The 461,373-nt window shown below is 29.2% G+C and carries 401 protein-coding genes, 21 tRNA genes, 3 rRNA genes, 1 other RNA gene and 5 pseudogenes (2 of these 431 cut by a window edge); 218 read left to right on the top strand and 213 right to left on the bottom strand.

Translation table 11 applies throughout. The features are described 5' to 3' along the window. The 3 genes from bpSLO_RS03275 to bpSLO_RS03265 form a co-directional block, all read left to right on the top strand. A protein-coding gene (locus bpSLO_RS03275) for a hypothetical protein (protein ID WP_025375637.1) crosses the window boundary here: on the top strand, window positions 1–1,133 show its 3' portion. It extends 556 nt beyond the left edge of the window; 1,133 of the gene's 1,689 nt are visible here — the last part of the coding sequence; its start codon lies off the left edge, out of view; the stop codon is at window positions 1,131–1,133. 91 nt (window positions 1,134–1,224) lie between these two features. Further along, the gene (locus tag bpSLO_RS03270) at window positions 1,225–1,743 is read left to right on the top strand and encodes a transcriptional repressor (RefSeq protein WP_011772582.1); all 519 of its coding nucleotides are present in this window, start codon (window positions 1,225–1,227) and stop codon (window positions 1,741–1,743) included. 13 nt (window positions 1,744–1,756) lie between these two features. Beyond that, window positions 1,757–2,740, top strand: coding sequence for an alpha/beta hydrolase (locus tag bpSLO_RS03265; protein WP_025375636.1), 984 nt, complete (start codon window positions 1,757–1,759; stop codon window positions 2,738–2,740). A gap of 41 nt (window positions 2,741–2,781) precedes the next feature. On the opposite strand, the gene bpSLO_RS03260 is transcribed toward bpSLO_RS03265, so the two are convergent. Both bpSLO_RS03260 and bpSLO_RS03255 read right to left on the bottom strand, forming a co-directional pair. Continuing rightward, window positions 2,782–4,326 (bottom strand): PTS transporter subunit EIIC, encoded by a 1,545-nt coding sequence (locus bpSLO_RS03260; protein WP_025375635.1) that lies wholly within the window; start codon window positions 4,324–4,326, stop codon window positions 2,782–2,784. A gap of 43 nt (window positions 4,327–4,369) precedes the next feature. After that, complete coding sequence (locus bpSLO_RS03255) at window positions 4,370–5,077, bottom strand: N-acetylmannosamine-6-phosphate 2-epimerase (RefSeq protein WP_025375634.1); 708 nt, start codon at window positions 5,075–5,077, stop codon at window positions 4,370–4,372. A gap of 142 nt (window positions 5,078–5,219) precedes the next feature. Between bpSLO_RS03255 and ylqF the strand changes: the two genes are divergently transcribed. From ylqF to bpSLO_RS03230, 5 genes are all read left to right on the top strand, one after another. Then, window positions 5,220–6,086, top strand: a complete 867-nt coding sequence (ylqF, locus tag bpSLO_RS03250; protein ID WP_025407338.1) for a ribosome biogenesis GTPase YlqF — start codon at window positions 5,220–5,222, stop codon at window positions 6,084–6,086. Window positions 6,087–6,156: 70 nt separating this feature from the next. Further along, window positions 6,157–7,200: an ABC transporter ATP-binding protein gene (locus tag bpSLO_RS03245; protein WP_025375632.1), complete on the top strand. Its 1,044-nt coding sequence runs from the start codon at window positions 6,157–6,159 to the stop codon at window positions 7,198–7,200. A 5-nt stretch (window positions 7,201–7,205) separates the two neighbouring features. Continuing rightward, window positions 7,206–8,009: an ABC transporter permease gene (locus bpSLO_RS03240; RefSeq protein ID WP_025375631.1), complete on the top strand. Its 804-nt coding sequence runs from the start codon at window positions 7,206–7,208 to the stop codon at window positions 8,007–8,009. A gap of 10 nt (window positions 8,010–8,019) precedes the next feature. Next, window positions 8,020–8,811 (top strand): ABC transporter permease, encoded by a 792-nt coding sequence (locus bpSLO_RS03235; RefSeq protein ID WP_025375630.1) that lies wholly within the window; start codon window positions 8,020–8,022, stop codon window positions 8,809–8,811. 17 nt (window positions 8,812–8,828) lie between these two features. Continuing rightward, the gene (locus bpSLO_RS03230; protein WP_025375629.1) at window positions 8,829–9,878 is read left to right on the top strand and encodes an ABC transporter substrate-binding protein; all 1,050 of its coding nucleotides are present in this window, start codon (window positions 8,829–8,831) and stop codon (window positions 9,876–9,878) included. 45 nt (window positions 9,879–9,923) lie between these two features. Here bpSLO_RS03230 and bpSLO_RS03225 read toward each other — a convergent pair whose 3' ends face one another. Both bpSLO_RS03225 and zwf read right to left on the bottom strand, forming a co-directional pair. Further along, on the bottom strand, window positions 9,924–11,264 hold the full coding sequence (locus bpSLO_RS03225) for a Na+/H+ antiporter NhaC family protein (protein ID WP_025407341.1): 1,341 nt from the start codon (window positions 11,262–11,264) through the stop codon (window positions 9,924–9,926). A 1,177-nt stretch (window positions 11,265–12,441) separates the two neighbouring features. Next, window positions 12,442–13,875, bottom strand: coding sequence for a glucose-6-phosphate dehydrogenase (gene zwf, locus bpSLO_RS03220; RefSeq protein ID WP_025375627.1), 1,434 nt, complete (start codon window positions 13,873–13,875; stop codon window positions 12,442–12,444). Window positions 13,876–14,068: 193 nt separating this feature from the next. Between zwf and bpSLO_RS03215 the strand changes: the two genes are divergently transcribed. The 5 genes from bpSLO_RS03215 to bpSLO_RS03195 all read left to right on the top strand — a co-directional run bounded on the left by bpSLO_RS03215 (window position 14,069) and on the right by bpSLO_RS03195 (window position 24,165). Next, window positions 14,069–15,514, top strand: a complete 1,446-nt coding sequence (locus bpSLO_RS03215; RefSeq protein WP_025375626.1) for a nicotinate phosphoribosyltransferase — start codon at window positions 14,069–14,071, stop codon at window positions 15,512–15,514. A 24-nt stretch (window positions 15,515–15,538) separates the two neighbouring features. Then, window positions 15,539–18,760: an exodeoxyribonuclease V subunit gamma gene (locus tag bpSLO_RS03210; protein ID WP_025407342.1), complete on the top strand. Its 3,222-nt coding sequence runs from the start codon at window positions 15,539–15,541 to the stop codon at window positions 18,758–18,760. Window positions 18,761–18,764: 4 nt separating this feature from the next. Further along, complete coding sequence (gene recB, locus bpSLO_RS03205; RefSeq protein WP_025407343.1) at window positions 18,765–22,208, top strand: exodeoxyribonuclease V subunit beta; 3,444 nt, start codon at window positions 18,765–18,767, stop codon at window positions 22,206–22,208. 9 nt (window positions 22,209–22,217) lie between these two features. Continuing rightward, window positions 22,218–24,044: an exodeoxyribonuclease V subunit alpha gene (gene recD / locus bpSLO_RS03200; protein ID WP_025407344.1), complete on the top strand. Its 1,827-nt coding sequence runs from the start codon at window positions 22,218–22,220 to the stop codon at window positions 24,042–24,044. 47 nt (window positions 24,045–24,091) lie between these two features. Next, window positions 24,092–24,165: transfer RNA gene (locus bpSLO_RS03195), tRNA-Asp, on the top strand. Between the two features lie 179 nt (window positions 24,166–24,344). Here bpSLO_RS03195 and pfkB read toward each other — a convergent pair. Further along, on the bottom strand, window positions 24,345–25,262 hold the full coding sequence (gene pfkB, locus bpSLO_RS03190; RefSeq protein WP_025407345.1) for a 1-phosphofructokinase: 918 nt from the start codon (window positions 25,260–25,262) through the stop codon (window positions 24,345–24,347). A gap of 128 nt (window positions 25,263–25,390) precedes the next feature. On the opposite strand from pfkB, the gene bpSLO_RS03185 reads away from it, so the two are divergent. After that, window positions 25,391–27,238 (top strand): fructose-specific PTS transporter subunit EIIC, encoded by a 1,848-nt coding sequence (locus bpSLO_RS03185; protein WP_025375621.1) that lies wholly within the window; start codon window positions 25,391–25,393, stop codon window positions 27,236–27,238. A 33-nt stretch (window positions 27,239–27,271) separates the two neighbouring features. On the opposite strand, the gene bpSLO_RS03180 is transcribed toward bpSLO_RS03185, so the two are convergent. Beyond that, complete coding sequence (locus tag bpSLO_RS03180; protein ID WP_025375620.1) at window positions 27,272–27,997, bottom strand: hypothetical protein; 726 nt, start codon at window positions 27,995–27,997, stop codon at window positions 27,272–27,274. Window positions 27,998–28,097: 100 nt separating this feature from the next. Between bpSLO_RS03180 and bpSLO_RS03175 the strand changes: the two genes are divergently transcribed. Together bpSLO_RS03175 and rnmV are read left to right on the top strand one after the other, a co-directional pair. Further along, on the top strand, window positions 28,098–29,366 hold the full coding sequence (locus bpSLO_RS03175) for a M18 family aminopeptidase (protein WP_025375619.1): 1,269 nt from the start codon (window positions 28,098–28,100) through the stop codon (window positions 29,364–29,366). A gap of 3 nt (window positions 29,367–29,369) precedes the next feature. Then, window positions 29,370–29,906 (top strand): ribonuclease M5, encoded by a 537-nt coding sequence (rnmV, locus tag bpSLO_RS03170; protein WP_038447856.1) that lies wholly within the window; start codon window positions 29,370–29,372, stop codon window positions 29,904–29,906. A 3-nt stretch (window positions 29,907–29,909) separates the two neighbouring features. Here the strand turns inward: rnmV and bpSLO_RS03165 are convergent. From bpSLO_RS03165 to bpSLO_RS03155, 3 genes are all read right to left on the bottom strand, one after another. Beyond that, a tRNA-Asn gene (locus bpSLO_RS03165) sits at window positions 29,910–29,981 on the bottom strand. A 76-nt stretch (window positions 29,982–30,057) separates the two neighbouring features. Then, window positions 30,058–32,106, bottom strand: a complete 2,049-nt coding sequence (locus tag bpSLO_RS03160) for a LysM peptidoglycan-binding domain-containing protein (protein ID WP_038447989.1) — start codon at window positions 32,104–32,106, stop codon at window positions 30,058–30,060. Further along, window positions 32,063–33,025: a hypothetical protein gene (locus bpSLO_RS03155; RefSeq protein ID WP_025375617.1), complete on the bottom strand. Its 963-nt coding sequence runs from the start codon at window positions 33,023–33,025 to the stop codon at window positions 32,063–32,065. The genes bpSLO_RS03160 and bpSLO_RS03155 overlap by 44 nt, the downstream gene beginning before the upstream one ends. A 97-nt stretch (window positions 33,026–33,122) precedes the next feature. On the opposite strand from bpSLO_RS03155, the gene mfd reads away from it, so the two are divergent. Both mfd and bpSLO_RS03145 read left to right on the top strand, forming a co-directional pair. After that, window positions 33,123–36,491 (top strand): transcription-repair coupling factor, encoded by a 3,369-nt coding sequence (gene mfd, locus bpSLO_RS03150; RefSeq protein WP_246989795.1) that lies wholly within the window; start codon window positions 33,123–33,125, stop codon window positions 36,489–36,491. 16 nt (window positions 36,492–36,507) lie between these two features. Continuing rightward, a complete protein-coding gene (locus bpSLO_RS03145) occupies window positions 36,508–37,722 on the top strand; it encodes an acetate kinase (RefSeq protein WP_025407347.1) in 1,215 nt (404 codons plus the stop codon). A gap of 146 nt (window positions 37,723–37,868) precedes the next feature. Here bpSLO_RS03145 and bpSLO_RS03140 read toward each other — a convergent pair whose 3' ends face one another. Both bpSLO_RS03140 and bpSLO_RS03135 read right to left on the bottom strand, forming a co-directional pair. Then, window positions 37,869–38,414: a DJ-1 family glyoxalase III gene (locus bpSLO_RS03140; protein WP_025375614.1), complete on the bottom strand. Its 546-nt coding sequence runs from the start codon at window positions 38,412–38,414 to the stop codon at window positions 37,869–37,871. Between the two features lie 16 nt (window positions 38,415–38,430). Further along, a tRNA-Met gene (locus bpSLO_RS03135) sits at window positions 38,431–38,504 on the bottom strand. Between the two features lie 454 nt (window positions 38,505–38,958). Between bpSLO_RS03135 and bpSLO_RS03130 the strand changes: the two genes are divergently transcribed. Next, window positions 38,959–40,503: a glycoside hydrolase family 3 N-terminal domain-containing protein gene (locus bpSLO_RS03130; RefSeq protein ID WP_051480049.1), complete on the top strand. Its 1,545-nt coding sequence runs from the start codon at window positions 38,959–38,961 to the stop codon at window positions 40,501–40,503. On the opposite strand, the gene bpSLO_RS03125 is transcribed toward bpSLO_RS03130, so the two are convergent. Then, window positions 40,493–41,452: a DHH family phosphoesterase gene (locus bpSLO_RS03125; protein ID WP_025375612.1), complete on the bottom strand. Its 960-nt coding sequence runs from the start codon at window positions 41,450–41,452 to the stop codon at window positions 40,493–40,495. The two genes, bpSLO_RS03130 and bpSLO_RS03125, sit on opposite strands and share 11 nt — an antisense overlap. A gap of 130 nt (window positions 41,453–41,582) precedes the next feature. Between bpSLO_RS03125 and cdd the strand changes: the two genes are divergently transcribed. Continuing rightward, window positions 41,583–42,038, top strand: a complete 456-nt coding sequence (gene cdd, locus bpSLO_RS03120; RefSeq protein ID WP_025375611.1) for a cytidine deaminase — start codon at window positions 41,583–41,585, stop codon at window positions 42,036–42,038. Window positions 42,039–42,071: 33 nt separating this feature from the next. Here cdd and bpSLO_RS03115 read toward each other — a convergent pair whose 3' ends face one another. Continuing rightward, entirely contained in the window at window positions 42,072–42,440 is a 369-nt protein-coding gene (locus tag bpSLO_RS03115) for a hypothetical protein (protein WP_025375610.1), read from the bottom strand. A 115-nt stretch (window positions 42,441–42,555) separates the two neighbouring features. On the opposite strand from bpSLO_RS03115, the gene bpSLO_RS03110 reads away from it, so the two are divergent. The 3 genes from bpSLO_RS03110 (at window position 42,556) to rpsD (ending at window position 44,630) form a co-directional block, all read left to right on the top strand. Beyond that, window positions 42,556–43,854, top strand: a complete 1,299-nt coding sequence (locus tag bpSLO_RS03110) for a cation diffusion facilitator family transporter (RefSeq protein WP_025375609.1) — start codon at window positions 42,556–42,558, stop codon at window positions 43,852–43,854. Between the two features lie 55 nt (window positions 43,855–43,909). Next, window positions 43,910–43,983 (top strand) — tRNA-Met (locus bpSLO_RS03105). Window positions 43,984–44,003: 20 nt separating this feature from the next. Further along, on the top strand, window positions 44,004–44,630 hold the full coding sequence (gene rpsD / locus bpSLO_RS03100) for a 30S ribosomal protein S4 (RefSeq protein ID WP_025407349.1): 627 nt from the start codon (window positions 44,004–44,006) through the stop codon (window positions 44,628–44,630). A 30-nt stretch (window positions 44,631–44,660) separates the two neighbouring features. Here the strand turns inward: rpsD and bpSLO_RS03095 are convergent, their stop codons facing one another. The 12 genes and pseudogenes from bpSLO_RS03095 to bpSLO_RS03040 all read right to left on the bottom strand — a co-directional run. Continuing rightward, window positions 44,661–44,810 (bottom strand): hypothetical protein, encoded by a 150-nt coding sequence (locus tag bpSLO_RS03095; RefSeq protein WP_172797963.1) that lies wholly within the window; start codon window positions 44,808–44,810, stop codon window positions 44,661–44,663. A gap of 34 nt (window positions 44,811–44,844) precedes the next feature. Next, window positions 44,845–47,250 (bottom strand): endopeptidase La, encoded by a 2,406-nt coding sequence (gene lon / locus bpSLO_RS03090; RefSeq protein ID WP_246989793.1) that lies wholly within the window; start codon window positions 47,248–47,250, stop codon window positions 44,845–44,847. Next, window positions 47,225–48,514, bottom strand: a complete 1,290-nt coding sequence (gene clpX / locus bpSLO_RS03085; protein WP_025375606.1) for an ATP-dependent protease ATP-binding subunit ClpX — start codon at window positions 48,512–48,514, stop codon at window positions 47,225–47,227. The genes lon (bpSLO_RS03090) and clpX overlap by 26 nt, the downstream gene beginning before the upstream one ends. 23 nt (window positions 48,515–48,537) lie before the next feature. Continuing rightward, a complete protein-coding gene (gene clpP, locus bpSLO_RS03080) occupies window positions 48,538–49,122 on the bottom strand; it encodes an ATP-dependent Clp endopeptidase proteolytic subunit ClpP (RefSeq protein WP_025375605.1) in 585 nt (194 codons plus the stop codon). A 14-nt stretch (window positions 49,123–49,136) separates the two neighbouring features. Beyond that, complete coding sequence (gene tig, locus bpSLO_RS03075; protein WP_025407350.1) at window positions 49,137–50,483, bottom strand: trigger factor; 1,347 nt, start codon at window positions 50,481–50,483, stop codon at window positions 49,137–49,139. A gap of 48 nt (window positions 50,484–50,531) precedes the next feature. After that, window positions 50,532–50,603, bottom strand: a tRNA-Gly gene (locus bpSLO_RS03070). A 6-nt stretch (window positions 50,604–50,609) separates the two neighbouring features. Next, window positions 50,610–50,690: transfer RNA gene (locus bpSLO_RS03065), tRNA-Leu, on the bottom strand. Window positions 50,691–50,747: 57 nt separating this feature from the next. Continuing rightward, window positions 50,748–50,821: transfer RNA gene (locus bpSLO_RS03060), tRNA-Arg, on the bottom strand. 18 nt (window positions 50,822–50,839) lie between these two features. Further along, a tRNA-His gene (locus tag bpSLO_RS03055) sits at window positions 50,840–50,913 on the bottom strand. A gap of 100 nt (window positions 50,914–51,013) precedes the next feature. Continuing rightward, window positions 51,014–52,435 (bottom strand): beta-Ala-His dipeptidase, encoded by a 1,422-nt coding sequence (pepD, locus tag bpSLO_RS03050; protein WP_025407351.1) that lies wholly within the window; start codon window positions 52,433–52,435, stop codon window positions 51,014–51,016. Between the two features lie 197 nt (window positions 52,436–52,632). Further along, window positions 52,633–53,124, bottom strand: a complete 492-nt coding sequence (locus bpSLO_RS03045) for a chemotaxis protein CheD (RefSeq protein WP_025375602.1) — start codon at window positions 53,122–53,124, stop codon at window positions 52,633–52,635. A 254-nt stretch (window positions 53,125–53,378) separates the two neighbouring features. Then, window positions 53,379–54,318, bottom strand: a pseudogene (locus tag bpSLO_RS03040) (D-alanyl-D-alanine carboxypeptidase family protein); the annotation flags it as partial. Window positions 54,319–54,402: 84 nt separating this feature from the next. Between bpSLO_RS03040 and bpSLO_RS03035 the strand changes: the two are divergent. Continuing rightward, window positions 54,403–55,905 (top strand): lactate permease LctP family transporter, encoded by a 1,503-nt coding sequence (locus tag bpSLO_RS03035; RefSeq protein ID WP_025375601.1) that lies wholly within the window; start codon window positions 54,403–54,405, stop codon window positions 55,903–55,905. A 243-nt stretch (window positions 55,906–56,148) separates the two neighbouring features. After that, on the top strand, window positions 56,149–57,921 hold the full coding sequence (locus tag bpSLO_RS03030; protein ID WP_038447992.1) for an integrin-binding adhesin P66 family protein: 1,773 nt from the start codon (window positions 56,149–56,151) through the stop codon (window positions 57,919–57,921). Between the two features lie 104 nt (window positions 57,922–58,025). On the opposite strand, the gene bpSLO_RS03025 is transcribed toward bpSLO_RS03030, so the two are convergent. The 4 genes from bpSLO_RS03025 to bpSLO_RS03010 are packed head-to-tail and all read right to left on the bottom strand — an operon-like array spanning window position 58,026 to window position 63,047. Then, window positions 58,026–58,775, bottom strand: a complete 750-nt coding sequence (locus bpSLO_RS03025) for a J domain-containing protein (RefSeq protein ID WP_025375599.1) — start codon at window positions 58,773–58,775, stop codon at window positions 58,026–58,028. Between the two features lie 26 nt (window positions 58,776–58,801). Then, window positions 58,802–60,055 carry a serine hydroxymethyltransferase gene (gene glyA, locus bpSLO_RS03020; protein WP_025407354.1) on the bottom strand — a complete coding sequence of 418 codons (1,254 nt, stop codon included), beginning with the start codon at window positions 60,053–60,055 and terminating at the stop codon, window positions 58,802–58,804. Further along, complete coding sequence (locus bpSLO_RS03015) at window positions 60,045–61,598, bottom strand: DNA-binding protein (RefSeq protein ID WP_025407355.1); 1,554 nt, start codon at window positions 61,596–61,598, stop codon at window positions 60,045–60,047. The genes glyA and bpSLO_RS03015 overlap by 11 nt, the downstream gene beginning before the upstream one ends. Window positions 61,599–61,601: 3 nt before the next feature. After that, window positions 61,602–63,047 (bottom strand): cysteine--tRNA ligase, encoded by a 1,446-nt coding sequence (locus tag bpSLO_RS03010; RefSeq protein WP_025375596.1) that lies wholly within the window; start codon window positions 63,045–63,047, stop codon window positions 61,602–61,604. Between the two features lie 200 nt (window positions 63,048–63,247). Between bpSLO_RS03010 and murB the strand changes: the two genes are divergently transcribed. After that, on the top strand, window positions 63,248–64,165 hold the full coding sequence (gene murB, locus bpSLO_RS03005) for a UDP-N-acetylmuramate dehydrogenase (RefSeq protein WP_025375595.1): 918 nt from the start codon (window positions 63,248–63,250) through the stop codon (window positions 64,163–64,165). Between the two features lies 1 nt (window position 64,166). Here the strand turns inward: murB and bpSLO_RS03000 are convergent, their stop codons facing one another. Beyond that, the gene (locus tag bpSLO_RS03000) at window positions 64,167–66,365 is read right to left on the bottom strand and encodes a methyl-accepting chemotaxis protein (RefSeq protein WP_025375594.1); all 2,199 of its coding nucleotides are present in this window, start codon (window positions 66,363–66,365) and stop codon (window positions 64,167–64,169) included. A 209-nt stretch (window positions 66,366–66,574) separates the two neighbouring features. Between bpSLO_RS03000 and bpSLO_RS02995 the strand changes: the two genes are divergently transcribed. From bpSLO_RS02995 to argS, 3 genes are read left to right on the top strand one after another with little or no spacing between them, the layout of a single operon-like run. Then, entirely contained in the window at window positions 66,575–68,791 is a 2,217-nt protein-coding gene (locus tag bpSLO_RS02995) for a methyl-accepting chemotaxis protein (protein ID WP_025375593.1), read from the top strand. A gap of 15 nt (window positions 68,792–68,806) precedes the next feature. Then, on the top strand, window positions 68,807–69,400 hold the full coding sequence (locus tag bpSLO_RS02990) for a hypothetical protein (protein ID WP_025375592.1): 594 nt from the start codon (window positions 68,807–68,809) through the stop codon (window positions 69,398–69,400). Beyond that, entirely contained in the window at window positions 69,390–71,144 is a 1,755-nt protein-coding gene (gene argS, locus bpSLO_RS02985) for an arginine--tRNA ligase (protein WP_025375591.1), read from the top strand. The genes bpSLO_RS02990 and argS overlap by 11 nt, the downstream gene beginning before the upstream one ends. A gap of 30 nt (window positions 71,145–71,174) precedes the next feature. Here argS and bpSLO_RS02980 read toward each other — a convergent pair whose 3' ends face one another. After that, window positions 71,175–73,106 carry an AMP-binding protein gene (locus bpSLO_RS02980; protein ID WP_025407356.1) on the bottom strand — a complete coding sequence of 644 codons (1,932 nt, stop codon included), beginning with the start codon at window positions 73,104–73,106 and terminating at the stop codon, window positions 71,175–71,177. Window positions 73,107–73,119: 13 nt separating this feature from the next. Next, window positions 73,120–73,824, bottom strand: a complete 705-nt coding sequence (locus tag bpSLO_RS02975; protein ID WP_025407357.1) for a CPBP family intramembrane glutamic endopeptidase — start codon at window positions 73,822–73,824, stop codon at window positions 73,120–73,122. A 114-nt stretch (window positions 73,825–73,938) separates the two neighbouring features. Here bpSLO_RS02975 and bpSLO_RS02970 point away from each other — a divergent pair, with 114 nt between their 5' ends. Together bpSLO_RS02970 and rsmA are read left to right on the top strand one after the other, a co-directional pair. Beyond that, window positions 73,939–75,216, top strand: coding sequence for a ComEC/Rec2 family competence protein (locus tag bpSLO_RS02970; protein ID WP_025375588.1), 1,278 nt, complete (start codon window positions 73,939–73,941; stop codon window positions 75,214–75,216). Window positions 75,217–75,243: 27 nt separating this feature from the next. Beyond that, a complete protein-coding gene (gene rsmA / locus bpSLO_RS02965; RefSeq protein ID WP_038447865.1) occupies window positions 75,244–76,080 on the top strand; it encodes a 16S rRNA (adenine(1518)-N(6)/adenine(1519)-N(6))-dimethyltransferase RsmA in 837 nt (278 codons plus the stop codon). Here rsmA and pta read toward each other — a convergent pair. Continuing rightward, entirely contained in the window at window positions 76,051–77,097 is a 1,047-nt protein-coding gene (pta, locus tag bpSLO_RS02960; RefSeq protein WP_025407359.1) for a phosphate acetyltransferase, read from the bottom strand. The genes rsmA and pta overlap by 30 nt on opposite strands. Window positions 77,098–77,214: 117 nt before the next feature. On the opposite strand from pta, the gene metG reads away from it, so the two are divergent. Both metG and bpSLO_RS02950 read left to right on the top strand, forming a co-directional pair. After that, window positions 77,215–79,404, top strand: coding sequence for a methionine--tRNA ligase (gene metG / locus bpSLO_RS02955; protein ID WP_348648859.1), 2,190 nt, complete (start codon window positions 77,215–77,217; stop codon window positions 79,402–79,404). A 21-nt stretch (window positions 79,405–79,425) separates the two neighbouring features. Further along, entirely contained in the window at window positions 79,426–80,475 is a 1,050-nt protein-coding gene (locus bpSLO_RS02950) for a lipid II:glycine glycyltransferase FemX (protein ID WP_025407360.1), read from the top strand. Here bpSLO_RS02950 and murD read toward each other — a convergent pair. The 3 genes from murD to bpSLO_RS02935 all read right to left on the bottom strand — a co-directional run bounded on the left by murD (window position 80,472) and on the right by bpSLO_RS02935 (window position 84,721). Next, on the bottom strand, window positions 80,472–81,827 hold the full coding sequence (gene murD / locus bpSLO_RS02945) for a UDP-N-acetylmuramoyl-L-alanine--D-glutamate ligase (protein ID WP_025375583.1): 1,356 nt from the start codon (window positions 81,825–81,827) through the stop codon (window positions 80,472–80,474). The genes bpSLO_RS02950 and murD overlap by 4 nt on opposite strands. 24 nt (window positions 81,828–81,851) lie before the next feature. After that, complete coding sequence (locus bpSLO_RS02940; protein ID WP_025407361.1) at window positions 81,852–83,195, bottom strand: MATE family efflux transporter; 1,344 nt, start codon at window positions 83,193–83,195, stop codon at window positions 81,852–81,854. A 176-nt stretch (window positions 83,196–83,371) separates the two neighbouring features. After that, window positions 83,372–84,721, bottom strand: coding sequence for an MATE family efflux transporter (locus tag bpSLO_RS02935; RefSeq protein ID WP_025375581.1), 1,350 nt, complete (start codon window positions 84,719–84,721; stop codon window positions 83,372–83,374). Window positions 84,722–84,807: 86 nt separating this feature from the next. Here bpSLO_RS02935 and bpSLO_RS02930 point away from each other — a divergent pair, with 86 nt between their 5' ends. After that, complete coding sequence (locus tag bpSLO_RS02930; RefSeq protein WP_025407362.1) at window positions 84,808–85,602, top strand: M15 family metallopeptidase; 795 nt, start codon at window positions 84,808–84,810, stop codon at window positions 85,600–85,602. Between the two features lie 2 nt (window positions 85,603–85,604). On the opposite strand, the gene recG is transcribed toward bpSLO_RS02930, so the two are convergent. The 9 genes from recG to bpSLO_RS02885 form a co-directional block, all read right to left on the bottom strand. Further along, the gene (recG, locus tag bpSLO_RS02925; RefSeq protein ID WP_246989778.1) at window positions 85,605–87,668 is read right to left on the bottom strand and encodes an ATP-dependent DNA helicase RecG; all 2,064 of its coding nucleotides are present in this window, start codon (window positions 87,666–87,668) and stop codon (window positions 85,605–85,607) included. Window positions 87,669–87,677: 9 nt separating this feature from the next. After that, complete coding sequence (locus bpSLO_RS02920; RefSeq protein WP_025375578.1) at window positions 87,678–88,250, bottom strand: YggT family protein; 573 nt, start codon at window positions 88,248–88,250, stop codon at window positions 87,678–87,680. Between the two features lie 11 nt (window positions 88,251–88,261). Then, complete coding sequence (dnaE, locus tag bpSLO_RS02915) at window positions 88,262–91,717, bottom strand: DNA polymerase III subunit alpha (RefSeq protein WP_025407363.1); 3,456 nt, start codon at window positions 91,715–91,717, stop codon at window positions 88,262–88,264. Between the two features lie 144 nt (window positions 91,718–91,861). Further along, a complete protein-coding gene (locus bpSLO_RS02910) occupies window positions 91,862–93,043 on the bottom strand; it encodes a methyl-accepting chemotaxis protein (RefSeq protein ID WP_025407364.1) in 1,182 nt (393 codons plus the stop codon). A 203-nt stretch (window positions 93,044–93,246) separates the two neighbouring features. Next, window positions 93,247–93,834 (bottom strand): hypothetical protein, encoded by a 588-nt coding sequence (locus tag bpSLO_RS02905; protein ID WP_025375575.1) that lies wholly within the window; start codon window positions 93,832–93,834, stop codon window positions 93,247–93,249. Between the two features lie 101 nt (window positions 93,835–93,935). Next, complete coding sequence (gene pyrG / locus bpSLO_RS02900; RefSeq protein ID WP_025375574.1) at window positions 93,936–95,546, bottom strand: glutamine hydrolyzing CTP synthase; 1,611 nt, start codon at window positions 95,544–95,546, stop codon at window positions 93,936–93,938. Window positions 95,547–95,831: 285 nt separating this feature from the next. Next, window positions 95,832–96,467 carry an ABC transporter permease gene (locus tag bpSLO_RS02895; protein ID WP_241803686.1) on the bottom strand — a complete coding sequence of 212 codons (636 nt, stop codon included), beginning with the start codon at window positions 96,465–96,467 and terminating at the stop codon, window positions 95,832–95,834. 217 nt (window positions 96,468–96,684) lie between these two features. After that, entirely contained in the window at window positions 96,685–97,503 is an 819-nt protein-coding gene (locus tag bpSLO_RS02890; RefSeq protein WP_025375572.1) for an ATP-binding cassette domain-containing protein, read from the bottom strand. A 61-nt stretch (window positions 97,504–97,564) separates the two neighbouring features. Beyond that, the gene (locus bpSLO_RS02885; RefSeq protein ID WP_038447867.1) at window positions 97,565–98,629 is read right to left on the bottom strand and encodes a glycosyltransferase family 2 protein; all 1,065 of its coding nucleotides are present in this window, start codon (window positions 98,627–98,629) and stop codon (window positions 97,565–97,567) included. A 229-nt stretch (window positions 98,630–98,858) separates the two neighbouring features. On the opposite strand from bpSLO_RS02885, the gene pyrH reads away from it, so the two are divergent. Together pyrH and bpSLO_RS02875 are read left to right on the top strand one after the other, a co-directional pair. Further along, a complete protein-coding gene (pyrH, locus tag bpSLO_RS02880) occupies window positions 98,859–99,548 on the top strand; it encodes a UMP kinase (RefSeq protein WP_025375570.1) in 690 nt (229 codons plus the stop codon). A gap of 8 nt (window positions 99,549–99,556) precedes the next feature. Beyond that, a tRNA-Leu gene (locus bpSLO_RS02875) sits at window positions 99,557–99,640 on the top strand. Window positions 99,641–99,772: 132 nt separating this feature from the next. On the opposite strand, the gene bpSLO_RS02870 is transcribed toward bpSLO_RS02875, so the two are convergent. Genes bpSLO_RS02870 through bpSLO_RS02840 form a run of 7 tightly spaced genes read right to left on the bottom strand, consistent with a single transcriptional unit; the run spans window position 99,773 to window position 107,566 of the window. After that, the gene (locus bpSLO_RS02870; protein WP_025407365.1) at window positions 99,773–101,116 is read right to left on the bottom strand and encodes a Sapep family Mn(2+)-dependent dipeptidase; all 1,344 of its coding nucleotides are present in this window, start codon (window positions 101,114–101,116) and stop codon (window positions 99,773–99,775) included. Between the two features lie 46 nt (window positions 101,117–101,162). Continuing rightward, window positions 101,163–101,537 carry a response regulator gene (locus bpSLO_RS02865; RefSeq protein WP_025375568.1) on the bottom strand — a complete coding sequence of 125 codons (375 nt, stop codon included), beginning with the start codon at window positions 101,535–101,537 and terminating at the stop codon, window positions 101,163–101,165. A gap of 37 nt (window positions 101,538–101,574) precedes the next feature. Continuing rightward, window positions 101,575–103,347 (bottom strand): hypothetical protein, encoded by a 1,773-nt coding sequence (locus bpSLO_RS02860; protein ID WP_025375567.1) that lies wholly within the window; start codon window positions 103,345–103,347, stop codon window positions 101,575–101,577. Then, on the bottom strand, window positions 103,347–104,498 hold the full coding sequence (locus bpSLO_RS02855; protein ID WP_025375566.1) for a CheB methylesterase domain-containing protein: 1,152 nt from the start codon (window positions 104,496–104,498) through the stop codon (window positions 103,347–103,349). Before bpSLO_RS02855 ends, bpSLO_RS02860 begins: the two co-directional genes overlap by 1 nt. Before the next feature lie 34 nt (window positions 104,499–104,532). Continuing rightward, window positions 104,533–106,680, bottom strand: a complete 2,148-nt coding sequence (locus bpSLO_RS02850; RefSeq protein ID WP_025375565.1) for a chemotaxis protein CheA — start codon at window positions 106,678–106,680, stop codon at window positions 104,533–104,535. A 23-nt stretch (window positions 106,681–106,703) separates the two neighbouring features. Continuing rightward, a complete protein-coding gene (locus tag bpSLO_RS02845) occupies window positions 106,704–107,015 on the bottom strand; it encodes an STAS domain-containing protein (protein ID WP_025375564.1) in 312 nt (103 codons plus the stop codon). Between the two features lie 14 nt (window positions 107,016–107,029). Beyond that, window positions 107,030–107,566: a chemotaxis protein CheW gene (locus bpSLO_RS02840; protein ID WP_025375563.1), complete on the bottom strand. Its 537-nt coding sequence runs from the start codon at window positions 107,564–107,566 to the stop codon at window positions 107,030–107,032. 478 nt (window positions 107,567–108,044) lie between these two features. Here bpSLO_RS02840 and bpSLO_RS02835 point away from each other — a divergent pair, with 478 nt between their 5' ends. From bpSLO_RS02835 to bpSLO_RS02825, 3 genes are all read left to right on the top strand, one after another. Continuing rightward, entirely contained in the window at window positions 108,045–108,560 is a 516-nt protein-coding gene (locus bpSLO_RS02835) for a DUF3996 domain-containing protein (protein WP_025375562.1), read from the top strand. 317 nt (window positions 108,561–108,877) lie between these two features. Next, complete coding sequence (locus bpSLO_RS02830; protein ID WP_025375561.1) at window positions 108,878–109,393, top strand: BAPKO_0422 family outer member beta-barrel protein; 516 nt, start codon at window positions 108,878–108,880, stop codon at window positions 109,391–109,393. A gap of 129 nt (window positions 109,394–109,522) precedes the next feature. Next, a complete protein-coding gene (locus bpSLO_RS02825; protein ID WP_025375560.1) occupies window positions 109,523–110,062 on the top strand; it encodes a BAPKO_0422 family outer member beta-barrel protein in 540 nt (179 codons plus the stop codon). Between the two features lie 14 nt (window positions 110,063–110,076). Here the strand turns inward: bpSLO_RS02825 and gnd are convergent, their stop codons facing one another. Further along, complete coding sequence (gene gnd / locus bpSLO_RS02820; RefSeq protein WP_025375559.1) at window positions 110,077–111,471, bottom strand: decarboxylating NADP(+)-dependent phosphogluconate dehydrogenase; 1,395 nt, start codon at window positions 111,469–111,471, stop codon at window positions 110,077–110,079. Window positions 111,472–111,590: 119 nt separating this feature from the next. Between gnd and htpG the strand changes: the two genes are divergently transcribed. Continuing rightward, window positions 111,591–113,438: a molecular chaperone HtpG gene (gene htpG, locus bpSLO_RS02815; RefSeq protein WP_025375558.1), complete on the top strand. Its 1,848-nt coding sequence runs from the start codon at window positions 111,591–111,593 to the stop codon at window positions 113,436–113,438. A 33-nt stretch (window positions 113,439–113,471) separates the two neighbouring features. On the opposite strand, the gene crr is transcribed toward htpG, so the two are convergent. The 6 genes from crr to bpSLO_RS02785 form a co-directional block, all read right to left on the bottom strand. Then, window positions 113,472–114,041 carry a PTS glucose transporter subunit IIA gene (gene crr, locus bpSLO_RS02810; RefSeq protein WP_025375557.1) on the bottom strand — a complete coding sequence of 190 codons (570 nt, stop codon included), beginning with the start codon at window positions 114,039–114,041 and terminating at the stop codon, window positions 113,472–113,474. Between the two features lie 3 nt (window positions 114,042–114,044). Continuing rightward, entirely contained in the window at window positions 114,045–115,766 is a 1,722-nt protein-coding gene (gene ptsP, locus bpSLO_RS02805) for a phosphoenolpyruvate--protein phosphotransferase (RefSeq protein ID WP_025375556.1), read from the bottom strand. Between the two features lie 15 nt (window positions 115,767–115,781). After that, window positions 115,782–116,042, bottom strand: coding sequence for an HPr family phosphocarrier protein (locus tag bpSLO_RS02800; protein ID WP_011772499.1), 261 nt, complete (start codon window positions 116,040–116,042; stop codon window positions 115,782–115,784). Window positions 116,043–116,202: 160 nt separating this feature from the next. Next, window positions 116,203–117,066, bottom strand: a complete 864-nt coding sequence (locus bpSLO_RS02795; RefSeq protein WP_025407366.1) for a consevred protein — start codon at window positions 117,064–117,066, stop codon at window positions 116,203–116,205. After that, the gene (locus bpSLO_RS02790; RefSeq protein WP_025407367.1) at window positions 117,063–117,524 is read right to left on the bottom strand and encodes a hypothetical protein; all 462 of its coding nucleotides are present in this window, start codon (window positions 117,522–117,524) and stop codon (window positions 117,063–117,065) included. The genes bpSLO_RS02795 and bpSLO_RS02790 overlap by 4 nt, the downstream gene beginning before the upstream one ends. Next, entirely contained in the window at window positions 117,511–119,376 is a 1,866-nt protein-coding gene (locus bpSLO_RS02785) for a hypothetical protein (RefSeq protein ID WP_025407368.1), read from the bottom strand. The genes bpSLO_RS02790 and bpSLO_RS02785 overlap by 14 nt, the downstream gene beginning before the upstream one ends. 255 nt (window positions 119,377–119,631) lie before the next feature. Here bpSLO_RS02785 and bpSLO_RS02780 point away from each other — a divergent pair, with 255 nt between their 5' ends. Next, window positions 119,632–121,902, top strand: a complete 2,271-nt coding sequence (locus bpSLO_RS02780) for a hypothetical protein (protein WP_246989773.1) — start codon at window positions 119,632–119,634, stop codon at window positions 121,900–121,902. Window positions 121,903–121,904: 2 nt separating this feature from the next. On the opposite strand, the gene ligA is transcribed toward bpSLO_RS02780, so the two are convergent. After that, a complete protein-coding gene (ligA, locus tag bpSLO_RS02775; protein WP_025407369.1) occupies window positions 121,905–123,911 on the bottom strand; it encodes an NAD-dependent DNA ligase LigA in 2,007 nt (668 codons plus the stop codon). Between the two features lie 215 nt (window positions 123,912–124,126). Here ligA and bpSLO_RS02770 point away from each other — a divergent pair, with 215 nt between their 5' ends. From bpSLO_RS02770 to bpSLO_RS02745, 6 genes are read left to right on the top strand one after another with little or no spacing between them, the layout of a single operon-like run. Next, on the top strand, window positions 124,127–124,507 hold the full coding sequence (locus bpSLO_RS02770) for a response regulator (RefSeq protein WP_025407370.1): 381 nt from the start codon (window positions 124,127–124,129) through the stop codon (window positions 124,505–124,507). 10 nt (window positions 124,508–124,517) lie between these two features. Next, window positions 124,518–124,937, top strand: a complete 420-nt coding sequence (fliS, locus tag bpSLO_RS02765) for a flagellar export chaperone FliS (RefSeq protein WP_025375548.1) — start codon at window positions 124,518–124,520, stop codon at window positions 124,935–124,937. Next, a complete protein-coding gene (locus bpSLO_RS02760; protein WP_246989771.1) occupies window positions 124,927–125,325 on the top strand; it encodes a hypothetical protein in 399 nt (132 codons plus the stop codon). Before fliS ends, bpSLO_RS02760 begins: the two co-directional genes overlap by 11 nt. Continuing rightward, complete coding sequence (polA, locus tag bpSLO_RS02755; RefSeq protein WP_246989769.1) at window positions 125,322–128,081, top strand: DNA polymerase I; 2,760 nt, start codon at window positions 125,322–125,324, stop codon at window positions 128,079–128,081. The genes bpSLO_RS02760 and polA overlap by 4 nt, the downstream gene beginning before the upstream one ends. Next, window positions 128,060–128,656: a dephospho-CoA kinase gene (gene coaE / locus bpSLO_RS02750; protein ID WP_025375545.1), complete on the top strand. Its 597-nt coding sequence runs from the start codon at window positions 128,060–128,062 to the stop codon at window positions 128,654–128,656. Before polA ends, coaE begins: the two co-directional genes overlap by 22 nt. Further along, window positions 128,657–129,361: an SPOR domain-containing protein gene (locus bpSLO_RS02745; protein ID WP_025375544.1), complete on the top strand. Its 705-nt coding sequence runs from the start codon at window positions 128,657–128,659 to the stop codon at window positions 129,359–129,361. It begins immediately after the preceding gene. Here the strand turns inward: bpSLO_RS02745 and bpSLO_RS02740 are convergent. From bpSLO_RS02740 to bpSLO_RS02715, 6 genes are all read right to left on the bottom strand, one after another. Next, window positions 129,344–130,708, bottom strand: a complete 1,365-nt coding sequence (locus bpSLO_RS02740; RefSeq protein WP_025407371.1) for an FGGY-family carbohydrate kinase — start codon at window positions 130,706–130,708, stop codon at window positions 129,344–129,346. The two genes, bpSLO_RS02745 and bpSLO_RS02740, sit on opposite strands and share 18 nt — an antisense overlap. Before the next feature lie 4 nt (window positions 130,709–130,712). After that, complete coding sequence (locus bpSLO_RS02735) at window positions 130,713–131,933, bottom strand: ribose-phosphate pyrophosphokinase (protein ID WP_011772486.1); 1,221 nt, start codon at window positions 131,931–131,933, stop codon at window positions 130,713–130,715. A gap of 174 nt (window positions 131,934–132,107) precedes the next feature. After that, window positions 132,108–132,740 carry a hypothetical protein gene (locus bpSLO_RS02730; protein ID WP_025375542.1) on the bottom strand — a complete coding sequence of 211 codons (633 nt, stop codon included), beginning with the start codon at window positions 132,738–132,740 and terminating at the stop codon, window positions 132,108–132,110. Window positions 132,741–132,833: 93 nt separating this feature from the next. Beyond that, the gene (locus bpSLO_RS02725) at window positions 132,834–133,367 is read right to left on the bottom strand and encodes a hypothetical protein (protein ID WP_025375541.1); all 534 of its coding nucleotides are present in this window, start codon (window positions 133,365–133,367) and stop codon (window positions 132,834–132,836) included. A 71-nt stretch (window positions 133,368–133,438) separates the two neighbouring features. Further along, window positions 133,439–134,518 carry a hypothetical protein gene (locus bpSLO_RS02720; protein WP_025375540.1) on the bottom strand — a complete coding sequence of 360 codons (1,080 nt, stop codon included), beginning with the start codon at window positions 134,516–134,518 and terminating at the stop codon, window positions 133,439–133,441. Between the two features lie 180 nt (window positions 134,519–134,698). Beyond that, window positions 134,699–134,926, bottom strand: coding sequence for a KTSC domain-containing protein (locus bpSLO_RS02715; RefSeq protein ID WP_025375539.1), 228 nt, complete (start codon window positions 134,924–134,926; stop codon window positions 134,699–134,701). Window positions 134,927–135,351: 425 nt separating this feature from the next. Between bpSLO_RS02715 and fusA the strand changes: the two genes are divergently transcribed. The 8 genes from fusA to bpSLO_RS02675 all read left to right on the top strand — a co-directional run bounded on the left by fusA (window position 135,352) and on the right by bpSLO_RS02675 (window position 141,085). Then, window positions 135,352–137,427, top strand: a complete 2,076-nt coding sequence (gene fusA / locus bpSLO_RS02710) for an elongation factor G (protein WP_025407372.1) — start codon at window positions 135,352–135,354, stop codon at window positions 137,425–137,427. A gap of 12 nt (window positions 137,428–137,439) precedes the next feature. Further along, window positions 137,440–138,135, top strand: a complete 696-nt coding sequence (locus bpSLO_RS02705; protein WP_025375537.1) for a Bax inhibitor-1/YccA family protein — start codon at window positions 137,440–137,442, stop codon at window positions 138,133–138,135. Window positions 138,136–138,214: 79 nt separating this feature from the next. After that, on the top strand, window positions 138,215–138,574 hold the full coding sequence (locus bpSLO_RS02700; protein WP_025375536.1) for a bactofilin family protein: 360 nt from the start codon (window positions 138,215–138,217) through the stop codon (window positions 138,572–138,574). After that, window positions 138,564–139,199, top strand: coding sequence for a tetratricopeptide repeat protein (locus bpSLO_RS02695; RefSeq protein WP_025407373.1), 636 nt, complete (start codon window positions 138,564–138,566; stop codon window positions 139,197–139,199). Before bpSLO_RS02700 ends, bpSLO_RS02695 begins: the two co-directional genes overlap by 11 nt. A 50-nt stretch (window positions 139,200–139,249) precedes the next feature. Further along, a tRNA-Lys gene (locus tag bpSLO_RS02690) sits at window positions 139,250–139,323 on the top strand. A 96-nt stretch (window positions 139,324–139,419) separates the two neighbouring features. Then, window positions 139,420–139,492: transfer RNA gene (locus tag bpSLO_RS02685), tRNA-Lys, on the top strand. A gap of 7 nt (window positions 139,493–139,499) precedes the next feature. Then, a tRNA-Glu gene (locus tag bpSLO_RS02680) sits at window positions 139,500–139,572 on the top strand. Between the two features lie 79 nt (window positions 139,573–139,651). Continuing rightward, on the top strand, window positions 139,652–141,085 hold the full coding sequence (locus bpSLO_RS02675) for a hypothetical protein (RefSeq protein WP_025407374.1): 1,434 nt from the start codon (window positions 139,652–139,654) through the stop codon (window positions 141,083–141,085). Between the two features lie 22 nt (window positions 141,086–141,107). Here bpSLO_RS02675 and bpSLO_RS02670 read toward each other — a convergent pair whose 3' ends face one another. Genes bpSLO_RS02670 through bpSLO_RS02655 form a run of 4 tightly spaced genes read right to left on the bottom strand, consistent with a single transcriptional unit; the run spans window position 141,108 to window position 146,238 of the window. After that, entirely contained in the window at window positions 141,108–143,930 is a 2,823-nt protein-coding gene (locus tag bpSLO_RS02670) for a M16 family metallopeptidase (RefSeq protein ID WP_025375533.1), read from the bottom strand. After that, entirely contained in the window at window positions 143,927–144,673 is a 747-nt protein-coding gene (locus bpSLO_RS02665; RefSeq protein WP_025375532.1) for a hypothetical protein, read from the bottom strand. Before bpSLO_RS02665 ends, bpSLO_RS02670 begins: the two co-directional genes overlap by 4 nt. A gap of 25 nt (window positions 144,674–144,698) precedes the next feature. Continuing rightward, window positions 144,699–145,460 carry an exodeoxyribonuclease III gene (gene xth / locus bpSLO_RS02660; RefSeq protein WP_025375531.1) on the bottom strand — a complete coding sequence of 254 codons (762 nt, stop codon included), beginning with the start codon at window positions 145,458–145,460 and terminating at the stop codon, window positions 144,699–144,701. 19 nt (window positions 145,461–145,479) lie between these two features. After that, window positions 145,480–146,238: an MBL fold metallo-hydrolase gene (locus bpSLO_RS02655; protein ID WP_025407375.1), complete on the bottom strand. Its 759-nt coding sequence runs from the start codon at window positions 146,236–146,238 to the stop codon at window positions 145,480–145,482. A 392-nt stretch (window positions 146,239–146,630) separates the two neighbouring features. Between bpSLO_RS02655 and bpSLO_RS02650 the strand changes: the two genes are divergently transcribed. From bpSLO_RS02650 to bpSLO_RS02640, 3 genes are read left to right on the top strand one after another with little or no spacing between them, the layout of a single operon-like run. Further along, window positions 146,631–147,917, top strand: coding sequence for a hypothetical protein (locus bpSLO_RS02650; RefSeq protein WP_025407376.1), 1,287 nt, complete (start codon window positions 146,631–146,633; stop codon window positions 147,915–147,917). A gap of 2 nt (window positions 147,918–147,919) precedes the next feature. After that, complete coding sequence (locus bpSLO_RS02645) at window positions 147,920–148,531, top strand: glucosaminidase domain-containing protein (protein ID WP_025375528.1); 612 nt, start codon at window positions 147,920–147,922, stop codon at window positions 148,529–148,531. Further along, the gene (locus tag bpSLO_RS02640) at window positions 148,518–149,324 is read left to right on the top strand and encodes a TIGR02757 family protein (protein WP_246989767.1); all 807 of its coding nucleotides are present in this window, start codon (window positions 148,518–148,520) and stop codon (window positions 149,322–149,324) included. The genes bpSLO_RS02645 and bpSLO_RS02640 overlap by 14 nt, the downstream gene beginning before the upstream one ends. A gap of 277 nt (window positions 149,325–149,601) precedes the next feature. On the opposite strand, the gene bpSLO_RS02635 is transcribed toward bpSLO_RS02640, so the two are convergent. Further along, window positions 149,602–150,387 (bottom strand): type III pantothenate kinase, encoded by a 786-nt coding sequence (locus tag bpSLO_RS02635; protein ID WP_025375526.1) that lies wholly within the window; start codon window positions 150,385–150,387, stop codon window positions 149,602–149,604. Beyond that, window positions 150,380–152,188: a hypothetical protein gene (locus bpSLO_RS02630; RefSeq protein ID WP_025407377.1), complete on the bottom strand. Its 1,809-nt coding sequence runs from the start codon at window positions 152,186–152,188 to the stop codon at window positions 150,380–150,382. Before bpSLO_RS02630 ends, bpSLO_RS02635 begins: the two co-directional genes overlap by 8 nt. 117 nt (window positions 152,189–152,305) lie before the next feature. Between bpSLO_RS02630 and bpSLO_RS02625 the strand changes: the two genes are divergently transcribed. Next, window positions 152,306–152,740 (top strand): hypothetical protein, encoded by a 435-nt coding sequence (locus bpSLO_RS02625; RefSeq protein WP_025375524.1) that lies wholly within the window; start codon window positions 152,306–152,308, stop codon window positions 152,738–152,740. A gap of 125 nt (window positions 152,741–152,865) precedes the next feature. Here the strand turns inward: bpSLO_RS02625 and bpSLO_RS02620 are convergent, their stop codons facing one another. The 3 genes and pseudogenes from bpSLO_RS02620 to bpSLO_RS02610 form a co-directional block, all read right to left on the bottom strand. After that, window positions 152,866–154,449 (bottom strand): PP2C family protein-serine/threonine phosphatase, encoded by a 1,584-nt coding sequence (locus bpSLO_RS02620; protein ID WP_025407378.1) that lies wholly within the window; start codon window positions 154,447–154,449, stop codon window positions 152,866–152,868. After that, window positions 154,442–155,992, bottom strand: coding sequence for an NAD(+) synthase (gene nadE, locus bpSLO_RS02615; protein WP_025375522.1), 1,551 nt, complete (start codon window positions 155,990–155,992; stop codon window positions 154,442–154,444). The genes bpSLO_RS02620 and nadE overlap by 8 nt, the downstream gene beginning before the upstream one ends. After that, a pseudogene (locus bpSLO_RS02610) lies at window positions 155,961–156,288 on the bottom strand (hypothetical protein). Before bpSLO_RS02610 ends, nadE begins: the two are co-directional and overlap by 32 nt. A gap of 306 nt (window positions 156,289–156,594) precedes the next feature. On the opposite strand from bpSLO_RS02610, the gene bpSLO_RS02605 reads away from it, so the two are divergent. The 4 genes from bpSLO_RS02605 to rlmB are packed head-to-tail and all read left to right on the top strand — an operon-like array spanning window position 156,595 to window position 160,875. Then, window positions 156,595–157,107: a nucleotide exchange factor GrpE gene (locus bpSLO_RS02605; RefSeq protein WP_051401547.1), complete on the top strand. Its 513-nt coding sequence runs from the start codon at window positions 156,595–156,597 to the stop codon at window positions 157,105–157,107. Between the two features lie 36 nt (window positions 157,108–157,143). After that, window positions 157,144–159,042 (top strand): molecular chaperone DnaK, encoded by a 1,899-nt coding sequence (gene dnaK, locus bpSLO_RS02600; RefSeq protein ID WP_025407379.1) that lies wholly within the window; start codon window positions 157,144–157,146, stop codon window positions 159,040–159,042. Continuing rightward, complete coding sequence (gene dnaJ, locus bpSLO_RS02595; protein ID WP_025407380.1) at window positions 159,042–160,139, top strand: molecular chaperone DnaJ; 1,098 nt, start codon at window positions 159,042–159,044, stop codon at window positions 160,137–160,139. The genes dnaK and dnaJ overlap by 1 nt, the downstream gene beginning before the upstream one ends. A gap of 1 nt (window position 160,140) precedes the next feature. After that, on the top strand, window positions 160,141–160,875 hold the full coding sequence (rlmB, locus tag bpSLO_RS02590) for a 23S rRNA (guanosine(2251)-2'-O)-methyltransferase RlmB (protein ID WP_025375517.1): 735 nt from the start codon (window positions 160,141–160,143) through the stop codon (window positions 160,873–160,875). Window positions 160,876–160,903: 28 nt separating this feature from the next. Here the strand turns inward: rlmB and trxB are convergent, their stop codons facing one another. From trxB to der, 7 genes are all read right to left on the bottom strand, one after another. Beyond that, window positions 160,904–161,881: a thioredoxin-disulfide reductase gene (gene trxB, locus bpSLO_RS02585; protein ID WP_025375516.1), complete on the bottom strand. Its 978-nt coding sequence runs from the start codon at window positions 161,879–161,881 to the stop codon at window positions 160,904–160,906. Between the two features lie 98 nt (window positions 161,882–161,979). Beyond that, window positions 161,980–163,674: a phenylalanine--tRNA ligase subunit beta gene (gene pheT, locus bpSLO_RS02580; RefSeq protein WP_025407381.1), complete on the bottom strand. Its 1,695-nt coding sequence runs from the start codon at window positions 163,672–163,674 to the stop codon at window positions 161,980–161,982. Next, the gene (locus tag bpSLO_RS02575; protein WP_025407382.1) at window positions 163,667–165,214 is read right to left on the bottom strand and encodes a phenylalanine--tRNA ligase subunit alpha; all 1,548 of its coding nucleotides are present in this window, start codon (window positions 165,212–165,214) and stop codon (window positions 163,667–163,669) included. Before bpSLO_RS02575 ends, pheT begins: the two co-directional genes overlap by 8 nt. Before the next feature lie 12 nt (window positions 165,215–165,226). After that, window positions 165,227–172,114: a SpiroCoCo family coiled-coil protein gene (locus bpSLO_RS02570; protein WP_246989759.1), complete on the bottom strand. Its 6,888-nt coding sequence runs from the start codon at window positions 172,112–172,114 to the stop codon at window positions 165,227–165,229. 19 nt (window positions 172,115–172,133) lie between these two features. Continuing rightward, window positions 172,134–172,820, bottom strand: coding sequence for an HAD family hydrolase (locus bpSLO_RS02565; protein WP_025407384.1), 687 nt, complete (start codon window positions 172,818–172,820; stop codon window positions 172,134–172,136). Window positions 172,821–172,825: 5 nt separating this feature from the next. Then, on the bottom strand, window positions 172,826–174,079 hold the full coding sequence (locus bpSLO_RS02560) for a hypothetical protein (protein ID WP_025407385.1): 1,254 nt from the start codon (window positions 174,077–174,079) through the stop codon (window positions 172,826–172,828). Then, on the bottom strand, window positions 174,076–175,392 hold the full coding sequence (gene der / locus bpSLO_RS02555) for a ribosome biogenesis GTPase Der (RefSeq protein WP_025407386.1): 1,317 nt from the start codon (window positions 175,390–175,392) through the stop codon (window positions 174,076–174,078). Before der ends, bpSLO_RS02560 begins: the two co-directional genes overlap by 4 nt. An 86-nt stretch (window positions 175,393–175,478) precedes the next feature. Between der and bpSLO_RS02550 the strand changes: the two genes are divergently transcribed. Beyond that, window positions 175,479–176,237, top strand: a complete 759-nt coding sequence (locus bpSLO_RS02550) for a GerMN domain-containing protein (RefSeq protein ID WP_025375509.1) — start codon at window positions 175,479–175,481, stop codon at window positions 176,235–176,237. Here bpSLO_RS02550 and bpSLO_RS02545 read toward each other — a convergent pair. The 31 genes from bpSLO_RS02545 to tuf form a co-directional block, all read right to left on the bottom strand. Then, window positions 176,234–177,025, bottom strand: coding sequence for a TlyA family RNA methyltransferase (locus bpSLO_RS02545; protein WP_025407387.1), 792 nt, complete (start codon window positions 177,023–177,025; stop codon window positions 176,234–176,236). The two genes, bpSLO_RS02550 and bpSLO_RS02545, sit on opposite strands and share 4 nt — an antisense overlap. After that, complete coding sequence (locus bpSLO_RS02540) at window positions 177,006–177,797, bottom strand: TIGR00282 family metallophosphoesterase (RefSeq protein ID WP_025407388.1); 792 nt, start codon at window positions 177,795–177,797, stop codon at window positions 177,006–177,008. The genes bpSLO_RS02545 and bpSLO_RS02540 overlap by 20 nt, the downstream gene beginning before the upstream one ends. Beyond that, window positions 177,787–179,328, bottom strand: coding sequence for a ribonuclease Y (rny, locus tag bpSLO_RS02535; RefSeq protein ID WP_025375506.1), 1,542 nt, complete (start codon window positions 179,326–179,328; stop codon window positions 177,787–177,789). The genes bpSLO_RS02540 and rny overlap by 11 nt, the downstream gene beginning before the upstream one ends. Window positions 179,329–179,399: 71 nt before the next feature. Then, window positions 179,400–179,774: a 50S ribosomal protein L17 gene (gene rplQ / locus bpSLO_RS02530; protein WP_011772449.1), complete on the bottom strand. Its 375-nt coding sequence runs from the start codon at window positions 179,772–179,774 to the stop codon at window positions 179,400–179,402. Window positions 179,775–179,792: 18 nt separating this feature from the next. Next, window positions 179,793–180,824, bottom strand: a complete 1,032-nt coding sequence (locus bpSLO_RS02525) for a DNA-directed RNA polymerase subunit alpha (RefSeq protein WP_025375505.1) — start codon at window positions 180,822–180,824, stop codon at window positions 179,793–179,795. 15 nt (window positions 180,825–180,839) lie between these two features. Continuing rightward, window positions 180,840–181,229 carry a 30S ribosomal protein S11 gene (gene rpsK / locus bpSLO_RS02520; RefSeq protein ID WP_011772447.1) on the bottom strand — a complete coding sequence of 130 codons (390 nt, stop codon included), beginning with the start codon at window positions 181,227–181,229 and terminating at the stop codon, window positions 180,840–180,842. Window positions 181,230–181,259: 30 nt separating this feature from the next. Next, window positions 181,260–181,637, bottom strand: coding sequence for a 30S ribosomal protein S13 (gene rpsM / locus bpSLO_RS02515; RefSeq protein WP_025375504.1), 378 nt, complete (start codon window positions 181,635–181,637; stop codon window positions 181,260–181,262). 9 nt (window positions 181,638–181,646) lie between these two features. Beyond that, on the bottom strand, window positions 181,647–181,760 hold the full coding sequence (rpmJ, locus tag bpSLO_RS02510; RefSeq protein ID WP_002557090.1) for a 50S ribosomal protein L36: 114 nt from the start codon (window positions 181,758–181,760) through the stop codon (window positions 181,647–181,649). A 9-nt stretch (window positions 181,761–181,769) separates the two neighbouring features. Continuing rightward, window positions 181,770–183,074 carry a preprotein translocase subunit SecY gene (gene secY / locus bpSLO_RS02505; RefSeq protein WP_025375503.1) on the bottom strand — a complete coding sequence of 435 codons (1,305 nt, stop codon included), beginning with the start codon at window positions 183,072–183,074 and terminating at the stop codon, window positions 181,770–181,772. A 12-nt stretch (window positions 183,075–183,086) separates the two neighbouring features. Continuing rightward, window positions 183,087–183,524, bottom strand: a complete 438-nt coding sequence (rplO, locus tag bpSLO_RS02500; protein WP_025375502.1) for a 50S ribosomal protein L15 — start codon at window positions 183,522–183,524, stop codon at window positions 183,087–183,089. Then, window positions 183,517–183,828: a 50S ribosomal protein L30 gene (rpmD, locus tag bpSLO_RS02495; RefSeq protein ID WP_025375501.1), complete on the bottom strand. Its 312-nt coding sequence runs from the start codon at window positions 183,826–183,828 to the stop codon at window positions 183,517–183,519. Before rpmD ends, rplO begins: the two co-directional genes overlap by 8 nt. Window positions 183,829–183,831: 3 nt before the next feature. Further along, on the bottom strand, window positions 183,832–184,326 hold the full coding sequence (rpsE, locus tag bpSLO_RS02490) for a 30S ribosomal protein S5 (RefSeq protein WP_011772442.1): 495 nt from the start codon (window positions 184,324–184,326) through the stop codon (window positions 183,832–183,834). 11 nt (window positions 184,327–184,337) lie between these two features. Beyond that, window positions 184,338–184,697: a 50S ribosomal protein L18 gene (rplR, locus tag bpSLO_RS02485; protein WP_011772441.1), complete on the bottom strand. Its 360-nt coding sequence runs from the start codon at window positions 184,695–184,697 to the stop codon at window positions 184,338–184,340. Between the two features lie 17 nt (window positions 184,698–184,714). Further along, complete coding sequence (gene rplF, locus bpSLO_RS02480) at window positions 184,715–185,257, bottom strand: 50S ribosomal protein L6 (RefSeq protein WP_025407389.1); 543 nt, start codon at window positions 185,255–185,257, stop codon at window positions 184,715–184,717. A 19-nt stretch (window positions 185,258–185,276) separates the two neighbouring features. Beyond that, on the bottom strand, window positions 185,277–185,675 hold the full coding sequence (rpsH, locus tag bpSLO_RS02475) for a 30S ribosomal protein S8 (RefSeq protein ID WP_025375498.1): 399 nt from the start codon (window positions 185,673–185,675) through the stop codon (window positions 185,277–185,279). A gap of 9 nt (window positions 185,676–185,684) precedes the next feature. Next, a complete protein-coding gene (locus bpSLO_RS02470) occupies window positions 185,685–185,870 on the bottom strand; it encodes a type Z 30S ribosomal protein S14 (RefSeq protein ID WP_011772438.1) in 186 nt (61 codons plus the stop codon). Between the two features lie 14 nt (window positions 185,871–185,884). Beyond that, window positions 185,885–186,433: a 50S ribosomal protein L5 gene (rplE, locus tag bpSLO_RS02465; protein WP_025375497.1), complete on the bottom strand. Its 549-nt coding sequence runs from the start codon at window positions 186,431–186,433 to the stop codon at window positions 185,885–185,887. A 3-nt stretch (window positions 186,434–186,436) separates the two neighbouring features. Further along, complete coding sequence (gene rplX, locus bpSLO_RS02460; RefSeq protein WP_025407390.1) at window positions 186,437–186,742, bottom strand: 50S ribosomal protein L24; 306 nt, start codon at window positions 186,740–186,742, stop codon at window positions 186,437–186,439. 10 nt (window positions 186,743–186,752) lie between these two features. Then, the gene (gene rplN / locus bpSLO_RS02455) at window positions 186,753–187,121 is read right to left on the bottom strand and encodes a 50S ribosomal protein L14 (RefSeq protein WP_011772435.1); all 369 of its coding nucleotides are present in this window, start codon (window positions 187,119–187,121) and stop codon (window positions 186,753–186,755) included. A 30-nt stretch (window positions 187,122–187,151) separates the two neighbouring features. Beyond that, window positions 187,152–187,406 carry a 30S ribosomal protein S17 gene (gene rpsQ / locus bpSLO_RS02450; protein ID WP_011772434.1) on the bottom strand — a complete coding sequence of 85 codons (255 nt, stop codon included), beginning with the start codon at window positions 187,404–187,406 and terminating at the stop codon, window positions 187,152–187,154. 5 nt (window positions 187,407–187,411) lie between these two features. Continuing rightward, window positions 187,412–187,612 (bottom strand): 50S ribosomal protein L29, encoded by a 201-nt coding sequence (gene rpmC, locus bpSLO_RS02445; RefSeq protein WP_025375495.1) that lies wholly within the window; start codon window positions 187,610–187,612, stop codon window positions 187,412–187,414. A 3-nt stretch (window positions 187,613–187,615) separates the two neighbouring features. Further along, window positions 187,616–188,032, bottom strand: coding sequence for a 50S ribosomal protein L16 (gene rplP, locus bpSLO_RS02440; RefSeq protein WP_011772432.1), 417 nt, complete (start codon window positions 188,030–188,032; stop codon window positions 187,616–187,618). 19 nt (window positions 188,033–188,051) lie between these two features. After that, on the bottom strand, window positions 188,052–188,882 hold the full coding sequence (gene rpsC, locus bpSLO_RS02435) for a 30S ribosomal protein S3 (protein WP_025375494.1): 831 nt from the start codon (window positions 188,880–188,882) through the stop codon (window positions 188,052–188,054). 3 nt (window positions 188,883–188,885) lie between these two features. Next, window positions 188,886–189,248, bottom strand: a complete 363-nt coding sequence (gene rplV / locus bpSLO_RS02430; RefSeq protein WP_025375493.1) for a 50S ribosomal protein L22 — start codon at window positions 189,246–189,248, stop codon at window positions 188,886–188,888. 5 nt (window positions 189,249–189,253) lie between these two features. Further along, a complete protein-coding gene (rpsS, locus tag bpSLO_RS02425; RefSeq protein WP_011772429.1) occupies window positions 189,254–189,532 on the bottom strand; it encodes a 30S ribosomal protein S19 in 279 nt (92 codons plus the stop codon). Window positions 189,533–189,541: 9 nt separating this feature from the next. Beyond that, window positions 189,542–190,375: a 50S ribosomal protein L2 gene (gene rplB / locus bpSLO_RS02420; RefSeq protein ID WP_025407391.1), complete on the bottom strand. Its 834-nt coding sequence runs from the start codon at window positions 190,373–190,375 to the stop codon at window positions 189,542–189,544. 18 nt (window positions 190,376–190,393) lie between these two features. Then, a complete protein-coding gene (gene rplW / locus bpSLO_RS02415) occupies window positions 190,394–190,690 on the bottom strand; it encodes a 50S ribosomal protein L23 (protein WP_011772427.1) in 297 nt (98 codons plus the stop codon). A 21-nt stretch (window positions 190,691–190,711) separates the two neighbouring features. Further along, complete coding sequence (gene rplD, locus bpSLO_RS02410; RefSeq protein ID WP_025375491.1) at window positions 190,712–191,341, bottom strand: 50S ribosomal protein L4; 630 nt, start codon at window positions 191,339–191,341, stop codon at window positions 190,712–190,714. A gap of 1 nt (window position 191,342) precedes the next feature. Beyond that, the gene (gene rplC, locus bpSLO_RS02405) at window positions 191,343–191,972 is read right to left on the bottom strand and encodes a 50S ribosomal protein L3 (protein WP_025407392.1); all 630 of its coding nucleotides are present in this window, start codon (window positions 191,970–191,972) and stop codon (window positions 191,343–191,345) included. A 35-nt stretch (window positions 191,973–192,007) separates the two neighbouring features. Then, window positions 192,008–192,319, bottom strand: a complete 312-nt coding sequence (rpsJ, locus tag bpSLO_RS02400; RefSeq protein ID WP_011772424.1) for a 30S ribosomal protein S10 — start codon at window positions 192,317–192,319, stop codon at window positions 192,008–192,010. A 46-nt stretch (window positions 192,320–192,365) separates the two neighbouring features. Further along, window positions 192,366–193,550, bottom strand: coding sequence for an elongation factor Tu (tuf, locus tag bpSLO_RS02395; protein WP_025375490.1), 1,185 nt, complete (start codon window positions 193,548–193,550; stop codon window positions 192,366–192,368). 407 nt (window positions 193,551–193,957) lie between these two features. On the opposite strand from tuf, the gene bpSLO_RS02390 reads away from it, so the two are divergent. Next, window positions 193,958–194,347, top strand: a complete 390-nt coding sequence (locus bpSLO_RS02390; RefSeq protein WP_025375489.1) for a hypothetical protein — start codon at window positions 193,958–193,960, stop codon at window positions 194,345–194,347. Between the two features lie 135 nt (window positions 194,348–194,482). Here bpSLO_RS02390 and bpSLO_RS02385 read toward each other — a convergent pair whose 3' ends face one another. The 17 genes from bpSLO_RS02385 to bpSLO_RS02305 form a co-directional block, all read right to left on the bottom strand. Beyond that, complete coding sequence (locus tag bpSLO_RS02385) at window positions 194,483–195,829, bottom strand: MATE family efflux transporter (RefSeq protein WP_025375488.1); 1,347 nt, start codon at window positions 195,827–195,829, stop codon at window positions 194,483–194,485. A 257-nt stretch (window positions 195,830–196,086) separates the two neighbouring features. After that, the gene (gene murA, locus bpSLO_RS02380; protein WP_025407393.1) at window positions 196,087–197,367 is read right to left on the bottom strand and encodes a UDP-N-acetylglucosamine 1-carboxyvinyltransferase; all 1,281 of its coding nucleotides are present in this window, start codon (window positions 197,365–197,367) and stop codon (window positions 196,087–196,089) included. A 66-nt stretch (window positions 197,368–197,433) separates the two neighbouring features. Beyond that, window positions 197,434–198,252 (bottom strand): TIGR00282 family metallophosphoesterase, encoded by an 819-nt coding sequence (locus bpSLO_RS02375; protein WP_025375486.1) that lies wholly within the window; start codon window positions 198,250–198,252, stop codon window positions 197,434–197,436. A 238-nt stretch (window positions 198,253–198,490) separates the two neighbouring features. Next, window positions 198,491–199,003, bottom strand: a complete 513-nt coding sequence (gene lspA, locus bpSLO_RS02370; RefSeq protein ID WP_025375484.1) for a signal peptidase II — start codon at window positions 199,001–199,003, stop codon at window positions 198,491–198,493. A gap of 9 nt (window positions 199,004–199,012) precedes the next feature. Then, entirely contained in the window at window positions 199,013–199,759 is a 747-nt protein-coding gene (locus bpSLO_RS02365) for a Nif3-like dinuclear metal center hexameric protein (RefSeq protein ID WP_025375483.1), read from the bottom strand. 1 nt (window position 199,760) lies between these two features. Further along, window positions 199,761–200,450 (bottom strand): peptidoglycan editing factor PgeF, encoded by a 690-nt coding sequence (pgeF, locus tag bpSLO_RS02360; protein WP_025375482.1) that lies wholly within the window; start codon window positions 200,448–200,450, stop codon window positions 199,761–199,763. Beyond that, window positions 200,447–201,238 carry an LPS export ABC transporter ATP-binding protein gene (lptB, locus tag bpSLO_RS02355; RefSeq protein ID WP_025375481.1) on the bottom strand — a complete coding sequence of 264 codons (792 nt, stop codon included), beginning with the start codon at window positions 201,236–201,238 and terminating at the stop codon, window positions 200,447–200,449. Before lptB ends, pgeF begins: the two co-directional genes overlap by 4 nt. Then, a complete protein-coding gene (locus tag bpSLO_RS02350; RefSeq protein WP_025375480.1) occupies window positions 201,216–201,914 on the bottom strand; it encodes an LptA/OstA family protein in 699 nt (232 codons plus the stop codon). The genes lptB and bpSLO_RS02350 overlap by 23 nt, the downstream gene beginning before the upstream one ends. Continuing rightward, window positions 201,911–202,444 carry a hypothetical protein gene (locus tag bpSLO_RS02345; protein WP_025375479.1) on the bottom strand — a complete coding sequence of 178 codons (534 nt, stop codon included), beginning with the start codon at window positions 202,442–202,444 and terminating at the stop codon, window positions 201,911–201,913. Before bpSLO_RS02345 ends, bpSLO_RS02350 begins: the two co-directional genes overlap by 4 nt. A 236-nt stretch (window positions 202,445–202,680) precedes the next feature. Beyond that, entirely contained in the window at window positions 202,681–203,532 is an 852-nt protein-coding gene (locus bpSLO_RS02340; RefSeq protein WP_241803677.1) for a DNA adenine methylase, read from the bottom strand. Beyond that, window positions 203,507–204,016, bottom strand: a complete 510-nt coding sequence (locus bpSLO_RS02335; RefSeq protein ID WP_025375477.1) for a nucleoside-diphosphate kinase — start codon at window positions 204,014–204,016, stop codon at window positions 203,507–203,509. Before bpSLO_RS02335 ends, bpSLO_RS02340 begins: the two co-directional genes overlap by 26 nt. Before the next feature lie 323 nt (window positions 204,017–204,339). Then, a complete protein-coding gene (recR, locus tag bpSLO_RS02330; RefSeq protein ID WP_025375476.1) occupies window positions 204,340–204,924 on the bottom strand; it encodes a recombination mediator RecR in 585 nt (194 codons plus the stop codon). 3 nt (window positions 204,925–204,927) lie between these two features. Continuing rightward, window positions 204,928–205,227: a YbaB/EbfC family nucleoid-associated protein gene (locus bpSLO_RS02325; protein ID WP_025375475.1), complete on the bottom strand. Its 300-nt coding sequence runs from the start codon at window positions 205,225–205,227 to the stop codon at window positions 204,928–204,930. A 6-nt stretch (window positions 205,228–205,233) separates the two neighbouring features. Continuing rightward, window positions 205,234–206,880 (bottom strand): DNA polymerase III subunit gamma/tau, encoded by a 1,647-nt coding sequence (gene dnaX, locus bpSLO_RS02320; protein ID WP_025375474.1) that lies wholly within the window; start codon window positions 206,878–206,880, stop codon window positions 205,234–205,236. Window positions 206,881–207,043: 163 nt separating this feature from the next. Next, an RNA gene (gene ffs, locus bpSLO_RS02315) (signal recognition particle sRNA small type) lies at window positions 207,044–207,141 on the bottom strand. A 2-nt stretch (window positions 207,142–207,143) separates the two neighbouring features. Next, window positions 207,144–207,230, bottom strand: a tRNA-Ser gene (locus bpSLO_RS02310). A gap of 16 nt (window positions 207,231–207,246) precedes the next feature. Continuing rightward, window positions 207,247–207,320: transfer RNA gene (locus bpSLO_RS02305), tRNA-Arg, on the bottom strand. A gap of 127 nt (window positions 207,321–207,447) precedes the next feature. Here bpSLO_RS02305 and bpSLO_RS02300 point away from each other — a divergent pair. Then, window positions 207,448–208,134, top strand: a complete 687-nt coding sequence (locus bpSLO_RS02300) for a DUF3298 domain-containing protein (RefSeq protein ID WP_156768624.1) — start codon at window positions 207,448–207,450, stop codon at window positions 208,132–208,134. A 31-nt stretch (window positions 208,135–208,165) separates the two neighbouring features. On the opposite strand, the gene bpSLO_RS02295 is transcribed toward bpSLO_RS02300, so the two are convergent. The 4 genes from bpSLO_RS02295 to bpSLO_RS02280 all read right to left on the bottom strand — a co-directional run bounded on the left by bpSLO_RS02295 (window position 208,166) and on the right by bpSLO_RS02280 (window position 211,292). After that, a tRNA-Ser gene (locus bpSLO_RS02295) sits at window positions 208,166–208,251 on the bottom strand. A gap of 66 nt (window positions 208,252–208,317) precedes the next feature. Next, window positions 208,318–208,407: transfer RNA gene (locus bpSLO_RS02290), tRNA-Ser, on the bottom strand. A 67-nt stretch (window positions 208,408–208,474) separates the two neighbouring features. Next, entirely contained in the window at window positions 208,475–209,782 is a 1,308-nt protein-coding gene (locus tag bpSLO_RS02285) for a tetratricopeptide repeat protein (RefSeq protein ID WP_025407395.1), read from the bottom strand. Next, window positions 209,775–211,292 carry a fibronectin type III domain-containing protein gene (locus bpSLO_RS02280; protein WP_025375472.1) on the bottom strand — a complete coding sequence of 506 codons (1,518 nt, stop codon included), beginning with the start codon at window positions 211,290–211,292 and terminating at the stop codon, window positions 209,775–209,777. Before bpSLO_RS02280 ends, bpSLO_RS02285 begins: the two co-directional genes overlap by 8 nt. A 116-nt stretch (window positions 211,293–211,408) precedes the next feature. Between bpSLO_RS02280 and uvrC the strand changes: the two genes are divergently transcribed. Then, window positions 211,409–213,217 carry an excinuclease ABC subunit UvrC gene (gene uvrC, locus bpSLO_RS02275; RefSeq protein ID WP_025407396.1) on the top strand — a complete coding sequence of 603 codons (1,809 nt, stop codon included), beginning with the start codon at window positions 211,409–211,411 and terminating at the stop codon, window positions 213,215–213,217. A 102-nt stretch (window positions 213,218–213,319) separates the two neighbouring features. Here the strand turns inward: uvrC and holA are convergent, their stop codons facing one another. After that, the gene (gene holA, locus bpSLO_RS02270) at window positions 213,320–214,309 is read right to left on the bottom strand and encodes a DNA polymerase III subunit delta (RefSeq protein WP_025407397.1); all 990 of its coding nucleotides are present in this window, start codon (window positions 214,307–214,309) and stop codon (window positions 213,320–213,322) included. Between the two features lie 59 nt (window positions 214,310–214,368). On the opposite strand from holA, the gene bpSLO_RS02265 reads away from it, so the two are divergent. Continuing rightward, window positions 214,369–215,520, top strand: a complete 1,152-nt coding sequence (locus bpSLO_RS02265) for a glycosyltransferase (protein WP_025375469.1) — start codon at window positions 214,369–214,371, stop codon at window positions 215,518–215,520. Here the strand turns inward: bpSLO_RS02265 and bpSLO_RS02260 are convergent. Further along, on the bottom strand, window positions 215,517–216,383 hold the full coding sequence (locus bpSLO_RS02260; protein ID WP_025375468.1) for a mechanosensitive ion channel family protein: 867 nt from the start codon (window positions 216,381–216,383) through the stop codon (window positions 215,517–215,519). The genes bpSLO_RS02265 and bpSLO_RS02260 overlap by 4 nt on opposite strands. Before the next feature lie 173 nt (window positions 216,384–216,556). On the opposite strand from bpSLO_RS02260, the gene bpSLO_RS02255 reads away from it, so the two are divergent. From bpSLO_RS02255 to aspS, 7 genes and pseudogenes are all read left to right on the top strand, one after another. Next, window positions 216,557–217,135, top strand: a complete 579-nt coding sequence (locus bpSLO_RS02255) for a chromate transporter (protein ID WP_025375467.1) — start codon at window positions 216,557–216,559, stop codon at window positions 217,133–217,135. A gap of 2 nt (window positions 217,136–217,137) precedes the next feature. After that, complete coding sequence (locus bpSLO_RS02250; protein ID WP_025407398.1) at window positions 217,138–217,671, top strand: chromate transporter; 534 nt, start codon at window positions 217,138–217,140, stop codon at window positions 217,669–217,671. Between the two features lie 131 nt (window positions 217,672–217,802). Then, window positions 217,803–218,890: pseudogene (locus tag bpSLO_RS08125) on the top strand (RNA polymerase factor sigma-54). Further along, window positions 218,880–219,176: an HPF/RaiA family ribosome-associated protein gene (locus tag bpSLO_RS02230; protein WP_025375464.1), complete on the top strand. Its 297-nt coding sequence runs from the start codon at window positions 218,880–218,882 to the stop codon at window positions 219,174–219,176. Before bpSLO_RS08125 ends, bpSLO_RS02230 begins: the two are co-directional and overlap by 11 nt. Before the next feature lie 14 nt (window positions 219,177–219,190). Beyond that, complete coding sequence (locus tag bpSLO_RS02225; protein ID WP_011772396.1) at window positions 219,191–219,472, top strand: HPr family phosphocarrier protein; 282 nt, start codon at window positions 219,191–219,193, stop codon at window positions 219,470–219,472. 56 nt (window positions 219,473–219,528) lie between these two features. Continuing rightward, window positions 219,529–221,589 carry a cation:proton antiporter gene (locus bpSLO_RS02220; RefSeq protein WP_422109636.1) on the top strand — a complete coding sequence of 687 codons (2,061 nt, stop codon included), beginning with the start codon at window positions 219,529–219,531 and terminating at the stop codon, window positions 221,587–221,589. 3 nt (window positions 221,590–221,592) lie between these two features. Further along, window positions 221,593–223,350: an aspartate--tRNA ligase gene (gene aspS / locus bpSLO_RS02215; RefSeq protein ID WP_025375462.1), complete on the top strand. Its 1,758-nt coding sequence runs from the start codon at window positions 221,593–221,595 to the stop codon at window positions 223,348–223,350. Window positions 223,351–223,377: 27 nt separating this feature from the next. On the opposite strand, the gene bpSLO_RS02210 is transcribed toward aspS, so the two are convergent. The 11 genes from bpSLO_RS02210 to dnaA form a co-directional block, all read right to left on the bottom strand. Continuing rightward, window positions 223,378–223,788, bottom strand: coding sequence for an Hsp20/alpha crystallin family protein (locus tag bpSLO_RS02210; RefSeq protein ID WP_025375461.1), 411 nt, complete (start codon window positions 223,786–223,788; stop codon window positions 223,378–223,380). Between the two features lie 270 nt (window positions 223,789–224,058). Further along, window positions 224,059–225,138, bottom strand: coding sequence for a class II fructose-bisphosphate aldolase (gene fbaA, locus bpSLO_RS02205; protein ID WP_025407401.1), 1,080 nt, complete (start codon window positions 225,136–225,138; stop codon window positions 224,059–224,061). Between the two features lie 120 nt (window positions 225,139–225,258). Further along, window positions 225,259–226,317 carry an NAD-dependent epimerase/dehydratase family protein gene (locus bpSLO_RS02200; protein WP_025407402.1) on the bottom strand — a complete coding sequence of 353 codons (1,059 nt, stop codon included), beginning with the start codon at window positions 226,315–226,317 and terminating at the stop codon, window positions 225,259–225,261. 150 nt (window positions 226,318–226,467) lie between these two features. After that, window positions 226,468–227,190, bottom strand: coding sequence for an RNA-binding cell elongation regulator Jag/EloR (gene jag / locus bpSLO_RS02195; protein WP_025375458.1), 723 nt, complete (start codon window positions 227,188–227,190; stop codon window positions 226,468–226,470). Next, window positions 227,187–228,824, bottom strand: a complete 1,638-nt coding sequence (gene yidC / locus bpSLO_RS02190) for a membrane protein insertase YidC (protein ID WP_025407403.1) — start codon at window positions 228,822–228,824, stop codon at window positions 227,187–227,189. The genes jag and yidC overlap by 4 nt, the downstream gene beginning before the upstream one ends. Further along, a complete protein-coding gene (gene rnpA, locus bpSLO_RS02185; RefSeq protein ID WP_025407404.1) occupies window positions 228,821–229,165 on the bottom strand; it encodes a ribonuclease P protein component in 345 nt (114 codons plus the stop codon). The genes yidC and rnpA overlap by 4 nt, the downstream gene beginning before the upstream one ends. Continuing rightward, window positions 229,146–229,301, bottom strand: coding sequence for a 50S ribosomal protein L34 (gene rpmH / locus bpSLO_RS02180; RefSeq protein ID WP_011772387.1), 156 nt, complete (start codon window positions 229,299–229,301; stop codon window positions 229,146–229,148). Before rpmH ends, rnpA begins: the two co-directional genes overlap by 20 nt. A gap of 90 nt (window positions 229,302–229,391) precedes the next feature. Continuing rightward, on the bottom strand, window positions 229,392–229,691 hold the full coding sequence (locus bpSLO_RS02175; RefSeq protein ID WP_025375455.1) for a DciA family protein: 300 nt from the start codon (window positions 229,689–229,691) through the stop codon (window positions 229,392–229,394). Then, window positions 229,672–230,739, bottom strand: coding sequence for a DNA replication/repair protein RecF (gene recF / locus bpSLO_RS02170; protein ID WP_025407405.1), 1,068 nt, complete (start codon window positions 230,737–230,739; stop codon window positions 229,672–229,674). Before recF ends, bpSLO_RS02175 begins: the two co-directional genes overlap by 20 nt. 20 nt (window positions 230,740–230,759) lie before the next feature. Then, window positions 230,760–231,920: a DNA polymerase III subunit beta gene (gene dnaN / locus bpSLO_RS02165; RefSeq protein WP_025407406.1), complete on the bottom strand. Its 1,161-nt coding sequence runs from the start codon at window positions 231,918–231,920 to the stop codon at window positions 230,760–230,762. Window positions 231,921–232,160: 240 nt separating this feature from the next. Continuing rightward, a complete protein-coding gene (gene dnaA, locus bpSLO_RS02160; RefSeq protein WP_246989756.1) occupies window positions 232,161–233,615 on the bottom strand; it encodes a chromosomal replication initiator protein DnaA in 1,455 nt (484 codons plus the stop codon). Window positions 233,616–233,861: 246 nt separating this feature from the next. On the opposite strand from dnaA, the gene gyrB reads away from it, so the two are divergent. From gyrB to bpSLO_RS02145, 3 genes are all read left to right on the top strand, one after another. Then, window positions 233,862–235,766, top strand: coding sequence for a DNA topoisomerase (ATP-hydrolyzing) subunit B (gene gyrB / locus bpSLO_RS02155; protein ID WP_025407407.1), 1,905 nt, complete (start codon window positions 233,862–233,864; stop codon window positions 235,764–235,766). 11 nt (window positions 235,767–235,777) lie between these two features. Further along, entirely contained in the window at window positions 235,778–238,210 is a 2,433-nt protein-coding gene (gyrA, locus tag bpSLO_RS02150; protein WP_025407408.1) for a DNA topoisomerase (ATP-hydrolyzing) subunit A, read from the top strand. Between the two features lie 134 nt (window positions 238,211–238,344). After that, window positions 238,345–239,127: a ParB/RepB/Spo0J family partition protein gene (locus bpSLO_RS02145; RefSeq protein WP_025375449.1), complete on the top strand. Its 783-nt coding sequence runs from the start codon at window positions 238,345–238,347 to the stop codon at window positions 239,125–239,127. Here the strand turns inward: bpSLO_RS02145 and bpSLO_RS02140 are convergent. The 3 genes from bpSLO_RS02140 to bpSLO_RS02130 all read right to left on the bottom strand — a co-directional run bounded on the left by bpSLO_RS02140 (window position 239,120) and on the right by bpSLO_RS02130 (window position 241,350). Next, entirely contained in the window at window positions 239,120–239,824 is a 705-nt protein-coding gene (locus bpSLO_RS02140; RefSeq protein WP_025375448.1) for a hypothetical protein, read from the bottom strand. The two genes, bpSLO_RS02145 and bpSLO_RS02140, sit on opposite strands and share 8 nt — an antisense overlap. A gap of 2 nt (window positions 239,825–239,826) precedes the next feature. Then, complete coding sequence (locus tag bpSLO_RS02135) at window positions 239,827–240,579, bottom strand: ParA family protein (RefSeq protein WP_025375447.1); 753 nt, start codon at window positions 240,577–240,579, stop codon at window positions 239,827–239,829. Window positions 240,580–240,771: 192 nt separating this feature from the next. After that, a complete protein-coding gene (locus bpSLO_RS02130) occupies window positions 240,772–241,350 on the bottom strand; it encodes a YigZ family protein (protein ID WP_025375446.1) in 579 nt (192 codons plus the stop codon). A 115-nt stretch (window positions 241,351–241,465) separates the two neighbouring features. Here bpSLO_RS02130 and bpSLO_RS02125 point away from each other — a divergent pair, with 115 nt between their 5' ends. Continuing rightward, the gene (locus bpSLO_RS02125; RefSeq protein WP_025407409.1) at window positions 241,466–241,855 is read left to right on the top strand and encodes a DUF1893 domain-containing protein; all 390 of its coding nucleotides are present in this window, start codon (window positions 241,466–241,468) and stop codon (window positions 241,853–241,855) included. A gap of 9 nt (window positions 241,856–241,864) precedes the next feature. Here the strand turns inward: bpSLO_RS02125 and bpSLO_RS02120 are convergent, their stop codons facing one another. Further along, window positions 241,865–242,185, bottom strand: coding sequence for a hypothetical protein (locus bpSLO_RS02120; protein ID WP_025375444.1), 321 nt, complete (start codon window positions 242,183–242,185; stop codon window positions 241,865–241,867). Between the two features lie 278 nt (window positions 242,186–242,463). On the opposite strand from bpSLO_RS02120, the gene rsmI reads away from it, so the two are divergent. The 4 genes from rsmI to bpSLO_RS02100 all read left to right on the top strand — a co-directional run bounded on the left by rsmI (window position 242,464) and on the right by bpSLO_RS02100 (window position 246,759). Beyond that, complete coding sequence (gene rsmI, locus bpSLO_RS02115; protein ID WP_025407410.1) at window positions 242,464–243,138, top strand: 16S rRNA (cytidine(1402)-2'-O)-methyltransferase; 675 nt, start codon at window positions 242,464–242,466, stop codon at window positions 243,136–243,138. Window positions 243,139–243,525: 387 nt separating this feature from the next. Continuing rightward, window positions 243,526–244,914: a DNA repair protein RadA gene (radA, locus tag bpSLO_RS02110; RefSeq protein WP_025407411.1), complete on the top strand. Its 1,389-nt coding sequence runs from the start codon at window positions 243,526–243,528 to the stop codon at window positions 244,912–244,914. A gap of 162 nt (window positions 244,915–245,076) precedes the next feature. After that, window positions 245,077–246,613: ribosomal RNA gene (locus bpSLO_RS02105) — 16S ribosomal RNA — on the top strand. Window positions 246,614–246,684: 71 nt separating this feature from the next. After that, window positions 246,685–246,759: transfer RNA gene (locus tag bpSLO_RS02100), tRNA-Ala, on the top strand. Between the two features lie 501 nt (window positions 246,760–247,260). Here bpSLO_RS02100 and bpSLO_RS02095 read toward each other — a convergent pair. Next, window positions 247,261–247,334 (bottom strand) — tRNA-Ile (locus bpSLO_RS02095). 164 nt (window positions 247,335–247,498) lie between these two features. On the opposite strand from bpSLO_RS02095, the gene bpSLO_RS02090 reads away from it, so the two are divergent. Next, the gene (locus bpSLO_RS02090; protein WP_025375441.1) at window positions 247,499–248,053 is read left to right on the top strand and encodes a DNA-3-methyladenine glycosylase; all 555 of its coding nucleotides are present in this window, start codon (window positions 247,499–247,501) and stop codon (window positions 248,051–248,053) included. On the opposite strand, the gene purB is transcribed toward bpSLO_RS02090, so the two are convergent. From purB to hpt, 3 genes are read right to left on the bottom strand one after another with little or no spacing between them, the layout of a single operon-like run. Further along, window positions 248,050–249,453, bottom strand: coding sequence for an adenylosuccinate lyase (gene purB / locus bpSLO_RS02085; protein WP_025407412.1), 1,404 nt, complete (start codon window positions 249,451–249,453; stop codon window positions 248,050–248,052). The two genes, bpSLO_RS02090 and purB, sit on opposite strands and share 4 nt — an antisense overlap. Continuing rightward, window positions 249,438–250,721 carry an adenylosuccinate synthase gene (locus bpSLO_RS02080; RefSeq protein WP_025375439.1) on the bottom strand — a complete coding sequence of 428 codons (1,284 nt, stop codon included), beginning with the start codon at window positions 250,719–250,721 and terminating at the stop codon, window positions 249,438–249,440. Before bpSLO_RS02080 ends, purB begins: the two co-directional genes overlap by 16 nt. Window positions 250,722–250,730: 9 nt before the next feature. Then, window positions 250,731–251,255 (bottom strand): hypoxanthine phosphoribosyltransferase, encoded by a 525-nt coding sequence (gene hpt / locus bpSLO_RS02075; RefSeq protein ID WP_025407413.1) that lies wholly within the window; start codon window positions 251,253–251,255, stop codon window positions 250,731–250,733. Between the two features lie 133 nt (window positions 251,256–251,388). Between hpt and bpSLO_RS02070 the strand changes: the two genes are divergently transcribed. The 5 genes from bpSLO_RS02070 (at window position 251,389) to bpSLO_RS02050 (ending at window position 261,038) form a co-directional block, all read left to right on the top strand. Beyond that, the gene (locus bpSLO_RS02070) at window positions 251,389–252,228 is read left to right on the top strand and encodes a Cof-type HAD-IIB family hydrolase (protein ID WP_025375437.1); all 840 of its coding nucleotides are present in this window, start codon (window positions 251,389–251,391) and stop codon (window positions 252,226–252,228) included. Between the two features lie 306 nt (window positions 252,229–252,534). Next, window positions 252,535–255,469 (top strand): 23S ribosomal RNA (locus bpSLO_RS02065). 21 nt (window positions 255,470–255,490) lie between these two features. Beyond that, window positions 255,491–255,601: ribosomal RNA gene (gene rrf / locus bpSLO_RS02060) — 5S ribosomal RNA — on the top strand. Window positions 255,602–255,656: 55 nt separating this feature from the next. Continuing rightward, entirely contained in the window at window positions 255,657–260,093 is a 4,437-nt protein-coding gene (locus bpSLO_RS02055) for an ATP-binding protein (protein ID WP_025407414.1), read from the top strand. Between the two features lie 12 nt (window positions 260,094–260,105). Further along, a complete protein-coding gene (locus bpSLO_RS02050; protein WP_081719337.1) occupies window positions 260,106–261,038 on the top strand; it encodes a GGDEF domain-containing response regulator in 933 nt (310 codons plus the stop codon). 2 nt (window positions 261,039–261,040) lie between these two features. Here the strand turns inward: bpSLO_RS02050 and bpSLO_RS02045 are convergent, their stop codons facing one another. The 5 genes from bpSLO_RS02045 to bpSLO_RS02025 form a co-directional block, all read right to left on the bottom strand. Then, window positions 261,041–262,063 (bottom strand): hypothetical protein, encoded by a 1,023-nt coding sequence (locus bpSLO_RS02045; RefSeq protein ID WP_025375434.1) that lies wholly within the window; start codon window positions 262,061–262,063, stop codon window positions 261,041–261,043. Window positions 262,064–262,169: 106 nt separating this feature from the next. Beyond that, the gene (locus bpSLO_RS02040) at window positions 262,170–262,802 is read right to left on the bottom strand and encodes an adenylate kinase (RefSeq protein ID WP_025375433.1); all 633 of its coding nucleotides are present in this window, start codon (window positions 262,800–262,802) and stop codon (window positions 262,170–262,172) included. A 37-nt stretch (window positions 262,803–262,839) separates the two neighbouring features. Beyond that, entirely contained in the window at window positions 262,840–264,048 is a 1,209-nt protein-coding gene (locus bpSLO_RS02035) for a TraB/GumN family protein (protein WP_025375432.1), read from the bottom strand. Window positions 264,049–264,071: 23 nt separating this feature from the next. Then, a complete protein-coding gene (gene cheB, locus bpSLO_RS02030; protein WP_246989753.1) occupies window positions 264,072–265,208 on the bottom strand; it encodes a chemotaxis protein CheB in 1,137 nt (378 codons plus the stop codon). 35 nt (window positions 265,209–265,243) lie between these two features. Beyond that, entirely contained in the window at window positions 265,244–266,104 is an 861-nt protein-coding gene (locus bpSLO_RS02025) for a CheR family methyltransferase (RefSeq protein WP_025407415.1), read from the bottom strand. Window positions 266,105–266,322: 218 nt separating this feature from the next. On the opposite strand from bpSLO_RS02025, the gene bpSLO_RS02020 reads away from it, so the two are divergent. Together bpSLO_RS02020 and bpSLO_RS02015 are read left to right on the top strand one after the other, a co-directional pair. Beyond that, complete coding sequence (locus tag bpSLO_RS02020) at window positions 266,323–267,270, top strand: peptidylprolyl isomerase (protein WP_241803671.1); 948 nt, start codon at window positions 266,323–266,325, stop codon at window positions 267,268–267,270. Next, the gene (locus bpSLO_RS02015) at window positions 267,270–267,866 is read left to right on the top strand and encodes a diacylglycerol/polyprenol kinase family protein (RefSeq protein WP_025375428.1); all 597 of its coding nucleotides are present in this window, start codon (window positions 267,270–267,272) and stop codon (window positions 267,864–267,866) included. Before bpSLO_RS02020 ends, bpSLO_RS02015 begins: the two co-directional genes overlap by 1 nt. Window positions 267,867–267,869: 3 nt before the next feature. On the opposite strand, the gene bpSLO_RS08075 is transcribed toward bpSLO_RS02015, so the two are convergent. Genes bpSLO_RS08075 through bpSLO_RS02005 form a run of 3 tightly spaced genes read right to left on the bottom strand, consistent with a single transcriptional unit; the run spans window position 267,870 to window position 270,156 of the window. Then, the gene (locus bpSLO_RS08075) at window positions 267,870–268,634 is read right to left on the bottom strand and encodes a hypothetical protein (RefSeq protein WP_081719336.1); all 765 of its coding nucleotides are present in this window, start codon (window positions 268,632–268,634) and stop codon (window positions 267,870–267,872) included. Continuing rightward, window positions 268,631–269,512 carry a DNA/RNA non-specific endonuclease gene (locus bpSLO_RS02010; RefSeq protein ID WP_025375427.1) on the bottom strand — a complete coding sequence of 294 codons (882 nt, stop codon included), beginning with the start codon at window positions 269,510–269,512 and terminating at the stop codon, window positions 268,631–268,633. The genes bpSLO_RS08075 and bpSLO_RS02010 overlap by 4 nt, the downstream gene beginning before the upstream one ends. Then, window positions 269,509–270,156: a hypothetical protein gene (locus bpSLO_RS02005; RefSeq protein ID WP_025407417.1), complete on the bottom strand. Its 648-nt coding sequence runs from the start codon at window positions 270,154–270,156 to the stop codon at window positions 269,509–269,511. Before bpSLO_RS02005 ends, bpSLO_RS02010 begins: the two co-directional genes overlap by 4 nt. A gap of 115 nt (window positions 270,157–270,271) precedes the next feature. On the opposite strand from bpSLO_RS02005, the gene bpSLO_RS02000 reads away from it, so the two are divergent. Then, on the top strand, window positions 270,272–272,140 hold the full coding sequence (locus bpSLO_RS02000) for a fructose-specific PTS transporter subunit EIIC (RefSeq protein ID WP_025407418.1): 1,869 nt from the start codon (window positions 270,272–270,274) through the stop codon (window positions 272,138–272,140). Further along, window positions 272,137–273,252 (top strand): mannose-6-phosphate isomerase, class I, encoded by a 1,116-nt coding sequence (manA, locus tag bpSLO_RS01995; protein ID WP_025375424.1) that lies wholly within the window; start codon window positions 272,137–272,139, stop codon window positions 273,250–273,252. The genes bpSLO_RS02000 and manA overlap by 4 nt, the downstream gene beginning before the upstream one ends. 39 nt (window positions 273,253–273,291) lie before the next feature. On the opposite strand, the gene bpSLO_RS01990 is transcribed toward manA, so the two are convergent. Beyond that, window positions 273,292–274,140, bottom strand: a complete 849-nt coding sequence (locus bpSLO_RS01990; RefSeq protein ID WP_025407419.1) for a DUF3996 domain-containing protein — start codon at window positions 274,138–274,140, stop codon at window positions 273,292–273,294. Window positions 274,141–274,150: 10 nt separating this feature from the next. After that, the gene (locus bpSLO_RS01985) at window positions 274,151–274,750 is read right to left on the bottom strand and encodes a BAPKO_0422 family outer member beta-barrel protein (RefSeq protein WP_025375422.1); all 600 of its coding nucleotides are present in this window, start codon (window positions 274,748–274,750) and stop codon (window positions 274,151–274,153) included. 587 nt (window positions 274,751–275,337) lie between these two features. On the opposite strand from bpSLO_RS01985, the gene proS reads away from it, so the two are divergent. Continuing rightward, window positions 275,338–276,804 (top strand): proline--tRNA ligase, encoded by a 1,467-nt coding sequence (gene proS / locus bpSLO_RS01980; protein ID WP_025375421.1) that lies wholly within the window; start codon window positions 275,338–275,340, stop codon window positions 276,802–276,804. Between the two features lie 26 nt (window positions 276,805–276,830). Here the strand turns inward: proS and bpSLO_RS01975 are convergent, their stop codons facing one another. Next, window positions 276,831–278,021 (bottom strand): dicarboxylate/amino acid:cation symporter, encoded by a 1,191-nt coding sequence (locus bpSLO_RS01975; protein ID WP_025407420.1) that lies wholly within the window; start codon window positions 278,019–278,021, stop codon window positions 276,831–276,833. Between the two features lie 144 nt (window positions 278,022–278,165). Between bpSLO_RS01975 and bpSLO_RS08070 the strand changes: the two are divergent. Further along, window positions 278,166–279,647, top strand: a pseudogene (locus bpSLO_RS08070) (hypothetical protein). Window positions 279,648–279,697: 50 nt separating this feature from the next. Here the strand turns inward: bpSLO_RS08070 and bpSLO_RS01955 are convergent. Together bpSLO_RS01955 and bpSLO_RS01950 are read right to left on the bottom strand one after the other, a co-directional pair. Then, on the bottom strand, window positions 279,698–280,354 hold the full coding sequence (locus tag bpSLO_RS01955; RefSeq protein WP_025407421.1) for an ankyrin repeat domain-containing protein: 657 nt from the start codon (window positions 280,352–280,354) through the stop codon (window positions 279,698–279,700). A 12-nt stretch (window positions 280,355–280,366) separates the two neighbouring features. Further along, entirely contained in the window at window positions 280,367–281,674 is a 1,308-nt protein-coding gene (locus bpSLO_RS01950; RefSeq protein WP_241763463.1) for an SH3 domain-containing protein, read from the bottom strand. Between the two features lie 75 nt (window positions 281,675–281,749). On the opposite strand from bpSLO_RS01950, the gene bpSLO_RS01945 reads away from it, so the two are divergent. The 22 genes from bpSLO_RS01945 (at window position 281,750) to bpSLO_RS01840 (ending at window position 303,625) form a co-directional block, all read left to right on the top strand. Continuing rightward, a complete protein-coding gene (locus bpSLO_RS01945) occupies window positions 281,750–282,772 on the top strand; it encodes a tetratricopeptide repeat protein (RefSeq protein ID WP_038447884.1) in 1,023 nt (340 codons plus the stop codon). Between the two features lie 11 nt (window positions 282,773–282,783). Beyond that, window positions 282,784–283,635: a hypothetical protein gene (locus bpSLO_RS01940; protein WP_025375416.1), complete on the top strand. Its 852-nt coding sequence runs from the start codon at window positions 282,784–282,786 to the stop codon at window positions 283,633–283,635. An 85-nt stretch (window positions 283,636–283,720) separates the two neighbouring features. Next, window positions 283,721–283,793 (top strand) — tRNA-Thr (locus tag bpSLO_RS01935). Between the two features lie 22 nt (window positions 283,794–283,815). Continuing rightward, the gene (gene rpmG / locus bpSLO_RS01930; RefSeq protein ID WP_024653877.1) at window positions 283,816–283,995 is read left to right on the top strand and encodes a 50S ribosomal protein L33; all 180 of its coding nucleotides are present in this window, start codon (window positions 283,816–283,818) and stop codon (window positions 283,993–283,995) included. Between the two features lie 10 nt (window positions 283,996–284,005). Then, window positions 284,006–284,077, top strand: a tRNA-Trp gene (locus tag bpSLO_RS01925). Between the two features lie 30 nt (window positions 284,078–284,107). Then, complete coding sequence (secE, locus tag bpSLO_RS01920; RefSeq protein ID WP_011772344.1) at window positions 284,108–284,278, top strand: preprotein translocase subunit SecE; 171 nt, start codon at window positions 284,108–284,110, stop codon at window positions 284,276–284,278. Between the two features lie 9 nt (window positions 284,279–284,287). Then, window positions 284,288–284,842: a transcription termination/antitermination protein NusG gene (nusG, locus tag bpSLO_RS01915; protein WP_025375415.1), complete on the top strand. Its 555-nt coding sequence runs from the start codon at window positions 284,288–284,290 to the stop codon at window positions 284,840–284,842. A gap of 53 nt (window positions 284,843–284,895) precedes the next feature. Further along, window positions 284,896–285,330, top strand: coding sequence for a 50S ribosomal protein L11 (rplK, locus tag bpSLO_RS01910; protein ID WP_025375414.1), 435 nt, complete (start codon window positions 284,896–284,898; stop codon window positions 285,328–285,330). Continuing rightward, window positions 285,330–286,004, top strand: a complete 675-nt coding sequence (gene rplA / locus bpSLO_RS01905) for a 50S ribosomal protein L1 (RefSeq protein WP_025375413.1) — start codon at window positions 285,330–285,332, stop codon at window positions 286,002–286,004. The genes rplK and rplA overlap by 1 nt, the downstream gene beginning before the upstream one ends. A gap of 10 nt (window positions 286,005–286,014) precedes the next feature. Next, window positions 286,015–286,512: a 50S ribosomal protein L10 gene (gene rplJ / locus bpSLO_RS01900; protein WP_025375412.1), complete on the top strand. Its 498-nt coding sequence runs from the start codon at window positions 286,015–286,017 to the stop codon at window positions 286,510–286,512. A 76-nt stretch (window positions 286,513–286,588) separates the two neighbouring features. Next, on the top strand, window positions 286,589–286,960 hold the full coding sequence (rplL, locus tag bpSLO_RS01895; protein ID WP_025375411.1) for a 50S ribosomal protein L7/L12: 372 nt from the start codon (window positions 286,589–286,591) through the stop codon (window positions 286,958–286,960). 85 nt (window positions 286,961–287,045) lie between these two features. Next, window positions 287,046–290,513: a DNA-directed RNA polymerase subunit beta gene (gene rpoB / locus bpSLO_RS01890; protein WP_025407423.1), complete on the top strand. Its 3,468-nt coding sequence runs from the start codon at window positions 287,046–287,048 to the stop codon at window positions 290,511–290,513. 14 nt (window positions 290,514–290,527) lie between these two features. After that, window positions 290,528–294,661: a DNA-directed RNA polymerase subunit beta' gene (gene rpoC, locus bpSLO_RS01885; RefSeq protein ID WP_025375409.1), complete on the top strand. Its 4,134-nt coding sequence runs from the start codon at window positions 290,528–290,530 to the stop codon at window positions 294,659–294,661. A 62-nt stretch (window positions 294,662–294,723) separates the two neighbouring features. Then, on the top strand, window positions 294,724–295,098 hold the full coding sequence (gene rpsL / locus bpSLO_RS01880; protein ID WP_011772336.1) for a 30S ribosomal protein S12: 375 nt from the start codon (window positions 294,724–294,726) through the stop codon (window positions 295,096–295,098). A 14-nt stretch (window positions 295,099–295,112) separates the two neighbouring features. Continuing rightward, window positions 295,113–295,586, top strand: a complete 474-nt coding sequence (rpsG, locus tag bpSLO_RS01875) for a 30S ribosomal protein S7 (protein WP_011772335.1) — start codon at window positions 295,113–295,115, stop codon at window positions 295,584–295,586. A 77-nt stretch (window positions 295,587–295,663) separates the two neighbouring features. Next, window positions 295,664–296,680 (top strand): BMP family lipoprotein, encoded by a 1,017-nt coding sequence (locus bpSLO_RS01870; protein WP_038447890.1) that lies wholly within the window; start codon window positions 295,664–295,666, stop codon window positions 296,678–296,680. Window positions 296,681–296,714: 34 nt separating this feature from the next. Then, window positions 296,715–297,740, top strand: a complete 1,026-nt coding sequence (locus bpSLO_RS01865; protein ID WP_025375408.1) for a BMP family ABC transporter substrate-binding protein — start codon at window positions 296,715–296,717, stop codon at window positions 297,738–297,740. A gap of 164 nt (window positions 297,741–297,904) precedes the next feature. Then, the gene (locus bpSLO_RS01860; RefSeq protein ID WP_025407424.1) at window positions 297,905–298,975 is read left to right on the top strand and encodes a BMP family ABC transporter substrate-binding protein; all 1,071 of its coding nucleotides are present in this window, start codon (window positions 297,905–297,907) and stop codon (window positions 298,973–298,975) included. Window positions 298,976–299,011: 36 nt separating this feature from the next. Then, on the top strand, window positions 299,012–300,025 hold the full coding sequence (locus bpSLO_RS01855; protein ID WP_025407425.1) for a BMP family ABC transporter substrate-binding protein: 1,014 nt from the start codon (window positions 299,012–299,014) through the stop codon (window positions 300,023–300,025). Between the two features lie 277 nt (window positions 300,026–300,302). Then, complete coding sequence (locus tag bpSLO_RS01850) at window positions 300,303–301,727, top strand: MGH1-like glycoside hydrolase domain-containing protein (RefSeq protein ID WP_025375405.1); 1,425 nt, start codon at window positions 300,303–300,305, stop codon at window positions 301,725–301,727. A 54-nt stretch (window positions 301,728–301,781) separates the two neighbouring features. Beyond that, entirely contained in the window at window positions 301,782–303,143 is a 1,362-nt protein-coding gene (gene mgtE, locus bpSLO_RS01845; RefSeq protein ID WP_025375404.1) for a magnesium transporter, read from the top strand. Between the two features lie 62 nt (window positions 303,144–303,205). Further along, window positions 303,206–303,625: an HIT family protein gene (locus tag bpSLO_RS01840; protein ID WP_172797962.1), complete on the top strand. Its 420-nt coding sequence runs from the start codon at window positions 303,206–303,208 to the stop codon at window positions 303,623–303,625. A 10-nt stretch (window positions 303,626–303,635) separates the two neighbouring features. Here the strand turns inward: bpSLO_RS01840 and bpSLO_RS01835 are convergent, their stop codons facing one another. Genes bpSLO_RS01835 through bpSLO_RS01820 form a run of 4 tightly spaced genes read right to left on the bottom strand, consistent with a single transcriptional unit; the run spans window position 303,636 to window position 307,159 of the window. Beyond that, window positions 303,636–304,109, bottom strand: coding sequence for an S-ribosylhomocysteine lyase (locus tag bpSLO_RS01835; protein WP_025375402.1), 474 nt, complete (start codon window positions 304,107–304,109; stop codon window positions 303,636–303,638). Beyond that, the gene (gene metK / locus bpSLO_RS01830; RefSeq protein WP_025375401.1) at window positions 304,106–305,275 is read right to left on the bottom strand and encodes a methionine adenosyltransferase; all 1,170 of its coding nucleotides are present in this window, start codon (window positions 305,273–305,275) and stop codon (window positions 304,106–304,108) included. Before metK ends, bpSLO_RS01835 begins: the two co-directional genes overlap by 4 nt. An 18-nt stretch (window positions 305,276–305,293) precedes the next feature. Further along, window positions 305,294–306,007 carry a 5'-methylthioadenosine/adenosylhomocysteine nucleosidase gene (locus bpSLO_RS01825; RefSeq protein WP_025375400.1) on the bottom strand — a complete coding sequence of 238 codons (714 nt, stop codon included), beginning with the start codon at window positions 306,005–306,007 and terminating at the stop codon, window positions 305,294–305,296. Between the two features lie 12 nt (window positions 306,008–306,019). Continuing rightward, window positions 306,020–307,159 (bottom strand): HD-GYP domain-containing protein, encoded by a 1,140-nt coding sequence (locus bpSLO_RS01820; protein WP_025375399.1) that lies wholly within the window; start codon window positions 307,157–307,159, stop codon window positions 306,020–306,022. 130 nt (window positions 307,160–307,289) lie between these two features. Here bpSLO_RS01820 and bpSLO_RS01815 point away from each other — a divergent pair, with 130 nt between their 5' ends. Genes bpSLO_RS01815 through bpSLO_RS01790 form a run of 6 tightly spaced genes read left to right on the top strand, consistent with a single transcriptional unit; the run spans window position 307,290 to window position 315,523 of the window. Then, a complete protein-coding gene (locus bpSLO_RS01815) occupies window positions 307,290–308,069 on the top strand; it encodes a hypothetical protein (protein ID WP_025407426.1) in 780 nt (259 codons plus the stop codon). Next, a complete protein-coding gene (gene gltX, locus bpSLO_RS01810) occupies window positions 308,038–309,561 on the top strand; it encodes a glutamate--tRNA ligase (protein WP_149029320.1) in 1,524 nt (507 codons plus the stop codon). The genes bpSLO_RS01815 and gltX overlap by 32 nt, the downstream gene beginning before the upstream one ends. 31 nt (window positions 309,562–309,592) lie before the next feature. Next, entirely contained in the window at window positions 309,593–310,930 is a 1,338-nt protein-coding gene (locus bpSLO_RS01805) for a glycine--tRNA ligase (protein ID WP_025407427.1), read from the top strand. Further along, window positions 310,927–312,147, top strand: coding sequence for a tyrosine--tRNA ligase (gene tyrS / locus bpSLO_RS01800; protein WP_025375395.1), 1,221 nt, complete (start codon window positions 310,927–310,929; stop codon window positions 312,145–312,147). Before bpSLO_RS01805 ends, tyrS begins: the two co-directional genes overlap by 4 nt. Before the next feature lie 10 nt (window positions 312,148–312,157). Beyond that, window positions 312,158–314,446 (top strand): AAA family ATPase, encoded by a 2,289-nt coding sequence (locus bpSLO_RS01795; protein WP_025375394.1) that lies wholly within the window; start codon window positions 312,158–312,160, stop codon window positions 314,444–314,446. A gap of 24 nt (window positions 314,447–314,470) precedes the next feature. After that, the gene (locus tag bpSLO_RS01790; RefSeq protein WP_025375393.1) at window positions 314,471–315,523 is read left to right on the top strand and encodes an NAD(P)H-dependent glycerol-3-phosphate dehydrogenase; all 1,053 of its coding nucleotides are present in this window, start codon (window positions 314,471–314,473) and stop codon (window positions 315,521–315,523) included. A gap of 14 nt (window positions 315,524–315,537) precedes the next feature. On the opposite strand, the gene bpSLO_RS01785 is transcribed toward bpSLO_RS01790, so the two are convergent. The 6 genes from bpSLO_RS01785 to bpSLO_RS01760 all read right to left on the bottom strand — a co-directional run bounded on the left by bpSLO_RS01785 (window position 315,538) and on the right by bpSLO_RS01760 (window position 321,937). Beyond that, window positions 315,538–315,813: a PTS transporter subunit EIIB gene (locus bpSLO_RS01785; protein ID WP_025375392.1), complete on the bottom strand. Its 276-nt coding sequence runs from the start codon at window positions 315,811–315,813 to the stop codon at window positions 315,538–315,540. Continuing rightward, complete coding sequence (locus tag bpSLO_RS01780; protein WP_025407428.1) at window positions 315,810–317,186, bottom strand: aminopeptidase; 1,377 nt, start codon at window positions 317,184–317,186, stop codon at window positions 315,810–315,812. Before bpSLO_RS01780 ends, bpSLO_RS01785 begins: the two co-directional genes overlap by 4 nt. A 171-nt stretch (window positions 317,187–317,357) precedes the next feature. Then, complete coding sequence (locus tag bpSLO_RS01775; RefSeq protein WP_025375390.1) at window positions 317,358–319,349, bottom strand: EAL domain-containing protein; 1,992 nt, start codon at window positions 319,347–319,349, stop codon at window positions 317,358–317,360. Window positions 319,350–319,400: 51 nt separating this feature from the next. Continuing rightward, window positions 319,401–320,360: a prolipoprotein diacylglyceryl transferase gene (gene lgt / locus bpSLO_RS01770; protein ID WP_038447893.1), complete on the bottom strand. Its 960-nt coding sequence runs from the start codon at window positions 320,358–320,360 to the stop codon at window positions 319,401–319,403. Between the two features lie 10 nt (window positions 320,361–320,370). Continuing rightward, on the bottom strand, window positions 320,371–321,504 hold the full coding sequence (locus tag bpSLO_RS01765) for a P-loop NTPase (RefSeq protein WP_246989750.1): 1,134 nt from the start codon (window positions 321,502–321,504) through the stop codon (window positions 320,371–320,373). A 4-nt stretch (window positions 321,505–321,508) separates the two neighbouring features. Further along, a complete protein-coding gene (locus bpSLO_RS01760; protein ID WP_081719334.1) occupies window positions 321,509–321,937 on the bottom strand; it encodes a hypothetical protein in 429 nt (142 codons plus the stop codon). A 60-nt stretch (window positions 321,938–321,997) separates the two neighbouring features. Between bpSLO_RS01760 and bpSLO_RS01755 the strand changes: the two genes are divergently transcribed. From bpSLO_RS01755 to bpSLO_RS01730, 6 genes are read left to right on the top strand one after another with little or no spacing between them, the layout of a single operon-like run. Next, window positions 321,998–323,428 (top strand): S41 family peptidase, encoded by a 1,431-nt coding sequence (locus tag bpSLO_RS01755; RefSeq protein WP_025375386.1) that lies wholly within the window; start codon window positions 321,998–322,000, stop codon window positions 323,426–323,428. A 3-nt stretch (window positions 323,429–323,431) separates the two neighbouring features. After that, complete coding sequence (locus bpSLO_RS01750) at window positions 323,432–324,160, top strand: 16S rRNA (uracil(1498)-N(3))-methyltransferase (RefSeq protein WP_025407429.1); 729 nt, start codon at window positions 323,432–323,434, stop codon at window positions 324,158–324,160. Then, the gene (locus tag bpSLO_RS01745) at window positions 324,153–324,746 is read left to right on the top strand and encodes a hypothetical protein (RefSeq protein ID WP_025375384.1); all 594 of its coding nucleotides are present in this window, start codon (window positions 324,153–324,155) and stop codon (window positions 324,744–324,746) included. Before bpSLO_RS01750 ends, bpSLO_RS01745 begins: the two co-directional genes overlap by 8 nt. A 46-nt stretch (window positions 324,747–324,792) precedes the next feature. Continuing rightward, window positions 324,793–325,278, top strand: coding sequence for a CarD family transcriptional regulator (locus tag bpSLO_RS01740; protein WP_011772308.1), 486 nt, complete (start codon window positions 324,793–324,795; stop codon window positions 325,276–325,278). Window positions 325,279–325,312: 34 nt separating this feature from the next. Continuing rightward, window positions 325,313–326,254, top strand: a complete 942-nt coding sequence (locus bpSLO_RS01735; protein WP_025375383.1) for a hypothetical protein — start codon at window positions 325,313–325,315, stop codon at window positions 326,252–326,254. Between the two features lie 15 nt (window positions 326,255–326,269). Then, window positions 326,270–328,063 (top strand): hypothetical protein, encoded by a 1,794-nt coding sequence (locus bpSLO_RS01730; protein WP_246989748.1) that lies wholly within the window; start codon window positions 326,270–326,272, stop codon window positions 328,061–328,063. Here bpSLO_RS01730 and bpSLO_RS01725 read toward each other — a convergent pair. Further along, complete coding sequence (locus bpSLO_RS01725) at window positions 328,048–329,181, bottom strand: hypothetical protein (RefSeq protein WP_246989746.1); 1,134 nt, start codon at window positions 329,179–329,181, stop codon at window positions 328,048–328,050. The two genes, bpSLO_RS01730 and bpSLO_RS01725, sit on opposite strands and share 16 nt — an antisense overlap. A 123-nt stretch (window positions 329,182–329,304) precedes the next feature. Here bpSLO_RS01725 and bpSLO_RS01720 point away from each other — a divergent pair, with 123 nt between their 5' ends. Together bpSLO_RS01720 and rpmB are read left to right on the top strand one after the other, a co-directional pair. After that, window positions 329,305–330,864: a hypothetical protein gene (locus bpSLO_RS01720; RefSeq protein ID WP_025375380.1), complete on the top strand. Its 1,560-nt coding sequence runs from the start codon at window positions 329,305–329,307 to the stop codon at window positions 330,862–330,864. Between the two features lie 9 nt (window positions 330,865–330,873). Continuing rightward, the gene (rpmB, locus tag bpSLO_RS01715; RefSeq protein WP_025375379.1) at window positions 330,874–331,152 is read left to right on the top strand and encodes a 50S ribosomal protein L28; all 279 of its coding nucleotides are present in this window, start codon (window positions 330,874–330,876) and stop codon (window positions 331,150–331,152) included. Between the two features lie 20 nt (window positions 331,153–331,172). Here the strand turns inward: rpmB and amrB are convergent, their stop codons facing one another. The 3 genes from amrB to bpSLO_RS01700 form a co-directional block, all read right to left on the bottom strand. Continuing rightward, window positions 331,173–331,925 (bottom strand): AmmeMemoRadiSam system protein B, encoded by a 753-nt coding sequence (gene amrB, locus bpSLO_RS01710; RefSeq protein ID WP_038447899.1) that lies wholly within the window; start codon window positions 331,923–331,925, stop codon window positions 331,173–331,175. A 5-nt stretch (window positions 331,926–331,930) separates the two neighbouring features. Beyond that, complete coding sequence (gene pyk, locus bpSLO_RS01705) at window positions 331,931–333,364, bottom strand: pyruvate kinase (RefSeq protein WP_025375377.1); 1,434 nt, start codon at window positions 333,362–333,364, stop codon at window positions 331,931–331,933. A 110-nt stretch (window positions 333,365–333,474) separates the two neighbouring features. Next, the gene (locus tag bpSLO_RS01700; protein ID WP_025375376.1) at window positions 333,475–334,884 is read right to left on the bottom strand and encodes an NFACT RNA binding domain-containing protein; all 1,410 of its coding nucleotides are present in this window, start codon (window positions 334,882–334,884) and stop codon (window positions 333,475–333,477) included. 166 nt (window positions 334,885–335,050) lie between these two features. On the opposite strand from bpSLO_RS01700, the gene bpSLO_RS01695 reads away from it, so the two are divergent. The 9 genes from bpSLO_RS01695 to rpsI all read left to right on the top strand — a co-directional run bounded on the left by bpSLO_RS01695 (window position 335,051) and on the right by rpsI (window position 343,940). Continuing rightward, complete coding sequence (locus bpSLO_RS01695; protein WP_025407430.1) at window positions 335,051–335,707, top strand: LolA family protein; 657 nt, start codon at window positions 335,051–335,053, stop codon at window positions 335,705–335,707. An 11-nt stretch (window positions 335,708–335,718) separates the two neighbouring features. Further along, window positions 335,719–336,921, top strand: a complete 1,203-nt coding sequence (locus tag bpSLO_RS01690) for a helix-turn-helix domain-containing protein (RefSeq protein WP_025375374.1) — start codon at window positions 335,719–335,721, stop codon at window positions 336,919–336,921. Further along, window positions 336,921–339,014 carry an ATP-dependent helicase gene (locus bpSLO_RS01685; protein WP_025375373.1) on the top strand — a complete coding sequence of 698 codons (2,094 nt, stop codon included), beginning with the start codon at window positions 336,921–336,923 and terminating at the stop codon, window positions 339,012–339,014. Before bpSLO_RS01690 ends, bpSLO_RS01685 begins: the two co-directional genes overlap by 1 nt. A gap of 18 nt (window positions 339,015–339,032) precedes the next feature. Beyond that, the gene (gene gatC, locus bpSLO_RS01680) at window positions 339,033–339,308 is read left to right on the top strand and encodes an Asp-tRNA(Asn)/Glu-tRNA(Gln) amidotransferase subunit GatC (protein ID WP_025375372.1); all 276 of its coding nucleotides are present in this window, start codon (window positions 339,033–339,035) and stop codon (window positions 339,306–339,308) included. Window positions 339,309–339,319: 11 nt separating this feature from the next. Beyond that, on the top strand, window positions 339,320–340,765 hold the full coding sequence (gene gatA, locus bpSLO_RS01675; protein WP_025407431.1) for an Asp-tRNA(Asn)/Glu-tRNA(Gln) amidotransferase subunit GatA: 1,446 nt from the start codon (window positions 339,320–339,322) through the stop codon (window positions 340,763–340,765). Further along, entirely contained in the window at window positions 340,755–342,212 is a 1,458-nt protein-coding gene (gatB, locus tag bpSLO_RS01670; RefSeq protein ID WP_025407432.1) for an Asp-tRNA(Asn)/Glu-tRNA(Gln) amidotransferase subunit GatB, read from the top strand. Before gatA ends, gatB begins: the two co-directional genes overlap by 11 nt. Beyond that, window positions 342,205–342,990 (top strand): hypothetical protein, encoded by a 786-nt coding sequence (locus tag bpSLO_RS01665; protein WP_025375369.1) that lies wholly within the window; start codon window positions 342,205–342,207, stop codon window positions 342,988–342,990. Before gatB ends, bpSLO_RS01665 begins: the two co-directional genes overlap by 8 nt. Window positions 342,991–343,069: 79 nt before the next feature. Then, a complete protein-coding gene (rplM, locus tag bpSLO_RS01660; RefSeq protein ID WP_038447901.1) occupies window positions 343,070–343,519 on the top strand; it encodes a 50S ribosomal protein L13 in 450 nt (149 codons plus the stop codon). Between the two features lie 10 nt (window positions 343,520–343,529). Next, on the top strand, window positions 343,530–343,940 hold the full coding sequence (gene rpsI, locus bpSLO_RS01655; RefSeq protein WP_025407434.1) for a 30S ribosomal protein S9: 411 nt from the start codon (window positions 343,530–343,532) through the stop codon (window positions 343,938–343,940). Window positions 343,941–343,990: 50 nt separating this feature from the next. Here the strand turns inward: rpsI and eno are convergent, their stop codons facing one another. Continuing rightward, on the bottom strand, window positions 343,991–345,292 hold the full coding sequence (gene eno / locus bpSLO_RS01650) for a phosphopyruvate hydratase (RefSeq protein ID WP_025407435.1): 1,302 nt from the start codon (window positions 345,290–345,292) through the stop codon (window positions 343,991–343,993). Between the two features lie 125 nt (window positions 345,293–345,417). Between eno and bpSLO_RS01645 the strand changes: the two genes are divergently transcribed. Then, window positions 345,418–346,173 (top strand): hypothetical protein, encoded by a 756-nt coding sequence (locus bpSLO_RS01645; RefSeq protein ID WP_038447904.1) that lies wholly within the window; start codon window positions 345,418–345,420, stop codon window positions 346,171–346,173. A gap of 158 nt (window positions 346,174–346,331) precedes the next feature. Here the strand turns inward: bpSLO_RS01645 and bpSLO_RS01640 are convergent, their stop codons facing one another. From bpSLO_RS01640 to bpSLO_RS01615, 6 genes are all read right to left on the bottom strand, one after another. Then, window positions 346,332–347,321, bottom strand: a complete 990-nt coding sequence (locus bpSLO_RS01640) for an ABC transporter ATP-binding protein (protein WP_025375364.1) — start codon at window positions 347,319–347,321, stop codon at window positions 346,332–346,334. Further along, window positions 347,322–348,194, bottom strand: coding sequence for an ABC transporter ATP-binding protein (locus bpSLO_RS01635; protein ID WP_025407436.1), 873 nt, complete (start codon window positions 348,192–348,194; stop codon window positions 347,322–347,324). It abuts the gene before it with no gap. Between the two features lie 10 nt (window positions 348,195–348,204). Further along, the gene (locus bpSLO_RS01630) at window positions 348,205–349,257 is read right to left on the bottom strand and encodes an ABC transporter permease (protein ID WP_025375362.1); all 1,053 of its coding nucleotides are present in this window, start codon (window positions 349,255–349,257) and stop codon (window positions 348,205–348,207) included. 9 nt (window positions 349,258–349,266) lie between these two features. Further along, entirely contained in the window at window positions 349,267–350,187 is a 921-nt protein-coding gene (locus tag bpSLO_RS01625; protein ID WP_025375361.1) for an ABC transporter permease, read from the bottom strand. A gap of 225 nt (window positions 350,188–350,412) precedes the next feature. Continuing rightward, window positions 350,413–351,999, bottom strand: a complete 1,587-nt coding sequence (locus bpSLO_RS01620; RefSeq protein WP_025407437.1) for a peptide ABC transporter substrate-binding protein — start codon at window positions 351,997–351,999, stop codon at window positions 350,413–350,415. Between the two features lie 441 nt (window positions 352,000–352,440). Continuing rightward, the gene (locus bpSLO_RS01615; protein WP_025407438.1) at window positions 352,441–354,036 is read right to left on the bottom strand and encodes a peptide ABC transporter substrate-binding protein; all 1,596 of its coding nucleotides are present in this window, start codon (window positions 354,034–354,036) and stop codon (window positions 352,441–352,443) included. Between the two features lie 198 nt (window positions 354,037–354,234). Between bpSLO_RS01615 and bpSLO_RS01610 the strand changes: the two genes are divergently transcribed. The 3 genes from bpSLO_RS01610 to bpSLO_RS01600 all read left to right on the top strand — a co-directional run bounded on the left by bpSLO_RS01610 (window position 354,235) and on the right by bpSLO_RS01600 (window position 359,184). After that, window positions 354,235–355,128 carry a 1-acyl-sn-glycerol-3-phosphate acyltransferase gene (locus tag bpSLO_RS01610; RefSeq protein WP_025407439.1) on the top strand — a complete coding sequence of 298 codons (894 nt, stop codon included), beginning with the start codon at window positions 354,235–354,237 and terminating at the stop codon, window positions 355,126–355,128. Window positions 355,129–355,143: 15 nt separating this feature from the next. Beyond that, window positions 355,144–358,005, top strand: a complete 2,862-nt coding sequence (gene flcA / locus bpSLO_RS01605) for a periplasmic flagellar collar protein FlcA (protein ID WP_025375357.1) — start codon at window positions 355,144–355,146, stop codon at window positions 358,003–358,005. Between the two features lie 63 nt (window positions 358,006–358,068). Further along, entirely contained in the window at window positions 358,069–359,184 is a 1,116-nt protein-coding gene (locus tag bpSLO_RS01600) for a vWA domain-containing protein (RefSeq protein WP_025375356.1), read from the top strand. Between the two features lie 20 nt (window positions 359,185–359,204). Here the strand turns inward: bpSLO_RS01600 and bpSLO_RS01595 are convergent, their stop codons facing one another. Together bpSLO_RS01595 and bpSLO_RS01590 are read right to left on the bottom strand one after the other, a co-directional pair. Next, window positions 359,205–359,579: a hypothetical protein gene (locus bpSLO_RS01595; RefSeq protein WP_025375355.1), complete on the bottom strand. Its 375-nt coding sequence runs from the start codon at window positions 359,577–359,579 to the stop codon at window positions 359,205–359,207. A gap of 95 nt (window positions 359,580–359,674) precedes the next feature. Continuing rightward, window positions 359,675–360,796 (bottom strand): LysM peptidoglycan-binding domain-containing protein, encoded by a 1,122-nt coding sequence (locus bpSLO_RS01590; protein WP_025407440.1) that lies wholly within the window; start codon window positions 360,794–360,796, stop codon window positions 359,675–359,677. A gap of 602 nt (window positions 360,797–361,398) precedes the next feature. On the opposite strand from bpSLO_RS01590, the gene bpSLO_RS01585 reads away from it, so the two are divergent. From bpSLO_RS01585 to bpSLO_RS01565, 5 genes are all read left to right on the top strand, one after another. Further along, the gene (locus tag bpSLO_RS01585) at window positions 361,399–362,406 is read left to right on the top strand and encodes a hypothetical protein (protein ID WP_051480051.1); all 1,008 of its coding nucleotides are present in this window, start codon (window positions 361,399–361,401) and stop codon (window positions 362,404–362,406) included. A 328-nt stretch (window positions 362,407–362,734) separates the two neighbouring features. Next, on the top strand, window positions 362,735–363,775 hold the full coding sequence (locus bpSLO_RS01580) for a BMP family ABC transporter substrate-binding protein (protein ID WP_025375352.1): 1,041 nt from the start codon (window positions 362,735–362,737) through the stop codon (window positions 363,773–363,775). Window positions 363,776–363,778: 3 nt separating this feature from the next. After that, window positions 363,779–365,236, top strand: coding sequence for an ATP-binding cassette domain-containing protein (locus tag bpSLO_RS01575; RefSeq protein WP_025375351.1), 1,458 nt, complete (start codon window positions 363,779–363,781; stop codon window positions 365,234–365,236). Continuing rightward, window positions 365,233–366,165: an ABC transporter permease gene (locus bpSLO_RS01570; protein ID WP_025407442.1), complete on the top strand. Its 933-nt coding sequence runs from the start codon at window positions 365,233–365,235 to the stop codon at window positions 366,163–366,165. The genes bpSLO_RS01575 and bpSLO_RS01570 overlap by 4 nt, the downstream gene beginning before the upstream one ends. Further along, window positions 366,166–366,972, top strand: coding sequence for a membrane protein (locus tag bpSLO_RS01565; protein ID WP_025375349.1), 807 nt, complete (start codon window positions 366,166–366,168; stop codon window positions 366,970–366,972). On the opposite strand, the gene bpSLO_RS01560 is transcribed toward bpSLO_RS01565, so the two are convergent. Together bpSLO_RS01560 and bpSLO_RS01555 are read right to left on the bottom strand one after the other, a co-directional pair. Beyond that, window positions 366,959–367,633 (bottom strand): tetratricopeptide repeat protein, encoded by a 675-nt coding sequence (locus bpSLO_RS01560; RefSeq protein ID WP_025375348.1) that lies wholly within the window; start codon window positions 367,631–367,633, stop codon window positions 366,959–366,961. The genes bpSLO_RS01565 and bpSLO_RS01560 overlap by 14 nt on opposite strands. Beyond that, window positions 367,630–368,676: a polyprenyl synthetase family protein gene (locus bpSLO_RS01555; protein ID WP_025407444.1), complete on the bottom strand. Its 1,047-nt coding sequence runs from the start codon at window positions 368,674–368,676 to the stop codon at window positions 367,630–367,632. Before bpSLO_RS01555 ends, bpSLO_RS01560 begins: the two co-directional genes overlap by 4 nt. Window positions 368,677–368,730: 54 nt before the next feature. On the opposite strand from bpSLO_RS01555, the gene bpSLO_RS01550 reads away from it, so the two are divergent. From bpSLO_RS01550 to bpSLO_RS01305, 50 genes and pseudogenes are all read left to right on the top strand, one after another. Continuing rightward, window positions 368,731–369,324: an SAM-dependent methyltransferase gene (locus tag bpSLO_RS01550; protein WP_025407445.1), complete on the top strand. Its 594-nt coding sequence runs from the start codon at window positions 368,731–368,733 to the stop codon at window positions 369,322–369,324. 27 nt (window positions 369,325–369,351) lie between these two features. Continuing rightward, on the top strand, window positions 369,352–369,876 hold the full coding sequence (locus tag bpSLO_RS01545) for a chemotaxis protein CheW (protein WP_038447909.1): 525 nt from the start codon (window positions 369,352–369,354) through the stop codon (window positions 369,874–369,876). Then, the gene (locus bpSLO_RS01540) at window positions 369,866–370,702 is read left to right on the top strand and encodes an NAD(+)/NADH kinase (RefSeq protein ID WP_025375344.1); all 837 of its coding nucleotides are present in this window, start codon (window positions 369,866–369,868) and stop codon (window positions 370,700–370,702) included. The genes bpSLO_RS01545 and bpSLO_RS01540 overlap by 11 nt, the downstream gene beginning before the upstream one ends. Before the next feature lie 46 nt (window positions 370,703–370,748). After that, the gene (gene recN / locus bpSLO_RS01535; RefSeq protein ID WP_025407447.1) at window positions 370,749–372,413 is read left to right on the top strand and encodes a DNA repair protein RecN; all 1,665 of its coding nucleotides are present in this window, start codon (window positions 370,749–370,751) and stop codon (window positions 372,411–372,413) included. Window positions 372,414–372,428: 15 nt separating this feature from the next. Further along, window positions 372,429–373,187, top strand: a complete 759-nt coding sequence (locus bpSLO_RS01530; protein ID WP_025375342.1) for a hypothetical protein — start codon at window positions 372,429–372,431, stop codon at window positions 373,185–373,187. A 25-nt stretch (window positions 373,188–373,212) separates the two neighbouring features. Then, window positions 373,213–374,280, top strand: coding sequence for a hypothetical protein (locus tag bpSLO_RS01525; protein WP_025375341.1), 1,068 nt, complete (start codon window positions 373,213–373,215; stop codon window positions 374,278–374,280). A 5-nt stretch (window positions 374,281–374,285) separates the two neighbouring features. Then, on the top strand, window positions 374,286–375,116 hold the full coding sequence (locus bpSLO_RS01520) for a hypothetical protein (RefSeq protein ID WP_081719351.1): 831 nt from the start codon (window positions 374,286–374,288) through the stop codon (window positions 375,114–375,116). Next, window positions 375,109–376,002 carry a 16S rRNA (cytosine(1402)-N(4))-methyltransferase RsmH gene (rsmH, locus tag bpSLO_RS01515; RefSeq protein ID WP_025375339.1) on the top strand — a complete coding sequence of 298 codons (894 nt, stop codon included), beginning with the start codon at window positions 375,109–375,111 and terminating at the stop codon, window positions 376,000–376,002. Before bpSLO_RS01520 ends, rsmH begins: the two co-directional genes overlap by 8 nt. Continuing rightward, window positions 375,995–376,276: a hypothetical protein gene (locus bpSLO_RS01510; protein WP_025375338.1), complete on the top strand. Its 282-nt coding sequence runs from the start codon at window positions 375,995–375,997 to the stop codon at window positions 376,274–376,276. Before rsmH ends, bpSLO_RS01510 begins: the two co-directional genes overlap by 8 nt. Window positions 376,277–376,294: 18 nt before the next feature. Beyond that, a complete protein-coding gene (murF, locus tag bpSLO_RS01505) occupies window positions 376,295–377,686 on the top strand; it encodes a UDP-N-acetylmuramoyl-tripeptide--D-alanyl-D-alanine ligase (protein ID WP_025407448.1) in 1,392 nt (463 codons plus the stop codon). A gap of 17 nt (window positions 377,687–377,703) precedes the next feature. After that, a complete protein-coding gene (mraY, locus tag bpSLO_RS01500) occupies window positions 377,704–378,759 on the top strand; it encodes a phospho-N-acetylmuramoyl-pentapeptide-transferase (RefSeq protein WP_025407449.1) in 1,056 nt (351 codons plus the stop codon). A 16-nt stretch (window positions 378,760–378,775) separates the two neighbouring features. Beyond that, the gene (ftsW, locus tag bpSLO_RS01495; protein ID WP_025375335.1) at window positions 378,776–379,870 is read left to right on the top strand and encodes a putative lipid II flippase FtsW; all 1,095 of its coding nucleotides are present in this window, start codon (window positions 378,776–378,778) and stop codon (window positions 379,868–379,870) included. A 39-nt stretch (window positions 379,871–379,909) separates the two neighbouring features. Next, window positions 379,910–380,653: a cell division protein FtsQ/DivIB gene (locus tag bpSLO_RS01490; RefSeq protein WP_025407450.1), complete on the top strand. Its 744-nt coding sequence runs from the start codon at window positions 379,910–379,912 to the stop codon at window positions 380,651–380,653. Continuing rightward, a complete protein-coding gene (ftsA, locus tag bpSLO_RS01485) occupies window positions 380,653–381,894 on the top strand; it encodes a cell division protein FtsA (protein ID WP_025375333.1) in 1,242 nt (413 codons plus the stop codon). Before bpSLO_RS01490 ends, ftsA begins: the two co-directional genes overlap by 1 nt. Before the next feature lie 20 nt (window positions 381,895–381,914). Next, window positions 381,915–383,111: a cell division protein FtsZ gene (gene ftsZ / locus bpSLO_RS01480; RefSeq protein WP_025375332.1), complete on the top strand. Its 1,197-nt coding sequence runs from the start codon at window positions 381,915–381,917 to the stop codon at window positions 383,109–383,111. Then, the gene (locus tag bpSLO_RS01475) at window positions 383,112–383,801 is read left to right on the top strand and encodes a hypothetical protein (protein WP_025375331.1); all 690 of its coding nucleotides are present in this window, start codon (window positions 383,112–383,114) and stop codon (window positions 383,799–383,801) included. Between the two features lie 5 nt (window positions 383,802–383,806). After that, window positions 383,807–384,751 carry a DNA-processing protein DprA gene (dprA, locus tag bpSLO_RS01470; RefSeq protein ID WP_025375330.1) on the top strand — a complete coding sequence of 315 codons (945 nt, stop codon included), beginning with the start codon at window positions 383,807–383,809 and terminating at the stop codon, window positions 384,749–384,751. A 9-nt stretch (window positions 384,752–384,760) separates the two neighbouring features. Next, window positions 384,761–385,303 (top strand): ATP-dependent protease subunit HslV, encoded by a 543-nt coding sequence (gene hslV / locus bpSLO_RS01465; RefSeq protein ID WP_025375329.1) that lies wholly within the window; start codon window positions 384,761–384,763, stop codon window positions 385,301–385,303. Beyond that, window positions 385,303–386,655: an HslU--HslV peptidase ATPase subunit gene (gene hslU, locus bpSLO_RS01460; RefSeq protein WP_025375328.1), complete on the top strand. Its 1,353-nt coding sequence runs from the start codon at window positions 385,303–385,305 to the stop codon at window positions 386,653–386,655. Before hslV ends, hslU begins: the two co-directional genes overlap by 1 nt. A 33-nt stretch (window positions 386,656–386,688) precedes the next feature. Beyond that, entirely contained in the window at window positions 386,689–387,096 is a 408-nt protein-coding gene (flgB, locus tag bpSLO_RS01455; RefSeq protein WP_025375327.1) for a flagellar basal body rod protein FlgB, read from the top strand. A gap of 25 nt (window positions 387,097–387,121) precedes the next feature. Continuing rightward, entirely contained in the window at window positions 387,122–387,580 is a 459-nt protein-coding gene (gene flgC, locus bpSLO_RS01450) for a flagellar basal body rod protein FlgC (RefSeq protein ID WP_025375326.1), read from the top strand. 15 nt (window positions 387,581–387,595) lie between these two features. After that, window positions 387,596–387,925 carry a flagellar hook-basal body complex protein FliE gene (fliE, locus tag bpSLO_RS01445; RefSeq protein WP_025375325.1) on the top strand — a complete coding sequence of 110 codons (330 nt, stop codon included), beginning with the start codon at window positions 387,596–387,598 and terminating at the stop codon, window positions 387,923–387,925. Between the two features lie 13 nt (window positions 387,926–387,938). Further along, complete coding sequence (gene fliF / locus bpSLO_RS01440) at window positions 387,939–389,645, top strand: flagellar basal-body MS-ring/collar protein FliF (protein WP_025375324.1); 1,707 nt, start codon at window positions 387,939–387,941, stop codon at window positions 389,643–389,645. Between the two features lie 15 nt (window positions 389,646–389,660). After that, window positions 389,661–390,701, top strand: coding sequence for a flagellar motor switch protein FliG (gene fliG, locus bpSLO_RS01435; protein WP_025407451.1), 1,041 nt, complete (start codon window positions 389,661–389,663; stop codon window positions 390,699–390,701). 14 nt (window positions 390,702–390,715) lie between these two features. Beyond that, window positions 390,716–391,636 carry a flagellar assembly protein FliH gene (gene fliH / locus bpSLO_RS01430; RefSeq protein WP_025375322.1) on the top strand — a complete coding sequence of 307 codons (921 nt, stop codon included), beginning with the start codon at window positions 390,716–390,718 and terminating at the stop codon, window positions 391,634–391,636. Window positions 391,637–391,652: 16 nt separating this feature from the next. Beyond that, complete coding sequence (locus bpSLO_RS01425) at window positions 391,653–392,960, top strand: FliI/YscN family ATPase (RefSeq protein WP_025407452.1); 1,308 nt, start codon at window positions 391,653–391,655, stop codon at window positions 392,958–392,960. Continuing rightward, window positions 392,957–393,385 (top strand): flagellar protein FlbA, encoded by a 429-nt coding sequence (locus tag bpSLO_RS01420; protein ID WP_025407453.1) that lies wholly within the window; start codon window positions 392,957–392,959, stop codon window positions 393,383–393,385. The genes bpSLO_RS01425 and bpSLO_RS01420 overlap by 4 nt, the downstream gene beginning before the upstream one ends. Further along, window positions 393,382–393,996 (top strand): periplasmic-type flagellar collar protein FlbB, encoded by a 615-nt coding sequence (locus bpSLO_RS01415; protein ID WP_025375319.1) that lies wholly within the window; start codon window positions 393,382–393,384, stop codon window positions 393,994–393,996. Before bpSLO_RS01420 ends, bpSLO_RS01415 begins: the two co-directional genes overlap by 4 nt. Before the next feature lie 3 nt (window positions 393,997–393,999). Beyond that, window positions 394,000–395,169 (top strand): flagellar hook-length control protein FliK, encoded by a 1,170-nt coding sequence (locus tag bpSLO_RS01410; RefSeq protein WP_246989743.1) that lies wholly within the window; start codon window positions 394,000–394,002, stop codon window positions 395,167–395,169. Window positions 395,170–395,181: 12 nt separating this feature from the next. Beyond that, a complete protein-coding gene (gene flgD, locus bpSLO_RS01405; protein ID WP_025375317.1) occupies window positions 395,182–395,616 on the top strand; it encodes a flagellar hook assembly protein FlgD in 435 nt (144 codons plus the stop codon). Between the two features lie 4 nt (window positions 395,617–395,620). Next, on the top strand, window positions 395,621–396,949 hold the full coding sequence (gene flgE, locus bpSLO_RS01400; RefSeq protein WP_025375316.1) for a flagellar hook protein FlgE: 1,329 nt from the start codon (window positions 395,621–395,623) through the stop codon (window positions 396,947–396,949). Window positions 396,950–396,965: 16 nt separating this feature from the next. Then, on the top strand, window positions 396,966–397,187 hold the full coding sequence (locus tag bpSLO_RS01395; protein ID WP_025375315.1) for a flagellar FlbD family protein: 222 nt from the start codon (window positions 396,966–396,968) through the stop codon (window positions 397,185–397,187). Then, window positions 397,184–397,969, top strand: coding sequence for a motility protein A (locus tag bpSLO_RS01390; RefSeq protein WP_025375314.1), 786 nt, complete (start codon window positions 397,184–397,186; stop codon window positions 397,967–397,969). Before bpSLO_RS01395 ends, bpSLO_RS01390 begins: the two co-directional genes overlap by 4 nt. Continuing rightward, window positions 397,969–398,754, top strand: a complete 786-nt coding sequence (gene motB, locus bpSLO_RS01385) for a flagellar motor protein MotB (RefSeq protein ID WP_025375313.1) — start codon at window positions 397,969–397,971, stop codon at window positions 398,752–398,754. The genes bpSLO_RS01390 and motB overlap by 1 nt, the downstream gene beginning before the upstream one ends. Window positions 398,755–398,795: 41 nt before the next feature. Then, a complete protein-coding gene (fliL, locus tag bpSLO_RS01380) occupies window positions 398,796–399,329 on the top strand; it encodes a flagellar basal body-associated protein FliL (RefSeq protein ID WP_025407455.1) in 534 nt (177 codons plus the stop codon). A 19-nt stretch (window positions 399,330–399,348) separates the two neighbouring features. Further along, window positions 399,349–400,407, top strand: a complete 1,059-nt coding sequence (gene fliM / locus bpSLO_RS01375; protein WP_025375311.1) for a flagellar motor switch protein FliM — start codon at window positions 399,349–399,351, stop codon at window positions 400,405–400,407. Window positions 400,408–400,456: 49 nt separating this feature from the next. Continuing rightward, window positions 400,457–400,801: a flagellar motor switch protein FliN gene (fliN, locus tag bpSLO_RS01370; protein WP_011772234.1), complete on the top strand. Its 345-nt coding sequence runs from the start codon at window positions 400,457–400,459 to the stop codon at window positions 400,799–400,801. After that, window positions 400,794–401,438 carry a flagella biosynthesis regulatory protein FliZ gene (locus bpSLO_RS01365; RefSeq protein WP_348648857.1) on the top strand — a complete coding sequence of 215 codons (645 nt, stop codon included), beginning with the start codon at window positions 400,794–400,796 and terminating at the stop codon, window positions 401,436–401,438. Before fliN ends, bpSLO_RS01365 begins: the two co-directional genes overlap by 8 nt. A 9-nt stretch (window positions 401,439–401,447) precedes the next feature. Beyond that, entirely contained in the window at window positions 401,448–402,212 is a 765-nt protein-coding gene (fliP, locus tag bpSLO_RS01360) for a flagellar type III secretion system pore protein FliP (RefSeq protein ID WP_025375309.1), read from the top strand. 9 nt (window positions 402,213–402,221) lie between these two features. Continuing rightward, the gene (fliQ, locus tag bpSLO_RS01355) at window positions 402,222–402,485 is read left to right on the top strand and encodes a flagellar biosynthesis protein FliQ (RefSeq protein ID WP_011772231.1); all 264 of its coding nucleotides are present in this window, start codon (window positions 402,222–402,224) and stop codon (window positions 402,483–402,485) included. Between the two features lie 15 nt (window positions 402,486–402,500). Continuing rightward, window positions 402,501–403,289: a flagellar biosynthetic protein FliR gene (gene fliR / locus bpSLO_RS01350; protein WP_025407456.1), complete on the top strand. Its 789-nt coding sequence runs from the start codon at window positions 402,501–402,503 to the stop codon at window positions 403,287–403,289. Beyond that, window positions 403,286–404,407: a flagellar biosynthesis protein FlhB gene (flhB, locus tag bpSLO_RS01345; protein ID WP_025407457.1), complete on the top strand. Its 1,122-nt coding sequence runs from the start codon at window positions 403,286–403,288 to the stop codon at window positions 404,405–404,407. Before fliR ends, flhB begins: the two co-directional genes overlap by 4 nt. Window positions 404,408–404,415: 8 nt before the next feature. Further along, window positions 404,416–406,506 carry a flagellar biosynthesis protein FlhA gene (flhA, locus tag bpSLO_RS01340; RefSeq protein WP_149029317.1) on the top strand — a complete coding sequence of 697 codons (2,091 nt, stop codon included), beginning with the start codon at window positions 404,416–404,418 and terminating at the stop codon, window positions 406,504–406,506. Window positions 406,507–406,510: 4 nt separating this feature from the next. Next, on the top strand, window positions 406,511–407,677 hold the full coding sequence (gene flhF / locus bpSLO_RS01335) for a flagellar biosynthesis protein FlhF (RefSeq protein ID WP_025407458.1): 1,167 nt from the start codon (window positions 406,511–406,513) through the stop codon (window positions 407,675–407,677). 12 nt (window positions 407,678–407,689) lie between these two features. Then, window positions 407,690–408,577, top strand: coding sequence for a MinD/ParA family protein (locus tag bpSLO_RS01330; RefSeq protein ID WP_025407459.1), 888 nt, complete (start codon window positions 407,690–407,692; stop codon window positions 408,575–408,577). 5 nt (window positions 408,578–408,582) lie between these two features. Next, window positions 408,583–409,068 carry a hypothetical protein gene (locus bpSLO_RS01325; protein WP_025407460.1) on the top strand — a complete coding sequence of 162 codons (486 nt, stop codon included), beginning with the start codon at window positions 408,583–408,585 and terminating at the stop codon, window positions 409,066–409,068. Between the two features lie 2 nt (window positions 409,069–409,070). After that, the gene (locus tag bpSLO_RS01320; RefSeq protein WP_025407461.1) at window positions 409,071–410,969 is read left to right on the top strand and encodes a FapA family protein; all 1,899 of its coding nucleotides are present in this window, start codon (window positions 409,071–409,073) and stop codon (window positions 410,967–410,969) included. Window positions 410,970–410,993: 24 nt separating this feature from the next. After that, a complete protein-coding gene (locus bpSLO_RS01315) occupies window positions 410,994–411,305 on the top strand; it encodes a hypothetical protein (protein ID WP_025407462.1) in 312 nt (103 codons plus the stop codon). A 21-nt stretch (window positions 411,306–411,326) separates the two neighbouring features. Beyond that, window positions 411,327–411,882 (top strand): annotated as a pseudogene (locus tag bpSLO_RS01310) (DUF6115 domain-containing protein). Continuing rightward, entirely contained in the window at window positions 411,824–413,332 is a 1,509-nt protein-coding gene (locus bpSLO_RS01305; RefSeq protein ID WP_025375300.1) for an Hsp70 family protein, read from the top strand. Before bpSLO_RS01310 ends, bpSLO_RS01305 begins: the two are co-directional and overlap by 59 nt. Window positions 413,333–413,377: 45 nt before the next feature. On the opposite strand, the gene lepB is transcribed toward bpSLO_RS01305, so the two are convergent. After that, the gene (lepB, locus tag bpSLO_RS01300) at window positions 413,378–413,881 is read right to left on the bottom strand and encodes a signal peptidase I (RefSeq protein ID WP_038447921.1); all 504 of its coding nucleotides are present in this window, start codon (window positions 413,879–413,881) and stop codon (window positions 413,378–413,380) included. 64 nt (window positions 413,882–413,945) lie between these two features. Here lepB and bpSLO_RS01295 point away from each other — a divergent pair, with 64 nt between their 5' ends. Continuing rightward, a complete protein-coding gene (locus bpSLO_RS01295) occupies window positions 413,946–415,199 on the top strand; it encodes a peptidoglycan DD-metalloendopeptidase family protein (protein WP_025375298.1) in 1,254 nt (417 codons plus the stop codon). A gap of 1 nt (window position 415,200) precedes the next feature. Here the strand turns inward: bpSLO_RS01295 and bpSLO_RS01290 are convergent, their stop codons facing one another. After that, complete coding sequence (locus bpSLO_RS01290) at window positions 415,201–416,571, bottom strand: tetratricopeptide repeat protein (RefSeq protein ID WP_025375297.1); 1,371 nt, start codon at window positions 416,569–416,571, stop codon at window positions 415,201–415,203. A 207-nt stretch (window positions 416,572–416,778) separates the two neighbouring features. Between bpSLO_RS01290 and bpSLO_RS01285 the strand changes: the two genes are divergently transcribed. From bpSLO_RS01285 to bpSLO_RS01270, 4 genes are read left to right on the top strand one after another with little or no spacing between them, the layout of a single operon-like run. Then, the gene (locus bpSLO_RS01285) at window positions 416,779–417,972 is read left to right on the top strand and encodes a hypothetical protein (RefSeq protein ID WP_241803656.1); all 1,194 of its coding nucleotides are present in this window, start codon (window positions 416,779–416,781) and stop codon (window positions 417,970–417,972) included. Beyond that, entirely contained in the window at window positions 417,965–420,094 is a 2,130-nt protein-coding gene (locus bpSLO_RS01280) for a flagellar assembly lytic transglycosylase (RefSeq protein WP_025407465.1), read from the top strand. The genes bpSLO_RS01285 and bpSLO_RS01280 overlap by 8 nt, the downstream gene beginning before the upstream one ends. 15 nt (window positions 420,095–420,109) lie before the next feature. After that, window positions 420,110–420,904, top strand: coding sequence for an undecaprenyl-diphosphate phosphatase (locus bpSLO_RS01275; RefSeq protein WP_025375294.1), 795 nt, complete (start codon window positions 420,110–420,112; stop codon window positions 420,902–420,904). Between the two features lie 13 nt (window positions 420,905–420,917). Continuing rightward, entirely contained in the window at window positions 420,918–423,260 is a 2,343-nt protein-coding gene (locus bpSLO_RS01270) for a DNA translocase FtsK (RefSeq protein ID WP_246989739.1), read from the top strand. A 39-nt stretch (window positions 423,261–423,299) separates the two neighbouring features. Here the strand turns inward: bpSLO_RS01270 and rpsU are convergent, their stop codons facing one another. The 4 genes from rpsU to bpSLO_RS01250 are packed head-to-tail and all read right to left on the bottom strand — an operon-like array spanning window position 423,300 to window position 427,320. Then, entirely contained in the window at window positions 423,300–423,509 is a 210-nt protein-coding gene (gene rpsU, locus bpSLO_RS01265; RefSeq protein ID WP_025375292.1) for a 30S ribosomal protein S21, read from the bottom strand. Between the two features lie 19 nt (window positions 423,510–423,528). After that, window positions 423,529–424,467 (bottom strand): M23 family metallopeptidase, encoded by a 939-nt coding sequence (locus bpSLO_RS01260; RefSeq protein WP_025375291.1) that lies wholly within the window; start codon window positions 424,465–424,467, stop codon window positions 423,529–423,531. Next, window positions 424,467–426,581 (bottom strand): single-stranded-DNA-specific exonuclease RecJ, encoded by a 2,115-nt coding sequence (gene recJ / locus bpSLO_RS01255; RefSeq protein ID WP_025375290.1) that lies wholly within the window; start codon window positions 426,579–426,581, stop codon window positions 424,467–424,469. The genes bpSLO_RS01260 and recJ overlap by 1 nt, the downstream gene beginning before the upstream one ends. 22 nt (window positions 426,582–426,603) lie before the next feature. Further along, window positions 426,604–427,320, bottom strand: a complete 717-nt coding sequence (locus tag bpSLO_RS01250) for a hypothetical protein (protein WP_246989737.1) — start codon at window positions 427,318–427,320, stop codon at window positions 426,604–426,606. Between the two features lie 38 nt (window positions 427,321–427,358). Here bpSLO_RS01250 and lon (bpSLO_RS01245) point away from each other — a divergent pair, with 38 nt between their 5' ends. Continuing rightward, window positions 427,359–429,806, top strand: coding sequence for an endopeptidase La (lon, locus tag bpSLO_RS01245; RefSeq protein WP_172797966.1), 2,448 nt, complete (start codon window positions 427,359–427,361; stop codon window positions 429,804–429,806). Window positions 429,807–429,864: 58 nt separating this feature from the next. On the opposite strand, the gene bpSLO_RS01240 is transcribed toward lon (bpSLO_RS01245), so the two are convergent. The 7 genes from bpSLO_RS01240 to rdgB all read right to left on the bottom strand — a co-directional run bounded on the left by bpSLO_RS01240 (window position 429,865) and on the right by rdgB (window position 438,776). Next, window positions 429,865–432,150, bottom strand: coding sequence for an efflux RND transporter permease subunit (locus bpSLO_RS01240; protein WP_246989733.1), 2,286 nt, complete (start codon window positions 432,148–432,150; stop codon window positions 429,865–429,867). A gap of 10 nt (window positions 432,151–432,160) precedes the next feature. Next, window positions 432,161–434,689, bottom strand: a complete 2,529-nt coding sequence (gene leuS, locus bpSLO_RS01235) for a leucine--tRNA ligase (RefSeq protein ID WP_025407467.1) — start codon at window positions 434,687–434,689, stop codon at window positions 432,161–432,163. A 142-nt stretch (window positions 434,690–434,831) separates the two neighbouring features. Further along, window positions 434,832–434,915: transfer RNA gene (locus bpSLO_RS01230), tRNA-Leu, on the bottom strand. A gap of 18 nt (window positions 434,916–434,933) precedes the next feature. Next, window positions 434,934–435,542: a DedA family protein gene (locus bpSLO_RS01225; RefSeq protein WP_025375285.1), complete on the bottom strand. Its 609-nt coding sequence runs from the start codon at window positions 435,540–435,542 to the stop codon at window positions 434,934–434,936. A 9-nt stretch (window positions 435,543–435,551) separates the two neighbouring features. After that, window positions 435,552–436,259: a phosphatidylcholine synthase gene (pcsA, locus tag bpSLO_RS01220; RefSeq protein ID WP_246989731.1), complete on the bottom strand. Its 708-nt coding sequence runs from the start codon at window positions 436,257–436,259 to the stop codon at window positions 435,552–435,554. 14 nt (window positions 436,260–436,273) lie between these two features. Next, a complete protein-coding gene (gene pepF / locus bpSLO_RS01215) occupies window positions 436,274–438,043 on the bottom strand; it encodes an oligoendopeptidase F (RefSeq protein WP_025375283.1) in 1,770 nt (589 codons plus the stop codon). Between the two features lie 133 nt (window positions 438,044–438,176). Then, window positions 438,177–438,776 (bottom strand): RdgB/HAM1 family non-canonical purine NTP pyrophosphatase, encoded by a 600-nt coding sequence (rdgB, locus tag bpSLO_RS01210; protein WP_025375282.1) that lies wholly within the window; start codon window positions 438,774–438,776, stop codon window positions 438,177–438,179. A gap of 229 nt (window positions 438,777–439,005) precedes the next feature. On the opposite strand from rdgB, the gene bpSLO_RS01205 reads away from it, so the two are divergent. Genes bpSLO_RS01205 through bpSLO_RS01195 form a run of 3 tightly spaced genes read left to right on the top strand, consistent with a single transcriptional unit; the run spans window position 439,006 to window position 441,065 of the window. Continuing rightward, window positions 439,006–440,031 (top strand): M23 family metallopeptidase, encoded by a 1,026-nt coding sequence (locus bpSLO_RS01205; RefSeq protein ID WP_025407469.1) that lies wholly within the window; start codon window positions 439,006–439,008, stop codon window positions 440,029–440,031. Then, a complete protein-coding gene (locus bpSLO_RS01200) occupies window positions 440,032–440,574 on the top strand; it encodes a bactofilin family protein (RefSeq protein ID WP_025375280.1) in 543 nt (180 codons plus the stop codon). Next, entirely contained in the window at window positions 440,571–441,065 is a 495-nt protein-coding gene (locus bpSLO_RS01195) for a YaaR family protein (protein WP_025375279.1), read from the top strand. Before bpSLO_RS01200 ends, bpSLO_RS01195 begins: the two co-directional genes overlap by 4 nt. 87 nt (window positions 441,066–441,152) lie before the next feature. Here the strand turns inward: bpSLO_RS01195 and bpSLO_RS01190 are convergent, their stop codons facing one another. From bpSLO_RS01190 to bpSLO_RS01170, 5 genes are all read right to left on the bottom strand, one after another. Next, a complete protein-coding gene (locus bpSLO_RS01190) occupies window positions 441,153–442,715 on the bottom strand; it encodes a glycerol-3-phosphate dehydrogenase/oxidase (RefSeq protein ID WP_246989729.1) in 1,563 nt (520 codons plus the stop codon). A gap of 33 nt (window positions 442,716–442,748) precedes the next feature. Then, window positions 442,749–443,765 (bottom strand): glycerophosphodiester phosphodiesterase, encoded by a 1,017-nt coding sequence (gene glpQ, locus bpSLO_RS01185; RefSeq protein WP_025375277.1) that lies wholly within the window; start codon window positions 443,763–443,765, stop codon window positions 442,749–442,751. A 70-nt stretch (window positions 443,766–443,835) separates the two neighbouring features. Further along, the gene (gene glpT / locus bpSLO_RS01180; protein WP_025375276.1) at window positions 443,836–445,200 is read right to left on the bottom strand and encodes a glycerol-3-phosphate transporter; all 1,365 of its coding nucleotides are present in this window, start codon (window positions 445,198–445,200) and stop codon (window positions 443,836–443,838) included. Between the two features lie 104 nt (window positions 445,201–445,304). Continuing rightward, window positions 445,305–446,798 (bottom strand): glycerol kinase GlpK, encoded by a 1,494-nt coding sequence (gene glpK / locus bpSLO_RS01175; protein ID WP_025375275.1) that lies wholly within the window; start codon window positions 446,796–446,798, stop codon window positions 445,305–445,307. 61 nt (window positions 446,799–446,859) lie between these two features. Beyond that, a complete protein-coding gene (locus bpSLO_RS01170; RefSeq protein WP_025375274.1) occupies window positions 446,860–447,621 on the bottom strand; it encodes an MIP/aquaporin family protein in 762 nt (253 codons plus the stop codon). A 797-nt stretch (window positions 447,622–448,418) separates the two neighbouring features. Here bpSLO_RS01170 and bpSLO_RS01165 point away from each other — a divergent pair. Then, the gene (locus bpSLO_RS01165; protein ID WP_025375272.1) at window positions 448,419–449,024 is read left to right on the top strand and encodes a deoxynucleoside kinase; all 606 of its coding nucleotides are present in this window, start codon (window positions 448,419–448,421) and stop codon (window positions 449,022–449,024) included. Window positions 449,025–449,093: 69 nt separating this feature from the next. After that, complete coding sequence (locus tag bpSLO_RS01160) at window positions 449,094–449,858, top strand: hypothetical protein (protein WP_025407471.1); 765 nt, start codon at window positions 449,094–449,096, stop codon at window positions 449,856–449,858. Here the strand turns inward: bpSLO_RS01160 and lnt are convergent. Next, complete coding sequence (gene lnt / locus bpSLO_RS01155) at window positions 449,822–451,375, bottom strand: apolipoprotein N-acyltransferase (protein ID WP_025375270.1); 1,554 nt, start codon at window positions 451,373–451,375, stop codon at window positions 449,822–449,824. The genes bpSLO_RS01160 and lnt overlap by 37 nt on opposite strands. Window positions 451,376–451,531: 156 nt before the next feature. Between lnt and bpSLO_RS01150 the strand changes: the two genes are divergently transcribed. The 8 genes from bpSLO_RS01150 (at window position 451,532) to bpSLO_RS01115 (ending at window position 458,537) form a co-directional block, all read left to right on the top strand. Beyond that, window positions 451,532–453,538 carry a hypothetical protein gene (locus bpSLO_RS01150; protein ID WP_025375269.1) on the top strand — a complete coding sequence of 669 codons (2,007 nt, stop codon included), beginning with the start codon at window positions 451,532–451,534 and terminating at the stop codon, window positions 453,536–453,538. Window positions 453,539–453,563: 25 nt separating this feature from the next. Next, a complete protein-coding gene (gene ychF / locus bpSLO_RS01145) occupies window positions 453,564–454,670 on the top strand; it encodes a redox-regulated ATPase YchF (RefSeq protein ID WP_025375268.1) in 1,107 nt (368 codons plus the stop codon). A 392-nt stretch (window positions 454,671–455,062) separates the two neighbouring features. Continuing rightward, window positions 455,063–455,518 (top strand): hypothetical protein, encoded by a 456-nt coding sequence (locus bpSLO_RS08065; protein ID WP_348648854.1) that lies wholly within the window; start codon window positions 455,063–455,065, stop codon window positions 455,516–455,518. Window positions 455,519–455,591: 73 nt separating this feature from the next. Then, complete coding sequence (gene rpsT, locus bpSLO_RS01135; protein WP_025407472.1) at window positions 455,592–455,849, top strand: 30S ribosomal protein S20; 258 nt, start codon at window positions 455,592–455,594, stop codon at window positions 455,847–455,849. A gap of 11 nt (window positions 455,850–455,860) precedes the next feature. Next, window positions 455,861–456,187: an HU family DNA-binding protein gene (locus tag bpSLO_RS01130; RefSeq protein ID WP_011772186.1), complete on the top strand. Its 327-nt coding sequence runs from the start codon at window positions 455,861–455,863 to the stop codon at window positions 456,185–456,187. Between the two features lie 3 nt (window positions 456,188–456,190). After that, a complete protein-coding gene (locus tag bpSLO_RS01125; RefSeq protein WP_025375266.1) occupies window positions 456,191–456,598 on the top strand; it encodes a bactofilin family protein in 408 nt (135 codons plus the stop codon). Between the two features lie 88 nt (window positions 456,599–456,686). Then, window positions 456,687–458,231: a transcription termination factor Rho gene (gene rho / locus bpSLO_RS01120; protein WP_025375265.1), complete on the top strand. Its 1,545-nt coding sequence runs from the start codon at window positions 456,687–456,689 to the stop codon at window positions 458,229–458,231. Between the two features lie 57 nt (window positions 458,232–458,288). Next, entirely contained in the window at window positions 458,289–458,537 is a 249-nt protein-coding gene (locus bpSLO_RS01115; protein WP_025375264.1) for a type B 50S ribosomal protein L31, read from the top strand. Window positions 458,538–458,560: 23 nt separating this feature from the next. Here bpSLO_RS01115 and bpSLO_RS01110 read toward each other — a convergent pair whose 3' ends face one another. Beyond that, window positions 458,561–461,373 carry the 3' portion of an insulinase family protein gene (locus tag bpSLO_RS01110; protein ID WP_025407473.1) on the bottom strand. It continues 106 nt past the right edge of the window, so the window shows 2,813 of its 2,919 coding nt (coding positions 107–2,919); the start codon falls outside the window, past its right edge; its stop codon occupies window positions 458,561–458,563.

Below are 461,373 nucleotides of genomic sequence, written 5' to 3'. Positions count from 1 at the left end.
TTATTTACTTTTATGAAATTAAAGATATCTATAACAATCAAGAATTAAAGAACTTTTTACTATCTTTAAAAGAACTAGATGCAAACTTTTACAGTATTAAAATACAAAATTTAGAAGGCAAAAAAATAAACACAGAGCTCTTAGAAATCCCAGAATTTAACTCATTAAAAGAACAAGCAATAATACTACAATTTCAAAACAAAAGATTAAAAGAATATCAAATAAATGAAATTTCTTTAAAAGAATTTTTAGTTAATAAAAATTTTGAATATCATTCGACTAATCTAGAACCTATTACAAGTAAAAATATTGAATATAACATGGAAGGCAATTTTACACTATCTCATGAAAAATACCATGTAAAATTTGAAGAAGGCAAACTAAATAAAATCAAATATAAAGAGAGAAAAGCTGAATTTTTAGATTCTTGCAGAACTTACATTAAGATCTTATCACAAAAAGATATAATTATAGAACCAACTATTGAAAGTTCATTTTCATTTTCAAATGAAAAAATTGTAGGAATTAGACAATACTTAAATTTCAATACAAAAGAAAAATCAATAATTGATTTTTTCCTAGACGAAAACCTTGCAAGCTTTTTTATATCGATTAAAATAGCATGGCCTTCTGTTATAACTTGTAATAATAAAAGCCTAAAACTCAGTAACACAAATTATTTACTTGAATATTCAAGTCTAGAGATACCCATTTTCGAAGTTGAGAAAGGAACAAACTTAAAAATTACCGCAAAATACAATGATTTTGATACTTATGAAAAAATTATTGAAACAAAAAAAGACATAAAAGGATACATTAATGGCACAGAATTCTTAATATCTAAAGGAAACGATCAAAACAGTAATTTTTTCATAAGTTTTTTAAATATCGAAAAACATATTATATATACGATTAATTATAAAATCGCAAAAAGAGGTTTTAAGAGATGGTTTATTTTAAATATAGGGGGATCTTACAATACAATAAAAGCTGAAGATTTGAAAAATTATTCTTTGAGTTTAAATTTGCTATTACTCCCAATTAATAACAATTTCGATAATAAAATCAAGATAAACTCAAAAATAAAAACCTTACTTTTTTACCCAAATATAAAAAAAAATGAAAATAAATAGCTATCAGTAGCAAAATATTAATAAACCGTTATAAAATTATTTCTATAAGGACATTAAAGTACTTAATCTTAAATAATAAAGGGTATTATATATGAACAACAATACAATAGAGGTACATTCCACTTTAGAAAAAGTCGGAATTACTAATGACCCTATCTTGCTAAAATCATTAACAACAGAGTTGGGCATGAAAGCCTCACATTCAAGAAATAGAATCATTCTACACATTGCCTCAAATCCAAAAGAGTATTTTACAGCAAAAGAGATTTACAATAAATTAATAAAAGAAATACCAAGTTTATCAAAAGCAACAGTGTATAATACATTAAACATTTTAAAAGAACGTAATATTCTTAAAGATATAAAAACAACCGATCAAAAAGAAACAAGATTCTATCTAAGTTTGACTTCTACAATAGCTCACTTTAAATGCAACAAATGCAATCAAGTTTATCCCATCCAACTTGATGACATTAAAGATATTCTGAAAGACAAACTTGGAGAAGAATGGAAAACCAAATCCATTGAAATTATTTACTCAGGATCATGTAATAATTGTTATCAACAATCTAAAAAAGAAAAATCTAATATTGATTATGAAAATAATTAAAGGAAAGCAATATATGAATATAAAAAACACAATTTTTATCTTGATATTCTTACTTCTTTTAATAGTAGTAGGACCAAGAATAAAATTTAGAAATGAATTTGAAGAAACTAAAATTCCCAATAAACTTGGAGAAATTGATCAATACTTACTAATTGAAGAATCCAAATTCAATCTAGAAGCAAATACAAAAAAAGAAATCATATGGAACGGGGATCAAAAAAGAACAGAATACGCAGTAATATATATTCACGGATTTGGAGCATCTAAAAATGAGATTTATCCTATCCCAAATAACATAGCAAAAGCATTAAACGCAAATATCTTCTTTACAAGACTCAAAGGACACGGAATTAACGACAAAAACGCATTTAAAGACGTCAAAACTAAAGACTGGTTAAGAGATATTGATGAAGCCATTCAAATTGGACAATCAATAGGAGAAAAATTAATACTCATTGGAACCTCAAATGGTGGAGCTTGTGCTATTTGGGCATTAAAAAACTACCCAGACAAAATATATTCTGCCTTTTTAATATCACCTAATATTTATCCTAAAGACAAAAGAACAAGTTTAATTTACTATCCTTGGGGACGTCAAATTGCTTACCTTATAACAGGTGGATATAATGAACTTGAAATAAGACAAAATAAAAAAATAGAACATGAAGAGGTCACACCATTCCATTCACCAATACGACAAGTCGATTCAATAATTGCAATGATGGGTCTTGTTAAATTAATTAATAATAATGGTTTCAATGAGATAAAAACTCCGCTAACAATAGCTTATTCCCCAAATGACCCTACAGTAGATTCTCAAACAATAAATAAATTCATAAGTGAATATGGAGGATATAAAAAAACAATACCAATGATCCTTGTTGAAAGAATTCACTCTCATGTTCCTGCAGGAAATCATAGTTACAGGAGTGCTCAAAATACATCTTATTTAACAAAACATGCAGTTGATTTTATTAAAAATATAAAAAGCAAGTGATATACAAAAGTATACACTTGCTTAAAAAATCCAACCTGGAATTAATTACCAAGAATTTCTTCAATTTCATTTTTAAGCACACTAACACCAGGACCATAAATCACTTGCACGCCACTATCCTTGATAAGGACTCCCTTTGCTCCTGTATTCTCTAAGGTATTTTTTAAAACTTTAAGAGAATCTTTCACAGTAACTCTAAGCCTTGTAGCACAACAATCAAGTTCAATAATATTATCACCTCCCCCAAGTCCCATAATTACTTGAGATGCAACATTATCTCCCTTGACATTTGAATCAGAAAGAAATGTGTCATTAGAATTTATAGTATCTTCTCTCCCAGGGGTTTTATAGTCAAATTTAGATATTAAAAAGGCAAAACTAAAATAATATAGGAAAAACCAAAAAACACCTACCAATGGAACTAAAACCCAATTTGTTCTTGCATTCCCCTGCAAAATTCCAAAAAGAATAAAATCAATAAATCCTCCAGAAAAAGTCTGTCCTATTGTGATTTGTAACATATGAGCCAACATAAATGCAAAACCATCAAATACTGCATGAATCACATAAAGAACTGGTGCTACAAAGAGAAAAGAAAATTCAAGAGGTTCTGTAATTCCTGTCAAAAAAGAAGTTAAAGCTGATGAGAATAAAAGACCAAAAACCTTTGTCTTTTGATTAGGTTTTGCAAGGCGATAAAGCGCAAGAGCAGCACCTGGCAATCCAAACATCATAGTAATAAATCTTCCACTCATAAAACGACTAGTTCCAACAAAAAATTTATCAGTACTATGAGAGGCAAGTTCAGCAAAAAAGATATTCTGAGTTCCCTCAACTAACTTACCATTAATAATTTCAGAACCACCAAGACCTGTTGTCCAGAAAGGCAAATAAAATATATGATGCAGTCCAAAAGGACCAAGCATTCGTAAAAAAATTCCGTAAATCAGAGTACCAACATATCCTGTTGCATCCACTAATACACCCATTTTGCTAATTCCAGCTTGCATGAATGGCCAAAATATAAACATACATACAGCAAGAAGAATATTTGAAAAAGAAACTATTATTGGTATAAACCTAGAACCTGAAAAAAATCCAAGAACTTTTGGGAATTCAATTTTATTAAACTTATTATGAAGATAATAAGTTAAAATGCCAACAATAATTCCTCCAAAAACACCTGTTTCTAAAGTTCTAATTCCAAGTATTAATCCAACAGCTCCTTTTGAGAGCTCCTCGGAATTACTAAACATATCAATTAAAATACCAATAGTAGAATTCAAAACAAGATATCCAATAAAGGCAGCAAGTCCTGCTGTTCCCTTGTCTGATTTTGCAAGTCCAACGGCAACTCCAATTGCAAATATCGGTGGCAAATTAACAAAAATAATAGCACCGGCAGTACGCATTATATTAAATACTGACTGAAGAAAAAATACATTCAAAAAAGAATATGCGTTGATAGTTGCCGGATTAGATAAAGCACCTCCAATACCCAGAAATAATCCTGCTGCAGGAAGAATAGCAATAGGCAACATAAAAGAACGTCCAAACTTTTGGGCATTTTCAAAAAACTTCCCCATAAAACCCTCCTATATCTACTATATAAAAGAAAAACATTAGATATTATAAACACTCCCAAATTTCTTTAACCTCATTTATTTTATCAACAAATTTTTTTGTAATTTCCATAGGCCGTGTAATAGCTCCACCTACAACAACTAAAGAAACCCCAAGCTCAAAACTTCTCTTAGCCTTAAGAGGAGTATCTATTTTTCCCTCAACTATTAACTTTGATTTGAAATTACACTTAAGTAAATTCTTTAAAAAGGCAAAATCATTATCTGCGATATTGCACCCTTCAGTATCCTTGGTATATCCATGTAAAGTCGTACCAATAAAATCAAATCCAAGTTTATCTGCATTAACAGCCTCTTCTAAAGAAGCAATATCTGCCATCAAGAGCTGACTTGGATATTTTTCTTTAATATTATTAAAAAACTCAGACAACAAAAAACCATCGGGACGATTTCTAAGAGTAGCATCAAGAGCAATCACATCAACTCCTTCACTACAAAGTTCATCGACTTCTTTAATAGTAGGTGTAATAAAAACAGGAGAATCATTATAAACTCTCTTAACAATACCTATTATGGGCAAATCAACTTCTGATTTGATTTGATGAATATCTAGAACACTATTGGCCCTAATTCCAATTGCCCCACCCATCTTTGCTGCTAAGGCCATCTTAGACATAATAAAACTACTATGTAGAGGCTCTCCTTCAAGAGCTTGGCAAGATACAATTAGACCTTTTTTAATTTTTTCAATGATATAAAACCTCCTATGATTTAATCTTTTAAAGCAATCTTAAGTTTACAAACTATACCATTTTTTAAAAAGATGCAATTCATCATAAATTTAAGTGCATAAAACACAAATTTCATATCTGTTTAAATTAAGCTATAATTTAACAATGTCAAATAAAATCAACTGGTTCCCTGGTCATATGAAAAGAGCATTAGACTTAATCCAAGCAAATCTTCAAAGAACAAATATTGTATTAGAAATACTTGACGCTAGAGCCCCACTTAGTAGCAAAAATCCACTAACTGAAAAAATAATTAAAAATTCAAATAGGAATAAAATAATACTTTTAAACAAATCAGATCTTGCACAAGAAGTAGAAATTCTGAAATGGAAAGAATATTTTGAAACACTTGGAAATAATGTACTAATCACAAACATATACAAAAAAAGAATGAGAAAACAAATAATAGATAATATAACAAAAATAGCTAATGTGAAAAAAATTAAAACTTACGAAGAAAAAATAAAAGTATTAGTAATAGGGGTACCAAATGTTGGAAAATCATCAATAATTAACCTACTGGTAGGAAAAAAAAGCACAAGTGTTGCAAATAAACCAGGACACACAAAAAATATACAAATATTAAAAATAAACGAAAGAATTAATATCTTTGACATGCCGGGAATATTATGGCACAACTTAGAAGATCAAGAGATTGCAAAAAAACTTGCAATACTAGACATGATAAAAAATGAAATAATAGATAATACAGAACTTGCACTATATCTACTTAAAGAAATGCACATAAATAACAAAACCAAATTACTAAACAAATATAATATAATATCAACAAATTCACTTGAAATTTTAGAAGAATTTGCAAAAATAAGGGGACTTATCAATAAAAAACATACAATAGACATTGAACGGGCATCAAAAATATTAATAAAAGAATATAGGGAAGGAAAATTTGGAAAAATTATACTTGACGTAAAACGTCATAATAACAATAAATACAAGTCATTTACATAAGCATTAATATAAAGTATAATCTAGTTTCATGTGGTTCAATCGACACATGCAAAAAAGGGGGTCCCATTAGTTGAATAATTACATCCTAGAGATTAAAGACTTAAGTCATTATTATACTGATAGTAATAATAAAACTCTAGATACAATTAATTTAAAAATTAAAAAAAATGAATTTATTACCCTACTTGGTCCATCAGGATGCGGTAAAACAACACTAATAAAAATAATAGGGGGTTTTTTAAATCAAAACGAAGGAGAAATTCATTTCCTATCAAAAGAGATTTCAAAAATTACACCTAATAAAAGAGAAATTAACACTGTATTTCAAAACTATGCTCTCTTCCCACACATGAATGTTTTCGACAATATCTCATTCGGACTTAGGATGAAAAAGATAAACAAAAATTTAATTCAAGAAAAAGTAAAAGCTGCACTTTCCTTAATTGGTATGCAAAAATACGCTTACAGAAATATTAATGAACTATCAGGTGGACAAAAACAAAGAGTCGCAATTGCAAGAGCAATAATTATGGAACCTAAACTTTTATTATTAGATGAACCACTCTCAGCTCTTGACTTAAAGATGAGACAAGAAATGCAAAAAGAACTTAAAAAAATACAAAGAAAGCTTGGAATAACATTTATCTATGTCACACACGATCAAGAAGAAGCATTAACAATGAGCGACAGAATAGTCGTAATGAATGAAGGAATAATCCTTCAAATTGGAACACCGGAAGAAATTTACAATGAACCCAAAACAAGATTTGTAGCTAGTTTTATTGGCGAGAGCAATATTTTTGAAGGAACGTATGAAAAAGAATTTATAGTTAAAATGTTTGGTAAAGATTTCAAATGTCTTGACAAAGGATTTAAAAATAAAGAACCCGTTGACCTTGTAATAAGACCAGAAGACGTAAAAATATTACCAAAAGGTCAGGGACATTTAAGTGGAATAATTACTTCAGCAGTATTCCAGGGTGTACACTACGAAATGACACTAGAAATTCAAAAATCTCATTGGTTAGTTCAAAGCACAAAACTGACAAAAGTTGGTGAAGAAGTTGATATCTCATTAGGCCCTGATGATATTCATGTAATGTGCAAGGAATAATAAACATGAATAGAATAATTCTAATACTATATACTCTATTCTTATCAATTTTTATTATCTTCCCATTAGTAATAATAATAGGTTTAGGATTTTTTAATGAGCAAAATGAACTCACATTTGCAAATTTTATAAGATTATTAGAACCAAGCTACTTAAGAATTTTTTCAAGAAGTATAAACTTCGCCTTAATTACAACCATATTTTGTATGCTAATTGGATATCCCACCGCATGGTTTATATCCATGTCAAAAAAAAGTGTTCAAAATATGCTCATAATAATGATAATACTCCCTATGTGGATCAATACCTTACTTAGAACTTATGCTTGGATCAGAATATTAGGAAAAAATGGAATTATTAATAATTTGCTAAAAACCATGGGACTTGAAACTATAGAACTGCTCTACAATGAAAAAGCCGTAATAATCGGTATGGTATATAATTTTCTACCATTTATGGTCTTACCAATATATATAGGACTTTCAAAAATAAAATATGAATATATTGAAGCTGCAAGAGACCTTGGTGCAAGAATGTGGCAAATATTATTATACATAAAGCTACCATTAACATTATCATATCTTGCAACAGGAATAATAATGGTATTCATACCTTCAATAACAGTATTGATTATATCAGATCTATTAGGTGGCGCTAAACAAATTTTAATCGGCAATTTAATTGAAAAACAATTCTTATTCGTGGAAGATTGGCATACTGGAGCTGCTATTTCATTTATTGTAATGATAGTAATATTGATATTCAACTTAATAATACTTAAATTAATGCAAAAAAACAACATAAAATAAGGATGTTAATATGCTTAAAATACTAAAAAATACTTTTTTATTTCTGACACTTGGATTTGTTTATGCACCCATATTAATTTTAATAATTTATTCTTTTAATGCAGGAAACAATGGATTTTTTTTTCAAGGATTTAGCCTAAAATGGTATAAGGAAGTCTTTGCATCACAGCAAATAAAAATAGTCATATATAATACTTTATTAGTAGCAATAGTATCATCCTTAATTTCTATTGTAATTGGTGTTCTGGGGGCTTACAGTATTTACAAAACAAAAAATAAAAAAATAAAAACCATCCTGTTATCAATCAATAAAATACCAATAATTAATCCTGATATCGTAACAGGAATTAGTTTAATGACATTTTTTTCTTTGATAAAAATACAGCTAGGTTTTTCTACAATGCTAATATCCCACATAATCTTCTCAACACCTTACATAATAATAATAATTTTGCCTAAATTATATTCTCTTTCAGAAAACGTTATTGATGCAGCTCGAGATCTTGGAGCATCAGAGATCCAAATTTTCAAAAACATAATATGTCCAGAAATAATTGGAAGTGTGGCAACAGGAGGCCTTATTGCATTTACATTATCGGTTGATGACTTTTTAATATCATTTTTCACAACAGGCCAAGGGTTTAATAATTTATCAATACTCATAAACTCTTTAACTAAGAGAGGAATAAAACCCATAATCAATGCCATTTCTTCTATACTATTTTTTGTAATACTCAGCCTTCTATTTGTTATAAATAAATGTGTAGGAATCAAAAAATTAACAGTAGACACAGAAATTTAATAATAAGGAGTTTAATTTTGAAAAAATCTTTAATATTAACAATAATTTTAACAGTAACCTCTTGTTCTTCTCAAAAAACACAAAGTACTCTTAATGTCCTTAACTGGGCAGAATATATTGATGAAAAATTACTAGCTCAATTTGAAAGAGAAAATAATGTAAAAATCAATTATGAATGTTTCAATAACAATGAAGAAATGATGGCAAAATTTAATAACACAAAAGGTTATTATGACATCATAGTCCCATCAGAATATTTGATTGGAGAATTAATAAGTGCAAGCAAAATTGAAAAGCTAGATTATTCAAAACTGCAAAATGTAAAAAATAATATATTAGATAAATTTTATAATCTAGAACATGACTTTGGTAATTTTTATTCTGTACCTCTCTTTTGGGGAGTAATGGGCATACTTTATAACAAAACCAAAGTTGACATAAACGACATGAATGAATTTGATATACTATTTAACGAAAAATACAAACAAGAAATTGCAATGTTAGACTCGCCAAAAGAAAATATTGGAGTTGCACTTAAAAAACTTGGCTATTCCTTCAATGAACACAACATATCCATAATCAAACAAGCCGAAGAACTACTCAAAAAGCAATCTCCCTTGGTAATAGGTTATTTTTCAGATATTGCTGCAAAATCGCTAATACTCAATGGTGAATCATCAATCCAACTAATATGGAGCGGAGAAGCACTAGATGCAATGCTTAAAGATCCAAATTTAGACTTTTATGTACCTAATAGTACAAATATCTGGGTTGATGTCATGGTAATTCCATCAGACGCACCTCATAAAGAACTTGCTTATAAATTCATAAACTTTCTTTATGAAAATGAGGCATCTTATGCGAACTTTAAAGAGACAAAATATAATTCACCAAACAAAAATGTATTGAATCGATTACAGGAAGAAGCAAAGAAAAATCCTGCAATAAATATATACTTAGAAGAAAAATTTCTTCCAACAAACTTTTCAAACCACGAAGTATTTAAAACAGTACCTAAAGAAGTTAAAGAAGAACAAATGAGAATATATGTAGAATTATCATCCTAACAAAATCTAAGGCACCTTTCATTTAAAAGGGGCCTTTTATCTTAATCAAACTTTAGCAGAATTTAAAAACCGATTTTTCAACCCAAAAAAAGCTATGGACAAAATAATAATGACGCCTAAAAATACTTGATAAAACAAAAATGGCATGATATCAAGTGGAGATATGGTCCCTTTTGCAATATTTATCAAACTTATCATATGCATACCATATGGCAAAGCACCAATCAACGCACAAGAAGAAATTGAAAGCAATGCCGCACAACGCTTAGGACATACAGAGTTTGCTTCAGATATACCCTTAGTAACAGTCCCATTAACTAAAATTGCAAGACCGCTATTTGAAAGAAAACCTGTCACCATAATTATTAAAAAAGTAATTGTAAACTCGGCACTCCTTCTGCACTTAGCAAAATACTTTAACTTAGTTAAAATCCACTCAAAACCCCCATGCCTAATAGTCATATAAGAAACTCCTCCTGTAAAAATAACAAGAATAAGCATCTCACTTAAATCTAAAAGTCCAGCATTAATATTTTTAAACATCAAAAGCAAAGTTAAATCACCATTAAAAATGCCAATACCACCAGCAATCAATATTCCAAAAAATAAAACTAAAAATACATCTACTCCTAAAAACGCAAAAATTATAACAAAAAGGTAAGGAATCACTTTCAAATAACTTATCTCACCAAGCTCAACATTAACTCCAATACCACCCATATAAGAGCCTAAAACAGCAAATGCTACAGTTGATAAAATAGATGCAGGAAATGTAAAAAAAGCACCATTTCTAAAAACATCTATAATTTTAACTCCTTGTGTACGACTTGCAATAATAGTTGTATCTGATATTAAAGACATGCTATCACCAAAAGCACCACCTCCAAGCACAGCTCCTGCAACCATTGGCAATGGAATACCACTTTTATCTGCTATTTCAAATCCAATTGGAGTAATAGCCACAACGGTTCCAAGAAAACTGCCAGTTGCAGTAGATAAAAAAAGGCATATTAAAAATATGCCTGCTATCAACAAATTAGCAGGTATATACCTAAGTCCAATAGTTGCTACGGTTTCAATGCTACCTATTTCTTTACAAACAGCTGAAAAAGCACCTGAAATCATAAAGATGAAAGATATAAATATAATATCAGTCTGTGAACATCCTTCAATAAAGTCATTCATCTTATCTATAAACGAACCCTTAAATAAAAGGAATGCTGTAACAACAGCTAATAACATAGCAATTATTGGTGGCATTTGATAAAAAGCCATCTCTACACCTTGAATCTCTAAAACCACTCCTGTTCCTACATAAACAACAATAAAAACAAGAAAAGGAACAAGCCCTAAAAAATTTGGCTGTACATGACTAACTTTGTTCATTTTAAACCCCCTTATAATTCATGCATTTATGAATTATTACTTAGATCTCTTATTCAACTTAAGAAATCTAAAATCAATTTATTTTTAGCAAAAATCTAAAAAATCCCTTTATATCAAGGCTAACCATAGAAAAATAACAGAAAAATAGTTGAGAAATTAAAACTATAACTACCTATGGAAGGAACAATACTCTTACATCCTACAGACCTGCCAAAACGTAAATAAACATATCTATAAGAAAACAACTTCTATGAGAAGGAATATTATCATAAATAGATACTTCTTTTGCAAAAACCTATCACAAATAAGTATAGAGATCATAATCACTAGCAAAAAATATAATCAACTATGACAGGCAGAGATACAACTATCAAACCTGTAGAACTCCCACCTCCGCATTAAATTTTCAATCTTAACAATCAACCCTAACCATTTATTTTTCATAATATTCTTCATTATAATTACAACAAAAAAATTTACCATCTCAATATAGAGAAAAAAATTAAGCATTTTGATCTTTTTTCTTACTAAATTTTTTTCATAATACATAAATATTTACAAATATGCATAAAACTTCAATAAGATTATAATACCTTAAACAGAAGCCTTTTCTGTGAAAGTAATAAAACAAATAACCTACAATATTCATGCAAAACAATTCATACAAAACTAACATATTTTAAGACTAATACTTGAACTGATTTCAAAATTACTTATCCTTTTACAAAGAACAGAAAAAACTCTTGCCAATAAAGGGTAAAATCCAATTTAATCTCACACTCATTACATTTTTCACCAAAATTCCACAGACAAAAAACAGTAAAATAAATTACCCTAATTAATTATAAGTCTAAAAATATGGATATGTATTTCCATATATTATACCACAAAATATAATATTTAAAGATTTTATTAAAAAAATAAATTCAGATTGAATAAAAAATTGAATATAAAAGAGAAAATTATAAATTACATGAAAATTATTTTTTTAAAGCAATCATATACTTACATATAATTACTTTGTAATAAAACTATGAAACAATACTCTGCTCAAACCAACCAAAAAACAAAATAAGAAAATCATTTAAGACAGTATAAATACCTATAACAACAAATAAAGTAGGCAGAAATTTTATCTTAATTAACTTAACAAATATAATTTTAATATCTTAAATACCTACATTTTACGCCAAAAATGGTCCTTTTCTAAAATCATATTTGCTTCAACTGGTCCTTCTGATCCATAACAATAATCCCAATTTTTAATGTCTTCCCATTTATCAAGAATATCTGATACAAATTCCCAAGAACTATCAATCTCATCATTGCGAGCATACAAAGTTTTATCTCCCAAAAAAGCATCAAAAAGTAATCTCTCATAAGACTCACTAAAAAATTTGTTAAATGAAGCATGATAAGAAAATTCCATATTAGCTTCCTGAATATCATAATTATATCCCGGTCGCTTAGTATTAAACTTAATTTCAATGCCATCTCTCGGTTGAATTCTAAAAATCAAAGCATTTGAAAGATTAATCAACCCAGTATTAAAAATAGTGAAATCAGGCTTTTTAAATTGAATATATATTTCTGAAAATTTCCTCACAAGCGCTTTTCCCGTCCTAATATAAAAAGGCACCCCAGACCAACGCCAGTTATCAATAAACAATTTCATAGCCAAATAAGTTTCAGTATCTGAAGTACTTAAAAAGTTAGCTTCTTCTCTATATCCTTTTTTTACAATTCCTTGTACCTGAGAACACATATATTGTCCTTTAACAATATGATTTTGCATAGTATCTCTACTTAATTTTCTTAAACTTTTTAAAACCTTAACCTTTTCATCATGAATAAAGTCAGCACTAAAACCAATAGGAGGTTCCATTGCAATTAAAGTTAAAAGTTGTAAGATATGATTCTGAACCATATCTCTTAAAGCACCAACAGAATCATAATACTCAGCCCTACCATCAATGCCTGCCTCTTCTGCTACGGTAATTTGAATAAAATCCACATAACGATTGTTCCAAATATTTTCAAAAATAGAATTTCCAAACCTAAATGTAAAAATATTTTGAACGGTTTCTTTGCCCAAATAATGATCAATTCTGTAAACTTGTTCTTCCCTAAATACAGAATAAAGAAGACTGTTTAAACACCTAGCTGTATCAAGACTACTACCAAAAGGCTTTTCAAGAATTATTTTAGACAAATAAGAAGTATTACTAAATGAATATGGCTTTAAATTCTCAATTATTGCCTCATAAAACTCAGGTGATGTTGAAAGATAATATATCCTCTCTCTATTATCTAAAAGAGATGACAATTTTACATAAGCATCCTTTTCCCTAAAATCTCCTGATAAATAAACAAAAAATTTCAAAAAATCATCAACTAAAGCAGTAGACTCTTCTTGCCACAAAGAATCCTTAATATAAACCTTAAGTTCATAATCAGTAAAGTTTCTTCTCGCAAATCCAATAATTCTAAAATTATTAATATGACCATCCTTATACAAATTAAAAAGAGAAGGAATAAGTTTTCTTCTAGACAAATTACCAGTAACACCAAATATTACAACATCAAAATTAGATACATTCTTTTCACTCATAAAATATCTCCGACAGATAATTATACTATTATTGTCGTATCAAAAACTATGACATAATATCCTTTTATAAATAATAGTTATACCTACATTAAATTTAATCACAACAATGACGGTTTAAAACGAATGCCTCAAAATTTCTAAAAATCAAATACAAATATAGTGTTATAATCATATGGTGTATAATATATAAGAAATGAAAAACTTATCACTATTTACAGACTTTTATGAACTCTCAATGATGAATGCTTACTTCATAAAAAATATTAATCCAAAAGTCAAATTTGAAATGTTTTTCAGAAAAACGCCATTTAAAAATGGATACATAATTTTAGCAGGAATTCACACATTAATTAATGCTTTAAAAGAATTACATTTCAGAAACGAAGAGATTAACTATCTAGACAGATTACAGTATTTTGACAAAAAATTTTTAGAATACTTAAAGACATTTAAATTAAACATAAAAATAAGCTCAATAGAAGAAGGAAGAATCGTTTTTCCCTATGAACCCATACTAATCATTGAAGGAAATCTAATTGAACTCTTACTCATAGAAGGACTGGTATTAAATACAATAAATTTTGAAAGCCTAATTGCAACTAAAACAGCAAGAATTAAAGAAGCCGGGGCTAAAAATCTAGCAGAATTTGGTCTTAGAAGAGCTCAAGGAATTAATGGCGCACTCTCAGCGAGTAAAGCTGCTTACATAGGAGGTGCTAATTTTACAAGCAATGTACTTGCAGGATATAAATACAATATTCCTGTCATTGGCACAATGGCTCACAGCTGGATAATGAGTTTTAAAAATGAAGAAGAGGCCTTTTGGGAATATGCGAAAATATATCCAAATAATGTAAGTTTGTTAATTGACACTTATGATACACTTAACAGTGGTCTTAAAAATGCAATAAAAGTTTTCAAAGCACTAAAGAGCAAAGGAAACAAAAATTTTTCTGTTAGAATTGACAGTGGTGATCTTGAATACTTAAGCAAACAAGTTAGAAGAACACTTAATGAGAATGGACTATCTGAAGTAAAAATTATTATATCAAACGAACTTGATGAAGAAATTATTATGTATTTAAACTCAATTCATGCTCCTATCGACTTCTGGGGAGTAGGAAGCAATCTAGTTACTGCAAAAGGAGAATCCAATCTCTCAGGGGTGTACAAAATGACATCAATTCAACAAAACGGAAAATTTATTCCTAAAATGAAAATATCAAATAACATTAATAAAGCAACACTACCCTCTCAAAAAGGAGTTGTTAGAATATACTCAAATGAACAAATGATTTTTGATCTAATTTTTTTAAAAGAAGAAGAAGAAGAAATAAAAAAAATGTTAAGCTTAAAAAAGGAATTTACAATTTTCCACCCTATACAAGACAATACATTCAAAGAAATAAAAACATATGAAAGTTTTGAATTTTTAATAAATACAGTTTTTGAAAACAACAAAATTTGTCAAACCTGCCAATCAAGTCTCGAACATATAAGAGCAAGAGTTCAAAGTGATCTTAAAAAGATCGATCATACACATAAAAGGCTCATAAATCCACACATATATAAAGTAAGCATTACAGAGAAATTAAAAAATCTAAGAAATAAACTCATCAAAGAAAACAAAAAACTATAACACTATGTATAATATGTGTATAATATGTATAAGATATATAAAACAAATAAAGTAAGCAATATTTATAATAAAATTAAAGAGTTAATTAAAAACGATGACATATTTAAAAAAGAAACCATCATCATTTTAAAAAGTAACATTTTAAGCGAAGAAATTAAAAAATATCTAGCAACCCTGAATGAGGTCTCATATAACCTCAATGTAAAACAAAACATAATAAAAACGATATATAAGCTCTCAATAGAAAATCACAATATAAAAAAATTTTTAGAAAACAATACATTGTTCCTTTACTCAGAAACAGAAAAATTTATTCTGTATCACATGTTAAAAGACAATAAAATAAAAAATATCAAGCAATTTAAATCGACAAAAAACAGATATATCTTTGCATCAAAGATAATAACTTTATTTCATAAATACTACTCTAAATTTCCAAATCTGATTGATCATTGGAGACAAAATAAATTTTTATTTGAAGATCAAAATAAGATTCACTACGAATCCATGCAAAAGGAAATGTTTAAAAAACTATTTGAAAATCAAATAAACCTTTTTAACTTGCACGAGAAAATTGAACAAGAAATAACAGATACTCAGCAAAGCATTGAAACAAAAAGAATAATAATAATTGGAGAGACTAGAGAAATTGACAGAAAAATTTTACATTGTTTGCAAAAAATTTTCGACATTACAGTATACGAATTAATACTTGAAGATACAACTCAAATCAAATCTGCCTTCATAGATGAACTAGTACCAGTAAAAATCAAAAAATGCAATTCAAGTACACAAATAGAAGAAGAAACTGATATTCAAGCATTTGAAGAGAAAAATTTTTTAGCAAGTTTCAAAAACAATATTACAAAAGGCACTCCTCTATTAAACTTAGATAATAGTTTCAAAATAATAGAGGCAAAAACAAAAAAACGAGAGGTAGAAATTCTAGTAAATAATATTCTACATTCAACACAAAATAATCATCTCAAAATAAACGATATTGTAGTAACTTACCTACCAAAAGATATGGACATATACTTACCATACATAGAAGAATTTTTAAATAAATATGAACTTGAATTTACTATTTTAGATTCTAAAGACGTCTCAAAAAGTAAAAGTGTAATAGCATTAAAGCAATTAATGAAACTCTTCATTTCAAACAAAGGAACGATTAGTAATTTTAATAGAAAAGAAATAATTGAATTTTTAAGTAACACAAAAGTAATGAATAAATTCAACATCTCAATAAGTGAATTAGAATACTTAATAAAATTTAACGATGCAGTGAATATTAATTTTGGAATGAATGATTCTCATAAAGAAAGCTTATCTTATGACAAGAATTTTTTAAATTCATGGGAAAATGGCTTTGATAGATTTCTCACATCTACAATGTTTAATGAAAAATATGAATGCAATAATTGTCAAGAGAGCATAAGCTTTCAAGATCCAGATTCAATAGTAAGATTAATAAGCATAATAAAAAGCCTATATGAAGATATAATGTACTTTAGAGAACAAGAATACACAATATATGAATGGGCAGAAATAATGGATATTTTCATAGATAAATATATCAAACTTGAAGATAACAACAAAATTGATGAATATATAAACACAAGAATACAATACTTTAAAAATTTTTCAAGAGATTTTAATGAAAACCTTTACAAAGATTACATGACAAAAGTTAAAGACAGAAAAGTTAATTTTGCTCTTTTCAAAATAATGCTTGAAGAAAGCATCGAACAAAAAGCATATCAATCAAACAATCAAAATACAGGTATACTTGTTGCAAGCTCTGATAAAATCGAATATTTACAAAAATCTGAAATTCACTTTTTAGGAATCCATAAATTAAACTCAAACATTCATTTTGACAATATGAACTTATTAAACGAATATTATGACTATGTCAATCTGGAACAAGATAACATTTCAAATTTAATTAAGATAATCTTTGCAGCATCAAACAAATTCTATTTCTATTACTCACTAAGCGAATCTCTAAATCCAGATATCAATAAACCTAAAGTAATAAATAAAATAATAAATTACATAAGAGATATGGGACAAGAACTAAAAATTGAAATACACCCAAGTGAAAATTACGATTTTGAATACTTCAAAGACGAAAAAGCCAATTACCTAATTAACTATGACACAGAAGCCTTTAATATTGCAAAATCACTACAACAAGGCAAATATTCAAACTTTAAACAGAAAAGACTTAAATTAAAAAAACAAATCACACTAAGGATAGAAGACATAAATAAAGCTATAACTAATCCATACAAATACTTTTATGAAGAAATATTAAATGTATACATTAAAGATATAAGCCAAATTGGTGATATTAAGAAAAAACAAGAAGAGCAGATTATTGACATTGATAATTTTAATTATAAGCTAATAAATAATCTCATACCAATACATGAATGTATAAAAGATGAAACTAATGAACATATATTAGAGAAAATAGATAATATAATTGAAAATCAAATTCAAAAGGGAATAATTCCCATGAATATCAAAAAAACAACCATCAAAGAAAATTTCATAGAAAAATTCAATGAAATTAAAAATAATATTGTTATCAATTTTCAGGAATTTTTCAAAATGCAAGAAACTGACATCAAATTAAATAAAAGCATATTCATTAACTTCGAAGGCGAAACAATAGAATTTAAGTTAAATGGAAAACTCAAAAACATATATAAAATAGATAATCGATATTTTTACGTCAATTTAGAGAAAAAAGATTATGGTCAAGACAAAATTATCAGAAAAATCAACCTATACATAATAGGATTAATGTTAAAAAGCTCAATTGAAAATATAGAGTCAATTCAAGAAATAAAAATAACTTATAAAACTTCTAAATTATCACTTGATAATCAATATACAAATGAAACGATAAACTACCTAGACCTTACAAATTTATTAAAACAAATAGCATATATTTCAAGCTATCCTACTCCCATTTATAAAGATTTAATACAAAAAAGTTTAATTAAAATAAAAGACATAAACGAATTTCCAACAGTACTAAAAACACAAATAAAATATCCACAAAAAAGCATTAATATTAACAAAGATATGGAATTCATTCTTCAACAAAAAGACATAACATGGTGTCCATATTATAACAGATTTAAAGACACTCACGATTTAGACATAAACGACAACTTAGAAAAATTACTTCAAGATTTTTATGCTAAATTCATCAAGGTACAAAGTTAATCCCATGAGAGAAATAATAGACAAAATCAAATACAACGAAAAAATATTAATTGAGGCTTCAGCAGGAACTGGAAAGACCTACATACTTGAAAATACTATTACAAACTTACTCATAAATAAAACGTACTCTCCAAGCGAGGTTCTAGTGCTAACATTCACAAAAAAAGCAACAGAAGAAATGCATATTAGAATATTGAAATCAATTGAAAATGCATATCAAAATTCACAAACAGATAAATCTTTAAAAAAAATTTACGAGCAATCAAATAAAATATTTATCTCAACCATAAACAAATTTGCACTACATTCTCTAAACAATTTTCAAATCGAGACAGAAAACTTTGTCAAATACAGTGTAAAAGAAAATTTTACATCAGAAATAGACGAAATAGTTTATGAATGTTTAAGAAAATCGGATTCATTAAAAAAAGAATTAGCAATCAAAGATGATGAATTTGAAATCTTTAAGTCTAAATTCAAAACTACAAAAGACATGATTCAATATATAAGACAAGGGTATAAAAGAGACAAGACACAAGAACTTGGAGATTGGATAAAAACCCAAACGATTTTTAAAACAATGCTTACAAATCAAGATAGATTAATTCATGAGTATAACTTAATAGTCGAAACATTAAACAAAATGACTATGGAAGAAAAAAGAACTTTCCTAAATAAACATAATCAAGGAATCAAAATATCAGAAATAAAATATAGTAATGAAAAAGATATAGTAAAAATCACAGACATACTTGCAAACAACAAATTTTTTTCAAAGATAATAGAATCTAATCTTAAAAAAAATGTTACTCTCTTACCTAAGGAACTAAAAATACAAACCGCTTTAAGAGAACTTAGCTATGCAACAAATACAAATAAAGAAGATAAAAACACACTTAGAAGATTTATTAACCTAAAAGTTGAATATAAAATACTTAAATATATAGACAAAGAACTTGCAAATACCATTAATGCAACAAACACAATAGACCAAAAACATATAATGCTAAACTTCAAAAAACACCTGGAATCTCGTGATAACAAATTATTAAATTCAATAAAAAGCAGATATAAAATAATACTAATAGATGAAGCACAGGATTTAAACCTAATACAAATAGAAATATTTAAACTACTTAACTCTTGTGGCATAAAACTAATATTTATAGCCGATCCTAAGCAAATAATTTATACATTTAGAAATGCTGATATATCATATTATAACCAAGGTATAAAAGATCAAATAAAAGATAACGCAAAAATAACCTTACTAACAAATTACAGATCAAATAAAAAATTAGTTGAATCTTTAAATATTATGTTTAATAATATCTATAATAAAACACACACAGCTAAAATCGAAAAAATAGAATTTACTAAATCAAAAACAGAGTCTAAGAATGACGAAAATAAAATTTTTATAAATGATCAAGAAATAGAAGCAATAAACATAATAGAAACTGAAAGTGAAAATGAAAATATTTTACAAAAAACAGCTATAACAATAAAATATCTACTAACAAACGGAAAAATTTATGATAACAATAAGCTTAGACAAATTAAAGAATCAGACATAAAAGTACTTTGCAGAACAAGCAAGGAAATAGATTTAATAGACAAGGAAGTTAAAAATCAAAATATAAAAACAAATAAGATCGAAGAATCATTCTTTAAGACGAAAGAATTTAGCGAAATATTTTATCTTATAAAATGTTTCGACAGAAAACAAAATTTTCAAACTCTAAACTATATCTTAACTAGCAAAATAATAAACCTTCCGTGGGAATTATACCTAAGTCTACTTGAAAAAAATGAAATAAAACACATAGAAGAAGCCATTAGTGACATAATATATTTACTTGAAAATCAAGAAATAACATTAATAAAAGCAATAGACGAAATCATATCAAAAAAAGATTTATGGCTCAATTTGGCAAAAATTTTTAATAATACTACCTTTACTGAATTTGCACAATCAAAAAAAAGCTACAGAGAAATCCTAATAAATGAAGAAAAATTTGAAGAACTTAAGAACTACGAAATAAGTCTAGACTTCATTTCCAAAATTTACTATGAAGATAAAACCATAGAATCATTAATATGCACTCTAGAAGATCTAATACTAAATAAAGATACTGAACAAGATGAAGAGCAAATCACTACCCAAAGTGATCAATCCATAGAAATACTAACAATTCATAAATCAAAAGGATTAAGTGTTAATATCGTATTTCTCATAGGTGATATTCAATACAATGATAGCTTACTGAAAAAATCAGATACATTTTATAAATTTTACTTAGAAAATAAGATAGAATATGATTTTTTAAAATTAAAAGAAAATCAACAATCTGCCAAACATAAGATTTTAAATGAAGAGAAAAATATTTTTTATGTAGGAACAACACGATCAAGATTTGCACTATTTATTATCAATAAAGGCACAATAATAAATAAAATGTTAGAGCTAGCAGAAATAAAAACAATTGATAAAATAAATTTAGACTTTAATGTATACAATCTGATTAAAACCCATAAATTTAATAAATTAGAAAAAAATGATAACAAAGAAATAAAATTAATACCTCCAACACCAATAAACAAACATTTATTTAGAAGAGAATATACACATAGCTATACAAGTCTTGCATCAAACTATAAATCAACTTACCATACAAATCAAGAAACAAAAAATGATGAGACTTATGAAAATGATGCTAATTGTACTGAAGAAACACTCCCAAAGGGCAAAGATATTGGTAATATTTTACATGTCATAATGAAAGATATAAATTTTAGCGATGCAAAAGATGATTTTAACAATTTTCAAAAAATCAATATTGCTCTTATACAGAAAAGAATCGAACATTTCAATTCAAAGTTAAATACACCCAAGATACAAGCAATGCTAATAAAAATGATTTATAACATATTAAATACAAAAATCAGATTTATTGACGCAAGACTGTGTGATATTCAAGAATTACAAAAAGAAATGGAATTTTTAATCAAGATAGATACAAAAATTTATGAACAAAAGTCTCTCTTTAAAAATCACAACAAGTTGGATTTAACATTCAATGACGGATATATAAAGGGAATCATTGATCTTATATTTAAGATAAATAATAAAGTATACATTTTAGACTATAAAACAAATTATCTTGGAGCAAATTTAAAAGATTATAATTTAACTAACTTAAAAAAGAAGATGAAACAAGAAAAGTATGACTTACAATATAAAATCTACGCACTAGGAACAAAAAAAATACTCTTTAAGAGTCCAGAAGAATATAATAAATATTTTGGAGGAGTAATATATCTCTTTACAAGAGCATTTCAAAAAAATATTAAAGAACAATCTAAAACACAGAATGGGATTTATTTCACCATACCAAATTTTAAAGAATTAGATCTAGAACAAATATATTTGCAATTAAAATATTAAAAGGAAAATATGAGAAATTTTTTAGTCTTAAGAGAATTTTTAAAAGATTATAAGAGAAATTATTTGAATCCAGAACTCAAAATTTATGAAATAATAGAAACTTTAAACATAAACATAGAAAATTACTATAAAGCACATTTACTCACAAAAAAAATCAAAGATGAAAAGTACGAAGAAATTACTATTTTTTTAATATTTTTATTTAATTATCTCTCTAAAGGACATTTAAGAGCTAATATTAATTTATTAATCAAAGATATTCAAAATACGATTGACTGTGCTTTCCTTGAAATAGAAGACGAAGATCAATCTTATCAAAAATCAATCAACATACTAAAAGAACTTGCAAATCTTACACAAGCAACAAAAATACACGAAATAATCTTACATTTAAAAGAAAATAATATAATGAAACATCTTAATCAAAATGAAAGAATAATAACTCCTTTAATATTAGAAAATAATATTCACATCTATACTCAAAAAAACTTTAGAGAAGAAGAAGAACTAATAAAAAAAATAGATCAAAGACTTAAGGATAACAAAAGTGAAATAACTACTAAAAGAATACAAAATATCATGAACAACTTAAATACTAAAGACCTAAGTGAAGAACAAATCAATTCAATCAAAAAATCTTTAAAAAGTAATTTCTTTATACTCAGTGGTGGCCCGGGTACAGGTAAAACAACAACTATCAATTATATTCTAAAAGCAATTGATATGCACTTAAATGTCAAACAAAAGGTAGCCCTTGTAGCACCAACTGGAAAAGCAAGTCAAAAACTAAAATCAAGTCTAAAAGAATCATTTAAAAACCTTGAAACAGAATATAGCACAGTACAAAAATTATTAAAAATGTCATTTATCAATAAAGGCAATAAATATGATGAAACCAACCCCCTAGAATTTGAAATAATAATAATTGATGAAGCATCTATGATAGATTCAAGCACTTTCTTAAAATTGTTAAAGGCGACCAAAACAAGCACAAAACTCATAATAACAGGGGACAAAAACCAACTTCCATCAATATCTGGAGGAAATGTATATTCAAGTTTGACGCAAATAAAAGAAATAAGTGATGAAAATGTAGAAATACTTAAAAAAAATTTCAGAAGTAACGATGAGATAAATTTATTAGCCAAAGCAATATATCAAGAAGACACAAATCTAATTGATATTCAACTTAATGCCAACAAAAATATAATTTTAAAGGATATAAATAAAGTCAATATTGAAAATGAATTATTAAATCACACAAAAAATTTATATAAAAATATCTCTAATTTTGATCTCAATTCACTAAACAATAAAAAAATTGAATCAATAATTAATGCTCTGCTTAGCAACGTCATTTTATGCTCAAGAAATTTTGGAAAATTTGGAACAAAAAGAATAAATGAAATAATAAAATTATATTTGAAAAAAATCTATGGTAATTTAATTGGACAAATAATTTTAATTACTCAAAATGATTATAAAAACGATCTATTTAATGGAGAAAGGGGTATTCTCTTTAGAGAAAACTCTAAAATTTACGCTTTATTCAAAAGAGAAGATGAAAAATACAAAAGAATAAACTTTAATTTAATAAACAAATATGAACTTAGTTTTGCAACAACAATACATAAAAGTCAAGGCTCTGAATATCAACATATACAAATAATCATAGAAGATCATCCATTCTTAACAAAAGAACTACTCTACACTGCAATAACAAGAGCTAAAGAAAGCATAAAAATAATATCAAGCAAAGACATCATTAAAAATGTCAGCCTAAAAACAATAAAGAGAGATTCAAAAATCTCAGATCATATAGATGCATTAAAATAAATTGACAAACAAAAAGAAAAACAATATAATCTTAAGGTATTGTATTTGGGGGTGTAGTTCAGATGGTTAGAACGCCTGCCTGTCACGCAGGAGGTCGCGGGTTCGAGACCCGTCGCTCCCGATAGTAATCTTTAAAGTCAAGAATTCTTATCTGCATTTACCTTATTTCAAAAGTAATTATGAAAGCATAAATCAACTGAAAAAATACATTAAAGTTATTATTAAAGTTGCGTTATAAAATAAAAACCTTCAAAAAATCCACTAAAACATAAAATTCATTAATATTTATAAATGTTTAAGTTACATTAAAGAAAGATGTTCAAGTTTTACTTTATCAAAAATATCTTTAACATCATCAAGACTACAAAGTTGTCCTCTAAGTGCCGTTGCGGTACCTGACGCAACTCCAAACCTAAAAGAATCAAGAAGAGAATTCCCATTTTGATTAGCATATACAAATCCAGCAACTACAGAATCTCCTGCACCAATAGTACTTAAAGAATTAATTTGCGGGACACTAGCCAGACAAGCATCTTTATTATTTATAAAAACAGCCCCTTCACTTCCCATTGAGACTATAATATTCTGCACGCCCCTTTCAATAAGCTCACACCCAGCATTAATTAGATCCTTACTAGAAGTCAAATTCACACCCAAAAGTTCTTTAAGTTCATTAATATTTGGCTTTATTAAAAAAGGTCTAAGCCCTATAATCTCTTGCAAGGCAGAACCACTAGTATCAATAATTAACTTAACATTACTAGCAAGACTCTTGGATATTTCATTATAAGCCTGATACCCAAGCGAGCTTGGAACACTACCAGACATGATTAACATATCTTTATCTAAATTTTTTAATTTTAAAATCAAAGACTGAAAATCACTCTCAAGAATTACGGGTGATATTCCATTAATCTCTGTTTCTTTTCCATCTGACATCATTTTAATATTGATTCTAGTATTGTCAGATATGCTAATAAAATCATGCTTTATGCCCATCAAATCAAGATAGGCCCTTATATAATCACCTGTAAATCCACCCAAAAATCCAAGAGCAACACTTTCAGTTTCAAAATTCTTAAGTACATTACTTACATTTATTCCCTTCCCACCAGCAAAAAAATTATTCCTAACAACATGATTAAGACATCCTGTCTGAAAACCCTCCACAACTATTTTATAATCAATAGCAGGATTAAGAGTAAGCGTATATACCAAGCCAATCCCCTTTATAATTAAGTAAAATAATTAAATAATTAAATAATGTAATTATTATATGTTATAATTATTACATTATATTTATAATAATTATAATATGTATACTATAGTATAGCAAGGAGTTTCCTATGCAAGATTTATTTTCTAAAAAATTAATATTATTAAACTACGAAGCCAAAAGTAAAGATGATGTAATTGAAAAAATGGCCGACATGCTCAATGAAAATGAATATTTGAACAACAAAGAAGATTTTATAAAAGAAATTAAAAAACGAGAAGAAATAAGCGGAACAGGTCTTGAAGAATATATTGCAATGCCACATGCAAAAGGTAATTTTGTTAAAAAACATGGAATAGCTATATTACGAATTAAAGGAGAAGGGTTTGATTTTAACGCTTCCGACTTACGACCTTCAAAATTATTTTTCATGATAGCTGTACCTGAAAAAACTACAGGTAATACTCATATTAAAACAATATCTTACCTTAATAATATATTTAATAATGAAATTTTAAGACAAGAAATTATGAGTACAAATGATACAAACAGATTTTTAGAAATTCTTTTAAATAGCAACACAGATGTAATCATGAATAACACTAGTTCCAAAAATTTCATTCTAGCAGTAACCGCTTGCCCTACAGGAATTGCCCATACATACATGGCAGCTGAAAGCCTAAAACGAGCAGCAGCTGAACTAAACGTAGAGCTCAAAGTAGAAACTAATGGCTCTAGTGGCGTTGACAATCTAATAGAAGAAGAGGAGATAGAAAGAGCAAAAGGCATAATTATTGCAGCCGGAAAAACTGTAGATAAAGACAGGTTTAATGGTAAACCACTAATTGAAGTTGGTGTAAAAGATGGCATACACAAAGCAAAAGAACTCATTCAAAACATTCTTGATAACAAAGCAAAAATTTATAAGAAAAAAACAGTACAAGGAGAAAGCAAAACAACCCAAAAAACAGGTGGTGCATATAAACATTTAATGAACGGTGTATCCTTCATGCTACCATTCGTAGTGTCTGGGGGAATAATTATTGCAATATCATTCATGTTTGGCATCAAAGCTTTTGATCCAAACGATCCAAGCTATAATAAGATAGCAGATATTTTAATGCAAATCGGCGGTGGTAATGCTTTTTTCCTAATGCTTCCAATACTTGCTGGGTATATTTCATTTAGCATAGCAGAACGTCCTGGCCTTGCACCTGGAATGATTACAGGATTAATGATGAGCAAAGGAAATGCAGGATTCTTAGGGGGCATCCTAGCAGGATTTATCGCAGGATACGTAACTTTAGCAATAAAATCAATAAGTAAAAAAATAATACCACCAAAAATAAGTGGTATTAACCCCGTTTTAACCTACCCGCTTTTCTCAGTACTAATATCAGGATTTTTAACATATTTCTTACTAGCACCAATTGCATATATTAATACATCTATAACAAATATGTTAGATTCACTAAGCGGAACAAATATGGCATTACTGGGTGCACTACTTGGTGGAATGATGGCAATAGACATGGGTGGTCCTGTAAACAAAGCTGCTTATGCATTTGGAATTGCAATGATAACTGCTGGGAATTATATACCTCATGCAAGTGTAATGGTAGGAGGAATGACGCCTCCACTTGGAATCGCACTTGCAACTAGCATTTTCAATAATAGATTTTCACAAGAAGAACGTGAAGCCGGTAAAGTTTGTTACTTTTTAGGTGCATGTTTCATAACGGAAGGAGTGATTCCTTTTGCAGCCTCAGACCCTTTCAAGGTAATACCTGCTTGCATAATAGGGTCATCTATCGGAGGTTTTTTGTCTGCATTATTTAAAGTAGAGCTTATGGCTCCACACGGCGGTATCTTTATTCTTCCAATAATAACCAACCCATTAATGTGGATAATATCTATCCTCATAGGTGCTTTAATAACAGGTCTATTAATAGGATTTATGAAAAGAGATAAGAAATAATTCTTATCTCTTAAAATAATATTTAAATAAAGTCTAATAAACCAATCTCAATTTTATTGGTGTCTCAAGACTTAAAGTCCTAATCATATCTAGCTTAAGTTCTAAATTATTGGAGTTAAGCTGTTTAAATCCAAACTGTTCTTGAATTTTTCTCGACGTCTTGATTTTGAGTGTAACATTAGAATTATCAATAAGCTCATTTGCACGCGAAGTAAAGTCTGATAAAAAGTAAACTAATACATCTTTATATTCCTTCTCAGACATTGGTATTTCTTCTGACGGCAGAAGTGCCGCAAGAGCATCATTCACCTGATCCTTACTTTCATTAATAATCTTAGTAACAGTTTTTAAATTAAAATCAATATCAAGAATATTTTTACCATTCTTATTTGCTATCTTAAATATAGGCATTCTCTCCTTTGCAAGATAATCTTTTAAAACCTTAACCAAATTATCAAATTGAACAATTAAATTAAGAGAATCACCATTAGACTTAATATTTAAGAGGTTTAGACCTAATTTTTTCCCTTCATCACCAAAATATTGCTTTATCTTATCAATGGGGAAAAGAGGCATTTTAGCTATTTCCTCTCCTACAAGAGTTGCCACAAGTTCTTTTCTGATCTTTTCAAATTCTTTATCAACATTAAATATTAATGAAACTGTTCCGCTCGCATCATCTTGTAAATTAACCTCTGAAATTGTAGTACAAGCAATAAATATTAAAGGCACAAGCATCAAATTATAAAATCTATCCATTTAACAATCTCCTTGCATATACAACAAACATATATACATGCACTAGCTATTATAATAAAATATTAAGTATCAAAACAATAAAACAATAGGAGAAAAAAACATGCATGACCAAACATTAGATATATCACATTTCCAGAAATTACTAGATAAAAGCTTAACACCATACCATTTAATAAACTACATTGAACAAAAACTGGTATATTATCTTAATGCAAAGGAATTAAAACTTGACGATAAATGGACATTAGAAACAGGATATTATTATGTAAAAAAGGAAGGAACAAGTCTTATTGCATTCAACATTAACACTAATAAAATACATGAACCATTCTTAATAGCAGCAGCACACTCTGACAGCCCTGGATTAAAGCTCAAAATAGAATCTAGGAAATATAAAGATAATGTATTCTCTCACCACATCGAAACTTACGGTAGTCCAATAATTTCAACCTGGACTGACAGAGACTTAAGCTTATCAGGAGTTGTATACTTTAATAAAGATGAAATAATTAACTCAGAATTAATAACAATTGAAAATATTGGGATCATACCAAATGTTGCCATTCACTTAAACCGAAATGTCAATGAAGGATTTGCATATGATACTCATGAGAACATAATCATCATCACAAGTTTTAAAAAAAGCATTAAAGAAAAAATTCTAGAAAAACTGCAAATATCTGAAAAAGATTTCCTATCATGCGATTTAATATTTACAGCATCAGAATCTGCTAAAATTATAGGTAGCGAAGGTGAATTTCTAGCATCCAAAAACCTAGATAACAAATCGGGATGCCATGCCATCATGAATGCATTTGTTCATACAAATAACAATAAAAATAAAGTAGCTGTATTTTTTGACAATGAAGAGATTGGATCTTCAACTTCCAGAGGAGCTGACTCAACACTATTAACAGAAGTCTTAGAAAGAATTGATCATGTTTTAAATCTAGGAAAAGAAGAACATCTAATCAAACTAAACAAATCATTCAATATTTCAATGGACGGAGCACATGGGGTTCATCCAGGCTACATATGTAAACATGACCCAAACTATCAAATAAGTCTAGGAAAAGGAGTAACCATTAAAAGCAATGCCAATTTTAAATATGCAACAACAGCTCATGGATGTGCAAAACTTAAAGCCTTAGCCATGAAAAATAATATTAAAATTCAAGAAATAATAATGAAAGCAAATACAAATGCCGGAACCACAATTGGCCCAATTTCAAACTCCCAAACAGGAATTGAAACTATAGATATTGGAACTCCAATGTGGGGAATGCACTCTTTAAGAGAAACTATTGCAATATCAGATCATATAGAAGCAATCAAACTTCTCAGAACATTTTTTGAAAATTGGAATTAAAATCTGGAACAAATAAAAGAAATAATTGTAGTTGAAGGCAAAGATGACGCTAAGAGAATAAAAGAACTATTTAAGTGCACTATAGTTGAAACTGGTGGATTATATCTTAAAAAATCAACCATTAATGTTTTAAAAAAAGCAATAGAAACAAATGGAATTATTATTTTCACTGATAGCGACAAAGCAGGAGATCTAATTAGAAAACAAATACTTAAAAAAGTGGGCTACTTAGATCAAAGCAAAATTAAACATGCTAATCTTAAAAATAAAAATCAAGAGGTAGAAATGTCTTCTAAAATTGAAATAACAACAATTTTAAAAAAAATAGGTACTTTTTATAACGAAAAACAAAAAGAGGGTCTAAGTTTAAATGATTTAATAGAACTTGGAATCACAGGGGCTCAATCCAAGAAAAAAAGAGAACAAATACAAAAACACTTCAGTTTGGGCAATGGTAATAACAAAAAACTACTTGAAAGACTCAATTATTTTAAAATAAAACGAGAAGAAATAGAAAAAATAATCTTAACAAAAGAATAAAAACTCCCCCAGAAGGAATTGAACCTCCGACCAAGTGGTTAACAGCCACCTGCTCTACCGCTGAGCTATAGGGGACTCAATATCTAAACATTATGCTAAATTGAAATTGTTTTGTCAAGTCATACAATCCATAAAAAATAATCTACTTATCCTATAAGACTTTCAAAATAGCATCAGCAAGGATTTTAGAATCCCGGTCCCTAAGCTTAGAAGATCTAATTGCCCAAGCTTCCTCGTCAAATGCTAAATTTCTAACCTCAACTAACAATTTAGTCTTAACAACATTATTTTTTAGTACATAAAGGTTTTGGCCCTTAATATAAGGGGTTCTCTTAAAACCTTTTGTCATTTTTTCAATCATACTCTTAGAATGAGCATCAAAACCCTTTCCATCCTCAAACTGGTAATAAAATCCCATACACCGAGGTGCACCAACACTATTATCAGAATGCAAACTAATATAAAGAACATCTTGTTCCTTAACATTTTTATACTTATTTATAAATTTCTTCACAACAGCTAATCTTTTCCTCAAACCTTCTTGAGTACCGTTTATCCAAGAGTCAACCGTATCAGTTTTATTTAAATCATAATCATTATAAACTTCATTCTTAACATTAACAAATGTATTATTAGCAGACACACTATCTCTGATTAAATGATCAGGAGATAAAATAGTAAGCTCAACATTAGCACCATATTCTTTAAGATACACATAAAGCCTTAAAGCAATATCATAAACATATTCATCCTCGACAACAAAAATTTCATTCTTAAGTCCGTCTCTAGCTTTAACAATAGCACCAGGATCAAGGCCTCCATGTCCAGGATCAATAATGATTAATTTATTTTTTAGGCTATTATTTTTAACTGGCCGAGATTGCACAAGACTTTCAAAACTTTTAAAAAGTTGACTTGCTTTCTTATAGGCATTCAGAGGCGAATACCAATCTTCTGAATAAAACTCACTTGGTTGACTCCCTTTTTTAGGCTTATACCAATAATAAAAAACTCCATTAGCCTCAAATATAGGTATTTTAGGCTCCAATACAACTAAAGCACTAATATCAAAAACATCTCTATTGTCTAAAACATTGGAAAAATTTAAATTTAATTTTTTACTCTTAGCAGAAACAATATTTGCAATAGCTTTAACTGTATTTTTAGAAGTTTTATCCACAAATTCTTTTAGCTCTTTATTTGCAACAACTGGTCCTTTGCTTTTATCATAAATCTTAAGTTCCTGATTATGAAAAATACTATTCCCATTTAAATTATTCCAACTTTTAAGATCTTCAAGCAAAACCCCATATTTACGAGCAATACTATATAATGTCTCACCAACAGACACTTTGTGGGACATAAACGTTTCACTACTTCGATTTTCGCTCTTTAATTGTAAAGATTTAGAACTTGGCAAATCTTCTTCAATAACTTTTGAAACATCTAAAATTGAATCCGCCTTTAAATTTATTGCCTTACCTCCATTAAGACGGACAAGATGCTTTGCAGTAACACCATAAATATATGCAATTTTCCCAAGAGTCTCTCCTCTCTTTACATAATGAAAATTGACATTCCCAGAAGTCCTTTTTAAATATAATTTTTGACCAATTATTAAGCTCTTATTCTCTAAAGAATTAAATCGTATAATATCCTCAATACTAATATCAAAATCCACAGAAAGCTTGGAGAGCGAATCACCCTTTTTAACTATATATGGCTTTAAAAAATTAGGTTCATCCAAATTCAACTTAGAACCAATTTTAAGAATTTTAGAACTTAAATTATTCCAAGCAAGCAATTCTTTTTCCTTAATGCCATATTGTTTAGATATATCTTCAATAGTATCGCCGACTTTAACAACATGAATTTTGGCATCAAGCTTGCTTGACTTAGGCTTCATATTATTCTCTTTAGTAATAATTTTGTTAACCTTAGAAGAATTTGGAATAACTAATATACGCCCAACTCTAATATGCTCAGACTTCAGATTATTTGCACTTTTAAGTTCTTTTATTGGAATTTTATATTTAAGAGAAATCGAATATAAAGTATCACCTTTAACAACTTCATGTTTAAAATCAGCATATAAACTAAAGTAACTTACTATCCATAAAACAATACTAAGTCCTTTAATCTTAAAAATAAAAGGCCTAGTATTTCTCCTTAATCCCAGTATTTTGAACAGTATAATCATAAATGATCCAATAATAATCATACTTTTTTAAAAAAAAGGTATATCTTTTGGCTACATAAAAATGACCATCTTCAAAATACACATCAGATACAACTTTTCCTGCAGAATCTGTATAAGTTGTTTCAATAATAGAAAATTTACTTGGAACTTTTGAAATAGCAGAATTACTATTATTCCATAGATAATCTTTATACTCTTCTAGCATATTATTAGAACCTGATTTAAGTTCTTGCTTATAAAGATATGATTTATTTTGATCACTTAAAATAAGACTTTCAATATCAATATATAAAAAGAATTTTTCTCTCTCCCCAAGCCGCAACGCTGAAAATAAATATTCAACAACTTTATCAGGGGATAAATCTTCTCTTTTCAAAATACTTTGAATTTCACGATTGGAAGATAAATTAGAAAAGTCAAATTTTCCTGCAACATCATCCATTTTAGGTTTTAAAAACAAAGTAATAACATTAGACTCTACACGCTTTTGTGGATCTGAGATATTTGGGAAAAACATACCTTTGACAAAATAAACTCCATCTTTATCAAATTGTACAAATTGATTTAAGCTCATCACTACAGAAAATCTCTCATTAGGTCTTAAACTAAGAGTTCTTACAGGAATCGCAACATTTTTTGCCCTATCCTTAACATATTCAAGAGACCTTTTAACTTTTATGTTAGTAGTATCTGTAACATCAAAATCAAAACCGAAAGTATTAACATCTCCTATTTCAAGAACAAGTAAATCATCAGACGAGTTACTAAGCGAAACTTCAATAGAAATATTACTATTAACACGATAAATTGATTGATTGAAAAACTTTATCTTAAAATCAAGACCCTTATAATCTCTAGGAAAAAGCATAAAAGGAACAACCATAAGAGATATAACAAAAAATAAATTCCTAAATTTCATAAACTCCTCAAAATCTAATTATATTATACATAACGAAACAGAACATATCCATTAATATATAATATTATACTAAACTACATAAACAAAAAGGTAAAAAATGAATATAGAAAAAGAATTAACTACCAGATTAAATGACAATCAAAATCTAAAAAAAATACAACAACTTATTAAAAAAAATCTACCCTTTACAATAGTAGGACATGAAGGATTTTTTAAAGCTTTCCTAATCAACAAAATAAAAGAATACAGCAGTAGTAATAAAATTATATTAATAGTTAAAAACGAAAGTATATCAGATGAACTCAAAGATGATTTAATACAAATTACAGATAACATATATGAACTTAACTATTTCAGTCCCCTTATATATAAAGATATCAGTTCAAAAAGTAAAATTTTTATAAAACGAGTAAAATTTTTAATCAATTTTTATGAAAATAATCCTGGGATCTACATTGTTTCACTAAAATCCCTACTTAGCAAAATCCCTACAAAAGAAAATTTATTTAAAAACATTTATAAAATTCAGACAGGCACGATAATAAACATAGAAAATCTTGAAAGTAAACTTATAAAACTAGGATATGAAAAAACAATGAGGGTTACATTACCTGGAGAATTTACAATAAAGAGTGAAATAATAGACATACACTCATTTAATAAAACAGAACCAATAAGAATTTCAGTGGAGGTTGATAAAATAAAAGAAATCAAATATTTTAATTCCTTAACTCAATTAAAAAAAGGAACTCCAATTTTTGAATTTGATATAATTCCCAAAAAGGAAATCATTTGGAATGATGAAAACATAAATAAACTAAAACACCACTTAAAAGAAAATGAATATAAAAAATTATTTGAACAAATTGAAACAAAATATAATGCAAGAGCAGAAGAAATATTTTATCCACTAATAGGAGACACATACCTAAACCAAGAAATAAATAAAGATACACCTATTATAAATTTAGAAATACCAAATTTACAAGAAGAGATCAAAAAGATCTATAAAGAGTATGAAAAACTTTATAGCCAAGCAATAGAGTCTGGAAAAAAAACAATTGCACCAAAAGAAATTTTCATAAATTTGAGCGATTTAAAATTAAAAACTAACATTTTTATTGTGAAAACCCCTGCAAATATAAAAACAAAAGAACTAATAGAATTTAATATCGAAAGTGATCGTAAATTTTTCTCAAATATCACACTTGCAAAAGAAGAAATACAAAACTGGCTAAACAATGGATTTAAAGTAATCATTGCAGCAGAATCTAATTCACAAAAAGAAAAATTAAAATATATCTTCAAAGATCTGACAAAAATCAAAATTGAAGTTTTAAAAATATCAAGCTCACTTATAATAAACAAAGAAAAAATAGCCATTATCCTTGAATCAGATATCTTTAATAGAAGACAAAAAACAAATAAAGCTTTCGAATCATCAAAAACTAAAACTATTGATTCATTTATTGAAGTGGAAAAAAACAGTTATGTTGTTCACATAAACCATGGAATTGGAATATTTCGGCAGATAAAAAGAATTAAAACGAGTCTTCTTGAAAAAGACTACATTGAAATTGAATACGCAGATAACGAAAAATTATTTATTCCAATTGAACAAACACATCTTATTCAAAGATATATTGGAAATGAAACTCAAAATATAAAATTAGATAAAATCAGCTCAAAAACCTGGGAAAAGAAAAAAGCTTATGCAAAAAAAAGAATCGATGCAATTGCTGATAAACTTGTTGAACTTTACGTGAAAAGAGAAAGTACTAAGGGATTTCAATATCCTCAAGACAATGAATGGCAATTATTATTTGAATCAGAATTTCCATACGATGAAACTCCTGATCAATTAACAGCAATATCAGAAATCAAACAAGATATGATGAGTTTAAAAGTAATGGATAGACTTTTATGCGGAGATGTTGGCTTTGGTAAAACTGAAGTCGCAATGAGGGCTGCATTCAAAGCTGTCATGAGCAAAAAACAGGTATCAATACTCTCTCCAACAACAATTCTTACAGAACAACACTTTAATACATTTAAACAAAGATTTAAAAACTTTCCAATCAACATTGCAATGCTAAGCAGATTTATAAAAAAATCAAAAGAAAGAGACATTATAAAAAAACTAGAAACAGGAGAAATTGACATAATAATTGGAACACATAAAATACTCTCTAAGAAAATAATATATAAAAACTTAGGACTCATTATAATTGATGAAGAACAAAGATTCGGGGTAAAAGAAAAAGAAAAACTAAAGGAAATAAAAATCTCTGTTGATTGTCTTGCCCTATCAGCAACTCCAATACCAAGATCCCTTCATATGTCATTAATCAAATTAAGAGACATTTCTGTCTTAAAAACTCCACCCCAAAACAGAATAAAAATAGAAACTTATGTAGAAGAATTTAACGAGCTACTGATTAAACACGCAATAGAAAATGAACTTTCTCGAGATGGACAAGTTTTTTTTGTACATCACAATATTCAAGAACTAGATTTAATAAAAGCAATGCTAGAAAAAATGGTTCCTTATGCAAGAATTGCAACCATCCATGCAAGACTTCAAGGGGACCAAATTGAAAATATTATGCATGATTTTATAAATAAATCATATCAAGTATTACTAGCAACAACAATCATTGAAAATGGAATAGATATTGAAAATGCAAATACAATAATAATTAACAATGCGAATAGATTCGGACTTGCACAATTATACCAGCTAAAGGGCAGAGTTGGAAGAAGTTCACAGAAAGCCTTCGCTTATTTCTTATATAAAGAAAATTCAAGCTTAAACGAAAGTGCAATTGAAAGACTAAGGGCAATATCTGAATTTTCAGAACTTGGAACAGGATTTCAAATTGCAATGAAAGATATGGAAATAAGAGGTGTTGGAAACTTACTTGGACGCGAACAACATGGAGAGATCGAATTTATTGGACTAGATTACTACTTAACAATGTTAAACAAAGCAATTGAAAAACGAATGGGAAAAAATTCTAAGGAAGACGAAATCACTATTGAAATCAATTACAATGGATTCATCCCCGATAGCTATATAAATAATGAACAAGACAAAATATCAATTTATAAAAAAATCTCAAGGGTTCAAAACGAGGAAGAAAATAACAAAATAAGGACTGAAATTTATGACCAATTTGGACCAATCCCAAAAGAACTTAATAACTTACTTATATTATCAGAACTCAAATTACTTGCAAAAAAACTCAATATTACCAGCCTTAAAGAAAAAAATGAGTTACTTGAAATCGAATATTTAAACACAAAAAGTATTCCTGCCGAAAAAATAATGCAAATCATAAAAGACAATCCTACTATACTGAAAATAAATCCAGAATATAAAAATTCCGTTTTCTTAAACCTAAAACATATTAAAGAATCAGAAAAAATAAACTGCATATATAAAAATTTGAATCTATTATTATAATAAGAGAATAAAAGATATGAGAATATTAACAATTAACACAGGAAGTTCTTCATTAAAATTTACACTTTATAAACATAAAAATACACAAATACTAATATCTGGAACAATAGAAAAAATAAAAACAAAAAAATCAATAATTAAAATTAAGACCAAAAATGGCTTAATAGAAAAAACAGATAAACACATCAAATCACACAAAGAAGCATTAAAACAACTGATTAGAATATTAACAAACAAGAAATTAAAAATCATAGAAAATCCAGATGAAATTCAAGGAATAGGACACAGAATTGTACATGGAGGTCCAAATTTTAAAAATTCAACAATACTTAACACAAATACCTTAAGCGAACTAAAGAAGATATCCAAGCTTGCACCTCTTCACAATCCAACTGCAATAAAAGTCATAGAAATAACACTTAAAATATTTCCAAATGCAAAACAAGTTTTATGTTTTGACACATCATGGCACAAAACCATGAATGAAAATGCATTTTTATACGCCACACCATATTCTTGGTATAAAGACTATAATATCAGAAAATATGGATTTCACGGTTTATCATACTCATATATAACAACAAGAGTTGCAACAATACTTAACAAACCTAAAGAAGATCTAAACTTAATAATACTACACCTAGGCAATGGCTCAAGCATCAATGCAGTTAAAAAAGGACTATCTTATGATACAAGCATGGGTCTTACCCCTCTTGAAGGCCTTGTAATGGGCACAAGAAGTGGAGATACAGATCCTGCAATTATTCCTTTAATGAGCAAACTTTTAAATAAAACTCCAAAAAAAATCGAAGAAATTCTTAATAAGCAAAGTGGTATGCTTGGCATATCTCTTAAGTCAAATGATCTAAGAGACATCTGGGAAGGAGTAAAAAATAATGAATATAACTCTAAACTTGCAGTTGAAATAATGGCTTATAGAATAAAAAAATACATTGGATCTTACCTTGCAGTACTTGATTTCAATATTGATGCAATAATTTTCACAGCTGGCATTGGTGTTACAGATTATGGAATAAGAGAGTTATCACTAAAAGGCTTTGAAAAAATTGGAATAGAAATTGATCCTCAAAAGAATAATTTAGCAAGAGACAAACATACAGAATCTGATATCTCAAGTGAAAAAAGTAAGACAAAAATACTTGTAATACCAACAAACGAAGAATTAACCATACTTGAAGATACCTACAATTTAATTACAAAGCTTTCATAAGGTTTAGAACAAAGATATAAGATATAATCTTCAGCATATTTAACAAATAAATCATAAAAAAAGTTTAAAAATTAATCATAAAATGATCTTATCTTTAAAAATAGACTTACTAAATTAATCAAAATATTTTAGTAGTGTAAATCATATTAAAGTAAAACTTGCTTCTTGATATCTTCAAGGACCCTTTCTCCCTTAACAATCTTAAGCAAAGTAAAAGCAAATTCAAAAGCTGTACCAACACCCTTAGAAGTAATAAAATTATTACTAATAACAACATCCTCATCCACAAATTCGCCATCAGTAATATCATTTTCAAATCCAGGATAACACGTAAATTTATTTGCACCTAAGAGTCCCTTTGCAGAAAGCACAATTGCTGGAGATGCACAAATGGCTGCAATTAACTTGCCTTGTAAGTTCATATTTCTTAAAATCTTATCTAAATCTTTAGATTCAAAAAGATTGATAGCACCAGGCATTCCTCCAGGAAGTATTATTAAATCAAAATGGTCCTCACTATAATCTGATATTTTTTCATCAGCATAAAAAGTAAACCCTCTAGAACTTGAAACAACCTTATCATCATTCAAACTGATAACTTTCAGATCAACACCACCTCGTTTTAAAATATCCATAGGAATTATAGCTTCAATTTCTTCAAAACCATTCGCAAGTATAATTGCCACTTTCATAATAAAAACTCCTTAATGCTGATGGAGGGACTTGAACCCACGACAACTCGGATATGAGCCGAGTGCTCTAACCAACTGAGCTACATCAGCTTGTAGCCATTAAAGTGTATAAATTCAAAGATATTTTGTCAATATAAAATCATACTCTTAATCTTAAACTACACACTCATTTCATTAAAAAGATTACAATCAATATACTAAGAAATTCAACTTACAAGATAAGTACTTGGTATTTTTTAAAAAAAAGAAAAATAAAATTATTACTGACAATAAATTACATCTCTTAATATGAATGAAAATAAAAATTTTATAACTTAAATTATATTCATTTATTGAAGTAGGTTTAAAAACAATAGAGGATCTGGAATGAGTAATTTTAAAACAATATGATATACTTATGAATCGAAAAAAACAAAAGATTGGTATGGTTTAAATGAAAAAAATTGTTTGTATAGCTATCTTTTTTATCCATCATAATTGTTTCTCCTACAACTTTTGGACTACAAAAGATAAAGAAAAATTAATAGATAACATAGTAAGTCAAATGAATGATAAAGAATTATTGGGACAAATGTTCATGATAAGTTACCCGGAAGAACAAATAACAAAATTTGTACTAAACTTCATAAAAGAGAGAAACTTAGGAGGAATTAAAATCTTTGGATGGAATGCCAAAAACTTACACATGCTAATAGAAAGTATAAATAAAGCACAATCGATTTCCCAAAAGAATAGATTTAAAATACCTTTATTTATAGCAACGGATCAAGAAGGTGGATGGACACAGCATATCAAACTCAAAACATCAAAGACAATAGGAAATCTTGGAATCACAGCTACTCTATCACCAAATGACTCCTACCTTACAGGATATCACATAGCAAATGAGATAAGACAACTTGGAATCAATCTAAATTTTGCACCCATAACAGACATTTACAGCAATGAGGAAAATTTTACAATAGGACCAAGGACATATTCAAATAATCCACAAATCGTTTCTCTTTTTGCTCTAGCCTTTTACAAAGGACAAAAACAAGCGGGAATAATTTCAACAGCAAAACACTTCCCCGGACATGGAAATACTGTTGTTGATTCTCACATAAGAATGCCAATAATAAACTCAAATTTAAGAGAAATGCAATCAAATGAATTATTGCCATATAAAATATTAATACAAGAAAATATTCCAATGATTATGAGCGGACATCTAGCATACCCAATGCTTACAAATGGCAAAGAAATACCTGCATCATCTTCAATTAAAATCATAAAGGAACTACTTAGAAAAAAGTTGAAATATGATAATTTAATAATAACAGATGATTTATTAATGAATGCAGTAAGATATAACAATGAAAGCATTTATGACACAATTGAAAGAATTATCAGAACTGAAACTGATATTTTATTAATATCACTAAACGAAAACATACAAAATAACGCATACAATAAACTATTAAGTCTCATGCAAAAAGATAGTGAAATAAGAGAAAATATCATTAAATCTAACAAGAGAATACTTAGAATAAAGTTAGAATACTTAAAAGAAAGAAAAAATGAAACTGAAATTTATTCAAATCATAAAAAGGTTCAAGCAATACCTACTAAAGAAGGTAAAAATTTTTTTGAACAAAGTACATTAAGAGGGACAACTAAAATAAAGTTATCAAAACAAGTATCAAAGCATAAAAAAACACTTTTAATATCACCTTATAACACAATGATTAAAGAAGGGAAAAAAATATTTCAAAACAGTTCCGGATATTACTATGATTATTATCCCTTAAACAACATGAACCCCACAAAACTGAAAGAGATAAAAAAACTAATTGAAAAACACGAACAAGTTATCTTTAATCTCTCAACACCCGCTAGTCAACAATACATAGAAAACTTAAAAGAATATAAAGACAAAATAAGTATAATTGTATCGCTTACACCCCAACATATTAAAAATCTAGACTGGATACAAAATATAGTAATAGTATATGGAACAACAATACTGTCTTTTAAATCTGGATTTCTCACTTTAACAGAAGATTTTAATCCAAAAGGAAAAAACCCCTTAATAAAATTTAAGCCTTAATATCGTCTTTGATGTATGCGATTATTTGACTCTCTAAAAGATTTAAAGAACTATTTTTAATCTTAAATCCACTAGCATGCTTATGTCCGCCTCCACCAAAATACTTTGCAAGCTCACCCACATCAAAATATTCTCTAGAACGAAGCCCCACCAAAATAGAACCATCTTCCGTCTCTTTTAAAATAATTAATATTTCATTATTCTCAACATTAGAAAGAAGCGCATAAAAAAGTTCATTAACGCCACTAACATTATTATCCTTCTTAGAATTGAAAGGCAAAATAGTAAGCAATACTTTTCCATCGAAATAAGCTTTAAGATTGTTTAACATCACACTAAGAATATCTATTGAAGTTAAACTCTTAACAGATTCAATATAATTATAAACATCCTTAAGACTTAAACCTTTAGAGACAAGTCTAGCTACCATTTCAAAAGGTTCAGGATCACTTCTTGAAATAAATCTAAAAAATCCTGTATCTGTGCAAAATCCAACCAAAATATACCATGCTTCCTCTTTAGTAACCTCATACCCAAATTTTCTAATTAATTTCTCAATCAAAAAAGTAGTTGAAGGAGAAAAAGGATCAATATACCCAGGAACATCCAACTTATCACCCGATGCATGATGATCAATAACAAGAATAGGCATATCTTTTACATAAAAACCAAACTCATCTCCAATTCGATCAAATATGGAGCAATCCAAAATAATAACAGCATAATCTGAAGAATCAACATCTGGCCATTTAGATAAAAACTTATCTTTAAAAGGAATTATTTCCTTTCTCACAAAAGGACCTTCATTTAACATAATGACCCTTTTACCTATTCTAGACAAAAAAGAAGCTAAAGCTAAAGACGAGCCAATACAATCAAAATCAGGATCTTTATGCCCAATAATAATAAAACTATTATATTTTTTAATAAATTCAATAACATCTATCATAAAAAAATATTAACAAACCTTTCACATACATCAACAATTAAATCTTATAATTAAACATTTTACAATATTTTTATAGAAAATTATAATCATTGTGCTATAATTGACAATATCATAAACTAAGAGGTATTAAATGAAAGATAATGAACAAAATGCAATTGTAAAAGCATTTCAATTGGCAGAAACTGCAAGAAATAATGCATATTCACCATATTCAAAATTTAAAGTAGGTGCTTGTATTAAAACTAAAGACAATTTATTTTTTCAAGGTTCAAATGTTGAAAATGCAAGTTTTGGAGCAACTCGTTGTGCAGAGCAAGCCGCAATAATGAACATGATATCATCTGTTGGTATACAAAAAATAGATTTTATATTGATTACAACAACTCCAGTAAGTGTCCCATGTGCAATATGTCGTCAAGTAATGTCAGAATTTTTCGACGAAAATACTAAAATATTAATGACAGACCCTAACCAATTTAACGCCACTCAAACAATCTCACAAACTTATACACTTAAAGATTTACTTAAAATTCCATTCAACAAAGAAGAGTTATCAAGAATATTTAAGGCAAATCAAGAAACATAAATTAAAATTTTGTGTAAAGAAAAATTTTAAGTATTAATCTAAAATACCAAGAGAAACAATAGCCCTAGCAAACTCACTCAATGTGTCATCCTTAAGAGCGCATGCTGAAGAATCAAACACTTCTAGTATGAGCTTTTTCTCATCAATGCTAAATTCATAATCCAAAACCTCTAATGACAAAAAGTTAATAATTGGAATAAATTTATCAATAAAAGCGTATATTCCCTCATTAAAGTCAAAATTCTCATAATAATAGTCAAATACACTCTTTAAAGCTTTTTCATCAAATATTTTAAAAAAATTATAAAAAATATGTTCAATATTTTTCACATTATTTATCAGAACTTCTTCTTTAGAAATAGCTCTTTTACATCTTTTAACAAAAAATTGAGATTGTAACATAAACATCCCTCCCACCTCATTTAGGATATTAATAAAATTAATTGAACATTAAAAAAAATAATGTTATCTTTACATATAATAGGATTATGCAATAAAAAAAAGGAAAAGTGCAAACATGATCAAAATAATCAACAATAAAAACATCAATAAATGCACTAACTTAAAACTTGCAAGCTTAAAAAAAGATGAAATTTACATAGTTTACACAGAAAATAATGTTGAAATGGTTTCATACCTGAAAGCCAAAATACAAAATCAAGAAATTAAAATTAATAATTTCTATATTGATCCAAATTTTAAAGCAGAGGGAATAGAAAGAGTACTAATTAATAACCTAGTTTATTATGGTAAAAAAAATAAACTACAAAAAATCTTATGCAAAATTAATGACATAAAAGAAGAACTTAAAAACCTAGGATTTGAAAATAACAATAATATATACGAAAAAGACTTAACTTATGAAACAAAAAAAAATACACTTATAATAAGAATAGGACTTATCTCAGTATTAGCAGAAGTAGCATCAATAACATCTAAACTTACTGTTGGAATTCTTTTTAACTCGTTTGCACTCATCGCAGATGCACTTCACGTTACATCCGATTTTATCCTATCTACAATTACTTATTTTAGTTTAAAAATTACAAATCGGCCTGAAACAATTTATTATCCTTATGGATATAAAAAAATGGAAAACCTGATAGCATTTATCATAGGATTAATCATCATAATCTCAGGATTTACAATATTTTTAAGCACAACAGGATTGAATAAATTAATAAACCTCAGAAATGAATCTGGATTACATATTCATCATAATGGCTATGATCACCAGCAGTATGATCATTATCACGAGGATAAAAAAAATATATTAGAAATATTTTCAAATAATTCTTTAAAAAAAAGCATCTGGATACCATTAATACCCTTTATATTTTTCTTAGTCAAGATAATCGAACATTTGGTAAAATTCCAAATCGGCAAAAGGTATAACAACTATTTGCTTTTAGCATTATCATCATCTGATAAGAATTGCATATTCTCTCATGGAGGAACTACACTAAGCTTATTACTTGCAAATTATGTATGGACAGGATTTGATAAAATAATATCTATATGTATTAGTTTTATAATGATCAAAGAAGGACTACACGTAATCATAAACAATGCTAATAAACTCCTTTCAAAACAAGACATAAACTTAAAAAGAAAAATAAAAAACACATTAAAAAATATTAATGTAAATTTCAAAGAACTCAACTTTTTTCATCAAGGAAATGACTTAAGTCTCCATGTCAAGCTAGATTTAAGCTATGAAAATGACTTAAAAAGTTTGATACAAAAAACAGAAAAAATAAAATACACCATAAAAAAATACCATAAAGAAATATGTGAAATATACATATTAATATAACCAAATAAGATTAATTGACACCTTAAATACAATTGTGTTAAAATGTATTGCAAGACGCAGGGTGGAGCAGTTTGGTAGCTCGTCGGGCTCATAACCCGAAGGTCGTAGGTTCGAGTCCTGCCCCTGCTATTTAAAGATGCGAGGAGTAAATGAATAGAAAAAATATAGCTAAAGGAAAATTGGTAAGACGATTTGGTGTGAATATCTTCGAACAGCCTAAATATGATAAATTGCTTAAAAAGAAACCTAATTCACCTGGAATGCACGGACGATCTAGGAGAGCTAAAGTTACAGAATATGGAAAGCAACTAATAGAAAAACAAAAGGTAAAATTCACTTATGGTGTAAGTGAAAGACAACTTACTAATATTTTCAAAGAATCAAGGAGACAGCATGGAGTTACAGGGGATAATCTTTTAGCATTACTTGAGAGAAGAATTGACAATGTTGTATACAGAGCTGGATTTGCTATTTCAAGAGCCCACGCAAGGCAAATAGTTTCACATGGAGTTATTATGCTTAATGGAAGAAAAGTTACAATTCCATCCATTACTCTAAGAGCAAACGATATGATACAAGTAAAAGAAAAAGATAGCCTAAAAAAATTAGTTAGATCCAACATAGAAAAAACATCAACTCTTAGAAAATTACCAACTTGGATAGAAGTAAATGCCGATGATTTAAATGTAAAAATAACTCGACCACCATCAAGAGATGAAATACCTACCCTTGCAAATGAACAAATGATTGTCGAATACTATTCCAAAAGAGCATAAATCATAAGGTTAGCATGGCTAATAACCATGCTACTTACTTTTTTTTTTCTTCTTAGTAAAATTTTTTCCAAAATTACCATTTGCAAAAGATGAAAAATTATTGTTAATTCTATTTTTAACAGAACCTTGAGAATTAAATGATGCCCTGCTACCTGAGGGTTTTCTAACTCCATCCTTCATATCTCCTCCTTAATAAATTCTAACATATAAAACTCTAAATAATATCTAAATAGTTAAACACCTCTCCCAAATTAGACACATACTTAACATCAATATTGTCCCTAATATCTTCTGGAATCTTAACATAATCTTTCTCATTATCCTTTGGAATAATAATTTTATTTATACCATTCCTATAAGCTGCAAGCACCTTCTCCTTAATACCTCCCACAGGAAGAATTGAACCTTTAAGAGTAACCTCTCCCGTCATAGCAAGATCTAAAGGCACTCTCTTATCAGATAGCACAGAAGCTATGGCTGTTGCAATAGTAATTCCAGCAGAAGGCCCATCTTTTGGTGTAGCTCCTTCTGGAAAATGAAGATGAATTTCAGGAATTTCATTTATATCAAAATTAAGCTCAGAAGAATAAGTTTTTACAACAGAATAAGCCAATTGTGCACTCTCTTTCATAACAGTCCCAAGACTACCTGTTAAAATAATATCGCCTTTCTTATCAAACTTAATAGCTTCAACAGGAAGTACAGCACCCCCATAACTTGTCCAAGCAAGACCATAAACAAATCCAGAAGAGTCAATTCTAATTAAATTAAACTTATATTCACAATTCACATAAAAATGAAAATTATTCATATTAATTATTTTATAAATACCAGGAACATCAGGATCATGAGTAAAGAGTAAATTATTGCCATGCATTAAGGAACTTGGAAAATAAAAATTTCCTTTAATTATGTCCTCCCTTGAGTAAACATAAAGTAATTCTCTTACAACCATTCTAAACAAATTAGTCAAAACTCTCTTTAAATTCCTAACTCCAGACTCCATAGTACAGTTTCTGATTATATGTAAAACAACATCATCTTCTATTTTTATATAGACATTATTTAAACAACTATCTTTAATTATAGTTGGTATTAAAAAATTTTTTGCAATTTCTAATTTTTCAACACAAGAATACCCTTCTATCTTAATAATCTCCATTCTGTCAAGAAGAGGTCTAGAAACCTCATAAAGAGAATTGGCTGTTGCTACAAATAACACATTAGAGAGATCATAAGGAATTTCTAAATAATGATCAACAAATCTGGAGTTTTGTTCAGAATCTAAAACTTCTAAAAGTGCTGCTTCCGGATTTCCCTTATAAGTACTGTTAATCTTATCTATTTCGTCAAGAAGAATTACGGGATTAGATTTTCCAGCAACTTTAATTGCATTAATAAAAACTCCCGGAAGAGCTCCAACATAAGACCTTCGATGGCCTCTAATTTCTGTTTCATCTCTTAACCCACCAAGGGAAATTTTTGTAAATGCCCTAGAAAGAGACTTAGCAATAGACAGAGCAACAGAAGTTTTTCCAGTACCGGGTGGACCCACAAGACACAAGATAGGTGCTTGAACTTTAGAATTAATATGATAGACGGCTAAAAAATTCATTATTTTTTCTTTAGTCTCATACATACCATAATGAGAATTTCTTAAAATAAGTTCAATTTCTCTTAAAGAATTCCTCATCACAGTATTTTCATTCCAAGGTAGGTCAAGTAACAATTCAACATAGTTCCTAACAATATTTGCATCTGGCGAATTCGTATTCATACGAGTCAATCTGGATATTTCCTTTTCAATTCTAGATTTAATATTTTCAGGAATATTTTTAAAGTTTAATCTTTCAAGATAATCAGTCTCATCTCTTCCTAATCTTTTCTGAATTTCCTTAATTTGCTCATTTAAAAAATATTCTTTTTGACCCTTATCAAGTTTAGTCTTAACCTTAGCCTTAATATCTTTCTTAAGAATTAAAAGCTCAGTCTCAATATTTAGAGTTATGATCAATTTTTCTATTCTAAGCTTAACATCTAGTTCTTGTAAAAGTTCTACTTTAATTTTATATTCCAAATTCACATTAGAGGCTATAACATCAACAAGCTTAGCTGGACTATCAAAAAAATCGTTACTCTCATCATTGTCTAGTTTTTTAACGGGCAAATAAGATCTATAAATATCATACGATTCTCTTAAGAATTTAGAATAAGTAAAAAGCTCATCATTAAATTCACATTTATCAGATATAAAATCAACTTTTGCTCTAAAGTAATTATTTTTTTTTAAAATGCTTTTGATAATAACTCTATCCTGAAAGGTTACTAAAATTTTTATCAAAATTTCAGTAACCTTTACAACTTGAATAATCTTTGCATAAAGACCAATAGAATATAAATTTTCTAAACTAATTTCGCTACTATTATCCGAGTTAAGATCATTAACACAAAAAAATAAGATCAATCTACCCTCTAACATAGACTGATATATTGCATTAATCGAAACACTATCATCAAAATTCACCCATAAAGTTACATTTGGGAAAAAAACATTCTGCCTTAAAACAATAACTGGAAGATCGTCTTTTTTAGAACTAATTAGATTGAGAATTGATTTCATAAAGTTCTTTTGCCCAAGGCTTATTAGCATGCCTCCCTGTCAAAATCAAGGGCTCAATATTGCTACTTAAAACAGACTCTTTAGTAACAATAACTTTTTTAATTTGCTTAGTTGAAGGTATTTCAAACATCACATCTTTAAGCACTTCTTCTAAAATAGAACGTAAACCTCTAGCACCTGTATTTTTAAGCATGGCCTCTTCTGCAATTGCATCAAGCGCATCTCTTTCAAATAATAGATCAACATTATCCATCTTAAACATATGACAATACTGTTTCACGATAGAATTTTCAGGTTCAATTAATACTTTAATCAGATCTTCCTTTTCTAACTTTTTAAGATAAGAATGTACAGGAAGCCTACCTACAAACTCCGGGATGAGTCCAAATTTAACCAAATCTTCCATTTCCAAGTATTTTAAAGAATTAACCTCTCCAGAATCTTTTCTACCAGCAGATGAAAATCCAATAGAACTTTTATTAATTCTTTTTTTAATAATATTTTCAAGTCCTACAAAAGCTCCACCACATATAAATAGTATGTTATGTGTATTGATTTCAATAGTACACTCATAAGGATGCTTTCTCCCACCTTTTGGCGGTACATTTGCAATAGTGCCTTCAATTATTTTTAATAAAGATTGTTGAACACCTTCTCCAGATACATCCCTTGTAATTGAAACATTTTCACCTTTTTTTGCAATCTTATCTATTTCATCTATGTAAATGATACCCCTTTCTGCAAAACTTACATCTCCATCAGCAGCATGAATTAGCTTAAGTAAAATATTCTCAACATCTTCTCCCACATATCCAGCCTCAGTAAGAGTTGTAGCATCTGCCATTGCGAATGGAACATTCATCTCAGCTGCTAACTTTTTTGCAAGTAAAGTTTTACCACTACCAGTAGGACCTACAAGCAATATATTAGATTTTTCAAGTTCAACCCCATTATCTTTCTTATTACCTTTAAATATCCTCTTATAGTGATTATAAACAGCAACGGACAATACTTTTTTTGCATCTTCTTGTCCAATAATATATTTATCTAAATGACTTTTAAGTTGTTTAGGAGTTGGAAGACCCTTTGAAGATTTAGGCCTTACAGGCTTTTCTGTTTCTTCTTTAAAAAGATTATGACATATTTTAGAACATTCAAAACAAATAGCAACAGATTTTGCTGAAATAATTCGCCCTTCAGCCTCTGCATTAGTACGTCCACAAAAAGAACACCCTTCAATTTTTTGATTTTTACTTCTTGCCATATCAAATCTCACCCACAATAAAACTAATTTCTTACCAAGATACCATCAATAATTCCATAATCAAGAGCATCTTTTGGTGTCATAAAATAATCCCGCTCAATATCAAGAGATAATTTTTCCTTAGATACTCCTATCTTATCAGACATAATATCTATTATTAATCTCTTAAGTCTTATAATTTCATTTGCTTGTATACTAATATCACTGGCTTGACCACCTATTCCACCCCAAGGTTGATGAATCATTATTCTTGAATACGATAATGACTCTCGTTTGCCTATAGCACCTCCTGCAAGCAAAAATGCAGCCATTGAAGCTGCTTGACCAATGCAGATCGTTCTTACATCTGGTTTGATATACTGCATAGTATCATAGATTGCAAGTCCTGCGGTAATACTACCTCCAGGGGAATTTATATAAACATATATATCCTTTTTAGAATCTTCAGACTCTAAGAAAAGAAGCTGAGCAATGACTGTGTCTGCCCTTATATCATTAATTTCACCACTCAAAAAAATTATTCTATCCCTTAACAATCTTGAATATATATCAAAAACACGCTCATAATTTCCAGTATGCTCCACAACAGTAGGAACTAAATTATGCATATATTCTCTTATCATTATTCACCTGTTTTATAATTAATAAAATCTCTAAAGGCAACTTTTTTAGGATTAATTTCCTTCACATTTTTTAAAATTTTATCTTTAACCTTTTGTCTTTTAATTTCATCTTTTAAAATTTCAAGCAAATTCTTCTCTTTATAAAATTTCTTAATCTCTGCAAGTTCCATCTTCGCATTTTCAGCCTGTTTAACAAGCTCCTCCTCTAAATCAGAATCTGTAACCTCTGTCAAATCATTATCTACTATTTTTTGAAAAACTAACTTAGACTTTAATTTCTTAAGTACATTTTCCTTAAAAACATCATTAATACCTTCTAAACCTGTAGAAGAATTGCTTAATTGCTCAAGATTAATCTTATTTTGATGTGAAAATTCGTTTAAAACATTTTTAAATTCAGCCTCAAACATAGAAGATGGAATCTCTATGTTTAGCTTCTCTGCAATATCAGATAACAATTTTGAAAGTTTGAGAGACTCACTTCTTTCTTTAATAAGCCTTAACATATTCTCTCTTATATGCTCTTTAAGATCCTCTAATGTATTAAAACTATCCTTAATATCCTTTGCAAAATCATCATCAAGCTCAGGAATATCACGCCTCTTTATATCCTTAAGAGTGATCTTTAATCTCTTAAAAGAATTAGCAAGTTCACTAAATTTATAATCCATACAATAATTTTTCTCTACTATTTTCTCTTCATCTTTTTTCATCCCAATAATATCATTATCAAATCCATAATAATTATTAGACTCGCCAACAGTAAAAACAAAATCTTGCCTTTTAGTTGTTAAAATCTCACCTAAGGAATCATCAAGCTCCACAAAATCTACTCTAACAATACTGCCTTCCTTAACATCACCACTATCCTCAACAACCATTGCATTTTCAAGTTGTAACAATTTAAGTTCTTCCTCCACATCAGAATTAGATACAAAAACTTCTGGAATTTCTACCTCAACATTAGATATATCAGGTAGCTCAAATTCAGGATAAGCTTCATAGACAACAGTAAATTCAAAATCTTTACCGCAATCTATCTCTAATTTCTCATCTAATATTTTAGGAACAGCATAACTTAATGGTTTATAAGTTGCACTTTTAAAAAATTCTTCTAAGGACTTATGAATAAGCTTCTCTATAGTGAGAGCTCTTATATTATCAGAATATTTGCCTTCAATAATACTAAAAGGAACTTTTCCTATACGAAAACCTTTAACCTTAAGACGAGAAGAATAATCTTGTAAAATCTCGTTGTATTTACTTCTAACAAACTTTTTTGAAATTCTAATAACAGCCTCAACCTTAGAACCGGGAATCAATTTTACATCATTATTTAATATCACACTATTCCTCTAATTAAAATGCACTAATACTAATAATTGCTAAATCCAAGCGAAAGACGGGATTTGAACCCGCGACTTCCACCTTGGCAAGGTGGCACTCTACCCCTGAGTTACTTTCGCATTTCTTGCAGAAGGTGGGACTCGAACCCACATGCCTAGGGCACTAGATCCTAAGTCTAGCGTGTCTGCCAGTTCCACCACTCCTGCATACCTTAGGTAGTATACAAAACTTAAAAAGCTTTTTCAAGTATAAAACTAACGTTTTACACCCAGCAGGATTCGAACCTGCAACCTTTGGATTCGAAGTCCATTACTCTATCCAATTGAGCTATGGGTGCTGTTTAATCAAAATCAAAGGTGGCTGACGGGACTTGAACCCGCGCTACCCGGAACCACAATCCGGTGCTCTAACCAACTGAGCTACAACCACCACTTATACTCAATTACATGTAAATTTATTTTATAAATATTCAAATAGTAAGTCAACTGAAATATATACTCAAAATCAAGCAAGATAAAAATACAAAATTTTATAAAGTCTCTAAACTTTTCTTCAAAAAATTATAAACTCTAATAGTTGAAGCAATATCAACCTGCTCTCTTGGTGTATGAGGAGCATTGATCCAAGGTCCAATTGTAACTGAATCTATCCCTCCAAATTTTGCAGATATTATTCCAGTCTCAAGACCAGCATGAATAACTACGGTTTTAGCCTCTTCCAAATACATATTTTTATACACATTATTAAGATGGTTTAAAAGTTTACTATTCTCAGCCGGCTTCCAAGAAGAATAATCATAAACTATTTTAAAATTAGCACCTGAGAGACTACTAATAGCCTTTAAATGATTAAAAATATATTCCTTCTCAATATCCAACAAAGACCTTATTGTAAATACAAACCGATACTCATTACCAACCTTTAAAAGACTAGCAAAATTTAGAGACGTTCTAATAAGTTTTTCACCATAATTTTCAACTTTTTGAACTCCATGCAAAAATGCCATACCCATATTTAAAAGCTTATCTTGATCCATATCATCCAAAACATCACCAGAAAAATTTACTCTTCTTAAAATAATTTCAAAATCAGAATCAAAAGTATACATCTCTTGCATATGACGTTTAAACGATTTTAATTCTTTCTCTAATAAAACATAATATTCAGCTTCAATTAATATTAATGCCTTTGCCTCTCTAGGAATTGCATTACTCTTATCCCCACCGGATATATACCCAATTTCAAATTCCATATTTGCCCTAATTGTACTCAAAGCAAAAAACATCAATTTCAAAGAATTTGCTAAATCAATATGAATATCAGCACCAGAATGGCCTCCCTTAAGACCTGTAAACAAAATTTCAACACCTGTTTTTTTTCTATTTTGTCTATATTGTGGCTCAAAGTTAATATGAACAAGTCGAGAACCAGCACAACCAACTAAAAAATAACCCTCTTCTTCTCCATCAAGGTTAATTAACATCTTCCCAATACATAAATTAGGATCAAGTCCAATAGCACCTATTAACCCTATTTCTTCATCAACAGTAAAGAGAAGTTCCAAAGCAGGATGTTTAAAAGTCAAAGACTCACTCATAATAGCAAGCATCATAGCAACTCCAATCCCATCATCAGCACCAAGAGTAGTGCCTGATGCAACAAAATACCCATTATCTTCAATGATGTTAATAGGATCTTTGGCAAAATCATGATCAACAGATTCATTTTTCTCACAAACCATATCTGTATGAGCTTGCAAAATAATAGGCAACATATTGCTACAGCCATTAGCCTTAATCTCAACTACAATATTACCAATACTATCTTCCTTAAAAGGATATCCAAATTTTCTAGCTTCTTCTTTAATAAAATTACTAATACCCTTTAAATTTTGTGAACATCTAGGAATTTGAGATATTTCCCTAAAATAACGAATTACAACATTTTCCATCTTGCTTCCCTAATAAAACCAAATTTACAATTAATAATTAAATATATTGATTATATGATACCCATAACATATCTCAAAAAATTAATCTCTAATAAACTAAGAATTAATATAAAACATACATTTTCTTAAAATTTTAACTCTATATAGAAAAAACCACTTAAGAGCTCTGGCTTTTCTACGCCTAACACCTGAAATAATTAAAAAATCTTAGCACCATCTGGATATTCCACAATAACCTTAAAATTTTCAGGAAAAACAAAAATCTTTCTGGATTTAGACTGATCAAAATCTTGTGCTACAACTGGAATACCATATTTGGTTAACGAATTAACGGCAAACTCTGAATTCTCAACACCAACTCTTATTGTCCCTTTGGCCATAAAATTAGCACCTCCAAAAAGTTTAGCCTTAAGATTACTTTTTGATGCACCATTCTCTATCATAGCATCAATTAACATAGGAATAGCATAAACTCCATATCTACCTTTATGTAAAACATTCACCACTGAATCAGATTTCACTAACACATAATGATTTACTCCTATAAGCCTACGCACCTCATCATAAAGCACAACAGACACACAAGAACCAAGTATTGTAGAAATAACTCTATCATTTGACACAAAAGCTTCACCTGGCACTATTATTGTAACATCTCTTTTCAATTTAAAATTAAAATGATTTAACATAAAACCAATTACTCTCTTAAAAAACTTTTATAAAACACCTATAAATACTATCAAAATTTCTAATTCTTAAACGTAACTAAACAAACAAGTTCAGCACCCCTAACTTAAAAATATCCAAAAATCAATCTTTCCACTACTTCATCATTTCTAAGTGGAGTAACTAACACTTCCATACTAAACCTAATTTACCAAAGTTTATCTCTTTCAAAAGACATTTTCAAAAACTATTTTTAAAAAAATACCGAACATATCTCATTATAGATCTTTTCTTTTAATTTTGCCAATGAAAGAAAATTGAGCATAATTGCCAAATCCATATTCAAATAATTTTTGTGCAATTAAGGCACGCTTCCTCTCTCCAATATTGTCAACTCCCTTATTAACTCCCAATATAACCGCTATTAATCTTATATCATCTTTTTTAGCTGTAGCAACTAAATTTAAACCAGATGTTTTAATATAACCAGTCTTTAATCCATCAGCATAAGGATAATTAAATATTAAAATATTTTTATTCTTTTGTTTTAAATTTAACATCTTTAAAGAAGAAGTATTAGCCAAATTTTCAGACCTTGGATAAATAAAATCTTTAAGAGAATGTATATCAAGTATAAATTCAAATTCTTCTATATAGGTTCTTGCAAACAATGCCATTTCTAACGCCGTAATCTTATTATTACCGCTATAACCCGATGTATCAACAAAATTCATATTTACAAGTCCCAAGTTTAAAACATTAATATTCATTAAATCAACAAAATCACTTAAATTTTTCCCAACTATAAATTCAGCAATTGCAATAGCAGCATCATTACCTGAGGAAATTATAAGACCTTTAAGCAATTCCTCGAAATTTACTTTGTGACCCTCTTCTAAAAACATCAAGGAAGAATCCAAAGGCAGATTATAATACGATGCAGAACTGCTAATAGGAACAATAGTCTTTAAATCCATATTTTTTTTCCTTGCCTCAACTAAAGCAGTATAAATAGTGACGAGTTTAGTAAGCGATGCTGGTGGAAAAACTAAACTTGGATTTTTGGAATAAAGAATACATTTGGTATTATAATCAAGCAAAACAACTGACTTAGCATCTTCCGTTACTTTTTTGATCTCAAGTAAATCAATTGAAAAAAGTTCACTAAATACACCTGATAAAATTAAAATTTTTAGAATAACAGGGATAATTTTCATAAAGTAACATTATATCATATATTATTGCATAAGAATTTGTTATAAAATTAAATGATAAATCTAAAAAGGAGCAAACATCTTATTATGAATTTTTATGATTTCATTAAAGCCTTAGTACCAATAACACTTATAATCATTGGACTTGGGATAATAAAAAAACCAGCATATTATGTGATACCAATATGTTTAATCATTACCATTGCAATAACCTTATTTGATAAGAATTTAGGAATAATCAATACAAGTCTTGCAATATTTGAGGGAACAATAATGGGAATATGGCCAATAGTGATTGTAATTATAGCTGCTATTTTCACATATAAAATGGCTGAAAGTCAAAATGATATAAAAATTATAAAAGCCATGTTATCAAATGTATCCTCTGATAAACGAATAATAGTTTTGCTTGTAGTATGGGGATTTGGTAACTTCTTAGAAGGAGTTGCGGGATACGGAACTGCAGTCGCCATTCCCGTATCAATACTAATGGCAATGGGATTTGAACCATTCTTTGCCTGTCTTATATGTTTAATCATGGATACATCCTCAACTGCCTATGGGTCAGTAGGAATCCCTATAATATCTCTCTCCCAAGCAACAGGATTAGATGTTAATATGTTATCATATGATGTCTCTTTACAACTCATCCTGCCAACTCTTATTATACCATTTGTACTAGTTATGCTTGTAGGAGGCGGAATTAAAGGTCTTAAGGGAGGAATGTTTATCCTCACACTCCTCTCAGGAGCATCAATAGCAATATCTCAAGTTTATGTTTCAAAAACCTTAGGCCCAGAACTTCCAGCAATACTTGGAAGCATACCCGCAATGGCAATAACAATAATTTATGCAAAGCTTTTTGAAAACAAAAATACAATTAATAACAACATAAAAGTATCAGTAATGCAAGGATTCCTTGCATGCTTGCCCTATATTTTAATAGTTTCACTCATAATAATTGTCTCACCACTTTTCTATGGAATAAATAAATATCTATCAAACTTTAAAACCACTCTTTCAATTTATCCAGGAGCAAATCCACTACAATTTAAATGGCTAACCTCACCAGGACCATTAATTATTCTTGCAACAGTAGTATCTTACTCAATCAGAGGAGTTCCTATAGTTGAACAATTAAAAATATTCGTACTTACAATAAAAAAAATGGCATTATCTTCTTTTGTAATTATCTGCATAGTATCAATATCAAGATTAATGACACATAGCGGCATGATAAAAGACCTTGCAGATGGCATATCAACATTAACAGGCACATTATACCCATTATTTAGCCCATTAATTGGAGCTCTGGGCACTTTCCTTACAGGAAGCGATACCGTTTCAAATGTTTTATTTGGACCATTGCAAACACAAATTGCAGCAAATATTGATGTTAATCCTTACTGGCTTGCAGCCGCAAACACAACAGGAGCAACAGGAGGCAAAATGATCTCACCTCAAAATATTACAATAGCAACAACAACAGCAGGACTTATTGGACAAGAAGGAAAATTACTATCAAAAACCATAACATACGCTCTTGGCTATATTTTTATATCTGGCATTTTAGTTTACTTCTTATTATAAATATAAATAAATGATAAATTTAAATATTTAATAAATAAGACTAACAAAGTTATTATGTTGGTCTTATTTAAAAATAATAACTATAAAAATACTTGAATTTTTATCTAATAATTAATATCATTAATATCCAAAGATAAAAATCATGTCATTTAAAACTTCTAATAAAACCCTAAATTTAACAACAAAGGAGATATAAAAGTGAATAAAAAAATATTAAATAAAACAATATTATTATGTATCTTTATGTTTATATTAAACACTGTTACAGTTTTTGCAGATGATATAAATAAAGATACATCTAAGTCAAACCCATGGAGTCCTAAACTAACATTCGAAAATAGTAGCGAATTTAGATTTGATATGGATGAGCTCATTCCTGGTTTGGAAAATAAAAGCCAGCTAGGACTTAAATTTGTACCATATGAAACACATAATGAAATAGGAAAACATGATCCTTTCTCAGCTTACATCAAAGTAGAGGACCTCGTGTTAAAGGCTCAGGGCAAAAAGGATGCCATACTCAAACTCGATGTAGGAAGCATTACAACACAAATCAACATATATGATTTTTACCTTAAAATGGAATCAATGACTGATTTTGATTTTAACCAAGAATCATTATTTAGTTTCGCACCAATGACTAGTATGCAAAGCGAATATTACGGTTTTCCAAGCAATGATTGCGCTACAAGAAGAACAATCCTTGCAAGAAGTACAGCAAAAACAATAGGAACACTTCAGTTTGGATATACTTTTCCACAATTAGAACTTTTGCTTGCAATTGGGGCAACAGGAACAGGAAACAGAAACTACAAAAAAAATGCTAACGATTCCGAAGAAGATAAAAAGAAAAAAGACGAAACTCCTTACAACAATACATATCAAGGTATACTTTACGGAACAAAAGTGAAATGGACACCAATGAAAAATGAACTAGCACAATACAGCTCAGATGTCATTGCAGAAATTCCATTTGAATTACATTTTGGACTCTCAGGAGCAATCGGAAACTCAACATTTAATAATTCATCAATAACATACGGACTTAAAGACAAATCTGTTATAGGCTCAGATCTTGTCAGTCCAACTTTATCAAACGCATCTATAATGGCCTCTATTGGATTTACTTATAAGCTTGGTCTTACAAAAATCAATGACAAAAATACCTATCTCTTAATACAAACCGGCTCTGATGTAGGAATAGATCCATTTGCTAGCGATTTTTCTATACTTGGACACATCTCCAGAAAGGCAAATACAGATGACAAAAACCAGTTTGATCCAACAGGAAACAAGCTTAATTTTGATAAAAAAAGAAGTACCAACTTTGCATTTTCTGTAGGAACAGGTATCGGTTTTGCCTGGAATAAAGATGACGGTGAACAAGAATCATGGTCAATTAGCGGTGGTAATTCCTATAATACGAGAATATTTGGTGCACAAGACAAAAAATCCGGAATTGGACTTGGAATTACCTATGGAAAAAATCTATATAAACCTACATCTTCAAACAAAATAATACAGGACATAGCTGCAAAATCATTCCAAACTTTTAATGCCGAAATTTCAACTTACGAAGACAACACAAAAGGACTTATTCCTGGTCTTGGATGGATAGCTTCACTTGGAATTTATGATCTATTAAAAGAACAACCTCAATCAAATGATATAATAACTACTCTTACACCAAAGACTAATAATAATCAAACTCAAACCCAAACTCAAACAGTTGCATTTACTGAAGCGACTAAGATTGGGGGTGCTTTATACATAGATTACGCAATACCTGTAGAATCCATATCACCAACAACACATATAATCCCATATGTAGGTACCCATATTCTAGGATCACTTAAAGGTTCAGATAAAAGCATATATCTAAAAGCTGGGGTAGAATTAGACAATTTAATCAAATTGACCAAAATATCACTTGGATGGGATTCAAACAATCTTTTCGCAACAAAAGACCAAATGGGAAGTGTTTTCTTACAATTTGCAGTGGCTTTTAACGAATAAACAAAAAGAATCGTTTAAAGAGTAGAAATCTATCCTTTAAACGATTTATCAATTTTATTTCAAATAATAAAATCCTATTAATCAAATACAACTTAATAAGTTAGCTATTTTAAATTTCGCTCTTTGCAGATCTTTTCATAAGCATCTTGAATCTTAATAAATTTTTCATTTGCCTCTCTTTGTTTAATAGGTTCACTTGCAAATCTATCTGGATGGTATTGTATAACCAATTTTTTATAAGCCTTCTTTATGTCATCATCACTAGCATTATAGCTTAAACCCAATACTTCATAAGGATTAATAATCTCTATATTAATATTTTTGTAAGCATCATAATTTTCATAATCAAGCTCAAGAAATGCACTAACATAACGAATAAATTTATCCCCTTCCAAGTTTCCATATCTAGCTAAATTATTAATCTCTTTAAGAACTGAGACAAGCCACACAAAAAGATCTCTATGCTGAAAGTACCCAAGCTTCAGCGTATATAATATTTTGTCTGCATTTCTATTTTGAGTAACAGAAAAATGAAATACATTATAAAGTTCCGTCTTATGTTTTTCGGATAAATTTAAAGAATTAATTATAAAATTAATATAATTTAATTGTTCACCAGTCATTGATCCCAAAATAGAAATCAATTTGGCCATCAATAAACAAGATAACTTATAAAATTCAAATTCCCTTGACTTAGAATAAAAATAATCTCTTGTTGTGTACGTCCTAAATCCACCTAAAATACTGGTGATTATAAAAAAAACAAAAAATATAAAAAACATACTTAAAATAAAGGGACTAAAAATAAAAATCAACGACAATAACAAAAAGAAAATTTGAAACAAATTAAACACCTAAATAAATAAACTGTAAATCAAAATTAGGGCATATTAAAACTACTAATAAATTCTACGACTTCGCATTTTATTTTTTTAAGCTCATCATCAGACTTAGTCTTCAAAGACCTAATAATAAAACGAGCAACCTCAATAGAATCATCTCTATTTAAACCTCTTGAAGTAATAGCAGCACCACCAATTCGAATACCCGAAGCTACAGAAGGATTTTTTGAATCAAAAGGAATTGTGTTTTTATTAATAATAATGTTTACGCTCTCAAGAATTTCCTCAGCAGCAGCCCCTGTAATACCCAAAATACCAAGGTCAACTAAAAATAAATGATTATCCGTTCCACCACTAACTATTCTAAAACCTTCTGAAATAAAATACTCAGCCATAGCTTTGGTATTCTCTATTACCCTAGAAATATAATCCTTAAACTCACCCATCAAAGCTTCTCCAAAAGCCACTGCTTTACCTGCAATAACATGCATTAAAGGCCCACCTTGAGTTCCTGGAAAAACACAAGAATTAACAGCATTCTCTAGTGTTCTCTTTTTATTATTAAAATTCACTATCATACCAGATTCCTTACCTGCAAGAATTAATCCTCCCCTAGGGCCCCTTAAAGTCTTATGAGTAGTACTTGTAGTTAAATGTGCAAAATCAATAGGAGAGTTATGAAAACCTGTAGCAACAAGACCTGCCGTATGAGCAATATCACACAAAAGATAAGCTGAAACCTCATCCGCTATTTCACGAAATTTTTTAAAATCAATTTCTCTTGAATAAGAAGAAGCACCAGCAATTATTAAATTAGGTCTACATTCTCTAGCTATTCTCCTAACATCCTCATAATCAATTATCTCAGAATCCCTTGACACACCATAAGAATATGCATCGAAGAGCATTCCAGAAAAACTGACCTTACTACCATGAGTTAAATGACCACCATGAGACAACTCCATTCCAAGAATTTTATCCCCAGGCTTAATAAGTGCCATTATAGCAGCCATATTAGCTTGGGAACCACTATGAGGTTGAACATTTGCATAACTTGCACCAAAAAGCTCTTTTGCTCGTGATATAGCTAAATTTTCAATATCATCAACAACAAAACATCCACCATAATATCTCTTTGAAGGGTAACCTTCAGCATATTTATTAGTCAAAATACTTCCAACAGCCTGTCTTACTCCTAATGACACAAAATTTTCTGAAGCAATTAATTCAATATTTTCTCTCTCCCTTTTAGCTTCCCTTGCAATTAAATCAAATAAAACACTATCTATCATTAATATTTTCCTCCAAAGTAATCCTATAATTCAGAGAATAATTACTATTTGTCAAGCTTTTATACTTCAACAATACTAAATCAAAATAATCATCAAACAGCAAATCATCATAATCTTCCTTATATCCATACTGGATATAATTCTCTGACATATTCAAAAAATAATTAGAGCTATCTCTAAATAATACCGCATTTACTATATCAAAATAAATAAATCCAATATGCTCTAAAAAAAATTCACACCAAGTATGTTCTTTAAGACTAGACGACCTAGTATCAAAATACAGTCCAACAGCATTTCTTAAAGGTATATTATTTCGTAAAAACAACAAATTCGTAAGTAAAATTAAATTATCAGCCGAAATTTCCCTCATTTTAATAGATTCATCCAAAGTTAAATCATTATCTATAACCGTAAAATGCAAAATTAAAGCATCAATAATAGATTTTGCCAATTCATAAGCCGAACTTTTGTTGTTTACATTCAAATTAATTGAACTTAAATCAAGTGAATCATAAGATAAATAACGATCTCTCTTATTTAAAACATATGTTTTAAATTCATACATATTACTATCCGTATTTACTTTAATACTATCCAAAGCTTGTCTATCAAAAATATCTAAATCCAATTTACAAGTCTCAACTTCAAATTTTAAATGATATGTATTTGATTTTAGGCTTTTAAAAAATAAATTATCTAAATTCAATATAGTCCCATTATTATCTGCAAACTTAATTTTTTGTCTTTCATTTTCAATTGGATTTAAATAAAAAACATTAAAATTAATGTCATCTGATGTCAAACTAAGCAGCTCCTTACTATAAGCCTGAACGAAATAAATTTCATGAGATATTTTAAAATTTCTAGTTCCCTTTAAATTCCACCTAAAAAAATTTGTATTAAAATTAAAAGGAATTTTATTGCTTTCAACCCCGTCAACCAGTAAAAAAATCTCACCATCAATATGCAAAGTCTTTGGTGGAATAAATTTTATTTCTTCTTCACTCAATTTCAATATATCTCTAGGAAGGACTTTATAAAGTTCATGTTCTGTTTGAATAAATATTTCAACACCATCAAAATTTGACACTAAATTTTTGCCTCTTAATATAACAGGAACATTTGTCACTAAAACCAACTCATCAGTAACAAAAAGAAAAGGTTTATTTTTTTTCTCAAGTTTAATTGGAACTTGTCTACGAATCACAAGAAAAAGTTCATTACTAATCCCTTTCTCGCTTTTTATAAAAACAAGACCTGAGTTGATTTCATCTGTAATTCTAAAAACTATCTTCTCATTACTCCAGCTAACAATACTACTCTTCATTAAATAATGATCATTAATATTAATCTCTCCAATCTTATCACCTAAATTACGTCCTTTAATCACAATTACATTTTCATGCGAAGCAGGCATTGGTGATATTTCATAAATTACAGGCTTTAAATAAAACAAAAATCCAGAAAAAATAAATAAACTTAAAAATATTAAAAACACTAAGCTTAAAACAAAATATTGACTCTTAAAAAATACTGCCAAAAATTACCCTCTTTTAACCTTAGTCCCTTCTTCAGTATCAATTAATACAAAACCTTTAGAATAAAAATATTCTCTAATCTCATCAGCACGCTTAAAATCTTTTTTTATCTTGGCTAACCGTCTCTCTTCCAGCAAAGAATTCATAGCATCATCAATATCTATCCTATCCTTCTCAATCTCTCTAAAGACTCCTTCTTTTAAACCAAGAGATAAAACTTCATCAAATTTGAATGTAAGTCTAAGTTTTGAAAGAGCACTTAAATTATCATCCTTAACAATATCCCATAACAAGGCTAAGGCCTGAGGAATACTTAAATCAAAAGCTATTTTTTCCAAAAAACTATCATAATATCTTTTCTCTAAAACAGATTCAATATTCTCATAATTCTTACTAAGTAATACCAGATCAAATTGATTTAATGAAGAACAGAAAGCTGTCAATTTATTAAGCATATTTTTTCTAGCCACCTTGCAAGCTCTCAAATTACTAAACGTAAACTTAAGTTGAGTTCTATAATGTGCAGTTAAACAAAAATATCTAAAATCTAAAGGCGAAAATCCATCAGCTTCTAAGTCTTTAATGGTAATAAAATTATTATTTGATTTTGACATCTTTTCATCTTCCATAATCAAAAACTCACCATGAACAAAAATGTCACACCACATCCTATTTAAATAACATTCTGCTATCGCTATTTCATTTATGTGATGAACCCCAATATGATCAACTCCTCCCAAATGGATATCAAGAGTACTCTTAAAACAATCTAAATTCATTGATGCACATTCTAAATGCCAACTTGGATAACCAAATCCCCAAGGTGAATCCCATTTCATTTCCTGATCTTTAAATTTTGAATTTGTAAACCACAAAACAAAATCTGACTTATTCTTTTTTGAAAGATCTACCTCAACTCTGGAAACAGAAGAAAACCCAGAATCATTTAGATTAATACCAGCCATCTGGCCATAACTCTTAAAAAGAGAAGTATCAAAATAAACATTACCATTAACAAAATAAGTAAACCCATTTTGCTCAAGAACTTTAATCACCTCTATCATGCTTGCAATATATTCACTTGCAATAAGCACTTTATCAGGACGCACTATATTCAATTTTTCACAATCACAAAAAAAAGCTTCTGTAAAAAACCTGCTAATTTCATAAACCGTAAGGCCTCTCTCTCTTGCAGCCTTAACCACCTTATCTTCTCCCTCATCAAATTCACCTGTTAAATGACCAATATCAGTAATATTCATTGCATAATTAACATTATATTTTAATAACCTTAGGGACTTAATAAGCAGATCTTCAAAAATATATGTTCTAAGATTACCTATATGGGCATAATTATAAACAGTAGGTCCACAAGCATAAATCTTAGTATCTCTAAAATTTTTTACTTCAGATAAACTCTTTGTTTTTGTATTATATAATCTAAGAAGCATACACCCCATGAAAAAATTAACTCTAGAGATTAAAAATGTCAAAATAAATTACAATTAATATAATCCCTACATAACTTATTATACAAGTTTATTATATTTAAAATAATTTGACAAATTTAATAATAATTAAAACTACATATCACTTAAAAAGTTTACTTCAAATTTGAAAAAAATAATAATCCAATATAAAATTAGAAAACATGTTAAAAAACATAAATAATTTTCTTGAAAAGATTAATATTAAACCTAAAAAAGAAAATCTTGCAAACCATACAACTTATAAAATAGGGGGAATTTCCAAACTATTTTTAACACCTAAAACAATCAAAGATGCAGAACATATATTTAAAGTAGCAATAAAAGAAAAAGTTAAAATATTTATTTTAGGAGGAGGCTCCAATCTGTTAATAAACGACGAAGTAGAAATTGATTTTCCTATAATATATACTGGAAACTTAAATAAAATTGAACTTCAAAACAATCAAATTACTGCTGAATGCGGTACCAATTTTGACGACCTATGTCATTTTGCATTGCAAAATGAATTAAGCGGATTAGAATTCATATATGGACTTCCTGGAACTCTCGGAGGTGCAATTTGGATGAATGCCAGGTGTTTTGGAAGCGAAATCTCTGAAATATTAGATCGAGTCATTTTTGTAGATGAAAATGGACAAACTATCTGCAAAAAAATTGAAAAAAGTGAATTCTCCTATAAGATTTCTCCTTTTCAAAACAAAAACACTGTAATACTAAAAGCAACCCTAAACCTAACAAAAGGCAATAAAAAACATATTGAAGAGATTATGAAACAAAACAAGCAAAAAAGAATAGATAAAGGACATTATATCTCTCCAAGTAGCGGGAGTACATTTAAAAATAATAAAAAATTTTTAAAACCTACTGGGCAAATTATTGAAGAATGCAACTTAAAAGGACTAAACATTGGAGGGGCAGCGGTATCACACTATCACGGTAACTTTATTATTAATAAGAATAACGCCAGCTCTAAAGAGATTAAAACACTAATTGAGAAAGTAAAAACCGAAGTTCAAATAAAAACAGGGTTTTTACTTGAAGAAGAAGTGATTTATATCGGATTTAACGACAAAAATTAAATTATTTATCCCAAAATTCATTATTAATATTTTCCACAACATCTTTCATTTTAGCAACCTTTTCTCTACATTCATTAACCAATGATACATGTTCACGTAAAGGTTCTAATGCATCTAAACTCATCTTAGAAACCCCAAATTCACTTAAATCATTATTTAAATTATTAAACTTTCCACTAATAACAAAATAACTATTAAATATCTCCTTACATATGTTCTTAGTATCTTTAATCTTAATATCATAAGATAAATATTTATCTTTAAATTCTTCAATTTCTTTTACATGTTTAGCAAGAGTAATATTAATTCTCTCATGCTGTACAGCATTATTATGAATATTTTCCTGGATGTCAATAAAATCCTTATAAATAGCATCAATCTCTGAACTTACAACTGAAATGATATTATTAACCATTTTAAGCTCATCTTTAATAGTTGTCGAATACTTTCCAGAATTAATAGCAAGTTTTCTAATCTCCTCTGCAACAACAGCAAAACTCTTACCAGCATCTCCTGCCTTGGCCGCCTCAATGGCTGCATTCATTGCAAGCATATTAGTCTGAGCTGATATTAACACTAAAAGCTTATTTGCACTCTGAAGACTATTAGTCTGAGATAAGAGCTCCGAAAAATTTTTATTAACATTCTCAAAAATAGAATTCAATTCAAAAACCTTATTTTTTACATCATCAATACTTGTAGAATTTGATGCAACAACTTTACTAAAAATCTCTAAATTTTTATCTATTCCATAAAAAGCGTTAGCATTCTCTTCAAATTGAGTAGCAATATCCAATATATTCTTATTGTGATCACTAATTGGATTAGATATTGATTCAAAATCCTTTAAAATATTTACAATTGACTTCTCAAATTTAGAAAAAGCATCCCCTATTTTATCATAAGTAGCAAGACTATTATGCACTTTATCTATATTTTCTTCAGGAATATTTATCTCAGTTAAATACTTCCTTAAGTTTTGTACATAAACCTTAATGCTATCGACAATATTAGTAGTTCTTGAAAAAAAATTATCAAATTCAGCACTAATATAAGAAAAAATAAAAGATTTATATTGAACCTCTAAAATAGGATCAAGACTTAAAACATCCTCTCTTTCCTTTTTATATTTAAGAAGCATTCTAAAATCTCCAATAAAAGGCAAAATCAACCTATTGTAAAGATAAAATATAATGAGATAAACAAAAAATATAAACCCTAAGAAAAATATTGCATTTGATTGAAATTTAAGGGGAAGATAATCCATATTCAAAATAATACCTTGGACCACTCTTCCATCAATCTGAGCAGTACTTAAAACATAAGAAGAAGTCTTATGTTTTAAAATATCCCTAGAAATATTAGGATTGTCTTTAACATGAGATATAACCCTGCTTAAAACACTATTTGCATAATTTTCTGCAAAATTATCAGTACTTAAATCATTAAGACTCAACAATAAAGGATTAAAATCCCTATCAACCACAAAAAACTCATAATTTTTATTACTAAACTTAAGATAAGAATCAAATTGATTTGCAATATTAATAAATAAATTATCAAAACAGACTAAAAAACAGATTACACCTAAGATTGTAGAACTATCATTCATAACTGGAATACTTACAACAGAATAGAGCCTATTTTTTACTCTCTTATAACTTGAATAATACGCAACATGCTTCTTTGCAGGAACAAAATAAATCGGATCTTCAATAATATTATTTATATCTAAAAACGAAAAGTTTTTATTTGAAATCAAAACATTTTGATCAACAGGAATATAGAAAATTCCTTCTAAAGAATTCTCTTCAAGGGGTATATGCTGAAAAATTTCACTTACCTCATTAAAGCCCTTGGAACTTAAAAACAGAGCAATACTTGTATCTAAATCTATGAACCGTAAATCAACACTTGCAATAAAACTATTTGAAACATTATGTAAGACACTTAAAACCCTATCATTCTCAATGAGATTTTTTAAAACACCAACAGCACCATCATATTTATTTTTTATCTGAAAAGCCACATTATTTGAAAAAAGTTTAAAATCAGACTCAACACGCTCTAAATACCCATTTTTATAGTTTAAATAAGCCTGACCTAAAAACAATAAACCAAAGCAAATAAAAATAAAAAGTATGAGATAAAGCAGAAAACTCATATTTTTTAATTTAACACTTACCAAATCCTCATTCATAAAAAAATTTCTCCAAAATTAAACCCATAAAAACAAATTTTCAAGCTGTGTTAAAATATTACAATATTAATAGTAATATATAAATAACCAATAAATATTCAATAAAATATACATTTTTATTATTCCAATATATGTATATAATTATATAATAAAACATATATAATACTAGTTAGTTATAATGTTTTGTAAAAAGTTTTGTGAGGATTCAAGTGAAAAGAAATCATTCTAGTTCCACTCTTTTTTATAAGTTTAATATTGTTATTGTAATTTATACAATGATTATTGCTACAACCATTTTCTTACTATTAGATCACGGATATAGGAAAATAATAACAAAAGAACTTCAAAGCTTTACAAAATTCGTCAATAATATCATGATAAAAAGCTTCTCTAGAGATACAAGAAACATGTTAATCGCTATTGATGAATTTGTTAAAAATTATAACCAGAATTTGAACACACAAAAAAGTGATCATTTAAATAATATAATATCTATCGACCAATTAAGCTTATTCCCATCCTATATAAAAATAATAGAATATACAAACAAAAATGGCAAAATATTGTATTCAAGTGATGAGAGAAGACTAAATACCTACATAAATTTACAAGAAATGAAAACGGATAATAATATAGATAACTACCACACACTTATACTAAACCAAGATTTAACAATAATAAATAATAAATCCTATATACCAATGCTTTATAAGATCCCCCAACAAGATCAAAATGATTTGTATAATATAAGTAATGCAAACATAAAGTCAGAAAAAAATATGAGTATAAATCATGATGGATATGTTGTTTTATATGCAGACATACTAGAACAGATAAAACAACTAAGAAAAAACATATTTATGCTTTTAGAAAGATCCTTATTAGAAAAAGGAAATCAACACAAAAGCTCCCATTACTTCAAGATATATGCTATTAACAGTCAAGGAGATATTTTCGGTGAACAAGACGAAGAAACACTTAAACCTATAAAATTATCCTTAAACAGCCTGTTTGAAAACAATCCAAAAATAACAACTCCATTACTAAATGCAATAGCTCAAAGAAAAAGTAATTATAATACTAGCTACAACAATAACATAATTTCCATAACAAGACTTACATCTTCATCTTGGTATTTAGCAATACAAATGAATTATAACAATATATTTTCAAATGAACTCAACAATATCAAATTGATGTCAATATCAACAATAATATTACTCGTAATAATATTTATATTAATCATGATAATTACAATCAAAAAACTAATCATATCAAAAATAGAGAAACTTAATAAGATCATTCCAAAAGTCAAAGAAGGAGATCTCACAATCAAGATTGAATCAAAAGGAAAAGATTCAATAAGTGCCACAATAAATTATTTCGGGTATTTCATTGAAAATTTAAAGAACGTAATAAACTCACTACAAGGCAGAGTAAAATTATTAAAAGAAAACGGTGATCTACTCTTTAATGAAATAAATAAAGCTTATGATACAATAACAAACTCAAATAAGTACATAGAAAAAACACAAGAGGAAATAGAAAAACAAGTTGAGTTTATTTCAAATACAACAAATACAATTGAGAATTTATCTAAAAACATCGCATCACTTGACAATTCAATTGAAACTCAAGCTGCAAGCGTTGAAGAATCCTCCTCAGCTATTGAAGAGATGATAGGAAGCATACAATCAGTCACAGAAATAACACAAAAAGCTGCAAAAAGCACAGAAGAACTTAAAATATTTTCCGATGATGGTAGAAAAAAACAAGAAGAGATTATCATGCAAATTAAAGATATTTACAAAAATTCAACAAGACTACAAGAAGCTAATGCACTAATATCATCCATTGCTAGCCAAACCAATTTACTATCAATGAATGCTGCTATCGAGGCGTCTCATGCAGGAGAAGCTGGAAAAGGTTTTGCAATCGTTGCAGAAGAGATTAAAGACCTTGCAGAACAAGTTACATCACAATCAGAATCAGTTGCAGCATCAATAAATGAAATCATGGATTCAATCAATCAAACAGTAAAAACATCAGAATTAACAAATAAAGCTTTCAATCAAATATTTAACTCAATCAACCTCGTAGTTCAAGTCATAGAAGAAATCAATCATACTATGCAAGAACAATCAATTGGTAGCCAAGAAATTTTAAAAGCTTTAAACACAATGAGAGAAATAACATATGAAGTAAAAATAGGTTCAAATGAAATGTTTAGAGGAAATAAAGAGATAATTAATACAGTTTCTGTTTTAGAAGAAATTAATGTCACAGTTTCAAATTCAATGAAAGGACTAAAAGAAGAAATCAAAAAACTAATAGAAGCTGTTGAAAGCATCAAAACTTTTGGAACAACAAATTCAAATCACATTACAGAAATTAACACAGATACAAATCAATTTAAAACAAAATAGCTAAAGGTAAATCTTATGAATAATAAAACATTTTATATCACAGATAGATATCTAAAAACATCCTTAATGCTATTTCCAATTTTTGCCTATACAAAAAATTTTTTAGAAGGAACCATAATATCAATTTGGATTTCATTGTGCATTTTACTTCCAGCAATAATTATTAAACAAATAGAATTAAGAAATCAAATATTAGGAATTTACCTATTAATAATAGGAATTGTTGTCAGTTTAACTTACATATTCATGTACTACATAACTCCTATTCTTTATGAAAATTTAAGATTTTCAATCCCTATTTTAACAGTTATAATAATCTCATTTCACAAAAATGAACCTTTTAAAGGTGTAAAAGACTCATTAAGCATATTGCAATACTCTAAATTACCGATAATAACATTCATATCACTAAGCGCAATAATTTCACTATTTAGAGAAATACTAAATACTGGGGGCTTACAGCTTTTCAATATTAAATTACTGATAATTAAAGATAGTAATATAATAAAAACACCTGTTTATAGCTCAAATATTTTTCTAGCAGCATCCTTAATCTTTCTCTTAATTAACATACTAATAAATATTAAAGGGAAAAAGAATGATCAGTAAAATAAAAAAAGATTTAGAAGATAAAATTAGCAAAACAATAAAAGAGCTTGCATTAAAACAAAACATTACATTAGACAAAATAAATATAATCATGCAAAAACCTCCAAAAAGTGAACTGGGAGATTTATCAATACTAATATTCGAATTTAGTAAAATCTTAAAACTCAGTACATCTGTAATTATTGAAGAGATAATTAAACAGATTGGAAAGCAATACACAACCAAATCAATGGGAGCTTATTTAAACATAAAATTCAACAGAAAAGAATATATTAAAGATACAATCAAAAAAGTCAATGAACAGAAAGAAAAATATGGAATAAATAATGTACTTAAAAACAAAAGGATAATAATAGAATTCTCATCACCAAATACAAACAAACCATTGCATGTAGGACATCTTAGAAATGACATTATTGGGGAAAGCTTATCAAGAATACTAAAAGCTTCTGGTAGCCAGGTAACAAAAATAAATTTGATAAATGATAGGGGAACACATATCTGCAAATCCATGCTTGCTTATAAAAAATTTGGAAATAATACAACCCCTGAACTTTCCCTAAAAAAGGGAGATCATTTAATCGGTGATTTTTATGTAAAATACAACGAATATGCTAAAAATAATCAAATAGCAGAAGACGAAATACAACAGTTACTATGTAAGTGGGAAGAAGGAGATGAAGAGACTGTTCAACTTTGGAAAAAATTAAATAAATGGGCAATTGAAGGAATCAAAGAAACTTACAAACTTACAAACATTACATTCGATAAAATTTATCTTGAAAGTGAAATATTTAAGATCGGACGAGAAATTATACTTCAAGGATTAAAAAAAGGTTTATGCTATAAACGAGAAGATGGTGCTATATGTATCAATCTACCTATAGAAACAAATGAAATGACCGATCAAAAATTTAAACAAAAAGTACTTCTAAGAGCTAATGGAACATCCATTTATTTAACACAAGATCTAGGAAATATATTAACTAGAAAAAATGAATTTGATTTCGATGAAATGATTTATGTAGTTGGAAGTGAACAAATTCATCATTTTAAAACTTTATTTTACGTTGCAGATAAATTAGGAATTACAAAAGAAAATAATCTAGTGCACTTATCATACGGCATGGTAAACTTACCTACAGGTAAAATGAAATCAAGAGAAGGTCATGTAATTGATGCTGACAACTTAATTCATGATCTAAGCGAATCAACTATGATAGAGATAAAAAAGAGACATTCAAATGAGAAAGATTTCAAAAAAATTGCATTAAATATATCACTAGGGGCTATTCACTACTATCTACTAAAAACGGCAATACACAAAGATATATTATTTAATAAAGAAGAAAGCTTGTCATTTACTGGAAACTCAGGTCCATACATTCAATATGTAGGTGCAAGAATTAATAGCATACTTGAAAAGTATGATGAATTAAATTTATCCAGCAAAAATATTAATTTCGACCTCTTAATAAATGAAAACGAATGGGAAATAATCAAAATTATATCTGAATTTGAAGAATATATAATTAAGGCTGCAAAAGATCGTAATCCTTCAATAATAGCCAACTATTCTTACTTACTTGCAAAAAGCTTCAGTTCATATTATCAAGACACAAAAATAATAGATAAAGATAACCCTGAACTTACACATGCAAGAACTGATTTATCAAAAACAGTTCTACAAACAATAAAAAATTGCATGCATTTACTTAACATTCCTTACATGAAAAAGATGTGAACTTTTCAAATTCACATTTCAAGCCTATAATCATAATAATTCACAGTCATCCTTATTAAATATCGACATGATCTTCTTATGATATTTTTCAAATATGTAATACCTTTTAAGCTTAAGAGTATGAGTAAGTTCTTCACCCACAACAAAACTATCTTTTAATAAAACAAATCCAACAATCCTCTCAAAGCTCTTAAATCCAGACTTAAGATTAACTATATCTGAAATACATTTAGAATAGAGTTTGTTCACAGATTCATTAGATAATAAATCATCATGAGAAGCAAATATTATTTCATTAGAACCAGCCCATTTCTCAAGAACTTCAAAATTAGGTACAATAATAGCTCCTAAAAACTTTTGATCTTGACCGACAACTACAACATTTTCAATAAATAAAGACTTTGATAAAGCTCTCTCAATAGGTTCAGGCTCAATATTTTCTCCACCCCTTAACACAATCGTATCTTTACTTCTTCCAACAATTGAAATCTCATTATTAATTGTTGCACACACTAAATCACCTGTCTTCAACCAACCATCTCTTGTTAAAACTTCCCTTGTTGTAGTGTCATCTTTAAAATAACCACTCATAACTTGAGGGGATCTGACCCAAAGCTCACCCTTTTCACCAGGAGATAAAGAATTACCATCATTACCGACTACTCTATATTCAATATCTGGAAACAAAGGCCCAACAGTATTTGCAACAGGACTCTTAAGACGTCTTACACTTAAAACAGGTCCCGTTTCTGTAAGACCATAACCTTCAAGCACTACAATACCTACAGCTTTGAAGAAATAATCAACATAATTTACCAAAGCTCCTCCACCAGAAACACCAAATTCAAATCTTTTCCCAAGTGCTTTCTTTATCTTTCTAAAAACTAAAACATGTCCTAAAAATTTAAAAGGCAAAAGCAAAATTAAGCCAGTAAGACAAGCAACCTTGATAAAAATTGAAACTAAAAAATTGGACCTCTTGTAAACAGGAACAAGTCCCAAAAATTTTTCCTTAAGCTTTATATAAAGAATTCCTATCTTTAGGAAAAAATTAAATAAAAATCTCTTTAAAAAAGACTCCGATACTCTTTTCATAATACCAATCCTTATTCCTTCCCAAATTCTTGGAACAGAAATAATTGCATGGGGATTTAAAGCTGCAAAATCTTTAAGTAAAACAGGCCCAATAGGCTTTGAATAAGCAATTGCCATACCATTAAGAGCAACTATATATTCACAAGTTCTCTCAAATGAATGCCACAGAGGAAGAATAGATATCATTATTTTCCCTGGTTCAATTGTCGGCAAATAATCACCAATCCTATCTACTTGAAAAATAAAAGATTCATGACGAAGTACAACACCTTTTGGCAATCCTGTTGTTCCTGAAGTGTATATTATAGTAGCAATATCCCTGCCAGAAACTTTTTCAAGTTCAGAATCAAACATCTTAGGATTATCTTTTAAATAATCATACCCCAAACTCAATAATTTTTTATAAGAGATTATTGTAATATTTCCCAATTTATCCTCATAAAGTTTATCATCATCAATAACAACAACATGTTTAACAAATTTAAGCTCATGTTTTTTAGAAATGATTTTTTGAAGCTGTTTAGCATTTTCCACAAAGACAAAACTAGACTCAGAATGATTAATAATATAAACTAACTCATCTTCAGACGAATCATTACCCCTTGGAACATCAATACATCCTAAACTCATAACAGCAATATCAATAATTATCCACTCTTTTCTTGAATCAGAAATAAGAGCGACCCTATCACCTTTCTTAATTCCATAATGCAAAAGACCAGAACCAATACTCTTAACTTCATTCCAAAAATCAGAATATATCTGTCTCTTAAAATCTTTAGACTCATTTTCTTTATAAATAAAAATATCAAGATCACCATAAGGTCCCACAACTTCATTGAAACGCTTAGGTATAGTATCCAGCATAGATCCTCCTTAACTAATTTAACAAAAAGAGCAAAACACTAACAAAGATATTATAAAAACTATGAACAAAAATCGAATAATATATATTTTTATGTATTAAATATATATAAGACAAAATTCCCCCAAAAATTAATGCAAATAAAAATCCAATAAATCCATAATAAAAATGTCCATAAGCAAAGATAAAACTACTAAGAAAGGCTGCAAGCAATGAAGTAATCCCTATCTGTTTAAGTTTGGTAATAATAAAACTCCTATAAAACAATTCTTCAACTCCTCCTGTAAAAAGAGAAGTAATAACCATGAAATAAAGCGATCGTTTACTGCCTATATTCCACATAAAACCAGAGTTACCTACTTCAACCCACACTCGCACTGATTCTGGAAGACAATATAAAATAAAACAAAAAATAATCAATAGCAAAAAAATACAAATAAGCAACTTAACAAAAATTAAAAATGCTTGCCAAATAAAAATAGGATTAAATTTAGGAATAAAAAACTCATCTCTAAAATTATAAGAACTTGTTAATTTAGAAAAATATACAACAAAAAGAATTAAAAAAGTACTATACAACCAATAATAATAATGATTTTTATCAAAATTCCAAAGATCAACATCAATACTGTCAAAAGGAGAAATACGGGTAACTATAAAATAGGATAATAGAACCTCCAAAAAAATATACCTTAAAGGGTATTTATTTAATAATGTCATAATAAATTATAGATATATAAATATAAGATTGTCAAATTTTGTGATAATTAATCCAAAACTGATTCTATACATTTTTGATATATTTAAAATATACTTCTTAAAAAGAGATTTTCAGTGATTTTATTATTTATAGTAAGTGCATTAAATTTATTAACAAGATATTACTTAAGACTAAATCTAATATATTTAAATTTAATCTTAATGTCACTTTTTTTAATAAAAAAAAATGCTCATTTGTCACTCACATTCATGATTAGTACAAGTTTTCTAGTCATTTTTGAAATTAGCCTAAACTTTAAAAGACTTGAGGATAATTTTTATCAAATAACAAATATTACTTATTTTGCAAAATATTCAAATACCAAGATTGAATCAATAGATGGATTTGGTAAAAAATATAAATTTATATTCAAAAATATTGAAAATAAATATACAATCGGAGATATCGTCAAAATTCAAAATAATAAAATACAACTTATCAAAAGACCCCTGCTAGTAAATATCAGAGAAAAATATAATAAACTAATAAACCGGTTTTTAAACTCAATCAGTACCAAATATTCTCACTTTTCAAAAGCGATTTTAACAAACAATAAATCAGATATAACAAAATATGAGAGTAATTTATTTCAAAAAGCAGGTATATCACATATATTAGTGGTATCTGGACTACATTTTTACCTAATTTATATTATTTTCTATTATTTACTCCTTATAATAAAAAATGAAAAACTAAAATATTTCATTCTAAGCACAATACTACTCAATTATTTAATCTTAACAGGCTTTTCACCCTCTACTCTAAGGGCATTCATCATGATAAAAACGCTTATAATTTACAAATCAACATATGGAAAAATCAATTTGCTTAGTACATTAGCAATTAGCTTTATAATAAATGCCATAATCTTACCACACACACTAAATTCAATAGGATTCAAGTTATCTTATCTTGCAGTACTTGGAATATCAATCTCCCTTGCTCTTAATCAAAGATATAATTTAAATAAACTCATATATCCAATTTTTACAACCCTTCTGATTCAACTTTCAACAGCTCCCATTTTTTATGTTAATGATCTCAACATTCAACCAATCTCAATACTATCAAACCTAATAGTTACTCCCCTAATGCTAGTATTTTTAATAATAACGATATTAAGCTTAGGAAGCTACATAGTCAACGTACACTTATTTTTATTACTTGATCTAATGAATACTTATATCTTTAAGGCAATAAAAGAAACAGCCATTATCTTTAGCAAATTTCCAGTAATTCAAAATTATAACGTAAAAATATTTCTAGTCTTAAGTATTTTAACGATACTTTATATAATCTATAAATTAGAACAAGAAAAGAGATATCTCAACAAAAACATAAAACACCAATGATAGTAATATGATATATTTTTACTATCTATGAACATAAATTATAACAGCATAAACAGCATAAAACGTGCACTTGCAAGCAAAAATATAGCTCCACGAAAAATATGGGGACAGAATTACTTAATTAATGAGCATATAAGAGAAAAAATAGTAGATACGCTTGAAATTAAAGAAAATGAAAACATTTGGGAAATAGGTCCAGGTCTTGGAGCAATGACAATTATTTTGCTAAAGAAAACAAATTCTTTGACAGTTTTTGAAATTGATCCTAAGAACTCAGAAATTTTAAATGAAAAATTTGGACAATTTAAAAATTTCAAGCTAATAAAAGGTGATTTTTTAAAAACATATAAACAAGAAAAACAAAATATTAACAAAATATTTTCAAATTTACCTTATAACATTGCATCAAAAGTAATATCAATGCTTATTGAAAATGGAATCTTAACGCACATGGTATTTACAGTACAAAAAGAACTGGCTGATAGAATGCTTGCAAAAGAGGGAAATAAAAATTACTCATCATTCACAGTACTAGTCCAATCACACTTTAATGTAATTAAAATAATGGATATTGATAAAAAAAATTTTTATCCAATTCCTAAAGTAAAATCAACAACTCTTAAACTCATTCCTTGCAAAGGAGGAATTAAAGACTTTAAAGCATTCAACAAGTTAGTCAGAACAGTATTTATAAGTCGCAGAAAAAAATTAAAAAATACAATCATTAACTTTACCAAAGACGAGAGGATTCTTGAAGAAGACTTCTTAAAAAGATTTTTAGATAAAAGACCTGAAGAAATTTCTGTTAAAGAATTCATTACAATCTCAAACAAACTAACTACTAATCATCAATGCACTCGTTAATACGATATCATCTAGAGAACACCCCCTTGAGAGATCACTAACAGGGTTTTTAAGTCCTTGCAAGAAAGGTCCATAGGCATTAGCAAAAGCCAATCTTTCAACAAGCTTATACCCAATATTACCAGACTCCAAACTAGGAAAAATAAGTACATTTGCAGCACCAGCAACCAAGGAATCACTGCACTTTTTCTCTGCAACACCTTTAACCAAAGCTGCATCAATCTGAAGTTCCCCATCAATAAGTAAGTCTGAGCATTTACTTTTAACAAACTCTAAAGCACCTTTAACCTTTTCAACTTCTATGGAATTAGCAGACCCCTTTGTAGAAAAACTTAGAAGGGCTACTTTTGGCTCTGCATTAAAAATATTCCTAAATGAATTTGCACTCTGTATTGCAATTTCTGCAAGCTGAAGAGCATTAGGATTGATTATTACAGCACAATCAGCAAACATTAAAATTCCCTCATACCCAAAACAAGTTTTAAACTGACCAAGATCATTACTAGTATCCATAATCATAAAAGAAGATATAAAATTAGTCTCTTTAAGCTTAGGAAGTATTTTAAACACACTCCTTAAAACTTTAGCAGAAGACGCTAAAGCACCACAAACACAAGTTTTAACTTCACCAAGTCTAACCATCATCATAGAAAAAGCAATTTCATCTAAAAGTTCTTCTTTAGCTTGCTTCAAAGTTAATTCCTTATTATGTTGTAAACTAAAATATTCATCTAAATATCTATTAAAATCTTTAAAAGAATTGGGATCTACAACTCTTACCATTTCTAAGATATCATCTCTAGAACCTGAAAATTCTTTTAATTTTCTAAAAACCTCATCTTTACGCCCAATAAGCACCACAAGTCCTGCAAGTTTTTTCTTTAAAAGATCAATAGTTGCTTCTAAAATCCTAACATCAGTACTTTCAGGAAAAACTATACTGGCTTTATCTCCCTTTTCCCTCACAATTTTTTTTGCTCTATCACATACATAATTTTTAAAATTAAAAGAACACATATATCCTCAATATCACATTTATCATTAATAAAATCATAAATTATTTAATAAACAAAATGAACAAAATAACCCATATTAGTATTAAAATATGAATATAATACAACAAAAAAGGAAAAAATAAATCAAGTGAAAAAAAAGAACTTAATTACAGCTGCATTGCCATATGTTAACAACATACCTCACCTTGGTAACTTAGTACAAGTTTTATCAGCAGATGCTTTTGCACGATATTCAAGAATGATGGACATAGATACACTTTATGTCTGTGGAACAGATGAATACGGTACAGCCACAGAAACTAAAGCTTTAATTGAAAAAACTACCCCTGAAGAACTATGCAACAAATATTATGAAATACACAAATCAATTTATGAATGGTTTAACATTAAATTTGACATTTTTGGACGCACAACCAACAAATATCACAAAGAAACTGTACAAGATTTATTCTTAAAACTAGAAAAAAATGGGTATATCACAGATAAAGAAAGTGAACAATTTTTTTGCCAACAAGATCAAATGTTTTTAGCCGACAGATATGTAACAGGAGAATGCCCAAATTGTGGAAATAATGCAAAAGGAGATCAGTGTGAAAATTGTTCTAAATTATTAGCTCCAATCGAGTTAATAAATCCAAAATGTATAATTTGCAAAAACATTCCCATTATAAAGACAACTAAGCATCTCTACATTGACTTACCAAAGATAAAAAATGAACTTATACATTGGATGCAAACAACTGAACACAATACAAACTGGAATACCAATGCCATTAAAACAACAAATGCATTCTTAAGAGATGGTCTTAAAGAAAGAGCAATAACAAGAGATTTAAAATGGGGAATACCAGTACCTAAAAAAGAATATGAAAATAAAGTATTTTATGTATGGTTTGATGCACCAATAGGATATATCTCAATTACAAAAGAAATTTCAAAAGACTGGGAATCTTGGTGGAAAAATAACAAAGAGACTAATTTAGTACAATTTATTGGAAAAGACAATATCTTATTTCACACAGTAATATTTCCTGCCATCAAGCTTGGAAGCAAAGAAAACTGGACAATGTTAGGTAAACTAGCTTCAAGCGAATATTTAAACTATGAACACTTAAAATTTTCAAAATCTGCAGGAATTGGAATATTTGGAAACGATGTCATTACCACTGGCATATCTACTGACATTTGGCGATTTTACATATATTACAACAGACCTGAAAAATCTGATTTTCAATTTATGTGGGACGACTTTATGGAAAGGGTAAATAGTGAACTTATTGGAAATTTCTCAAACCTTGTTAACCGAGTATTAACATTTTATAAAAAATTCTTTGGGGACAAAATAGACACAATAGAGATAAAAGAAGATTTCTGGAAAGAAATCAATCTTAAATATGATAAAACTTTAAATTTCTTCAAACAAATAGAACTCAAATCAGCTCTAAAAGAAATTCTTGATATCTCAAGAATAGGTAATAAAATATTTCAAGATAAAGAACCGTGGAAAACAAAAGACAGTACACCTAAAAAAACAAAAGAGCTATTATTAAACCTAATATATTTAATAAGGGATCTATCCATCTTAATCTCACCATTTATACCGCACACAAGTGACAAAATAAGAAGATTTTTTGGAGAAAGTTATGAAATTTCCAACAAATTTTTAGGAACAAATTTAGGTCTAAATACAATTCAGTTTACAGAAGTATTATTTACAAAGCTAGAAAAGGAATTAATTGATAGTTTAAAATTAAAATATTCAGGGAGCAAAAATATGCAAGATGAACAAACAGAAAATCCAATAAATTTATTTAGCGAAAAAGTATGCTTAAAAGTTGTACAAATAAAAACAATAGAGAGAAATCCAGATGCAGAAAAGTTATTCATTTTAAAGCTTGATGATGGGACTCCTGACGGGAAACAAATTGTAAGCAGTTTGGCAGATTATTACAAAGAAGAAGAATTAATTGGAAAACACATAATAATAGTTGACAATTTAAAACCTGCCAAATTTAGAGGGATCAAATCTGAAGGAATGTTAATTGCAACTGAAGATGAGAATAAAAATTTTAAAGTAATAATTGTAGAAGATTTTAAAGATAATCCCATCCCTGGAGAGCGAATAATACTTGAGAGTGATAGTGATAAAAAATTAAAATTACCATCAAAGATCAGCATAGATAAATTCCTTAAAACTCAAATTATAGCAGAAAATGGGGAACTTAAAGTAAACGGTATTAACCTTATACTAGAACATTCTAAAGAAAAAATACTATCTAGAGAAATTCCAAATGGAAAAGTATATTAAGTCTCAAATCAAGAAAAATTAATGAATATTAAAAAAATCGAAATAGAAAACTTAAATGAAAATTACCTTCAAAGCAAACTATGGACAACTGTAAAAAAAGTTTCAAGCAATAAAAGTCCATGGAAAGCCATAGCATTTAGTAATAATCATTTTAACAAAATTCTTGTGATGCAAAGAAAGATCTTTGGAAAATTTTACTTAAGCTATATCGCTCATCCAGAATTTTCAAATAAGAAAATCGACGAAATTAATTTAGACGAGATCAATACCCAAATCAAAAAATTTAGTGAAAATATAAGGCAATATTTACATAAAAATACCATATTCGTACGATATGATTTAATGTTTTATACTTCAAGAGGCTTAAAAGAAGAATATATCCCACTAAAACTTAAATTTAAAAATCTACAAAAATCATTCGATGACATACAACCAGCAAATACAACAATACTAAATTTAAATGACTCATTAGATGCCATTAAAGCTAAAATGAAAAAGAAAACTAGATATAACATAAATCTTAGCAGCAAAAAAAACATCAAAGTTATAATAGATGATGACTTTAAATATTTTGATGAATTTTACGCACTTCATAAAGATACAGCCCAAAGAGACAAATTTGCTATTCACTCAAAAGACTATATAAGAAATCTAATAAAAGCATTTAGAGAAGATAAAAATTCCAAAATCAAACTAATAATTGCACTATATAATGAACAACTAATATCTGGAATCATTGTTGGTATATATAAAGATAAGGCCACATATCTTTATGGTGCTTCAAGCAGAGAAAATAGGCATCTAATGCCAAATTATGCGGTGCAATTTAAGACAATACAAATGCTGAAAAGTCTTTCAATAAAAGAATACGATCTTTTAGGAATTCCTCCAAACGCTGATCCAAAACACCCTTTATTTGGTCTCTTTCAATTTAAAACCGGATTTGGAGGAAAACTTATCCACAGAATTGGATGTTATGATTTTGTGTACAAAAAATTTTTATATCAAATTTACAGCATTCTTGAAATACTAAGATACATTTACTACAAAATTATTAAAAAAAGATTTTAAGCCATAATACTCACTAAATTTTTAAATTGAAGTCCTCTATCAAATTCATTCTTAAAAAGTTCAAAAGAAGCACTGGCTGGAGAAAATAAAACTATATCATTCTGAATAGAAATTTTTTTAGCATAACAAACACATTCTTTTAAAGAAGAAAAGATAAAATAATTAATATTATTATCTTCTAAAAATTTAATAATTTTTAAAGTAGCACTTCCTCTTAACAAAATCCAGGTTTTAACCATGCTTAAAATTTCACTAAAAATTGCAAAATTAAGCTCTTTATCAGTTCCACCAGTAATAAGATTAATCAATCCTACGTAAGCTCTTAAACTTTTAACAGACAAAATTGTAGAATCAGGAATTGTTGACGCCGTATCATTATAATATTTAACACCTTCAAATTCTCTCACAAATTCTAATCTATGCTCAATGCCATCAAAATCAGTCACAATCTTAGATACAACACTCAAATCCAAGCCTAAATAACTTGCAATAAAAACAGTGATCATTTTAGAGATCAATAGCACAATCCTTGACTCACTAAGAGTACCCACTACTTTGTTATTTAAATAAATTTTGCCCTTTTTAAAATAAAAAATATCATTTTCAAAATTTAAAGGCACAGCTTCTGAGAATAAAATACTCTTAACCTTAGATTTAAATCTAGAAAAATAATTATAATAAGCTTGATCTTGAGAGATCAAAATTCCCGAATTTTGATTTATAAAAATCCTTGATTTATCTTCTATATAGTTATCAAAATTTGAATAATAATTTTGATGATCAGAGTAAATATTTGTAATAATGCTAATTATAGGACATAAATTCCTAAGATCATGCAATTGCCAAGAAGAAAGCTCTAAAATAATAGGCGATATTCCATCAAGCTCATCTAAAAAACTTAAAGGAGATACTCCAATATTACCTCCAAGCTTAGAATTTGGATACTTAATAACCAAAACCTTATGCAAAAGAGATGCAAGTGTTGATTTTCCCTTAGTTCCTGTAATAGCAATTATTGGATTTTTATTAAACATTAAAAATAAACTAATATCGGTCTCAACCCTTTTTGCAAGTTTTAAATATTTATTATCAAAACTTACACCAGGATTTTTAATAACAATATCTGCCCTCTTAAAATCATCCTCATCATGATATCCTAAAACATATCGAATTTTATCTCTAAATTGTTTCAAGGCCTCAATGCTTGGGATTAATTCTAACTCATTCTTTAAATCAGTAATTACCAAATTACCACCATGTTTTAATAAAAACTTCGCAACAGCCAGACCTCCTCCATGAAGCCCTAAACCCATAATTAAAAAATTTTTACCTCTTATCTCATCTAAATACACAGCACAAGTATTATAACAAAATAATTAACCTGTTTTAATAGATTTAATCCACTTAGTACTATAAAAATAAGGCAGAGAAATACCAAATTTAATTACATCTTCAAGAGTTGGAATAAAAACAATAAGTTCAAATGGAGTTTGAGTATAATTTGCCAAAAAGTATGCAACAGGAATTGTATAAATGAAAGTCACAGAACATTCCATAATAGCTCCAAAGTTTGGAGCTGCACCTGCACGGAAAAACCCAAATAAATATTGAAACGCAAGGGAGGTAAAAAAAGCTGAAATAGCATAATATCTTAGCATAACTCCCATAAGATCTGCATGCTCTAATTTATAAAAAATATGGGGCACTATAAATGATAAAGCAAATATTATAAGAGAAGTCAAAAACGCCAAAACAAAACCTATTTTGCCTAAATATGCTGCAACAGACATTATTTCCCTTTTATCATTATTCATCTCGTGTCCCATCACAATATTAACAGCAAAACAAAAAGCATAAGTCATATTAAGTCCGATAAAATAAGTAGAAAAAGTTATACTATAAGCTGCATATTTAGCCGTATCAATTCTTGAAAAGATTGCAATTAAACCAAAATATCCCAAATACCAAATAAAATCATTTAAGAAAATTGGAACAAAAACCTTAATTAGCTCAGAAAATATCACAGGATTGATTTTTAGATTTTTAATCTTAAGGTAAAAATGTGAATTTATATTAAAAACAGTATAAAGAAGATAAAAAACAAGCTCAATCAATCTAACCAATGTAGTTGCAATAGCAGCACCAACTACCCCCATATTAAGCACAAAAATAAATAAATAGTTAAAAACCACATTTAAAATAACTGAAAAAACAGAAGTAGCAATTTGAATTTTGGTTATTTTAACAACTTTCAGTGAATTAGCAATAATTCCCTTAACAACTGCAAATATAAAAGAATAAACAGCAATATTAAGATAAGATATTCCATAATAGATAGCTACTGGGTCATCAGATAACAACCCAAGGAAAAAATATGAATAAAATAATGAAATTACTATAAATAAAAAGGAAAAAAATAGAAGAATTAAAATGCTAATAAAAAACGTATTTTTAAAATTATCAATATCACCTTGGGCATATTGCCTTGTTGCCAATATGTTATAAGCTCCCATTACGGTAAAGGCAATAGTACTAAAGAGTTCAAACAATTTATTTGCAAGAGAAACTCCAACAACAGGATAATCACCAAGGTAAGATACCATAATATTATCTGTAAATGCAATAACATTAAATAAAAAGAATTCAATGGCTGTTGGAACTGCAATATTTAAAATATCTTGATACACACTGTTTTTCTTGGATTTGCTTAATGAATACATAACCTCCTCCTAAACATAAAAACAGCAAGTTTTCAAATTATTAAAAAAAAATTTAACTTAAAAAAATACACTATAAAAAAGTAGCGGGAATTCCTTTATTAAACACAATCAAAATGAATTTTAAATCCACATTGCTCATACAATATCCTAATTGTCATTATAATATATTTTAAAAATTAAGTCAGTTCTTCATAATGAATGTCTTTTATCCAATTATTTTTAAAAAACTCTATTAAAATAAATATATTTTTAAAGATCTCCTCAAGATTAACAATAAAAACTATTAATGGCAATCTAAAATTTGTAAAAAAAACTAAAAAATAAGCAATTGGCAATGTATAAAAAACAATAACTCCCACCTCAATATAAAAACAAATATTAGGAATTCCACTGGCTCTAAAAACACCAACAAGTGTCTGAGCTGTAAAACCCTTAAAAACAACAATACTTGCAAAAATAGAGATAAAAGTACTAACAAGTTCAGGAGAATCCAAATTACCAAAAATAATAGGAACAATTTTAGATGTTAAGCAAAGAATAAAGGCCACAACAAATCCCAAAACAACTCCAATAACTGACAAAAATATTCCCAATGCTCTAACCTGTTCCTTATCATTTACCATCAAATGCCCAATAATAACACCAGTTGCAACTCCCATCCCATGCATCACAACAAAGCATAAATCTAAAATATTAGACGCTACTGCAAAAGATGCATATTCACTACTTCCAAGCCGAGCATAAAAAGCATGCAAAATAGTTATGCTTAAAACCCAACAGATTTCATGTAAAAAAACAGGAATCAGTATCTTTAAATAAGCCACTTTAACACTCTTTGAAACAAAAAAATCACTTATTTTAAGATGATAATAAGATTTGACATTCAAAAGGTTATAAAAAAAATAAAAGATAAATTCACTAATCCTAGAAAGCAAAGTAGCATAAGCGGCCCCTCTTATTCCCATATTAAACCCAAAAATTAAGATATAATTTAAAATAATATTCATTAACACAACAAATATAGTAACAATTAAAGGTATCTTTATATCCTTAATACTCTTAAAACCCATGGCAGATAAAAAAGAATAAGACATAAAAATGTAAGAAACAGAAACAATTTTTAAATAATCCATTCCAAAATTTAAAGACTCGTTTTCTTCTATGAATAGCTTAATAAGCTCCTTTGAAAAAACAAAGGACATACAAAAAAAAATAATTCCAATAGTAATTCCAATTATCAAAGCATAAGCAAATGCCTGCTTAACATGTGTAAATTTTCCCTTAGAAAATGCTTGAGAAGCATAAGCACTAAGCGTAGTACCCAATGCAAATATAACAATAAAACAAAGAAAAGTTATTCTATTAGAAATAGAAGTCCCTGTCACTTGCGCAGATCCTAAATAAGCAATCATATAATTATCAAAAAATGTTACCAATTGAAATAAAAAAGACTCAAAAACTGTAGGAATAGCCAATACCAATAATTCTCTTAGTATTGAACGATAACTGTTAAACTTTGTCAGCATATCTTATCCAGATTATCACTTTTATCAATAAAAATTACTCACACGACAAAAACAAATTATAATATATATAATATAATTACATTTTTATGAGATCATTAAATATATTTTCACTAATACTATTAGTTAATAACTTGACTTTACAAGCAAATACAATATCAAGAGAAGACTTAAAAAATTTATTTAAAATTATAAAAATTTTAGATAAATCTTATCAAAAACAAATAAAAGAAAAACCTATTCAATTTATAAAAGAACTTAAACCACTACTTGAAGCAGAAAAGAATGACCTCTTAATACTTGTAAACAAAAAAATCCCAATTCCTAAAGGATACAACCCAACTGATTTAGTTTATTTGAAAGATTTTAAAGAATTAAAAAATATTGGAAAAAAAAGCTTAAAGTTAAGAAAAATATTAATAGACGACTTAACTAATCTTGTAAAAGCAGGAAGAGAAAATGGCTTACAAATAAAAATAGTGTCAGCATACAGAACAAGAGAATATCAAAAATTTTTATTTGAACATAACGTAAAAACTTACGGACTTAAGCTAGCAAAAATTCAATCAGCAATTCCGGATCACTCACAACACCAACTAGGAACAACCATAGATTTCATCCAAATAGATGACAATTTACTAAATACAAAAGCAGGTAAATGGCTTTATGAGAATTCATTCAAACATGGATTCTCATTATCGTATCCGAAGGATCATGAAATAGAAACTGGTTATAAATCAGAGCCTTGGCATTACATGTATATTGGTAAACAAGCATGCATTTTGCAAAAAAAATACTTCAACAATTTACAGTATAAACTTTTCAAGTTTTGGCATGAACATAAAAAAGAACTTTCAACTTTAATTCAAAAATATACAAACTAATATTAATTCTCTTTACCAACAAATCTTAAATATGAGACCAAAAGACTATCTAGTAATTCAATATCTGCTTTATCATAAAAAGCCTTATTTAAAAAAAACATATTAAGTTCTTCTCTAATCAAACTTATGACTTCTTTATCTTCAACAAAATCAGCTATCTTAAGTTTCAAATAACCAGTTTGCTCAAGACCAAATAAATTGCCAGGACCTCTCAATTTAAGATCTTCTTCTGCTATTTTAAAACCATCTATATTTTCCTTTATAGTTTTAAGTCTAAATTTTCCCGCTTCTGTTAAAGGTTCCTTATAAAGTAAAAATAAAAAAGACTTTAAGCTACCCCTACCAACACGTCCTCTAATCTGATGCAAAGCAGAAAGTCCAAAACGCTCAGCATGTTCTACTACAATGCAAGTTGCATTTAAGCAATCAATACCAACTTCAATAACACTTGTTGAAACTAAAATATCTATTTTTTTCAAATAAAAATCACGCATAATTTCTTCTTTAACATGAGATTCAAGCTTAGAATGAATCATTGCAACAGAATATTCAACAAAAATATTCTTAAGATTTAAACACATACTAGTAACATCTTTTAAATTAAACTTCTCTGAAGATGATATTAGAGGATAAACAAAATAAACCTGATGTCCTTTCCCAAGCTCATTTTTTAAAAATTCATATACCTTATCCTCATTTCCATGCTTTGCTAAATAAGTAGTAACAGGTCTTCGACCTGCAGGCCCTCTCTTAATTAAAGATACCTCAAGATCACCAAAGAGAGTTAAAGCTAAGCTTCTAGGAATAGGAGTTGCTGACATTAAAAGCATATCAACTTCTTCACCCTTATTTTTAAGCTTCTCTCTCTGCTCAACACCAAATTTATGCTGTTCATCAATAATAACATAAGCTAATTTTTTAAATTTTGTTCTTTGAGAAAAGATAGCATGAGTCCCAATTACTAAACTATAAGTGCCACTTTGAATTTTTTCTAAAACATCATTTCTATCTTTCGTTTTCAAACTACCAGTCAAAAGAGCTATTGAAACATTAAAATCTTTTAATATATTTGATAGATTATTATAATGTTGTCGTGCCAAAAGATCAGTAGGCACCATCAATGCAACTTGATACCCAGCTTCAATTAAAGGAATACTAGAGAGAAACGCAACAAGAGTCTTGCCACTTCCAACATCACCTTGCAATAATCTATTCATTGGCTTATTACTTTTAAGATCATCAATTATTTCATTAATTACAACTTCCTGATCTTTTGTAAGACTAAATGGTAATTTTAAAACAACTTGATCAAGCAAATTCATAGGTAGATGCTTTTTTTTCCTTAAAAAACCCAAAGAACTTTTCCCTCTTGAAAAAAACTGAAGCAAAAAAATTTCTCTATAAATCAAAGTCTTTTTTGCTCTATCAAGCATTTCAAGAGAAGTTGGAAAATGAATTTCATTTAAAGCTTCATGAAGGGACAATAATGAATACTTTTTTATCAAAAAATCAGGAATGTCTGACTTCCCAAACTTTAAAAAATAAATAAGAGCTTCTTTTACATAAGACGATATCTTTTTAGAAGTCAGTCCTTCACCAAGAAAATAAACCGGCATAATTTTTTTAAATCTTTCAGGATTATAACTAAACACTTCACTATCAAAATTAGAACAACTCCACATTTGAGTATAATCACTATAATTAAATTTAGAATAAATATAGAATTTTTGACCTACCTTAAAAACCCCTTCTAAAAATCCCCTATTAAAAAGAAGAATTTCAAATATTTCATCATTTTCACTCTGAGCTATAATTTTTAAATTTTTCTTAGAATTACTCCCAAAATTTCTATGTTCCAAAACAACAAAAACTGTCATGAGTTCACAACTTCTCACTTCCAGTGGATCTGGAAAAGTTTTTATATTTTGACGATCTTCATATTTTTTAGGAAAAAATTCTATAAGTTCTTTGATATTTGTAATATTAAGATTATGTAATCTATCAATTCCCTTATTACCAAGACCACTTATACCCTGTAAATCATATTGAAATTCATGTAAAAACATGAATAATCCCTAAAAAGGCAAATACAAGCCTAGAATACTAATAGCCCATATAGCTTGCTCACAAATGATTATAAATGCCAACAACAATGCTCCTGCCACAATTAAATTAATAGGATAAGACATATTTTTATCTGTAACCATATTGCTTATCTTAACAGACAAGGGCATTAAAAATGAATCAACGCTTCTCATGAAATCAGTACCATCAAATAAATGTAAAAATAAAAATATTAATCTCAAAACAAAGAAAAATATAAGAGCAAAAAAAACACTCCTCAATATCCCCCAAACTTCAATAATAAACAATATAACAAATGTAGAAAGTTTATAATCACCGTAAGATAACATTCTCTCAACTATTGAAAGAGTAATTAAAGCTGCAATTGGTGAAAAATCATATATACCAAACCGAAAAAATCGAATCCTTCTAAAAATAGATAAAAATGGCTCTGTTGAATTATATATAAATCTAAAAAAAGCACTAGTATTAATTCCTGAGGATACAAGCCAACTAAGAAAAATTCTAATCAAAATTAAAATTCTATAAATGTTTAAAAACACAATTAAAGTCTCTATTATCACAACTAATCCTCCTAATCAAACCAAATATCCTCCACTATTTTATGACATCTTAACTCATTAAGTTTAAACTCATCAGGCTTAAAATTTAAGGTTAAATCCATTTTAAGTTTCAAGCTTTTATTATCATTTTTTAAATAAAGATAAACATGTGAAAAACCGGTATTATCTTCAAGATTAAAGATTTTATCCTTTAGAGAATAAAGAAGATGAGAATCACCGAGTCTTTCATTAGAAAATTTAATATGAAGATTATGAATCTTATTCACATTATTTACAGAAATTTCTTCAATACTTAAAACTTTTTCAACAATTATTGAAAATTTATCTCTCTCAAATCTAAGCTTACCTATAACACCAATCACATCACCTTCAATCAATAAATGATTATATTTTTCATAACTCTCAGCAAAAACTATAATGTCCATCTCACCTTTAAAATCTTCAATAACTCCAAAGGCCATCCTAGCATTATTTCTCTTAGTACGAATAACCCTTACCACATTCAGACTACCAGCAAATTTAACAGTAGTATCTTTTTTAACAGCAAGATCTTCTAAAACATTAAAGTTTGTAAAACGTTCTAGTTCGGGTTTATAATGGTCAAGAGGATGCCCAGATACATAAAAACCTAAAAGCTCTCTCTCAAATCTTAAAAGTTCAGGATAAGAATATTCCTCAAATACATGATAATTAAAACTTTGCTGAATAGCATCTTGAAAGCCAATAGAACCAAACAAACTATTCTGGCCAAGTTTTTTATCATTCCTATCTTTTATTACAAAATCTATTAATTTATCAAGATTTTCAAAAAGTGTTTTTCTATTTTGACCAAGACTGTCAAAAAGTCCAGACTTTATTGCAGCCTCAAGAAACTTTTTATTTATAACCTTATCATCCACTCTTCTAATAAAGTCTTCAAAAGATTTATATTCCCCATTTTCTTGCCTCTCAGTAATTATAAGATCAACTATTAAACCCCCGATATTCTTAATCCCATTAAGACCATAAGAAATATTCAATCCCACTACACTAAATTCTTTAAAAGACTGATTTATATCGGGTTTTAAAACATTGATCCCCATAGACTTCGCTTCTTCAATATAATAAGACAGCTTTTCAGTATTATTAATCTCATTTGTCAAGTTGGCAGCCATAAAATTCTCAGGATAATTGGCCTTAAGATATGCTGTTTGATAAGCTATTAAAGAATACGCAGCTGCATGAGATTTATTAAAGCCATAACCAGCGAAAGGTTTTAAAAGCTCAAATATGTCATTTGCAAGAGTTTCATCATAACCTTTACTAAGAGCACCTTTTATAAAGTCGACCTTCATTTTATTCATCTCATCTTCTTTCTTCTTCCCCATTGCACGTCTTAAGATATCTGCTTTTCCAAGAGAAAACCCACCAATAATCCTTGCAACTTCCATTACCTGTTCTTGATAAACAATAACTCCATAAGTTGGCTTTAAAACTTCTTTTAAATCTGGATGAGGATATCTAATCCGCTTAGTTCCTGTCTTAGCCGCAATAAATTGAGGTATAAACTGCATAGGACCTGGTCGATAGAGTGCATTTAAAGCAATTAAATCTTCAATACTGTCAGGTTTTGCATCCCTTAAAACTTGTTGCATACCTTCAGATTCAAATTGAAAAACAGAAGCACTACGTCCCTCAGCAAGCATTTTAAAAGTCTTAACATCACTATCAGAAATATTAGCAATGCTAAAATTAGGATTAGTAATCCTAATAAGATTTTCTGCATTCTTTATTAGAGTCAATGTCTTAAGTCCAAGAAAATCCATCTTTACAAGACCACAATCCTCTAACAAGTCCATGGTATACTGTGTAGAAACCGTATTTTGCTTATAATCCTTATAAAGTGGAACATAATCTGTTAAAGGGGTTCTAGCAATCACAATACCTGCCGCATGAGTTGAGACATATCGATTCATGCCTTCAAGAACAAGTGCCGCTTCCATCAACTCATTATAAACAGCTCCCTTATTTAAATAAGCCTTTAGAGCTTTATCTTTAAAAACTTCTCTTAATGAAACTTTTGGACCATCGGGAATAAGCTTAGTTAGTTCATTAGACTCTGCAAAAGGAATATCTAGCACTCTACCTACATCTTTAAATACAGCCTTAGGCTTTAAGGTTCCAAAAGTAATTATCTGTGCAACCTTATCCTCACCATATTTTCTTGTAACATATTTTATAACTTCATCTCTACCTTCAAAGCAAAAATCAATATCAAAATCAGGCATGGACACACGTTCAGGATTTAAAAATCTCTCAAAAAGTAGATTATATTTCAAAGGATCAATATCAGTAATTCTAAGAGCATATGCAACAATAGAACCAGCCCCAGAGCCACGTCCAGGACCAACGGGAATACCATTATCATGTGCAAATTTAATAAAATCCCAAACAATTAAAAAATACGCCTCAAATCCCATCTTGATGATTGTTGAGAGCTCATAAAAAGCACGCTCTTTAATGCTATCAGTTACATCATTTGCATATCTAAACTTTAAACCTTCAAGTGTTAAATGCTCTAAATATTGACTAAGAGTATCAAACTCACTAGGTACTTGATATTCAGGAAAAATAGGACCTGGAAATTTAATCTCAAACTCATTACATTTTTCAGCAATTTTTAAAGTATTCGCTAAAGCTTCTGGCAAATCCCTAAAAAGTTTACACATTTCCTCTTGAGTTTTAAGATAAAACTCATCAGTCTCCATTTTAAGTCTATTAGGATCACTTCTCTTAGCACCCGTTCCAATGCAGACAATAATATCTTGAGCTGTCGCATCTTCTCTATTCACATAGTGAGAATCATTAGAGACAGTCAGTGAAACATTAAGCTCTCTAGAATAAGCAACTAATTTTTCATTAACTATATCCTGTTGTTTAATCCCATGACGCTGAAGTTCAAGATAAAAATCATCACCAAAAATACTCTTAAACCAAAGAATTTCATTCTTTGCATCATCAAATTTATTTGCAAGAATTAATTGAGGAATAATCCCACCAATACATGCAGACGTACAAATAAGTCCTTCGGAATATTTTTCAATATCTTCCTTATCAATCCTTGGGCGATAATAAAATCCCTCAAGATAAGAAATACTTGTCAATTTCAATAAATTCTTATAGCCTAATTCATTCTTTGCAAGAAAAATTAGATGATAATAAGGTCTTCCAAGCTCATCATTCTTTTTTATATGCTTTGAGGTACTTGACATGTAAGCTTCCATACCAATGATGGGTTTTATTCCTGCCCCTTTTGCTTCTCTATAAAACTTTATAGCACCAAAAAGATTGCCATGATCTGTTAATGCAATATGGGACATATTGCATTTTTTCGCCTTTGCCACAATATCTGTAATCTTGGCCGCTCCATCCAAAAGAGAATAATCTGAATGTACATGCAAATGAACAAACTTAACTTTTAAATCCATACTTATACTTATTTTACCAAAATAAAACTTGATTTTTAATAGATATACTTTAACCTAAACCAAAATATTAAATATAATAAACCTTGAAATATTAAACTTAAAACACTTAAAAAATAAGATTAAAAAGAATAATGAATTATAAAATCATGCAAAAATACTAATACCCTGATTTTCACATTCAACCACTATTTTTTTAACAGATTCAAGTTTACTAATAATTTCATCTGATAAACCTTCAGCTTGTACCAAAAAATCCTTTGCACGCCTCAAATCGATATCATCAGAACTATCTTGTGCAAATACTTTTACTATCTCAACAACAAGTTTATGAATATTTAAATAACAAGAATAAATATCTTCCCAAACTGCTCTAACTTTGAACTCCCTTGGAATAAGTCCCTTATAAAACAATCCAAATCCATGTTTCATAGGATCAGTTTGAATGGGCATGCTCTTTTGATTTTCAACAATTGCTCTTACGATACTCATCCAAGACATCTGTTCTGCAATGCTAAATTCCAATTCTTTTAAAAATTCATCATTAGAATACATAAAAATTTCAGAACTAGACAAAGAATCACAATTTCTTGCTAAATAAGAAATACTAGCCTCAACATTCTCAAGCTCACTAATTAACGTTGAAAATTCATTTTGCTGACTAACAAAATGTTTAAATAAATTTCCAATAGAGATAAGCTCTCCAATTAAATTTGAGAAAAAATTATCAATATCTAATTGCAACTCCTTAATATTTTTAGAAATTAAATCCTTAGATACTTGTTCAATTTCCTTAACAGAAATCATACTCATAACACTCTTTGCCTGATCTGAGAGCCGTTTAATCTCATCAGCAACAACAGAAAAACCTTTCCCATACTCTTTTGCTCTTGCTGCTTCAAGCTTAGCATTAAGAGAAATCATATTAGTTGCACCTAAAAAACTATTGATAGTCTCCAAACTTCCTTGTACACCTACAATAACAGCACTAACCCTATTCAATTTTTCTTCATTATTCTTCTCAATATCTTCAAAAATAACACTCACTTGACTACGAGCATTATTTGCCTTCTCGATAAGCGATTCAAAGAGCTTATAAATATTCTCAAAGTTAAAGAATAAGTTTTTATATAAAAATTCAATACGAACTAATACATTACTAATAGAAGACCTAGCATGATAAAATCCTTGTATCACCTCCTTAACAGGCACCTTATATTCACACATATTTAAAGATTGATTATCATCTTCTATATCTTTCAAAGATTTGTCCTTAAATGAATTAGACATATCTGATTTTTTCTTACCAAAAAATGAAAATTTATACATGAAAAGATTTTACCACAAAAAATAATTTTATAACAATATCAAAACAACTTAATTTAATGATCTTTTAAAAGATAATAAATTAAGAAGAAATACTTACAAAAAATATTTTAAAACGAATTTTTAAAATTAAATTTAATATAAAATATCTAAATTATATTCTCCATATCTCCAAGAAAATTGCATATATTAAAAAATAATAAATTTTACTTATTTTTAACTAAAGAATACTTACCGTGTAGTTTATTATACTCAAATAAAACATCTTCATAAGAGAAAAATTTCATAAAAATATTAATAAAATTTTCTAATTTTTCTTTAATCACTGGCAAATAAAAATCATTATCAAGTTTAAAAATATCATCTGCATCTAATATAATTAAGTCTCCATCTTGCTTTAAAATAGTTCTTTTGGGTTGCCAAAAAAGAACATTAATCTTACCACTTCGAATCACAAACCGCTTAAGTTCATACTCAAGATCAACATGCTCTGCTCTTACCTCAATAATACCAGTAATAACACACCTCTCATAATCTAATCTCTTAATAAGCACTGCATCTGTAAGTATGCCTTTTCCTGAAATATCAAGAGGAAATTGTTCTTCAATTTCATATTGTTTATTAAATGGCAGATTAGCTATTTTTCTTAAAAGATTAAGAAGTATATACTTTTTACTCATACTTCTACTATTTGGTCTAAGACAAGGTATTTTCATTCTATATTTAAGCTCATCAAAGAAATATTTAACTAATCTTTTCATCGAAATTGCCTTTCTAATATCACTTTCCTTCATCTTATCCCCCTAACAAAATATCTTAAAAGAATTCACATACCAACTATACTAAATATATGAAATACATTAAATAAACCAATCAAAATAAAATTACTTAAAAATCAAAGACATGCTTTTACTAAACCTACAAAAAGCTTAGACGGATTTTCCAATTTTGTAATAAGCTCAGGATGAAATTGACAAGCCACAAAAAACTTATTCTTTGGTATTTCCATTATTTTCACTATCCGAAAATCTTCAGAAAATCCAGACACAACAAGTCCATGATTATTAAACGAATCAAGATAATCATTATTAACTTCATACCTATGCCTAAATCTTTCAACGATCATCTTACTTCCATAAAGTTTAAAAGCAAGTGTATCTTTCTTTAATAAAACAGGATAGCCTCCAAGTCGCATTGTAGCACCCTTATCTTTAAGCTCCTTTTGCTCAGGCAATAAGTGAATAACAGGGGTTATAGAACTGCATATAGAATTACCTTCAGATAAAGTCTCTTCAGTATCAGCATTAAATATTCCACAAACATTACGCGCAAACTCAATTACTGCAAGTTGCATGCCAAGACAAATACCAAGGAAAGGAATATCATTCTCACGAGCATATTTAATTGCACGAATTTTACCTGCATATCCTCTCCCCCCAAATCCACCAGGCACTACTATACCATCTATACCCTTTAACATCCCTTCATCAAAATTAGTACTATCAATTACAGTTGTTTTAACTAAAATATCTAAATTAGCAGACACATGTGTTAAAGACTCAAATATTGATGCATAAGAATCACCAAGCTCAGTGTATTTACCACAAATAGCAATATTTACAATCCTTTGAGGAGAGACAAGATTCCTCTTTATTATACCTACTAATCGTTCAAGCCCATCCACCTTGGGCTTAACATTTATTTTTAACTTTGAACCCAAAATTTCGTGTAATCCCTGTTTATAAAAAGATATGGGTATTTCATAAATAGTTGAAACATCAGTATTATCAATAATGGATGAAGTATCAACATTACAAAACATTGCTATTTTTTGTCTCATCTGTTTTGTTAAGAGTTGAGAACTTCTTGCGATAATTAAATCTGGAAAAATTCCAGCTTTATTTAAAGTCTTTACACTCTGCTGAGTAGGCTTAGATTTTTGCTCATTTATTCCAACAGGACTTGGAATATAAGTTAAGTGCACAAAAGCAATATTATCACTCCCAATCTCATATCTTATCTGTCTCATTGTTTCAATAAACAAAATATTTTCCATATCCCCTACAGTACCACCAATCTCAATTACTAAAAGTTCACTGCTCTCTTCTTTGGCAATTTTAAAAATTGTCTCCCTAATCTCATCAGTAACATGAGGAATAAGCTGTACAGTTCTCCCTAAATATTTCCCCTGCCTCTCATTTTCAAGAATATTCTTATATATCTTACCCATAGTAATATTCCAATTAGACTTAGAATTCAGATTTAAAAACCTTTCATAATGACCAAAATCCATGTCAACCTCTCCACCATCATCAAGAACAAAAACCTCTCCATGCTCAACAGGATTTATAGTACCAGGGTCAGTATTTAGATAACCATCGCATTTAATTGGTGTTATCTTCAAATTATCCTTAAATAACCGTGCAATACTTGCAGATGTAACTCCTTTACCTATTCCAGAAATCACACCACCTGTTACCACCAAAATTTTTAAATTATCTATCATTAAAATCCTCCAAAAAAAATAAGTTTAAACAACCAATACCAATGATTAAAAATCACATTAAATCAAAATCTTTAACACCACAACAATCTTGTAAGGCTAATATATAATCACAAAAAATTTTATAAATTTAAGAATAATATTCTATTTATCCTTATAAAAATAAATTTTTCACATAATACAATTTATGCATAAACAAAAATTACTTTTAAAATATCATTTTAATAAAAAATAGTAGCTATGAAAATCAACATTCACTCAATTCAAATAAATAATAACTACTAAATTTTAAAAACGAAATATGTACACAAAAATAGTTAAAAATGCCAACAAAAAAAAGAACAACGCTGCAAAAAAAGATATGAATCCCGCTAAAATGCTCAAATTAAATTTAGTATTTAAGTTTCCTAAATTTTTAAGAATGAAATATGCACAAAAATAAATAAATCCTGCAAAAAGCATACAAATAAATTTAATAAAATAATACTCACCCCAACCACCAAAATCGTTCCCAACTTTAAATAAATAGGTATTAACAAAAAATATAACAAAATAAAAAAAGACAACCAATAATGTGAAAGACAAGCTTCCAATGACAATAGCTCTAAAAAAAGGATAATTTTTAAATATAATTCTAGATAACAAAAATATAGGAAATCCAACGAAATAGATAACATAAGTCTCTTTAAAAAATGAAAAAACAAAATATAAGGAAAGATAATTTATTTGATTTCCCATAAAAAAATTCTTATCCAATAACATAGTTAAATTTAAACTTGTATAACAACAAATACTTAAAAACAAAGGTAAAATAAATAAAAATTTAACCAAAACAAACAAATATCTCTCTAGAGTAGAAACAGGCAGAGATAAATAAAATACATCTTTAAGCAAATCATGAATCGGCTTATAATGATCAAACATATTGTATATTGACACAATATACACAATACAAAACAAAACGAAAAAAAATAATTTGATATTAATAAAAAAGATAAAATCAATTAAATTTATAAATCCATAAATTTTAAAAAAAATATAAATTAAAGGAAAAACTAAAAAAATTGAAACAACAAAATACAAATATAATTTTCTATGACAGACAAAATCAAAATTAAATAACAAAAAAAATCTTTTCAAACTAAACATTAACTAAATCCTTTAATTTATTGCTAGTGATATATAAAAAGAAAAACTCAAGGTCAACATTACCATCACAAAACCCACTCTCAAAATAAAGCACCTTAAATCCACCTTTTACTTTTTCATAATAAAGCTCTTCCCCTTCTAATTTATCTACAATCTTAACTTTATAGTTATTATTAATATAAGAAACTGAATTCGAAAAAAGAATATTATTATTACCAATAATGGTTAAATGATCTACAATATCTACCAAATCTCTAACATTATGCCCTGTAACAAAAACTATTTTATTTTTTACATTACTTATAATATCTCTAAAAACATTCTTTGAAGCAATATCAAGACCATTTGTTGGCTCATCAAATATCAAAATAGGAACATCTGTAGCCAAAGAAAAAGCAATAATACTCTTTTTTCTTTGGCCGTAAGAAGAAGCGCCAAACTTTAGATTAATATCTATCTCAAATTTCAACAAGTACTCTTTAAAATCTTTTTCACTAAAATTTGGATAAAACTTACACAAAGACCTATAATAATCATTTAAAGAAACACTGGGTAAATCAAATTCTTCAGGCACAAAAAATAAATTTACTAAATTTAAAGGATTTCTTGGAAAAACTTTTAAAGAATTAAATAAAACTTCTCCTTTTAATGGGTTTAAAAGCCCACTAATAAGCTTAAGTAAAGTAGTTTTTCCCATTCCGTTCTTGCCAAGAATCAAGTAAGTCTGTGGCTTTGAAAAAGCTAAATTCAAGTCTGAATAAACTTTGATCTTACTATAAGAAAATGAAACATCTATAAATTCTATTTTCAATAAAAATTCTCCTTTATGTTAAATTGTAAAAAGAGTCCATAATAAATACAATAATAAAACACTAATTTTTCAAAAAAGATTTATAAATAAATAGAGAAAAATTAACATAAAGTCTCGAGCTAAGATGCCAAACTTTCAACATAATTTTTGGCAAAATCTGAAACTCGCTAAACCTAGCTCCCTTAAGACTTGCATAATAAATTTGAAACTCTTTAGAATTTTGAACCTCATTAAGAACAGAAATAAGTTTTGCTTTATGCGCCTTATAAACAAGTCGATCTTTAATGTGCCAACCTATAATATAAATCTGCTTAAAAGAAATATAATAATAAAGCTGCAAATAAAATCTTTTATAATATTCAAAATACTTCTCAAAAATTCCTTCTTCCTTTAAAAAACTTTCCACAACCTTAAGTGATAAAAAAACCTTACTAATTACATTAATTGATGAACTGGCACTTCTCATCCATTGAAAGTTAGTATAAAAATAATTATTTACAAAAGAAACTTTATTTGCCTTTAAAAAAACATTAAGCATGAACACTATATCTTCTAATATTACATCATTTACTATGATATCATTTTTTACAATTAAATCTCTTCGAATCAGCTTATCCCACAATGTACCCACAACAAAATTTTTCTTAGAAAAGCTAGCAAAAACAGTTAATAATAAATTTTTAAAAGCCTCTTCCCCAGTTATTGGATAATTTGGAAAAGGAAGTGCAGATCTTCTTTTAATATTTCTTGCAATAAAGTAAACGTAAAATTGAGAACAAACAACATCTGAATTATCGGCCTTTGCCCTATTATACAATACCTCAAGCATAGTATTCTCAACAGAATCATCACTATCCCAGTAAATTATATATTCTCCTTCTGCCTTTTCAAGACCATTATTCCTAGAGGCAGCTATTCCTAGATTTTTTTGATTAATAATTTTCACACAATCATACTGATCAGCATATTTTTGAGCTATCTTTAAACTATTATCGTAAGAACCATCATTCACAAGTATAATTTCTTTATCTCTTAATGTTTGATTAAGAGCACTCTTTATCATAACTTCAAGGGTACTATCAGAATTAAAAAAACAAATAATCACAGAGACCTTGTACTTACACATAAAACCCTCCAAATAAATACCAATCTTAATAAAAAGCCTGGATTAATAACTAAATATAATAAATATACTAAATATTCTTAATTATAAGATATAAGGAAATATTGCATAGTATAGTTAATAAGCTTACATGATTTTAAATATATTTTCCAACAAATTAGATATAAATACTATATAATACAAAATACAAATTAAAGAAACAGATAATCAACTCAAAGAATAAGGAGTTTCAATGCTAAAAATAATTAGCCTTGGGGGTGGAATAATCAATCCTGACAAAATTAACATAGAATATATTAAAAATCTTAAAAATCTTATTTTCAAATGGGTACAAGAAGATAATAGGAGAAAAATTATCTTAATTACAGGAGGAGGAAAAACAGCAAGAGAATATCAAGATGCCTATAAACAAATTAATCCTAAGTTTAAAAATCATGAACTTGATGAGATTGGAATAATGGCAACCAAACTAAATGCCGAACTTATCAGCAAAGCAATGCAACCATTCTGCATTGACAATATTGTAAGCGATCCAACTCAAGATTTTCATTTTAAAGGACAAATAGTAGTTGCATCAGGATGGAAATCAGGATTTTCAACAGATTATATTACTGTAAAGTTTGCCGAAAAACTTAAAGCAGATGAAATAATTAATTTAACCAATGTAAATCAAATTTATGATAAAGATCCAAAAAAATTTGATGATGCAAAAGGATTAAGCAATATTACTTGGAATGAATTACAAAATATTGTTGGAAAACACTGGGATCCTGGTTCAAATTTACCGTTTGACCCAATAGCAACAAAACTAGCACTAAAGCTTGGTATCAAAGCTTACATATTAAATGGAACTGATCTTCAAAACTTAAAGAAAGTCTTTGATAAAAATGATGATTTTTTAGGAACTATTGTAGTAAAATAAAAACTATTGCCGGTATGGCGGAATTGGTAGACGCGTCAGACTCAAAATCTGATGAGGGTAACCTTGTGTCGGTTCGACTCCGACTACCGGTATTAATTTATTTAAATAAGCAACAATATTTACTAGAAGAAAGACTACAAATAAACACCAGCTTCTAAATAATATCAATAAATCTAATAAAATAAACCTGAATTATTGATACTAAACCTTTTAAAGATGAAATTTTAAGTATTAAGGCTCTTAATAGCATCCTTATAAATTAAAACAAGATTCATAAGTTCACTCTCATCAATATACTCATTGGTTTTATGAGCTGTATTATCTGAGCCTTTAAATAATGGACCAAAAGCAACACAATTTTTTAAAGCTCTAGAATAAGTTGCACCACCAATAGCAATAGGAGTAACATTACTCTCTCCTGTAAAGGCTTTATAAACTTCAATCAAAGACTCAATAAACTTTGAATCAGAATCAACATAAAGAGGATCAAGAAAAGAAACTTCATGATAATTTAAAGAATATAAATTTAAAGTTCTTTTTATCAAATCCACTAGTTCTTCTCGTCTACAAATTACAGGATATCTCATATCAAAAGATAAAATTTGATTAGATGTCTTAGACAATTTAACCTTTGTCAAGCAAAGAGTAAGTTGTCCAGATTTCGAATCTTCTAAAACTTTACCGAATAGTTTCTCACCATTAATAGTAAAACTGATCTTATCTTCAAAAAAGTTAATAAAATCGGCTTGTACACCTAAAGATTTAATAATCTTTAATGCATAAGGAGCAATATTAACACCAAGCTCAGGTAATGAAGCATGGGCAGAAATTCCATGAATTAAAACATTGTTCTCAAAAAATTTATATCTAATCTTACCACCAAAACTATCAAGTAAAATTCTAAAATCATCTTTATTAAAATTACCAAGCTCAAAAAAACACTCATCAGGAATCACATTATATCCAGTTCCAATCTCAAAATCCATAAAAAATTTCTCATCACTAATAACATCGAATTGCAATAACCCTTTCTCAGCATTAACAACAGGAAAATCACCATCAGGTGTAAAAGCAAAATCAGGAATCTCTTCCTTAATTTTATATTGCTCAATACAACGCCATGCCACCTCTTCATCTGTTCCAAAAATTACCCTAAACCTTTTATTAAAAAAAATCCCCTCTAAGACTAATAATTTAAAAGCATAAAGAACAGCCATCAAAGGCCCCTTATCATCTAGAACACCCCTAGCATATATTTTGCCATCTCTAAAATCAAGTTTAAAAGGATTTGAATGCCAATTAGACACATTGCCAGCATCAACAATATCAATGTGGGCCAAAATACCTATAAGTTCATCACCCTGCCCTATATCAGCAAAACCATAATATCCATCCCGATCCCTATAAACTTTAAAACCAATATCTTTAGCTATTTCCAAAACTTTATCTAAACATAAATCAATTTGTTCCCCAAAAGGCCTATTTTTCAAAGCAGAAGCGTTAACACTATTAAATTTTACTAACTCTCCTAAATGGAAATAAAATTGTTTTTCTAACTTAAAATCCATAAAACTAAACCTTGAGTACAATTTTAAGACAACTTAAAAATAAAAGCTAAAATATTTTTGATATTGTTTGCATAAGAGTGTCGGGATTGAAAGGTTTAACAAGCCAACCAGTAGCACCAGCTTTACGCCCCTCATCAACTTTTGACTGCTCAGATTCAGTAGTTAAAACAAGTATTGGAACAAAACTTCCAAACTCCCTTATCTGTTTAATAACCCCTATTCCATCCAAGTTAGGCATATTGATATCCGTAATAATTAGATCAAAATCTTTATCACTCTGTCCAACGGCTTCCTTAAACTTAGATACACCCTCTAACCCATCTTGGGCCTCAGAAACTCCAAAACCATTCTGCTCTAAAATGTAAGCAACACTTTGCCTAATGGCCCTATTGTCATCTATAACCAAAATCCTTTTTTGCATGTAACGCTCCTAAAACCACATAAAAAGTATACAAAAGTTAGAATAAAATTACACTACCCTCATCAAATGAATGAACGTCCTTTTCATCCTCGATAAAAGACAATAAATATTTTTTATGAATAAACAAAGTAAACCTATTAGCAATTCTGCGAATAAATTCCTTATCTTCAATTTCAACACACTTAAGACCATTTTTCAATAACTCTAAATCAAGAGTACTATTAATATCATTGTCCATTTCCATTAAAGTCTTTTCAAGATTTAAAAGCTCCATTCTCAAATTCTTAATATTATGAATACCTAACTTTACTTCTTCAAATATTTCTAAAAAATCAACTGGAAAGATTTCATAGGATAATACCTGATCAAGAGCAATCTTTTTTATCTCAAAAATATTATTCTTTATCTCCATAAAAAGCTTTTTAAATTTGTTAAAATAATTTCGTTCAAGATAAAATCTATTATCGCAATCTTTCACAACTTTTTCAAAGAAAAATATTATTTGGGACAAAAACTCTCGTCCTTTGGTAATATTTAGCTCAATATCACTAATAATTTTTGACATTTCAGAAATATTACCTTCCATATCCTCAAGTTCAACTCTCTTTACAACCTCTATTTTGGAAGCTATATTAATATTTTGGAACCTAGAAGAGATAGCTGAAATATTTGAAAACATTAATTCCAAAGATTTAACAAGCTTAATCTGTTCATAATAAAGATTTAAAAAATTAGAATTATTTTTTTCAACATCATCAATCCTTTTAAGTAAATTCGATAAAATCACGGAAAAAGATTCAACTGATCTTGAAATATCAATATATGAAGAATTATCTGACTTTAAATCATTAATAACCTGAATAGAAGAAATCGATGTGTCAATAAATTCTTCAAAAGCCATCAAATTTTCATCCAATTTAGCAATAACATCTCCAACTATCATTTTGGATGAATTTGTAAAAACAGATAAGACTTTTAACTTCTGAACCTCACTTGTATCTCTAAACTTAAAAACATCAATGCTTGAATACATAATATTTAGATGATACAAAGACTGAGTAAGTCTATCTTGAAACTGTAGATAAGACACAGCATTGACAAACTTAAATTTAAACTCACTAAGTATACCTAATATGTTATCATAAAAGGCAATAACTTCTCCAATACCCCCTGAAAATTCATCTATATTTTTAATCAAATTATCTTTAAATTCTTCAAGAATTTTATTCTCAGCCGTATTATTTTCAAGTACCTGATCCTTAGCACGATCAAGTCCAACTTTAATATCTCTACCCCTACTAGTTAGCTGGTCTGCTTGCTTAATCATAGATTGAGTTAAAGTCTTAATCTCATTTGTAATATAAGAAAAAGCACCTCCTGCTCTCCCAGCCCTCATGGCAACAGTCAATGTATTAATCGACATTATTTCCATATCAATAGAACTTTTTTTCATCTTTTCAATTACATCTTCAAGAATCTCTATATCTTTAACCTTATCTCTTATCATACTAAACTGTGCTTCAAGCAATTCAGTTGAAGAATTAAAATAAGATACAAAATCATTCAATACACTTATTACTTTAGAGATAAAATTATTCAAAGAATAATCATTATCAATCTCAAGATTAGAAATAAACCCAATATTAAAAGATAAATCTTTAATATCTTTGGAAAGTTTTTCTATTAATTTAGGAATTGATTTACTTAAACTGGCATAAACTTGCCTTGAATGACTATCAAAAGCCTCAAGTTCAACAAATAATTTATTAATATGCGGATCAATATCCAAAAATTTACCATCATCTTCCATTAAGATCTCCTTAAAATATATTCAGATATTTTATTTAAAGGAAGAACCTTATCTACAGCACCTATTTTTATTGCCTCCATAGGCATTCCAAATACCACAGACGTTACCTGATCTTGCGCAATGTTATATGCACCACTTCTCTTCATCTCAAGCATACAACAAGCACCATCATCTCCCATTCCCGTAAGCATAACACCAATAGCATTTTCCCCAGCATACATAGCAGCGGAACGAAACAAGACATTAACAGAAGGCTTATGTCTACTAACTAAAGGACCATCCAACAAATTAACAAAATAGTTTCCATTAGCATACTTCACAATTAAATGATAATGACCATTGGCAATTATTACAAGACCAGGCCTTAAAATATCTCCATCTTCAGCTTCTTTTACATCAATTTCAAGCTCATTATTTAAACTCTTTGCAAAAGATGTTGTAAAACCCCCTGGCATATGCTGAACAATAACAATTGGGGGAGAGTCTCTTTTAAAAAACTTTAAAAATACTCTTAAAGCCTCAGTACCACCAGTTGAAGAACCAACAAAAATAACTTTTCCGGTTTTATTTTTATTAATAACACCTTGATATTTCAGAATAACATCTGGATCATTCTTAGGAGAAACATTAATAACATCGGCAACCTTATAGCTTTTTGTTATACCAGAAATATTGCCTTCAGATTTTTTACTCTCAGACTTAGCAAAAGAATCAGGGGCTTTTATTCTCTTAGTCTCAAAAGAAGCAATAAATTTATTACCAGCCAGTTTCTTGATCTCAGATTTTATTAAATCCAAATAATCACTTCTAAATAAATTAACTGTAAGTTTAAAGTTAAGTTTATTTATTATTAGTTTAATTTTGTCTCTCTTAGATTCAAGAAAGCCAAATTTTGGATAAACTTCATCTTCTGCTATAAAAATAACAGGAAGTGAAATATTATTAAGAACATTATTAAGCGCATTTCCAAAATGAGACTTGGCAGCATTTTCATCAACAATAACCAAATCAGGAAATTTTTGTAAAAAAACATTAATAAGGTTTAAAGAATTAGAACCTGGATTTAATATCTCAACATTTATATCCTTAGAAAAAGCCCTAACAAAAACCTGTCTTATAAGACCTTGAATATCAATTATCAATATTTTCATTATAAAAGCCCAAAATATATTATGTTAAAGCATATTACCTTATAACCTTAGTTATTGTATCAATATCAACTAATAAGGCTAGACTACCATCTCCAAGTATTGTAGCTCCAGAAACTCCTTCTACTTTAGAATAAATTTTACCTAAAGTTTTTATAACGGTCTGATGTTGTCCTAATACCTCATCCACCACAATTCCTATTTTACCACTATTTGCATTAACAACAATAACATGCTCACTATCACTCTCTTCATCAGATATTTTAAAAAATTCTCGCAAACGTATAAAGCTAATCATGCTTCCTCTATAATTCATAACATTACTATTATTTTCAAACCCACACACCTTAGAAATCAATTTATCAGCTTCAAGACAAGACTCAACACTAGAGAGAGGCACAATAAAATGTTCATCTTTTACCCTCACAAGCCACCCTTCAATAATTGCCAAGGTCAAAGGAAAAATTAACTTTATGCGAGTATATTTGCCAAATTCACTCTCAAGAATCACATTTCCTCTAAGAGACTCTACCTGTTTTTTAACAACATCCATTCCAACACCACGCCCTGATACATTTGTCACAACATCAGCTGTTGAAAATCCTGGTTCAAAAATTAAATTATAAATATCCACATCTGATAAAGTCCTTGAAACAGCCTCAGATATTATATATTTCTCTATAGCTCTCTTAATTATTTTACGCTTATTAAGTCCTCTACCATCATCTTCAATAATAATAATCACAGAATCACCTGACTGATGCGCAGAAAGCTTAATGACACCTTGCGGATCTTTGCCTGCCTCTATTCTCTCTTCTGCCGGTTCAATTCCATGATCAATTGCATTCCTTATTAAATGCACTAAAGGTTCATTTAATCTTTCAATAATACTTTTATCAAGAACAGTATCACCACCTTGTGAATGATAACGAATTGATTTGCCAAGTTGAGCAGATAAATCTTTAACTATTCTTTGAAATTTTACAAATAAAATCTCAATAGGAACTGTTCTAAGTCCTGTGGTATAATCTCTAAGCTCATTAATAAGCAAAGAAAATTCAGCTGAAATTAAATTTAAAATATTATTATTACTACTCTCAGCTTCCTTTGAAAGCTTAGATTGAATCGTAACAAGTTCACCAACAAGATTGACCAAATGATCCAATTTTTTTGAATCAACCTTAATACTTGCAATGTTTACTTTACTCTTAGCAGTATCATCATTAAAATTAGCTCCACCCTTAAGAACCGTTTTATTATATATCTCTTCTGTTTTCGATGAATTCTGTTTCTCCTTAGAGAAGACTTTATCAACATCTTTATCTAAATTATTTACTAAGGAATCAAGCTCAAAGGCCTCAGGTATATCATAAGATGAATCAACTTCTTCAACAACAAATTTTGACTGCCCATCCAAAAATATAAAAATATCTTCTATAGAACTTTTACTCTCTTCTGTCTCTAGCTTGACTTCCCACTCAACATAAACATTATCAGGAGATATTAATTCCAAGTCAGGAATGTTTTTTATCCTAGCCCTAACTTGTCCATTTCCTAAATTTAATAATTTTTTTAAAAAATTGATTGGTTTGTGCCCATGAAATAAAATTCCTCGTGAAGGCGAAAAAAGAATTTTATAAATTTTAGTCTCAACATTTAAAGCTTCATCCTCAAATTTACCTTGAGTCAAAGATGCATCCAAGAGAGCTCCTTGTGAATCCAAATCATTAGATAAACTGATCTGATCTCCTCCAGTAGAACTTAAAACTGAATCAGTATTTAACCTAACACCAAGTCCAAATCCTTTTTTGATTGTATCTATCAAAATTTTTTCACGATCTTTATATGAACTCTCATCAATAGCCTCATCTCCTTCAATTAGTTCACGAATAAAATCAACTGCCATTAAAGTAGCATCAACAGTATCCTGATTAAATTCATCAGAACCTTCTTTTATAGGATCAAGGACCGTTTCTATTTCATGCACAAGAGAAGCTGTTAAATTAAAACCAAACATTCCTGCACTACCCTTGATTGTATGAAAATTTCTAAAAATAGAATTGATAACCTCTTTTCCGGATTCAAACTCAATATTAAGAAGTGCATGCTCAATATCTGAAATATTCTCTATAGACTCCTCTTTAAAAGAATCTTTAAATTTATCTATCATATCACTACTATTCATAAACTGCCCTTAAATACATAAAACTAAAATTCAATTAAACTAAGGCCTAAATCTAAGTGATCAATATCCTCAATATCATTTAAAAATCCACCATATATCAATGAACTTAAAACCTCATCGGATGGATATTCTATCTTTATAAATAAGTTCCTATCTTTAGCATATTTATTGGAAGCATACAAAATTTGTATAAAAGTAACATCTATTTTCTCCACATTTGAAAGATTCATTACCAGCGTCTCTTTTTCTTTCATCTCTTTAAGAATATTTAAAAGATCTTCTTTAACTTTAAAGATGCTGTTTACTACAAGTTCTCCTTCTGGATTATAAATCATAACACGTAAAACTCCTATTGATCACAATTAGGATCATATATTGTAGTATTTTTAAAACTGGAAAGTTCTTTAATATCAAATAGATTTTTTACATTAAGAATAATAATAAATTTATTATTAAGCTTACCAATGCCAGATATAAATCTCGAATTAAATCCTGTACCAATCTTTGGAGCCTCATCAATATCGGATAAATTTAGCTCAAGAACCTCATTAACATAATCTACTAAAATTCCAAGATTCAATTCATCACCTTCATATATCAGATTTAATATGATGATATTCGAAATATCAACGTCTTTTTTCTTAAGCCCATCATCACTAACTTTACGATCTTGCATACCAAATTGCTTTCTAATATCAATTACTGGAACTATTTTTCCTCTATTATTGATTATCCCTGCCATATAATCAGGGGTTCTTGGTATTTTTGAGATTTTAGTATACTCTAAGACCTCAACAACATATTTAATTTCAATCGCATAAAGCTCATCTAAACTAAACAAAAGATACTGATTTAATGTACCCTGTAAATCGGTTTCTAATTTCATAAATGCCTCTTAATAATATAACTAATAATATAAGAACACTCCATAAGTTTTATTCAAACCTCACATATCTTACATATTCTCATGTATAAATTATAAATCAAAAATTTCAATACTAAACAAATATAAAATAATGTTCAAATGTCATACATAATATAAGTAAAAATATCAATGTTCATCACCTTAAGTTACTAGAAACAATAATACCTAATAACTTGGTCTCTATAAATAACACTCACAAAAGAACATTTGAAACAATCCAGGCAAAACATAATTAAACTTTCACAATGGTCCTGAATTATTAAAACTCACTCTTATTAGTCAAATATAACAATTTTCCATAAAAGGAATACTTGAGTATGAACAAAATTGGATAAACAATAAATGATAATAAACGATTTATCTTTATTACAAACCTATTGAATTATGTCAATCCAGAATTAAAATTCATATTATATTTTATAATAAAGGAAAAAAACTTATGAAAAAAAAGAACATGCTTGCCTTAATGTTTATGTTAGCATCAATATCTGCTTTTGCAAATTCAACATCAACAGCAAGAAACAAATTCGGTATGGGGATTTTACTGCCATTCCCAATTGCATTAGAATTCAATATTGGAAATTTTGATATAGACTTAGGTGCCTACAGTGGAACAAACAACTTTTTTCAGGATTGGAAAACTTTATTCCTTGCAATAGACTACATCTTTTACATACATACCTTTTCAAGAGCAGATAACATGCTAGACTTTGCTATTGGAGGCGGTGGATATGGAACAATATGGTTCTCAAGATGGAGCAACAATAAAATAAATAGTGGTCCAATGAGCTTAGGAGCAAGATTACCACTGATCTTAAATCTTGCAATAGCCAGAAAAAAATTTGATATATTTTTAAAAGTAGCACCTGGTCTTGGATTAAATATTTGGAGTAGAGGAGTTGGATTTAGATGGGAAGTATTTGCCGGACTTGGTATGAGACTTTGGTTTGCATAAAAATAACTGCTTATCATATCAAGAGAAATACTTAAGTATTTCTCTTGACAAATTAAGTAAAATATCAAAATAAAATTTCAATATATGCTTAAAAACATCAAATAATCCCACTCCCAAAAAACTGCTATTATCCCAAAAATCATACACGATTTAAATGATATGTATATTGAAAATCATCAATAACAAAATTGATTGCATAACTTAAAAACAAACTGAAATTATATATATAATTTTATTTAAATATGACAATTCATACTATTACTTCCCTTTGAAAACAATCGAGTATATACTTAAAAAATGAGAGGATTTATAAGTACATGAAAAAAACAATCTTAATCTTACTACTAATAAACTACTTTAATGTTTCAGCAAAAGAGTCACACACAAATAAAGGTTATTTCGGAATTGGAATATTAGGGCCATTATCAAACGCATTTCAACTGGTTTTAGGTAAAAATATCACAATAGAAATTGGAATTTATAACGGATTAAAAAATTTATTCAACAATTTCAATACATTATTTGTTTCCCTAGAGTTTACTGCACTCTCATCAGATTCGTCAGAACAATCTAAAGCGATAGATGCTTCACTGGGAATTGGAATTTATGGGTTATGGTGGATACCTGAATGGCAAAATACCCGCAAAACGTATAATTCAACAAATATAGGAATTAGAATATCGCTCACCCTAAATTTACCAATTATCAAAAAAAATTTTGACATATTCTTAAAAACAGGACCGGGTATCAATATTTGGGGTATTGGTGGTGGCAATCCACAACAAAAATGGGAAGCATTTGCTGGTCTTGGTATGAGACTTTGGTTTGCATAAAAATAAACAGAATTATAAACACTTCAAATTTTAAATAAAAATTAAATCAACAGAATTCATCCCATAAAATTTTATTAATCATCAAAAATCAAATATAATGATATAGAAACATTAATTATTGGAGATTTAATGCAGAAATTAGTGCTAATAGCAATACTAACACTAAACATATGGGTCAGTGCATTTGGAAGAAGCTCATATTCAGATAGAAAAATAGGATTTGGAGGAAGCATTGGAAACCCAATATTTAATTATATTATGTCATTCCCATTTATAGATCTTGAAATAGGTTATGGAGGAACTAATGGTATTAATCTGTCAAAAGGCAAACTCAAATCAAAAAAATATGACTTTAACATATTTGTACTCTCAGCCTTAGATCTAATATTAACAATACCATTAATAGAAAAATTATCTATTGGAACAGGAATTGGGGGAAATATACACATATCATCTAACAAATCAAATTTCATAAACATGGAAATAGGATTTGGATTTAGAATTCCAATAGCTATTTTTTATGATTTAACAGAACAAATAGAAGTAGGTCTTAAAATAGCACCTTCAATAGAATTTGTATCAAACGCAAAATCCATTGCATATCATTATCTCTATGCAGGACTTAAAACAAATATAATAGGTGGAATATTCATTAAATATTATATTTAAATACTAATCTCAAATCATTCCCAAGTACTATGGAAAAATTCACCTCTCTTTGAATCAATTCTTTCAAAACTATGTGCACCAAAGAAATCTCTTTGAGCCTGAATTAAATTGGCTGGTAAATAATTAGTAGAATAAGAATCTAGAAAAGACAGACTTGCATAAAATGCTGGCAAAGGTATCCCAATTTCACTAGCCTTTGAGACTATTCGCCTTAAAGACTTATGATGATTTCTTATTATATCTAAAAAATAATCATCAAAAATTAAATTAATAAGATGTGGATTCTTATCATAAGCCAATTTAATCTTCTCTAAGAAAACACTTTTAATTATACAACCCTCTCTCCAAATCAAAGAAATCTTTCCCAAGTTCAAGTCCCAAGAATAATTAACAGATGCACTCTTAAGCATCATAAAACCCTGAGCATAAGCTAATATTTTGGAAACTAAAAGAGCATAATATAGGTCTAAAATCCAATCACTCAAATCAAATTCAACAGAATCCACGTCCATTTTAAGAATATCACTAGCAATTACTCGTTCATGTTTTAATCCCGACAAAAACCTTGCAAACACAGACTCAAAAATTAAATTCGCTGGCACATTTAATTGCAAAGCTTCAATTGATACCCACTTCCCAGTACCTTTTTGATTTGCAACATCTAAAATTTTATCAAGTAAATATTCATTATTTTCCTTATATTTTAAAATTTTAGATGTTATCTCTATTAAATAACTAGAGAGATCACCTTCTCCCCACTTGTCAAATACTTCGGAAATTTTTAAATTATCTAAATTAAAAGCTCTCTGCATAAAGAAATATGTTTCACCAATGAGTTGCATATCTGCATATTCAATTCCATTGTGAACCATCTTTACATAATGTCCAGCTCCACTCTCACCAACATAAGCAGAACAAATATCTCCCATATTTGTCTTAGCAGCTACTTTATTTAAAATAGGCTCAATTAATCCATAAGCTTTTTTGTTCCCACCATACATCAACGAAGGTCCAAATCTTGCACCCTTTTCACCACCTGAAATTCCAAGTCCAACAAAATAAATATCCTTAGAAGATAATTCTTTCTCTCTTTTTATTGTATCTTTATAATGAGAATTTCCACCATCAATAATAATATCGAATTTTTCAACTAAAGGTAAAATTTGTTCAATGACTTCATCAACAGCTGAACTTGATATCATTAAAATAATTTTTCTAGGTTTCTTTAAATTTCCAATAAAATCCTCAATATTTTTAAATCCATTAATCTTTTTATGAGCATTGTTTACAAGGAAAACTTCTGTTTTATCATTATCTCTATTATAAACAGAAACATTAAAACCGCTATCAGCAATATTTAACGCTAAATTACTTCCCATAACTCCTAGCCCATAAATACCAATATCCATTGTACTATCCTCTACCCTAATTTTTTATTACAGACAAATTTACTTTATTCATTATTTTTAGATTATGTTATATTATAAAAAAAGTAAAGATTAAAACAAATGCAAGACAGGAGAATTCTATGAAAAAACAATTTGATACAGAGGTTAATGATTTACTTTATTTAATCATACATTCTCTTTATTCTCATAAAGAAATATTTTTACGAGAATTAATATCAAATGCCTCTGATGCCATTGATAAGCTTAAATTTTTAAACTTAACAAACGAAAAATTCAAGGATATCAAACTAGATCCAAAAATAGAAATAAGCTTTGATGAAAAACTCATTAAAATAAAAGACAATGGTATTGGGATGAACAGAGAAGACCTGATTAACCATCTTGGTACAATTGCAAAATCAGGAACTAAAGAATTTATAAATAACCTAAAAAAAGATGAGAAAAATACTGCAAGCTTAATTGGACAGTTTGGAGTTGGATTTTACAGTGCTTTTATTGTCGCAGACAAAGTTGAACTTGTAACAAAAAAAGCATTGGAAGATATTGCCTATCTCTGGTCCAGTGACGGCAAAACAGGATATGAAATAAATAAGACAGAAAAAGATGAACATGGAACTGAAATAACCCTTTATCTTAACGAAGAAGGAATTGAATATACCAACAAATGGAAAATCCAAGAGATTATCAAAAAATATTCAAATCACATAAGTTATCCTATCTTCATCAAGTATAAAGAACCCTTGATGAAGGATGGCAAACAAGAAGGATTTGAAGAAAAGGAAGATAAATTAAATGATACAACAGCAATTTGGATAAAAAATAAAAATGAAATAACTGATGAAGAATACAATGAATTTTATAAAAATCTAACCTTTGATTATGAAAATCCATTAATTCATATTCATACAAAAGCAGAGGGAAGTATTGAGTATACAAATCTTTTTTATGTTCCAAGCAAAGCTCCCTATGATCTGTACTACCCAAACACTAAACCTGGTGTAAAACTATTTATAAATAGAATTTTTATCACAGATTCTGCAGACAGCTTACTTCCAAATTACTTAAGATTCATAAAGGGAATAATAGATTGTCAAGACTTGCCCCTCAATGTAAGTAGAGAAATTTTACAGCAAAACAAAATATTGGCCAAAATAAAGGCATCTTCTGTAAAGAAAATACTTAGTGAACTTGAAAAGCTAAGTGAGGTAGATAATTCTAAATTCAATGAATTTTCCAAAGAATTTGGAAGATGTTTAAAAGAAGGAGTTTATTCTGACTTTGATAACAGAAGCAAACTTATATCCTTAATTAGATTTAAGTCTTCTCACGTAGACGGACTTGTATCTTTAAGAGAATACAAAGATAGAATGCCTGAGGAACAAAAAAGCATATACTATATAACCGGAGGGAGAGAAAATATACTTAAAATCAATCCAATTGTAACTGCTTACAAAGAAAAAGGATATGAAACTCTCATTATGGATGATGAACTTGATGAGGCTATTTTAAATTTCATCACAGAATATGATGGCATAAAGTTAAAAGCAATAAACAAAAACGAAACAAGTGACGAACTAAAAGATGAAAATTTCAAACAAATGGAAGAAGAATTCAAAGACATCCTACTCAAAGTAAAAACAATACTTAAAAATCATGTCAAAGATGTGTCACTATCAGCAACGTTAACACAAGAACCATCAGCAATAATAATTGATAGTGCTGACCCCACTTATCAAATGCAAAGAATTATGATATCAATGGGACAAGAGGTTAAAGAAATAAAACCTATTCTTGAACTCAATCCAAACAATAAAATCATTCAAAATTTAAAAAATCTAGATGATGTAAACTTGGAAAAAATAAGCATTATTCTTTTTGAAGAAGCAATGATAACTTCCGGTCTACAAAGCAAAAACCCACGTCAATTTATAAACATAATAAATGAAATGTTAGAGCAAAACATATAAAGAGAGTAAGTTCGCAAGCATAAGCTTGCGAACTTACTTTTTAACTCTAAGAACCAAATCTTTGCCTGCCTCAACAGGTTTAGTCTGAGATATCTTAGTTTTAATGTCTTCAGTTAAAATAGTAGAAGAAGGTACAATATACTCAGAACCATCATCAAGTTTTCCAAACACATACTCAATGCTTGAAACCTCATCAGAATTTGCAATAACAACAGGCGTAACTACTGACTCTGCATGAGCCTTTAAATACTCAAGGTCCAGTCTAATAATAACATCACCTTGTTTGACGCTCATACCCTCCTCGGCAACTCTTGTAAAACCCTTACCATTCAAATTAAGAGTATTAATACCAAAATGCACAAAAATTTCAACACCTTCTTTAGTTTCAAGACTAAAAGCATGGTTAGTTTTGAAAATTTTACCAATATTTCCATCACAAGGTGCAACTAACTCACTTCCAGTTGGCATAATTGCAATTCCGTCACCAACTATCTTCTCAGCAAAAGCTTCATCTGGCACTTTATCAATTGAAACAACTTTTCCACTAACAGGCGCTATTAAATCCAAAGTAGCGGACTTTTTAAAAAAACCCAAAAAACCCATAAACTAATCTCCTATATATTTATCTAAAAATTTTAAAGTCTCTGATTCTAACTTACTATTTAATACTTTATTTGCCAATTCACTTAAGTCAGATATTGTATATTTGCTTAGCAAATACTTAATTCTAAGTGAAGAACTAGGAACCATACTTAAAGATCTAAATCCAAGCCCAATAAGAATTAAAGCTCCAGCCTCATCTCCTCCAAGCTCACCACAAACAGAAACATCAATGTTAAAATTATTACCAGCATCAAGAACGTTCTTAATCAGCCTTAATACAGCAGGATTATATTTATCGTATAAATTTGATATCTTTTGATTACCCCGATCTACAGCCAAAGTATATTGGGTTAAATCATTAGTACCAATACTAAAGAAATCCAATTTGTTAGCAAAGTCAGATGCCATTAAAGCTGCTGAAGGAACTTCTATCATACATCCGACTTCCAAATTTTCATCAAAAGGCAAATTCCTAGACTTTAAATTTGTTTTAGCTTTATTTATAAAATAATTCACTATATCAAGTTCCTCATATCTAGTAAGCATAGGAACCATGATTCTTATCTTGCCATAATGACTAGCCCTAAAAATGGCATTAAATTGACTTTGTATTAAATCCTCATAGTCCATATACATCCTAAGAGCACGATACCCTAGAAAAGGATTATCTTCCTTTGGGAATTTAAAATATGGAATCTCCTTATCTCCTCCAATATCAAGAGTACGAATAGTAACAACACTTTTTTTCTCAATAGTGTCTACAACTCTCTTATAGGCCTCAAATTGTTCATCCTCTGTTGGAGGCTTTACAGACTCCATATATAAAAATTCTGTCCTAAAAAGCCCTATACCATCAAGCCCATATTTATTAACATAAAAAACATCTGTAGGAGTTCCAATATTAGCCTTCAGAGATATTTTAATACCGTCTTTTGTCTTTGCATCTTGGTTTTTTAATGCGAAAAGCTCTCTCTCATACTCATTATACTCTAATATCTTATGTGCATATTTATCTAGTTCACTGGATGAAGGATTACCAATAATTATTGAAGACAATCCATCAATTATCAACTGCTCACCTTCTTTAATTTTAGTAATATCCAAAGGTGTCATCACAAGAGCAGGAAGTCCCATTGTCCTTGCCAAAATAGCAGCATGAGAAGTCTCACCACCAACTGTAGTCACAAATCCCTTAACATAACTTAAATCAACCTGCATTGTATCAGAAGGTGTTAATTCTTCAGTAATCAGAACCACATCTCTTTTAACCTCAGAGAGATCAGTAACCTGATCTAAAATATTTGAAATAAGCCTATTTCTAATATCTTTAAAATCAGAAGCTCTCTCTTTTAAATAAGCATCTGTATATTCTTCTACACTCGCAATTAATTCTTTAAAAGACAGATAAACAGCATAAGCAGCACAATAATTTTCATTCTTAATAAAACTTGTAACAGAATCAGAAAGTTCATCATCCTCAATCACTAATATCTGTCCTTCAAAAATGCCTTCCTTATCAGCACCAAGTTGAGCCACAGCCTTCTTTGTAAGCTCTTTAAGTGCAGATATAGCTTTTGATTTAGCATCATTAAATTTTTTTATCTCATCATCAATTTGTAAAGAAGCAATTTTTGATTTATCAATAAATTTATCAAAATCCTTTTTAATAAAAAGAGCCTCTCCTACACCTATCCCTTTAGATATTCTTTTCCCCGATAAAGTCATATAAACCTTCCATACCTATTCTTTAAAAGATTCAATGAGCTCAACAAGTTCAGTAACAGCCTTTTCTTCATCATCACCATCAGCACAAACCACAAGCTTCTTACCAGAAGATAATTCTAAGGTTTGTAATCGAAATAAACTTTTTCCACTAACAGATTTTCCATCAGCTTCAATAGTTATATCACTAGCATACTCTTTAGCTTTTTTGACAAACGTTGACGCTGGTCTAACATGCAAGCCATTAACAGCATTAATTGTAGCTTCTTTTTTTACCATAAACTTAAGCCCCTTATTTGAATAATTATTTTTTGATTAAGTTATTAACAAATAAATATTATAATGCATAAAAACAAATTGATAAATTAATTCTATTGCTTTTATACTAAAACTATGCCAAAAAACCAGCAATTATTTAATAATGCTAACTTTTACAAGACTAAAAACTAGATAATATATCGAAATAAAAATTTTTTATAAGTCTTAAACTTCTCTCCCCTAAACTAAAGTTTTTAACATCTCGAATATTTTTATCCAGCATCTTAAGAGAATCTTCAATTTCAACTAAAGATAAAGGTAAAGATTTATTAAGAAGTAAAACTTGAAAATCCCTTAAAGTAATAACCTTGTCATTATAAAATATCTTCATCAAAAAATCACTTATAATATCTCTTTTAATATTCAAAAGAACGCAAATAAAAATAATGTTTGCCTCTTTTAGAATATCAAATGAAAAAGTATCAACAAATATTCTGCTACAAAAACTCTTATTCCATAAATTTGTGATTGGAAATTTTAATTTACTTAAAAATAAAGTATGGCGACTTTGTATATAATCATCCCTGTTAATACTGTAAGCATTATAAGTATAAGTTCTTTTGGTTAAAATATTTTTAAATTCAAGATGAGCATCAAGACTTAACAATAAAGGATATAAATCAAATACTGTGTTTTTATAATAAAATCCATTAGCAATATTAATACTATTCAGATATATCCTATCATTTAGTCTTGAAATAAATTCATAAAATAACCTTGGAATATTTCTCTCTCCAAATTGCAATATTGTATCATAAGTAACACATGGTCCCATTTCCAAAAAATTACTCTTAAGAGAAACTTTATTAAATCTTTCAAAGTTATTAATTATAAAAAAATTATCAGAAATTTCATTTTTCATAAAAATTTCAGCATTTTTATGAAAATCAATCTCATTATAAACTATATAATTGTTTGAATCTTCCTTAAACAAATTAACAAGTGTATTAAAATTTTCTGGATAATATACCTTCAAACCTCTCATTTCCTCTCTAACTCTTCCAATCTCAAATAAAGATCTAAAAAAGTATTAACATCAAGACAATTACACTTTAATGTATGATAATAGCCTAAAATATCAGTCCTAATTATAACTTTACGTTTTAAAAGATAATAAAATAATAATGCATTAGATGAAAAACAATTTGTACAAAACCCAAAATCATTTTCTAATAAAACCTTAACTAAGGTTTCATAAAAAGTTGTATTTTGCAATCCCTCAACAGTAATGATGCTACGCCCATTTAACATAAAGGCTGAAACTAAAGACGAATATACAGGCTTTAAGTCTAATAGCACTAATGAGAATTTTTTATTCATATTTTCAATAAAATTTCGATTGCCTGAATAAAAAATACTTATCAAAAGCTCTCTAGTACTTAAAGGAAGCTTAATACTTTTTGAAAGAGTCTCTCCATTTAAATTAAAACTAATTAGTATCAATTCGTATACTCCAATTATCTAAAATATCCTTAAGATCAATAGGGGTCTTACAGATATTGAAGTCAAAAGCCTGGATTAAAGCTGTTTTTATTGCACAAACAGATGCAATAAATAATATTCTAAAAGAAAAAACAAATTCACCATCTTCAATAAACTCAAGATCCACAGAATCAACAATATCATAAGTAATATTTCCAAAAACATAATCAACTGCCAAGCTAAAAATTGAAAATATACGCTTATTATTTATCCTAAGTTTATCAAACTTACCGTTTTCAACAAAAAAATTCACATTACTAAACACAATATTAAAAGAATATATTTCTATATCAATTTCAAGAGAACAAGCAACATTAAATTTCTTATCTATATCCATAACAAAATCTTGACCAGCTACAACAGGATACTCTCCTTTAAAATTCTCACCGATCATCATGACAAGCACATCCTTAATAGCCAAAACTTCTCTTTCAATAATGTAAGATTCTTTAATCAACATACTATAAAGTCCAACATCATCCATACAAACATCACTAACAATAAAATTTACATTACTATAAGATAAGCTAAAAGTCCTAGCTAAAGTATTCCTTAAATAGTTCATTAAGTTGATATCCATAATTTTATAAGGAATAAATATATCTAATTTATCCTTATGTAAACTCATAGAAACAGTTTGATTGCCACCTAAGAGAGCAGAATCTAGATTAGAGTCCAGATTTAAAAAGGCAAATCCTATACCTTTTCTTCTCACATCAAAAATATTATATTTTTTCTTTAAACTTATAGAAGATGACTTGCGCATGATAGAATTTTTCAAATCCATCTCTTTAAAAAGCTTAAAAAAAACATTATATTCACTCTTAACATAGCTGAGTAAATAACTAAGAGGTTCAATTGACAAACTAACTGCAAGATTATAAAAATTTGAATAAATAAAATTATAAACAGCGATTCCAAATAAAAAATAATTATCATAAAAAAACACAGCATTACTTGTAGTCGATATAAAATTAAAATGTATACACACATCAAAAAATAAATTATCAAAAATATACCTGAGGTAATCAAAATAAAACTTATATAAAAAGTGTAATGGTCTGTTGATTTCAAGATCTAACATAATTTTATCAAGCCTATTTTCCGATGATAAATAATTGACAGCTGAAAACTTTAAGCTTAAAGATTGTGACATTAAAAAATGTCTCTTATAATAAATAACATTAACCTTCAGTCCAAGTTTTTTAGCAATTATTATGCCTTGTAAGACAGCATTAAAAGAAACTGAAAACAAAACATTAACACAATTATTATTAATAGGATTGATAATGATCTTATCTTTAGCAATACAAAAATTATCACTAATAATTTGCTTCACAAGTGCAATATTATCAAGGTCTGCATCAATGACTAAACTATCATCCTTAAAGCACACTTTAACTAAAATAACATCACTACAATAATTCAAACAGTCTGAAAACTCATAATAAGAATTATAAATTTTAAACTCACCCAATTCTTTTAATCCTGAATCAGGATAAACATCGTTTTGCTCAATGGCTTTTAATTCAAAAACAACACTTGCTTCTGCTTCTAATAAAGAGTCTAAGCTATCAGAATATAAAACCAAAGGAATTTGTCCTTCAAAATTTATTTTATTATCAAAAAGTTTTAAATCAAATTCATTAGAATCAAAAGCATCGATTACTTTTAAGGTAATATCATCTTTATAACTTATATTAAAAACCTGATCTTTATATTGATCTAAAATCTTAAAATCTTCAATGATAGAATTCTTGATATTACAACAAACTGGCAAAGCCCAAACTTCTTCCATATCCTTTAGCTTCATAAACAATTAAATAAAATAAGGAGTCAAAAATTTATAATTTATCTTCTATTTGTATCATTATGGCACAATACCAACAAAATTACTATTGAAAAAAAAACATGATGTAACAATTAAATTTACTCAATTAATGATATCCTAAAGATTAAAGTATAGAACTCAACGATTATATTATTTCAATGTTATTATATATTATATATTTTCTTTTGATAAATTCTACAAAGTATGATAATATCAAATAATATTAACAGGGTGTTTATGGGTAAAAAGATACTTTCAATACTCTCTAAAACTTTTATGTTGCTCTCTTGTACATTACTTTTTGGAGAGTCCAAAAAAAATATAACTCACTATATAATGAATCACTCAAAAGTTTATATCCCTAAAGAAGACTTAAGTGAAGATTTTGACAACGAAGAAGAGATAATTTATCATAAGAAAAATGAAATTTCAAAAGATAACAACTCAAATACACCAAGTAAAAAATCAAAAAAATTTAAAGTTTCAGAACAATTTCAAGTATCAGATAACAGAAAAACAAGAAATGATGTCTTAACAAATGAGGAGTTAGAATATCCAAAAAGTTTAAACACAAAAAATTTTTACTCAGAACAAGAAAATATAGACGATTGGTTCATAAAAGATATAGATAAGTTAAAACTTAGAATTGAAAACTATGAGAAAAAAATAGAAAATATAGAAAATCTTTTAAGTCACACAAATATAAAATCAATAAAAAAAAAGAATGAAGAATACGAAATTTTAACAAAAAATTTAAAAGAAATCATTGAAAAAATAAAAAATCTAATTAACATAAAAGAAAACTTATTTAATCATGCTCTTCAATCAAAAAACAATCATTACAACAATGATCAAGAATATGAAGAAAATCAAAATGAATATATATCCAATGAAGAATATAATTATCCACCGGAAAAAAACACATATGATATACATGCTCAAGAACAGGAATATTTCAATTCAGAAACCCAAATCCTAAGTGAATTGAACAATAAAATCAATAATAACAAAGATACTCTTAACAATAATACTCACAAATTAAGTGAGCTGGATGATAAAATCAATAACAACAAAGATACTCTTAACAATAATACTCACAAATTAAGTGAGCTGGATAATAAAATTAATAATAACAAAGATACTCTTAACAACAATACTCACAAATTAAGTGAATTGAACAATAAAATCAATAATAACAAAGATACTCTTAACAATAATACTCACAAATTAAGTGAGCTGGACGACAAAATCAATAACAACAAAGATACTCTTAACAACAATACTCACAAATTAAGTGAATTGAACAATAAAATCAATAATAACAAAGATACTCTTAACAACAATACTCACAAATTAAGTGAGCTGGACGACAAAATCAATAACAACAAAGATACTCTTAACAACAATACTCACAAATTAAGTGAACTGGATGACAAAATCAATAATAACAAAGATACTCTTAACAACAATACTCACAAATTAAGTGAGCTGGATGACAAAATCAATAATAACAAAGATACTCTTAACAACAATACTCATAAATTAAGTGAGCTGGATGATAAAATCAATAACAACAAAGATACTCTTAACAACAATACTCACAAATTAAGTGAGCTGGATGACAAAATCAATAATAACAAAGATACTCTTAACAATAATACTCACAAATTAAGTGAGCTGGACGACAAAATCAATAACAACAAAGATACTCTTAACAACAATACTCATAAATTAAGTGAGCTGGATGATAAAATCAATAACAACAAAGATACTCTTAACAATAATACTCACAAATTAAGTGAGCTGGACGACAAAATCAATAATAACAAAGATACCTTATTAGCATTTCAAAAAGAATTAATAGACTTAAAAAATAATCATGATACTAGTTTAAAAAATATCGAAAACAATTTATCTTCAATAGAAAAAGTAATCAATGCACTAAAAGACAAAATTGATAAAAATGCAGAATTATATGAAGAGAATAAAGATATAATGCAACAAAAGCAAAACAAAATAAATATATTAGATGAAAAATTAACGAATAATGAAAATGCTATTTTAACACTTAAAGAAGAATTTACAAAATATAAAAACAAAGACCTCTTCACACATGACAACAGAGAATCACAATACAAAAAAAAGGAATTTTATTCTAACAATAAAAAAACACCACATAAAAGAACTGTAATAAAAACTGCTGAATTTACAATATATCCAGATACACATTCAAACAATTATAATTTTAAAGATCAAAGCAGTGAGTTTGATTTTAAAAAATCTAACGGATATTACATTGAAATAGAACCAACAAAAAATTTACATAGAGCACAAGAAATTTACAAATTAATCCCAAAATATAATGTTAAAACCCATTTCATTAACCCATCACTCAAACATAAAGAAAAATTTTTCAGAAACTTAATAAAAGTAGAACATGCAAATGAGATAGGAACTCTATACAAAAACCTAGCATCTGAATTTAAAAAGATAAGAATAATAAAATAAATTTAATTACCTAAATCCACAAAATCTTTAATATCAGAAAGACCAAAGGTTTTAATTCCCAAATTATTGGCTTTTTTCAATTTTAATCCAGGTTTCTCTCCAACAAGTAAAAAATCTAAACTCTTAGTAACTGCCCTATTGAAAATAGCACCTTTTTTAATAATCTTTTCAATAAGAACATCTCTAGAATACCCTTTAAAAGAACCTGTAATACAAAAATTTTTGCCAAATAAAAAAGAATCATCCACAGCATAATTAGTATTACATTCTTCCAATTTAAACCCTAATTCTTTAAAAAAAATAAACTTATCAAGAATAGTCTTATCATTAAAAGCTTCAATAATATTTAAAGCTATTCTCTCACCTATTCCCTTAATCTTTAAAAGTTTGGCAAGAGCAACCTCTTTATTTTTGCAAAGAGTACTAATTATATCAAACGAGTTTAAATTGTTATTAATTAAAACCAATATTGTATTTGCTCCAAGCTCCTTAATTCCCATACCAAGAAGCAACTTTCTAAATGGCCTACCTTTACTATCGCTAATTGAACGCTTTAAATTATCTATTCTCTTAAGATCAAAACCCCTTAAATTAATAAGTCTATCAAAATTTAAAGTATAAAGCTCAATCTCCGAAGATATAAACTTCATTTCAAAAAGGAACTCTATTGTTTTCCCTGAAAGTCCTACAATATTCATGCATTTCTTACTACAAAAATATTTTATTTGCTCAATTATTCGATAAGGACAATGTTTATTTACACAAAAAAGATGTGAACCCTCTTTAATTAAAGCCATTTTACATGAAGGACAATTACTAGAAATTTTAAAACTACCAATCGCAAGCTTTTCTACCACCAATTCAACAGCAGGAATTACATCTCCACGTCTTGAAATCGCAACAACATCTCCAACATTTAAGCCAATAGAGTCTATATAATCTTGATTATGCAGACTTGCATTAGTAATAAAAGCTCCCGCAACAAATACCCTCTCCACATGTGCAACAGGAGTAATTTTGCCACTGCGGCCAACCTGAACGACTATATCAACAATTTTGCTTACGCCTGTGCAAGATTCAAATTTATAAGCTATTGACCACTTCGGATGATGCGACGTATATCCTAAAATTTCCCTTAAAATAAAGCTATCAACTTTCAACACAACACCATCAATTTCATATTCCAAAGAATTTCTTTGCATCTCTATCTTTTTAACATGATTAGTAATTTCTTCTAAGTTTTTACCACCAAAAAATTTACAAAAAGGATTAATTTTAAATCCAAATTTCTTAAGTTTATCAAACGCATCATGATTAGTACTCAATCCCAAACTAGAATATAAAATATCATAAACAAAAATATCTAAAGGAAAACTAGCAACTTCTCTACTATTTATTCTTCTTAGTATACCTGAGGCTAAATTTCTAGCATTAAGATAAGGATTCTTTAATGTGTGATTTATTTTCAAAAAATTTTCCTTAGTAATATAAATTTCACCCCTCAATACCAATTCAACCTTTTCATCAATAGACAAAGGAACATTTTTAATTGTTCTAACATTCTCAGTAACATCATTACCAACCCTTCCATCTCCCCTAGTCAAAGCTCTCTTCAGTATTCCATCTTTATAATAGAGAACAATTGAACACCCATCAATTTTGGGTTCAACTGAGATGCCAGTATAAGACCCCAAACTAGAACCTTCTAAGACCATTTTCTCAATCCACAATAATAATCCCTTAATATCATAAGCCTTATCCAAACTCAATATAGGGAAAGAATGTTTAACCTCTTCAAAATTATTTAAAAGATCGCTTCCAAATTTAAGAGTGGGAGAATCCAAAGTTTTATATTCAGGATACTTACTTTCCAAATCTTGAAGTCTTAAAAGAGCTTTATCATAAGTCAAATCACTCACACTGGGTGAGGAATCAACATAATATTCTTTATTCCATTTTCTGATATTATATCTTAAACATAAAATTTCATCTTCTATATCTTTGATCATAAATTTAACATTGAATCTACCCAAAATTTACATTATATTTTAACAAAATAATGTAAATAAAAATATAAATTTTCAGGGATAAGTTATTGAGTAATAAACTAATTCATTTTAAAATCTAAAGTAAAATACAAAATAGATAATTATGCATGATATCTTTATTTATATTAAATGATATTTAATATGTTATCATGTTAAAATTAAGTAAGGAGTGGGGTTTGGAAAAAAATAAAAAGGCCTTAATAGTTGATGATTCTATTTTTATGCGAAAAAACTTAATCAAGATATTGAAAAAACTAGGCTTTAACGAATTTTTTGAAGCAGAAGATGGAATACAGGCTATTAAAGAATTCGAAAAACAGGAAGAAATTCATCTGATAACTCTTGATATAACAATGATGAGCATGGATGGCATTACAGCCCTTGAAAAAATAAATAAAGTTAACGAAAAACTTGCACGAAAAATGAATGTATTGATGGTTACAGCACTTGGAAAACAAGAACTCATTGCAAAAGCTTTAGAACTTGGAGCAAAAGGATATATTACAAAACCTTTCAAAGAAGAGCAAATAGCAGAACAAATAAAAAGATTAAACTAGGAGAAAATCCTTGATAGCAAAAGAAGAAATCTATAAAAAAACACAAATCAATACATCAAGTCCTATATCAATATTGGTAATGCTTTATGAGAAAGCAATACAAGATTTAGAGCTTGCCAAAGAATTTTATAAAAGTAAAGATCCAACTAGTACAGCAAAAGCAGATGAAAAAGTTTACCATGCACAAGATATCATCATTGAATTAATGTCCACACTAAATTTTGAAGATGGTGGAGATATTTCAAATAACTTATTCTCAATATATTCTTTTTTAAACAAAACATTAGAAAATGTTACATTAGAAAAAAATAGGGATAATATTCAAGAAGTTTTAAAGCATCTTAAAAATCTGCACACAGCTTGGAAAGCATTGCTTAAAAAAGATAATAATATTATTAACAAGAAATTAGGAATCAATATTGTCAACTAATAGAATATTAAAAATATATTTAAAAGATTTAATACTTGAACTAAAAAAATTAAAAGCTATTCTAGAATTTGAAAATGAAAAAATCAATAAAGGAATGCTAAACATATTAAATACCACAAATCCTGCAAAGGATTTAAGCTTAAATTCAATCAATAATTATTATATAACCATAAATTCATGGCTAGAGGGACAAGAACAAATGCAAGAAGAAATTAAAAAATTAATTGGGGACACTTGCTTTTTAAAAGAAAAAATATGCATTCAATATCACAATACACACAAAACTTTAAAAAGTCTATTTGCTCAAAAGACAACAATACCAAAGACACAATTTTCTAAAACTCTCTTTAAATACAATAACCCAATTTTAATAGATATAAAAATATGAAAGAAATTTACCTAATTGATGCCTTAAATATAATATTTAGAAACTATCATGTAATGAAAAACAATCCTTTAACAAATAGCAAAGGAGAAAATGTTAATGCATTTATTGGCTTTTTCAAAACTCTTTTTTTCATAATAAAAGAGAAAAATCCAGACAATCTAATTGTAACTTTTGACTCAGAGACACAAACATTTAGACAACAAAAGTATCCAAGTTACAAAGCAACAAGAGATGCTCCTCCAGATAATTTAATTCCACAAATTTACTGGATCAAAGAAAGTCTAATAAAAGCAAACATCCCAATGTTCGAAATACAAGGATACGAAGCTGATGATCTTATAGCCAGCTTTGCAAAAAAAGCAGAAAGCAACAATTACTTAACTTATATCATTTCTCCAGACAAAGATTTATTACAACTGATGTCGGCTAAAACCAAAATACTTAAAATCGAGAATAGTAGCTTTGTGGAAATGGATAATGATTATGTGATGAAAAAATTTGGAGTAAATAAATCCCAAATCAAAGATTATTTATCCATTGTTGGAGACAGATCAGATAATATACCAGGTATCAAAGGAATTGGGGAAAAGGGAGCTGCTAAGCTACTAAATGAATTTCAAACATTAAATGGAATATACGATAATTTAGATTCTATCAACAATAAATATAGAGAAATATTACTAAGAGAGAGAAAAAATGCCTTTTTAAGTTATGAACTTATTAGTCTTGTAGAAGATCTAGAATTGCCAGCACTTGAAGAATTTAAACTGGAAAACTTAAAAGAAGACATCCTTTCATTATTTGAAGAATATTCTGCAACAACCCTAATTAAATCTTACAAGACTATATTAAAAAAAAGATATGCTACAAATCAAACACAAAAGTCGCTCTTTGAAACCAATATAAATCAAATAGGCACAGATATTTTACAAACAACAACATCACATTCAAATGCTCTTAAAACAATACAAGAAGAAAATATCAAATATGAAACAATATTAAAAAAAGAACAACTTGACTTACTAATAGAAAAACTAAAACAAGCAAACTATATAGCAATAGATACAGAAACAACTTCTCTTAATGTCCATGAAGCGCAAATAATAGGAATTTCAGTTTCATTTAAAGAATTTGAAAGCTACTATATTCCTATAGAAACTAAAGAAAAAAAAACTATTGAAAAAGAATACATAATCCAAAAATTCAACGAATTTTTTAAAGCAAAACCTAAGTTAATTGGTCAAAACTACAAATTCGATTACAAAATACTTAAAAAACATGAATTTAATGTAATCCCACCTTACTTTGATACAATGATAGCAGCATATATTATCGATCCAAACACAAAAGTATCTCTTGATTTCTTAGCAGAAAAATATTTAATGCATAAAAATATCAGGTACGAAGAAATAGTAGCACAAAATGGTACTTTAAAAGACATACCACTTGAGATGGCCTCCAATTACGCTGCTGAAGATGCTGATATTACTTTCAGGTTATTTAAAATTTTTACAAAAAAACTCAAAGAAGATAACCTTGAAAATCTAATGACAGATATAGAAATGCCATTTAGCAATGTCATTACAGAAATGGAAGAAAATGGAATTTATCTCGATAAAGATTATCTAAGACAATATGGCTATGAACTTGATAAAGAATTAAAATTAATTGAAAATGAGATAATAAAAAGTATAGGTATTGAATTTAATCTAAATTCAACGAAACAACTACATACGGTCTTATTTGAAAGATTAAATCTAATACTACCCCAAAATGTCAAGCAAGATTCAACAGACATTAAGGTACTAGAGACAATAAAAGAGCAACATGAATCTATACCAAAACTCATACAATATAGGCAAATCGCAAAACTCAAAAATACATATACAGATAATTTAATAGAGTTTATAAATGAAAAAACAAACAAAATACATACAAATTTTATACAAACAAAAACAGCAACGGGTCGTATTTCAAGTACCTCACCTAACCTACAAAATATTCCAATCAAAGATGAAAAAGGACGTAAAATAAGAGAAGCATTTAAACCTGAGAAAGGCAATATTTTTATTTCTGCTGACTATTCACAAATTGAACTTGTCATACTAGCCCATCTCTCAGAAGACGAATCATTAATTGAGGCATTCAAAAATAAAAAAGACATTCACATAAAAACAGCATCGCAACTCTTTAAAGTAGATGAGGAAAAAGTAACATCTTCCATGAGAAGAATAGCAAAATCAATTAATTTTGGAATAATTTATAGAATGTCATCCTTTAGGCTCTCAAAAGAACTGTCTATTAAAAGAGAAGAAGCTCAAAAGTTCATCGATTCATACTTCAATCTTTATTCTAAAATAAAAACTTTTATACAAAATCAAATAGATTTTGTCAGAAAAAATGGATACAGTGAAACTCTTCTTAAAAGAAGGAGATATATAAAAGAAATTAATAGTCAAAATTACTCAGAACGCTCAGGAGCTGAACGAATAGCAATAAATAGTATAATTCAAGGCAGTGCATCTGATATAATGAAAATCGCAATGATTAAAGTATATAATGAACTTAAAAGTAAAAACTTAAAGGCAAAAATACTCTTACAAGTACATGATGAAATGCTAATCGAATCGCCCGAACAAGAATGTGAAGAAGTAAACAAAATAATCAAAGAAATGATGGAAAATGCCTATCCTTTAAAACTTCCTCTAAAAGTAAATATTGAGACTGGAAAATCATGGGGAGAAATTCATCGATAATTGGCATAACTGGTAGAATATCAACTGGCAAAGATACCGTTTCAAAAATCATTAGCAGTGAATATGGTTTTCACGAAATAAATGTAGATAAAATTGGACACATAGCCCTACACGCAAAACAAGACACAGTAGTCAAGATATTTGGAAAACAAATATTAAATAATAAAAACGAAATAGAAAGAATAAAATTGAGAAATATTGTATTTAATGACAGGAAAAAACTAGAAAAATTAGAAGCAATAACACATCCCCTTATATATAAAGAAGTAGAACAAGTAATATTAAAGAAAAAATTTGATAAAATTATAATTAATGCTGCACTACTTTTTAAATTAAATCTTGCAAAATTCTGCGGGCATATATTTATAACAAAAGCAAATGATGAGATAATAAAAAAAAGACTCAGATCAAGTCGCAATATTGATGAAAATTTGATTATAAATATTCTTACGTATCAAAAAGATATTTTTTTAAATAAAAATATTCTAAATTCAAAAATAATAAATATAATTAACAATGAGAGCTATGAATATCTAAAAAATGAGATTAGGACAAAGATGAAAGAGGTAACATAGATGAGAGATTTTAATGAAAATAATAACAAAGGATTTTTAGTAGCATTAACTTCAATTGTAACTGTTTGTACAATTATATTTCTTGGAATAATTATTTTCTTCCCAAATAAAAACTTAGCCTCAGAAATTGCGGGTAAAAATATTATTTTACAAGAAACAAAAGATGAAAAAGTTATAGCAAGTGAAAATAATGAAGATACTTTAGCAATAACTGATAAGCCAAATGAAATCATAATTGACCTCACACAAGATATCAAACAAGATAAAAGTTTCAATAGTAGTATAAATCAAAATAATAAAAAAATTATTAACAAAAAAGAACCACAAATCATAAATCAACATAAAACTACAAACACACACAAAAAAGAAGAAAAATTGCAAAAAACACAAACAATTGCAAAGACAAAGCAAGAAAACAAAAAAGAACAAAAAAACAATAACTTTGAAAACAAATATGACCCTCGAAAAGAATACTACATACAATTTGCATCACTCTCAGATCCAATCTCTGCTGATAACAATATTCAAGAATTGATAAAATATAAAATAAATGCAAAAATCTATTCAGCAACAATAAACGATAAAGACACCTATAGAGTCAGATCTGGACCTTACAAAACCATATCAGAGGCAAAACTCGATCTCAATAAAATATCAGGCTCAAGTGAGTTTAAGGATGCTTACATATTAACTATTAACAAATAAATTAAAATTAGAAACATACTTATGATATTTCTCTAAATAAACATCATGCATACTAGCATTAAAGGATATAATCTCTTTAAATTTAGCAAGCTTTTTAAATGCCTTATCCAAGCTATCGAACTCCCCTAAGCAACAAAAAGCCAAGATTGCATTACCGATAATCTCGGCATGTTTAAATTCAAACATCTTTAAATCTTTACCAATGATATTCGCTTTTAGTTCATTTAAAAACAAATTATCTGAATTAGAACCACTCACAAAAATGTCTAAAACATCCCTTTTAAAAGATTTAAGCTGAAGTATTTTATTGTAAAAGGAAAAATAAGAGGCTTCAAGAATTGCAATTCCTATCTGTAAAGGATTATCTACTTTTCCAAAAATACCTTTACTCAAATTATCTCTTATTTGCGAATCTATTAAAATATGATCAGAAAAAAGCTCCCTCTTGCTTAAATAAAAATAAACATTACCTGAATCATATACTCTAGAAATCTCTTCAAAAAATTCCTCAAAAGATTTTTTCTTTTTAAAGAATCTATCTTTAAACAATTGAAATAAGTATCCAGAAGGAACTATTCTTCCAATAACAAATAAATTATCTAAAAAATAGGGATACACCAAAGAAAAGTCTGACAAATATGCATCTGAGATAAAATTAAAACCTTCACTTGTACCTGTTCTATTTGATACAATTCCAGAAAAGAATGCCCCACTGCCAATAAGCACGCTTAAATAATCTATTCCAGCATTAATTACTTCTATTCCACTATCAATGCCAAATTCAATACTAGCACTATTAGTAACCCGGCCAGCAACCTCTCCCATCCTTAAGAAAGGGGGAAATTTATTTGTATCAAGATTATGCTCTCTTATTTCAATATCATTCCAAATAAAAGGAATATAAGACAGACTTGGATAGCTTGTAATCAGATTACCTGTAAGCAAATAAATAAAATATTCAAAACAAGATACAAAATATCTAACCTTTTCATAAACTCCCCTCTCAACTGTGCTAAGCACAAAAGGTAAGAAAGATGATTTTCCTCTAAAGTTACCAACCACCTTAGAAGAATTCCAATGTAAAACTTCCAAAGGAACCAAATTTGAATCAAGAGCTATTAGACATGGGGAAATACCACTAATAGAAATACAATCTATTTTTTTATACTTAAAATTAGAAATTATTCTCTTGAAAGCAAAAAGCCATATTTTATAATCAAAGTTTTCAAAATCAACATTGAAATGATCAAAATAATTTACATCAAAACTCTCTAAAACCCCATGATGAGAATTAATTAAAGCGGATTTTAAAGTACTAGTACCAATATCAATACTGAGTACATCCATAAAATTAACTCTTAGAAATCAAATTTTGAATGTCATGACTTCTATCAAGAATTTTTTGCAAACTAACCCTATTGTGAATGGCAAAAATTGCACCTGCAAAAAGATGTGCAACATTAGCTTCATAATACCAAGGTTTACTTATAAGCCTATCATCATGATACACAGCATTTGTCCCAATTATTTTATAAAAATAGCCTTCCTCATAAGCTTTATCAAAATATCTAATTGCATCTCCATTAAAAAATGGGAGACTTATTGCACATATAATCTTCTTAGCCCCCATACTTTTTAAAAGTTTCACAGCCTTAATTAAGGTTCCACCAGTAGCCAAAATATCATCACTCATAAAAACATTTTTACCCTCAACATCTCCTAAAAGTTTAGTAACAGAAATATTAGAATCGTTAACATTATGCGTTACCTTTGAATAATCTCTTTCCTTATAAAGCAAAGCTAAAGGCCTTTTCAGATTAGATGCAAAAAATTTGTTCCTATTCACAGCACCTGTATCAGGAGAAACAACTACCAAACTTGAATCCCTAATATCTATTAATTCAGCTAAAGCATCAAAAATTTCATAAGATGCATTTAAATTTTCAAAATACGTTTTTCTAAAAACATTTTCAATCGCTTTTGAATGAATGTCTAGCGTTAAAATATGTTTAACTCTCAATTCTTCTAAAAATCTTCCAAAAAGACTTGCTGTTAAACCTTCTCTTGAATGCTTTTTATCTTGCCTCGAGTAAGGATAAGAAGGAATGATAACACTAACAGAATTAGCCTTAGCCTGCATGCATGCATCTATTGTGGTCATCAAGTTCATTAAATGATCATTAATTGTCATTACTACTTTTTCATTATTATTGACATTAACTGGATAAGTATTAGAAACATCTTGCACAATAAAAATATCTTTATTTCTTATGGTTTTTAAAATTTCTGCCTTAAATTCACCATTAGCAAACTTAACAAAGTTTACAGGAATTTCCACAGACTCATCAAATCTTAAGTTAGAAAATTCAAGTCCTTCTAAAAAAGGAGACAAAATTTCTTCAAGCTTCAAGACATCTTCTTTGAAACAACTAGAAGTTTGCGAAATTTTTTCAATAACTTCACTCTCACTATCTAAAAATATTTTTTTAAGTTCTTCCATTATTTTATCTGCAAATACTCTTCCACCGGGACAGGCAATAATTCCTATTGATTTCTTAATAAGCAAACCCAATTTTAAAACTCCCTACTTCAAACAGAAACTCTTTACTTCATTGTACATCAATACAAATAATTCACACAAGATTAAGGAAAATCTCTAAAGTTAAAACAGTAACAATTTTAATCATGAATAAATTAAAACTAGCCAATGCAATAAGCATTAAAAATGCAAAAATTTATTATCCACCTAAATAACTCCAAACTCAAAACCTATACCAAACTTAAAATCAGAAAACTTATTATTCTGAATATGCCAACAATAATATCCCTCAAGTACCAAAAAGGCAAATGTAGATCTTGCACCAAGATCCCAACCAAAAATATTATATTCATCGATGATGGAATCCCTAAAAGGGGTAGCCATATTAACTCTAGGTCCAGTAAATAATGCAACAGATCCAATAAAAAAATCTAACCTTGTATAAACTCTAGATTCAATAGCTGCAATGAATGAAAAAATATCATTCAACCGCCCCTTACGATTAACATACCTCAATACATTAAAACTAAATCCAAGTTCAAAACCAAGTGAAAAAAAATCATCAAATTTTGCTCCCATTTGAGAATATCCCCCATAAGTTAAACCTGTCTTAGCAATGTTAACCATATCTGCAAAATCTGCAACAATTTTTTCTCTCGATAAATCAGACATATTACTCTCAAGTTCTTCACCAATATATAAAGCTGTATTATAAAAGTTTGAAATAGTACTAACCGGAAAATCTAGACCAACTCCCAAATTAAGTTCGAAATCAACATCCGAAAAAGCATTACTTGTAATAAATATCAATAAACTCAAAAATAAAATCTTTATCTGCATAACACTTAAGTCCCCCAAAATATTTAAATGAATTTGCATATTAAGATCATTAAAAAACAAATGCCAAAATTAGCATAAAACAATCTTCAACCTTTAATCCTCCAAAACGGACGAAACTATCTCACTTGCATTAGAAGGAATTGTATATTTTAATTCCTTATATTTTAAAATATACTTCTTTGCAGTTTCCATGTCCTTCTTTAAATGATAAATATAAAAAACATTAAATAACGCTTCTTGATTAGCAGGTGCTATTTCCAAAGTTTTTAAATAAAATTTTAAAGCCTCTTCTAAATTTTCCTTTCTAAAATATAGATAAGCTTTTAAATTAATTAACAAAATATTGTCCTGATCATTTTCCAATAAAGATTCAAGCTTTAATCCAGCCTCATCATATTTCTTCAAATTGATATAAGCCAAAATAAAATTATAAGTAGACGCATCATTCACATTAGAATTAAATTTAATAGCTTGTTCATAAAGTTCAACGGATGCCTGATTATTACCAAGCTCCTCATTTAATTTGGCAAGCTTATAATACTCATCTGAAATAGTTTGATAATCTTGAGCAAGAGTTTTACAAGACAATACAAAATAAAAAAAGAAAAAAAATAACCCCTTATACATCAAAGCAAAACCCAAATACTAGACTAAAGTAAACATTAAAATTTTAATCAAACATCAATCAATATCAATGCCTAAATAACTACTGGAATCTCAAATCCAAGGCCAGCCCTTAAATCTCTATATTTAAAATCATTAATAGAAAATAATAATGACGATTCAAAACTAAGAAAGGCTAATCTCAATCTAAAACCTGTCTCAATAACATTAAAAGGATTGGTTACTCTGCCATTACCAATTAAATTCCCTGTATAAACAGGATCTACAACTAAAGATCTATCACCAAAACCTGAAAATAAAGTAGCTGCTAAATAATAAATATCATATTTTATGAATAATCTTGGAATTATTCCTGAACCCAACTTAACAGGATAGGAAGCCTTTAAAAGGTTTAAATTAGGAAACATCATCCTTCCAAGATTCACACCAAATCCAAGTTCAAATCCATAATAAAAATTACTGGTAGCAATAGGAAGACCAATTTGAAAATAACCCTGAAAACCAGTACTAAATAAAGGTGACAATTTTTGCCGCAAAGCATCATTTAAAACAGTCCCTGGAGTAGAAATTTCTTCACATAATCTCAAAAAATCATCTTGATTACTAATTCCAAACTCATTTAATTGACTAAATATTACTTCTTTTAACTCAATAGCACGTTTTGCCGTTTCTTCTAAATCAACTAAAAGTTTTCTTATACTCGATCCAGTCTCACCTAATTTCTGAAGCGTAACCTTGTTGTTTAACTTACTCAATTCACGCAAAAATTTTCTCAAATCATGAGTACTATTCACAAGTGAGTCTAAATCATTCAAATCCGAATCATCCATATTATCCAACTGTGAATTTGGCTCCTTTCTATTCTTAAACAGCTTAATGAGAAGACTTAAATTATTTTGAAAAGAACTATACAAAACAGCTGCACTGTCCTCAAATTCACTTAAACGATTAAGAAAATTATTTTGAAAATTTGTCAAGATAGTAAACAATTCAAAACTTATCAATTTATCTAAAACTGTGCCAGTTTTTCTATTAAATAAAGAAAATGACTCAAGACTAATTTGTGTACTAAAACCCGCTGAGAAATATACAAACTTAGCATAAGATGTACTAAAAGACAAAACTAGTATTATAATAATTAAAAAATTTTTCATATCCTAAGCCCTTACAAGATAATTATATTATAATAACATTTATTGCAAAAAAAATACAATCCAAATTTACTTTTTAAATCAAATTATATTGTTTCCCAATTATCAATTTAAAGGAAAAAAATTAAGAAGGATTCCTATACATTAAGAACCCTTCTTAAATAACTAAGTCAACAACTAAAATTAAAGCTTTTCTTGGTCATACTTATTAAATATATGTTCCGTTAAATATTTACCAACTGATCTTTTCTCTTGTACAAGCTTAGATATTATATTAAAGTGCCTTGGTTCAATCTTAAAATATTTATAGGCTCTTCCGTCCTTAAAAAATACAGAAAGTTCAGACAATGCAGAATCATAATCAACCTGACATATTTTACTCAATTCATGAGATATTGTTAAAGTATTCAAACTTATATCCTCCAATAATTAATTCTTAGGAGTATAAAATATAAAGTAAAGAAAGAGTAAATTCATTAAATATTAAGCATTTTTAATCAATGAAATCAAAATTTACTAAATGATATATTCCTTATAATTAACTGTATATGTTTAATAAAATTTAGTCAAGCAAGTCTATAAATAACTGGACTTTCTCACAAGCTGCAATTGAAAAATAATTAAATTAAAATTAATTTAATTTTATAAATTCAATACGAAAAATCCCCTGCTAAAAAAGCAATTAAATATATTACTTAACTTTTTAGACAATGAAACTTCCTTAAGTCAAAATCGACCAAAACAGTTTAAAATAGACTTTTTTTTAAAAATTATGTAAAATAATTAGGATAATTAGTGTTCTAAGTATATACATCACTCAGGAGGAAAAATATTCCATGGACTATAAAAAATTGCGAAACATAGGTATTAGTGCCCACATTGATTCAGGAAAAACAACACTCACAGAACGTATTCTTTTTTATTGCAACAAAATTCACGCCATTCATGAAGTAAAGGGAAAAGATGGGGTTGGAGCAACAATGGATTCAATGGAACTTGAAAGAGAACGGGGCATCACAATTGCATCTGCTGCAACTCACGTTGAATGGAAAAACCATCCAATAAATATCATTGACACTCCAGGTCACGTTGACTTCACAATTGAGGTTGAACGTTCACTTAGAGTGCTAGATGGCGCTATACTTGTTCTTGACTCTGTTGCAGGGGTTCAATCTCAATCAATTACAGTTGACAGACAATTAAAAAGATATAATGTACCACGTCTTGCTTTCGTAAATAAATGTGACAAAACCGGAGCAAATCCTAACAATGTAAAAGATCAGCTTAAAGATAAGCTTGGTTTAAACTCAGTTTTAATGCAAATTCCAATAGGACTTGAAGATAAACACATGGGAGTTGTGGATCTTGTTTTAATGAAAGCCTATTACTTTGAAGGCAAAGATGGAATAGAAATTATAGAAAAGGAAATTCCTGCTGAGTTAATCAATGAGGCTGAAGAAAAGAGAAAAATAATGCTTGATGCTCTATCTGATTTTAATGATGAACTTATGGAACTTCATATGGAAGGAGAAGATATAGCTGTAGAGACAATATATGATGCCATTAGAACAGGTACTTTGGCTTTAAAATTTTGTCCCGTATTTATGGGTTCTGCTTATAAAAACAAAGGTGTTCAACTTTTACTTGACGCTGTAAATAGATTTTTGCCTTCTCCTCATGACATCAAAAATGTGGCTCTTGACTTAAACGAAAACGAAAAAGAAATTGAACTTAAAACTGATGAAACCTTACCAACTGTAGCACTGGCTTTTAAACTAGAAGATGGACAATACGGACAATTAACTTATGTAAGAATATATCAAGGGATTTTAAAAAAAGGACAAGAACTAATAAATTCAAGAACTTCTAAGAAATTCAAAGTTGGCAGACTTATTAGAATGCATGCTAATAACACTGAAGACATTGAATTTGGAAGCAGTGGGGATATTGTTGCATTATTTGGGATAGAATGCGCATCAGGAGATACATTCTGCGACCCTTCAATTAATTATTCAATGACATCAATGTACATTCCAGAACCAGTAATATCTTTATCAATAAAAACCAAAGATAAAAAATCAGCTGATAACATGGCAAAAGCTCTTGCAAGGTTCACTAAAGAAGACCCTACATTCAAAACTTATGTAGATGCCGAATCAAAAGAAACAATAATACAAGGAATGGGTGAGCTACACTTAGAAGTTTACATTGAAAGAATGAGAAGAGAATTTAAAGCAGAAGTTGAAACAGGAATGCCTCAAGTAGCATACAGAGAAACCATTACAGACAGAGCAGAATTTAACTATACTCACAAAAAGCAATCAGGAGGTGCAGGTCAATTTGGAAGAGTTGCTGGATTTATGGAACCACTTGAGAGTGAAGGACAAACTTATGAATTTGTTAATCTTATAAAAGGTGGAGTAATTCCAACGGAATACATTCCATCATGTGACAAAGGATTCCAAAAGGCTATGGAAAAGGGAACTTTAATCGGCTTCCCAATTGTCGGGATTAAAGTCACAATTAATGATGGTCAATATCACGTTGTTGACTCATCAGACATTGCATTCCAACTTGCAGCAATAGGAGCATTCAGAGAAGCTTATAATAAGGCAAAACCTACAATACTCGAGCCAATAATGAGAGTAACTCTTGAAGGTCCAACCGAATTTCAAGGCAATATGTTTGGTCTTTTAAACCAAAGAAGAGGAATAATTTTGGGATCTGTTGAAGAAGGAAATTTCTCAAAAGTTGAAGCTGAGGTACCTTTAAGCGAAATGTTTGGATTTTCAACAGTTTTAAGATCTTCGACACAAGGAAAAGCTGAATTTTCAATGGAATTCCTAAGATATGGGAAAGTTCCAAGTGCAACATTTAATGAATTATGCAAAAAATTTAACGAACAAAAATAAGGAGGAATCATTATGTTTGAATTAACGCATGAAAAACAAGAAATAAGGATAAAAAACAAATTTTTGGCTCAGGTTTTTGGATTAATGGCAATTGGTCTTTTAATATCTGCAATATTTGCATACACAACATCTGAAAATCCTGCAATGCGAGCTATAATATTCACAAATCCAATGTCATATATAGCAATGATACTTGTACAATTTGGCCTTGTTTATGCAATAAGCGGAGCAATCGAGAAAATATCAAGCGGCACAGCAACAGCTCTTTTTCTAGGATACTCAGCTTTAACAGGAGTAACACTATCTTCTGTATTTATGATATATACTCAAAGTTCAATATTCTATACATTTGGAATTACTGCTCTAACTTTCCTTGCAATGTCCTTTTACGGATACACAACAAGCACAGACCTTACAAAAATGGGAAGCTATTTTATTATGGGATTATGGGGCATCATTATTGCATCTATTTTTAACATATTTTTTAGAAGTTCGGGTCTCAATTTTTTAATCTCAATTTTAGGTGTCATATTATTTACAGGTCTAACGGCTTACGATGTTCAAAATATTTCTAAAATGAATAGAATGTTAGAAGACGGTACTGAAATTAAAAGTAGAATGGCAGTTGTAGCCTCTCTAAAGCTTTACCTAGATTTCATAAATTTATTCTTATATTTACTAAGATTTTTAGGAGAAAGAAAAGATTAAAAGCCAAAAGACAAATTTAAAGTTAATGTTAAAAGTAAAAATGAATGCTTAAATCAAGCATTCATTTTTAGGAGTTAAATTGAGCATAGATACTTTAGAATTTGAAGAAAACAATACCCAAAATGTTATAAAGGGTAATTTTGAATTTGAAGGATATATAGAAAGCAATAAACCAATAATCATTGAAGGAGTACTTAAAGGAATCATCAATTCTACAAGTTCAATATACCTAAGAGAAAAAGCTAATGTAGAAGCAGAAATCAAGTGTAATAATTTCCTAAATCATGGAACAATGAAAGGTAATGTAGAGGCTTTAGAGACAATAAAAATTTATAAAACTGGAAATTTGATCGGAAACATTAAAACAAAGGAACTCTTTATAGATTCAGGGGCACTCTTTAACGGAAATTGTGAAATGGAGGAAAAAAATGATAAATAAAAATTTTTTCTCAAAAATAATTCTCATGTTTTTCTCATGCCTAAGCCTCCTAAATGCACAAGAAAAAGAGGATTCGCTTCTACTCTACAGACAAGGCAAATTTCAAGAAGCTATTCTCAATACCCAAAACGAAATAAAATACAATCCAAATAATTTAGATGCAAGAGTAATACTTATATGGAGTCTAATAGCAACAGGTGAATACAAAAGAGCGGAACTAGCATCCATCAAAGGACTTGAAATAAACAAGCATGATGTAAGAATAATCCAAGCATTAGGAGAAGCCTATTTTTTTCAAGGACAATATAAAAACGCTCTTAAACATTTTCAAAAATATATTAGTCTTGAGCCTAATGGAGCAAGAATAGCTAAGGTATATATTTTAATTGCAGATTCTTTTTACAAACTTGAAAGATATAATGAAGCTGATTTTGCATACGAAAATGCTTTAAGATTTTTGCCAAATAATCAAAACATACTATTAAAGCTTGCAAAAGCAAGGTTTAATGCAAAAAATACAATCTTAGCAAAAGAAATTCTAACAAAATTGCTAACCTTAAATCCCAATCATTTAGAAGCAAAAAACCTGCTAAAAAAGATAGAAAAAAACAATCATAATCCTTGACATTATATTTGTAAGCATTTATCCTATTTATTAGTTTATTAATAAATATAGGGCTGCTAGCTCAGGTGGTCAGAGCATCGGATTCTTAACCCGCAGGTCACAGGTTCGAGTCCTGTGCAGCTCACTTACATGAATTAAGCTAAGAATCTTATTTATTTCAAGGTATTGACATATTATGAAATAAATGGTATAATTAATTTTGGCAAATTTAATTATTTAAGGGCTCATAGCTCAGCTGGTAGAGCATCGCCCTTTTAAGGCGAGGGTCGTAGGTTCGAGCCCTACTGAGCTCAATTTTTTGTCCTCTTCGTCTAGTGGCCTAGGACTCCAGGTTTTCATCCTGGCAACAGGGGTTCAATTCCCCTAGAGGATGTAAATAGAGAATCTCATGAGGTTCTCTATTTTTCATTATTATATATAATTACTATAAATCATTACAATTGTATATAATAATGAAAAATATCCTAGCGATATTAATTTTATTAACAAGTTTCTACATAATATATGCAAACAAAAAACAAATAAAATTTCCGATCAGGCATAACAATCAAAAAAAAATATACTATGATAAAGACAAAATAAATCACGTTGTACTAAATCTTCAGATCAATGAAAATGCAAGCATAGAAATCAACACTCAAGACAAAAATTACTCATATAATATTCCAAAAATCATTAATCAAGATAAAATATTAACAATAGAAATCAAAATGAATAATATTAAATCCATCAATCTAAATAACATTATAATAAAAAATTCAAAGAATAAAACAACAACATCAAATCATCAGAAATTTAAAATATTAATCAGTCAAAATGAATATTTTATTAAATTTAATCTTAACAACAATATGTTTCCCATCATAGGCTTTAAAGCAAAAGAAATAATATTAAGTCCCATAATCACAAACTTATGTTCAGAAAAAGAATCTCAAAAAATAGTATTATCTAATTTTATCAAGTACACATCACTAAACAATAAGAATGATGAAATAAAATATACTAAAAACAACAATATGATTCAAATAAGCGAAATTGGATATATTGACATGAATGCTTACTACGATATAAACAAACCCATAAATTCTGATTTAAAATTCATTTTTAATTATAAAAAAGAAAATTACAGAAGAGATGCATTTGAGCTATTTAAGTTAATAGCAGAACCTGACATATATGTACTAAAATTCAAAAACTTAAACGATCAGTCTTTAATGTTAAAAAGAATTGCATTTTTTATCGAAAAAAAAGGATTTAGAGGAATGTTATTATCAAATAACGAGCTAAAAAATAAAGTAGGATGGAAAGGTCATAATTACAGACTTAAAGATATAATTACATTCTTCAATGTAGCACAAAAATCAAATATCAAACTAAATAAAGAAGAAATAATTTTAAAAAACTTAATTATAATCAACAAATTAGCACATATTGAAAACAATACAATTAAAATAAAAGACAAATCAAGAAATATTGCATTTGCAACTTATGCAGAAGATGAAACTATGTCAAAAACAGCTCAAATGACAATATTTATGCACGAAATCTTACACATGTATTTCTTTACAGACAATAATTTCAATAAAGCAATTTTTAATTTCTGGAATAAAAATGTCTCATCTAAAGACAAAAAAGCTTGGATCAAATTTTTAGACAATAAAGGTTATGATGTTAAATCTCAATATTTAATAATAAACGAATTCTTCACCTATACCACGCAAATTTCAAAAAAAGATATTGCAAAATATTTGACTAACAGCAAATATTTTTCCAAATTTGGACTAAAGAGATACGAAAAATGGGCTATAAAATTAGAAGAATTATTATGGAAATCAAAAGGACTAATAGCCGGAGAACTATTAATCCTTTTTGAAGGCAAAATATAATACATACTAATAAAATTTCAAATTAATTATCCTTTGCTGGAAGTAAAATAATCTCTGTCCCTTGATTAAAATCTATTTTTCTAAACAACATATTTATGATGTCTTTACTTAAAGTATTTTCAATAAATTTAGCACTGAAAGTATCTTTTAAAGCACCATACCAAAGAATTGAACCTAATATCCTTGAAAGCCAATACCCATTAGATTCAGAACGAATATTATTATTTTTAATAATATTTTTCTTAATATAATCAAAATCTTTGTCTACAAAATCTGATTTTTGTTTTTCTAAGATATACTCATTAATAACCTGCAATACACTATCTAAAACCTTAGGTTCAACCGTAAAATACACAGTCATAAACCCATCAGAATTAGAATGTTTTCTAAGTAAATACTCAAAAGAGACTCCTATTGAATAAACACTAGACATCTCCCTTCTAATGGTTTTAACAAGATCTTCAGTTAATAGCGATGCTAAAGCATCATAATTTAAAATATTCTCAGGTGTATAATTAAACTTAAAAGGATACAAAATGTACACGAGACTACTTGAATCCTCACCCTTTTTTATAACTATTCTATCCGTGCTTTTTTTATAAGAATAATCCAAATCTCTAAACTCATTCAATTTCTTTGAATTTAAATTACCTAAATATTTACTTGAAAGATTTTTTATTGTCTCTAAATCAACATCTCCTACAAAGACAAATTTGAAGTTGTTTGCATAAGTAAACCTTTTTTTATAAAAATCTAAAAGAACATCTTTAGATACATTTTTCAAATCAGATTCTTTAATATCTCTCAAACGATAATCATCATTGTTATAAAATCGCTCAATAGCACTATAAAAAAGATGTTTAGAATTATTTTCTCTACTCTTAATTCTTGCTTTTATATCATCAATGATACTTTGTAAAACAACATCATCTATCTTTGGCTCATTAAAGGTAAAGTATATAAGCTTAAAAAGAGTTTCAAGATCTTTAATATCAGCACTACCATTAATGCTTGTCATTTGATCACCAACTGTTGGTGATAAACTTACAATTTTGTCTGACAAATATTTTTCAATTTGAAGCTGAGAATAATCTCCATACCCTGAACTAGAAACTACTCTTGGAGCCAAAGACAAAACAGGTATAAGCTCAGCATTCTCACTTAACAAACCACCCCAAGAAGATGCACTAAAATTGACTACATTTTTCTTATTATCATTATGTTTAAAATAAACTTCAACTCCATTTTCCAGAATAAAGGATGAAATTCCATCGAACAATTCTTTCTCATCAATAATATCTTTGCGTTCCAAAGACTTTTTAAAGAATTCCCCTTGCATCGATACATCATCATAAGGTTTAAATTCTCTCTCTAAAGCAAAATTACGCAATCCTTTCATCTCTTCAAAAGTTAAATTGGGATGAAACTTCTTAGAATAAGAATAAATAATAGCCATATCATCTATGGATGCTTCATTCCTGGCAAAATCTGATATTGTTTTTACACTAATTTTATCTAGATGATCAATAAAAATATCAAAATACTCATCCATATCAAACATTAAATAACCTTGAGATGCTACATCTACTAAAGTATTCGCAATACTAGATGAATGTCGCTTATTGATATTATCCTTGTTTAGTTTAGCAGAACTTATAAGTTTGGATTTGATCTTATCGATCTCCCCCTTTGTAAAACCAAATCTCTTGATTCTCTCAATCTCATAAAAAAATCCTTCAATAGCTTCTTTAAAATGCTCTGGATTAATTTTAAAAGAAATTTCATTAATTAAAATATAATTATCATCTGATTTAAATTGTGAATCAAATTTATCAAAGGACATAAAATAATTTGTTCCAGCAAGCTTTAACTCATAAAATCTATTTACAAAAAGCTCGTCTAATAAGGTTTTTTCAACCAATCTTTTAACATCATCAATAGTACTAAAATTATTCTCAATCTTATTTTTAACAACAAAATTCATACTAGGAAATGGAGTCTCAATATCTTCTATACTTACAAATTTTTTATCAATAATAGTATCCAAACTTATTTTAATCCTTTCAGGCTCACTTACTGGTTTTTCTAACGATGCAAATCGTTCTCTTACCTTCTTTTCAATCTTATCAGGGGCAATATCTCCCACAATAATGATGCTAGTAAGATCTGGTCTATACCATTTCTTATAAAATTTCTTAAAGTCTTCTGATTTAAAAGATAAAATTCTCTCTTCAAGTCCAATAGGAAATCTGACTGCATATTTACTATTATTAAAAATAACCCCAAATATTTTTTCAGCTACCCTACCAGCATAATTCTCTCTACGCTTTTTTTCTTCAAGAATAACATTACGCTCTTTATCTATTTCTACTTCATCAAATTTAACTTGAAAAGCCCAGTTCCTTAACACATTCAAAGCCTCATCAATTTCTGACTCATTACCACCATCTGGCAAATCAAGATGATAATAAGTTTTATCAAAACTAGTATAAGCATTAATATCAGCCCCAAATTTCATCCCAAATTTTTTAAGAACTTCCAAAATACCCTCACTACCAGGATAATCTGTTGTACCCTTAAAAGCCATATGTTCAAGATAATGCGCCAAACCTCTCTCATTTTCCTCTTCGTTTAAAGAACCAACATTAAACAAAATCCCCATATGAACAGCCTTACTTGGAAGTTGATTACCATAAATATAATATTTAAGTCCATTTTTAAGTTGGCCACTTAATAAGTTTTTATCTACCTTTAACTTAGAAGATGAACAAGATAAAAAAAGAAAGACCAAAATTAAAAAGATAAATTTTAATATGCTAATATTGCCAATATGTTCATATTTCATTTTATTTTCCTTGAATTGATTTTTACGTTATAAATTTTTTTAATTTCTCTAAGAATAGATAAAAATCCAAAATCATACCAATCTTTGATACCCTTTAACCTAGCAAGAGGAAACAATTCATAAAATAAAAATAAAAGTTCTCCTTTAGATAACTTTGAAATATCATCAAGGTAAACTCTCTTATTCAATTCCCCAACATAAACAAAAGGTTTCAATTTATCTAAAACAAATTTACTGAAATCAGGATTTACAATACTCATCTCATAAATTTCGATAGTAGTATGCTCATTTGATAAGCTATCATAACTTTTAAAGGATACTGGCTCTAAAATCATAAACTTACCATCTTGAATACCTACATTGCGCCCATCTAAAGTTTTCAAAAATCCATCATTATCATCAAAGTAAACAAAAATATCTAAAGCTTTCGAGGCTTTTAAGACAAACTTCGAACTATTGTAATTTTCTGGGGGTTGTAGAGTATTAATATGTTGAATACCATCCAACTTATTACCACCACTTAAAACCTCAAAACTCATTTCAGACAAAACCTGCTTAGCCAAATCAATATATGTAAAAAGCTCATTCTTTCGGGTTAAATATCTCTCTCGCTCCAATAAGTGGATCACAAATAATAGATCTTTCTTCTCAAGACTGCGATAAAAATCAATACTCTCTAAATTAATCCCAAAACTAAAACCATGAACAAAAAAAATCAGAATAGTTATAAAATACATACCCATATACATATATCTCATACATATCACTTTACTGCTTTAACTCTAAAAAAACAGGACAATGATCACTACCCATGACCTCTCTTAAAATTAAAGCATCTTTTACCTTTGATTTAAAAAATTCATTTACAATAAAATAATCAATTCTCCAGCCTATATTACGCTCTCTTGCCCTTGTTTTATAATCCCACCAGGTATAGTTCCCCGGATCCATATTAAACATTCTAAATGTATCCACATAACCTCCATTTAAAAAGTTATCCATCCAAGTAGTCTCCTCAATGTAAAAACCAGCAGATTCTCTGCTGGTCTTAGGATTAGCTAAATCAATCTCCGTATGTGCAATATTAAAATCACCACAAATGACAATATTTTTTCCAGAAGTTACAAACACATTTGCAATAGACTCAAGACTCATTAAAAATTCAAGCTTATAAGGAAGTCTTTTTCTTAAAGATTGAGAATTAGGAAAATACGCATTAATAAGAATAAAATCACGATAATGAGCAATAAGGCATCTTCCTTCCCTATCAAATATTTCCATATTCATATTTTCTAATTTAATAGGCTCAACCTTTGAATAAATACCAACTCCGCTATAACCCTTTATTATGGATTTTGAAAAAAATGAATAATACCCTTCAATATTAATAAGCTCCTTTGGTAACTGTTCTTTGCAAGCCTTAGTTTCCTGAAGACATAAAATATCCGGATTATATTTCTCAATAAAATCAAGAAAACCTTTACCAAAAATAGCTCTTATTCCATTGACATTCCAAGAAATCAAATTCATAATTATTTACCAATTCAAATCAAACATGTATCTGAAGACCATCATAAGCCAAATAAATATTATCTCTCTTTAGATAATCAAATTCTTCATGCATTATATCATGTGAAATATGCGTAAAATAAGCAACCTTAGGATCTATTTTTTTAACCTCAACAATAGCATCATCAAAATTCAAATGTCCAGGATGAGGTTTAAGCCTTAAAGCATCTATTACCAGTACATCCAATCCCTTTAAATAATTGTAAGAAATTTCAGGAATAAATTTAACATCAGTAAGATATGCTAGATTGTTTATTCTATATCCTAAACTAATTATATCCCCATGTAATAAAGGAATGGGTATTATATTTATTCCTCTAAAAAAAATTTGCTGTAAATCCACCGCCAAATTAGGAATAATATTTGCTTTTCCACTTGTAGACATTTTTGATGAAAAATTATGCGGAAAAACATTTCTAATATGTTGCATTGTACTCTCTCGCGCATAAATAGGCAAAGGAGCACCTCTTGTATAAAATTTAATATCATCAAGACCCATAATATGATCATAATGCTCATGAGTATACAATACCAAATCTAACTTAACGATATTTTCTCTTAAAAGCTGTGCTCTGATATCAGGACCTGTATCAATTAACAAGTTCATTCCATATAAATTGATTAAAAATGAACTCCTAAGCCTCTTGTTTTTACCAAAGTTTAAACAGCATACTCTACAATCGCAACTTAACATAGGAACACCACTTGACGAACCGGTTCCTAAAAAGATTCCCAACATGTACCACCATTGCCTCTTAAAGAACCCAATTATACCACACTAAAACCAAACGACAAAAGAAAATAATATATCAAACAAGAAATAATAAACAAAAAAGACAAAATTTAAACCATTTACAGTTCAAATTTTAAGGTATTGTATCACAAACCATTCAGAAAAAGAAATTATAAACTATATCAAGTATAATTAATTATATACTCCAATTTTATATTTTCAAATAAAAATTTAAAAAGTTATAATCAATACTTAAAGTTAAACAAGATAAATACCAACTCACTAACTTATTGAGTTATAAATTATATTATATCATTATAATCTACTTTATAACTCAATAAATTATTTTGTAAATAGAGTTTTTATGCTTATAATTATTTAAGGAAAAATTATTTTTTATGCATGAACAATCTTATGAAACAATATTTTTACTAAGTTTTAGTATATTTTTAATAATAAATTTCTTCAATTTTAAAAGAGAATTTTCTTACGAGGATTATTTCATAATTTTCCCAGGAATATTTTTTATAATTACTCTATATCTCATAGAGGTTAGACCATTAATGTTCTATACAGGATCCATATTTTTATTTTTCTTAATAACAACTACCATGAAAACCATAAAAACCATCATTCTTAGAAGACGAACAAAAAAGAAAGATAATAAACTTAGAAGAATTATTTTTACTATCCCATTTAAAATAATGATAGTACTACCATCAACAATGGTAGTATTAATTGCAACAATATTTTCATACCTTGGGTTCTTTACAGACTACCAAAAAGATGTCAATTCCACCTATAAAATAGGATTTACAAAAGTTAAAGATCACAAGAATAATTTAAATCTATCAGTTTGGTATCCAATCAGTCTCACCCTAGGATTTAAAAGTCAAAATCCTTTTTTTTATTACGATTTTAATCCATTTTTCATAAATGAAATGAACTATCTGCCAAAATATGAAAATGTATATAAAGATGCTCCAATTAGTGACAATCAAAAACTATATGATAGTATCTTAATTATACTTCCCTTTTATTCTCATGATTCAATGTTTAAATCATTTGTAAACAGATTAGTTAAAAAAGGAAACATTGTATACCTATACGCTCCACAATACAGACATATCAATACTCATAATTTTATTAAAAATAAAAATGCAGGATTGTTAGCTCACATTTCGAACACAACTATTAAGTATTTAATAGAGCCTATCAAAATTTTCAGCGACAGAAAAGACAAAATATCTGAAGTTACAGAGATTCAAAATATTCTTGAACTTATTAAATCAACTCAAAAATTAAAATTTCTAAATCTAAGAACAGATCTAAATCAATTAACTCTAATTACAATGGGAAATCAAGCAAATATTGCAAATGAAATCATTAGTAAAAACAAACAAATAAAAAAATACATAAACATCGGTGGAAAACCTCAAAGCTCAAAAATAAAAACATTGCAACTACTAATAAAGCAGGATGAAAATGAATGGCAAAAAACAGACATAGATCCATCCTCTATAAAAGTAATAAACATGAATCATATTGGTGAAATTTCTGATTTCATCTTTAGTAGAAGTTATTTAGAAAGTTTCAATTTCTTTAAAGACAAAAAATTAATGCTACCAAGATTTGATTTTATAACCAACGAAATCAATCAATTTATTGAAGACAGAGGATCTTAAAAATGCAAAAAAAATTTATACTGTTAACAATATATTTGACATTACTAACAGTAAAGAGTTACTGCATTGAAGAAATAATTGAAATAAACACTGAAATACAAAAAGAAAAATACATTCCCTTTTTACTAAGTAAAGGAATAAGTCAAGTAGAAGATCTTGTAAAATATACATTGAAAATGAATCCTTACCTTGAAGCGGAATATGTTAAAACAATTGCACAAACTTATATAGATGAGGCCATAATTGAAGGAATAAATTATGATATTGCCTATGCTCAAATGCTACTTGAAACGGGAATTTTAAAATTCAATGGTATCGTCTCTAAAGAGCAACACAACTTCTCAGGTATAGGAGCTACTGACAATTTTACAAAGGGAAATTCTTTTTCTAATATTAAAGAAGGAATAAGAGCTCACATTCAACATTTAAAAGCTTATGCTTCAAGACAAAACATAAAATCCAATATGGTTGATCCTAGATTTTATCTAGTGCAAAGAGGATCTGCTCCAACAATATACGATCTTACGGGCAAATGGGCCAAAGATAAGTTTTATGACAAAAAGTTAAAGAAAATATTGCTTGGACTATTAGAATCTGACAATGCAAAAAAATAAGGATACTATATTAGATATATTAGAATGGATATACAATAAATACAATAAACGCGAATTTGTTCATCCAGATCCACTAGAATTTTTATACAAATATACAGAAAAAGAAGACATCGAACTGGCAGGTCTTATTAGCTCATCACTCGCACTAGGAAGAGTTGAGAGAATATTAACAGCAATTGAGTCTGTTTTAAAACCTCTTGGAAATAAACCTGCAGAAACACTTAAAATACTTAAAAAAGAAGAATTAGATACAATATACAAAGATTTTACTTATAGATTTTTCAAAACAAAAGATATTGTAAGACTATTAATGTCCGTTAAGAAAGTAAAAGAAAAATACTTAACAATTGAAAATTTACTTCATAACATTTACAAAAAAAATAAAAATTTCATATCAAGCCTAGAGGATCTAATAACACAAATGGAAAATATCAATGGGCACTCATTTGGCATAATACTTCCAAAACCTTCAAGAGGAAGTGCCTGTAAAAGACTATTTCTATTCTTAAGATGGATGATAAGAAAAGATGATGTTGACTTAGGAATTTGGAATAAATTTAGCCCATCAAATTTAATAGTTCCAATGGATACTCACATGACAAATATCTCATCAAAACTATTTAATCTCAAAAACAAAAAAAATGTAAGTATTAAAAGAGCAATAGAAGTAACAAAACATTTTGCAAAAGAGAATAAAGATGATCCTGTAAAATATGATTTTTCTTTAACCCGGTTTGGAATAAACAGAGAATTTAATAAAGAAGAACTATTTACAAATATTTTCAAACTTTAAATACTAGGCATTAAAAATATTAATACTGCAAAAACTTATTTAAATTTCAGAAAATTTAAATAAGAGCAAACATTTTAATTTCAAGTAAATGTTATTTAACTAATTACTCAAGGAAGTTTTACCTAAAGAAAAAATGAAAATAAATTCAGTGATAATAAAATATAAAATTCAAAACACAAAAGAATTTCTAAATTTATTTAGCAAAAAAAATTAAATTTATCTTACGGTACAATAGTATTTAATAATTACAGCACAAAAATTTTTATCAAGAAAAACATTAATAAACAACTTTAAAAGCATTGCCCAAAATCCTAATGCCTTCAAGGGTTAAATACAAATTTGATACAAAATCTAAACTTATTAAAGGTAAAACCAAATAAGAATTTCCACCTGTAATTATCAATTTAAAATTCCTATCATAATTACGCATAAGCTCATGATAAACACCTTCTATTAAATATTTATACTGATAAATCACACCACTATTTACACTATCAACAGTTGATAAGCCTAGCAATTTCTTTGGTACTGCAAGATCAAAATCCGTTAAAAGATATGCATTTTCAATTAATGCATTCAAACTTGTGCAAGGCCCACCATTAATCAGACCACCAAGTATGCCTTCCTTTCTGCTAATCGCAAAAATAGTACAAGCTGTTCCAAGATCTACTACTAAAGCATCATTAATATTATAATACTCAATAGCCCCAACAAGATTTGCAAAAACATCTGACCCTAATACAAATCGATTGGTATTATAAAGATTAAAACTTAAGTCATAATTTAAATCAAATCTAATGAATAAAGGTTTTACCTTATAAAGAGCAACAATTGCATTAATTAGTACTTTATCAATAACTGGCACAACACTACTTACAAAAACTTGATCAACCTTGAAGTCAAATTTAAATTTAAGAAACTCATAAAGCTCCTTAAAACTCAAATCACGTTTTGTGCTAAGCTTACAAAATATCTGCATTTTATCCAGTCCATATAACGCAAAAGATATACTGGTGTTTCCAATATCAATGATTAACTGAACTGCAGCAACAAATTTACTCATCAATATCCTTAAGTACCTTTACATCGTCAAATCTTAAGAGAATTTTCATATCATCTGACTTCTTAGGTGTTATTTTTAAAACCAATGTCTTATTATCCGAATAATATCTCCATCCATCAGAATATATGTAAAACCGAGGATCTGTAAACCAATTAATATTCCTAAACCTAACCAAGGTAGGATTTGAAATACCTTTAAAAAAGAAATACCCAGGGGAATTTAAATTACGATTAAAATCAATAGAATAAAACGCATTAGAAAAATTAAAATTTACAATCTTTGATGAACCATATATCCAATGTCCAATCCCAAGATTTGGAAATAAACTAAATTTTGGAATATAATCATTATCAACAATATCAGCATAATAATTTTCATAAGGAATCTTCTCTATATCAGGTTTAAGTAAAGAATAATAAATAGCATTAAAAGCAAATTCCAAAATTAAATCATCACCTAATTGGAAAGCAAGTCTTTTAAGTAAGCCGGCAATCTTAAGTGTATATTCAAAATCCCAAGACAAGTCATTCTTATTATCAGAAACATACGCTTCTCCATGACTAGTTACAGAAAATAAAGTAGATACAAATTTAGTTAACTCTTCCCTAAGTCTCCCAAGAACAAAACTATCATTATCAAATTGCAAGAATATAATATAATTAGAAAGCACATTATAAGCCTGGGTTAAACTAAATCCAGAAGTCAATATTACTTCCGGTTTCCTTAAAATATCTAATGCACCATTTAAAATGGAAATATTTTCAGATAAAAAAATTTTCTCCAAAAGATATGCATCTTCTTTTAAATATCTTAAAAGCTTATCCGACTCAAGCGAATTAATAAAAGTTTTATTTACAGATAAATATCGAAAAAATTTACCAAGTCTTTCTGCATTAACATAATAACTTGCACTTAAATATGTTAAATGATCTTCATTAAGGTCAATTAAAGACTTAAGATTTAAAAAAGTAGCTTCATAATTAGGTCTTGTCAAAGACTCAGCTAAAAGATAAATAAATATATCCTCATCAAAAGAATATACATTACCTCTACGCCATCCACCCTTTTCAACACTAAAGTTTGACTTATGACTCCATGCATCATAGGCTTTATTTCTAAATTCAAGCAATGCTGAGTCAAAAAAATTTTTATCTACCTTCTTAATTAATGAATACACAACCGGTGAATTTATGTCTAGAGGAATATCCCTAGAAGGTTTTTTAGAGATCAATTCATCTGGAGTCTGAGATTCTTCAACCAAATTTCCGATCTGAAAAACTTCTTGAGGACTAACTGAAATTTCTCTCTCATTCATTTGACTATGTTTTCCCAAAGCAACCTCAAAATGACCATCTGTACCCTTAATAATAATATTTTCATCAAATAAAACTTTATAATCACTCTCAATTTCATAACTAATTAGTAGTTTTTTAGAAAGATTTGAACTAACATTAAAATTATCATTTGAATCAAATGAAAATAGTAATAAAATATTATTTTCAAAATAAACATGTATTGCATTATCCTGAACCTTATAAGAAATGGGATAAAGATGAAGCCCATTTGCAGGAATGATAATCGGTTTGGTTTTAGATAAATTTATCTTAATACCCCTTATACTAAGAGTAAGACTATCTAAAACATACTGACTATCTTCAACCTTATTATTAACTAATAATTTTAAATCCTTTAATAAAAATACATTTAAACTTAAATCTCTAAACTGAATAAAAACAATCAAAAATAAAAATAGAATACCAATTAACAAGTAAAAAAAACTTAAACCGCAATATTTATTCATATCATTAAATATTAATAATAAAGAATTAAAATATCAACATCAGTTGTATAAAAGCAAAAAACTTAATAAACTTAATAGAAGTATGTACAGTCAATATAAATAGGAGTAAAAAAATAAATGAAGATTCCAAAAAACTATATCCCAGGGACAAATCCATATAAATCTCTTCCCAAGAAACCTATTATTGAATCAAAAAAATTATCAAAAAAACAAGAACAAATAAATGCAGAAATAATGAATTCACAAGAAAGAATACTAAAATTATACATGAGAAGATTACAAAAAAAAGATCAAATAATTCTTCAAAACTTCATCATGGAAGGACACAAAGTTGGATCTAAGATTTTTAACAACTTATCAAAAATTTTAAAAGAAATAATAACTATAATGAATATAGAATCTCTAAAAGTACTACTTAGAAATACAAAAAATCCTATAAAAAAACTTTATATCAAGTTTTCAACTTGGACACTAAACAAACTATTAAAATCTATTAACAGCTCAAACATAACACAAGACAAACAAACATCTAAAAAAAATGTAAAGAAATAAGAAACTAAAAACAAATGCTCCAACATTCTTGAATAACTAATAAAAATTTTTTAAGGCAGCTTTTCACATATGTAAAAGTTTAAGCTATTAAATTTAAAAGTCACAAAACTTTAAAAGTTTACCCATTAATTAAAAATAAATTCCAAAATAGAAAAATCATCTCTAAACGCATTATATCTTGATAAATTTAACATCTTCTTATAAAGACGTACTAAAATAAAATCATCTAAATCATATGTATTGTCTTGCAATATTTTATAAAAATCATCAATAGCCATTATTACATCTTGCTCATTTTCAACCTCATAAACACCATCACTAAAAAGTAAAAGGTGTGAAAATTTACTCAATATACATTCATTCTCCTCACAAGAATACATCTCTTCAATCCCAAGGATTGCTCCTCTTGTCTGAAGATAGACATTATCCTTAGCACTTAAAACAACAGCAGGCGGTGCTCCTGCTGATGCAAACCTTAGATGTCTTGTTTTTACATTTAAAACACCATACCATAATGTAATAAACATATCACTTTTAAACTTAACAAAATAACTGTTAACATAACTTAAAACTTCAGAGGGACTTATATCATTATTATTCATGATATAAGAATTAATAACACTTGAAACACTAAGAGATAAAAGTGCAGAACCTATCCCGTGACCTGAAATATCTATCAAATAAATTATTAGATTATCATCATTAACAAAATAATAATTAAAAAAATCTCCTCCGATTCTTTTTGATGGAACAAAAATCCAATTAGAATTAAAAAATTCGTTTTGCATCTTCTTGGGCAATAAATTCTCAATATAATTTCCAGCTTCTATTAGTTCACTCTCAAAATATTTTCTACCACGAAGTACAAGATCTAAATATTTTTGTCCCTGCTCTATAATCTTTTTCTTTTCAATAAAACTACTTATCCTAATATCAAGTACCAAAAAATCTAAACTTTTTAAAAAATAATCATCAACTTGCTCTTCAATAAAAATCTGAATAATATCTTTTTCACTGATTTGAGAAATAACAATAACAGGAATCATCTCATAAAGACTATTACTTTTAATATTCTTAAGCAAGTTTAAAATCAACTGTATATCTTCATCCGAATTTAAATCAAGAATAATTAAATCATAAAAATCATTACAGAGTAACTGATTGAACAAGTCAACAGCATCTGCAGATACAACAATATAGTCTCTTAAAATTAAATAATCTGTAAGTCTTTTACTATAAATACTATCACATGAAAAAATCAATATCTTATGTCCATCTTTATTTAAAGCTTGTCTACTTGCAAGAGAAGAAGAGAGAAACACATTTTCAAGCTCAATTTCTATATAAGATATTATCGAAGAGATCTTATAAGCAATTGCCTTAAAAAAAGCAATACCAGCATCTCTAAGCCCACTATAATGCATAGAATTATCTATTAATTCCAAAGATAAATACAGATAAGAAACCAAATCACATTTCATGCTTCTAATCAGAAATTTACCTAAGCTTAAGTCTTGAGAACCTTCAAACTCTCCCTGAAACTTATTAACAATCTCTAAAGTTAACTCAAGACAATTTGTAATATCATCATAAAAATACCTAGGGGTTTCTTTATAAAGTTCATAAGAATAAGTATTGATAAGCAAGAAAATATCTTCTAATTTTAAACTAAATTCATTTAATATACTAATAACATTATTACTATTCATCCTCAGTCAACGCAACTTTTGAAATAGGAAGTAAAATATCATCACCAAAAGCTTTCCTAGAAACTTTAACTATCATAGAACCTTGCCTTCTTTTATACTCACTACTAGAATACAGATCTAACACCTTTGCAACCACTTCTTTTCCAAAAGTTTCATAAAGCAACTCCAAAGGTTCATTTTCAAGCAAATATCGACTTAATATTTCATCAAGAATTTCATATTTGGGAAGAGAATCACTGTCTTTTTGATCAGGTCTCAATTCAGCAGAAGGTTCTTTTGAAAGAATATTAACAGAAATAATTGATCTACCTTCTTTTAAATTAATATATTTTGCAAGATTATAAACATCTCGTTTAAATAAATCGCCAATCAAAGCAATTCCACCACAAGAATCACCATAAAGGGTGCAATAACCAACAGCAATTTCACTTTTATTTCCAGTATTTAAAAGCAAAGACTTGTTTGCATTACTATAAGACATTAAAAAAAGCCCCCGAAGCCTGGCTTGCAGATTTTCTTCAGTAACACCCTTTGTATTAAAATACCCATTAAAAAACTCTAAAACAGATTGAAACATACCCTCAATAGGCATATCAATCAATTTAAATCCCAATTCCATAGCAAGTTCTTTTGCATCAAAAACAGATCCCTTTGATGAAAACCGACTAGGCATAGAAATACCAACAACTCTATGAGCCCCTAAAGCAGCACATGCAATATAAGCAACAACAGCAGAATCAATGCCTCCAGAAACACCTAAATGAACTTTATCAAAACCAGAGAGATCAACATATTCTCTTAAACTACTTATCAATGCCTCAATAAGTTTATCAAAAATTTTAGACTCACAGTCAAGTTCTAAATCATGAAATCCTTCATTAAATAAAATATCGTCTTCAAATTCCTTAGCCTGTTTTATTTTTCCGTACTCATTAATAAAAAAACTCAGGCCATCAAATACAGTAGAGCCATAAACACCACATAAATTGGCATAAACAACTTCCAAATTATTTCTCATAGCTATTTCTTTAAAAAATTTAAGCCTTAAGTTATTCTTCTCGCCAGTAAAATAAGACTTTGATGGAACTAAAATATAGTCAGCTTGACTGAAAGACCCATTAAATTTGTCCTCAAACCCTTGAAACAAAAGATCATCGTCCAAATTCAAGACAGCAATACTTTGACCCTTATAATTAAATAAGACTGGCTTATTAACTTCTCTAGTTGTCAAAACAAACTGATGATCATTTACCACTGATACGCAATCTAATATTTTGCCCTCATAAAAACTATAATGTCCAAATACAACACAAAGTCTATCATCAACCTGACCTTTTATAAAATCAAGGCCATCAAGAATTTTTTTCAAAAATTCTGCTCTATGCAACAAATTCTCATACTCAATGCCCCCAACAAAAATAAAAGGAAAAACTAAAATATCAACTTTATTTTGAAGAGCATACTCATAATTTTTCTTAAACACACCCAAAATATGCTTAAACTTAAAAAGTCTACATTTTGTCTGCGCTATACATATTTTCACAAAGTAAATAATAAGCAATAACAGAAAAAATTACAAGAAAATGCTGATCCACACTTAACAGTTTTTTAATCTCATCATTTGTTCCAGGCTCCTGAAAGCCAAACTGATTACAAAAAAATCCCAATATTAAAAAGCCACCGCTTATATATCCTGTAAAGCACTTCCAAATCCTGATATTGCTCTATATGAGCACAGTAACTTGCTATATTAACTATAAGTAATATCTTAAAAATGTAATCCGAGAGAGAAATTTCAAAACCTGATGAAAAGTTTACTCCAAAACCACACAAAATCATAAAAACCCTTAAACATATTCAAAACAAATCTTTAGATATAACTTTAAACAAAAAAATAACCAATGTATTTTTTTTATTTTGACAAAAAAGTACACATAAGAATTTACTAAACTCAAAATATGTATCAATATTATACTATTATGGCTTAATAGTCAAAATCTACTCTTTTAAAGATAATTAAAACGAACCAAATTCACAAAAAATTTCTTAAAGAAAAAATTTGTAAAATATTTTCTTTAAAGATAAAATGCTTTATAAAAGGAGGCTAAAGTGGGAGAAAAGGAACAATGTGAAGAACCTGAAAAAATCAAAGAAAAAAAAAATGACATACTACAAAATGAAAACAGTCCTAGCATGGAAAGCAAAGTCACTGAATTAGAAAATGAAATTTCAAATCTAAAAGATTTGTATTTAAGGAAACAAGCAGAATTTGAAAACTTTAGAAAAAGACTTGAAAAAGATAAAGAAAATTTTATTAAATTCGCAAACGAAAACATAATGAAAGATATAATTAATTTTCTTGATAATTTAGAAAGAGCAATAGATTCATCAAAACAATCAAGGGATTTTGATACTCTATTATCAGGAATTAGTATGATTGAAAGTGAAATGCTCTCAAGCTTTGACAAAAAATATAATCTAAAAAAGTTTGGCAAACTAGGAGAAACCTTTGATCCAAGTCAACATGAAGCAATAAGCATAGAAGAAAAAGAAGGGGTTAAAATCCCTGAAATCGTAGAAGTATACCAAAAAGGATACTGCTACAATAATCGAGTATTAAGAACTGCAAAAGTTAAAGTTGCACAAAGCAAAAATTAATATTAGAAATCAAAAAAATACAAAAGGAGGTTTTATATGGGAAAGATAATAGGAATTGACCTTGGGACAACAAATTCATGTGTGGCCATAATGGAACACGGAAAACCTGTTGTAATACAAAATTCAGAAGGAGGAAGAACTACTCCATCAATTGTAGCTTACACAAACAAGGGTGAACGACTTGTAGGACAAGTAGCAAAAAACCAGATGGTTACAAATCCTGAAAACACTATATACTCAATAAAAAGATTTATGGGAAGAAGATTTGAAGAAGTTGCAAGTGAAATCAAAATGGTTCCTTATAAAGTAGAAAAGGGACAAAATGGAGATGCTCGTGTAAACATTTCCAATATAAAAAAACAAATGTCACCACCAGAAATATCAGCTGCAACTCTTACCAAAATGAAAGAAACAGCTGAGGCCTATTTAGGAGAAACTGTTACTGAAGCTGTAATCACGGTTCCAGCATATTTCAATGACGCTCAAAGGCAAGCAACAAAAGATGCTGGTAAGATTGCAGGACTTGATGTTAAAAGAATCGTTAATGAACCAACAGCTGCAGCTCTTGCTTATGGAATTGAGAAAAAAAATGAAGAAATAGTTGCTGTTTATGATCTTGGTGGTGGAACGTTCGATATCTCAATACTTGAACTTGGGGATGGTGTTTTTGAAGTTAAATCAACAAATGGAGATACCCATCTTGGGGGAGATAACTTCGATGATGAAATCATCAAACATTTAATTACTGAATTCAAAAAAGACAGTGCTATTGACCTATCAAACGACAAAATGGCACTTCAAAGGCTTAAAGAAGCAGCCGAAAAGGCAAAAATAGAACTCTCAGGTGCTCAAGAAGCATCAATAAATCTTCCATTCATAACAGCCGATGCAAATGGACCTAAACACCTACAATACACTCTCACAAGAGCAAAATTCGAACAAATGGTGGATCATTTAGTTCAAAAAACAAAAGAACCATGCCTTAAGGCTATTAAAGACGCTGGACTTAAGGCTTCTGACATCAATGAAGTAATACTTGTTGGAGGCTCCACAAGAATACCAGCCATTCAAAAAATCGTAAAAGAAATATTCGGTCAAGAACCAAATAAAGGTGTAAACCCTGATGAAGCTGTTGCAATAGGAGCTGCAATTCAAGGTGGAATATTGACAGGAGAAACTAAAGATATGGTACTCCTTGATGTTACACCTCTCTCATTAGGTATTGAAACCCTTGGTGGAGTTATGACAAAGCTAATTGAGAGAAACACTACAATTCCTACCAAAAAGAGTCAGGTATTCTCAACAGCAGCAGATAATCAAACTTCTGTAGACATTAAAGTCTTGCAAGGTGAACGTGAAATGGCATCACAAAACAGAGTACTGGGTAATTTTATTCTTGACGGAATACCAGCAGCACCAAGAGGAGTTCCACAAATAGAAGTTAGCTTTGACATTGATGCTAATGGAATAGTTCATGTTTCTGCTAAAGATATGGGAACTGGAAAAGAACAAAAAATTCGAATTGAATCATCATCAGGACTATCTGAAGACGAAATTGAGAGAATGGTTAAAGATGCTGAGGCTCATGCTGAAGAAGATAAAAAACTGAAAGAGAGCATAGAAGCAAAAAATGTAGCTAATTCCTTAATTTACCAAACAGAAAAATCTCTAAAAGAATATAGAGAAAAAATAACAAGTGAGGATAAGGAAGATATTGAAAATAAAATAAAGGAACTTAAAGATGCACTAGAAGGCTCAGATATAGCTTTAATTAAATCAAAAACAGAAGAACTTCAACAAGCTTCTTATAAAATAGCTGAAATGATGTACAAAGATGCTCAATCCAGTTCATCAAATCAAGACAATGCTCAAAACAATGCAAGTAGTGAAAGCAAAGAAGCTGATTACGAAGTTGTTGATGAGGATAAGAAATAGTGAAAAGAGATTATTATGAAATTTTGGGGCTCTCAAAAGGAGCCTCAAAAGATGAAATCAAAAAAGCATATAGAAAAATAGCAATCAAATATCACCCTGACAAAAATAAAGATAACAAAGAAGCTGAATCTATTTTTAAAGAAGCAACAGAGGCTTATGAGGTCTTGGGAGATGACAATAAACGTGCTCAATACGATCGATTTGGACACACAGCTTTTGAAGGTGGAGGGGGATTTAGTGGTTTTTCTAGTGGCTTTAGTGGATTCTCAGACATTTTTGAAGATTTTGGAGATATCTTTGATTCATTCTTTACTGGAAGACGAGGACAAGATAAAAATAGACAAAATGAAAAGGGTCAAGATATAACATATCAAATAGAAATATCACTTGAGGATGCCTATTTAGGTTATAAAAATAACATTAATATCGCAAGAAATATGTTATGTGAATCTTGCTTAGGAAAAAAATCTGAAAAAGGAACCAGCCCTTCAATATGCAACATGTGTAATGGTGGTGGCCGAGTAATGCAAGGAGGAGGCTTTTTTAGAGTAACAACTACATGTCCCAAATGCCATGGAAATGGAAAAATAATATCAAATCCTTGCAAATCATGCAAAGGAGCTGGTAGCCTTAAATATAAAGAAACAATCGAACTTAAGATTCCAGCAGGAATTGATGATTCTCAACAAATAAAAATGAGAGGAAAAGGCAGCGTAAATCCCGATAATCAACAATATGGGGATCTCTACATAAGAGTATCAATAAAACCCCATAGAACTTTCAAAAGAAATGGAAAAGATCTATACGCAACTCTTCCAATAAGTTTTACTCAAGCAGCACTTGGAAAAGAGATAAAAATACAAACAATAGCAGAAAAAAAGATTGAAATAAAGATCCCAAAAGGAACAGAAAATGATGAACAAATCATCATCAAGAATGAAGGCATGCCAATACTACATACAGAAAAATTTGGAAATCTCATTTTGATTATTAAGATCAAAACTCCTAAAAATTTAAGTTATAATGCCATTCGTCTACTGGAAGATTTAAGCAAGGAAATCAATGATATTGACAAAGTCACTTTAAATAAAATTTAGTATGTATATTACACACGCCAATTCAATAATTGAAAGCATAAAAAATAATAAAGGACTTGAATTATACATTTCAAAAACAAGTCCAAAAAGCATAAATATTGAAAAAATAGCCAGAGAATATAATACTAAAATAATAAAAGTGAATGATCTTGCTAAGATAATTGGCAACAACAATCATAGGGGTTTTGCATTAAAATTAAAAATTTCTAAATCTAACAATACAAACAAACAAGATAAAAATTTAGAAGAATTCTTAGAAGAATTTCAACATAAAAATAATGTATTTATCTTAATACTTGATGGAATAGAAGATCCTCAAAATTTTGGAGCAATTCTTAGAACATCAGAACAATTTAACATTGATCTTGTAATTACTAGCCAAAGACGCAGTGCAAAAGACAACGCAACCACCTTAAGAACTAGCTCTGGCGCAAGTCAATATGTTAATAAATTGATAGTCCCAAATATAAATAATATAATAAAAGATTTAAAAAAAAATGGATTTTGGATATATGCAAGCGATATCAAAGGAAAAGCAATAAACACAATGAAAATAAATGATACCAAAATTGCACTTATTATGGGAAATGAGGGCAAAGGAATACACAAATTAATAAAAGAAAATTCAGATTTTTTAGTAAAAATCCCAACTACAGGCAAAATAGATTCATTGAATGTATCGGTTTCAACAGGAATTTTAATATTTGAAATAAAAAGACAACTTAACTTACTTTAACATATTTTTTAGAATCAAAGTAATCTAATTATCCCAAAAAATTTCTCAGCTCAACAGAAGCTAGGAACCCTTCAGCAGCAGCTGTAATAGCCTGTGCATAAAGCTTGTTACTAACATCACCACACGAAAACACTCCCTCAACACTAGTCTTAACGAAATCTTGAGTAGAGATATATCCATCCTCATCCAATTCCAAAAATCCTTTTACAAACTCCGTATTTGGCTTATAACCAATAGCCATAAATATCCCATCTACACTTAATTTAAAAGTAGAATTATTCTTATTATCAATAATTTGCACCATAGATACAACATTATCTCCATTAACTTCTATAGCCTCACAGTTATATAAAATCTCAACATTAGGTAATTTTTCAACATTCTGTCTTAACATAGCAATAGCTTTCAAATAATCCTTTCTCACAATAACATATACCTTTTCTGATAATTTGCTTAAATAAATAGCTTCCGAGATTGCGGTATTACCCCCACCAATTACTACAACTGTTTTTCCCTTAAAAAGATGCCCATCACAAATTGCACACACAGAAATACCTTTATTCCAAAACAAATCTGAATTCTTAAGAGTATTAAGTTTTTTAGGTACCGATCCCGCTGCAATAATAACAGCTTTACTTTTATAAATATAATTATCAGTAAAGAGATAAAAAATATTATCTCTTTTTTCTATAGATGTTACAGTCTCAAGATAAGTGATAGCACCCAGATTGATCACCTGTTCTTTCATATTTAACATCAATTCTCTTCCATTTACACCGTTTTTAAATCCTGGATAATTATACACTTCCGTAGTTGTTGTAAGCTGCCCTCCAGGCTCAGGTCCTTCTAAAATAACTGTCTTATATCCACTCATAACAGTATAGATTCCAGCCGTAAGACCCGCGGGTCCTGAACCAATAATGATTACATCCTCAATGGAACTCATCGCTGTTCTTAAAACCTTTTTATTACTCTTTTTTATATCCAGTACTTCAAACTCTAACATAAATATCCCGCAACTCCTATTTCACTTATTAAAATACACTATATAAAATGTTTAAATATAACTTCATCCAAATGTTACATCAATAAAAAATATTTGTATTAATTTAAAAGTTTATTAAGATTAATCTCTAGGACACAACATGGAACCATAATTCCAAAATTTCTCAATATGTAAGGCGATACTTCACCAAAGCCACCTAAGACGGTGTCATTGATTAAAATATCAGCACCTCTGCCATCTATATAAAGAGATTTTCTTGATTCTCTTAACTTAAATTCAATATTTAAATAATAAAAAAGAGATGAAACTAAAGAATTAATCTCATTAAATGAAAACTCCTTATCAGCCATCAAAAAAGCCAAATTATCATAAGTAATAGTACCATCAACACTATTTAAATCTTTTAAAGCTACCTTCCCAATCTCAAAAATCTTATGCGGATAAGGAAAATTGGAACTAATACTCTCAGATTTAAGCAAATCAGACACTATTGAGCCCCTAATATACTCATACCCCTCTGTCATTGGATTAGCAACACTTAAAAAATCATCACCTTCAATATTCATCTTTTCAATAAAATCTGTCTTAGATCCCAGATAATTATAAATCATTTCCTGAAATCCCATTCCAATCATTAAATTTTTAATATTTCTTGAAAACTCTTCTATCTGACTCAGTCTTCCTAGAGTAAAATCTTTGGGAAGCTCTGGCTTAAAATTATCCAATCCCATACCTATCATTATTTCTTCAATAACATCTACTTCATGAAGAAAATCATTCCTATAAACAGGAGGAATAACATAAAATTTATCTAATTCCTTAAAGTAAGCTGAGATCCCTAATTTTTTTAAGTCAAGACACATATTATTTGCCGTAAAATTGCTACCAAGCATTTTATTAACATTATCAACATTAACCTCTAGTGTATTTTGAAAATAATAAGGACAAATTATTTCTTTCCCAAATAAAGTTTCGTTAGGAAAGATGGTCTTTACTGGTAAAATTTCAAAACCCATATCATGCAAATCACAAGCAATCACTGACAAAGATAACAAAGTAGCCTCAAGATTAGTTCCCGTAACTTCAATAAATAAATCGGTATCACCTACCTTTAAAGCTCCAATATCATGAGAATTGATTACCGGAGGATAAGAGAGAACCTTATCATTATAATCTAACAATAAAGGATATTTATTAAAACTTGCAAGAATAGTCGAATATTCTATTCCTTTAGAATGTACCCTATTGATCTCCTCAATAGACATTTCAGTATCCATACCTAGAGGAATAAATCTATAATCAGAATTACATACAGTATAACTTAATGGAAACTCAATTAAATCTGATGAGTACATCCCCATCGCAACCCTTTTACGCTTTTGTCCATAATTATGACAAAGCTTTTCCTGCAACTGAATCAAAGTTTCAAGCATTCGTTCATTGCAAATCACACCTTTGGCCAAAAATCCAAAAATAAAAGGCCTAATACTAAATACTTCGGGACTGACCAAAATTTCACCATAAAATTTTTGCAAATTATCTGCCATTGAAAAAAACTTAAAAGAAGGTAAATGACCAAAAAGATATGTCTTAATTTGACGCGCAAGTCCTGTATAAGACCATAAATCGGGTCTATTTGTATCATTAAATTCAATTTTGATCTTATCATTAACCGTATCAAATTCACAAATTTCAGCCTTAGTCATTTCAAGAATAGACACAAGTTCAGATTTCGTTAAAATTTTTCCTATCTTTTCTAATAAAATACTCTTATAAATTTCAACCTTAGGCATTGACTTTTCCTCGCCTCAATACAACATCACCAATATTATGGGTAAAAAGCTCCCTTAAATCACTTAAACCTAAATGCATTAAAGCCATTCTATCAATGCCAATACCCCAAGCAATAACAGGAACATCAATTCCAAAAGGTTTTGTAACCTCTGGTCTAAAAATACCGCTCCCGCCTAACTCAAACCAACCAAGCACAGGATGTTTCACATGAACTTCAATTGACGGCTCTGTAAATGGAAAATAAGCAGGAACATATTTAACATCAGTAGCACCAGCCAATTCTTTAGCAAAAATTTCAAGAAGACCTAATAAGGTTTTAATATTAACATCTCCAATAACAATCCCTTCTGTTTGATAAAAATCGGCCCCATGAGTAGCATCAACTTGATCATATCTAAAACACCTAACAATTCCAAAATATTTACCAGGATTTTTTGCATTAATTAATTGCTTTGCTGAAAGCACTGTACCTTGAGTTCTAAGCACTAATCTTTTTGAAATACTCTCGCTAAAATCATACCTCCAACCTCTTGAACCTGTAGTGTAACCATTTTCATGAACAGCTTTAACATTAGAAAAATAAGGCTCGGGCAAAGATTTAAGTGCGCTTGGTTCCTTGATATAATAAACATCCCTTATATCACGTGCAGGATGAAACTGAGGCATAAAAAGAGCATCATTATTAAAAAATTCACTCTCAACCAAAGGACCATCAAATTCTTCAAACCCAAGACTTACAAGCTTATCCTTAACTTTAGCAATATACTCTGAATAAGGATTTGCACGCCCAATAAAGGTTTTATTAGATGAAACATGAATATTATAAGCCCTAAAGTTTTTATTTTCATAAGTTTTATTTTTTAACATTTCAGGGGTCAACTTTACAATCTCATCACCTGTTAGATTACTTCTTTCAAGTTCAGATTTTACTTCTAATCCAAATTTGGAAAATTCAAATTTTAGGTCCAAGCTTTCTATCACCTTAAATAACACATCACCAGCGCCTTTTTTCTTAGAATAATTAGAAATGACTAACAATTCATCTTGAGATAAATCATCTTCTAAAAGATCGCTGTTTTGAGCTTTGAAAAGTAATTTTTTAACTATCTTGTAACTAGAACGCTTTAAATCCTTAACAAGGATTTCTTTACCTAATCCCAAAGATAGAACTCCCTCTTTAGATAAATTGCCAAATGCCTTACCAACATCTCTGGCATCAATTTCTAACTCTGACGGCAAATTGGCAACTAGAACTGTTTTTCTAGATACAAGATTGATTATTCTCTCCTCAACTAAACCATTAGCTAAAGCATCAACACCTTTTTCAGTTAGGCGATAAAACACATTAAGTTTTCTAAAAGTTTCCCTAAGAATATCTTTAGAAACAAGCCATTCAATTGTTTTATTTGATTGTCCTTCATTATAAAGTAAATCCGCAGCAAGCCTTAAGGCAAAAATTTCATCTCCCTCTTTATAATTTAAAATCACTTTTATCTCAAGAGGATGTAAAGTCCTTACCACCTCAAATATATTTTTCACAAAATTATCCCTTTAATCATCACTTTTACTAATAATTCCAAGTTCTAAGATAAGCTCAACCTCTCCAATAGATAATTTAGTAGCTCTAGAAATTTCCAAGGCACTCCAACCTTGTCTCATAAGCTTAATGACAGAATCTCTAACTGTTTCGTTATTAAGACCAACATTATCTTTGTACTTGGATTCTGTTTTTACAAGAATTCCAAGGGTTTTGATTCTCTCTTCCGCAGCAATATTTAAATTCTCTAACCGAGTCTCAGATTTTGCAACCTTTTCTCTTATATTTCTAGTATGTTCCAACTTGCTCTCAATCTCCCCTAGCATTTCTTTGAGAGTTTGAACATTATTTAGCACTTCCTGTGATAAATCTTTATTTACCAATAATTCTGACATAATGCCTTTCAACTCACCAAGACTCTGCTGAAACCCAGAACTCTCTTTAAATAATACATGCATCCTACTCTCTATTTCATTTATCAAATCAAAGTTTTTATCAACAGATTCTAATGTAGACTTTAATATGCTATCTTTATTACTAATCCTATCATAATTATCAAGAATATTACTTTGTGCTTCTTTTATCTCCTTAAGTTTACTTTTGTAAATCTGCATTTCATCATAAGATTCTGTCAATTTCTTATACCTCTCCTTAAAAGAAGTATAAAATTCAAGGAATTGAGTAAGATCTTTTTTAATTCCCTCAATATCCATTTGATGGTCCTTTAAATCATTAAATACCTCAATAATATCTGATGATTTAGATTTAATGTCTCCAATTTCTCTAGTAATACCTTCAAAGTCACCTTTATATCCTTGAATAAGATTTATTTCACTTGCTAAAGTTCCCCGTAACTCTTCTAAGTTATTCTTGAAATAATAAACTTCTTTCATCAGTTCATTATTTCTCTCTAACTCAACTTCAAGTCTCTTAAAATTTTCAAGCTTAGAACTCATTACAGCATAACGACTATCAAGTTCTTCTCTCAAGTCAGCCTTGTATACAATTAAATTATCCTTAACCTCATCTATAAAATGATTAAGCTCACCATCATAGTTTAATACTTTTAACTTAAGTTGTGATACACGATCATCAATACCTTTAATCATTAAATCATATTTATCCTTAAATTCAGATTCTATGCTATTAACTTGAATCTTCAAACTATCCCTTAAAGCCTGTATCTCTTCTTCTGAATAATTCAAACTACTCTTAACTTCATTCTCAAACACAGTATATTCCTCTCTTATAGAACTGGAAAAAGAATCATAATTTTCTCTAATTGTTTTCTCAATATCAATTCTATATGCATGCACTTTCTCAGCCAGCTTTAAAACATCATCTTGCATCAATTGCACTTGAGATTCAAAACCGCCTGTGTCATTTAAAAATTTACTTACAATATTTTGTTTTTCCTCATCAAGCCTAGAAGCCATTGAATTGAATTCATATTCTAACTTTTCATTAGCCTCAATAATTTTATCTTCAATATCTTTTTGCTGACTTAAAAATTTGATTTCCACTTGTGTTGCAAGCTCTTCAACATGTAAGTCTATCTTATCATTTATAGATTTAATCTTAAAATCCATGAAATCTTCAATATTTAAAACTTTACCCTGAACCTCATTTGAAATATTCTTCAAGTTAAGATAAGATCTATTTTCAAATTCTTTAATATCTGCTTGCAAACGATCAAAAATTTCTTTTGTTCTCTGATTAACATCATCTTTAACAACTTCCAAGCCACTCTCAATAGCAGAAACATCACTTTTAATTTTATCTAAACTCCTTTTTGTAATGCCCGCTCTTTCTTCAAGCTCTTTGTAAGCATTTTCTTGCCAATTTATCATATCATCTTTAACTTTTAAAAACCAAGAATCAACATTATTTTGACGATTGTCTACAAGTTGAATAAACTCATCTATTCGATTAGTAACATTAGTTTCCATTACAACTATTTTACTCTCTGCATCTCTTTTTTTAACATCAAACTCTTTATTAAATTCTGAGTAAAAACTTTCTTTATTAAGCATAAGCTCCTGTTCAATTTCAACTCTAAAATTCTTCATAAGAATTTCTTTATCTTCCAAGCTCTTAATTATATGTCTCTCTAAATTTTCAATTCTTTGATCTGAGGATGCCACAAAATTTTCTAAAGAATTTTTTAAATTATCACTTCTTTCTTTCAAATCTTTAAAAAAATCCTCTTCAAGAAGTTTGAGATAGGATGACACATTGTGATAAGAATCTTCTTTAAGTTTTAATACATCCCCTTCGATATTACTCAAACTTAACTTAAGTTCACCAAGATTTTTTAATTGTTCTTCAATTTCTTTATCCATCTTTTCACTTGAACGAGCAAGTTCTATACCTAAATCAGAAATACATGCATTTAATCTATTTTCCATATCAAGGTGCATATTGGAATATTTGCTATCAAGCTCAGCATACTTACTTGCAATCAACTCTTCAACTGAATTAGCCTTGTCATTTATCTTCTTCTCTACAAGCAAATGCTTTTCATCATATTTACCTTCAAGCTCAGCATACTTACTTGCAATCAGCTCTTCAACTGAATTAGTCTTGTCATTTATCTTCTTCTCTACAAGCAAATGCTTCTCATCATACTTACCTTCAAGCTCAGCATACTTACTTGCAATCAGCTCTTCAACTGAATTAGTCTTGTCATTTATCTTCTTCTCTACAAGCAAATGCTTCTCATCATACTTACCTTCAAGCTCAGCATACTTACTTGCAATCAGCTCTTCAACTGAATTAGTCTTGTCATTTATCTTCTTCTCTACAAGCAAATGCTTCTCATCATACTTACCTTCAAGCTCAGCATACTTACTTGCAATCAGCTCTTCAACTGAATTAGTCTTGTCATTTATCTTCTTCTCTACAAGCAAATGCTTCTCATCATACTTACCTTCAAGCTCAGCATATCTCACATCAAGAGTCTTGTCTAATTCATTATGACATTCGCTAATTTTATCCTTTAAATTCTTCTCTATCATCTCAAAATTATTTTCAATTGACTTAAGAACGGATATCTTTTCATTAATCCCACGCTCATATTTTTCAATCTCTTCATCAATTGCAGCAGTGGCTTTAATCATATACATATCAAAGTGATCTTTTATTTCCTTCTCAAGACCAGACTTAATGACATCAAATTGATGATGTATGTTATTACTATCTTCTTGTATTCTCTTTCTTAAATCTTCTTCAAGCTCTAGAATTTCCTTTGACCTTCCATCGATTATCTCAAAATTACGATCCATCTCAGAAATTTTTGCTCTCAAATGTTCATCATTATCTGTAAGTATCTTATATATTTCATCTCTAATCTTTGAAATAGCCCCTTCGCTCTCAATAAAAAATGTTGAATATCTCTCTTCAAAATTATTTTCAATAATCTTGAATCTTTCTTTATAAAGATCATTTAAAAATTCAGATTTATCCTCAATATTATTCTTAAGTTCATTAATTACTCCTATAAACTGTTCTCTTAACTGAATAATATCACTATCTATGGCTTTCTTGTAATCAATTGCCTCTTCCCGTCTAATTCTATATTGTCGCTCAATTTCTCTGAGTAATTCACCAAGTCTTAGCTCTTCTTTTTCTATTATATCCTTAATTTTAATTTCAAAATTTTCAACCTGATACTTTGATACATCAAAAGATGACTTAAAATTTTCTAAATTTTCATCCATATTCTTGCTAAGAATATCTATTTTGTCTGTTAGCCTTCTATTTACATTTTCAATCTCATATCCTATCTCATTCTCTAATTTATTTGCAAGGGTTTCTGAATATCCTCTAGAATCAGATATTACCTTACTATATTTTTCATTAATTTCTCTATTCACATCATTAAATCTTGAATTAAGAGAATCAATGGTAATATCAATACTTGCCTGAAATGAAGCAATATCTGTCCTTTTATCCTTAAGCAAACTATCAACTTCTTTAACAAACTCTTCTGACCTTTCTAAGACTGTAGCAAATTTCTTAGATAAACTTTCCTCAAGGTCCTTAGTATCCGTATCAAAATGACTCATAATATTTTTCAGAAGTTCATCTGCATACACATTTCCTTGATTTCTAAACTCATCTATTTTTTCAAGATAATAACTCTCAAGCCCTTCAAAAGTACTCTTAAGATCCTCAATCTTTAAAGTCATCTCAGAATTAATTGAGTTTATATCAATCTTTCCTGAAGATAATACATTCTCAATATTCACTGATATTTCACTTAACTTACCTTGCCAATCATTAAGCTTATTATCTATCTCACTATTAAGCATATCTCTTTTACTTAAGATGTCTTCCGATATTCTATTTAAAAAATTATCTATCTGCTTCTGATTATCTATCTTAATTTCAGAAACTTTTTGCATCCTAGCTTCAATAAATCCATCAAGATCCGATCTAAGATTATTCAAAACATCTTCACATTCAACTTTGAAATCTTTAAGTCTATAATCAAGTTCTTCTATATTGCCTTTAATTAACTCTTCTTTATTAGAAAAATCCTCATTAAGTCCATTAAGCATCATAATAATTTTGTCATGAATTATTTCGGCTTGATTATCAATAAATTCCTTAATCCCTGATAAAGTCTCTTCACTGTTATTATATGACATATCTCTTAATTCTTTATACTTATCTAATACTGAACTTTCAAAGTCCTCCGTCTTTGATGTAACATATTCAAGTCTCTCATTAACATCTTTTTCAAAAGAATCGATCTTTGAAGAAGTTGATAAAAGTAATTCTTCACTTGAAATTTTAACATCAAGTAAAGATTTATTTAAAACAATAAGCTCATCTTTCCAATTAGTATGCATATCCATTGCTTTTTTTTGAATATGTTCTGAGAGTTCATTGAAAATATTTTCACTAAGTTCCTTTCCCTTAGTCCTTTGTTTTTCAATCAAATTTAAAAATTCTTCATTAGTTTTATTTAGATAAGACTTAATATCCTCTAAATTCAAACCTACTTTCCTTTGCCAATGTTCATATTGCAATTTGTCAGCTTCCATCTGCTTAATAAATTCACCTATATCCTCTCCATAATGACTTTTTAAATTAAACACTTCATTATTAATATCAGCACTCACTTTACTTAACTTGGATTCGAAGTCTCTTCTTAAAGTCTCAAAGTCTTGTACTAACAAATCATTTAAAGAACTTATACTTTCTTTTAACTTTGTACTAGTAATCTCAAAATTTTGATAATCATAATCTGATTTTTCAGAAATTCTACTAAATTTTTCATCACATTTAATGGTGAGCTTATCAATGTCATGCTCAAATTTATCTGCAATATTTTTATACTTGTCCTTCAGTTGGATTTCTAATTCACCACTTTTTAAATTCAGAGCTTCTAAGAGAGTTTCATACTTTAAGTTAATGTTACCATCTAAACACGAATAATCATTAACAAATTTTTCATTCATTTCTTTAAGCTCTGAATATAAGCTACTATCCAACTTAGAAATTCTATCTTGAATGTCTGTACTGATATTTGAAAGTTTCAATTCCAATTCACTTCCAACATCATTCATTCTTGAAAATACATTTTCACTAAAACTATCAATATCCCCTTTAACTTTTTCCTTAAATTCAACATATATCCTATTAGAATCTTCTTCAAGATCATCAAGCAAAGTCCTAACTCCACCCTGAACACTCTCTATCCTAGAATTAGCATCCTTTAAACTACTCTCTATCCTATCTCTTATGTCTTTATCAAATTGATTTATCTTACTATCATATTCTTTATAAATATCACCAACACTAGATTCAATTTGAACCCTAAATTGTTCCAAAATATCTGCAAATTGCTCTTCATACTGTCTCATCTCTTGTCTTATAGTCTCTTCAAGAGAATTCAGCCTAGAATAGGTATTATCTTTAAAAACAGAACTCAGAGAAGAAATTTCATTGTCTATTAATACTAATTTGCTTTCGAGTTTATCTCTCATATGATGAGAACGCTCATCGACGTACATAAAGACTTCATCAAATTTTATCTGTAACTCCTCATTCAATCTAGTTAAAATAAAATCTTCCTTATCATTAATTTTAGTCTTAGCTTGCTCTACAATAAGATCAAGAGAATTTTCTATTGATTTATATTTAGTTTCATATATACCAAAAGAATCTTCCATTGATTTATTATAATTATCTATGCTAGATTCAATTTTAAACACAAACTCCTTAAATTCATTCTCAAGTTTTTCATTACCCTTATCCAAAATTTCTCTTTTTTTCTCTTCAATCATTACCAATGATTCTTGATAAGATATAAGCTCTCTATCCAGATTATCCATTCTCACACTAAAATCTTTAATAGTGTTATCAAACTTATCCCAACTCTCAATTTTGATAGTCTCAAGATTTTCCTTATTTGTCTTATCGAATTTTTCAAAAACTGTACTTAATCTAGAATCGATAGAATCAATCTGAGTATTAAAATTCTTTAAAGTTTTTGAAAGTTTATCTACTATTTTTCCATCCACTTGAAGTCGTTGTATATTATCTTGCACTTTAAGGGCCATGTCATCTAGCTCTTTAAGCATAGAATCATGATAAGCAATCTTTTTTTCAACTTCTGCAAAATCATTACTTTTATCTTTAATTTTTCGCTGAACTTCATCTATTTTTTTTATGATCTCTATACTAGAACGTTGATACGCTTCCATATCAACAGCAAGATTATTGATCTCTTTTGTCTTCTCATCAATAAAATCTTCAAGGTTATCCTTAGCAATATCAATAAATTTTTTAATCTTATCTAAAGCCCTTGAACGTCTATCATACTGCCTATAAATAAATAAAATCACGAAAACCAATAAAAGATTAACCAAAACGGTTACAAAATCTATCATAAAATATTTTACCCACACTCTATATATTTAAAAGTATATATCTTTGCAAGTCTTTATAATTACTAAAGATAAAATCACATTTCATATCTTTAAGCAACTTTTTTTTAGAAAGATAAGCCGTTCTCATACACACACCACTAGCACCTAAAATATCATATTCATAAGAATTACCAACATATAAAATATGATTACTATCTATACCTAATTCATCCATAATCCTTAAAAAAGCTATTTTGTTTGGCTTTAAGTAACCAGTCTCTTCTGATGAATAAAGAACATCCCAAAAACTATTTTCAATGCCTAACAAATTACTTACACGAGTTGCAATAGGAAAATCTGACATCACTCCTAATTTTATTCCTTTTGATTTAAGAAAATAAATCAAATCATGAACACCAAAATACGGTTTGAGATTTCTAAATTTATTCCTAAAAGATTCACTATAATATATTTTATTCAATAAAAATCCACACCTACTCTCATCAAAACCCAAATGATCAGCAAGCATTTTAATCTGAATAGACATCAACTCATCTCTACTAGAAGGAATACTTTTTCCTTTTTGTAAACCTCTGATTTCCTTTCTTACCTTTTTAAAAGCTAAAAAAAATTTAATATTTTTTAAAAATTCAGGAAACATTATCAAATTAATATTAATTTCAGGATAAAGAGTTCCATCAAGATCAAAAACTACAGCTTTTATCATAATATCTAATTATTTATCCTTTTGGGTATTGGCACTATAGATATATTCTTTGGAACTTTGGCCCTAACTAAATGAATATATGAATTTGGATATCTACCTCTAAGTGATTTAATTGAAGTTTCATCATTAATTTCCATTAAAGATACTCTAAAAATAGATTCTCTATCAATAAATGGAAATAACACAACAACATGTTTATGAAAAACCTTTCCTGGGAATCCATTAATTGTTGTATTCAAAGAGCCAAAATACATATGACCAGGCTCCTTGACAGCTAAATAATACAAAATAAACTCTAAATTATCAATCTCATATCCACGGTTTTCAATATACTTAAGAAAACCAATATTATTTACATCTAACTCCTTAACCCTAGATAAGTCTAGATTAGCATCAACATTTTTAAGTTTATAGGCAATATTACGAGTCCAATCAAGTCCAAAAAATGGATCCCTACTAAATTCATAGTACTTCGTAAAACTATTACCCCTAATTCCAATATGCTTAACTTTAAGATCCTTTATTTTTAAAAGCTTTCCTGTCATTGCCTTATAAATTGAATCTGCTACCCATTTACCAAATCCAGAACAATTAAATCCTATAGGTTCTCTTTGAGGTTCACCCGTTCTAATATACACCATTTCACCTAGTTCATTCATTGCTCCATCATGTACTTCAAATATTAAAGGAGAAACCTTTAAAAAGGCTCTCAGACTGTCAACAATATTAGAAATATTATCATAAGCTTCAAGAGATCTGGGTCTAAAAAGTTCAAAATCAATAAAATTACTAATATATTTAGCTATTTCTAAAAAAGAACCAGTAGCAATATCACTAATTTTAAAAGGCAATTTAATATCTTTATAAATGAAAGTATTAATTAAATAAAAATCAGCACTTGAATGAACATCACCTGCCTTTATTCTAATAAAAGTATCTGCTCTATTTAGAAAAAATATCTTTATCTGTTCAATACCATATCTTCCAACCTTAATTACATAAGAGCCTGGTAAAATATAAGACGCACCATTTTTTCGATTAAAAAAAGAATAGTAAGCATAATCTCCCAATATTGAATTTGATACTTCAACATAATAATTATCTGAAATATAATATTTTTGGGGGTTTATCTTAAAAGCAGTATTCCTCGAATTAAAATATTTTGCATAATTTGCTCTAACACTAAAATCATAAAAAAAATTCTCAAATGCAAAGAGATTCAGATTAGCAACTATCAAAAATAAAAATATATATCTCACTTTAAGTCTCTTGTTTTTTCTCTCAGTTCTATTAAAATTGGAATATTATAATAACCAATTTTACGAATATTATTTACTAAATAATTATAATAAGAATTTGGAAAATTAGTTATTTTATTCGCAAATAAAATAAACTTAACAGGATTAACACTAATCTGAGTTATATATTTCACTTTATGTGAAGCATTCAAATGATAATCCTTAATCCATAAACTTAACATCTTATTCAAATCAGCAGTACTTATTTTAAATTCAAGTTGTTTTTTTAATTTAATTGCTTCTTTAAAAAGATTATCTACCCCCTCTTTTTTATGAGCAGATATTCTTAATATGGGAGAAAAATTTAAAATTGGGAAAAAAAACTTAACACGATTCTTTAAAGCCTCAAAATAACCGCTTTTTGACTTTACAAGATCCCACTTGGTAAACACAATAATAATCCCTTTACCCCGTTTAGTTGCATAATGAGCAATTTTCTTATCTTGAGCCGTTAAGTCTTCTTTAACATCAACTAATAAAAAGACAATATCTACCATATCAATTACTCTTAAAGCTCTACTTACAGAATAATGTTCAATAAGTTCATTTACCCTTGTTCGCCTCCTTATTCCAGCAGTATCAATAAGCTCAAATGTTTTACCATTCCTTTGAAATCTTGCTTTAACAAAATCCCTTGTAGTCCCAGCAACCTGAGACACAATTGAAACTTCACGTCCTGCTAAAAAATTAATAAGAGTAGATTTGCCTGAATTTGGCTTCCCTATAATGCCAATCTTAACATCAAGATTATCATCACTTGCCAATTTGCCTACTGAATTTTTTAAAAAATTTCTTAAGCTATTTACTCCTTTTCCATGAGTCGCACTAACTAAAAAGCTCTTTTGAAAGCCTAACTTTTGAAATTCATAAGTTAAGGCTTCCTTATGATGACTATCTATTTTATTTAATACCAAGACTATCTTATCACTATATTTTCTTAACCTTTCAATAAGCTCATAATCTTCTGATAAAATTTCATTTACATCTAAAACAAACAAGATTAAATCAATGCTATCAAGCAAGCTTATAACTTTATTAACCACAACCCTACTAAGTTCATCCTTTAAAAGGGTAAATCCACCAGCATCAATCAAATAAAATTTATAAGAATCTACTGTACAAATCTCTTTTATCAAATCCCTAGTAACTCCATAAATTTCATCAGTAATACTTCTATTTGAGCTTAAAAGCTTATTAAATAAAGTAGACTTCCCAACATTTGGTCTGCCAACAATAAGAACACTTTTATAATCTTGAACTTTAGAACCAATCAAAGCTAAACTGCCTCTTTCCTTATGTAGGTTTTTCTATTATAATATCAGATATTGCAGCTTTATGCCAATTATAAACGGACGCCCAATTGATAAGGAAAAAAAGAAATAGTAAACGAAAAACAAGTAGCTTTAATCAAATAGATATATTTTTAGTATTATTTGCAATATTCTTAACAGGACTGTGCTTATTACTAATAATTAAAAATTCACTCATTAAAAATATATTCAATGAACAAATTGACAATAATGACAATTTTGAATTTAGCCAATCAAAACCTAATAAGATAGAAGCAAAACTAGAGAATACAAAAAGTGAAACTATTAAAATACTTAACAACGAAAAATTTTTAATAAAACCACCTGAAATACAAAAAATTGAAGAAGAATTTAAATATCAAGAACAAAAATACTTAAAAAACAAAAAAGAAGTTAAGCTATATTTTATAAAAGTTACCGCTGAGGGACATTTTTTAAAACAATGGATTAAGCGAACTATTCAATATGATAAAAATATTCTCAAAGAAACATTAAAAGCACTAATTAACGGTCCTAATGAATATGAACTTAAAAATAATTTCTTAAGTTTAATTCCTATCAACACTAAAGTATTAAACTTAAGTATAAATGATGGAATTGCTCACATAAATTTATCTAAAGAGTTTTATGAAAATAGTTTTGGAATAGAAGGAACAATTAATCAGGTCAAGCAAATTATTTTAACATGTCTTGAAATTCAAGGCATCAACGGAATAACTTTAAAAGTTGAAAACAATCCAATAATACTTGAAGATTTAAATTTAGACTTTTCAGGAATCCTAGATAATAAAAAACTCGCAAAATATTAAAAATTAATATCATCAAGAAGGGCAAGAGATTGCATAAGATTCATTGAATTATCTCTAACAACCAAAAACATAAATTCTTGATTTCCTTTCCGTCCTTTGGTTGAAAGTTTTAATATATTTTCAATTTGTAGATTATTATCATAAAACTTTTTAATTACCTTATTTAATATCTTACTTAGATATCTCTTTCCAACTACACCATTAAAATCTTTTATATCTAAATTTAATCCTTTAAGCTCAAATTGAGGTTTAACAAGAACAACGATAAGCTTATCAGAAAGTTTATCAATTAAATTTGCACATATACTAATTACAGATCTAAAAGAAACATCAATAACGGCTAAATTAGGTTGTATGTCAAATTGTTTAATATCAAAAATATTAGTCTTTTCAAAAACTTTAACCCTTGGATCAACTCTTAACTTATAAGATAGCTGATTAAATCCAACATCAACTGCATAGACTAACTTTGCACCTTCTTGCAAAAGACAATCTGTAAAACCACCTGTTGAAGCACCAACATCTATACAGATTTTATCTTTAACTGTAACTTTAAATCTTTCTAAAGATTCAAAAAGTTTATGACCTCCTCTTGAAACAAATTGCCTAGACTCACTCTCTATTAAGTCTATTTTACTATTTCTTAACAGCAAAACCTTAGGATTTCTTTCTTTGTGAGAATTGACATACACCTTGCCAGTCAAAATTAAAATTCTAAGTTCTTCTCTTGTCAGACCTGGATAATTCTTGCAAAGGACATTTAATAAACTATTTCTGTATTCTTTCAATTTTCAAAGCACGTCCTGTTTTTAAATGAGAAGTAATAACCACTCCCTGTATAATCACATCCTCTTCAACAGTTTCTGTTCGTAAAGCCACATATTCAAGTAATCCTTTAAGAGAAATATCAGGATTAAACCCTATTACAGAATTCAAACTACCTGTCATCCCAAGATCACTAATATAAGCAGTCCCCTTATCTAGGATTCTCTCATCTTGAGTCATTATATGTGTATGAGTACCAACAATTCCAGTGACCAATCCGTTCAAAAAATATCCAAAACTCTCTTTCTCATAATTACTCTCAGCATGAAAATCAACAAAAATAGTTTTAACTTTATTTCTAATCATGTTCACAACTTTTTTTATATTTTCAAAAGGATTTTTAACAATGAAAGTCATTCCTACAAATCCTTGAATATTTATAACAGCAACTTTTTCATTTTTAACATTTAAAATACAATACCCATGTCCTTCAAGAAGATCTGAAAAATTATTTGGTCTTAAAATATACTCCTGTTTATTCAAATATTCCCTTATACTATGATCTGCATAAACATGATTACCTGTAGTAATAACATTCACACCTGCCTTAAAAAGATTTTCTGCTATCTCTGGAGTAATTCCAAAACCACCTGAAGAATTTTCCCCGTTGACAATTGTCAAATCTATATTATATTTCTCTTTAAGATTTTTAAGATTAAAAAAAACCTTTTTAAGTCCCCCATTACCTATGACATCTCCAATTATTAACGATCTAATCACATCGTTATCTTGCATACTCAATAACTCTAGTTTCACGAATAATAGTAACTTTTATTTTACCAGGATATCTCATCTCAACTTCTATTTTCTTTGCAATATCTCTTGCAAGCATAGTAGCTTTCTCATCATTAATCAATAAATTGTCAACGATTATTCTAACTTCACGACCTGCCTGAATTGCATAACACTTTTGAACACCCTCAAATCCATATGCAATCTCTTCAAGTCTCTTAAGTCTATTTATATAATTGTTCAAACTTTCACGTCTTGCACCAGGACGAGATGCAGAAATAGCATCAGCTATTTGAACGACGATAGCCTCAAAACTTTCAGGCTTTATTTCATTATGATGTGCAGCAATAGCATTGACAACAATATCACTCTCTCCACAACTCTGAGCAAGCTCAGCACCTGTAATAGCATGTCCCTCACTATTCTCAGAAATACTCTCCATACCCTTTCCAATATCATGCAAAAGACATGCTCTCTTGACAACAACAGGATCTAATTTCATTTCTTTAGCTAAAATTTCTCCGATTATTGCTGTTTCTTTTGAATGACTTAGAACATTTTGACCATAACTGCTTCTAAAGTAAAGCCTTCCAAGACCTCTAATAAGCCTTTTGTCAAATCCATGTATATTTAAATCAAATACTGCCTTTTCGCCTTCCTCAAGAATAATATTATTGATCTCATTAGTAACACTATAAACAATTTCTTCAATTCTTGCTGGATGAATTCTCCCGTCTGCAACGAGTCTTTCAAGGGTCCTTTTTGCTATCTCCTTTCTTACTGGATCAAAACATGATATAACAACAGCCTCAGGAGTATCATCAATAATAATATCTGCACCTATTAATGTTTCAAGAACCCTGATATTACGTCCTTCTTTACCAATGATTCTACCTTTCATCTCATCATTAGGCAGCTCAACAGAAGTAACTGTAAACTCAGAACTGACCTCTGTTACTATACGTTGCATAGTAGAGACCAATATATCTTTAGCTACCTTATCTGCTAGAAGTTGAGCCTCTTGCTCACTTTTATTAATAATAATTTGTGCATCTCTCTTGGACTCATTTTCAACTTTTTCAATTACAATCTTTTTTGCTTCCTCTTTTGTAAGACCAGCAATATTTTCTAACTTTTTAACAAGAGATAATTCCTTATCTCGTATAATTTTTTCTTTTTGCTCAAATTCCTTAAGCTTAAAATCAATCCTACTTTGCTGCTTATCAAGAGCTGATATTCTTTTATCTAAAGTCTCTTCTCTTTGTAATAATCTTCTCTCTAAATTAAAAACCTCATTTTTTCTCTCTCTTATTTCCCTATCCTGCTGGTTCTTCTCTTTAAGCATTTGAGCTTTTGCATGTGAAATAATTCGTTTTTTTTCATTTTCTATCTCTACGATTGCCTCTTCTTTTACTTTCTTTAGCTTTTTATCTAAATTTAATAAAGAAAATCTACCTAAAATAATTCTTATTAAAAAACCTAATATAATACCTAAAATACCAGCAAGAATAGAAGAAAAAGTAATATATGACATACAATTTACCCCCTATTCTACCAAACCAATTAAATATAAATCCTTTAGAAGGATATATTTAATACGTAAGACTATTGCTTTTCTTCTAAGGTTTTATCAACTAGTTCAAGAATTGCCATCTCAGCTGCATCTCCATACCTTTGTCCTAGCTTAATAACCCTAGTATACCCACCCTTTCTTTCTTTAAAGATAGGGGAAATTCTAGTAAATAATTTATTCAGAATATATTTATCATGTATAAACTTTGATACTTCTCTTCTATTATGCACGCTATCAACTTTAGCCCTAGTAATTAATTTTTCAGCAAATCTCTTAACTTCACTCAATTTTGCTTTAGTAGAAGTTATTTTTTCATGCCTAAAAAGAGAAATTACCATATTTCTTAAAAGCGCCTTTCTATGACTTGACTTTCTATCTAACCTATTAAATCCTACCTTAGTCTTCATATAACAATGATCTCCCTTCTAATGAGATATTTTATCGTTTTTATTCAATATTTTTAGAGCTTCTGCCTTAGACATTCCCAAAAATAATCCATAAGTGCTAAGCTTTTCAATTATTTCTTCCAAACTTTTTTTCCCAAAGTTCCTTGCCTTTGAAAGGTCCTCTGCACTTTTGCTAATAAGTTCTCCTAAAGTCTTAACATTTTCCTTAGTTAAACAATTCAGAGATCTAACAGATAAATTTAATTTCTCAATATTTATACTAAGTATATCGGAATCTATAAGTTCAGAACTCTCAACAGAATGTACAACCTTATCTTCAAAATTAACCAATGGAAGCAAAAAGTCCCTCACTATAGAAGCCGCTTTTTTAATTGCGTCTTTAGCACTAATTACACCTGTTGTCCAAATTTCCATAACAAGTTTATCATAATCAGATCTCTGTCCAACTCTAGTATCTTCAACAGAATATGTAACCTTTTCTATTGGAGAGAATATAGAATCAAGTGCAATGGTATTAACTTCTTCTAAATATTTAGCATTCTGTTCAGAAGAAACATAACCTCTCCCATAATTGATTTGAAATTCAAAATCCAAATTTGCCTCACTTGAAAGCGTAGCAATAACTAAATCTTTATTAAAAACTTCAACACCCTCTCTTTCAAGATGAACTGCCTTTAAAACATTAGTATCTTTTCCATTAACAGAAAGACTTATTGTAGTACTATTAACTCCCTCATCTAACTTTAAGTGAATATTCTTAATATTAGCAATTACTTCAAGAGTATCCTCTACAACACCAGGTATTAAATCAAATTCACTTGAAACGATCTTTAAAGACCCACCTTGATTAGATTGAATCCTCATAGCAGAAATAGCATACCCTTCAATAGAAGATAGCAAAACTCGCCTTAAAGTGTTCCCAATAGTAACACCAAATCCTTTCTCAAAAGGATACATTATAAATTTTCCATAAGAACTATCATCCTCTCCTCTTAAAAACTCAATCCTATCAGGTATAGTAAAATCTTTCAAAAGCTTTCCTAAAGACATCAATAGCTCCTCTAACTAAACTCGTCTAGTTTTTTTAGGTCTACACCCATTATGCGGTATTGGAGTAACATCTGAGATTGATTTAACAATTATACCTGTTGATCCAACAGTTCGTATGGCAGACTCTCTACCAATTCCCGGACCTTTAACAAAAACATGAACATAATTAATACCAAAATCCTTAACTTTACCTAAAGCCGATTCTGCAGTCATCTGAGCAGCATAAGGAGTCGATTTTTTAGCACCCTTAAATCCCATTCCACCTGCACTTGCCCAAGCTAAAGTATTTCCTCTTATGTCTGATACAGTTACGATGGTATTATTAAAAGTAGCCTGTATATAAACATTGCCTTCACCAATATTTTTTTTTACCTTTTTTTTATTAGTTGATACTTTTGCACTCAAACTTATCTCTCCTCCATAAGCAAAATAACTTTATTTAGCAGCTATCTTCTTATTAGCCACAGTCTTTCTCTTTCCCTTCCTGGTTCTTGCATTAGTTTTAGTTCTCTGACCTCTTAAGGGTAAACCTTTTCTATGTCTAAGGCCCCTATAACATGCAATATCCATAAGCCTCTTAATAGACATAGCTAACTCACTTCTAAGCTTTCCCTCAACAACATAATCACTTTCAATTATTTTTCTAAGCTTATTAACTTCATCATTATCCAAATCTTTAGCTCTTTTTTCTGGTAAAATATCTGTTTTTCTGCAAATTTCTAAAGCTCTAGCTCTTCCTATTCCATAAATAGACGTAAGAGCTATTTGAAGTTGTTTGTTATTTGGCAAATCTATTCCTGCTATCCTAGCCATTTTTTCCCCTTATTTTTGTCTTTGTTTATGTTTAAGATTATCACAAATAATTCTTAAAACACCTTTTCTCTTTATCACTTTACATTTTTCACAAATTGGCTTTACACTTACCCTAACTTTCATAAATTACTCCTAAATTTTCTGCAAAAAAGCATACTTTTTGCCAGGTCCACGAGACAATCCTTGAGTCTTTAAATATGCATCAATCTGAATTAATGTATCAAGAGCTACCCCTACCATAATAAGAAGTGAAGAACTACCCATAATCCTTGAGACATCATAAGGAAATCTAAAAATATTCTGCACTAAAAACGGAATAATTGCAATAATAGATAAAAAAATAGAACCTGAAAATAATGTTCTATTCATAATTCTATCTAAATAACCCTCCATCTCATCCGCCTTTATACCTGGAATAGTTCCACCATTTTTGCGAATATTATTACTTATATCTTTTGGACTCAATTGTATCTTTGAATAAAAATATGTAAAACCTATTATTAAGACTACATTCAATAAAGTATAATAAAGCCCATTAGGTCTTAAATAAGACAAAATTTGTCTTGAGAGAACAGAAGTTCCAGCAAATCCACTCAAAATTTGCAAAGGCAAGGTAATAAGCACAGATGCAAAAATAACAGGCAAAACACCTGACGGATTAAGCTTAATTGGTAAATATGAACTAACTGTATTCCTTGAGTTTGCTCTAGCATAATGAATAGCAATTCGTCTTTGCGCCTTATACTCATATATGATCAATATAACAACCAAAATAAACACACTTAATACCAGTATCACAAAGACAGGATTAATATTTTGAGATGGATCTCGCATGCTCTGAAAAAGATTAAATAAAGCCGCTTGAAGTCTAACCACTATTCCTGAAAAAATTATTAAAGATACACCATTCCCAATTCCTCTCTGATTAATTTGTTCACCAAGCCACAAGAGAACAAAAGTTCCGGTTGTAACTGTTAAAATAGCAATAAAAATATATCTATAAAAAGGCATATTAAGTGCACCTGGAATGCTTTTAGCATAAAGACTAGTGGCATATCCTTGGGCTACAGCCGCAACAATTGTTAGATATTTTGTGTATTTTTTTATTTTTTTTCTTCCATTATCCCCTTCTTGCATTTTTTTAAGAGAAGGAAAAGAATAAACAAGAAGCTGAATAATAATTGATGCTGAAATATAAGGACCTATGCTAAGCATAAATATAGAAAAATTACTAAAAGCACCACCTGAAAAAAAATCAAAATAATTGGTAATTGAAAAATCCGACTGGGATTTAAAATAACTTCTAAGAGCCACAGGATCTATCCCTGGTATTGGCAAGTAAGAGCCAACTCTAAAAATAAAAAGAATAAACAGAGTAAATAAAAATTTGCTCCTTAAATCCTTAATTGTAAATAAATTAAAAAACAAACCTTTCATTTCACTACCATTTCAAACCAATTTAATACTGCAACCAATTTTCGTTGCCAATTCTTCAGCAGACTTTGAAATACGCGAAACTTCAAAATTCACTTTCTTAGTAAGTTCGCCATTAGCCAAAATCTTGATATTTTTTTTATTCTTACTTATAAGCCCTTTTTGTAACAAAGTATTATAATTTACTAAATCTCCATCCTCAAATTTTCTATCTATATCCCCAAGTCCTACAATCTCATACTTTATCTTATAATCATAATTGGAAAAACCTCTTATTGGAAGTCTTCTATAAAGAGGAGTTTGTCCTCCTTCAAAACCAACCCTTGGCGAACTATTCCTAGCTTTTTGTCCCTTTTGTCCTCTACCAGAGGTCTTTCCAAGACCAGAACCTGGCCCCCTACCAACAATTTTTCGAGACTTATTAGCTCCTAAAGGTCTCCTTAGCTTAATCATTCTTTACCTCACTTAATAAAACCATGCTAATTACACTATTAAGCATCCCTTGAAGAGACTTGTTTAAAACATGAACTTTTTTATCTCCTATTTTCTTAAGACCCAAAGCTTTCAATGTCTTAACCTTACTGTCTAATTTCCCAATAAGACTTCTCTTAAGCTCAACCTCGATCTTAATGTCGCTCTTAATAAGAATTTCTCTGTTATTTTTCATCTTTTTAATAAAAGCCTTATTCTTCAACCTAGATCTTGAGGCTTTAAACCTAATCTTTTTAAGCTGAAGTCGCAATTTTCTCTTAATCATAAACTAACCCCATAAAGTCCTTAAAGTTTTACCTCTTATTTCTGCTACTTTTCTAGCATCTAAAACCAAGTCAAATGCTTTAAAAGTCGCCTTTACCACATTCATAGAATTATTTGAACCAAGAGATTTACTTAAAATATCATGGACTCCCAAAGCTTCCATGACAGCACGAACAGGTCCACCTGCAATAATACCAGTACCTTGAGTTGCTGGCTTAATTAAAACTTTGGCTTTCTTAAAATCCCCAATGACCATATGAGGAAGAGTACCCTTTCTAATAGGAATAACCCTTAAATTTTTTCTAGCACTCGCTAAACTCTTCTTTATTGCATCACTAGCATCATTGGCCTTACCAAATCCCCAGCCAACTTGACCTTCGCCATCACCAACAACCATAAAAGCAGAAAAAGAAAACCTTCTTCCACCCTTTACAACTTTAGTCACCCTACTTAATGATATCAATTTCTCTATTTGCTTTTTATGAACTTGAGATTCCACTATAATTCCCCCTAAACATCGATACCGGCTTCACGCAAAGAAGTTGCAAAACTTGCAATAAGACCGTGATATTTATAACCATTTCTATCAAAAATAAGTTTATTTATGTTTTTATCCTTAAGTTTCTTTGCAAGAACTTCGCCAAGTTTCCTTATATCATCAATATTCTTGTTCAATTTAAGATCTTTTTCAATAGTAGAAACACTTGCAAGAGTATGACCCGCCACATCATCAATGACTTGAACATAAAAATATTTATTGGACTTAAAAACTGTAACCCTAGGCCTATCTGCAACACCAAATCCAATTCTATCTCTTATTCTCTTTTTACGCTTTATATTTCTTTTTTCAGCTTCTTTTACTTTTTTCATAAATACTCACCTAAAACCTATTTTTTTACTCCTGATTTCCCTACTTTGCGTCTGCTTACTTCATTATCATATTTAATTCCTTTACCCTTATATGGTTCAGGAACTCTCAAACCTCTAATCTCAGCAGCAACCTGTCCAACTCTACACTTATCTATACCCTCAACAGCAATTTTGGTATTACCATCAAGTCGAATATTAATTCCTTCGGGAATCACATACTCAAATTGAGTTGAATATCCTAAGTTAAAAAAAAGACTTGTTCCTTGTTGCTCAACCCTGTACCCTATACCACTAATAGTAAGAGATTTTGAAAATCCATCAGATACTCCCTTAACCATATTAGAAATTAAACTTCTATAAAGTCCATGAAAAGCTCTTGTCTGTTTATCGTCAAAAGAACGCTCAACAATAATATTACTATCCTCAACTCTAACCTTAATGCTACTCTTTATTTCTTGGCTTAATTTGCCTCTCTTACCCTCAACTATTACTATGTTGTCTTTAATATCAACCTTCACAAAATCAACTATCTTTATAGGAAGTTTACCAATACGTGACATATTTACCTACCTCTTAACCTTACCAAACTGAGCAAATTAGCTCACCACCTACTTTATTATCTTTGGCTTGCTTGCCAGTAATAACACCTTTTGAAGAAGACACTATTAATATGCCATACCCATTCTTTATCCTTGGCATATTTTTGTATGAAGAATAAACTTTTCTACCAGGAGTTGAAATAGCATCTATTCTATTTATAGCCGAATTTCTCTTATTATCATAATTTAGTATTGCCTTAATAAAAGAAATGCCCTTCTTATCAAAGATATTATAATTCTTAATATATCCTTCTTCCTTCAGAATGTCTAAGATAGATTTATTTATTTTAGACATCTTTAAGTCTACAGACTCATGCTTAACCCTACTTGCATTTCTTATCTTAGTTAACATATCTCCCACTGAATGCGTAACAGCCATAAATTCTCCTTACCAGCTTGATTTTGAGACCCCAGGAATTAATCCTGCAGATGCATGATTCCTAAAGCATATACGACACATACCAAAATCTCTCATATACCCCTTTGGACGCCCACATAACTTACATCTATTTTTTTGTCTCGTTTTATATTTTGGCTTTCGTAAGGCCTTAACTATCATTGATTTTTTAGCCATAAATAAAAACTCCTTTAATTACTAAATGGCATACCAAACTTCGAAAGCAAAGCTTTACCCTCTCTGTCGTTTAAAGCCGTAGTTACTATTGTAACATTCAAGCCAGATATCCTCTCTATTTTATCATAATCTATCTCAGAGAATATTATTTGCTCTGCTATTCCAAAAGAGTAATTACCATTACCATCAAATGCATTGCCATTTACACCTCTAAAATCTTTAACACGAGGTAACGCCAAATTAATAAGTTTATATAAAAACTCATACATAATATTACCTCGAAGAGTAACCTTAGCGCCTATCTCTTGACCTTGTCTAATTTTAAACCCAGCAATGGCTTTTTTGGCCTTTGTCTTAACAGCCCGTTGACCAGTGATTTGACTAAGCTCATAAATAGCTGAATCTAAAAGCTTTTTATTTTTAACAGCATCACCAACTCCCATAGAAACAATAATTTTTTCTATTTTTGGAGCTTGCATAATAGATTTATATTGAAACTCACTAACAAGCTCTTTTATAATATTATCTTTATAATGCTTCTTTAACGCAGGAACATAACTCATAAGCTAAACATTCTCCCCATTCTTTTTAAGGTATCTCTTTTTTTCATTATTTTCAAATTTAAACCCTATTCTTGAAGCTACACCACTTGAAAATAACATTACATTTGAAATATCTATAGATGCTTCCTTATCAATTATCTTGCTCTTCTCTTGAGGAGTTCTTGCCTTAACAACCTTCTTAACCATATTACAAGACTTAACAATAACCTTAAGATTTTTCCTATCTATGCTAACAACTTCACCTGTTTTACCTCTATCCTTACCACAAAGAATTTTTACATTATCGCCTACTTTCAACTTCGTCTTCATAAATAGCCCCTTATATTACCTCTGAAGCCAATGAGACAACTTTCATAAAATTAGCATCCCTTAGCTCTCTTGCAACAGGTCCAAAAACTCTCTTACCTCTTGGATTTAAGTTAGCATCAAGTATAACACATGCATTATCATCAAATCTAACATAAGTCCCATTCTTCCGTCTTATCTCTTTTGAGGTCCTAACAACTACGGCTTTATGCACCTCTCCTTTCTTAATAGGTGAATTGGGAATTGCTTGCTTCACAGCAATAACTATTATGTCTCCAACCCTAGCAGATCGTTTTTTACTTCCACCAAGAACTTTTATGCATTCTGCTATCTTACCGCCAGTATTGTCAGCAACCGTTAAATATGTCTGCATCTGTACCATAATTAATCTCCTCTACAAAAATAACTGAAATTATTTTGACTTCTCCAAAACTTCAACAAGCATCCATCTTTTTTCTTTACTAATAGGCCTGGATTCAATAATCTTTACCTTATCTCCAAGTTTTGATTCTTCTCTCTCATCATGAGCCTTCACTCTTCTGCTAACTTTTAAGTACTTATGATAGATAGGATGCATTTTCCTTTGAACAATTTCAACAACTATTGTTTTACTCATCTTATCACTAACAACCTTTCCAATTAGCTCTTTCTTATTTTCCCTTGCCATAAAACTTAAACCTTCCTAATACCTATTTCATATTCATGAACTATTGTATTAAGCCTTGCAATATCTCGCCTCAGCTCTCTTTTTTTTAAAGGATTCTCAACATGACCAACCACAACCTTAAATCTTAAGTCCATATATTCTTTTTTTAAAGCCAATCTCTTAGCTTTCATATCTTCAAGAGTAAGATCCCTAAATTTTTTCAACATAACTCACCTCAAATCTCGCCTTACCACAAATGTAGTTTTAACCGGGAGCTTAGAACTGGCAAGCATCATAGCTGCCTCAGCAAGTTCTCTAGGCACTCCAGCCATCTCAAACATAACGGTCCCAAGCTTAACAGGAGCATTCCAATGATCAACTCCTCCCTTACCTTTACCCATTCTCGTTTCAGCTGGCTTTTTAGTATAAGGCACATCTGGAAATATTCTGATCCAAACCTTACCTCCCCTCTTAACTCTACGTGTCATAGCAACACGAGCTGCTTCAATCTGCCGTGCAGTAATAAAATATGTCTCAAGAGAAACAAGTCCATATTCTCCAAAAGATATCTCGTTACCCTTCTGAGCCTCTCCAGAAAGTCTTCCTCTTTGCTTCTTCCTATATTTAACCTTTCTAGGACTTAACATTTAACGCTCCTTAAAGATTCTAGACATCAGAACCATTTTTCTTTTTAAAACTACTATTGGATTTAGATCCAAATTCTAATTTTTTTCTAGAAAATTTATCGTCATTGACAACTTTTTTACTCTTATCATCTACTCTATTTTTGTCAAAATGCTCACTCTTTTCTCTTGAAGTTTTTTTGTTAATTACCTGACCAGCATCTGAATTAGTCTGTTTTCCTAAAACTTCTCCCTTAAACAACCAAACTTTAACACCAATAACACCATAAGTTGTCTGAGCTTCGGCAAAACCATAATCTATATTAGCTCTAAGAGTATGTAAAGGAATCCGTCCTTCTTTAACTTCAAAACTTCTGGCAATCTCAGCCCCACCAAGCCTGCCTGAGACTTTAATTTTTACACCTTGAACACCTTTGGAAATAGAAGATAAAAGTGAAGACTTTAAAAGTTTTCTATAAGAAGCTCTATTTTCTAGTTGTTTTGCTATTCCATTAGCAACAATTTGTGCATCAAATTCTGGCTTCTTAATCTCTTTTATTTTAATATTAATTTTTTTAGATATTTTTCTAGTTAATAATTGTCCAATTTTTTCAAGATTGGCGCCCTTAACACCAATAACAGAACCAGGTCTTGGAGTGGAAATTACTACTGTTACTCTTTGAAGATTATTTCTAATAATCTCTATGTCAGAAATATCAAACTTAATTCCTTTAAGAAACTTCATAGTTTCCCGTCTTATTAAAAAATCTTCGTGAAGAATATCAGAATATAATTTTTTATCAAAATACCACTTTGATTTCCAATCCCTATTAATCTTAATTCTTAAACTGTAAGGATGTACTTTTTGACCCATATCTTATTCTCCACCATACATCTTTTCATAAACTTCAACAAAAATATGACAACTTCTGTTAACAAGCCTATCTGCTCTACCTCTAGCTCTAGGCCAAATGCTCCTACGCCTTCGCCCATCGTCTACCATAACTGTTTTTATAAATATCATATCTTCAGAAAGCTTTCTGTTATGATACATAGCATTCGATGCGGCTGATTTGACCACCTTACCTAAAAGTTTAGCACATTTATTGGGCATAGAACAAAGTATCGCAACAGCTTCACTGTAAGGCTTACCTCGTATATTATCAGCTATAGGCCTTACTTTTTTTGGAGAAGATGGCAAATTTTTGCCTCTTGCAGTATATCTTCTATTTACAAACATAAACTCTACTTCCTTCCCTTCTTATCTGATTTAGCATGTCCCCTAAAAATTCTTGTAGGTGAAAATTCCCCAAGCTTATGCCCAACAAGATCTTCAGTAATATACACAGGAATAAAAGACTTCCCATTGTAAACAGATATAGTAAGACTTACCATCTCAGGAATTATTGTTGAGGCTCTAGAATAGGTTTTAATTACCACCCTTTTCTCTCTGCCAGAAGAGGCTAAAACTTTTTGATAAAGACTCTTTTCTATAAAAGGTCCTTTTTTAATAGATCTTGCCACTACACACTCCTAATTATTTCTTCTTTTAATGATAAATTTATCTGAATACTTATTTTTCTTACGAGTCTTATATCCCTTAGTTGGCTGTCCCCAAGGAGATACAGGATGACGACCACCAGAAGTCTTACCCTCACCACCTCCATGTGGATGGTCGATAGGATTCATCGCAACACCTCTTACCTTAGGCCTTTTACCAAGCCATCTACTCTTACCGGCTTTACCAATAGAAACATTTATATAATCTTCATTGCCAATTTCTCCAAGAGTTGCTATGCATTTTTTAAAGATCATGCGCATCTCACCTGATGGAAGCTTAACTGTTACATAATCTCCCTTAGAAGCAAGCACCATCGCATATCCTCCAGCACCTCTTACAAGCTGTCCACCTTTTCCAACATTAAGCTCAATGTTATGCACTGCTTTACCAACAGGAATGTCCTCAAGTGGCAAAGCATTGCCAATCCTTATTGGAGCATTTGGACCACTCTCCAAAACATCACCAACTTTAATTCCTTTAGGAGCAATAATATATCTTTTATCCCCATCTCTGTAAACAAGCAAAGCTATATTAGAACTTCTATTTGGATCATACTCAATAGACACAACTCGAGCAGGTATACCAAACTTATCCCTTCTACCAAAGTCAATCTCTCTATACCGTCTTTTATGTCCCCCACCTCTTCTTCTAACACTAATTCTTCCAGAAGAATCTCTTCCAGCCCTAGATACCTTCCCTCTAGTTAAAGACTTCAAAGGACTATTACCCTTACTTAACTCATCAAAAGATAAAGTTGTCTTATAACGTAAAGATGAAGTTTTTGGCTTATAAGTCTTAATACCCATATTGTTTCTCCAAAACCACTAAAAAATATCTATCTTATCTTCTTTTTTAAGATAAACATACGCCTTTTTCCATGAAGAAGTTTTTCCCTTACCAATAGGATAACCTTTCCTTGACACAACCATTTTAACCTTGCTCTTAACATTAAGCAAATTACATGATATTGGAGTAACATTAAAAAGCTCTTTAATCGCAGCACCAATCTCTTTTTTATTTGCTTGCTTCCTAACCTTAAAAGCATAAACATTCATATTCTCTCTTTGAATATTAGTTTTCTCAGTAAGCATAGGCGAAATTATTATATCATAAGCTTTCATAACTCATCCTTACTATCCCTTTTATTTAACATAAAGCTCATTAAGCCCATTAATAGCAGACTCAAGTGCTATTAAATTTTTAGCATAAAATAAATCAACAACTCTAAGTCTATTAAAAGATAAAATCTTTAAATCTCTTATATTTCTTCCCGCTCTTTTAACCATTTGATCATCATTACCCAATAAAATTACTGTTTTACCATTAATCTTTATAAAATTTTTCATTATTAAAGCAAGATCTTTTGTCTTTCCTGATTCAATAGTAAAATTTTCAACAATTTTTAATCTATCTTCTACAGATACACACAGACTAAGAACAGATCTAAAAGCAAGTCGTTTAACTTTCTTTGGAAGCTTATAACTATAGTCCCTTGGTTTTGGCCCTAAAGCTACACCTCCACCAACCCAAACGGGATTTCTCTTAGTACCAACCCTCGCACGTCCTGTACCCTTTTGTTTCCAAGGCTTCTTTGAACTACCCCTAACCTCAGACCTAGTTTTAGTTGAAGCTGTTCCAACTCTAAGATTGGCTAATTCATTATTAATAGCATTATATATAGAACCATAACTAATATCTATATTAAAAACTTCATCCTCTAAATTTATAGTTCGAAGTTCTTGTCCATCCTTAGAAAAAACTTTTCTTTCCATACTAAACACCCACTTTTTTCGCCTTTTTAACAATAACAAAAGAACCCTTAACCCCTGGCACAGCTCCTTTTACCAAAATGGCTCTTTTCTCTTCATCAATAAAAACAACTTCAAGATTTTGAATAGTCTGTTGCTCTCCACCCATTCTGCCAGCCATTTTAGTTCCCTTAAAGGTTCTAGCGGGTGTAGTAGCTTGACCTGTACCACCAAGATGTCTATGAAACTTAGAACCATGAGAAGATGGACCACCGCTAAAATTATGCCTCTTCATAGCCCCTTGAAAACCTTTACCCTTAGTGGTACCAGTAATATCCACATACTTAATCTCCCTGAAAGCATCAAGTCCGATTTCATCACCAGCATCATAACCTTTAAGACCCTTAAATTCTATCACATATCTCTTAGGTTCAACATTCTCTAAGTTTTTATACTGACCTCTTATAGGTTTTGAAATTTTAGAACTCCTAAGATCGACAGAACCCATTATCAGAGCATCATATCCATCTCTTTCTACCGTTCTTTTTCCTATAACATAATTGGGCTCAAATTCTATCACCGTAACAGGCACCACAACTCCATTACCTTGAAAGACCTGCGTCATGCCAACTTTTTTTCCAATCAATCCCAACATTAAAACACCTCAAATTCATAACTTAAAAAATCTATTTACTGCTTAATATCAACCTCCACTCCTGCAGGAAGCTCTAATTTCATTAAAGAGTCCATTAAAGCAGAAGTAGGCTCTAAAATATCAATAAGCCTCTTATGAGTTCTCATTTCAAACTGTTCTCTTGATTTTTTATTAACATGAGGAGAACGCAAAACAGTATATTTTTTTATCTTTGTCGGCAAAGGAATAGGACCTTTAATTTGTGCCTTAGATTTTTGAACAGCCCTAACAATAGACTCAGCACTCTGATCTAATATCTTAACATCAAAACTAAAAAGTCTTACCCGTATCTTATCTTTAGTAATCAATTTATTCTCCTAAACTTTAGAGATTTGTGTATCTCTAAACCCTACACTATTCCAATATTTCAAGAATCCTTCCTGAAGCAACAGTTCTACCGCCTTCTCTAACAGCAAATTCAACATTCTTATCCATAGCTATTGAAGATATAAGTTCAACAACAATGTCAACATTATCCCCAGGCATAACCATTTCTTTGCCCTCTAAGCTAACCATACCTGTAACATCTGTTGTTCTAAAGAAAAACTGTGGTCTATATCCTGAAAAGAATGGTTTATGTCTTCCGCCTTCTTCCTTAGTTAGACAATATATAGAAGCCTTGAACTTCTTATGAGGAGTAATTGTACCAATAGCAGCAATAACCTGCCCTCTCTCAATATCCTTTTTATCAACACCTCTTAACAAAAGACCAACATTATCCCCTGCTTGACCTTGCTCAAGAATCTTTTGAAACATTTCAACACCAGTAACGGTTGTCTTCCTAGTTTCTCTAATTCCAACGATTTCAACTTCTTGTCCAACTTTAATAACACCTCTCTCAATACGACCAGTAGCAACAGTACCACGTCCAGAGATAGAGAAAACATCTTCAACAGCAAGCAAAAATGGTTTATCAATATCTCTTTGAGGAAGATCAAAATAATTATCCATAGTTTCAAGAAGTTCCTTTATGCATTTTGTAGCTTCAGGATCATCAGGATTTGACATAGCTCCAAAAGCTGAACCCTTTACTATTGGTGTATCACCAGGAAATCCATATTTTTCAACAAGCTCTAAAACTTCAACTTCAACAAGTTCAACAAGTTCAGGATCTGCCAAATCTAGTTTATTTAAAAATACTATTATTTTATTTATCCCCATTCGCTGAGCAAGAAGTAAATGCTCTTTTGTCTGAGGCTCTGCTCCACTATCAGCAGCAACCAACAATACCGCAGCATCCATCTGAGCTGCACCTGTAATCATATTTTTAATATAGTCAGCGTGGCCAGGACAATCAACGTGAGCATAATGCCTCCCTGCAGTTTCATACTCAATATGTCTGGCATTTATTGTTATTCCTCTTGCTTTCTCTTCAGGCGCATTATCAATATCTTCATATTTAAGCGCCTTAGCATCTTTATTTACCTTTGAACAATAAATACTAATAGCAGCGGTTAATGTTGTTTTACCATGGTCAACATGCCCTATTGTACCCACATTCATATGCGGTTTTGTTCTCTGAAAGACTTCCTTAGCCATGAATCACCTCCCAAAATTTGTAATCTAAATCTTTATCTATTCTTCAAAACTATTATTGTTAAGAATTTTATTTTGTTTCTTTATAGAAGATACAATAATTACACACTAAGTAAAACTATTATATTTACAAAAAACATAACTTTTTAGAAATTGACCCGATTTTCGTGTTTTTCTAAAACAATCCTTAATAACTCCATTAGTTTACATATTATTTAGAACATAGTCAATACGTTTAATATTTTAATATAAAATTTTTAATATAAAAACATTCAAAATAAGCAACATTGCACAAATATACAATTGACAATCATAAAGATAATTTAAATTTTAAGAAAAAATGATATGGATATTAAAATCTACCAATCATTTCATGCTTATCATTAAAAAGGTTACAATAAAATAACAATATGTCACAATACAATTTTGAACAAAGACTATTAAATATTTTTACAATATTCATTTTATTCATAACTACATCATGTATAAAAAACAATTCTGTCAAATCAAAAGAAATTAGCAGAGAGATTACTCATATTATTAGCATAAAGAAAGATACAAAAAAAATTGAAATCGTAAAACTTCATACTAATAATAAAAATGAATTAATTATTACTCTTAAAAACAATAAAAAAACAGCTATAAAGCAAAATTCATTAGCAATTTTTAAGAAAGGAAATAAAATCGGTCATATAATTAAAGAAGGCCTTAAAGCAGGAGAAGAAAAAACCTTTAAATTAAAAATCAATATCAATAAGAGACAAAAAAACACATTTTATATATTTCTAAAACAAGATTAATTTATCAAGATCTATTAATGGTCAATTTTGTATGATTCCTCCACTTACCAAAAACAATTTATCTACTCTTGATTTTTAATAAGATTAACATAAAATCTAACGTAAAATGAACCAATCCGAATTTGCACATCAATCTTATTGTGTCTTCGTCCAATATTTAGTAAAAGTCAAACATAACAAGATAATCAAAGCCACATAATTTGAAATTATAAAAGCATATCCCAACGAATCTTCTATAAATCCAAAATATTGCAAAATAAACACAGTTGGCAAACGAATAATCCAAAGACGAATACAGATAACAATCATAACAAGCTTTGTAAAGCCTGCTCCTATCAATCCTCCCAAAAAAACTTGTTGCAATCCAAATCCAACACTTCCAATCGATGCCAATAAAAAATAACTATTAGCATAACCAACAACTTCCAAATCATTTGTAAAAGTTTCTATTATAATCTCTTTAAAAGAGATTAAAAATGATGCAACTGTGATCATTATTAGCAAGGTAACAAAAAATCCCTTTTTTAAAATATCTTCTACCCTGCTAATATTCTTTGCACCAAGATTTTGTCCAACAATCGTAATAATTCCAGTACCAATACTCATTCCAGGAAGAAGTAAAAAAGAAATAATATTATTAACCATACCATAAGCAGCTAAAAATTTTGAGCTGATTTGAATTACAATGTAATTAAAAATTAAAAACGACAGAGAAGCCATCATCTGTCCAAAAATCGCCGGAAATCCCACATTAATAATACTTTTTATTATAATAATATTTGGAGCAATGTCTCTTAAACGCACTTTAAATCCAAAATTTAGTCTATAAGTAAAAAAAAAATAAGAAAAAACTGTCATTAATTTTGAAAAAAGAGTAGACCAAGCAGCACCAGCAATACCTAAACCAAAAGTAAACATTAAAATTGGATCAAGAATAAAATTAATAACATTTGCAACCAAAATCAGCATCATTGCAATGACAGTTTCTCCTTGAGCATTTAATATGTACACAACAGAAACACTTAAAAACATTACTGGTATCGCATAGATTACGACATAAAAATAAGATTTTGTAAGTTCTCTAAGTTCACCACTTACACTCATAATATCTAAAATTGAATCTATAAAGATTAAAACTAAAACTGCAACAAACAAAGACAATACAAAATTTAAAAAAATTAATTGCCCTGCATATTTTGAAAACTTAGCAAAAGTCTCTTCTCCAATACATCTAGACATTAATGATACACTTCCTATAGCTATTCCCATAGCAAAAACCATAATAAGAAAATTAATAGGACCAGTAAGAGATAATGCGGCAAGTGGCATAACTCCAAGATTCCTAACATAAAACATATCTACAAGCTCATAAAAAGCCTGAAGAACATTAGTTATCACGATAGGAAAACTAATAACTAAAAGCACTCGATATAAATTACCTTCTAATATTAATTCCCTCGTTTTAGTTCTACTTAATAACATAAAGAACACACCTTGCATTTTATTATACTGATAAATTGTCAAATTCTATAAAAAAATGCTTTTATTTAACTTTGGAAAAAAATAAAACAGATTAAGAAAATTATGAAAAACTTTTTTCTTCCATAAACACCAAAGATATACAAATGCATGAAACACTGTATTTTGTAATGCAAAACATATAGACTAATCCATAAATCTGGATAACACTAACAATAACATTTTTTTATCTTGCCTATAATCAAATAAAAATAAAATTTTCACCTCTCTTCCACTCTCGTAATCTTTGCTCCTAAAGCACCTAACTTGACAACAACATCCTCATATCCTCTTTCAATTTGATAAATATTTTGAATACGACTCTCACCTTCAGCACAAAGAGCTGCAATAAGCAAAGCCATGCCAGCCCTAACATCAGGAGAAGATACATTACTTCCCTTAAGAATGGTTTTCCCTGTGACCACCACACGATGGGGATCACAAAGGACGATCTGAGCACCCATTTTAATAAGCTTGTCTACAAAAAACATTCTTGATTCAAACATTTTCTCAAAAATAAGAACAGTTCCGTGAACTTGAGTCGCAGTTACTATCATTATACTCATAAGATCTGTTGGAAAAGCTGGCCAAGGCCCATCATCAATTTTGGGAATATGTCCCCCAAAATCTAATTTTACCTTCAAATCCTGTTTTTCTTTGACATATATATTTTCGTTGTCATACTCAAAATTAATACCAAGCCTTGAATATACATGCCTTATTAAAACAAAATTTTTAGGATCAGCTTTATTAATCTCAAGCTCACCACCTGTTAATGCAGCAAGGCTAATTAAGGAACCTACCTGCATGAAATCAGCACCTATGCGAAATCTAGTACCTCTTAATTTTTTTACACCCTTTATTCTAATAACATTAGAACCAATACCAGAAATATCAGCACCCATAGAATTCAACATGTTACACAAATCTTGCACATGCGGTTCACATGCAGCATTAATTATTACAGTCTCACCAAAAGCAAGAACAGCAGCCATAATAATATTTTCAGTAGCAGTAACTGATGCCTCATCTAAAAACATATAAGCACCAACCAACTTATCTATTTCTAAAACAATCCGTTCACCCTCTATTAACCTAGCACCAAGCTTGCCAAGTCCATAAAAATGAGTATCAAGACGTCTCTTACCAATAACATCTCCACCAGGAGGAGCAATATCGATTCTACCACATCTAGCAAGCATAGGGCCCACAAACAAAATTGAGGCCCTAATTAAATCCGTCAAGGAAGAATCTACCTCTGTTTTCACAACATTTAAAGCCCTAATTTTAAGAACATCACCTTCCCTTAATACTTCAGCCCCTATGTCCTTTAAAATGCTTAAAATAACTTCTACATCTTTAATATCTGGAATATTTTCTAGAATCACTTCCTCATCTGTAAGTAATGTAGCTGTAATGCAAGGCAAAGCCGCATTCTTATTTCCACTAGCTGTTATCTTTCCACCTATTTTAAAACCACCCTCTACAAGATAGCTATACATTATTACCTCCACACTAAACAAAGCTTGTATACATAAAACACATTTTAGAAAATCAAAAGTATCTCTTTAAACATCATTATTATTTTCAAGATGACCATCAAAATCGATATATTCTCTTACAATTTCAATCATAACAGCTTTACCATTATCAATCTCAACTATAACACCATTAAAGCCAAGTCCATCCCAGGACTCAGTAAATCGATTATTTAAAAAACCTCTTAAGAATTTATCTATCTCAAATTTAGGCTCATATCCAATAACACTATTTAGACTACCAACTCTACCAAGATCAGTAATAACTGCAGTACTATCAAAAATCCTAAGATCTGCTGTTAATATCCTCTTACCAATACCTAAACAAGCACTAACTCTAGATTTTAGATAAAAAAACATAGCATTAACCTCAGCTGTAGTATTTGAATCAAAAAGCACAATTATATTATTAGTGTGTAACTTAATTTTTTCGTAAAAATAATCAAAAGCAAAAAAAGGATTATTAAAATTATATTTTGTAATTCCCGTCTGTCCAACAAGTCTAATTACGGCAACCTTATTACCACTAACACTATAAATAAAATAAGAGTAACCTTTTAACTTAGTGGGACAATTTAAAGGTTTTAAAATAAAATTATATTTATCAAGTTCATCACTCAGTCCAGCTCTTACAAACGCATTTTCTCCTAAAGTTAAAACGTCTACACCATACTTTTTTAGCAAAAATGCATGTCTCTTACACAGACCGCGAAACCCTGTAGTAAAATTATTACCAGATATAACAAAATCAATTCCCTTTTTTTGTTTAAAAGAAGACAAAAAGTTCTTTATCACAACAATGCCAGGCTTACCTACAACCTCCCCAGCAATCAAAATCCGCAAACTCACGAAAGCCTCTCTCTTTATTTATCCAGATTAAAAAACTTAGAAATAATATTTTTTAAAATAATACTTGATAAAACATAGCTTATCACAATTGCAATAATAATCATAAAAAAAACTAAAACAAACTGAAAAACAGATGAAACAATAACATTTAGTTTAGCAATAAAAAGAAATTCAAGAAAAAAAATCAAAAACATTAAAGACAAATTAATTAATGAACATAAAATAAAGTATAAAATTTTCATAAATTGGTACTTTGATTTTTGGCAAACAAATCGTAAATTATAAACAAAGTTATTCCTATAACAACATAACTGTCTGCAAAGTTAAAAGTTGGCCATCTCTGAAGTCCAAAAATACCAAAAAATTTCACATCCAAAAAATCTACAACCCCTAACGGTCTAAAAAGTCTATCAATAATATTCCCAATACCACCAGATAAAATCAATACAAGAGCAATTCTAGCTATTCTATTAGTTTCTTTCAAAGCAAAAGAAAAAACAAAAATCAAAACAATAATAGGAATTATAAGAAAAAACAAATTCTTTAAGCTAGGATCAATATTAGAACCTATTGAAAATAAAACACCAGTATTTCTTACATGGATTATTTTAAAAAAATCTCCAAAAAAAGATAAATACTCAGTTCCAATTCTGATATATTTAACAACTAAATACTTAGACCATTGATCAAAAAAAACTAAAATAGAGATAAATATAAAATTGTTAATTAATCTGCTTCTATTTATATTCATATGAAATCCTTATAAATTAGTATTTTTTAAAATAAAATTAACCTCTAATTTTTCATGACTTCTAAAATATTCCATCAATTTTATTAAGCCAAATGTTTCGGTAAAATAATGACCAGCAAATATCAAATTCACACCATACTCTTCAGCTAAAGAATATATCTGATGAGAGGTATCCCCTGTTATAAACAAATCAACACCATGTTCTAATGATTCCTCAAAAAAAGAATACCCAGAACCACTAACAATAGCTACCTTTTCAACATATTCCTTAAATTTTTTGTAATAAAGAATATGTTTATTATGAATTTCAATTTTTTTTAAAATCTCAGAAAAATTAAAACCAGCAATAGAAATAATACCTAAATTAATCCCCTTATAATTTGCAAAGGGAATAGGATTATGAAACCCAAAAAAATCAGACAATACTCTGCTATGAGAATAAACAGGATGAGCATCCATAGGTAAATGAACACAGTAAAGTGATAAATCATTATCAATAAGCCATTTAACTTTTTCATACATCCCAGAAACAATTTTTTCCGATTTTGACCAAAAAATACCATGATGAGTTATTAAAAAATCATAATCTTTTGCTTCTCTTAAAGTTGCCATACTTGCATCAACAGCAAAAGCGACTCTTTCAACCTCAAGTTCTAAATTACCCACTTGAAGTCCATTAAGACTCTTGTCAATATTTCTGTAATCCTTTACTTTAAATATTTCATCCAAATTCAACGATAATTCTTTAACAGTCAAATTAAGTTCTCCAAATTGCAGCGTAACTTCTCTTGCCCTTAAATTTTCTATGAGAATAAAGATTGCAATTACAATAAGTACACAAACCGGAATCCTCAACATCTAACTTAAAATTAGAAATCAATCCCAAATTAAAATTGGCATTGTCAAAATATATTTTATCATCCTTTTTATAAAAAGACATATCTAATAACTTCTTACTAAATTTTAAATTTATTTCTGATAAAAACTCTGATGAAACCTCATAACAACATAACCTATTATAAGGCCCAAATACAATTTTCAGATCCTCAAAATTTGAACCCATACTCTCAAACATAAATAACATTTTCAAAATAATGAGCTTAAAACTACCCTTATATCCACTATGAGCAAGTCCGATATATTTTTTTGATTTGTCAAATATATATATTGGAAGACAGTCTGCATAGTAAGCAAGAAGGGCAACATTGCAGGAAGAAGAGACAAGTCCATCTCCCTCCTGAAAATTAACAAAATCATCAGAAACTTCATAAACAACATTCGTATGTAACTGTTTTAAATATTTAACTTTTTTATCTTTAGGAATAAAACTTAAATTATCAATACTAATATCTCTTATATTTAAATCAAAAGGCTTTTTAGTATAGATCAATTTAATGTTAGGATCTATTTTGAACTCATAATAAAATTCACTCTCTACTACTCTCATAATCTAAATTCTTCACCTAAATAAAGCTTTTTAGCTTTTTCACTATTTATAATATAATCAACATTTCCCTCATCAAGCACCTGCCCTTGATAAATAATATAAGCCCTATCTATTATATCAAAAGCATCTCTTACATTATGATCAGTAATTAAAACTCCAATATTCTTGCTTTTCAAAATCCTTATTATATCTTTTATATCTCCAATAGCAATAGGATCAATACCTGCAAAAGGCTCATCAAGCAATAAAAAATATGGACTCACTGCTAAAGCCCTAGCTATTTCAGTCCGTCTTCTCTCTCCACCAGAGAGAGTATAAGCCTTTTGATGTTGTATTCTCTTGATTTCAAAGTCTTTAAGCAGATTTACAAGTTCCATTTTACGCTCAGCTTGAGATAAATCTTCTCGTCTCTCAAGAGCAATTAAAATATTATCTTCAACTGTAAGCTCCCTAAAAATAGATGGTTCTTGTGGCAGGTACACAATTCCTAGCCTTGCCCGCTCATACATGTTAAGACCAGAAATATCATGACTATTTATCAAAACACGTCCACTATTAGCTTTAATAAAACCTACAATAGTATAAAATGTTGTAGTTTTCCCAGCACCATTTGGACCAAGCAAACCTACAACTTCACCTCGATGAACATCAATGGTCACACCATTAACTGCTAATTTTTTGCCATATCTCTTAACAACATTATCTGCCTTAAGAACAATATTAGTAACAGTATCAAGGCTAAGCTTTTCTTTGATCGACTTTACGTTATTTTTTTTGTTGAGGAACATCTCCCTCCATTTGAGTAAATTTACCTTCAACATCACCCTCAAGATTATATTTTTTGGTTTCTGTATTAAAAATTATCCTTGAAGCAGAATAATAATTATCATCTTGATAAATCACTGGAATACCTTCAAGAACAATCTCTTTGTCTTCCTTGTTATAAATTCCGTTTTCAGCTCGTGCAAAAATATCACCTTTATATATCTTAACAGAATACTGCATAATATAAACACTTGTCTTACGACTACCTTCTATTCTTTCAGCTTTAACAATAAGTTCATTTTCCAAATCTTCAAGCTCAACACCTTTTTGAAGATAAAAATTATCTAATTTTCTATTAACAAATAAAAATTGTGACTTAACATTCATTTTATTTACATAATCTTCATAATAAACATTGCCACGGGCCTCAATATAAGCACTCCCTTCACCATAAATTTCAATCTCATCAGCTCTAAGCTTAAAATCAGAAGAAATCACCTCAGGATTTCCTTTTAAAATAACTCTCCTATAAACAGAAGAAAAAACACCATGTGAAAAATCCGCTCTAAAAGTAAATTCATTCTTTTTTTGTGCATCCCCTTCGGTTTTCATTTTAGAAGACTTATTGAAGTTCTTTTCATCTTGTGCATAACTACTTAAAAAAGAAATACAAACCAAACAGATAACTAAACTTCTCATCTTACAAGTCCCTCAATACCAGAATAAAAATAAAAATTATTATTCTTCAAAAAATATGAAAAACCCTTTCCAGTCATATTACTCTCATTAAACCTAATAAACACTAACTCATTTGGAGGGGATAATAGTTTTTTTTCATTATCTTTCCATAAAAGCCTATTGGTATTAATAAGATAATAGTTATTCACATCTTCTATTTTTAACTCCACAGAATCCTTCATATCTAAATCTTTAGTAACATGCGAGCCTTCTAAACTATTAAATCTACCTGAAATCCTATTTTCCAAAGCATGATACAAAAATCTTCCATTATCAATTTTATAAATCTTGTAATAATTAAAATAATTAAAGCTTAAAGCTTCCAATATAGTTTGCTTCTTTCCACCTACAACATTATGATAACTAATCCCCAATATTTGTATTGAAGGGGTTTCTTTTGCAGCTCCTGTCCTACCAGAATGCTCATCGTAATCAAAAGTACAATTTAAGAAAAGCAAAATCGACAAAAAATAAAACAAAGCAAATCTCATTATAAAATCCTTACACAAGCTTATAAAAAAGATATATTTTAAGCTTTACAATTGAAAAAAAATACCAAAAACTCAATACTACTCTCACTCATCAGATTTAAGTAATTATTATCCACATCAGTTAAATCTAAAAAATCTGCAATATAAACTAATCACAACATATAAAATTCTGCTTTTCTTTAAAACAGTTCATCTTTATGACTACTCAAAAATACTACAACAATTATGCAATACTCCTAAAAATTTTTCACTAAAATTTCTCTTATACTGCCACGTCTAATTGGATTTGAATTAATAAATCTTTTCGCATCAACAAAAGTAACATTATAGTTTTTATATAGTTCAAGACTAGACTCGGTATCAGAATTTGAAAGTAAGAACTTAGCCCCTTTTTTGTCTATTTTGTCACAAAAATGTAATAATTTTTCATGCATTCTAAAATCAAATCCATACTTACTATAACTTGTAAAATTACTTGTTTTGGAATAAGGAATATAAGGTGGATCAAGATAAACAAAATCATCTTTTTTTATAAAATCAAGTAAACAAAAAAAATCTAGATTTAAAATCTTAACCTCCCGTAAAAGCTTAGAAGCCAATTGTAAATTTTTAATTTCATAAAGACTAATTTTTTTATGTTTACCAAAAGGAGTATTAAATCTCCCATTACCATTTTCCCTATAAAGACCATTATAGCAAGTTTTATTCAAATAAAGAAAAATACATGCCTTTTCTAAATTAGTCAAATTTTCATTATTAAAACTATTTCTAATACAAACATAATACTCCTTAGTTAAAGGAGCATTATTATATTTCTCAATTTCTAATAGAAAATTATCTAAATTATAGGCAATTTCCCTATAAAAATTAATTAAATTAGAATTTATATCATTAATAATTGAATTTTTTAAATTCAAAGCAAAAAATAATGCCCCTCCACCTATAAAAGGTTCGATATAATTATTAAAAGCAAGAGGAATATTATCTAAAATAGAGCTCAACAAATTTTTCTTACCACCAGCCCATTTTAAGATAGGCCGTATTGCAATGTTCATATCAACATTAAACATAATAATGTTCAAATTCATCGTCCCTTTTATAAGTTAAAATTTCATTTTCTTTAAACCAAAGGGATACTTCACGAAGAGCATCATCAACATTAGCAGAAGCATGAATTACATTATAAACTGAAAATTCCTTCTCATTCGCATAGTTAAAACTATGATAAGCAAAATCACCTCTAATTGTTCCAGGAGAAGCCATCTTTGGTTCTGTAGAACCACAAAATTTTCTAACAACTTCAACAGCTTCAACACCTTCAACAACAAACACAAAAACTGGAGAACTTATTATAAAATTAATCAAAGATTGCCAAACAAACTCACCATGCCTTACAGCAATATCATCATATAAATAATGTGCCTCAGCCATTTCTCTATCAACTAAAATCATCTTAGCAGCCACAATTTTCAGTCCCGTTCTTTCAAATCTAGAAATCACATTGCCAATTAACCCCCTCCTAACGCCATCAGGTTTAATAATACATAAAGTTCTTTGTATTAAAGTAGACATAAAAACCTCCCAATGTTTTCATTACAATTCAAGTTAATTATAAGACATAACTTATTAAGTTTATAAACATAAATTTCAAAAAATAAATAAAAAATATCGAAAAAAATAATCTATTTTTAAAAAGTTTAATTTTTAAAAATTAATACATCAATATAAAAACATGTCAAAGTATCTTACTGTGTTATTAAGCTTAAAAAAAGATATACCTATAAATAAATTTAATATCTGAAACTACAAATTAGAAAATTAAAACTAATACTTCAATAATAGAAAAAAAATCAATTGAAACACTTTTTAAAAGTTATAAAAATAAATACCTAAGCTTACATCTTAAGTCTTAAACGCAAAGCCCTCAGAGTAGTAATTTTATCTGCATTACTAATACTACCTCCAGCAGGAAGACCAGATGCTATTCTTGTAACATTAATACCTAAATTCTTTAAAATGCCACTAATATAATTTGCCGTTACATCCCCTTCGATACTGAATTCTGTAGCAATAATCACTTCCTGAGCCCCAAGGTCCCTAACATAATTTTCTAATTTATCAAGATTTAGCCTATTTGGACCAATATCTCTTAAAGGATCAAGATGACCATGAAGCACAAAATACAATCCATCATATTCTCTAGTAGACTCAATAACCTCTAAGTCTTGCGGCATCTCCACAACACAAATCATATCTTTACATCTACTTAAATCCATACAAATATTACAAAATTCTCCCTCAGCAAAATTATAACAATTTTTACATTTTCTTATACTAGAATGAAACCTTATTAAAATTTGTCCCAAAGCTCTTGAATACTCCTCACCATTGTACAAAATATCATAAACCATTCGTACTGCTGTCTTTCTACCTATACCTGGTAACTTAGAAAGTAAAACAACTAAATCTTGTATAATCAAATCTTAAATCCCAAATGGAATAGAACCCATTGTTTTTGACTTTATCTCTTCCTTAACCTTAGAAATAGCATCATTAAAAGCCGATTTTATCATGTGCTCAAGGGCCTCATTATCTAAATCACTAAAAAATTCTTCCTTAATTGCAACTTTCTTAACAACAAATTCTCCATTCATCTCAATAACGACAACATCGCTTCCTGCTCTTCCACAGACAACAATTTGAGATATTTCTTTTTTAAAATTATCAATATTATCTTTAAACCCTGACATATTCTTTAAAAAATCTAATGGATTTACTGCCATATCCTATTACTTTACCTCACTTGCTCCAAAAATGTTTTTAATTTTTAGTACCTTACTATCAAACTCATCATCATCATCCTTAAACTGTTTTTGAAATACAACATTTAATCTGGGAAATTCTTTACAAAATTCAGCTCTTATCTCATTCTGATAGGCCTGTAGCTGATTATACTCAAATCCACTAAAAATTTTATAATAAAGCACATCATTGTCAATCAAAACCTCTCCTGAATATACTAAAGTTTGAACATACTTAGATACTAAATAAACAAAACTTTCTTTAATTTTATCATTATCATCTACCTTATCAAAATTATCTTTTGTTTCTATAAAAATTTCATCAATATCATTGCCATTAAGGTCAAGATGAGTAGAGACTTTAACTTCGGTCTTTAATGCAGTTTCAGTTTTATCAAGACCCAATTCTACTGGATCTACTGAAGAGATATTTCCTAATTTTGGTTCTACATCCGTATCGAAATCAGTATCATTTAAATTCAAACCAACCTCATCAAGCACCTTAGCTTCAATATCTTGAATTTGCTTAATTAAAACATGACTGGGCACGTAATCTTTAAGTCTAAGTATCTTAATAAAATTAATCTCAAGTTCATATTTAGGATTCACTGAAAACTGCAAATCCCTATAAGTTTCAAGTAGTACACTAATACTTCTCTCAACATGCTTCAAGTCAAAACTTAATAATTTTTCTTTTAAACTCTCAGGTTTAATACCAATAAACATAAGATTTTTAATACCTAATTTTAGAAATAATATCTCTCTAAAAAACTCAATCGTATCAAGAAGAAATTGCTCACATGAAATCCCGGTTAAAAAAACAGCATCTAAAATACAAAGCAATTCTTTTAAATCATCATTAAGAATGCTTAGTGACAATTTTTCTAAAAACTCACTACTAGTAAACCCCATCTTGGATCTAATCTGTTCAAATTGTATATTGGAATTACTTAATGACACAATCTGATCAAATAGAGTATAAGCATCCCTTACACTTCCTCCACTCTTATAAGCAATCCACCTTAAAGCCTCATCTTCATATTTAATGTTATCTTCAAGACAAACATGCTTTAACATTTCATAAACCTTATCCAAAGGCAAAAGTCTAAAATTAAAATGTTGACACCTACTCTTTATTGTATCTGGAAGCTTGTGTACCTCTGTAGTAGCAAAAATAAAAACAATATAACTGGGAGGCTCTTCAATTGTTTTTAAAAGAGCATTGAAAGCAGAATTTGAAAGCATATGCACTTCATCAATAATATAAACCCTATATCTAGAGCTGGCAGGGGGAAACATTATCTCTTCTTTAATTTGTTTAACATCTTGAACAGAAGTATTTGAAGCACCATCAATCTCAATAATATCAAGCTTATTATCATTATCAATAGATTTACAACTGAAACACATATCACAAGGTATAATTGTTGGCCCTATTTTACAGTTCAAACATCGTGCAAAAGCCCTTGCAGAAGAAGTCTTACCAACTCCTCGTGGTCCTGAAAATATATAAGCATTTGCTATCTTATTATTTTCTATTGAATGTTTTAAGGTTTCAACAACAAAATCTTGCCCCTCAAGAGAATTTAAATCTCTGGGACGCCTCTTAATGGCAGTACCTCTAGCAGATATCATCCCATCTCCCCATATACTAACAAAAATCTTACTTAAACCTTAAATTACACAAAATCAAAAGCATTCAAACAATAAAAATTATTATTTGACAATGTATATATCAATACTTATGATCAAGTATTAATTTTATAAAAGCATATTTGCCTATTTAACTAAAATAAATTTATCCTAAGATTTGCGCACTCATTGAGTAATTACTTACCGCTGCTACCTTCCAGTCCTGACGGGATTAGGCAACACTCAATAGTGCGGATCCTAGGAATCGGAGAAAATGGGATTCGAACCCATGATACATTTTCATGTATACACGCTTTCCAAGCGTGCGCCTTAAGCCGCTCGGCCATCTCTCCAAAACCAACAACTTTCCGTGCCCAAGAGGATTTGAACCTCTGACCTTCAGAACCGCAATCTAATGCTCTATCCAGCTGAGCTATGGGCACAAACAAACATTCAATTTCAATTGTAATAAAAATTATTATTTATTACAATAAAATCAAATTTATAACAAATAATCAAAAATATTATTCAAAATTAAAGCATTAATTCATCTCTAAAAAGGAGCAATAAATGACAATTAAACTTCCAACCATAATAGCAACATTTTTACTAATAATATCATGCACAAAACATGCACAAAAAATAGAAAATGCTGAAATTAATATTGAAAAAAAAATTATCAAAGAAACCATAACTGATGAAGATAATAATATTTTTCACATAGACGCCCAAATTCCCATTACAGAAGGTCTAGAACTTAGCTTTGAAAAGTTTATAAAAGAATGGAAAACTCATAAAACCGAATCTCTTAAAACAAAAAAATCAAAAAACCATAACTATGAATCTTTTTATTATTCTGACTTTGAAATATTTAAAAACCCAGACCTTAAAATCACATCAATTCTATACAGTCAATACACAATAGACAAGTATGATGCAAATGGAATTACAACATATCATCCAATTAATCTAAGAGGAAAAGAAAAAATAAAACTCTCAGATATAATTTCAAAAGATCAATTAGACTCTTTGATGCAAGTACTAAGAACACAGGTAGAGACAGATTTTAAAAAATTTAGTATTCATTCCGATAATAAATCTAAATTTGAAGAAGAATTTGAAAAAGCTTTCAAACAATATAAATATTACTTTAAAAACAATAACGTAGTAATCTTTTATGACGTACTCACAATACGACCACGAGTAGATGGAAAAATTGAATTTATATTTCCAATCGATAATAATACCGAAAACTGATTGTCAAATTTGCTCATAATAAAATAAGCAACGGAGAGGGTGAGATTCGAACTCACGGTAGGCTAAACCTACGACGGTTTTCAAGACCGTAGCATTAAACCACTCTGCCACCTCTCCCAAGCTATTACCATACTAATAAACTAAAGAAATCTTTGTCAAGTTAACCCTTAACAAAAACTCTTACGGAGAGAATGGGATTCGAACCCATGGTCCCCTTTTTAAAAGGACAACTTCTTAGCAGGAAGCCCCATTCGGCCACTCTGGCATCTCTCCTTGTAGCCATACTAATAAATAGTATATTAGAGTCATTACATTGTCAACAAAAAAACAACTTTCAATCTTAATAATTGATCTTAAAATCCCTATAAGCTTCTATTAAATCCCTAATATCTTTAATTGCAACATCCAATTTAAATTGCATAAGTTCATCTGAAAAAATATTCTTAGTAATTTCTACCTCATTGTTATTAGCTCTAAGTTCAATATGCTCATCTTTAATTTTCCAAATATATGGACAAAGTCTAGTATCATAATCAAAAACAAAAACAGGATCTTTTAAATTCAAAGAATTGTCAATAAAGAACAAATATTCCAACGTCCACCTGCCCTTCAAAACCATTGCAAATTCATCCAGGAGTTCTTCAATCAAAATATCTTCTCTAGATTCAAGTAGATTTAAAAATTTAGAATAAGTATCTGGCTTAATTTCACAAAGCTTTTTTATATAAAAATAAGCATCTTCAAGTTCACGATTTCTTAAAAAAAACAAAAACGCATAAAAACAAACTGAATCCATATTAGGATAATCTAACAACATTCTATCAATAGATCTTTTAGGAGAAAAATTCAAAAGCTCTATTGTAGCAATATGCATATTATATATTGTATAGATATTAGGAAAACTTAAAATAGCTTTTACATAAGATTTAGTGGCTTGCGTCATATTACCTATTTTATGCAAAATAGTTGCTCTATTATGCCAAATATATTTAGAATAATTTGAATCTGTTAAAAACTTCTCAGAAAGTTTAATCGCACTACTGATCTCTCCAATAGAATAAAGGTAATACATCAAATAATTAACAACAAGAGAAAGATTAGCCTCTTTAAAACTCTCATCTATCTCAAATGGTTTAGCACTATTAAATATACAATTATTTTTTAAAAACCAAGCATTCAATTTAACAAGAGCATTATTCTTATCCACATCAACAGCTTTAATAAGCATTTGGGTAGCTTCATCTTTTCTGCCCAGTATCTCAAGCAAAATAGCAGCATTATTAATAGCCTGAATCAAGCTAGGATGTTGCTGGCTAGATTTTAAAAAATAATTCAAAGACTTTTCATAATCTTTTAATCCAAAATAAAAAACACCAAGATTATAATTTTGGAAATAACTCAATTCACCTTTCTGATCTTCAAACTTACCATAATGTAAAAGTTTAATTAAAAAACGATACTCACTTAAAACAGGATAAGTATCTAATACATATAGGAGTGCCTTATAATCCTTAAGTCTAAAATAAATAAGAGATTTAAGAGCTAGAGAATCAAAACTATCATCAAAAACATCCAGATTTAAAAGCGCGTTCTTAAGATCGCCATTCTTATAAAGCTCTAAGGCTTTTTCAAAATCAATACTATTCATACTGCTTAAAAAACTCCATAGGTCTCACGGAAATTTCCTTCGAAAAAGACGCCTCATTGACACTCTTGTCTAAATTATAAGAAGCAACACTAATATAATAAAGCCTTCCATTCTCAAGACCTGTAATTCTAAAAGAAGTCTGATTACCAACATCAATAGGAGATGTCAAAATATTTACAGCTTTATCATGATAATTACCAGGACTAACGCCAATATAAATATAATAGCCACCAACATTACTACTAATAACGGGGAACCATTCAATCAATATCTCACCGGCTCCTGGGACAGCTTTTGTTATTAGAGGAGGAAAAGGTGGGGCCTCAGGTATATAAGTAAGAATCATGCTATAAAGAGATGGACTGTCTACAGGATCACCGCTTGGATAAAGTTCGACCTTAATTTGAATATATTTTGATACATCAAATTTAGGAAATCCATTTTTAGGATCAAAATGAATCCAATCTCCTGTTAAATTCTTTTTTATTTTTCCATTCTTATCTGTTCCATAAAACATCTTATTATCCAATCTATAATAATAAAAAATATCTGTATCTTTTGGCTTCACAGTATCAAATTCTACAGATAAAATTTGAGAATAATCTTTAGATAGCTTGATTGGTTCTGTAATAATATATCCTTTATCTCTTGAAAAGAAAGCATTATGTACTTCTTCAAAACTTTTATGAATTTCAAAATTCTCAATAGCCCCTGTAAAATACTGTCCCAATGTAAAATCAATAAAATTACCAATATTTAACAAATAACCAAAACCTTCTCTCTTATCAGCAGTAACATACTCTATGGCCTGAGGTTTAGAATCTATTAAATATTCCAGTAACCCATCTTTTTGCCTATACCTTACAGTATGTAAATGCCACTCTTTTGGAATAAAATCATCATCACTCTTAAGCTTAATCTTAATAGGTTCTCCATTATCATTTAAAAACACATTATTAAAATTCCAAACAAAAGTTCCGCCTTCACTCTCTAACCGAATGGCTTGATCTAGCCAAACACCTTTAATATTCTTATACCCGTTCCAACTTATAATAACTTCTCCAGTAACAGAAGTAGAACGGTATGCCCAAAACTGGATAGTAAAATCAGAAATTACATTACCTGAACAGAAAAAAGCCTTTTTTGTTAATGGTTTAAGCTTAATGGTATTTCGACTTGAATAAAAAATTAAAGAATTGCCTGCAATATTATGAAAAGAATTTGAAATTTTTGCATTATTTGAGTCAACAGAATAGTTTAAAGCAGCATCCTTAACAATACTGTCTTTTTCTATTTCTAATCTAAAATCAACATTATTAAAATCTAAAACTCCCTTATGCCTATCCAAATAAATTCCAAGGATACCTCTATCACCTCTCGTAAAGCTAATGTTATGAGCTTCCTGAATAAATTTAAATCCATCTTTAGCATCAAGAATCAACTTAAGTTCCTGAGAAAAAACACTAGAAAGACACAAACAAAATAGCACAAATATAAAAATTAATCTCATTATAGACCTTTATCTTTTTCAACGTAAAAAATCAAAAATATACAATAACCCAAATATGATATAATATTATATCACAAAAATAAAAATGATTACTTAGAAACAATAATAGATACAACATGAGAGACCATTTAAATTGTCTACACAAAAAAGTACAAGAATTTCCAACAACAAGTGGCTGTTATAAAATGTACTCACAAGACAACAAGATACTATACATTGGAAAAGCAAAAAATTTAAGAGCAAGATTAAAAAACTACTTTCTAGAAAAAATCAGTCTTAAAACAAAAATACTAATGAGAAACGTAGTAAATATAGAAGTAATTACCACAAACAGTGAATATGAAGCTCTACTCTTAGAGTGCAACTTAATCAAGGAGCACAAACCAGACTATAATATCAAATTAAAAGACGATAAAGGGTATCCTATGATCAGAATAACTTGTGAAAAATACCCAAAAGTCTTTAAAACTAGGAAAATAATAAATGACGGAAGTGAATACTTCGGTCCATACGTTAATGCAAAACACTTAGACTTAGTACTAAACCTTATCAACAAAACATTTAAAACTAGAAAATGCAAAAAAAAATCAAAAAACCCATGTCTTTATTTTCACATGGGTCAATGTCTTGGAGTATGTTACAGAAATGATCTTGAAGAAGAATACAAAGAAGAAGTAAACAAAATAAGACATATCTTAAATGGAAACATATCTAAACTGTTAGATGAAATTGAAATAAAAATGAAAGAGGTAATTAAAAGGGAAGATTTTGAATCAGCAATAAAGTTAAAAGAAACTAAAAGATCATTAATTGAGATAAGTCAAACACAGATAATTACAAAAATAAATAAACTTAGCACAGACTATATATACATTCATAAAACCGACAATTTAAATGTAATAGTAATATTTAAATACAAAGACGGCAAACTAGTAGAAAAAGACATAAATTTTGATGAAAGTATATATGAAGAGGATGAGCTAATAGCAGAATTTATAACACAGTACTATACATCTTTAAATATGATAGTACCTGATAAAATATGTATCTTTAAAAAGATTGAAACTGAAGATATTACAAAACTAATAAATGAACTTAAAAGTACAAATACTGAAATAGTTTATGAAGACACCAAAGACACTATAAAGATAATGGAAATGGCAATTTCCAACGCAGAAATCGCATTAAGATCATATAATAATGAAAAAAATAGAGCACTAGAAAATTTAAAGATCATTCTTGAAATGACAAAACTACCAAAAACAATTGAAGGATTTGATATTGCTCATCTTAATGGATATAAAACAGTAGCATCACTTGTCACCTTTAAAATGGGCAAATCCTTTAAAGATGGATACAGAGTTTATAAAATCAATTCACTAAATGATGGTGAAATTGATGACTTTAAAGCAATAAAAGAAATTATATCAAGGAGATACACAAAACTAATTAACGAACAATTAGAATTACCCAATTTAATATTAATCGATGGAGGAAAAGGTCAATTAAATGCTGCTTACTCCATTTTAAAAGGATTAAAAATTGAAGACAAAGTCACTATTTGTGCTCTAGCAAAACAAGAAGAAACAATATTTTTACCAAACAAAACACAAGGCATTAAACTCCCAAAAGGAAATCCCGCTCTTAAAATATTACAAAATGTTCGAGATGAAGCTCACAGAAAAGCAAATAACTTTAATAGAAAATTACGCAGAAATATAAAATTGAATTACAGTAAAATAGAAGGAATTGGAGAACAAAAAGCCAAAAATATTTTAAAAATGCTTGGAACATACAAAGATATATTTCTCTTAAACGAAGATGAAATAGCTCAAAAAATGAAAATCAACATCAAAATGGCTAAAAAAATAAAAAAATTCTCAGAAGATCAAAATTTGAAAAATACTCATTCCATAGAATCTTAATTTAACATTGCATATTATTAAAAAATAACGGTTAAAGATTAACATATACTAAAAAAGTCTTAAAAACTCTCACACATTGTCTTACAAAGACAATAACAACAATTACAAAATATTAGTAAATTTCAATTTAGAAGAAAAATTATCAAGTATGGTATCATCATGACTTAATAAAACTAATATCATAAAATATGATAAATTCAAATGCATATTTTTACCATAGATTCTTGCATATAAATCAAACTTATGTAAAAGTTTCAAAATAAATTTGATATCAAAAATCGAGTAATTTTTAAGTCCTATCTTATAAACTTTCTCTAATGAGATAAATATTTTATGTTTTTTAAAGACAGATGGAATGTCATGCAAACTCTCACAATCTATTTTGACCTTTAAAAATTTTTTAAACTGCCAACTAAGACTCATCACAATATTAACCAAATCTTCTCCTTGCTCCAGGATGGATTTAATCTTAACTAAAGCATACTCCATATCCTTTTTCAAAATTGATTCAAACAAGGAAAAAGAATTTTCAGGACGCATAAAACTAAGCCAAGAATTTACATCATGTTCATCAATGGTTTTATTTTTAATCATAAGAGCAAAGGAATTTATATAAAACTGCAAAATCTTAGTATCTGCATCTAACATAAAAAGCATTAAATGTATGGCTTTATCTGTAATTTTAATTCCAAGTTTAAAAAAACTTTTCTTTATAAATAAAAATTTATCAGTATCAGATAGCTCATAAAAAGTTTTCTTAACTAGATTCAAAGAATCTTTAGGATCAAAACTGATCGAATTTTCATTAGAAACAAAAATAATAATCTTATTTAAAGATTTTAAGATTGTACTATAAATCAACTCTAAATCCTTTTTATTTTTTAAATTTTCAGACTCATAAATAATAAAGACTTCCTCTTTAGAAAAAAAAGAATTGGTTAAAAGCCGTTCAGAAAGCTCTATTGATGATAATTCTGACATAAAAAGCTTAGTAATACATATATCATCAGCATTTAACTTACTAAAAATATCATTTAAATAAGCTTCCTTTAATCCCTGTTCTTTGCCTAAAAGTAAATAAATTTCTTTCATTTAAATAATATTATAATCCAAGTAATAAATATGTTATACTTCAATTATTAGGATAAAATATGAAAATTGCAATATTCACAGATACATATCTTCCAGATAAAAATGGAGTAGCAACATCTATAAAACAAATTAAAGAAGGTTTTGAAAGAAAAGGTCACAGTGTTTATATTTTCTGTCCACAATCTCAAAAAACAGATTTACAAGAAGACAATATTTACAGATGCTTCTCAATTAAATTAAATCATACAGTAGATGCCAAAATAGCATTCCCAAACAAAACAAGAATAAAAAAGATAATACAAGAATATCAACCTGAAATCATTCATACACATTCAGAATTCACTATGGGAAAAATTGGGAAAAAATTAGCACTACAACACAATATTCCAATAGTTCACACAAACCATACAATGTGGAATTATTATCTACATTACTTAGGAATTTTTAAATATTTAACTAATCCAGACAAAATGATGAGAAAATTTTATGACCAAATACATCATTTCATTTATCCATCAATTAAGTCACATGAAAAATATTTTCATCTTGCAACAAATGCTGACTATAAAATAATTCCAAATGGAGTAGACAGAAAAATTTTCATAAAAAACCTAAGCCAAGAAAAAAAACAAGAGATTTTAACCAAACATGGAATAAGTAAAAACGATAAAATCATAATCTTTGTTGGAAGAATAAATGAAGAAAAAAATATATGCTTATTAATAAAACATTTAAAAAAACTTCTAATTGAGAACAAAAATTGCAAGCTCATTCTCATAGGAAAGGGAAAAGAAGAAACGAAGGTAAGACGATTTAGAAAGCAATATAAACTTGAAAAACAAATAATACTCATTGGAACAATCCCATGGGAAGAAATGTATTACTATTATAAAATATCTGATGTATTTGCAAGTCTATCAAGAAGCGAAGTATATCCAATGACAACAATTGAGGCATTAACGGCTGGCATACCTGCGGTACTTATTAATGACATAATATACAAAGATGTAATTCAGCAAGGAAAAAATGGATTCTTAATAGATGATTATGAGGATTTGTACAAATACATAAAAGAAATAATAGAAAATGAAGAAAAATTACAAACTTTAAAAAAAAATACAGAAGAGACATCTATGATGTTTTCAAGCTCATTTTTTGTAGAAAAAATTGAACAGTATTATTTTGAAATCATTAAAAATAAAAAATATTAACGTAATTTGCTAAAATCCACGTTATGAATGGGGAATTTTATTCCCATATCATCTAAAACATTTTTAATATTTTCTGCTATGAAATATTGAAAATCCCAAAAAAACTCGGTTTTTACAAAAGATCTCACTTGCATGACTATGTAATAAGGGGTATATTCCTTTACAACAACACTAGGCTTCTTAATACTATATTGTTCCTTATTAAAGGAAAATACCAAATTTTCTATTCTACTTTTAAGAGAACCAATATCTGTGTCATAAGGTACCTGAAAATCGAATGCAATCCTCCTTTCAGGATTTGTAGAAAAATTAGTAACCGATGTATCTGTAAACTTACTATTTGGAATCTTAATAATTTTACCATCTACAGTTTTAAGTGTAGTAAAAAATATATGGATATCATTTACTTCACCCTCAACATCATCACAGCTAATGTAATCACCAATTTTAAAAAAACTGGAATTTAAAACAACAAAACCGCTAACAAAGTCAGATAAAATCCCTTGAGCAGCAAGACCAACCGCAAGACCTAGAGATCCAAATATAGCAAAAATAGAAGTTGTAGAAACACCAAGATAAGGTAAAATCATCAAAATTAATACCATATCCATCATCACTTTAAAAAATGACTTAAAAAAATTAAGAATAGTAGAATCTAATTTTGTCTCTAACTTAGATTTTTCAAAAGCACTAAAGAAAAGCCTCCCTACCCTTTTGACAAAAAACCTTGAAACACACCATACTACCAGAGCTACAAGAACCTTTAATCCATAAACTATTACCATTTCAAAAATTTCATTGACATAATCCTGAAAAACAAATATTTCTCTAAAGACACTTAACGTTTTTGACTGTTTATCCATAAGCTACTATGGTTATAGTACAAAAAAATAAAAGAAAAATACAATCTTTAAAAGACCTATCACTAAAACAAAAAATTAATATACAAAAGCACTTATACTAATAAATATTACATAGTTACTGTGATACAATGTAATTTAATCCACATACTCTTTAAAATTAGGATAAAAGATGCATGGATAAAACAAAAGAAACAGCATATGAATTACTAACATTATTTTATCTTGTACTAAAAATAACGACAATCACAATTGGTGGGGGATTATTAATAATATCTGAACTTAAAAAAATAATTGTCAATAAAAAAAAGCTAATATCTGATAAAGAGTTTAATGAAATACTTGCAACATCAAACGTAGTTCCAGGGGTAACAGCAATCAATTTTGCATTCTTAATTGGTAAAAAACTTAAAGGATTTAAAGGGGCAATTATGTTAACTATCGCTGGAATCCTACCATCCATATTCGTAATTACAATGATAGCCCTTTATGTAAATTTAAACTCAAATAACATCTACGCTCAAAAATTCCTTGAAGGTGCAAAAATATCATCAACAATAATAATGTCAATAATCATACTTGAATTTTCAAAAAAAATGCTAAAGCAATCAATAAAAAAATGGATAACATGCTTATTAATAACATATACACTATATAAGTTTCATATAGATATATCATATATACTGATAACGGTTTTATGCATATGTTCTCTAACATATACAATACAAAAAATATTCTTTCAAAAAAAGGTATAAATTTGATCCTAATAAATCTATTCATTACATTTTTCAAAATAGGAATTTTAAATTTCGGTGGAGGAAACGGAATTGCAACGATTATCCATAAAGAAATCATTGATAATAAGGGATGGATAACAAAAGAAGAATTCATCAATATCATTACAATATCTAGAATTACTCCAGGTCCTGTTGCTACCAATATAGCAACATATGTTGGCACCAAAGTAGCTGGTATTACTGGTGCAATAATTGCCACAATAGCTCTAATAACGGCTCCCATATTAATTATTACCTTTATAACATTAACACTACATAAGATAAATTTCTTAAATTATTACCTTAAAAGCTTAAGACCTGTAATTATAGCATTATGGATAATGACAATAATTATTCTATTTGAAAGTATATTTTTAAAAATAAACTACAATGGTACAGAATTTTTAAAAAGCTTTGCACTTGCAGGATTAAACTTAATAATTTTATTATTTTACAAAAACATCACTCCTGCAATACTAATCATATCTAGTGGAATATTATATATTTTTATGTAAAGATGCTTAAACAAAACTTAAAATTAACACAAATTAATATAATCAAAATTCTAGATCTTGACAAACAAGAATTAATAAAAATTATATTAGACGAAATTGAAAATAACGAATGCCTTTAAGTAGATTCAAAAATAGTTTTTGAGACACTAAAAACTTATAAATTTAGAAAAATTTTCTACAAAAATGATAACAATAAAGCACAATATGAAATTGCACCGGCTAAAACATCACCAAAACTTTCTCTTAAAGAACATCGCTTACTACAACTACAAATTCAAAGACTCAGTGAAGCTGAGATTAACATAGGAGCAATCATAATAAATAATCTAAACAGCAAAATATTTTATATAATCAACCCTTATGACTTCTTCAAAAAAGAATCTTAGCATCAAGTAAATAAAATGATTAAACTAATTCAACAATTTAATCCAATAGAAATTGGTATATCTAACATCATAAAATCATTAATATTACAAGCAAAATATCATAAATTAGATACAAATACAATTAAAATTTTTGAAAGAGCAGATTTACTTAAAACTATTCAAAATAAGCTAAAAGAAAAGCTTAATATCAGCACTCAAAATTTAAACGATGCTCTTGACACAATTCAACTTAAGCTTAACCCCAATATCACATTCAAGTTTAAAGACAAAAATAATACAAATGACTATATTGAACCAGATACAATTGTTATAAGTAAAGACAATAAACTGAGGATAAAAATTAAAAAAGTCAATATTTTAAAAAAGAAGTTAAAGATTTGAAAAAATATAAACAATCAAAATGGTTAATTGAATCTTTAAAATAAATAGATAAAATACTAACTAAATAAGAATAGCAACATATACACTGCAAAAAGAATTCCTACGAAGAAGCTTTAAGGAGTTAAGATTAATAAAATTAGCTGATATATCTGAAAAAATTAATCTATCAAAATCAATTATATCAAGAACAATAAAAAAATAAATACTTAAAATTTAACTGGGGCACAATCTCAATTAGCAAACTATTTAATTCAGTCAGAAATGCTAAAACAAATGAATTTTCAAAATCAAGCATTAAACTAATAATAAAGAAAACATTGTAACAAAATAAAAATATGGTAGATAATCAAATTTCTGATATACTAAAATCTAAAGGAATCACCATTTCAAAAAGAACTGTCAATAAGTGTAGGAATGAATTAGAATTTAAAGGAGAAATTTATGGAACCTAAAATACAAGCCATTAATTATCATTTAAGTGATCATACAAAAGATTTTATTGTAAAAAAATTAGAAAAAATTGGGACACATATTAAACAAAATTCAGAAAGTCTCAAAATTACAATAAAAAAAGAAAATGATATCTTTGATATAGATGCTCATCTTCACTTTAATTGGGGGAAAATAATACATATTACAGAACATGGCAAAGAATTATATGCTTTAATAGAACGATTAGTAGAAAGACTACAAAATACAGCAAACAAAGAAAAAAATAAAAAAGATACAGTAAAATGAATAAGTAAAATTAAATGCAAGCAATAACAATTGAGATAAATAACAAAGAAGGTCTCCATTCAAGGCCATCAAGCATGATTGCAGAACTTGCAAGCAAATATCCTTATTGTAATGTAAAATTGGTTACAGAAGATGGAAGAGAAGCTGATGCCAAATCTACAGTTGAAATTATGATACTTGGAGTTATATATAAAGAAAAAATAAAAATCATCGCAAATGGAAAAAAAGAAACTGAAATCATTGATATACTATCAGAACTATTAAAATCAAACTTTAAAAAAGAGATTCAAAAATGAACAAGAAAATTTTATACAAAATATTATTTATCATAAATCCTATTCTTTCATTTGGAATGGCAGACTATATGAAAGACACAAGCCATAATATTGACGCCAAAATTTCTTCTTTCATAATGAGTTTAGCAATCATTGTAATATCAGCCAGTCTACTTGGAAATTTAGTAAGCAAATTCGGAATCCCAAAAGTAATAGGACAAATAACAGCAGGCATACTTTTAAGTCCAACATTTCTTGGTAAGATTAAAATGCCTTTATTATTTCCACTAGGAATCATTAGTGTTAGCGATCATTACTTAATCAATGAAGAAATATTTGCAATATCAACAATAGCCTCAATTATCCTACTCTTTATGGCAGGTCTTGAAACAGATTTAAAATTATTCCTTAAATTCTTACCACGTGGAGGACTAATAGGAATAACGGAAGTTATTGGTACTTTTACAAGTTTTGTACTAATATCTACCATTTTGTTTGATGTACAATTAATAAGTCCTACAGCTCTTTTTATAGGGATTATTGCAACACCTTCTTCGGCAGGAATTGCTGCAAGCATACTCTCAGCTAAGAAAAAAATGAGTACATCAGAAGGCGTTACAATAATATCAACTTCAATAATTGATGATGTCCTCTCAATGATTATGCTCACAAGTGTAATAACGATATCAAGATCACTCTCGGATCTTGATATCGCAATCTCAATTACAGCCACAATTAAGAACATACTAATTTGGTTTTGTTTAACATTCATATTGATATTGTTATCAGAACCAATTTCAAAATTACTAAAAAGCTTCAATAGTGTTACTCTAGCAACCGTTATAACTATTACTTTTACTTTTATTGTTGCAAGCTTTTTTCAAAATTTAGGAATGTCATTTGTAATTGGAGCTTACATATTTGGACTTGCCATGTCAAAAACGGATATTGTATGTGTAATCCAAGATAAATTAACAATATTTGAAAGGTTTTTTATTCCAATATTCTTTACATCAATAGGGCTTATGGCCGACATTAATGTAATATTATCAAAAGAAGTCTTAATCCTTGGAACTCTGCTCAGCCTCATAGCCATAGCAACAAAACTCATATATTGTTTCATTCCATCATGTTTTTTAGGATTTAACAAGCTAGGTGCACTAAGAATAGCTTTTGGAATGGTTCCAAGAGGTGAGATATCATTAATTATTGCAAACTTAGCACTCTCTTCTGAATTTATAAGTCAAAAAATATTTGGAATAACAATAATCATAGTTTTCTTGCCAACAATCATTGTAACACCCATAATAAATATTCTATTCCAAATAAATAAAAATGGATTAAAGAAAGAAATTAAAACAGAGCAAAATACTCAAATCACAGTATCATTCAAATATGACAACCTAACAAAAATACTTGTATGGGAATTAAAAAATGAATTAAGGAAAGAGGGATTTTTTACCCAACAAATAAAAAATGACTTCTCACAATACATAAACGCAAGATACAATGACATTTCACTATCCATAAAAAGAGAGGGAAGCAAGATTACATTTGAATGTCCAAATAAACACTTAATCATCATACAAGATTTATTTAGAGAAACTATTCTAAACTTAGAGAGAATAACTGAAGAAGTTAAAACTGTTTCTGTAAAGGCACAAAAATTAAACTACTCAATCAATTATAATAAAATACGCAGTAACATCGCTCTAAATAAAAGAATTAAAAAAGAAAACATTATTTTAGAATTAAAAGCAACAAATAAAACCGAAGTATTAAGAGAATTATTAGGTGTAATAAAAATTGAAATTGACAAAGAAATAATATTACAAGACTTAATGGAAAGAGAAAAGCTAATAACCACAGCCCTTAAAGAAGGATTTGCAATACCTCATTTAAAAACCAATTTAATTACAAAAATGCATATTGCCATTGGTATCAGTCATGATGGAATTGACTTTAATGCCACTGATAAAAATTTAAGTCATATATTTATATTAATACTATATCCAGCAAAAGAATATGTTAATTACCCACGTATTTTAGCATCGATTGTGGGTAAGGTTGATTCTAATAAAAAGGAAATGCTTAAAGCTAAAACCGATAAAGAAATTTATAATATAATAGTAGGATAAATTATGTTCAAGACCATTAAATGCAATCAAATAAACGATAAACTTATAAACCAAAAGATAGAAATCAATGCTTGGGTAAAAAAAATAAGACATCATGGAAAAGTTACCTTTATTAATCTTAGAGATAGATATGATGAAGCACAGGTACTTGTAAATGACGAGAAGCTTTTAAAGATAACATCTCAAATAAAGATGGAATACTGCATTAAAGTCCAAGGAAAGTTAGAACTAAGACCTTCAAATCTCGTAAACAAAGAAATGAAAACAGGGGCATTTGAAATACTTGCAGAGAATATAAATATAATTTCAAGATGTAATGAACTGCCCTTTATGATCGAAAATAACAATAATGCAAATGAAAATGCAAAACTTGAATATAGATATTTAGATTTAAGACGTGAAGAGCAAAAACAAAAAATAATATTAAGAAGCAAAGTAACACATATAATTAGAAATTACTTAATAAAAAAAGACTTCTTAGAATTAGAAACCCCAACATTTGTCAAATCAACCCCAGAAGGCGCAAGAGATTTCCTTGTCCCATCAAGAATACATAAAGGGCACTTTTATGCACTACCACAATCACCACAAATTTATAAGCAACTCACAATGATAGCTGGACTTGACAAATACTTTCAAATAGCTAGATGCTACAGAGATGAAGACTCAAGAGGTGACAGACAACCAGAATTCACACAACTTGACATTGAAATGAGCTTTATAAAGAAGGAAAATATATTTAAATTAATGGAAAATCTTATTTTCACCATTTTTAAAAACACACTAAACATTACTTTACCCAAAAAATTTAAAAGAATGACTTACAAAGATGCAATGAATACATATGGAAGCGACAAACCAGACACTAGGTATGAATTATCAATACAAGACATGAGTAAACATTTTAAGAAATCCTCATTTAATGTTTTTAAAGATATATTACAAAATAAAGGCACAATAAAAGCACTTATAATAAAAAATCAAGCTCATAATTTTTCAAGAAGCAAAATTAATAATTTAGAAGAACATGCCAAGATTTACAAAACAAGTGGTCTTTATTTTGCAAAAATAGAAAATAATGAATTTGTAGGGGGCATTGCCAAATTTTTAAATAAAATAAAACAAACTTTATTTCAAACTTACTCACTTGAAAACAACGACATAATATTTTTTATAGCTGATTCATGGAAAACTGCTTGCAAAGCCATGGGACAAATTAGAATCAAAATTGCAAATGAACTAAACCTTACAAACAAAAACACATTTGAATTTTTATGGATTTATGATTTTCCCCTATTTGAGTACGATGAAGACACAAAAAACTATAAAGCAGCCCATCATATGTTCTCACTCCCCCAACAAAAATATATCCATACTTTAGAAAGCAATCCAAGTAAAGTCTTAGGAGAAGTTTATGATCTTGTATTAAACGGCATGGAACTTGGTTCAGGCTCAATCAGAGTGCACACAAGAGAACTTCAACAAAGAATTTTTAACATAGTGGGATTTAAAGACACAATAGCAGAAGAAAGATTTGGTTTCTTTTTAAAAGCATTAGAATATGGGGCTCCCATTCATGGTGGAATAGCCATTGGAATTGATAGGCTCTTAATGCTAATGACACATTCAAGTTCAATAAAAGATGTAATACTTTTCCCAAAAAATTCATTCGCAGCAAGCCCACTTGACAAATCTCCTTCAAAGATTCCAAACGAACAACTAAGAGAACTAAATTTAACAATTGAAGATTATAAAAATTAAGGATGCCAAAGCATCCTTACACTAAAATTATTCAATCGCAATCTTTTTCTCTTGGGTTTTCTCAATAACTTCCGCCTTCTTAGGAAGCTTAATATGCAAAACACCATTTTTTAGTTCTGATTTAATTTTATCTTGATCAATATTCCCAGATAATCTAAAACTTCTTGCAAAAGAAATATCTCTTCTCTCTACTCTTAAGTACTTATCATGTTTCTCTTCTGATTCATCCTTACTCTCATAACTTATTGTCAAATAATCATTTTTAATTGAGATTGATATATCATCTTTTTTTATCCCCGGTAAGTAAGCTTCAAGAATAAATGACTTGCCCTCATCCTTAATATTAACTGGAATATCATGAAAACCTCTAGGACTCATAAAATCAAAGTCATCATTCAAAAAATCCAGAAAATTTTTCTTATAATTTGTTAATAACATATAAAACCCCTTTTTATCAATTTATATAAAAGCTCATACAAAAAAACATTCTATTTAAATATTAAACAAATATTCAATAATATTAAACAAATATTCAATAAATATTATAAATAAATAAATAAATAAATAAATAAATAAAAAGCATAATGATGATGGGAATAAATTTAACATTTAAATATAATAATAAGTCCATTTATGTATAATAAATACACAAAAATGAAAAAGTCGCCCTCATAGGCGACAAAGTTCAAATTTTTAATTATACCTGTCTCAATTTCTATTAATATTATTAAGACTCTTGCAAGCAAGTTTTACACGTTCCTTAATGCTAATCTCAGATTCTCTAAGCCACACTCTTGGATCATAAAACTTTTTGTTTGGAACATCAGCATTACTACCATCACCAAGTTGCCCTTGTAATCTATTTTCATTATTCTTATAATAATTCAATATACCTTCCCAGGCAGCCCACTGAGTATCTGTATCAATATTCATTTTAACAACACCATAAGAGAGTGCTTCATGAATTTCTTCTATTGTAGAGCCAGAACCTCCATGGAACACATATGAAACAGGCTTTAGATCACTTGAATTAGTCTTTGATATAACATAATTTTGTCCATCTCTTAATACTTTAGGAGTAAGCTGAACATTTCCAGGCTTATAAACTCCATGAACATTTCCAAAAGCCGCTGCAATCTGGAAATTAGGACTAACTTTCATAAGTTCAGAATATCCATAATAAATATCTTCAGGGGTTGAAAACAACTCATGTTGCTCCCTATCTGAATTATCAACGCCGTCTTCCTCGCCACCAGTAATTCCAAGCTCAATTTCCAGAAACATTTCAATTTTGGACATTCTCTCTAAGAACTTTTTTGATATTTCAATATTTTCTTTAATTGGCTCTTCAGACAAATCCAACATATGTGAAGAAAACAAAGGACGTTTATGCTCTTGATAATATTTCTCTCCATACTCCAAAAGCCCCTCAACCCAAGGAATTAATTTTTTTGCGCAGTGATCTGTATGAAGAACAACAGGTACTCCATAATGTTCTGCTAGCAAATGAACATGCATAGCACCAGAAATGGCTCCAAGGATAGAAGTCCCCTGAGGTTTGTCAACCTTGAGTCCCTTACCACAAATAAAAGCAGAACCACTATTTGAAAACTGTATCATAATAGGAGAATTAATTTCTTTTGCTGCTTCCAAAACAGCATTAATTGAATTTGTACCTACACAATTAATTGCAGGAATAGCAAATCCTTCACTCTTACATATTTCATATAAAGTATGTAGCTCCTTACCATAAACCACTCCAGGCTTAATCTTATCTAACACACCCACCTATAATACCTCCTTCCTCATAAAATGAAATATATCTTATATTATATACCTTAAAACCTAAAACTGACCCTAATTTAAAAAAACAAAAATTCAAAAAACAAACAAATACAGAACAATATACTACTTAACTATCTTAGATTTATACCAATTTGCAAATTTTTTTATCCCCTCTTTAATAGAGGTTAAGGACTCATAAGCAAAATCATTTTTAAGTTTTGAAATATTACAACAGCTCTTAACAACATCTGCTTTTTGCATAGGTAAAAAATTTTTACAAGCTTTATTTCCAAGATTTGTTTCAAGCTCATTAATAAACTCCAAAAGCTCAGTAGCATGTCCCGTACCTATATTGTATATCTTATAAGGAGCAAGAGAGCTTGAAGAATTGGGATTTTGTACATCAAAATTACCATCACTCTCAGCCGGTTTTTTAAGTACACTATAAACACCATCTGCAACATCATCTATATACGTAAAGTCTCTAGCCATATTCCCATTATTAAAAACATTAATGGGGGTTTGTTTGATAATCCCATCTGCAAATAAATATAATGCCATATCAGGTCGTCCATAAGGCCCATAAACCGTGAAAAATCTTAATCCTGTTGTTGGGATATTAAAAGATGAACTGTAAGCATGAGCTATAATTTCATTAGACTTTTTGCTAGCTGCATATAAATTTAAAGGATGATCTGTAATGCTATCCTCATCTGAAGGCATCTTTTTATTTATTCCATACACTGCAGATGTTGAGGCATAAACAAAATGCTCAATATGACTTTTATGTATTCTACATGCATCCAACACATTAAAAAACCCAACAATATTAACTGAAATATAACTATCAGGATTTTCAATACTATCTCTAATACCGGCCTGAGCTGCCAAATGACAAACATGCGTAAATTTATAATCAGAAAAAAGAGATAAGACTTTATCTTTATCTAAAATATCAAGATAAATAAAACTTAAATTATTATATTTATTACTTTGAATAACTTTCCCACTATCTATATTCTTACGATCGAACCCTAAAACTTCTAATCTCTCATATTTCAGATTAGGTTCATAATAATCATTTAAAACATCAACACCTAAAACTTCATGCCCATTATCAGCAAGCCTCTTGGCAACATGAAATCCAATAAATCCTGCAATACCCGTTAAAAATACTCTCATACAATAAATCCCTTAAATTAAATAAATAATAAATTTATTATCATAATCCCTATAACTACAAAATATCAACCAATTAAATATCAGTCGCTTAAGTAGAATCTAAACATATGAATATAAATCATCGGCTTACAAATATAGAAAGAAAAAATCTTACTTCCTAACATTAGAGTCTCTTTTTTGATAACTATGAAAATTATTATTATATTTACTACTCCTAACATAAGAAATTCTAACTCGCTTTAAATTTCCATCTCCCTCACTCTCTGTTTTAATATCACTATAACGATTCAAAGTAGTATGAATAATTCTTCTCTCAAAAGGATTCATTGTTGGCAAAAGAATAGAACGTCTACTCCTTTTAACCTTATGCAAAGAATTAATTGCCAAATTAATAAATCTTGATTTAAATCTTTCTCTATAATCCTCAATATCTAATACTATCCTATTAAAAATACCATTGTCTCCAATAAGCCTAGACATGTAAACATTTGCCAAAAGCTGCAAAGCATCTAAATTTCTTCCTTCTCTTCCAATCAAGATATTTGGACTGTCTGTATCAATAGAAATCTTAATATACTCACCTTCTCTAGATTCAATCTTTAAATCAACACAATAACCCATTTTATTTATCATTTCTTTAACAAAATCTAAAACCTTATCACAAATACCTTCATTAATCTGAGCCTCAGACTTTGGTGTGTCCTCTTTCACATGAGGCGATACTTTTATCTTAATCATCTCTTTTTTAAATAAAAATCCAACCTTTTCCTTATCCAAAATCTCTACATCAAACTCACCTTCTCTTAAATCAAGATCTCTCATTGCCTTTTTAATTGCTTCTTGTTCTGTTTTCCCATAAAATTCATAACTCATCTGTTCCTCCTTTCAGATACATTCATCTTTATATAGTATTGTTGCAAAATAGTAAAAATATTGGTTGTAATCCAATAGATTAAAAGTCCTGATGGCATATCATAAAGTATGAAAAAAAACATAATAGGCATACCAAAATATAAAAATTTCTGTTGTGATCCAAGATTTTTAAAACTAACATTAGAACTAATTATTGTAGATAATAACTGAGTAATCATCATAATAAAAGGTAAAATTCTAATATCAGTCCATACAAAAACTTTATAACCAAAATAATATATGCTATCACCAATTGACAAATCATCAATCCAACCTGGAATAAAACTAGCCCCCCTTAGCAAAAAGAAATTATTTACAAGACCATAAAGAGCAAAAAATACAGGTAGTTGTAAAAGAATAGGCAAGCATCCTCCAAGAGGATTAACACCTTCTTCCCTATAAAGTTTACCCATTTCTTCATTTAATCTTTTGGGATCATTCTTAAATTTTACTTGTATCTCTTTCATTTTTGGCTGTAACTTAGAAAGTTCTGCTGTAGCCCTAAAACTCTTAAAAGTCAAAGGAAATATAAGTATTCTTACAACAATTGTTAAAAAAATTATTGAAAGTCCCCAATTAGGAATAACATCATAAAAAATTTGCATTATTAATTGCATAGGAACTTGAATAAAGTATAACAAGCTTTTCTCTACAGACATTCCAAATTCAACATTAGATAAACCAAAACTATTTAGATTATTTTTATTAAAAATATCTAAATATACATTATCTCTAGGACCTGCATAAATATAAAAGGTATCACTAATATTAGTGTCACCTATTTTGTTTAAAACAAAAGTCTTTAAAACTTTATTTTCTTGTTTGAATTCAACATTCATATTTTCTTTTGAAACTAAAACTTCAAAATATTTAGTGCTTGAACCAACCCATTTAGGCTTAATAACACTTAAACCATCCTTACCATATCTAAGCTTAGTATCATAATAAATACTCTGAGATAAATAATTATTATATTGCAGTTTACCTCTCTCACTTAAATTTTCAATATCAGAACTTAATACAAATTTATAAAAATCAATATCAAAATTATCATTAGCATCAACATTATTTAAAAAAATTTCAAGCTTGATTAAATATTCATTTTGGCTTGAAAATGTATATCTCTTTATATACTCATAATATTTGTCATTATATTCAAACTTGGTCTTAAACTCATGTGTATAATCATTTATTTTGTCATATGAAAACAAACTTTTAGTTAAGTTATCAAAGGTAATATAAAAAAGACCTTCCCTGTCCATATTAAACTTAACCATTTCTGTTGGATTCCTCTCTAAATTTAAATGATCTTTAAGCTTTAGAGAAACTAAATTACCTCTAAATGTCGAAAAAGTAGCATAATATATACTAGTCTCAACACCAATTTCTTTAGAATTAGTACTTAAACTTAAAACATCATCTTCATCAATTGAATGATGCTCAACATCAAAATCTCTATCTAAATTAAATCCAATCTCTCTCTCCACTACAGAAGGGGATTTTCTAGAGAAAAAGACATCATCAATAAGCATAAAAATACCAATAAAAAATAAAGACAAATAAATAGCTCTTAAAATTCTTTTACTCTGACTCACACTTTCCTCTTCATGACATGCACAATTATATTCTTTAGCATAGTATCAACTTCATGATAATTAACATCTACTCTTTGAGGATAAACTACAAAAATAAAGTCAACATACCTATTTTTAAGTAAAGCTAACTGTTTCCTAAAACATTCCTTAAAAATTCTCCGAACACGATTTCTCTTAACAGCACCTTTAAAAACTTTAGGAAAAGTAACAATCATTCTAGAGCTTAATAAGCTTGTAAACTCATAAAATATGTTAATTCCTTCTATCCTAATAAATCTACCTTTTTTAAAAAGCTCCTGAATTTCTACCTTTGATTTTATGCTAATATTTCTTTTTTTCATCAGAAACAGTTAATTTTGATCTTCCCTTAGCCCTTCTTCTGGCAAGAATAAGTCTTCCGCCCTTAGTTTTCATCCTAGCCCTAAATCCAAATTTCCTGTTTCTCTTAACCCGACTCGGCTGATAAGTCCTCTTCAAAAAAGCCCTCCAATTAAAAACATTCTTTAGTCATAAGATATAAGTTAAACACTACAATATTATATTATACAAATACAATTGTCAACAAAATCATCTTATCAAAACCTTTATATCCAATATTTCAAGACCTGTAGATTCCTTTATTAATTTTATTATTTTTGATCTATTAAGAGAAACACTATATAAAACACTTGAATTCTTAACAGCAACAAATAATATTTTATTATCCTTCAAATTCAATAATTGTACTCTATCTGAAAGATCTTTAAATATAATTTGCCAATTTTTAGACAATATAAAACTGGCATTTAGCTTTTCATTAGCACATATATCCGTATTTAAATATTCTTTAAGTACATCCGCGGCTTTTTTAAAGCTCAAATCTTCCATTTTTAATCCTGTATACTATAAAATTACTGTCTTGTTTAATATCATAACAGTCATCTAAAAATGTAAAGAAGCATTGAGAATCTTTAGGTAGGATATCAAAAAATCTCTTTCTTCTCACACTATCCAATTCCAAAAATACATCATCAAAAAGTAAAATGGGAGATATACCAAATTGCTTATTAAACATAATGACCTGAACAAGTCTATAAATCAAAGCAAGAGCCCTGATTTGTCCTGTCGAAGAATGATGAGTAAATACTCTCTCACCGCTTAATATCTCATATAAATCTCTGTGTGGACCTATTAAAGTACTTTCATTGCAAAGTTCATCTTGTTCTTTTAAAAGCAAAGTTTGCAAAAATTCATCCCTTTTAGAACATTTCACAGAAGGTAAATATTTAATCTCTAAACTATAAGAAACATCAAAAATAAAAGAATAATAGTACTTAAAAAAATCATAAAAATGCTTGATAAAATTTTCCCTCATTTTTGTTATCTCAAAAGCAAAATCAACAAAAGTTTCATTATAAACTTTAAGTAAATCTTTATTGCCTTGTCTTAAAATCAAATTTCTTTGCCGTAAAATCCTTCGATATTTCCTAAGAGAATCTAAATAACTTAAAGAAACAAGACTTATTGCCTGATCAAAAAACCATCTCTTCTTAGCAGGAGTTCCAATGATAAACTCAATATCATAATTTGAAAAAATAATTGATGGAATGTTCAATATCAAATTTTTTCTATCTTTTACAATGCTATTGTTAACCTTTATTTCTTTTTTTCCATTCCTTAAGGACAAACAAATTTCTCCAGCCTTTCCTTCAGTATTATAGAGACACTTTAAATAAAATTCAGTCTTGCCATATGTAATAAGTTCTCTATCAGTACGAACTAAAAAAGAAGATGCAAAAGCAAGACAATAAATAGCATCAAGGATATTAGTTTTACCTGAACCATTCTCTCCGCAAAAATAAATATTATTAAAATCAAAATTAATGACCTGATTCTCTATATTTTTAAAATTAAAGAACTCTACTTTCTTTATCATCTTGCCAATAAAAAAGAATTTTAGTTTAATACCATGGGCATTATCAAATGAATGAAACCAAAATTTGCAGGGTCACTTAATTTCAATATACCCCCTCCATTGAATTTTATCTCTAACTTTGAAGTATCAAATACACCCATTGCTTCAGTAAAATAAGCACTATTAATAGCTACAACTTCCTCGCTCCCTTCATAATCATAATTAGGACTTTGTACAAAAAATTCACTCTTTCTCCCTGTAATTGGATCTTCTGCCATAAGTCTTAGTTGATTACCTGCAAAATTCAGAATAACTTTTTTAGACCTTTTGTCTGTGTAAGAACTTACCCTTGAAAGCCTATCTTTTAAAATGCTAACATCGATTAACGCTTTGTTCTGCTGTTCATTTGGTATGATACTTTCATAATCAGGATAGATTCCATTTATCAGACTGCAAACTATTTTATAATTATTAAATTCAACATAAAATTTTTTATCAGAGACCTTGAGCTTTATAATACCTTCTCCTACCATCATCTGCTTTAGGAGATTAACCATTTTGACAGGAACGATAAAATTGATATCCTCCTCAAATATTAAATCTGTTTTATATACAGACAGTCTATGCGAATTGGTAGAAACAAATGTCAATGCAGAGTTTTTGTCTTTTGTAAAATAAATTCCATTTAAAACGTTCTTGGACTCATCATGTGAGGCTGAAAATGAGACTTTGTTTATAATTTTCTTAAATTCCCTTTGAGTTAACTCAACTGTTAAATTGTAAGTCTCTTCATTTATGTCATAATTGTAAATTTCAATCTCTTCACTAGAAAAAGTTGGCTCATTTAAATGATCATTTATGAAATTGTCATTTTTATTTTCTGATTCACCAATAATGTTTAATTTGCTTTCATCTTCTATAAATTTTATTTTTAGCTCATTGTACAAATTTAGTGCTTTTACTGCATCTGAAAAGTTTGAAGCATTGATTAATACTTTAAAATTTTCTGCTGAAACAATTGGAATTGTGCTTTCAAAAAAGATATTCCTATCTGTTGCCTTTATTTTGAGGTTGGAATTTTTTACTTCTAGTAATATTGCACTCCAAATGTCATTTATATTTCTATTTAAAATTATACTTTTGGCTTTGTCAATCTCGTTCGAAATCTGTTCTGTGTCGCACAGTATAAATTTTTCGTTCAATGTTTTACCTCCTTGTATTATATTATCATTTATTGGCTTTCATTAATGCAAATTTTATTCAGTTTATTGTACGTATTTTTTATTATATTTTATATAGTTGTATTAGTAGGAAGCTGTCTAATTGTCTAATTCTGTTTATCTCTTTATTTTATAAGGAATAATATATGTTTAATTGTTTGTGTTTTTTGATGAATTATTTGTTTAATTTGTTCAAAAATATTTTGAATTTTATATATTTTGCTAGTTTTTGTTGATTTTGTTCATAAGTTCTATGATTAAATTGTTAATTTCTAGATCATTGTTTCTCTCTTTATCTATCTTATTTATCGAATAAAGTACTGTTGAATGGGTTTTTCCTCCAATGATTTTACCTATTTCAATTGTTGAAAGCTCTGTAAAATTCCTCAGAAGATAAGCATAAATGTGTCTTGCTTTTGTGATTTCAGGTTTTTTGCTGTTACCTTCAATGTCTTTATTTGTAAGTTTTAATTCCCTTAAGATAACTTTTTTTATACTTTCAATGTTAATTGTGTTATTTGTATTTGTGTTATCGTTTTCATAAGCTATTATCTCTTTAATTATTTTGTCTACTATGCTAGTGTCGATTTCTATATCTTCAAGGTCTATGTGAGCTTTTAATTTTGTTACAGCAGCTTCAAGATCTCTTATATTTGTTGTAACTTTTTTAGCAACTAAGTTGAGAATGTTTTTTGGAACTTTTATTCCATCTTCTTCTGCTTTTTTTTCTATAATTGCCACTCTTAATTCAAAGTTTGGTTTTGATATATCGACATTAAGTCCCCTTGTAAATCTGCTTTTTAATCTATCTGTAAAATTGATGAGTTCTGAGGGTTGTCTGTCGCATGTAAATACCATTTGTTTATTGTCTTCATAAAGAGCATTGAAAGTGTGAAAAAGCTCTTCTTGTATACCTTCTTTTTTTTGTAAATCATGAATATCATCTATTAATAACATATCTAGGTGTCGGTATTTTTTCTTAAATCTTTTTGTTTCATTTGTTTTTATACTTTCTACAAATTCATTTAAAAAATTTTCAGCAGTTACGTAAAGTATTTTAAATTCTTTATGTAATTCTTCTGTTTTGTTTCCTATACTTTGGAGTAAGTGTGTTTTGCCAAGACCAACTCCACCATAAATTAGACATGGATTATATTTTTTACCAGGATTTTTTGCAATTGATAAGCTTGCATTATATGCAAGCTTATTATTTGGACCTATAATGAAATTTTCAAATGTGTATTTCTTTTTAAGAAAAGGATTTCTATATTTTGTATGAATGTCTTCTTTTATAACGTAGTATTTTGTATTCTCTATTATGTTCTTTGTGTGAGTGTTAAGTATTGTTCTTTTTTCAGATGAATCTTGTTGTATAGAAATGTCTTTGAGTGAAGTGTTTTTTAATTCCATGCTATGAGTCTTGAATTCATTTGGTGGATTTATAAATTCAACATTAATCGTATTGTGGCCTTTTTCAGTGAGAATTTCTTTTATTCTTTTGGAAAATCTTTTTTCTACTTGGTTTTTATGAAAAGAATTTGGAGCAGATATTTTTATACTCTCATCAGTTGCATCTATGAAATATAAATTTTCAAACCATATGTAAAATTCTTCTTCAGAAAGTTCTTTCCTTATTGCTGCTAAAATTAAGCTCCATATGTTTTTTCCCTCTTGCATATCTTATCCTCGTCGATTTTGGCTTTTTATAATTATATCTTTTTGATTATTAGTATTGTGTATGTATAAGTATATAGTATAATAATGAACTGGAACATTATCTTAACTATTTGTGGGTCTTGAAATTTTATTGGTTTTAAGTCAAGTGGAATGTGTCTTGTAATTTGTGTTATTGAATAGATATTATATTGTTTTTAATGTAAAATTTGCTTATATCTATATTATGATTAATTGTGTGGAAGGTTTATGAGTTATGTTGCTAGTAATATTCAAGTGTTAAAGGGCCTTGAAGCTGTTAGAAAAAGGCCTGGTATGTATATTGGATCCGTTTCAATTAATGGATTGCATCACTTGGTTTATGAAGTGGTTGACAATAGTATTGATGAGGCTTTAGCGGGTTTTTGCGATAAAATAGAAGTTGTTATAAATTCAGATAATTCTGTAACAGTCAATGATAATGGTAGAGGAATTCCTACAGATATTCATGAGGAGGAAGGAATTAGTGCTCTTGAACTTGTTTTGACTAAGCTACATTCTGGAGGAAAATTTAATAAAGGTACTTATAAAGTTTCTGGTGGACTTCATGGGGTTGGGATTTCGGTTGTTAATGCTTTATCATCTTTTTTAGAAGTTGTTGTGAGCAGAGATGGAAATTTTTTTAAGCAGACTTATTCCAGAGGTATTCCAACATCTGGGGTTGAGATTGTTGGGGTAAGTTCTAATAGGGGTACTAAGGTTACTTTTTTAGCTGATTCTGAGATTTTTGAAACCTTGGAGTATGATTTTGAAACTTTATCAAAGAGATTGAGGGAACTTGCATTTTTAAATGATAAGATACGAATTTCAATTGAAGATAAGAGATTGGGAAAAGAGAGATTTTTAGAATTTTATTTTGAAGGTGGAATAAAAGCTTTTGTAGATTTTATAACAAATAATAGCAAAACTATTCAAAGTGAGTCCTATTTTATTGAAGGAACTTGTGATGATGTTATTGTTAGTGTTGGACTTAAGTGGACTGAAGGGTATTCTGATAATATTTTATCGTTTGTAAACAATATTAATACTAGAGAAGGAGGAACTCATGTTGCTGGTTTTAAAAGTGGTTTCTTAAAGGCAATGAGTGAAGCTTTTAAGGATTCAAAGGTAAGCAAAAAAGATGTTCCAAATCTTACATTAGATGATTTTAAGGAGGGTTTAACAGCGGTAATTTCTATTAAGGTTCCAGAACCTCAATTTGAAGGTCAAACTAAAGGGAAATTGGGAAATTCTTATATAAAAAAAATTGTTGAAACTATTGTACATAATGAGCTTTTGAAAGTTATTGGTGATAATCTTTTAGAAGTAGATATTATTCTTAATAAGGCAATAAGAGCTGCTCGTGCTCGTGAGGCTGCAAGAAAAGCAAGAGAGTCTGAGAGAAAAAAAAGTGCATTTGAAAGCTTGGCATTGCCTGGCAAATTGGCAGATTGTGCATCTAAAAACCCGGTTGAAAGGGAAATTTATATTGTGGAAGGGGATTCTGCAGGAGGAAGTGCAAAAATGGGAAGAGATAGGTTTTATCAAGCTATCTTGCCATTGTGGGGTAAAATGCTTAATGTTGAAAAAACACGGGAAGATAAGGTTATTACAAATGATAAGCTTATTCCAATAATTGCATCTCTTGGTGCTGGAGTTGGAAAGAATTTTTATATTGAAAAACTTCGTTATCATAAGATTATTATTATGGCTGATGCCGATGTTGATGGGTCTCATATTCGAACATTGCTTCTTACTTTTTTCTTTCGTTACATGAGGGAGTTAATTGATAATGGACATGTATATATAGCTATGCCACCTCTTTATAAAATTAAGTATGAAAATAGTGTTCATTACTTTTATGATGATTCGGAAAAGGAAATTTTTTTAAGCTCTATCGAGACTGGCAAAAGGGATAAAATTAGTCTTCAAAGGTATAAGGGGCTTGGTGAAATGAATCCTACACAACTTTGGGAAACTACTATGAATCCTGCTACTAGAAAAATGAAATTAATAGAGATAGATGATGCTATACAGGCTGAGAATATTTTTGTTACTCTTATGGGAGATGATGTTGAGCCTAGAAGAGAATTTATTGAGCAGAATGCGCTTGATGTAGTAAATCTTGATGTGTGATTGGAGCATTAATGGCAATTGAAGAATATAAAGAGCAAATATTAAATATAAAAATAGAAGATGAGGTTAAAACCTCGTATTTGAATTATGCAATGTCTGTTATTGTTTCAAGAGCCCTTCCTGATGTGAGAGATGGTCTTAAACCTGTTCACAGAAGAATCCTTTATTCAATGCATGAAATGGGACTTAGGGCTGATAAAGCATTTAAGAAGGCTGGAAGAATCGTTGGAGATGTTCTTGGTAAATATCATCCTCATGGTGATCAGTCGATTTATGAAGCACTTGTAAGACTTGCACAGGATTTTTCGTTAAGATATCCTATAGTAAGCGGACAGGGGAATTTTGGTTCTATTGATGGAGACCCTCCTGCTGCTATGAGGTATACTGAAGCTCGAATGGCAAAAATAGCTGAAGAGCTTGTTAAAGATATCGATAGGCAAACTGTTGATTTCAGACCCAATTATGATGATTCTTTGCTTGAGCCTGAAGTTTTACCAGCTGCTTTTCCATTTCTCTTGGTTAACGGTTCTAGTGGAATTGCTGTTGGAATGGCAACAAATATGGCTCCACATAATTTGAGAGAAATTTGTGACGCCATAGTTTATATGTTAAATCATGATAGTGTGTCTGTGTATGATTTAATTGCAATAGTTAAAGGACCAGATTTTCCTACTTATGCTGAGATTATTTATAATGAGAGTTTAGTTAAGGCTTATACAACGGGGAAGGGCAGTGTTGTTATTCGATCTCGGTATCATATTGAAGAAAAGAGAGAAGATCATATTGCTATTATAATTACGCAAATACCTTATGCTGTTAACAAATCTTCATTGCTTATGAAAATTGCATTCTTAATAAAAGAAGACAAGCTTGAAGGTATATCTGATATAAGGGATGAATCTGACCGTGAAGGTGTTAGAATTGTTCTTGAAATTAAAAAAGGTTTTGATCCTCATGTTGTTATGAATTTGCTTTATGAATATACTGAACTGAGGAAAAATTTTAGCATAAATAACTTGGCTCTTGTTAATGGTATTCCAAAACAATTAAATTTAAAAGAACTTATATCTGAATTTATTGATCATAGAAAGGAAATTGTTAGAAGGCGGGTAGAGTTTGACTTAAAAAAGGCAAGAGAAAAGGCTCATATTCTTGAAGGATTAAATATTTCCTTAAGACATATTGATAGGCTAATAGAAATAATAAGATTTTCTAGACTTGTCAAAGATGCTAAAGAATGTATTATTAAAGAATTTAATTTATCAGAAATTCAAGCTAATTCTATATTGGATATGAAGTTACAGAAATTAACATCTCTTGAGATAGAGAAACTTGAAGGAGAGTTTAAAATTGTCTTGGATTTAATAAAAGATTATGAAGATATTCTTGTTAGTCCAGAGAGAGTTGTTAATATTGTAAGGGAAGAGATTATTAATTTAAGTTTAAAATTTGGCGATGAGCGCCGAACAAAAATAATTTATGATGAGGAGGTTTTAAAAACTAGTATGTCAGATTTAATGCAGAGGGAAAATGTTATTGTTATTCTTACAAAGCAGGGTTTCATTAAAAGAATCTTACAAGATGAGTATAAACTTCAAGGTATAGGTGGTAAGGGCCTTGGTTCTTTTGAGTTACAAGATAAAGATCAAGTTAATATTGCTTTATGTGTAAATACCCATGACTTTTTACTTATGATTTCAAATGAAGGGAAGCTTTATGTAATTAATGCTTATGGAATTAAGGATTCTTCTAGAACTTCAAAGGGACAAAATATTCGTGAGCTTATTAATTTGGGAGAAACGGAAGAGATATTGGCTATTAAAAATTGTAATGAGTTATCTCTGGATAATTATTTATTAATAACAACAGCAAATGGAAAAATAGCTCGTATTGAAACAGAGGGCTTTAAAACAGTTAAATCAAGAGGCGTTATTGTCATTAAACTGGATGATAAGGATTTTGTTACAAGTGCTGAGATTGTTTCTAAGAATGATAAAATTATTTGTCTTTCTAAGAAGGGCAATGCTTTTGCATTTAATTCAAATGATATTAGGCTTACACATAGAGGGACTCAGGGTGTGTCTGGTATGAAAGTAAGAGAGGGTGATATGCTTATTAAGGCGTTATCAGCAAAACAAGGCTCCCATCTTTTAATTGTTTCTGAGAATGGATATGGAAAGAGATTAGAAATATCTAGAGTGACTGAGCTTAAAAGAGGAGCTACTGGTTATACTTGCTATAAGAAATCCGATGAAAAGGCAGGTGCAGTTGTTGATGCTATTACAGTTGCACAGGATGATGAAATATTACTTGTAAGTAAGACTTCAAAAGTTTTACGAACATTGGTTGACAAAATATCTGAGCAAGGTAAGGATGCTAGAGGAATGCAAGTGTTATCTCTTGATGAGGATAAATTGATATCTGTTTCAAAATTTATTAAATGATCAATTAATGTTATTTATATTGTTGGAATGTTCTACGTGGAACATTCTTTTTTTTTGGGGTTATTTTTTTAGTTGAAATTGACATAGAACAACTTTATAAAATTTTGTATTATTACAAGGAGGTTTTTGATAAAATGAGTGAGACTTTTAAAATGGTAGATATTAATCTTGTAGATGTAGATAAGTCGCAACCTAGAAAGTCTATTAATCTTGCTGAGCTTGAGGAATTAAGTATCTCTATAAGAGAAAATGGAATATTGCAACCTATTGTTGTTTTTCATGATAATGGTAGATATCACCTAGTAATAGGTGAGCGAAGATTTAGAGCTGCTAAATTAGCTGGTATGAGGCAAATCTCTATTATAGAGATAGAGACAACTAGAAAGAATAAAGATTTTATGTCTTTAATTGAAAATATTCAAAGGGAAAATTTAACTCCTGTTGAAGAGGCATATGCTTATAAAAATCTTATGGATAAGCATTCTTTGACTCAAAGAACTTTATCTGAAAAGATAGGTAAAAATAGGTCTCACGTTGCTAATCTAGTTAGAATTTTGGATCTTGAGCAGGAAATATTAAATTCTTTACATAAAAAAGAAATATCATTGGGTCATGCTAAAGTTTTATTGTCGTTAAAGGATAGTCAAGATAGATATGGGCTTTATCTTTTAATCATTAAAAAAAAATTGTCCGTTAGAGAAACAGAAAATTATATTAAAAATTTTTATAAACCTATTAATGATAAATCAGAAATCTTAAGAGATCCTTTTTTAAATAGTGTTAAAGAATTTTTAATAAGCAGAATACAAACTAAAATAAGTATTAAGGGAAGCAAAGAAAAAGGGAAGATCGAAATAAGTTATTTTACATCTTCTGATTTAAAAAGAATTATTTCTATTTTTGAGAGTATTAAGTAATTTTTTTTATGAGATTTATTTTTTGTCGTATGTCTTTTAAAATAATCAAAAATTCTTTTTTATTTTCTATTTTATCTAATTTAATGTTTTTAATGTTTTCTAATTCTTGTAAGAGTAGTTCTATTAGTTTTATAATGTCTTCTCTTTTAACTTGTGTTTTATTAAAGTTTTTTTCAAGATTTTTTTTGTTATGTTCATTTTTTTGATAACGTGATTTAAATTCTTTTAAAGATTTTATTTTTCCATTGAGAACTTCCATTTTTAAATGAGTAGGACAAGATTTTTTAGAAATTTCATATGAGAGTGATAGTGGTAAATTGTTTATTATGAGTTGCTTATCGGAATTTTCGACAAGCAATTCATATCTTGATATCAATGAGTAGACTTTATCTTTTTTAAATCCCATACTGGTAAACCATTTGTAAAAAAGACCGTCATATTGGTTATTGCCACGTAGTTTTTCTTGTGCCTCTTTTAGTATTCTTCCAATTTCTGTGTAGGTATTGTTGAATATGCTGAAAATCTCGTATTGCTTTATTTTTAAAAAATCGGCTATTTCTTTATCCAATTTTTCATATTTAAAACTTTTGTTTTGAATTATAATTAATTCTTGTTTTGCCAAAAATTTTTCGTCTTTTGTATTATTTTTTAATTTCTGACCCATTAAAGCCATTAAAGTGTCTAAATTATCTGACATTTTTATCCTTTGATTTTTTCCATTATTTCGTTTGTAAGCTCTAAAAAGTCCTTTGCTGCATTACTTTCTTTGTTATACATATATACTGGTATGTTTTCTTCTTGAGATTTGGAAATACTTATATTTTTTCTTATTTTGGTATTTAAAAATTTTTCTTTGAATACTTTTTTTAGATAATCAATATATTTTTCTTTGCTTTTGTTTCTACTATCATATTTATTGATAAATACACCAGTAATCTCTAGTTCTTGATTTATCTGTTTGACAGCAGTTATTGTATCTAATAATTGATTGATTCCTTCAAATGCAAAAAATTCTGTTTCTATTGGTATTAAAAGATATTTACTTGCAACAAGGGCATTTATTGTAAGTATTGAGAGAGTAGGAGGACAATCAAGAATGATGAAATCATAGTCATCCTGTTTATATTGTTCTAAAGCATTTTTTAAAAAATTTTCTCTTGCAAGTTCATGTATTAATTCTTTTTCAAGTAGTGCTAGTTTAAGACTAGAAGGAATTATATCCAAGTTAAAATTTTTAATAGGTGTAATTTTTTGTTTTTTATAGATAAGTTCATAACTTGAATTTGTATCTTCTTTTCTTAAAATATTAACTCCGCTACTGGTATTACCTTGTGAGTCAATGTCTATTAGAAGAGCTTTTTTATTAAGCAATGTGATTGAATAGGCAATATTGATAGCACTGGTTGTCTTCCCAACACCACCTTTTTGATTAATAATGGATATTATTTTCATAACAATTTTCTCTTAATCAGTGTATATTAATAATATTCTATTGTAGAACATAAATAATAAAAATGATAATAGTATATATAAAATTCTTTTTAGAAAAAACTAGAAAATACACATATAAACATTCAATCTGACTAGATGTTTATATGTGTATGAAGTTTAATTAAGTTATAGACATAATTTAATTAAATCAAATTAGAGCAGAGAGTTTGTTTGTAAAAATGTTAAGATATTTTTTTTGTCTTTTATGTTAAATTTTATTGTAGTGTTTATTTTATCTAGGAATTTTGCGTCTGTAATTTTAATTCCCATCTTATTTTTTGTTCGTATGAGTAAATTATATTGGTTATAGTTTAGATTAAGGCATAATGTTTCTATTTCTTCCTTTTCTGTTAGATTAGATTTGTTGATTACTTCTTGTGCTGCTTTGGAATATGCTTTAATTAAACCCTGTTTTCCAAGTAGAGTTCCTCCAAAATAGCGTACTGTAATAATTAAGGTGTCTGTTAAATTTTTGTTTAATATGGCGTCTAGCGTAGGTTTTCCGGCTGTTAATCGTGGTTCTTTGTCATCGTTCATTCCGTTTATAAATGAATTTGAATTGCCAATTCTAAACCCATAGACAACATGAGTTGCATTTTTAAATTTTAATTTATATTCTTTTAATATTTTATTTATTTCTTCTTTTTTTTCTACATGAAAAATGTATGATAAGAAAATTGATTTTTTTACTTCAATTTTTGAATAAATATTTTCTTTAGGAATTAGCATCATTCAATTTAATAATATATCATCTTTTTTATGTTGAAGTATTTTTAATTTATGTTTATTATTATTAATAATTGTTTTTTTTAAAATTCTGAGTGCAAGTCTTTAAGAGGTGTTGGAAATGATATCAGGGTTAAATCCTACGTTAAAATTGTTTAAGGAACATAGAATACTTTACTCTAATATGGAAAGAGGTTTAAAACCCCTCTTGGAGGTTGATAATTTTATTAATAAATACATTCAAAATAAAGAAGGTTTAGAAATTTATGATAAAGTTGTGGGCAAGGCCGCTGCTGTTATTATTTACAATATTGGGCTTCAAAATGTTCAGGCAGGTGTTATTTCTCAACCGGCAAAGGACTTTTTGGAAAGTAGAGGAATAAGAGTAAGTTTTAAAAGATTAGTAGAGAAGATAAATGATAAAACTGAGAACTTGATTGAAAGTTTAGAAAATCCAGAGGAAGTTTATAAGTACCTAATTAAAAGAGGAATTATTGTAAGTAATTCTTAAAATTTGAATTTATTTATTTTTTGATTTGGAATATACAGAAATGATTAGTCCTATGTTGTATATTAATATTATTAGGCTTCCCCAGCTTAAGTAGAAATTATCTTTTCCATAATCAAAAAACCATATTCCGGAATAAATTCCCAAAAATCCTCCAATAGCAGAGGTAAGCATAATTAAATTTGGATCAATTATATGTTTGATAATTTGACTTTTACCATCTTGGATAGTTTGTCTTTCAGAAAATTTACTGTCAATGAAAACCATAGCAAGTCCAGTAAGTGTGATGCATAGAAAATAGATTATAAAGATCTTTTTAATGAGTTTAAACATAAAACTTTTCCACCTTTTAGTTTTCAGTTGTTAAAATTAAATAATAATATAAATATAGCATAAAAATAAATATTTTTTTATATGGACATATAAAAACCAAGTACTTTTATTAAAATATAGGGTACTTTGAGAATAATTAATTTATGAATTTATGTGAAATTTTTCCTTATGAATTAAATTCACGAAAATTGTAGTAATAAATATTATTTATTATTTTTATGCAGTAGTAAGTTTAATGCATGTTAGGTAAGCTGTATTTTAAATTTTAAGGAGATTATGTGTTATATATTGTGGGAACACCTATAGGTAATTTAGGTGATATTACATATCGTGCAATTGATATTTTAAGATTAGTTGATGTTGTATTTGCTGAGGATACGAGAGTTGCTAAGAGACTTTTATCTCATTATGGTATAGTTAAAAAATTAATTTCTTGTAATTCTGTAATAGAGCATAAGAGAGTTGGTTTGTTATTAGAATACTTGTCTCATGGAAAAAGCGTAGCTTTCGTTAGTGATGCGGGAACTCCTTGTCTTAGTGATCCTGGTGGTTTGCTTGTTGATGCGGCATTTAAAAATGGGCATAAAGTTTTTCCTATTCCAGGTGTTAGTTCTTTGAATGCAGTTATTAGTGTAAATCCTTTTAAAGATAAAGTTATAGTATTTGAAGGATTTTTGCCAAACAAAGGAATTAAAAGGATAAAAAGGATTGAGGAACTTTATCATAGAGGTGATGCATTTGTTCTTCTTGAATCCAGTCATAGAATTTTGAAGTTATTATTTGAAATTTCTTTAGTAAATTTGGATGCTAATGTTCTTGTTGGTCGTGAGATGACAAAATTATATGAAGAATATAAAATTGGTAAACCTTTAGAACTTAAGAAATATTTTGAAGAGAATAACAAAAGTAAGGGAGAATTTACGGTTTTGGTTAGCAGGAAGTCTAAAAGTTAAAATTGTTTTAAAAGATGAAAAAAATGTATTAATGGGTATTATTGATTGTTTATAAATTATGATGAATCTGAAGTACCTTATGAAAGAGGTTATGATTATTCAAAAAATTTTTTCAAATATAGATTTAAGGACAGGTAAGAGTCTGATTTGTGTAATTTTATGTATAATTAATGTATTCTGGTGCTATGTATTTTGCAAATTGTGATAAATTTAGCGAGAGTATTTTGACTTTTAAGGAATTGGTTTAATAATTTTTACAGTGAGTTTAAGAACAATGATAAAGGTTTTAAAGATTTTTTTAATATTGAAAATTCAAGATGGGACATAAGTTTTAAAGACGGATTTATCGCTTGTCTAAATTAAGAGAGGTCTACCTATTGACGTTTTATGATAAAAAATAGAGATAAGGAAATTTATAAATGTTTAAATTGTGGGTATAAATCTTTAAAGTGGCTTGGGAAATGTCCTGAGTGCTTTAGTTGGGAAAGTTTAGAACTTTATTCTGAACTTAAATCAGGTTATGAGGGAGATTTAAGTAAATCAAAAAATGAAATCTTTTCTTTAAGAGATTTTAAACAGGTTGATAATGTTAGACATTTAACAGGTATTGAAGAATTTGATAGAGTTCTTGGTGCTGGCATTGTAATTGGTAGTGCAATTTTGATAGCAGGAGAGCCTGGCATTGGGAAATCAACTTTTTTACTTCAAATTTCTAGTATTCTTGCACTTGCTGACAAAAATGTGCTTTATCTTGCAGGTGAAGAATCAATTCCACAAATTAAATTAAGAGCAAATAGACTTAAAATTTCTTCTGATATATTGACAACTAATGAGATAAATGTTGATTCTTTAATCAAAATGCTTGCAAACATTGAACTTGACTTTATTGTTGTCGATTCTATTCAAACTTTGCATTCAAAAGAAGTTCAAGGCGGGCTTGGAGGGGTTGCTCAATTAAAGCATTGTGTTTATAAGCTTATAGAGTGGGCAAGAGGGAATAATATAACTTTATGTTTAGTGGGACATATTACGAAGGATGGTATTTTAGCAGGACCAAAAGTAATAGAGCATATGGTAGATTCTGTTTTTTATTTTGAAGAGGCAGAAAAATCGTTACGTATGCTTAGAGCTACTAAAAATAGGTTTGGCGCTATTAATGAAGTAGGTATTTTTGAAATGACGGGGTTGGGGCTTGTTGAGATTAAGGATCCCTCTTCTATTTTTTTGGAGAAAAAGGAAGAAATATCTTCAGGTATTGCTATTGGAATCATTAATGAGGGAAGTCGAGTTTTATTTGTTGAAATACAGGCTTTAATCACAAGGACAGGCATGAATATTCCTAGAATTTTTTCTGAAAAAATAGATTCTAAGAAAATATCAAGAATCTTAGCTGTTCTTAGTAAATATTTGAATCTCAGTTTTAATAATGATGATGTATATGTGAATGTTTCTGGGGGCCTTAGGATGGATGATATAGAAATTGAACTTGCTGTTTTGGTTGCATTATTTTCTGCCAAAACCAATATTATTATAAATCAAGATTTAATCTTTACAGGTGAAATTTCTCTTTCAGGGAAAATTAAGGCATCCTCTAATATTGAGAGTAAGGTTATTGCAGCTAAGAAAGCTGGATTTCAGCATGTTTTGGGAGCAAATTTAAGAGAGAATTATTATAATGGATATGAAGGTATAGAGAGTGTTTTAGGTGTTGTTAGGCGTTTAGTGCGAGATAGCAAAAGAGAAGGTCATGAAGACAGTCGGTTGAAAAATAGATAGAATAAAAAAATAAATGTTAAGTATTGACAAAGTGTAATGTATGTTATAAAGTAGTAAGAGTTGATATTAAGAATTGGAAGAAAAGAGAAGGGAAGAGTTAAGTAAGGTTTAAGAGCCAAATAAAATAAATAACCTGTTAATTTTAAAAGTAAAGAAATAAAAATAACGAAGAGTTTGATCCTGGCTTAGAACTAACGCTGGCAGTGCGTCTTAAGCATGCAAGTCAGACGGAATGTAGCAATACATTCAGTGGCGAACGGGTGAGTAACGCGTGGATAATCTACCTATGAGATGGGGATAACTATTAGAAATAGTAGCTAATACCGAATAAGGTCAATTGAGATGTTAATTGATGAAAGGAAGCCTTTAAAGCTTCGCTTGTAGATGAGTCTGCGTCTTATTAGCTAGTTGGTAGGGTAAGAGCCTACCAAGGCTATGATAAGTAACCGGCCTGAGAGGGTGAACGGTCACACTGGAACTGAGATACGGTCCAGACTCCTACGGGAGGCAGCAGCTAAGAATCTTCCGCAATGGGCGAAAGCCTGACGGAGCGACACTGCGTGAACGAAGAAGGTCGAAAGATTGTAAAGTTCTTTTATAAATGAGGAATAAGCTTTGTAGGAAATGACAAGGTGATGACGTTAATTTATGAATAAGCCCCGGCTAATTACGTGCCAGCAGCCGCGGTAATACGTAAGGGGCGAGCGTTGTTCGGGATTATTGGGCGTAAAGGGTGAGTAGGCGGATATGTAAGTCTATGCGTAAAATACCACAGCTCAACTGTGGAACTATGCTGGAAACTGCATGACTAGAGTCTGATAGGGGAAGTTAGAATTCCTGGTGTAAGGGTGGAATCTGTTGATATCAGGAAGAATACCAGAGGCGAAGGCGAACTTCTGGGTCAAGACTGACGCTGAGTCACGAAAGCGTAGGGAGCGAACAGGATTAGATACCCTGGTAGTCTACGCTGTAAACGATGCACACTTGGTGTTAATCGAAAGGTTAGTACCGAAGCTAACGTGTTAAGTGTGCCGCCTGGGGAGTATGCTCGCAAGAGTGAAACTCAAAGGAATTGACGGGGGCCCGCACAAGCGGTGGAGCATGTGGTTTAATTCGATGATACGCGAGGAACCTTACCAGGGCTTGACATATACAGGATGTAGTTAGAGATAACTATTCCCCGTTTGGGGTCTGTATACAGGTGCTGCATGGTTGTCGTCAGCTCGTGCTGTGAGGTGTTGGGTTAAGTCCCGCAACGAGCGCAACCCTTATTGTCTGTTACCAGCATGTAAAGATGGGGACTCAGACGAGACTGCCGGTGATAAGCCGGAGGAAGGTGGGGATGACGTCAAATCATCATGGCCCTTATGTCCTGGGCTACACACGTGCTACAATGGCCTGTACAAAGCGATGCGAAACAGTGATGTGAAGCAAAACGCATAAAGCAGGTCTCAGTCCAGATTGAAGTCTGAAACTCGACTTCATGAAGTTGGAATCGCTAGTAATCGTATATCAGAATGATACGGTGAATACGTTCTCGGGCCTTGTACACACCGCCCGTCACACCACCCGAGTTGAGGATACCCGAAGCTATTATTCTAACCCGCAAGGGAGGAAGGTATCTAAGGTATGTTTAGTGAGGGGGGTGAAGTCGTAACAAGGTAGCCGTACTGGAAAGTGTGGCTGGATCACCTCCTTTCTAAGAGAAAGAAATTATTATAAGGCAAATTATTATTTTAACTCTTCCTTTGTCTTTTCAGAGACTTTTTTGGGGGTTTAGCTCAGTTGGTTTAGAGCATCGGCTTTGCAAGCCGGGGGTCAAGGGTTCGAATCCCTTAACCTCCATTTGTTTATTGTAAAATTGAATAAATGGAGGTTATAGTTTTTAAAGAGCAACTTATGTTGTATCAATTGAAAGCTAGCTTCAAAAATTAAAAAAAATCCTATTAAAATTTTGATTTCCAGATAAAATATTTTTTTGTTTAATAATTTAATTAGAGTAAATTCTCATTTACAAGATAAGCAATATAAAAAATAAGGGTGTTACTTATTTATTTTATTTAAGTTATTTTAAAATTTTTTAGCTTGTAGGAAATAATTTTACTTTATGCAAATTTTAAGATATTTAATGTTCTTATTTGTTTTAAGTGAATAAATATAATATATGGTTTGATATTTCAGGTCATGGGTTTATATTACTTGTTGTCTTGATGGTTTTAGTGATAAATTTAAATAGACTTAACAGATTTTTATTGCATACGACAAGCTTGATTTCAGCTCAAAAATGTACCTTTAATTATTTTGTTGAGATTACTAAATGCTTAAGAGGGTTTGAGTTTGATCGATTGGGACCAGGAGGAGTTGAACCTCCGACCTCAGGTTTATCAGACCTGCGCTCTAACCACCTGAGCTATGATCCCTTAAATATTCTTACCCTTTAAGATTCTATTTAACTTTGTTGTATTTGTCAATATATAGTTTTTTTTTCATGATAGTTGTTTGTTATTTGCAATTTTTATTTAATGTTTTTTTCAATTGTAATAATTTTTGAATTTGATTTTTGTTTTGGTTTAGAATTGTACTGATGGATAGAGAATTTTTTATGCAAGATGCTGTTATTGTGGCTAAGTCTTTGCTTGGACACTTGCTTGTTAGGAAAATAGGTGACAAAGAAATTATTTCAAGAATTGTTGAGACGGAAGCTTATATGGGTGTAATGGACAAAGCTTGTCATGCTTATGGGGGAAGAAAGACAAGTCGTACCAGTGCTATGTATAATATTGGGGGATATGCTTATGTTTATATGATTTATGGCATGTATTATATGTTAAACGTTGTGGCATCTAATGAACATAATCCTCATGCTGTTTTAATAAGAGGTGTTGAGCCTATTTCACCAAAAGTTGATGGGATATTTACTAATGGACCTGGCAAGCTTGCTAAGTTTTTAAATATAGATTTAAAATTTAATAAAGTTGATCTTATTAATAATGGTGAACTTTTTTTAAAAAGAGGTTTATCTTTTAATTTTGAAGTGTCATGCTCAAGGAGAATAAATGTTGATTATGCAGGTGAGGAGTATGCGAATAAACTTTGGCGATTTTACATAAGGGGCAATAAATATGTTTCTAAATATTAATTTTCCTTATTTTTTTCAAGAATAGGATCGATTATTTCTGTAATAAAATTTTCAACTTGATATGAGGCAAAACCTATATTTTCATTTGGATTTAAGATTTCATCTATGTCTTTAGATGTTAATTTAAAACTTTGGTCATTAAGTATTAGTTTAATTAAGTCGTTATCAGTTGTTCCTGAATAAAGATTTTCCTTTACTTGCATTGAATAAATTCTTATCTTTTCATGTAATATTTGTCTATCACCTCCATTTTTTGTTGCTTTCATCAATATGTCTTCTGTTAATATAAATGGCATTTCTGTTTTAACGTGTTTTTCAATCATTTTTTTATTTACTCTGATATTATTAAATACTTTATTTAGTAGTATTAAGGTAGCATCAGCAGCTAAGAATGCTTGAGGAATATTGAGCCTTTTGCATGCTGAATCATCTAGAGTTCTCTCAAGCCATTGAGTTGCTGCTATAAAACCACCACTTGATTGTAGGCTCATTATAAACTTGGCAAGAGAAGCTATTCTTTCGCTGTAGATAGGATTTCTTTTGTAAGGCATTGCGGATGAACCTATTTGGTGTTTTTCAAAATGTTCTTCAATTTCTTTAAGATGTTGCATGAATCTGATATCATTAGTAATCTTATGTGCACTTTGAGCTAGGTTGCTTAAAAAATTTAATATTGATGAATCAAATTTGCGATCATAAGTTTGACTAGTTATTTTATAAACTTTGTCAAATCCCATTTTTTTTGCAAGATTGATATCTAGATCTTTTACCCTTGCAAAGTTAGACGCAAACAATTCTTTAAAGCTACTTTGATTTCCAACCGTTCCCTTTACTCCTCTAAAGCACATGTTGGACATAATGAACTTAAGTTCTTCAAAGTCAAAAATTAGACTTTGAAGCCATAAGCTACTTCTTTTTCCAAGAGTTGTTAATTGTGCTTCTTGTAGATGTGTATATGCAAGTGTTATCAGGTTTTTATGCTTGATTGAGAATTTTTTTAAAGTGTTAATTAGTTTTATCAGTTTATTCTCAATGAGCAATAAAGCTTCTTTGATTTGGACTAAGTCTGTGTTATCCATTAAATATGCACTTGTGACACCAAGATGTAGAATTTTTCTAGCATCATCACCAGCCAAGTCGGCATAAGCATAAAGATGTGCCATAACTTCATGTTGGAATTTTGATTCATATTTTTCTACAAGTTCGAAATCAATGTTTTCTATGTGTTTGGATAGTTTATTGAGTTGTTTATTACTAATGTTGATTCCCAATTCTTTTTGCACTAAAGCTAAGTTGTACCACAACTTTCTCCATGTGGTGTACTTGAATTTTGGTGAAAAAATGTAAAGCATTTCTTTGCTTGCATATCTTGATTTTAACGGGTTTATATATTTATCCACTTTTGATTCCTAAAAATGGTTTTTTCTCTTTCTGCTCCAAGAGATAAAATTGAAATTTGTACCCCTACTTCTCTTTCTATAAATTCAATGTACTCTTTAGCTTCAATAGGCAAATCTTCGTAATGGTTAATATTTCTAATATTTTGTTTAAATCCTTTAAAGACTTTGTATACAGGTTTAACATTCTCAAGTATTTCACAAGAAGTAGGTATATAGTCATATATTTTGCCTTTAAATTCATAAGCTGTGCAAATCTTAAGCTCTTCAATGTCATTTAGTATGTCTAATTTAGTTAGGGCTAAATGGTTTAGTTCGTTAAGGCTTATCGATTTTTTTATTGTTAAGAGATCAAGCCAACCAATTCTTCTTGGTCTGTTTGTTGTTGAGCCATATTCTTGTCCCTTTTCTCTAATTTTATCCCCAATAGGACCTAAAATTTCAGTTACAAACGGTCCTGAACCAACTCTTGATGAGAATGCTTTTACTATACCAATTTTTTCCTTGATTTTTGAGATAGGAATACCACATCCTGTTGTTGCTGTGATTAATGTATTGCTTGATGTGACAAATGGAAATGTTCCATGTTCAATGTCAAGCATTGTGCCTTGAGCACCTTCTATTAAGATAATTTTTCCTGAATTTATGGCCTGATTTAATATTTCTTCTGTATTTGTGATTGCAGATTGGAGCATTGATATACATTTTTTATATTTACTTAAAATATCATCATAATTAAAAGGTTTATGGTTGTATATTTTTTCTATAATTTCATTTTTTTCATCTAAATTTATTTTTAATTTTCTTTCAAAAATTTCAATGTCAAGTAAGTCAACAGCTCTTATGCCTGTTCTGTTAATTTTATCAGCATAGCAAGGACCAATTCCTCGTTTTGTAGTTCCGATTTTGTAAACACCCTTTTTTTGTTCATTAAGCTCGTCAAGTTTAATGTGGTAAGGCATTATTATATGCGCTTTATCACTTATAAATATTTCTGTCTTTATGTTATTATGCTTGAGAGCTTCAAGTTCTTTAATTAAAATTAAGGGATCAATTACTACACCAGGTCCAAGTATACATTTTGCTCCTTGCAAAACACCTGATGGTAGTAAATTAAAGATGAATTTTTTATTATTGACAACAATTGTATGCCCGGCGTTATTTCCTCCGTTAAACCTTACAACATAATCTATTTTTGATGAGAGAAAGTCTATAATTTTTCCCTTCCCCTCATCACCCCATTGAGTTCCAATAACTGCATAAATTGACATTTATATCTCCTATTTACTTATTTTTGCTACATTCTTTAAAGTTCTGTGTTGTTCATTAAAGTCAATGCCATATCCAACTATGAAATCATTTTCAATTTCAAATCCCGTATAGTCTATCTTTAATTCTATTAATCTTCTAGATGGTTTGTTAAAAAGAGTACAAATTTTAATCTCTTTAGGATTTTTGGTTTTTAAGTGCGCAACGATTTTTTCGTATGTTAGTCCAGTATCTATGATATCATCAAAGATGATTACGTAACTATTTTGTATATTAATATCGATATCTTTTTTTATTAGTACATTTAATGAAGAGAGAGTTTTATTTTTATAACTTGATGCTTGAAGGAAATCTATTTTTACGTTTAATCCAATTTCTCTTGTAATATCTGCAAAAAATATAAAAGAGCCTTTAAGAAGTGATATAAAAACCACATTGTTTTTATCTTCATAATAGTTTCTAATCTTTTGCGCTAGCTCTTTAATTTTGCTTTTTATTTTTTCTTCTGTGAATAAAGTTGAAATTTTATCACTCATTCAGCTTTACATTTAACTCTCTCTTCAACTTTTAACATTAATTATTATATTTTTTTTATTAATTTAATTCAAGTTAGAAATTATAAGTCATGAGTTTAATGTGATATCATTTATTTAAAAAGAGGATATTATAATGAATGCCAATTATGAAAAGTATAAGATGTTGGTTTTTGATCTTGATGGGACATTGCTTAATAACAATCATGAAATTGCGCCATTGACTCTTAAAGTACTTTTAAGATTAAAGAATGATTTTCATATAATTATTGCTACTGGTAGGAGATTATATGAAATTAAGGACGTTTTAATGCAACTTAAAGATGTGAAAATTGATGAGAGTTATATTGTAACGGCTAATGGTGCTGAGATATTTTTAAAAAATAATCTGATTTTGAGATATAAGATTAATTATGATGTAGTAAGAGAACTTCTTAAAGTAAAGCGCGGGGATATTGATATTAATCTTTATACTCTTAATGATTGGTATTCTGATAGAGAGATTAGAAGTCCAATTATGAATTATTTTATTGAAAATTTAGGAATACAACCTATTATTACTGATTTATCTGAACTTGAGATAGATTCTTGTTCTAAAATAGTTTATTATTCTCATGATTTTTCTAAGCTTGAAGACTTTGCAAATAAAATCAGAGATAAAAATTTTAAAGATATAAGTATATTTTATTCTGCTAATGATCTTTTGGAAATTACAAATATTGAGGCTAGTAAATATAATGCTATTAAAAGTATTGCTTTATTTGAATGTATTTCTATTGATGCTATTTTAGCATTTGGAGATAATAGCAATGATTATGAGATGTTAAAAAATGCTGGAAAAGGTATTCTCATGAAAAATGCAAACAAGTTTGTTAAGAATAATTTATCAAACAACGAGGTTACAAAATTCAATAATGATGAAGATGGAGTTGCAAAGTTTTTAATTGAGTTTTTTAATCTTGACATTCAATTTTAAGTAATCTTTTTCTTATTTTTTATCTAAATTATTTGTGTTTTTAATATTTGCTCTACTTTGTTTAAGATAAATATTTTATTTACTTATTTTCCTGAATTATGTGTTTTTAATGGGCATTTTGTGTGTAAATTGTATGATTCTTTTTTGTATCAACAATTAATCTGGTATTTTTTTTGTGTCCTTTAATTATTAAAAAAATTATTTAATAAAAAGTGTAATAATGGTATTGACATAGTAAAGTGAAAAGTATATATTATTCTATGTTGTATAAACGATTGGCAAGTTAGAGATGGAAGATAAAAATATGGTCAAAGTAATAAAGAGTCTATGGTGAATGCCTAGGAGCTTTAAGGCGAAGAAGGTCGTGGTAAGCTGCGAAAAGCTTGGGGGAGAAGCAAACATTTTATGATCCCAAGGTTACCGAATGGAGTAATCCAATTAGCTAGATGCTAATTATTTACTGCTTATGTAGTAAAGGCTATACCAGGGGAAGTGAACCATCTAAGTACCCTGAGGAAAAGAAATCAAAGAGATTCCCTAAGTAGTGGCGAACGAAAGGGGAGTAGCCTAAACTTTAAATGTGTCAAGCTGCAGAGCGTTGCATTTAGAGGGTTGTAGGACGCTTGGAGCTTAGTCTGCAATAAGCTGAGAAGTTACAAAATGTTTATATAGAAGAATAACTTGGAAAAGTTAGCCAAAGAAGGTGATAGCCCTGTAATTTAAATATAAATATCTTCTTAAAGATGTTCCTAAGTAGGACGGGACACGAGAAACCTTGTCTGAATCTGGGGAGACCACTCTCCAAGGCTAAATACTATAAAGCTACCGATAGTGAAGAGTACCGTGAGGGAAAGGTGAAAAGAACCCCGGGAGGGGAGTGAAATAGAACTGAAACCGTAGACTTACAAGCAGTCAAAGCCATGATTATTCATGGTGATGGCGTGCCTTTTGCATAATGAACCTGCGAGTTATCATGTCTAGCAAGGTTAAGGCATTGTAGTGCTGGAGCCTGAGCGAAAGCGAGTCTTAAACGGGCGATTTAGTTAGATGTGGTAGACCCGAAGCCGAGTGATCTATTTATGGCCAGGCTGAAGCTTGGGTAAAACCAAGTGGAGGGCCGAACCCTAGTCTGTTTAAAAAGGCAGGGATGAGCTGTGAATAGGAGTGAAAGGCTAAACAAACTCGGATATAGCTGGTTCTCCTCGAAATGGATTTAAGTTCAGCCTTATTTTAGTGCAATAGAGGTAGAGCACTAATTGAGCTAGGGCCTGTCAAAGGGTACCAAACTCAGTTAAACTCCGAATGCTATTGTATGATGAATAGGAGTGAGACTATGGGCGATAAGGTCCATAGTCGAGAGGGAAACAACCCAGACCAACAGCTAAGGTCTCAGAAATGTGTTAAGTGGAAAAGGAGGTTTAGGTACGTAAACATCCAGGAGGTTGGCTTAGAAGCAGCCATACCTTTAAAGAGTGCGTAATAGCTCACTGGTCGAGTACTTAAGCGCCGATAATGTAACGGGGCTAAACACATTACCGAAGCTTTGGATTCTAATTTACGTTAGAATGGTAGAGGAGCGTTCTGTAAGCCTGAGAAGTTAAACTGAGAAGTTTGATGGAGGTATCAGAAGTGAGAATGCAGGTATGAGTAACGAAAAAATGGGTGAGATCCCCATTCGCCGAAAACCTAAGGTTTCCTGGGTGAAGGTCGTCTTCCCAGGGTTAGTCGGCCCCTAAGGCAAAGCTGAAAAGTGAAGTCGATGGGAAACGGGTTAATATTCCCGTACCTCTTATAGTTTCGATTGGAGTGACGCATGAGGTTAACTACTGCTAGGCGATGGTAGTCCTAGTTTAAGCATTAAGGTGTTGATTTTAGTAGGAAAATCCGCTAAAAGAGCTGAGATGTGATGATGAGTGTTGTTTAGGCAACATGAAATGTAGGTAGTCAAGGTGCCAAGAAATAACTTCTAAGGTTAGGCTATAAGGGACCGTACCGCAAACCGACACAGGTAGGTGGGATGAAAATTCTAAGGCGCGCGAGAGAATCCACGTTAAGGAACTCTGCAAAATACATACGTAACTTCGGGATAAGTATGACCTAAGAGATTAGGTAGCATAAAAATGGTCCGAACGACTGTTTACCAAAAACACAGGTCTCTGCAAATCTGTAAAGAGAAGTATAGGGACTGACACCTGCCCGGTGCTGGAAGGTTAAGAGGAGATGTTAGTGTAAAAGCGAGGCATTGAATTTAAGCCCCAGTAAACGGCGGCCGTAACTATAACGGTCCTAAGGTAGCGAAATTCCTTGTCGGGTAAGTTCCGACCCGCACGAATGGTGTAACGATTTGGACGCTGTCTCAACGTGGAGCTCGGTGAAATTGAAGTATCGGTGAAGATGCCGATTACTTGTGGTTAGACGGAAAGACCCCGTGAACCTTTACTATAGCTTGGTATTGAGGTTTGATTAAATATGTGTAGGATAGGTGGGAGACTTTGAAGCTATCTCGTTAGGGATAGTGGAGTCGCACTTGAAATACCACCCTTGTTTAATTAAGTTTCTAACTCATAGTGATATGAGGAGAGTGCCAGGTGGGTAGTTTGACTGGGGCGGTCGCCTCCCAAAGAGTAACGGAGGTGCGCAAAGGTTACCTTAGAGTGGTTGGAAATCACTCTGTAAGTGTAAAGGCATAAGGTAGCTTAACTGTGAGACTGACAAGTCGAGCAGATACGAAAGTAGGTCTTAGTGATCTGGCGGTAGCGAGTGGAAGCGCCGTCACTTAACGAATAAAAGGTACTCCGGGGATAACAGGCTTATCCTTCCCAAGAGTTCACATCGACGGAAGGGTTTGGCACCTCGATGTCGGCTCATCGCATCCTAGGGCTGGAGCAGGTCCTAAGGGTATGGCTGTTCGCCATTTAAAGCGGTACGCGAGCTGGGTTCAGAACGTCGTGAGACAGTTTGGTCCCTATCTGCCACAAGCGTTGGATATTTGAGAGGAGCTATCTCTAGTACGAGAGGACCGAGATGGACGAACCTCTAGTGTACCAGTTATCCTGCCAAGGGTAAGTGCTGGGTAGCTACGTTCGGAAGGGATAACCGCTGAAAGCATCTAAGTGGGAAGCCTTCCTCAAGATGAGATATCCTATTAGGGTCCTGGGAGAATACCAGGTTGATAGGTTAGAAGTGTAAGTATAGTAATATATTAAGCTGACTAATACTAATTACCCAAATCTTTGACCATATTTTTGTCTTCCTTATATACCCTGGTGATTGAAGAAAAGAGGAAACACCTGTTATCATTCCGAACACAGAAGTTAAGCTCTTATTCGCTGATGGTACTGCGAGTTCGCGGGAGAGTAGGTTGTTGCCAGGGTTTTTTTGTTTGCATTTTGATATATTTAATATGTATTAGATATATATTATGAATTATGCGTGGTTTGAGTTTATTTTTGTTTTTATTTTTTGTCTCTCATGTCAGTTTACCCGCTAAAGAAACCTTGAAATTTAAACTTGTAGATCAATATTATCCGCTTTATTATAAAAATCAAGAAAATAAGATGGTTGGTATGATTTTTTATCTTCTAGACAAGTGGGCACAAGATAATGATTATGACATTAGTATAGAAGCTATTGATTATTTTAATAAAGATAAAATTGAAGATGATGTAGTTTATTTGGGATTAACTTATAATTCAGACTTAAATGCATACCTTTATTTTAAAAATGAGATTGGCAAATGTGTAACCACATTGATTTATGATTCAGAAAAAGAGCAAAAACCTTCCAATTTATTTTTTTCAAATGAATTACGTGTAGGTGTTGTAAAGAATACTATATATGAAGATATTTTAAGATTTCATGGTCATAATGATAATGTTTTTTTATTTCCAGATACTGAAAAATTACTCTTGGCATTAAGAGATAATAAGATTGATTTAGTATATGGGAGTTATAAGTCATTATCTTGTGTATGGTATAGTTCTTTTTATCCATCTTTTATGAAAGTTTTTAATTCTGAGTATTTTTATAGTTTTGGCATAAGAGCTGCTATTAGCAAGAATGCTGTTAGTCAACTAAGAGATTTAAATATTGATCTTTTAAGTTATATGCAATCTCTCTCTAGAGAGGAATATGCTTCTTTTAAAGAATTTGATTTTTTATTTAAGCTGGATGTTGGAATATATAATGATTATCCTCCTTTGAGTTTTATTAATTCTAAAGGTCAATTTGCAGGAATTTTAGTTGATTTGTGGAATACTCTTGCTAAAGAATATGGTTTTTCAGTTAAATTTGTAGGATTTCCAAAGGAGAGCATTAAAGTAGGCTTGGATGATAAGGATGTGTCTGTTTGGGGTGGAATTATTGAAGATGATAATATTTTAACTTCTAAAAAGTATAAAGCAACTGCTCCCATATGTTCACTTAATTTTAATTTGTATTTTACAAATGCTAAAAATAGTAATAGAGTCATAAATTCACAAGTTATTGATTTAAGTTTAAATGATATTCAATTAGATAAAAACACAGACATAGTAAATAATTTTTTAGATATAGTCAATCATTCATATGGATTTGTAGAAAATTCAATTACCGTAAGTTATTTATTAAGATTGCACGGATATAATAATATATTGAAATTGCAGGATTCAAGTTTAAGTAAAGATAAATTTTTGGTATTAGCTGCTAATAATGAGAGATTGCAATTATTTGCATATATGCTTAATGCGTTAACAGAAAACATTTTATTCGATACTTTGTTACAAATAGGTAAAAATTGGCTTGGGCAAGATGAAATTGAAGATTATCACAATAATTTTTATGAGCATATAAATAGCAGTAACTTTAATATTGAGGAAAAAATTTGGTTACAAAACAATAAGAGGTTAACCCTTGCTGTTAAAGATTGGTATCCTATTGATTATTTTAATTCTGGTCGTTATAAAGGAGTCAATGAGTGGTTAATTAAGAAAATAAAAAGATTGACAGATTTGGATTTCAATATTATAAGTGTGCATGAGAGAGATATTGAAGAATTAATGAAATTAGGGAAAATAGATATATTGTCTGCTAATTTAGATGATGTGAATTCAGATTATATTTTTAACATCAAAGCAGTATCAGGAATTCCACTACATCTTTTTTCAAATAAAACTAGACTATTTACTTCTAGGTCGTTTGATAGTATTGCGGTGCTTAAGTTTTTGTATACCAAAAAATTGAAAACCAAAATAGGAACACAACTGGTGCAAGTGGATAGCTTTACAGACGCTTTGGATCTTCTCTATAGGGGCAAGGTTAGTGGGATTGTTAGCGATGAATATACTGCTACTATTAATTTTGAAGACTTAAATATTAGGGATATTAAGAAAATTTTTACTGTTCCGAATCTAACATTTGATTTAAATATTGCAGTTAATAACCAAGATTATATTTTAAGAAGAATTATACAAAAAATTTTATTTTGTACAAATATTAATAATAAATTATATTTTGATGATTGGGTATTCAACGTTCATGAAAGTTTTAAGGACCTAAGGCTAAAAAAGTCTGGTATAGCAGTATTAACCATTGGTATGTTTGTTTTTACTATTTTTATGTTTTGCCTATTTAATTTGTGGAAGGAGATAGGATTTAGGAAAAAAATGTATTCTTCTGCAATTAGTGAGAAAAAGTTTATTGAGGATGCTATTGCTGCCAAAACTATTTTTTTAGCAAGTATGAGCCATGATATTCGTACCCCCATTAATGGCATAATAGCAGCTACTGAGCTTTTGGAGAATACTGATCTTTTAGGTGTGCAAAAAGAGTATGTGCAAATGATAAATTATTCATCTATCTCATTACTCTCTTTAATTGATGAAATATTGTATATCTCTAAAATAGATATGAATGAGATCTATATTGAAAATAATGAAATAGATTTGGAGTATGAAATTGAATGTGTTTTGAAAGGTTTTCAGTCGCAAAGTGCAAAACAAAATATTGATTTGATTTTTTATTCAAAATCAGATTTAGAAAATTACTTAATAGGGGATAGAGCTAGACTTAAGAGGGTACTGATTAATTTAATAGGAAATTCTTTTAAATTTACTACAGATGGAATCATAGTTTTAAACTATGAGATGATCTGCAGTACAGAAGATAATGATGGTAATAAAATAATTACTATTGAGTTTAAAGTAACTGATACTGGTCAAGGAATTAAGAAAAGTAATATACCGGTAATATTTGGGTTATTTAGACAAGGCAATGATTCTGATTCAAAGAAGTATGAAGGAAGCGGTCTTGGACTTGCAATATCTAGGAAGCTTGTTAGTTTAATGGGTGGTCCTGGTATCTCAGTTGAGAGTGAGGTAGGCAAGGGAACAACTTTTTCGTTTATGTTGCCTTTTGTTTTAGGTCATAAGATTAAAGATAAAGAAGTAAATAAATTGGAATTAGTAACGAATAAAAAGATTTTAAGCTTATTTTTAAGTAAAAAGACCGTTGAGGTATTAAGAGACATAAGTAAGATATTTGATTATAAGGATAATATACATTATTTTTATTCTTATGAGCATGCTTATAAGGCGTTTTATAGGTATCCTTATTATAATTTTGTTTTTATAAATGTCGACGATTTTGGTTTACAAGAAGGTCTTAAGTTTGCTGAGAAGATTGAAATTTTAAATTCTAATGCAAGAATAGTTTTTGTGTTTTATTATTTAAAGAGTGATGAGATCATTGATTTTAAATATGAATACATGCAAAAACCTTTTAAAAGGTGGGATTTTTATTCTGATTGGATTAGAAATGGTGCAATTGTAGATGTTCCAATAATAAATGAGTCTAGTACTCTTAAGCTTAAAAATAATATTGGTATTTTAATAGCTGAGGATAATGAAATTAATCAAAAGATTTTAAAAAATATTTTGATTGTTATAGGCGTCAGAGAAAATTCTATTGATATTGTGGATGATGGTGTTAAGGCTATTGAATTTTTAAAAACTAATAAATATGATATGGCTTTTATTGATATAAGAATGCCAAATTGTGACGGATTTACTGTTTCTAAAGAAATACGCAAATTTGAAAGCCAAAACAACTTAAATCCATGTGTATTAATAGCTGTTACTGCACATGCATTAAGAGAATATAAAGATAGGTGTTTAGAAAATGGAATGAATGATTATCTTGCAAAACCGATACACATTAGTTCGATTAAGTATATATTAAAAAAATATTTGCATATTGAGGTTGAAGATAATAAAATTATAGCAGATAAGACATTCGATGGGTTTTCTAATTTACCAAATTTAGATATTAATAATGCTTTAAGAGATTTAAATATCTCATATGATATGTATGTTGATTTGTGCAGGGGATTTGTTGACATGAGCGATAATTTGATACGTGATTTGGATGAGGCTTTTAATTTAAATAATATAAGATTAGTAAAAGAATTAGCACATTCAATAGCCGGAGCTCTTGGTAATATGCGTAGTAACTTATTTGGGAATTTTAAACAGATTGAGATAAATACAGGTTCAATACATGAATTAAAAATATTGTATTCTGAGGCGCGTAAGGGTTTGATTGTACTTATTAAGAACATAAGGGAGCAGATTTTAGATGTTATCGAAACTTATGATCAGGAAAAATTAAAATTTAAAAGCAATGATGAATTTTTGAATCTTATGCAAAAGCTTTTAAATGGCATAGAAGATAGAAATCCAAAAGAATATAAGGAAGTGCTTGAGGTGCTTAAAAGATATAGTTTGGATGACAATAATATTATATTATTTGATTCTCTTATTAAATATTTAAGAGTATATAATTTCAAAGAGAGCGCTAATATTGTTAAACGTATGATGAATCTTAGATAAGATAGGGAAGTCATGACTAAAAGTATGATTTTGGATAATTTTGAGGAAATTTCAGTTGAACCTCAAAAATTGCTACTTGTGGATGATACACCCACAAATTTAGATCTATTAATAGATATATTGCAACATAAGTATGAGATTAGGGTTGCATTAAATGGGTTTGATGCTTTAAAACAGGTTGAGATTGCTAGTCCTGATTTGATCCTTCTTGATGTATTGCTTCCAGATGTTAGCGGTTATGAGGTTTGCAAAAGGCTTAAAAATGATCCTGAGACTAAAGATATTCCTGTAATCTTTATCAGTTCAAGCGATTCTACCGATGCTCAACTTGAAGGATTTAGTGTCGGTGGGGTGGATTATATTTTAAAACCTTTTAATGGCAGGATAATTGATGCAAGAATTAAAACCCATCTTGAACTTAAAAGACTTAGGGACTATTTTAAAAATCTTGCAAGAATTGATGGTCTAACTCAAATTCCTAATAGAAGGTTTTTTACAGATAAGTTTGCTAAGTCTTGGATGCAAGCTTTGGAGCATAAAAATAATGTCATTGTGGGAATGTTAGATATTGATTATTTTAAAAAATATAATGATAACTATGGACATACCAATGGTGATGAATGTCTTAGGTTGATTGCAAAGAGTTTGAATAAAATTGCCATTAAATATAAGATAGATATTGCTCGTTATGGTGGTGAGGAATTTATTTTATTTTCTGTAAATAAGAGTTTGAACGAAGTGATTAAGATTGTTAGTATTTTAATTGAAGATATTAGGAATTTAGAAATAATTCATGAGTACAGTAATATTTCTAATTTTGTTACAGTTTCAATTGGTCTTGCTGAACAAATTCCTTATGATTCCAATTTCACCAATATTATTAAACTTGCTGATGACAAATTATATGAAGCTAAGATCTCTGGTCGCAATCAATGTAAATATTAAAGTTAGATCTTATAAGTTAAAGAAAATCCAATAGAATCGTAGTAAATATATGAATTATTTGTACTTATTCTTTTTGAGATATCGGCCATTCCCATTGTGTTTACTGTGTAAATAGGTGCTGTTGAGAATTTGAATTGCATGTCTAGTGTTAAATTTTCTATGATTTCAATTTTTGAAATAAGGGAGAAATTGTGATAAAAGAAATCACTGCCCCATCCTTGATTTTGTGTTGTACTTACGTCTCTTGCATGTCCAATGTATGTTTGGCCTTCGTATAACAGTCCAATTATATTAAGAGGTATTGGCATTTTGTAAGCTAGGAGTGCATAAGGGTTTATTGTAAATCCATTTATATTTTTACCTTCATCAGCTTTATATTTCCAAAGTTGATTGTCCTTAGCATGTGGATTTTTTATATGAAGAATATTATTTCCAACTACTGTAATAATGTGAGTCCAGTCTCCACCAAACACAGCATTTAGATCAAATTGTAGCCTACCTCCCATTGTTATCTCAGAATAAAATTCAGGTTTACTTGAGTATCGTCCATTGCCCACGTGTATACCAATACCCTTAAATCCAAATCCTTGCCAACCTATTCCAATTTCAATTCCTGTATATAGATTAATAAATGCAATGGGAGTGAAACCGATTTTTCCTTTAAGTAGTGCAACAACAGGTGAGAGTCCGATGTTAAAATCAACATCTATTCCAGTGTTTTGAAGTAAAAGTGAATGTGGATCGGGATTTTTTAAGATTTTAAAAAATTTATAGTAACCCAAATTTGATATTAGTTTGATACTTCCCCAAGAACTAGGTGAAATCTGATTGTTTGGTGATACTGATTTAAATTGAGGGGGTATGAAGCTTGGAGAAAATTTGCTTCCTGAAGTTCCTAGTGTATGTGGTGGATAATAAGCCATTTGAGAGTTAACATAAAAATATCCTATTTCATCTTGATTTTCTTTTGAATAGATTAAGATAGTCTGTAAAAATATCAATACCATGAATAATTTTTTTATCATATAAATTCTTTCTTCCTTAAAATACTTTCTCACATTATACCTTATTTTTTTTAAAAATCTAAATTATTTATGAATTATTGTCATTATTATTTTAAGTTAATATTTTTTAATACTTTGATATTATTTCTATTAAGCTTTTTTCTACTCCATCAATATCCTTTGATGCATTTATATTATTAAGCCTGTTGCTTTTTGAGTAAAAATCTATTAGAGGTTTTGTCTGTAAATGATATTCTTGAAGTCTGATTTTTAAAGACTCTTCTACGTCATCTTTTCGTTGGTAAAGGGTTCCTTTGCAAAGATCACAAATGCCCTTTTCTTTTGTAGGAAGTGTATATATGTTAAATATTCCGCCGCAGGATTGGCATATTCTTCTTCCAGAAAGCCTTTTTATTAGTATCGCTTCATCAAGTAAAAAGTTTATTATTTGAATATTTTGCAAGAACGTATCTAGAGCTTTAGCTTGATTGATGTTTCTAGGAAATCCATCAAGAATAAAATTATCCTTATTTGCAAGGGTATTGATTTTATCTTCAACAATTTTGATTGTAATTGAGTCAGGTACTAATTGTCCATTTTCAACTATTTGTTTGATTTCCTTACCAAGAGGTGTAGAATTTGATATGTTTGCTCTAAATAGGTCTCCTGTTGAAATATGATAGTAATTTAGTTTGCCTGATAAGATCTTGGCAATTGTGCCTTTTCCAGAACCCGGAGGTCCTAAAAAAACAAGTTTCATAATGTAACTCCTGTATGCTCTTATTTTTCTTTTTGGTTTAGCTAAAGATATTTAACAAGAATTTAAATCCAACAATTGTTCCAATTGCAGACCCAATGTTTACGAAAAATACTATTAATAAAATTTTTGTGACTTTGTTCTTAAAATATCCTTTTATGTTTTCCAAATCTTCTTGTAATTTTTCAAAATCTTTTATTTTTGGTTTATTTATGTAAGCTTCAACAAGACCCGCAACCATACCTGTCCCAATAAATGGAATTAGGGAAAATATTGGAGCACCAATTGATGCTGTTATTATCGTTATAATATTGGCTCTTAGTAAAAGAGCCGCAAGACCTGCAAATAAAGAGTTACATATTATCCAAAACTCTAAATTTTTATATGCAAAATCAAAGCCTTTAAAGTAGAATGAACTTGCCATCAGTATGACAATTGAGATTGCTATAAAGTAAGATATTAATTTACTCACCGAGAAAGTATTTTTAGGTATGATATTGAGATTGTCAATGTTGACAATCTTTTTGTTTTCTTTAATTTCTTTTAAATTTGCTATTATGCCCTTTACATGACCAGCTCCAACAACTGCAAGAATTGTTCCTGAACCCTCAAGTATTTTACTTGCTATAAATTCATCTCTTTCATCAATTAAAACTTTTTTTACAGTAGGAATTTCTTTTGCAAGTTCTTCCATCATATTTGATAGAACATCTTGTTCTTTGAGTTTTTCAATTTCATCTTGTGTGACTTTTATGTCTGAGAATGAAAACAAGCTTGATATTATTTTGACTTTTTCAAAAGTTGGGACACAATTCCATGCTCTCTTTAGAGTTGTCTCAACTTTTCTGTCCGCAAGTATTAACGGTATGTTGTGCTCTTTAGCTTTTAAAATTGCCGTTTTCATCTCTTCTCCAGGATTAATTCCTTGTTCTTTTGCTAATTTTTTTTGAAAATTATTTAAAATGATTTGTACTATTAATAAAAATGCTTTTCCTTGTTTTATTACTTTATATATATCTAAATTGCGCCATTTTTCGTTTTCATCTGTTTTTAGGATTGCGTGGTAACGAGCCTCATCAAGTTCAACGGCAATAAAGTCTGGCTTTAATGTTTCAATTAAGGTAGCTGTGTCTTGTGAACTTTTTTTTGATACATGTGCTGTTCCTAGTACGTATATTTTGTCATAGTCTATGTCAAGAGTGCTAACGTGTAAAAAACAATCTTCAGTATTCTCTTTTTTGATGTCCAAATGCGATCCTTGTCTTTAAAAATTTAACCATCAAGAAGAATGGCTTTTAATAATTTTACCACATGACTTATTGAAACTATATAGTCTATATTATTTTCTTCTATTGCTATTTTGGGCATTCCAAAAACCACGGAACTTTTCTCATCTTGTGCAATAGTTAGTCCGCCAGCTTTTTTAATCTCTCCAATTTCTCTAGAGCCATCACTTCCCATTCCAGTCATTATTAAAGCTATTGCTTTTTCTTTCACATTTTCTGATATTGACTTAAAGAGTACTCCTATAGAAGGTTTGTGTCCATTGACATTTTCAGCATCGAAGACTTCTATTTGATATTTTTCGTTTATTTTATTAATTCTTGTATGGTATCCCCCAGAACTTATGTATATGAATCCTTTTTGAAGTATTTCTTTATTACTTGTTTCTTTGACAGATAATTTGCAAATCTTGTTAAGACTTTTTGCGAATTCTGTTGTAAATCCTTTTGGCATATGTTGAACAATTATTATTGGTACAGGAAAATTTTTAGGAATTTCTGGTAGTATTGCCTTTAGTGCTGCAGGTCCTCCTGTAGATATTCCAATAACAACTATTTCAAATTTTCTGTTTTTAAGTTTTTTTAAATCTTTTTCATCTATTATTTTTTCTTGATTAAGGTTTGTATTTTCATTGTTATCTGTTGCTTTTGTCATATTTGAATTTTCTTCGTTGACTTTATTATTTGTTGAATATTGATTTGTTTTGAATTTGAAATTGATGTCAGTTATGATTTTGTTTTTTATGGTTTTATTGCCGTAAATTGAGAGTAAATCAATAATTTTATCTTTTATGTTTTCTAATTTATCATTAGTTTTTATTATAAAGTCATCAGCACCTTTTAATATAGCATGCTTTGCTATGTCTTTGTTTGATGAGAGGATAATAACAGGGAGCTTGTTGTTTATATTTTCCTTTTTTTTTATGAAAGTAATTTCTTTTATTGTTTCTTCTTCTAAACTGAGTAGTATTACATCTGGTTGTTTTTTAAGTTTTTTAAGGGCGAAGTCTGTGTTGGCTGCAGTTGCAATAACTTCAAGCTTTAAAGATGAATTTATAATGTCGGATATAGTTTTTCTATTAACAGAAGAAGCTTCAATGACGAGTACATAAATTTTTATTTGCATTTCTGTTTTGCTCCTATGGGTCTGTTTATATCAAATTATAATTTGTATTTGTTTTTAAACTGAAACTTTTTTTTGGGAATATCCTTATCATCCTTTTCATATATTATGGCCCAAGGTGTTCTTAAAAATTTAAAAGGAAGATTGAGACCAAAAAGGGATTCTGAATGACCAATAAATAAATAACTTTTCATAGCCATAGAGGAATAAAATCTTTTTAAGACCCTTATTTTAGACTTTTCATCGAAATATATGAGTACATTGCGGCAAAAAATAACGTCCATTTCTGAAAAGCCACTTTCAAAATTTAAGTTATGATAGTCAAATCGTATGTGTTTTTTTATATCATCTATTACTTTGTAACCATTCATGTGAGGTTTGATATATGTTTTATATTGTATTGGGATATGTTTGCATTTTTTTACAGAATAATAACCTTCTTTTGCTATCATTAGAGATTTTAAACTTAAATCGGAGGCAATAATAATAAAGTCAAAATTCTTTGGAAGATTGTGTTTAAGAACAAATGCCAGTGAATATGGTTCCTCTCCAGTTGAGCATCCAGCAGACCATATAATAATTCTATTTTTACCCTCTTGAGTTTTAATGTTTATTAAGTTTGGAATTATAAATCTTTCAAAAGTTGCAAAATGAGCTTCATTTCTAAAGAATCGTGTTAAATTAGTAGTAACTAGATCTAAGAAATATTCTTTTTGAAATTTGTCCGAATTTATTAAGTCATATAATTGTTCTGGAGTATTGATATTTTCAAGCTCATGTATTGCATCATTAATTCGTCCTTTTAATACAACTTTATTTTTTTCATCAAATCGAATTCCGCTATTTTCATATATAAAATTGCAGAATTTCAGAAGAAGTTCATTGCTAATATTTAACATTTATAAGATCCAAATTTTGTAAATTTCCTTAATAAATAGTATTACTTAATGAGTATAAATGACTAATTAATTATACAATTTTTGTAAAATAATTGTACAATTAGGATTAATAGCTTAATTTAAATATTAATTTAAGGAATACATTTGTGAAGAGATGTTTATTATATTTTTTATTGATTTTAATGCTAATAACTTGTGATAGCAAAAGGAAAGATTTAGTGGAAAAAAAAGGAATATTTGCATCAATTGATACAAATAAAGGAAATATAGAGATTGAACTTTACTATAAAATTGCACCTCTAACAGTCATGAATTTTATAGGTCTTAGTGAAGGTACTATTAAAAATTCTGTTACAAGTCAGCCTTATTTTGAAAATATTATTTTTCATAGGGTTGTTGATGAATTTGTTATTCAGACAGGAGATCCTACCGGAACGGGTACTGGAGGTCCTGGTTATGTTTTTCCCGATGAATTAAACAAAAATTTGAGTCATAATGAACCAGGAATTGTTTCTATGGCTAATTCAGGTCCTGATACCAATGGGAGTCAGTTTTTTATTACTCTTGCAGATAATCTTACTTATCTTGATCTTAAGCATTCAATTTTTGGTAAGGTAGTTGAGGGAATGGATACGGTTCGTAATATACGTCAAGGAGATAAAATAGAGCGAGTAAAGATTATTCGTGTTGGTGAGGATGCAAAAGCTTTTAAAGTTGACAATGAAGAATTTTTAAAATTAAAAAAAAGTTATGAGTCAGAAAAGATTGCTGATGTTAAAAAATACATGGCTTCTCAGCTTGAAATAATTGACAAAGATTACAAAGATTTTCAAAAAGATAAAAGTGGTATCTTATATAAGATAAATAAACAAGGAAATGGCAAAAATGTTAAAAGTGGCAATATTGTAAAAGTAGACTATGAGGGATTTTTACTAAGTGGCGTAAAATTTGACAGTTCAATTGACAGAGGCAAGCCAATAGAGTTTGTGGTTGGGAGTGGTCAAGTGATTGAAGGTTGGGACGTAATGTTGTCGGATATGTGTGAGGGAGAGGAGAGAGTAGTAATAATTCCACCAAATCTTGCTTATGGAGAGAGAAGTATTGGTGACGTTATAAAAGCAAATTCTTTTTTGAAGTTTAATATTATTTTAAGGAAAATTAATTAATGTTTGATCAAGTTTTTTATAACGAAAATATTAAATATGAGCTTTATAGAAAATTTTTTCATATTTCTACTTTAGTATTTTTATTGTTTTATAAGTTAAATTTTTGGGTAGGTCTTGTATCTAGTCTATTTTTTATGTTTGCATATTTAATTTTGGAAATATTTAGAATTATGGAAATAAATTTATTTTTTTTAAGAGGTATATCAGAAATAATAATAAAGTCTAGAGAGGTATCTTCGTACAAAATATCTCTCTCTCCAATATTTTTGGTAGTGAGTATTTTTTGTACTTATTTTCTTATAGATAAGCCTTTTAGTTATATTGGGATATTTTCTGCATGTCTTGGAGATGGTCTTGCAAGTCTTGTTGGTAAACTAATTCCATCTTTTAAACTTGTAAATAATAAAACATTCTCAGGTAGTGTTGCTGTTTTTTTGGTTGCTTTTATTGTTTGTTATTACTTCTTTCCAAACTTTATAATAGCATCAGTTGTTGGGATTGGGGCTGTGCTTGTGGAGCTTTTTGATTTTGAAAAATACGATAATTTATTTTTGCCTGTAGGTGTAGCAACTTTATCTTTTATATTGATTGCTTAAGTTTTATAGCCAATAGAAGAAAACTTTTCCTGATTCTTTTAAGTACATTGGTATTCCTATAGAGATTGGGATGAATGCATAGGTTATTTCTATAAAATTGAGATAAATTCCTGATACTATTAGTGATATTGATATAAAAAGTAAAAAGTAGCTTAGGTTTTTTTTCCTTAAGCATGATACTAAAAAGTTTATAGGTATTAGTAATAAAAACAAATAAACGTAAAATCTATTGTTTGCTGTTGGAGAGAGAAAATCCTTTGTGTATTCATATGCATTAATAGGGGCTAAAGAGTTATAGATCATTGAAAAAGTGAAAATTAAGTAAATAGCGTAGGTTATTGATTTTATTTGAAAATCACATATATACAGGCTTAAGAAGAATAAATTTAGTAAAGAAAATACGGTTATTAAGTGATAAAATTTCATAAGATAATAAAATTCTAGGCTTAATATATTACTTAAAAGATAATATTTAAAAATTGAAATAGGTTCAAGTATATATGAAAGAATGAAACAATAAAAGAATACGAATTGTATATTATTTGTTCTTTTATAGTTGATGCATGTCCAAATAGATCCTATGATTCCAATGCTGAAAATAAAAAATTTATTGACCAAAATCGATAAATTCTTATTATATATTTTAATAATATAGGTATAGAACTTTATATTAAAGTTTACATAATACATGAATATTGATATAACAATTATTCCTAAGACAAAGGTTATTAACAGGAAAATATTTAATTTTGCAAAGAGTGTTTTCATCTGAATTCCCAAGAACGTATGTCTCTTTTCATTTTAATTATTTTTTTTATTTCAGCATCAAGTTTTGCAAAGAAATCTATTTTAGTTTTTTTTTCAATTAAATTAACGTTTACAACGTAATTTCTGAGTTCTAAGTCTTGAGCCTTTTCATTTGGAATAATAAAAGCCAATATATCATAAAAGTTGTTATTGTTTAATGATAGCACTATTTTATAAAAATTTTTTGGGACTAGAATTTTATTCTTTCCAATAAATCCTTTATTTTCTGTTAAAATTCCTGCACTAACAATATAAATCTTTTCTTTTAAAATAGCCCATTTTCTAACTAATTGTTCAAGTTTGAGCCAGATTCCTGAGTTGAATTCTCTTTGTTGAGGAGATATGTTTGATAGAAAATAGGTATCTAGCATTGCATCTTTAGAAAAAGACATATCAGCAGAACTGACAATATGCCCTCTATCATATCCGCTTTTTAGGTAATCACTTAGTTTGGGAGCAATGCCCTTAATATCTTGGTCTTCAAAAAAATTTTTACTTCTCGTTATTTTTTTTTCTCTAAGCAAGGTTAAAGCTAATTCAACCATTTCTCTTTTTAATTGGTAAGCTACCCATTCTGATTGTCTTGCACTCTCAGCATACCCTAAAGAGTAGTATTTTTTATGTATCACTTGGGTAGTAAGATATCCTTTTGGTAAGAGGTATTCTTCTTTTAATTCAGTTGGGATTTCAGGTTCGTAAATTTTATCTTTGAGTTTTCTTAAATAATTGTAGGCTATTTCTTTTATGTTATTTAAGATTTTAGGATTTTGATATAAGAATAAAAAGCCCAATAAGATTAATATGTAAAAACAGAATAAAATTTTTAGTCTTTTTTTCATGAGCTTACCTCGTTGCTATTTTTAAGATTATATCTGATTCCGAAATCAAAAGAAATATTGAATGTATCAAGAAATAAACACTCAATTTTTGAATATATGTTTAAGTAAGGTGTAGCTTTTTTTGTAGAGAATTCAAAAAATATATATGGTTCTATTACATAAGGTAATTTGTTATAGAATTTGAAATCCCCTATTAAGTTTGTTGAAAGGTAAAGTCGTCCCCCAATACCCATGGTAGAAGATGAATATTTCATTTTTTTAGACAAATTTATGATATGCCAGTTTATTCCTGTGCCAATGTAAGAGCTTGAGTATTTAACTTTTTTAGAGATGTTATATTCTTGAATCATTAGGATCATACAAACAACCAGAAAATCAAAATTGTTGATGGCAAATATGTAATAAGGTCTAAATATTATGTGATTGACTTTTGAATTTAAAAAAAATCCTGTTCCAAGTCCTGTTCCTGTTGAATAGATAAATCCTCTCTTTACTGAGAAAAAATCATTTTCATTATTAGTTGATTTTTCTTTTAATAATATACTTTTTTTATTATTTATTTCATCTTTTTTGTGTCCCTCATTATTTGAAGAATATAAGCTGGCACATAGCAATAAAAAGCAAAATTCGATTAGTTTTTTCATAATTAAATTTATTTAAATAATATAAAATAATTTGAAAATAAAGAAGAGGAGGGAATCGGTGTTTAATGTTTGTATTATGATAGAATTAATTTAAGTACTTAGGAGGTTTAAGGTTATGTTTTTAAATTTTTTAAAAAAGGAGCTTATTTTTATATCTGATAAAATAAATTCTAAGGAAGAAGCAATAAAATTTTTAGTTGATCAAGTGAGTAAAAGAGGTTATACTCATGATAAAACAAGATTCCTTCAGGGGTTACTTGAGAGAGAAAATATTGGTGATACATCTTGGGAGAATGGAGTTGCTATTCCACATTTTATAGGAGATGTTGTTAAATCAAGTTTTATTTCATTGCTTTACATAAAAGGCGATGGCATAAAATGGTCTGATGATAATCCCCCTGTTAATTTAATATTTTTAATTTGTATGTCAAAAAGTCAGCAAGGTAATGATCATATTAAGTCGATAGCTTTCATAGCCAAATTATTTGAGAATGATGATTTTAAAAATATATTAAAAGTTATGAAAAGTACCGATGAAATTTATTCTTATATAGAAAATGTTGAGAGGTCATCTACAGATGATACGACAAGTGTTTCTAAATCAGAAAAAATAGTGGCTGTTTGTGCTTGTCCTGTGGGAATTGCTCATACATATATTGCTGCTAAAAAGCTCGAAGTTGAGGCTAAGAGACAAGGGTACATCCTTAAAGTTGAGACCCAAGGTTCTATTGGTATTGATAATCCTTTAACAGAGACAGAGATTAAAGACGCTGATGTTATAATACTTGCGGTGGATAAGGATGTTGATGAAGAAAGATTTGATGGCAAGAGAGTTTATAAGGTCTCAACTGCAAAGGCTATCAACAATGTAGAAAATGTTATTAAAGAAGCATTTAGTGCTCCCATATTGAATTATAAAAATGTTCATTCTCTTAAAGGTATGTCTGGTAGTAGTAGAACTGGTTTTTATAAGTACTTAATGAGTGGCGTCTCTCCTATGATTCCAATTGTGGCAAGTGGTGGTATTTTAATAGCTCTTGGTATATCCTTGGCAGGGATTGGTTCTGATGGTCCAAATTTTGATAAGTATCCTTTTTATAAAACAATTACAGATATTGGTGGTGTGGCTTTTGGTATGATGTTGCCAATACTTTCAGGGTTTATTGCTATGGCAATTGCCGATAAGCCAGGTCTTGCACCAGGTCTTGTGGGGGGTGTGCTTGCCAGAGATGTTAAAGCAGGATTTTTAGGGGCAATACTTGTAGGTTTTATGGCGGGTTTTGTTGCTAAATGGATAGCAAAGAGAAAGATTCCTGAATGGCTTAGACCCGTGATGCCTATATTTGTAATTCCGTTAATAAGTACTATTATTGTTGGATTTTTCATGATTTATGTAGGTGTTTATATTGGCCAATTCATGGAATTGCTTGAGAATGGCCTTAAAGCTCTTCAAAATAATTCAGAAACTTATGGTATTATAGGAAAATTATTTCTTGGATTAATACTTGGTGCTATGGTAGCAATTGATATGGGAGGACCTTTTAATAAAGTTGCATTCCTTTTTGGTGTTGGTATGATTCCCCAAGTTCCACAAATAATGGGTATGGTTGCATCAGCTATTCCTGTTCCTCCTATGGCTATGGGACTTGCTACTCTAATTATGCCTAAATTATTTGAAGAGGAAGAGCGAGAGTCTGGAAAAATATCGTTCTTAATTTCGTTTATTGGTATTAGTGAAGGTGCTATTCCTTTTGCTGCTAGTGATCCGGCGAGAGTGTTGCCTTCAATAGTGCTTGGCGGTGCTGTTGCAAGTATCATTGCGGCATTTTTGGGTGTTGCAGACCATGCTCCGCATGGAGGGCCAATAGTTCTTCCTGTTGTTGATAACAAATTGGGTTTTATTATTGCAATAGCTGTTGGTGTTGCCGTTGCAACAAGTTTGGTTATTTTTTTAAAATCTTTAAAAGTGAAAGAATCTAGATGAGAGCTGATAATATATTTTTGATGAAAAATGAAATTAAGGAATATGATTGGGGTGGAACTAGTTTCATCCCTTCTCTTTTGGGACAAAAAGAAGATGGGTTGCCTAAAGCTGAGATGTGGCTTGGAGCACATAAGACATTTTCTAGTAAAATATTAGTTGATGGTCAGTACGTTTCTCTTTGTGATTTTTTGGAAAATCATAAAGAGTTTTTGGGATGTGAGAGTGAATTATCATTTTTATTTAAAGTTCTCTCAGCCCAAAAGCCTTTATCAATTCAAATACATCCTTCAAAAGATATTGCTTTAAAAGGCTTTGAACTTGAGAACGATAAGGGGATAGATATTAATGATTCTAAGCGAATTTATAAGGATAAAAATCCAAAGATAGAACTTGTTTATGCATTAAGTGATTTTTATGCTCTTAAGGGATTTCTTCCTCTTTTTGAAATCAAGAGTATATATAAAAAATTGAAATTAGATTTTCATTTTGCAACCCATAAAGAATTTATAAAAATTATATTTAGTTTGCAAAAGTTTGAAATTGAGAATGCCATTAGTCGAGTGAAAAAAAATTTAAGTTTCATAAATAATTTTAGGGCTTATTGGTTTAATGAAATTTATAAGATTTATGGGGCAGATATTGGTCTTTTGGTATTTTTAGGGATGTATATTTTTAAATTAAGTCCAGGTGAAGTGCTTTATACAGAGAGTCAAGAAGTTCATGCTTATCTTCAGGGTGATTGTCTTGAACTTATGACTAATTCTGACAATGTGATTAGGGCAGGTCTTACTACTAAATATATTGACAAAGATGAGATGCTTAAGGTTGGTAGATTTGAAGAGGGAGTATTTTCATTATTGAAGGGTAAGGAAATTGATGGTTTTAATGTATTTAAGCTTCCAGATACTAATTTAAGTTTATTTCAAAGAAATATAAATGAAGAGATCTGCCTTAAAAAGGATGGTGTAATGATATTGTTAGTTATGAATGGAGAAATTCAGATTAATAATGGGGTTTGCCTTAAGAGGGGCGAAAGCGTATTTATAGGAAATTGTGGTGAAAAATTATTAATATGTGGAAATGGAGAAATTTTTATTGCACTCTCTTTATAATGAGAAGTTGGTCTTTTGTATTTAGTAAGGAGCTATCATTTACATGAAAACTCTAATAAACCCGATTGCAAAGAATTTAAATCTTATTCCTTCAAATACTATTTTTGGTTTTGTGAGAAATATTGTTGGACCAAGTGTAGGATAAACTTTAAATCCTAATGATAAATTTCTTATAATTTTATATTCTATTGATAAAGGTAATCTGGTTACTATTCCTATCCTATCATAAGGAGAAGGTTCTGTAGTTCCAAGGGAAGTTAAATTTGCTTGTGACCAATCTGTTCCAATTCCAAAGCCTCCTCCAACTATTAAATATTCTCCTATTTGTTGTTTAAAAATTAGATCGATGGCAATTAAATTGTAAGGTTTAAAATTTGTAGGATTAAAGTATAAGAAACTACCATATCCAAAATCTATGTCTACATATGGAACTGAGATTAAAAGATTAATAAGAGGATTTCCAGTTCCTATTCCCGCTGCAAATGAGTAAGGATTTTTTTCCCTTTTCATTGCGTGAAAATTTGTAATGATTTGTGGTTTAGGTTCTTCAAGACTAGTTGTAGGTTCTTCAAGGGTATATTTAGGTTCTTCAAGGGTATATTTAGGTTCTTCAAGACTAGTTGTAGGTTCTTCAAGGGTATATTTAGGTTCTTCAAGACTAGTTGTAGGTTCTTCAAGGGTATATTTAGGTTCTTCAAGGGTATATTTAGGTTCTTCAAGGGTATATTTAGGCTCTTCAAGGTTAGGTTTATCATTTGTGATGCAGGTTGTTCCGTCATCTTCTTGTTTGCATCTGATGGAATAATTATTATTAGATTTAGAGAACGCAAAATGGTGTAAATTAAATATTAACAATAATATAAATATTTTTTGAGTATTGTTTTTCATCAATTTTCCTTTAAATGTATATTTTTATGAATCCAAAACCAAAAAATCCAAATCTTATTCCTTCCATTGATGTGGGTTTAAATATCATTGTTCCGCCAATTGTTGTTATAGCTTTGAATCCTATTACAACATTTGTCAAAAAACTGTATTCTAATATAATAGGAAGTCTAAGCACAATTCCTAACCTATTGTTAGATGAGGCTATTGAAAATTCTTCTTGTTTGTCTTGAGTATTTTCTTGTTTTATGTTTGAAATATTTTGTTCGTTTGGTTTTATTTGAGACAAGTCGATACCTATTCCAAGCCCACCGGTGAACATTGTACTCTGATAAATTTCTTCTTTAAATAGGATATCAGTTCCAAAAACAATATAAGGTATGAAATTGTTAGGATGTAATCCATTAAAGCCTCCATATCCAATATCTATGTCTACATATGGGAAATTAATTATGATATTAGTGATAGGGTTACCAATTCCAAAACCTATTCCGAATGATCTAAATTGGGTTTGTTGCTTATTTAATATCTTATTAAGATTTGATGTATTAATCGTTGTTGCAACAGATAAACTTGTTAAAAAAATCATAATCAGTTTTAATAGTGTCTTCATAAAATCTCCTTCAACTTATGTTCGATTAGGTGTGCACAATTTTTAAAATTATGTCTTATAAAATGTAAAAAATTTTTTCATCTCAACATGTTTTTAATGATTTTGAGTCATAAAAATTGAATTTGTTTTAATTGATGTCAATTTTTGGTATAACGTCAAAGTTAAACTCATAAATATTTTTCTGCACATTTCTTTCAAACATCTATTGTGAAATACAAACATATTTTTGCAACTTATAAAAATAAATATTAGAGCAAAGATTTATATTAAAAATATATTTGACATATTTTTAATATAAATATAAATTTAAGTATAGATTTGATTTGCAGGTTGATAAGGCTACTCTTTGCTCTTTCACATGGTTTTTAAAGATATATTTTTAATGTATGATCTTTATTTGGTGATTTTACTATTTTCTTATTAGTTAAAGATTATGATATTCATATTAGAGATCTAAATAGCATTGATTTGGATAATTAGTATAAAAAACAATACGATTTGACTTTAAGAGAAAAAAATCTTTTTTTATTTTATAAATTAATGACAGTTTGTCTATAATGATGGATTTTTCAAAAAGGGTGAGGTTTATGGGTAATTTTATTTCTTCAAAGGAAGAGGAATTTTCTAAGTGGTACTTAGATATAGTACAAAAGGCAAAACTTATTGATTATAGTCCTGTTAAAGGTTGTATGGTTATTATGCCTTATGGGTATGCTATTTGGGAGCAAATTAAGAGCATACTTGATAATAAATTTAAAGAGACAGGGCATGAGAATGCATATTTCCCATTGCTTATTCCTTATGAGTTTTTGGAGAGAGAAAGAGAACATGTTAAGGGATTCTCACCGGAACTTGCTGTTATAACAACTGCTGGTGGTGAAGAATTAGCAGAGCCTTTAGTTTTAAGACCCACTTCGGAGACAATTATTTGGAACATGTATAGCAAATGGATAAAATCTTATAGAGATTTGCCTGTTAAAATAAATCAATGGGCAAATATTATTCGTTGGGAAAAAAGAACAAGACCATTCCTTCGTACCACTGAATTTTTATGGCAAGAAGGTCATACTGCACATGAAACTTCTGGAGAAGCTTTGGAAGAGACTTTGTTTATTTTAAACCTTTATAAACGGTTTATTGAAGATTACTTAGCTATTCCTGTATTTTGTGGACAAAAGACAGAAAGAGAAAAATTTGCAGGTGCTGTGTCTACTTACACAATTGAAGCATTAATGCAAGATAAGAAAGCTTTACAAGCAGGAACATCTCATTATTTGGGATTAAATTTTGCCAAGGCTTTTGATGTTAAGTTTCAAAATAAGAAAGGTGAGATGGATTATGTTTTTGCTACTAGTTGGGGAGTTTCGACTAGGTTAATTGGGGCATTGATTATGGTTCATTCTGATAGTAAGGGTTTAATATTGCCACCAAAAATAGCACCAATTGAAATTATTATTGTTCCTATTTTTAAAAGAGATGATGAAGTTAATAAAAAAATTCTTGAGTATTCTACTACTATTTTTAATCTTTTAAAAGAAGCAAGGTTTAGAGTTGAGCTTGATAGAGATGTCAAAAATTCACCAGGATTTAGATTTGCTGCTGTGGAACTTAAAGGAATCCCAATACGAATTGAAGTAGGTTCTAATGATATTCTTATGGACTGTGTTACTGTTGCAAGAAGGGATCAAGATAAAAACTCTAAGTATCAAGTATCAGTTAAAGAGTTGCCATCGAAAATGAGACATGAGCTTGAAACTATGCAATGTGAATTATTTAATAGAGCATTAGAGTTTAGAAATTTGCATACCAAAGAAATTATTGGGTTTAAAGAGGATGACTATGATACTTTTAAGACTTATATCAATGAGCATTTAGGATTTGTACTCTCTTCATGGTGTGGAAATGAAGTATGTGAAGAGAGTATTAAAAATGATACAAAAGCTACAATACGATGCATTCCTGAAGATTTTCAAAATAGGCCTTTAAATAATCTAACTTGTATTTATTGCCATACAGCAGCCAAGCATCTTGTTTTATTTGCAAGATCTTATTAATGTTTAGTTTATTTAAAAACTAAACATTAGGTATCTTTTAATTCATTGAAATCTATTATTTGTATTATTGCAATATTGGAAGTGAAATCGATCATTAAAGCTAGAGATGTTAAAATTGGAAGTATTGGAATTATGTTAGAGTAGCTCAGTTCAATTCCTTTTGTATAAGTTGAGCATAGCATTGTAATTATATAAATTAAACTGTTTGGTATGTGTGGGAATGCGAAAATAAAAAGAAATGCCAATGTGCTCATATAACTTATTTCGTAAATTGATATAGGCAAACTAGAATAAGATTTTAAAATAATAAAAAATGAAATTGTTGAAATAAAAATTGTTCCAGATTTAGAGATAAAGTTGATTATTGGTATGTTTGTGATTATCGATTTTTTTATATTTATTCTTTCATTTTTAATATCTTCTATTAAAACAGAATAAGGGGCATAAGCATCCATTGTTAAACCCGCAAATATTATATTTTGGATGGATATTAGTATGTTCTTATATGATAATTTAAAATTTTTGGTTAATCTATAGCTAATCATTGGAATTATTATTAGTATAATAATGATTGTCCATGATGATAAAAAAATTATGCTATCTATGTAGTATTGATAATTTTTAAAATTTTTTAAGTTAGTAGTATATGCTGCTGTAATAAAAATAATCCCGAAGTGTAATAGTTTAACAACTATCCCGTTTGCATGATAAAAAAGATTTGAAAAGCTTAAAATAAGTTCTCTAGCAATTCTTCCCTTTTGTTTTGCATAATAAAAACTAGCACCAATAATTATTGATACAATATAAATACTTAAAAGATTTGGATTGTTATTTGTAAATATTATAAAAATATTTTTTGGGAAAAATGTTTCAAGAAATACTGTTTGATCAAATGTATATATATTTTGAATATTTTTATCTAATATTGGAATTCTTTGTGGTAAATATATTGTTGCAACTACAATTGATATGATTATTCCTATAATATTAACTAAGATTCCATAATAGATTGTTTTTCCAAATAATTTTCTGAATTTTTTATTTTCAATAATATTTTCTATACCAAGTGGGATTGAGAATATTAAAAAAGGGATTAAGGAGAGATAGGCTAATCTTATGAAGATGTGTGAGAGTGTATTGTAAGCCCCAGAAGGAAAAAATAATCCAAGCAGTATTCCAATAGGTATAATTAGAGAAAATTTTACTTTTGTATTCATAAATTGTTCCTTTGCGAGTTTGAAAAATAGTATTTATAGCATAATAAATCTTACTAGATTTTTTTGTAAATATAAACTTTGGTAATATTAATATTATTTATTATTAAAACATATAAGTAAGTCCGATTTTGGAGAGGAAAGTTCTTGTACAAGTATCCTGAATTAGTCAATACAGATTTGAATTTAAAGTTACCAGAGATTAATTCGTTAGAAGAACATGATAAAAAGTTCTTTGCGAATTATTATTATAAAAATCTTATTTTAAGTGATAAGGATATTGGTTCTAGGCTTTATAAAGCGTTGTTAGATTATTTAAGTTTACAGTCAGTTCAAGAAGGTGACAGGGTTGCCAAATATAGACAAATAATTAATATTTATTGGGGATTATTAAAATCAATAGCTGAAAATATTTTGAATTTGACAATTGAACAAAAAGTTTTATTGAGATTTGCTGCCCTTCTTCCAAATGCTCTTGGCAGTAAACTTAAGTCTTTAATTTCCAAGACTATTTGGGACAATAATTATAATGAACCATTTATCTATTTTGGTGAATGGATTTATGGCGTTAATGAATTGAAATTAAGAAAGCTTTCGACCGATGAATCAATGGGAAGCATTAAAGATGACGACATTAATAGGATATTGTTTAATAAGTGAGAAAAGCTTTTGGCCAATATTGATTTTACAAAGAGTACGCTTAATAAAAGTGATAAGGTAATAGCTGAAGCTATTGCTAATCTAAATAATATCTTTAAGTTTTTATTTGTTGAGACGTCATCTAATGATGAAATATTTACAAATAAATGTATAGTAAGCAAAATTTATTCTTATGATATTTGAAAACCTTTAAATTTTGCTTCTCATTATATTGATAAGTTTGTAAAAGCTAACAAGGAGATTGTATCTTTAATGTCTCAGATTGAGAAGGCAAATAAGGAGCTTCTTGAGATTAAAGATAAAATCCAAGAAATTGATATTCCCAATTCTTATGCTATTGCAGTTGAAGAGATTGGATCTTTAATGGAGGCTAATAAACTCACTATTGGACCTAGGGGTAATCACTTTCCAATATTATTTAAAAATAATGTGATTGCAAATCCTCAATTTTTTGGTAGTAGAGAAAGAGTCATTCAGCTTGTTAGAGAAATTGAAAATATTCAGCCTAGAATTTTTTATAAAAGTTATAAAGAAGATTTATTAAGGATTGTTCCTTATTTTATATTAATATCATCTTATGGTGAGAGGGGAATTTGTTGGAAGTCTGTTGATGTTAAAAATCGAGCTAAGGGACGAGGTAAAATATTAATACCTATGTATGCTAAAGATTTAAGAAAAGCTATCATTTTAGATATTGGAGATTTTTTTTGGGAACTTGCAAAAGATCAAGCATCTTTTAGGTGGATGGAAACAGGGATAACCGGTCAGTATTATGAATACTATTCTAAATTTATTAAGAAAGGTAATATTAAAAATTTCTTTTTAGATGACTATTTTCTTTGTTTAGATAAAGAAAGCAAGGGAATTCAAAAAGTTGAGAAGATGGTTTACGGAATAATGTGGTGCAATGCTCCTTTTTCTAAAGATTAAAAGGAGGAGCTTAGTAAGAAATCTTTTTTATATAGGTAACTTTTTGAAAAAGATAAAAATATTAAAATGTCAAGTGAGTATTAATTATTTTATATTATTTTGTACTTTTTTAGGATGTTTTTTATATTTTTGTTTTTTAAATTCTTAATTTGTTTTTTGTATTTATCTTTAATATAAGCATTTTTTTTAAGTAGTAGCTCGATTAAATTAATATTTTCAATTTCTATTGCGGCTTGTATAGGTGTTTTTCCATTTTTAAGAGCAAGGCTTAAGTCGGCTCCTTTTTCTTTTAAAAGATTAAATATTTTTTCATTGTTTAGGTATATTGCCCAAAATATTGATGGATATTCTGTTTCGTCTATTTGGTTGATTTTAATTCCGTAGTCTATTAATGTTTTGGTAGTCTGAAAATCATTATTGATTATTGAAATTGATAGAGGAGATATTTTGTATTGAAAATTTATTTCTGCTGAGAGATTTAGGGCTATTAAAGTACCTTTTATATTTTGGAAGTATACAGATGTGATTAGAAAATCATTTTTTATTTTTTGTAACTCTTTTAAAATATTGGTATTATTTAGGTCTATTGACTCTATAAAACTGTCTAGCTTTGCTTTATCTATTTCATATTCTTTATTGCTAAGATTATAAATTGTTTTTGATAATTCTTTTATTATTTTTGTGTTTTCATTTGCATTTAAGAATGTAATAAATTGTGTTAATAGTAGTATGAATATTATTTTCATTGACTTTTACCTTTAAATAGTTTTCTGAGATTGTTTTTTAATTATATCTTGATTAGACTGAGCATTATTAAACAGTATAACTGCAATTTTATCCTTGTCATCAATTATTATTAAATCGTCTTTAACATTTTTAGGGGATATGAATATGAGTTGTAAGGCATTGTCTGTATAGTCTAGTAGACAAAAATATTTTTTGCTTTCCTTAGTCATTAATTTGATAGCTTTTTTATATGAAATTTGTAAATTTGGACTAAGCCCTATTATTTCAAATGTTCCAGAACTTGGAAAATTATAAATTTTTTTATCTACTTTCCAAACGAAAGTTTGATCGCTCTTAAATTCAATATTTCCGTATTGTGTATTTATTAATGTTCCATAAGATATTAATCTATTTATTAGATTTTGATTTTGTTTTTTTGATTCAAGGATAATTTTTTCGACATTTTGTTCAATAATAACGAATTTTGACTCAAAATTATGTTCTTTAACTTTTATGATTGACTTGTAGTAATTTTGAGTTTCTTTTGTTAAGAGAATAAAATCTTCCTCTGAAGTTTTAGATCTAAATAAAAACCCATTAGGTTTTACTTCCTCAACAACATCGAATTTGAAATGTAAGCTTAATTCAGGTATATTGATTTTTATTTCATTTTTGGGAGTAAAAAACAACCCATACTCTTCTCTTAGTAAGTTAGTGTTATAAGTGTTATAGGCGATCATTTTTTCATAGTAAAGTGGTCTTAAGTATTTAATATTTTTAAATGTATTGATTATGTCATTCTGTGAGACTTGATCTAGTGGACTTGTGAGTATTGTACCTGTAATATTATCGAAAACCTCAAGTGCATAATCAAAAACATAACCTTTATATCCATCTTTTGTTAAGACGTATAGCCATTTTCCTTTAAGGGATCCTGCTTCTGTTTCTTTCCCGATGTGTATAATTTTCAATATAGCTTCTTTCGAAATTCTATATATTATGTTTTCTCTATAACTGTCTGGAGATGTTCTTAAGGGTAAGAGATCTTTTTTACTTATGGCATATTTGTTTACGTATGGTTGAATACTTAGCTTGAAATTTTCTGCTTCTTTTTTTGTTTGAAACTCTTCTATCGTAAATTTATGTACGATAAATTTTATTCCATTATAGTTTATTGTTACTGTTTGTTTCTCTTGATTAGCATCTTCTATTTTGACAAGTGAGCCATTTGGCAATTTTTCTCTATTTTTTGAGTCTAGGACAACACCATATTTGTTGTTTTTATTAAAACAAGATAAAAATAATATTAGCAATAAGATATAAATTAATTTTTTATTCATGTTAAAATCCTGATAGTTTTTATTGACCTTAAGGTGTGTTTTGTTATACATGACCTTTATTATATAATAAAAATAATGAAGTTATTAATTCAAGCGTTTGGACTAATGCTGGTTTTTAGCTGTTGTAAGATTAAGCAGAGCGAAATTCAAAGTCTCTTAGGTCTTTTAGAAGAGTCAAGTAAAAAAGGTTTAGATAGATTTCTTATTGTTGATAGGATAGTCGATATTCATATGCGCAATAAAGATTATCAAGATGCTTTAAGGTCTGTAAATCAAGAAATTGCTCATGATGAGAGTAGAGAATATTATCCCTTATATTTTTATTTGATGGGTAATATATATTCTTCCATTAAGGAAGACTTAGTGGCGTTTACCTATTATAGATATGTTGTTGATAATTTTGATGATTACATTTATGAAAATAGCTCTGTAAAATTAGATATTGCAAAAAGAGTTATCAATTTAAATATTGAAGCTAGGCACAAAATACGTTATTATAAGCTATTGCTTGATAATCATGCAGAAAGTCTTACTAATGCAGATAGGGGTAATTATTATTACAATCTTGCTTTAAGTTTAGAGAATATTCAAAATTATGATGAGGCGTATTTTTATTATAATAAATTGCTTTCAATACCAAGGTCAGACTTAAGAATAGATTCAATAGACTATTCTGGTGTGATTACTAAGATTAATTATTATAATAATCCAGATTTTATAATTTATAGAAATTTAAATGACTTGATTCAAGATGTTAAAAGATATATTTTTTCTGGGAATACCACAAAATTATTGAGTATAAGGGATAAACATAATTTTTTTATTCAAAGTTGGGATCAAAGGGGTGGTAAAAGCAATTCAATTAATACAAACAGTTTTTTGACAACGATGATTAAGCTTGGAAGTAGGCGAAGGAATGGAATACAGTTTGCAAGTAGTTTTGAGGCCGATTCTAGTGATGATATATCTTATCTTGGATCTAGTGGTTGGGAGCACATTTGGGAATGGTATTTTGTCTTTAAAAAAATTTCTTATCCAAAAGATCCAGAAATTAATAATGGTTGGGCTTGGATAGGTGTTTATCTGGGGAAAAAGTAGGGAGTTTTAATGTGAATTTACTAAGTAGACTTTTGAGTTTTTTATTTTTATTTTATTCTAATGTCTCTATTGTAAATGATTCTTTATCTAAGTCTAGCATAAAGAGAACAATTGATTGGGATACAAAGATCATTTATTTTGATATTATTAAACCGGTAGATGAGGATAAATTTGGCAGAGTTGGGCTTGATTCTACGTCTAGATTAGTGTTTAGCGTTAATGATTTTAAGGATACTTTAATAAGACAGTCTCTTTTTGAAATGATAATTGATTCTGATAATACTTTTAAGGATTATTTTGATTCTGATCCCCATTTAATACTTTATTTTTCAGGACTTGATAGCATTTTGAAGAGAGGATATACGAAATATTCAGAAGATTTGAAAAGCATAACTGTTAGATATGAGCTTTGTCTTTTTCCTGATTTTGTGAACTTGTTTATAGCTCATAGTAAGCCTTATATGGCTTTTTATCCATTGATGAATACAAGTGTTGATCAATTTGTTTATACTGGAATTATTATTTATGCTGGCGATGATTATCAATTTTCCTCAGGTGGCGTTGTAAAATTAACTGATGCTTTTTTTATTAAGATTTATGATGAAAATATTAAGCTTTATTTTGATAAAAAAATGGTTGAGCCAGATGCACTTAGGAAGTGGGGAATGCTTGAATATACGAATGACATCTCTTATAAAAATAAAGATAGAGTTGGAAATTATCCTTTAAGGTTAATTGCTAAAGGAGTTTATGGTAAAAATCATTCAGATATCATACTTGATAAGTATTCTATTAATAAGATATTTTCAAATAAAAATACTGTTAATCTTTTAAGAGAGGGTAAGCTTGTTGTTATTAAATAAGAGTCTGGAAATATAGTTTGGGGGCTTGTCTTTTTTAAGATAATAAATTAACATGATATAAGAGTTTATTATAAAGGGAAGTAATGCCCTTATAGCTCAGGTGGTAGAGCACCACCATGGTAAGGTGGCGGTCGTCGGTTCAAATCCGATTGAGGGCTTTTTGTAGTCAGGAGTGTTATTATGGGCAAGAAGAAAGGTAAAGGTGCTGTTGAGCTTATAGCTTTAGTATGTGAGGAAACAGGAATTAGAAATTATACGACTACTAAGAATAGGCGTAATAAACAAGAAAAATTAGAATTAATGAAGTATTGTCCAGTTCTCAGGAAGCATACTCTTCATAAAGAAGGTAAAATAAAATAATTAAAGTGATAGGTCAGTAGTTCAAGGGCAGAACGGTGGTCTCCAAAACCGCATGTTGGGGGTTCGAGTCCCTCCTGGCCTGTTGTCTGTATTGTTAAAGAGAGGCTTTTAAATGTTTAAATTTGTTAAAGAGAGTGTTTTGGAACTTAAAAAAATAACATGGCCTAAGTATGGTGAAGTAATAGGCAGCGGAAAACAGGTTTTTTGGTTGGTTGTTTTTATTTCTATTTTTTTAGGTATAGTAGATTATATCATGTATCTTGCTATAACTTATGTATTTTAAGGAAAGATTATGTCCAGGGCCTGGTATGTGTTACAGACTTTTTCTCAGTATGAGAGAAAGGTAGAACAAGAGATAAAACTTTTGATCAGTGAGGGCGTTTTTGGTAGTAATGTTTTAGATGTTAAGGCCCCTATTGAAAGGGTAGAAGAGGTAAAAAACGGAAAAAAGCGGATACGGGAGAGAAGGATTTGGCCGGGTTATATTCTCATTGAGTTAGATCTGCCTGAACAGGAGTGGAAAAGCACTGTAGCTAATATTATTAAGATACCGGGTGTTGTCAATTTTGTTGGTACTAATAAAGAGCAAAAACCTTTTCCAATTAGTGATGAGGAAGTTAAGAGTGTTTTTATGCTTGCTGGAGAGATTAAGGCAGATAAATCTATTTTTATACTTTATGATTTTGAAGAAGGTGAGAAAGTTAGAATTAAAGGAGGTCCTTTTGATTCTTTTGAGGGTGTTATTGGATCTATCGACTATGAAAAAAAGAAATTGAAGGTTGCAGTTCAAATTTTTGGGAGATCAACTCCTGTTGAGGTTGATTTTCAGCATATAGAAAAAGTTTAATAATTAGTATATTAATGGGAGCTTAAAGGCGTTATTACCATAAGGAGTTATTTATGTCTAAGAAAAAAAGAGAAGTTGCTTGGATTAAGCTTCAAGTTCCAGCTGCTCAAGCTGCTCCAGGAGCTAAGATAGGTCAAGCCCTTGGACCTCATGGTGTTAGTGGGCCTCAGTTTGTTAAGGAATTTAATGAGAGAACAGCAAAAATGGAGCCAGGGATTATCGTTCCTGTTATTATTACTGTTTATGCTGATAAGAGTTTTTCATTTATTGTAAAAACTCCTCCGGCTTCAGTTTTGATTAAGAAGGCTGTTGGTATAGAGACAGGTTCTAAAAAATCAAATACAGAAAAGGTTGGAACTATATCAAAAGAAAAAGTAATGGAAATTGCAAGGGTTAAGATGCCTGATTTAAATGCAAAAACTGAACTTGCTGCATTTAAAATCATTGCAGGGAGTGCTCGTTCTATGGGTGTTGAGGTGGAAAAATAATGGCTAAGAGTGGAAAAAAATATATTCAGGCTCTATCTAAGGTAGATAAGCTTAAATCTTACAGCATAGATGATGCAATCTCTTTATTAAAAGAGATCAAATTTGTTAAATTTGATGAAACTATAGATGTATCTGTTAATCTCAATTTAAAGAAGAATCATACAGTTAGAGATACAGTTGTTTTGCCAAATCAGTTTATGAGAGAAAAGCGAATACTTGTTTTTGCAAAGGGTGATAAAGCTGAGGAAGCAAGGGAAGCTGGTGCTACTTATGTTGGAGATGATGATCTTATTAATAAGGTTAAAGGTGGTTTTAGTGAGTTTGATGTTGTTGTTGCAACACCTGATATGATGAAAGATGTGGGGAAGCTTGGTCCTATCTTAGGTAAGAGAGGTTTAATGCCAAATCCTAAGACACAAACGATTACAAATGATTTAAAGGGTACAATAGCTAGTCTTAAGAAGGGACGTACAGAGTTTAGGGCAAATAAAAATGGTGTTATCAATTTTTCTGTTGGTAAATCTTCTATGGATAATAATAAGGTGAAGGAAAATTATGATGAATTTATTAAGGAATTACTTAAAAGACGCCCAAGCGATTTAAAAGGTACTTTTGTAGATAGTGTTTATATGTCATCTACCATGGGACCTTCTGTGAAGATTGATTTTGTTTAGGAGTTGAATTATGCATGCAAAGATAAATCCTAAAAAGGTTGAAATGTTTAATTTGTTGAAAGAGTTTTTAGATGGTAAGGATAATGTTTTTTTTCTAGATTACAGGGGTTTAACAGTAGCAACGCTTACTGAGTTGAGAAATAGAGTTGAAAATGAGAAGGGTGAATTAAAGGTTGTAAAAAACAATATAATGAAGCGTGTTTTAAAAGATAAACATATGGAAGGTCTTGATTCTTATCTTTTAGGACCAACAGCTGTTGTTACCGCTGTTGATGAAGCTAATGTGATTGCAAAAATTTTTTATGAGTTTGTTAAAACTAGTTCTTTAAAAGTTAAGGGAGGTTTTGTTTTAGGAGAGGTTTATGATGAGGCTAAACTTAATGCGTATAGTAAACTTCCTACTAAAAAGGAATCTATTTCTTTATTTATGAGTGTGCTTAAAGCACCAATTTCAAAACTTGCAAGAACTTTAAAGGCTTTATCTGATGTTAAAGATGTTAAAGTTTAATCAGAACAGTGTTAGTCTTAATACAGTGCATGCTATCACTGTTTGAAATAATGTGAATGAAAGGAGTTAAGTTAATATGGCACTAAGTAAAGAAGATATTTTAACATGGCTTGAGGAAGCCAAGACATCTGAAGTTGTTGAGCTTATAACAGCTATTGAGGAAAAATTTGGAGTTACTGCTGCTGCAGTTGCTGTTGCTACTGGATCTGGTTCTGCTGCAGGTGATGCTGAAGAACAAACTGAATTTGATGTAATGCTTATGTCTTTTGGAGATAGTAAAATAAACGTTATTAAAGAAGTAAGAGCTGTTACTGGACTTGGACTTGGAGAGGCTAAAGCTTTAGTTGAATCTGCACCTAAGGCAGTTAAGGAAGGTGTTTCAAAAGCAGATGCTGAGGATATAAAGAAGAAACTAGAAGCAGTTGGTGCAAAAGTTGAAATTAAATAAAACATTAAAAATATGCCAGAATTGTTATTCCACATGTCATTTTAGTGGCATGTGGTTTATTGTGTCTTAAAAAAGGAGTCTTTTAATGATAAAAAGGGTTCATCTAGGACAAGGAAAAGCCGAAGAAATCTTAGACTTACCTAACCTAATAGAAATACAATTGAATTCTTATGAAAAATTTTTGCAGCTTGATAGATTAAAGAATAATAAACCTTTGCTTAATGAAGGCCTTGAATCTGTTTTTAGGGATGTTTTTCCTATGAAAAGTAGCAATGGTGACGTTGCGCTTGAATATGAGAAATACTATGTTGAATATGATTCTCTTAGTTTTACTGAAAAAGAATGCAAAAGAAAGGGCCAAAGTTATGAGGCTGTTTTAAAGATAAGATTAAATTTGCAGTTTCTAACAACAGGAGAGATAAGACAAAAAGATGTCTATATGGGGACTATTCCTTTAATGACTGATAGAGGGACTTTTATTGTTAATGGTGCTGAGAGAGTAATTGTATCGCAGATTCATAGATCCCCTGGGGTTGTTTTTTACAAGGAAAAAGACTTGTATTATGCTCGTATTATTCCTTATCGTGGTTCTTGGTTGGAATTTGAGATCGACTCAAAAAAAGATTACCTTTATGTTAAGATAGACAGAAAAAAAAGAATACTTGTTACTCTTTTCTTAAGAGCTTTAGGTCTTGATACTAGAGAAAAGATAATTGAAACTTTTTATAAGATTAAAAAAATTGAAGTAAATGACGATACTAAAAGAGAAATTACAGGGCAATATTTAGCAGTAAACATTACCATAAAAGAAAATATGACTTATCGTGCAGGTGATAAAATAACTTTGCAAGATATTGAAGATTTCTTGCAAAATGGGGTAAAAGAAATAAATCTTATTGATTTTGATGGATATGATAGTGTTCCTGGCAAACATTTTATCAGTTCCGATGTTATTTTGAACTGTTTCGAGAAGGAAGATGCTTATTTTTCTTTAAAGGATGGTTTTAAGGAGCTTTCAAGGGAATCTGTGATGCTTGCGGTTTATAGTGTGCTTTTACCTGGAGAGCCAATATCCATTGATAATGCTGAGAATGATTTAAGAACTGTGTTTTTTTCAGAGAAGAGATATGATCTTGGTCATGTGGGACGATATAAGCTTTCTAAAAAGTTTGGTCTTAATGACTTAACGACTTCAGTTCTTACTATTACAGATATAGTAAATACGATATCTCATCTTTTAAGAATATATGATGGGCATGATGTTCTTGATGACATTGATCATCTTGGAAATAGAAGAGTTCGTTCTGTTGGTGAATTGCTTACAAATATATATAAAGGCGCAATGTCAAGAGTAGAAAAAATTGCAAAAGATAGAATGTCTAATAAAGAAGTGTTTAATCTTAAACCCCAAGAATTAATAAGTGTTAAGCCGATTGTTTCTGCTGTTAAAGAATTTTTTGCAACCAGTCAGCTTTCACAATTTATGGATCAGGTTAATCCTTTAGCTGAATTAACGCATAAAAGGCGTCTTAATGCTTTAGGTCCCGGAGGACTCTCAAGAGATCGTGCAGGTTTTGAAGTAAGGGATGTGCATTATACCCATTATGGTAGAATGTGTCCTATTGAAACTCCTGAGGGCCCAAATATTGGGCTTATTGTTTCTTTAGCTACGTATGCAAAGGTGAATGATTATGGGTTTCTAGAAACCCCTTATAGAAAAGTAGTTAATGGCAAGGTTACTGATGAGATCGAGTATTTGTCTGCAATTGATGAAGAGAAAAAATGTATTGCTCAGGCAAATGCGGCTGTTAATGCTGAGAGTAATTATATTGATGATTTAATTTCTGTTAGAGTTTCTGGTGATTATACTACAATGATTCCTAAGAATATTGATTATATGGATGTTTCACCTAGACAGTTAATTTCTGTTTCTTCGGCATTAATACCTTTTCTTGAACATAATGATGCAAACCGTGCCCTTATGGGTTCAAATATGCAACGTCAGGCAGTTCCTTTGTTATTTCCACAACCTCCTATTGTTGGTACTGGTATGGAGCGAATAGTTGCAAAGGATTCTGGTGTTGTTATTAAGGCAAAAAGATCAGGTACCGTTGTATTGGCAACGAGCAAAAGAATAGTTATCAGACCTGATAATGCTAATGATGAGCATGATTTAGATGAATATGAACTTGCAAAATATGAAAGGACAAATCAGGACACTTCTTTTAACCATTCAGTTTTAATTAAGGAAGGCCAAGTAGTTAATAAGGGTGAAATAATAGCTGATGGTCCTGCTACTAGATATGGAGAACTGGCCCTTGGGAACAATTTGTTGGTTGGTTTTATCCCTTGGAATGGATTCAATTATGAAGATGCTATATTAATCTCGGAGAGAATTGTAAAGGAAGACCTTTACACTTCAATTCATATTAAAGAATTTAGTATTGAGGTAAGGGAGACTAAGCTTGGGCCTGAGAAAGTTACAGCTGATATTCCCAATGTTAGTGGAAAGATATTAAATAAGCTTGATGAAAATGGAATTGTAAGGATAGGTACTTATGTAAAGCCGGGTGATATCTTGATTGGTAAGGTTACACCAAAATCAGAGGGAGACATTACTCCTGAATTTAAGCTTTTGACATCTATTTTTGGTGAAAAGGCTAAAGATGTTAAGAATAATTCACTCAAAGTACCACATGGTACTGAGGGTACTGTAATTGATGTTCAAAGAATTACTAAAGATGATGTTGGTAATCTTCCACCTGGTGTTGACGAAATATTAAAGGTTTATGTTGCCAAGAAAAGGAGACTTAAAGAGGGTGATAAAATGGCAGGAAGACATGGAAATAAGGGTGTAGTTGCAAAGATCCTTCCTGTTGAAGATATGCCATATCTTGCAGATGGAACTCCTCTTGATATATGTCTAAATCCTTTAGGAGTACCGTCTCGTATGAATATTGGGCAATTAATGGAATCTCAGCTTGGTCTTGCTGGTAAATATCTTAGTGAATATTATGATGTTCCTGTGTTTGAATCTGCTACAAATGAATGTGTTCAAGAAAAGTTGAAAAAAGCCGGATTTAATGAAACATCAAAGGCAATTTTATATGATGGATATACAGGGGAACCATTTGAGAATGAGGTAATGGTTGGGATTATATATATGCTTAAGCTGCATCACCTTGTTGACGATAAAATGCATGCAAGATCTACAGGTCCTTATTCACTTGTGTCTCAACAACCTCTTGGAGGAAAGGCACAATTTGGTGGTCAAAGGCTTGGAGAGATGGAAGTTTGGGCACTTGAAGCTTATGGAGCTGCTTATACTCTTCAAGAGCTCTTAACAGTAAAATCAGATGATATGTCAGGTAGAGTTAAAATATATGAGAATATTGTTAAAGGTATTCCTACCAATGTATCTGGAATTCCTGAATCTTTCAATGTTTTGATGCAAGAACTAAGAGGTCTTGGTTTTGATTTATCAATTTATGATGATAATGGCAATCAAATTCCTTTAACAGAAAAGGAAGAGGAATTAATTAATAAAACTTAGGTTTTGAGGGTTTTATGAAAGAGATAAAAGATTTTGAAAAGATAAGAATAAAGATAGCATCTCCTGATCAAATTAGGAGTTGGTCTTATGGAGAGGTTAAAAAATCTGAAACTATTAACTATAGAACTTTGAGACCTGAGAAAGATGGTCTTTTTTGCGAGAGAATTTTTGGAACTACTAAAGAATGGGAATGTTATTGTGGAAAGTTTAAGTCAATAAGGTATAAAGGTATTATTTGTGATCGTTGTAATGTTGAGGTAACTCATTTTAAAGTTAGACGTGAGAGAATGGGGCATATTGAACTCTCAGCTCCTGTTGCTCATATCTGGTATTATAAATATATTCCTTCTAGAATTGGTCTTTTACTTGATATTACGGCTTCTAATTTAAACTCTATTCTTTATTATGAAAAGTATATCGTAATTGAGCCAGGTGATACTGATCTTAAAAAGATGCAACTTTTAAATGAAGATGAATATTCTGAAGCAAAAGAGAGATATGGGATGTCTTTTAGTGCTTCAATGGGTGCTGAGGCCATTAAAACTTTACTTGAGAACCTTGATCTTGATGAACTTTCATCCAAGCTTAGACTTCAGATGATTGATAAAGATGATAAGACAGATAAAAAACTTTTAAGACGTCTTGAGATCATTGAAAATTTTAAAGTTTCTGGAAATAAGCCAGAATGGATGATTATGGATGTTCTTCCTGTTATTCCTCCAGAAATTAGACCGATGGTTCAGCTTGATGGTGGAAGATTTGCAACTTCTGATCTCAATGACCTCTATAGAAGAGTAATAAATAGAAATAATAGGTTAAGAAAACTTTTGCTTCTTAATGCACCTGAGATTATTGTCAGAAATGAAAAAAGAATGTTACAAGAATCAGTTGATTCTCTTTTTGATAATTCTCATAAGAGAAAGGTTGTGAAGGGTACATCCAATAGACCTCTTAAATCTCTCTCTGATGCACTAAAGGGTAAACAAGGTAGATTTAGGCAGAACCTTCTTGGAAAGAGAGTTGATTATTCAGGTCGTTCTGTAATTGTTGTGGGACCTGAACTTAAGCTACATCAATGTGGTATTCCTGCAAAGATGGCGCTTGAGCTTTTTAAACCATTTGTAATTAGAAAATTGATTGAGAGTGAATCCGTATTTAACATAAAGCGAGCAAAGAGTCTAATTGAACAAGAAGTAGATGAAGTATGGCAGATTTTAGACAATGTTATTAAAGAGCATCCTGTGCTTTTAAACCGGGCCCCAACACTTCACAGGCTGGGAATACAAGCTTTTGAACCAGTGTTAGTTGAAGGAAAGGCAATTAAATTACATCCTCTTGTTTGTCATGCATATAATGCTGACTTTGATGGTGATCAGATGGCTGTACATGTTCCTTTAACACCTGCAGCACAGGCTGAAAGTTGGGCTTTGATGTTGTCAACTAATAATTTGTTAAATCCTGCAAACGGACACCCTATTGTATTCCCATCTCAAGATATTGTATTAGGTCTTTATTACTTAACTATGGAGAGGAAAAATGTCGTGGGAGAAGGGCGTAAGTTCTCTAATTTTAATCATGTTCTTCTTGCGATTAATAATAAAAGTCTAGACTATAATGCACGGATTTATGTAAAGGTTGATGGTGAGTATATAGAAACTACGGCAGGATGTGTTGTATTTAACGAGGCTTTACCAGGGAAGATTTCATTTGTAAATAAAACCCTTAGTGATTATGAATTACAGAATTTGATTTCTGAAGTTTATGTTGTGTATGGTTCCTCTATTGTAATTGAGATGTTGGATATTATTAAGGAGCTTGGGTTTAAATATGCTACTAAATTTGGATGTACAATAAGTATGAGCGATATTATTGTGCCTGAAGAAAAGAAAGTATATGTGGATAAGGCTAATAGAGAAATTGCAAAAATTCAGAATGATTATACTAAAGGTGTTATTACTGGAGAAGAGAGATACAACAATGTTGTTTCTGTTTGGTCAAAGACAAATGAAGAGCTTACGAATAAGATGATGGAAATTCTTAAAAAAGATAGAGATGGATTTAATGTGATTTATATGATGGCAGATTCTGGTGCTCGTGGAAGTAGAAATCAGATAAGACAGCTTGCGGGAATGAGAGGATTGATGGCTAAAACTTCTGGAGATATTATTGAACTTCCAATTATTTCTAATTTTAAAGAAGGGCTTTCTGTTATAGAGTTCTTTATCTCTACAAATGGTGCAAGAAAGGGACTTGCAGATACAGCTCTTAAGACAGCGGATGCCGGGTATTTAACGCGAAGATTGGTAGATATTGCTCAAGATGTTGTTGTTAGAATAGAAGATTGTGGAACTATTAATGGTATAAAAGTTGAGGCTTTAAAGCATGGTGAAGAAATAGTTGAGCCTTTAAGAGAAAAAGCCGTTGGTAGTTATTCAATTGAGAGAATAAAAAGTCCTATTACGGGCGAGATTATTTTAGATGTAAATGAAGAAATTACAGAGGATAAGATAAAGTTATTGGAAACCGTTGGTATTGACAAGCTTGTAATTAGATCTGTTTTGACTTGCGAAGCTGAGCATGGAGTTTGTCAGAAATGTTATGGACGTGACTTTTCAAATAATAAGCCTGTTAATATTGGAGAGGCTGTTGGGATAATAGCAGCTCAGTCAATAGGTCAGCCAGGAACACAGCTTACCATGAGAACTTTTCACATTGGGGGAGTTGCACAGGCTGGTAGTGAAGATGATAAGATTGCGCTTAAAAACTCTTTCATTCTTAATGGACTAGAGGGATTTAATGTGCAAGTTGATGGCGGATTGCTTTTTACAAGAAAAGGAACTTTAAGAGTAATAAATGTTATTTATGAAGAAGATATTAAGGATATTAAAGAACTTAAGGTATTAGATTCTCAAAAGGTAATTAAGGGAATGCCTTTGTTTACAAGCAAGGATGGTATTGATGTATTATCATCTCATATTGGTTATGTTAAAATTAAAGATAACAAGCTGATGATTGTCTCTGAAGAGCAAGAGATATCTCTAAAGACTGGTACGAAACTTGAGGTAAATGTTGGTGATTATGTTGAGGCCGGGCGTGTAATTGGAACATTTGATCCATTTGCGGAACCAATTATTGCTGAAGTAAGGGGAAAAGTTAAATTTAAAGATATTATTTTAGGAACAACTCTTAAAGAAGAAATAAACCTTGAAACGGGAAATATTGAAAAGAGAATTACGGATCAAGTTTTTGAGTCTCTTGATCCTAGGATTTTAATTATTAATGATAGAGGAATTGAGATTGCATCCTATGTTCTTCCTGGGGATGCTTATCTGCAAGTTGAGGATGGACAAGACATTGATATAGGGGATATCATTGCTAAACTTTCCAAAGGTTCTGAAAAAACTCAAGATATTACTGGTGGTCTTCCTAGAGTTAATGATTTATTTGAAACAAGAATTCCAAAAAATTTGACTGAGATGGCTAAGGTAAGTGGAGTTGTTCAGTTTAAAGCGATTCAAAAAGGTAAAAGACTCATTAATGTTTTAGATGAGTATGGAGTTGAGCATAAGCATTATATTCCTGCTGGGAAACATCTTTTAGTTAGGGATGGAGACGTTGTTAAGGCTGGAGATATGCTTTGTGATGGAAGAATTAATCCTCATGATGTTCTTGAAATCCTTGGTGGAATTAGTTTGCAAGAATTTTTATTGGCAGAAATTCAGGATGTTTATAGGAAGCAGGGTGTAAGTATTAATGATAAGCATATTGGTGTGATCATTAAACAGATGATGAAGAAAGTTAAGATTGTATCTGTAGGTGATACTAATTTTGTTTATAATCAAAAGGTAGATAAGCATACTTTTTATGAGCAAAATAAAAGGGTAATTGAACAGGGTGGTGAGCCTGCAGTAGCTAGTCCAATCCTTATTGGGATAACAAAGGCATCTCTTAATATCGATTCATTTATTTCAGCTGCTTCTTTCCAAGAAACAACTAAAGTGTTAACAGATGCTTCAATTGCAGGTAGTGTCGATGATCTTAAAGGTCTTAAGGAGAATGTTGTGATTGGACATTTAATTCCTACCGGAACAGGTATGAATTTATATAAAAGAGTTAAGGTGAGGGAAAATTCAAGCTCTGAAATGTAGCTTGAAAATAAATTATATATTTGATACCATTTATTGGTAAAATTAGGAAAAAGGGAGCATAGATGCCTACAATCAATCAACTAATTAGGAAGCCAAGAAAGAGTCAAAAAGAAAAGACAGCATCTCCTGCGCTTCAAAATTGTCCTCAACGAAGAGGAATTTGTACTCGTGTAATGACGGTTACACCTAAGAAACCTAATTCAGCTTTAAGAAAAGTAGCTCGTGTTAGGCTTTCAAATGGATTTGAAGTAACAGCTTATATTCCAGGGATTGGTCATAATTTACAAGAGCATTCAGTTGTTTTAATTAGAGGTGGACGAGTTAAAGATTTGCCAGGTGTTAGGTACCATATCATCAGAGGAGCTAAGGATACTCTTGGTGTTAATAATCGGAAGCAAGGTCGTTCTAAGTATGGAACTAAGAAACCAAAAGCTTAAGAGGTATAAGTTGTATGTCAAGAAAGAGTAAAAAAATTAAAAAGAAAGTTTTTAAAGATTCTAAGTATGATTCTCAAGTTATTGCTAAATTTGTGAATAGAATGATGTATGATGGAAAAAAATCCATCAGTGAAGCCATAGTTTATAATTCAATTGATCTTCTTGCAGAAAAAACTGAGGAAGTTGATAAGGTTGCTGCCTTTAGTAAGGCATTAGATAATGTTAAACCATTGGTAGAGGTTAGAAGTAGAAGGGTTGGTGGTGCTACTTATCAAGTCCCAGTTGAAGTTAGAGAGGAAAGGCGTGAGGCTTTGGCAATGAAGTGGATTATTGCAGCTGCCAGAAAAGCAAGTGGAAAATCAATGCAAGAAAAATTGGGAAATGAACTTGTTAATTCTTATAATTCAACAGGTGTTGCTTTTAAAAAGAGGGAAGATACTCATAGAATGGCAGAGGCAAATAGAGCCTTCACACATTACAGATGGTAATAGTAAAAAACCTTTTTAATACATATTGTTGTGAGGTTCTTTGATTTTGGATATAATTAATCGGGGGGTATATACATATGTTAAAAAAAATTTTTTTGTTCTTTTTTATTCTTGGTTGTTCAGGTTCACAAGATCAAGCTTCGCTGTCTAATACTATTTCTGTCATTGTCGATGGGACCTTTGATGATAGAGGTTTTAATGAGAGTTCTTCCAATGCAATGACTCAAATTAAAGAAGAGTTTAAAAAAGTTAATATAATTCGAAAAGAATCCAAGATTTCTGATTATTTAGCAGATATTGGTGGATTGGAAGAAGGTGGTTCTAGTTTAATTTGGGGAGTTAGTTTTAAGTTTACAGATACGTTTTTGCAAAAAGCTCTTGAAAATACCAATGTGAATTATGGAATTATTGAAGGTGCTTACGCAGAAGGTGTTGAGTTGCCCAAAAATTTAGTGAATGTAAAATTTAGATCTGAGGAAGGAGCGTTTTTAGTTGGGTATTTGGCCGCTAAGGCATCTAAAACAGGTAAGATTGGGTTTATAGGTGGAATAGAAGGTGTAGTTATTAATGCATTCAGATATGGATATGAAGCTGGTGCTAAATATGCAAATAAGAATATTGAGATAAATTCCCAGTATGTGGGGACTTTCACTGATATCTCTCTTGGCCATTTAATGGCAAGTAAGATGTATGCTTCTGGAGTTGATATTATATTTACAGCAGCAGGCCTCTCAGGTCTTGGCGCTATTGAGGTTGCAAAAGAGCTTGGAAGTGGACATTACATTATTGGAGTTGATCAGGATCAGTCATATCTTGCACCTAATAATATACTTTTTTCATATGTTAAGAGGGTTGATGTGGTTATGTTAGATTTAATGAGATCTTATCTAGAGTTTGGCAAGTGGAATGGTGGAAATAGCTTAGAATTTGGAGTTAAAGATGGAGCACTTGATTTAGTTTTTAATAAATCAATAAATTCAGATTTAATCAAAGATTATGATCTTATTTCAAAAATTAAAGACAAAATAGTTGGTAATGAGATCAAAGTTCCTAAAGACGAAAAATCTTATGGTGACTTTGTTGTTAATCTGTGACATAAGAGTTAATATGACTATGAGGAGTTTTTACATGAATAAATTTATAATGTTCATTTTTGTTGTGTTAGCTTTTTTAAGTTGTGATAAAAAATCGTTGATTTCTAAGGGAAAGCCCATCATTTCTCTGGTAGCTGAAGGAACTTTTGATGACAAATCATTTGGTGAGGATGCTTGGAACGGTGCTAAAATGCTAGAAGAAGATTTTGGAGTTGAGATTATTGGCAAAGCTTCATCAAGTGCTGCTTATGCGAGTGATTTCGAAGATCTTAAAGATAAAGGTTCCAGCGTTATCTGGGGAGTTGGTTTTAGACTTCAAGAAGTTACTGAGCAGGCCGCTACCCTTAATAAAGATGTTAATTATGGAATTGTTGATGTTACTTATGAGGATGGTATAAAATTATCTGATAATTTGATTGGCCTCTCATTTAAAGTTGAAGAGGCTTCTTTTTTAGCTGGATATTTAGCTGCTAAGGCATCTAAAACAGGTAAGATTGGGTTTATAGGTGGAGTGGAAGGTGTAGTTATTAATGCATTCAGATATGGATATGAAGCTGGTGCTAAATATGCAAATAAAGATATTAAGTTAAATGCTCAGTATTTGGGATCATTTGTGGATTTATCTTTAGCTAGGACTATTTCTTTGAAGATGTACAAAGATGGTACAGATGTCATATTTGTAGCAGCAGGTCTTGCAGGTCTTGGTGCTATTGAGGTTTCAAAGGAACTTGGGACTGGATATTATATTGTTGGAGTTGATCAAGATCAGTCATATCTTGCACCTGATAATATTTTAACGTCAGTTGTTAAAAATGTTGGGAAAGCTATTTATGAAGTAACAAAGAATTATTTGAATACGAATGATTTTGATGGTGGGAAAGTATTAAAATTAGGACTTGAAAACGATTTCGTAAGTATTGTTAAGCATGATTCCATCAAGAGTGATATTAAAGTCGAGATTGAAATTATAGAAGATAAAATAATTAATGGCGATATTTCAGTTCCAAGTACTCTTGACGAATATAGTAAGTTTTTAGAGATTTATAATCTATTAAATTGATTTTTTGCTTAGATAGAGGCAATTTCATTAATGTTTATTTTTTTAAATTTACCTTTACTTTATGTAAGGTAAATTTTGATATTTATAACTTATTGTTATTTTTATTGATAGTTTTCTAAAAATTAAAAAATGTTTAAAGCTATTTTATAAGGAGAGGATAGGTTGTGCCAAAAAATTTATATTTTATAATTTTATTTGTTTTATTGTTTGTATCTTGTTTTTCTTCAGAAGAGTCTTCTTCTTTTGTTGATAGACAAATTATTATGGGAATCATGTTTCCAGGTAATTTTGATGATAAAGGATATTTCCAAAATGCTTTTGAGGGTACTATTGAAATAAGAAAAGAATTTGAAACTAAGGTTATTCCAAAAGTTTTAACACCTTATCCTGTTGAAGGCAAAAGGTTAATGACTGTTAGTGAAGCATTAGAAGAAGATGTTTACACATTGCAAAAGGATGGTGCCAATTTTATTTGGTTTATTAGTGCTCATTTTTCAGATTCTGCCTTAAGACTTGCTCATGAAAATACTAATATTTATTATGGAATTATAGATCCTTTTGGTTATGATGATAATATTTTAATTCCTAAGAATTTTTTAGCTATTAATTTTAGAGCTGAAGAAGGAGCATTTTTAGCTGGTTATCTTGCTGCTAAGATGAGTAAGAGTAATAGGATTGGATTTATGACTGGTATTAATCTTAAATATGTTGAGAGATTTTTAGTCGGCTTTAGAGCAGGGGCTTTTTACGCAGAACCTAAAACAAGAATGATTGTAAAGAGAGTTTTAGACGAATTTAGCGAATATTCTGGGAAATCTGTTGCCGAGCATATGTATATTGAGGACGGTGTTGATGTTATTTTTCCTGTAATGGGTCTTGCTGCACTTGGTGTTTTTTCTGCTGCAAAGAATCTTGGAGCTGGTCATTACGTAATTGGGATTAATAAAGATCAGTCACACCTTGCACCTGGTCATGTTATTACTTCTGTGCTTAAGGATGTTGGAAAGTCAATATATAAATTTTCATTAGATCCTATAAAAAAACACAAATTTAATGGTGGGAGGCTAATTGAAGAAGGAGTAAAAGAAGGCGTTATAGATATTGTCAAAGATCCTAATATTATTGGCAATAATTTATTTGATACCATTAAAAAGATTCAGGATGAGATAGTTAATGGTAAACTTATTATACCTTCTACTGAACATGAATTTGATTTATTTAAGGCAAGATTATAAACTTTTTAATTAGATTGGTTTAAAGGGAGATATTATGTGAAGAATTTATTTTTAATTTTATGTATTTTGTGTTGTTCATGTTCTAATTCTAAAGTGAATAGTAATCTTACTAAGATTGCCGTTTTGGTTGATGGAGTCTTTGATGATAAGACTTTTAATAAGAGTGCTTGGGATGGTGCTAAGAAAGTAGAAAAAGAATTTGGATTGGAAATAGTTATGAAGGAATCTAATTCAAATTCTTATTTAGCCGATCTTGAGTCATTAAAGAATAATGGCTCAAATTTTATCTGGTTAATTGGATATAAGCTTAGTGATTCTGCTATTATTGTTGCTTTAAAAAATCCAGAGATTAAATATGTAATTATTGATCCTGTTTATGATAGTAATTTGGTCATCCCTGAAAATTTGTCAGCCATAACTTTTAGAAATGAAGAAGGAGCATTTTTGGTAGGTTATATTGCAGCTAAGATATCTAAGACGGGTAAGATTGGATTTTTAGGTGGAGTTGATAATGTAATTGTTAATGCATTTAGGTATGGATATGAAGCTGGTGCTATGTATGCAAATAGGAACATCAATATTGATAATAAGTATATTGGCAGTTTCGTTAATATTGATACTGGAAAGAGTATGGCAAATGAGATGTATGCAGATAAAGTAGACATTATTTATCATGTTGCGGGTTTAGCTGGACTTGGAGTTATTGAGGCTGCTCGCAACTTTGGAGATGAGTTTTATGTTATTGGAGTTGATCAGGATCAGTCACATCTTGCACCTGAGAGTGTAATTACATCTTCAATAAAAGGTATTGGACGAATTTTGAATATTATAATTTCTAATTACTTAAAAATTAATGCTTTTGAAGGGGGCCGTATATTAAATTATGGATTAAGGGAGGGATTTTTAGCTTTTGTTAAAAATCCTAAGATGATTTCTTTCAAGCTTGAAAAGGAATTAGATGATATTTCTGAAAAGATAATTAACAGGAAGATTGTTGTTCCAAATAATGAGAGTACTTATAATAAATTCCTGAAAGAATTTATTAATTAGTTTTCATTTTAAGTAATTGTTGAGGAATATATTTTCATTTTTAATATCAGTTAGGCTTGGATGATTATCGTTTAGACCTAAGCTTTTTTACTTATTTTAAGTTATATCAATCTGTGTTTGCAATATATAGTTTAGCTAATTTATTTTGCTTGGGTATTGCTTAGCTTTAAAATTGTGTTTAATATTAAAATTTTTGGTTTTCAGTCTCATTATTGTTATTATTATAATGTATAATAAATAGGAGTTGATTGATATTTGTTTTTCAGAGGTTCGAGCATTGAATAAGAGTGTGTTTCCCAAAATTTACTATTACGATCAGGATTTTATTGATATTTATAATAAGAGTCTTTCTTGGATTCGAGACAAAATTGTTTTTCCTCAAGCTTTGGAGAGGGGTAGAAAGGATAAAAACTATTATTCTGAAAACCTTGAGTTTATAGATCAACTTCAAGCTTGTCTTTCGAGCTTCTTTCTTGTTTATAGTAATGGGGAATATTCTCCCACATCTACTATTGATAAATTTTATGAGCTTCAAGAGGCATCTGGTGCAATTAGAGCTCGTTATGACCGCAATAATAATATTGTTCATATAGAAGGAAATGATGATGGTATTGGCTTGCCCATTTTTGCTTGGGTTGAATACAATTTATATCATAAAACAGGGAATAAGAAACGTATCTGTGATGTTTTACCAGTTCTTGATAAGTATTATAAGTGGATAGAGAAAAAGTTTTTAAAAGAAAATGGCCTTTATTCAATTGATATGAATAGGATTTTTTATAAAAATTCTCCCAGAAAGGATGCTTATTACCCGATAGATTTTAATTCATTTCAGGTACACAGTGCATATTGTATTGCAAAATTGGCAGACATATTAAATGATAAAAATTTATCCCTCGAGTATAAAAAAAGATTTTTTTCTCTTAAGGCTAAAATTAATTCATTGATGTGGGATGAAAAAGATGGTTTTTATTATGATCTTGATATTAACGAAAATATTGTTAGGTGTAAGACAATAGTAGGATTTTTACCACTGCTCTCTGAAATTCCAAGTGAAGATAGAATAGAGAGAATGATTTTTTATTTAAAAAGTCATGAACACTTTGGAACTCCAAATCCTTTTCCTACTCTTTCAGCTAATGATCCTAGCTTTAATTTAGATGGAAATGGATATTATGGTTCTGTTTATACTTATATGAATTTTTTTGTTATTAAAGGACTTGAATATTGTAGACGTTCAAATATTGCAAGAGAATTTACCATAAGACATCTTTATTATATATTAGATACTCTATTGCCTGATGGCAAAGTTAAGGGACATGTTTGGGAGGCTTATAAGCCAATGAAAGATGGACCTGCATATTTAGATGTTGAGAAAAAGGTTTTTCCAGAAAAAGATGTTATTTGTTATCTTGCACTTTTTAGTATTAGCCTGATGATAGAAAATATTATTGGACTTACAATTAGTCTGCCCGATAAAACAGTCTATTGGAATATTCCTGCTCTTGAGGTTATGGGAATAGAGAGTTTATCACTTAAAAAAAATCAAACCACAATTATATGTAATAAGGGCAAGAGGGGTTGGGAGATCAAAATGGAGTCTGAAAAACTTTATTACTTTACAATAAATATATTGAATAAAAAAGAAAAGACTCTGCCTATACCTTCAGGTAGATGTTCAATGCTTTTAGATAAGCTTTAATTAATAATTTGGCTATAAACATTTATTCAAAATTAAAATCTTGGAGATATTGATATGATAGATGTTGTATTTTTAAGAACCTTGCTTGAAGAGAAGAAATATTCTGACATAAAGGAAGAGCTTTTAAAATACGATGCTTTTGATATTAGTGAAGCTTTAAAAAAACTTAATGGTTCTGATTTAATTTTACTTTATAGATTCCTACCCAAAAAAGTTGCTGTTGAAGCTTTTTCTAATTTTGATCAAGGCACAAAAAATAAATTGGCTAATTCCTTTACAAACAGAGAAATAAGAGAGATGGTAGATGAATTAAATCTTGATGATGTTATTGATCTCTTAGAAGAAGTTCCAGCAAATGTTGTGCAAAGATTTTTAGCAAGTTCTACTGAGGAGAATAGGGAAATTATTAATAAATTCTTGTCTTACAGTGATGACTCTGCTGGTTCAATTGTGACGATAGAATATATTGAGCTTAAAGATTATTTTTGTGTTGGAGAAGCTCTTGATTATATTAGAAAGGTTGCAAAAACGAAGGAAGACATTTATACCTATTATATTACAGATGAAGAAAAACGGTTAAAAGGTGTCATTAAAATTGAAGATTTGATGTTATCTGGTGATGATGTTATTATTTCTGCAATAATGAGGAGTAGCGGATTTTATATTGTGAAAGTTAGTGATGAAAAGGAAGATGTTGCTCTTCTTTTTCAGAATCATGATATCTCAAGTGTTCCTGTTGTTGATAATGAAGGGCGAATGATAGGAGTTATTATTATTGATGATATTCTTGAAGTTATTCAGAATTTGAATACTGAAGATTTCCAGATAATGGCAGCAGTTACTCCTTTAGGTAAGTCTTATCTTGATACTTCTATTTTTGATATGACAAAAAATAGAATAATCTGGCTTTTGATTCTTATGATATCTTCTACCTTAACCGCCACTATAATCACTAATTATCAGCATTTGGTTTTATCTTTGGTTATTTTAACTAGCTTTATTCCACTTTTAATGGATACTTCGGGTAATGCTGGTTCTCAGGCATCTGCATTGATTATTCGTGAACTTGCTCTTGGAACTCTTAAGGTAAAGGATTTTTTTAAGGTGCTACTTAAGGAAGTATGTGTTAGTATTCTAGTTGGTTCAATTCTTGCTGGTATTAATTTTTTAAGAATTGTATTTTTTGTAATTCCTGAGCATAATGAGAAATTCAAAATAGCTTTTGTTGTTTCTGCATGTTTAATGATAGGGTTGATGGTAGCAAAAATATTGGGAGGTCTTTTACCCATTTTAGCCAAGTTTATAAAAATAGATCCAGCTTTAATGGCTGGACCTTTAATTACTACTATTGCTGATGTTGTTACCTTAATTGCTTATTTTAATATAGCAAGATTAGTATTAACCAATTATTTTTAAGTACGATCTATTTTTAGTAAAATTAAAGGTGAGATTAAAACGGAATTAAATTGGAGACAATTTTGAGTGGTTGTATTTTTTGTAAGATAGTAAAAAATGAAATATCCTGTTATAAGGTTTATGAGGATGAGTTGGTGTTTGCTTTTCTAGATATTAATCCTTTAAATGTTGGACATACTCTTGTTATTCCAAAGCAGCATAGCAATGATGCTTTGGGTATGAGTGATGAACTTAATGGACAAATATTGAAGGTTTGTAAGAAAGTAGCTCTCTCTTTGAAAAAGTTAGGTTCAAATATTTGTAATGGAATTAATATTTATAGTGCAATTGGCTCTGATGCTGGACAAGTTATTTTTCATACTCATTTTCATGTGGTTCCAAGATTTAAGGGAGATAATTTTGGTTTTACAAGAGGCAGTAATATTGAACTTTCAGGAGATGAGTTTTTAGACTTATCTAAGCAGATAATCCAGAATATTTGAGATTTTTACTTTAAGGATATATTAAGTTTTCTTCTTTTATGTTAGCTAGTATTGCTAAATATCGATTAGATTCATATTTTGCCATGTTTAGATTATGATCTTGGTAATTTCCACATTCCTTTTCAGTTGCGCCTATAACATTCCCTTGAAAATTTGCAATTTCATGAAAAAGCCAAGATATTAAATCAATTAGATCTTTGCTCTCATAATTACCCAAAAGGATTAGGTAAAATCCAGTCCGGCAACCCATTGGTCCAAAGTATAATACTTTATCGCCCCAGACTTTATTGTTTCTAAGCAATGTTGCTCCTATGTGTTCGATTGTATGTATTTCTGCATTGTTAATTACAGGTTCTCTATTAGGAGCTTTCATCCTAATATCTACAGTAGTGAATGTTAAATTATCAAATATATCTTTTCTTGAAACATATATGCCAGGTTTTAGCTTTGTGTGATCAATTGTAAAGCTTGGTATTTTATTCATATTTTGAACTCCTTTTTTATTGTGTCTACAAAATCTAGTTTTTCCCATTCTAGTTCATTTTTTCCAAAATGTCCGTATGTGCATGTCTTAGAGTAAATGGGTTCTCTTAATTTTAATTTTTTAATTATGCCGTTGGGAGTTAGGTCAAAGTTATTGATGATAAAACTTAATATTTTTTTTTCATATTCGTTATCATTTATGCCTGTAGTTATTGTAATGGATATTGGATTGGGGATTCCAATAGCATAAGCAAGTTGCATTTCAAATTCTTTAGAAATTCCTGCTGCCACCATATTCTTAGCAATGTATCTTGCCATATAAGCTGCTGATCTGTCAACTTTAGTAGCATCTTTGCCGCTATAAGCACCACCACCATGTCTTGCAAATCCACCATAACTGTCAGCAATAATTTTTCTCCCTGTAAGGCCCGTATCTCCAGTAGGACCACCGATGACGAAGTTGCCTGAGGGGTTAATATAATATTTTATATTTTCATCAAGCATTGATTTACTCTGAAGGGTAGGTTTGATAATTTTTTCAATGATTGTTTGTCTTAGAAAATCTTGGGGAATACCGGGATCATGTTGATGAGATACAACAATATTATTGACTCTAATAGGATTTTTATTAGAATCATATTCAATGGTAACTTGGGATTTTGCATCGGGGCGTAGCCATTTAATTTGGCCTGATTTTCTAAGTTTGCTAGCTTTTTGCAGTATTAAGTTAGATAATTCGTATGCTATGGGCAAGAAATTTTCAGTTTCATTGCATGCATAACCAAAGATTATTCCTTGATCACCTGCTCCTATATCGTTTGTATCTTTTTTCTCAACTGCATTTGTAATGTCAATTGACTGAGAGCCAATAGCATCAATTATTGTAGCAGATTTGTAGTCAAGTCCATATTCTATATTTGTGTATCCAATATTTTTTATTGTTTGTTTTGCAATTTCTTTTATATTTATTTCTTTTTTTGCTTTGCTGTTTATCTCTCCTGCTATGATTATTAAATTTTGTGAAACTAAAGTTTCACATGCGACTTTTGCCATTTTATCTTTTTTGAGTATTTCATCAAGTATAGCGTCAGAGATTTGATCCGCAATTTTATCGGGATGTCCTTCAGATACGGCTTCAGATGTTGATGTTAAATTATTATTGAGCATATTGTCACCTTATTTAAGTTATATGAGTTTAATTAATTCCTTTACTATCTTAGCTGAATTCATTGATGCATCTTGTAGGAACTTATTGAAGTCTATGTGATTATCTTTGTTATTTGGTAAATCAGATACAGATCGAGTAATAATAAAAGGTATTTTGAATGTGTGTGCTACTTGGGCAATTGCAGCGCTTTCCATCTCTACAGCTAAAGCATCTGCAAAGTTATTTTTAATTTCTTCTAATTGTTTTTTATCTCCAATAAATTGATCACCTGTAATTATTAGACCAATATGAACATTAATATTTTTAAGTTTGTCTTCAATAATATTAACAACTTTGTTTAATAAATTTTCATCTGCTTTAAATTTTTGTGGAAAACCTGGTACTTGTCCTATTTTATGTCCAAATTTGGTTAAATTAAAGTCATGAAATGCAGTCTCTGATGATACTATGATGTCTGTTATTTTAAGATTTGCAGATTCTTTAAGCCCACCAGCAGTTCCTGAGTTGATTATGTGAGTGATTTTATATTTTGATATAATGTAGCTATTCCACATGGCGGCATTTACTTTTCCAATGCCAGTAGTTAAAGAGATTACCTTGTGACCCGCAATTTCTCCCTTATAAATTTTCTTCTCACCTGAATAATCGTCTAATATAATTTCTTCTTTGTTTTCGATAATTTTATTTATTTCTATGGATTCTTCATCCATTGCAGATGTTATTAAAATCATACTTTACTCCTTTTATATTTCCTTTAAACCATATTTTTTTGAAATAAATTCTATTTCATCTTGTCTTAGTATTTTTTTTATTCCTGTTTCTGTTTTTGGTATGGACTTTACATAATTTTGATTTTCACTAGGAGATACAATTTTGTCATCTTTTATTATGTATTTTATATATGGGACATTAATATTATCTTCGTTAATTTTTGTTATTTTGGCAATTGAGTTGTCATTGAGTTCAACAATAAAATCTAGAGGACATTGAGAGAGAACTTTAATTATTAGTTTTAAAACCCTTTTATCAAATTTCTTATCAGCATCTTGAATTAGTTCAATAAGAGATGCACCAGAATTTGAGGCCCCTTTATATGTTCTATCTAGAAGGATTGCGCTGTATGAGCTAGCAGCACCTATTATATTAGACTCAATATTTATATTTTCACTTTTGAGTTTATTAGGATATCCTGAACCATCTAAGTTTTCTTTGTGATTTAGTATTGCTGAGCAGATAGATTGTGAAAAATTAGTGGTTGAGAGTATTTTATGACCAAGTACGGGATATTTTTTTATTACTTCAAATTCTTCGTTACTTAATTTTTCTTTTTTTTCACTTATTTGCAAGGGGATAAATAGGAAACCTATTTTGTGCAGAATAGCTATTGTGCAAAGTTCAACCATTTTGTGATTATTTAAATTCATCTCGTTTCCAAGTGCTACGGTTAGTATTGCGGTATTTATTGAGTGAACAATATGATAATCGGATAGGAGTTTAGGTATTTTCATATATTTGATGAATGTTTGTTGATTTTTTTTATAAAATTCCATTACCTTTTTGACGACTGGAAGGACGTCTTGATAGTAGATTTTTTTATTTTTCTTGCATTTTTCATATATTTCTTCTAAATTGCTTATTAGTATGTGATAGTTGGCAATTGATTTTTCATCATATTCTACATTAATAAGCTTTTTTGTTTCTTTTATTAATGTCTCATTAAAGAACGTTCTTTGTATTTTGAGTGCACCTTTTAAGTCCCATTTTTCAATAAGTTCAGTGTTTACGGGTTGTAAGAGCGAGTTTTGAGGCCATACTAGAAAGTCTTTATCTATTATGTACGAAAAATTTTTTATATCTTTTGCTAGGTTATCAAAATTTTGCATTTTTCCCCTTAAGCTGCAAACTTAATAATAAGCATCTATCGCATATTATTTATTAATTGTATATCTATTTAGTATAATACTACATGTATACATTAATTTTAACATTGAACTTTATTATGAGAGATCTTTAATGGTTGACAGAATACTTTTTATCTTTAATATCGTATTTCTTGTTGCTTTTTTATATTTTGTTTATTTATTAGAAATTTTCAAATTTTCAAATTTTTTAGACTTTATTTTCTTACATTATTCTTTTATTTTAACTTTTATTGTATTTATATTTATTTTTAATATTGTTTATTCTAAGTTTTTATATTCAAGATTATATTTTATGTTGAATGACATAGAGCATACTTATACTTTTTTAAAACTTAAGATGCTGCGCAAAACACTTAAGAGTGTATTTGATATTTCTCTTCTTTTAAAGATAATTTTAATTAAACAAGATAAAAATAGTCTTGACGAGATTTATTTTTATTTAAAAGATACTAAAATGAGTAATAAGACAATTATAGAACTTTATTCCATATGTATTAGTTTTAGGGAGAAAGAGAAAGCCTCTGGTTTAATTGCCAATCATGAATACAGTCAAAATAAATGGTTAAGGTATTGTGTGGCACTTAATACTATTGCCGATGAAGATTATGAAAAGTTGAGTAATGAAATAAACCTTTTAAAAAGGTATTTTTTAAGAGGAGATCTTATTTTTACAGTTTATTTTTATTATATCTTAAAAAGATCAAATTTAGAGTACCAATTGGTTGAAAAAAATAGACTTGAGATTAGAGATAAATATTTTAAATATAAAGATCGACTGAATGTTAAGCATACAAGGTTACTTAATTCAAACTTATTTTTTGTAGTGTTTTACTACATTTATGATATTTCAAAAAAGGATATCTTTTATTAAAAGAGGTTATGTTGTGAATATAAGAGTTAGATATGCACCTTCTCCAACTGGTTTGCAGCACATTGGGGGAATTAGAACAGCTTTATTCAATTATTTTTTTGCTAAATCTTGTGGTGGGAAATTTTTGCTTAGAATAGAGGATACGGATCAAACTAGGTATTTTAAAGAAGCAGAAGAGGATTTGTATCAAAGTTTAGAGTGGCTTGGCATTGATTTTGATGAGGGTCCTACTTGTGGTGGTCCTTATGCACCTTATGTTCAGTCAAAGAGAACAGAAATATATCAAAAATATGCTAAACAATTGGTTGAATTGGGAAATGCTTATTATTGTTATTGCACGCCTGAGAGACTAGAGAGAATCAGAAAAATTCAAACTGTTAACAAGATGGCACCAGGTTATGATAGACATTGTAGGAATTTAAGTGAGAGTGAGATGAGAGATGCTTTAAGTTTAGGAATAACCCCTGTTATTAGATTTAAGATTCCTCTTGACGGGGAGACTTGTTTTAATGATATTTTACTTGACAAAATTACGTGGGCAAATAAGGATATTAGTCCTGATCCTGTGCTTCTTAAATCTGATGGACTTCCAACTTATCATCTTGCCAATGTTGTTGATGATCACTTAATGGAAGTTTCTCATGTATTAAGAGCTCAGGAATGGATTTCCTCAGGTCCTTTACATGTACTTCTTTATAGTGCTTTTGGATGGAATCCCCCCATTTATTGTCATCTGCCAATGGTCATGGGAAGTGATGGGCAAAAATTAAGTAAGAGACATGGTGCTACAGCTTTAAAACAATTTATTGATGATGGATATCTTCCGGAAGCCATTATTAATTACATTACTTTACTTGGTTGGTCTTATGATGATAAGAGTGAATTTTTTACAAAAGATGAACTTCGAAGGTTATTTTCTATTGAGCGAGTCAATAAATCTCCCGCTGTTTTTGACTATAATAAATTAGATTTTTTTAATAGCCATTATATTAGGGAGAAGGGAAATAATGAGTTAGCCAAGCTTATAATTCCATTCTTGCAAAAAGCAGGCTATCTTAAAGAAGATATTAATTCTTTTGATGAGCAAAAATTAATTCTTTTAATTTCTCTAATAAAGCCAAGAATTAGAAAACTTAGTGAGTCTGTTACGATGCTTAAGTTTTTTTATGAAGATATTGAAACGTGGAATTTAGATGAGTTTGTAGGTAAGAAAAAAACAGCAGGTGATATTTGTTTGCTCTTAGAAAAGATTAAGCCACTATTGGAAGGATTTGAAACAAGAATATTGTCTGAAAACGAAAAAATTTTTTATAATTTTGCTAAGGAAAATAATCTGAAAATAGGAGAAGTACTCCTTCCAATCAGAATAGCAGTTCTTGGAAGTAAGGTATCACCGCCTCTTTTTGATTCTTTGCAATTACTTGGTAAAACTAAAGTTTTTAATAGAATAAATCAAGCACAGCAATTTTTAAGAAGACATGAATGTAAATAAGTGTTTGGAATAAATTTTTAGGATGTTTAATATGATTAAAATAGAAGATATTATTTCGCTTGCTAAAAGAAAAGGGTTTATATTTCAATCCTCAGAAATTTATGGAGGTCTCTCAGGTGTATGGGATTATGGACCTTTGGGTATTGAGCTTAAGAAAAACATACAAAAAGAATGGTGGAACACCATGGTTTACTTACATGAAAATGTGGTAGGATTAGATAGTTCGATTTTAATGAGGCCTGAGGTTTGGGAAGCATCAGGACATGTTGATAGTTTTTTAGATTTATTAGTGGATTGTAAAAATTGTAAGAATAGATTTAGAATAGATTCTATTGATTTGTCTAATGGTTGTTCTAGTTGTAATTCTATAGGTACGTTTACAACTCCACGAAGTTTTAATTTAATGTTTAAGACTAATATTGGAGCTGTTGAGGATAGTTCTAATGAAATTTATTTAAGGCCGGAAACTGCTCAGGGTATTTTTGTTAACTTTCGCAATGTGTTAGATTCTACAAGACTCAAAGTTCCTTTTGGCATAGCTCAGGTTGGTAAGGCATTTAGGAATGAGATAGTAGCTAAGAATTTTATATTTAGGACTTGTGAATTTGAACAGATGGAAATGCAATTTTTTGTACATCCTAATCAGATGGATGATTGGTATTATTATTGGCAGCAAAAGAGAATGAATTTTTTTATTGAAACTCTTGGAATAAGATCTGATAATCTTAGGTTTAAAGAACATAAAGGGGATGAACTTGCTCATTATGCTAAAGCTGCAGTTGATATTGAGTATAAATTTCCATTTGGTTTTCAAGAAATTGAGGGAATTCATAATAGAGGTAATTACGACTTGTCTCAGCATGCAAAGTTTTGTGGTAAGCCTAAATTATTTGAATATCATGATTTAACAAGAGGTGATAAATATATTCCTTATGTTATTGAGACGTCTCTTGGACTTACAAGGAGTGTTTTAATGACTCTTTGTGATGCTTATGCTCATGAGGAACTTGAGGGAGAAGGTAAACGAATAGTTCTGCGTTTGCATCCTAAACTTGCTCCTTATAAGGTTGCAATACTTCCTCTTGTAAAAAAAGATGGTCTTCCTGAGCTTGCCAGAAAGGTGTTTATGCAGTTTAGTGATGATTTTTACATGTTTTATGATGACAATGGTACAATAGGCAAACGTTACAGGCGTCAAGATGAGATTGGTACACCTTATTGTGTAACAGTAGATTATGATACTATTGAAAATAGAACGGTTACTTTAAGGAATAGAGATAGTATGGCTCAAATAAGGATTCCTATTGATGATTTATATTCATATATTAGAACTGAAATTCTAAATTATAAGGGAGTTGCAAATAGATGAATCTTGCCTTAGAGATTTTGGAAAAAAGAGGATTCTTAAAACAGTGTACAAATTTGGAGGCCTTAAGTACATTAATGGATGAGGAGAGAGTAGTTTTTTATGTTGGTGTTGATGCTACTTCTACTTCATTGCATATTGGACATTTGATTCCTTTTATGGCAATGGCACACCTTCAAAGGCAAGGTCATATTCCGATTGCTTTAGTTGGTGGTGGAACTACAAAAATAGGAGATCCTTCAGGTAAGGATGCAATGCGAAAAATTTTATCAAAAGAGGATATAGAAAAAAATGTTAAAGCTATAAGAGCACAATTGCTTAAAATAATAGATTTCAGTCACGGATATATCCTAGATAATTCAGAATGGCTTGATAATATTAATTATATTGAGTTTTTAAGAGATATTGGTGTTTGCTTTTCTGTTAATCGTATGTTGAGTTTTGAAACTTATAAGAGAAGAATTAAGGATGGTCTTTCGTTTATTGAATTTAATTATCAGCTTTTGCAATCATATGATTTTTATATGTTAAACAAAATTAAAAATTGTAAACTTCAAATTGGGGGCGATGATCAATGGGGAAATATTGTCTCAGGTGTTGATTTAGTTAAGAAAAAGTTGGGAACAGAAGTTTTTGGACTTACATTGCCGCTTATTACAAGAAGTGATGGTAAAAAGATGGGAAAATCAGAAAAGGGAGCAGTCTATCTCGATGCAGAGCTTTACAGTGTTTATGATTTTTATCAATATTTTAGGAATATTCCAGACTTGGATGTTAAGAATTTTTTGTATTTATTTACTTTTTTGGGCGATGATGAAATCGAACATATATCAAGCGTTAAAGGGTATTTGTTAAATAAGGCAAAAGAAACCTTGGCGTTTGAAATAACAAAAATTGTTCATGGAGAAGATGCAGCTTTCAAAGCATCCTCAGCAGCTCGAGCAGCATTTAAAGGAGATGAAGGGAATAGAGCAGATATTCCTTTCTTTAAATTGGCATTAAATAGTTTAGAAGGAAGTATTTTATTAATTGATCTAATGGTTCTCTCTAAAGTTGTATCTAGTAAGTCAGAGGCTAGGCGGCTTATTAATTCTGGTGGAGTTTATATAGATAAAGTGAGAATAGGGGATCAAGATTATTGTCTTAATAAGGATAATTTTACCAATGGTGAAATTGAACTTAAAATTGGCAAAAAGAGGATTTTGAGGGTTATTTTGTAGTTGGTGTTTCATGTATAACAGAAGAGCTTTAAATAATTTATTTTTTAAATCATTTCTGTTTTTTATGAAACGTAAGCATCTTGTTTTTACTGAAGAGCATATTTTTTACAGTTTAATTAGCGATGAAAAAATTAAAGAGTTGCTTAGTTTATGTACACTTGATTTTTATAGTTTTAATAAAATTTTGGAAAAGTTCTTTAAACAGCTTCCTTTAAGAGATTCTGATATTTCAGATTATCTTTTTAAGATGAATGATTTATATCAAGAGATAGTCGATACAATTTTTTATTATAAGAAGCCTTATAGGTTGCAAGAGAAAGATTTGTTATGGGTATTAATTAGGAAAAGAAAAAATATAATTTTAGATGCTTTATTAAAATCAGGTTTTAGTTTGACTATCTTTGACAAGATAATTGAAGTTTATGATTACTTAGGTTCAGACTTAGATTTAAACTCTAGTGAAAATGAAAAATTTATTGCAAATGATCTTTTCGGTAAAGAGATAGATAAGGATGGAGGTTTGAGTATTTTTGAAGAAGATTATTTAAAGTTAGAGCAAAGTGATGATTTGTCTGATAATGACAATTTGGTTGAAGATTTTTTAGTTAATGTTATTGATAGTTTAGAGCCAAGCTTAGATAAAAACCCCTTGATTGGCCGCGAGGAAGAGTTGTGCGAGTTGACTCAAGTAATGCTTCGTAAATATAAGAGTAATCCAATTGTATTTGGAGAGCCTGGAGTTGGAAAGACAATATTATTGCAAGGACTTGCTTATATGATAAAGGTAGGTCAAGTACCTCAGGAATTGGTAGGTTATGAGGTTTATTCTCTTGATATTGGGAGACTTATATCTGGAACTCGATATAGAGGAGATCTTGAAGATAGAGTAAATAAACTTTTAGATTTTTTATATTTAAAAAAAAAAGTAATTCTTTTTATCGACGAAATTCATATGATAGTTGGAGCTGGGGCTACGTCTTTTAGCAACATAGATGTTTCAAATTTGTTAAAGCCTATATTAACTTTAGGTAAAGTAAAATTAATTGGTGCTACTACCAAATATGAATACCAAAAATTCTTTTTGAAAGATAAAGCTTTAATGAGAAGATTTCATAGCATAGAACTTAAAGAACCAAGTTTTGAAGATACTTATCTTATTTTAAAAGGGGCTAAGGAACAGTATGAAAAACATCATAATGTGGAGTATACAGATGAGGCCATATGGGCTTCAATTACTATGTCTAAGTATATTAAAGACAGATTCCTTCCTGATAAAGCTTTTGACCTATTAGATGGTCTTGGGGCTAAATTTAAACTTGAGGGTAATAAAAAAGTTATAACGGGTGATGATGTGAAAATTTTTGTTAAGTCCATGATTGGAACTAATGTTTTTAATTTTGATGATTATGATCAAAACTTACTCATTAATCTGGAGCGTAAAATAAGAGAGAGCATGATAATTGATGAGAATATTTTATCTGATTTGATATTAAATATCAAACTTTTAAGGATTAAATTTCTCTTAAAAAATAATACTCTTGGTATTTTCATTTTGATGGGTTCTTCTGATGTAGATAAGAATAAGCTTGCATGTATTTTATCAGAAGAACTTAAGATACCTAAATTGACTTTGGGAATGAGTGAATACGGTGATTTTGATGGTATTAATAGATTAATAGGACCTGTATATGGATCTGAATCTTATGATGAACCTACTAAGTTTTTTAAATTTTTAAGTGAATCTTCAAGTTCAATTATTGTCCTGTCCGATTTTGATAAATCTTCCAAGAGGGTTATAGATTTTTTTTTTGAAGGATTTAATACGGGTAGTCTTTTTGATAGTCTTGGTAGAAGTGTAAGCTTGTCAGATAGTATAATAATACTAGATATTGATATAAAACATAGGGAATTTGATGGTATTGGATTTAAAACCGAAACAATCGACGGTAGAAGTTTGCTAGAGAAACGTTTTTCTACTCAGCTTTTGGATCTTGTGGATCATATTTTTTTCTTTAAGCCTGTGGGTGAGGATGATTTTGAAAAAATTATTATTGAAGAGATGAATAGTTTTATTAAGATACTAAAAAATGAAAAAGTCGATGTTTTTTTTGAAGAAAATATTGTCGATTATTTTCAAAATAAGACTTATAGAAATGGGCTTGGCATTAAGAGTGTGCGTAAAATTGTGCTCAAGGAGATTGGAGGTTTATTAGTCAATGACATGATTTCAAAAAAATTTAAAGAAAATGATAAGATTAGAGTTTACCTGGATGAAACAATAAAATATGAGTTGTTGTAAACTCATGATTATAAGGAGGTATATATGAAAATATCTATAGTAGGAGCAGGAGCTTGGGGCACTGCTATTGCTAAGGTTTTGTCAGATAAATTTAAAGATAATGTTTTAATATGGTCTTTTGAAGAAGATGTTAGAGATAGCATCAATAATGATCATGAAAATGTCAAGTATTTAAAGGATATTAAATTACCAGATAATTTGGTTGCAAGTTCTGATTTACATGATGTTGTAGATCAAGCTGATTATGTTTTTGTTGTGACACCTTCTCTTTATACTTTAAATGTTTTGAATAAATTGAAAAGTATGTGCACTACTAAAAAGTTTAATTTGGCAATACTTACAAAAGGTTTTATAACAATTGATGGGAGACCTTGTACGATTGTAGATGTTGCAGAGAGTATTTTAAGTGACTATAAAGATGAAATTACCTATATTGCAGGGCCAAGTCATGCCGAAGAAGTTGGACTTGGAATTATTACAGGACTTGTTGCTGCTAGTAAGAATAGAGCCAATGCTTTTGAATTTATTAATTTATTTAGTAATACTTCTATTTCTATGTTTTATAGTGATGATATTCTTGGGGTTCAAATAGCATCGGCTTTGAAAAATATATTTGCAATTGCATTTGGAATTTTGGATGAGTATAAAATTGAAAATCCAAATTTAATAGGCAATAATACGGAGTCTTTTTTATTCTCAGTTTCTTTAAATGACATGAAAAATATTGCGTTTAAGCTTGGTTCTTGCAATGCGGAAACATTTTTATTTTTAGCTGGTTCTGGGGATTTAGATGTTACTTGTAGAAGTATTTTTGGAAGAAATAGACGATTTGGTCGTGAAATTGTTAGTAAAAATATTTTAGAAGGTTTGGCTGGTATAGATGATTTGATAAATAATATTCATAAAATTGGTTATTTGCCAGAGGGAGTAGTTGCTGCTAATGAAGTTGCTTTGCTTTTTAAATTTTTAGGTAGTGATTCAAATTGTCATAATTTAGCGAGCATAGTGTATAAAATTTTAAATAAAGAATTAAAACCCGAAGCTGTCATTGATTATATAAGAAATTTTGAAGTTTAGGACCCAAATGGGTCCTATTGTGTTTTTTTATTCATCATATACATGATATTGCTATAAACGTCATCAATTATTTCAAAGTTCATTACAATTTCTGTGAATTCATTTGACTTAATTGCTCCTATAATATTTTGATCTTCTGTTAAATTTTCTCTCTTAACTAGAGAATTGCTGTCAACTAATATTTTTATTCTAGTTAGATCTTTGTCTACTTGTTTGATATTTGCAATGCCCCCAAAGCATTCTAAAATGTGTTCTGATGTTTTTATTGTTTCTTTATTCATGTTTGTCATCCCTTAAAGAATGCTTTATAAGCCGTATAAGAAGTATATACGTCAAATTTCGAGGTTATTTCAAATGGTGAGTGCATACTAATGACACCAGGTCCTATGTCTATTGTTCTTATACCATAATATGCTAAGAATTTTGCAACAGTTCCTCCACCACCTTCGTCTACTTTCCCAAGTGTGGCTACTTGCCAAGCTATTTTATTTTTATTTAGCAAATTCCTAACATAAGAGACAAGTTCAGCATCAGCATCACTAGCCATGATTTTACCTCCATGACCTGTATATTTCATGATAGATATTCCATATCCCAATTTAGGTGCGTTTTGTTCATCATGAACCGATTTAAATAAGGGATTTATTGCACCGCAAACATCAGCAGATATACTTTTTGAGTTCCATAATACTTTTTGAACAAAGAGATTATTATATTTGTTCTGTTCAAGTTTGAATATTATGTCTGATACGAAGTACTCAAGATATCTTGAGTTTAGCCCGGTTGATCCAGTAGATCCAATCTCTTCCTTGTCAACTAGAAAACATATAGCGGTTTTGCTTGGTGTTTCTTCTAAATTTAGGATAGCTTCTAGTGAAGTGTAAACGCATACCCTGTCATCTTGACCATAAGCACCAATTAGTGCCCTATCAAATCCTACGTCTTTTGCTTCTCCTGCTGGTACTATTTCTATTTCTGCTGAAACGAAATCATCTTCTTCTATTTTGTATTTTTCTTTTATTAACTTTAGAGTAGCAGATTTTACTTTTTCTTTTTCTTTAGTCTCAATAGGTAGGCTTCCAATTATGATTTTTAAATTTTCACCTTCAATGATGTCATCAGCTTTTTTATCTCTTTGTACTTTTCTGTCAAGATGTGGCAGGATGTCGGGAATTACAAATACGGGATCATTCTTATCATCACCGATGTTAATCTCTACTTTTTCTCCATTTTGTAAAAATATTATTCCCCGTATTGATAAAGGAAGGGATAACCATTGATATTTTTTGATACCACCATAATAATTTGTCTTCATCATTGTTAATTCGTTCTCTTCAGTAATTGGTGATGGTTTGGCATCTAGTCTTGGTGAATCTGTGTGTGATACAATGAAATTCATTCCGTTTTCAATAGGTTCTTTTCCGATAAATATAATAGCAATATTTTTATTGCGACATGTGTAAAAGATTTTATCTCCAGATTTGAGTTCTTGCCTTTCACAGGCATTAATGAAACCTTTTTCCTTTGCCCTTTGTATAGCATAGTTGGTGGCTTCTCTTTCAGTTTTAACTGTGCTTAAAAATTTTTTGTATTTTTGAGTAAATTCTAAAATGTTATTTCTATCTTCTTCTTTTAAAGAAGTCCAAGGATTTTGTTTTGCCATTGAAATTTCTCCTCCTGATTATTTATTATAACATTCTATTCTTTTTTAAATGCAGTTTAATAATAATAGAAAATAGGGTGCAATGGATTTGCGAGTTTGAACTTGCAATTATCTTGAAGATAAAATGAGTTTAAATGTTGTTATAGTGTTAAGAAATATTTTTGTATATTTTTATATTGGCTCTGGTTTATGCCACAGAAATCCTTGTCCGTAATCTATTCCTATTTCGTTTATCTTTTTAAGTATTTCTTCACTCGATACAAATTCAGCTATAATTTTTATTTTTTTTGTGTCAGCAATGTCTTTTATTGATTTTATTATTACGAGATCTGTTTGACTAGAATTTATTACTTGAATGAAAGAACCATCTATTTTAATGATATCTATTGGCAAGATTTTAATGTATGAAAGTGACGTATATCCGCTGCCAAAATCGTCAAGTGCAAGTTTGATTCCAAAGGTTTTAAGTTCGTTGAAATATGTGTTGATTAATTCAAAATTTTCTAAAATACCAGTTTCTGTTATTTCTAAGCATATGTTTTGAAGTGGAACATGGCTTTTAAGAAGTGTTTCTTTTAGAAATATTCTGAAATTTTTGGACTTGAGTGAGTATGGTGAAATATTTATTGAAAAGATATGAACACCATTTTTTGCTACGAAATTTGTATATTCTCTTAATGCTTTAGTAACTACCAGCTTATCCACTTCAACAGTTAAATTATACTTATCTATTAAGCTAAATACATTGTTGTTTGGGATAGGAGTTCCTGTGTAGTCAAAAAGTCTTGTTAATATTTCAATTTTGGGTTTTAGATCTTTTTTAAGAGGAGTAATTTTTTGATAGTATAGACTAAAAAAGTCATTCTTTATTGCTTTTACTATATATTCAAATATTTTATTTTGTTTTTTGATAAGTATTGTTTCTGGTAATTCATCTTTGTATAAAATAGGCGTAGAATCTTTATATTCATCGGATATTTTTGTTGCTATTTTTAATTTTGAAATCTTTGTTTCTATATCTTCTTTTAGGTTTACTTCTATTATTCCTATGTTGAATTTAAATATTATGAGGCCTTCTTTTTTAAGTTCTCTAGAAATGGTTTTTTTGATTTCTTCTGCAATTGAAATTAGTCTTTGTTCTCCTCCGCTTGTGGATATAATGACTATTAAATTATTGTCTTTTAATCTAAATATATATTCTGAATAAAACGACATTATTCTCGAAGTAATTTTCTTAAGTATCTTTAAGTCGGAGTTGTCTCTCTTGTCTTTATATTTACATTCTGTATTGATGTGTAAATCCAGATCAAATAAATATATTTTTTTATAAGAAGATTCAATTTGATTTATCAATAGCTTTTCAAGTCCTTTAATGTTATACAGATCTGTTTGTTGATCGATGATTGTTAGATCTTGAATATTGTGTTTAGATTTTAATTCTGATATGTCTTTTATTGTAATTAATTTATCAATATTGTTTTGAGCAATTGTACTGATAAATAAGTCTACTATTAATTTTTTGTTATTCTTAATCTTTAAAAGGCAGTCGGTTATTAGTATGTTTTTGAATTCGGGAATATCATTGATATTGTAACTTAAATCTATTTTTGTATCTTTTTCTAAATCTATGATATTGATGTCACTTATTTTATTTGTTTTGCCCCCAATCTTTATTGGGAGTTCAAGTTCTTTGCTTCCTTTTTCGTTAATGTAAATGATATCATTGTCAGTATTTGTAATGATCACTATTTCTTGAATAAGTTCAGATAGATTTAAGAAAAAATCAAGATTAGCATTATTATTGTCATAATAAAGTTTTTTTTGTTGTATGAGTTTGTGTTTATCATTTAATTCACTGATATTTTTTAATATTTCTATGTAATTTGGCCTATATATTGCTTCATCTATAGATTTGTTGTCTATGATAATAGAATGAATGTTATTAATGCTTTTTAAGTCATTTGCCATATTTATTGAAAAATCTATTGGTCTTTTGTGGTTATAAATAATAGCAAATTTAATATTACTTTGTTTGATATATTCGCTAGAGATATTTCTTCTAGATTTTACTATTTGTGATATTTTAAAAATAGATTTGATCTTTGTAATATCATTATCATTAATTGTTCCTTCAGATATTACAATTGTATTTGGATTTTTCATCTTATTTAAATAAATTTATATTAATTTTGGTATAAATCTATATTTTATGATTTATTTCTTTGGTTTTTCCGATCTTGTTTTGGCCCATGAGAGCCAAATTATTCCAGATAATATTAAAATTAATGAAAATATTTGTCCTATTGATATGTTTAAAAATGAGAAATCTAATATGCTCTCAGGTTTTTTGTAAGTTATAACAAATCCTATTTCCTTGTCTGGTTCTCTTAAGTACTCGATAAAGAATCTAAATAGTCCATAAAGAATTATGTATACTCCAAAGATAAAACCGTCATATCTTTTTATTTTCCTAAAAATAAACCATAGTAATAAAAAAGTTACAGTTCCCTCAAATAATCCCTCAATAAGTTGTGATGGAATCCTCGGTAGGTTAATGAACAAGTCGTGAGGTAATATTTCCAGTCCAATTGATTCTGCAAATTCTCTTACTCCTTTCTGACTTACTTTAAAAAGTTCTGCATTGGGAAATATTATACCGCCTTTCATTGGTCTTCCATAAAGCTCTGCATTTGCAAAATTAGCAAATCTTCCAAGTATATATCCTGAAGAGAAGGCTATTGCTCCGTAATCAGTTATCTTTCTGAAGTATTTTTTTATATTTGTGTTTTTGAGTTTGGTATTTATCATTATTATTGGTGCAATAATTACTCCGAAAAATCCTCCGTGTATTGCCATTCCTCTAAAACCTGTGAAATTCCAGTTTCGGTCAAATGGCAGAAAGATGAGCCATGGGTGTGTATAATAAATTCCACTCCTATCATAAATCAAAGTAGATGTTAGTCTTGCGCCAATTATTGCTCCCATAACAAGCGAAAACATTAGTTTTTCATAATCACTTTTTTCTATGTTAAGTTTATCAGTTTGTATTTGATACCAAATGAATTTATAAGAAATTATTATTATGATAATATAAGATAGGCTATACCATGTAATTGGAATACCTTTAATTATTTCAGGATGTAACCAACTAGGATAATTTATATAATTCGGCATTTCTTTCTCCTTAGTCTTTTTTTAATTGTGCAAATAATTTTTTTTTAAACATTATATTTTGTTTTCTTAATGTTGCAATTTCTTTTTGTTGAGATTTTATTATATCAATAATTGCATTATTGTCTATTGTTTTGTTCATTAGTAATGATTCAAGATATGCATATTTTTCTAGGTATTCATCTTGTGCTTCTTGAATTACAAAATGATAGCTTTCGTTTAGATCGTCTTCACTTAAGAGTTCTACATCATTTATTATGGTTTCAAGTTCAATTAATTTTTTCGCTATTTTTTTAATACTTTTGGAAGTTAAGCTTGTTGGTTTATAAATAGTTATTGGTATTTTATGGTTTAATGCTTTGTCAATAAGCTCATCTTTATAAATTGAACCTATACTTTGTAAATTTATATTTAAATAGTCTTTTGCAGATTTGAGTATCCTTTTAATTTTTTTGATGTCATCAGGTTTGTTTAACATGTTAAATATTATGAAAGGGCTAAACTGTGAAAATTTTTTCATAAATTTTTCATAACTTTCAGGATCATAAGTTTCTATTTTGAGTAATAGATTAGGTATATATATTTTTTGTAAATCGCTAGAGTCTTTTTTTATGTCAGATATTAGTTTGTATGCTTTTGTCTCTTTTGTAAATATTTTTGATATAAGCCTAAAGATTGCATTTTTTAAGAACAAATAAGCATTCATTGTTGCTGTTACTGTTGGAATCGTTATTATTACTCCTCGATTTGAAATTAGAAAGAAATCTATTGTATTAAATGTTGTGCCAGCACCAAGGTCAATTATTAGGTAATCATAGCTTAAGGTTTTTAAGTTATTTATTATTTTTTTCTTTTGAAAGATGGCTATATTTGCAAGTTCAGGAATATCTGAATCTCCTGCAATAAAGCTTAAATTTTTTATTCCTGATTCAATTATTACGTCTTTAAAGGGAATTTTTGTTTTAAGAAAAGTTCCAATACTCTTCTTAGGTATGATATTTAGCATAGAGTGTAAATTTGAACCGCCAAGGTCAAGATCGACAAGTAATACTTTTTTCCCTTCATTTGCAAGACAAATTGCAATATTTGTTGAAAAAAGAGATTTACCAACACCTCCTTTTCCACTAGCTACAGGAATGATGATCAAACCTTTACCTCGTTATTTTATTTTTTATTTTTATTAAAATTAAAATCACTGTGTTAAATATAGTATAAGTTATTATTATTCCTAAAAGCATAAATAGCCATGGCTGATATACATATAATAAGTCAAGGCTTAATCCCAATATAATAAGTAAAAAAACCATTACTATTTGAAAGGTTTTTGTTATGATGATTAAGTTGTGAAGGATTTTGAATTGTTCATACAGAATGTAGTTTGTTGTTAATATTGATATACATAATTCTGGTGAGAATATGATGAATGCTATCATAAACTTTATAGAAGAGTTATTTGCAAATATTGTTCTCTCAGCAAATCCATATAGTGCTAACAATATTAATATGCTTGCGATTATTTGTAAAATAAGAACGAGACCTATAATTATTCTTTTTGTTTTTGAGTTATTTGTCTTTAACATAATCTTAAAATATTATATTATGAAGATAAAATCAAGTTTTATTTATGTAGGAATTATTCAATGAAAAAGAAATGTTTAGTATTTGTATACTTTGTATTAGCCTTAAGTATCAGTTCTTCAGTTATTGTAGAATCTATCTTTGCACAAACGAATCCTTCTAAGGGGAAGATGTCTGCATCCACTTATGGTCAAATGATGATGGATGCTTTTAATTTTATTAAGAGGAATTATGTTGAACCTGTTGATGATGAGGCTATTTTTGAAGGTGCTTTAAAAGGTATGTTTAAAGCATTAAATGATCCTTATTCGCAATATTTGACAAAAGAAGATTTAGTAGAAATTTCAAAGACTACTGAAGGAAATTATGTTGGGATTGGAGTTTCTATTGTTAAGAAAAATGTTCCTGTAAAATCTGATAGTTCTGTTTTTGATGCTTCTTATGTAATGATTGTTACTGCTTTTGAAGAGGGACCTGCTTATAAGGCTGGAGTTAAGTCTGGTGATTACATTACGGATATTGATGGTAAGAGTACTACTTTAATGACAATAGAGCAAGTAGGTAGTCTTTTAAAAGGAAAAGCAGGTACTAAAGTTAAAATTTCTGTTCTAAGAGATAAAGATTTAAAACTTGAATTTGAACTTATTAGAGAAAAAGTAGATATACAGACTGTTAAACATGATGTTATTAATAAAAGTGTTGGGTATATTAAGATATTAAGTTTTAATCCAAATACTAATACGTATTTTAAAAAAGCTTTTGAAAAACTGCAAGCTCAGAACATCAAATCTTTGATTTTAGATCTAAGATTTAATACTGGGGGGTATCTTCAAGATGCAATAGAGATAGCTGATGATATTTTGGCTGAAGGACTTATTGTATCAACAAGGGCAAGAGATTCTAAGGTTCCTGTGGAATACAAGGCTAGTTCTTCACATATAGTGCCTTTGGACATGCCAATTGTTGTTTTGATTGATAAACATTCAGCATCAGCATCGGAGGTTTTAGTTGGAGCTTTAAAAGATAATCAAAGAGTTTATGTTATAGGTGAAAAATCTTATGGTAAAGGAGTAATTCAACGTATATTACCTTTCTATACTGGAGGATTTAAGATTACAAATTCCAAATACTATACTCCTTCTGGTAACAGTATTCATAATATTGGTATTAAGCCTGATTTGGAAGTTGGGGAGAGAGAATTTTCTGATACTGAGATCTTAGCATACAGACAAATTCTTGATAAGAAATTAGTAGAAGATTTTTTAAATAGCAGAAAAAATAAAAAGTCTATTACTGAGAAAGAAATAGATGCTTTTGTGGATAAGATTCTTAAAGAACATTCGATCCATAATATAGATAAGGATATTTTAGGACTTTATGTATTTTCGCAATTTTATCAAGACACACATAATGAAATGCCAATTTATAATTTACATTATGATAAGCCCTTAAGAGCTGCTTATGAATATCTTGTAAAGGGGACTAAAAATTAATCTGTGAAACAAATAGTCTTAGACGATACTTGTTTATTTGATAATGATATCATTATTAATGATGTTAAGATTTATCACTATCTTGTTGATGTAAGAAGAGTTAAGATTGGCGACACGTTAAATGTTCTCTTAAGGGGAAGAGAGGTAAGGTTTGCTAAAATTTCTAGTATAGATAATAATCTTATTAAACTCTCTACTCTTAAGGTAGAAATGCTTAAGAAGCGTGATTTTGAAATAAGTATATTTATATCTAGTCTTAAGGGTAAAAAATTAGATTTAAGTTTAAGACAAGTTGTTGAAATTGGTGTAGATCATATAAATATTGTTAATGCTGATAATTCTGTTGCTAGAATAGACATGGATGATTTGGAATTTAAAAGTTCAAGATTTTTAAAATTAATTAATGAGGCTTTAAAGCAAAGTGGCAATACCCAAGTTCCTAGTCTTAATTTTTACAAAAATTTTTTTAGCATTCCTTATTCTTCATCTGTGAATTATTATGTTGCTCATAAAGAAGGTGTTTTGCTAGGTTGTGGTGATGATATTAGTGCTTTTGGTAATATTGGAATTTTAATAGGTCCTGAGGGTTGTTTTTCAAAATCAGAAATTGATTTCTTTAAAAAGTTAAATTTTAAATTTGTAAGATTTAATACCCCAATTTTAAGAGCAGATACGGCTATTGTTTATTCACTTGCTCATTTTAAATTATTATTAGAGGGTAATAATGGCTAATTTAAAAGATATATATTCAAAACCAGATAGGATTTATTTCTTTGGAATGCCAATAGATGTATTTAAGAGCAGTGATAAATTGATTGGTCGATTTGAATATCTTGTGTCTTATCCATATCATTCGATGGTTATTTTTATTGATTGTAAGTCTTTGCTAAAATTTTTGTTCTTTAAGAAGTTTAGAAATCTTGTTAGGAGTTCTTCACTTGTTTTTTCAAATTCTAAATTATTAAGAGCTCTTTGTAAGTTTTTTAAAAGGATCGATATTGGCTGTTATGATTCGAATTCGATTTTGCTTGTTTTAATGAGTGTACTGGAAAATACATATAAAACGTGTTATATTATTGATAAAGATAAAATAATTTCTAAGAGAAATTTTTTAAGATTAAAAGAGTCACATAAAGAGATTAACTTTATTGGTTATTATGATTTGAAAGCTGTTAAGAGAAACAAAGAAATGTTTTTTGCCAATATTAATAAACTTACTCCTAGTATGATAATAAGTTTTTGTAGTGATAGATATCTTGAGAATTTGTTTTATGCAAATAAATTTGGCATTAGAACTAATTTAAGTGTATTTTTGTGATTTTTTTAATTGTAGATATTGGTGAAAATTTATATGAGGTAAAGAAATGGCATTTGTATTAGATCAAGCTGTAGTTTATCCAATGCAGGGAGTGGGAAAAATAAAAAACATTCAAAATAAGGAATTTAATGGCGAGTTTATTGATTATTATGAGATATATTTCCCATTTAATGAAATGACTTTCATGGTTCCAGTCTCTAGAGCAGATGATCTTGGAATTAGAGCCTTGGTTAGTAAGGAAAAAGTGGAAGAAGTTTTCAATATCATTAAAGACTTTGAAGAGCAAATAGATCAAAAAAAGATAAAAGATGGTAGTCATGATTTTTATAAACAAAGTGATATATTAAGTACCGCTAAATTGTATAAATTTTTGTATACGAAATCTATGCAAAAAGAATTGCCTTTCTATGAGAAAAGAATTTTAAATGATTTTGAATTGATTTTGCAACATGAGATTAGTTTAGCCTTGCAAATTAGTTTTGAAGAAGCTAAACAAAAGATAAAAGAAGTCCTGTCTATGGGAAAATCCTAGATTGTTTATTGTTTGTAACTTGTAGGAACTTATTATGTTGAGTATTTTGAGGTTTATTTTTTTAATATCTTTTAGATTTATTGTTATGTTTTTTATCTTTTCCTTAATGTTTGTTTGTACATCTTACTTGAAATATAAGTTTTTACAAGCGAATCTTTCTATTGTAAGTTTTGAGCTTTATTATGATGCCTATCTTTATGCTTTTCCTTTATCTTTAGTTGCTACTTTTATGAGAATTGCTTATCCTTTTAATGTGAAGACGTTGCGCGTTTCTGGGTTTTTTTATGGTATCATTTTTATTTTTATATTGCTTTTATCTTATTTTGGATTCTTAGCATCTGCTAATTTTAATTCTGTTTTTTTGGACTTCCATAGCAGAGGTGAAAAAATTATTAAAGATGGGGTAGTGCATTTTTTTTATGATAAAATAGTCTTTTATAGTGATGATGTTAAATCATTTGGTTTTAAAGGTGTTTTAAAAGTTGAGGATAATGGGTTTAATGAGGGAGATTTTAAAACTTTTTCATATGATTCAGATTTTTCTGAATCTGATATCATGAATTTTAATGCAAATTCATTTTTTACTCAGAAATTATATAATGATTTAATTAATTATGTTTTTAGTGATTTGGATACTTTGAATAATTTTTTGTTTTCTTTAGAATCTTTTAGTTTGATTTTTAACATATTTGGATTTGCTTTACTTTTATTTTCATTTTCTTATGTTTTTAATCTTATATTTTCAAGTGGTTTATCTTTTTTTCTTTATCCTATTTTTATTATATTATTTTTTAAGGTTTATAATATTTATGCGATTGAATTCCCTGAGAGTTTAGATTTGATTATAGGCGAAAATGTAGTTTCTAATTATGTTCCTTTTATTTTTTGTGTACTTACTTTCTTTTCTACTTATTTGATTAGCTTTATTTTTAAGTATATTAGAGTGAGTGAAGGATTTGATAATAGTTTACGTTAAACTAATTTGTTATATATGAAAAGAGAATTGTATACATTTGTAAGTAAATTTTTTATTCTTTTACTTTTATTTATTTGCTTTGTTTTTTGTTACACATATTTCTTTGGGGCAGATTATTTAGAAAAACATACATTAATAGCCACATTGTTTGATACTATTTTAAGTATTTATCATTATTTTAATGGATTTTTTATTTTCTTTGTTTTAGTTTATTTTATCTTTTTAGCTAAACCTGAGACACGGATTTATCTAAGAGACTATAAAGGATTTTTATTTAAAAAATTCTCTCCATTCATGTTTCTGTTTTTTATAATAGGCATTGTTTTTATGTTTGTTTTTAATTCTATTATGTCTTATGTTCTTACTCAAAGAAGTGAATATAAGTATAACTATGAGAGATATAATCTTCTTGCAGGTCAGGCAAATGCGATAGTTAATGAGGTTAAAAGTATAGATATAAATTTGTCTTCAAATAAGACACTAGATGTAAATGATTTGATAGAGGTTTTGCAACAGAAGAGAAAATACCTTGAAGAGTTGCTTAGAATGTATGAAAAAATGAGACTTATTTCTGATAACGATGAACTTTCAATTAATTATTACTTGACTCGGTCTGAATATGATAGAATGCCTATTTATGATGTTGATTTGGAAAAAGTTAGAAAGACGCTTAAAGTACATTTGATTAAAAATTTGACGAAGAGAGATTTTCAAGATATTGTTAATGAATTTATTTCTAAAGGTGATTATTCTACAGCTAATTATTTTGCTTATATGGGATTGATTTCGACTAGAGATGATGAATTTGCTGCACTCTTAGATTTAACTTTCAAAGCTATTAATGAATATAAAAATATTGAAATTGAAAAGAAGTCTTCAATTTTTGAAGAGAAGCAAAAAAATTTTTTATATTTCAATACAGAAAAGTTTAAGCCAGCATATTATGGTTTTTTAAAGCTTCATAATTTATTTCCAAATGATAATGAGATTTTAAATTATAAGAATAAATCTTTGGAAAAGCTTAAGGATGAGTATTTCTTTTTTGATGAGATTGAAAAGCATTATGAGCATTATGGCATCAATGATATATTTTTGTTTCAACCTAATTCTGGTAATGGGACATATGATTATATTTATATGCAAAAGGTTGTCAATACCGTTTCTTCTTATATAAAGATGATTAAAAATTTTGAGCTTATTAGATTTAATAGATCAGGTAATATTATATTGCATATTAAAGTACCATTTGCTACTCTTAAGGGCAATGGGGTTTATCAAAATGTTTTAGATAAGAAAAATGAAAATAGTGACGTTACTGCCACTAGGATGATTGTATCGCTTACAGACTTTGATTTAAGTAATCCAAAAATCATTAATATTAATAATGATGTTAATAATTTGAGTTTATTTGCAAATTCTGGTAAGGATAGCATTTTTTTGCCCATTCAAGTTCTTTTAGGTGCTTTTAATAGAGTTAAAACGTTTAACTTAATACTGATAAGTGTGTTTTCTTCAAGTCTTTTTTTAATGATGAGTCCTATTTTATTAGTTTTTTTTGGTGTTATGTTTATAGCTGCAGCTTCTAAGATAAGTTTTGAATCAAATTCAAAACTTGTGATATTTCTTATATCCTTAATAATAGCTATTTTTTCAGGTATTATTTCGCTTTTTATAAATTATTTGCTGTTGATTTTAATAGCACTCTTTATTCAAATATTCGTTAATATATACATATCTTTTATTCTGATTTTTTCTATCTTGTTTTTTATTGTGTTGCATGTAATACGAGTTAATTATAAAGAAGAATGATCTTCATTATAATTTGTGTTGTTTATATTAGATAAAAATAATTCATTAATTATGCGATTTTCTTTTTCTATTTGTTCTTTATTGAGTATATATGAATTTTTGTTTATGTATTTTTCATCTATAATAAATGAAGGTATTTTTTTTATTACGTTTTTTAATTTTAAATTTAACCCTTTATAGGGTGTAAATCCATTTGCAAATCCAAAATGTTCATTGAATTTTACTTTTTCTTTAAGTTTAATTAGCGATTTTTGTACTTCTTGGTTTAGTATCCATTGAATAAAATTTTCTATAGGTGTTGATATTTCTTTAACCCCCATAAAGCTTATGTTGCATATTGATGATTTTTTTTCTTTATTTGTTAGATATGAAAAATTAATTTTGTCTCTGATATCTTTGTTTAAGCTATTGTAGTATGTTAAGTTAGTTAATCCTGCAATTAAAATGGTTTTCTTTTGAAGTAATATTTTCTCTAAATTTAAATATTTGTATTTTTCTGTGAAGTTTTTGTGTAATGCAAGTTCATTTGTGTTTATGAAAGATTTAAAGTGGTTTATCATATCCGACATTTTTTTTTCATTATATTCTGGCTTGTTGTTTCCAAAGTAAAAATTTATGTCATTGATTTCAGATATTGTGTAGAATAAATTTTCAGAAATGTATGGAGAGATAAAAAATTTTTTTTCCTTTTGAAAGCTTTTGTGTATTTCTTTAATATTTTGTATATCAATATATTTTTGTATATTATATTCATTTTTATATATTAAAATTGGAACATCAAAGCTTAAGGGGACAATTCTATATGCGAATTTTTCAGATATATTATTCAATATTGGATAATCTGAGTAATAGTATTGTTGAATATTTTTAAAGTTTTTAGTTATGTTTATGTTATCTATATTTTTTGAGATAATTACTTGCGCATTTTCTTCATTAATCGTTTGCATGTTAATATGTTCTCTATATTTAATGATAAAGCTAGTTTTATTTTGGATATTGAATTGATTGATGTAAAATGGCATGATTTTGTTATCAGTTAATATAGTGATGGTATCATTTTTTGAGCAACTAAAAATTAACGTAAAAACTATGATCAAAATTGGTTTCTTTATGCACATAAAAAATTATTTGTTCTATTTTCTTCCATTTTACAATAAATTATGTATAATTTTTATAGTTATTTTATAATTTTAGATCTCTTTGAGAACTCCAGATTTTATTCTGAAAGGAGAGTAGCTAGTTTGGGTTTAGTTGATTTTTTAGTTTCTATCTTTAATAGAGAGCTTACTCCTGAACAAGTGAAGCAAAGAAGACTTAGAGAGGTAAAGAATAATCTAAGTAAGGTAGGCAATTTTTTTAATGCTTCAAAAATTCAGGCTTTACCTCAATTTGCTAAGTTTATTTATAATCTTTATAAAGCATTGATACCTTTTAAGTTTTTTGTACAAAGATATCGAACTTCAAATAAAATAATTCATTTTGTTGTTGAAAAGTATTTAGATGATAATCAAAAGCAAGCTTTGGAATATATTTATTCTTTCTCATCTAATGATGTAGTCAATTTTACATCTGATATATCTAAGAATTTGGATAATAATTTAAATTATTTGTTGAAAAACATAACTCAAGATCAAATCAGGTTGATAGATGAGACTTGTGGTGCTTTGGATATCTTTTTTGACTTAGTCTCGTATCAGTATTATTCAATTATTAAGAATTTTGATAGTTTATTTCCAGAAAATGACTTTATATATAAGCCAAGATTTAATGCGGTTAGTTGTGGTGTAATACTTGATGATATTAAAGATTTTTTGGAATGTATATATTCTATTAGAGATGTTTCCATTTGGAGAAATCTCTACGATATTCTTTTAGAAGTGTATGGAGATAGGGATAATTTTCCTATTAAACCAAATGTTTGGCTTAAGATACTAACCGCGATAATTGAGATAAATAAAAATAAAGAAATTTTATATCTTATAAGATATGTTAGCGGTGATCCTGATTATTTGCCTATATCTGGTGTCAAAAAGTCAAAAGCAAAGGCAAAATCATTTTTTAATGATCTCTCTAAACATGTTTCAAATGAGAGAGCAAAGATTGAAATTTTGCAAAAAAATAGTAAATCTAAGCTTTTGGCCGAAAAATTATTTCCTGGAATGAATCTTGTAAGTTTAGAGAATTATAATGAACGTATGCATGCTAAGATTACATCTGTCGTTGTGAATACTACTGGATATGTTTACTCTGATCTTTTAGTTTATTTAAAAACTCATGCGGTTAATTTTGTGAAAAAGGATCTAAGTGATATTATTAATGTCCTTATTATTAAGGGACAGTGGAAGGATATGGAAGTTTCTAGAGAAATTTCTAATGATATTCATTCTTTAGTTGGTGTTTATTCCAATCTTGTTGATTTTGATAATAATCTTGGCGAACAGGGTACTTATGGTAATAGAATAAATTCACTTTTACACAGAATTTCTGTTGGGGATAAATCTTCAGAGAAATTGCTGTTGAATATAATAGCAGATATTAATAAAAAGGCTTTAATTTTATTGAATGAGTATTATTCAGTAATTAAATCTTTTGAACGACGTTTGAATGATTGTTTAGAAGATTATTTTAAACCTGCTTCAGAAAAGGAGTTGATTTATAATTGGAAGGAGCTTGATATTGAGCTTGTAAAAAGCTATGGCAATAATGTAAACTTTGGTAGTATAATTAAAAATATAATTGATAGTTTAAATTTATTTTTGAAGTTGATGGATTTATATCTGGAGAAGAAAAATACAGTTTAGGAGATTTAGATGGGAAGAGAATGTGAAATAACAGGTAAAAAGACAATGTTTGGAAACAATGTTCCAAGGAAAGGACTTGCCAGAAAAAAGGGTGGAGGGGGACAACACATTGGTGTAAAGACCAGGAGAACTTTTAAGGTAAATTTGATAAATAAGAAATTTTTTGTTCCTGAGCTTGGAAAAAGTATTAATATAAAAGTTTCTGCAAGTACTCTAAGAAGTATTTCGAAGTTAGGTCTTAGTGTTTTTTTGAAGAAAAATTCTAAAAAGATAGAAGATTTTATTTAAAAATTGTGTTTTTGTTAATTTTAATTTATTAATATGTTTTCTATTATTGAATATTCATTGTCATTGTTGATGATCTGTTGGTTTATAAATTCAAATTTATGAAAAAGCTTGTGGATTATGATAATTGCGTTTATATTTTCAGGAAATATTTTTCGTGCATTATAATATTCTAATAGAGTTGATGAATTTAAATTAGATGTACTTAAGAGCTCCTTTAATTTTGTTGATAGTTGAATACTTTTATTTAAGTGTGTAGATTGTGATATGAAGTGGGAGAGGAATATAAAAGAATTTTCTTCCTTTGTTGTAAGCGGATTTAAAAATGTACAAAATTCTCTCAAAGTTTGATTTTTAAGTTTACCTAAAATAATGGGAATAATTTTTATATCTTGTGTTATATCTTTGATAAAATTTAATACAATTTCAATTTTATGGTCATTTTCTATTATTTTATCTTCTGTATTTGTAAATTCAAAATTTTTTATTAAATTTATTATATCTAGATTGACATCAATTGTTTTATTAAAGAATTTCCAAGCTTGATGGTCTGAGATATTAATCTGTGAGTTTTCTTTTGTTTGTGAGAATATAAACACATTTTTTGTATTATGTGCTATTACTTTTTTGAACAGAGCAATATTGTTTAAGAAAAACTCATAAGCTCCATAACTAATCAAAAGTGCTTTATGAGTTTTTCTTTTATTTAAGCTAAATAATTCTAAATTGCAATCATTGGTTGAATAAAATATATTATCAACTAAACTATTTCTTATTTTGTTTATCTGTTGTGTCCTTTAATTGCTTCTTCTACTGTATTTATTTCCATAAATTCCGTACCTTTATTAGTATCTCTATTTGGATTTCCGGAGATAATTACTATAATATCTGAATCTTGAACTACTGCTTGTGTTTTAAGCATTTCAAGAGAGGTGACTACAAATTCAGTTGTTGCCTTGAAGTTATGATCAACCAGATTAGCATAAACACCATAAGAGAGTGATAATTCTCTTGCTATCCTTTCATTATTTGTTGTAATAAATAGAGGTACACTTGCTCTGTATGTTGCCATTATTCTTGCGGTTCTTCCTTTGAGTGAATCAACAATAATGGCTTTAACAGGCATTATTTTGGTTGCATCAATTGCACATTTAATAATATAGTTTCTTATGATCCTTTTGCTGTGGAAAATTTCATCTTGAAATAGTGTTTTTTCTCTATATTTTTCAACTTCTATAGCAATTTTGGTCATCATCTTAACAGCTTCAATTGGGTATTTGCCATAAGCTGTCTCTCCAGATAGCATGATGGCATCTGTGCCATTTAGAATTGCATTGGCCACATCAGATACTTCTGCTCTTGTAGGTCTTGGATTTTCAATCATTGTGTGCAACATTTGTGTTGCAGTAATTACAGGTACTCCGTATTTAATGCAGGTTTTTGTTATTTTAATTTGTGCTAAAGGAACATCTTCAGCTGGTATTTCAACTCCCATATCGCCTCTTGCAACCATAATCCCATAAGAAGCTTTTGCAATTTCTTCAATATTATCAATTCCTTCTTGATTTTCAACTTTGGCAATAATTTTGACATCTGGATTTCCAGCAGCATTTAATATATCTTGAACGTCTTGAATATCTTTTGCATGTCTTACGAATGAATGGGCAATAAAATCAATATTTTGTTTTGCTGCAAGTTCAATAAATCCCCTATCTTTTTCAGTGACAGATTGTAGTTTAAGTGAAATTCCCGGTGTATTAATTGATTTTTTGTTTTTGATTTGTCCGTCGTTTTTAACTTTGCAGATTAATCTATCTGTGAGTTTTTCAATAACAGTCATTTCAAGTTCGCCATCATCAATAAGGATTGTCGAGCCATTTGGAACTTCATTTACAAATCCATCATAGTTGGTTTGCAATGCATTAGACTCATTGATAGGTGAGGTTGAGATTATTATTTTGTCTCCTATCTTAACGGTAATAGGATTTTCAATATTAGCTGTTCTAACTTCTGGTCCTTTTGTATCGATCATTAATGCTATTTTATTTGAAACTTGTCTAACATTGTTTATTACTCTTATTGCATCGTCATGAGATTGATGAGCAGTATTAAGTCTTATTACATTTACTCCTGCTTCATATAACTCTTTTATGTGTTCTGGATCACATCTGAGGTCAGATATTGTTGCTACTATTTTTGTTAATTTTTGTATCATTTATTTTTCTCCTACAGTACTTAAATTTTATGCTTTTTAAGTTTCAATAACAATATTTTTTTAAGAACTTGTCATTTTATTTTAAGATTAAATTAGCATATATTATAAACTTAATTTTTGTTTTTTAGTTTGTTTAATATTTTGGTATCTAGTTTTATATTTAAATTTTTTTCCCTATTAGGTATTACAAGTCCTTTTTTTTCTCCTTTGATTCTTCTTAGATATTTAACATTGGTATAGTAAAGATCAGCTTCTCCTGATTGTCTTGCAGGTTTTGTATAAAACACACATAAGTTTCCAGCATCTATCAAGACTTCAAGAGGAGGTGTTTTGTCTTTTTTACTCCTAATAAAAACATAAGCACCAGGATAGTCTCTTGTGTGTAGCCAGTAATCATTTCCCTTTGCCCAATTTCTTAAGAGTTCATCATTTTCTTTTGCATTTCTGCCTATAACAACTTCAAATCCATAAGATATGAAATGAAGGCCAATAGATGGTTTTTTTGTAATTTTTTGTTTTTTGGTTTTTTCATTTGTCGGTATGATACAGTTTGTTTTGTTGATGTGAGCTGTTTTTGATATTAATGTATTGTATTGTGTTCTTGCATATTCTAATTGTTCTTGTATGATCTTTAAAGAATTTTTGTTTTTTTTGTATTCTTTAAAATATTTTAAAGCATTATCTTTAGGGAGTAATGCTTTGTCCAGCTTTATTTTAATTTGTTCACCATTGTTATTGTTTAAAATGATTTCGTCCATTCCTTTTTTTATTCTGTTAATGTTTGATAAGATCATTTCACCTTGTTTTCTTTGATCCTCGATTTTTTCAATTGAGTTTATTTGTTTTTCTAGAGAGCTTATTTTTTTTTCTAAATTTATTTTTTCTTTTTCGTATTTTTGCTTAAATATTTCTATGTTATGTGCTTGAGTCTCTTTTATTTCTAAATTGTCATAGTAATTTTCAATAAATTCGGAGTAAGATATTTCATTGTTGTATCCATCTTTGAGTTTGACTTCTTTTTTGTCAGTTATATCATTATTTTCAATAATTTCTTTTGCTTTTGTGAATATTTCACCTGTAATTTCTTTTGATCTTGGTCTTCTATAATATGCATCAAGGATTTTAAAATTTGCGTCTGTTGCAATTATGTTAGGAGATGATGACCATAATTTTATGAAGATAAAGATTATTATTTTATCTTTAAAAACTTTAATTAAAATTATTCTTTCATTTTTTATTTGATATGCCTCAAATATTTTACCATTTTGAACTTTTGATTTTAGAAATTCAAAAAATCTTAAGGGAGGTTTGATATTTTCAAATTTCTTGTTTGTTTTGTGAATTCTTGTTTTTTTTGGATCTAATGAGATTAGTATATTAAAGTTTTTTTCATCTGTTTCTTTATTATAAAGTTCCATGATCAAAGTTTTATGGTTGGGTTGTTTGATTTTTCTTAAAAATGAATTTTTTAATGGCACTTCTTTAAGTAAGATATTTATTTCACTGTAGTTTAATGACATTTTATCCCCTTTGATCTTTTGCTAAATATGTTTATTATTAATTTACAAAATGGTATATTATAATAATAGCTTATTATTATAACAAGTTGTACTATTTATATTAGACATAGATCGTGCAATAATGTATTTGTTGTTAAATTGAGCTTAGTAATGTACGAGTTTTATAATGAAGAAAATAATATTAATTTTGTGTCCTTGTTTAATTTTTGCTCAAGTATCTGCCAATCAATATTTTGAGAATATTTATTCAAATTACCAAAATATAGAGGATATGCAGGCTAAGATTAGTCTTAACATAAAAGGTTTAAAGCAAGCAGGAACTCTGTTATATAAATCTCCCGATAAATTCATTGTTAATTTGGATTCAAATAATCAGGTTTTTGTAAGTGATGGTGAAATTTTAACCGTTTATGTACCAACTCTTGGTACTTCTTTTAGACAACAGTTGACTATGGGAAAAGTGGGAAGTGGTTTTATGAATATTTTAAGTACTGAGTATAGTGTGTCTTATACTAATTCTCCCAATTTAGAACCACTTGACGAATCTGGAGGAGGGGGAAGTACAGAGAATTTTATAAAATTGACTTTTTCAAGGCGACTTTATAAGGGTGCTGCTACGATTGATTCCTTTATGATTGCTTTTACACGAAATGGTGTAATTAGGAGAGTTATTGCTTATCCTACAGGTGGTGGTCGAGAAATAATTATTGATCTTTTATCTGTAAAATTTAATGTTGGAATTCCTGATAGTAGATTTAAGTATGATCTGCCAAAAACTTCAAATAAAGTGGATAATTTTTTATATGATGTTAAAAAAACTTGAGGTGTTAAGAAATGGAAAGAAATAATTTCATTAGATTTGGAGATTTTATAAAAAAAGCTCGGATTGATAAAGGGTTAACTCTTGAGATGATATCTGATGATATTAGAATTTCTGTTAAATATCTTAAGGCACTTGAAGATTCTAATATTGAATTATTTCCAAATGAAGTTTTAGCTTTAGGTTTTTTAAGGACTTATAGTGAATATTTAGGAATTGATGTTTGGTATGTCTCGTCCCTTTTTAAAGAATACAAAAGAAGACTTAATAGTAGCTATATTGGAATTAAGACTGAGGATCAAAATGGCAGTTTAAATTTTGTTAACGAAAGAAGGCTTGGAGGTCAGTATTTAGATCTCTCTAAGATAGCTTTTCCTAAAATGATTCAAATACTGGTAGGATTAGTTAGTATTATATTGCTAATACTTTTAATTTCAAATTTTAGTGGGATTAAGCAATTTTTAGGGAAATTTTTTAAAGAAAATCATGCTGCAAAGCGAGCTCCAGAAGTTCATGAAGTTTTTTTTGATAAAGAAAGTTTTTGGAACGTTGCGCTTGGAGATGGTGATTTGTTATCTTTAGTTTATGGCAATGCTATTGCAAATTATAGAGTCTCTTTTATGAATGATGATTTGGTTGTTACAAATGATTTGAAAAATGGGCGATATGTTTTTAAATTAGGCAAATTTCGGGAAATAAATTTAAGTGATAATGTTAAAGTTAAGATTGTGTATGATAATTATTCTCAAGGTAAGGTTCGAAAGGCTCATGTAAGCTTAGAATCTTTTATTCTCAATATTGAATATGTGCTTGAAACTAGTCTTTCTAGTAGATTTGATATTTTAAATTGGGGATTTGAAGTTAATGGACCTAAGAGTAGAGTTATTGGTGAGTATCCTACTGTATATTCTTCTCAAGAGATTTCCAACATTGATTTAATGATTAATTTTTTAAACGATACGTTTTTAAGATATGCTGATGAGAGTAATATTTATGGTAAATCTTTGCTTGTATCTAAGGGGGGGGGGCCTCTTAATTTAAAGTTCAAAAAATCTTTAATCTTGTTTTTGTCAAGACTTTCTGATGTTAATATTATTCTTCAAGGTAAGGATATCACTTCTATTTTAAAGAGTTATGGAAGAGAAATAATGGCAGTTCAATTTTTTTGGTTAAAAACCCCTGGAGGTTTTGATCTTAAGGTTTCTGAAGTTTATTAATGGACAAAATAGAAAAATTCCTCTTTAGTTTAAATTCTTATCAGAAACAGATTGTTTTAGATGCTACTAAAAATCCCATTCTTGTTTTGGCAGGTCCAGGCAGTGGTAAAACAAGGGTTATAACAGCTAAAATAGCATACTTAATCAAGGAAATGCAATTAAAACCAGAAGAGATTCTTGCTTTAACATTTACAAATAAAGCTGCAAATGAGATGAATTTAAGACTAAATTATCTTTTTGATTTTAATAAGGCTTTACATATCCAGACTTTTCATTCTTTTGGTGCTTGGCTTTTGAGACTTTATTTTAAAGAATTTGATAAAAATTATGATTCAAATTTTACAATTTGGGATACTAATGATGTTGTTAAATTTGTTAAGCAAGTTGGGCTTGCTTCAACCATTGAACTTTCAAAGCATGTTGCGTCTTTCATACTTAAATATAAGGAAAATTGCTTTTTAGATAATTATTGTAGTCTTGATGAGAAAAGTTACAAGGATATTAAATTTTATGAGCAAGAAAAATCTAAAAATAATGCTTTTGATTTTGCTGATCTTATTCTTAAAGCTGTTTTGATGTTAAGAGATTGTGAAGATGTAAAGATGAGGGTTCAGAAAAAGTTTAAGGCTATTTTTGTAGATGAGTATCAAGATACCAATTATACACAGTTTTTGTTTTTAAAAGAGCTTTATTGTAAAGATATGCATTTTATGGTAGTAGGAGATGAAGATCAGTCTATTTATTCTTTTAGAGGTGCTAGAATTGAAAATATTCTTGAATTTGAAAAAATATTTGACAATGTGTCTAAATATTATTTGGTACAAAATTATCGTTCTAGTTTAAGCATTGTTAATGTTGCAAATGATGTTATTTCAAAAAATAGAAATCGATATGAAAAAGTAATAAGTACAGAAAACAAAATGGGCAAGAAGATAAGCTTTTTTGTTTTTCGAAATCCTACAGAGGAGGCTGAATATTTTTCTAATTTCCTTCTTGAAAATGAGCTTGAGACAGCTGTTCTTTATAGATTTAATTACCAATCTTTGCAGTTTGAGAAAGCTTTTTTAAAACATAATATTCCACATAAAATATTAGGTTCAATTAGATTTTATGAAAGAGAAGAGATTAAAGATGTAATTTCTTTGTTAAGACTTTTTGTAAATAAAAAAGATAAAATTTCTTTCTTAAGAGTAATAAATAAGCCTGCTAAGGGGATTGGAAAAACTACTACGAATAAAATAATTGCAATGCTCAATGATCATAATGTTAATTTTGATTTAATTCTTGCAAGTAGAAAAGTTGCTGAGAGTCTTAAGGGTAAAGCAAAAGATTCTCTTGTCGCTTTTTTAAATCTGTATGATAAACTAGCAGAAAGTATACAAAGAGATGATTATGTAAATTTATCTGAATTTATTAAAAATGTTGTAATTAGATCTGGATTTTGGGATTATTATCAAAAATTTGATGATGGTGAAAAATCTAGAAATATTGATGAACTTATCAGCAGTGGAGTTGAATATTCAGGTAGTTTTGAGGGACTTGTAATATTTTTGGAAAATTCATCTCTTTCACCTTTAATACATGGAGATTCTAAGTCTAGTGTACTACTCTCTTCAATTCATGGGGTTAAAGGACTTGAATTTGATAGAGTGATAATATCTGGTCTTGAAAAGGGTTTATTGCCTGCTGAGATTGAAGAATTGACTGGAGAGAGACTGGAAGAGGAGAGAAGACTTTTTTATGTTGCTATTACTAGAGCCAAATTTGAGCTTATTGTTACAATGAATTTGCAAAGATTTTTTGGAGGTATGCTCAGAAATACAGCTATGTCAGTCTTTTTTCAAGATATTAGCAAAGATAATTATGATATTGTTTTTGTTCCAGAATATTTAAAAGATAATTTTAAATATTTTTTTTCAAAAAGTGGTAATAAAAGCTTTAATATTGGAGATTATATAACTTATAATGGTGAGAACGGAATAGTTGTTGATAAGTGGTATCAAAATGGTGAGCCATTTATTAAAATTAATCTAAGAAATGGGAGAAAAGCTATTTTAAGCTCAAGTTATATTAAAGGACTTGCTAAAATTTAGAGGTTAAATTTGAGAGATATTAGAGATATTCGTTTAGAAGATAGTTTAAAGTTAAGTTTACTAAGGTTAAGTAAGAATGAAGAACGAGAATTTACCATAAAATTTGAAAAAATTATTGGCATGTTAAATAAAATTTCTGAATTTGAGATAAAAGATGGCATTCAAAAAGAGGCATGTAATTTTTCTGTTTTGAGAAACGATGAGATTTTACCTTCTTTGGCGATTGAATCTATTAAAAATTTTAGCAATGTGTTTGTGGATGGTTACTTTTCATCACCTAAAGTGCTTGAATAGGGAGTATTGATTTGGAGTTCAGGGGTTTAAGTTTAATAAAAATTAAAGAATTAATATTGACTCGCAGGTGTAAAATTTATGATATTGTGCTCTTTTATAAGGAACTTTATGAAGCAAATAAGGATATCAATGGATATATTGAATTTTTTGATGATTCATTAGAATTGGCAAAAAAATATGATGAACTTTTGGGTAGAGGTGAGGGACAGAATTTGCCCTTAATTGGTATGCCCATTGCTGTTAAGGATAATATTTCAATTAAAAATAAAGCCTTGACTTGTGCATCTGAACTTTTGCAAGGATATGTTTCTCCTTATGATGCAACTGTTATTAAGAGATTAAAAGATAACGGTGCAATTATGATTGGTAGAACGAATATGGATGAATTTGCAATGGGCTCTTCTTGTGAGTTTTCTTATTATGGTGTTACGCTTAATCCTTTAAATAAAGAATATGTTGTGGGTGGTAGTTCTGGTGGTTCTGGAGCTGTTGTTGCTGCCAGTCAAGCTCCTTTTGCACTTGGTAGTGATACTGGAGGTTCTGTTAGACTCCCTGCGTCCTTTTCAAGTTTAATTGGTTTTAAGCCTTCTTATGGAGGTTTATCTCGTTATGGACTTGCATCATATGCGTCATCTCTTGATCAAATAGGATTTTTTGCTAGTTCTATTGATGATGTGGCTTTAATATTAAAATATACTTGTGGAATTGATAAAATGGATGCTACTAGCATAGATCTTATTCAAGATCCTTATCCATTGTTAAGTAAGTCTTTAGCAGGTACCAAATTGGCTGTAATTAAAGAACTTAGTGAAGATTTAATGGAACCAGAGGTTGTATGCGAATTTTCTAAATTTAAATCTGCACTTTTAAAGAGAGGCGTTGAAATTCATGAAGTTTCAATAGAGGCAGTGAACTTTGTACTTTCTCTTTACTATTCATTATCACCAGTTGAAGCTGCATCTAATCTTGCTCGTTATACTTGTCTTCATTATGGGAAAAGGTTAAATGATGAATTAAATCTTAATGATTTTTACTATAGACATAGGAGTTTATTTTTAAGAGAAGAAGTGAAAAGGCGTATTGTGCTTGGTAATTATTTATTATCAAAAGGTTATGATTTGCAATACTATGTAAAGGCTTGTAAAATTATTGAAAATGTATTGGTTCCAAAATTCAATGAAATTTTTAATAATTATTCATATATTATTACGCCTACAAGTTTTGTGAAACCTTTTAAAATTGGTGAAAATTTTGATAATCCTATAAAGATGTATTATTCTGATCTGTGTACTGTGATTGCTAATCTTATTGGGGCCCCTGCACTCTCTATTCCTTTTTCTCAAGATGATAGGGGATTACCTATTGGTATGCAAATAATTGGTCAAGTTAAGAGAGATTTTGAGCTTTTAAGTTTTGCAAAAAATGTAATAGAGGAATTGGGATTAAATGGAATATAAGTTGCTTGTTGGTTTAGAGGTTCATATACAATTAGGATTAAAGACCAAAGCTTTTTGTGGGTGTAAGAATGATTTTGGTGGAATTCCAAATTCTCGTACTTGTCCAACATGTCTTGGACTTCCTGGAGCATTGCCCAGTATAAATAAAGAACTTATTAGTAGTGCAATTTTAGCTGGGCATGCTACTAATTCTAAAATTAAAAATATTGTTAAGTTTGATAGAAAGCATTATGCTTATCCCGATTTACCTAAGGGATATCAAATATCTCAAAATGACACACCAATTTGTGAAAATGGATTTATCTTTATTGAAACTTGTTCAGGTTTAAAAAAAATCAATATTGTTAGGATACATATGGAAGAAGATTCTGGCAAAAGTTTGCATTTGCTTGAGAGTGAAAATCGAAGTTATATTGATTTTAATCGTTCAGGTGCACCATTACTAGAAATTGTCTCAAAACCAGATATTAATAATGGAGAAGAAGCCGTAGCTTATTTGAGTGCTTTAAGAGAAATTTTTAGATATCTTGATTTGTCTGATTGTAACATGGAAAACGGGTCATTTCGTTGTGATGTTAACATTAATTTACTTATAAATGAGAATGGTGTTGAGTATAAAACCCCCATTTCTGAGATAAAGAATTTAAATTCTTTTAAATCAGTAAAGTTAGCAATTGATTATGAAAAGTCAAGGCAAAAAGAAGAGTGGATTTTACATAGAAAAACTTTTGAGAGTGTAGGTAAACATACAATGGGTTTTGATGATAAAAAGGGTATTACAGTGCTTCAAAGGAGCAAAGAGACGGTAGCTGATTATCGTTATATAAAGGATCCCGATTTGCCTTTGATCAAAATCGATGATTCTTATATTGAAAGTATAAAGTCTAATAGAATGGTGGAATTGCCTTTTGATACAAGAGTTAGATTAAAAGAGCAATATGGTCTTAGTGATTTTGATGTTGTGACTTTAACGACTGATAAAAACTTGGTTAAATATTTTGAAGAGGCAGCAATTGCCTCAAGTGATCCTAAGAGAGTGGCAAATTGGATATTGTCTGAGGTATTAAGTGTACTAAATGATAGAGAGATAAGTATACTTAATTTTAATTTACCACCGTCATATATTAGTGAACTTGTTGAATTCATTGTTAGTGATAGGGTAAGTGGTAAGATAGCAAAAGAAATATTTTTAGAAATGCTTGAGCGAAATGTTTCTTCTTCTATCATTATTAATGAAAAAAATTTAGCACAGATAAGTGATAGCTCTCTCATTGAGTCAGTTGTGTTTGAGGTTTTGAATGAAAATCCTAAATCAATTGAACTTTATAAGAAAGGTAAGAGTCATGCAATTAAGTTTATGATGGGTCAAATTATGCGCAAAACTTCTGGAAGGGTTAATCCCGTTCTTGCAAATGAGATTTTAATGAATAAATTAAGGGATGTATAATAAATCTTTGTTTAGCTGTTTTCCAATAATTAAAAGAGCAAGATTTTTTTATCTTTATGATATTCGTGGTAATAGGTATTTGGATTTATACTTGAATGGGGGACTAAACTTTTTAGGACATAGGGTTCAAGGGTTAAATCTTATTCTTAAGCAAACTTTTTCAAGAGGTCTTACTGCTTCTTATCCTTCTGTTTTTAGAAAACAATTTGAAAACGTTCTTTTTTCTTTTTTTAAAGAAGCAGGATTTGTGTGTATTTTTAAATTTGAAAGGGATGCTAGAGATTTTTTATTATCTTTAACAGACCAGTGTTATTTTAGTAGTCCTTGGGAGGAAAAGCAGGGTATATATGAATTTAAGGCTGGATTTAATAATTTTAGATATCCTATGTTTGTAAAGATCCCAATGCCTGGTTGCATGTCTATTAACATTGCTATAGTAGATAATTTATCTAGAAAAATAGAATTTAGAGATTCTTTTGATGCTTTAACTTTAGCGATTGCTAGGCATATGCTTACTAAGATTTTGTCTTATGAAAAGAGTACAAAAATTAATTTTAATATTTTTGCTACACCTATATTTAAACTAATTAATAGATATATGTTTCCTCTTTATAAATCTGAGTATCATAATGAAATTTTTAATGAGTATTTAAAGAATGGCTATTTAATTAGTCCTTTTTTTGATGTTCCTTCGCTTGTTCCTTTAAAATTTTCTAAAGGAGATTTAGATGGGTTTCACAAAGTTTCTCTTAAGCTACAGGATAAATTTGGCTGTTAGTATTGACAGGTTAACTTACAAATAATACAATGAAAAAGTATAACTTTGTAGAATATCTAAGTGAGGACTGTATATTATTATGAATAGGATAACGAATAATAAAACAATATGGATTAAACCTAAGTGTGTAGAGAAAAAATGGTGTATGATTGATGCGTCAGATAAAGTTCTTGGTAGAGTTGCTACAGAAGCTGTTAAAATTTTGAGAGGTAAGCATAAGCCCTATTATACGCCCCACCAAGATTTAGGTGATAATGTTATAATTATTAATGCTTCAAATATTAGGCTTACTGGTAAGAAATATTCTCAGAAAATTTATTATAGACATTCAAGATATCCTGGAGGTCTTCGTTCTGATACTTTTAGAACATTATCTGAGAGGAAGCCAACAGCTCCTCTTGAAATAGCTATTAAGGGTATGTTACCAAAGGGACCTTTGGGACGTGAACTTTTTAGAAATCTTAAAGTTTTTGCGGGTTCTAATCATACGCTTAATTCTCAAAAATTTTATAAATTAGAAGCAAATTAAGAGAGGAAAAATGGCAAAGTCAGATGTTAAAGGTATTAATTTAGGAATGGGTACGGGAAGGAGAAAGTCTTCTGTTGCTAGGGTTTACATTAGGGAAGGTAAGGGTGATATTAAGATCAACAATAAGGATTTTGATTCTTATATTCAACTTGAAAATTTAAAGACAATTGCTTTGTCTCCATTAGTTTTAACAAATACTCTTGGAAAATATGACCTTTACATTAATATTTATGGCGGGGGAATTTCAGGCCAGGCCGGTGCTATTAGACATGGTATTGCAAGAGCTCTTTTTGATCTTGATGAAGAGTATAAAATGATTCTTAAGTCCAATGGGTTTTTAACAAGAGATTCGCGAAAAGTTGAGCGTAAAAAATTCGGTAAGAAAAAGGCTAGGAAAAGCTTTCAGTTTTCAAAAAGATAAGTATTTTGTTTATATGAAAAAAAGCCCTCTTATGAGGGCTTTAGTTATTATTATTGTTTTTTAATGGAATAAAAAACGTCTCTTCCGTGGTATTCGGCAATACTTCCTAGTTCTTCTTCTATTCTTAAGAGCTGATTATACTTAGCTATTCTGTCTGTTCGTGATAAAGATCCTGTCTTGATTTGTCCTGTTCCAAGTGCAACAACAAGATCGGCAATTGTTGTATCTTCTGTTTCTCCCGAGCGATGTGAAACTATTGCAGTATATCCTGCTTTTTTTGCCATCTCTACAGCTTCAAAAGTTTCAGTTAGTGTTCCAATTTGATTTACTTTAATGAGAATTGCATTTGCAACTTTCATTTCAATTCCTTTTTTAAGGAATGATGTGTTTGTTACGAATAAATCGTCACCAACAAGTTGAACTTTATTCCCAATCTTATCTGTAAGTTTTTTCCAACCATCCCAATCTTCTTCAGCCATTCCATCTTCAATTGATATGATAGGATATTTTTCTACCCATTTTGCCCAGTATTCAACCATTTCTTCAGATGTGAGTTCTTCTTTTGTTGACCATCTAAGTACATATTTTTTTGTTTTTGGATCATATAATTCAGATGTTGCTGGATCAAGAGCGATTGCGATATCTGTTCCAGGTGTATATCCTGCACTTTGTATGGCTTCCATAATAACTTCACAAGCTTCTTCGTTTGACTTTAGATTTGGTGCAAATCCACCCTCATCCCCAACAGCTGTTGCGTAACCTTTTTTACTTAAAATACCTTTGAGTGTATGGAAAACCTCAGCAGACATTCTTATTGCATCACTGAAAGTTTTTGATCCAATTGGCATTATCATAAATTCTTGAAAATCGACACAGTTATCTGAGTGAGCACCTCCATTTATAATATTACACATTGGTGTAGGTAAAATATTGGCTTTGTATGCACCAAGATATTGATAAACTTTAAGCCCAAGGTGTTCGGCTGCTGCTCTAGCTGTAGCCATTGAAACCGCAAGAATAGCATTAGCCCCAAGTTTTGATTTATTAGGAGTGCCGTCAAGTTCAAGCATTTTTTTGTCAATTTCAACTTGGTTTAAAGCACTCATTCCTTCGAGTTCTGGAGAGATAATATTTATTATATTTTCAACTGCTTTGAGTACCCCTTTCCCCATATAAACAGATTTATTACCATCTCTTAATTCAACAGCTTCATTGGTTCCTGTTGATGCGCCTGATGGAACAGCTGCTCTACCTAGAGAACCATCTTCAAGTATGACATCTGCTTCAACAGTTGGATTTCCTCTAGAATCAATTATTTGCCTAGCTTTTATTTCATAAATATGAAAGCCCATTTTCAGCTCCTTATTGGTTAATATTTGTATATTTACTTTAGTATATATTTTTAGTATAATAATAAATAAGACAAATGTGTAGTATTTTGGCAAAAGAATTGTTTATTGGATTTTATAATTAAATCATGGAAAGAATTTTAGGTTGGCTATTTTATTTTATATTCTTTTTCTTTAATATTTTTAATATTTGTTCACAATGTTATGTAATTGAAAATTTTGATTTATCTTTAAATGAGTTTTTAGAAGTTTCAACAAGAAAGGATAATTTATCACCAATTGTTGACTCTAAGAGAGTCATTATGTTTTATCCTCCAAATAAGGGTATTAGGAAAATTTTTGCTGCTTTTGATTTTGATGGTTATGCAAAAAAGTATTTATTTAAGAAGAATAAGTATGGACTTTTTTTTGTAAAGATTAATCTCCCTCATGGAGTTGGTAGCATTAAGTATAGGCTTGTTGTAGATGGTATCTGGACAAATGATGAATATAATAAAAATGTAGTGTTTAATAAAGACTTAATACCATTCTCTATAATTGATATAGGTGTAGATCATAGTTACGTGTCTTTACGAAATCCGATTGATTCTTCTGATGGAAGAGAAGTTGAAATTTTTTATATAGGTCGTCCTGGACAGATTGTTACGATAGCTGGCAATTTTAATAATTTTAATCCATTTTTAAATAGATTAGTTGAACAAGAACCCTATAAAGGGGTATATACTATTAAGCTTAAAGACCTTCCTAAGGGTAGAATTTATTATTATTTTGTCGATTCTGGAAATAAAGTTATAGATAAGAATAATGTTAATAGAATTAATCTATATTCGGTTGAAGGTATTGACAATAAGATGGATTTTGAAGTCTCTTATTTTGATAATTAATCGCTTAAAGGGAAGAATTGAAGTTCTTGTTAGCAATTCTTAATACAATTTATCTATGTAAATATAAAAATTTATGCTGAATTAAGTTAACAACCCACATTGTTTTGTGAGGCCTAAATATAGAAATATGGGTTAAGACAAATAAACTTTTATTTGTCTTAAGTATCATTTTTATTGATCAGATTATTCATTTCATCAAAAAGGTATTTAGATACGAAATGATCCTTTTCTACTTCTTCAAGAGTTGTATTTTTTGGTGTGATAGATGTGTTTCGTATATTTGTTAGAGATGGTTCATCAAGCTTGATAGTTTTGTTTTTTATTTTTTCAGGATCAATTTCAGGAATAGATGCTATTAATGTTTTAGTGTATGGATGCTTAGGGTTTGAGAATAAAATTTCTCTAGGTGCAATCTCTAAAATGACCCCCAGATACATTACGGCAATTTTATCGCTCATGTATTTTACTACTGCCAAGTCGTGTGAAATGAATAGATAAGATAAATTCAATTCTTTTTGTAAATCTTTAAGTAAATTTAAAATTTGTGCTCTTATTGATACATCTAGTGCAGACACGGCTTCGTCTAGCAGTAAGAGCTTGGGATTTAGAGCAAGTGCTCTTGCTATTCCTATTCTTTGTCTTTGTCCCCCTGAGAATTCGTGTGGATATCTAGATAGCATGCTTTTTGCAAGTCCAGTAATATCCATTAATTCATTTACTCTTTTTTCTATTTCTTGCTTGGTTCTTGGGAAAATTTTATTTTCGTTGTATATCACTAATGGTTCTGCTATTATTTCTTTTATTGTCATTCTTGGATTGAGGGATGTGTGTGGATCTTGGAATACCATTTGCATGTCTTTTTTTGTCTTTAAAAGTTCTCTTTTTGACAGTTTAGTAATATCTTTTCCATTGAAATATATGTTGCCAGATGTTGGTGTGTAGAGCTGCATTATTGTTCTTAAGGTTGTTGATTTCCCACATCCAGATTCTCCAACCAGTCCTAATGTTTTATTGCGTTCAACTTCAAAGCTGATACCATTTACAGCATTTACCTTACGTTTATTTTTCCAAAATAAAAAGTTTTCTCCAATTGTGAATGTTTGTACTAAGTTTTCTACTTTAAGAATTATGTCTTTTTCATTTTTCATTTAAAGCTCCCCCATTTTGTTTGTAATAGTCCCAATAGGATTATCTTTAATTGAATAAAGTTTTTCGTTTGGATCCTTATCAAGAGTAAGTATTGATTTTAGAAGTCCAATTGTATATGGATGTTTAGGATTTTTAAATATTTCTTGTACTGTACCTTCTTCTACAAATTTTCCTTGGTACATTACAGAAACTGTATCGCATACTTCTGCAACTATTCCTAAATCATGGGTTATTAATATGGTGGAGGTATTAAATTTTTTAGACAGGCTTTTTATGAGTAGTAATATTTGTTCTTGGATTGTGACATCAAGAGCTGTGGTTGGCTCGTCTGCAATTAATAATGATGGATGGCAACTGAGAGCCATTGCAATCATAACTCTTTGTCTCATTCCCCCTGAAAATTGGTGTGGATAGTGTTCTATTCGCTCTTCTGCATTTATGACACCAACTGTTTTTAACATTTCTATTGCTTTTTGCTTTGCTGTCTTTTTATCTAATTTTTGATGTAACATTATTGTTTCTTCAATTTGTGTAGATATTCTTAAATATGGATTTAAAGAAGTCATTGGATCTTGGAATATCATTGCTATTTTATTGCCTCTAATATTTTGCAGTTCTTTTTCGCTAAGTTTTAGTAAGTCTTGACCTTCAAATAGTATTTTACCGGTTTTGTATACTGTCGTAATTTCAGGCAGTAATTTTAATATTGCCATGCTTGTGACAGATTTACCGCTACCAGATTCTCCAACAATAGCCCTAATTTCTCCTTTTTTCATTTTTAAGTTTATGTTGCTTACAGGATATATTGTTGTATGCTTCAACTTAAACTCAATTGATAAATTTCTTATGTCCAGCATATAGTCTTCTTTCATTTAATGTCTCCTAGAGGTTGTCTTTTGGATCAAATGCATCTCTTAATCCGTCGCCTAAAAAGTTCATAAATAGTAAAAATATTGTCATGACTGTTGCTGGGATGAAAATTTTCCATGGGTATTCAATAAATGTGGGGATTCCGTTTTTGATTAATTCTCCCCAACTAGTCATTGGTGCTGATATTCCCAGACCTAAGAATGATAAAAATGATTCAAGCATAATGAATGATGGAACATTCATTGTTGTAATAATTACTATCATTCCAAAGCTATTAGGAATTAAATGTTTAAATATCATTCTCTTATTTGTTGCACCTAGTGTTCTAGCCGCCTGTATAAATTCAGATCTTGCAAGTGATTTTACTTGTCCTCTTACGATTCTAGCAATTGTTAACCATGAGATAATGCTAATTGCAATAAATACCCCAATGATATTTCTTTCCATAACAGTCATTAAAATTATTATGACAAGTAAAGTAGGTAAGACATAAAAAATTTCTATTATTTTAGTTATTATCCTATCGATAATACCATCAAAAAAGCCCGCTATTGCACCTATTATAGTACCTATAATCATTGATATGAGTGCTCCAATAAAGCCTACAGATATTGATATTTGACTTCCTTGTATTATTCTTGCAAGCAAATCTCGTCCAAGATTGTCTGTTCCTAGTAGGTATATTCTTTTGTGTATTTTAATTTCTTTTCCATCAATTGTTTGAACCTCGGTCTCTATTTTTCTTTTTATCTCTTCTAGTTTTGCTTTTTCTTCCTTATTGATTTCTCGTTTTTCCTTTGCTGATAATCTTTTTATGAAATGAAGTTCCTTTTCATACCATAGTTCTCCAGCATACTTAAGAGATGGGGGCAAATCGGCATGTTCTACTACTTGAGTATGATATTTGTATATTGGTAGTATTGGCCGAAGTATTGCAATTAGTATATAAAATCCGATAATAAATATACTAATAAACGCAAGTTTGTTTTCCTTGAATCTTAACCAAGCTCTTTTGTTTGCTGTGTGGATTTCTACGTAGGTGTCTTGCTTTTCCTGTTCGTTCATTTTGTTCTCCTATGTTCTTGGATCAAGCTTTTTATAAGCAATATCAGATGCTAAAATGGAAATGAGCAAGATTGTTGAATATACTAATAGTGAACCCATGAGTAGTGGATAATCCCTGTTTAGAGATGATTCTACTGTAAATGTACCCATTCCAGCAATTCTAAATATTTGTTCAATAACCATACTGCCAGAAATTATACCAGCAAATGCAGGACCTATATAACTTACTAGAGGGAGTATAGAGCCTATTAACACATGCTTTCTGATTATTACATTAAAGCTTAGTCCTTTAGCTTTTGCTGTTCTTACAAAATCGCTCTTTAGTATTTCTAACATAGAACCTCTAATAATGCGTGTAAAAATAGCTATCCATGGCAAACTCATTGTTAATATTGGCATAATTAAATTTGTAAGACCTCCTCTTTCTGAAATCCATCCAGAAGTGTAAAATAATTTTAATTTTACAGATAAAAAATATTGTAAAAGAGGACCAGTCACAAAGGTGGGTACAGAAATTCCACATATTGCTGCTATTCTTATTATATAATCGGTGCGAGTGTTTTTTTTGATCGCTGCTAATGATCCTAGTAAAATTCCAAGTGTGAGAGATATTATTAAGCTTATTATTCCAATTGTAAATGATTTAGGAAATCCTAATTTTATGTATTGATTTACATTTAAATCTTTCTTTACTAATGATGGCCCAAAGTCTCCTTTTAAAATGTTTGTGATGTAGTAGTAAGCTTGCACATAAAAAGGTTTGTCAAGATGGTATTTTTGCATCAATTTTTCTTTAACTTGAGGATCAATGGGTTTTTCAGAATCAAATGGGTTTCCGGGAGCAAGCCTCATTATTAAAAAACACAAAAAAATTATTACTATTAAAGTTGGTATTGTTTCCAGTATTTTTTGCATGGTAAACTTTAACATAATTGCTCCTTATTATAACAGAAAGATTTTTTTCGTTGTATAATTAGTTATTTTAACATATGAGATTGAATTTTTTTCAAAAAATATTGAATTTATTTTAGTTGAGACAATTTACACAATTAAGCTAGCCTTACCTTATGCATTAATATATAAATTACAATTTTTAAAGAAAAGAATTAAATGTTTGATAAACAAACATCTATCTTAATAGATGTTTGTTTATTGTTATTTGATTCTTTTAATTTCAGAGAAATTAAATCTTTCTGAGATGTTAGGTACCCAACCGGTCCATTTGTCATTTTTGAATAGGTAATTTCCTGCATATATGTATATTGGGGCTACAGGGAAATCTTTCTTTATAATTATTTCTTCAGCTTGTCTTAAAATGTTTTGTCTTTTAATTGGAGCTTGCTCGTGATCAGATTGGTTTATTAAATTTTCATATTCTTTATTAAAGTACTTGTATGAGGAAAAATGAGCAAACTCTTTTTGGAATAAACTTAAGAATGTTAATGGATCTGAATAATCACCCATCCAACCAGATCTTGCTATTTCATAATTTCCTTTTTCTTTGGTTGCTAAGAATGATGCCCATTCTTCATTTTCAAGTACAATGTTGATATGTAAAATTTTTTTCCATTGATTTTGAACAAATTCAGCAATTTTTTTATGACTTTCATTTGTATTATATTTGAGTTTTAATTGAGGGAAATTCTCACCATTAGGATAACCAGCTTCAGCCATTAGTTCGTTTGCTTTTTGTGGATTAAATAATTCTAGTGGTTTGCCGTAAGAATAATTATTAAAGTTTGGGCTTATATTTCTTGTAGGAATAGAACCATTATCTATAACTTTTTTTGTTAATGTTTCTCTATCAATAGCAAGAGTTAAAGCTTCTCTAACCTTTACATTATCAAGTGGTTTGACTTGTGTGTTAAATGAAAAGTAGTAAAGACCATTAATAGCAGATGAATAATGATCATTTCTTAATTTTATTTCTTTTATTAAATCAGGTGGAATTGCTCCATGTGTAAGCATATCAATTTCATTATTTTCATACATTCTATAGGCAGTGGATGCATCATTTATTGTGTAAAATACAAGTTCTTGTAATTCAATGTTTTTAGCGTTAAAGTATTTATCATTTTTTATAAGTGATATTTTTTCGTTGGGTTTTCTTTCCTTTAGTTTGTATGCACCACTTACTACCATATTTTCAGGATTTGTCCAGTTTTTTCCATATTTTTCAATAGCATGAACTGGTACTGGTATGAAAGATTGGTGTACTAGCATATCTAAAAAGTAAGCTTTTGGAGTAATAATAGAGATTTCTAGTGTCAATTCATCTATAGTTTTAATGCCAAGTTCAGAGTCTGGTATTTTGCCATCGAAGTAATCTTGTGCATTTTTGATTGTTGACTTAATCATACCGACATAATTTGATGCTGTATCTTTATTTAACATCCTAAGATAAGATCTTCTTATACCTTCAGCAGTAATAGGGACCCCATCACTCCAAACGATATCTTTTCTTAAGTGAAATGTATATATAGTTCCATCATCGGATATGTCCCAAGATTGAGCTAGTCCTGGCTTGTATCCACCAGTTTTTGAGTCACCATCTACTATACCACTAAACATTTGTGCGACTATAGTTGCACCTATTTTATCTTCAGTTAATTGTGGATCTATTGATTTAGGTTCTCCTCCCATGCTGATTTTGAAAGACAAATTTTCTTTGCTACTTTCCTTACTGCAGGCTAAAATAGCTATTAAGAAAAATATCATAAACGTATGTTTTTTTATGTTCATTCTTTTATCTCCTAGTTACTAAAGTTAATTCTAATTCAATTAAAACAGTTAAAAGTTTTAAAGGGTTTTTCCTATAAAATTTGTTTTATTGAACCTTTTAATTTATTTGGTAAAAAAATCAATTATACCATAAAATACGTTTAAATATAAAGATAATAAGAGAGGCATATGAATGTAGGATATTATTGGATATTAAATGAGATGTGTATCTTTGCTTAACTTTTTGAATGGTTACTTGGTGTTCGATATAAAAAAAGTTATAAAGTAAAATAATGAACTATCATAAGAGAGATTCAGATGCAAAAATTTTGAGGTGATTTTAAAATCTATGATTATGTAATAAAAACCACTCCTATAATTTGTAGAAGTGATTTTTAATCATTATTAAGTAATTATTAAGTATTAGTCTATTAATTTTAAAGTTATTTTCATATTTTATTATTAATTATTAATGTTTTCTCTTTTATATTTTATTTCTTCATAAAGATAAGCTTCTGAAACATTAGGAATCCAACCAGTCCATTTGTCATGTCTGAATAGATAGTATGATTTGAGTATTGAGAGTGGAGCTACAGGAAAATCTTGCTCTATAATTATAGCCTCAGCTTGTCTTAAAATGTCTTGTCTTTGTAGTGGGTCTTGTGCAAAATTAGATTGTTCTATTAAATTGTCATACTTTTTGTTTGAATAGCCATATGCTCCAAATCCTTGATTATCTGTTGTAAATAGACTTTCAAGGAATGTTAGTGGATCTGAATAATCACCTGTCCATCCCATATATGATGTTTGATAATTACCTGTGTTTCTATTATTTAGGAATGTATTCCATTCTTCAATTTCAATTTCAATGTTAATGTTTAGTGTTTTTTTAAGTTGTTCTTGCAAGAACTCTGCAGTTATTGCCATTCCATTTCGTTGTGAGGTTTTATATTTAAGAGTAGGAAAACCTGCTCCATCAGGATAACCAGCTTCAGCTAGTAGTTGTTTTGCTCTTTGTGGGTCAAATAATTTTAATTGTTTCCCGTAAGAATAATGCTCAAATGGTGGTGTTAAGTTTCTTGTTGGTTTTGATTGACCCTTTAGAGTAATCTTGTTGAGTGCTTCTCTGTCAATAGCAAGAGTTAAGGCTTCTCTAACCTTTACATTATCAAGTGGTTTGATGGTGGTGTTAAATGCCATGTAGGATACTCTATTTATAGGATGAGAATAATAGTCATTTCTTATCCTAGCTTCATCTAAGTATTCTGATGCTACTTTGGTTAGGAAATCAAGTTCGTCGTTTATGTACATGTTATACGCGGTGTTTCCTTGTACCTGATAAAATATCACTTCATCTATTTCAACATTTGAGGCACTGTAGTACTTATCGTTTTTTTCAAGCACTATTTTTTCATTTGGGATTCTTGTCTTTAATTTGTATGCACCACTTACTACTATATTTTCAGGATTGGTCCAAGCTTGTCCATATTTTTCAATAGCATGAACTGGTACTGGTATAAATGTTTGATGTGCTAACATATCAAGAAAATAAGGTTTTGGAGCAACTAAAGTTATCTCTAAAGTTGAATTGTCTATAATTCTAATACCAAGTTCGGATTCCGGTATTTTACCTTCGAAGTAATTTTTTGCATTTTTGATTGTTGATTTAATGATGTCAACGTATTGTGAACCTGTTTCTTTATTTAAAACTCTAAGGTAAGACTTTCGAATTCCTTCAGCAGTAATGGGAACTCCATCACTCCAAATAATACCTTCTCTTAAGTGCAGTGTGTATACAAGTCCATCTGCAGATATATCCCAAGATTGAGCTAATCCTGGTTTATGTCCCCCAGTTTGTGTGTTTCTTGTTGTTAAACCTGCAAATGTGTTTATAATTATGTTGAATGCTTGTACAGAAGTAGCAAGTTGAGGATCAAGTGAATCAGGCTCGGCTTCATTTGTTACTCTAAATGTTATCTTATCTTTGTGTTCATCACCGGAACAGGAAGTTAGCCATATAATCAGTAAAGATAAAAGAATTATTGTTTTATATTTCATAGTTTATTTATTCTCCTTATAAATATTTTTTATTTTTCTTTTGAATTATTCTTGTTTAACATACTTGAATGGATTTTACTTTAATTTGCTAAATAAATAAAGTATAATTATGTAAAATATTTATATGTGAGTATATTACATGGAATATTTTTGGTTTGCTAGTATCTTTTTTTCAAGAACTTTAAAGGATGAAGTTTTATGTTTATACGTAATGAGAGTTTTAATAAATATTTTAAAGGTATTGAGAATGAATTTTTTAGTAGGTTTAAAGCTATTGAAAAGATAAATTATTTAAATAATTCTTATCATGAAGCAGATTCTGTTAGTAGGAGTTTGGTTGATACAATGATTAAAAGACTTCTTAAGAATAATTCTACGATTGTTGGTATTCAAAATATTTTAAAGCTTTATGAAAAATCTAAATCTGGCAAGTCTTCAATTATATTAATGGAACATTATAGTAATTTTGATTTTCCTTGTTTTCAGTTTTTGCTTAATCAAATGGATTGTAAGGAAGTTTCGGAACATATTGTTCCTATAGCTGGTGTTAAACTTTTTAAAGATAATTTATTAATTAAAACTCTATCTTTAGGTTATAGTGTGATATTTATTTATCCTCCACATGCATTTGTTGGCGTTGATCATGAAACGCTTAGGGAGCGACGGGTTTTTAATGCTAATTCTATGAGATGTATTGCAGATAAAAAGAGTAGTGGTTATATGATTCTTATTTTTCCTACGGCTACAAGATATAGGAAAGGTAGGCCTGAGACTAAAAAAATAATTTCAGAAATTTCAAGTTATTTTAAGCTTTTTGATTATTTTATAATGGTTGGTGTTAACGGGAGTATTCTTGAAGTTTCATTAAATGAGGATATGTCTTGTGATGTTTTTAAAGAAGATACTCTTGTTTATAATGCAACAGAAATATTGGATATACTTGAATACAAAAATTTAATTTTAGAGCAGTTAAATCAAGAAGGTTTAGAACCAACAAAAGAAATTTTGGGTTCTAGAATTGCTGATGATTTAGAGAAACGTTTCGAGGTTCTTCATGAAGAGGGAGCCAAGATATATAGTAGTTTGATTTAGGATTTTTATTGTAATATGCCAGATATAGAGAAAATAAATAAGTTTAAAAGAGAATTATTAGATAATATTTCCGATGAGAGAGCTCAAAAAGAACGTTTTGGCATTAAAATGGATATTGAACCTCCTAAAGATGGGGAGTCTATTGTTCCTTGGGAAAAACAGGAAGAAGTTTTTGATTTAGAAGAAGAACCTGGTGATGAGCTTGATTTAGATGCTATGCTTGATGATCTTGATAGTGAGGAAGAGCAGAAGGATGGATCTAATGAAAATGATATTGCAATTTTAAAAGATTCTAAAAAAGTAGACATTGATCCTGAGTTTAATGATTTAGATAATGATTTTGATGTTTTAAGTTCTAATCTTGAAGAAAATCTTGAAAAAGTTCTTGATGATAATTCTATTAGTTTAGACGATGCTATTAATTTCGATTTAGATAATAATGCTGATAATTTGCAAAATTTAGATATAGAGAGTGATTTGGATTCAGATTTATTAAATTCTGATGAATCTGTTGACAATGGGATTGATGCTAATAATTTGAGTCAGAAATCTCTAAATGATAATAATGATGATTTTGATCTTGAAAATATGATTAGTGGTCTAAATGAATCAGATGAAACAAGTGATCGTTTAGAAATGCCTGACAGTGATGAATTTTTTTCTAATGAAAATTCTGAAAATCTTAGTGATGGTGAAGAGGATAAATTGTCTAATCTTTCAGATGATTTTGAATTTTTGGAAGATGACCAAAAAGAACCTTTAGGTAAACATAATTTTAAAGTTAATTATCCTTTATTTTTCAAGCATTTAGATTCTTATCCTAGAAATTTGAGAATTGCTATTGCTGAGGCTTTAATGCTAGAGAATGTCTCTAGGTACAAAATTGAAGCATTAATTGATCTTGTTGAACAAAATAAAAAAGGGCTTAAGTTTATTGCTAAATTTGTTGGAGACATTGTTGGGCGTTCTGTTAAATTGCCTGTTATGTATTATAAAGCAGAGGAATGTAGCAAACTTGAAAAGAAATTTAGCTATAGACTTTCTAAAGCTTTAACTCCAATCTTTAAAATTGCATCTCTTTTTGTTATTTTGACCTTTTTGTCTTTTTATTTTTTAGTTGATGTTATGTTTTTTTATATTGCCTCTGATAGAAAATATAAAGAGGGAATATCATACATATATGAGAATAAGAGAGATCTTGCTAAAGCTATTTTTAGGGATGCATATTATATGAAACCTAACAAAAAGTGGTTTTTAACTTATGCTAAAGTTTTTGAAGATGTAAGAGATTTTGATAGTGCTGAGGAAAAATATGAAGAATTATTTACCATTGATCCATTTTCTGTGGGTGCTTCTAAGAGAAGACGTAAAAATTTTGATAGGGATGGGTATATATCTTATGCTTCTATGAAAATGAGGCTTGGTGAGTATGCTGATGCCAATGCTATTTTAGATGAGGTTATATCTTATTCTATTTATGATTATGAGGCATTAATGGCTAAGGGTGATAATTATTTTCAGTGGGCGCAAAGAGATCCTGCATATTACAAAGATAGCATTAATAATTACACTATTTTGCTTTCAAAATATGGTCATAAAAAGGAAATTTTGTTTAAGCTTTTTAATGCTTACATTGAGGCTGGTGCTGAGAAAGAAGCTGAAGATGTAAATGCTTTTATTAAGGTAAATAAGGAATTAGATATTGATGAAGTAGTTTATACTAAATATGTTAAGAAATTGATAGATAAATATGTTGAGTTTACAGTTTATAATAAAAGAATAAATGCTCTTTCTAGAAATTTAAAATATTTCAGTGCTCAAATGAACTTACTTAATAAAGAATTTTCTAGTTTTAAGGCAGGTAATGGAAAAAGCATTTCTAATACTTTAAATGATATTAATCTTAACTCAGAGATTGAATATATTCTTAGAAGAATTTTATTCAAAAATCCTGACTACGATAAGGCTCTTTTTGAGAGTGGTAGATATTTTTATTATATGGGTGATCTTAAGAAATCAGAAGGGTATTTGTTAACAGCACTGAATAGTTTTAGACAAGAAGATTCAATTAAAAATTCTTATGAAAAGATTGTTGCTTATAGAATTTTGTCAGATATTTATGAGAGGAACAATGATGCTCTTAAGGCAAGTAATATTGTTAGTCTGGCTTTAAATGATTATGATTTTTATAAAAAAAATGGTCTTGTTAAAAGCTCTAGAGAGCTTGCTTTAATTTATGAAAAGCAGGGGGATATTCTTAGGACTTTAAATGGTTTTAAAGCAGCTATATCTTCTTATGAAATGGCAATAAATGAAGGAGTTAATTCTCCAGATGTTTATTACAAATTAGCATTGCTTAATTATAAGGAAAATAATTATAAAGATGCATTAACTTATTTATTTAGAGTTCAAAATATGTCCGGATTTGCAAATAGTAATAAAGTTTTAAACTCAATTGCATCTGTTCTTTACAAGATGGGTGATTTTGAGGCTGCTAGGAGTTATTATTTAAGAGTATTACAGAATTTGGAATCAGAAAAGTCTAGCATTTTAAGTTTTAAACCTCAAGGGAATGATCATCATAAAGCTTTATTGATAAAAGAAATTGAAATTTACAATAATCTAGGAGTTGTTGAGATAAGAGCATCTCTTGGTGATAGGATTGAATCTGGTGTTGTTAGAAATAATAATCTTTTTGATTCGGGGATTGCGAATTTGACTGAATCTTCTAGAATATTTGATCTCTTAAATCGTGATGATGATATGGTTAAGAGTGTTAAAAAAGATCTTGCTAGTTTAAATCTTAGAGGTATTTTTAAGAATGATTTTATTGGTTCTAAGATTTTATTCTATGATAATTTGGCTGATAATCTTTAGATTATTTAGTGTTTTGTTAGTTTTAAGGCATATAAGGGTGCCTAATAACGTGTAAGGATTTATATGAAAAAAGCTTACTTTATGATTTCCTTATTTATTGTATTTAATTTATTTTCTTCAATGAATGATCACTTAAGTATTAATATTGATGATGTATATGTTGAGGCTCATGAAGATGGGTTTCATCTTTTTATAAGAAAAAAGCCAAATATTAAATCGGTTATTTTAACTGAGTCTTTTGAAATCCCAGATAAGAGTAAAGACGTTTCTACTTATTCATTTAGAACCTTGGAGTATAATAGAATTAATGGGGATGAGATTAGAATTTTAAATGGTAGAGTTATTCAAAATAGACGTCTCTTATCATTAACATCTTCTACACCTGTTAAAAATAGAAGGTTTGGACAAGCTTTTCATATCTTAATACCTAAAAAGTTGAGATACGGTTTTCCTAATTTTTCGACAAGGAGTGGTGATATCGATTTAGAAGTTCTAAAGAGAAAAAAAGATCCTTTTTGGTTTTCAATTAGAACTTTTGAGAAAAAATATAATGATTATTTAGGTCAGTATAAGGATAATGCTTATGAATTATTCTTTGGAGAGATTCAACGAGAAAGTACAATTGAGAATAATGATTTAAAAAAAGAATTCTCTAGATTTGCAGATGATGTTGTTGTTGCAAAAAGAGGACTTGATCTTGTTGATAAGATAAAAAACATTCTAGAAGAATCAGAAGATCCGCTTGCTGATTTAGATCTTGTTTTTGTTATTGATGTGACTGATAGTATGAAAAATCATATCGAAATTTTAAGAGAACACCTTTTCTCTATGATAGAACCGCAATTAAGTCAATATAGATCTTATAGGGTGGGTTTTGTATTTTATAAGGATTATCTTGAAGATTTTTTAACAAGATCTTTTGATTTTAATAATAAGGAATATTTAAATAATGTTCTTGAAGGTATTAGTGTGGGTGGTGGGGGAGATTATCCTGAGGCAGTATTTGAGGGAATTAATTCTGCTGTTACTCAATTTGATTGGCAAGCAGATAATAGGTTTATTATCGTATTGGGTAATGCACCTCCCCATGAATATCCTCGAGGACCTATAGTTTATGAGGATGTCATTAGATCAGCTAAGGAAAAAGATATTACAATTTATGGAATATTACTTAAGTAGTGGTTTGTATTGATTGTGTATTATGATTTATTTTTTTGTTGTTTTTTTATCTTTTCTATTATCTTTTGAGATAAGGGAAGAATCCATTTAGGTATTTGCACATTAGATTGTATTAATTCTTCAAAGAGCTTTTTTGCTGTGTTATTTTTATTTGTCACATAATATATGAATGCGATTTCATACTTTCCTATGGCAACGATGCTTTCATTTTCTTTATAATTTTCAATCATTTTTTCATATATCTTTAAAGCAGATTGATAATCGTTAACATTTGTTGCTTTTTGAGCTTCTCGTAGGTAAATGCTGTACGGAGTGTCTTTTGTAAGTTGTTTGTTTAAGTGGGCTACTGTATAGCAGGAAAAGAATAGGATACTTGTTAGTAATAGTTTTTTCATTTTTGATTCTCTTATTTTGTAAAAAAATTTGTTTAGATTAATTTTATTAGATATAAAAAAAGAAAACAAGCATAAGCTTATTTTCTTTTTTTGTTTTATTTAGAAGGAATTATTATTTTCCAATTTTCATGTATTAAATCTGGATTCTGGATTTTTTGTCTATTTGCAAACCAAATTTTTGGCCATAGATAAGGGTCGTTGTACAATTTCTTAGAAATACCCCACAATGTGTTTCCGATTTTAATTATATATAACTCTTTACTTGAGTGACTTTGATAGGCTTTTAGATATCTTGCAGAATCTAAGAATAATTCATTTGCAAGTCTAAGATTGTTAAGATTCTTAGCTTCAAGTCCTTGTTCCCATAATTGTCTGGCTTTTTCAATAAGCTGGAGTGTTTTAAATTTATTTGGGTCTGGAGTTTTTACTTCTTCAGTTTTTTCTTCATAAGCAAGTACTAATGAATCCATTTGTCCAAGTAAGTAAGTTTCGTCTTGTGGGTTTAAAAGATTTATGCGTTCACCTTTATCCTTAAGAAGCGCTCTTCCATTCCATGGTGATGGTTTAATGAGTTTATTGTTTCTATAAACGGGGAGTTCAGAAGCAGCTTCCAATGCTTTTAATTGTTTATACATTCTCTCTTCCGTTTCTTTAAGAGCTCTTGCTTCTTTTGCCTTTTTAGCAGCTTGTTGTGCTTTATTAAATGTTTTACTATACATTCCAAGAGAGCTTTCGATATCATACATTTTATATTTTCTTGCTGCTTCAAAATATAAGTTATTTACTTCGTCGATTTCTAATGGGATCCATATGTATGCTTCATTAGCTTCAGCATCATTCAAGTATTTTTCAATGTTTTCTTTCAAGTAGTTTATTTGTTCTTTTTTTTCCGTTGTATCTCTTGCGATATTTCTGTACCTTTCTAATACTTTTAGGGCAATTTCATTACCTTCTTTAATCTTTCCCTTTGCAAATTTTTCGTGCATTTCTTTTTCAATCTTTTCAGTCTCATTAAATTCTTTAGAATAAAAAAGATTTCCTCGTTCTCTTAGGACTCCGTTTTTTATATCTTCAATGTCTCTTTTTATATCCCCAGTTTCTTTAGTTGAAATTTTGGAGTTTGCATTCTTTGTATCCTCTGGCGGGGTCTTACATGAAATTAAGAAAAGAGCAAATACAGATAACATTAAAAATAATAATTTGCTTTTTTTTATCATAAATACATCCTTCTTATGTGATATTGACTACATAAATTAAGAACTTTGCTTTTTAGACATTAATTCTTTTATCTTTGCATAAAGCCTCTAATTAGTATATTATTACACAATTTAACATTATACAATTTTTTTACTGTATAACTGTATATATTAAGTTCCATTTTTATTGTATCAATACTCTAACCCTTGCCTTTAGTATTTCTTAGAAATTTTAGCATCTCCACATGTTCTTTCTTCTGGTGGAGTTTCACATGAAATTAGGGAAAGAGCAAATACGAATAACATTAAAAATAGTAATTTGTTTTTTTTCATAATAAGTACATCCTTTTGACATAAGATTGACTACATAAATTGTAGCTTTATTACGTTTTAGGTTCTTTAAAAGAACAGGCTTAGTATAAAATATTATTTTTATACTTTCTTGAAAAGTATAACGTATTTTTCATTTTTGTTAAAGTTAGTAAATTTCTTTAAAAAAGATATAATTAAGCTTATAAGGTTTGAAAAAAGAGGAAAATTTGATTGTGAAATCATATGTTATTATCCTTTTACTTTTATTATTACAAGTGACATTATTCTCTCAAGTAGCGTCTATTAAAGAAATGGAAGGACAGATTAATATTATAAGGAATGCTATTCCTGTTAAATTAAATTTGGGAGATGAAATTTTTGAATATGATTTTATTGAAGTGGGAGATAATTCTAAAATTAAAATAGGTTTATATGGGATAAATGGTATTGCATCAGATTTAACCTTATATTCTAATACCCATAGTCTTATTTGTTATTCTTCTCTTAAAGATATGCAGGATGCAAAAATATATTTATTTAAGGGGAGTTTAGAGGTTGTTATTTATGAGGTTGTGCAAGGTTCTTCATTTTCTGTAGATTTAAATAATTATTTTTTTATGACAGATGCTCCTGCAAAATTTTATGTAAATTGTGAATACTTTAATAATTATTTTGTTAGTGTTTTTGATGGAGTTCTTAAACATTATAACAAGGATGAGTATTGGATTTCAGGAGGCACTAGTATTTTACTTTGGGATAATAATTCTTTTTTATATAAAACCAGTGATTCTGTATCGCAAAATGTAATTGAAAATTTAAAAGAAATGTCTCGTAAAAATTTTGTTTCTCTAAATAATAGTCGTTTAACTTACATATTTTTAAAATATATTGAAGATAGTTTTAGATTTGATTTTGTATATGATTATTTAGTAAGAGATCCTAAATTTAATACCATATATTCAAAGTGGAGTTTAGAAGATAAAAATTATACCTTAGGGAATAGAGTTGACATGATAAATTATGTCAATTATTTAAGAGGGCGTATAGGTATTCTTTTTAATAATTTTATTTATTTGGCCAATGTGTTTTTCTTTATAGAAGATATCGTTAAGCATTCTTCTAATGTGTTTGATAAAGTTAACATCCATGGGGCTATTTTAAAATATTTGAAAGGTTATAAAAAAAATCGCTCGTCTTTAACAAAGAAGTTTTTTAAAACCGTTCATTCTTTTAAAATGTATTTAATTCGTACAAATGGTGATATTCCTAGTAATTTAAGTATTAATGAATTTTATTTGTTAAAACCTAGAGAGTTTTAATTTTGATAAATGTTGTGATTGTGAAGTATTGGTAAAAATTCCTATCTTCAAGATTAATAGTTTTAATTTGATTTAGGCTATTTCTTGCATTGAGTTTTTGTTAATAAGTTTCTTGTTATATTGATCCAATGCTGGTTTTTTTAAGCAATTTTAAGCAAAAATCGGATATAGAATTGGACGTGATAGAGGCTTTTATGGTATCTTTTTACAAAGAAACTTTTTTGAAAAAGTTGGTATATTGTGCGTTTTAGGTTTTTGATTTTATGCCATTTTGTTCTCGTAGTATCAAGTTTTATTTTATTTTATGAGAAAAAGGTGTTTTATTTCTGTGAGTAAAGCTCTTTTTTTTAGGATTTTTTGTGTTTTTGTTTCACTAATTTGTTTGTTTTTATTTGTTTATATTAATTTTTTTAGAATTAGAGAACCTAAATCTTCATCTAATAGAAAAATTGCATTATTTATTCCTGGAATCATTAGTGGTTCTCCTTCTTATAAAGCAATGTATGATTTTTTAATTGAATTTAAAAAAAATAAAAGTGATATTGAGATTCGGTTGTTTGAAGCTGGGTTTAATCAGCGTGAATGGATAGAATTACTTGAAAAGTTATTAAATTCTAACAATTATGATTTTTTGATAACGACAAATAATGCAATGCAAGGAATTATTGATAGGGTTTCCCCAAATTATCCTTATACTAAGTTTTTGATTTTTGATTCTTTAGTTAAAAATACTAATCCACAAGTGTATTCACTCTCTTATAATGTTGCAGAAGAAGCTTACATATTGGGTTATTATGTGGGTTTATTTTTAAAAAGTTCTAATTTATATAATAAAAATGTTGCCTTGATTGCTGGACAAGAATATCCTGTTATGAATAATTATATTTTTCCTTATTTCAAGAATGGAATTAGAGATATTTTAGATTCAGAAGTGTTCTTTAGAACTTTAGGAAATTGGCATGATAGCAATAGAGTAAAAGTTTTATCTGACTCTTTAATTTTAGACTTAGGAGTTTCTGTAATTCTTCCAATTGTAGGTACAGCGATTAAAGGAGTTCTCTCATCAGTTCGTGAGCATGGTGTTTTTGCTGTTCTTTTTGATGGTGAAGATTATTTGAATAATAAAGATAATATTATTGGTTCAGGCGTTACAAATCAAAGATTTTATTTAGAAAAAGTTTTGGGAAAAGCCCTTAAAGGGGAGCTTAAATATGGAACTTATAAGGTCCTTGGCTTTAGAGAAAGGGGGGTTTCATTTAATTTGTTGAATAAGTTTTATTTAGAGAATACCAATTCAAAGATTAAAAAAAGACTTGAGGATAAAATAAAAGAGATGAATAATACTGAGATCAAAATAAATTTAGAATAATTTATGGTAGAGTTTAAAAACATAGTAAAATCTTTCCCAGATATTGAAAAACCTATTCTAGATAGTGTTAATTTAAGAATTGAGGAATCTAAAATCTTGACTGTAATTGGGAGAAATGGAGAAGGTAAGAGTACCTTATCAAAAATTATAGCTGGATTTATTCGTTTTGATAGTGGTGATGTATTTATAAATAATATTAGGCAAAAAAACTGGAATGTGGATGTAGCAAAGAGTAATGGTATTTATATTGTGTCCCAGATTCCAAAACTTGATATGAACTTAAAAGTTTGGGAATATCTTAGTATTTATTGGTTTGATTCTCAATTTTTTATGCCAATGAATAAATCCCATACCTATAGATATTATAAATGGCTTAGGCAATTTTATAATATTACTTTTGATCTAGAGACTAGAATACAAGATTTGAATATTAAAGAAATCTATTTTTTGCTTATTATTTCTTCCCTGAAAAAAAATGCAAAGATTATTATTTTTGATGAGAGTGTTTCTTATTTTTCTCAAAAAGAGGCTAAAGAGTTTATTAAATTGCTTCAAGCCCTTAAAAGAGCAGGTATTACTTCTCTTTTTATTACGCATAGAGAGATTGGCAATGCCATAAAATTTAGTGATGAATTTATTATTCTAAAAGAGGGGAAGTGTTTTAGAACGACAAATAAAGAGATAATACTTAGTAAGCTTGAAATTCCTGCTGATAAGTTTATTTCTATGAGTATTAAGCGTGGTGGGCCAAATAAGGATTTTATAAAATTTAATTTGTTTTTTGAAGATTTTTGGAAGTATGATATTAGTTTTTCTTTGAAAAAAAGAGGAGTTTTAGGAATTATTGCAGAAGAGGCAGTAATAAAAACATGGGAAAAATTATTCTTAGGCGAGATTCCATTTGTAGGATGTATAAAGATGAATGGGCATAGATATGAATATATTAATTTTTATGAGCTCAAAGCTGGTTTTTTACCTTTAGGAATTGGTAATTTATTTTCTGATAATATGACTATATTGGATAGTTTTTTGGCCAAAATAATGAGTTTTGAAAATGAAATTTTTATTAAACAGTCTATTATTAATGATCTTAAAAAATTTTTTAAAAGAGACATGGAATATTGTGATAGTAAGATACTAAAGACTTTTTATTCTAAGTCTTTATCATTCTCTGGAGGAACTTTAAAAAAACTTGCTCTTTTTAGAGAAAAATATATTACAAAGAGTTTTTTAATTTGTTTTTCACCTCTTAGTAATTTAGACTATAGAGCATATAGTGAGACATCTAATTTTATTCGTAATTTTTCTAATGAAAAGCCTGTACTACTAATTACTCCTAATTTAGATGAATTACTGCTTTTATCTGATGATGTTTTGGCAATAAAGGCTGGTGAGGTTGTATTGAGATTGAAAAGAGAACATATCAACAAAGAGGCTTTAAAGGAAATTTTGTTTATATGAGGGCATTTAGAAGAGAATATATTTTGTTAATATTTTCACTGAGTGTGTTGAGTATTAGCTATTTTTTTGATGGTTTTTTTAGTTTTTCTTATATGAAAGTGATGTTGTGGAACTTTATGTTACTCTTATTAATTGCTACAGGAATCTCAACTTGTGCTAGAAGTAATAGTTTGACTCTTGGCGATGAGGGTCAAGTTTATTTCGGAGCATTTTTATCATATATATTTTGTGAGTTTTGTGGACTTACATACTTTAATTTTATATTAATAATAATTTTAAGCTCATTTTTAGTTGGTGTTATAGGAATTATTCCTTTTTTACTGACCTTTTTTTGTGGAGTAAATGGGATGCTTACAGGTCTTTTAATGTCTTATGGAAATCAGAGATTAGTTGATGGTTTTATATCAAAGCTTGTAGGCTCGAATGGACTTTTAAATCAGACAAAAAGTATTGATAAGATATTCGCTATTGATACTGTTTTTCCATATTTGCTTTTATTTAGTATTTTGGTTTGGGGGTGTTATGTATTTATTCATAAAAGAACTATTTTAGGATTAAAACTTGAGATATTGAGTGATAGAAAGCCGTTAAGCAAATTTTTCGGTATTAATGAATTTAAGTATAAGTTTTGTACGGTATTTACCAGTGCTTTTTTAAATGGTCTTGTGGGTTCAATATTTTTAATTTTTTTTAAGAATTATTTATTTTTAGGATTAACCGCCGGGATTGGTTGGAATGGATTTGTTGTTGCTGTAGTTTCAGGATTTAATTATATGTATGTATTATGTTTTAGTTTGTTTTTTGCAATGCTGAATGAATTTAATAATTATCTTAAAATAAATTATTCGTTTAAATTTGAATTTATTGGTTTATATCAAGCTATATCGATTTTTATTTCATTGTTTTTAATTAATTCGGGTAAAAAATAAATGTTTGGTATTTTTTTACATTCTATAGTATTTGCATATTTAGCTCTTGGAATTCTTTATGCTGAGAGAGTAGGACTTCTAAATATATCTATTGAAGGAATTTCTTTTTTATCTGTTTTCCTAACATCTTTTTTTATTTATTTGGGTTATGGAATATTTGCTTCAGTTGTTATGATGATTTTTATCAGTTTGATCTTTGGTTTTTTTTTATCTTTTATTGTAATAAATGGTTATAACATTTTTATAACGGGTATAGGAATTAACATATTGTGTTATTTTTTAGTTAGGGTTTTGATGAAAGCTAATTTCAATTTTATTCCAGGATTTAGTTTAAATATTTCCAATAATTTTGCTATTATTTTTTTTGTTATATTTTTTTTCGTTTTTTTAAGTTTTAGTATTTATATACTAAATTATTCAAGAGTTAGAGTAGTTTTTGAGTTTATTCGTTCGAATGATTATGAAAATATCTTAGGTGAGCGAACTAGTAATTACTTTAAATCTTTTGCTATTTTTGTATCCGTAATCTCGTCAAGTATTGCAGGTTCATTTCTTGCTATCAATTTTAATGTTTATTCTTATGATTTGGGGTTAAATAATGGGTGGCTTGCTATTTGTATACTGTATATTGCATTTGCAAATCCTTGGCTCATTTTCCCAAGTGCATTTTTGATGATATTTATTGAATACGAGTTTTTTAATTTTCAGGATTATGTTAATTCTTATTTTGCCCTTTCGTTGCCCTTTTATATGGCTATATTAATTAATATATTTGTTTCACTTTTTAGAAAAACTAAACTATTTTAGCAATATCATTTATCGAATTTTTGAGCTTTTTTAAGGCCCGAATTTGTAATTCTAAATCTTTGATTTTAATTTTATTAAATTTATAAAAGGGCATTTGTTTGATGATATCTAAATTATTTAGAAATATTGTAAATATGGTGTCATCATATGTTTCTATTTGGAAAAGAGTATTTATTATCAGATTAAATATTAAGTCTTCATCTTGTATGAAATGATAAAATCCTTTTTTTAAAATAGTATCAATTAATATGTATATATTAGTATTTAGTAGTTCTTTATTATCTTGAATAAAATGCATTATATAGTCCATTGAGTTTCTTGATTCTCCTATGAGAAAATATGCCCATGAAATATCAAGATAATTTTTTGTATCTTTAAAATCAATTATTTGTAGATAAATTTTTGTTTGTTCGATTGCTTGTAACCAGTTATTCATCAAGTATTCTAATTCTGCAATCAGTAAATATGCATCAACTTGTTTTGGATCTGTATTTATAATTTGCATTAATAATGCTTTGGATTGATTATATTCCTTTAGCTCTTTGAGTACCATTGATTTTGTATAAAGTTCATCTATTTTATTGATATCTTCTGTAGGAATTGTTGCATAGATAGAAGTAATGATATTTATCCAGACTAGCATTATTGCATATTTTTTCATAAATTTTCCTCTTTGATTTTCTTTACAATGTCCATTATCATATCTTTATACTTGTTAATCAATGCGTATGAATTTAATTCTTCTATAAATTTATTAAGGTATGACATTGCAAGATTTGCAGAATTTTGAATAGCATTTGATGAGTTAATCATATTGCTAAATTTTAATATTTCTTTTTTTGATTCATTTATAGATTTATTTTTAATTGCGCTTAATTCTTGAATGATTTGCTCATCCAATAGTTTTTCTTTTAAAAAGTATATTATGGGCAGACTTTTTTTTCCTTCAATTAAGTCATCTCCAAAATCTTTGCCGTTAATTCCATCTTTAATATTTTTGATATCGTCTATTATTTGGAAACAGGTTCCAAGTTTTAGGAATGTGTTGTAAAGATTTTTTGCTTTATTTTCATTGTTTGTAAGTATGCCGGCTAAAAATCCAGCCATGCCAAAAAGGCAACTTGTTTTAAGTTCTACTAAAGATATGTATTCGTCAACGTTTGGAATATATGTTCCATTATGTAATGCGATATCAATTCCTTGTCCTAGGTGAAGATTTGAGAGTGTTGTGAAAAAATTTTCATAAATTAATAGTTTTTGACTTTTTTTTAATTTAGAAGTTTGCATTAATTTTGCAGGCAGAAAGTAAATTAAATTTGCTGTATTAATACTGTTATCTAATCCGTAAATTAAGTGAATAGCAGGTTTACCCCTTCTTTTAATGGCCCCATCTTCTATGTCATCAATAATTAAACTTCCAGAATGAGGTAATTCAATTAGCATGCTTAGTTTGTATAGATTTTCAGTATTTTTTTTATTATATCCTAATGCATATGCTAGTAAAATCATTAGCATTGGTCTTATTCTCTTTCCCCCTCTATTTATTATTTCAATAGCTGGGGCTTTAATTGTCTTTATTGTGTTTTTTTGTATATTAAGTTTTAGCTTTAAATCTTTGTCTTTAAATAAATTGAGAAAATGGTCTTGTGAGAATATATTATTAATATTTTTTTCGATCTTATCTAAAAATGATTTATTTTGCATAATAATAATTATAATAAAAAGTATAATGGATTGAGTGTATTGCAGAGCATTGATATGTATAATGTTTTTGATGAATATTCACGAAGAGCTAAAAAAGAAGGATATCTTGCTAGATCTGTTTATAAATTAATAGAAATTGATAAGAGATTTTCTTTGTTTCCTTCTGGCAATATATTGGATATTGGAGCGTCTCCTGGCAGTTTTTCTCAATATGCTTATGGCAATCTTAAAGATGGGGTGCTTGTTGCAGTTGACCTTAATGATATAGATCTTAATTTTACTAATAATTTTTATTTTATCAAAGGTAATATATATATCGATGAGATTTGTCAAAAGATAGAGACTTTTGCACCTTATAGTTTAATTATAAGTGATGCAGCTCCCAAGACTACTGGTAATAGATTAGTTGATACAAGTAATTCTTTTAATTTGAATATGAGAATAGTTGAATTGGCGTCTAGAATTTTAGTAAAAGGTGGTAATTTATTACTTAAGGTTTTTCAAGGAGGCGAGGAAGAACAGCTTTTTTATAAGCTTAAGAGTTATTTTAAGATTGTCAAAAAAATTAGACCTAAAGCTGTGCGGAAGAATTCCTTTGAGATTTATTTTTTATCTAAAGATTTTATTAAGTTAGATACAAATATTTAAATTATTTAAGGGTGTTGGGATGTGTTTATGAAAGAAAAAATTATGGAAAAAAAGTCTCATTTGCAAGTTGCATGTTTTAAGATAGGCAAAGAGAGTTATGGGGTTGCAATAGATCACATTAGGGAAGTAATTAAAGTACCTTTGGAAAGTATATATGCAATACCCAATGTTCCTGATTATATTACGGGCATTTATAATCTTAGAGGGAGTGTTATCCCTTTAATAAATTTAAATATTAGATTTAAAATTCCTTCTGTTTATGTAACGGAAGAAGATAAACTTTTAACAGGTTATTTAATAGTGAATATCAAAGATAAGCTTTTAGGAATATTTGTAGATAAAGTTCTCAAGGTTATTAGCTTTGATACATCAAAGGTACAAGAACCTCCTGCGACCTTGCAAACTTTGGATAGAAAATACATATCTGGTGTTGTTAAAATTGAGAATGAGGAAAATTTTGAGAGTGATTATTTAATTTTAATTGATATTGAACGGATATTTGACAAGAGTGAATTTGCAAGGATTCCATATAAGGAGAATAATGAAGAGTAAGGTTCTCATTTACGTGAATTATTCAAATTTAGATGCCGAGGTTCTTGCTTGTGAAATACAAAAATATTTAGAACATAAATATGGTGTTTTAAGCTTATTTGCAGGAATTGATAAATCTTCAGAGGTGTTAACTGAGGATAATTTGATTCTTGCAATAACTTTGGGTGGGGATGGTACGGTTTTATTAGCTAGTAGCTTGCTTTTGAAGAATGATATTGATATTCCAATTATTTCAATAAATTTAGGCAAGGTAGGATTTTTAGCAGACATAAAACCTATCGATTTTAAAGAAGTCATAGATAAGTTTTTTGATAATTCTTTAGTTATTCATAGTAAATATTTACTTAGTATTAGTGCTTATGATAATGGAAATAATGTGTTTACCAAATATGCTTTAAATGATGTAATTATTCGTTCTAGTGTGATTAATAAGTTGATTTATGTAAATCTTAGGGTTAATTCAGAAGATTTTCTCTCATATAGGAGTGATGGAATAATATTTGCAACTCCTACAGGTTCAACCGGATATTCTTTCTCAGCAGGTGGATCTATTTTAGAATCAGATCTTCAGGCTTTTATCTTAACTCCTATTTCTCCACATTCTGTTTATAATCGTTCCTTTATTTTTTCAAGCGGGAGTAAGCTTTCTCTTTCATTTCAGAAAGGGCATGTGTTAAACTCAGCATCAATTTTCGTTGATGGCATTAATATTGGTAAATTTGGGGTTAATATTATTTTTGAGTTGGGACTTGATAATAAGAGTTTACGTTTTGCATCATTTTGTACAGATACTTTTGTTAGGAGACTTAAAAATAAGTTATTATAATGTATGGCGTTTTATAATATAGATATAGCTTGTTTTGAAGTTTTGTATGTTAGTTGAACTTTTTGTAAAAAATTTTGTTTTAATTAAAGAGCTTTCTATTAAGCTAAGTACTGGTTTAGTAGCGCTCACAGGTGAGTCTGGAAGTGGAAAAAGCTTATTATTATCATCGATTTATTATTTATTTGGTGGAAAAATTAAAAGTAATATAATTATTAGTGGAGAACAGGAATGTGTTTTACTTGCCAAGTTTAAGGTGAATAGTGATGTTAGAGATTATTTGTCTTCTAAAGGTATATTAGCATCAGATTTTATTATTATAAAAAGAGTAATTATATTTGAATCTTCAGAGACTCTTTTGAGTAATTATTATATTAATAATGAACCAATTTCTAGTACCATATTAAAGCCAATTTTTAATATGTTGATTGAGGTACATTCTCAAAATCAACAGTATTTAATTTTGAGGAATCCTTCAAATAATTTGAAGATTTTGGATAATTATGCTAATTTAAATTCTCAATTGGAAAAATATAGATTAGTCTATGAAGAATATATTCAATATTTAAATGATTATGATGATTTTGTTTCGAAAGAGAAATTGCATAAAGATAGTAAAGAAGAATGTGAAAAAATAATTGATGAGATAGATTCTTTTAATCCTAAAATAGGTGAAGAAGAAATTTTAAAGACTAGGTTAGATGAGCTTAAAAATCATGAATCTTTATGTAATGCTCTTTCAAGCTTAAAGAGTGTTTTGAGCTTGAATAATAATATTTCTGCTTTAAGTGAGATAAGGAAGGTAATTTGTGATGCTGAGTATCTCTCAGGAGTGAACAATAATTATTTTGAACTTGAAAATCGTCTTAAGAGTTCTTACTATGAGCTTGAAGATATTGGTCAAGCTTATAGTAGGTATCTTTTTGACAAGACTTATGATGAGAAGGAAATTGAGTCAGTAGAGAATAGGTTATATGCTCTCTCTCGTCTTCGCAAAAAATATGGACCAAGTCTTGAGGATGTCATAGTATTTAGAAAAAGGTGTGATGACATTATTGATTTGTCACTTAATTTTGAGACTGAAAGATTAGGTAAAGAGCAAATGTTAAATGATTTGTTTGATAGAGTGAAAAAATTGGCATTCGATATCTCAAGCCTTAGAAAGGCTGCTGCTTTAAGATTTGCATCTGGAGTAACTGAGATTTTGCATAAGCTTAATATGGGTGATGCAGAGTTTTTTGTGTCAGTCTCTGAAGGGAAAATCAAATCAACGGGTATAGATGAGGTGGAATTTTTAATTTCTAGTAATACTGGGCTAAAAGCCCAACCAATTTATAGAATTGCATCTGGGGGTGAGCTTTCAAGAATAATGTTGGCTATTAAGAGTGTTCAAAATGTTGATGAGAGTAAGCTTATCATATTTGATGAGATTGATTCTGGTATAGGGGGTGAGTCTGGTATGAGTTTGGGTAAGTATTTAAAGGGATTGTCAGAAAATATGCAAATATTTGTTGTTACTCATCTTGCTAATATTGCAAGTCTTTCAGATTATCATATTTTGGTAAAAAAGGAATATATTGAAGATAGGACTTATGTTCATGCTTGTTTATTATTGGGTAATGATCGTGTTTTAGAGGTTGCTCGCATGCTTAGTGGAAATGTTAATGATATTAGCTTTCAACATGCAGAAGAGCTTTTAAAAGGTAATAATTGATATGAGTGGGTATTTATGGATTTAGTGCATAATGAAAATTATCAAAAAATTTTGTTTATTGATGATCTTATTTTGCAAACTTTAAAAGACATAAAAGACATCAAGAAATCCGGTAAGCTTGCACTGGATTCGGGAGTAACGGTTAATTTTATTAACTTAAATTTAAATGTTTTAAGTTATATTGCATCATTAAATTATTTTTACACAAAGCCTAGATTAAAAGTTAACTATGATTTTCGAGTAAATCTTTTTAGTTTGATTTCTGATTTTTCGTTGTTTATAAGTCCTGTTTTACTTATTTCTTTTGGCGAACTTATGGATAATAAGTCTGTGCTTAATTTAAATCCTGAAGAACGATTTTTGATTATTAGAAAGTTAGGATATCTTATTGATTTGGGAATGTATTTTAGCAAAGGTGATTCTAAAGCGATTTTCTTTTTAGAAGATATATATCTTAAATTTATTGTTTTGGTTAAAAATTTTATTGATTTTAAGAATTTGTCAAAAAATTTAGTTATTGATAGTCCTTTTTATAAGGTTCAATTAGCTCATCTTATTAAATCTTTAGATCTCCTAGAGGAAGGAGCATTTTTGTTAAGATCAAGATATGAAGTAAATGGGGCTTATGGACTCTCAGAACAGATTTTAGGTTATATTCAGGCCGGAAAAACTTTAGCTACTGTTACTTCTCAGAAAGCGATAGCTGAGAAGTTTGCAAAATTTTATGAAGTTTGGTCTGTTAAATTTCAGTCAGATTTGAGCAGGAGTAGGTGATTTTGAGGGGAGGATTTTAATAGGTGTGAATCTTTGTAAAGAAAATTCAACTCGATTTAGAAGAATCAAAAATTTTTTGTTATCAATTTTCTTATTGATATTTATAGTATTAGTTGATTCTATCTTGAAATCAACAATTGATATTTCAATCTTTTATAAGTTTAGTCACTTTAAGAAGTCTGATAATTTGGTTGATATTGTTCCAATGCGTAATGTTTTTATTAATGATCAAATTTTGAATTTAGATCTCAATAAATATGATTATCATATTGTAAGTGATCGTTTAGTAAGTTTTTCAGACTATTATTATGTGCTTAATAGGTTTAAAGATAATTATTCTGTATTTTCTAGGAAGACAGATAAATTTTTGTTTGCTTTGGCATATAAGGATTTTGTTTTTACAAAAGATAATGTTGTTTTTGCTTTAAATAATTTACATAAGGCTTTAGAAGTTTATGGGGCAGATGGAAGTAGAATTTTGTCTTTCAAGTTTATAGCTTCAATATTAAGTATTGATTATAATGATGATGTTTTGGCTTTAGGACTCTCTGATGGCAAAACTTATGTGTATAAACGTGGAAAAATGGTTTATGGTGGTGATTTATTAGGTGTTGGTTTGCCGATTATATGTCTTAAATTAAGCTTAAATAATAAATATTTATGTATTTTAAGAGGAAATGAGGAATTCTCTATAGAGGTTTTTAACTTAGAGGATGGATATAATCAGTTTTTATATTTGAAAAATTTAAAGATTAAAGATTTTAATCCTTTTTTTAAGATTGATAAATTTTATAATTTGTTTGTTGAGACTGCAAATTCATTTTTAATACTTAATATTAATAGTGGTAAAACTTTTAAAGTTGATAATAAAAATTCTGTTTTAAAAGCCTCTTATGATCCTTTTTCTAGAGTGTATAGGATATATTTTTATGATTTGAGTGGTAGTATAATCAATATAAGGACTTATTCTGTAGATTCTTATAATTTATTTGATAATATCTTTTTTAAAGATAAGGTGAATTCATATGTTGAATTTGATGAAGGAATTTTATATTTTAATGATGATAGTGATTTAAAGTATTTAGGGTTGTAATTGTGATGATAATTGCTTTTCTTTTTTTCTTTAATTTTTTTAATTTGTATGCGTTTTTGGAGTTTGGAAAAGATGAGAAGTTTGATTTGGTAAGTGATTTTGGAGAATTGAGAGATGATACTTTAAGTATTGGTATAAAATTAAGAGCTTTAGATACACACTTTTCTATTTTTTCAAATAATTATAAGATTTTGTATTCCAAGAATAAGGTTAGTGAATATGATGGAAGCATTTTGATCATTGTTGATAAAGATTTGGGTTTTAATTTGGAATTTTTTGGTGATTTTATATACAAGAATGAGAAAATCTTTTTAAAGAATGATAATAAAGTTTTTGATGTAGTGGTTGTTGATCATTATAGTGGGCATATAATTAATCCTTTATTTGTGATAAAGAATAGAAATAATTTAAATATCAATTCTTCCTTTTTATTAGGTAATATCCTTTTAAAAGGTAAGGATGATACAATGTTTGAGTTAAAGGAGGATATTGATTTAGATTTAGAATTTGGTGATTATGGTCTTGTTTTAAATTTTTTGAAAAAAGAGATTGGTGTTACAAAAGCTATTCATGGTATTTACTATTTTGAAGTGTTTTTAAATAATAACAGTATTTTTCGTGCTGATTTTCAGAGCATATCTTTAAACGGTAATTCATATGTTGTTTTTGAGAATAAGGATTATAAATTAGATCGTTTTAATATAAAAAGAGATAATGGAAATATTGAGATAAATAATCTTGAGTTTACCAGCGGTCATAACGAAATTAAGATCAAATATGGAGATGTTTATAATACCGAAAATAGTTTAACTTATAGGTTTACACTCAATGGGTAATATTTTTCATATACCTGTATTTCTTGATGAAATTATTAATCTTTTAGAGGCATCAAATATAAGTGATAGGTTTGTTTTTGTTGATTGTACTCTTGGGGAAGGTGGGCACTCAAGTGCAGTTCTTAAGAAGTATCAAAACATAAATGTGATTGGGATTGAGAGGGATGACATTGTTTTAAATAGGGCAAAAGAGTCTCTTATAGAATTTAAAGAAAGAGTTTCATATTTTAATGATTGGTTTGATGATTTCTTTAGTGAATATCCTTTAAGTAGTAAAATCAATTTTATTTTAGCTGATCTTGGTATTTCCATGTTTCATTACAAAATGAGTGGTAGGGGATTTTCTTTTTTTGAAGATGAAAGATTAGATATGAGGCTGAATCCTGGTGCTGGAGGTCTTAGTGCTTATGATATTGTCAATAATTTTGACAAAAAAAGACTTGAAAATTTAATCTATGAATTAAGTGGTGAACGTTATTCTAGAAGAATTGTTAAATCTATCTTAGAACATAGAAAAATTAAGAAAATAGAAACCTCAAGAGAGCTGCAGAACATAGTTAGCAAAGCCTATCCTAGGATAAAGCTTAAAATAAATCCGGCAACTAAAACTTTTCAAGCGTTAAGAATTTATGTTAATGATGAGCTTTTTCGTTTAAAGAAAAGCTTGCCATTATGGGTAGAAAGCTTATCAAAGAATGGCGTCTTGGCTATTGTTACATTTCATTCATTGGAAGATAAAATTGTAAAAGAGTTTTTTAAAGGTTTAAGTAAAGAACAATATTGTATACTTACTAAAAAGCCTATAATTCCAAGCTTTGAAGAAAAGAGATTTAATAATGCATCAAGAAGTGCTAAGCTTAGAGTCATAAAAAAATTATATGAGTAAAATGGGAAAAATTGAAGTTAGATTATACTTTTTATTGATTCTGATATTGACAATTGTAATATGCTTAAATATTTATCTTAATTTTAGATATGTTGTAAAGTTGCGTGAGTTTGAAGATTTAAATAATGAACAAAGTAATATTATTGATGAAAATCTTAGGTTGTTAACCATAATATATGAACTTCAAAGTATTGATAGGATAGAAGAGCTTAGTAAAGATTATTTGAATTTAGAAAAAAAGGATAATAAGGATATAAATGTTATTAAACGATAGAATCTATGAGGGTTTTTGATGCATATAAAAATTGAAGACATTTTAGATTCTCTAAAGGATATTAAATTTGTTGGTTATGCAAGTAGTATGCAAAAGATTGTATCATTTTATTCGCTTGACAGTCGTGAAATAAATGCTAAAAATAGTAGTGCTAGTCTTTATTTTGCATATAAAGGTGATAGGGTGGATGGATTTTCTTTTGTCGAATATTTAATTGATATTGGTGTTCAATGTTTTGTGTGCTCTAAAGATTGTGAGAGTTTGTGTGTTGAGTATTTAAACAGAGATAAGAATTTGGTTTTTTTGCTTACTAGTAATGTAATTATTTTCCTTCAAAACTTAGCAGCACATTTTATTACAAGAGCAAGTTTTAAGAGGATAGCTATTACTGGTAGTAATGGAAAGACTACAACAAAAGAGATGCTTTACAGCATATTGTCAGAGAGATATAAAACTTGCAAGACTTGGGGAAATTTAAATTCTGATATTGGGTTGCCTTTGAGTATTTTGAGAACTGAGGGAGATGAGGAGTATGCTGTTTTTGAAGTGGGGATTAGCTATATTGGAGAGATGAACCTCCTTGCTGAAATATTAAATCCCGAAATTGTTGTTGTAACAAATATAAGTTATGCTCATATGCAAGCTTTTGAAGATCTAGAGATTGTTACTGCTGAGAAGGGTAAAATCATTACTAAGAGTACTCAGATAGTAATTTTAAATGAGAGTTGTCCTTATCATTTACATTTAAGAGTAATAGCTAAGTCTATTAATCCAGGGATTAATATTTTTTATTTTGATTTTCATAGTCTTCAAATCAGATCATTTACATTTTTAAATGATAAATTTTTTTATGATTTTACTTATAAAGGGTTTGATTATTCTATTTTATTACCCGGTCAGCATAATATTTTCAATGCAATATCTTGCATTAATTTAGCTTTGTTGCTTGGACTGAGTGAAAATGAGATTCGTAATGGTTTATTGCATGCTGATTTTCAAAAAGGTAGGGCAGAGCTTTTAAGAGTAAAAAATTATTTGGTTTTGAATGATTCTTATAATGGTAATTTAGGTTCATTTATGGCGTTAAAGGAGATGATTTTGGGTCTTGAGATAAAGGGTAAAAAAATTATTATTCTTGGTGCTTTTAAAGAACTTGGAAAGTTTGCGTATGAGGCACATAAAACAGCGATTAGTGAAGTTGTTTTGATGAATTTTGATAAAGGTTTTTTAATTGGTGAAGAATTTCAAGAAGTAAAAAAAATTGAAAACTTAACCTTAGATAATTTATTTTATTTTAGTGATTTTGAAAATTTTATTGATTATTTTGTGAAAAATTTGGAATCTGAGTGTTTTATTGCTATTAAAGGGTCAAGATCAAATAGACTTGAAAGGGTTCTTGATTATCTTTAAGGACTAATGGGGGGAATATGTTTTGTCTTTTAGGACTTAGATTGTTAAAATATATTACTTTTAGAACCGCTTATGCTACTATTTTTGCATTTTTGCTTGCATTAATTTTTGGTCCATTTATTATTTTAAGACTTAAAAAACTAAAACTAGATCAAATCTTAAGAAAGGATGGACCAAAGCGTCATTTAAGTGAGAAGATAGGAATTCCTACTATGGGAGGTATTCTTATTTTTTTTTGTGTTTTAGTTTCTTTATTTTTCTGGATTAATTTTTGGAATATTTACTTTTTAATTATACTTTTTGTCATGGTTAGTTTTGCTTGCTTAGGATTTGTGGATGATTTGCTAAAAATAAAGAGAAAAAATTCAGATGGGCTTAATCCTCGATTTAAGATTTATGGGCAAATATTGTTTTCTTGTATTTCAGTTACTATTCTTTATTGTTTTGGTGATGAGCATGTTAGTATAATTTATTTCCCTTTTTTTAAGTCTCTTAAATTAGATTTGGGGATGTTATATATTCCATTTGGGATGTTTATTTTAATATCTGCGTCTAATTCTTTTAATTTGACAGATGGACTTGATGGACTTGCTATTGGACTTAGTATTGTTGTAACAGGAGCTCTAGTGATAATTGCATATCTTACAAGTAGAGTAGATTTTGCATCTTATTTAAATATTCCAAATATTAAAGGTGCTGAAGAACTTGTAGTATTCCTTGGAGCTTTACTTGGCGGTAGTTTTGGATTTTTGTGGTTTAATGCGTATCCTGCTAAAATAATGATGGGTGATACTGGTAGTCTTTCAATCGGGGCGGTTCTTGGGATGACAGCTTTAATCTTAAAGAGTGAGATTCTTTTTGCAATTCTTGCAGGAGTTTTTGTGGTTGAGACTTTATCTGTAATTATTCAAGTAATAGTTTATAAGCATACTAAGAAAAGGGTTTTTAAAATGGCACCACTTCATCATCATTTTGAGGAGCTTGGTTGGTCTGAAATGCAGGTTGTTATTAGATTTTGGATAATAGGTTTAATATTTGCTATAATTGCTTTAAGCACTCTTAAGATTAGATGAGTTTAAATTGATATTTATGTTTGTAGAGAGAAACTCTCTTAGAAAATGTTATTTACTTGTTTTATGGTCGCTTATTGCTTATGGTCTTGTTGTATTTTATACATCTTCATTTTTTTTAAGTCTAGAACTTACAGGGGACCCTAATTTTTTATTCTTAATGCGTCTTAAATATCTTTTTTTAAGTTTTATTGTATTTTTTGTCTTTGAAAGAATTTCTTTAGATTTTTTAAAAAAAATTGTTTCTATTATATTGCTTGTAACCTTTACATTAGTTTTGGCAACTTTTTTTTCCCCTAGTGTTTCAGGAACACAAAGGTGGATATTTTTAAAAGGCATTAGTATTCAGCCTTCAGAGATTTTCAAGGTATCTTTTACGATTTATCTTGCGAGTTATTTGAGTAGATTTAGATTAAAGTCAGATAATAATATTTCTTATTGGCTAAAGCCAATGTTAATTTTTAGTATTTTTTGGTTGCTCATAATTTTACAAAATGATTATTCAACGGCTATTTATTTTGCTATGCTTTTCTTTGTTGTTTTATTTGTTTCTGGAATGTCATTGGGATATGTTTTTGCTATTTTATTTACTTTTGTTCCAATTGCTATGCTTTTTTTAATATTTGAACCTTACAGGGTTGCTAGAATTTTTGCATTTTTAAATCCTTATGAAGATCCTTTGGGAAGAGGATATCAAATAATTGCATCACTTAATGCTTTTAAGAGTGGTGGTCTTGGGGGAAGGGGGCTTGGAATGGGCGAGGTAAAGCTTGGCAGACTTCCAGAGGCTAATTCTGATTTTATTTTTTCTGTGCTTGGAGAGGAATTAGGATTTTTTGGGATTTGTCTTGCTATTTTATTATTTTTTTTATTGTTCTATTTTGGGTATTTTGTTGCTCTTTTTGCTAAAACCAGATTTAGATTTTTTATTGCGTTTATTGCAAGTCTTACAATTTTTCTTCAAAGCATCATGAATATTTTAATTGCAATTGGTCTTTTGCCTCCCACAGGTATAAATTTACCATTTTTTTCATCAGGTGGTTCTTCTATTGTTGTTACAATGGCTCTTTCTGGACTTATTGCAAATGTTTCTAGAGATGTTGAAGATGAATAATTTGAAGTTTTATCAAAATGATAATTTAATCTTAATTTTATGTTGATTTATAGAAAATTTTTGATTATATATATTTATGTAGTAATTTCTCTTATACTACTTGAGATTATTTTTATTATTTTTATTTCCCCTTATTTTTTAATCAGATACATTAGTTTTAATGATAGTATTCATATTTCTAAGGAAGAGATATTGAGTATTTCAGGAATTAAGCCTAATACTTATTATTATGATGCTGATATTAGTGCTTATGAGAAAAATATTATGAGAGATCTAAGGGTAAAGAATGTGACGGTAAAACTTAAGTTTCCTAATACAATTAGCATTAATATTGAGAGAAGAGTTCCTATCGTTACTGCTTATGAGAATGTTGATGGCAGCTTTATTTACTATTTTATTGCTTCAGACGGTTTAATTTTGGAAAAGTGTAAAGATTTAATTTATGATTTACCTATAGTTAGTGGATTAAATTTAAATGGCAATGAAGTTGGTGATTTTTTAGAAGATAGAATGCTTGCTATTATAAAGAACCTTAACTATGTTAAAATAAATCAAAATACTTTGTATAATTTAATATCGGAAATTAATTTTTTGAAGTTGAATTTTTATGATTACAAGATTTTTTTGTATATAAAAAATATATATAATAAGATATTAATAACAACGGATATGGATTTAATAAGTGTAATGCATAAGGTATTCATGATATCTGATTTGCTTAAGGGAAGGTCTGATACTGTTGATTTAAGAAGCGGTAATATCATTTTGTTAGGAGAAGATTAGTGTCTAGGGATTTGATAGTAGGATTAGATATTGGAACTTCAAAGATTTGTACTGTTGTAGCTGAGGTAAACTTGAATAATCAGTTGGAAATAGTTGGAATAGGCACTAGTGTATCAAGAGGTGTGAGGAAAGGTGTTCTTATAAATATTGAAGCTGCACTTGATTCAATTTCTAGTTCCATTGAAGCTGCTGAACTTATTTCTGGGTGTGATATTGCAGCTCTTTCTGTATCTATGTCAGGTAGTAGTATTGAGGGTACTAATTCTCGTGGGGTTGTTGCAATAAATTCAAAAACCAGGGAGATTGATAATGAAGATGTTGAGCGTGTTATTGAAGCTGCTAAGGCAATTGTGATTCCGATGGATAGAGAAATTTTACATGTGATTCCTCAGGAATTTATTGTGGATGGAATTCCTCATATAAAAAATCCAATAGATATGATGGGAATTCGCCTTGAGGGTGAAGTGCATATTATTACTGGCTCTAGTTCTTCAAGTCAGAATTTAGTTAGGTGTGTGAATCGTGCTGGGTTTTCTGTTGATGAAATTGTGCTTGGAAGTTTGGCCTCATCTTATGCTACTTTATCTAAGGAAGAGAGAGAAATGGGAGTTTTGTTTGTTGACATGGGTAAAGGTACAACAGATATAATTCTTTATGTTGATGGCTCTCCTTATTATACTGGAGTAATTCCTATAGGTGCAAATAGAGTTACTCTTGATATTGCACAAGTGTGGAAAGTACCTGAAGATATTGCTGAGAATATTAAAATAACGGCTGGTGTTGCTCATATTTCTGCTCTTGAGAGTCAAGTGGAAAGTGTTATTATTCCTAATCTTGGAACCAGGCCGCCTCAAGAGAAAAGTCGAAAAGAATTGGCTATAATAATTAATTCAAGATTAAGTGAGATTTTTGAGATGATAAAAGCTGAAATAATGAAAAGAGGGCTTTATAATAAGATTAATGGAGGAATTGTTTTAACTGGAGGAGGCTCTTTGTTTCCCGGTATTTCTAATTTAACAGAAGAAATATTTAAATATCCATCAAGAATAGGATTCCCAATGAATATTAATGGGGTTGGAGAGGAGTATATTGGTCCTAAATTTTCCTCAGCTCTTGGTCTTGTTCTTTATAAGCATGAACAGCAAAAATTCAATAAATTAAAGAAGGGAAATAATAAATCTAAGAGACAAAGTAAAATATCTTCAAAATTGAAAGGTTGGTTTTTGAAGGAGTGGTTTTGACCAGTCATGGAGGAAGTTTAATGAAAGATTATAATATTATTGATAGTCATTCAAAAAGGTTTGATTCTGCTACAAATCCTACGGTTCTTAAAGTAATTGGTGCAGGCGGTGGCGGTAGCAACGCTGTCAATCGTATGATTGAATATGGAGTAAGAGATGTTGAGTTTATTGTAGCAAATACTGATCTTCAAGCTCTTCAAACTTCTATTGCTCCAATAAAGATTGCGCTTGGTGCTAAAGTTACTTCAGGTCTTGGGGCTGGTGGGAGGCCTGAGATTGGACAAGCTGCTGCAGAAGAAGATATTGATATTATTAAAAATCATCTAGCAGGTGCTGACATGGTATTTATTACTGCTGGAATGGGCGGAGGAACTGGAACAGGAGCTGCACCTGTTATTGCTCAAGTGGCTAAAGAACTTGGAATTTTAACTGTTGGGGTCGTTACTAAGCCTTTCAAATTTGAAGGCCCTAAGAAGATGCGGCTTGCTGAACAGGGAATAAATAATTTAAGAAAATCTGTTGATACTTTAATCATTATTCCAAATCAAAAACTTTTAACTGTTGTTGATAAGCGAACTACTATTAAGGATGCCTTCAAAAGGGCTGATGATGTCTTAAGGATGGGTGTGCAGGGGATTGCAGGTCTTATTATTGAGCATGGAGAAGTTAATATTGATTTTGCTGATGTTAAGAGCATTATGCAAGGACAAGGGGATGCTTTGATGGGTATTGGTTATGGTAAGGGTGAGAATAGGGCTGTTGATGCGGCTACTTCTGCTATTAGTAATCCTTTGCTTGAGGAGGTTAGAATAGAAGGATCTAAAGGGCTTCTTGTTAATATAACCGGAGGTGAAGATTTTTCATTGCTTGAGCTTGAAGAGATTATGGGGATTATTACAGCTAGTGTTGATGATGAGGCTACCGTAATATATGGGCATGCAATTAATTCAAATCTTGATGATGAGATTTATGTTACAGTTGTTGCTACTGGTTTTTCTTCTAAAAAACAGAAAGATTTATCTGGTGCTGTTGAAAATAATACTTTAAGTTCAAAAGAATTTGATAGTTTGATGTCAGGTAGTCAAGATGCTTTAGGAAGTGTTTATGAGGCAAATGATAATTTTATAGCAAAGTCAAAAAATGTTAATTATTTTGAAGATGATATTGATGTTCCTACATTTCTTAGAAATTTAAATAAAAAAAATAGCGATAATTGAATGAAAAGATGGATACCAATATTTTTGTTTTTAGTTATTTCTTGTGGAGATGAATCTAAGGAAAAAGTAAATCTTGGACTTAGAATAAGAGAAATAGAGATAGCAGGTGGTGGTTCATTAGAAAAAATTGAAGTTTATAAGGAATTTGTTGATAAAGAAGAGCAAAATATTTTAAAAATAATAAATTCAATTGATAAAAAGGCTAGATTTTTTAGTTTGATTGGACTTGAGCTTATTAGGCTTGGTCAATATGGACCTGCTATTGAGTATTTTAATAAAAATTTGGAATATGGTCCTGATAATCATTTATCTCATTTTTATATAGGAGTTTCTTCTTATAATTTAGCTAAGGGGATTGAAACCAGAGAAAAGGTTCGTGAATATTTTATTCTTGCTGAAGATTCTTTTTTAAAATCAATCTCTATTAAAGATGATTTTAAAGAGGCGATTTTTGCTCTCTCTACTATGTATGTTTATGACCTTGATAAACAGTTGGAAGCTAAAGGATATTTAAGTAGACTTGAGTCTATGGGAGAGGATTATTTTGAATTTTTTATGCTGAGGGGTGCAAACTATTATTCTCTTGGTGATTTTGATAATGCTTTGTTGTTTTACAAAAAGGCGAAGGATAAAGCTTTAACCCAAGAGCAAATAGATGGAGTTGATAGAATAATGAATAATTTTAAGTAACTTTTATGTTTAAATTGCTTTATGTTGATAATTTAAGATTTTTAAAGGGTGAAGAGAAACTTAGAATTTTTAATAATTTTGATTTAAGTTGTCTTTTTAAATTAAGTTTAAGAGATATTTCTAATTATTTATCTAGAGTTTTTAGGAGAGATTATAAGCTTCCAGATTTAAAATTAATAGAGATGCAACAAAAAATTATTAATAAAACAAGTACAAGAATTGCTGTTCTTGGGTCTAAGGAATATCCTTTAAAGCTTAAGAGAATCTATAATCCTCCGTTTGCCATTTATTATAAAGGTAATCTTCCAGATTCTAATTCTTTGTCTTGGGCTGTTGTTGGTTCAAGACAAATCAGTAGAGTGTTGGCAGATAAAGTTAAAGAGTTGTCGTCTCATCTTGCTAAGAATCATGTGGAAATAATATCTGGATTTGCAATAGGAGCTGATATTGCAGCGCATCTTGGTGCAATAAATGAGAAAAAAAGAACATATGCAGTTATTGCAACAGATATTGATAATATTTATCCAAAGCAAAATAGAAAATATGTTGCTAGCCTTTTAGAAAATGGTGGAGGTGTTCTTACTGAAACTTTGCCTTATGAGAAGATACAAAATTATTTTTTTGCAAAGAGAAATAGAATAGTAGCTGGTCTTTCAGATGTTGTTTTTATTACTTGTGCACCAAGGAAATCAGGGGCTTTAATTACTGCTGAGCTTGGACTTGATTTGGGTCTTGATGTTTATGTTTATAATATTGATTATTCTGGTGATGGTTCTAGAATTTTATATGATTCTGGAGCTCAAGAGATAAAATCGGTGTCAGATCTTTATAAGATACTAAATATTCAGTATAATGAGCCTGAAATTAGTGATGACTCAAAGGACTGTTGTATATGCAAAGATACATCAAGTATGCTTATTAATGAGTTATTGAATGAAATATCTAAATAGGGGGACATCATGAATTTTAAAGGAACTACAGTTATTGCAATAAGAAGGGGTGGGAAGACTGTAGTAGCAGCAGATGGACAAGTGACTTTTGGATATACTGTTTTAAAGTCCAATGCTATTAAAATAAGAAAGTTGTTTAATGGAAAAATTTTAGCAGGATTTGCAGGTTCAACTTCTGATGCTATTACTCTTTTTGAGAAGTTTGAAGAAAAGGTTAAAGCTAGAGAAGATGGTATTATTGATATTAAGAGAGCTGCTGTAGAGCTTGCAAAAGATTGGAGGTCTGACAAAATACTTCATAAACTTGAAGCAATGATGCTCGTAGCTGATTCTGAAAATATTTTGTTAATTTCAGGTACTGGAGATGTTGTTGAGCCTGAAGAAGATGTGATTTCAATTGGTAGTGGAGGAAATTATGCATATTCAGCGGCACTTGCTTATATGGAAAATAAAAAATTAAGTGCTGCTGATATTGCTTTTAAGTCTTTAAAGGTAGCAGCAAGAGTTTGTATATATACAAACTCAAATATCGTGCTTGAGGAGATTAGTTGATGGATAAGACTGAAAATCAAAATATAGTGCCTAAAGAGATTGTTGCAGAACTAGATAAATATATAATAGGACAAGTTGAGGCTAAGAAATTGGTTTCAATTGCTCTTGTTAATAGATATATAAGATCTAAGCTTCCCAAGGAAATAAGAGATGATGTCATTCCTAAAAACATTATTATGGTTGGTTCAACTGGAATTGGTAAAACTGAGATTGCAAGAAGGCTTTCAAAGTTTATTAAGGCTCCTTTTATTAAAGTTGAAGCTACAAAATATACCGAGGTAGGTTATGTGGGTCGTGATGTTGAGTCTATGATTCGTGATTTAATGAGTATTGCGGTGAATATGGTAAGGGAAGAGATGTATGATTCTGTTCGCGAAGAGGCAAGTAAGCGTGCTGAAGAGAGAATAATTGACAAACTGTTGAAAACTTCTGAGGGTTCTGAGAATGATAATACAAGTGAAGAAGAAAGAAAAATTCGTGATAAATTAAGAAATAAGTTTAGGAAACAATTAAGAAGTGGGGATATTGATGATAATCTTATTGATATTTATGTTTCAGGAAAAATGCCCGTTTCTACTATCGAAATATTTTCTGGTAGTAATTTCGAAGAGATTGATATGAGTATTGGAGGATTGATTAATAATATATTTGATAGGAAGAAAAGACGGGAATTAAAAATAAAAAAAGCTAGGGAGATAATTATATCTGAAGAGCTTGAAAAATTAGTGGATCATGAGAATATTGTAGAGGTTGCCAAATCAAGAGTTGAGAATATGGGAATTGTTTTTATTGATGAGATCGATAAGATAGTTACTAAAAATAGAACCGGAAATGATATATCTAGAGAAGGTGTTCAGAGAGATATTTTGCCAATTGTTGAAGGATCTAAGGTTAATACAAAATATGGGATAGTGGATACTTCTCATATATTGTTCATTGCTGCAGGTGCTTTTAATTTATCGAAGCCATCCGATTTAATACCAGAACTGCAAGGTAGATTTCCAATTAAGGTTGAACTTAAAAGTTTAAGTGTGAATGATTTCAAAAATATTTTAAAACACACTAAAAACTCTTTAATAAAACAGTACATTGCAATGTTTAAGATTTATAATTTGACTTTAACATTTAGTGAAGAAGCGATTGATAGAATAGCTGAACTTGCTTTTGATATGAATTATGAAGGAGAGAATCTTGGAGCAAGAAGGTTGCATGGAGTTATGGAAAAGATTCTTGCCGATCTTTTTTTTGAAGCACCCGGTAGCAAGTTAAAAAAATTTGAAATAAACTTGGACTATGTTAATGAAAAAATAAAAATTAACGAACAAAAAGACTTAAATTATTATATAATATAGTAAAAAGTATTTTGTGATATAGAGGGTGTGAGCTTGAATATTTTTGATAGGTCAATTGATTTAGCACATAGGTATTTGGATGTTCTTAGTTTGAGACAAAGTGTTATAGCTGATAATGTTGCAAATGTAGATACTCCAAATTTTAAGAGAAGTAAGGTCACTTTTGAGTCTGAGTTTGAACGAGCAATTTCCAATGAAGGAGCAAGCAATTTATCTTTAATAAGGGGTAATGGTAAGCATTTGGATGGTTTTAAAGAGTTGGGATATTTAGATGTTAAACCTCTCAGAATGCTTGATTATCTCTCTACTCTCAATAATAATGGTAATAATGTTGATATTGATTCTGAGATGAAAAATCTTGCTCAGAATCAAATGATGTATAGTTTGTTTACAAATATTCAAGCCCATCATTTTAAAAGTGTAAATATTGTAATAAAATAAGTTATAACCTCAAGGAATATTATATATGGGATTATTTTCAAGTATTAATACTGCTTCAACGGGTTTGACAGCTCAAAGATTGAGACTAGATGTTATTGCAAATAATATTGCTAATGTGGAGACTACTAGAACTTCTGAAGGGGGCTCTTATAGAAGACAGAGAATAATTTTTTCTCCAAGGGTTGTAAGTCCGTATTGGAAGGGTCCTTTTGTTCCTGATTATCTTGATAATGGAGTTGGTCAGGGTGTAAGGGTTGCTGGTATTGAGAAAGACAAGTCCCCTTTGAAATTAAAGTATGATCCAACTCATCCTGATGCAATAAAATCTGGTGAGCGAAAGGGTTATGTGGAGTTTCCTAATGTGAATGCAGTTGAAGAGATGGTGGATATGATATCTGCTTCTCGTGCTTATGAAGCAAATTCTACTGTCATTAATAGTAGTAAAGCAATGTTTAGGAGTGCATTATCAATACTGCAGAATTAAGGAGGTTTGTGAGCAATGGAAGTAGATTCTTTTTTTACAGATAATAATGTTTATTTAGTTCGTAAAAATCCTTTGCATTTTGATAAAAGTTTTTCTGTTTTTGACGTTAAACGTGAGGTAAAGGCAGAATCTTTCAAAGATTTTTTCTTTAATTTAATATCTGATGTGAATAATAGCCAATTGGATGTGTCTAGAATGTCTCAACAAGCTATTTTGCAACCAAATAGTGTCGATGTGCATGATATTACAATAGCAATGGCTAAAGCTAATATGAATTTAAGTATTACAAAAGCTGTTGTTGAGAGAAGCATAAAGGCTTATCAAGATGTAATTAATATTCGTTAAGGAGCTATGCAGTTTGAGCAATTTTATTACTAAGTTTTTTGCATCAGTAAATAAAAATTTCAACAAGGCCAGTATGGTTCAAAAAGTGGCTTTTGGTGTTATTGCTTTATTCATAATTTTAGCATTTATTTTTTTAATAGGATTTTCTACTAAAAAACAAGGTGTTGCTCTTTTTGGTGTTGGTATTAAGGATCAGTACTTGTTAGATAGAATAGTGCAAAGATTGGATAGAGAAAGTGTTGAATATATTATTACTGCTGATGGAAAAATTTACTTAAGTGATGAAAATGTGTCAAAAAAAATGAGATCAATTCTTGTAAGAGAAGAGCTTGTTCCTGTGCATATGGATCCTTGGTCTCTTTTTGATATTGATAGATGGACTATTACGGATTTTGAGAGAAATGTTAATCTTAGAAGATCAATTACAAGAGCTGTTGAACAGCATATTGTTGCTCTTGATGATGTTGATGCTGTTAGTATTAATCTTGTGATGCCAGAAAAGGCTCTTTTTAAAGAATCACAGGAAGCAGTTAAAGCATCTGTTAGAATAACTCCTAAGCCTGGTTCTGATATCGTGACTAATCGTAAAAAGGTGGAAGGACTTGTTAAGCTGATTCAATATGCTATTGAGGGTCTTGAATCGGATAATATTGCTATTGTTGATAATAAAGGGACTATTTTAAATGATTTTTCTAATTTAGATGGCATTGATAGGATTGATTTGGCTGAAAAGGAAAGAAAGCTTAAATTAAAATATGAATCTATGCTGCGAGATGAAATTGATTCTGCTTTAAGTAAGGTTTTGTCTGTTGATAGGTTTATGATTGCAAGAGTTAATGTGACACTTGATACTTCTCGTCAAACTACGGAATCTAAAGAGTATGCTCCTATTGAGATTGAGCCCCAGGATCCAAAAGTTTCTTATAACACAAGAAAAGTTAGTGATTCTACATTGCTTTCTTCCCAAGTGCATAAAAGAGAATACGAAGGGCAAGGTTATAGTCCATGGGGGCCACCTGGTCAAGAAGGTAATACTCCTCCTGAATACCGAGATTTGAGTGATATTATCGGTAAGTCAAATGAGTTGAAAGAAATAAAAAATGTTGCTCTTAATGAGAAAAAATCTTTAAACGAAAAGGAGCCTGCTAGGATTGCAGGGATTTCTCTTGGTATTTTTATAGATGGTGTTTGGGATTTTGTTTATGATGAGTCTGGAAATTTTATTATAGAAAATGGCATGCGTAAAAGGGAATATAAGCCTATTTCTGATGAAGCTTTAAAAAATATTACAGATGTTTTGCAGAGTTCTTTTGAGTATAAGCCGGAGAGGGGGGATTCAATTGCCATTAGGAATGTTGCCTTTGATCGAGTGAATGAATTTAGAAAGATAGATGAAGATTATTTTTCAGCTGAAAAATTTAAGTTTCTTATTTTTACATTAAGTATAATATTTGCATTGTTGATATTAGTATTTACAGTATTTTTCATTGTGTCTAGAGAACTTGAGAGAAGAAGACGCCTGAGAGAAGAAGAGTTTTCAAGACAAGCACATTTAAGACGCCAGCAAGCATTAATGGATAGCGATGATATTGGTGTTGATGATGTTGTTGGTGGGATTAGAGAAGAGGATGAACTTCAAAGTAATGCTGAACTTTTAGCTAGAGAGAAACCAGAAGATGTTGCTAAGCTTATTAGAACATGGATTGTGAAGAATGTATAAAGGGTAATAATTTATATGGAAGAGCAAAAAGAAAAAGAAAAAGAGATGTTAGGTGTTTCTACTTTAACGGGAAAACAGAAAGCCGCTATTTTGTTAGTTTCAATAGGTTCTGAAATTTCATCTAAAATATTTAAATATTTATCTCAAGAGGAGATAGAATCTTTAACTTTTGAAATAGCAAGACTTGATGTTGTTACTTCTGATCTTAAAGATAGTGTTCTCTTAGAATTTAAAGAGTTAATGATGGCTCAAGAGTTTATTCAAAAGGGTGGAATAGATTATGCTAGGGAGCTTCTTGAGAAATCCCTTGGTACTCAAAAAGCAGTAGATATTATTAATAATTTAGGTTCTGCTTTGCAATCAAGGCCTTTTGAATTTGTTAGAAGAGCAGATCCTGCTAATATTTTAAACTTTATTCAACAAGAACATCCACAGACAATTGCTTTAATACTTTCGTATCTTGATCCTCAAAAGGCTTCATTTATTCTCTCTAGCCTTCCTACTGAAATTCAGACTAATGTTGCAAGGAGAATTGCATTGATGGATAGAACTTCTCCTGAAGTGGTAAGAGAAGTTGAGAGAGTTCTTGAGAAAAAGTTAGCTTCTTTATCTTCAGAGGATTATACTTCAGCTGGAGGCGTTGATAATGTTGTTGAAATAATTAACATGGCCGATCGAAAGACAGAGAAATTTATTATTGAATCCCTTGAAGAAGAGGATCCTGAACTTGCAGAGGAAATTAAAAAGAAAATGTTTGTATTTGAAGATATTGTTCTTCTTGATGATAGATCAATACAGAGAATTTTAAGAGAAATAGATGGTCAGGAGTTAGCAAAAGCTTTAAAATCAGTTGATGCACCTGTTCAAGATAAGATTTTTAAAAATATGTCTAAGAGAGCTGCTGGAATGCTTAAGGAAGATATGGAATTTTTGGGGCCTACTAGACGTAAGGATGTTGAGGAAGCTCAGCAAAAAATTGTTTCTCTTATTAGAAAATTAGAAGAACAGGGTGAAATAGTAATCTCAAGGGGTGGTGAAGAAGATGTACTTGTCTGAAGAAGGAGTTGTATTTGCCTAAGGTTTTATATAAATCAAAAGAAGTTGTAAATGCAGTAAAGTTAGAGTTTGTTGAGATTACAAATCCTATTTTTAAATCGTTGGAAATTAAGAGGCAAGAAAATGAACTTTGTGACATAGATAGTCGTAGTATTAAGCTTCGCAATGAACTTGAAGACTTAATGAGTCAAAGATCAAAGCTTCAAGAAGAAATTGAACGTGAACATGAGCTTGCTAAAAAGGAAATAGATGCTGAATGTTCTAAGCTTCTTGAAGAAGCTAAAGAACAGGCTAACAAAATAGTAAGTTTGGCTAGTGAGAGAGCTGAAGCTTTGCAAAAGGAAGCTGAGAACAAAAAAGGGGCGATTGAGCAAGAGTCTAATTTAGAAATTGAAAAAATAGTTAGGGAACATGAAGAGCGATTAAAAAGGGAACTTGAAACGGAAATGGCAAGAGGAAGAAATGAAGGGTATGATGCAGGGTTTAATAAGGGATGTGAAGATTGTGATAAAATATTAGGAAAGTTAAATAGCATAATATCTTCTTTGGTTGCAAAGAGAAAGGAGATTCTTGAATCTTCAGGGGAACACATAATGAATCTTGTTATGCAGATTGCAGTTAAGGTAGTTAAAAAAATTATAGATTCTCAGAAAGGTGTTGTCATAGAAAATGTAAATGAGGCTTTAAAAAAAGTAAAAAGCAAAACAAATATTGTTATTCGTGTTAATCTTGATGATATAGATGTTGTGAGTCATCAAAAACATGAGTTTATTTCTAAATTTGATTTTATAAAAAATCTAGAAGTTGTTGAAGACGTTAATATAGGAAAGGGTGGGTGTATTATTGAGACTGATTTTGGGGAAATAGATGCACGAATTTCATCTCAACTGGATAGAATAGAGGAGAAATTTAAAAATTTTTCTTCTATATTTTAGGGATTAAGGAATGTTGATGGACATCTTTTTTGAAGGTTATTCAAAAATATTGGATGATGTTGAGCCTATATCTCTTATTGGTAAAGTAAGGAAGATTAAAGGACTCTTAGTAGAAAGTTTGGGTCCAAAATGTGGTATTGGTGATTTATGTTTAATTGAACAGAGAAGTGGTAAGAAAATATATGCTGAAGTTTTAGGTTTAAATGGATCTTTTGTTAACCTTATGGCTTATGAAGGATTTGATGGAATTGAGATTGGCGATAAAGTTTGCTCTTTAGGTAAAAAGCTTCAGATTAATCTTAGCGATGAATTACTTGGTAGGGTGATTGATTCTCTTGGTAGACCTATTGATAATAAGGGGCAGTTTTTTGGTAATTCTTATAAAGAATTAAGTTTTAGTAATATTAATCCTTTAAGTAGAGGTGTTTTTTCTGAGCAAATAGTTACTGGTATTAAAGTCCTTGATGGGTTTTTACCAGTTGCAAAAGGACAACGTGTAGGTATTTTCTCAGGTGCGGGTGTTGGTAAGTCTACTTTGCTTGGTATGATTGCTAAAAATTCTAAGGCAGATGTTAATGTTATTGCATTTATTGGAGAGAGAGGCCGTGAGCTTAATGAGTTTATTAAATATGATCTTGGAGAAGAATGCTTTAAGAGAAGTGTTTTGATTGTTTCAACCTCTGATGCATCCCCTATCGCAAGATATAAAGGGGCTTATACTGCAACATTAATAGCTGAATATTTTAGAGAGTGTGGGATGGATGTTATGTTGCTGTTTGATTCAATTACAAGATTTGCAAATGCTAAAAGGGAAATTAGTCTTTCTATGGGAGAGCCACCTGCTACTAAAGGATATCCTCCTTCTGTTTTTGTAGAGATTCCTATTTTGCTTGAGCGTTCAGGACTTAATTCTAAAGGTAGTATTACAGGGTTTTATACTGTGCTTGTTGAGGGTGATGATTTTACAGAACCAATAGCTGATAATATGAAAGCTGTTTTAGATGGACACATTATTTTGGATAGAGATTTATCTGATAGAGGAATTTATCCTTCTGTAAATATTTTAAGTTCTACTTCAAGATCTCTTCATAGAATAGTAAATTTTGAAAAACAAAAATTGATATCTAAAATTAGGAATTTATTATCAATTTATAAAAGTTATGAAGATTTAATTAAGACGGGAATTTATATGAAAGGTTCTAATAAAGAAGTTGATTTGGCAGTTGCAAAATATCCAAAGATTATTGATTTTTTGTCTCAAGGAATACAAGAGGAATATGATTTTGAAAATTTGGATAGTGAATTGAGAGAAATATTAGCTTGAATGATTTAATTTTTAAGAAAAAAATTTTTGAAAAAATATTGAGTATTAGGACTTATGATAGGAAGTCTAGCGAAAACGATTTAGTGAATGTAAATAATAAGATTTCAAAAATAGAAGAATTTTTAGAAGAAATGTTTGAAGGTTTAAACAAATTAAACAATATGGATGTTTTTTCGAAAGGAAATTATTTGGATTATTTGACTTATAGAAAAGGGAAAGAGTTGAAAAAGCTTGAAAAACTTAAGCATGATTATTATAAGTATTATGATATTTATTTGAAAAAATATGGAGAAGAAAAAAAGGTTGACATATTAATAAAAACTTTAAATGATACTATAATTAAAGAAAAAGTAAAAAGCGAAAGCTTGTTTTTAGATGAATATGTTAATTATAGAATTTGTAAAAAATTAGGGAATAATCAATGAATGATTTCTTGTCATTTTTACTTAGATTTTTTTTGTGGTTATTTTTAGTTATTTTTTTCTTAGTGTTTTCATTTTTTTTGGTTGATTTATTTGGCATCTATCAAACTAGAGATTATTTGCCTGTGTATATCAGGGCTTTATTTTTTAAGGGAGATTCTCAGCCACCTGAATATACACATATTAGTCTTGAAGAGATTAGAATGATAAAGGAAAAAGAGGCGATTTATATTAAAGGTCAGCAAGTTGAAAAATTTAGAGAAGAATTGAAAAAGAGAGAAGATAGTTTGAATAAATTAGAAGCCGAACTTAATCAAAAGCAAAAAGATTTAGATCTGAAACAGAAAGTAATCGATGATATTGTCAATAAATATAAAGATGAAGATGCAAATTTTGCTCAGGCTGCTTTATATTTAATTAATATGCCCCCAAAGGATGCTGTTAAGAGACTTGAAGAACTTAATGATGAGATTGCGATATCTTATATGCGTAAGGTGGAAGATATTGCTAAAAAAGAGGGACGGGCGTCTATTGTTCCTTATTGGTTGTCTCTTATGGATTCTAAAAAGGCCGCTGTACTAATTAGAAAAATGTCTGTTAGTTCATTGGAGTGATGTATGAATAATTTAAGTAAGGTTATTGTTAGTTTACCAATTCTAAACAAGGATTTTAATTGTGTGAATGTAGGTGGTATTTTTACTCAATCTAAAAAGGGTATTTTTTCAGATCTTATTTCTTCAGAGATGCAAAATCTGTCTAAGTTTAGGGATTCAATACTAGAATTTGTAAAATTTTTAAAAAGTAATGGTCTTATAAGTAAGAATTTTAAAAATATCTCTTTAAAGGAGCCCTTTGCCTTTGAAAAATTTAGTGATAAAGGGTTCGTGTCTGATTTAAAATCTTTAATAAAAAAAGTAAATAATTTATTTGATTTTGAAAGTATGAAAGTTTTAAGTGAAAGTTTGTCTTTTGATTCTGGGCTTAGTGACAAAATAGAAATATTAAAAAATTTTGAAAAAGTTTTATCTGATCTTAACATTTTGTTTGGCAATGTAAATTCTCTTTTTAATTTTGATGTTTTAGGTGTTAATTTTAATTCTAATCATAGAGATTTGAATGTTGTAAAGAGAGATAGGGAGAAAAATGTTATTGATATTGATGTTAAAAATTTTAAGAAAAATGATAGTGTTAAGGAATTTTTTAATTCAGGTGCTAGGTTTAGGTTAATTGATGGTGAAAATTATGTTCGCAAATATGGTCTTAAAGAAACGTTTGATGGATTGACAGAATCTATAGGTGACCTTTCTAGTTTTAATACAAAACCTGTTAAAGGAGCTTTTATTGGTCACATTGCTGATAATTTAATGTCAGAATGGAATTTAAAAATAAATCATAATATTGTGAACAAGGCCAAAATTGTGTTAAAATCGAATGATACAGGAGAAATTAGGCTGATTTTAAAGCCCAAAAGACTTGGTAGTATAAGAATTAATTTAAATCTTGATTCTAATAATAATTTATTAGGTAAGATTATAGTTGACAATCATAATGTGAGGACTCTTTTTGAACAAAATATGTATTCAATCAGTAAAATGTTAAATGATAATGGTTTTAATACTAGTTTAAATCTTTCTCTTGCAGGTAGTGGTTCTGGGTTTTTTTCTGGTAATTTTGAAGATGATGTTGAGAGCCAATCATCTTCTTTAAATAAGAATAATATCTTTAAAATTGAGGATAATGTTGAGATTTCTGGTGATTTAGAAAAAAATATTAATTTTTTTGTTTAAAATGGAGGATAGATGGGTACAATTGATTATATTGACAATTTAGTCGGTATAGGCCGAGCTAAGGAAATATCTAATTCTAAGATACAAAGAGGTGTGAAGGGTAATAATCTTGGTCGGGATGATTTTTTGAAACTACTTATTACTCAACTTAAGTATCAAGATCCTACAGATCCAATGAAAGATAAAGAGTTTATTGCTCAAATGGCACAATTCTCAGCGCTTGAACAAATGACAAATATGAGTAAATCTTTTGAGAGTCTCTCATCTGTCCTTGGTGTAAATAAGGATTTGGATTTATTGGGCAAAATAGTTGAATTTGAACATGTTGATGGAGATATTATTAAGGGTAAAGTTACAAATATTAAAACAGGAATAGTTCCACAAATTATGATTGATGGCAAGTATTATGTTTATAATAATATTTTGTCAGTAGGATTGGAGGAGTAGTTATATGATGAGGTCTTTATATTCTGGTGTTTCTGGTCTTCAGAATCATCAAACAAGAATGGATGTTGTTGGTAATAACATTGCCAATGTTAATACTATTGGTTTTAAGAAAGGAAGAGTTAATTTCCAAGATATGATATCTCAGAGTATTTCTGGAGCGTCTCGTCCTACTGATGGGCGCGGAGGTGTTAATCCAAAACAAGTTGGTCTTGGAATGAGTGTTGCTACTATTGATACTATTCATACTCAAGGATCCTTTCAAAGCACCCAAAAAGCTTCTGATCTTGGAATTAGTGGTAATGGTTTTTTTATTTTAAGAGATGGTAATAATTCTTTTTATACAAGAGCTGGTGCATTTGATGTTGATTCTAATAGGCGTCTTGTAAATCCTGCAAATGGTATGAGAATTCAAGGTTGGATGGCAAAGTCTATTGGGGGAGAACAGGTTATTAATACATCTGCTGATGTTGAAGATTTAGTTATTCCTATTGGGGATAAAGAAGGTGCTAAGGCTACTGAACACATTACTTTTGCTTGTAATCTTGATAAAAGGTTACCTATAATTGAGGAAGGTGCAAGTGAAGTGGATGTTGCTCGTGGTACTTGGGTTGTTAATAAGACTATTTATGATAGTTTTGGAAATACTAGTGTTGTTGAACTTAGAGTTGTAAAAGATACAACTACTCCTAATTTATGGAACGCTACAGTTTTAGTAAATGGGGAGACAAATTCCAGTTTTACAATAGGGTTTAATAATGAAGGAGCATTGCTTTCTTTAAATGGTCAGGCAGGTCAGCCTGGTGATTTACTTGAGTTTCCTATAACTTTTGGTGTTGTGAATGCTAATGCCGGAGAAGTTGGTGAGCAGCAAACTATTAATCTTAGACTTGGTAATGTTGGTAGTTATACTGATTCAATTACTCAATTTGCTGATGCAAGTACTACAAAGGCTATTATTCAAGATGGATATGGTATGGGATATATGGAAAACTATGAAATAGATCAAAATGGCATAATAATGGGAGTTTATTCAAATGGTATTAGACGAGATATTGGCAAAATTGCGCTTGCTTCATTTGTTAATCCTGGGGGACTTGCAAAGGTAGGTGATACTAATTTTACTGAGACAAGTAATTCAGGTCAGGTTAGGATAGGTGAAACTGGTTTGGCAGGCCTTGGTAGTATTAGAGCAGGAGTTTTAGAAATGGCTAATGTTGATCTTGCTGAACAATTTACAGATATGATAGTTACTCAAAGAGGTTTTCAGGCTAATGCTAAAACTATAACCACTTCGGATCAGTTATTACAAGAGCTTGTAAGACTTAAGAATTAATTTTTTGTTTTAGTTTATGATTTATGTAACTAAACTTAATGGCGATGGGTATTATTTAAATCCTTGTCATATTGAGAGTATTGAGGCTAATCCTGATACTACGATTCTTCTTATGAATGGTAAAAAATTGATTGTAAAAGAAGATGTAGTAGAGGTTGTGGATAAAATCAAGATGTATAGGAGAGAGATTGCTTTGTTAGACAGAATTAAACAAGAGAATAAGGGAGTTGAGCTATGAATTTAGCTAGTATAGTTGGCTGGGGCGTTGGATTTGGTGCTATTTTAATTTCTATGGCATTTACTCCTACAGGATTAGGGGTTTTTTGGGATTTGAGTTCTGTGTTTATTACGGTTGTTGGTTCTTTTTCTGCACTTGTGGCTTCCTCAGAAATTCCCACTGTAAAGAAAATTCCTACATATCTAGGATTTTTCTTTAAAAAGAGTTCTTTTGGTAAAGTTCCCATTATAAAGACTTTAGTTGAACTCTCAGAAAAAGCCAGAAAAGAAGGGCTTTTATCTCTTGATGATGAACTGGATCAAATCAATGATCCTTTTTTTAAGTCTGGAATGAGACTTGTCGTTGATGGTGCTGATCCTGAGATAATTAGAACTATGCTTTATCTTGAACTTGATCAAATGCAAGAGAGACATAAGATTGGTGCTGATCTTTTTGGAACTTGGGCGAAGCTTGCTCCTGCTTTTGGAATGACAGGTACGCTTATTGGGCTTATAGCTCTTCTTGGAAATCTAGAAGACAGATCAGCTCTTGGTTCTTCTATGGCTGTTGCTCTTATTACAACTCTTTATGGTACAATAATGGCAAATTTAATGTTGCTTCCTATTCAAATTAAATTAGAGTTTATAGATATTGAGGAAGCATCAATTAAGACGATGATTGTTGAGGGTATTTTATCAATTCAGGCAGGGGATAACCCTAGAATTTTAGAACAAAAGTTGGTGACGTTTTTAACTCCTAAAGATAGGAGTCAGCTTGGAAGCGGTATTCTTGGGGGTGAGTGATGTCATTGAGAGATAGAAAGAAGCGTTCAAAGTGTGAAGAAGGTGCTCCTGAGTATATGTTAACGTATGGAGACATGGTTACCTTGTTACTTGTTTTTTTTGTTACTATGTTTTCATTAAATGATATTATTCTCAAAGAAAATGTATTAAAAATAATGTCAGCTTCGTTTACAGGGTCTGGATTTTTTAAGGGTGGAAAGACCTTAGATATTAATAAGCTTTCTTATTTGAGTAATAGTTTTATGTCTTTACCCTCTACTGAGAAGAATAAGCAAGCTTCTCAGGCGTCTAAAAATAAGTCTATTATTGAATTTATTGAAAAGATTAAGTCTAATAGGGTTATTGTGCGACATTATGAACGTGGTGTTGTTGTATCTCTTTTGGCCGATGCTTTTTTTGATTCAGCTAGTGCTGAGGTTAAGCTTGATGATAATAGGGAAACTATACAAAAGATAGCTTCTTTTATTGGGTTTTTGGATAATCAAGGGTATAATTTTAAAATTGAAGGACATACAGACAATGTTGATGTTAATATAAATGGAATTTGGAAAAGCAATTGGGAGCTTTCATCGGCAAGAGCAGTAAATATGTTAGAGCAGATTTTGAATTACACCGATCAGTCTAAGATCCAAAGCATTGAGAGTAAATTTGAAGTGTCTGGATTTGCGGGAAGTAGACCGGTTGCCACAGATGATACTCCTGAAGGTAGAGCTTATAATAGAAGAATAGATATTTTGATTACTAGTGATGCTTCTTTGAGTTCTACTAAAGGTATTAATCAATAATAATGTTTTAGTAATGAAAGAAGAAATTTATAGGAGGTAATATGCCTGAGAGAGATGATGGTAGTATTGACGTAGGTGGTGCGGATAATAAAAGAATGGGACTGCTACCTGATGTTATAATAAAAATTTTGCAAATATTAGCAATAGGACTATTTACTGTTGTTATTATGATAATAGTTGCTTATTTTGTTTCTAAGATGGTAGTAAGTCAAAGTGGGGCCCCTAATAATTTTCCAATTTTTTCTAATGAATATTTGGGAAAACCCCCTATGCTTATATGGTATGAAAGCATAGATGAAATTAGGGGAACTACTCAAGATACTCCTCCAAAGACTTTTGTCATAAAACTTGCGTTAGGTTATGCTGAGAATAATGTAAATATTTTAAGTGAGCTTGGAAGACAGAAAGTGCGGTTAAAAGATATTATTAGAGAATATTTTAGTCAAAGAACAGGACAAGAGATAAAGAACGAAAGTCAGATTAAGGCGGAAATTAAGGCTAGAATTAATAGTATTCTTCGAAATGGTGAAATAAAAGAAATAGCATTAACACAAATTGATATTTTTGATATGTGATTTTTTAAAGGAATTTTGAATGGCAGGTAATCCGGGAGCATTATCACAAGACGATATAGACAGTCTTTTAGAATCTATTAATTCATCTGATAATTTATCATCAGATGATTCACTTTCTAATATCATATCTAGTCCTATGGGCAAAAAACAGAAAATTAAAGTTTATGATTTTAAAAGACCAGACAAATTCTCAAAAGAACAAGTAAGGACAGTATCAAGTTTTCATGAAGCATTTGCAAGGTATACTACAACTTCACTTTCAGCACTTTTGAGGAAGATGGTTCATGTCCATGTAGCTTCAGTTGATCAGTTGACTTATGAAGAGTTTATTAGATCTATTCCAAATCCTACTACTTTAGCAATAATTAACATGGATCCTCTTAAGGGTTCTGCTATATTTGAAGTTGATCCAACCATTGCGTTTGCAATAGTTGATAGACTTTTTGGAGGAGATGGAGATACTATTAAGGATAAGAGTAGAGATTTAACAGAAATAGAACAGTCTGTCATGGAAAGTGTTATTATTCGTATACTTGCTAACATGAGAGAAGCTTGGTCGCAGGTAGTCGATCTTAGGCCTCGTTTTGGGCATATAGAGGTTAATCCTCAATTTGCGCAAATAGTTCCTCCAACAGAAATGGTTATTTTAGTAACTCTTGAAGTTAAGATAGGTAAAGTTGAAGGGCTTATGAATTTTTGTTTGCCTTATATTACAATAGAGCCTATTGTATCTAAGCTTTCAACAAGATATTGGCATTCTTTAATTGGTGTGGGCACTACTAGTGAAAATCTTGACATTCTTAGAGAAAAACTTGAGAATACAGATATGCTTTTAGTGGCTGAAATTGGAGAGGTTAAATTAAAGGTAAGAGAAATATTATCCTTAGCAAAAGGTGATGTGCTTAATCTTGAAAATTCTCCAATAGATAAGGATTTGATCTTAAAGGTAGGGACTAAACAGAAATTTAATTGTAGAATGGGTCTTGTTGGAAATAAGATTTCAGTTCAGGTTACAGAAAAAGTTGGTGAAGTAGAGGATTTTGATTTGTTAAAGGAGCTCACGGAAGAGGTTGAATAGGTTGTTAAAAGTTTAAATGTGTTAATAAGTTTAATGAAGAGGTGAATTAATGGCTATAGATGATAAGAGTGATATTGGTGAAGAGAAACCTGAGATAAAGGGTGTTAAACTTCCTGATTTAATTGATACCTTGCCTGAAGGTGTTGATCCTAGTAATTTTGGTCTTTTGATGGATGTTTCTATGCAAGTCACTGTTGAACTTGGTAGAACTGAGCGTAAAATAAAAGATATACTTGGCATGTCTGAGGGGACGATTATTACACTTGATAAACTTGCTGGTGAGCCTGTAGATATTTTGGTAAATGGCAAAGTGATAGCTAAAGGAGAGGTTGTTGTAATTGATGAGAATTTTGGTGTTAGAATTACCGAAATAATTAAAATTAAAAATGAGTAGATTAACTTTATTTAAGTTTGTGTTTTTAATTTTTTTTATATTTTTTTTAAAAAATTTGTTTGCACAGGAGAATGGAGTTGATTTAGATATTTCTTCTTCTAGCTTAGAGAGTGAGGTTAATTTACCGATATTTGAGGGTGATAAGGCTAATTTGAATAATAAAGATATACAAAATATATCTCTTTTCAATATTTCAGATTTGGTGATTATATTTTTGTTTTTTCTTTTTTTTCTTATTTGTATCTTTTTGTTCAAGAAAATAATTCTAAATTATAAGAAAGTTAAAAATGGTTATAAATCAGATTTTATAAGAGAGCTTGCTTTTTATGAAATAGACAATAAAAATTCTGTAAGGGTTATCAATATACTAGGTAATGTTTATGTATTTTTAGTATCAAGTAATTCTTCTATTTTGCTAAGAGAGATCAAACAGGGTGAAGAACTCGATAATTTAAAATTTGAGCTTGATAAAGCTAAAAGTCTTAGTGATGTAACTTCATTTAAGTCAATTTTTAATAAAATATTACGTAAGAACAAAAAAGGTGAATTATTGTTTGATGAGACTGAGTATGCGGCATTGGAGAATGATATTGAGACTTCTTTAAAAAGTAAACAAGATAGGCTGAAAAAGTTTTAGAGGTTGAATTTGAGTAAAAAATTAAGTTTTTTCTTATTTCTTGGAGTTATAAATTTTGCATTTGCTCAAACTAAATCTTTGCAAACTACTACTGGTTTAAATTTTCCGTTTGTTGATCTTGCAAATTCTGTTGGCGGTGGAATAATTTTTCCTTTGCAACTGTTATTGATATTAACTATAATAACTCTTTCTCCAGCTTTCTTAGTTTTGATGACTTCTTTTTTAAGGATAGCAATAGTATTAGATTTTATTAGAAGGGCATTATCACTTCAACAATCACCACCTAATCAGGTAATAATGGGATTGGCTTTATTTTTAACTCTTTTTACTATGTGGCCAACTTTTAACATAATATATAAAGAAGCATATTTGCCTCTTCAGGATTCAAAAATAGGTTTTAATGAATTTTATGATAGGGGAATTGCTCCTCTGAGAAATTTTATGTATAAGCAAATGTCTAATAGTAAGCATGAAGAGATTAGATTGTTTATGAGTATTAGTAATTACCCCAGGCCTAAGAATTTTAGTGAAGTTCCTACTCATGTTCTTATTGCATCTTTTGTTTTACACGAGCTGAAAGTTGCTTTTAAAATGGGCATTTTAATATTTTTGCCATTCATAGTGATAGACATTATTGTAGCTGCTGTTTTAATGGCAATGGGAATGATAATGTTGCCGCCTGTAATGATATCTTTACCATTTAAACTTATGCTTTTTGTAATGGTAGATGGTTGGACTTTGATTACTAGTGGGCTTGTAAAAAGCTTTATGTGAAGGATTTAAATGACAACAGGACAAATTATTTATTTAATTAGAATTTCCATTGAGAATATTATTATTCTCTCAGCGCCAATGTTGATTACAGCTCTTATAGTTGGTCTTCTAATTTCAATTTTTCAAGCGGTTACATCTATTCAAGATCAAACACTTAGTTTTATTCCCAAGATTATTATAATACTTTTAACTCTTGTTATATTTGGTCCTTGGATTTTAAAAAAGCTTATGCTTTTTGCTTTTATGGTTTTTAGTCAAATACAAAATATATAATGTATGGATTAAAATATGAATATGAATTTTTTAGTTTTAAAATCTTTTGTGATCTTGCCTGTGTTTGTTAGAATTTTTCTTTTTCTAAGGTTTTCACCTTTTTTTGCAACTATAAGAATGAGTTATTTAAATTTTTTCTTTGCTTTAATTTTGTCTGTTATTGTTGTAGATAAGATAAATATTGTTTACCCTTTAGATAATTTGATTGCGTTTACATTGATATTGGCAGGAGAAGCCATTTTAGGTCTTATTCAGGCTTTTTTTGTAAGCATAATTTTTAATGTTTTTCATTTGCTTGGATTTTTTTTCTCAAATCAGATGGGTCTTGCTTATGCAAATATTTTCGATGTTTTTGCAGAAGAGGATAATTTGGTAATATCTCAAATATTTACTTGTCTTTTTTTACTTTTATTTTTATCAAATAATGTTTTATTGCGTTTCTTTATGATTGGAGTACATGATTCTGTTTTAAATGTTAGAGTTGAAAATATGGTTAATATAAAAAATTATGAATTTATTAAGTTGATATTTTATTCTTTTGCTATTCTTTTTGAAAAAGCTTTGATAATTTCTCTTCCAATATTGGGAGTTCTTTTACTTTTATATTTAATTTTAGGCATACTTTCAAAGACCGCTCCCCAGATTAATTTGTTAATGATTAGTTTTGCAGTTTCGTTGGGATTGGGATTAATTATTTTATATATTGGTTTTCCAAGTTTGGTGATGTCTGTTAAGAGAGTAATTGAACTTGCTTTAGAATCTATGAGGAATGCTTTAAATCTATTTTCTGAGACCTTAAAATGAATATTAGAAATGAATTTTTAAGTAAAAATTGGTATATACCTCTTAATTTTTTTGCCTCAGAGGATGAAGGTAGAACAGAACTTCCTACTGAACAAAAAAAACAAAAAGCAAGAGAAGAGGGACAAGTATTAAAATCAACCGAAATTAATATGGCAGTTACTCTTTTCATATTATTTGCTGTATTTTTCTTTATGTTATCTTATTTTGCTTACGAATTAATGGATGTTTTTAGATGGCAAGCTGGTAAGCTTCCGGAGATAATGTCGATTAGTATTTATTCATTGGGGTTTGCATATATTAGATCGATGCTTGGATATGTGATTGTATTTCTTTTGATATCGTTTATAGTTGTTTTTTTAATTAACGTTGTGCAAGTTGGTTTTTTGATAACCTTTAAACCTGTAGTTCCCAACTGGGATAGAGTAAATCCAAATTTTTCAAAGTGGATTAAAAATTCTTTTGGTTCATTTGATGCTTTTTTTAATTTGTTTAAAAGTTTATCAAAAATTGCTATAATATCTTTTATATATTATATAATGCTAAGAAGCAATATAGGTAAAATCTCAAGAATGTTTGAATATAGTCTTGAAGATGGTATTTCTGTTATATTAAGTCTTGCTTACAGAATATGTTTTTTTTCAGTAATAGTATTGATGGGTATTAGTATATTGGATTATTTTTTTCAAAGAACTCGTTATATTGAAAATTTGAAAATGACAAAAGAAGAGGTAAAGCAAGAGAGAAAAGAAATGGAAGGAGATCCTCTGCTTCGTTCTAGAATGCGGGAGCGAATGAGAGAAATTTTGAATGCTAATTTAAAAGTAACAGTTCCTCAAGCGGATGTAGTAATTACAAATCCGGAACATTTTGCTGTTGCTATTAAGTGGGATAGTAATACTATGTTAGCACCAAGGGTCCTTGCAAAGGGTCAAGATGAAATTGCATTTGTAATTAAACAAATTGCCAGGGAAAATAATATTCCTGTGATGGAAAATAAGCCCCTTGCAAGGGATCTTTATGCTAATGTTGATGTTAATGAAGAAATTCCAAGAGAATATTGGGAAATTGTTTCTAAAATTCTTGTGAAAGTGTATTCTATTGCTAAGAAATTTAATTAGAGGTTAAGTTGTTGGATGCAAGAAAAAATTCTGTATTAGTATATTTTGGACTTAATAATAAAGCGGACTTGGTAGTTTCAGTTGGCTTAATACTTGTTGTTGCTAGTTTTATTTTGCCTCTTCCTGCATTTATTTTAGATGCTTTGATTGCTGTTAATTTGGTAATAAGTCTTTTAGTTATGCTTATTGTTCTTTATTCTAAACGTTCACTTGATTTTTCAGTTTTTCCAACACTTTTACTTGTAATGACCATTTTTGGTCTTGTTTTAAATATTTCTTCTACTAGATTAATTTTGGTAAAAGGAATAAGTTTTGATGGTCAAATGATAAGGGCCTTTGGAACATTTGTTGTTGGAAGTTCTGGAACACAAGGTCTCTTTATTGGTTTTATAATATTTCTTATTATAATTGCAGTTCAATTTATTGTTATCACTAAGGGTGCTACAAGAGTTGCTGAAGTAGCCGCTCGTTTTGCTCTTGATGCTCTTCCTGGAAAACAGATGGCTATTGATTCTGCCTATAGTTCTGGAAATTTAACAGAAGAGGAAGCTACAAGGCAGAAAAATGATTTGCAAGCTGAAGTAAATTTTTATGGTGCTATGGATGGTGCTTCTAAATTTGTATCAGGCAATGTGAAGGTTGGATTTTTAATAACGCTTATAAATATTCTTGGAGGACTTATAATAGGGGTTACTCTTCAAGGACTTAGTTTTAGCGATGCGATCAATAATTATGTGTCTTTGACTGTTGGGGATGGACTTGTTTCTCAGCTTCCAGCGTTGTTAATTTCAACAGCAACAGGGCTTATTGTTACTAGATCGATATCAAAAAATAGTTTTGGAGTAGAGATTGTTGAACAATTTACTTCCTATTCAGGAATTTATTGGATTGTATCTGGTTTTTTATTATTTTTGGCATTTCTTCCAGGATTTCCTACATTAATACTCATTCTTTTAGGTGTGTTGATAGCCTTTTTAGCTTATTCACTATCTAACTTAGATAGGAATAGAGAACTTTATGAAAGACAAAAAGCCGAAGAGCAAATATTAAGTTATGCTGATAAGGAAATTGCTCCTGTAGTGCCACTAGATCCATTGGCTTTAGAGATTGGGTATAATCTTGTTCCAATAGTTGATGATTCAAAGACCTCAGAACTTCTTGATCGTATTGTAAAAATACGTCGTGAAATTGCTCTTGAATTGGGAATAGTTGTGCCTAAGATTAGAATAGTGGATAATATGCGACTTGAACCAAATGAGTATTCATTTAAGCTTAGAGGAGTAGAGATTGGACATGGGGAAATTAAGTTGGGTAAATTTTTGGTTATAAATGTGGGATCTGATTCTGGTATTGAAGGGGATCTTACAAAAGATCCTTCATTTGGACTTCCATCTCTTTGGGTAAATGATAATGGGAGAGAAATTGCTGAAAAATTGGGTTATACTGTAGTTGATCCTCCTTCAATTATTGCTACTCATATGACTGAACTTATTAAGAGGCATGCTTGTGAGATTTTGACACGTCAAGATGTTCAAAATATTCTTGATATTTTTAAAAAAGATTATGGAGCTATTGTTGAAGAAGTTTTAAAGGATTTTTCAGTGGGAGAGATTCAAAGAGTGTTACAAGGTCTTTTAAAAGAACAAGTCTCAATACGTAATTTAGTTACGATTTTTGAAACAATAGCAGACTTTACGAGTATTACTAAAGATACATTTTTTTTAATTGAAAAATGTAGGCAAGCAATTGGAAGGCAGATAGTTAGTGGATATTTAAATTCTAATTTAGAACTTAATGTGATAACAATAAATCCAGAATTTGAGCAAAAAATAATTGATTCACGATTTGAGACCAATAACGATCTTATAAGTTCTCTTGATCCAAATTTAAAAACTAAATTTATTTATGAACTTTTTAGACTTGTAAATGAGGTTCAATCACAAGGATATTATCCTGTTATACTATCGAGTGAATCTGCACGACCTGTAATAAGGGTCTTAACCAGTAGAGAACTTCCAGATATTGTTGTTATATCTGTTTTAGAGGTTCCTAAAAATGTTAAAGTTAATGTGCTTAAAACAGTAGAGGTTGAAGAGTAGTATTATGGTTCAGTATTTTACAGAAAGAGGTCCAACCTATAATGAGGTCATAGAAACTGTTAAGAAGAAATATGGAAAGAATGCTAGAGTTATGACTTATAAGACAATAGCTCATGGAGGAATATTTGGCTTATTTAGTAGAGATTGGATTGAAGTTTCAGGTTATGTTAGATATGACATTGGACAACAGCAAATAAATGTCGAAGAGGAGAAGCGTAAAATTCTTCAAAGCATTAAAAAAGAAGAGAGTTCTTCAATTGAGGATGTAATTAAGGAAGTTAAATCTCTTAAAAATGAACTTGCACATAAAAAGGAAGAAATTAATCATCCAACAATTTTAAAAATAGAAGATATTTTACGTAGTAATGATTTTTCTGAAAGTTACATTAGAGATATTAATAATTTTATTAAGAGAGATTTTAGTTTATCAGATCTTGATGATTATGATAAAGTTAAAGATAGTGTTATAATATACATTGCTAAAACTATTAAATGTTCAGGTTCTATTATTGATAATCTTAAAAAAAGAATTTTTATTTTAGTTGGACCAACGGGTGTTGGGAAGACCACTACTATTGCAAAACTTGCAGCAATCTATGGAATTAATAGTGATGATAAGAGTTTGAATATTAAGATTATTACCATTGATAATTATCGTATAGGAGCTAAAAAACAAATTCAAACATATGGTGATATTATGGGGATTCCTGTTAAGGCGATTGAATCTTTTAAAGATTTAAAAGAAGAAATTACACAGTCAAAGGATTTTGATCTTGTTCTTATTGATACAATTGGTAAGAGTCCTAAAGATTTTATGAAACTTGCTGAGATGAAGGAACTTCTTAATGCTTGTGGTCGTGATGCTGAATTTCATTTAGCTGTGAGCTCTACTACAAAGACGGCAGATATTAAAGAAATATTTCATCAATTTTCTCCCTTTAGCTACAAGACCGTGATTTTTACGAAGTTAGATGAGACAACATGTGTTGGTAATTTAATAAGTTTAATTCATGAAATGAGAAAGGAAGTTTCTTATGTTACTGATGGGCAAATTGTTCCTCATAATATTAGTATTGCAGAACCGCTTACCTTTATCAAAAAAATAAATGGATATAGAATAAGTGATGATATTGAATTTATTCGAAAGATAAAAGGTAAATCTTATTATTAAGGATAATATATGATAGAAGATCAGGCTCAAAGTTTACGTGATATTATGAGATTGAATAATAGGGCTAGTTTTGTTATTGATGATAAAATTCAAAATAATAGAACAAGATTTATTTCCGTTACTAGTGGTAAAGGTGGTGTTGGCAAAAGTAATATTGCTATAGGTCTTGCTCTTAAGTATGCAAATCTTGGTAAAAAAGTTTTAGTTTTTGATGCAGATATTGGTATGGCTAACATTAATATTTTGCTTGGAGTCATTCCAAAGTACAGTATTTATCACATGATTATGCAAGGGCGAGGTATTAAGGACGTAATAACAAAGACAGAATATAATATTGATCTTTTAGCTGGTGCTTCTGGGACAACAGAACTTTTAGATTTATCAGAGACCGAGATGAATCAGTTTATAAAGGAGTTATTAAAAGTTTATGAATATGATATAGTAATAATAGATACCAGTGCTGGAATTTCAAGACAGGTTATTTCGTTTTTGTTTTCTAGTGATGATGTAGTTATTGTTACAACACCAGAACCTACTTCTATAACGGATGCTTATGGTATAATCAAGGTTTTATCTCATAAAATGGAAAATTTAAAAAATTTAAGACTGGTTGTCAATAGAGTGGCTAATGTAAGTGAGGGAAAAGTAGTGGCTAAAAAAGTTATTGATATATCAAGTCAGTTTTTGAATTTAAATATTGATTATTTAGGATATGTTTATGAAGATCAAAATATTAGAAATTCTGTTTTTAAACAAAGACCTTTTATTTTATTAAATCCCAATAGTAAGGCTAGTTATTGTCTTGATTCTATTGTGGCTGCTCTTGAAGAAATTACTCTTGATAATAAAAAGAGAAGAGGTGTTATAGGTTTTATATCTAAATTTTTTGGGATGGAATAGGTAATATGTTATTTACTAAGAGACGCAAGTATGTTTTATTATTTAGTGCGTTTGCATTTATTCTTGCGGTGATTCTTGGCATTTTTGCTCGTGTGCCTTTTATTACAGTATTGTTTAGAGCGGTTTTTCAGTTTATAATTTTTTTCTGTATTGGGCTTTTACTTGAATTTATATACAAGAAATATTTGTATGATCTTTTTAAAGATGATAGTTTGAGTGATGATACAAGGAAGAAGGATATTGATGAGAATAGTAACTGTAAGCCTGAAACAGATGATAAGAACTCTTTTTCTAAAAATATTCCTCTTGATAGGAATAAAAGTGGTGATAATGACAATTATAGTTTTTTAGAAAAATTGAGTAGATATGATACAATTGTTAAAGAGAGTAAATTAAATAGTAAGTTATTAGATCAAATTTCACATGTTGAGAATACTGATCCAAAAATTGTTGCTGAGACTATTAAGACTTTGATTAATAAAAAGGAATAATTATGGTTAATATTATCGATTTTGCGGATTTTAGGAATAGAATTAAGAATTATTTAGAAAGAGAAAATCGTATTAATTTAATAGAGGTGGAATCAGATACGCTTGAAGAGGCTTTAAATGATGCTTCTTTAGAACTTTCAGTTCCTTATAAAGACTTGAATTATGAAGTCTTGGTACGTGGAAATAATGGACTATTTGGATATGGTAAGAAAAACTGGAAAATAGTTGCTTATAAGAATTCTTATTCAAAGTTTGGTATTACTGATGTTTTAAGTTCACAAAGTGAATTTAAAGAAGTTGCGTCTCTTGATGGGAAATTTTTTATCAGGAAAACTGCCAAGGGGGTATTTTTGAAGGTTACTCCTGCTCAAGGAGATGGGAGTGTTGTTAAGTTTAAAGATGTAATGGATAAATTTGCTTCATATAGTAACATCAAAGATTTGGATGAAAATTTTGTTAGATCGGTTATTGAGGATGCTAATGGTAAGTATGAACAAGTATCTAATTTTGAGGCCGATCTTGTTGAGAGTGTAACTATGATGGTTCATATATCAGAAGATTCAATGTCAGTAACTGTTGAATTTACTGTTCCTGGACCTAATGGTGCTGAAGTTTTGGAAAAAGATATTTATAGTATTCTTAAGAAATATGGAGTATCAGATCGAGCATTGCTTAAGAATAAAATAAAAGAATTTGTAGATTATCCTTTTTATGGTGAACCAGTTGAGATGGCAAGGGGAGTAAATCCTGTTAAGGGAAGAGATGCTTATATTAATTTTATTGCTAAGAGTAAGTCTTCAGGTGAGTATGGTGCTGTAGGTAATGAGTTTAGAAATGTTAATAGAGGAGATGAATTGGCAGAAATTATTCCCTTATCAGAGGGTATTGAAGGGTATACTGTTTTTGGAAAAATATTAAGAGCAGAGCATGGTCGAGAGTTAGATTTGATTTTGGGAGATAATACTTTCATGGAAGGAAATAAGATTATTGCAGGATGTGATGGATATATATCTATTGCAAATGGTATTATTTCTGTGCATGATGTTTATGTTGTTGAGGGTGATGTTGGACCTGGTACTGGAAATATAGTAAATAATGGTATGGTTCTTGTTAAGGGAAGTGTTTTAGATGGATATAATGTTATGGCTAAGAGTGGAATAGAAGTCAATGGACTTGTTGGTAGGTGTAATTTGAGAACGGATGGTTCTATTATTCTTCGCAGTGGTGCTAATGGAAAGGGTGGTTCAGAGATTTATGCAAAGAAGTTTATTAAGTCTAAATTTTTAGAAAATGTTAATGTACGATGTGAAGGCGATATTGAAGTTGTAAGAGGAATTGTCAATTCTTTTGTTTCTTGTACAAAGAAGGTGCTCTGCATTGGAAAAAAATCTAAGATAGTTGGTTCTGATGTTCGTGCAAGAGAAGAGGTTCGAGCATATTCTATTGGATCTGAGGGTAATGCTGAGACTTCTATTTGTGTTGGGTGTGATCCTGAAATAAAAGTTTTGCTATCTAAATTTACTGAATATCTTGTTAAGATTGAGAAACGGTTGGAAGTTTTAACAAAAGATATTTCTGCTTTAAAGAAGAACATTCAACTTATTGTTGATAAAGCTGAGAAATCTTTAAAAATTGACAGTTGTAATGAGCTTATTAATGAGCGAGATATTTTAATTTTGGAAATAAAGATGGTAAAAGATAAGCAAGAAAGTTTACAAGATGCACTTGAAGATAGTAAGATTGATGGCAAAATTTTTGTTGAGTACATGGCTTATACTGGAGTTAAGTTACATATTAAAGATGCTTATTATGAACTTCCAAGAGATTATCATAATATTACTTTTGTAGAGGATGACAATATTATTAAAATGTTAGCTTATGTTCCTTTTAAATCTAAATAGGTTGCAAATTGTAGGAGGATCTTTATGGATATTAATGGTTCATCTGAAGTTGTAAAGATAATTACACAAGGTGCTTTTAAGGCTAGTGAAATTTCAAATGAGGATTTAAGGAATAAAAAGATAAGAGAAAATAAAAATTTGATTTTAAATCAAAGCAAGAGTTATCATGTTGATTCTGAAATAAATAGCATATATCCGGCTGATGAGAACATGGATGGTAATGTCAATTTTATTACAATGTCAAAAGTTAATACTGCTAAGAGAAATTCACCTGGCATATATGATATTAATTTTCGTGATCCAAAAATTGGAAGAAACATTGATATTGAACGATAGTTTAAGTATAGGACATTCTGTATGTTTGTTGTTTTTTGTTTTATTTTGATTATATTTGTTTTTATATATTTTCATGTTTATATTAGTTTGAAAATCAAATCTAATAGTATACTTAGGAAATTTAGGAGTGAGGTAGATAAAACTATTATTGAAATTAATCAAGCAACTGATAGAAATATAAATATTATTGAGATAAAGATTGAAAGCTTAAATAGGATTATTAAGGAAGTTGATGAGAGGATAGAAATACTTGATCAAAGACTATTGGGATTTAATACTCATTCGATTTCAATGGGAAGTAATAATTTTAGCATGAAAGGGGATAGTAGTGTTTATAAGAGTAATTTAGATTATTCAATACCTACTATTGAGAAAAATATAATTAAGGAAGGATATAATATTCGCCAGCAAGTTATTTCGCTTTATGAGCAAGGAATGTCGTTAGAAGTGATTGCTAAAAAGTTGAAATTGGATTTGGGTGAAATTGAATTAATTGTTTCAATTCATAGGGGTACTTGATGGAAAAATGGATAGGCATAGATCTTGGAACTACAAATACTGTAGCGTCTTATTTTGATGCTAATTCTAGGGTTATATTAAATGATAGGGGTGAGAGAATGACACCTTCTATTGTGTCTTTTACAGATTCTGGTATTATTGTTGGTAGTATTGCTAGACATCAAATATTGGTAAACCCAGATAAGACTTTTTATAATTTTAAAGTTGATATAGGTACCGAAGTCTCTTATGAAGTGGGTAATAATACATATAGAGCTGAGGATATTGCTTCTTATTTACTTTTAAATGTGAAGATGAATGCTGAGAAATTTTTAGGTACAGAGATTTGTGATGTTGTAATAACTGTTCCTGCTTATTTTTCTGAAATTCAAAGAAGAGGTGTTGTAGAAGCTGCAAGTCTTGCGGGATTGAAATGTCGTGCAATACTTAATGAACCAACAGCAGCCGCTCTGTCTTATGCTTTTGAAAAACAAATAGATGGATTATTTCTTGTTTATGACCTTGGTGGTGGAACTTTTGATGTTACTCTTTTAGAAAAACAAAATGATACTTATACTGTTCTTGCAATTAAGGGCGAGAATAAACTTGGCGGAAATAATTTTAATGAAGTCATAGAAAGGCATGTCTTAACCAGTTTTGAGGAAGAATATCCTGATATTAATTTAGATGATATTGTTATTCTTGAACAGATAAGAGACAAAATTGAAGAAGCTAAAAAAAGTTTATCTATTATGGATGAGGTTAGTATTGTATTACCTTTTCTTGATGGCAAGCATTTGAATTATAAACTTAAAAGAGATGATTTTAATTCTATGATTAAGGAATTTATAGAGAAAACTATTAGTCTTACAAATGAATGTATTGCCGATTCAGGTGTTGATCTTGAACGTATTTCAAAAATAATACTCTCAGGGGGTTCAACAAGAATTCCTTTAGTTAAAGAGAGATTAAAGGAAATTTTTCCTAAAATTGAAGTATTGGATTCCTTAAATCAAGATGAAGTTGTTGCAAACGGTGCGGGTATTCATGCTTTTAGTCTTTCAAATAATAGTATTCTTATTGACTTTAAAGATGTAACGCCTTATTCTCTTGGCATTGAGACTTCTAATGATGGATTTTTTACGTTAATTAAGAGAAATACTTTATTACCGGTTTGTGAGCGAAAAATATTTACAACAACTAATGATTATCAGGAAGAGATTGAGATACATATCCTTCAAGGTGAGTATAAAAAAGCATCTTTAAATTATTCTATAGGTAGATTCTTTTTTAGTAATATACAAAAGGCTTTAAAAGGTATTCCAAAGATAGAGATACTTTTTAATTTGGATGAAAGTGGTATCTTAAGCATTTCTGCAAAAGATTTAGATACGCATTCTTCTAAGTCAATTCAAATAAGAATGACAAGTTCTTCTTTTGATAGTGGTTTTGAAAACGAAGGTGTTCTTGCTTCATTAGAAGACATAAGATCTAGTAGGGTGTTAGAAGACAGTATTGAATTGACTTAAACATTTATTTGAATTGAGATATTAATTTTGTTATTGTAAGTTTTTTTACAGGCAGTATATTATTTTTCCAATAATATCATTGATGTTTATAAACCCATATTCTCTTGAGTCAAGGGAGACTTTTCTGTTTTCTCCTATTACCAGGTAATAATCCTTTGGGATATATATATTTTCTAAATTTTTTAGATGTTTCTTATCTATATTAAAGTTTAAATTATGTATGGATATTACATTTTGTGGTAGCTTTGTAAATTTTTCGCCTGGTATGGCAAAAATTTTTTTAATGGATATTTTTTTTGTTATAGGGTCTTTAATAAGTACCATTTCGTTTTTTTTAGGCAAGCTCCATAATACAATATATGTTTTGCTGCTCTTTAGTCTTATTCCATAAGCTAGTTTGTTATTAATTATCCAATGTTTCTCTAAAATTGTTGGTGACATTGAAGAACCTTTGACTAAATGAAAAGACAGAGATATTTTGATGATTGCTATCATTAATAATAAAGCCAGTATAATGGGTATTAGTACTTGTTTATGAGTTTTGATCATTTTTTAAATTTCCAATTGAGATCTTTTAGCAAATTGAAATTTCTAGTGTATAATGAGTCATATTATGATTATACCAAAAAAGGATCAGAATGTATTAAAAAGAAATAGAAATTTTTTATTTGATAGGGCTATTAAAGGTGATTTTGAATTGAGAGATTTTGGTAATATTCGTAACTTTCATAGAAAAAGACGGAAAAAATTTTTTCGTTTTATGAATATTCCAAAAAAACTTTTAGATGTAATTAAGTTATTATTTTTGACTTTATTTGCTAGGATGGTAATCATTGATAATTATAAGTATCGATCTTCTTATAATAAGATTCGACTTGAAATGATTAATGATTATGATATAAATCTAACTTATAGTTTTATTTTTAGATTTAATGCGATAATTTTTGTTTTAGTATTAGTCTTTTACTTAAATATTTTTTCGTATTATGGTTCGTACATTTTTCTAAGTAAGCTGAGTTTTCCCAAGGATTATTTTATTGATACTTTTTTATATTATAGTGATCAAGATTTAAGTCAGATCAATAATCATCTATTTGGAGTGGATATAAATAATTATGAGGCAACTGTAAGGAAACCTTTTGTTTTAAAGGTAGTTAAACATAAAATTAATCCTGGAGAGACACTTTCTCATATTGCAGCCAGATATAGCATAACGAGTGAGACTTTAATTTCTTATAATGATATTAAAGATGTAAGGAGCATTAAGCCTAATTTTGTTATTAATGTGCCTAATATGAAAGGCGTTCTTTATACTGTTGAAAAAAGTGATTCTCTCTCATCAATTGCAAAAAAATATAAGATTCCCAAAGTAGATATTCTTGATGCTAATAATCTTGATAATGAAGTTTTGTATTTAGGTCAAAAATTGTTTATTCCTGGGGGAAGAATGGCTAAAGAATTACTTAGAAATGCTTTAGGAGAGACTTTTTTATTTCCAACTCAAGGCATTATTACTTCAGGTTATGGCTATCGTCCTGATCCTTTTACCAAGATTATTAGTTTTCACAATGGGATTGATATTGCAAATGTAGCTAATACACCTATTTTTGCAACAAAAGAAGGTATTGTGGTAACAGCTGGATTTAGTGTTGGAGGATATGGAAAATATATTATTATTTCTCATAATAATGGTTTTCAAACTCTTTATGCTCATTTAGGTTCTTTTGCTGTGAGAGTTGGACAGAGGGTTTCAAGAGGACAAATAATAGGACGTATGGGAAGTACAGGGTATAGTACGGGCAATCATTTACATTTTACTATTTTTAAAGATGGAAAAACGGGGAATCCTATGAAATATCTCAGATAGGCTATATGTATTTTGATGTATCCAATGTTTTTAATATTTGTATTAGTTTCTTTCCTTCTATGAGGTCAATTAACCTCCCTTCAATGATTTGTTTGGCTTTATCAGAAAATGTAGCTGGTGCAATACAGAGTCCTTTTAATTTACTCTCTTTGGTTTTTGCAACAAGGTCTTTTAGGAATAATTCTCCAAAATTTTTTTGATCTGTTCTTACAAATCTGACTATTAAATTTTCTTCCCATTGATTATTTGATAGTTGAAAATTTATGTCTATAAATTGTGATGTTATTTCATTTATCTTTTTATCTCTTACTTGAAACTTGTTTTTATAGAGTTTAAGGATAATTGCATTAGCTAAATTATTAAACTTTTCTTTTGGACTTCTAAGATATATTCTTAATGCTAAATTTTCATTCAGTTTTTTACTAAATTCTAATTTTTCAGTAATTTTTTGATAGTGTGGATCAATCCTTTCAACTCGAGTAAACGCTTCAGTTGCTTTTTTGTAGTTTTCATGTTCTATGTATAGCTCTCCTAGTTTGTAAAATAGTTTAAGGAATGTTTTTGTTGGTAAATCAGGTTTGATCCTCATCAGTTCTCTAATGTTATCTTCTAATTTTGTTAGGTTGTTATTTTTTGAATTAATCTCAGATTCAATTAAAAGAGCTTCATAGATCCTTCCATCTTTGTTTCTTATTTTGTTTGCAATTGAAAATGCAAGCCGGTCCTGATTTAATTGAGATAGAGATTGGGCATATGCTAATAGAGCATCTACGTCATTTTGTATATATTTGCTTATGCTGTTAAATATCCCAACAGCTTTATTATAGTTTTCCGTATAAAAGAGCGTTATTCCTATGTATTTTAAGGCATCCTTATTGTTTTTATCAAATTTATATATTTTTGTGAGATAATGTAGTGCTTCTTTATAATGTGCATTTTTTAGGAAGGCTATTCCAAGGTAGTAATTTGCATCTATATCGGTTTTTTTCATTAGGTATGCTTTTTTAAGAAATATCAATGCTTCTGAATTAAAATTTCTCTCAAGATTATAAAAACCGTAACTTAAGAAAGCCTTAAAAGAATCTATTCTTTGATTTGTAGGGTTTGCTTCTATAAGTTGGCATAATTTTTTGGCATATTTAATACCATTTTCAAAGTCTTTATTGGAATAATAATAATCGTTTAGAGTTTGTAAAGCACTTATTTCGTTTGGATTTGTTTTTAATATATTTGCGGCTTTGTCTGTTAATTTTTTTGTTTTATTATGTTTGTCTTTTTTTCTTATTTTTGTGTTTGATATTGCAATTTTGAAGAATAAAAATATCAAAAGAGATATTGCAGCTGAGGAAAATATTATGAATAACGGTAACACCCTAACTTCTCCTAAAAAGTCATATTTAGTAATATCATATAAAACAGTAGTTTATAGCCTTTGAGTATTTTTTCTGTTAAATAAAAGATTACTTGTAAGTTGAACATAGTATTAATTATATTATAATATTATATTATATTATATTATTGTTATAGTTTGATTATATATAAATTTGTTTTTTACAAAAGAACAAAAAGGTTGGAATTCTTGAAAGGGTTTTTAGCCATAAGGCTGTCTAATAATGAATATTTTTCAATTTTAAGTTTGGATGATACTGCTGTAAAGAGAGTGGTATTAGGTAAGATTGCAGATGAAACTAATGTAAAATTGGATTTTTATATTAGTGAACATGATGATTTTTCTAATTCTGTTATTATTGGGTCTTTTTTCTTAGATAATCTTAGGAAAGAGAGTGCTAATATAAATGTTTATTTCAAAGTAGATTCTATGATGCTTTATGTTTATGGTGAGTGTGATGGAATTGCAAATAAGTCTAAGTTTGATTTAAGCTTAATTAATCTTGCTGTAGGTTCAGAAGAAATTAATGATTTCGAGAGTGATAAGTCGAGTGATTTGCCCGTTGGTTTTAGTGGTGTAGAGCGTGAAGAGGAAATTGTTAAAGAATTTGGCAGTGTTGCTGGGCATTATGATTCTTTAAATGGTGATTTAGATAATTTTAATGATTTACCTAATTCCCAAAATTTGTCTGCAGACGAAAAGCTTTTTAGTAATGATAATAATTTTAATTTATTATCGGATTCTTTAAATTCAGATAATGGTACATTGATAAGTGAAAATTTTGATTCTGATTCTGATCTTAATTTAGAAATTTTTGATTTTGGGCTTACAGAAGATGGTTTTGAGAATAATATTGATGAAGGTGATGAAATTGAAGAACACGTCCTTAATGATCAAGATACTGTCAGTCGAGATACTTTCGATTTAGATAATATTTCTGTTGATATTAGTGATTCGAGTGCTGCTTCTGATAATTCTGATGCTAATGCTGTGAAATTAGTTGGAGATGAGGACACTGATTTTAAGAGTGTTAATGTTTATACTCTGCAAGATTCTTATTCTGATAATTGGAACGTTGAAGACATTATTACTGACCTTGATAATGGATTGGGTGAGAGCACATTTGATGATGTTGCTTTGGATTTTAGTAATGAAGATTTTGCTACAGATATTGAAGAGAGTCGATTTGATTTAGATTCGGAAGAAGGTTTAATTCAAACTTCTATGCTTTATTTAAGTCTTGTTTCTTTATTTCTTTTGATATTTTTTTCATTGTTTTTGATTTTTTCTAAAGTATTAAATCCTAGAAATTTTGCAATTTATGATTGTCCTTTTTATAAAGAAGAAAAAATTACTAAATGTGAAAATAGTAATTATGTTTAAGCAAATTATTTGTTTGTTCTTATTAAGTTTATTTTCTTGTTCTGTTGGTAAAGGGTCTTTAAATAACAATATAGTTAAAAGGAATGTTGATAACTTTGATTTAAGTCATCTGAATTGGTTATGGAATTTTGACTATGTGGGAAAAAATTTCGATGAATATTTTGGCATAGATTCAAATTCTTATGTGTATATTGCCTATCTTTTTAAAAAAATAGGATATGACGAAAAGTTTAAGGAATATATGTATAAGGCAATAAAGAGTAGCAATGATATTGCATCTCAATTTGCTGGAATTAAGCTTATTGAATATTATAATGCTAGAAGGGAATATTTTGAGGCTGAACTTGTTGGACGCAAACTTTACAAAAGATATGATAATAATAAATTTATTATATTAGGATATTTTAAAAGTCTTTATTGGCAAAAAAAGAATGATGAAGCTCTTTTGGTTTTAAATAAGCTTGAAAAGATGAATTTTGCACAATCTCAAGAGAATGAAAATCTTTTATTTAAGGCTGTTCTTTGTTTTAATGCTTCTGATATTAATTCATCATTGATTTATTTCAGTAAATTATTTGAAGATTTGCCAGCAGAATATTTACACGTAAGGGCTCATGATTATCTTGTTCTTGAAGAGAGATCTAGTCTTTTAAGTTCAGATTTTTTTAATCTTGTTAAGTTTAAATCCTTGGTAGCTAATGGAGATTTTAAAGGCGCAATCAGTATATTAAATGATGATTTTAAGAAATATTATAATAATTTTGTATTTTTAAATGATGTTTATAAAGCTTTTCTAGGTTCAGGCTATATTAGCAGGGCTTTGTCTTTTTTTAGTAGTTTAAATAGTATTTATAAGGATTATTATTTAGGGCTTATTAATTTAAGATTAAAAAAGGACGTAGGATTTTTTACCATAGTTAAATATTTAAAAAATGCTTCTCTTGAGAATGAACCTTATAGGTTAGAAATACTTAATGAAATTTTTGGCAATTTAATATTTCTGCAGAATACAAGAAATTATTTTGCTCAAAATGTAGCTAGATTTTATACGGGTAAGGATAGGAATAATCTTGGATTTATCAAGATATTAGATGAATATATTCTAGAAGCTGTGCAACTTAAGGATTATGATAATTTATATGCACTTTATCATAATGGTCAAAATATTATTGATGGTGCTGTTTTATCTAGACTTGCTTTTATTAATGCAAGGCTTATATATCATAAATTTATTGCTCCTAAGTCAAGAAATGAGTATGACGAACTTTTGAGTTCTTCTATTAAGTATAATCGGATATCTTATGCCTCATTTATGAGCAAATATTTGTTGAATCAAAGTATTAATGATTTTTTTGAAAATGATTTAGATATTCATTATGATCAGTCTGATTATGAAAGGTTTTTAGAAGGATTTTTTAAATTTAATCTGCATTCTTATGTTAGTGCGTTTGTTGCTAGTGATTTTAATAATGGTTATAGGTTTTCTCCTAATTTTTACCGTACCCTTTATGATGAACTTGTAAGGCATGAATATTATTATGAATCTACACTTGCTATTAACTATCTTGTAAGACAAGATAACTCAGCTTTAAGTAGAGATGATTATAAGCGTCTCTATCCGTGTTTGTATAATAATTTAATTAGGTATTGGTCAAAGAGACGGAAACTTGAACCTAGTCTTGTGTTTTCTTTAATAAAGGCTGAGAGTAGTTTTAAAGGAAATGCTGTTTCTAAGCCTGGTGCTATTGGACTTATGCAGATTATGCCTTTAACATCAGTTGATGTTTCTAGAGAAATTAAATATTATGATTATGATTTGAAACAACCAAAAGATAATGTTATCATAGGAACTTATTATTTAAGTAAAAGGATAAGAATGATCGGAGAGGTATATAAAGCTCTTGCATCCTATAATGGTGGCATTGGAAATGTGCGTAAATGGGAGAGAGATTATGGGCATTTACCTAAGGAGCTTTTCATTGAAGCAATTCCTTTTGGGCAAACTAGAAATTACGTTAAGAAGATATTGGTTTATTGTGTGTTGTATGATGCTTTATATGAGAGTAAGGGAATGGATTTTATTATAGAATATATTATGGGTAAATTCCCCAAAAGTTTTTAGGTTGTCGAGAACTTGATGGAAAATGTTTTAAGAGTTGTAATTTTAGGCTTTGTTCAAGGAATTTCTGAATTTTTGCCTATATCTAGTTCAGGGCATTTGTTGATTTTAAAAAAGTTTATGCATATTGATCTTCCTATGGTATTTGATATTTATTTACACTTTGCAACCGTTTTGGTTGTAATGATTTATTATCGCAAACGAATATTAGAACTTGTTGTAGTCTTGGTAAAATTTGTTTTAAGAAAGACTAACAAGTTGGATTTTGCAAAGTTGAGATTAATATTACTCATATTAATAATCACTCTTATTACAGCATGTGTTGGAATTTTTATAGAAAAATTTAAGGAGTTATTTACTCTTAATTTGGTTTTAGTTAATTTTATTTTGACAAGTATTTTATTGTTTTTGCTTGAATTTAAGATTTTAATTTTTGATTTTAAAAAAAATATCTTGCTTGCAGGATGTTTAATTGGGACCATGCAAGGAATTGGAGCTATGCCGGGTATTTCTCGTTCAGGAATTACAATTTTTGCTTCAGTTTTGCTTGGTTTTAACAGGTCAGAGTCATTTGAGATTTCGTTTTTATCTTTGATTCCTATTGTTTTTGGAAGTTTACTTTTAAAGTATAAGGAGTTATTTGAATCAGATATGCTTTTTAGTGTTTTTGAGATAAACTTGGGGGCAATTATTGCTTTTATGGTTGGATTATTTTCAATTAGTTTGTTTGTTAAAATGCTTAAGGATAGTAAACTTTATTATTTTTCGGTTTATTTAATTGTACTTGTAAGTTTAGTTTATTTCCTTTTTTGATTTTAATAGAGTTATGAAAAATTTTTATCATTATTTTCATTTTTTGTTTTTTTTTATGTTGGCTGTTATATCATTCTCGCTTTTTGTTGCTTTAACCCCTGTAGGAAATATATTCATATTTTTTGTTTTTAATCTCATAGGTCATATGCTTCTAAATACTTTTTCATTTTTATCATTTTATCTAATACTTTATCCGTTTGTAAATTGGTACGTTTATCGCAACAATATGTTTAGCAAGAGATTTGTATTTAATTGGAATTATACGGTTATTTTATTTTTTACGCTGACCTTTTGGTTAAGAATTAATTCTGATCTTGAGGGTTCTAATTTTATTAATTGGTTTTTGAGTAATTTTGGGATTATGCTTGGCAATTTTTTTGTTTTTCTTATTTTAATTTTGGAACTTGTTATTTGGATTTACTTAAATTATGTCCTTTTTAAGGATGCTAGCTTTATTTTAAATACTTTTCATTTTATAGTATTTAAATTGAAAATTTTGTTTGAAAGTATGTTTGCTTTTTTACCGTTTTTAAATACTCTAAAAATTAAAAAAAATATTAAAGTGTATAAAGATTGTGATGATAATTTTGATGCAGCTAAAACTTCTGATAAGGGAGATAATATCATTAATGATGAAGAGTATCAGGCTTTATGGTCTTTTAAAGCCTTTTTAAGAAAACCTAATAAACCTTTAGATGTTAATTTAGATAAAACCATTTTTTGTCAATCAGAGGTGAGGGATGATAACTTATCGGAAGATCAATCGTTGCAAGATTCTCAGTGTGATCTAAATGTTACAGATGATTCTAAGTATAAAGCATTAACAGAATTTGAGGATAATAAGTTAGTGTCTAGTGGAAAAATTAAGGTTGGTGATATAAGGCATAAGGGCATAATAAGTAATCTTGTTAAGATTGATTATGGAAACTTATTAGTAGGTGAGGGTAGTGATAATTATTTAATAGATATTTCTGTTTTTGATCAAAGAGAACCTAAAAGTGAAACTGAAGATATTGAATATGATCGAGAAATTCAAAAACAATCGATGATTTTACAGGAAACTTTTAAAGAATTTAATATTAATGCTAAGCTTATTGATGTTATTAAAGGACCCGTTGTTACAATGTATGCTGTTCGTCCTGATAAAGGTATTAAACTTTCAAGAATAACTTCTATATCTGATAATATTGCCTTAAGGCTTGCAGCAGTTCGGGTTAGAATTATTGCACCAATACCTGGTAAAGAAGCTGTTGGAATTGAAATTCCTAATAAAAGACGAGAATTTATTTTGATCTCAGAAATAATAAATAGTAAGGAGTTTCAAAGTGATTTTAAAGTGCCTTTTGCACTTGGTAAAGAAATTAATGGAAGTAATGTTGTTTTTGATCTTATCAATGCTCCCCATCTTTTAATAGCAGGTGCTACTGGGGCTGGAAAATCGGTTTGTGTAAATTCACTGATTGCTTCAATTATTTTTTCAAAATCCCCAGATGATGTTAAGCTTGTACTAATAGATCCTAAAGTAGTTGAACTTAAGCTTTTTAATGATATTCCACATTTGTTAACCCCGGTTATTACTGATGTAAATAGAGCCTTGGAAGCCCTTCGTTGGTGTCTTGATGAGATGGAGAGAAGATATGTTCTTCTTGATAATTTTCTTGTGAGGGATATTAATGCTTATAATAAAAAAATACTGGAAGAGGGGTCAAATGAAGCCCCATTACCTTATTTGGTAATCATTATTGATGAATTTGCAGATTTAATCCTTTCTGCAAGAAAGGATTTAGAAACTTTGATTTCTAGGCTTGCAGCTATGGCTCGGGCTGTTGGAATGCATTTAGTTCTTGCTACTCAAAGACCATCTGTTGATGTTATTACGGGAGTAATAAAGGCTAATTTCCCTTCAAGGATTTCTTTTATGGTTGCTAGTTCTATGGACTCAAGAATAATTCTTGGAGCATCAGGTGCTGAGAAACTTTTAGGAAAGGGTGATATGCTTTATGTTAATCCTACTACACCTTTTCCTCAAAGAATTCAAGGTGGATTTTTGAATGAAAAGGAAGTTTATAGATTAGTTGAAGAAGTGAAAAAATTTGGTACCCCAAATTATATTGATGATGAAATATTTATTGATAGTGTTGTGGGAGTTGATACTATGGTTCTAAATCCTTCAGATGAGCCCATGTTTGAGGAAGCTCTTGAGATTATTCGTTCTACGAAAAAAGCATCTGCGTCTTATTTGCAGAGGCGATTAAAGATAGGATATAATAGAGCTGCACGAATTATTGAGCTTATGGAAGAGATGGGATATATAGGTCCTGTCAATGGCTCAAAACCACGGGATGTGTTTATTTAGATATTAAAAAGGACATTCAATATGAATATCCCTATTTTATTATTTCCCGATTTTTTGTTTTAACTTTCTTACTTTTTTTGCTTGTTTTCTTTTAAATGCTTTTTCTTTTTTGACGCGAATGGTTGATGGTTTTTCATAATATTCTCTTCTTTTCCATTCTCTAATTATTGCTTCTTTTTCAATCATTCTTTTGAAACGTTTTAATGCTTTTTCTAAGCCTTCATTTTTGTCAACATTGACAGTTATCAAAAAAATCACCTCCTTGTTTTTATTCTATCCTTTTAGTGTTATTGATTATTTGATTTTTGTCAATAAGCATTTGTTCTAGGAAAAAATCTGGGTTTACTGCAACCCCATTAATTCTAACTTCAAAATGTAGATGAGGTCCTGTTGAAATTCCTGTATTGCCAACATTACCAATGTATTCACCTGTATTTACTATTGCATTCTCTTTAACTCCAAATTTTGATAGATGTAAATAAATTGTAAATACTCCTGGTAAATGTTGAATTATTACGGTTTTACCAGTAATTTCTCTATCTCTTGCGAATACTACTTTGCCTCTGCCAGCTGCGAAAATAGGTGTTTTTTCTCTTTTAAGTGGGGCATAATCTTTTCCATTATGCATTTTATGGCTTGATATTTTTTTCTTGTCTTGCATATAAATTCTTTGGTCTCCGTAAGGACTGGTTATTTTGTATTGATCTTTGATTGGATAAACCAATGTATCGTAGTGGTAAATTGTTGTATCTCCTATATTTCCAATTATATTCCATAATGTGAGAGCTTGTTTTTTTTCTTTAGTTGATTGTTGATTTTTAATAAGCTTGGATTTGTTTTTATTAAGCTTGACTGTTGTTTTTTTAAATTTGAGTTTTTTTATCTCTATTTCTTTTATGTATGTTTTATGTTCAAATTCTATTTTAATTTTCCTTTTTCCTTCTTTGATCATTGGTGTAATTCCTATTAGTGCTATATGGTATTCTTTGTTTCCTACGTTGAATTTGAAAGGAGATGCACTTAAAATAGGTTTTTGATTTGTACCTAAAAGAGATAGTTTTTTGAAATTTTTGTTGCTTGCAAAGTAAATATTATCTCCCTGGAAAGTTTCTTTTTTATAGTAACTTTTTATGGTATCATTATTTACTGCATTGATGTTAAGTAATCCTGTTATGAATGTAAATAAAAGGCTTTTGATGTTAAGCACTAATTTTGTCTCTTTTTGATATCAATAATTTTTAAAATTTTATCGTTTTGATTGTAAAGATCTTCACTAATTGTGCATATTATGTCTATATTTTGGCCGTCTTTGATACCGAGTTTTTGGATATTTTGAGTTCCATTAAAATAGATAGCTTTATAATAATCTTTATTGTTTTTGATTTTCATGCTTATATGTTTTGAATTTCCATTTTTATCAATTGTTCTGAGGTTTTGAATGTATACGTCTTCCATCATAAAAACAAATTCTCTAAAACCATGTCCGTAAGGTTCAAATAAGTTTATTATTTTTAAAAGTTCTTTTTTGTTAAAGTCTTTAGGTATAATTGCATCTATTAGTATTGAATCTTCATATAATTCTTTGTATTCTATCTTTTCAAGAGCGTTTTCAAGTTCTTTTATAAATTCATTTAATACACTCTCATATAGAGTAAATCCGGCAGCGGCTTTGTGTCCTCCAGAATTTATTAATAAATGGTTTGGTATCATTGAAATTAATTCTTTTGAATTTATTTTATTGTTTGATCTTATGGATCCTTTAATTATATTTTCTTGTTTTGTTAAGAAAACAGCAACTTTTTGATAATAGGTAGAAAGTCTTGTTGCCATTCGAGAACTAATTCCTTTTGGAGTATGTTTGTCATAACATACTATGAATTTATCATTTTTAAAAATAATATTCTCATTATGTGTATTCCAAGATATATCTTCTTTGCGTTTTCTTAAAATATTTATGTTTTTAATTTCTTTAAACTTATTTTCTATTTGATTAATATCTTCGGTTAATAAAAATTGAATTGTAATATCTGCTTTTTCAAGTCTTCCTGTTGAATTTAATATTGGAGCAATTTTAAACGCAATATCTGTTGCAGTGATCATTGGTTTTGTTAGTATATTGACCTCTTTTAATAGATAATTAATGGATATGTTTTCTCTTAGTGCGATTTCTTTAAGTCCTTCTTTTACAACTATTCGATTTTCATTAATGATTGGCATATTATCAGCAATAGTTCCTATTGCGACAAATTTAAGTCTCTTAAGGCAGTTTTTTAGTAAATCTTTATTTATTTCAAATATTATGTTGTAAAATATGTAATATAGTTTTTCTTTAATATTAATTTCTCTATATTTAAAATATTTGGTAATTTGCATGAGTTCTTTTAGTGTTTTTTTAGCAAATTTAGGATATTTTTTGACAAATTTTTCACTAATATCAATTGTTTCAATATCTATTTTTTGATTAAAGAATTCATTTAGAAGTTGATTCTGTTCATTTTTATTAAATACAATTATGTATTTATTTTGTGAGAATTCTTCTAGTTTATTAATGTTAATTTGTAAGTCATTATTGCTTTCTAGAGTTATATACTTTTTAAAAATGTAGTTGTTTATTTCTATTGCATGAAGTGTAATATTATTATTTAATCTTTCTAGGAATAAAAATACCATGTTTTTATTATAAAGATTGGTAGTGGAGAGGTAGAGCGCAAGACATGCTTTAAAACTGACATAACATCCAGCTATTTCTTTAAATGGAGAGAGATCACCTTTTAAATGAGGGTCAATAATTATATTTTCTATGTCAATTTCTTTGTTTGGAAGATGATGATCTGTAATTATTACTTCTATGTTTTTTGATCTTGCATAATTTGCTTCTTCGATGTTAGAAATTCCACAATCAACGGTAATGATTATTGATATTTTATCTTCCAATGCTTTATCAATGATCTCTTTTGTAAGGCCGTAAAATTCTCCATTAGAGGGTATTTTATAGGTTACATTGATTCCAAAATCTTTAAGGGTTTCATACATTATTATTGTAGCTGTGATTCCGTCGGCATCTTTGTCCCCAAAGATTAATACATTTTCCTTTTCTGCAATGGCTTCATTCATTCTATAAATGAATTTGTTTATATTTTTTAATAAGAATGGATTATGCATTAAATTTACGCTACTTTCAATAAAAAATAAGAAATCTTCTTCTTTTATTTCTCTTCTAAGTAGCAGTGTTGTTTCAAGAATGCTAATATTATATTTTTTTGCAATATTGATTATATTCTCTTTTTTGATGTCAATTTCTTTTTTTTCCCAAATTTTCATGTTTTATTCCAGTTTGCTTTATTTAAAGTAGCGTTTGTTCAAATTCTGTATTGATCTTATTTTTGATCATAGTTTTGATAAGTTCTTTTGACTTACTGATTAAATTTACATTTAATGTTTCTTTGATATTTTTTTGAGTTGTATATTCTAAGTATTTAAAACTACCTGTATTAATATAATTATTTTGATTATTGGTGCAATTTATGCAGTTAAATCCGTTAATGTGGATATCATAGTAGTAATGATTGTCTATTTGTTTATTACATTGAAAACATAATTTTGATAAGTATAAAAATCCCTTTATTATTAAAAATCTTATCTTGTATTGTAAGTCAATTAATTGTGCTTTTTCTAAGCTTGTGGTGTTTAGTATCTCTGTTGCTTCGATAAATAACTTAAAGCATTCTCCATCATCAAAGCTTAAATTAATAAGCTTGATCCAAAGATAAATAATTATTAGTTTTTCATAGATTAAATCTTGCATTATAAATTCTTCATCATTAACTTCTATGATTTTGCATAAATTCTTTTCTTTTACTATCTCGAAATTGGCTTTTACTAGGTTATTGATGTTTGATTTAAATTTTTTTATAGTAGAATTATAAATTATTGTGTGAATAATTCCTTTTGAATGAAATAGGTTTAGCAGAGAATAACTTTTTTTATGATATAAATTTGTTATGATAGCATTAACTTTATTAAACTGCATTATAACTAATTGTATAATAAAAGAATTCATTATTAAATGAATTCTCAGAAAAATTTTCTTTTGTTATAATAAAGCTTAAGGAGATTGAATATTCTATGGAAGAAGTAAAAAATCCTGTTTCTAAGGGAAAGAAGCGTTCAAAAAACTCTGGGGGCATTCTGCCGCATTTTGATAAGCCTGTGAGAGTACCTTTAATTACGGTGCCATCACATCCTGTTTTTCCAGGTATGTTTATTCCAATTGTTATAGTCTCTGATACTGATATGAAGGCTGTTGATTATGTGATTAAAGGTAACGGCATTATTTCCTTATTTGTATTACGTGATAAATTTTTAGAAAAATCAAGAAGTAAGAATGATAAATTGATTATCAATTATAAAAAGGATATTTATTCTGTTGGTATTACTGCTAAAATAGTTAAGAAAATTAATCTTCCTGATGGTGGATATAATATTTTTGTTTCAACTATTGATAGAGTGAAGTTTGTCAAGGTTGTTCTTAATGAAGATTTTCCGATAATTGAAGTTGATTATTTAAAGCAAATTCCGATTAAAAAAGATGATATTCAGTCAAAGGCAATTTATAGTAGTATTTTGCTTAGAACTAAAGAAATATTCTCACATAGAAAGATGCCTGAATTTCAGTTAAATATGGTTAACATTGAAGATAAGGGTAGATTGTGTGATGTTGTTGCAGGAATGATTTCATCTTCAAAAGATACTCATCAAGAAGTGCTTGAAACTTTAAGTGTTAAGGATAGGCTTAAAAAGGTCTTGGAATTGATTTATGAAGAATTAAATTTAATTGAGATTCAAAATAAAATTGCTAAGGGCATTCAGGAAAAATTAGAAAAACAACAAAAAGAATTTTTTTTAAAGGAACAACTTAAAGCTATTAAGGCTGAACTTGGTGTAGGAGATGAAAAGAGTAATGAATTTTTAAAACTTAAAGCCAAGATCGATTCTTTAGCTTTAAAAGGAGAAGCTTTAGAGGCAGTTGAGAGGGAACTTGAAAAATTTTCATTTCTTGAAAAGCATTCATCTGAGTATATTGTGGTTAGAAATTATCTTGAACTTATTACTAACCTTCCTTGGGGAGAATCTAAAGTTAATTTTGATAAATTTAATTTGCAAAGGGCCGAAAAGATTTTAGATAAGACGCATTATGGTATGAGAGAAGTTAAAGATAGAATTATTGAATATATTTCTGTTCTTAAATTAAGAAAATCTCAAAAAGGAGCTATTATGCTTTTAGTTGGACCTCCTGGAGTTGGTAAAACTTCGATAGGAACAGCTATTGCTGAAGTTCTTAAAACAAAATTTTTTAGATTTTCTGTAGGTGGTATGAAAGATGAGTCAGAGATTAAAGGGCATAGAAGAACTTATGTTGGAGCATTACCTGGGAAAATTATCCAAGGGCTAAGAATTACAAAGACCAACTCTCCTGTTTTTTTAATAGATGAAATTGATAAGGTTTCAGCATCTAATTATGGAGATCCATTCTCAGCTCTTCTTGAGGTTTTAGATCCTGAGCAAAATATTAATTTTAGAGATCATTATCTTGATTTGCCTTTTGATATTTCTAATGTGTTCTTTATTTTAACAGCCAATTCTCTTGAGTCAATACCTACGCCTTTATTAAATAGAATGGAAATAATTCAGCTTTCAGGATATGTTGATGATGAAAAAATAGAGATAGCAAGAAAGTATTTAATACCAAAGGTCTTAAATGAAAATGGTGTTAATAAAGATTCCTTAAAATTTCAAGGTTCAGCTCTTGTTCAAATTGCTAGGGAATATGCAAGAGATAATGGACTTAGGAATTTTGAAAAGTATTTAAAACAAATTGTTAGAAAAGTTGCAAGAAAGCTTATTGAAGATAAGTCTGTTAAAGCATATCAGATTTCTAAGGAAAATTTGGAAGAATATATTGGTATTCCTGTATTTAGAAAAGAAGAATTTTTGCATAAAGTCATGTCTCCAGGTATGGTAATGGGTCTTGCTTGGACTAATTATGGTGGATCAACTTTAGTAATTGAAACTGTAAAAACTGAGTCTAAGACCCCTGGTATTAAGTTGACAGGTAGACTTGGAGATGTAATGAAGGAATCAGCAAATATCGCGTTTACTTATGTAAATAGCATTAGTAATGAGCTTAAGTTAAATAAGTCTTTTTTTGAAAAATATATGATTCATTTGCATATTCCAGAAGGGGCTATACCAAAGGATGGACCTTCGGCTGGGATTACTATTGCTAGTGCTTTTATATCTTTAGCTCTTAATAAAGTGGTGAGACCTCATTTGGCTATGACTGGAGAGTTATCATTAACAGGTAATGTAATGGCTATTGGGGGATTGAGAGCGAAAATAATTGCTGCTAAACGAAGTGGACTTGAGCATATTATTATTCCTAAATCAAATAAAGTGGATCTTGATGATATTCCTATTAACATCAAGAATGGCATAAATTTTCATCTTGTAGATAATATGAGAGAAGTTATTAAATTATTATTTTAGAATTTTAAAAGACTTTAAGTTTTATTTTGACTTTTACTATTTTTTGAGCAAAATTATTTCATTCTGTTAATATTTTATTTGTTGTCTTTAGTATTTTAACTTTGGGCTTAAATAGGTAAATTAGTAATGGAAGTAGTGTTAATGATGCAAGAGATGTTGTTAACATTGTAAAGGCTATGATTGCGCCAAGTGTTGCGATTATTTTATAAGTAGAAAATATTAATGTTAAAAATCCTATTCCTACTGATATTGAATTTGCAAATATTCCATTAAATACATTGGGAATTGATTTAATTAAAGCCTTTTTATAATCTTTAGTTGTTTGATAATTTAATATAAATGCATTAAAGAAATGAATGGAGTAATCTACCCCTATACCCATACTAACGGATGCAATTGTTGCTGTTGCAGGATTTAGTGTTATTCCGAAAAGTTTCATTACGGCGAAATTTAAAAATACTGACCATGCTACTGGAATCACAATTATTATACCGGTCTTAATGGATTTGAAGAATAACATTAGCAATATTGTTATTGCACTTAGTGTTGTAATAATATTTGTGACTTGTTCTACCACCATGGTTTTAGATATTAATATTTTGTCATACGCTCCTGAGAAATTATATTCATGTCCTGGCATGTATTCTTCAATCAAATTGCTTGCATAGTTGGCAAAATTTTTGATTTCTTCAGTTGAATTTTGGTCAGTTCTCACAATAATTGATATCTGAGACCAATCATCATTAATATACATCTTAGTCATGTTCTTAATAGAATTGCTTCTACTAATTAAGAGTATTAACTTGTTTAAAATAGCTTGATTTTCAGGAAGTCTATATTCTTTTGGATTTTCTTTTTTGAATTTGAAATTCATTAGTCTTATAATTCCATTTATTGAACTGGATTGTGTTTTTTTAGTAAATTTGTCAAGATTATCTGTAATTAAATCCAAATTTTTCATATTTTTTTCATTTTTGAATTCACCAGGAGTCCCATTAATTTCAATTTTGATTATAGATGTTCCTCCTATTTCTTTTTGCATTAAATTGAGTGTTTGTTTGACACTTGTATTTTCTTTAAAATAATCTTTCTCGTCAAAGTTAATTTCTATTTTAAAAAGACCTATAATTGAGGTTAATAAAATAATTAGAATTATGATAGATGAGAGATATTTGTTATTTAATATCCATTGTGTAACTGTTTGGTTTATCAGTGAAAGTTTTTCAAGAAAATCGTTTTTTGCATTTTTATTTTCTTTGTTTTTATATTTAAATGGTATGTAGGTTAGTATTCCAGGAAGCACTAATAAGGACATAAGCATTGAAATAATGACTCCTGTTGACATAAAAATTCCCATTGTTTTGTATGCCTGAATTGAAGAACTGATTAATGATAAAAATCCGAAAGCTGTTGTAAGAGAAGTTAAAATTATTGGTGTTCTTAGAGTTTTAATTGTAGTTATTATTGTCTTTTCAGTGAAAGGTTCGTTTTTTATTCTCTTTAATATACCATTTATTATATGTACAGCATTAGCACATCCAATCGAAATAAGGAGAACGATCATTGTGGTTTCTGGAACAGTAATGGGGGACATAACAATGCTTTTGATTCCAAATGTCCAAATTAGTGCAAATGTTGCAATAAGTACAGGAAGTATTGCTCCCAATACATTTTTTACAATAAAATAGAGTGATAAAATTACTACAAGGGTAGCAAGTGGACCTAACAATTTAAAATCGTCAGCCATGTAGTTAAGTATTTTTTCCCTTACTATGAGATCCCCTGTTAAGTAAAGTTTAAGATCATCAGTCTCATATCTTTTAATTGCCGCTTCCATTGCTTCAAGTTCATTCTTTAAACTTCGGCTAAAATTTGTTTTGTCGTCTGTTGTTGATATGACTATAAAGTATATTAAAGTTTCATCATCATTTAAGAATATGTTTTTTATGAATGATGATGAATTTACTTTATTTCTTATTTCAGTTATGTCTTCATCTGTGTATACATCTTTTTTAAATTGTGGAAAGTAAGTAAATATACTTGTAACAGAGTTGGGTGTTACTTTGAGTATTTTGGTTATATCATTTGCTACTTTATTAATTTTTCCAAAGGTTTCTTTATTAAAAATACTTTTTTTGTCTTTAAACATTACTATTGTTGATAATAGAGAATTACTTTTGTCTATGTCTATTATTTTTTCGGTTTTTTTGTTTTTTGGGATAAGTTTCAAAATATTGGAATCGAATTTTATGTTTTTTAGGAAAAATCCTAAATAAATTGTTATTAACGTAAATATTATTAATATAAAAACTCTGTATTTAATGCTTAAGGTTTCCAAATCCATTTTTGCCTCGTTATCTTGTTACTATATTTATAAGTTTATCTTTGACCGTAATGATCTTTATTATTTGCTTATTTTGTATATTTTGCATGATTTTGTGATTTTTAAGTGCAATATCTTTAAGAGTGTCCTCATTTATGCCTTTGTTTAATATAATTTTGTCTTTAATTTTTCCGTTAACTTGTAGTACAATCTCTCTTGTATTATCAATAATGAGGTTTGGATCGTATTTTGGCCACTTTGCGTTTTTGAATATACTAGGGTTTTCTCCCATATACTCCCATAGTTCTTCTCCTAGATGAGGCGCAAATGGTGCTAGGATAATGGTTAGGGGTTTGAAGATTTCTAAATAATTTTTATCATGTTTTAAAAGTTCATTTATAAATATCATCAATGATGAAATCGCGGTATTAAAATTTAAATTTTCTATATCTTCTGTTACTTTTTTTATTGTTTTGTGAAGTCCGGATATTATTTCTTTTGATGCTGATTCTTTTGTTAGTTCTTTGTTTTTAATAGCCCATATTTTGTTTAAGAATCTAAAAATTCCAATTAGTCCTTGTGTATTCCAAGGTTTTGAATCAGTTAAAGGTCCCATGAACATTTCGTAGATTCTCATTGAATCTGCTCCGTATTCTTTAATAATGTCATCTGGATTTATTATATTTTTGAGTGATTTTGACATTTTGGCAATTATTTGTTTTAGTTCCTTATTATTTGTTTTGGAAAAAAACTTATTATCTCTCTTTTCAACCTCATCATTGGGAATTAAAATACCATTTTCATCTTGATATGCAAATGATGTTATCATTCCTTGGTTTATGAGTTTTTTAAAGGGTTCTTTTGTATTGACATATCCTAGATCATAGAGAACTTTGTGCCAAAATCTTGCGTATAGCAAGTGTAATACTGAGTGCTCAGCACCTCCAATATAAAGATCAACGGGCATCCAGTAATTAATTTTTTCTTTATTTGCAAATTCTTTTTCGTTATTTGGATCAAGGTAACGTATGTAATACCAGCAAGAACCTGCCCATTGAGGCATTGTGTTTGTTTCTCTTTTGTATATTTTGCCATTACGTTTAACATTTACCCAATCTTGGACTTTTGAGAGAGGAGATTCGCCTGTACCTGATGGTTTATAATTTTCTATTTCTGGGAGTCTTAAGGGTAATTCATCTTCTTCTAATGGTATTTCATTTAAATCATCATCAAGTATAATAGGAATGGGTTCACCCCAGTATCTTTGTCTTGAAAAAATCCAATCTCTAAGTTTATAATTGACTTTTTTTTGACCCTTTTTGTTTTTTGTAAGCCATTCTATTACTTTTGTTTTTACCTCTTCAGTTTTGAGGTTGTTAAATTCTTCTGGTGTGTTAATTGAAATGCCATTCTCAGTAAATGGTTTTGTTAGTATTTCATTGTTTCCTGTTTGAGACACTACTTGTTTGATTGGTAGGTTGTATTTTTTTGCAAATTCAAAATCTCTCTCGTCATGTGCTGGGACACTCATCACAGCTCCAGTGCCATAAGTTCCAAGTACATAGCTGCCTATCCAGATTGGGATTTCTTCTTCAGTTATTGGATTAATAGCATATGCGCCTGTAAATACTCCTGTTTTATCTTTTTCAAGAGAAGTTCTTTCAAGATCGCTTTTAAGGATTTCTTTGTCTTTATATTCTGCAATTATAGTTTTAAGTTCATCTTTTGTGATTTCATCTACTATGTTATGTTCTGGTGCCAGTACTAGATATGTTACTCCAAAAATTGTGTCTGGTCTTGTTGTAAATACTTTTATCTTTTTTTTGCTTGCCTTTATTGAGAATTCAATCTCGGCTCCTATTGATTTTCCAATCCAATTTTTTTGCATTTCTTTAACAGATTCAGGCCAGTCTACCTCTTCAAGATCGTTAATTAACCTCTCTGCATATTCTGTGATCTTAAGAACCCATTGTCTTAAAGGTTTTCTTTTTACTTTATGGAACCCTCTCTCAGATCTGGGCCCATCAGGTGTTTGGATAACTTCTTCGTTCGATAATACTGTCCCAAGATCAGGACAGTACCATACGGGCATTTCTTTTATGTAAGCTAGACCTTTTTTGTATAGTTTTAGAAAAATCCATTGTGTCCATTTATAGTAATTTTCATCGTGGGTTCTGATTTCTCTATCCCAATCATAGGCAAATCCTAATGCTTTAATTTGTTCTTTAAACTTTTCAATATTTTTTTCTGTTATTTTTTTGGGATGTTTCCCTGTTTGTATTGCGTAATTTTCTGCGGGTAATCCAAAACTATCAAATCCCATTGGGTGAAGTACATTAAACCCTTTTAAGAGTTTATATCTTGTTAATATGTCAGTTGCTGTGTAACCTTCAGGATGCCCGACGTGGAGCCCATTAGCTGAAGGGTAGGGGAACATATCAAGAATATAGATTCTTTTCTCTTTAGGAATATTTGAATCTTCATTAACTTTATATGTTTTATGTTTATCCCAATAATTCTGCCATTTTTTTTCTATTTTGGTAAAATTGTATTCAGACATCTTCCCCTCAGTAAATAGTAATATTCTATTTAAGGTTTATATAGTATTTTTATATTCATAGTTACTACATTGAAAAGCAAATTAAATATTTAATCCTTTTATTAACTTAACAGTTTGTAACGTTAGATTTTCTCTTAAAGCATGCTGTGGACTGGACTTGAACCAGCATGGGCTTACGCCCACTAGCCCCTCAAGCTAGCGTGTATACCACTTCCACCACCACAGCGCATACATATTATATTTGCTATTTGAAAAGTTTGTCAACTTTTTTAATTTTTTTCTTTCTTATAATGTAAATTATTAAAATTATTGTTGTGATGATGATAAGTGTTATTAGTGATATGATCCTAATTTTAGGAAATATTAATTTAAACGATTCACCTATCTTAAAGCTTAGTGTAAAGTAAGTTGTAATTGATATCATGGCTGCAAAAAAGTCAGTTATAAGAAAGTTGCTTGTACGCATGTTTCCCATTCCTGCTGATATAAATATTGCGTTTCTAAATCCAAATGGAATAAATCTTCCAAATAGTAAAGTTAAGCTTCCGTATCGTTTATAGTAATAATTCATTTTATCGATCAATTTATTTGTTTGTTTTTTTTGTTTTAAGAATTTGTTAGCTAAGAATTTGCCTATATAAAATGAAATTATATCGCCAATATAAGCACCCCAGAAAATTCCTAGGAAGATTAAGATTGTATACTCATTTTTTCGACTAGAAAGTATGCCACCCATTATTACTATTGCATCTTCAGAAATGGGAATGTTAAAACCTGCAAGAATAAGTAGTCCGAAAAATACAATTGGCGAATAAGCTATATTGAGATCTATAAATTCTAGTATGATATGCATAATACCTCATTATTTTTTTTTTGTCTTGTAAGTTAAATATATGCTCATTAAGATTAGATATAGACAATAAAAAATTATTAGTGTTTTACCTATCTTTAAATAAGTGTCTGGCAGCTTTGCGAATGTTATAAGTATTACTGATAGGGCTGTTATGACTGTTACAGGAAGTGTTATATATTTAAATTCTTTTGTTTTTGAAGGGTAGATGAATTTAATTGGTGCAAAACTGAATGTGATACATGATAATATTATACTAAGATTTGTGGTTTGGTCTAGTTTGAAGATTATGTTAAAGATTATTAAAAAATTCCATAAAGATGGAAAACCCCTAAAGTAATCGTCGCTAGTTTTTGCGTCTAATCTTGAGAATTGGTATGCTGATGCCAATAAAATTCCAATGCAAGTTATTATTTTATATTCATTGCTTATGAAGTTACCGTAATAAAAAAATATTGTGGGAATGAACGTATAATTTATGTAGTCTACTATATTGTCAAGGAGTTCTCCATTTATTGTTGGGATGATTTCTTTTATTTTTAATTTTCTTGCCAGTGTGCCATCAATCCCATCAATTAAAAGTCCAAGAATGGTAAGTTTTAATAAAAGATTATAATCTGTGTTTATTATGGAGATTATTGAATAAAGACTGACTATTAATCCAGAAGCTGTTAAAATATGTACTGACCAGGCTAAAATAAGATTTAATAATTTCCTCAAAGCTTACTCCTTTATTAAAATAATTTTTTTACATCTTCAAGACGTTCTTTGAATATATTAATTGTATTTTTTATTGTTGATTTTAAGCTTAAATCAACACCGGTAACTTTTAAGGATTCTAAGGGATATTTTGAACCTCCTATTTTCAAAAAATCTATGTAATTTTTAGTAGCATCTTTTTTGTTATTTTTTATGTTTTTATATATTAAAAGAGCAGCTGTGATGCCTGTTGCGTATTGATATACATAAAATGGTGAGTAGAAATGAGGAACTCTAAGACATTCGAGTGAACTGTTTTCATCGAATTTAAAATTTGGACCAAAGTATTTTTTTAGTAAGTTTAAATAGGTTGTCTTAATTGTTTCTTTTACCACTGGCTCATCTTTATTAATCATTTCATGAATGATATATTCAAATTCGGCAAACATTGTTTGCCTGAAAAATGTTGCAAGTAGATCATCGATTTGGTTTAATTTAATGTATTTTATTTTTTCGATATCATTTTCATTTTTTAGTAAATAGTCTGCAAGTATTTGCTCATTCACTGTGGATGCTATTTCTGCTTCAAAAATAGAATATTGATATTGAGGAAATGGATTATTGTTTATACTGAAATAGGAATGCATGGAGTGTCCTGCTTCGTGGGCCAGGGTAAACATATCTCTTATTGATTCATCTTTGTAATTCATTAATATATAAGGTTTTCCATTATATGATCCTGCACTAAATGCCCCTGCTCTTTTTCCTTTATTTTCATATTTGTCAACCCAACGTTCTTCTAAGAGTCCTTTTCTTAGTACTTCGGTATATTCGCTTCCTAGTATTTCTAGCGATTTTAAAATTTTATCACAGGCTTCTTTAAAGGAGTTTTTGAATTTGATGTTTTTTGTTAGAGGAACATAGACATCATAATGATTAAGATATTCTTGGTTAAGTATATTTTTTCTAAATTCGTAATATTCATGAAGTACAGATAAATTTTCGTTAACCGTTTCAATTAAGTTCGTATAAACTTTCTTATCAATATTGTTTTGAAAAAGTTTCATTGAAATAGTATCTTCAAATTTTCTTGTTTTGGCTAAAAATTTATTTTTATTGATATCGGCAATTAAGAGGTTGGATAATGTATTTTCATGTTTTTTATATTCTTGATAAAATTTCAAAAAAGCTTCTCTTCGTATTTCTTGATTTTCATTTTGAAGAAATAGACTGAAAGTGGCATTACTTAATGGCTTACCATTAATTTCTCCAAATTCCATGTCTGCATTTGTTAATGCAGAGAATATATCATTATAAGATGAATAAAGAGATGTATAGTTAGCTAGTATTCTCTCTTCGTCTTTGCTTAAGACGTGTTCTTTTTCTCTTAAGATTTTTTCAATAGCTATTTTTTTATCTTTGAGTTCTATGTCCTGCAGCCATTCTCTTATTTGGTTTGTATCTGTTTTTAAAATTTTTGGGATAAAAAATGAAGTGGAATTTGATACGTATGTTTCTAAGTTGATATTGATTGCGCGAAGTTCGTTTGAGGTCTGATTGCTTACATCTGTTTCTAATTGAATGTGTGTGTAATATACTGTTCTCTCCAGTTCTTCTTCAATTTCATAGTAATCATTTAATGCTTGTTTAAAGATGTTTAGGTTGAATTCTAATTTTTCATATTTCTTGAAGTCTTGAAGTTTTAGTTTTATTTTTTTGACTGTTTCCTTATATTCTTCATTGTTTTTAAATAGAAAAGATAAGTCCCACTTGTCATCTTCATTAATTTTGCTTCTCTCTATCATCAAACTTGCTCCTTGTTAATATGACACTAATTGTGATTTATAAATAATAACCATTTTAAATCTTTACGTATAATTTTACAATTGAGTTGAATACTTGATTTATATTGTTTTGTAAAATTTGTTTTTTTGGGTATTAATCTAAAGATTGCATTAAAAATTTTTTAAATTTAGCAAATGCAATTCCTCTATGGGATATTTTGTTTTTTTCTGTAAGAGTTAATTCACTGAGTCTTTTATTATTTGCAGTTAAAAATATTGGATCATATCCAAATCCGTTTTTTTTGTAACAATCAATATCCAAAGCAATTGTTCCATTGAGAATGCCTTCAAAATTGCTTATTGTTCCGTCTATAGAGATATGACTAACTATACATATAAAATATGCTGTTCTATTTTTTTTATCTTTCATTAAGTCTATAATAAGATGGTTTTTTTCATTTGTTTCTAGTTTCTTTCCTAATTTGTATTGATCATATCTTTTAGAATAAATCCCAGGTTCCAAATTTAAAGCTTTTATGCATAACCCAGAATCCTCACTAAAAACAGGGTTTTTTTTATCTAGAGATTCAAATAGAGTTTTTGCTTTTAGCAAAGAGTTTTCTTTAAAAGTTTTACCTGTCTCTTTTACATCGAAGTTTTTGGGAATTTTGATTTTTATGTTAGGTATATCTAAAATTTGTTTTACTTCGTTTATTTTATTTATATTAGTAGTTGCAAAGAATAATGTTTTCATTGTATATAATAATAAATCATTTATGTATATTTTTGATATTTCTATTGTACTTATAGAGATAATTTATGATTTAATGGAGATAATGATTATATGGAAGATAAATTTTAGAATTTGGTGGTATTACTTGATATTAAACATTAAAAGCATTAAATCAGAATTTGTGGCTTTCAAATAGGTTTTAAATGTTGAAATCTCTGTTGATTAGTGAATAAGTGGTGAGGGTTTTGTGATGAGAGACAGAAGAGTTTTTAGAATTTTATCTTTTTTTAAAAAATTAGATAAGATCTTTTTTACGATTTTTAGTTCCTTTCTTAAACTTTTAAGTAATGTTTACTCAATTTTTAGGCAAAATATTAGCTTTATGATTATTCCTCATGTTAAAGGGGATGTTAAGAATATAAAGATTTCTTTCTTAACTCTATTTTTATTTTTTTTATTTTTTCTTTTGATTTTTATAGGGTTTGTTTTGCTTTCTATTAATTATGTTACTCTTAAATCTATTGTTAAGTCTACTGAGAAAAGTTATGCACTTGCTGAATCTGAGATTGAGGATTTTAGAAACACAGTTGTAGAAATTAATTCTGTTGCTAGTAATTTTTCTAAAGTTTTGGATGAACTTAACGTTTCCTTAAAAATAAAAGATAGTAATATTGATCTAAATCGGAGTAAATTAGATGGGGATCTTGCGGATTTTCTTGATTTGCAAATATTAGAAGCCAATGCACTTAAAGAATTAAATGATCTTAAAAATGTTAAGAATACAATAGAAGGGTCAATTTCTCCCCTTAAGAGTATTGTTAAATTACTTCATTCTCAAAATAAATTATTAAATGATATTCCTTCTCTTTGGCCGATTGTTAAAGGAGATGGTATTGTTTCTCTGCATTTTGGTCCGGCTATTGAGCCTTTTACCAGACAATGGTATATTCATAAAGGTATAGATCTTGCAGGTGTGAGAATTGGAACAGCTATTGTGGCAGCTGCTGATGGTGAAGTTATTAGAGCTAGTTATCAGATAACAGGTTATGGTAACTTTGTTCAAATTAAGCATAAGTATGGACTCTCGACTCTTTATGCGCATATGTCTCGTTTAAACATTTCTAAAGGTTCTTATGTTAGGAAGGGCCAAGTAATTGGTTTTCTTGGTCAAACAGGGTATTCAACAGGTCCGCATCTTCACTATGAGGTTCGCATAGGATCTCAAGTTGTAAACCCTGATATGTATTTAAATTTAGCAACGGGGGCTGCAAAATAAATGTTGAATCTATTGAGTATTAAAAAGGATAAGAAAATTTCGTCATCTTTTATTTTTGCTGATATAAAAACAATTGTTGGAAAAGGTGATTTTTTTAAAGGAGAACTAATTTCAAATAATTTTATTCGAATTGATGGTGATTTTTTAGGAACTATTAATTCTACTAAAAGAGTTATAATTGGAGAGGCAGGACGAGTTAAGTCAAATATTAATGCAAATGAAGTTGTTGTTTCTGGAATAGTTCTTGGAAATGTGCAGGCTAGTAATAAAATTAAGATTTTTCAGTCAGGATGCATTATTGGCAATATTTCATGTAAGTCAATTGAGGTTGAAGAAGGAGCAATTATTGATGGGTATATGAATATTGGTATTGGAAGTCTTAGTTTTTCTGAAAAAGATGTGTTGATTTATACGGGTTCTTATAAGGTTAATGAAGATGTTTTAATTGAAGTAAATAAGGAAATGAGTCGCGAAGAATCAACTAAGGATGCTTGTATAGATGAGCGTGATAAGTACTTATTTGATGACGAGCAAGATAGATGAAGATTAATAATTTGGTTGCAGGAGTTTTAAATCTTGATTCAAAAGACTATAAGGCTGCTAAGAAGAAAGTTAATGTTAATAGAGCAAATATTTTTTCTTCGATATTTAAAGCTGAACTTGTAAGAGAAGATAAGCATTCTATTATTTTTGAAAATGGTGAATTTAATCTTGAATTAATTAAAGATATGTTAGACAAGATTAATGATGTTGGTGAAAAGCTGTTAAGTGAACCTTCTCGTCAAAATGTAATTTTTTATAAAAAAACTATAGGAGAATTTTTGTCTATTGTTTTATCATTTTCTATTTCGCTTAAAGAACAAAAGGGAGGTAATAATGGAGAGCTTAAAAGACCCAAATATCGCATTATTAAGATTATTGATGAAAAGCTTGATAGGCTTGCTTATTCTGTTTTGCAAAATCAAGTTTCTCAGATTAAACTTTTAAGCAGTATTGAGGAAATTCAAGGATTGCTTATAAATTTGCTTAAGTGAGGCACTCTTTTCTTTATAAAATATAATATAAGCTTATGATACATGCGGATTTTAAAATAAGGAGGATATGATATAATCTTTCATATTTTAAACTAAATATTTTATCGCTACCTCTTTAAAGCTTTTTATTTGCTCTGTTTTCCATTCTTTAGATTTGCCAAGTTTATGCATCATAATTTCAGCGACCTTTGGTGTGGATTCAATTGTGGCTTTTGCATTAAAAAGTAATGATCTTGTTCTTCTTGATAAAATGTCTTCAACAGTTTTTGCTTGTTCAAATTCAATGGCAAAGGTTATTTGGGCTTCATTTAATGGCAGGTCTGTGTGAATCTTTTTGTTAAAGTCTTTCATTTGACTTAAATGTTCGAAATCACTTCCATAAGCTCTAAAATATTCAGGAATTTTAAGTACTTCTTCTCTTTCTATATACCCATGCAGCTTGAAATTTTCTGTTATAGATGTTGAATCAGGTATTAAATTTTCTTCTATTGCTTTTTTTAGAACTTTTTCAGCCATCTTTCTGTAAGTAGTATATTTTCCCCCGGCAATTGTAATGAGATTTGAGTCTGATACAAATATTTTATCGTTTCTTGATATTTTTGAGGTATTTTTTTTCTCTTTGGGATCTACTATTAAGGGTCTAATTCCTGAGTAAACACTTAGAATATCATTTTTGGTTATTTTAATATTTAAGTAATTATTCATATTTTTTATTATGAATTCAATTTCACTCTCTAGTCTTTTAGGCTCTTCCTCAATTTTGTTTATTGCAATATCTGTAGTTCCGCAAACAGTGACATCATACCAAGGTATAGCAAATAAGATTCTCTTATCACTTGTCTTGGGCATAAGCATTGCGTATTCGGTATGTAGTTTCTCTTTTTTAATTACTAAATGTGTTCCTTGGGAAGGTTTTATAATGTTAGCTGCATTAGCATCATCTAATTTTCTGATCTCGTCTGCAAAGATTCCTGTTGCGTTTATTATGCATTTGCTATTAATGATAACTTGTTTTCCAGTCATTTTATCTTTAATAATAGCACCAGATATTTTGCCATTTTTTTTGATAAAAATTGTGGGTTCTGTATAATTAAACGCAATTCCTCCTTTTTCAGTGAAAGTTCTAAGCATGCTTATTGCCATTCTGGCATCATCAAATGAAGCATCGTAGTATAAAACAGAGCATTTAAGGCCTTTGGTTTTGATATTTGGCATTTTTTCTATTGTCTTAGATTTTGATAATAGCTTTGTTTTATACTGAGATTTTTTATGCTTGCCAAGAAGGTTGTGATACCAACTTAATCCGAAATAGTAGTAAGGAATATTTAAAATGTTATATATTGGCGTAACAAATGCACATTTACTAACTAAGTGGGGTGCATTTGTTTCAAGTAAAGCTTTTTCATATAAGGCCTCTTTTACTAAAGGCACATTTAATTGTGCTAAATACCTTACGCCTCCGTGTATTAGTTTAGTTGATCTGGAGGAAGTACCTTTTGCATAATCAAATTTTTCAATGAGTAAGGTTTTGTATCCTCTTGTAATTGAATCTATTCCAATGCCAAGGCCAGTTGCTCCTCCGCCAACTATTATTAAGTCAAAATCTTGATTATCAATATCTCTTAATTCTTTTTTTTTATTTTTACCCATAAAAATCAGATATTCTCCTTATTAAAATTATAGTTATTGTTTTATAAATTTCACTACTGTATCAGTAAAATCTGTAAATAGGCCATCTATTTTAGCTTGATTAAATAATAGATCTAATAGCTCATTTGCATCTTTTACATATGAAGGTAATGAGTCAATTCTAAATGTATAAGCATGAACCTCCATGTTATATTTGTGAGCTAAACTTGTTAGATCTGTTATTTTTCCATCAATTATAATTTGGGGTATCCAAGGTCCAATTCCATCGGCATATTTTGCAACCTCTGTCATACCTTCTTGTGATTTTATGTATTCATAGTCTGTTGGTGCTTCATTCCAGTCATTTTCACCAACAAGCATTATTAATTTTCCTTGATATCCAAGTTCTTCCCTTATTCTCTTTAATTCGTCAAAGTCGAATGTTTGAAGATAAATTTTGTCTTCTTTTGACTTATATCCATACTTATTTAAAATTTCTATTACAATTTTAGAGATATCTTTACCTTGTTGTTTATGCCATAAGGGTTTTTTAATTTCAGGGTAAATCCCAACGTTTCTTCCTGTACTTTTGTTTAATCCTTGTATAAATTGTATTTCTTCCTCTAAAGTTGGGATTTTAAAGTTATATTCGTTTAAGGGAAAACGCTTAGGATATATTGGTTTTCTGGTTTCTAGATCAAATCTTTCGCTAAGACTTAGTGATTTAAGCTCATCTAGTGTGAAATCAACAGAATAGTATCTTCCGTTTTCTCTAGCTCTTTCAGGAAATAATTTTGCAACATTTGTTGTTGTATCAAGTTCTGGGTCGTGCATTATAATAGGAACATTATCTTTTGTCAAAACGATGTCTTGTTCTAGGTAATCAGCTCCTAAAGCATAAGCGAATGCTTTAGATTCTAAGGTATGTTCTGGTAAATACCCGCTAGCACCTCTGTGAGCTATAGTTAATGGTGATTTTTTGTTTGTCATACTCATTTTTTCATTCTGACAGGCAATGATGAGAAAAATATTTATTGTAAGCATTAGTAATTTTGGTTTAATTAATTTCATTATTTAACCCCTTATATTGTGATGATTACATTATAATATATTTATTTATTAAGCTTCCATGTTTATATAATTATTGTTTATTGATATTATTAATTTTTTTTTCTTGCTTGAGTGTTAAACTTATAAATAGTATTGAAAATATGCAAGCAGTTATTAATAGATAAAAATAAACATTCCAATTAAAGTGTTGCAGTACAAGACCTGTAATAGCGCTAGCAGTAACAGAACCCCCTATATATCCAAATAATCCTGTAAATCCTGCAGCAGTGCCCGCAGCTTTTTTGGGAGCAAGATCAAGAGCGTGAAGACCAATAAGCATAACAGGGCCGTAGATTAAAAATCCTATTATTGCTAAGAGAATAGTTGTAAGTGTTGGATTATTTTCTGGTAGTTGCCAATATATAATTATTGTGATAAGAGCGGCGGTCATAAAAATTATTCCAGTCTCAGATCTTCTTCCTTTAAAAATTTTATCAGATATCCATCCGCAAATTATTGTTCCAGGGATAGCTGAAAATTCATAAAGGGAATATGCCCATCCTGAATTTTTGATAGAAAAGTTTTTTACTTGCGAGAGATATGATGGTGCCCAGTCTAGGACTCCGTATCTGACAAAGTATATAAATGCGTTAGCAGTAGCTATGTACCATAGCAGTTTATTATTAAGGACATATTTTATAAATATATCTTTTGCATCAAGTTCTTTTTCTGCTTCTTCTGTATAGTCGTCAGGATAATCATTTTTATACTCTTCAATTGGTGGTAATCCTACAGATTGAGGTGTATCTCGTAGTGTAATGAGAATAAATATTGCAATTCCTAATACTAATATTGCTGGTACATAAAATATGGCTTGCCATTCTTTAAAGTGAATCAAGGCCCAAGCGGATATTATTCCAGCTCCTCCTCCTCCTATATTGTGAGCTAAATTCCAAGTAGCTACAGTTATTCCCCTTTCTTTTTTTGCCCACCAGTGAACCATAGTTCTCCCGCACGCAGGCCATCCCATGCCTTGCACCCATCCATTTGCAAACATCAAAATAAACATTAACATTATCGCAGTTGTGGGGTCGAGTAATTGCCATGAAAGTAATCCAAATAACAATGTAATTATTGCTGTAAGCAGTAGTCCTAGTGCTAAAAAATATCTAGGATTGCTCCGATCTGAGATATTTCCCATAATAAATTTAGAAAATCCATATGCAATTGAAACTCCAGATAAAGCTATTCCTAATTGGCCTTTATTGAAACCCTCTTTTTCAAGCTCTGGTATAGCAAATGAAAAAATTTTTCTAGTTAAATAAAAACCAGCATATCCAATGAATATTGAAATAAAGATTTGCAATCTTAACTTTTTATATAGTGAATCTTCTATTTCTTTGTGTACTCTTTTTATGTGAGGTGCTGGTTTTAAAAAATCAAATAACTTCTTCATAATTTAACATCTCCATTGTTTTTATCAAATAATAATTTTATATATTACGTTTATAATTTAAGAAATACTAGTCTTTGGATTTTAACAAATTAGTAATATAAATATTATTGAATCCAATCCTTTGCTCTCTTAATAGCTTTATGCCAATTATAGATTAAATCTTCTCTTTTGCTGTTTTTCATTGAAGGTTCAAATATTTTATCTGATTTCCAAAGACTTGTAATCTCTTCAGCGCTTTCCCAATATCCTACAGCAAGTCCTGCCAGATAAGCAGAACCAAGAGCGGTAGTTTCTGTAATTTTTGGTCTAACAACATTGCACTGTAAAATATCAGATTGGAATTGCATAAGTAGATTATTTTGACTAGCTTTTCCATCAACTCTTAGTTCTTTTATTGCAAAACCTTGAATTGAGTTTTGAATTTCGGTTAGTACATCAAAGCTTTGCAATGCAATGCTTTCAAGAGCGGCTCTTGTAATGTGTTCTTTTGTTGAGCTTCTTGTAAGTCCAATAATTGTTCCTCTGGCATAAGCATCCCAATGAGGTGTTCCAAGTCCTACAAATGCTGGTACAAAATAAACACCCCCATTATTATCTACTGAGGCTGCAAGTGCCTCTGCATCACGACTTTTTCTAAATAGTTCTAGATTATCTCTTAACCATTGAATTACAGCTCCTCCAATAAAAACACTTCCCTCAAGAACATAAGTTATTGAATTTTTTCTTCCCCATGCAATTGAGGTTAAAAGTGTTTGTTGTTCATTAATAATAGGGTTTTTTCCTATGTTAACGGTAACAAAGCAGCCAGTTCCATAGGTATTTTTAGCCATTCCTTTTTGAAGACATGCTTGTCCAAATGTTGCTGCAAACTGATCACCTGCAATTCCTGAAATAGTGATTTCTGTTCCCAGTGTGGAAGAGTCGGTTTTTCCATATACTTCAGAACTTTGTTTAAGTTCAGGTAAAATTGATTTTGGGATGTCTAATATTTGCAATAGTTCCTCGTCCCATTCAAGTGTTTTAATGTTTAAGAGTAGGGTTCTTGATGCATTGGAATAATCTGTAATATGTATTTTTCCTTTAGTAAGGTTCCAGACCATCCAAGTATCTATTGTTCCAAAACATAATTCTCCCTTTTCTGCTCGTTTTCTTGCTCCTGCAACATTATCCAATATCCATTTTATTTTTGTACCGCTAAAATAAGCATCTAATACAAGACCTGTTTTTTTTAAAAAATTTTTATCTTGTCCTTTTGCTTTTAATTCATCGCAGAGTTGAGCTGTTCTTCTGTCTTGCCAGACTATTGCGTTATAAATTGGATGTCCTGTTTGCCTATCCCAAATAATTGTCGTTTCTCTTTGATTCGTAATTCCAATTGCTTCAATTTCATTGGGAAAAGTTCTTGCGTTTGCTAAAGCTTCTGCCATTACTCCTAATATTGAGCTCCATATTTCGTTTGGATTATGTTCAACCCAACTTGGATATGGATAAATTTGTTTAAATTCTTTTTGTGCAAATCCTTTTATGTTTGCCTTTTTGTCAAATATTATTGCTCTTGAACTAGTTGTACCTTGATCAATAGATAAAATATATTTCATATTCATTGTTCCTCCTTAACATTATTGTCATAACCAATGTTAGTTTGAATTGTATTTAGGATCATTCTTTGTCTTCTAAGGTAAGTTCGTAAACTGTAGCACCTAGGATAGTACCAATTATTGGACCTAATATAGGGATAATGAATACGTTCATTTCGTCAAAACCGTGATTTTTAAAACCGGCTAATAGTAGTAATATTCTTGGTCCCAAATCCCTTGCTGGATTAATAGCGTAACCATTCATTCCCCCAAAGCTTATTCCAATGGCTAAAACTATTGATCCAATAATGAAAGGAAAAAATGGATTTTGAGTGTCTCCCTTTATAAATTTTCCAACAACTAGAACTAAAAACATCAGTAAAAATGTTCCAAATATTTGGTCAATAAATCCAGGCCAAAAACCAGGGACAGCAGGAAAAGTTGACATAATTCCTTGGGTATTTTCAAATGCAGGATCTATTTCTATCCATTTTGGGTAAAATACAATTAATGTCATTAGAGCCCCAGAAAATGCTCCAAGTATTTGTGCTGAAATGTAGTGAAAAAGTTTTTCCGTTGGAAATCTGCCAATAGTAGCTAATCCAATACTAATGGCAGGATTTAAGTGTGCACCACTAATTCTTGCTGCTGTATAAACCCCAAATGTTACACCAAGTCCCCAGCCAAGTACTATATTTGTATAGCCTCCCTTTATTATTTCTCCAGTTACAGAAGTATTTGATGGGAATAAGGTTGTCATTGCTACAGAACCTGTTCCAAGTGCCAGTAAAATAAATGTACCTAAAAATTCTGCGATAAATTCTTTAAATCGTATATAAATCATACTTTAACCCCCTTATATTATTTAAAATCTAATTTGAAATTAACTTTTTATATTTTTTCAACTTACATGGTTTTTTTAATAATGTTTTTATTTTCATTTTTTCGCATAATATTTTTTTAATATGTACTAGTTATGTTGAATTCGTTTAAATTATTTCCAAATATGAAAACTTTAGTGAAGCCTTTTTATGCTGACTAATTACTCTTTTTTTATTTGATATTTCAATATTCATTATCTTAGAATTTGTGAAATTTGATATAAAAGCATTGATGTGCTCTTTATATTTGTTTTTGTAGCATAGGTTTTTATTCATTAATAAATCTTTTGCTATCAAGGGGATGAGATTATGAGTTATAAATTTTTTCCAATTTTGACCATTGCCTTTTTGGTCGTTTAAGATTATATGATCTGTGTTGTATAAATTAAAACTTTTGATTAATTCTTTGATTTTATTTGTGAATCTTTTTGAGATGAAAAAATTTTTACATCTTTCCTTTATGAATTTTTTAATTATTCCTTTAAACAATGTTATTTGACTGTTTAGGTTGTGTTTGCTATTCATTGAATATTCTCCTGAATTTAAGCATTAAAGTATATAAAATTGTTTTATATATTAGAGATTTTATTTTTTATTGTTGTCAATGTCAATAATTTAAAAATATGAATTTATTAATATTTAGTTCTTTTTTTTAAACATTTTATTACTTTATATTTTTTTAATAATTTATGTTTTTATGTGTTTAAATGATGTTGTTTTTAATTATTATTAATATTAGTTAGAAATTTTGGAGGGAGTTTTGGTAATTGTAATTGAGGGTTTAATTGGGGTAGGAAAAACTACACTTGGACATGTTTTGTCTAAGGAGTTTAATATTCCTTTTTACAGTGAATTAAATAATGAATTTACATTGTCTATTCTAGATAAATTTTATAAGGATAAGTCTAGGTGGGCTTTTTTAGTTCAGCTTAATTTTTTAAATGAAAAATTTAAGCTTATAAAGAGTATATTTAAGACTAAGGGAGGGATACTTGATAGATCTATTTATGGAGATCGTGTATTTGCTTCTTTTTTAAATGATAGTGGATATATTTCCAATGATGAATATAAGGTATATCTTGATTTGTTTGATAATATGCTTGAATATTCTCAGAAACCTGTATTGGTGATTTATCTTGATTGTAGTGTTGATGAAGCTGAGCGTCGCATTAAAAATAGAAATAGGAGTTTTGAGACAGGCATTCCTAGAGAGTATCTTGAAGGTCTTAATGAGAAATATTTAAGTTGGTATGATAGTTATGATTTATCGCCTAAATTGAGCTTTGATTACAATAACATAAATATTTTTGATGATAAACACAAAAGCAAGCTTATTGCTTTCATTAAAGATAAACTTGTAATATAATTATTTATAGATGATTTATGGTTGTATTTTTGTTTTTTTGAGGATGACTAGATTTTATTGGAGGTTAGTATGAAAAAATTGGTGTTATTGTTTTTTTCTTTTGCTTTTATAAGTTTATTTGCAAAAAATGGTTCTGTAGTTGATGAGCAACAAAAAGAACTTGCTATTTTTTATTATGAGGTTGGACAGCGATACATTGATGTTGGCAAAGTTAAAAAGGGAAAAATTTTTCAAAAAAAGGCTTTGGAAATTTATCCGAGACTAAAAGAAGAAGTTAATCTTAAAGTCGCTGTAGAAGAAATTGATTCTAAGATTAAATTGGAGGGTGAGACTAACTTCCTTGCATTTGATGATGTTAAACTTGATGATATTCCAGGGATAATTCATAGTAAAATTGAAATTAGTGAAATAACAAATGCTCCTAAAATAGAATATATTGCAAATAGAGAGAGAAAAAAATATAAAGAACAAGCAGTTAAATTTCAGTTTAGCAAATTTATAAGAGCTCTTCTCTTGCAAGATTTAAATTTACTTGATTCTGTTGTGGCTGATGAGGTTAAAGTTTTGGGTAGAATTGAGCCTAAAACTGATTTTATTTCAAGTTTAGAGCTGATTTCAAATGATATTAGTAAGGACGATGTAAGTTATCTTGCAGTTGATGATTTTTATGACCTCAAATCTTTAAATATTATAAAAAATACAGATGTTTCTTATAGTGTTAGAGTTAAAGCTAAGAAAAATGATGTTACTAAAAATATTCCATTTTGGAGAGATGTTCAAACTTTATGTTTTGAAAATCAGGATGATAAATGGGTACTCTTTTCAATAAAATAGAATCTTAGTGTCATGATTACAATTATTATGGCCAAAGCATATATAAATAGGTCTCCAATGTGTTCATAGATTGTTGTGAATCTTGGAGGCAATTTTATTCTTGATATTAGATATCCTTTTTTGAATGTTTCTAAACTTTTAACATTTTCTCCATATTCATTTATTATAGCAGTGATTCCGGAATTTGTAGCTCTAACGGTTTTGATTCCATTTTCTATGCTTCTAAATTTTGCTACTACAAAATGTTGCCACTCTGATGAATCTGTATGTGACCAAGAATCATTTGAAAAATTTAATAGTAGATTTGCGTTTTGTTTTTTGTAATTTCTTGCAAGGTCTGGGAATGCATCATCATAGCATATTAAGAGTCCCAAATTGAATTTTTTGAGTTTAAAGATTTCAAGTTTATTGCCGTTGATTTGTCCTGTAATGTTAAAGTTTTGACGGAAAAATTTTCTTACAAATTTATATTCATAAAATGGTATTTTTTCTGAAAATGGAACTAAGAATATTTTAGAGTATATATTTTCTATCTTAAGGTTAGGTTTTATTGCGTAAACTGAATTTTGATGTGTTAATGATCTTTTATCTGGTTTTGAAGGTGAACCAATTACAAAATGGGCTTTACTGTTGCTTATTAGTTCATTTACTGAATCATATAATTCAATCAATTCTTCATCATAATAAATGTAATCTTTGTAAGAATTGAATGGTAAGGCTAATGCCCCTTCGCTCCAAAGTACAAGTTCTGTATCAGGATGTTTTCTTAAGGCTTGTTTTGTAAGCTTGATAGATGTTTGAATTCCTTGTTTATGATTTCCAGGTAGCCATGGATCAATGTTAAGTTGGATTGCTGCAATATTTAGAGTATCTATTTCTTTGCTTAAGATTGGATTTAATTCTATTTTTTTCATGATTCCGTAAGCAAAAGATGTACTTACTAATAGAACGGAGAATAATACGCTTAATGTGTTTATTTTGTTTTGTCTTATTAAAAAATTTGCAATTCCTGCATTAAAAAAGTAAACGATGAAGCATACAAAAAAGACCCCAAAAATATCAGCTACTTGTATAAGATCATTGAAGTTATTTACCATAAAGGCTGAGAATCCCCAAGGATATGCTGCGAATCCAATTGATTTTGAATAATCATAAAATGTGAAAAGTATAGCTAAAGTCAATGTTTTATTCTTAAAAGTTTTTAATGCATAGTATAGAAAATGTCCTAAAACGAAAGCGTAGGGAATATATCCAGATACTGCGCCTAAGAATGTAATTAGCCCAAATGAATGAAAAAATGCAAGCCAAAAATTTTGTAGACTATTAGCTACTAAAAAGTAAAAAATTGTTAAACTGATGAGAGTTTTTTTATCTTTTACTTTAATTAATGCAATGAAAAGTGGTATGTATGCAACTAGACCAATACTTGAATATCCCATATTTTTTATTTCATTTGGAATTGCCAGAGTGGTAAGCACTCCAGAAAATGTGGCAAGTAAGAAATATCTTGTTTTCATTTTTCCTCTTTTTTTACTGATATTTATCTATAAAAATATATGGCATATTAAGTGGTACAGATATTAATATGCCATATTGCATAGTATAATATATATAGTATGTTTTGTATAACAATATCAAATTTGTATAGTATTTGTTTAAGTATAAAGAGAATGATTTTAATATTTAATGTATTTGTTTTATTTTTTTTGAGTACATTTGTTTTAAATTCTCAAGGCATAGTTACCAACAAAGATGCTCAAGAAGAATTTAAATTGGCACTTAATTCTTATAATAATGGGCTTTATGATGATGCTTTATTATCTTTTAAAAGAGTTTTAAGTTTTGATCCAAGTAATCTAGATTATCGTTTTTGGATAGGTAATGTTTATTATAGGTTGGGATATGTTGAAGAAGCTTTGAGGGAATGGCGCAATCTGCAATCCCAAGGGTATAAGGAAGCTTATCTTAGACAGTTAATATCTATAATTGAACAAAGAAGAGGTATATCATTAAATAATGAACTTGATGTTGAGAGATTTATTCAAGTTGCTTCTCTTAATAATTCTATTTATAGACGACCAAATGGATATCAGATTACCTCTTTAAAAGCTGATCAATATGGTGGGTATTATGCTGTTAATTTTGTAGGAAATGAAATATTACATTTTGATGCTAACAATAATGTTAGTGTTTTGATTAAAGATGGAATTACTTCTTTAAAGTCGCCTTATGACGTGATTGAACTTGGTGACCTATTGTATGTGACACTTTGTTCAAATGATGAGATTGGCATATATGATAAAACTTTTGGTATTAAAAGGGGTTCGATTGGGAAAAAAGGCACTGATGATGGTGAATTGCTTGCTCCTCAGTATATGACAGTTGATGAGAGAGATTATATTTATGTTAGTGAATGGGGCAATAAACGGGTAAGTAAATTTGATGCTAAGGGAAATTTTATTTTGCATTTTGGTGTTAAAACAGTTGGATATATGGGGCTTTTAGGTCCAACAGGTGTTACATATTTAAATGGAAATATTTATGTTGCTGATGCTTCAAAAAATTCCATTGAGGTTTTTGATACCAGTGGTAATCATTTATATTCTATTGCAACTTCTCTTGAGGGAATAGAAGGTCTTAGTAGTGATTTTACAGGCAATAATATTATTATATCTTCAAAGTATGGTGTTTATAAGTACAGTGTTTTAAGAAAGACATTTGTTAAGCTTTTAAAAGCAGATAAGATTGATTCTAAAATTTCATCTTCAATTATTGATGTTAATAATCAAATAATTGTTTCAGATTTTGATAATGCTCAAATTTCAATTTATAAAAGTGATGTTAGTGTTTATGATAGTTTAAATGTTGATGTACGTCGGGTAATTAGGGTTGGAGGTCCTAAAATTTATGTTGAACTTAATGTTAGTAATAGAAATGGCTTACCAGTTATAGGTCTAAAGAGCGAAAATTTTGCTATTGCTAATGAAGAATATTATATTGTTAATCCTAAAATTGCTTATGATATTAATACTTCTAATGATATGAATATTGCAATTGTTTTTGATAAGTCTTTTGCTATGAAAAATTATGAGTCAGAACAGATTATGGGTATAAATACTCTTATAAAGTCTAGAGCTAATAAGAAATTTAGTTTTATAAATGCAACAAGTGTGCCTTTAGTAGATAATATTGAAAGTTTAGTAAGTACTATTCATAAGACAAATTCTCTTGGTGCTTATGATTCAGATTATGTAAAAACCGATGTTAGTCTTAAACTTGCAGGTTCTGAGCTTATGTCAAAGAGTGCAAGACGAGCTGTGCTTTATTTTAGTAATGGAAATTTAAGTCGTTCTGCTTTTAATAGATATTCTATAGATACTATTTTAAGTTATTATAAGAATAATGATATTAGATTTTATTTGATATTATTTGGTAATAATCCTGTTGATCCTAAATTAAAGTATTTAGTAAATGAAACTGGTGGTGCAATTATTCCTTTTTCATCTTATGAGGGAGTATCTAGGGTTTATGATTTAATGATGAAACAAAAAACAGGTACTTATTTGCTTGAGTATGATTATCCAGGACTTCAAGAACCTGATGGTTATTACAATCTATCTGTTGAAGTGAATTTTAATCAACAAATAGGTAGAGGCGAATTTGCGTATTTGGTTAATTAGATTTTAATTTTATGGAGTTTTAGTTATGGCGCTTAATGTGGGAATAGTGGGGTTGCCCAATGTTGGTAAATCTACTTTATTTTCATCCTTGACAGCATCAAAATCAGAGATTGCTAACTATCCTTTTTGTACTATTGATCCAAATGTAGGTATAGTGGAAATTCCTGATGAGAGGCTTTCAAGAATTGCTAGTTTGGTTGTGTCAAAAAAAACTGTTCCTGCTGTAATAGAATTCGTTGATATTGCAGGTCTTGTGAAGGGGGCTTCTAGGGGCGAGGGACTTGGTAATAAATTTTTGGCAAATATTCGTGAGGTTTCTATTATTGTGCATGTTGTTAGATGTTTTGAAGATAGAGAAGTTATTCATGTTGATGGGGATGTAAATCCACAAAGAGATATAAGCACAATTAATACAGAGCTATGTCTTGCAGATCTTGATACTGTACAGAAAAGCATTTTAAAGAATGAAAAAAATGTAAAGAGCGTTGATAAAAATATTAGTGAGAATGCAAAGAAGATTGTTGCGATGCTTAAGAAGCTTGAGATGCATTTAATGGATGTTAGACCGGCAATTGAATTTGAGTTTGATGAATTTGGATATGATTTTATCAAATCTTTAAATCTTTTAACTATTAAAAAAGTTATATATGTTTGTAATGTTGATGAAAATTCTCTTTGTGGCAATAAATATACAGATACTGTAAAGAATATAGCTTTAGGTGAGGGTAATAATTATTTAATTTTGTGTGCTAAGGTTGAGGCAGAACTTGTTGAGATTAAAGACTTGCATGAGCGAAGGGAAATGCTTGAGTCTATGGGACTTAATGATAGTGGTCTTAGCAATTTAATACGAACAACTTATTATACTTTAGGTTTGAGAACCTATTTTACGGCTGGAGAGCAAGAAGTTAGAGCTTGGACTTTTATGGATGGAATGAAGGCTCCAGAAGCTGCGGGTATCATTCACAGTGATTTTCAGAGAGGTTTTATTAAAGCAGAAGTATATTCATTTAATGATTTAATTAAATATCAGAGTGTTCAAAGCGTCAAGGAGAAAGGGCTTTTTAGGCTTGAAGGGAAAGATTACTTAGTAAGAGATGGTGATATAATTTTCTTTAAATTTAATGTTTAAATATAATATTTATAATATTTATTAATATGAATGAGTTTTTTTTTTATAAAATTAGGTTAATTTTTATTTTTCTTCTTAATTTGAGCTTTTCTGTATTTTATATGTTGTTATATAAAAATATCTTTGGTATTTTTATTCTTTTTTTAATATTGATAAATTTTTTTTTAATAATTTTTTATTTAAGATATTTTTATGAGCTTGATTGCAAAGGAGATAAAATTTTTTATAAAAATTTTTATTCCAAGGTTAATTTTACTTTTAATGATATTCTATGGTTTGAAAAGAGATTATCAGATAGTATATTAATCCTAGGATTAAATAATGAACGGAAAATAAAAATTTGTTTTTTAAGAAAAAAATATTTAAGCAATTTCTTCAGGAAACTTAAAATTATGAGAAGTGAGCTATTTATTGCAAAGAATGAAGAGTTGCCAATAAGGTATTATATTTCAGGTGTTTATTTGTTAATGTTTTTGTGTCGAATTTTAATTAACATGTCTGTTTGTTATATTGCATTTGGTAGCATAATAGTATTTTTTTTTATTTTTCTTATTGGTATTAAGGTTTTAATAGACGATATTTTAGTTATTAAAGATTTGGTTATTTTTTATGAATTTAGAAAGGATTCTATTTATGAGAAAAAAATATTTTCTCATAAAGAATACTTTTATAAATTTTTTAACAGTATATTTGTTCATGTTTCTGAGCTGGGTAGGGATGGTTATTTGTCTTTTGTGTATAATCATGGAGGTACTCTTAAAAAGGTATATATTAATAATGAGGGAATGTCTTATTCTATGCAAAAGGTGTTTGCTTGTATTGATAAATATTGTAAGCAGTGTGTTTAATGTATGATTGACTATATTGTAATTAGTTGGTATATTTATTTATTATCATGTTTGCTGCATTAAGGAGTTTAATTTGGGAAATAATCCATCAGCATTAAAGCGAGCTCGGCAAAATTTGAAGCGGAATTTGAGAAATGTAAGTGTTAAGAGTGAGTTGAAAACAATAGAAAAGCGTTGTATAAACCTTATAAGGGAAGGTAAAAAAGAAGAAGCTTTGGAGTTTTTTAAATTTGTTTCAAAAAAATTAGATACTGCTGCTAGAAAAAGAATAATTCATAGGAATAAAGCTGCACGTAAAAAATCAAATTTGAGTATTTTGTTATTACGATAAGGAACTAGTTTATGTCTTTTTCAAGAAGACCCAAAGTTACTAAATCAGATATTGTTAACCAAATATCTTTAAATATTAAAAATAGTAATGAAAAATTAGAGAAAAAATATATAAGGCTTGTAGTTGATGCTTTTTTTGAAGAGCTTAAAAATAGTCTTTGTCTTAATAATGTTATAGAGTTTAGATCTTTTGGTACATTTGAGCTTAGAAAAAGAAAAGGTCGCCAGAATGCTCGTAATCCTCAAACAGGTGAGTATGTTAATGTTGATGATCATCATGTTGCTTATTTTCGTCCAGGAAAAGATTTAAAAGAACGAGTATGGGGTATTAAGGGATAGTTAATGCCTGTTAATATTAAGGATTCTTACAAATGGGAATGTAAGTTAGATTCAAGCTTGATTTTCAGAGGAAAGTTAAAGTTTGAGGGTGCTTTATATCTTGATTCGTCTTTTGAGGGGGAGATATTTTCAAAAAGTGGAATACTTTTTATAGGTAAAAATAGTAAAGTTATTACAGATGTGATAATTTGTGATACGTTAATAATTGAAGGAATTTTAAAGGGAAATATTAATGCTAGCAATAAGGTTTATTTAAATAGTGGTTGTAAGATATACGGTGATGTTAAGACAAAAAAGATATTTATTAATGATAATATAGTCTTTGATGGTAAGTGTGAAATGATTAAATCTAATGAGAGCATAGATTTATTTTCTTTTACAGTTTCACAATTAAAAGATACTTTTCAATGAATTAGTGTTATATTTATTGATTATTTAATGGTTAAGTATTGTTTTTGATAAAATACCCTTCTTAAAAATTTATCTCATAGAGGAGATTATGGATAAAAAATGTGCGGAATTTGATTTAGAGGATGAAATGAAGCGTTTAAATTCTTCTAAAGAATTAAAGATTGAGGATAATTCTAAGAAAAAAATAGTTAAAGTTGTCACTAAAAAAGAATCTGTTGCTAGTGGACTTAAAAACTCTAATATTGATAAATTGAGAGAATCTCATGGAGTCTCGTCAGGTTTTGATTATGATATATCTGATCCAGATTTAGAAAATAGTATTAAAACTCTTGAGCAAAGCAACATTATTAATTTTTTAGGTGGTAAAGATTTTATCGTTATTGATAGTCTGTATGATAAACCCATTACCGAAATCAGGAAAGTTGTTGAGGGACTTGGTACTAATCATACTATTGCGGTAACAATGAAGAAGACAGAATTAATATTTTTACTTGTTAAGATATTAACTGAACATAATATTAATGTTTTATTTACTGGCGTTCTTGATGTTTTAAGTGATGGGTACGGATTTTTGCGTACAGCATCTAATTCTTATCTCTCAGGAGGTAATGATGTTTATGTTTCACCGTCTCAGATTAGACTTTTTAATTTAAGGACAGGTGATATTTTATATGGGCAGATTAGGTCTCCAAGGGATGGCGAGAGATTTTTTGCAATGATTAAAATTAAAAGCATTAATGACCAGGACCCTACATTTGCACAAAATAGAATACCTTTTGATAATTTAACACCTTTATATCCTAGTTCAAAGTTGAATCTTGAATATGAAAATTGTAATATTTCCACTAGGCTTATTAATCTTTTTTCTCCTATTGGAAAAGGGCAAAGAGCATTAATAGTATCACCTCCAAAGGCTGGGAAGACTACTTTGCTTCAAAAAATAGCCAATGCAATTACTACTAATTATCCAGACATTGTTTTAATGATTTTACTTATTGATGAGAGACCTGAAGAAGTGACTGACATGATTCGGGGTGTTAAGGGTGAGGTCATTGCATCTAATTTTGATGAGCAGGCTAGTAGGCACGTGCAGGTTGCAGAGATGGTTATTGAAAAGGCAAAAAGACTTGTTGAGAATAAAAAGGATGTTGTTATTCTTTTAGATTCTATTACAAGACTTGCAAGGGCTTATAATCAGACTATGCCAACTTCTGGTAAGATACTCTCAGGTGGAGTTGATTCTAATGCTTTACATAAACCAAAAAGGTTTTTTGGTTCTGCTAGAAATATTGAAGAAGGTGGCAGTCTTACTATTATAGCTACAGCTTTAGTTGATACTGGAAGTAAGATGGATGAAGTCATATTTGAGGAATTTAAAAGTACTGGTAATATGGAGTTAATTCTTGATAGGAGTTTGGCAGATAGAAGGCTTTTTCCTGCTATTAATATTAAGAAATCAGGGACAAGAAAAGAAGAATTACTTTTAAGTGAAGAGGAGCGTTCTAAAATTTTGCTTATTAGAAAAATTTTAGGTGGTGTTGATGATTATGAAGGTGTTGAAGCTTTAGTTGAAAAGATGAAAAAAAGTAAGAACAATGAAATTTTCCTAAAGACCATGAGTAATGGAGATTAGTAAAATTGACTTTCTTTGAAATTTAGACTAAACTTTTATCAAATTAAGAGAGGCGTTATGAAAAAAGATATACATCCTGTTAGTAATTTAGTAATATTTAAAGATAGTTCCAATGGTACGATGTTTTTAACTAGATCTACTTTAACTTCAAAAGAGACAATTAAATATAGTGATAATAAAGAGTATCCATTAATTACTGTTGAAATTACAAGTAAATCACATCCTTTTTATACAGGTCAACAAAAGTTTGTTGATGCAGCAGGTAGAATTGACAAATTTAACAAAAAATATAAAAAGCTTAAGTAATTTTTTTTCTTATATATTAATTATTAATATATTTTTTTTACCTTGTAGTTTGTTCCAATAAATGCTTCTAGTTTTTCTTTTTCATCTTCATAAGTTGCATGGTTAACAAGAGATGTAATGCTACTCTTTTGTTTTAATTGGTGTAATACTTGTTCAGATATATTTTTAATGTCTGTGCTTGTTATTTTGAAGTAAGCATTTCTTATATCTTGTCTTAGCTGATCACTAATGTTTAGCATTTTTCTTTTATAGCTTTCTAATATTTCTATGGATTTGGTTTTTACATTTGTACTTAAACCAATTACTCCTACTAAATATGTATAGAGTTCTTCGTTTTTAATTTCGTTATTAGCCAATTCTTCTAATGATGTTTCAAATGCTTGATATGTCTTTACAAAGTTAGGATCTCTATATGATGCAAAAGAAAATATTCCGTTTGTAATTGATGCAAATGCACCATATGCTCCTCCCATGATCCTTATTTTTTCCCATAAGATTCCACTTTTTAATATATGTGTTAAGAAATTTATTTTTGGATAATTTTCATCTGTTATTTTATAGCTTGCAAAGCTTATGGAGTTAAAAGATATTTTTGATGGAATAATGATTATTTCTGTTAAGATATTGTCTGATGGTTGTATTATAATTGGGTTATTTATATAAGTCTTTTCACTTAAATTTTCTCTTAATGTAAATAATTCACTTTCTAATTTTCTAATGACATCGTTAGTACTACCTATAAGCAGTGATGAGAGATTGTCTTTAAAAATTATTTTGTCTCTTAGCCTTTCTAAACTATATGCAAGTTCTCTTAAAGATTCTGTGTCTGTCTTTACTTTTTGCCAGTATTCTCTTCCTGTAAGGCCAACTTGAAGTTCTTTTAGATATTTGCTTTGATTTAATTTTGATTCTGATCTTATTGTTGCAAAGATATGTCCTTTGGGTATTAATATCGATTTAAAATCATTTTTTAGGCTTAAGACTATTTCTTTTAATCTATCGTAATCATGAAAATTTATGTTGATTAAAATTTCTTTAATTAATATAAATGATTCTTGAATTTTGTTGTTAAATGATTTGAAATTTATGTTAAACAAATTTATCATGTTTCCTTGTATATCTTCTTCATAACTTTCATATATGTTTAATTGTCCCAAAGTATTTTGGATTTTATTATTTAAATCTACATAGGAATAATTTTGGGTAGATAGATCTTGAATGGCTCTTTTTAATAAAGAAAGATGCATGAAATCTTCTTTTTGTAGAAAACTTAATTTAAAAAATAGATATACATTGAAGATATTATTGTTTTTCTTTAATTCAAATGTATGTGTTTTAAGTTCAGGAGTTTCATTAAGAGTTAAACTTTTTTCAACTTCTTTTGGTAAATCCTCTATTTTTAGCATGGGAAGCTTAGTAATGTCGGATTTAAGATCTTCCTTTTTTTGATAGTCTTTAAATTGATTATAATCTTTAGTAAATTCTGCAAATTTTTCTGGATTTTTCTTAATGTCAATTTCTCTATCCATTAATTTTTTTTCTATTTTTTCTTCCATTTCTTTAAGGACTGAATCTGATGGATTAAATTGGATCAATGTGTAATGATTATTATTGAGTAAATATTTTTCTATTAGATTTTCAAAGTAAGGTTCTCCTCTCTCTAGTTTGTTTTTAATCTCATCTAGATGACAATTGATTTTTAAAGTTTCAGTTGGATGCATTCCATGTAACCAACCTTTAAAACTTTTGATCATTAAAGAAATAGGCCATCCTTGTCCTTTTTCTTCTTTTAATGCAAATTCATAACCAAAGAGAATACCTTGTATTAGTTCTTCTGAAATTTTTACTTTAACAAGATTTTTAAGTTCATTAAAAACCATATTTTTAAATTCTTCCATTTTTCCTGGAAGTACGTTTTGTAATCCGAATGAAAATACGCACTCTTTTATGTCTGTGTTGATGCCACTAACATCAGCTATTACGTCACCAATGTTACTCTTTAGCATGTTTATAGTGAATTGACAGGAGCTGTCTAGGAGAATTTCTGATAGAATTTCAAGTCCGATATTTTCTTTGATATTTTTAATATCAGTGCATAACCAGTTTATTGCATATACTCCTAGTGTATTTTCAGTTTCTTTTGGGATATCAAAATTTAGTGTTTTACCTTTATTCCATCTTGTGGTTTTTTCTATATTGTAATTAATATTTAATTTTTCCTTTGTATAAGGTCTAATTATATATTTTTCAATAAAATTAAGATTTTTATTAGTGTCAATATTGCCAAATAAAAATATTTTACAATTTTCTAGTGTATAGTGTTTTCTGTAAAATTCGATAAATTCTTTGTATGTAAGGTCAATGATATCGATAGGATTGCCCCCAGAATCGTATTGATAGGTACCTTCAGAAAAAAGAGAATTGGTAGCAATTTCGTTAATTAAAGAATTTTTGTTGGAATAATTACCTTTCATTTCATTTAAGACAATACCAGATAGTTTAAAGTTATTTGGGTTTATATTATAACCTTCCTGCATAAAGGCTTCTTTTTTAAGTAATGGATTAAAAACAGCATCGGCATATATTTTGAATAAGTTAAAATAATCTTTTTGGATTGTAGATGCTGCTGGATAGAGAGTCTTATCTGGAAATGTCATTGCATTTAAGAAAGTATTTAGGCTTCCTTTCATTAAATAAAGAAAAGGATCTTTTATTCTATATTTATTTGATCCGCAAAAAATCGTGTGTTCTAGGATATGAGCGACCCCAGTATTATTTAGGGGAATAGTTTTGAATGCTATTCCAAAAGCATTTTCTTTAAATGTGTTATTTTTTA

Source organism: Borrelia parkeri, assembly GCF_023035815.1.
GTDB classification, from domain to species: Bacteria; Spirochaetota; Spirochaetia; order Borreliales; family Borreliaceae; genus Borrelia; species Borrelia parkeri.
The sequence above is the reverse complement of the archived record's forward strand: the minus strand, read 5'-3'. Positions and strand labels throughout refer to the sequence as shown.

Excerpts from the sequence above, each read along its gene's own strand:
- lepB (WP_038447921.1), bottom strand. The coding sequence starts at position 413,881 with ATGATCAAAACTCATAAACAAGTACTAATACCCATTATACTGGCTTTA.
- bpSLO_RS02740 (WP_025407371.1), bottom strand. The coding sequence starts at position 130,708 with ATGGATGTACTCAGTATTGATATTGGTACTAGTACTTTAAAATCCGCT.
- bpSLO_RS01280 (WP_025407465.1), top strand. The coding sequence starts at position 417,965 with ATGTTTAAGCAAATTATTTGTTTGTTCTTATTAAGTTTATTTTCTTGT.
- pepD (WP_025407351.1), bottom strand. The coding sequence starts at position 52,435 with ATGGAAAATGTTGTAATTCGTTATTTTAGGGAAATATCTCAAATTCCT.
- bpSLO_RS01560 (WP_025375348.1), bottom strand. The coding sequence starts at position 367,633 with ATGAAAAAATATGCAATAATGCTAGTCTGGATAAATATCATTACTTCT.
- pepF (WP_025375283.1), bottom strand. The coding sequence starts at position 438,043 with ATGATAGAGAGAAGCAAAATTAATGAAGATGACAAGTGGGACTTATCT.
- bpSLO_RS02850 (WP_025375565.1), bottom strand. The coding sequence starts at position 106,680 with ATGAATAGTAGTGATATGATAGATAAATTTAAAGATTCTTTTAAAGAG.
- cdd (WP_025375611.1), top strand. The coding sequence starts at position 41,583 with ATGAAAGATAATGAACAAAATGCAATTGTAAAAGCATTTCAATTGGCA.
- bpSLO_RS03155 (WP_025375617.1), bottom strand. The coding sequence starts at position 33,025 with ATGAAATTTAGGAATTTATTTTTTGTTATATCTCTTATGGTTGTTCCT.
- bpSLO_RS01795 (WP_025375394.1), top strand. The coding sequence starts at position 312,158 with ATGTATAACAGAAGAGCTTTAAATAATTTATTTTTTAAATCATTTCTG.
- bpSLO_RS02650 (WP_025407376.1), top strand. The coding sequence starts at position 146,631 with ATGCATGAACAATCTTATGAAACAATATTTTTACTAAGTTTTAGTATA.
- argS (WP_025375591.1), top strand. The coding sequence starts at position 69,390 with ATGATCAGTAAAATAAAAAAAGATTTAGAAGATAAAATTAGCAAAACA.
- bpSLO_RS02285 (WP_025407395.1), bottom strand. The coding sequence starts at position 209,782 with ATGAATAGTATTGATTTTGAAAAAGCCTTAGAGCTTTATAAGAATGGC.
- rpmB (WP_025375379.1), top strand. The coding sequence starts at position 330,874 with ATGGGAAGAGAATGTGAAATAACAGGTAAAAAGACAATGTTTGGAAAC.
- lgt (WP_038447893.1), bottom strand. The coding sequence starts at position 320,360 with ATGCCGAATTATATAAATTATCCTAGTTGGTTACATCCTGAAATAATT.
- tyrS (WP_025375395.1), top strand. The coding sequence starts at position 310,927 with ATGAATCTTGCCTTAGAGATTTTGGAAAAAAGAGGATTCTTAAAACAG.
- flcA (WP_025375357.1), top strand. The coding sequence starts at position 355,144 with ATGCCAGATATAGAGAAAATAAATAAGTTTAAAAGAGAATTATTAGAT.
- bpSLO_RS03125 (WP_025375612.1), bottom strand. The coding sequence starts at position 41,452 with ATGATAGATGTTATTGAATTTATTAAAAAATATAATAGTTTTATTATT.
- ptsP (WP_025375556.1), bottom strand. The coding sequence starts at position 115,766 with ATGACTTTATCGGGGAAAAGAATATCTAAAGGGATAGGTGTAGGAGAG.
- fliQ (WP_011772231.1), top strand. The coding sequence starts at position 402,222 with ATGACAACAGGACAAATTATTTATTTAATTAGAATTTCCATTGAGAAT.
- bpSLO_RS02470 (WP_011772438.1), bottom strand. The coding sequence starts at position 185,870 with ATGGCTAAAAAATCAATGATAGTTAAGGCCTTACGAAAGCCAAAATAT.
- bpSLO_RS02930 (WP_025407362.1), top strand. The coding sequence starts at position 84,808 with ATGAGATCATTAAATATATTTTCACTAATACTATTAGTTAATAACTTG.
- bpSLO_RS02795 (WP_025407366.1), bottom strand. The coding sequence starts at position 117,066 with ATGAGAGGTTTGAAGGTATATTATCCAGAAAATTTTAATACACTTGTT.
- bpSLO_RS02050 (WP_081719337.1), top strand. The coding sequence starts at position 260,106 with ATGACTAAAAGTATGATTTTGGATAATTTTGAGGAAATTTCAGTTGAA.
- recN (WP_025407447.1), top strand. The coding sequence starts at position 370,749 with ATGTTAGTTGAACTTTTTGTAAAAAATTTTGTTTTAATTAAAGAGCTT.
- bpSLO_RS01835 (WP_025375402.1), bottom strand. The coding sequence starts at position 304,109 with ATGAATAAAATACCAAGCTTTACAATTGATCACACAAAGCTAAAACCT.
- bpSLO_RS01950 (WP_241763463.1), bottom strand. The coding sequence starts at position 281,674 with ATGAATAAAAAATTAATTTATATCTTATTGCTAATATTATTTTTATCT.
- bpSLO_RS02670 (WP_025375533.1), bottom strand. The coding sequence starts at position 143,930 with ATGAAATATGAACATATTGGCAATATTAGCATATTAAAATTTATCTTT.
- trxB (WP_025375516.1), bottom strand. The coding sequence starts at position 161,881 with ATGTTAGAGTTTGAAGTACTGGATATAAAAAAGAGTAATAAAAAGGTT.
- crr (WP_025375557.1), bottom strand. The coding sequence starts at position 114,041 with ATGGGTTTTTTGGGTTTTTTTAAAAAGTCCGCTACTTTGGATTTAATA.
- bpSLO_RS01125 (WP_025375266.1), top strand. The coding sequence starts at position 456,191 with ATGCCTGTTAATATTAAGGATTCTTACAAATGGGAATGTAAGTTAGAT.
- bpSLO_RS01985 (WP_025375422.1), bottom strand. The coding sequence starts at position 274,750 with ATGAAGACACTATTAAAACTGATTATGATTTTTTTAACAAGTTTATCT.
- bpSLO_RS02325 (WP_025375475.1), bottom strand. The coding sequence starts at position 205,227 with ATGGCAGTAAATCCATTAGATTTTTTAAAGAATATGTCAGGGTTTAAA.
- bpSLO_RS02130 (WP_025375446.1), bottom strand. The coding sequence starts at position 241,350 with ATGATGCTAATTCCTAAAGAAAATATTTATTCAAAAATTGAAGTAAAA.
- lon (WP_246989793.1), bottom strand. The coding sequence starts at position 47,250 with ATGAAATCAATTCTCAATCTAATTAGTTCTAAAAAAGACGATCTTCCA.
- bpSLO_RS01640 (WP_025375364.1), bottom strand. The coding sequence starts at position 347,321 with ATGAAAAATGAAAAAGACATAATTCTTAAAGTAGAAAACTTAGTACAA.
- bpSLO_RS02220 (WP_422109636.1), top strand. The coding sequence starts at position 219,529 with ATGGCAGACTATATGAAAGACACAAGCCATAATATTGACGCCAAAATT.
- bpSLO_RS02210 (WP_025375461.1), bottom strand. The coding sequence starts at position 223,788 with ATGTTATTAACAAATTATAAGAAAAATTTTCTGGATTTTTTGAATGAT.
- bpSLO_RS02695 (WP_025407373.1), top strand. The coding sequence starts at position 138,564 with ATGATAAATAAAAATTTTTTCTCAAAAATAATTCTCATGTTTTTCTCA.
- bpSLO_RS01975 (WP_025407420.1), bottom strand. The coding sequence starts at position 278,021 with ATGAATACAAAAGTAAAATTTTCTCTAATTATACCTATTGGAATACTG.
- bpSLO_RS01250 (WP_246989737.1), bottom strand. The coding sequence starts at position 427,320 with ATGAATTCTTTTATTATACAATTAGTTATAATGCAGTTTAATAAAGTT.
- lnt (WP_025375270.1), bottom strand. The coding sequence starts at position 451,375 with ATGAAAACAAGATATTTCTTACTTGCCACATTTTCTGGAGTGCTTACC.
- flhF (WP_025407458.1), top strand. The coding sequence starts at position 406,511 with ATGGTTCAGTATTTTACAGAAAGAGGTCCAACCTATAATGAGGTCATA.
- cheB (WP_246989753.1), bottom strand. The coding sequence starts at position 265,208 with ATGCAAATAAAAATTTATGTACTCGTCATTGAAGCTTCTTCTGTTAAT.
- rpsL (WP_011772336.1), top strand. The coding sequence starts at position 294,724 with ATGCCTACAATCAATCAACTAATTAGGAAGCCAAGAAAGAGTCAAAAA.
- bpSLO_RS01200 (WP_025375280.1), top strand. The coding sequence starts at position 440,032 with ATGTTGAATCTATTGAGTATTAAAAAGGATAAGAAAATTTCGTCATCT.
- rplF (WP_025407389.1), bottom strand. The coding sequence starts at position 185,257 with ATGTCACGTATTGGTAAACTTCCTATAAAGATAGTTGATTTTGTGAAG.
- bpSLO_RS01785 (WP_025375392.1), bottom strand. The coding sequence starts at position 315,813 with ATGACAAACATGAATAAAGAAACAATAAAAACATCAGAACACATTTTA.
- bpSLO_RS08065 (WP_348648854.1), top strand. The coding sequence starts at position 455,063 with ATGAGAAGTGAGCTATTTATTGCAAAGAATGAAGAGTTGCCAATAAGG.
- bpSLO_RS03260 (WP_025375635.1), bottom strand. The coding sequence starts at position 4,326 with ATGGGGAAGTTTTTTGAAAATGCCCAAAAGTTTGGACGTTCTTTTATG.
- murA (WP_025407393.1), bottom strand. The coding sequence starts at position 197,367 with ATGTATAGCTATCTTGTAGAGGGTGGTTTTAAAATAGGTGGAAAGATA.
- bpSLO_RS02070 (WP_025375437.1), top strand. The coding sequence starts at position 251,389 with ATGAATGCCAATTATGAAAAGTATAAGATGTTGGTTTTTGATCTTGAT.
- hpt (WP_025407413.1), bottom strand. The coding sequence starts at position 251,255 with ATGAGTGATAAAATTTCAACTTTATTCACAGAAGAAAAAATAAAAAGC.
- zwf (WP_025375627.1), bottom strand. The coding sequence starts at position 13,875 with ATGAGTGAAAAGAATGTATCTAATTTTGATGTTGTAATATTTGGTGTT.
- mgtE (WP_025375404.1), top strand. The coding sequence starts at position 301,782 with ATGATAGATGTTGTATTTTTAAGAACCTTGCTTGAAGAGAAGAAATAT.
- rpmD (WP_025375501.1), bottom strand. The coding sequence starts at position 183,828 with ATGATTAAGAGAAAATTGCGACTTCAGCTTAAAAAGATTAGGTTTAAA.
- rpsH (WP_025375498.1), bottom strand. The coding sequence starts at position 185,675 with ATGGCTGTTACGCATTCAGTGGGAGATATGTTAACTAAGATAAGAAAT.
- bpSLO_RS01645 (WP_038447904.1), top strand. The coding sequence starts at position 345,418 with ATGGAAAGAATTTTAGGTTGGCTATTTTATTTTATATTCTTTTTCTTT.
- bpSLO_RS03210 (WP_025407342.1), top strand. The coding sequence starts at position 15,539 with ATGTATAAGATATATAAAACAAATAAAGTAAGCAATATTTATAATAAA.
- fliE (WP_025375325.1), top strand. The coding sequence starts at position 387,596 with ATGGAAGTAGATTCTTTTTTTACAGATAATAATGTTTATTTAGTTCGT.
- fliL (WP_025407455.1), top strand. The coding sequence starts at position 398,796 with ATGCCTGAGAGAGATGATGGTAGTATTGACGTAGGTGGTGCGGATAAT.
- bpSLO_RS01205 (WP_025407469.1), top strand. The coding sequence starts at position 439,006 with ATGAGAGACAGAAGAGTTTTTAGAATTTTATCTTTTTTTAAAAAATTA.
- radA (WP_025407411.1), top strand. The coding sequence starts at position 243,526 with ATGATAAAAAATAGAGATAAGGAAATTTATAAATGTTTAAATTGTGGG.
- rplX (WP_025407390.1), bottom strand. The coding sequence starts at position 186,742 with ATGAAGACGAAGTTGAAAGTAGGCGATAATGTAAAAATTCTTTGTGGT.
- lspA (WP_025375484.1), bottom strand. The coding sequence starts at position 199,003 with ATGAATATAAATAGAAGCAGATTAATTAACAATTTTATATTTATCTCT.
- bpSLO_RS01270 (WP_246989739.1), top strand. The coding sequence starts at position 420,918 with ATGAAAAATTTTTATCATTATTTTCATTTTTTGTTTTTTTTTATGTTG.
- rsmH (WP_025375339.1), top strand. The coding sequence starts at position 375,109 with ATGGGTAATATTTTTCATATACCTGTATTTCTTGATGAAATTATTAAT.
- bpSLO_RS01410 (WP_246989743.1), top strand. The coding sequence starts at position 394,000 with ATGAATAATTTAAGTAAGGTTATTGTTAGTTTACCAATTCTAAACAAG.
- fliG (WP_025407451.1), top strand. The coding sequence starts at position 389,661 with ATGGAAGAGCAAAAAGAAAAAGAAAAAGAGATGTTAGGTGTTTCTACT.
- bpSLO_RS03010 (WP_025375596.1), bottom strand. The coding sequence starts at position 63,047 with ATGCTTCTTAGATTATATAATACAAAAACAAAGAGTTTATCTGAAGTA.
- bpSLO_RS01790 (WP_025375393.1), top strand. The coding sequence starts at position 314,471 with ATGAAAATATCTATAGTAGGAGCAGGAGCTTGGGGCACTGCTATTGCT.
- bpSLO_RS02025 (WP_025407415.1), bottom strand. The coding sequence starts at position 266,104 with ATGTTAAATATTAGCAATGAACTTCTTCTGAAATTCTGCAATTTTATA.
- bpSLO_RS03000 (WP_025375594.1), bottom strand. The coding sequence starts at position 66,365 with ATGAATGAGGATTTGGTAAGTGTTAAATTAAAAAATATGAGTTTTCTG.
- bpSLO_RS01555 (WP_025407444.1), bottom strand. The coding sequence starts at position 368,676 with ATGCAAAATAAATCATTTTTAGATAAGATCGAAAAAAATATTAATAAT.
- manA (WP_025375424.1), top strand. The coding sequence starts at position 272,137 with ATGAGAGCTGATAATATATTTTTGATGAAAAATGAAATTAAGGAATAT.
- bpSLO_RS01595 (WP_025375355.1), bottom strand. The coding sequence starts at position 359,579 with ATGAAAAAACTATTACTAACAAGTATCCTATTCTTTTCCTGCTATACA.
- bpSLO_RS01530 (WP_025375342.1), top strand. The coding sequence starts at position 372,429 with ATGGATTTAGTGCATAATGAAAATTATCAAAAAATTTTGTTTATTGAT.
- rplA (WP_025375413.1), top strand. The coding sequence starts at position 285,330 with ATGGCTAAGAGTGGAAAAAAATATATTCAGGCTCTATCTAAGGTAGAT.
- bpSLO_RS01730 (WP_246989748.1), top strand. The coding sequence starts at position 326,270 with ATGAAAAGAGAATTGTATACATTTGTAAGTAAATTTTTTATTCTTTTA.
- dnaE (WP_025407363.1), bottom strand. The coding sequence starts at position 91,717 with ATGGATTTAAAAGTTAAGTTTGTTCATTTGCATGTACATTCAGATTAT.
- bpSLO_RS02845 (WP_025375564.1), bottom strand. The coding sequence starts at position 107,015 with ATGATTTATAATCCAGAAGGAGAACTTGTAGTAAACAGCATCTTTAAA.
- bpSLO_RS02910 (WP_025407364.1), bottom strand. The coding sequence starts at position 93,043 with ATGTATAAATTTTCATTTTTTGGTAAGAAAAAATCAGATATGTCTAAT.
- bpSLO_RS01585 (WP_051480051.1), top strand. The coding sequence starts at position 361,399 with ATGGAAGGACAGATTAATATTATAAGGAATGCTATTCCTGTTAAATTA.
- bpSLO_RS01590 (WP_025407440.1), bottom strand. The coding sequence starts at position 360,796 with ATGATAAAAAAAAGCAAATTATTATTTTTAATGTTATCTGTATTTGCT.
- rny (WP_025375506.1), bottom strand. The coding sequence starts at position 179,328 with ATGTCATATATTACTTTTTCTTCTATTCTTGCTGGTATTTTAGGTATT.
- bpSLO_RS02840 (WP_025375563.1), bottom strand. The coding sequence starts at position 107,566 with ATGAAATTAGAAACCGATTTACAGGGTACATTAAATCAGTATCTTTTG.
- recF (WP_025407405.1), bottom strand. The coding sequence starts at position 230,739 with ATGATAAAGAAAGTAGAGTTCTTTAATTTTAAAAATATAGAGAATCAG.
- bpSLO_RS02665 (WP_025375532.1), bottom strand. The coding sequence starts at position 144,673 with ATGGGTATGTATTTTATAACTATTCTGATTTTTTTTGTTCATGGTTTT.
- bpSLO_RS02345 (WP_025375479.1), bottom strand. The coding sequence starts at position 202,444 with ATGAGATTTGCTTTGTTTTATTTTTTGTCGATTTTGCTTTTCTTAAAT.
- bpSLO_RS03180 (WP_025375620.1), bottom strand. The coding sequence starts at position 27,997 with ATGGATAGATTTTATAATTTGATGCTTGTGCCTTTAATATTTATTGCT.
- bpSLO_RS02865 (WP_025375568.1), bottom strand. The coding sequence starts at position 101,537 with ATGCAAAAAAGGATTTTGGTTATAGATGACAATAGGGCCATTAGGCAA.
- bpSLO_RS02230 (WP_025375464.1), top strand. The coding sequence starts at position 218,880 with ATGGAACCTAAAATACAAGCCATTAATTATCATTTAAGTGATCATACA.
- bpSLO_RS01170 (WP_025375274.1), bottom strand. The coding sequence starts at position 447,621 with ATGATTTATATACGATTTAAAGAATTTATCGCAGAATTTTTAGGTACA.
- bpSLO_RS02800 (WP_011772499.1), bottom strand. The coding sequence starts at position 116,042 with ATGGTAAAAAAAGAAGCTACAATTAATGCTGTTAATGGCTTGCATGTT.
- jag (WP_025375458.1), bottom strand. The coding sequence starts at position 227,190 with ATGAGTTATGAATTTTATGGGAAAACAGAACAAGAAGCAATTAAAAAG.
- bpSLO_RS02625 (WP_025375524.1), top strand. The coding sequence starts at position 152,306 with ATGAAGATTCCAAAAAACTATATCCCAGGGACAAATCCATATAAATCT.
- bpSLO_RS01575 (WP_025375351.1), top strand. The coding sequence starts at position 363,779 with ATGGTAGAGTTTAAAAACATAGTAAAATCTTTCCCAGATATTGAAAAA.
- bpSLO_RS02340 (WP_241803677.1), bottom strand. The coding sequence starts at position 203,532 with ATGAATTTGAACATTATTATGTTTAATGTTGATATGAACATTGCAATA.
- bpSLO_RS02525 (WP_025375505.1), bottom strand. The coding sequence starts at position 180,824 with ATGTCTTTAGGAAAGCTTTTGAAAGATTTTACTATACCTGATAGGATT.
- bpSLO_RS02570 (WP_246989759.1), bottom strand. The coding sequence starts at position 172,114 with ATGATAGATTTTGTAACCGTTTTGGTTAATCTTTTATTGGTTTTCGTG.
- bpSLO_RS01700 (WP_025375376.1), bottom strand. The coding sequence starts at position 334,884 with ATGTCATTAAACTACAGTGAAATAAATATCTTACTTAAAGAAGTGCCA.
- bpSLO_RS02720 (WP_025375540.1), bottom strand. The coding sequence starts at position 134,518 with ATGAAAAATTTTTTAATTATTATAATACTAGTTTTGTCTTTTAGTACA.
- bpSLO_RS02045 (WP_025375434.1), bottom strand. The coding sequence starts at position 262,063 with ATGATAAAAAAATTATTCATGGTATTGATATTTTTACAGACTATCTTA.
- nusG (WP_025375415.1), top strand. The coding sequence starts at position 284,288 with ATGTCCAGGGCCTGGTATGTGTTACAGACTTTTTCTCAGTATGAGAGA.
- rplB (WP_025407391.1), bottom strand. The coding sequence starts at position 190,375 with ATGGGTATTAAGACTTATAAGCCAAAAACTTCATCTTTACGTTATAAG.
- dnaK (WP_025407379.1), top strand. The coding sequence starts at position 157,144 with ATGGGAAAGATAATAGGAATTGACCTTGGGACAACAAATTCATGTGTG.
- recG (WP_246989778.1), bottom strand. The coding sequence starts at position 87,668 with ATGTTTTTACATGAATTTCAATATGATTTACAGGGTATAAGTGGTCTT.
- recD (WP_025407344.1), top strand. The coding sequence starts at position 22,218 with ATGAGAAATTTTTTAGTCTTAAGAGAATTTTTAAAAGATTATAAGAGA.
- clpP (WP_025375605.1), bottom strand. The coding sequence starts at position 49,122 with ATGCATAATTTAGTTCCTACTGTTGTGGAGCATACTGGAAATTATGAG.
- bpSLO_RS01760 (WP_081719334.1), bottom strand. The coding sequence starts at position 321,937 with ATGTTAAAGACAAATAACTCAAAAACAAAAAGAATAATTATAGGTCTC.
- pyrG (WP_025375574.1), bottom strand. The coding sequence starts at position 95,546 with ATGATAGATAATTTAAAAATTTTGGTGGTAACAGGTGGTGTGATTTCT.
- bpSLO_RS01565 (WP_025375349.1), top strand. The coding sequence starts at position 366,166 with ATGTTTGGTATTTTTTTACATTCTATAGTATTTGCATATTTAGCTCTT.
- bpSLO_RS02825 (WP_025375560.1), top strand. The coding sequence starts at position 109,523 with ATGCAGAAATTAGTGCTAATAGCAATACTAACACTAAACATATGGGTC.
- glpK (WP_025375275.1), bottom strand. The coding sequence starts at position 446,798 with ATGAAATATATTTTATCTATTGATCAAGGTACAACTAGTTCAAGAGCA.
- bpSLO_RS03140 (WP_025375614.1), bottom strand. The coding sequence starts at position 38,414 with ATGAAAGTGGCAATTATACTTGCGAATGGTTTTGAAGAAATTGAAGCT.
- bpSLO_RS01805 (WP_025407427.1), top strand. The coding sequence starts at position 309,593 with ATGATTAAAATAGAAGATATTATTTCGCTTGCTAAAAGAAAAGGGTTT.
- glpT (WP_025375276.1), bottom strand. The coding sequence starts at position 445,200 with ATGAAGAAGTTATTTGATTTTTTAAAACCAGCACCTCACATAAAAAGA.
- bpSLO_RS02200 (WP_025407402.1), bottom strand. The coding sequence starts at position 226,317 with ATGAGAGTATTTTTAACGGGTATTGCAGGATTTATTGGATTTCATGTT.
- mraY (WP_025407449.1), top strand. The coding sequence starts at position 377,704 with ATGTTTTGTCTTTTAGGACTTAGATTGTTAAAATATATTACTTTTAGA.
- ligA (WP_025407369.1), bottom strand. The coding sequence starts at position 123,911 with ATGATCAAAGATATAGAAGATGAAATTTTATGTTTAAGATATAATATC.
- bpSLO_RS03240 (WP_025375631.1), top strand. The coding sequence starts at position 7,206 with ATGAATAGAATAATTCTAATACTATATACTCTATTCTTATCAATTTTT.
- bpSLO_RS08075 (WP_081719336.1), bottom strand. The coding sequence starts at position 268,634 with ATGAAAACACTCTTTGCAAAATTAAATATTTTCCTGTTAATAACCTTT.
- bpSLO_RS01685 (WP_025375373.1), top strand. The coding sequence starts at position 336,921 with ATGGACAAAATAGAAAAATTCCTCTTTAGTTTAAATTCTTATCAGAAA.
- bpSLO_RS01130 (WP_011772186.1), top strand. The coding sequence starts at position 455,861 with ATGTCTTTTTCAAGAAGACCCAAAGTTACTAAATCAGATATTGTTAAC.
- bpSLO_RS01395 (WP_025375315.1), top strand. The coding sequence starts at position 396,966 with ATGATTTATGTAACTAAACTTAATGGCGATGGGTATTATTTAAATCCT.
- dnaA (WP_246989756.1), bottom strand. The coding sequence starts at position 233,615 with ATGCAAGAGGGAAAAAACATATGGAGCTTAATTTTAGCAGCAATAAGG.
- bpSLO_RS01725 (WP_246989746.1), bottom strand. The coding sequence starts at position 329,181 with ATGTGCATAAAGAAACCAATTTTGATCATAGTTTTTACGTTAATTTTT.
- bpSLO_RS02620 (WP_025407378.1), bottom strand. The coding sequence starts at position 154,449 with ATGAATAGTAATAATGTTATTAGTATATTAAATGAATTTAGTTTAAAA.
- bpSLO_RS01625 (WP_025375361.1), bottom strand. The coding sequence starts at position 350,187 with ATGTTAAAGTTTACCATGCAAAAAATACTGGAAACAATACCAACTTTA.
- rplL (WP_025375411.1), top strand. The coding sequence starts at position 286,589 with ATGGCACTAAGTAAAGAAGATATTTTAACATGGCTTGAGGAAGCCAAG.
- bpSLO_RS02080 (WP_025375439.1), bottom strand. The coding sequence starts at position 250,721 with ATGTCAATTTATGCAGTTATTGGAACTCAATGGGGTGATGAGGGGAAG.
- bpSLO_RS02145 (WP_025375449.1), top strand. The coding sequence starts at position 238,345 with ATGAGTGAGACTTTTAAAATGGTAGATATTAATCTTGTAGATGTAGAT.
- murB (WP_025375595.1), top strand. The coding sequence starts at position 63,248 with ATGTTAAAAAACATAAATAATTTTCTTGAAAAGATTAATATTAAACCT.
- rpsC (WP_025375494.1), bottom strand. The coding sequence starts at position 188,882 with ATGGGTCAAAAAGTACATCCTTACAGTTTAAGAATTAAGATTAATAGG.
- dprA (WP_025375330.1), top strand. The coding sequence starts at position 383,807 with ATGTTTAAATTGCTTTATGTTGATAATTTAAGATTTTTAAAGGGTGAA.
- rplE (WP_025375497.1), bottom strand. The coding sequence starts at position 186,433 with ATGAGTTATGTTCCTGCGTTAAAGAAGCATTATAAAGATAATATTATA.
- htpG (WP_025375558.1), top strand. The coding sequence starts at position 111,591 with ATGAAAAAACAATTTGATACAGAGGTTAATGATTTACTTTATTTAATC.
- rplC (WP_025407392.1), bottom strand. The coding sequence starts at position 191,972 with ATGTTGGGATTGATTGGAAAAAAAGTTGGCATGACGCAGGTCTTTCAA.
- bpSLO_RS02040 (WP_025375433.1), bottom strand. The coding sequence starts at position 262,802 with ATGAAACTTGTTTTTTTAGGACCTCCGGGTTCTGGAAAAGGCACAATT.
- rplD (WP_025375491.1), bottom strand. The coding sequence starts at position 191,341 with ATGGAAAGAAAAGTTTTTTCTAAGGATGGACAAGAACTTCGAACTATA.
- polA (WP_246989769.1), top strand. The coding sequence starts at position 125,322 with ATGAAAGAAATTTACCTAATTGATGCCTTAAATATAATATTTAGAAAC.
- glpQ (WP_025375277.1), bottom strand. The coding sequence starts at position 443,765 with ATGAAATTAATTAAACCAAAATTACTAATGCTTACAATAAATATTTTT.
- bpSLO_RS02905 (WP_025375575.1), bottom strand. The coding sequence starts at position 93,834 with ATGAAGGAAAGTGATATTAGAAAGGCAATTTCGATGAAAAGATTAGTT.
- bpSLO_RS01190 (WP_246989729.1), bottom strand. The coding sequence starts at position 442,715 with ATGGGTAAAAATAAAAAAAAAGAATTAAGAGATATTGATAATCAAGAT.
- bpSLO_RS03095 (WP_172797963.1), bottom strand. The coding sequence starts at position 44,810 with ATGAAGGATGGAGTTAGAAAACCCTCAGGTAGCAGGGCATCATTTAAT.
- bpSLO_RS03110 (WP_025375609.1), top strand. The coding sequence starts at position 42,556 with ATGATCAAAATAATCAACAATAAAAACATCAATAAATGCACTAACTTA.
- bpSLO_RS01945 (WP_038447884.1), top strand. The coding sequence starts at position 281,750 with ATGAAGTTATTAATTCAAGCGTTTGGACTAATGCTGGTTTTTAGCTGT.
- rplJ (WP_025375412.1), top strand. The coding sequence starts at position 286,015 with ATGCATGCAAAGATAAATCCTAAAAAGGTTGAAATGTTTAATTTGTTG.
- bpSLO_RS03215 (WP_025375626.1), top strand. The coding sequence starts at position 14,069 with ATGAAAAACTTATCACTATTTACAGACTTTTATGAACTCTCAATGATG.
- bpSLO_RS01550 (WP_025407445.1), top strand. The coding sequence starts at position 368,731 with ATGTATAATGTTTTTGATGAATATTCACGAAGAGCTAAAAAAGAAGGA.
- rdgB (WP_025375282.1), bottom strand. The coding sequence starts at position 438,776 with ATGAAAACATTATTCTTTGCAACTACTAATATAAATAAAATAAACGAA.
- bpSLO_RS02055 (WP_025407414.1), top strand. The coding sequence starts at position 255,657 with ATGCGTGGTTTGAGTTTATTTTTGTTTTTATTTTTTGTCTCTCATGTC.
- fliR (WP_025407456.1), top strand. The coding sequence starts at position 402,501 with ATGAATATGAATTTTTTAGTTTTAAAATCTTTTGTGATCTTGCCTGTG.
- flgC (WP_025375326.1), top strand. The coding sequence starts at position 387,122 with ATGGGATTATTTTCAAGTATTAATACTGCTTCAACGGGTTTGACAGCT.
- bpSLO_RS02135 (WP_025375447.1), bottom strand. The coding sequence starts at position 240,579 with ATGAAAATAATATCCATTATTAATCAAAAAGGTGGTGTTGGGAAGACA.
- bpSLO_RS03235 (WP_025375630.1), top strand. The coding sequence starts at position 8,020 with ATGCTTAAAATACTAAAAAATACTTTTTTATTTCTGACACTTGGATTT.
- bpSLO_RS01635 (WP_025407436.1), bottom strand. The coding sequence starts at position 348,194 with ATGAAAGAAGACTATATGCTGGACATAAGAAATTTATCAATTGAGTTT.
- bpSLO_RS02300 (WP_156768624.1), top strand. The coding sequence starts at position 207,448 with ATGACAATTAAACTTCCAACCATAATAGCAACATTTTTACTAATAATA.
- bpSLO_RS02385 (WP_025375488.1), bottom strand. The coding sequence starts at position 195,829 with ATGTTATTAAGTAGAACTAAAACGAGGGAATTAATATTAGAAGGTAAT.
- bpSLO_RS02640 (WP_246989767.1), top strand. The coding sequence starts at position 148,518 with ATGCAAAAAAATAAGGATACTATATTAGATATATTAGAATGGATATAC.
- rpmG (WP_024653877.1), top strand. The coding sequence starts at position 283,816 with ATGGGCAAGAAGAAAGGTAAAGGTGCTGTTGAGCTTATAGCTTTAGTA.
- rsmA (WP_038447865.1), top strand. The coding sequence starts at position 75,244 with ATGAACATAAATTATAACAGCATAAACAGCATAAAACGTGCACTTGCA.
- bpSLO_RS02855 (WP_025375566.1), bottom strand. The coding sequence starts at position 104,498 with ATGAAAATATTGATAATTGATATTCAAGGTCTTATAAGACAGGTTTTT.
- bpSLO_RS02730 (WP_025375542.1), bottom strand. The coding sequence starts at position 132,740 with ATGCAGATAAAGATTTTATTTTTGAGTTTATTGATATTTATTACAAGT.
- pyrH (WP_025375570.1), top strand. The coding sequence starts at position 98,859 with ATGCTAAAAATAATTAGCCTTGGGGGTGGAATAATCAATCCTGACAAA.
- ychF (WP_025375268.1), top strand. The coding sequence starts at position 453,564 with ATGGCGCTTAATGTGGGAATAGTGGGGTTGCCCAATGTTGGTAAATCT.
- bpSLO_RS02935 (WP_025375581.1), bottom strand. The coding sequence starts at position 84,721 with ATGCTGACAAAGTTTAACAGTTATCGTTCAATACTAAGAGAATTATTG.
- rlmB (WP_025375517.1), top strand. The coding sequence starts at position 160,141 with ATGTATATTACACACGCCAATTCAATAATTGAAAGCATAAAAAATAAT.
- bpSLO_RS01620 (WP_025407437.1), bottom strand. The coding sequence starts at position 351,999 with ATGAACATAAAAAAACATACGTTTATGATATTTTTCTTAATAGCTATT.
- bpSLO_RS01520 (WP_081719351.1), top strand. The coding sequence starts at position 374,286 with ATGATAATTGCTTTTCTTTTTTTCTTTAATTTTTTTAATTTGTATGCG.
- bpSLO_RS01865 (WP_025375408.1), top strand. The coding sequence starts at position 296,715 with ATGAATAAATTTATAATGTTCATTTTTGTTGTGTTAGCTTTTTTAAGT.
- bpSLO_RS01275 (WP_025375294.1), top strand. The coding sequence starts at position 420,110 with ATGGAAAATGTTTTAAGAGTTGTAATTTTAGGCTTTGTTCAAGGAATT.
- coaE (WP_025375545.1), top strand. The coding sequence starts at position 128,060 with ATGGGGAGAAATTCATCGATAATTGGCATAACTGGTAGAATATCAACT.
- bpSLO_RS02540 (WP_025407388.1), bottom strand. The coding sequence starts at position 177,797 with ATGCAAGATAACGATGTGATTAGATCGTTAATAATTGGAGATGTCATA.
- bpSLO_RS01415 (WP_025375319.1), top strand. The coding sequence starts at position 393,382 with ATGAATGATTTCTTGTCATTTTTACTTAGATTTTTTTTGTGGTTATTT.
- gltX (WP_149029320.1), top strand. The coding sequence starts at position 308,038 with ATGATATTTCAAAAAAGGATATCTTTTATTAAAAGAGGTTATGTTGTG.
- ylqF (WP_025407338.1), top strand. The coding sequence starts at position 5,220 with ATGTCAAATAAAATCAACTGGTTCCCTGGTCATATGAAAAGAGCATTA.
- bpSLO_RS02175 (WP_025375455.1), bottom strand. The coding sequence starts at position 229,691 with ATGGAAGATTTGAGCTTTAAAAAAGCCGCGGATGTACTTAAAGAATAT.
- bpSLO_RS01615 (WP_025407438.1), bottom strand. The coding sequence starts at position 354,036 with ATGAAATATAAAACAATAATTCTTTTATCTTTACTGATTATATGGCTA.
- pgeF (WP_025375482.1), bottom strand. The coding sequence starts at position 200,450 with ATGAGAGTAGTAGAGAGTGAATTTTATTATGAGTTCAAAATAGATCCT.
- bpSLO_RS03265 (WP_025375636.1), top strand. The coding sequence starts at position 1,757 with ATGAATATAAAAAACACAATTTTTATCTTGATATTCTTACTTCTTTTA.
- bpSLO_RS01390 (WP_025375314.1), top strand. The coding sequence starts at position 397,184 with ATGAATTTAGCTAGTATAGTTGGCTGGGGCGTTGGATTTGGTGCTATT.
- bpSLO_RS01540 (WP_025375344.1), top strand. The coding sequence starts at position 369,866 with ATGAAGAGTAAGGTTCTCATTTACGTGAATTATTCAAATTTAGATGCC.
- rpmC (WP_025375495.1), bottom strand. The coding sequence starts at position 187,612 with ATGTTGAAAAAATTTAGGGATCTTACTCTTGAAGATATGAAAGCTAAG.
- bpSLO_RS02260 (WP_025375468.1), bottom strand. The coding sequence starts at position 216,383 with ATGGATAAACAGTCAAAAACGTTAAGTGTCTTTAGAGAAATATTTGTT.
- fliM (WP_025375311.1), top strand. The coding sequence starts at position 399,349 with ATGGCAGGTAATCCGGGAGCATTATCACAAGACGATATAGACAGTCTT.
- bpSLO_RS01365 (WP_348648857.1), top strand. The coding sequence starts at position 400,794 with ATGAGTAGATTAACTTTATTTAAGTTTGTGTTTTTAATTTTTTTTATA.
- bpSLO_RS01570 (WP_025407442.1), top strand. The coding sequence starts at position 365,233 with ATGAGGGCATTTAGAAGAGAATATATTTTGTTAATATTTTCACTGAGT.
- bpSLO_RS02010 (WP_025375427.1), bottom strand. The coding sequence starts at position 269,512 with ATGAAAAAAAGACTAAAAATTTTATTCTGTTTTTACATATTAATCTTA.
- gnd (WP_025375559.1), bottom strand. The coding sequence starts at position 111,471 with ATGGATATTGGTATTTATGGGCTAGGAGTTATGGGAAGTAATTTAGCG.
- rplO (WP_025375502.1), bottom strand. The coding sequence starts at position 183,524 with ATGATTAAGCTAAGGAGACCTTTAGGAGCTAATAAGTCTCGAAAAATT.
- bpSLO_RS02335 (WP_025375477.1), bottom strand. The coding sequence starts at position 204,016 with ATGTCTACTTTAATACAAAGAACTTTATGTATTATTAAACCTGATGGC.
- bpSLO_RS01610 (WP_025407439.1), top strand. The coding sequence starts at position 354,235 with ATGTTTATACGTAATGAGAGTTTTAATAAATATTTTAAAGGTATTGAG.
- xth (WP_025375531.1), bottom strand. The coding sequence starts at position 145,460 with ATGAATTTGATTTCTTGGAATGTCAATGGAATAAGAGCTATTTTTGGT.
- bpSLO_RS02990 (WP_025375592.1), top strand. The coding sequence starts at position 68,807 with ATGAATAATAAAACATTTTATATCACAGATAGATATCTAAAAACATCC.
- bpSLO_RS02745 (WP_025375544.1), top strand. The coding sequence starts at position 128,657 with ATGAGAGATTTTAATGAAAATAATAACAAAGGATTTTTAGTAGCATTA.
- bpSLO_RS01735 (WP_025375383.1), top strand. The coding sequence starts at position 325,313 with ATGTTGAGTATTTTGAGGTTTATTTTTTTAATATCTTTTAGATTTATT.
- bpSLO_RS03145 (WP_025407347.1), top strand. The coding sequence starts at position 36,508 with ATGAGAATATTAACAATTAACACAGGAAGTTCTTCATTAAAATTTACA.
- bpSLO_RS01325 (WP_025407460.1), top strand. The coding sequence starts at position 408,583 with ATGTTATTTACTAAGAGACGCAAGTATGTTTTATTATTTAGTGCGTTT.
- bpSLO_RS02705 (WP_025375537.1), top strand. The coding sequence starts at position 137,440 with ATGTTTGAATTAACGCATGAAAAACAAGAAATAAGGATAAAAAACAAA.
- bpSLO_RS03175 (WP_025375619.1), top strand. The coding sequence starts at position 28,098 with ATGCATGACCAAACATTAGATATATCACATTTCCAGAAATTACTAGAT.
- tuf (WP_025375490.1), bottom strand. The coding sequence starts at position 193,550 with ATGGCTAAGGAAGTCTTTCAGAGAACAAAACCGCATATGAATGTGGGT.
- pheT (WP_025407381.1), bottom strand. The coding sequence starts at position 163,674 with ATGCCTAAGGTTGAAATTTATAAGAGTATTTTATTAGAAAAGATAGGA.
- bpSLO_RS01425 (WP_025407452.1), top strand. The coding sequence starts at position 391,653 with ATGGACATCTTTTTTGAAGGTTATTCAAAAATATTGGATGATGTTGAG.
- bpSLO_RS01295 (WP_025375298.1), top strand. The coding sequence starts at position 413,946 with ATGATTATACCAAAAAAGGATCAGAATGTATTAAAAAGAAATAGAAAT.
- flgE (WP_025375316.1), top strand. The coding sequence starts at position 395,621 with ATGATGAGGTCTTTATATTCTGGTGTTTCTGGTCTTCAGAATCATCAA.
- rnpA (WP_025407404.1), bottom strand. The coding sequence starts at position 229,165 with ATGAAAAAAAGAAATATTAGCATAAAATCAAAGGTAGAAATTCAGGAG.
- gatB (WP_025407432.1), top strand. The coding sequence starts at position 340,755 with ATGGAATATAAGTTGCTTGTTGGTTTAGAGGTTCATATACAATTAGGA.
- bpSLO_RS01990 (WP_025407419.1), bottom strand. The coding sequence starts at position 274,140 with ATGAAAAACAATACTCAAAAAATATTTATATTATTGTTAATATTTAAT.
- recB (WP_025407343.1), top strand. The coding sequence starts at position 18,765 with ATGAGAGAAATAATAGACAAAATCAAATACAACGAAAAAATATTAATT.
- bpSLO_RS03035 (WP_025375601.1), top strand. The coding sequence starts at position 54,403 with ATGAATTTTTATGATTTCATTAAAGCCTTAGTACCAATAACACTTATA.
- bpSLO_RS02830 (WP_025375561.1), top strand. The coding sequence starts at position 108,878 with ATGAAAAAAACAATCTTAATCTTACTACTAATAAACTACTTTAATGTT.
- motB (WP_025375313.1), top strand. The coding sequence starts at position 397,969 with ATGTCATTGAGAGATAGAAAGAAGCGTTCAAAGTGTGAAGAAGGTGCT.
- bpSLO_RS02785 (WP_025407368.1), bottom strand. The coding sequence starts at position 119,376 with ATGAAGCTAAAGGATATGGAAGAAGTTTGGGCTTTGCCAGTTTGTTGT.
- bpSLO_RS01745 (WP_025375384.1), top strand. The coding sequence starts at position 324,153 with ATGGCTAATTTAAAAGATATATATTCAAAACCAGATAGGATTTATTTC.
- lptB (WP_025375481.1), bottom strand. The coding sequence starts at position 201,238 with ATGTTCCTCAACAAAAAAAATAACGTAAAGTCGATCAAAGAAAAGCTT.
- rpsD (WP_025407349.1), top strand. The coding sequence starts at position 44,004 with ATGAATAGAAAAAATATAGCTAAAGGAAAATTGGTAAGACGATTTGGT.
- rpoB (WP_025407423.1), top strand. The coding sequence starts at position 287,046 with ATGATAAAAAGGGTTCATCTAGGACAAGGAAAAGCCGAAGAAATCTTA.
- bpSLO_RS01630 (WP_025375362.1), bottom strand. The coding sequence starts at position 349,257 with ATGAACGAACAGGAAAAGCAAGACACCTACGTAGAAATCCACACAGCA.
- rpmJ (WP_002557090.1), bottom strand. The coding sequence starts at position 181,760 with ATGAAAGTTAGGGTAAGTGTAAAGCCAATTTGTGAAAAATGTAAAGTG.
- bpSLO_RS02655 (WP_025407375.1), bottom strand. The coding sequence starts at position 146,238 with ATGTTGGGAATCTTTTTAGGAACCGGTTCGTCAAGTGGTGTTCCTATG.
- bpSLO_RS02120 (WP_025375444.1), bottom strand. The coding sequence starts at position 242,185 with ATGTTTAAACTCATTAAAAAGATCTTTATAATCTATTTTCTATGCATC.
- bpSLO_RS01780 (WP_025407428.1), bottom strand. The coding sequence starts at position 317,186 with ATGGCAAAACAAAATCCTTGGACTTCTTTAAAAGAAGAAGATAGAAAT.
- gyrA (WP_025407408.1), top strand. The coding sequence starts at position 235,778 with ATGGCAATTGAAGAATATAAAGAGCAAATATTAAATATAAAAATAGAA.
- bpSLO_RS02950 (WP_025407360.1), top strand. The coding sequence starts at position 79,426 with ATGAATATTAAAAAAATCGAAATAGAAAACTTAAATGAAAATTACCTT.
- bpSLO_RS03160 (WP_038447989.1), bottom strand. The coding sequence starts at position 32,106 with ATGATTATACTGTTCAAAATACTGGGATTAAGGAGAAATACTAGGCCT.
- rpsG (WP_011772335.1), top strand. The coding sequence starts at position 295,113 with ATGTCAAGAAAGAGTAAAAAAATTAAAAAGAAAGTTTTTAAAGATTCT.
- bpSLO_RS01195 (WP_025375279.1), top strand. The coding sequence starts at position 440,571 with ATGAAGATTAATAATTTGGTTGCAGGAGTTTTAAATCTTGATTCAAAA.
- bpSLO_RS02940 (WP_025407361.1), bottom strand. The coding sequence starts at position 83,195 with ATGTATTCATTAAGCAAATCCAAGAAAAACAGTGTGTATCAAGATATT.
- bpSLO_RS01870 (WP_038447890.1), top strand. The coding sequence starts at position 295,664 with ATGTTAAAAAAAATTTTTTTGTTCTTTTTTATTCTTGGTTGTTCAGGT.
- secE (WP_011772344.1), top strand. The coding sequence starts at position 284,108 with ATGTTTAAATTTGTTAAAGAGAGTGTTTTGGAACTTAAAAAAATAACA.
- dnaX (WP_025375474.1), bottom strand. The coding sequence starts at position 206,880 with ATGATATCTGCTAGAGGTACTGCCATTAAGAGGCGTCCCAGAGATTTA.
- bpSLO_RS02005 (WP_025407417.1), bottom strand. The coding sequence starts at position 270,156 with ATGAAAAAACTAATCGAATTTTGCTTTTTATTGCTATGTGCCAGCTTA.
- uvrC (WP_025407396.1), top strand. The coding sequence starts at position 211,409 with ATGAGAGACCATTTAAATTGTCTACACAAAAAAGTACAAGAATTTCCA.
- ftsW (WP_025375335.1), top strand. The coding sequence starts at position 378,776 with ATGTTTGTAGAGAGAAACTCTCTTAGAAAATGTTATTTACTTGTTTTA.
- eno (WP_025407435.1), bottom strand. The coding sequence starts at position 345,292 with ATGGGCTTTCATATTTATGAAATAAAAGCTAGGCAAATAATTGATTCT.
- bpSLO_RS01490 (WP_025407450.1), top strand. The coding sequence starts at position 379,910 with ATGTTGATTTATAGAAAATTTTTGATTATATATATTTATGTAGTAATT.
- bpSLO_RS02630 (WP_025407377.1), bottom strand. The coding sequence starts at position 152,188 with ATGAATAAATATTGCGGTTTAAGTTTTTTTTACTTGTTAATTGGTATT.
- bpSLO_RS02280 (WP_025375472.1), bottom strand. The coding sequence starts at position 211,292 with ATGAGATTAATTTTTATATTTGTGCTATTTTGTTTGTGTCTTTCTAGT.
- bpSLO_RS01665 (WP_025375369.1), top strand. The coding sequence starts at position 342,205 with ATGTATAATAAATCTTTGTTTAGCTGTTTTCCAATAATTAAAAGAGCA.
- bpSLO_RS03130 (WP_051480049.1), top strand. The coding sequence starts at position 38,959 with ATGAATGATAAAGAATTATTGGGACAAATGTTCATGATAAGTTACCCG.
- bpSLO_RS02975 (WP_025407357.1), bottom strand. The coding sequence starts at position 73,824 with ATGACATTATTAAATAAATACCCTTTAAGGTATATTTTTTTGGAGGTT.
- rpoC (WP_025375409.1), top strand. The coding sequence starts at position 290,528 with ATGAAAGAGATAAAAGATTTTGAAAAGATAAGAATAAAGATAGCATCT.
- bpSLO_RS01160 (WP_025407471.1), top strand. The coding sequence starts at position 449,094 with ATGAAAAAATTGGTGTTATTGTTTTTTTCTTTTGCTTTTATAAGTTTA.
- proS (WP_025375421.1), top strand. The coding sequence starts at position 275,338 with ATGGGTAATTTTATTTCTTCAAAGGAAGAGGAATTTTCTAAGTGGTAC.
- rplV (WP_025375493.1), bottom strand. The coding sequence starts at position 189,248 with ATGTTTGTAAATAGAAGATATACTGCAAGAGGCAAAAATTTGCCATCT.
- bpSLO_RS01955 (WP_025407421.1), bottom strand. The coding sequence starts at position 280,354 with ATGAAAATAATATTCATACTACTATTAACACAATTTATTACATTCTTA.
- hslU (WP_025375328.1), top strand. The coding sequence starts at position 385,303 with ATGGATAAGACTGAAAATCAAAATATAGTGCCTAAAGAGATTGTTGCA.
- flgD (WP_025375317.1), top strand. The coding sequence starts at position 395,182 with ATGGGTACAATTGATTATATTGACAATTTAGTCGGTATAGGCCGAGCT.
- pyk (WP_025375377.1), bottom strand. The coding sequence starts at position 333,364 with ATGATACAAAAATTAACAAAAATAGTAGCAACAATATCTGACCTCAGA.
- bpSLO_RS01315 (WP_025407462.1), top strand. The coding sequence starts at position 410,994 with ATGGATATTAATGGTTCATCTGAAGTTGTAAAGATAATTACACAAGGT.
- bpSLO_RS03225 (WP_025407341.1), bottom strand. The coding sequence starts at position 11,264 with ATGAACAAAGTTAGTCATGTACAGCCAAATTTTTTAGGGCTTGTTCCT.
- bpSLO_RS01820 (WP_025375399.1), bottom strand. The coding sequence starts at position 307,159 with ATGCAAAATTTTGATAACCTAGCAAAAGATATAAAAAATTTTTCGTAC.
- bpSLO_RS01510 (WP_025375338.1), top strand. The coding sequence starts at position 375,995 with ATGAGTAAAATGGGAAAAATTGAAGTTAGATTATACTTTTTATTGATT.
- rplP (WP_011772432.1), bottom strand. The coding sequence starts at position 188,032 with ATGTTAAGTCCTAGAAAGGTTAAATATAGGAAGAAGCAAAGAGGAAGA.
- rpsI (WP_025407434.1), top strand. The coding sequence starts at position 343,530 with ATGGCAAAGTCAGATGTTAAAGGTATTAATTTAGGAATGGGTACGGGA.
- fliN (WP_011772234.1), top strand. The coding sequence starts at position 400,457 with ATGGCTATAGATGATAAGAGTGATATTGGTGAAGAGAAACCTGAGATA.
- flhB (WP_025407457.1), top strand. The coding sequence starts at position 403,286 with ATGAATATTAGAAATGAATTTTTAAGTAAAAATTGGTATATACCTCTT.
- bpSLO_RS02565 (WP_025407384.1), bottom strand. The coding sequence starts at position 172,820 with ATGATAAAAGCTGTAGTTTTTGATCTTGATGGAACTCTTTATCCTGAA.
- rplK (WP_025375414.1), top strand. The coding sequence starts at position 284,896 with ATGTCTAAGAAAAAAAGAGAAGTTGCTTGGATTAAGCTTCAAGTTCCA.
- rho (WP_025375265.1), top strand. The coding sequence starts at position 456,687 with ATGGATAAAAAATGTGCGGAATTTGATTTAGAGGATGAAATGAAGCGT.
- bpSLO_RS03270 (WP_011772582.1), top strand. The coding sequence starts at position 1,225 with ATGAACAACAATACAATAGAGGTACATTCCACTTTAGAAAAAGTCGGA.
- bpSLO_RS01775 (WP_025375390.1), bottom strand. The coding sequence starts at position 319,349 with ATGAAAAATCCAAATACAATTGTAATATCTGAAGGAACAATTAATGAT.
- bpSLO_RS01825 (WP_025375400.1), bottom strand. The coding sequence starts at position 306,007 with ATGATTTTAATAACATCTGCAATGGATGAAGAATCCATAGAAATAAAT.
- bpSLO_RS01740 (WP_011772308.1), top strand. The coding sequence starts at position 324,793 with ATGGCATTTGTATTAGATCAAGCTGTAGTTTATCCAATGCAGGGAGTG.
- bpSLO_RS03030 (WP_038447992.1), top strand. The coding sequence starts at position 56,149 with ATGTTTATATTAAACACTGTTACAGTTTTTGCAGATGATATAAATAAA.
- bpSLO_RS01695 (WP_025407430.1), top strand. The coding sequence starts at position 335,051 with ATGAAGAAAATAATATTAATTTTGTGTCCTTGTTTAATTTTTGCTCAA.
- fusA (WP_025407372.1), top strand. The coding sequence starts at position 135,352 with ATGGACTATAAAAAATTGCGAAACATAGGTATTAGTGCCCACATTGAT.
- bpSLO_RS02870 (WP_025407365.1), bottom strand. The coding sequence starts at position 101,116 with ATGGATTTTAAGTTAGAAAAACAATTTTATTTCCATTTAGGAGAGTTA.
- bpSLO_RS02265 (WP_025375469.1), top strand. The coding sequence starts at position 214,369 with ATGAAAATTGCAATATTCACAGATACATATCTTCCAGATAAAAATGGA.
- bpSLO_RS02895 (WP_241803686.1), bottom strand. The coding sequence starts at position 96,467 with ATGTTTGATCATTATAAGCCGATTCATGATTTGCTTAAAGATGTATTT.
- bpSLO_RS02140 (WP_025375448.1), bottom strand. The coding sequence starts at position 239,824 with ATGTCAGATAATTTAGACACTTTAATGGCTTTAATGGGTCAGAAATTA.
- clpX (WP_025375606.1), bottom strand. The coding sequence starts at position 48,514 with ATGGCAAGAAGTAAAAATCAAAAAATTGAAGGGTGTTCTTTTTGTGGA.
- rpsQ (WP_011772434.1), bottom strand. The coding sequence starts at position 187,406 with ATGGCAAGGGAAAATAAGAAAGAGCTAATTGGAAAGGTTGTTAGTGAT.
- rplM (WP_038447901.1), top strand. The coding sequence starts at position 343,070 with ATGAATAGGATAACGAATAATAAAACAATATGGATTAAACCTAAGTGT.
- aspS (WP_025375462.1), top strand. The coding sequence starts at position 221,593 with ATGTTCAAGACCATTAAATGCAATCAAATAAACGATAAACTTATAAAC.
- bpSLO_RS01545 (WP_038447909.1), top strand. The coding sequence starts at position 369,352 with ATGAAAGAAAAAATTATGGAAAAAAAGTCTCATTTGCAAGTTGCATGT.
- bpSLO_RS01115 (WP_025375264.1), top strand. The coding sequence starts at position 458,289 with ATGAAAAAAGATATACATCCTGTTAGTAATTTAGTAATATTTAAAGAT.
- rpsM (WP_025375504.1), bottom strand. The coding sequence starts at position 181,637 with ATGGCTAGGATAGCAGGAATAGATTTGCCAAATAACAAACAACTTCAA.
- holA (WP_025407397.1), bottom strand. The coding sequence starts at position 214,309 with ATGAAAGAAATTTATTTACTTTTAGGCAAAGAACAGGGATTAAAGGAA.
- bpSLO_RS01225 (WP_025375285.1), bottom strand. The coding sequence starts at position 435,542 with ATGCATATCATACTAGAATTTATAGATCTCAATATAGCTTATTCGCCA.
- bpSLO_RS02255 (WP_025375467.1), top strand. The coding sequence starts at position 216,557 with ATGGATAAAACAAAAGAAACAGCATATGAATTACTAACATTATTTTAT.
- bpSLO_RS02635 (WP_025375526.1), bottom strand. The coding sequence starts at position 150,387 with ATGAGTAAATTTGTTGCTGCAGTTCAGTTAATCATTGATATTGGAAAC.
- bpSLO_RS01320 (WP_025407461.1), top strand. The coding sequence starts at position 409,071 with ATGGTTAATATTATCGATTTTGCGGATTTTAGGAATAGAATTAAGAAT.
- mfd (WP_246989795.1), top strand. The coding sequence starts at position 33,123 with ATGAATATAGAAAAAGAATTAACTACCAGATTAAATGACAATCAAAAT.
- bpSLO_RS02015 (WP_025375428.1), top strand. The coding sequence starts at position 267,270 with ATGTTTGATCAAGTTTTTTATAACGAAAATATTAAATATGAGCTTTAT.
- bpSLO_RS02885 (WP_038447867.1), bottom strand. The coding sequence starts at position 98,629 with ATGTGTAAGTACAAGGTCTCTGTGATTATTTGTTTTTTTAATTCTGAT.
- glyA (WP_025407354.1), bottom strand. The coding sequence starts at position 60,055 with ATGATAGATAGTGTTTTATTTGATTTAATTGCAAGGGAAGCTAAAAGG.
- bpSLO_RS01475 (WP_025375331.1), top strand. The coding sequence starts at position 383,112 with ATGAAAAGATGGATACCAATATTTTTGTTTTTAGTTATTTCTTGTGGA.
- pta (WP_025407359.1), bottom strand. The coding sequence starts at position 77,097 with ATGTGTTCTTTTAATTTTAAAAATTATGTATGTGATAGAGCAAAAAAA.
- bpSLO_RS02225 (WP_011772396.1), top strand. The coding sequence starts at position 219,191 with ATGCAAGCAATAACAATTGAGATAAATAACAAAGAAGGTCTCCATTCA.
- bpSLO_RS02090 (WP_025375441.1), top strand. The coding sequence starts at position 247,499 with ATGGATAGAGAATTTTTTATGCAAGATGCTGTTATTGTGGCTAAGTCT.
- recJ (WP_025375290.1), bottom strand. The coding sequence starts at position 426,581 with ATGAAAATTTGGGAAAAAAAAGAAATTGACATCAAAAAAGAGAATATA.
- bpSLO_RS02000 (WP_025407418.1), top strand. The coding sequence starts at position 270,272 with ATGTTTTTAAATTTTTTAAAAAAGGAGCTTATTTTTATATCTGATAAA.
- bpSLO_RS01755 (WP_025375386.1), top strand. The coding sequence starts at position 321,998 with ATGAAAAAGAAATGTTTAGTATTTGTATACTTTGTATTAGCCTTAAGT.
- murF (WP_025407448.1), top strand. The coding sequence starts at position 376,295 with ATGCATATAAAAATTGAAGACATTTTAGATTCTCTAAAGGATATTAAA.
- bpSLO_RS02780 (WP_246989773.1), top strand. The coding sequence starts at position 119,632 with ATGGGTAAAAAGATACTTTCAATACTCTCTAAAACTTTTATGTTGCTC.
- bpSLO_RS02835 (WP_025375562.1), top strand. The coding sequence starts at position 108,045 with ATGAAAAAAAAGAACATGCTTGCCTTAATGTTTATGTTAGCATCAATA.
- rplQ (WP_011772449.1), bottom strand. The coding sequence starts at position 179,774 with ATGAAGACTAAGGTAGGATTTAATAGGTTAGATAGAAAGTCAAGTCAT.
- bpSLO_RS02725 (WP_025375541.1), bottom strand. The coding sequence starts at position 133,367 with ATGTATAAGGGGTTATTTTTTTTCTTTTTTTATTTTGTATTGTCTTGT.
- bpSLO_RS01240 (WP_246989733.1), bottom strand. The coding sequence starts at position 432,150 with ATGGATTTGGAAACCTTAAGCATTAAATACAGAGTTTTTATATTAATA.
- bpSLO_RS02675 (WP_025407374.1), top strand. The coding sequence starts at position 139,652 with ATGAAAAATATCCTAGCGATATTAATTTTATTAACAAGTTTCTACATA.
- bpSLO_RS02860 (WP_025375567.1), bottom strand. The coding sequence starts at position 103,347 with ATGGAAGATGATGGTAAATTTTTGGATATTGATCCGCATATTAATAAA.
- rplW (WP_011772427.1), bottom strand. The coding sequence starts at position 190,690 with ATGAAAGCTTATGATATAATAATTTCGCCTATGCTTACTGAGAAAACT.
- bpSLO_RS02645 (WP_025375528.1), top strand. The coding sequence starts at position 147,920 with ATGCAAAAAAAATTTATACTGTTAACAATATATTTGACATTACTAACA.
- bpSLO_RS03115 (WP_025375610.1), bottom strand. The coding sequence starts at position 42,440 with ATGTTACAATCTCAATTTTTTGTTAAAAGATGTAAAAGAGCTATTTCT.
- bpSLO_RS03185 (WP_025375621.1), top strand. The coding sequence starts at position 25,391 with ATGCAAGATTTATTTTCTAAAAAATTAATATTATTAAACTACGAAGCC.
- bpSLO_RS01600 (WP_025375356.1), top strand. The coding sequence starts at position 358,069 with ATGAAAAAAGCTTACTTTATGATTTCCTTATTTATTGTATTTAATTTA.
- bpSLO_RS03045 (WP_025375602.1), bottom strand. The coding sequence starts at position 53,124 with ATGTTAAATCATTTTAATTTTAAATTGAAAAGAGATGTTACAATAATA.
- rplN (WP_011772435.1), bottom strand. The coding sequence starts at position 187,121 with ATGGTACAGATGCAGACATATTTAACGGTTGCTGACAATACTGGCGGT.
- rplR (WP_011772441.1), bottom strand. The coding sequence starts at position 184,697 with ATGAAAAAAGTAAAAGAAGCTGAAAAAAGAAATATAAAGCGTAAAAAG.
- hslV (WP_025375329.1), top strand. The coding sequence starts at position 384,761 with ATGAATTTTAAAGGAACTACAGTTATTGCAATAAGAAGGGGTGGGAAG.
- bpSLO_RS01815 (WP_025407426.1), top strand. The coding sequence starts at position 307,290 with ATGGTTGACAGAATACTTTTTATCTTTAATATCGTATTTCTTGTTGCT.
- bpSLO_RS02350 (WP_025375480.1), bottom strand. The coding sequence starts at position 201,914 with ATGAGAAGTTTAGTTATCTGTTTGGTTTGTATTTCTTTTTTAAGTAGT.
- bpSLO_RS01305 (WP_025375300.1), top strand. The coding sequence starts at position 411,824 with ATGGAAAAATGGATAGGCATAGATCTTGGAACTACAAATACTGTAGCG.
- ftsZ (WP_025375332.1), top strand. The coding sequence starts at position 381,915 with ATGAAAGATTATAATATTATTGATAGTCATTCAAAAAGGTTTGATTCT.
- bpSLO_RS02390 (WP_025375489.1), top strand. The coding sequence starts at position 193,958 with ATGTCACAATACAATTTTGAACAAAGACTATTAAATATTTTTACAATA.
- secY (WP_025375503.1), bottom strand. The coding sequence starts at position 183,074 with ATGAAAGGTTTGTTTTTTAATTTATTTACAATTAAGGATTTAAGGAGC.
- bpSLO_RS02980 (WP_025407356.1), bottom strand. The coding sequence starts at position 73,106 with ATGCTGGATACTATACCTAAGCGTTTCAATGAAGTTGTGGGACCTTAT.
- metK (WP_025375401.1), bottom strand. The coding sequence starts at position 305,275 with ATGCTCAATAATAATTTAACATCAACATCTGAAGCCGTATCTGAAGGA.
- gyrB (WP_025407407.1), top strand. The coding sequence starts at position 233,862 with ATGAGTTATGTTGCTAGTAATATTCAAGTGTTAAAGGGCCTTGAAGCT.
- leuS (WP_025407467.1), bottom strand. The coding sequence starts at position 434,689 with ATGTCTGAATACAATTTTACCAAAATAGAAAAAAAATGGCAGAATTAT.
- bpSLO_RS01690 (WP_025375374.1), top strand. The coding sequence starts at position 335,719 with ATGGAAAGAAATAATTTCATTAGATTTGGAGATTTTATAAAAAAAGCT.
- bpSLO_RS02125 (WP_025407409.1), top strand. The coding sequence starts at position 241,466 with ATGATATCAGGGTTAAATCCTACGTTAAAATTGTTTAAGGAACATAGA.